411 protein-coding genes, 2 tRNA genes, 3 pseudogenes and 2 riboswitches (1 of these 418 running past the window's edge) are annotated in these 454556 nt (G+C 67.7%); of the genes and pseudogenes, 199 read left to right on the top strand and 217 right to left on the bottom strand.

Features of this window, described 5'->3' with window-relative positions; genetic code table 11:
- The 3 genes from ACO07Z_RS06135 to cydB all read left to right on the top strand — a co-directional run.
- A partial coding sequence (locus ACO07Z_RS06135) for a uracil-DNA glycosylase (RefSeq protein ID WP_421697894.1) occupies positions 1-688 on the top strand: 688 nt, incomplete at its 5' end.
- Positions 689-822: 134 nt separating this feature from the next.
- Positions 823-2232: a cytochrome ubiquinol oxidase subunit I gene (locus ACO07Z_RS06140; RefSeq protein WP_421697895.1), complete on the top strand. Its 1410-nt coding sequence runs from the start codon at positions 823-825 to the stop codon at positions 2230-2232.
- Positions 2229-3254, top strand: coding sequence for a cytochrome d ubiquinol oxidase subunit II (gene cydB / locus ACO07Z_RS06145; protein ID WP_421697896.1), 1026 nt, complete (start codon positions 2229-2231; stop codon positions 3252-3254). Before ACO07Z_RS06140 ends, cydB begins: the two co-directional genes overlap by 4 nt.
- Before the next feature lie 170 nt (positions 3255-3424).
- Here cydB and ACO07Z_RS06150 read toward each other — a convergent pair whose 3' ends face one another.
- On the bottom strand, positions 3425-4378 hold the full coding sequence (locus tag ACO07Z_RS06150; RefSeq protein WP_421697897.1) for an MBL fold metallo-hydrolase: 954 nt from the start codon (positions 4376-4378) through the stop codon (positions 3425-3427).
- Between the two features lie 150 nt (positions 4379-4528).
- On the bottom strand, positions 4529-5158 hold the full coding sequence (locus ACO07Z_RS06155; RefSeq protein WP_421697898.1) for a ribonuclease HII: 630 nt from the start codon (positions 5156-5158) through the stop codon (positions 4529-4531).
- A gap of 131 nt (positions 5159-5289) precedes the next feature.
- Here ACO07Z_RS06155 and ACO07Z_RS06160 point away from each other — a divergent pair, with 131 nt between their 5' ends.
- Positions 5290-5913, top strand: a complete 624-nt coding sequence (locus ACO07Z_RS06160; RefSeq protein WP_421697899.1) for a MarC family protein — start codon at positions 5290-5292, stop codon at positions 5911-5913.
- Between the two features lie 54 nt (positions 5914-5967).
- Here ACO07Z_RS06160 and ACO07Z_RS06165 read toward each other — a convergent pair whose 3' ends face one another.
- Positions 5968-7965, bottom strand: a complete 1998-nt coding sequence (locus tag ACO07Z_RS06165; RefSeq protein WP_421697900.1) for an acetoacetate--CoA ligase — start codon at positions 7963-7965, stop codon at positions 5968-5970.
- 225 nt (positions 7966-8190) lie between these two features.
- Here ACO07Z_RS06165 and ACO07Z_RS06170 point away from each other — a divergent pair, with 225 nt between their 5' ends.
- Positions 8191-10182, top strand: coding sequence for an AsmA family protein (locus ACO07Z_RS06170; protein WP_421697901.1), 1992 nt, complete (start codon positions 8191-8193; stop codon positions 10180-10182).
- Positions 10183-10355: 173 nt separating this feature from the next.
- On the opposite strand, the gene ACO07Z_RS06175 is transcribed toward ACO07Z_RS06170, so the two are convergent.
- Positions 10356-11201 (bottom strand): hypothetical protein, encoded by an 846-nt coding sequence (locus tag ACO07Z_RS06175; protein WP_421697902.1) that lies wholly within the window; start codon positions 11199-11201, stop codon positions 10356-10358.
- 202 nt (positions 11202-11403) lie between these two features.
- Positions 11404-14010, bottom strand: coding sequence for a histidine kinase dimerization/phospho-acceptor domain-containing protein (locus ACO07Z_RS06180; RefSeq protein WP_421697903.1), 2607 nt, complete (start codon positions 14008-14010; stop codon positions 11404-11406).
- A gap of 320 nt (positions 14011-14330) precedes the next feature.
- Here ACO07Z_RS06180 and ACO07Z_RS06185 point away from each other — a divergent pair, with 320 nt between their 5' ends.
- The 4 genes from ACO07Z_RS06185 to groL all read left to right on the top strand — a co-directional run bounded on the left by ACO07Z_RS06185 (position 14331) and on the right by groL (position 17704).
- Positions 14331-14705, top strand: coding sequence for a phasin family protein (locus ACO07Z_RS06185; protein WP_421697904.1), 375 nt, complete (start codon positions 14331-14333; stop codon positions 14703-14705).
- Between the two features lie 238 nt (positions 14706-14943).
- Positions 14944-15468 carry a phasin gene (locus ACO07Z_RS06190; protein ID WP_421697905.1) on the top strand — a complete coding sequence of 175 codons (525 nt, stop codon included), beginning with the start codon at positions 14944-14946 and terminating at the stop codon, positions 15466-15468.
- A 261-nt stretch (positions 15469-15729) separates the two neighbouring features.
- Positions 15730-16017: a co-chaperone GroES gene (locus tag ACO07Z_RS06195; protein ID WP_026221330.1), complete on the top strand. Its 288-nt coding sequence runs from the start codon at positions 15730-15732 to the stop codon at positions 16015-16017.
- A gap of 46 nt (positions 16018-16063) precedes the next feature.
- Positions 16064-17704, top strand: coding sequence for a chaperonin GroEL (groL, locus tag ACO07Z_RS06200; RefSeq protein WP_421697906.1), 1641 nt, complete (start codon positions 16064-16066; stop codon positions 17702-17704).
- Between the two features lie 275 nt (positions 17705-17979).
- Here groL and ACO07Z_RS06205 read toward each other — a convergent pair whose 3' ends face one another.
- From ACO07Z_RS06205 to coxB, 15 genes are all read right to left on the bottom strand, one after another.
- On the bottom strand, positions 17980-19644 hold the full coding sequence (locus tag ACO07Z_RS06205; RefSeq protein ID WP_421697907.1) for an ABC transporter permease: 1665 nt from the start codon (positions 19642-19644) through the stop codon (positions 17980-17982).
- 87 nt (positions 19645-19731) lie between these two features.
- Positions 19732-20772: a Fe(3+) ABC transporter substrate-binding protein gene (locus tag ACO07Z_RS06210; RefSeq protein WP_244378008.1), complete on the bottom strand. Its 1041-nt coding sequence runs from the start codon at positions 20770-20772 to the stop codon at positions 19732-19734.
- Positions 20773-21053: 281 nt separating this feature from the next.
- A complete protein-coding gene (gene bfr, locus ACO07Z_RS06215; RefSeq protein WP_244378011.1) occupies positions 21054-21530 on the bottom strand; it encodes a bacterioferritin in 477 nt (158 codons plus the stop codon).
- A gap of 103 nt (positions 21531-21633) precedes the next feature.
- On the bottom strand, positions 21634-22089 hold the full coding sequence (locus ACO07Z_RS06220; protein WP_421697908.1) for a (2Fe-2S)-binding protein: 456 nt from the start codon (positions 22087-22089) through the stop codon (positions 21634-21636).
- Positions 22090-22255: 166 nt separating this feature from the next.
- Positions 22256-22912: a GNAT family N-acetyltransferase gene (locus ACO07Z_RS06225; RefSeq protein WP_421697909.1), complete on the bottom strand. Its 657-nt coding sequence runs from the start codon at positions 22910-22912 to the stop codon at positions 22256-22258.
- Positions 22913-22930: 18 nt separating this feature from the next.
- Positions 22931-24217, bottom strand: a complete 1287-nt coding sequence (locus tag ACO07Z_RS06230) for a M16 family metallopeptidase (protein ID WP_421697910.1) — start codon at positions 24215-24217, stop codon at positions 22931-22933.
- Positions 24214-25623 carry a threonine synthase gene (gene thrC / locus ACO07Z_RS06235; RefSeq protein WP_421697911.1) on the bottom strand — a complete coding sequence of 470 codons (1410 nt, stop codon included), beginning with the start codon at positions 25621-25623 and terminating at the stop codon, positions 24214-24216. Before thrC ends, ACO07Z_RS06230 begins: the two co-directional genes overlap by 4 nt.
- A gap of 78 nt (positions 25624-25701) precedes the next feature.
- Positions 25702-26448, bottom strand: a complete 747-nt coding sequence (locus ACO07Z_RS06240; RefSeq protein WP_421697912.1) for an SURF1 family protein — start codon at positions 26446-26448, stop codon at positions 25702-25704.
- A complete protein-coding gene (locus ACO07Z_RS06245) occupies positions 26445-26831 on the bottom strand; it encodes a DUF983 domain-containing protein (RefSeq protein ID WP_421697913.1) in 387 nt (128 codons plus the stop codon). Before ACO07Z_RS06245 ends, ACO07Z_RS06240 begins: the two co-directional genes overlap by 4 nt.
- A gap of 105 nt (positions 26832-26936) precedes the next feature.
- Complete coding sequence (locus ACO07Z_RS06250; protein WP_244378023.1) at positions 26937-27773, bottom strand: cytochrome c oxidase subunit 3; 837 nt, start codon at positions 27771-27773, stop codon at positions 26937-26939.
- 183 nt (positions 27774-27956) lie between these two features.
- On the bottom strand, positions 27957-28580 hold the full coding sequence (locus tag ACO07Z_RS06255) for a cytochrome c oxidase assembly protein (RefSeq protein ID WP_421697914.1): 624 nt from the start codon (positions 28578-28580) through the stop codon (positions 27957-27959).
- A 7-nt stretch (positions 28581-28587) separates the two neighbouring features.
- Complete coding sequence (locus tag ACO07Z_RS06260) at positions 28588-28770, bottom strand: hypothetical protein (RefSeq protein WP_244378028.1); 183 nt, start codon at positions 28768-28770, stop codon at positions 28588-28590.
- A gap of 22 nt (positions 28771-28792) precedes the next feature.
- Positions 28793-29746, bottom strand: a complete 954-nt coding sequence (locus ACO07Z_RS06265; protein ID WP_421697915.1) for a heme o synthase — start codon at positions 29744-29746, stop codon at positions 28793-28795.
- A gap of 122 nt (positions 29747-29868) precedes the next feature.
- Positions 29869-31461, bottom strand: a complete 1593-nt coding sequence (ctaD, locus tag ACO07Z_RS06270) for a cytochrome c oxidase subunit I (protein ID WP_421697916.1) — start codon at positions 31459-31461, stop codon at positions 29869-29871.
- Positions 31462-31526: 65 nt separating this feature from the next.
- Positions 31527-32396 carry a cytochrome c oxidase subunit II gene (coxB, locus tag ACO07Z_RS06275; protein WP_421697917.1) on the bottom strand — a complete coding sequence of 290 codons (870 nt, stop codon included), beginning with the start codon at positions 32394-32396 and terminating at the stop codon, positions 31527-31529.
- A 329-nt stretch (positions 32397-32725) separates the two neighbouring features.
- On the opposite strand from coxB, the gene ACO07Z_RS06280 reads away from it, so the two are divergent.
- The 13 genes from ACO07Z_RS06280 to ACO07Z_RS06340 all read left to right on the top strand — a co-directional run bounded on the left by ACO07Z_RS06280 (position 32726) and on the right by ACO07Z_RS06340 (position 47584).
- Positions 32726-33247 (top strand): invasion associated locus B family protein, encoded by a 522-nt coding sequence (locus tag ACO07Z_RS06280; protein ID WP_244378035.1) that lies wholly within the window; start codon positions 32726-32728, stop codon positions 33245-33247.
- A gap of 11 nt (positions 33248-33258) precedes the next feature.
- Positions 33259-33900 carry an HAD family hydrolase gene (locus ACO07Z_RS06285; protein ID WP_421697918.1) on the top strand — a complete coding sequence of 214 codons (642 nt, stop codon included), beginning with the start codon at positions 33259-33261 and terminating at the stop codon, positions 33898-33900.
- The gene (locus ACO07Z_RS06290; RefSeq protein WP_421697919.1) at positions 33900-34862 is read left to right on the top strand and encodes a methyltransferase domain-containing protein; all 963 of its coding nucleotides are present in this window, start codon (positions 33900-33902) and stop codon (positions 34860-34862) included. The genes ACO07Z_RS06285 and ACO07Z_RS06290 overlap by 1 nt, the downstream gene beginning before the upstream one ends.
- Positions 34863-34868: 6 nt before the next feature.
- Entirely contained in the window at positions 34869-35783 is a 915-nt protein-coding gene (mutM, locus tag ACO07Z_RS06295; protein ID WP_421697920.1) for a bifunctional DNA-formamidopyrimidine glycosylase/DNA-(apurinic or apyrimidinic site) lyase, read from the top strand.
- Between the two features lie 73 nt (positions 35784-35856).
- Positions 35857-36630: an enoyl-CoA hydratase gene (locus tag ACO07Z_RS06300; RefSeq protein WP_421697921.1), complete on the top strand. Its 774-nt coding sequence runs from the start codon at positions 35857-35859 to the stop codon at positions 36628-36630.
- Between the two features lie 173 nt (positions 36631-36803).
- Positions 36804-37070 (top strand): 30S ribosomal protein S20, encoded by a 267-nt coding sequence (gene rpsT / locus ACO07Z_RS06305; protein WP_244378045.1) that lies wholly within the window; start codon positions 36804-36806, stop codon positions 37068-37070.
- Positions 37071-38260: 1190 nt separating this feature from the next.
- Positions 38261-39679 (top strand): chromosomal replication initiator protein DnaA, encoded by a 1419-nt coding sequence (gene dnaA, locus ACO07Z_RS06310; RefSeq protein ID WP_421700767.1) that lies wholly within the window; start codon positions 38261-38263, stop codon positions 39677-39679.
- Positions 39680-39902: 223 nt separating this feature from the next.
- A complete protein-coding gene (gene dnaN / locus ACO07Z_RS06315) occupies positions 39903-41018 on the top strand; it encodes a DNA polymerase III subunit beta (protein WP_421697922.1) in 1116 nt (371 codons plus the stop codon).
- On the top strand, positions 41015-42190 hold the full coding sequence (gene recF, locus ACO07Z_RS06320; RefSeq protein WP_421697923.1) for a DNA replication/repair protein RecF: 1176 nt from the start codon (positions 41015-41017) through the stop codon (positions 42188-42190). Before dnaN ends, recF begins: the two co-directional genes overlap by 4 nt.
- Positions 42191-42363: 173 nt before the next feature.
- Positions 42364-44811: a DNA topoisomerase (ATP-hydrolyzing) subunit B gene (gyrB, locus tag ACO07Z_RS06325; RefSeq protein WP_421697924.1), complete on the top strand. Its 2448-nt coding sequence runs from the start codon at positions 42364-42366 to the stop codon at positions 44809-44811.
- Positions 44812-44924: 113 nt separating this feature from the next.
- Complete coding sequence (locus ACO07Z_RS06330) at positions 44925-45320, top strand: DUF6152 family protein (protein WP_421697925.1); 396 nt, start codon at positions 44925-44927, stop codon at positions 45318-45320.
- 8 nt (positions 45321-45328) lie between these two features.
- Positions 45329-45811 carry a DUF2214 domain-containing protein gene (locus ACO07Z_RS06335; protein WP_421697926.1) on the top strand — a complete coding sequence of 161 codons (483 nt, stop codon included), beginning with the start codon at positions 45329-45331 and terminating at the stop codon, positions 45809-45811.
- Positions 45812-45892: 81 nt separating this feature from the next.
- Complete coding sequence (locus ACO07Z_RS06340) at positions 45893-47584, top strand: thiamine pyrophosphate-binding protein (protein ID WP_421697927.1); 1692 nt, start codon at positions 45893-45895, stop codon at positions 47582-47584.
- A gap of 107 nt (positions 47585-47691) precedes the next feature.
- On the opposite strand, the gene ACO07Z_RS06345 is transcribed toward ACO07Z_RS06340, so the two are convergent.
- The 3 genes from ACO07Z_RS06345 to ACO07Z_RS06355 all read right to left on the bottom strand — a co-directional run bounded on the left by ACO07Z_RS06345 (position 47692) and on the right by ACO07Z_RS06355 (position 50817).
- Positions 47692-48249, bottom strand: coding sequence for a hypothetical protein (locus ACO07Z_RS06345; protein ID WP_421697928.1), 558 nt, complete (start codon positions 48247-48249; stop codon positions 47692-47694).
- A 65-nt stretch (positions 48250-48314) separates the two neighbouring features.
- The gene (locus ACO07Z_RS06350) at positions 48315-49967 is read right to left on the bottom strand and encodes a lysine--tRNA ligase (RefSeq protein WP_421697929.1); all 1653 of its coding nucleotides are present in this window, start codon (positions 49965-49967) and stop codon (positions 48315-48317) included.
- A gap of 88 nt (positions 49968-50055) precedes the next feature.
- Positions 50056-50817, bottom strand: coding sequence for a transporter substrate-binding domain-containing protein (locus ACO07Z_RS06355; RefSeq protein ID WP_421700768.1), 762 nt, complete (start codon positions 50815-50817; stop codon positions 50056-50058).
- A gap of 272 nt (positions 50818-51089) precedes the next feature.
- Here ACO07Z_RS06355 and ACO07Z_RS06360 point away from each other — a divergent pair, with 272 nt between their 5' ends.
- The gene (locus ACO07Z_RS06360) at positions 51090-52988 is read left to right on the top strand and encodes a glycosyltransferase (protein ID WP_421697930.1); all 1899 of its coding nucleotides are present in this window, start codon (positions 51090-51092) and stop codon (positions 52986-52988) included.
- Here ACO07Z_RS06360 and ACO07Z_RS06365 read toward each other — a convergent pair.
- The 4 genes from ACO07Z_RS06365 to ACO07Z_RS06380 all read right to left on the bottom strand — a co-directional run bounded on the left by ACO07Z_RS06365 (position 52933) and on the right by ACO07Z_RS06380 (position 56419).
- A complete protein-coding gene (locus ACO07Z_RS06365) occupies positions 52933-53523 on the bottom strand; it encodes an SCO family protein (protein ID WP_421697931.1) in 591 nt (196 codons plus the stop codon). The genes ACO07Z_RS06360 and ACO07Z_RS06365 overlap by 56 nt on opposite strands.
- A gap of 291 nt (positions 53524-53814) precedes the next feature.
- Positions 53815-54750 (bottom strand): 2-hydroxyacid dehydrogenase, encoded by a 936-nt coding sequence (locus ACO07Z_RS06370; RefSeq protein ID WP_421697932.1) that lies wholly within the window; start codon positions 54748-54750, stop codon positions 53815-53817.
- Between the two features lie 356 nt (positions 54751-55106).
- Positions 55107-55180, bottom strand: a tRNA-Gly gene (locus ACO07Z_RS06375).
- Between the two features lie 99 nt (positions 55181-55279).
- Positions 55280-56419 carry a YheC/YheD family protein gene (locus ACO07Z_RS06380; RefSeq protein WP_421697933.1) on the bottom strand — a complete coding sequence of 380 codons (1140 nt, stop codon included), beginning with the start codon at positions 56417-56419 and terminating at the stop codon, positions 55280-55282.
- Positions 56420-56835: 416 nt separating this feature from the next.
- On the opposite strand from ACO07Z_RS06380, the gene ACO07Z_RS06385 reads away from it, so the two are divergent.
- The gene (locus ACO07Z_RS06385; RefSeq protein ID WP_421697934.1) at positions 56836-58911 is read left to right on the top strand and encodes a DEAD/DEAH box helicase; all 2076 of its coding nucleotides are present in this window, start codon (positions 56836-56838) and stop codon (positions 58909-58911) included.
- Between the two features lie 136 nt (positions 58912-59047).
- Here ACO07Z_RS06385 and ACO07Z_RS06390 read toward each other — a convergent pair whose 3' ends face one another.
- Genes ACO07Z_RS06390 through ACO07Z_RS06410 form a run of 5 tightly spaced genes read right to left on the bottom strand, consistent with a single transcriptional unit; the run spans position 59048 to position 63170 of the window.
- Entirely contained in the window at positions 59048-59752 is a 705-nt protein-coding gene (locus tag ACO07Z_RS06390) for a fumarylacetoacetate hydrolase family protein (RefSeq protein ID WP_421697935.1), read from the bottom strand.
- Positions 59752-60504 (bottom strand): ABC transporter permease, encoded by a 753-nt coding sequence (locus ACO07Z_RS06395; protein WP_421697936.1) that lies wholly within the window; start codon positions 60502-60504, stop codon positions 59752-59754. The genes ACO07Z_RS06390 and ACO07Z_RS06395 overlap by 1 nt, the downstream gene beginning before the upstream one ends.
- Positions 60505-60515: 11 nt before the next feature.
- Positions 60516-61322 (bottom strand): ABC transporter ATP-binding protein, encoded by an 807-nt coding sequence (locus ACO07Z_RS06400; protein WP_307019643.1) that lies wholly within the window; start codon positions 61320-61322, stop codon positions 60516-60518.
- Between the two features lie 2 nt (positions 61323-61324).
- A complete protein-coding gene (locus ACO07Z_RS06405) occupies positions 61325-62155 on the bottom strand; it encodes an ABC transporter permease (protein WP_421697937.1) in 831 nt (276 codons plus the stop codon).
- Between the two features lie 10 nt (positions 62156-62165).
- Positions 62166-63170 carry an ABC transporter substrate-binding protein gene (locus ACO07Z_RS06410; protein WP_421697938.1) on the bottom strand — a complete coding sequence of 335 codons (1005 nt, stop codon included), beginning with the start codon at positions 63168-63170 and terminating at the stop codon, positions 62166-62168.
- Between the two features lie 183 nt (positions 63171-63353).
- Between ACO07Z_RS06410 and ACO07Z_RS06415 the strand changes: the two genes are divergently transcribed.
- Together ACO07Z_RS06415 and ACO07Z_RS06420 are read left to right on the top strand one after the other, a co-directional pair.
- On the top strand, positions 63354-64043 hold the full coding sequence (locus ACO07Z_RS06415) for a FadR/GntR family transcriptional regulator (RefSeq protein ID WP_421697939.1): 690 nt from the start codon (positions 63354-63356) through the stop codon (positions 64041-64043).
- Between the two features lie 161 nt (positions 64044-64204).
- A complete protein-coding gene (locus ACO07Z_RS06420) occupies positions 64205-64699 on the top strand; it encodes a lasso peptide biosynthesis B2 protein (protein ID WP_421697940.1) in 495 nt (164 codons plus the stop codon).
- 15 nt (positions 64700-64714) lie between these two features.
- On the opposite strand, the gene ACO07Z_RS06425 is transcribed toward ACO07Z_RS06420, so the two are convergent.
- The 3 genes from ACO07Z_RS06425 to ACO07Z_RS06435 are packed head-to-tail and all read right to left on the bottom strand — an operon-like array spanning position 64715 to position 67817.
- On the bottom strand, positions 64715-65839 hold the full coding sequence (locus tag ACO07Z_RS06425; protein ID WP_421697941.1) for an ABC transporter permease: 1125 nt from the start codon (positions 65837-65839) through the stop codon (positions 64715-64717).
- Positions 65840-65865: 26 nt separating this feature from the next.
- The gene (locus ACO07Z_RS06430) at positions 65866-66843 is read right to left on the bottom strand and encodes an ABC transporter ATP-binding protein (protein WP_421697942.1); all 978 of its coding nucleotides are present in this window, start codon (positions 66841-66843) and stop codon (positions 65866-65868) included.
- Entirely contained in the window at positions 66840-67817 is a 978-nt protein-coding gene (locus tag ACO07Z_RS06435; protein WP_421697943.1) for an HlyD family secretion protein, read from the bottom strand. The genes ACO07Z_RS06430 and ACO07Z_RS06435 overlap by 4 nt, the downstream gene beginning before the upstream one ends.
- Before the next feature lie 319 nt (positions 67818-68136).
- On the opposite strand from ACO07Z_RS06435, the gene ACO07Z_RS06440 reads away from it, so the two are divergent.
- Positions 68137-68892 (top strand): alpha/beta fold hydrolase, encoded by a 756-nt coding sequence (locus ACO07Z_RS06440; protein WP_421697944.1) that lies wholly within the window; start codon positions 68137-68139, stop codon positions 68890-68892.
- A 23-nt stretch (positions 68893-68915) separates the two neighbouring features.
- Here the strand turns inward: ACO07Z_RS06440 and ACO07Z_RS06445 are convergent, their stop codons facing one another.
- Entirely contained in the window at positions 68916-69080 is a 165-nt protein-coding gene (locus ACO07Z_RS06445; protein ID WP_307019496.1) for a hypothetical protein, read from the bottom strand.
- A 462-nt stretch (positions 69081-69542) separates the two neighbouring features.
- Here ACO07Z_RS06445 and ACO07Z_RS06450 point away from each other — a divergent pair, with 462 nt between their 5' ends.
- From ACO07Z_RS06450 to ACO07Z_RS06475, 6 genes are all read left to right on the top strand, one after another.
- The gene (locus ACO07Z_RS06450) at positions 69543-70007 is read left to right on the top strand and encodes a hypothetical protein (RefSeq protein ID WP_421697945.1); all 465 of its coding nucleotides are present in this window, start codon (positions 69543-69545) and stop codon (positions 70005-70007) included.
- Positions 70008-70261: 254 nt separating this feature from the next.
- Positions 70262-70774 carry a c-type cytochrome, methanol metabolism-related gene (locus ACO07Z_RS06455; RefSeq protein ID WP_421697946.1) on the top strand — a complete coding sequence of 171 codons (513 nt, stop codon included), beginning with the start codon at positions 70262-70264 and terminating at the stop codon, positions 70772-70774.
- A 272-nt stretch (positions 70775-71046) separates the two neighbouring features.
- On the top strand, positions 71047-72402 hold the full coding sequence (locus tag ACO07Z_RS06460) for an aspartate aminotransferase family protein (RefSeq protein WP_421697947.1): 1356 nt from the start codon (positions 71047-71049) through the stop codon (positions 72400-72402).
- Positions 72402-73343: a 3-keto-5-aminohexanoate cleavage protein gene (locus ACO07Z_RS06465; protein ID WP_421697948.1), complete on the top strand. Its 942-nt coding sequence runs from the start codon at positions 72402-72404 to the stop codon at positions 73341-73343. The genes ACO07Z_RS06460 and ACO07Z_RS06465 overlap by 1 nt, the downstream gene beginning before the upstream one ends.
- A complete protein-coding gene (locus tag ACO07Z_RS06470; RefSeq protein ID WP_421697949.1) occupies positions 73340-74389 on the top strand; it encodes a histone deacetylase family protein in 1050 nt (349 codons plus the stop codon). The genes ACO07Z_RS06465 and ACO07Z_RS06470 overlap by 4 nt, the downstream gene beginning before the upstream one ends.
- The gene (locus ACO07Z_RS06475; RefSeq protein ID WP_421697950.1) at positions 74386-74889 is read left to right on the top strand and encodes a GNAT family N-acetyltransferase; all 504 of its coding nucleotides are present in this window, start codon (positions 74386-74388) and stop codon (positions 74887-74889) included. Before ACO07Z_RS06470 ends, ACO07Z_RS06475 begins: the two co-directional genes overlap by 4 nt.
- Before the next feature lie 9 nt (positions 74890-74898).
- On the opposite strand, the gene ACO07Z_RS06480 is transcribed toward ACO07Z_RS06475, so the two are convergent.
- From ACO07Z_RS06480 to ACO07Z_RS06495, 4 genes are all read right to left on the bottom strand, one after another.
- Positions 74899-76521: an ABC-F family ATP-binding cassette domain-containing protein gene (locus ACO07Z_RS06480; protein ID WP_371345136.1), complete on the bottom strand. Its 1623-nt coding sequence runs from the start codon at positions 76519-76521 to the stop codon at positions 74899-74901.
- A gap of 96 nt (positions 76522-76617) precedes the next feature.
- Entirely contained in the window at positions 76618-77940 is a 1323-nt protein-coding gene (locus ACO07Z_RS06485; protein ID WP_421697951.1) for a PQQ-dependent sugar dehydrogenase, read from the bottom strand.
- Between the two features lie 71 nt (positions 77941-78011).
- Positions 78012-79274: an ATP-binding protein gene (locus ACO07Z_RS06490; protein WP_421697952.1), complete on the bottom strand. Its 1263-nt coding sequence runs from the start codon at positions 79272-79274 to the stop codon at positions 78012-78014.
- 5 nt (positions 79275-79279) lie between these two features.
- On the bottom strand, positions 79280-80038 hold the full coding sequence (locus ACO07Z_RS06495) for a response regulator transcription factor (RefSeq protein ID WP_421697953.1): 759 nt from the start codon (positions 80036-80038) through the stop codon (positions 79280-79282).
- A gap of 119 nt (positions 80039-80157) precedes the next feature.
- Between ACO07Z_RS06495 and ACO07Z_RS06500 the strand changes: the two genes are divergently transcribed.
- Positions 80158-80544: an acyl carrier protein gene (locus ACO07Z_RS06500; protein ID WP_421697954.1), complete on the top strand. Its 387-nt coding sequence runs from the start codon at positions 80158-80160 to the stop codon at positions 80542-80544.
- Complete coding sequence (locus tag ACO07Z_RS06505) at positions 80522-81526, top strand: hypothetical protein (protein ID WP_421697955.1); 1005 nt, start codon at positions 80522-80524, stop codon at positions 81524-81526. Before ACO07Z_RS06500 ends, ACO07Z_RS06505 begins: the two co-directional genes overlap by 23 nt.
- Here ACO07Z_RS06505 and ACO07Z_RS06510 read toward each other — a convergent pair.
- Positions 81516-82562 (bottom strand): YheC/YheD family protein, encoded by a 1047-nt coding sequence (locus tag ACO07Z_RS06510; RefSeq protein WP_421697956.1) that lies wholly within the window; start codon positions 82560-82562, stop codon positions 81516-81518. The two genes, ACO07Z_RS06505 and ACO07Z_RS06510, sit on opposite strands and share 11 nt — an antisense overlap.
- A 201-nt stretch (positions 82563-82763) precedes the next feature.
- Between ACO07Z_RS06510 and ACO07Z_RS06515 the strand changes: the two genes are divergently transcribed.
- A complete protein-coding gene (locus tag ACO07Z_RS06515; protein WP_421697957.1) occupies positions 82764-84086 on the top strand; it encodes a DUF2254 domain-containing protein in 1323 nt (440 codons plus the stop codon).
- Positions 84087-84171: 85 nt separating this feature from the next.
- Positions 84172-85812: an NAD-dependent malic enzyme gene (locus tag ACO07Z_RS06520; RefSeq protein WP_421697958.1), complete on the top strand. Its 1641-nt coding sequence runs from the start codon at positions 84172-84174 to the stop codon at positions 85810-85812.
- A gap of 9 nt (positions 85813-85821) precedes the next feature.
- Here ACO07Z_RS06520 and ACO07Z_RS06525 read toward each other — a convergent pair whose 3' ends face one another.
- Genes ACO07Z_RS06525 through bcsA form a run of 5 tightly spaced genes read right to left on the bottom strand, consistent with a single transcriptional unit; the run spans position 85822 to position 93778 of the window.
- Positions 85822-87906, bottom strand: coding sequence for a hypothetical protein (locus tag ACO07Z_RS06525; protein ID WP_421697959.1), 2085 nt, complete (start codon positions 87904-87906; stop codon positions 85822-85824).
- The gene (locus ACO07Z_RS06530) at positions 87894-88934 is read right to left on the bottom strand and encodes a glycosyl hydrolase family 8 (RefSeq protein WP_421697960.1); all 1041 of its coding nucleotides are present in this window, start codon (positions 88932-88934) and stop codon (positions 87894-87896) included. Before ACO07Z_RS06530 ends, ACO07Z_RS06525 begins: the two co-directional genes overlap by 13 nt.
- Before the next feature lie 50 nt (positions 88935-88984).
- Positions 88985-90520 (bottom strand): cellulose biosynthesis cyclic di-GMP-binding regulatory protein BcsB, encoded by a 1536-nt coding sequence (locus tag ACO07Z_RS06535; protein WP_421697961.1) that lies wholly within the window; start codon positions 90518-90520, stop codon positions 88985-88987.
- A complete protein-coding gene (locus tag ACO07Z_RS06540; protein ID WP_421697962.1) occupies positions 90501-91586 on the bottom strand; it encodes a cellulose biosynthesis cyclic di-GMP-binding regulatory protein BcsB in 1086 nt (361 codons plus the stop codon). The genes ACO07Z_RS06535 and ACO07Z_RS06540 overlap by 20 nt, the downstream gene beginning before the upstream one ends.
- On the bottom strand, positions 91583-93778 hold the full coding sequence (gene bcsA, locus ACO07Z_RS06545) for a UDP-forming cellulose synthase catalytic subunit (RefSeq protein WP_421700769.1): 2196 nt from the start codon (positions 93776-93778) through the stop codon (positions 91583-91585). The genes ACO07Z_RS06540 and bcsA overlap by 4 nt, the downstream gene beginning before the upstream one ends.
- A 306-nt stretch (positions 93779-94084) precedes the next feature.
- Here bcsA and bcsN point away from each other — a divergent pair, with 306 nt between their 5' ends.
- Complete coding sequence (bcsN, locus tag ACO07Z_RS06550) at positions 94085-94906, top strand: cellulose biosynthesis protein BcsN (protein WP_421697963.1); 822 nt, start codon at positions 94085-94087, stop codon at positions 94904-94906.
- 32 nt (positions 94907-94938) lie between these two features.
- Here bcsN and ACO07Z_RS06555 read toward each other — a convergent pair whose 3' ends face one another.
- The 9 genes from ACO07Z_RS06555 to ACO07Z_RS06595 all read right to left on the bottom strand — a co-directional run bounded on the left by ACO07Z_RS06555 (position 94939) and on the right by ACO07Z_RS06595 (position 107560).
- Complete coding sequence (locus ACO07Z_RS06555; RefSeq protein WP_421697964.1) at positions 94939-95562, bottom strand: hypothetical protein; 624 nt, start codon at positions 95560-95562, stop codon at positions 94939-94941.
- A gap of 5 nt (positions 95563-95567) precedes the next feature.
- Positions 95568-96794, bottom strand: a complete 1227-nt coding sequence (locus ACO07Z_RS06560) for a YadA-like family protein (RefSeq protein ID WP_421697965.1) — start codon at positions 96792-96794, stop codon at positions 95568-95570.
- Positions 96795-97336: 542 nt separating this feature from the next.
- Positions 97337-100411, bottom strand: coding sequence for an efflux RND transporter permease subunit (locus tag ACO07Z_RS06565; protein WP_421697966.1), 3075 nt, complete (start codon positions 100409-100411; stop codon positions 97337-97339).
- Between the two features lie 8 nt (positions 100412-100419).
- The gene (locus ACO07Z_RS06570) at positions 100420-101520 is read right to left on the bottom strand and encodes an efflux RND transporter periplasmic adaptor subunit (protein WP_421697967.1); all 1101 of its coding nucleotides are present in this window, start codon (positions 101518-101520) and stop codon (positions 100420-100422) included.
- Between the two features lie 199 nt (positions 101521-101719).
- Complete coding sequence (locus tag ACO07Z_RS06575; RefSeq protein ID WP_421697968.1) at positions 101720-103171, bottom strand: gamma-aminobutyraldehyde dehydrogenase; 1452 nt, start codon at positions 103169-103171, stop codon at positions 101720-101722.
- A gap of 9 nt (positions 103172-103180) precedes the next feature.
- Entirely contained in the window at positions 103181-103981 is an 801-nt protein-coding gene (locus tag ACO07Z_RS06580) for an ABC transporter permease (RefSeq protein ID WP_244378149.1), read from the bottom strand.
- Positions 103982-104119: 138 nt separating this feature from the next.
- Positions 104120-105064, bottom strand: a complete 945-nt coding sequence (locus ACO07Z_RS06585; protein WP_421697969.1) for an ABC transporter permease — start codon at positions 105062-105064, stop codon at positions 104120-104122.
- Positions 105061-106101 (bottom strand): ABC transporter ATP-binding protein, encoded by a 1041-nt coding sequence (locus tag ACO07Z_RS06590; RefSeq protein ID WP_421697970.1) that lies wholly within the window; start codon positions 106099-106101, stop codon positions 105061-105063. Before ACO07Z_RS06590 ends, ACO07Z_RS06585 begins: the two co-directional genes overlap by 4 nt.
- 289 nt (positions 106102-106390) lie before the next feature.
- Positions 106391-107560, bottom strand: coding sequence for an ABC transporter substrate-binding protein (locus ACO07Z_RS06595; protein WP_421697971.1), 1170 nt, complete (start codon positions 107558-107560; stop codon positions 106391-106393).
- 1400 nt (positions 107561-108960) lie between these two features.
- On the opposite strand from ACO07Z_RS06595, the gene ACO07Z_RS06600 reads away from it, so the two are divergent.
- The 3 genes from ACO07Z_RS06600 to ACO07Z_RS06610 all read left to right on the top strand — a co-directional run bounded on the left by ACO07Z_RS06600 (position 108961) and on the right by ACO07Z_RS06610 (position 111967).
- The gene (locus ACO07Z_RS06600) at positions 108961-109683 is read left to right on the top strand and encodes a lysophospholipid acyltransferase family protein (protein ID WP_421697972.1); all 723 of its coding nucleotides are present in this window, start codon (positions 108961-108963) and stop codon (positions 109681-109683) included.
- On the top strand, positions 109680-110918 hold the full coding sequence (locus tag ACO07Z_RS06605) for an NAD(P)/FAD-dependent oxidoreductase (protein ID WP_421697973.1): 1239 nt from the start codon (positions 109680-109682) through the stop codon (positions 110916-110918). The genes ACO07Z_RS06600 and ACO07Z_RS06605 overlap by 4 nt, the downstream gene beginning before the upstream one ends.
- Before the next feature lie 128 nt (positions 110919-111046).
- Positions 111047-111967, top strand: a complete 921-nt coding sequence (locus ACO07Z_RS06610) for a LysR substrate-binding domain-containing protein (protein ID WP_421697974.1) — start codon at positions 111047-111049, stop codon at positions 111965-111967.
- A 20-nt stretch (positions 111968-111987) separates the two neighbouring features.
- On the opposite strand, the gene ade is transcribed toward ACO07Z_RS06610, so the two are convergent.
- The 9 genes from ade to ACO07Z_RS06655 form a co-directional block, all read right to left on the bottom strand.
- A complete protein-coding gene (ade, locus tag ACO07Z_RS06615; protein WP_421697975.1) occupies positions 111988-113724 on the bottom strand; it encodes an adenine deaminase in 1737 nt (578 codons plus the stop codon).
- Between the two features lie 4 nt (positions 113725-113728).
- Positions 113729-114688, bottom strand: coding sequence for an aldo/keto reductase (locus ACO07Z_RS06620; RefSeq protein ID WP_421697976.1), 960 nt, complete (start codon positions 114686-114688; stop codon positions 113729-113731).
- 213 nt (positions 114689-114901) lie between these two features.
- A complete protein-coding gene (locus tag ACO07Z_RS06625; RefSeq protein WP_244378167.1) occupies positions 114902-115687 on the bottom strand; it encodes a DeoR/GlpR family DNA-binding transcription regulator in 786 nt (261 codons plus the stop codon).
- Positions 115688-115783: 96 nt separating this feature from the next.
- Positions 115784-116908, bottom strand: a complete 1125-nt coding sequence (locus ACO07Z_RS06630; protein WP_421697977.1) for a beta-ketoacyl synthase N-terminal-like domain-containing protein — start codon at positions 116906-116908, stop codon at positions 115784-115786.
- Complete coding sequence (locus ACO07Z_RS06635) at positions 116905-118311, bottom strand: AMP-binding protein (RefSeq protein WP_421697978.1); 1407 nt, start codon at positions 118309-118311, stop codon at positions 116905-116907. The genes ACO07Z_RS06630 and ACO07Z_RS06635 overlap by 4 nt, the downstream gene beginning before the upstream one ends.
- A gap of 4 nt (positions 118312-118315) precedes the next feature.
- On the bottom strand, positions 118316-118873 hold the full coding sequence (locus tag ACO07Z_RS06640) for a biotin transporter BioY (RefSeq protein WP_421697979.1): 558 nt from the start codon (positions 118871-118873) through the stop codon (positions 118316-118318).
- The gene (locus ACO07Z_RS06645) at positions 118870-119481 is read right to left on the bottom strand and encodes an energy-coupling factor transporter transmembrane component T family protein (RefSeq protein ID WP_421697980.1); all 612 of its coding nucleotides are present in this window, start codon (positions 119479-119481) and stop codon (positions 118870-118872) included. The genes ACO07Z_RS06640 and ACO07Z_RS06645 overlap by 4 nt, the downstream gene beginning before the upstream one ends.
- Positions 119478-120176 carry an energy-coupling factor ABC transporter ATP-binding protein gene (locus tag ACO07Z_RS06650; RefSeq protein ID WP_421697981.1) on the bottom strand — a complete coding sequence of 233 codons (699 nt, stop codon included), beginning with the start codon at positions 120174-120176 and terminating at the stop codon, positions 119478-119480. The genes ACO07Z_RS06645 and ACO07Z_RS06650 overlap by 4 nt, the downstream gene beginning before the upstream one ends.
- Before the next feature lie 36 nt (positions 120177-120212).
- Positions 120213-120812 carry a TetR family transcriptional regulator C-terminal domain-containing protein gene (locus ACO07Z_RS06655; protein WP_421697982.1) on the bottom strand — a complete coding sequence of 200 codons (600 nt, stop codon included), beginning with the start codon at positions 120810-120812 and terminating at the stop codon, positions 120213-120215.
- Between the two features lie 62 nt (positions 120813-120874).
- On the opposite strand from ACO07Z_RS06655, the gene ACO07Z_RS06660 reads away from it, so the two are divergent.
- Entirely contained in the window at positions 120875-121831 is a 957-nt protein-coding gene (locus tag ACO07Z_RS06660; RefSeq protein WP_421697983.1) for a DMT family transporter, read from the top strand.
- A gap of 40 nt (positions 121832-121871) precedes the next feature.
- Here the strand turns inward: ACO07Z_RS06660 and ACO07Z_RS06665 are convergent, their stop codons facing one another.
- Complete coding sequence (locus ACO07Z_RS06665; RefSeq protein ID WP_421697984.1) at positions 121872-122339, bottom strand: carboxymuconolactone decarboxylase family protein; 468 nt, start codon at positions 122337-122339, stop codon at positions 121872-121874.
- Positions 122340-122402: 63 nt separating this feature from the next.
- Between ACO07Z_RS06665 and ACO07Z_RS06670 the strand changes: the two genes are divergently transcribed.
- On the top strand, positions 122403-122888 hold the full coding sequence (locus tag ACO07Z_RS06670; protein ID WP_421697985.1) for a MarR family winged helix-turn-helix transcriptional regulator: 486 nt from the start codon (positions 122403-122405) through the stop codon (positions 122886-122888).
- Between the two features lie 4 nt (positions 122889-122892).
- On the opposite strand, the gene ACO07Z_RS06675 is transcribed toward ACO07Z_RS06670, so the two are convergent.
- Positions 122893-123729, bottom strand: coding sequence for an aldo/keto reductase (locus tag ACO07Z_RS06675; RefSeq protein ID WP_421697986.1), 837 nt, complete (start codon positions 123727-123729; stop codon positions 122893-122895).
- 122 nt (positions 123730-123851) lie between these two features.
- Between ACO07Z_RS06675 and ACO07Z_RS06680 the strand changes: the two genes are divergently transcribed.
- The 4 genes from ACO07Z_RS06680 to ACO07Z_RS06695 all read left to right on the top strand — a co-directional run bounded on the left by ACO07Z_RS06680 (position 123852) and on the right by ACO07Z_RS06695 (position 126411).
- Positions 123852-124850, top strand: coding sequence for an NUDIX hydrolase (locus tag ACO07Z_RS06680; RefSeq protein WP_421697987.1), 999 nt, complete (start codon positions 123852-123854; stop codon positions 124848-124850).
- 33 nt (positions 124851-124883) lie between these two features.
- Positions 124884-125108 carry a hypothetical protein gene (locus tag ACO07Z_RS06685; protein ID WP_421697988.1) on the top strand — a complete coding sequence of 75 codons (225 nt, stop codon included), beginning with the start codon at positions 124884-124886 and terminating at the stop codon, positions 125106-125108.
- A gap of 41 nt (positions 125109-125149) precedes the next feature.
- Positions 125150-125674 carry a hypothetical protein gene (locus ACO07Z_RS06690; RefSeq protein ID WP_421697989.1) on the top strand — a complete coding sequence of 175 codons (525 nt, stop codon included), beginning with the start codon at positions 125150-125152 and terminating at the stop codon, positions 125672-125674.
- Positions 125675-125922: 248 nt separating this feature from the next.
- Positions 125923-126411, top strand: coding sequence for a hypothetical protein (locus tag ACO07Z_RS06695; RefSeq protein ID WP_421697990.1), 489 nt, complete (start codon positions 125923-125925; stop codon positions 126409-126411).
- Positions 126412-126435: 24 nt separating this feature from the next.
- On the opposite strand, the gene ACO07Z_RS06700 is transcribed toward ACO07Z_RS06695, so the two are convergent.
- Positions 126436-126864: a GNAT family acetyltransferase gene (locus ACO07Z_RS06700; protein ID WP_421697991.1), complete on the bottom strand. Its 429-nt coding sequence runs from the start codon at positions 126862-126864 to the stop codon at positions 126436-126438.
- A gap of 158 nt (positions 126865-127022) precedes the next feature.
- Here ACO07Z_RS06700 and nadA point away from each other — a divergent pair, with 158 nt between their 5' ends.
- The 4 genes from nadA to ACO07Z_RS06720 all read left to right on the top strand — a co-directional run bounded on the left by nadA (position 127023) and on the right by ACO07Z_RS06720 (position 132573).
- Entirely contained in the window at positions 127023-128081 is a 1059-nt protein-coding gene (nadA, locus tag ACO07Z_RS06705) for a quinolinate synthase NadA (protein WP_421697992.1), read from the top strand.
- Positions 128082-128122: 41 nt separating this feature from the next.
- Entirely contained in the window at positions 128123-129661 is a 1539-nt protein-coding gene (locus ACO07Z_RS06710) for an L-aspartate oxidase (RefSeq protein ID WP_421697993.1), read from the top strand.
- Positions 129662-129835: 174 nt separating this feature from the next.
- Positions 129836-130699, top strand: a complete 864-nt coding sequence (nadC, locus tag ACO07Z_RS06715; protein WP_421697994.1) for a carboxylating nicotinate-nucleotide diphosphorylase — start codon at positions 129836-129838, stop codon at positions 130697-130699.
- Between the two features lie 277 nt (positions 130700-130976).
- Positions 130977-131078, top strand: a riboswitch (glycine riboswitch).
- Positions 131079-131081: 3 nt separating this feature from the next.
- Positions 131082-131203, top strand: a riboswitch (glycine riboswitch).
- A gap of 74 nt (positions 131204-131277) precedes the next feature.
- Positions 131278-132573 carry a D-amino acid dehydrogenase gene (locus ACO07Z_RS06720; protein WP_421697995.1) on the top strand — a complete coding sequence of 432 codons (1296 nt, stop codon included), beginning with the start codon at positions 131278-131280 and terminating at the stop codon, positions 132571-132573.
- A gap of 347 nt (positions 132574-132920) precedes the next feature.
- Here the strand turns inward: ACO07Z_RS06720 and ACO07Z_RS06725 are convergent, their stop codons facing one another.
- Positions 132921-135386, bottom strand: coding sequence for a heavy metal translocating P-type ATPase (locus ACO07Z_RS06725; protein ID WP_421697996.1), 2466 nt, complete (start codon positions 135384-135386; stop codon positions 132921-132923).
- Between the two features lie 71 nt (positions 135387-135457).
- Here ACO07Z_RS06725 and ACO07Z_RS06730 point away from each other — a divergent pair, with 71 nt between their 5' ends.
- Positions 135458-135730: a metal-sensitive transcriptional regulator gene (locus tag ACO07Z_RS06730; protein WP_421697997.1), complete on the top strand. Its 273-nt coding sequence runs from the start codon at positions 135458-135460 to the stop codon at positions 135728-135730.
- Between the two features lie 114 nt (positions 135731-135844).
- Here ACO07Z_RS06730 and ACO07Z_RS06735 read toward each other — a convergent pair whose 3' ends face one another.
- Together ACO07Z_RS06735 and ACO07Z_RS06740 are read right to left on the bottom strand one after the other, a co-directional pair.
- On the bottom strand, positions 135845-137359 hold the full coding sequence (locus ACO07Z_RS06735) for a malonate--CoA ligase (protein ID WP_421697998.1): 1515 nt from the start codon (positions 137357-137359) through the stop codon (positions 135845-135847).
- A gap of 10 nt (positions 137360-137369) precedes the next feature.
- Positions 137370-138773: a glycoside hydrolase family 5 protein gene (locus tag ACO07Z_RS06740; protein WP_421697999.1), complete on the bottom strand. Its 1404-nt coding sequence runs from the start codon at positions 138771-138773 to the stop codon at positions 137370-137372.
- 115 nt (positions 138774-138888) lie between these two features.
- Between ACO07Z_RS06740 and ACO07Z_RS06745 the strand changes: the two genes are divergently transcribed.
- From ACO07Z_RS06745 to ACO07Z_RS06765, 5 genes are all read left to right on the top strand, one after another.
- The gene (locus ACO07Z_RS06745) at positions 138889-139974 is read left to right on the top strand and encodes an Acg family FMN-binding oxidoreductase (protein ID WP_421698000.1); all 1086 of its coding nucleotides are present in this window, start codon (positions 138889-138891) and stop codon (positions 139972-139974) included.
- A gap of 146 nt (positions 139975-140120) precedes the next feature.
- Positions 140121-141458 (top strand): GntP family permease, encoded by a 1338-nt coding sequence (locus ACO07Z_RS06750; RefSeq protein ID WP_421698001.1) that lies wholly within the window; start codon positions 140121-140123, stop codon positions 141456-141458.
- 44 nt (positions 141459-141502) lie between these two features.
- Entirely contained in the window at positions 141503-142951 is a 1449-nt protein-coding gene (locus ACO07Z_RS06755) for a GH1 family beta-glucosidase (RefSeq protein WP_421698002.1), read from the top strand.
- Between the two features lie 137 nt (positions 142952-143088).
- The gene (locus ACO07Z_RS06760; protein WP_244378203.1) at positions 143089-143358 is read left to right on the top strand and encodes an acyl carrier protein; all 270 of its coding nucleotides are present in this window, start codon (positions 143089-143091) and stop codon (positions 143356-143358) included.
- The gene (locus ACO07Z_RS06765; RefSeq protein ID WP_421698003.1) at positions 143358-144569 is read left to right on the top strand and encodes a beta-ketoacyl-[acyl-carrier-protein] synthase family protein; all 1212 of its coding nucleotides are present in this window, start codon (positions 143358-143360) and stop codon (positions 144567-144569) included. Before ACO07Z_RS06760 ends, ACO07Z_RS06765 begins: the two co-directional genes overlap by 1 nt.
- 121 nt (positions 144570-144690) lie before the next feature.
- On the opposite strand, the gene ACO07Z_RS06770 is transcribed toward ACO07Z_RS06765, so the two are convergent.
- The gene (locus ACO07Z_RS06770) at positions 144691-145662 is read right to left on the bottom strand and encodes a LysR family transcriptional regulator (RefSeq protein WP_421698004.1); all 972 of its coding nucleotides are present in this window, start codon (positions 145660-145662) and stop codon (positions 144691-144693) included.
- A gap of 244 nt (positions 145663-145906) precedes the next feature.
- On the opposite strand from ACO07Z_RS06770, the gene ACO07Z_RS06775 reads away from it, so the two are divergent.
- The 6 genes from ACO07Z_RS06775 (at position 145907) to folD (ending at position 153113) form a co-directional block, all read left to right on the top strand.
- The gene (locus ACO07Z_RS06775) at positions 145907-147157 is read left to right on the top strand and encodes a sarcosine oxidase subunit beta family protein (protein WP_421698005.1); all 1251 of its coding nucleotides are present in this window, start codon (positions 145907-145909) and stop codon (positions 147155-147157) included.
- A 145-nt stretch (positions 147158-147302) separates the two neighbouring features.
- Positions 147303-147575 (top strand): sarcosine oxidase subunit delta, encoded by a 273-nt coding sequence (locus tag ACO07Z_RS06780; RefSeq protein WP_421698006.1) that lies wholly within the window; start codon positions 147303-147305, stop codon positions 147573-147575.
- Complete coding sequence (locus tag ACO07Z_RS06785; protein WP_421698007.1) at positions 147572-150544, top strand: sarcosine oxidase subunit alpha family protein; 2973 nt, start codon at positions 147572-147574, stop codon at positions 150542-150544. The genes ACO07Z_RS06780 and ACO07Z_RS06785 overlap by 4 nt, the downstream gene beginning before the upstream one ends.
- Complete coding sequence (locus ACO07Z_RS06790; RefSeq protein ID WP_421698008.1) at positions 150537-151160, top strand: sarcosine oxidase subunit gamma; 624 nt, start codon at positions 150537-150539, stop codon at positions 151158-151160. Before ACO07Z_RS06785 ends, ACO07Z_RS06790 begins: the two co-directional genes overlap by 8 nt.
- Positions 151161-151363: 203 nt before the next feature.
- Positions 151364-152233, top strand: coding sequence for a formyltetrahydrofolate deformylase (gene purU, locus ACO07Z_RS06795; RefSeq protein ID WP_421698009.1), 870 nt, complete (start codon positions 151364-151366; stop codon positions 152231-152233).
- A 10-nt stretch (positions 152234-152243) separates the two neighbouring features.
- Positions 152244-153113: a bifunctional methylenetetrahydrofolate dehydrogenase/methenyltetrahydrofolate cyclohydrolase FolD gene (gene folD / locus ACO07Z_RS06800; protein WP_421698010.1), complete on the top strand. Its 870-nt coding sequence runs from the start codon at positions 152244-152246 to the stop codon at positions 153111-153113.
- A gap of 15 nt (positions 153114-153128) precedes the next feature.
- Here folD and ACO07Z_RS06805 read toward each other — a convergent pair whose 3' ends face one another.
- The gene (locus ACO07Z_RS06805) at positions 153129-154661 is read right to left on the bottom strand and encodes an FAD-binding oxidoreductase (protein WP_421698011.1); all 1533 of its coding nucleotides are present in this window, start codon (positions 154659-154661) and stop codon (positions 153129-153131) included.
- A 177-nt stretch (positions 154662-154838) separates the two neighbouring features.
- Entirely contained in the window at positions 154839-156233 is a 1395-nt protein-coding gene (sthA, locus tag ACO07Z_RS06810) for a Si-specific NAD(P)(+) transhydrogenase (RefSeq protein ID WP_421698012.1), read from the bottom strand.
- A 221-nt stretch (positions 156234-156454) separates the two neighbouring features.
- Here sthA and ACO07Z_RS06815 point away from each other — a divergent pair, with 221 nt between their 5' ends.
- From ACO07Z_RS06815 to glnT, 5 genes are all read left to right on the top strand, one after another.
- Positions 156455-157090: a helix-turn-helix domain-containing protein gene (locus ACO07Z_RS06815; protein WP_421700770.1), complete on the top strand. Its 636-nt coding sequence runs from the start codon at positions 156455-156457 to the stop codon at positions 157088-157090.
- 140 nt (positions 157091-157230) lie between these two features.
- The gene (locus ACO07Z_RS06820; RefSeq protein WP_421698013.1) at positions 157231-158112 is read left to right on the top strand and encodes a class II glutamine amidotransferase; all 882 of its coding nucleotides are present in this window, start codon (positions 157231-157233) and stop codon (positions 158110-158112) included.
- Positions 158109-158834 (top strand): protein glxC, encoded by a 726-nt coding sequence (locus ACO07Z_RS06825; protein ID WP_421698014.1) that lies wholly within the window; start codon positions 158109-158111, stop codon positions 158832-158834. Before ACO07Z_RS06820 ends, ACO07Z_RS06825 begins: the two co-directional genes overlap by 4 nt.
- Positions 158835-158841: 7 nt before the next feature.
- Entirely contained in the window at positions 158842-160179 is a 1338-nt protein-coding gene (locus ACO07Z_RS06830; protein ID WP_421698015.1) for an FMN-binding glutamate synthase family protein, read from the top strand.
- Between the two features lie 90 nt (positions 160180-160269).
- Positions 160270-161589 (top strand): type III glutamate--ammonia ligase, encoded by a 1320-nt coding sequence (gene glnT, locus ACO07Z_RS06835; RefSeq protein ID WP_421698016.1) that lies wholly within the window; start codon positions 160270-160272, stop codon positions 161587-161589.
- Between the two features lie 165 nt (positions 161590-161754).
- On the opposite strand, the gene ACO07Z_RS06840 is transcribed toward glnT, so the two are convergent.
- Complete coding sequence (locus tag ACO07Z_RS06840) at positions 161755-163200, bottom strand: helix-turn-helix domain-containing protein (protein WP_421698017.1); 1446 nt, start codon at positions 163198-163200, stop codon at positions 161755-161757.
- A 352-nt stretch (positions 163201-163552) separates the two neighbouring features.
- Here ACO07Z_RS06840 and ACO07Z_RS06845 point away from each other — a divergent pair, with 352 nt between their 5' ends.
- From ACO07Z_RS06845 to scpA, 6 genes are read left to right on the top strand one after another with little or no spacing between them, the layout of a single operon-like run.
- Positions 163553-165088: an acyl-CoA carboxylase subunit beta gene (locus tag ACO07Z_RS06845; RefSeq protein ID WP_421698018.1), complete on the top strand. Its 1536-nt coding sequence runs from the start codon at positions 163553-163555 to the stop codon at positions 165086-165088.
- Positions 165089-165095: 7 nt separating this feature from the next.
- Positions 165096-165545, top strand: coding sequence for a hypothetical protein (locus ACO07Z_RS06850; protein ID WP_421698019.1), 450 nt, complete (start codon positions 165096-165098; stop codon positions 165543-165545).
- Between the two features lie 10 nt (positions 165546-165555).
- Complete coding sequence (locus tag ACO07Z_RS06855) at positions 165556-167571, top strand: acetyl-CoA carboxylase biotin carboxylase subunit (protein WP_421698020.1); 2016 nt, start codon at positions 165556-165558, stop codon at positions 167569-167571.
- A 10-nt stretch (positions 167572-167581) separates the two neighbouring features.
- On the top strand, positions 167582-169447 hold the full coding sequence (locus ACO07Z_RS06860; protein ID WP_421698021.1) for a methylmalonyl-CoA mutase family protein: 1866 nt from the start codon (positions 167582-167584) through the stop codon (positions 169445-169447).
- Between the two features lie 60 nt (positions 169448-169507).
- On the top strand, positions 169508-169897 hold the full coding sequence (locus tag ACO07Z_RS06865) for a hypothetical protein (protein WP_421698022.1): 390 nt from the start codon (positions 169508-169510) through the stop codon (positions 169895-169897).
- 31 nt (positions 169898-169928) lie between these two features.
- Positions 169929-172085, top strand: coding sequence for a methylmalonyl-CoA mutase (gene scpA, locus ACO07Z_RS06870; protein ID WP_421698023.1), 2157 nt, complete (start codon positions 169929-169931; stop codon positions 172083-172085).
- A gap of 12 nt (positions 172086-172097) precedes the next feature.
- On the opposite strand, the gene ACO07Z_RS06875 is transcribed toward scpA, so the two are convergent.
- Positions 172098-173048 carry a LysR substrate-binding domain-containing protein gene (locus tag ACO07Z_RS06875; protein WP_421698024.1) on the bottom strand — a complete coding sequence of 317 codons (951 nt, stop codon included), beginning with the start codon at positions 173046-173048 and terminating at the stop codon, positions 172098-172100.
- Positions 173049-173200: 152 nt separating this feature from the next.
- Between ACO07Z_RS06875 and ACO07Z_RS06880 the strand changes: the two genes are divergently transcribed.
- The 4 genes from ACO07Z_RS06880 (at position 173201) to ACO07Z_RS06895 (ending at position 179062) form a co-directional block, all read left to right on the top strand.
- Complete coding sequence (locus tag ACO07Z_RS06880) at positions 173201-174025, top strand: alpha/beta hydrolase (protein ID WP_421698025.1); 825 nt, start codon at positions 173201-173203, stop codon at positions 174023-174025.
- 17 nt (positions 174026-174042) lie between these two features.
- Positions 174043-175362 carry an efflux RND transporter periplasmic adaptor subunit gene (locus ACO07Z_RS06885; protein WP_421698026.1) on the top strand — a complete coding sequence of 440 codons (1320 nt, stop codon included), beginning with the start codon at positions 174043-174045 and terminating at the stop codon, positions 175360-175362.
- A gap of 39 nt (positions 175363-175401) precedes the next feature.
- The gene (locus tag ACO07Z_RS06890) at positions 175402-178581 is read left to right on the top strand and encodes an efflux RND transporter permease subunit (RefSeq protein WP_421698027.1); all 3180 of its coding nucleotides are present in this window, start codon (positions 175402-175404) and stop codon (positions 178579-178581) included.
- A gap of 145 nt (positions 178582-178726) precedes the next feature.
- Complete coding sequence (locus ACO07Z_RS06895; RefSeq protein ID WP_421698028.1) at positions 178727-179062, top strand: (2Fe-2S) ferredoxin domain-containing protein; 336 nt, start codon at positions 178727-178729, stop codon at positions 179060-179062.
- On the opposite strand, the gene ACO07Z_RS06900 is transcribed toward ACO07Z_RS06895, so the two are convergent.
- Positions 179063-180109: an FUSC family protein gene (locus tag ACO07Z_RS06900; protein WP_421698029.1), complete on the bottom strand. Its 1047-nt coding sequence runs from the start codon at positions 180107-180109 to the stop codon at positions 179063-179065.
- Between the two features lie 3 nt (positions 180110-180112).
- Entirely contained in the window at positions 180113-181093 is a 981-nt protein-coding gene (locus ACO07Z_RS06905) for an HlyD family secretion protein (RefSeq protein WP_421698030.1), read from the bottom strand.
- A gap of 264 nt (positions 181094-181357) precedes the next feature.
- Here ACO07Z_RS06905 and ACO07Z_RS06910 point away from each other — a divergent pair, with 264 nt between their 5' ends.
- Positions 181358-182536: an aminotransferase class V-fold PLP-dependent enzyme gene (locus ACO07Z_RS06910; RefSeq protein ID WP_421700771.1), complete on the top strand. Its 1179-nt coding sequence runs from the start codon at positions 181358-181360 to the stop codon at positions 182534-182536.
- A 6-nt stretch (positions 182537-182542) separates the two neighbouring features.
- On the opposite strand, the gene ACO07Z_RS06915 is transcribed toward ACO07Z_RS06910, so the two are convergent.
- Positions 182543-184921 carry a mechanosensitive ion channel family protein gene (locus ACO07Z_RS06915; protein WP_421698031.1) on the bottom strand — a complete coding sequence of 793 codons (2379 nt, stop codon included), beginning with the start codon at positions 184919-184921 and terminating at the stop codon, positions 182543-182545.
- Between the two features lie 217 nt (positions 184922-185138).
- On the opposite strand from ACO07Z_RS06915, the gene ACO07Z_RS06920 reads away from it, so the two are divergent.
- On the top strand, positions 185139-185807 hold the full coding sequence (locus tag ACO07Z_RS06920; RefSeq protein ID WP_421698032.1) for a DedA family protein: 669 nt from the start codon (positions 185139-185141) through the stop codon (positions 185805-185807).
- A gap of 164 nt (positions 185808-185971) precedes the next feature.
- Positions 185972-186880, top strand: a complete 909-nt coding sequence (locus ACO07Z_RS06925; protein ID WP_421698033.1) for a hypothetical protein — start codon at positions 185972-185974, stop codon at positions 186878-186880.
- Between the two features lie 24 nt (positions 186881-186904).
- On the opposite strand, the gene rpe is transcribed toward ACO07Z_RS06925, so the two are convergent.
- The 8 genes from rpe to ACO07Z_RS06965 form a co-directional block, all read right to left on the bottom strand.
- Entirely contained in the window at positions 186905-187585 is a 681-nt protein-coding gene (gene rpe, locus ACO07Z_RS06930) for a ribulose-phosphate 3-epimerase (RefSeq protein ID WP_421698034.1), read from the bottom strand.
- A 102-nt stretch (positions 187586-187687) separates the two neighbouring features.
- Positions 187688-188632, bottom strand: a complete 945-nt coding sequence (gene cbbX, locus ACO07Z_RS06935) for a CbbX protein (protein ID WP_421698035.1) — start codon at positions 188630-188632, stop codon at positions 187688-187690.
- Positions 188633-188889: 257 nt separating this feature from the next.
- Positions 188890-189309: a ribulose bisphosphate carboxylase small subunit gene (locus ACO07Z_RS06940; RefSeq protein ID WP_244378262.1), complete on the bottom strand. Its 420-nt coding sequence runs from the start codon at positions 189307-189309 to the stop codon at positions 188890-188892.
- 126 nt (positions 189310-189435) lie between these two features.
- Entirely contained in the window at positions 189436-190905 is a 1470-nt protein-coding gene (locus ACO07Z_RS06945) for a form I ribulose bisphosphate carboxylase large subunit (RefSeq protein ID WP_421698036.1), read from the bottom strand.
- A gap of 88 nt (positions 190906-190993) precedes the next feature.
- Positions 190994-192079, bottom strand: a complete 1086-nt coding sequence (gene fba / locus ACO07Z_RS06950) for a class II fructose-bisphosphate aldolase (protein ID WP_421698037.1) — start codon at positions 192077-192079, stop codon at positions 190994-190996.
- Between the two features lie 16 nt (positions 192080-192095).
- Positions 192096-194117, bottom strand: a complete 2022-nt coding sequence (gene tkt, locus ACO07Z_RS06955) for a transketolase (protein ID WP_421698038.1) — start codon at positions 194115-194117, stop codon at positions 192096-192098.
- A 14-nt stretch (positions 194118-194131) separates the two neighbouring features.
- Entirely contained in the window at positions 194132-195007 is an 876-nt protein-coding gene (locus ACO07Z_RS06960) for a phosphoribulokinase (RefSeq protein ID WP_421698039.1), read from the bottom strand.
- Between the two features lie 13 nt (positions 195008-195020).
- Positions 195021-196046, bottom strand: coding sequence for a class 1 fructose-bisphosphatase (locus ACO07Z_RS06965; protein WP_421698040.1), 1026 nt, complete (start codon positions 196044-196046; stop codon positions 195021-195023).
- Positions 196047-196227: 181 nt separating this feature from the next.
- On the opposite strand from ACO07Z_RS06965, the gene ACO07Z_RS06970 reads away from it, so the two are divergent.
- Positions 196228-197232, top strand: coding sequence for a LysR family transcriptional regulator (locus ACO07Z_RS06970; protein ID WP_421698041.1), 1005 nt, complete (start codon positions 196228-196230; stop codon positions 197230-197232).
- Between the two features lie 23 nt (positions 197233-197255).
- Here ACO07Z_RS06970 and ACO07Z_RS06975 read toward each other — a convergent pair whose 3' ends face one another.
- The 5 genes from ACO07Z_RS06975 to ACO07Z_RS06995 all read right to left on the bottom strand — a co-directional run bounded on the left by ACO07Z_RS06975 (position 197256) and on the right by ACO07Z_RS06995 (position 202307).
- Positions 197256-198074 carry an ABC transporter permease gene (locus ACO07Z_RS06975; protein ID WP_421698042.1) on the bottom strand — a complete coding sequence of 273 codons (819 nt, stop codon included), beginning with the start codon at positions 198072-198074 and terminating at the stop codon, positions 197256-197258.
- A 2-nt stretch (positions 198075-198076) separates the two neighbouring features.
- Positions 198077-199255, bottom strand: coding sequence for an ABC transporter permease (locus tag ACO07Z_RS06980; RefSeq protein ID WP_421698043.1), 1179 nt, complete (start codon positions 199253-199255; stop codon positions 198077-198079).
- The gene (locus ACO07Z_RS06985) at positions 199252-200340 is read right to left on the bottom strand and encodes an ABC transporter ATP-binding protein (protein WP_421698044.1); all 1089 of its coding nucleotides are present in this window, start codon (positions 200338-200340) and stop codon (positions 199252-199254) included. The genes ACO07Z_RS06980 and ACO07Z_RS06985 overlap by 4 nt, the downstream gene beginning before the upstream one ends.
- A 228-nt stretch (positions 200341-200568) precedes the next feature.
- Positions 200569-201567, bottom strand: a complete 999-nt coding sequence (locus ACO07Z_RS06990) for an ABC transporter substrate-binding protein (protein ID WP_307019635.1) — start codon at positions 201565-201567, stop codon at positions 200569-200571.
- Between the two features lie 191 nt (positions 201568-201758).
- On the bottom strand, positions 201759-202307 hold the full coding sequence (locus ACO07Z_RS06995) for a cupin domain-containing protein (RefSeq protein WP_421698045.1): 549 nt from the start codon (positions 202305-202307) through the stop codon (positions 201759-201761).
- 121 nt (positions 202308-202428) lie between these two features.
- Between ACO07Z_RS06995 and hisD (ACO07Z_RS07000) the strand changes: the two genes are divergently transcribed.
- Positions 202429-203709, top strand: a complete 1281-nt coding sequence (gene hisD / locus ACO07Z_RS07000; RefSeq protein WP_421698046.1) for a histidinol dehydrogenase — start codon at positions 202429-202431, stop codon at positions 203707-203709.
- A 216-nt stretch (positions 203710-203925) separates the two neighbouring features.
- Here the strand turns inward: hisD (ACO07Z_RS07000) and ACO07Z_RS07005 are convergent, their stop codons facing one another.
- Complete coding sequence (locus ACO07Z_RS07005) at positions 203926-204927, bottom strand: tlde1 domain-containing protein (RefSeq protein WP_421698047.1); 1002 nt, start codon at positions 204925-204927, stop codon at positions 203926-203928.
- Between the two features lie 408 nt (positions 204928-205335).
- Between ACO07Z_RS07005 and ACO07Z_RS07010 the strand changes: the two genes are divergently transcribed.
- Complete coding sequence (locus ACO07Z_RS07010; protein WP_421700772.1) at positions 205336-207150, top strand: heavy metal translocating P-type ATPase; 1815 nt, start codon at positions 205336-205338, stop codon at positions 207148-207150.
- Positions 207151-207168: 18 nt separating this feature from the next.
- On the opposite strand, the gene ACO07Z_RS07015 is transcribed toward ACO07Z_RS07010, so the two are convergent.
- Positions 207169-208077, bottom strand: coding sequence for an AEC family transporter (locus ACO07Z_RS07015; protein ID WP_421698048.1), 909 nt, complete (start codon positions 208075-208077; stop codon positions 207169-207171).
- Between the two features lie 202 nt (positions 208078-208279).
- On the opposite strand from ACO07Z_RS07015, the gene ACO07Z_RS07020 reads away from it, so the two are divergent.
- The 3 genes from ACO07Z_RS07020 (at position 208280) to ACO07Z_RS07030 (ending at position 212708) form a co-directional block, all read left to right on the top strand.
- On the top strand, positions 208280-208699 hold the full coding sequence (locus ACO07Z_RS07020; RefSeq protein WP_244378286.1) for an Hsp20/alpha crystallin family protein: 420 nt from the start codon (positions 208280-208282) through the stop codon (positions 208697-208699).
- A 17-nt stretch (positions 208700-208716) separates the two neighbouring features.
- Positions 208717-211146, top strand: a complete 2430-nt coding sequence (gene lon / locus ACO07Z_RS07025) for an endopeptidase La (RefSeq protein WP_421698049.1) — start codon at positions 208717-208719, stop codon at positions 211144-211146.
- A gap of 125 nt (positions 211147-211271) precedes the next feature.
- The gene (locus tag ACO07Z_RS07030; protein ID WP_421698050.1) at positions 211272-212708 is read left to right on the top strand and encodes a phospholipase D-like domain-containing protein; all 1437 of its coding nucleotides are present in this window, start codon (positions 211272-211274) and stop codon (positions 212706-212708) included.
- A gap of 166 nt (positions 212709-212874) precedes the next feature.
- On the opposite strand, the gene ACO07Z_RS07035 is transcribed toward ACO07Z_RS07030, so the two are convergent.
- A complete protein-coding gene (locus tag ACO07Z_RS07035; RefSeq protein ID WP_421698051.1) occupies positions 212875-213909 on the bottom strand; it encodes a glutamine synthetase beta-grasp domain-containing protein in 1035 nt (344 codons plus the stop codon).
- A 442-nt stretch (positions 213910-214351) separates the two neighbouring features.
- Here ACO07Z_RS07035 and ACO07Z_RS07040 point away from each other — a divergent pair, with 442 nt between their 5' ends.
- Complete coding sequence (locus ACO07Z_RS07040; protein WP_307019383.1) at positions 214352-214537, top strand: DUF2735 domain-containing protein; 186 nt, start codon at positions 214352-214354, stop codon at positions 214535-214537.
- Positions 214538-214653: 116 nt separating this feature from the next.
- Here ACO07Z_RS07040 and ACO07Z_RS07045 read toward each other — a convergent pair whose 3' ends face one another.
- Entirely contained in the window at positions 214654-215580 is a 927-nt protein-coding gene (locus tag ACO07Z_RS07045; protein WP_421698052.1) for a glutaminase, read from the bottom strand.
- Positions 215581-215784: 204 nt separating this feature from the next.
- On the opposite strand from ACO07Z_RS07045, the gene ACO07Z_RS07050 reads away from it, so the two are divergent.
- Positions 215785-216591 (top strand): alpha/beta fold hydrolase, encoded by an 807-nt coding sequence (locus ACO07Z_RS07050; RefSeq protein ID WP_421698053.1) that lies wholly within the window; start codon positions 215785-215787, stop codon positions 216589-216591.
- Between the two features lie 12 nt (positions 216592-216603).
- On the opposite strand, the gene ACO07Z_RS07055 is transcribed toward ACO07Z_RS07050, so the two are convergent.
- The 6 genes from ACO07Z_RS07055 to ACO07Z_RS07080 all read right to left on the bottom strand — a co-directional run bounded on the left by ACO07Z_RS07055 (position 216604) and on the right by ACO07Z_RS07080 (position 222257).
- Positions 216604-217965 (bottom strand): APC family permease, encoded by a 1362-nt coding sequence (locus tag ACO07Z_RS07055; RefSeq protein WP_421698054.1) that lies wholly within the window; start codon positions 217963-217965, stop codon positions 216604-216606.
- 69 nt (positions 217966-218034) lie between these two features.
- Positions 218035-218241, bottom strand: coding sequence for a hypothetical protein (locus ACO07Z_RS07060; RefSeq protein ID WP_421698055.1), 207 nt, complete (start codon positions 218239-218241; stop codon positions 218035-218037).
- A gap of 165 nt (positions 218242-218406) precedes the next feature.
- A complete protein-coding gene (locus ACO07Z_RS07065) occupies positions 218407-218859 on the bottom strand; it encodes a DUF2934 domain-containing protein (RefSeq protein WP_421698056.1) in 453 nt (150 codons plus the stop codon).
- Positions 218856-219641 carry an endonuclease/exonuclease/phosphatase family protein gene (locus tag ACO07Z_RS07070; RefSeq protein WP_421698057.1) on the bottom strand — a complete coding sequence of 262 codons (786 nt, stop codon included), beginning with the start codon at positions 219639-219641 and terminating at the stop codon, positions 218856-218858. Before ACO07Z_RS07070 ends, ACO07Z_RS07065 begins: the two co-directional genes overlap by 4 nt.
- Positions 219638-221767, bottom strand: a complete 2130-nt coding sequence (locus ACO07Z_RS07075; protein WP_421698058.1) for a VTT domain-containing protein — start codon at positions 221765-221767, stop codon at positions 219638-219640. Before ACO07Z_RS07075 ends, ACO07Z_RS07070 begins: the two co-directional genes overlap by 4 nt.
- Before the next feature lie 172 nt (positions 221768-221939).
- Positions 221940-222257 (bottom strand): hypothetical protein, encoded by a 318-nt coding sequence (locus ACO07Z_RS07080; RefSeq protein ID WP_421698059.1) that lies wholly within the window; start codon positions 222255-222257, stop codon positions 221940-221942.
- A 146-nt stretch (positions 222258-222403) separates the two neighbouring features.
- On the opposite strand from ACO07Z_RS07080, the gene ACO07Z_RS07085 reads away from it, so the two are divergent.
- Positions 222404-223219 carry a Ku protein gene (locus ACO07Z_RS07085; RefSeq protein WP_421698060.1) on the top strand — a complete coding sequence of 272 codons (816 nt, stop codon included), beginning with the start codon at positions 222404-222406 and terminating at the stop codon, positions 223217-223219.
- Between the two features lie 5 nt (positions 223220-223224).
- Here ACO07Z_RS07085 and ACO07Z_RS07090 read toward each other — a convergent pair whose 3' ends face one another.
- The 5 genes from ACO07Z_RS07090 to ACO07Z_RS07110 all read right to left on the bottom strand — a co-directional run bounded on the left by ACO07Z_RS07090 (position 223225) and on the right by ACO07Z_RS07110 (position 228914).
- Positions 223225-223755, bottom strand: coding sequence for an MgtC/SapB family protein (locus ACO07Z_RS07090; protein WP_421698061.1), 531 nt, complete (start codon positions 223753-223755; stop codon positions 223225-223227).
- The gene (gene ligD / locus ACO07Z_RS07095) at positions 223755-226289 is read right to left on the bottom strand and encodes a DNA ligase D (RefSeq protein ID WP_421698062.1); all 2535 of its coding nucleotides are present in this window, start codon (positions 226287-226289) and stop codon (positions 223755-223757) included. The genes ACO07Z_RS07090 and ligD overlap by 1 nt, the downstream gene beginning before the upstream one ends.
- Positions 226290-226294: 5 nt before the next feature.
- On the bottom strand, positions 226295-227182 hold the full coding sequence (locus ACO07Z_RS07100) for a Ku protein (protein ID WP_421698063.1): 888 nt from the start codon (positions 227180-227182) through the stop codon (positions 226295-226297).
- A gap of 128 nt (positions 227183-227310) precedes the next feature.
- On the bottom strand, positions 227311-227871 hold the full coding sequence (locus ACO07Z_RS07105; RefSeq protein WP_421698064.1) for a type 1 glutamine amidotransferase domain-containing protein: 561 nt from the start codon (positions 227869-227871) through the stop codon (positions 227311-227313).
- Between the two features lie 98 nt (positions 227872-227969).
- Positions 227970-228914, bottom strand: a complete 945-nt coding sequence (locus tag ACO07Z_RS07110; RefSeq protein ID WP_421698065.1) for a DUF72 domain-containing protein — start codon at positions 228912-228914, stop codon at positions 227970-227972.
- 144 nt (positions 228915-229058) lie between these two features.
- Between ACO07Z_RS07110 and ACO07Z_RS07115 the strand changes: the two genes are divergently transcribed.
- The 3 genes from ACO07Z_RS07115 to ACO07Z_RS07125 are packed head-to-tail and all read left to right on the top strand — an operon-like array spanning position 229059 to position 230385.
- A complete protein-coding gene (locus ACO07Z_RS07115) occupies positions 229059-229916 on the top strand; it encodes a glucose 1-dehydrogenase (RefSeq protein WP_421698066.1) in 858 nt (285 codons plus the stop codon).
- Between the two features lie 24 nt (positions 229917-229940).
- On the top strand, positions 229941-230189 hold the full coding sequence (locus tag ACO07Z_RS07120; protein ID WP_421698067.1) for a hypothetical protein: 249 nt from the start codon (positions 229941-229943) through the stop codon (positions 230187-230189).
- 58 nt (positions 230190-230247) lie between these two features.
- Positions 230248-230385, top strand: a complete 138-nt coding sequence (locus ACO07Z_RS07125) for a hypothetical protein (protein ID WP_307019365.1) — start codon at positions 230248-230250, stop codon at positions 230383-230385.
- Here ACO07Z_RS07125 and mdoH read toward each other — a convergent pair.
- From mdoH to ACO07Z_RS07140, 3 genes are all read right to left on the bottom strand, one after another.
- Positions 230382-232556: a glucans biosynthesis glucosyltransferase MdoH gene (gene mdoH, locus ACO07Z_RS07130; RefSeq protein WP_421698068.1), complete on the bottom strand. Its 2175-nt coding sequence runs from the start codon at positions 232554-232556 to the stop codon at positions 230382-230384. The genes ACO07Z_RS07125 and mdoH overlap by 4 nt on opposite strands.
- Positions 232544-234073 carry a glucan biosynthesis protein gene (locus ACO07Z_RS07135; protein ID WP_421698069.1) on the bottom strand — a complete coding sequence of 510 codons (1530 nt, stop codon included), beginning with the start codon at positions 234071-234073 and terminating at the stop codon, positions 232544-232546. The genes mdoH and ACO07Z_RS07135 overlap by 13 nt, the downstream gene beginning before the upstream one ends.
- A gap of 171 nt (positions 234074-234244) precedes the next feature.
- The gene (locus ACO07Z_RS07140; protein ID WP_421698070.1) at positions 234245-234508 is read right to left on the bottom strand and encodes a DUF2188 domain-containing protein; all 264 of its coding nucleotides are present in this window, start codon (positions 234506-234508) and stop codon (positions 234245-234247) included.
- Positions 234509-234847: 339 nt separating this feature from the next.
- On the opposite strand from ACO07Z_RS07140, the gene ACO07Z_RS07145 reads away from it, so the two are divergent.
- The 4 genes from ACO07Z_RS07145 to ACO07Z_RS07160 are packed head-to-tail and all read left to right on the top strand — an operon-like array spanning position 234848 to position 238303.
- The gene (locus tag ACO07Z_RS07145; RefSeq protein WP_421700773.1) at positions 234848-235717 is read left to right on the top strand and encodes a metal ABC transporter substrate-binding protein; all 870 of its coding nucleotides are present in this window, start codon (positions 234848-234850) and stop codon (positions 235715-235717) included.
- Entirely contained in the window at positions 235714-236604 is an 891-nt protein-coding gene (locus tag ACO07Z_RS07150; RefSeq protein WP_421698071.1) for a manganese/iron ABC transporter ATP-binding protein, read from the top strand. Before ACO07Z_RS07145 ends, ACO07Z_RS07150 begins: the two co-directional genes overlap by 4 nt.
- Positions 236601-237467: a metal ABC transporter permease gene (locus ACO07Z_RS07155; protein WP_421698072.1), complete on the top strand. Its 867-nt coding sequence runs from the start codon at positions 236601-236603 to the stop codon at positions 237465-237467. The genes ACO07Z_RS07150 and ACO07Z_RS07155 overlap by 4 nt, the downstream gene beginning before the upstream one ends.
- Complete coding sequence (locus ACO07Z_RS07160) at positions 237464-238303, top strand: metal ABC transporter permease (protein WP_421698073.1); 840 nt, start codon at positions 237464-237466, stop codon at positions 238301-238303. The genes ACO07Z_RS07155 and ACO07Z_RS07160 overlap by 4 nt, the downstream gene beginning before the upstream one ends.
- A 7-nt stretch (positions 238304-238310) precedes the next feature.
- Here the strand turns inward: ACO07Z_RS07160 and ACO07Z_RS07165 are convergent, their stop codons facing one another.
- Positions 238311-239231 (bottom strand): hydrogen peroxide-inducible genes activator, encoded by a 921-nt coding sequence (locus tag ACO07Z_RS07165; RefSeq protein ID WP_421698074.1) that lies wholly within the window; start codon positions 239229-239231, stop codon positions 238311-238313.
- A 94-nt stretch (positions 239232-239325) separates the two neighbouring features.
- Here ACO07Z_RS07165 and ACO07Z_RS07170 point away from each other — a divergent pair, with 94 nt between their 5' ends.
- Together ACO07Z_RS07170 and ACO07Z_RS07175 are read left to right on the top strand one after the other, a co-directional pair.
- The gene (locus ACO07Z_RS07170) at positions 239326-239562 is read left to right on the top strand and encodes a hypothetical protein (protein ID WP_421698075.1); all 237 of its coding nucleotides are present in this window, start codon (positions 239326-239328) and stop codon (positions 239560-239562) included.
- Positions 239563-239733: 171 nt separating this feature from the next.
- Positions 239734-240720, top strand: a complete 987-nt coding sequence (locus ACO07Z_RS07175; RefSeq protein WP_421698076.1) for a TerC family protein — start codon at positions 239734-239736, stop codon at positions 240718-240720.
- A gap of 94 nt (positions 240721-240814) precedes the next feature.
- Here the strand turns inward: ACO07Z_RS07175 and ACO07Z_RS07180 are convergent, their stop codons facing one another.
- Positions 240815-241606, bottom strand: a complete 792-nt coding sequence (locus tag ACO07Z_RS07180) for a LamB/YcsF family protein (protein WP_421698077.1) — start codon at positions 241604-241606, stop codon at positions 240815-240817.
- Positions 241607-241689: 83 nt separating this feature from the next.
- Between ACO07Z_RS07180 and pxpB the strand changes: the two genes are divergently transcribed.
- Positions 241690-242451, top strand: coding sequence for a 5-oxoprolinase subunit PxpB (pxpB, locus tag ACO07Z_RS07185; RefSeq protein ID WP_421698078.1), 762 nt, complete (start codon positions 241690-241692; stop codon positions 242449-242451).
- Positions 242448-243479, top strand: coding sequence for a biotin-dependent carboxyltransferase family protein (locus ACO07Z_RS07190; protein ID WP_421698079.1), 1032 nt, complete (start codon positions 242448-242450; stop codon positions 243477-243479). Before pxpB ends, ACO07Z_RS07190 begins: the two co-directional genes overlap by 4 nt.
- Before the next feature lie 25 nt (positions 243480-243504).
- Here the strand turns inward: ACO07Z_RS07190 and ACO07Z_RS07195 are convergent, their stop codons facing one another.
- From ACO07Z_RS07195 to ACO07Z_RS07225, 7 genes are all read right to left on the bottom strand, one after another.
- Positions 243505-243966 (bottom strand): type II 3-dehydroquinate dehydratase, encoded by a 462-nt coding sequence (locus tag ACO07Z_RS07195; RefSeq protein ID WP_421698080.1) that lies wholly within the window; start codon positions 243964-243966, stop codon positions 243505-243507.
- 17 nt (positions 243967-243983) lie between these two features.
- Positions 243984-244610, bottom strand: coding sequence for a glutathione S-transferase family protein (locus ACO07Z_RS07200; protein ID WP_421698081.1), 627 nt, complete (start codon positions 244608-244610; stop codon positions 243984-243986).
- Positions 244607-245032 carry a GlcG/HbpS family heme-binding protein gene (locus ACO07Z_RS07205; protein ID WP_421698082.1) on the bottom strand — a complete coding sequence of 142 codons (426 nt, stop codon included), beginning with the start codon at positions 245030-245032 and terminating at the stop codon, positions 244607-244609. Before ACO07Z_RS07205 ends, ACO07Z_RS07200 begins: the two co-directional genes overlap by 4 nt.
- Before the next feature lie 193 nt (positions 245033-245225).
- Entirely contained in the window at positions 245226-245900 is a 675-nt protein-coding gene (locus ACO07Z_RS07210; RefSeq protein ID WP_421698083.1) for a DUF1028 domain-containing protein, read from the bottom strand.
- Positions 245901-245910: 10 nt separating this feature from the next.
- Complete coding sequence (locus ACO07Z_RS07215; protein ID WP_421698084.1) at positions 245911-246333, bottom strand: RidA family protein; 423 nt, start codon at positions 246331-246333, stop codon at positions 245911-245913.
- Between the two features lie 43 nt (positions 246334-246376).
- Positions 246377-246868, bottom strand: a complete 492-nt coding sequence (locus ACO07Z_RS07220; RefSeq protein WP_421698085.1) for a flavin reductase family protein — start codon at positions 246866-246868, stop codon at positions 246377-246379.
- A gap of 12 nt (positions 246869-246880) precedes the next feature.
- Positions 246881-248332, bottom strand: coding sequence for a 4-hydroxyphenylacetate 3-hydroxylase family protein (locus ACO07Z_RS07225; protein WP_421698086.1), 1452 nt, complete (start codon positions 248330-248332; stop codon positions 246881-246883).
- An 89-nt stretch (positions 248333-248421) separates the two neighbouring features.
- On the opposite strand from ACO07Z_RS07225, the gene ACO07Z_RS07230 reads away from it, so the two are divergent.
- The 7 genes from ACO07Z_RS07230 (at position 248422) to ACO07Z_RS07260 (ending at position 255390) form a co-directional block, all read left to right on the top strand.
- Positions 248422-249366 carry a LysR family transcriptional regulator gene (locus tag ACO07Z_RS07230; RefSeq protein WP_421698087.1) on the top strand — a complete coding sequence of 315 codons (945 nt, stop codon included), beginning with the start codon at positions 248422-248424 and terminating at the stop codon, positions 249364-249366.
- Positions 249367-249472: 106 nt separating this feature from the next.
- Positions 249473-250075, top strand: coding sequence for a HutD family protein (locus ACO07Z_RS07235; RefSeq protein WP_421698088.1), 603 nt, complete (start codon positions 249473-249475; stop codon positions 250073-250075).
- 181 nt (positions 250076-250256) lie between these two features.
- Positions 250257-251192, top strand: a complete 936-nt coding sequence (locus tag ACO07Z_RS07240) for a 2-hydroxyacid dehydrogenase (protein ID WP_421698089.1) — start codon at positions 250257-250259, stop codon at positions 251190-251192.
- 114 nt (positions 251193-251306) lie between these two features.
- Positions 251307-252338, top strand: a complete 1032-nt coding sequence (locus ACO07Z_RS07245) for an ABC transporter substrate-binding protein (RefSeq protein ID WP_421698090.1) — start codon at positions 251307-251309, stop codon at positions 252336-252338.
- 241 nt (positions 252339-252579) lie between these two features.
- Positions 252580-253437, top strand: coding sequence for an ABC transporter permease (locus ACO07Z_RS07250; protein ID WP_421698091.1), 858 nt, complete (start codon positions 252580-252582; stop codon positions 253435-253437).
- Positions 253438-253448: 11 nt separating this feature from the next.
- The gene (locus ACO07Z_RS07255; RefSeq protein ID WP_421698092.1) at positions 253449-254249 is read left to right on the top strand and encodes an ABC transporter permease; all 801 of its coding nucleotides are present in this window, start codon (positions 253449-253451) and stop codon (positions 254247-254249) included.
- A gap of 37 nt (positions 254250-254286) precedes the next feature.
- Entirely contained in the window at positions 254287-255390 is a 1104-nt protein-coding gene (locus ACO07Z_RS07260) for an ABC transporter ATP-binding protein (protein ID WP_421698093.1), read from the top strand.
- Between the two features lie 50 nt (positions 255391-255440).
- On the opposite strand, the gene ACO07Z_RS07265 is transcribed toward ACO07Z_RS07260, so the two are convergent.
- From ACO07Z_RS07265 to ACO07Z_RS07310, 10 genes are all read right to left on the bottom strand, one after another.
- Positions 255441-256895, bottom strand: a complete 1455-nt coding sequence (locus ACO07Z_RS07265; RefSeq protein ID WP_421698094.1) for an NAD-dependent succinate-semialdehyde dehydrogenase — start codon at positions 256893-256895, stop codon at positions 255441-255443.
- 38 nt (positions 256896-256933) lie between these two features.
- Positions 256934-257944: a proline racemase family protein gene (locus ACO07Z_RS07270; protein WP_421698095.1), complete on the bottom strand. Its 1011-nt coding sequence runs from the start codon at positions 257942-257944 to the stop codon at positions 256934-256936.
- Between the two features lie 14 nt (positions 257945-257958).
- A complete protein-coding gene (locus ACO07Z_RS07275; RefSeq protein ID WP_421698096.1) occupies positions 257959-259656 on the bottom strand; it encodes a GMC family oxidoreductase in 1698 nt (565 codons plus the stop codon).
- A gap of 4 nt (positions 259657-259660) precedes the next feature.
- Positions 259661-261136 carry an aldehyde dehydrogenase family protein gene (locus ACO07Z_RS07280; protein ID WP_421698097.1) on the bottom strand — a complete coding sequence of 492 codons (1476 nt, stop codon included), beginning with the start codon at positions 261134-261136 and terminating at the stop codon, positions 259661-259663.
- A 23-nt stretch (positions 261137-261159) separates the two neighbouring features.
- Positions 261160-262167: a proline racemase family protein gene (locus ACO07Z_RS07285; RefSeq protein WP_421698098.1), complete on the bottom strand. Its 1008-nt coding sequence runs from the start codon at positions 262165-262167 to the stop codon at positions 261160-261162.
- Between the two features lie 12 nt (positions 262168-262179).
- Positions 262180-263088 (bottom strand): 4-hydroxy-tetrahydrodipicolinate synthase, encoded by a 909-nt coding sequence (gene dapA / locus ACO07Z_RS07290; protein ID WP_244378377.1) that lies wholly within the window; start codon positions 263086-263088, stop codon positions 262180-262182.
- A 108-nt stretch (positions 263089-263196) separates the two neighbouring features.
- Positions 263197-264018: an amino acid ABC transporter ATP-binding protein gene (locus tag ACO07Z_RS07295; RefSeq protein ID WP_421698099.1), complete on the bottom strand. Its 822-nt coding sequence runs from the start codon at positions 264016-264018 to the stop codon at positions 263197-263199.
- A gap of 14 nt (positions 264019-264032) precedes the next feature.
- Positions 264033-264680 (bottom strand): amino acid ABC transporter permease, encoded by a 648-nt coding sequence (locus ACO07Z_RS07300; protein WP_244378381.1) that lies wholly within the window; start codon positions 264678-264680, stop codon positions 264033-264035.
- An 85-nt stretch (positions 264681-264765) separates the two neighbouring features.
- On the bottom strand, positions 264766-265641 hold the full coding sequence (locus tag ACO07Z_RS07305) for a transporter substrate-binding domain-containing protein (RefSeq protein WP_421698100.1): 876 nt from the start codon (positions 265639-265641) through the stop codon (positions 264766-264768).
- Positions 265642-265682: 41 nt separating this feature from the next.
- Entirely contained in the window at positions 265683-267572 is a 1890-nt protein-coding gene (locus tag ACO07Z_RS07310; protein ID WP_421698101.1) for a proline racemase family protein, read from the bottom strand.
- Between the two features lie 265 nt (positions 267573-267837).
- Between ACO07Z_RS07310 and ACO07Z_RS07315 the strand changes: the two genes are divergently transcribed.
- From ACO07Z_RS07315 to ACO07Z_RS07345, 7 genes are all read left to right on the top strand, one after another.
- The gene (locus ACO07Z_RS07315) at positions 267838-269097 is read left to right on the top strand and encodes a ribulose-bisphosphate carboxylase large subunit family protein (RefSeq protein WP_421698102.1); all 1260 of its coding nucleotides are present in this window, start codon (positions 267838-267840) and stop codon (positions 269095-269097) included.
- Positions 269094-270473 carry a four-carbon acid sugar kinase family protein gene (locus ACO07Z_RS07320; protein WP_421698103.1) on the top strand — a complete coding sequence of 460 codons (1380 nt, stop codon included), beginning with the start codon at positions 269094-269096 and terminating at the stop codon, positions 270471-270473. The genes ACO07Z_RS07315 and ACO07Z_RS07320 overlap by 4 nt, the downstream gene beginning before the upstream one ends.
- A gap of 20 nt (positions 270474-270493) precedes the next feature.
- Positions 270494-271345, top strand: coding sequence for a phosphogluconate dehydrogenase C-terminal domain-containing protein (locus ACO07Z_RS07325; RefSeq protein ID WP_307019326.1), 852 nt, complete (start codon positions 270494-270496; stop codon positions 271343-271345).
- Between the two features lie 87 nt (positions 271346-271432).
- Positions 271433-272410 (top strand): TRAP transporter substrate-binding protein, encoded by a 978-nt coding sequence (locus ACO07Z_RS07330; protein WP_421698104.1) that lies wholly within the window; start codon positions 271433-271435, stop codon positions 272408-272410.
- Between the two features lie 177 nt (positions 272411-272587).
- Positions 272588-273076, top strand: coding sequence for a TRAP transporter small permease (locus tag ACO07Z_RS07335; protein ID WP_421698105.1), 489 nt, complete (start codon positions 272588-272590; stop codon positions 273074-273076).
- A 4-nt stretch (positions 273077-273080) separates the two neighbouring features.
- Complete coding sequence (locus ACO07Z_RS07340) at positions 273081-274361, top strand: TRAP transporter large permease (protein WP_421698106.1); 1281 nt, start codon at positions 273081-273083, stop codon at positions 274359-274361.
- 106 nt (positions 274362-274467) lie between these two features.
- Positions 274468-275178 carry a transcriptional regulator NanR gene (locus ACO07Z_RS07345; protein ID WP_421698107.1) on the top strand — a complete coding sequence of 237 codons (711 nt, stop codon included), beginning with the start codon at positions 274468-274470 and terminating at the stop codon, positions 275176-275178.
- 4 nt (positions 275179-275182) lie between these two features.
- Here ACO07Z_RS07345 and apnL read toward each other — a convergent pair whose 3' ends face one another.
- From apnL to ACO07Z_RS07385, 8 genes are all read right to left on the bottom strand, one after another.
- Positions 275183-277090: a D-apionate lactonase gene (gene apnL / locus ACO07Z_RS07350; protein ID WP_421698108.1), complete on the bottom strand. Its 1908-nt coding sequence runs from the start codon at positions 277088-277090 to the stop codon at positions 275183-275185.
- Entirely contained in the window at positions 277087-278073 is a 987-nt protein-coding gene (locus tag ACO07Z_RS07355; protein WP_421698109.1) for an ABC transporter permease, read from the bottom strand. The genes apnL and ACO07Z_RS07355 overlap by 4 nt, the downstream gene beginning before the upstream one ends.
- Positions 278070-280610 carry an ATP-binding cassette domain-containing protein gene (locus ACO07Z_RS07360; RefSeq protein WP_421698110.1) on the bottom strand — a complete coding sequence of 847 codons (2541 nt, stop codon included), beginning with the start codon at positions 280608-280610 and terminating at the stop codon, positions 278070-278072. Before ACO07Z_RS07360 ends, ACO07Z_RS07355 begins: the two co-directional genes overlap by 4 nt.
- A 40-nt stretch (positions 280611-280650) precedes the next feature.
- On the bottom strand, positions 280651-281700 hold the full coding sequence (locus ACO07Z_RS07365) for an ABC transporter substrate-binding protein (protein WP_421698111.1): 1050 nt from the start codon (positions 281698-281700) through the stop codon (positions 280651-280653).
- Between the two features lie 241 nt (positions 281701-281941).
- A complete protein-coding gene (gene arsH / locus ACO07Z_RS07370; RefSeq protein ID WP_421698112.1) occupies positions 281942-282694 on the bottom strand; it encodes an arsenical resistance protein ArsH in 753 nt (250 codons plus the stop codon).
- Between the two features lie 45 nt (positions 282695-282739).
- Positions 282740-283822 (bottom strand): ACR3 family arsenite efflux transporter, encoded by a 1083-nt coding sequence (gene arsB / locus ACO07Z_RS07375; protein ID WP_421698113.1) that lies wholly within the window; start codon positions 283820-283822, stop codon positions 282740-282742.
- A gap of 17 nt (positions 283823-283839) precedes the next feature.
- Positions 283840-284274, bottom strand: a complete 435-nt coding sequence (arsC, locus tag ACO07Z_RS07380) for an arsenate reductase (glutaredoxin) (RefSeq protein WP_421698114.1) — start codon at positions 284272-284274, stop codon at positions 283840-283842.
- Positions 284264-284653, bottom strand: coding sequence for an ArsR/SmtB family transcription factor (locus ACO07Z_RS07385; protein ID WP_421698115.1), 390 nt, complete (start codon positions 284651-284653; stop codon positions 284264-284266). The genes arsC and ACO07Z_RS07385 overlap by 11 nt, the downstream gene beginning before the upstream one ends.
- A gap of 148 nt (positions 284654-284801) precedes the next feature.
- Between ACO07Z_RS07385 and ACO07Z_RS07390 the strand changes: the two genes are divergently transcribed.
- From ACO07Z_RS07390 to ACO07Z_RS07405, 4 genes are all read left to right on the top strand, one after another.
- Positions 284802-285383, top strand: a complete 582-nt coding sequence (locus ACO07Z_RS07390; protein ID WP_421698116.1) for a hypothetical protein — start codon at positions 284802-284804, stop codon at positions 285381-285383.
- Between the two features lie 15 nt (positions 285384-285398).
- A complete protein-coding gene (locus tag ACO07Z_RS07395; protein WP_421698117.1) occupies positions 285399-286349 on the top strand; it encodes an amidohydrolase family protein in 951 nt (316 codons plus the stop codon).
- 79 nt (positions 286350-286428) lie between these two features.
- A complete protein-coding gene (locus ACO07Z_RS07400) occupies positions 286429-289086 on the top strand; it encodes an ATP-binding protein (protein WP_421698118.1) in 2658 nt (885 codons plus the stop codon).
- Complete coding sequence (locus tag ACO07Z_RS07405; RefSeq protein WP_421698119.1) at positions 289076-290239, top strand: response regulator; 1164 nt, start codon at positions 289076-289078, stop codon at positions 290237-290239. Before ACO07Z_RS07400 ends, ACO07Z_RS07405 begins: the two co-directional genes overlap by 11 nt.
- Here ACO07Z_RS07405 and ACO07Z_RS07410 read toward each other — a convergent pair.
- Complete coding sequence (locus ACO07Z_RS07410) at positions 290214-290933, bottom strand: winged helix-turn-helix domain-containing protein (protein WP_421698120.1); 720 nt, start codon at positions 290931-290933, stop codon at positions 290214-290216. The two genes, ACO07Z_RS07405 and ACO07Z_RS07410, sit on opposite strands and share 26 nt — an antisense overlap.
- Before the next feature lie 269 nt (positions 290934-291202).
- Between ACO07Z_RS07410 and fmdA the strand changes: the two genes are divergently transcribed.
- From fmdA to ACO07Z_RS07425, 3 genes are all read left to right on the top strand, one after another.
- A complete protein-coding gene (gene fmdA / locus ACO07Z_RS07415) occupies positions 291203-292429 on the top strand; it encodes a formamidase (protein WP_244378434.1) in 1227 nt (408 codons plus the stop codon).
- A gap of 57 nt (positions 292430-292486) precedes the next feature.
- A complete protein-coding gene (locus tag ACO07Z_RS07420; RefSeq protein WP_244378436.1) occupies positions 292487-293005 on the top strand; it encodes an AmiS/UreI family transporter in 519 nt (172 codons plus the stop codon).
- 76 nt (positions 293006-293081) lie between these two features.
- On the top strand, positions 293082-293384 hold the full coding sequence (locus tag ACO07Z_RS07425) for an FmdB family zinc ribbon protein (protein WP_244378437.1): 303 nt from the start codon (positions 293082-293084) through the stop codon (positions 293382-293384).
- A 21-nt stretch (positions 293385-293405) separates the two neighbouring features.
- On the opposite strand, the gene ACO07Z_RS07430 is transcribed toward ACO07Z_RS07425, so the two are convergent.
- Entirely contained in the window at positions 293406-294128 is a 723-nt protein-coding gene (locus ACO07Z_RS07430; RefSeq protein ID WP_421698121.1) for a GntR family transcriptional regulator, read from the bottom strand.
- A gap of 196 nt (positions 294129-294324) precedes the next feature.
- On the opposite strand from ACO07Z_RS07430, the gene ACO07Z_RS07435 reads away from it, so the two are divergent.
- From ACO07Z_RS07435 to ACO07Z_RS07465, 7 genes are all read left to right on the top strand, one after another.
- On the top strand, positions 294325-295374 hold the full coding sequence (locus ACO07Z_RS07435) for a sugar ABC transporter substrate-binding protein (RefSeq protein WP_421700774.1): 1050 nt from the start codon (positions 294325-294327) through the stop codon (positions 295372-295374).
- A 119-nt stretch (positions 295375-295493) separates the two neighbouring features.
- The gene (locus ACO07Z_RS07440) at positions 295494-297044 is read left to right on the top strand and encodes a sugar ABC transporter ATP-binding protein (protein ID WP_421698122.1); all 1551 of its coding nucleotides are present in this window, start codon (positions 295494-295496) and stop codon (positions 297042-297044) included.
- Complete coding sequence (locus ACO07Z_RS07445; protein ID WP_421698123.1) at positions 297041-299149, top strand: ABC transporter permease; 2109 nt, start codon at positions 297041-297043, stop codon at positions 299147-299149. The genes ACO07Z_RS07440 and ACO07Z_RS07445 overlap by 4 nt, the downstream gene beginning before the upstream one ends.
- A 3-nt stretch (positions 299150-299152) precedes the next feature.
- Positions 299153-299941: an SDR family oxidoreductase gene (locus tag ACO07Z_RS07450; RefSeq protein ID WP_421698124.1), complete on the top strand. Its 789-nt coding sequence runs from the start codon at positions 299153-299155 to the stop codon at positions 299939-299941.
- Positions 299941-300897, top strand: coding sequence for a 3-hydroxyacyl-CoA dehydrogenase (locus ACO07Z_RS07455; RefSeq protein ID WP_421698125.1), 957 nt, complete (start codon positions 299941-299943; stop codon positions 300895-300897). Before ACO07Z_RS07450 ends, ACO07Z_RS07455 begins: the two co-directional genes overlap by 1 nt.
- A gap of 38 nt (positions 300898-300935) precedes the next feature.
- Positions 300936-301892 carry a 3-keto-5-aminohexanoate cleavage protein gene (locus tag ACO07Z_RS07460; protein WP_421698126.1) on the top strand — a complete coding sequence of 319 codons (957 nt, stop codon included), beginning with the start codon at positions 300936-300938 and terminating at the stop codon, positions 301890-301892.
- 29 nt (positions 301893-301921) lie between these two features.
- Entirely contained in the window at positions 301922-302800 is an 879-nt protein-coding gene (locus ACO07Z_RS07465; protein ID WP_421698127.1) for an SMP-30/gluconolactonase/LRE family protein, read from the top strand.
- A gap of 18 nt (positions 302801-302818) precedes the next feature.
- On the opposite strand, the gene ACO07Z_RS07470 is transcribed toward ACO07Z_RS07465, so the two are convergent.
- The gene (locus ACO07Z_RS07470; RefSeq protein ID WP_421698128.1) at positions 302819-303514 is read right to left on the bottom strand and encodes a dihydrofolate reductase family protein; all 696 of its coding nucleotides are present in this window, start codon (positions 303512-303514) and stop codon (positions 302819-302821) included.
- A gap of 213 nt (positions 303515-303727) precedes the next feature.
- Here ACO07Z_RS07470 and ACO07Z_RS07475 point away from each other — a divergent pair, with 213 nt between their 5' ends.
- The 11 genes from ACO07Z_RS07475 to ACO07Z_RS07525 all read left to right on the top strand — a co-directional run bounded on the left by ACO07Z_RS07475 (position 303728) and on the right by ACO07Z_RS07525 (position 314859).
- A complete protein-coding gene (locus ACO07Z_RS07475; protein WP_421698129.1) occupies positions 303728-305305 on the top strand; it encodes an FAD-dependent oxidoreductase in 1578 nt (525 codons plus the stop codon).
- On the top strand, positions 305302-305667 hold the full coding sequence (locus ACO07Z_RS07480; RefSeq protein WP_421698130.1) for a 4Fe-4S binding protein: 366 nt from the start codon (positions 305302-305304) through the stop codon (positions 305665-305667). The genes ACO07Z_RS07475 and ACO07Z_RS07480 overlap by 4 nt, the downstream gene beginning before the upstream one ends.
- The gene (locus tag ACO07Z_RS07485; RefSeq protein ID WP_421698131.1) at positions 305664-306545 is read left to right on the top strand and encodes an ABC transporter ATP-binding protein; all 882 of its coding nucleotides are present in this window, start codon (positions 305664-305666) and stop codon (positions 306543-306545) included. The genes ACO07Z_RS07480 and ACO07Z_RS07485 overlap by 4 nt, the downstream gene beginning before the upstream one ends.
- 10 nt (positions 306546-306555) lie before the next feature.
- Positions 306556-307416 carry an ABC transporter permease gene (locus ACO07Z_RS07490; RefSeq protein ID WP_421698132.1) on the top strand — a complete coding sequence of 287 codons (861 nt, stop codon included), beginning with the start codon at positions 306556-306558 and terminating at the stop codon, positions 307414-307416.
- A 44-nt stretch (positions 307417-307460) separates the two neighbouring features.
- Positions 307461-308489, top strand: coding sequence for an aliphatic sulfonate ABC transporter substrate-binding protein (locus tag ACO07Z_RS07495; RefSeq protein ID WP_421698133.1), 1029 nt, complete (start codon positions 307461-307463; stop codon positions 308487-308489).
- A 107-nt stretch (positions 308490-308596) separates the two neighbouring features.
- Positions 308597-309046 (top strand): RrF2 family transcriptional regulator, encoded by a 450-nt coding sequence (locus ACO07Z_RS07500; RefSeq protein WP_421698134.1) that lies wholly within the window; start codon positions 308597-308599, stop codon positions 309044-309046.
- 139 nt (positions 309047-309185) lie between these two features.
- Positions 309186-310373, top strand: coding sequence for an FMNH2-dependent alkanesulfonate monooxygenase (gene ssuD / locus ACO07Z_RS07505; protein ID WP_421698135.1), 1188 nt, complete (start codon positions 309186-309188; stop codon positions 310371-310373).
- A complete protein-coding gene (locus tag ACO07Z_RS07510) occupies positions 310370-311815 on the top strand; it encodes an FAD/NAD(P)-binding protein (RefSeq protein ID WP_421698136.1) in 1446 nt (481 codons plus the stop codon). Before ssuD (ACO07Z_RS07505) ends, ACO07Z_RS07510 begins: the two co-directional genes overlap by 4 nt.
- A gap of 241 nt (positions 311816-312056) precedes the next feature.
- Complete coding sequence (tauA, locus tag ACO07Z_RS07515; RefSeq protein ID WP_421698137.1) at positions 312057-313061, top strand: taurine ABC transporter substrate-binding protein; 1005 nt, start codon at positions 312057-312059, stop codon at positions 313059-313061.
- Between the two features lie 119 nt (positions 313062-313180).
- On the top strand, positions 313181-313960 hold the full coding sequence (locus tag ACO07Z_RS07520) for a taurine ABC transporter ATP-binding protein (protein WP_421698138.1): 780 nt from the start codon (positions 313181-313183) through the stop codon (positions 313958-313960).
- Positions 313957-314859 carry an ABC transporter permease subunit gene (locus tag ACO07Z_RS07525; protein ID WP_421698139.1) on the top strand — a complete coding sequence of 301 codons (903 nt, stop codon included), beginning with the start codon at positions 313957-313959 and terminating at the stop codon, positions 314857-314859. Before ACO07Z_RS07520 ends, ACO07Z_RS07525 begins: the two co-directional genes overlap by 4 nt.
- Before the next feature lie 24 nt (positions 314860-314883).
- Here ACO07Z_RS07525 and ACO07Z_RS07530 read toward each other — a convergent pair whose 3' ends face one another.
- The 16 genes from ACO07Z_RS07530 to ACO07Z_RS07605 form a co-directional block, all read right to left on the bottom strand.
- Positions 314884-316293, bottom strand: coding sequence for an amidase (locus tag ACO07Z_RS07530; protein WP_421698140.1), 1410 nt, complete (start codon positions 316291-316293; stop codon positions 314884-314886).
- A gap of 126 nt (positions 316294-316419) precedes the next feature.
- Positions 316420-317070, bottom strand: a complete 651-nt coding sequence (locus tag ACO07Z_RS07535; RefSeq protein ID WP_421698141.1) for an IspD/TarI family cytidylyltransferase — start codon at positions 317068-317070, stop codon at positions 316420-316422.
- The gene (locus ACO07Z_RS07540) at positions 317067-318506 is read right to left on the bottom strand and encodes a sulfatase-like hydrolase/transferase (RefSeq protein WP_421698142.1); all 1440 of its coding nucleotides are present in this window, start codon (positions 318504-318506) and stop codon (positions 317067-317069) included. The genes ACO07Z_RS07535 and ACO07Z_RS07540 overlap by 4 nt, the downstream gene beginning before the upstream one ends.
- Positions 318503-319399 (bottom strand): glycosyltransferase family 2 protein, encoded by an 897-nt coding sequence (locus ACO07Z_RS07545; protein ID WP_421698143.1) that lies wholly within the window; start codon positions 319397-319399, stop codon positions 318503-318505. The genes ACO07Z_RS07540 and ACO07Z_RS07545 overlap by 4 nt, the downstream gene beginning before the upstream one ends.
- Before the next feature lie 152 nt (positions 319400-319551).
- The gene (locus tag ACO07Z_RS07550; RefSeq protein WP_421698144.1) at positions 319552-319794 is read right to left on the bottom strand and encodes a hypothetical protein; all 243 of its coding nucleotides are present in this window, start codon (positions 319792-319794) and stop codon (positions 319552-319554) included.
- A gap of 60 nt (positions 319795-319854) precedes the next feature.
- Positions 319855-320499 carry a TetR/AcrR family transcriptional regulator gene (locus tag ACO07Z_RS07555; RefSeq protein ID WP_421698145.1) on the bottom strand — a complete coding sequence of 215 codons (645 nt, stop codon included), beginning with the start codon at positions 320497-320499 and terminating at the stop codon, positions 319855-319857.
- A 177-nt stretch (positions 320500-320676) separates the two neighbouring features.
- Positions 320677-321438: an SDR family NAD(P)-dependent oxidoreductase gene (locus tag ACO07Z_RS07560; RefSeq protein ID WP_421698146.1), complete on the bottom strand. Its 762-nt coding sequence runs from the start codon at positions 321436-321438 to the stop codon at positions 320677-320679.
- Positions 321435-322745: a histidinol dehydrogenase gene (gene hisD / locus ACO07Z_RS07565; RefSeq protein ID WP_421698147.1), complete on the bottom strand. Its 1311-nt coding sequence runs from the start codon at positions 322743-322745 to the stop codon at positions 321435-321437. Before hisD (ACO07Z_RS07565) ends, ACO07Z_RS07560 begins: the two co-directional genes overlap by 4 nt.
- 54 nt (positions 322746-322799) lie before the next feature.
- Positions 322800-323756 (bottom strand): 3-hydroxyacyl-CoA dehydrogenase, encoded by a 957-nt coding sequence (locus ACO07Z_RS07570; RefSeq protein WP_421698148.1) that lies wholly within the window; start codon positions 323754-323756, stop codon positions 322800-322802.
- A complete protein-coding gene (locus tag ACO07Z_RS07575) occupies positions 323753-324643 on the bottom strand; it encodes an N-acyl homoserine lactonase family protein (RefSeq protein WP_421698149.1) in 891 nt (296 codons plus the stop codon). The genes ACO07Z_RS07570 and ACO07Z_RS07575 overlap by 4 nt, the downstream gene beginning before the upstream one ends.
- Before the next feature lie 48 nt (positions 324644-324691).
- Positions 324692-325246: a hypothetical protein gene (locus ACO07Z_RS07580; RefSeq protein WP_421698150.1), complete on the bottom strand. Its 555-nt coding sequence runs from the start codon at positions 325244-325246 to the stop codon at positions 324692-324694.
- Positions 325243-326286 carry a LacI family DNA-binding transcriptional regulator gene (locus ACO07Z_RS07585; RefSeq protein ID WP_421698151.1) on the bottom strand — a complete coding sequence of 348 codons (1044 nt, stop codon included), beginning with the start codon at positions 326284-326286 and terminating at the stop codon, positions 325243-325245. Before ACO07Z_RS07585 ends, ACO07Z_RS07580 begins: the two co-directional genes overlap by 4 nt.
- Positions 326287-326439: 153 nt before the next feature.
- Complete coding sequence (locus ACO07Z_RS07590; RefSeq protein ID WP_421698152.1) at positions 326440-327663, bottom strand: sugar ABC transporter substrate-binding protein; 1224 nt, start codon at positions 327661-327663, stop codon at positions 326440-326442.
- A gap of 56 nt (positions 327664-327719) precedes the next feature.
- A complete protein-coding gene (locus ACO07Z_RS07595; protein WP_421698153.1) occupies positions 327720-328745 on the bottom strand; it encodes an ABC transporter permease in 1026 nt (341 codons plus the stop codon).
- Positions 328742-329758, bottom strand: coding sequence for an ABC transporter permease (locus ACO07Z_RS07600; protein ID WP_421698154.1), 1017 nt, complete (start codon positions 329756-329758; stop codon positions 328742-328744). Before ACO07Z_RS07600 ends, ACO07Z_RS07595 begins: the two co-directional genes overlap by 4 nt.
- A complete protein-coding gene (locus ACO07Z_RS07605) occupies positions 329755-331365 on the bottom strand; it encodes a sugar ABC transporter ATP-binding protein (protein ID WP_421698155.1) in 1611 nt (536 codons plus the stop codon). The genes ACO07Z_RS07600 and ACO07Z_RS07605 overlap by 4 nt, the downstream gene beginning before the upstream one ends.
- A gap of 409 nt (positions 331366-331774) precedes the next feature.
- Here ACO07Z_RS07605 and ACO07Z_RS07610 point away from each other — a divergent pair, with 409 nt between their 5' ends.
- The 3 genes from ACO07Z_RS07610 (at position 331775) to pdxA (ending at position 334801) form a co-directional block, all read left to right on the top strand.
- Complete coding sequence (locus ACO07Z_RS07610; protein ID WP_421698156.1) at positions 331775-332632, top strand: DeoR/GlpR family DNA-binding transcription regulator; 858 nt, start codon at positions 331775-331777, stop codon at positions 332630-332632.
- A complete protein-coding gene (locus tag ACO07Z_RS07615) occupies positions 332625-333713 on the top strand; it encodes a four-carbon acid sugar kinase family protein (RefSeq protein WP_421698157.1) in 1089 nt (362 codons plus the stop codon). The genes ACO07Z_RS07610 and ACO07Z_RS07615 overlap by 8 nt, the downstream gene beginning before the upstream one ends.
- A 65-nt stretch (positions 333714-333778) precedes the next feature.
- The gene (gene pdxA / locus ACO07Z_RS07620; RefSeq protein ID WP_421698158.1) at positions 333779-334801 is read left to right on the top strand and encodes a 4-hydroxythreonine-4-phosphate dehydrogenase PdxA; all 1023 of its coding nucleotides are present in this window, start codon (positions 333779-333781) and stop codon (positions 334799-334801) included.
- 61 nt (positions 334802-334862) lie between these two features.
- Here the strand turns inward: pdxA and ACO07Z_RS07625 are convergent, their stop codons facing one another.
- Genes ACO07Z_RS07625 through ACO07Z_RS07635 form a run of 3 tightly spaced genes read right to left on the bottom strand, consistent with a single transcriptional unit; the run spans position 334863 to position 338132 of the window.
- Positions 334863-335480 (bottom strand): helix-turn-helix domain-containing protein, encoded by a 618-nt coding sequence (locus ACO07Z_RS07625; protein ID WP_421698159.1) that lies wholly within the window; start codon positions 335478-335480, stop codon positions 334863-334865.
- 43 nt (positions 335481-335523) lie between these two features.
- Entirely contained in the window at positions 335524-336684 is a 1161-nt protein-coding gene (locus ACO07Z_RS07630) for an NAD(P)/FAD-dependent oxidoreductase (RefSeq protein WP_421698160.1), read from the bottom strand.
- The gene (locus ACO07Z_RS07635) at positions 336681-338132 is read right to left on the bottom strand and encodes a 2Fe-2S iron-sulfur cluster-binding protein (RefSeq protein WP_421698161.1); all 1452 of its coding nucleotides are present in this window, start codon (positions 338130-338132) and stop codon (positions 336681-336683) included. Before ACO07Z_RS07635 ends, ACO07Z_RS07630 begins: the two co-directional genes overlap by 4 nt.
- A 174-nt stretch (positions 338133-338306) precedes the next feature.
- Between ACO07Z_RS07635 and ACO07Z_RS07640 the strand changes: the two genes are divergently transcribed.
- From ACO07Z_RS07640 to ACO07Z_RS07665, 6 genes are all read left to right on the top strand, one after another.
- Positions 338307-339365 carry an extracellular solute-binding protein gene (locus ACO07Z_RS07640; protein ID WP_421698162.1) on the top strand — a complete coding sequence of 353 codons (1059 nt, stop codon included), beginning with the start codon at positions 338307-338309 and terminating at the stop codon, positions 339363-339365.
- A gap of 227 nt (positions 339366-339592) precedes the next feature.
- Positions 339593-340495 (top strand): ABC transporter permease, encoded by a 903-nt coding sequence (locus ACO07Z_RS07645; RefSeq protein ID WP_421698163.1) that lies wholly within the window; start codon positions 339593-339595, stop codon positions 340493-340495.
- Entirely contained in the window at positions 340492-341280 is a 789-nt protein-coding gene (locus ACO07Z_RS07650) for an ABC transporter permease (RefSeq protein ID WP_421698164.1), read from the top strand. The genes ACO07Z_RS07645 and ACO07Z_RS07650 overlap by 4 nt, the downstream gene beginning before the upstream one ends.
- Positions 341280-342350, top strand: a complete 1071-nt coding sequence (locus ACO07Z_RS07655) for an ABC transporter ATP-binding protein (RefSeq protein ID WP_421698165.1) — start codon at positions 341280-341282, stop codon at positions 342348-342350. Before ACO07Z_RS07650 ends, ACO07Z_RS07655 begins: the two co-directional genes overlap by 1 nt.
- A gap of 37 nt (positions 342351-342387) precedes the next feature.
- Positions 342388-343707, top strand: coding sequence for an NAD(P)/FAD-dependent oxidoreductase (locus ACO07Z_RS07660; RefSeq protein WP_421698166.1), 1320 nt, complete (start codon positions 342388-342390; stop codon positions 343705-343707).
- 27 nt (positions 343708-343734) lie between these two features.
- On the top strand, positions 343735-345162 hold the full coding sequence (locus ACO07Z_RS07665) for an aldehyde dehydrogenase family protein (RefSeq protein ID WP_421698167.1): 1428 nt from the start codon (positions 343735-343737) through the stop codon (positions 345160-345162).
- A gap of 168 nt (positions 345163-345330) precedes the next feature.
- On the opposite strand, the gene ACO07Z_RS07670 is transcribed toward ACO07Z_RS07665, so the two are convergent.
- From ACO07Z_RS07670 to ACO07Z_RS07690, 5 genes are read right to left on the bottom strand one after another with little or no spacing between them, the layout of a single operon-like run.
- Positions 345331-346554, bottom strand: a complete 1224-nt coding sequence (locus ACO07Z_RS07670) for an acyl-CoA dehydrogenase family protein (protein ID WP_421698168.1) — start codon at positions 346552-346554, stop codon at positions 345331-345333.
- Between the two features lie 7 nt (positions 346555-346561).
- Positions 346562-347560, bottom strand: coding sequence for an NrtA/SsuA/CpmA family ABC transporter substrate-binding protein (locus tag ACO07Z_RS07675; RefSeq protein ID WP_421698169.1), 999 nt, complete (start codon positions 347558-347560; stop codon positions 346562-346564).
- Positions 347561-347579: 19 nt separating this feature from the next.
- The gene (locus tag ACO07Z_RS07680) at positions 347580-348290 is read right to left on the bottom strand and encodes an ABC transporter ATP-binding protein (protein WP_421698170.1); all 711 of its coding nucleotides are present in this window, start codon (positions 348288-348290) and stop codon (positions 347580-347582) included.
- Positions 348287-349129, bottom strand: coding sequence for an ABC transporter permease subunit (locus tag ACO07Z_RS07685; protein WP_421698171.1), 843 nt, complete (start codon positions 349127-349129; stop codon positions 348287-348289). The genes ACO07Z_RS07680 and ACO07Z_RS07685 overlap by 4 nt, the downstream gene beginning before the upstream one ends.
- 29 nt (positions 349130-349158) lie before the next feature.
- A complete protein-coding gene (locus ACO07Z_RS07690; RefSeq protein WP_421698172.1) occupies positions 349159-350238 on the bottom strand; it encodes an LLM class flavin-dependent oxidoreductase in 1080 nt (359 codons plus the stop codon).
- A gap of 166 nt (positions 350239-350404) precedes the next feature.
- Between ACO07Z_RS07690 and ACO07Z_RS07695 the strand changes: the two genes are divergently transcribed.
- The 3 genes from ACO07Z_RS07695 to ACO07Z_RS07705 all read left to right on the top strand — a co-directional run bounded on the left by ACO07Z_RS07695 (position 350405) and on the right by ACO07Z_RS07705 (position 352411).
- Positions 350405-351727 carry an LLM class flavin-dependent oxidoreductase gene (locus ACO07Z_RS07695; RefSeq protein WP_421698173.1) on the top strand — a complete coding sequence of 441 codons (1323 nt, stop codon included), beginning with the start codon at positions 350405-350407 and terminating at the stop codon, positions 351725-351727.
- A gap of 184 nt (positions 351728-351911) precedes the next feature.
- Positions 351912-352265, top strand: a complete 354-nt coding sequence (locus tag ACO07Z_RS07700) for an ABC transporter permease (protein WP_421698174.1) — start codon at positions 351912-351914, stop codon at positions 352263-352265.
- Complete coding sequence (locus ACO07Z_RS07705; protein WP_421698175.1) at positions 352262-352411, top strand: hypothetical protein; 150 nt, start codon at positions 352262-352264, stop codon at positions 352409-352411. The genes ACO07Z_RS07700 and ACO07Z_RS07705 overlap by 4 nt, the downstream gene beginning before the upstream one ends.
- A 199-nt stretch (positions 352412-352610) precedes the next feature.
- Here ACO07Z_RS07705 and ACO07Z_RS07710 read toward each other — a convergent pair whose 3' ends face one another.
- The 4 genes from ACO07Z_RS07710 to ACO07Z_RS07725 are packed head-to-tail and all read right to left on the bottom strand — an operon-like array spanning position 352611 to position 355565.
- Positions 352611-353393 (bottom strand): MetQ/NlpA family ABC transporter substrate-binding protein, encoded by a 783-nt coding sequence (locus ACO07Z_RS07710; RefSeq protein WP_421698176.1) that lies wholly within the window; start codon positions 353391-353393, stop codon positions 352611-352613.
- A gap of 23 nt (positions 353394-353416) precedes the next feature.
- Positions 353417-354094, bottom strand: a complete 678-nt coding sequence (locus ACO07Z_RS07715; RefSeq protein ID WP_421698177.1) for a methionine ABC transporter permease — start codon at positions 354092-354094, stop codon at positions 353417-353419.
- A complete protein-coding gene (locus ACO07Z_RS07720; RefSeq protein ID WP_421700775.1) occupies positions 354087-355277 on the bottom strand; it encodes a methionine ABC transporter ATP-binding protein in 1191 nt (396 codons plus the stop codon). Before ACO07Z_RS07720 ends, ACO07Z_RS07715 begins: the two co-directional genes overlap by 8 nt.
- A gap of 57 nt (positions 355278-355334) precedes the next feature.
- Complete coding sequence (locus ACO07Z_RS07725; protein WP_421698178.1) at positions 355335-355565, bottom strand: hypothetical protein; 231 nt, start codon at positions 355563-355565, stop codon at positions 355335-355337.
- 448 nt (positions 355566-356013) lie between these two features.
- Here ACO07Z_RS07725 and ACO07Z_RS07730 point away from each other — a divergent pair, with 448 nt between their 5' ends.
- Together ACO07Z_RS07730 and ACO07Z_RS07735 are read left to right on the top strand one after the other, a co-directional pair.
- Positions 356014-356814, top strand: coding sequence for a MetQ/NlpA family ABC transporter substrate-binding protein (locus ACO07Z_RS07730; RefSeq protein ID WP_421698179.1), 801 nt, complete (start codon positions 356014-356016; stop codon positions 356812-356814).
- Between the two features lie 116 nt (positions 356815-356930).
- Positions 356931-357716 (top strand): HAD-IIB family hydrolase, encoded by a 786-nt coding sequence (locus ACO07Z_RS07735; RefSeq protein ID WP_421698180.1) that lies wholly within the window; start codon positions 356931-356933, stop codon positions 357714-357716.
- 11 nt (positions 357717-357727) lie between these two features.
- Here ACO07Z_RS07735 and ACO07Z_RS07740 read toward each other — a convergent pair whose 3' ends face one another.
- From ACO07Z_RS07740 to ACO07Z_RS07780, 9 genes are all read right to left on the bottom strand, one after another.
- A complete protein-coding gene (locus tag ACO07Z_RS07740) occupies positions 357728-358492 on the bottom strand; it encodes an ABC transporter ATP-binding protein (protein WP_421698181.1) in 765 nt (254 codons plus the stop codon).
- A 55-nt stretch (positions 358493-358547) separates the two neighbouring features.
- Positions 358548-359924, bottom strand: coding sequence for an ABC transporter substrate-binding protein (locus ACO07Z_RS07745; RefSeq protein WP_421698182.1), 1377 nt, complete (start codon positions 359922-359924; stop codon positions 358548-358550).
- Between the two features lie 114 nt (positions 359925-360038).
- Entirely contained in the window at positions 360039-361373 is a 1335-nt protein-coding gene (locus ACO07Z_RS07750) for an ABC transporter substrate-binding protein (RefSeq protein WP_421698183.1), read from the bottom strand.
- Positions 361374-361444: 71 nt separating this feature from the next.
- Positions 361445-362503 carry a branched-chain amino acid ABC transporter permease gene (locus tag ACO07Z_RS07755; protein WP_421698184.1) on the bottom strand — a complete coding sequence of 353 codons (1059 nt, stop codon included), beginning with the start codon at positions 362501-362503 and terminating at the stop codon, positions 361445-361447.
- Positions 362504-362506: 3 nt separating this feature from the next.
- Positions 362507-363388, bottom strand: a complete 882-nt coding sequence (locus tag ACO07Z_RS07760) for a branched-chain amino acid ABC transporter permease (RefSeq protein WP_421698185.1) — start codon at positions 363386-363388, stop codon at positions 362507-362509.
- Between the two features lie 7 nt (positions 363389-363395).
- Positions 363396-364190 carry an ABC transporter ATP-binding protein gene (locus ACO07Z_RS07765; RefSeq protein WP_421698186.1) on the bottom strand — a complete coding sequence of 265 codons (795 nt, stop codon included), beginning with the start codon at positions 364188-364190 and terminating at the stop codon, positions 363396-363398.
- A 10-nt stretch (positions 364191-364200) separates the two neighbouring features.
- Positions 364201-365169, bottom strand: a complete 969-nt coding sequence (locus ACO07Z_RS07770) for a hypothetical protein (protein ID WP_421698187.1) — start codon at positions 365167-365169, stop codon at positions 364201-364203.
- 32 nt (positions 365170-365201) lie between these two features.
- The gene (sfnG, locus tag ACO07Z_RS07775) at positions 365202-366320 is read right to left on the bottom strand and encodes a dimethylsulfone monooxygenase SfnG (protein ID WP_421698188.1); all 1119 of its coding nucleotides are present in this window, start codon (positions 366318-366320) and stop codon (positions 365202-365204) included.
- 132 nt (positions 366321-366452) lie between these two features.
- Positions 366453-367826, bottom strand: a complete 1374-nt coding sequence (locus ACO07Z_RS07780) for an LLM class flavin-dependent oxidoreductase (RefSeq protein WP_421698189.1) — start codon at positions 367824-367826, stop codon at positions 366453-366455.
- Between the two features lie 184 nt (positions 367827-368010).
- Between ACO07Z_RS07780 and ACO07Z_RS07785 the strand changes: the two genes are divergently transcribed.
- The 11 genes from ACO07Z_RS07785 (at position 368011) to ACO07Z_RS07835 (ending at position 380922) form a co-directional block, all read left to right on the top strand.
- Positions 368011-369087 carry a methionine ABC transporter ATP-binding protein gene (locus tag ACO07Z_RS07785; RefSeq protein ID WP_421698190.1) on the top strand — a complete coding sequence of 359 codons (1077 nt, stop codon included), beginning with the start codon at positions 368011-368013 and terminating at the stop codon, positions 369085-369087.
- Complete coding sequence (locus ACO07Z_RS07790) at positions 369077-369736, top strand: methionine ABC transporter permease (RefSeq protein ID WP_421698191.1); 660 nt, start codon at positions 369077-369079, stop codon at positions 369734-369736. The genes ACO07Z_RS07785 and ACO07Z_RS07790 overlap by 11 nt, the downstream gene beginning before the upstream one ends.
- A 20-nt stretch (positions 369737-369756) precedes the next feature.
- On the top strand, positions 369757-370569 hold the full coding sequence (locus ACO07Z_RS07795; RefSeq protein WP_421698192.1) for a MetQ/NlpA family ABC transporter substrate-binding protein: 813 nt from the start codon (positions 369757-369759) through the stop codon (positions 370567-370569).
- A 59-nt stretch (positions 370570-370628) separates the two neighbouring features.
- The gene (locus ACO07Z_RS07800; RefSeq protein ID WP_421698193.1) at positions 370629-371912 is read left to right on the top strand and encodes an SfnB family sulfur acquisition oxidoreductase; all 1284 of its coding nucleotides are present in this window, start codon (positions 370629-370631) and stop codon (positions 371910-371912) included.
- A gap of 42 nt (positions 371913-371954) precedes the next feature.
- The gene (locus ACO07Z_RS07805; protein WP_421698194.1) at positions 371955-373373 is read left to right on the top strand and encodes an LLM class flavin-dependent oxidoreductase; all 1419 of its coding nucleotides are present in this window, start codon (positions 371955-371957) and stop codon (positions 373371-373373) included.
- A 42-nt stretch (positions 373374-373415) separates the two neighbouring features.
- Positions 373416-374669, top strand: a complete 1254-nt coding sequence (locus ACO07Z_RS07810) for an acyl-CoA dehydrogenase family protein (protein ID WP_421698195.1) — start codon at positions 373416-373418, stop codon at positions 374667-374669.
- A 131-nt stretch (positions 374670-374800) separates the two neighbouring features.
- On the top strand, positions 374801-375745 hold the full coding sequence (locus ACO07Z_RS07815) for a homocysteine S-methyltransferase family protein (RefSeq protein ID WP_421698196.1): 945 nt from the start codon (positions 374801-374803) through the stop codon (positions 375743-375745).
- 39 nt (positions 375746-375784) lie between these two features.
- On the top strand, positions 375785-377347 hold the full coding sequence (locus ACO07Z_RS07820; RefSeq protein ID WP_421698197.1) for an ABC transporter substrate-binding protein: 1563 nt from the start codon (positions 375785-375787) through the stop codon (positions 377345-377347).
- 56 nt (positions 377348-377403) lie between these two features.
- Positions 377404-378414 (top strand): ABC transporter permease, encoded by a 1011-nt coding sequence (locus ACO07Z_RS07825; protein ID WP_421698198.1) that lies wholly within the window; start codon positions 377404-377406, stop codon positions 378412-378414.
- The gene (locus ACO07Z_RS07830) at positions 378411-379232 is read left to right on the top strand and encodes an ABC transporter permease (RefSeq protein ID WP_421698199.1); all 822 of its coding nucleotides are present in this window, start codon (positions 378411-378413) and stop codon (positions 379230-379232) included. Before ACO07Z_RS07825 ends, ACO07Z_RS07830 begins: the two co-directional genes overlap by 4 nt.
- Positions 379225-380922, top strand: a complete 1698-nt coding sequence (locus ACO07Z_RS07835) for an ABC transporter ATP-binding protein (protein WP_421698200.1) — start codon at positions 379225-379227, stop codon at positions 380920-380922. Before ACO07Z_RS07830 ends, ACO07Z_RS07835 begins: the two co-directional genes overlap by 8 nt.
- A 28-nt stretch (positions 380923-380950) precedes the next feature.
- Here the strand turns inward: ACO07Z_RS07835 and ACO07Z_RS07840 are convergent.
- From ACO07Z_RS07840 to epsC, 5 genes and pseudogenes are all read right to left on the bottom strand, one after another.
- Positions 380951-382219: pseudogene (locus ACO07Z_RS07840) on the bottom strand (SfnB family sulfur acquisition oxidoreductase).
- Between the two features lie 10 nt (positions 382220-382229).
- Entirely contained in the window at positions 382230-383462 is a 1233-nt protein-coding gene (locus ACO07Z_RS07845) for an SfnB family sulfur acquisition oxidoreductase (protein ID WP_421698201.1), read from the bottom strand.
- Positions 383463-383576: 114 nt separating this feature from the next.
- Positions 383577-385550, bottom strand: a complete 1974-nt coding sequence (locus tag ACO07Z_RS07850) for a family 2A encapsulin nanocompartment cargo protein cysteine desulfurase (protein ID WP_421698202.1) — start codon at positions 385548-385550, stop codon at positions 383577-383579.
- Entirely contained in the window at positions 385525-386472 is a 948-nt protein-coding gene (locus ACO07Z_RS07855; RefSeq protein ID WP_421698203.1) for a family 2A encapsulin nanocompartment shell protein, read from the bottom strand. Before ACO07Z_RS07855 ends, ACO07Z_RS07850 begins: the two co-directional genes overlap by 26 nt.
- An 11-nt stretch (positions 386473-386483) precedes the next feature.
- The gene (gene epsC / locus ACO07Z_RS07860; protein ID WP_421698204.1) at positions 386484-387506 is read right to left on the bottom strand and encodes a serine O-acetyltransferase EpsC; all 1023 of its coding nucleotides are present in this window, start codon (positions 387504-387506) and stop codon (positions 386484-386486) included.
- Positions 387507-387763: 257 nt separating this feature from the next.
- Here epsC and ACO07Z_RS07865 point away from each other — a divergent pair, with 257 nt between their 5' ends.
- From ACO07Z_RS07865 to ACO07Z_RS07905, 9 genes and pseudogenes are all read left to right on the top strand, one after another.
- Positions 387764-388543 (top strand): amino acid ABC transporter substrate-binding protein, encoded by a 780-nt coding sequence (locus ACO07Z_RS07865; protein WP_421698205.1) that lies wholly within the window; start codon positions 387764-387766, stop codon positions 388541-388543.
- Positions 388544-388630: 87 nt separating this feature from the next.
- Positions 388631-389311: an amino acid ABC transporter permease gene (locus ACO07Z_RS07870; RefSeq protein WP_421698206.1), complete on the top strand. Its 681-nt coding sequence runs from the start codon at positions 388631-388633 to the stop codon at positions 389309-389311.
- Positions 389308-390090 (top strand): amino acid ABC transporter ATP-binding protein, encoded by a 783-nt coding sequence (locus ACO07Z_RS07875; protein ID WP_421698207.1) that lies wholly within the window; start codon positions 389308-389310, stop codon positions 390088-390090. Before ACO07Z_RS07870 ends, ACO07Z_RS07875 begins: the two co-directional genes overlap by 4 nt.
- 142 nt (positions 390091-390232) lie before the next feature.
- Entirely contained in the window at positions 390233-390901 is a 669-nt protein-coding gene (locus ACO07Z_RS07880; RefSeq protein WP_421698208.1) for a GntR family transcriptional regulator, read from the top strand.
- An 86-nt stretch (positions 390902-390987) separates the two neighbouring features.
- A complete protein-coding gene (locus ACO07Z_RS07885) occupies positions 390988-391554 on the top strand; it encodes a biotin transporter BioY (protein WP_421698209.1) in 567 nt (188 codons plus the stop codon).
- Positions 391551-392624 carry a biotin synthase BioB gene (bioB, locus tag ACO07Z_RS07890; protein ID WP_421698210.1) on the top strand — a complete coding sequence of 358 codons (1074 nt, stop codon included), beginning with the start codon at positions 391551-391553 and terminating at the stop codon, positions 392622-392624. Before ACO07Z_RS07885 ends, bioB begins: the two co-directional genes overlap by 4 nt.
- A complete protein-coding gene (bioD, locus tag ACO07Z_RS07895; RefSeq protein ID WP_421698211.1) occupies positions 392621-393259 on the top strand; it encodes a dethiobiotin synthase in 639 nt (212 codons plus the stop codon). The genes bioB and bioD overlap by 4 nt, the downstream gene beginning before the upstream one ends.
- 86 nt (positions 393260-393345) lie before the next feature.
- Positions 393346-393486 (top strand): hypothetical protein, encoded by a 141-nt coding sequence (locus ACO07Z_RS07900; protein WP_421698212.1) that lies wholly within the window; start codon positions 393346-393348, stop codon positions 393484-393486.
- Between the two features lie 15 nt (positions 393487-393501).
- Positions 393502-394041, top strand: a pseudogene (locus tag ACO07Z_RS07905) (LLM class flavin-dependent oxidoreductase); the annotation flags it as partial.
- 44 nt (positions 394042-394085) lie between these two features.
- Here the strand turns inward: ACO07Z_RS07905 and ACO07Z_RS07910 are convergent.
- Positions 394086-394574, bottom strand: coding sequence for an L-2-amino-thiazoline-4-carboxylic acid hydrolase (locus ACO07Z_RS07910; protein ID WP_421698213.1), 489 nt, complete (start codon positions 394572-394574; stop codon positions 394086-394088).
- Between the two features lie 458 nt (positions 394575-395032).
- Between ACO07Z_RS07910 and ACO07Z_RS07915 the strand changes: the two genes are divergently transcribed.
- Positions 395033-396010, top strand: coding sequence for a sulfurtransferase (locus tag ACO07Z_RS07915; RefSeq protein ID WP_421698214.1), 978 nt, complete (start codon positions 395033-395035; stop codon positions 396008-396010).
- Between the two features lie 171 nt (positions 396011-396181).
- On the top strand, positions 396182-397363 hold the full coding sequence (locus ACO07Z_RS07920) for a YeeE/YedE family protein (protein WP_421698215.1): 1182 nt from the start codon (positions 396182-396184) through the stop codon (positions 397361-397363).
- 49 nt (positions 397364-397412) lie between these two features.
- Here ACO07Z_RS07920 and ACO07Z_RS07925 read toward each other — a convergent pair whose 3' ends face one another.
- From ACO07Z_RS07925 to ACO07Z_RS07955, 7 genes are read right to left on the bottom strand one after another with little or no spacing between them, the layout of a single operon-like run.
- A complete protein-coding gene (locus ACO07Z_RS07925; RefSeq protein ID WP_421698216.1) occupies positions 397413-398372 on the bottom strand; it encodes a sulfonate ABC transporter substrate-binding protein in 960 nt (319 codons plus the stop codon).
- A gap of 29 nt (positions 398373-398401) precedes the next feature.
- Complete coding sequence (locus ACO07Z_RS07930) at positions 398402-399259, bottom strand: ABC transporter permease (RefSeq protein WP_421698217.1); 858 nt, start codon at positions 399257-399259, stop codon at positions 398402-398404.
- Positions 399256-400068, bottom strand: coding sequence for an ABC transporter ATP-binding protein (locus tag ACO07Z_RS07935; protein ID WP_421698218.1), 813 nt, complete (start codon positions 400066-400068; stop codon positions 399256-399258). Before ACO07Z_RS07935 ends, ACO07Z_RS07930 begins: the two co-directional genes overlap by 4 nt.
- A 4-nt stretch (positions 400069-400072) precedes the next feature.
- Positions 400073-401077, bottom strand: coding sequence for an ABC transporter substrate-binding protein (locus ACO07Z_RS07940; protein WP_421698219.1), 1005 nt, complete (start codon positions 401075-401077; stop codon positions 400073-400075).
- A 31-nt stretch (positions 401078-401108) separates the two neighbouring features.
- The gene (locus tag ACO07Z_RS07945) at positions 401109-401882 is read right to left on the bottom strand and encodes an ATP-binding cassette domain-containing protein (RefSeq protein WP_421698220.1); all 774 of its coding nucleotides are present in this window, start codon (positions 401880-401882) and stop codon (positions 401109-401111) included.
- The gene (locus ACO07Z_RS07950) at positions 401879-402739 is read right to left on the bottom strand and encodes an ABC transporter permease subunit (protein ID WP_421698221.1); all 861 of its coding nucleotides are present in this window, start codon (positions 402737-402739) and stop codon (positions 401879-401881) included. The genes ACO07Z_RS07945 and ACO07Z_RS07950 overlap by 4 nt, the downstream gene beginning before the upstream one ends.
- A complete protein-coding gene (locus ACO07Z_RS07955; protein WP_421698222.1) occupies positions 402739-403323 on the bottom strand; it encodes an NAD(P)H-dependent oxidoreductase in 585 nt (194 codons plus the stop codon). Before ACO07Z_RS07955 ends, ACO07Z_RS07950 begins: the two co-directional genes overlap by 1 nt.
- A 98-nt stretch (positions 403324-403421) precedes the next feature.
- On the opposite strand from ACO07Z_RS07955, the gene ACO07Z_RS07960 reads away from it, so the two are divergent.
- Positions 403422-403871: an RrF2 family transcriptional regulator gene (locus ACO07Z_RS07960; RefSeq protein WP_421698134.1), complete on the top strand. Its 450-nt coding sequence runs from the start codon at positions 403422-403424 to the stop codon at positions 403869-403871.
- A gap of 143 nt (positions 403872-404014) precedes the next feature.
- Positions 404015-405202, top strand: a complete 1188-nt coding sequence (gene ssuD / locus ACO07Z_RS07965) for an FMNH2-dependent alkanesulfonate monooxygenase (RefSeq protein WP_421698223.1) — start codon at positions 404015-404017, stop codon at positions 405200-405202.
- Between the two features lie 60 nt (positions 405203-405262).
- Here the strand turns inward: ssuD (ACO07Z_RS07965) and ACO07Z_RS07970 are convergent, their stop codons facing one another.
- Genes ACO07Z_RS07970 through ACO07Z_RS07980 form a run of 3 tightly spaced genes read right to left on the bottom strand, consistent with a single transcriptional unit; the run spans position 405263 to position 407801 of the window.
- Positions 405263-405991: an ABC transporter ATP-binding protein gene (locus ACO07Z_RS07970; protein ID WP_421698224.1), complete on the bottom strand. Its 729-nt coding sequence runs from the start codon at positions 405989-405991 to the stop codon at positions 405263-405265.
- An 11-nt stretch (positions 405992-406002) separates the two neighbouring features.
- Complete coding sequence (locus ACO07Z_RS07975) at positions 406003-406833, bottom strand: ABC transporter permease (RefSeq protein ID WP_421698225.1); 831 nt, start codon at positions 406831-406833, stop codon at positions 406003-406005.
- Entirely contained in the window at positions 406830-407801 is a 972-nt protein-coding gene (locus tag ACO07Z_RS07980; protein WP_421698226.1) for an aliphatic sulfonate ABC transporter substrate-binding protein, read from the bottom strand. The genes ACO07Z_RS07975 and ACO07Z_RS07980 overlap by 4 nt, the downstream gene beginning before the upstream one ends.
- A gap of 853 nt (positions 407802-408654) precedes the next feature.
- Between ACO07Z_RS07980 and ACO07Z_RS07985 the strand changes: the two genes are divergently transcribed.
- Complete coding sequence (locus tag ACO07Z_RS07985; protein WP_421698227.1) at positions 408655-409326, top strand: SH3 domain-containing protein; 672 nt, start codon at positions 408655-408657, stop codon at positions 409324-409326.
- A 69-nt stretch (positions 409327-409395) separates the two neighbouring features.
- Here the strand turns inward: ACO07Z_RS07985 and ACO07Z_RS07990 are convergent, their stop codons facing one another.
- The 3 genes from ACO07Z_RS07990 to ACO07Z_RS08000 form a co-directional block, all read right to left on the bottom strand.
- Entirely contained in the window at positions 409396-409980 is a 585-nt protein-coding gene (locus tag ACO07Z_RS07990) for a hypothetical protein (RefSeq protein WP_421698228.1), read from the bottom strand.
- 84 nt (positions 409981-410064) lie between these two features.
- Positions 410065-411390 (bottom strand): ATP-binding protein, encoded by a 1326-nt coding sequence (locus ACO07Z_RS07995; protein ID WP_421698229.1) that lies wholly within the window; start codon positions 411388-411390, stop codon positions 410065-410067.
- An 11-nt stretch (positions 411391-411401) separates the two neighbouring features.
- A complete protein-coding gene (locus ACO07Z_RS08000) occupies positions 411402-412121 on the bottom strand; it encodes a response regulator (protein ID WP_421698230.1) in 720 nt (239 codons plus the stop codon).
- 259 nt (positions 412122-412380) lie between these two features.
- Between ACO07Z_RS08000 and ACO07Z_RS08005 the strand changes: the two genes are divergently transcribed.
- From ACO07Z_RS08005 to ACO07Z_RS08020, 4 genes are read left to right on the top strand one after another with little or no spacing between them, the layout of a single operon-like run.
- Positions 412381-412653 carry a hypothetical protein gene (locus tag ACO07Z_RS08005; RefSeq protein ID WP_421698231.1) on the top strand — a complete coding sequence of 91 codons (273 nt, stop codon included), beginning with the start codon at positions 412381-412383 and terminating at the stop codon, positions 412651-412653.
- 40 nt (positions 412654-412693) lie between these two features.
- A complete protein-coding gene (locus ACO07Z_RS08010) occupies positions 412694-413896 on the top strand; it encodes an efflux RND transporter periplasmic adaptor subunit (protein ID WP_421698232.1) in 1203 nt (400 codons plus the stop codon).
- Positions 413893-415056 (top strand): ABC transporter permease, encoded by a 1164-nt coding sequence (locus ACO07Z_RS08015; RefSeq protein ID WP_421698233.1) that lies wholly within the window; start codon positions 413893-413895, stop codon positions 415054-415056. Before ACO07Z_RS08010 ends, ACO07Z_RS08015 begins: the two co-directional genes overlap by 4 nt.
- On the top strand, positions 415053-415754 hold the full coding sequence (locus ACO07Z_RS08020; protein ID WP_421698234.1) for an ABC transporter ATP-binding protein: 702 nt from the start codon (positions 415053-415055) through the stop codon (positions 415752-415754). Before ACO07Z_RS08015 ends, ACO07Z_RS08020 begins: the two co-directional genes overlap by 4 nt.
- Positions 415755-415840: 86 nt before the next feature.
- On the opposite strand, the gene ACO07Z_RS08025 is transcribed toward ACO07Z_RS08020, so the two are convergent.
- On the bottom strand, positions 415841-416473 hold the full coding sequence (locus ACO07Z_RS08025) for a TetR family transcriptional regulator (protein ID WP_421698235.1): 633 nt from the start codon (positions 416471-416473) through the stop codon (positions 415841-415843).
- 84 nt (positions 416474-416557) lie between these two features.
- Here ACO07Z_RS08025 and ACO07Z_RS08030 point away from each other — a divergent pair, with 84 nt between their 5' ends.
- The gene (locus tag ACO07Z_RS08030) at positions 416558-417217 is read left to right on the top strand and encodes an O-methyltransferase (protein ID WP_421698236.1); all 660 of its coding nucleotides are present in this window, start codon (positions 416558-416560) and stop codon (positions 417215-417217) included.
- Positions 417218-417417: 200 nt separating this feature from the next.
- Here the strand turns inward: ACO07Z_RS08030 and ACO07Z_RS08035 are convergent, their stop codons facing one another.
- On the bottom strand, positions 417418-418044 hold the full coding sequence (locus ACO07Z_RS08035; RefSeq protein WP_421698237.1) for a TetR/AcrR family transcriptional regulator: 627 nt from the start codon (positions 418042-418044) through the stop codon (positions 417418-417420).
- A 48-nt stretch (positions 418045-418092) separates the two neighbouring features.
- Here ACO07Z_RS08035 and ACO07Z_RS08040 point away from each other — a divergent pair, with 48 nt between their 5' ends.
- Positions 418093-418935 carry an oxidoreductase gene (locus ACO07Z_RS08040; protein WP_421698238.1) on the top strand — a complete coding sequence of 281 codons (843 nt, stop codon included), beginning with the start codon at positions 418093-418095 and terminating at the stop codon, positions 418933-418935.
- Positions 418936-418967: 32 nt separating this feature from the next.
- On the opposite strand, the gene ACO07Z_RS08045 is transcribed toward ACO07Z_RS08040, so the two are convergent.
- The gene (locus ACO07Z_RS08045) at positions 418968-419093 is read right to left on the bottom strand and encodes a hypothetical protein (protein WP_421698239.1); all 126 of its coding nucleotides are present in this window, start codon (positions 419091-419093) and stop codon (positions 418968-418970) included.
- Positions 419094-419127: 34 nt separating this feature from the next.
- Positions 419128-419793: a hypothetical protein gene (locus tag ACO07Z_RS08050; protein ID WP_421698240.1), complete on the bottom strand. Its 666-nt coding sequence runs from the start codon at positions 419791-419793 to the stop codon at positions 419128-419130.
- A gap of 96 nt (positions 419794-419889) precedes the next feature.
- Here ACO07Z_RS08050 and ACO07Z_RS08055 point away from each other — a divergent pair, with 96 nt between their 5' ends.
- Complete coding sequence (locus ACO07Z_RS08055) at positions 419890-420183, top strand: helix-turn-helix domain-containing protein (protein WP_421698241.1); 294 nt, start codon at positions 419890-419892, stop codon at positions 420181-420183.
- A gap of 665 nt (positions 420184-420848) precedes the next feature.
- Positions 420849-423109 (top strand): annotated as a pseudogene (locus ACO07Z_RS08060) (hypothetical protein).
- A 441-nt stretch (positions 423110-423550) separates the two neighbouring features.
- Here ACO07Z_RS08060 and ACO07Z_RS08065 read toward each other — a convergent pair.
- Positions 423551-424375 carry a hypothetical protein gene (locus ACO07Z_RS08065; RefSeq protein ID WP_421698242.1) on the bottom strand — a complete coding sequence of 275 codons (825 nt, stop codon included), beginning with the start codon at positions 424373-424375 and terminating at the stop codon, positions 423551-423553.
- A 500-nt stretch (positions 424376-424875) separates the two neighbouring features.
- On the bottom strand, positions 424876-427803 hold the full coding sequence (locus ACO07Z_RS08070; RefSeq protein ID WP_421698243.1) for a hypothetical protein: 2928 nt from the start codon (positions 427801-427803) through the stop codon (positions 424876-424878).
- A gap of 556 nt (positions 427804-428359) precedes the next feature.
- Here ACO07Z_RS08070 and ACO07Z_RS08075 point away from each other — a divergent pair.
- On the top strand, positions 428360-428605 hold the full coding sequence (locus tag ACO07Z_RS08075) for a hypothetical protein (RefSeq protein ID WP_421698244.1): 246 nt from the start codon (positions 428360-428362) through the stop codon (positions 428603-428605).
- 38 nt (positions 428606-428643) lie between these two features.
- The gene (locus ACO07Z_RS08080; RefSeq protein ID WP_421698245.1) at positions 428644-430281 is read left to right on the top strand and encodes a recombinase family protein; all 1638 of its coding nucleotides are present in this window, start codon (positions 428644-428646) and stop codon (positions 430279-430281) included.
- Here ACO07Z_RS08080 and ACO07Z_RS08085 read toward each other — a convergent pair.
- From ACO07Z_RS08085 to ACO07Z_RS08095, 3 genes are all read right to left on the bottom strand, one after another.
- A tRNA-Arg gene (locus tag ACO07Z_RS08085) sits at positions 430252-430328 on the bottom strand. The genes ACO07Z_RS08080 and ACO07Z_RS08085 overlap by 30 nt on opposite strands.
- A gap of 184 nt (positions 430329-430512) precedes the next feature.
- Positions 430513-431817, bottom strand: coding sequence for a glycosyl hydrolase (locus ACO07Z_RS08090; protein ID WP_421698246.1), 1305 nt, complete (start codon positions 431815-431817; stop codon positions 430513-430515).
- 81 nt (positions 431818-431898) lie between these two features.
- Positions 431899-433491, bottom strand: a complete 1593-nt coding sequence (locus ACO07Z_RS08095; protein WP_421698247.1) for an ATP-binding protein — start codon at positions 433489-433491, stop codon at positions 431899-431901.
- Positions 433492-433912: 421 nt separating this feature from the next.
- On the opposite strand from ACO07Z_RS08095, the gene rpmH reads away from it, so the two are divergent.
- The 5 genes from rpmH (at position 433913) to ACO07Z_RS08120 (ending at position 438211) form a co-directional block, all read left to right on the top strand.
- A complete protein-coding gene (rpmH, locus tag ACO07Z_RS08100; protein ID WP_013165198.1) occupies positions 433913-434047 on the top strand; it encodes a 50S ribosomal protein L34 in 135 nt (44 codons plus the stop codon).
- 65 nt (positions 434048-434112) lie between these two features.
- Complete coding sequence (rnpA, locus tag ACO07Z_RS08105; protein ID WP_421698248.1) at positions 434113-434514, top strand: ribonuclease P protein component; 402 nt, start codon at positions 434113-434115, stop codon at positions 434512-434514.
- A complete protein-coding gene (yidC, locus tag ACO07Z_RS08110) occupies positions 434511-436322 on the top strand; it encodes a membrane protein insertase YidC (protein ID WP_421698249.1) in 1812 nt (603 codons plus the stop codon). The genes rnpA and yidC overlap by 4 nt, the downstream gene beginning before the upstream one ends.
- 16 nt (positions 436323-436338) lie before the next feature.
- Positions 436339-437013 (top strand): ribosome biogenesis GTP-binding protein YihA/YsxC, encoded by a 675-nt coding sequence (gene yihA / locus ACO07Z_RS08115; RefSeq protein ID WP_421698250.1) that lies wholly within the window; start codon positions 436339-436341, stop codon positions 437011-437013.
- A 124-nt stretch (positions 437014-437137) separates the two neighbouring features.
- Positions 437138-438211: an NAD(P)-dependent alcohol dehydrogenase gene (locus ACO07Z_RS08120; RefSeq protein ID WP_421698251.1), complete on the top strand. Its 1074-nt coding sequence runs from the start codon at positions 437138-437140 to the stop codon at positions 438209-438211.
- A gap of 110 nt (positions 438212-438321) precedes the next feature.
- On the opposite strand, the gene ACO07Z_RS08125 is transcribed toward ACO07Z_RS08120, so the two are convergent.
- From ACO07Z_RS08125 to ACO07Z_RS08170, 10 genes are all read right to left on the bottom strand, one after another.
- Complete coding sequence (locus ACO07Z_RS08125) at positions 438322-438645, bottom strand: helix-turn-helix domain-containing protein (RefSeq protein ID WP_421698252.1); 324 nt, start codon at positions 438643-438645, stop codon at positions 438322-438324.
- Positions 438646-438748: 103 nt separating this feature from the next.
- Positions 438749-439210, bottom strand: a complete 462-nt coding sequence (gene ptsN, locus ACO07Z_RS08130; protein ID WP_421698253.1) for a PTS IIA-like nitrogen regulatory protein PtsN — start codon at positions 439208-439210, stop codon at positions 438749-438751.
- A 91-nt stretch (positions 439211-439301) separates the two neighbouring features.
- The gene (hpf, locus tag ACO07Z_RS08135) at positions 439302-439907 is read right to left on the bottom strand and encodes a ribosome hibernation-promoting factor, HPF/YfiA family (RefSeq protein WP_421698254.1); all 606 of its coding nucleotides are present in this window, start codon (positions 439905-439907) and stop codon (positions 439302-439304) included.
- A 194-nt stretch (positions 439908-440101) separates the two neighbouring features.
- The gene (gene rpoN / locus ACO07Z_RS08140) at positions 440102-441685 is read right to left on the bottom strand and encodes an RNA polymerase factor sigma-54 (protein ID WP_421698255.1); all 1584 of its coding nucleotides are present in this window, start codon (positions 441683-441685) and stop codon (positions 440102-440104) included.
- 54 nt (positions 441686-441739) lie between these two features.
- On the bottom strand, positions 441740-442732 hold the full coding sequence (gene lptB / locus ACO07Z_RS08145) for an LPS export ABC transporter ATP-binding protein (protein WP_421698256.1): 993 nt from the start codon (positions 442730-442732) through the stop codon (positions 441740-441742).
- A gap of 214 nt (positions 442733-442946) precedes the next feature.
- Positions 442947-443627 carry an LptA/OstA family protein gene (locus ACO07Z_RS08150; RefSeq protein WP_421698257.1) on the bottom strand — a complete coding sequence of 227 codons (681 nt, stop codon included), beginning with the start codon at positions 443625-443627 and terminating at the stop codon, positions 442947-442949.
- 47 nt (positions 443628-443674) lie between these two features.
- Positions 443675-444481, bottom strand: a complete 807-nt coding sequence (locus tag ACO07Z_RS08155) for a hypothetical protein (RefSeq protein WP_421698258.1) — start codon at positions 444479-444481, stop codon at positions 443675-443677.
- A gap of 163 nt (positions 444482-444644) precedes the next feature.
- Entirely contained in the window at positions 444645-445277 is a 633-nt protein-coding gene (locus ACO07Z_RS08160; protein ID WP_244378532.1) for a ribonuclease D, read from the bottom strand.
- Between the two features lie 76 nt (positions 445278-445353).
- Complete coding sequence (gene ubiA / locus ACO07Z_RS08165; RefSeq protein WP_421698259.1) at positions 445354-446310, bottom strand: 4-hydroxybenzoate octaprenyltransferase; 957 nt, start codon at positions 446308-446310, stop codon at positions 445354-445356.
- A gap of 4 nt (positions 446311-446314) precedes the next feature.
- A complete protein-coding gene (locus ACO07Z_RS08170) occupies positions 446315-447076 on the bottom strand; it encodes a hypothetical protein (RefSeq protein ID WP_421698260.1) in 762 nt (253 codons plus the stop codon).
- Between the two features lie 81 nt (positions 447077-447157).
- Here ACO07Z_RS08170 and ACO07Z_RS08175 point away from each other — a divergent pair, with 81 nt between their 5' ends.
- From ACO07Z_RS08175 to ACO07Z_RS08185, 3 genes are all read left to right on the top strand, one after another.
- Positions 447158-447925 (top strand): 16S rRNA (uracil(1498)-N(3))-methyltransferase, encoded by a 768-nt coding sequence (locus ACO07Z_RS08175; protein ID WP_421698261.1) that lies wholly within the window; start codon positions 447158-447160, stop codon positions 447923-447925.
- Positions 447926-448132: 207 nt separating this feature from the next.
- A complete protein-coding gene (locus ACO07Z_RS08180) occupies positions 448133-449266 on the top strand; it encodes a carboxylate-amine ligase (protein WP_421698262.1) in 1134 nt (377 codons plus the stop codon).
- A 146-nt stretch (positions 449267-449412) separates the two neighbouring features.
- Positions 449413-450783: a glutamate--cysteine ligase gene (locus ACO07Z_RS08185; protein ID WP_421698263.1), complete on the top strand. Its 1371-nt coding sequence runs from the start codon at positions 449413-449415 to the stop codon at positions 450781-450783.
- Here ACO07Z_RS08185 and ACO07Z_RS08190 read toward each other — a convergent pair whose 3' ends face one another.
- Positions 450784-451200, bottom strand: a complete 417-nt coding sequence (locus ACO07Z_RS08190; RefSeq protein ID WP_421698264.1) for a VOC family protein — start codon at positions 451198-451200, stop codon at positions 450784-450786. It lies immediately after the preceding gene.
- A 59-nt stretch (positions 451201-451259) separates the two neighbouring features.
- A complete protein-coding gene (locus tag ACO07Z_RS08195; RefSeq protein WP_244378544.1) occupies positions 451260-452144 on the bottom strand; it encodes a LysR substrate-binding domain-containing protein in 885 nt (294 codons plus the stop codon).
- A 192-nt stretch (positions 452145-452336) separates the two neighbouring features.
- Between ACO07Z_RS08195 and ACO07Z_RS08200 the strand changes: the two genes are divergently transcribed.
- Both ACO07Z_RS08200 and ACO07Z_RS08205 read left to right on the top strand, forming a co-directional pair.
- On the top strand, positions 452337-452741 hold the full coding sequence (locus ACO07Z_RS08200) for a DUF1127 domain-containing protein (protein ID WP_421698265.1): 405 nt from the start codon (positions 452337-452339) through the stop codon (positions 452739-452741).
- A 249-nt stretch (positions 452742-452990) separates the two neighbouring features.
- Positions 452991-454052, top strand: a complete 1062-nt coding sequence (locus ACO07Z_RS08205) for an LLM class flavin-dependent oxidoreductase (RefSeq protein ID WP_421698266.1) — start codon at positions 452991-452993, stop codon at positions 454050-454052.
- A 134-nt stretch (positions 454053-454186) separates the two neighbouring features.
- On the opposite strand, the gene ACO07Z_RS08210 is transcribed toward ACO07Z_RS08205, so the two are convergent.
- Positions 454187-454556, bottom strand: the 3' end of a protein-coding gene (locus ACO07Z_RS08210) for a glutamine synthetase family protein (RefSeq protein ID WP_421698267.1). The gene runs 1031 nt beyond the window's last position; the window shows 370 of its 1401 coding nt (coding positions 1032-1401); its start codon lies beyond the right edge, outside the window — the gene reads right to left on this strand; the stop codon is at positions 454187-454189.

Below are 454556 nucleotides of genomic sequence, written 5' to 3' on the forward strand. Positions count from 1 at the left end.
GGCCGAACCGGCCGCGCGCCGCGCCGCCGCCCCGCCCGCTCCCGCCTTGCTCGCGCCCGCCCCGCCGCCGCCGGATGTGGCGGCACTGGAAGCGCGCGAAGCCGCCGCCTCCGCCCCGGACCTCGACGCGCTGCGGGCGCTGCTGGAGAGTTTCGACGGCTGCCCGCTCAAGCACACCGCCACCCGCCTCGTCTTCGCCGACGGCAATGCGGCGGCGCGGCTGATGCTGGTGGGCGAGGCGCCGGGGCGCGAGGAGGATATCGAGGGCAAGCCTTTTGTCGGCCGCTCCGGCAAGCTGCTCGACCGCATGCTGGCGGCGATCGGCATCGACCGCACGAGCGCCTACATTGCCAATGTCGTGCCCTGGCGCCCGCCGGGCAACCGCACGCCGACCCCGCAGGAAACCGCCATCTGCCTGCCCTTCATCCGCCGGCAGATCGAGCTGGCGAACCCGGACATCCTCGTCTGCCTCGGCGGCCCGTCGGCGCAGACCCTGCTCGGCATACGCGACGGAATCACCAAGGCGCGCGGGCGCTGGATGGAGTACGACACCGGCCACCGGGTCATTCCCGCGCTCGCCACCTTCCACCCCGCCTATCTCCTGCGCACGCCGCTGGGCAAACGCATGGCCTGGCGCGACCTGCTCGCCATCGAGGCGAAGCTGGCGGAAAAGCCTGACGGCGCCTAGCTTTCGCGCCCGCGCCGGCGTGCACCCCAGACAATTTGACCATAGCGTGGCTGATTTGAGTCATTCCATTGACGCGCCCGGAGGCTTACCCTGCCGGCGTCACCCTCGCTGGTGGTGACGGCGGAGGTTGAGCGATGGAACTAGATCCCACAATGTTGGCGCGCATTCAGTTCGCCTTCACTGTCTCCTTCCACATCATCTTTCCCAGCTTCACCATCGGCCTCGCCGCCTATATCGCGACGCTGGAGCTGCTGTGGATCGGCACCGGGCATGAGCGCTATCACCGCATCGCCCGCTTCTTCACCAAGATCTTCGCCGTCTCCTTCGCCATGGGCGTGGTGTCCGGCATCGTGCTGTCCTACCAGTTCGGCACCAATTGGAGCCATTTCTCCCGCGTGGTCGGCAATGTCATCGGCCCGCTCATCGGCTATGAGGTGCTGACCGCCTTCTTCCTGGAAGCGACCTTCCTCGGCATCATGCTGTTCGGCTGGAACCGGGTGCCGCGCGGCCTGCACGTGTTCTCCTGCGTCATGGTCGCGGTCGGCACCACGCTTTCCGCCTTCTGGATTCTCTCCGCCAATAGCTGGATGCAGACCCCCGCCGGGCACGAGATCATCGACGGCGTCGCCCATCCGGTGGACTGGCTGGCGGTGATCTTCAACCCGAGCTTCCCCTACCGCCTCGCCCACATGGTCACGGCCTGCTACCTCACCACCGCCTTCGTGGTGCTGGCGGTGGGCGCGCGCTATGTCTATTCCGGCCGCTACCCGGAAGACGGGCGCACCATGATGCGCATGGCGCTCGGCCTCATCGCCATTCTCGCGCCGCTGCAGGCCTTCATCGGCGACGCGCACGGGCTGAACACGCTCAAGCACCAGCCGGCCAAGATCGCCGCCATCGAGGCGCATTGGCAGAACGAGCCCGGCGCCAGCGGCGTGCCGCTGGTGCTGTTCGCCTGGCCCAATGAGAAGGAAGAGCGCAACGACTACCAGATCGCCATCCCGCATCTGGGCAGCCTCATCCTCACCCATAGCTGGGACGACACCTTCAAGGGGCTGAAGGAATACCCGCGCGACGAGCGGCCGCCGGTCGCCGTGCCGTTCTTTGCCTTCCGCGTCATGGTCGGGCTCGGCATCGTGATGATCCTCGTCGGCTGGCTCGGCGTGTTCCTGCTCTGGCGGCACCGTCTGTTCGAAACCGACTGGTATCTCGCCCCGCTGCAGCACATCTGGCCCATCGGCTTCGTCACCATCCTGTCCGGCTGGTTCGTCACCGAGGTCGGCCGCCAGCCCTGGGTCGCCTATGGCATCCTGCGCACGGCGGACGCGATCTCGCCTGTCGAGGGCTGGGCGGTGGCCACCACGCTGGCGCTGTTCGTCTTCGTCTACGGCATCGTGTTCTCCGGCGGCATCTACTACATCAACCGCCTGATCGCCCGCGGCCCGCAGGGTTCCGCCGTCGAGACGCCCGAGGGCGTGCCGAGCCGTCCGCTCACCTCGGCGCACAAGGCGACGCGCGCCGCCATCAACCATCCGGGGGAATGAACATGACCGGCGTTGGTATGGAATGGTATCTGCCCGTCATCTGGTCGCTGCTGCTGGCCGTCGCCATCGCCATGTATGTGGTGCTTGATGGCTTCGACCTCGGCATGGGCATTCTCTTCCCCTTCGCGGCCAGCGAGACCGAGAAGGACCAGATGATGAGTTCCGTCGCCCCGTTCTGGGACGGCAACGAAACCTGGCTCATCCTCGGCGGCGGCGGCCTCTTGGTCGCCTTCCCCCTCGCCTACTCCATCGTCATGCCGGCGCTGTATCTGCCGGTCATCTTCATGCTGCTGGCGCTGGTGTTTCGCGGCGTCGCCTTCGAGTTCCGCCATGTCGCGGACACCAGCCGCTTCCTGTGGAACATCGCCTTCGCCGGCGGTTCGACACTCGCCGCCTTCTTCCAGGGCGTGCTGCTGGGCGGGTTCGTGCAGGGCATCAAGGTGGAGAACAACGCCTTCGCCGGCGGGCCGCTGGACTGGGCGACCCCCTTCGCCCTGCTGTGTGGCCTTGGCGTGGTGGCCGGCTATGCGCTGATCGGCTGCGTGTGGCTGGTCATGAAGACCGACGGCGCCGCCGCCGCGCGTGCGCGGGCGCGGGCCAAGCTGCTGCTGCCAGCGGTGCTCGTCTTCATGGGCATTGTCAGCCTGTGGACGCCCATCGCCTTCCCGCGCATCGCCGAGCGCTGGTTCACCACGCCGAACCTGTTCTATCTCGCGCCGGTGCCGCTGCTCACGCTGGTGCTGGCCTATGCGGTGTGGCGCTGGCTGGAGAAGGGCCACGACAATCTGCCGTTCTTCGGCGTCATCGGCCTGTTCCTGCTCGGCTATGTCGGCATCGGCGTGTCGATCTTCCCCTATCTGGTGCCGCCCTCGCTCACCGTGTGGGATACCGCCGCCGCTCCGGCGAGCCAGGTGTTCATGCTCATCGGCACCATCTTCATGCTGCCGGTGATCCTCGGCTACATCGCCTTCGTCTACTGGCTGTTCCGCGGTAAGGTGCGCGAGGGCGAGGGCTACCACTAGAGCCTGATCCGATCAGGTTGAATCGACCTGATCGGTGAATCAGTCTCTAAAGTATTGATAGAGAACGTTTTACCGATCTGATTGCGATGCAGTCAGATCGGAACGTGCTCTAGCCGATGCAGGGAGGCGACCCGCTGCCGCCTTCCCCGCCACAGCTCAGCCGCGACGGCTCAGCCGCGCAGCACGTTCGGGCCGAAATAAAGGAACTGCCGGTCGTAGCCGGCGATGGACGCCGGATCGAGCGCGAGGTTCGGGCCGTCGAGCCGCTTCGAGGCCTTCTGGGCATCCACCCACGCATCTGCCGTCTGCAATGTGCTGAGCGTGGAGGAGGTGCCGGCCGCGAGATAATGCGTCGGGATCACCACTTTCGGCTTGAGCCGGTCCACAACGCCGTTCGCCTGCTCATAGCTGAGAATGTGCTGCGAGCCATCGACCGGCAGGGTGAGCACGTCGACCCGGCCCCATTTCTTCCACACGTCGTCCGGCGGATTGTGGCGGTTGTCGCCCCAGATGAGGATGCGCAGGCCGCCGGTCTCGACGAGATAGGTGACGTTGTCGAGATGCCCGGGATTGTTCGGGGGATAGGGATCGGCCCCGAACTCCCTCACCGCATCGATCCACTTGTACCAGCCCGGCGCATCGGTCGCGTGCTTGTCGGCCACGCCGGTGATGGTCACGTCGGCGAAGCTCCAGGTTCCCGGCACGCGGTCGAGCAGCGCGGTCGCCTCCAGCCGATCGAGCGCGTCGTGGTCGAAATGTGCGTGCGTGGAAAGCCCGACATCGACCTTGAGCTTGGGAAACTCCTTCGGGAACCACAGGCCCCAGGCGCCCGAGGGGTCGTTGCGCCAGGGGTCGAACACCAGCGTCAGCCCGGCCGGCGTGGTGATGCGAAAGGCCGTGTGCCCGAAATAGTCGATCTGCACCTTGCCGGCCGTCTCCGGCACGGCCTTCTGCAACTCCAGCACATGGTTGTTGTTGCCGGCCTGCTTCCAGGCCACGGACTGCGCCGCCGCTTTCTCGGGCCGCAGCAGTTCCGCGCCCACCGCCACCGCCGCCGCCGAGGCTGCGGCCGCTTTCAGGAAGCCGCGCCGCCCTTCACGCCCGCCACCTTCATTCTCACTCATGGAAACCTCCAATATGCTAATAATCTATAGACTATTAGATTAATTGGTCGAAGCTAGAGCGTCGTGATTGCAGGCCTTCTCACATTACAATTCTGAGGAGTAACCAGGCACCGAAAGGAACGGCACTCAGCCCGTGCGGTGGCGGGCGGTCTACTCCGCCGCGGCCAGGCGCGCGCGGACAGGCGCGAAGGAGGTGCGGTGGTGGCGGCACACGCCGAGCGCCGCCAGCGCCTGCTGATGTTCGGGCGTGCCATAGCCCATATGCCGCTCGAAGCCATAGCCGGGATGCGCGGCGCCGAGCGCGCCCATCAGCCGGTCGCGCGTCACCTTGGCGACGATGGAGGCGGCGGCGATGGACGCGACCAGCCCGTCGCCGCCGATGATGCTGCGGGCGGCGCAGGGCACGGGCGGCAGGTCGTTGCCGTCCACCAGCACGAGGCGCGGGGTGCAGGCGAGGCCGGCCACCGCGCGGGCCAGCGCCCACAGCGTCGCCTGGCGGATATTGTGGCCGTCAATGCGGACCGGCGGCGCGAAAGCCAGCGACACATCGGCCGTGGCGCAGATTTCCTCGAACAGCTTTTCGCGCTGGGGTGCCGACAGCCGCTTGGAATCGTCGAGGCCCACCGGCACCCGCGCGGGGTTTAGCACCACGGCGCAGGCGACCACCGGCCCGGCCCAGGGGCCGCGCCCAACCTCATCGACACCGGCCACCGGCACCTCGCCCGCGCGGTGGGCGTCCTGCTCCCGCGAAAAATCCGGTTTCTGTCGCGGCTCCGCCATGATGCAGGGTCTCTCATACGATTCGCCGGCGCCGGCGCGCCGGCCGGCACCATGCCCACGGCCCGTCCGCGATGCAACTTGGCGCCGTCGCAGATCCCGCTATAAGGCAGCGGCGAACGGGTGGGCGGATCATGAATTGGGCGGAACGCATTCAGGAGTTCGTCACCCTGTGGGTGGTGATCGATCCGCTGGGCACGCTGCCCGTCTTCCTTGCCGTTACCACCGGCTTCAGCGTGGCCGAGCGCAAGAAGGCGGCGGTGCTCTCGGTGATCATCTCCTTCGGCGTGCTGGTGTTCTTCGCCTTGGCCGGAAGCTGGCTGCTGCGGGCGATGGATGTGTCGATCGACTCCTTCCAGATCGCCGGCGGCATCGTACTGTTCCTGTTCGCCCTCACCATGATCCAGGGCAAGAGCCACGCCGACCCGCACGCACCGGCCGAGATGAACCCGATGGAGATCGCGGTCTATCCGCTGGCGATCCCCTCCATCGCCAGCCCCGGGGCGATGCTGGCCGCCGTGGTGCTCTCCGACAATGCACGGCACGATTTTCCCGACCGGATGATGACCATCGTCACTTTCAGCCTCGTGCTGCTGGTGACGCTCGCCATCATGCTGGCGGCGGGCCGGCTGGTGAACATCATCGGCCGCGGCGGCGCTTCCATCATCAGCCGGGTGATGGGCATGATCCTGGCCGCGATGGCGGTGGATCTCATCCTGAGCGCGGCGGCGAAGTGGCTGAACCTCCCGCCGATCTGACGGGTACTGCGCCCCCGGGGCCGCGCCCCGGGAGCCGAACGCGCGGGAACCGGCCTATTGTGCCAGTTCGGGCCGGTCGCGGAACAGCTCCAGCGATTCCGGGTTGGCCAGCGCCTCGGTGTTCTTCACCGGCCGGCCATGCACCACGTCGCGCACGGCGAGCTCGGTGATCTTGCCGGAACGGGTGCGCGGAATGTCGGCCACCGCGAGGATGCGGGCCGGCACATGGCGCGGGCTGGCCCCGGTGCGGATCTGGGTGCGGATGCGCTTGTCGAGTTCGGCGTCGAGCACCGCCCCCTCGCGCAGCCGCACGAACAGCACCACGCGCACGTCATTGTCCCATTCCTGGCCGATGGCGATGGCCTCGACGATTTCCGGAATCTGCTCGGCCTGGGCGTAGATTTCCGCCGTGCCGATGCGCACGCCCTGCGGGTTCAGCGTGGCGTCGGAGCGGCCATGGATGATCAGCCCGCCATGCGCCGTCCATTCCGCGAAGTCGCCATGGCACCACACATTGGGGAAGCGCTCGAAATAGGCGGCGTGGTACTTCGCGCCCTCCGGGTCGTTCCAGAACATCACGGGCATGCAGGGGAAGGGCTTCACGCAGACCAGTTCGCCGCGCTCGCCGGTGACCGGCCGCCCGTCGTCCGACCACACCTCGATCGCCATGCCGAGGCCCGCCGCCTGGATCTCGCCCTTGTAGACCGGCGCAGTGGGGTCGCCGAGCACGAAGCAGGAGACGATGTCGGTGCCGCCGGAGATCGAGGCGAGGTGCAGATCCGGCTTGATCGCCTCATAGACGAAGGCGAAGCTCTCCGGCGCCAGCGGCGAGCCGGTGGAGGTCACCGCCTTCAGCGCGGAGAGGTCGTGCGTGTCGCCCGGCCGCACGCCTTCCTTGCGCAGCTGGTCGATATATTTCGCCGAGGTGCCGAACAGCGCGAAGCGCTCCTTTTCGGCATAGTCCCACAGCACCGAAGCATTGGGCGCGAAGGGCGAGCCGTCATACAGGCACAGAGTGAGGTCGCTGGCGAGGCCGCTCACCAGCCAGTTCCACATCATCCAGCCGCAGGTGGTGAAGTAGAACAGCCGGTCGCCGGGGGCGAGGTCGCACTGCAGCCGGTGCTCCTTGATGTGCTGGAGCAGCGTGCCGCCGGCGCCATGGACGATGCATTTCGGCGCGCCTGTCGTCCCGGAGGAGAACAGGATGAACAGCGGGTGGTTGAAGGGCAGCCGCTCGAAGCTCAGCGGCGCCGGCGCGAAGGGGGCGATGAAGGCGTCCAGCGTCACCCCGTTCGGCAGCGCAGCCGCCACCTCCTCGGCCTGGCCGAGATAGGGCACGATCACCGTCGCCACCACGCTCGGCAGCTGCGGCACGGCGGCCCGCAGCTTCTCGGCGATGGAGACCGGCTTGCCATTGTACCAATAGCCGTCGCAGGCGACATAAACCTTGGGCTCGATCTGGCCGAAGCGGTCGAGAATGCCGCGCTCGCCGAAATCCGGCGAGCAGGAGGAAAACACCGCGCCGAGCGAGGACGCCGCCAGCATCACCGCGATGGTTTCCGGCAGGTTCGGCATGGTCGCCGCCACCCGGTCGCCGACGCCCACGCCCGCCGCGCGCAGCGCCTGCTGCAGGCGCGAGACGAGGTCGGACAAGTCGCCGAAGCGTATGTGGCGTTCCACCTTGTCCTCGCCGCGAAACACCAGCGCGACGCTGTCTCGCGCGCGCGGGCGCAGAAGGTTCTCGGCATAGTTCAGCCGCGCCTCGGGAAAGAAGCGCGCGCCCGGCATGCGGTCGCCATCGACCAGCGACGGCCCGCTGCGGCTGCCGATCACCCCGCCGAGGTCCCAGATTTCCTCCCAGAAGGCGGCGGGATGGGCGATCGACCAAGCGTGCAGCCCGCGATAATCGGTGAGCGCGGTGCCGTGGCGGGCATTCACCCGCGCCAGGAAGGCGGCGATCTGCGTGCGCGCCACCCTTTCCGGGCTCGGCGTCCACAAGGGCGCGCTCCCCGCGCTGTCCTGCACCATGCCTGCGTTGCCGTCTGCCCCCATGGCCTTCCTCCCGTTTCAGGCGCCGTTTCCTCGGCGTTTTGCACTGCAACACTCATAGCGCCGGCCACGCCGCCTGTCAGGCCATCAAACAGACACAGAGCGCCGACATGGTGCGGCAACTTTCGGTACGCCCATCTGCGCGCGCCCCGTACCTCTCCGAGCGCCGCCCTTGCTTGCGCGGCCTGGCTGCGATGGGGTAGCGAGGGCGTGGAGCCTGACGACGCAATGAAGAAATACATTCCATTCCTCCTCGTGCCGGTGGCACTGGCGATGGTGGCGGGCGTGTTCGCGCCCAAGCTCGCCTCCGAGGAAACGCTGCGTGCGCAGGCGGGAGCGATGATCGCCGCCGCCACCGGCGTGGTGCCGCGGATCGATGGCCCGGTGTCCTTCACCGTCCTGCCCCGTCCCGCCTTCACCCTTGAGGGGGTGAGCCTCGACGACCCCCGCGCCCGGCTCGAAGCCCCCTCGGTGCGGGTGGTGCTGGATGTGCTGCCGTTGCTCGCCGGCCATGTGCGGGCCGATTCCCTCGAACTCCCCGAGGCCCGGCTGATTCTCGCCGATCCCGGCGACGGGCTGGCGGCACTTGGCGGATTCATTGCCGCTCTCGGCAGCGCCGATTCGCGCGGCGATCTCGTCGTCACCAATGGCAGCGTCGCCCTCGCCCGTGGCGACGGCACGGACATGCTGGTTCCCGACGCGGACCTCGCCATTGGCTGGCGCGGCGGGGCGAATGTCACCGTGGCCGGCACCGCCATCTGGCGCGGCGAGCGGGTGGCGATCGACGGCAAGCTCAGCAATCTGCGCGCGCTGGCGGCAGGCGAGGTCGGCGGACTCTCCCTGTCCCTCGCCGCGCCGCTGGCCACCGCCAGCTTCACCGGCGGCGCCCGGCTGGCGGGCGGGCCGGTGGTGTCGGGCGATCTCAAGATCGGCGCCGGAGAACTGCGCGAGGCGCTGGCGTGGCTCGGCATGGACGCGCCGACCGAGCGCGGCTTCGGCCCGTTCGCGCTGCGCGGCATGGCGCTTCTCTCGGCGCAGGGCGCCCAGCTCAGCCAGGCCAAGCTCGATCTCGACGGCAATACCGGCATCGGCGCCTTCAATCTGCGCATCGATGGCGCCCGGCCGATGCTGCAGGGCTCACTGGCCTGCGAGACCATGGACCTCTCGCCCTATGGCGAACTCAGCCTGTCCAACCCGCATGAGGGCAGCTGGAGCCGCGAGGCGCTCGATCTCGGCCCCGCCCGGGGGCTGGATGTGGAATTGCGGCTCTCCGCCGGCCAGGTGCGGCTCGGCGGCGCCAGCTTCCAGCGCATGGCGGCCGCGGCCACCGCCAAGAGCGGGCGTCTGTCGCTCACCATCGGCGAGGCCGAGGCCTGGGGCGGCGTGTTCCGCGCCGCCGTGCAGCTCTCCCCCCGTCCCGCCGGGCCGGGAATGAATGTGCGGCTCGATCTTTCCGCCGACGATGTGGCGCTCGGCCCGGCGCTGAGCGACCTGTTCCGCGTCCAGCGCCTGGAGGGCACCGGCTCGTTCCGCCTCTCGGCCATTGGCGGCGGCGCCAGCATCATGGACATCGCCGAGGGGCTCGGCGGCGCCTTCACCCTCAGCGGCAGCGAGGGCGCGCTGGTGGGCCTCGATGTCGGCCGCATCCTGACGCGGCTGGAAAAACGGCCGCTGTCCGGCGGCGATCTTCGGGGCGGTCGCACGCCCTTCACCGATATCGTGGTCGATGCCCGCATCGCCGACGGCATCGTCAAGCTCGACCGGCTCGATCTGTCGAGCAGCACGCTGCATGTGGCGCTGACCGGCGAGAGCCCCGTGGCCTCGCGCGGCCTCGATCTTTCCGGCGTCGCCCAGCTGGTGCGCGCCACCCCGGCCGGCAAGCTGGCCAAGGCCGCAGCGCCGGCGCCAAATCCCGCGCCGGTGCCGAATGCCGCGCTGGCGTCGGGTTCGCTGGCCGCCGCGAGCGCGGCAAGTGCGGAAAGTGCCGCCCCGTCCGTGGCCGGCGTGGCGGCAAGCCTCGCCGCCGACAATTCGGCGCTCACGGCCAGCGCCGCCGCACCGGCGGTCACGGTGGCGTTCGAACTGCCCTTCATCGTGCGCGGCGACTGGCTGCGGCCGATCCTTCTGCCCGACCCGCAGGCGCTGATCCGCCGCTCCGGCGCAGGCCGCGCGCTCCTCGCGCCGTCAGAAAAGCTCGAAGTCTCCGCCCCGGCACCCTGAGACTACTCCGCCAGCACCCGTGTCGAGGGGAAGATGCTTCCGGAGGGGTACCTTAGGTTATTGATCAGGCAGGATATTTTCGACTGTCGATGCGGTGCACTGGACCAAAAACTTGGAGTGAGGTCAAGCGAAGCGCGATGATTTTCGGCCAGCGGTGTGAGCGCGTATCTGAACTAGGCAGATGCAGGACTTTCCCCCTCTGGGGTAGGCGCTCCGTTTACCCGGCCATCGAGGTCGAGCAGCCAGCGCAGATAACTGGCGCCTTGGCTCACCATGAGCGCTCCCAAGCTCTGCGGCATATCGTGCGGTTCCTCACTGCCCGGCGCGTGCCGCTCGAAATGCGCCGCGTTGATCCAGTTCTTGTACCCGCGGAGGGCTGAAGTGGCCTCCAGAATAAGATGCCTATTACCAACGTATGCCGCTTGGACGAGAGGGGTGTAGACCTGTTCCGCCTTATCCGCCGCGAGGCGCGGTTGAGCCGGGTCGATGAGTTTGAACAGGATTTCGTTGGCCCGAAAGGTATGATACGTCGAACGAGACCAGTCAGGGTTGACGGCGGTCAGTGCGGCTTGCCCTTCCTCAAATTCCTTTCGGATAGCTCGATACCTGTCTCGATCCATCCGGGCCAATGCCGCTTGAATCGTGGCGGCAAACTCATTGTCGACCTTGGGACGAACCTCGCCTCGGGAGGTGACTTCGTAAGCGACATTCTCTTCCGCGAACGCGGCTGCAACCTCCTTGATATACCTCTCGCTCTCTCTGCCAGTGAGCATAACGACGCCTAGCGTCACAAAATCGAGAAGGTCTCTCACCTCGCACTTCAGCAGCCAGTCGCTGAAGTGATGGCCGTAGGCGCTAGAGGGAACCTCCACCCCAAGTTTCCGCCTAATCAGGCGCGCCATATCGTCGTGCGTCAGCTCAAATTGGCTTGCAATTGCGGCCAAGCGGACGCGCAGTCGGCGGCTGTCGGGAAGCAGCGCTTCGGGCTGCATGTAGGCTCGGCTGTAAAGCGTCGGCATGAAGTTCCCCGTGTGGGGATGAAAATACCACAAGGACCGATCTGTCCAATAGGCCTTGCCCATCCGGACACGTCCGCTTCCGTTCCCAGGTAAAGCCGCCAGCACGCGTTCTAAGCTCTTGTGTGCGTCCAGTTCACGGGCTCGCACTGATTTCGTCCGGACGGCCCCTTTCTTATCTCGCCACGTGGCGTGACGCGCAGGGCTACTCCGCCAGCACCCGCGTCGAGGGGAAGATGATCTCGACGATGGTGCCGACATCCACTGCGCTGCGGATGTTGAAGGCGGCGCGGTTGGCTTCCGCCAGCGCCTTGGTCAGCGGCAGGCCGAGGCCGGTGCCGCCGGAACCGGCACGGGCCGAGGTGGTGATCTGGCGGAACGGCTCCATCGCCACCATCACGTCGGATTCCGACATGCCGACCCCGGTGTCGCGCACCCGCAGCACCACTTCGCCTTCCTCCGTCAGCGTCGTCGACAGGATCACCTGCCCGCCGGGCTGGGTGAACTTGATCGAGTTGGAGACGAGGTTGAGCACGATCTGGCGGATCGAGCGCGTGTCGGCCACCACGGGCGGCAGATCGGTGGCGAGCGAGGAGCGGATGATGATGCGCTCGCGGTTCGCCTGCGGCTGCATGATGCCCATGCACTGCTGCACGACCTCGTTCAGCGACACGCTGGTGAAGGCGAGGTCGAGCTTGCCGGCCTCGATCTTGGAGAGGTCGAGCAGGTCGTTGATCAGCGAGACGAGGTGCTCGCCGGAGGCGTGGATGTCGCGCAGATAGTCGCGGTAGCGCTGGTTCTCCACCTGGCCGAAACGCTCCTCCATCATGACTTCGGAGAAGCCGATAATGGCGTTGAGCGGGGTGCGGATCTCGTGGCTGATCTTGGCGAGGAAGTCGGACTTGGCGAGGTTGGCGCGCTCGGCGAGCCGCTTGGCCTCGATCAGTTCCTCCTCGGCGCGCTTCCACTGGGTGATGTCGCGCAGCACGGCGCAGAACTTCGTGGGATCGTCGCCGACCCGGCCGACCGTCATGAACAGCGGGATCAGCCCGCCCTCACGCACGCGGCCGATCACCTCGCGCCCGTCATTGAGCACGCTGGCGACGCCGTTGGCGGCGAGGCCGTCGAGATAGTCGACCGCCGCGCGGTGGCTCTCCGGCGCCAGCAGCAGGGTGAAGGATTCGCCCTTCACCTCGCCGGCCGGGAAGCCGAACAGCGCCTCCGCCGGGTGGTTCATCGACAGGATGGTGCCGGCGGCGTCGATCAGCACCACGCCATCGGTGGCGGTGTCGAGAATGGCGCGCAATTCGCGGCTGGAACGCTCCGCCTCGCGCAAAGCGAGTTCGGCTTGGCGTAGCCGTTCATCGGCCAGCGCCTCGGCCGCCGCCGCTTCAGCGGAGAGGTCGTCCGGCGTCGCCGCCGGCGCCGTCGACCGGTGCAGCACATAGAGCATCGCCGGCCCGCCCTCCCAGGGGGAGGACATCAGCCGCGCCTCGACGCGGATCGGCGCGCCCTCGGCGCCGACGATGGTCAGCGGCACGTCCCCGCCCCCCGCCGCCGGGGCGGTGTCGAACAGGCCGGAAAGGCCGCCGGCCGCTTCCAGCGCGGCGAGGTCTTCATGCCCGGTCCAGTCGAGCAGCGCGCGGTTGGCATAGAGCAGCCGGTCGCCGCGAAAGGCGAGCAGGCCGAGCGGCAGCCGATCCAGCACCGGGCGCTCGCCCTCGGCGAGAACGCGGCGCAGGCCGGTGCTGTCCGTGGCGGCGGTCTCGACGGGGCGCGGGGTCTCCGGCGGCGTCTCGCGGGGGAGCGCCGGCGCCGGCGGCTCGATGACCGGCTCGGCGGGCGTGTCGTCGAGGTCGTCCACGCCTTCCAGCCGCGCGCCAAGGGCGCGGGCGATGTCGCGGAAGGCGTTGCGCTCGCCGGTCGACAGCCCCTCCCAGGAGGAGCGGGCGGCGTCGCGGCCAGGTTCGCCGCCGGCGCGCAGCGGCACCACATTGGCCGGCGACGGTACGAGGCTCAGCGTCACCCGCACCGGCGCGGCGGGCTCGGGCGCCGGGGGCGTGGCCTCGGGGAGACGCGGCGCCGGCGGGCTCACCGGGGGGGAAAGCTCCGGGCGGGCGGGCGTCTCGGCCCGCGCGTCCAGCGGCCGGCGGCCCTTGATCACGCCGAAGCCGCGCATGCCGTCGCCACGGATGGGCGCGCCGCCGAGCTCGATGGCCAGCCCCTCGCCGCGCGCGGTGGGCAGAAGCAGCGACAAATGGGTGAAGCTGCGCCCTTCCAGCACCGCGCGGTGGGCGTCCGGCGCACCGAGCGCGCGCCAGTCGCGGCCGGCGAGCTCGTCCGGCGTGCGCTCCAGCGCGGCGGCGAGGCGGGGGTCGATGCGGTTCAGCCGCGCATCCGGGCCGGTGCTCCAGGTGAAGCGGGCGGGCGCCGCTGCGGGCGCCTCCGGCGACGAAGCGCTCTCCGCCGGCGCGGCGGGGGCACGGACGGGCTTGGCGTCGAGCCCGACGAGCAGCAGCGCGCGGGCGCCGCCGGCCGCAATCAGCGAGCAGGCGAAGGTGACGGGGGTGAGCGCGCCCGCCACGCGCAACCGCTCCAGCCGCGCCGGACGCGACGGGCGCAGCGTGGCGGCAAGGCGCGGCGCCAGCGTGGCGAGAGTCGCGGCGTCGAGCAGGGCGCGGCCGGCGTCGTTGGCGTCGAGCACGCGGCCATCGGCGAGGGCGAGCACCGCCGGCGCCGCCCCGGCGAGCGCGGTCGCCGCCTGAGCACGCAGGTTCTGCGTCGCCAATGTGCCGATGTCGTCGGTGGTCATGTGCGCCCGAATGATCCCGCCGGTGAGAACCGGATGCCGCAAACGGAGGCCCCGCAAGGACCCGCCGCCGCATTCCAACAATAATGCGGGCCGGCGCCGCTTGCCATGCGCCGCCTGCCCTGTCGCGCCAGCTTCACCTTTTCCGGTTAATTGGTTGCCACCGATCCCGGTTAACCAAGTGCAACCGGCCGGCCCGCAGCGGCGCGAATTCGGTTGCGTTTTGCTTGTACCCTACTACTTTTGATGTAGGCATCCGGCCGGATAGAAGTGCCTTCCGTTGCGTCTACACTCCCACATTGTCATCCGGAGGAGTTTTCGCCATGGCCGACAATCCGAAACTCGACGTTCCCCCCGAGCTGCGCGCCATCGCCGAGCAGGGCGTGGGGCAGGCGCGCGCGGCCATTGATGGCCTGCTCGGCGCCGCGCACAAGGCGCTCGACGACGCCAGCCGCCATGTCGACACGGCGCAGGGCAATGCCCGCGAGTTCGGCCGCACCACGCTGGATTTCGTCGAGGCCAACATCGCCGCCGGCTTCGACTTCGCCTCCCGCCTCGCCGGCGCCACCACGGTGGACGAATGGGCCCGCCTTCACGCCGAATATGTGAAGGAACAGGCCGCTCGCCTCGCCGAGCAGGCCAAGGCGCTGGGCCAGCACGCCAGCGCCGCTTCGCCCTTCGGCAAGGGCGATAAATAGGCCTCCGCGCCGCTCTGCCGGGCGGCACGACGCCCGCTGAGTTAAAAAAGTGAAAAAATTCGCTCGTCAGGGCAAATTGTGCATTGCAATATGATGTTGCATTGCACAATATTAGGGGACAAGACAAGGCAGAGGGTCGGGTTTCACTCGGACAGGCCTTTGCCGGTCAGGGCGCGACCGCAGGCGCGGAGCGGTTGTCGCCAGTTCCCAATCCACCGCGACTGCGAGGAGAACCCCCATGGTCGACCCTGCCCCCGTCACCCCCACCCCGAAGAAGACCGCCAAGGCGGCCACCGCCGCTTTCGAGTCGTCGCTGCCGAAGTTCGAAATCCCGACGTTCGAAGTTCCGAAGTTCGATGTCGCTTCCGCCGTCGAAGTGCCCGCCGTGGTGCGCGAGCTGGCCGAGAAGAGCGTGCAGAACGCGCGCGAGACCTATGAGAAGTTCAAGGCCAACGCCGAAGAGACCACCGACCTCCTGGAAGACACCTATTCCACCGCGTCGCGCGGCCTCGCTGAGTACAACACGGCGGCGCTGGAATCCCTGCGCACCAATGTGAACGCCGCCTTCGACTATATGGGCGCGCTGTTCGGTGCCAAGAGCGTGTCGGAAGCGGTGGAACTCTCCACCGGCCATCTGCGCAAGCAGTTCGACGTGCTCTCCAGCCAGGCCAAGGAACTCTCCACCCTGGCGCAGAAGGTCGCCGCCGACACCGCCGAGCCGATCAAGGCCTCGGTCGAGAAGACGATCAAGAAGGCGTCCTGATCGCTGCTTCGCCGTTGAGATCGAACCCGGTCCGCGCCCCGCGCGGGCCGGGTTTTTTCATGTCTGGCGCGCCATTGAGTCCCCGCCAGCCGCGCATGACGATTTATGACAGCGCCACCCCTTGCCGCGCGCTTGACTCAATCCGGTACCATTCCTATCTCGGCGGCGGTTTGGCACTCACTTATGAAGAGTGCTAATACGCTTCTCACCAGCGCCGCACCGGCGCGCGACAGGAAGACCGAGGATCTACCGATGGCCCAGCTGAAGTTCCGCCCCCTGCATGACCGCATCGTGGTGAAGCGCCTCGACGCCGAAGAGAAGACGGCGGGCGGCATCATCATCCCCGACAGCGCCAAGGAAAAGCCCTCGCAGGGCGAAGTTCTCTCCGTGGGCCCCGGCGCCCGCGACGAAGCCGGCAAGCTCGTCCCCCTCGACGTGAAGGCGGGCGACAAGGTGCTGTTCGGCAAGTGGTCGGGCACCGAGGTCAAGATCGACGGTCAGGACCTCCTGATCATGAAGGAATCCGACGTGATGGGCATCGTCGGCTGAGCCGACCTTCGCTCTCCGGACGTAACGATTTTCAGGAGTAGGCCAGATGGCTGCCAAAGACGTTAAATTTGCCGGCGATGCCCGCGAGCGGATGCTGCGCGGCGTCGACATCCTCGCCAATGCGGTGAAGGTCACGCTCGGCCCCAAGGGCCGCAATGTCGTCATCGAGAAGAGCTTCGGCGCTCCCCGCATCACCAAGGACGGCGTCACCGTCGCCAAGGAGATCGAGCTCGAGGACAAGTTCGAGAATCTCGGCGCCCAGCTGGTGCGTGAGGTCGCTTCCAAGACCAACGACCTCGCCGGCGACGGCACCACCACCGCCACCGTGCTCGCCCAGGCCATCGTCCGCGAAGGCGCCAAGTTCGTCGCCGCCGGCATGAACCCGATGGACCTCAAGCGCGGCGTCGATATCGCCGTGGCCGAGGCGATCAAGGACATCGAGAAGCGCGCCAAGAAGGTGAAGAACAGCGACGAAGTCGCTCAGGTCGGCACCATCTCCGCCAATGGCGATGCCTCCATCGGCGAGATGATCGCCGGCGCCATGCAGCGCGTGGGCAATGAGGGCGTCATCACCGTCGAGGAAGCCAAGACCGCCGAGACCGAGCTCGACGTGGTCGAAGGCATGCAGTTCGACCGTGGCTACCTCTCCCCCTATTTCATCACCAATGCCGAGAAGATGACGGTGGATCTCGAAGATCCCTACATGCTCATCTTCGACAAGAAGCTCTCCGGCCTGCAGGCGATCCTGCCCGTGCTCGAAGCCGTGGTGCAGTCGGGCAAGCCGCTGCTCATCATCGCCGAGGACGTGGAAGGCGAGGCGCTGGCCACGCTCGTGGTCAACAAGCTGCGCGGCGGCCTGAAGGTCGCGGCGGTGAAGGCTCCGGGCTTCGGCGATCGCCGCAAGGCCATGCTGGAAGACATCGCCGTCCTCACCGGCGGCCAGGTCATCTCCGAAGAGCTCGGCATCAAGCTTGAGAGCGTCAACCTCTCCATGCTCGGCCGCGCCAAGAAGGTGGTGATCGAGAAGGAAAAGACCACGATTGTCGACGGCGTCGGCAAGAAGAAGGACATTGAGGGCCGGGTCGCGCAGATCAAGGCGCAGATCGAGGAGACCACCTCGGACTACGACCGCGAGAAGCTGCAGGAGCGCCTCGCCAAGCTCGCGGGCGGCGTCGCGGTGATCCGCGTCGGCGGCGCGACCGAAGTGGAAGTGAAGGAAAAGAAGGACCGCATCGACGACGCGCTGAACGCCACCCGCGCCGCGGTGCAGGAAGGCATCGTTCCCGGCGGCGGCATCGCCCTGCTGCGCGCCAAGAAGGCGGTCGAGAAGCTCTCCTCCGACAACCCGGACATCCAGGCCGGCATCAAGATCGTGCTGCGCGCGCTTGAAGCCCCGATCCGCCAGATCGCCGAGAATGCCGGCGTGGAAGGCTCGATCGTGGTCGGCAAGGTGCTGGAGACGAAGGACCAGAACTTCGGCTTCAACGCCCAGACCGAGCAGTTCGTCGACATGATCGCCTCCGGCATCGTCGACCCCGCCAAGGTCGTGCGCACCGCGCTGCAGGACGCCGGTTCGGTCGCCGGCCTGCTCATCACCACCGAAGCCATGATCGCCGACGCGCCCAAGCGCGACGCCGGCGCCCCCGCCATGCCGGGCGGCGGCGGCATGGGCGGCATGGACTTCTGAGGAAGTCCGTCCGCCCCTGCGGTTGGTTGAGTGCCTGAACCGGGCAAGCCCGGTTCAGGTGGCGGCAGGGACTTCCTCGGGGGTCCATCCGCCCCTGCGGTTGGTTGAGTGCCTGAACCGGGCAAGCCCGGTTCAGGTGGCGGCAGAGAACATCAAGGGCGCGGCGCGAGCTGCGCCCTTTTTGCTGGGGCAACGCGGCGTCATCCCGAGGTGCCCGGCAACGCCGGGCCTCGAAGGACGCAGACCCGCCCCGCTGGATAAGTGAGAGTTTGCCCTCAGCCCTGCCGGGGCCGGGAGAGCCGCGCCAGCAGGATCACCGGCACCAGCCCGACCAGCACGATGAGCAGCGCCGCCAGCGCGCCGTCCTCATAGGTGCCGCGCGCCGCTTCGGAATAGACATGGCTCGCCAGCGTCTCGAAGTTCAGCGGCCGCAGCATCAGCGTCGCCGGCAGTTCCTTCATGCAGTCGACGAACACCAGCAGCGCGGCGGTGGCCAGCGCCGGCCGCAGCATCGGCAGATGGATCAGCCGCACCACGCCGCCGGGCTTCTCGCCGAGGCTGCGCGCCGCCATGTCGAGCGTCACCCCCACCTTGCCATAGCCCGCCTCCACCCCGCCGATGGGAATGGCGAGGAAGCGGATGACATAGGCGATGATCAGCGCCGCGCCGGAGCCCGACAGCAGCAGCCCGGTGGAAATGCCGGTCAGGCGCTCGGAGAGGTGCGAAACCAGATTGTCGAAGCCGGCCAGCGGCACCAGCAGCCCCACCGCCAGCACCGTGCCCGGCACGGCATAGCCCAGACTCGCGAGGCGCAGCGCCAGCCCGGAGCGGAGCGCCCCGGTGCGCAGCGCCACCACCACGGCGAAGCCGAGCAGCAGCGCGAGCGCGGTGCCGAGCGCGGCGAACAGCGCGGTATTGGCCGCCTCGTGCAGGATGGTCTCCGAAACGCCGTGGAAGGCCACGCGCTTCCACGCCGCCAGCGCCAGATGCCCGGCCGGCAGCACGAAGCCGAGCAGGATGGGGATGAGGCAGGCGAGGAAGGCGAGCACCGACGCCCCGGCGGAGAGCGTGCGCCGCGCCGGCGGACGGGCGCGCTCGCCCACCGTGCCGCTCTTCAGCTTGCGCCGCCCCCAGCGCTCCAGCAGCACCAGCGCGAACATCAGCGCCAGCATGCACAGCGCGATCTGCGCCGCGCCCGGCAGGCTGGAGCGGTTGAGCCAGGTTGAATAGATCGACAGGGTCAGCGTCTGCACGCCGAGGAATTCCGAGGCGCCGATGTCGTTCACCGTCTCCATCAGCGCCAGCGTCACCCCCACCGCGATCGCCGGGCGGGCGAGCGGAAGGGCGATGCGGAAGAACGCCTCCCCCGCCCCCGCCCCCAGCGTGCGCGCGGCGTCGAGCACGGAAGCGGTCTGCACCAGGAAGGCGGCGCGGGCGGAGAGATAGACATAGGGGTACAGCACCAGCCCGAGAAGGATGATGCAGCCCGGCAAGGTGCGCACCTCCGGCAGCCAGAGATCGCGCGGGCGCAGGCCGAAGCTGGTGCGGATCAGCGTCGGGATCGGCCCCAGCGGGTGGACCGCATCGACATAGACGAAGGCCTGGATGTAGGTCGGGATGGCGAGCGGGAGCAGCAGCGCCCATTCGAACACGCCGCGCCCGGGAAAGCGGCACACCGCCACCAGCCAGGCCGTGCCGGTGCCGATGATGGCGACGAACAGGCCGACGCCGACCACCAGCATCGTGGTCTCATACAGCGCGTGCGGAATCACATTGGCGATGAGGTGCGGCCACAGATCGGGTGCGCCCTGCAGCGCGGTCCAGGCCAGCGCCAGCAGCGGCAGCAGCACCAGAAGCACGACCGCCCCCGCCGCCGCCCGCACGAGGCGGGAACCGGTCAAGGGGGCGCGGCGCGGGCTGGGGGAAAGGACCAGGCTCATCTCGGCAAATGTCCCGGAGCGGCGAACCACCCCGGGACCCGTTCATGTCGGGGGAGAAGGCGGCGCGGGCGGCGCCGCCGGGTCGGTTCAGTTGTCGAAGCCGACCTTGTCGGCGAGATCGGTCGCCGCCTTGCGCGCCTTGGCGACCTGCACCAGATCGATATTGTCGACCTTCAGCGGGCCGAAGGCGGCGATGATCGGGTCCGCCGGAACGCCGGGCACCACGGGATATTCGAAATTCGCCTTGGCGTAGATTTCCTGCGCCTCCGGCGAGACGAGATATTCCAGCAGCTTGACCGCATTGCCCTTGTTCGGGGCGTTCTTGGCGACGCTGGCGCCGGAAATGTTCACATGCGTGCCGCCATTCTCGAAGGTGGGCAGCACGACATTGATCGCCTTGCCCCATTCCTCCTGCTCGGGGCCGCCCTTGCCGGAGCGCATCAGGCCCACATAGTAGGAATTGGCGAGGCCGATGTCGCAGATGTCGCCGAGAATGTCGCGCGCCACTTCACGGTCGCCGCCGGCGGCCTTGCGGGCGAGGTTCGCCTTCACGCCCTTGAGCCACTCCTCGGCCTTCGCCTCGCCGTGATGGACGATATAGGCGGCGATCAGCGCAGTGTTGTAGGGGTGCTTGCCCGAACGGATGCAGACCTCGCCCTTCCACTTCGGGTCGGCGAAGCTCTCATAGGTGATCGCCGTGTCCTTCACCCGGTCCTTGGCGGTGTAGGCGACGCGGGCGCGGGCGGAAAGGGCGAACCACTCGCCTTCCTTGCCGCGCAGATTGGCGGGAATGGCCTTTTCCAGCGTGTCGGAGCTGACCTTCTGCGTCACGCCCTGATCGACGAGGTCGAGCAGCGCGCCGACATCCACCGTCATCAGCACGTCGGCGGGGGAGGCGTCGCCCTCGGCCTTCACGCGCTCGGCAAGGCCTTCCTTGACGAACACGCTGTTGACCTTGATCCCGGTCTTCTCGCTGAACGCGTCGAACAGCGGCTTGGCGAGGCCCGGCTCGCGGGTGGTGTAGATGTTCACCACCTCTTCCGCCGAAGCGGCGAAGGGCGCGAGGGCGAGCGTCGCGGCAATGAAGCCGGAAAGCGCGTAGCGGGAAAGCGAGCTGCGGGCAGGCATGGGCGTCTCCTGTGTGCGCACCACCGTCAAGGGGCGGTTGCATGGTGGACGGTACGTCTGTCCGAGGCGGTAGCCGACGTGGCCCCGCCGGTCAACGAAAAGCGAAGTGAAGTCAATAGGTTAGAATAAGTCTAAGGAAAGGCGTCCGGCCTGTCTGGCGCCGGATCGCAGCGCCGCCGAGCCCCGGCGGAGACCGCCCGCCCGTTGCCGCCACCCGAAACGAAAAGGGCCGGTCTGACGACCGGCCCTCCGCTAAACCTCTGGCACAAGCGGCGAAACGCTCACTCCAGCTCGCCGATATGGTGCTGGGCGTAGAGCTGCAGGCCCAGGGTCTTGATCAGGTCGAGCTGGGTTTCGAGGAAGTCGATATGGCCTTCCTCGTCCGTCATCAGCGCCTTGAACAGATCGCGGCTGGGGTAGTCCTGCACGCTCTCGCAATAGGTCGCGGCTTCCTGGTAGAGCGCGCGCGCCTCGATCTCGGCGGCGAGATCGCACTCGATCACTTCCTTGATGTCCTGGCCGATGCGCAGCGGGTCCAGCACCTGCAGGTTCGGCAGACCTTCGAGGAACAGGATGCGGTCGATGAAGCGATCCGCGTGCTGCATCTCCTCGATCGACTCGGCGCGCCACTTGGCGGCGAGCTTCTTGAACCCCCAATTGTCCAGCATGCGGTAGTGCAGCCAGTATTGGTTGATCGCGGTAAGCTCCGAGCGGACGCCGCGGTTGAGATATTCGATGACCTTTGAATCGCCCTTCATGGCGCCGCCTCTCCTGTTGCGAGTAGCGGCATCTTTTTAGAAAACTTCTAAGGAGAAGGCAACCACTCTTCCACAGATCGCGCGCGAGAGACCGCGCGGCGCTTCACTCGGCCGCGATGGCCGGCACTGCCAGCGCGGGCTCGTGATGCGCGTGGCCGTGGGAATGGCCATGGGGATGGCTGTGATCATGGGCATGCGGCGCATGCCCATGCGGGAGATGGGAATGCGAGCCGTGGGAATGCGGCGCATGGGTGTGGGCGGCATGGGTGTGAGCCGCATGGCCTTGGGGCGCGTGGTAGTGCGGCGCCGCGGGGTGCGCGTGCGGGGCGGGCGCCCCCTCCCCCTGCAGGGCGGCCGGGCATTCACGCGGGCACACCGAACAGGCGCTGGCGTTCACATCGTCGAGCAGCTTGCGGATGGTGCGGGCGCAGCGGCCGCACTGCGCGCTGCAGCCGAGGCAGCGATACACCTGCCCCACCGTTCGCACGGGCGCCGTCGTCTCCGACACCGCGCTGCGGATCTGACGATCGGAAAGCACATTGCAGGAACACACGATCATCGCGACGCGAAACCGAAGTTTTCAGGCGTTTAGAATTATTCTAAATATCGCCTTTCTCTTCTCTTTTCGCGCTATTCCGCCCGAGCGTCAATCGGCAAATGCCAATCTGCCGATCATGTGAGGTGATCGACTAGTCTTCGTCGCGATAGATTTTAGAAGTTCCAGATTAAGCGCCGGAACTCATCTCATCTGCACTTTTGAATGGCACCAAACTGGCGCCCTCGAACCCCGGCACGCGCGCGATCGGGTCGCCGGCCAGCCGGGCATAGAGCACATGGTCCTGCCAGCGGCCGTCGATGCAGAGATATTCGCGCCCATACCCCTCGCGCCGGAAGCCGGCGCCCTCCAGCAGCCGCATGGAAGGGGCGTTGCTCGGCAGGCAGGCGGCTTCGATCCGGCGCAGGCCCAGCGTGCCATGGGCGAAGGGCAGCAGCGTGCGCACCGCTGCGCTCATATAGCCCTGCCCGGCGAAAGGGGCGCCCATCCAGTAGCCGAGGCTGGCGGTCTGGGTCACGCCCCGGCGCACATTGGACAGCGACAGCCCGCCCAGCAGCACACGGTCGGCGCGGCGGATCACCAGGAAGGGATAGGCCGCGTCCTCGCGCACATCGCGGGCATAGCGGCGCATGCGGCGCCGGAACGAGCCGCGCGTGAGGTCATAGGCCGGCCAGGTCGGCTCCCACGGGGAAAGGAACTCCCGGCTCTGCTCGCGCAGGGCCGCCCAGGCGGCGAAGTCCGACATGTTCGGCAGGCGCAGCAGCACGCTCGCCCCCTCGACGAGCATCGGGGGCTCAGACCAGGACACGGTGCGAAACAGGGCCATGTGCGCTGCCGGCGGGCGTTATGCTGCGCTTAGACGTTCCGCGATGCGCGCCGCCGATTCAAGCGATTTTCCCGGCCCGAGCGCGGTGAAGGTCGGCCGGCCGCGCCCGATCAGCGCCTTGCCGGCGGCGCGGGCGTCGTCCAGCGTCACCGCTTCCACCTTGGCGACGATCTCTTCCAGCGGAATCGGCCGGCCGAAGGCCAGCATCTGCCGCGCCAGCTGGTCCGCCCGCGCGCCGGAACTCTCCAGCGCCGCCAGCAGCCCCACCTTGGCCTGCGCCTTGGAGCGCGCCAGTTCCGCCTCGGTCATGGTCTCGATGGTGGCGAGGATCTGGTCGACGGCCACATCGACGAGTTCGCCGACATCGCCGCCATCCGTGCCGGCATAGACGCCGAACAGCCCGGTATCGGCATAGCCCCAGTGGAAGGAATACACCGCGTAGCACAGGCCGCGCGCCTCGCGCACTTCCTGGAACAGCCGCGAGGACATGCCCCCGCCCAGCACATTGGTGAACACCTGCAGCGCGTGGATGCCGGGGTCGCGATAGGAAAGGCCGGGCAGGCCGATCAGCAGGTGCGCCTGCTCCAGCTCGCGTCCGCCGCCAATCTCCACCCCGCCCTCATAGCGGGCGGGCACGACCGCCGGCTTGTCGGCGTCGGGGAAGGAGGCGACGCGCTTCTCCGCTTCCGCCACCAGCGCCTCGTGCGACACCGCGCCGGCGGCAGAAACGATCATCTTCGGCGCGCGGTAGGTGCGCCCGAGATAGGTGCGCAGCTTTTCCGGCCCGAAGGAGCGCACGCTGTCCGGCGTGCCGAGGATGGAGCGGCCGATGGGCTGGCCGGGAAAGGCCCGCTCCTGGAACAGGTCGAACACCAGATCGTCCGGCGTATCCAGCGCGGCGCCGATCTCCTGCTCGATCACATTGTGCTCGCGCGCCAGTTCCTCCGGGTCGAAGGCCGGCTCGGCGAGAATGTCCGACAGCACGTCGAGCGCCAGCGGCATGTCCTCGGCCAGCACCCGCGCATTGTAGGAGGTGTGCTCGACGCTGGTGGCGGCGTTGATGTCGCCGCCGACCGCCTCGATCTCCTCGGCGATGCCGCGGGCGGAGCGGCGGCGCGTGCCCTTGAACGCCATATGCTCCAGGAGATGCGAGATTCCGTGCTCGTCCGCCTCCTCGTCGCGCGCCCCGGCCCCGACCCAGATGCCGAGCGAGGTCGTGGCCAGATGCGGCATGGATTCGGAAACGACGGTGACACCGTTGGCGAGCGTGGTGATGCGGGGGCCCGGGGCGGTGGGGTTGCTCACGCGGCGGTCTCCGAGGCCCGCGCATGGCGGGTGATATAGGCTTCGATGGCGGCCACGTCGTTCGGCAGGGTCGGCGTGCGCTCGGGCCGCTCCAGCAGGTCGGCGAGGTGTGGCGGCAGCGCCGGGCGCTCGCCGCAGGCCCGCTCCACCGCGTCGGGGAATTTGGCGGGGTGCGCGGTGGCGAGCACCACCTGCGGCACATGCGGATCATGTTTCACGCGCTCGGCCACCGAGACCGCGACCGCCGTGTGCGGGTCGAGCAGATAGCCCGTCTCCGCCCGCACCCGGGCGATGGTGTCGAGGGTCTGCGCCTCGTCCGCCCGTCCGGCGTCGAAATCGGCGTGCAGCGCGGCCATGGCGGCGCTGGAGGGCGCGAACGCCCCGGACTGCGCCAGCGAGGCCATCAGCCCGCGCAGCGCGCCGGCATCGCGGTCCATCGCCTCGAACAGCACGCGCTCGAAATTCGACGACACCTCGATGTCCATCGACGGCGAGGAGGACGGATGCACGCCGGTCACCTCATAGTGCCCGGTCGCCAGCGTGCGGGCGAGGATGTCGTTCACATTGGTCGCCACCACCAGCCGGTCGATCGGCAGGCCCATGCGCTTGGCGACATAGCCGGCGAGCACATCGCCGAAATTGCCGGTCGGCACCACGAAGGAGGTCTTGCGCTGCGGCGCTCCCAGCGCGACGCCGGCGACGAAATAGTAGACCACCTGCGCGACGATCCGCGCCCAGTTGATCGAGTTCACCCCGGCAAGGCGCTGGCGGTCGCGGAAGGCGTGATGGTTGAACATCGCCTTCACATGCGCCTGGCAGTCGTCGAACGTGCCCTCGATGGCGATGGCGTGGACATTGGCGTCCGGCACCGTGGTCATCTGCCGGCGCTGCACCTCGGAGACGCGGCCGGCGGGGTAGAGGATGAACACATCGGTGCGCTTGGAGCCGCGAAACGCCTCGATCGCCGCGCTGCCCGTATCGCCCGACGTAGCGCCGACAATGGTGGCGTGCTGGTCGCGCGCCGTCAGCACATGGTCCATCATCCGGCCCAGAAGCTGCATCGCCACATCCTTGAAGGCGAGCGTCGGGCCGTGGAACAGCTCCAGCACGAAGCGGTTGGGGGCGATCTGCACCAGCGGCGTGGTGGCGGGGTGGCGGAAGCTGGCATAGGCCTCCTCCAGCATCGGCCGCAGCACGTCAGGAGCAAACGCGGAATCGACGAAGGGCGCGATCACCCGCCCGGCGACCTCGGCATAGGAATGGCCGGCGAGGCTGGAAATCGCAGTAGGGGCCAGCGCCGGGAAGACCTCGGGCACATAGAGCCCGCCGTCGCGCGCGAGGCCGGCAAGCAGGGCGTCGGAGAAGGCGAGCACGGGAGCCTCGCCACGGGTCGAGATGTAGCGCACGCGCGCCTCCGCTGGAGAAAGTGGCCGCAACCTAGTGGCGGGGAGCCGATGAGGCAAGCAAACGCTCACCTCCCGCGCTCACACCCGCCGCCGCCGGCTCCATACATAGGCGACGAACACGCCGGCGAGAGAGGCGGCGAGGCCGAACCAGGTCAGCGCATATTCGAGATGCCGGTTCGGGAACACGATGCGCGTCAGCCCGCCGCGCGGCAGGCCGCCGGGGTTCGCCGTCGCGTCCGCGTCGATGAGGAAGGGCGCCACCCGCACCAGCCCCTTGGCGCTGGCGATCGCCTCGGGGTCGCGCACATACCAGCTGTCCTTGGCCGCGTCGTTGGCGGGGGTGAACGGCCCTGCCTCTTCCGGCAGGCGCAGCAGGCCGGTGACGGTGACGGGACCTTCCACCTGGCCCTCGGCCCGCGTCGCCGGCGCCTTCCGCGCCAACGGCACGAAGCCGCGATTGACCAGAACGATGGCACCATCGGCCAGGCGGAGCGGCGTCACCACCCAATAGCCCGGCCCGCCGGAACCATCCGGCGCCTGATCCACCAGCGCATAGACCTGCACTTCAAGATCGTTGAGGAACCGCCCCTGCGCGGTGACGCGGCGATATTCGTCCGTGGCGAAGTCGATCTTGCCCCAGTCCGCTTCCGGCGGCAGCGGCGCCGGCGCCTCGTGAATGCGCGCCTCCACCTGGGCGATCAGCGTTTCCTTCCAGGCCAGCCGCTGCAGCTGCCACAGGCCGAGCCCCACCAGCACGGCGAAGGCGAGCAGCGCCGCGGCCGCGACGGGCAGCAGCCGGTGCCGCGCGGGGGCCAGCGCGCTCACCTCTCCCCCTTGTCGAGACGGCCTTCCTGCGCGCGCTTGGCATATTGCAGCGCGATCAGCGTCGCTTTGAGCGGTCGCAACAGGCCGAGCGTGGCGATCAGCACCAGCGGGGTCCAGAGCAGCGCATGCACCCAGAAGGGCGGCTGCCAAGTGAGCTCCACCCACAGCGCCAGCCCCACCACCAGCGCGCCGGCGGCGAGGATGATGAACACGACCGGCCCGTCGCCGGAATCGTCGAAGCTATAGTCCAGCCCGCAGGCGGTGCAGGACGGTGCCACGGTGAGGAAGCCGTTGAACAGCTTGCCGCGGCCGCAGCGCGGGCAGCGGCAGGTGAGGCCGGCCGTATAGGGCGAGACCCCGCTATCGTAAGGTTGCAGGTCCATGGCCGGTTTCTACTCCCATTCCGGGCCGAGGCGGCACGGGCATTTCGCCACATAAACGAAAAAGGGGCGGCCCGAAGCCGCCCCTTGCCGAAAGCTGTCGCCGGTTCAGTGCGGAGCGCCCGCGCTGCCCCAGACATAGATGAAGGTGAAGAGGAACAGCCACACCACGTCGACGAAGTGCCAGTACCAGGCCGCCGCCTCGAACCCGAAATGATGGGTCGGGGTGAAATGGCCGGCATAGATACGCCCGAGGCACACGGCGAGGAAGATGGTGCCGACGATGACGTGGAAGCCGTGGAAGCCGGTCGCCATGAAGAAGGTGGCGCCGTAGATGTTGCCGGAGAAGGCGAATTCGGCGTGGCTGTACTCGAAGCCCTGCAGCAGCGAGAAGATGAAGCCGAGGCCGACGGTGAGCCACAGGCCCCATTTGGCGCTCTGGCGGTCGCCATGCACCAGGGCGTGGTGCGCCCAGGTCAGCGTGGTGCCGGAGGTCAGCAGGATCAGCGTGTTGAGCAGCGGCAGGTGCCAGGGATCGAAGGTCTCGATGCCCGTCGGCGGCCAGACGCCGCCGGTCGCGGTGGCGCGGGCATAGTTGATTTCCTCGCCGACGAAGAGCGACGCGTCGAAGAAGGCCCAGAACCAGGCGACGAAGAACATCACCTCGGAGGCGATGAACAGGATCATGCCGTAGCGCAGGTGCAGCTGCACCACCGGCGTGTGGGCGTGCTCATGCTCGCCTTCGCGGATCACGTCCCGCCACCACACCACCATGGTGTAGATCACGCCGAGCAGGCCGGCGATGAACACCAGCGAGGTCAGCTGGCCGTGCATCCAGAACACCGCGCCTACGGCCATGATGAAGGCGAAGATCGAAATGACGAACGGCCACGGGCTCGGGTCAACGAGGTGGTAGTCGTGATGTTTGGCGTGGGCCTCGGCCATGGGTCGCGCTCTCCGTTCCGTCTGCTTCTCTAGAGCCCTTTCCGCGCCGGTGGAACCACCGAAGCGACGGGAAACGGCACCGTATTCACTGCGTCCGTTCCTCTCGACGCCAGGGTCGTTCGACCCTCGCGGAAAAGGCTCGGGCGGGCCGCGAGCGCGGCCGCAATTCTCACCACCGCCCGGTTAGAGCGGCGCCTTTCCGTCCTTCGCTGCCCCGGCGGCCAGCGGCGTCGCCTTGGGGAAGAAGGTGTAGGAAAGGGTGATGGTCTTCACCCCGCGCATCTCCGGATCCTCGGCAAAGGCGGGATCGACGAAGAAGACGACGGGCATGTCGAGGCTCTCGCCCGGCTGCAGCGTCTGGTCGGTGAAGCAGAAGCACTGCATCTTGGCGAAGTGGTAGCCGGACTGGGCCGGCGTCACATTATAGGTGGCGGCGGCGGTCACCGGCTTGTCGCTGCGGTTCTTCACCCGGTAATAGGCGAGCTTGGTCTCGCCCACCCGCACCTCAACCGAGCGCTGCTCGGGGGCGAATTCCCAGTCGAGGCCCGGCGCGGTGTTGGCGTCGAAACGCACTTCCACCACCCGCTCCAGCGCCGCGCCCGGCGCCGAGGCGGCGACACGGGTGGCGCCGCCGAAACCGGTGACCTGGCAGAACATCTGGTACAGCGGCACGGCGGCATAGGCGGCGCCGGTCATGGCGACGACGAAAGCGACGCAGCTTATCACCACGCCGCGATGGCTCACCGGCCGGCGCGGGGCGGCCGGGGCAGCTTCGGTGTGGGTCGGGTCTTCGCGGTCTGATGCCATGGCACCCTCACAGCGGACGGATCAGCACGGCCGGGCCGAGCTTGACGATGGTCACCACGTAGAACAGCACGCAGAGCGCCGCGAGCACCGCCGCGATGGCGATGGAACGGGCGCGCCGGCGCCGCTTCTGCTCCTCGGTCAGCACAACGCCTTCGGGCTCACCGCCGGGTCGCTTCGTGTCGTTGCTCATTCCAGCCCTCGCCGCCATGCGCTCACAGCCCGAAACCGGCCGGCGCGACCGCCTCGACGAGGAGGACCGCGAAGAGCAGGAAAAGATACAGGATCGAGAAGCCGAACAGCCGCCGCGCCGCGATCTCCGCCGGGGCGCCCTCGCGCCGGCGATAGACCTGCACCGCCAGCAGCAGCATCAGCGCCCCGGTGACGCCGGAAACGGCGCCATAGGCGAGGCCGGCCATGCCCAGGAAGAAGGGCGACATGGCGAGCGGCACCAGCAGCAGCGTGTAGAGCAGGATCTGGCGGCGCGTCTCGGACGGGCCGGCGACCACGGGCAGCATCGGCACGCCGGCGCGGGCATAGTCACCCGACTTGTACAGCGCCAGCGCCCAGAAATGCGGCGGGGTCCAGAAGAAGATGATGAGGAACAGCAGCAGGCTTTCCAACCCGATGCCGCCGGTGGCGGCGGCCCAGCCGACCATGGGCGGGAAGGCGCCAGCGGCGCCGCCGATGACGATGTTCTGCGGCGTCCAGCGCTTCAGCCACATCGTGTAGATGACGACATAGAAGAAGATGGTGAAGGCCAGCAGCGCCGCCGCGACCATATTCACCAGCAGGCCGAGCACGATCACCGAGCCTACGGAGAGCGTCATGCCGAAGGCAAGCGCCTCGCCCGGGGTGACGCGGCCGGCGGGAATCGGGCGGCGGCGGGTACGGCTCATCACCGCGTCGATGTCAGCGTCCCACCACATGTTGAGCGCACCGGAGGCGCCGGCGCCGATGGCGATGCACAGCAGCGCGGTAAAGGCGATCACCGGGTGGACCTCGCCCGGCGCGCGCACGAGGCCGACCAGCGCGGTGAAGATCACCAGCGACATGACACGGGGCTTCAGCAGCGCGACATAGTCGGCCACCGAGGCGGGCGACGGCATGTCGAGCGCGCGGGGCTCGCTCGGGGTCAGGTCGTATTCGCGCGAGGCGACGTCGCTCATCACTTCACTCCGGCGCGCCCGGGGGCGGCGCTTTTCTTCGGGACGGCCGCACGCGGCGCCGCCCCTCTTGTGGAACCGGCGCGGAGAACCGCGCCGGGTCGTCTCTCAAACGGCCGGGCCGCTCACTTGATCTTCGGCAGAACGTCGAAGTGGTGGTAGGGCGGGGGCGAGCTCAGCGTCCATTCCAGCGTGGTCGCGCCTTCGCCCCAGGGGTTGGCGCCGGCCGGCACCTTGGCGGCGAACATGCGCCAGATGCCGAACAGGAACACCAGCACCGCGAAGCCGGAGATGTAGGAACCGATCGAGGAGACGAAGTTCCAGCCGGCGAAGGCGTCCGGATAGTCCGCGTAGCGGCGCGGCATGCCGGCGAGGCCGAGGAAGTGCTGCGGGAAGAACACCAGGTTGACGCCGATGAAGGTCAGCCAGAAGTGCACCTTGGCGATGCCCTCGCTGTACATGTAGCCGAACATCTTCGGGGCCCAGTAGTACCAGCCGGCGAAGATGGCGAACACGGCGCCCAGCGACAGCACGTAGTGGAAGTGCGCCACCACGTAATAGGTGTCGTGCAGCGCGCGGTCGATGCCGGCGTTGGAGAGCACGACGCCAGTGACGCCGCCGACGGTGAACAGGAAGATGAACCCGATCGCCCACAGCATCGGCACGCGCATGGAGATCGAACCGCCCCACATGGTGGCGATCCAGGAGAAGATCTTCACGCCCGTCGGCACCGCGATGATCATGGTCGCGGCGACGAAATAGGCCTGGGTCGAGGAGGACAGGCCGACCGTGTACATGTGGTGCGCCCACACCACGAAGCCGACCACGCCGATCGCCACCATCGCATAGGCCATGCCGAGATAGCCGAACACGGGCTTGCGCGAGAAGGTGGAGACGATGTGCGAGATGATGCCGAAGCCCGGCAGGATCAGGATGTACACTTCCGGGTGGCCGAAGAACCAGAACAGGTGCTGGAACAGGATCGGGTCACCGCCGCCGGCCGGATCGAAGAAGGTGGTGCCGAAATTGCGGTCCGTCAGCAGCATGGTGATGGCGCCGGCGAGCACCGGCAGCGACAGCAGCAGCAGGAACGCGGTCACCAGCTGCGACCAGGCGAACAGCGGCATCTTGTGCAGCGTCATGCCCGGGGCGCGCATGTTGAGGATCGTCGTGATCAGGTTGATCGCGCCGAGGATCGACGAAGCGCCCGCAATGTGCAGCGAGAGGATCAGGAGGTCCATGGCCGGGCCGGGATGGCCGAGCTTGGAGGAGAGCGGGGGATAGATCGTCCAGCCGCCGCCGAAGCCGTTGCTGCCCGGCGCGCCTTCCACGAACAGCGACAGCAGCGCCAGCGCGAAGGCGGGCGGCAGCAGCCAGAAGGCGACGTTGTTGATGCGCGGGAAGGCCGTGTCCGGCGCGCCGATCATCAGCGGCACGAAATAGTTGCCATAGCCGCCGATCATCGCCGGCATCACCATGAAGAAGATCATGATGAGGCCGTGGCCGGTGGTGAACACGTTGAAGGTCTGCGGATCGGAGAAGATCTGCATCCCCGGCTCCTGCAGCTCCATGCGGATGCCGATGGAGAGGGCGCCGCCCACGATCCCCGCGACGATCGCGAAGATCAGGTACATCAGCCCGATGTCCTTGTTGTTGGTCGAATAGACCCAGCGCTTCCAACCCGTCGGATCGCCCGCGTGACCGGCTGCGTATGCCATGGAACCGTCCCTCATGCGCGCCCTTTAGGGGCACTTAGAAACTTCAATGCGCCGAACCGGCACTCTCAGCGGGCGGCGACGCCCGCCACCTCGCCCTGCGCGACACGCGCCGGCGCCGGGGCCGCCGCGAATTCCTGCTTGGCCTTCTCGACCCACGCCGCGAATTCCTGCTCGCTCACCACCCGGATGGCGATCGGCATGAAGGCGTGGTCCTTGCCGCACAGCTCGGAGCACTGGCCGTAATAGATGCCTTCCTTGGTCGCCTGGAACCAGCTCTCGTTCAGGCGGCCCGGCAGGGCGTCGATCTTCACGCCGAAGGACGGAAGAGCGAAGGAATGGATCACGTCGGCCGCCGTCACCTGGATGCGGACGATCTTGTTCACCGGCACGACCACGTCGTTGTCCACCGCCAGCAGGCGGGGCTGGCCGGGCTTCAGGTCGGCTTCCGGCACCATCAGGCTGTCGAAGCTGAACGCGCCATTGTCCGGGTATTCATAGGACCAGTACCACTGGTGCCCCGTCACCTTCACGGTGAGGTCGGCCTGCGGCAGGTCCAGTTGGTGGAACAGCAGACGGAAGGAGGGAATGGCGATCGCCACCAGGATGAGGACCGGAACCACGGTCCACACCACCTCGATCATCGTGTGGTGGGTGGTGCGCGAGGGGACCGGATTGGCCTTCTCGTTGAACTTCACCATCACCACGACCAGCAGCGCCAGCACCAGCAGCACCACGGCGACGATGATCACCAGCAGGAAGAAATGGAAGGAGTGCATGCTCTCCATGACCGGAGAAGCCGCCCCCTGAAGATTGATCTGCCAGGGCGAAGGCTGCCCGGTCCCCGCCAGCGCAGCCCCAGCCAGCGCCAGCATGCCGAACATCCCGCCGGCCAGGCCCGCGACCGTGCGCGCAGCATTGCGGATCCACGATTTCATCGCGAACGTCACTCCCATCAGCTTCCCCACGGCCCAGCCCAAGCGATAATGATCGCTCTCCGGGACAGCGGCATTTGATCTTCATCAAACACAAAAAGGACACGCGGGCAACGCGCCTGGGGCATCCGGCTCCTGCGACATGACGTCGGGTGCCTGGAACCGTTCTATCTCCATGCAGCGATGGATTGCCGCATTCTTGACATCACCCTCGGGCTTCTACCGCATCCTGCACTGGGAGCGGCCGAAATGGGGGCCCTGCACGATTCGCCTTGTCCCCTGCCGCCGATTCTTTAGAAGACATAGCGAACGACACTTTTCGGGAGACAGCCATGCCCGGCTTCGCGGCCCTCCGTTCAGCCATAGTCGCGGCGCTTGCCGGCGCGGCGCTGCTCGCCTCCCTCGGGGGGGCCTCGGCGCAGGGCGTCGTGCGCTCCGTCCATGGCGAATGGCAGATCCGGTGCGACACCCCGCCCGGCGCGCAATCCGAGCAATGCGTGCTGCTGCAGAGCGTGCAGGCCGACGACCGCCCCAATGTCGGCCTCACCGCCATCGTGCTGAAGATGCGCGACAACGGCAAGACCCTGCTGCGCGTGCTGGCCCCGCTCGGCGTGCTGCTGCCCTCCGGCCTCGGCCTCATCATCGACGACCAGCCGATTGGCAGCGTCGGCTTCGTGCGCTGCGTGCCCAATGGCTGCGTCGCCGAGGTGGAGATGGACGCGACGCTGATGGACAAGCTGCGCAACGGCAAGAAGGCCATCTTCGTCATCCGCGAAACGCCCGAGCCGGATGAGGGCATCGGCATCCCGCTCAATCTCAACGGGTTCGGCCAGGGCTACGACGCGCTTCCCTGAGGGCGCGGACCGTGAGCCTCCCCCCTTCCGACATGCCCCCTCCCCGCCTCGTCATCTTCGATATGGATGACGTGCTGCTGCGCTATGATGTCGAGGCCCGCCGGGCCGCCATGGGCGCCCCCGCCGGGCTCTCCGCCGCCGAGGTCGAGCACCGCGTCTGGCACAGCGGCATCGAGGACGCCTCCGATCTCGGCCATCTGACCCCGGACGCCTATCTGGCCGCCGTGGCCGAAGCGCTGGGCGTGCCCTTCGGCCGGCCCGAATGGCTGCGCACCCGCGCGCTCGCCATGACGCTGGACCCGGACATGCTGGCGCTGGTGCCGCGGGTCAGCGCCCGCGTGCCCATTGCCCTGCTCACCAATAATGGCCACATCATGCGCGAGCATTTCGACGCGCTGGTGCCGGAGCTGCGGGCCTTGTTTGGCCCGGCCATGCACGTCGCCTGCGAGTTCGGCGCCAAGAAGCCGACGCCCTCCGTATATAAAGGTGTGGCGGCCCTCTATGGCGTCGCCCCGCAGGAAGCGGTGATGATCGACGACAAGCCGGTCAATGTCGCCGGCGCCCGGGAGGCCGGCCTGCGGGCCCATTGCTTCACCCGGGCGGGCGATCTCGCGGCGTTTCTGGCGGAGGCCGGGCTGGGGGAGACCCTCTGATGCTGTGTCCCGTCTGCGAGGCCGCGTCCGCTCCCTTCCGGGAGGTCGACGGTTTCGCCTATTTCAAGTGTTCGAGCTGCGGCATCCTGCATTTGCCGCCGGACATTCTGCGCGACATCGACGCCGGCAAACCGCTCCGCACCTATGAGGTGGAGTATTGGGACACGGAAATGCAGGCCGCCGGGCAGAGGGCGGCCGGTCCCGGCATGGCGCGGCTGTGCGAGGCGATCTTTCTCGCCTCCACCCCGGTGCGCGCCGTGCTGGACATCGGCACCGGCCCCGGCGTGCTGCTCGATCACATGGCGCGGCTGATGCCCCATGCCGCCCCCGCCCTTCACGGTGTCGAGCTTTTCCCGCCGCCGGAGCGCTGGCGGACGACGTCGCCCAACTACCATATCGGCACGCTCGACTCCCTCGCCCCCATGACGTTCGAGGCCGGCCTGTGCATGGAAGTGATCGAGCACCTGACGCCGCGCATGGTCGCGAATCTGCTGCGGGCCCTCGCCTCGGTGGCGAGCGAGGGCAGTTGCTTCCTGTTCAACACCGGCCTCACGCCCTTCGTGGAACACGAGGACCCGGCCTATCTGGACCCGCTCGGGCGCGGCCACATCACCATCTGGACCGCCGAGGCGATGGCGCGGCTCGCTGCGCCCTTCGGTCTCACGGCCTCGCCCCTGCCCGGCCGCAGCTGGGCCTTCATCGTCGAGAAGGCGCCGCGTGCCATGGCGTTTGAACACCGCCTCTATCACCCGCTGCCGGAGAACCTCTCCTTTCTCTCTGGCGGCGACGCGGTCGATTCGGTGCCGAGCCTGCTGGCCCGGTCGGGGCTCGCCTGGTTTTTCTTCGCGGACATGGCGGCAAGCCGCACCGCCTGGGCCCAGTCCCTCGACCGGGAACTCGCCGCGCTGCGGGAAGCCCGTCAGCCCTGGTGGGCCGGCGGCGGCCGCCGTCCCTCGGAATGAGCGCCCATGCCGGAACTACCTGAAGTCGAAACCGTAAGGCGCGGCCTCGCCCCGGTCATGGAAGGCCGGCGCATTCTCGCCGCCGTCGCCCGCCGGCCGGATCTGCGCTGGCCGCTGCCCGAGCGCTTCGCCGAGCGGCTGACCGGGCGCACGCTGCGCCGGCTGGAGCGGCGGGCGAAATATCTCATGGCCGATGTCGGACCCGACGCCGACGGCGTGGACGAGGTGCTGGTCATGCATCTCGGCATGTCCGGTTCCTTCCGCATCGAGCCCGACGAAGGCCCACCGGAATTGCCCGGCGATTTCCACCTGCCGCGCTCGCGCCTCGCCGCGCACGATCATGTCGTGCTGCGGATGGCAGGCGACGGGACGACGGGCGCGGCGGAGGTGGTCTATAACGACCCGCGCCGCTTCGGCTTCATGCTGCTGCTGCCGCGCGCGGGGCTGGCGACGCACCCGCTCTTCAATGCCATCGGGCCGGAGCCGCTGGGAGAGGATTTCACCCCCGAAACGCTGGCCCGCGCGCTTGCCGGGCGGCGCACCCCGCTGAAGGCGGCGCTGCTCGACCAGAAGGTCGTCGCCGGGCTCGGCAACATCTATGTGTGCGAGGCGCTGCACCGTGCCGGCCTGTCGCCGGAACGCGGCGCCTTCACGCTCGTCGGTCTCACTGGCGGTCCCATCGAACTCACCGTCCGCCTGGTCGCGACCATCCGCGAGGTGCTGCAGGAGGCCATCGCGGCGGGCGGCTCGACCCTGCGCGACCACGCCCAGGTCGACGGCACGCTGGGTTATTTCCAGCACACCTTCCGCGCCTATGACCGCGAAGGCGAGCCCTGTCAGACACTTGGCTGCCGAGGTACCATCGCCCGGCTTGTGCAAAGCGGGCGCTCCACCTTCTACTGTGCCGCCTGCCAGACATAGGAGACGCGCTTGTCCTATGCAAAGCGGGCGCTCCACCTTCTATTGTGCCGCCTGCCAGACATAGGAGACGCGCTTGTCCTACGACACCATCCTCGTCGAAACCAATGGACGCGTCGGCGTCATCACCCTCAACCGCCCCAAAGCCCTGAACGCCCTCAACGCCGCGCTGATCGACGAGCTCAGCCAGGCGCTGGACGGGTTCGAGAGCGATCCCGGCATTGGCTGCATCGTCCTCACCGGCTCCGAGCGCGCCTTCGCGGCGGGGGCGGATATCAAGGAAATGCAGGCACTTACCTTCCCAGCCACCTATGTCGATGACTTCATCACCTCCTGGGAGCGGCTCTCGCGCTGCCGCAAGCCGGTGGTCGCGGCGGTGGCCGGCTACGCGCTCGGCGGCGGCTGCGAGATCGCCATGATGTGCGACATCATCCTTGCCGCCGACAATGCGCGCTTCGGCCAACCGGAGATCCAGCTCGGCATCATGCCGGGCGCCGGCGGCTCGCAGCGGCTCACCCGGGCGGTCGGCAAGGCGAAGGCGATGGAGATGTGCCTCACCGGCCGCACCCTGACAGCCGAGGAGGCGGACCGCTACGGGCTGGTGTCGCGGGTGGTGCCGCTGGCGTCGCTGAAGGATGAGGCGATGAAGGTCGCGGACACCATCGCCGGCCTGTCGCTGGCCTCCGTGATGATGACCAAGGAGAGCGTGAACCGCGCCTTCGAATCCTCACTGGCCGAAGGCATCCGATTCGAACGCCGCCTCTTCCAGGCGCTGTTCGCAACGGCCGACCAGAAGGAGGGCATGGCCGCCTTCGCGGCCAAGCGCGGCGCCTCATTCACCAACAATTAACCATTGTGCGGGCGGGCGCCCGTGCCATGGATGTTGACGCGGCGGCGCCCGCCGACTATAAGCCCGCCACTCGCGCGGAGCTCCTTCGGGTTTGTCTCCGCTTCAACATTTGCAACCGACATTTCGGCAAGGCGCGGTACGCGGCGTCCTTGCGACGATGAAGAGGATGGCCGATGGCCAATACGCCCTCCGCCAAAAAGGCGGCTCGCAAGATTGAGCGCCGGACCGAGGTCAACCGGAACCGCCGTTCCCGCATGCGCACTTTCGTGCGCAAGGTCGAAGAGGCGCTGGCCTCGGGCGACAAGGACGCGGCTGGCGCCGCCTTCAAGTCCGCCGAGCCGGAGATCATGCGCGCCGCCCAGAAGGGCGTCCTGCCCAAGAACACCGCCTCGCGCAAGGTTTCGCGTCTGGCGCAGCGTCTGGCCAAGCTCGGCGCCTGAACAGGCAGCCCTATCGGCCAGACGGCCACAGACAAGACGACGTAAAAGCCCGGCCTCGCGCCGGGTTTTTTGCGTTTGCGAGCCCGGCATCGCCAAGGCTACGCCGTGTCCCGCCTGTGTTCTGCGGGCACATCGGGACGGCGTTGCAAAAGTGTCACGGAACGGCGCGCCCACCGAAATCGGGCTTCGGGGAACCAGTTGTTTCTTGACTCTGCCGCCACTCCCAAGCAGCGGCAAAACCGGCCGAACCGACAGGGAAAACAGGCGCCGCCGCGCAGAATTTCTCGTTTATTTTTAAGCACTTATGACCCATGTCGACCACCACCCTCCGAATCGGCGCCTCATGCCCCCTCCACACCCCCCGCGGCACAAATTTAGCTGCGGAAAGACCCGCCAATGGCCCTCATTGAATCTTGCAAGTGACTCAGAGATTTGCCGACTGATGGCTCTTTTTTGGGCGCTCGAATCACTGCCCTGCGGCACCGGGATACAGACCCTGCGGCACTGACGGCGTTGCACCGCAGGGGGGGCCTGTGTATGTTGTCTTCATCCGGTTGGGCCGGGCACCTCAGCGAAATGTTGAGTTTTGGAGCGGTCCTTTGCGACGTGGGGAGGGTGGCGTGTGCTGTATTCATGACCCTGCCTCCACAACGATGTTGTCGCCGGGCGTTGATCGACAGGTCTTCCAAGAGGGAAGATCTTGTCCGCGTAATGCGTAGTGTTGGCGATTTTAGTTAAATCATAACAATTTAACTTTTGACGACGGCAATGATCTTGCCGTGAAGGGGCTGCTATGACTACGCGCAAGAACGCACAAGAGGGTGCGTGTTCCGTTCGCCCCGCTGCTCCTGCAGCGGAAGGCGTCTGCGACGACGATAGATCCACCCCTCGGATAAGGTGCGTTCTGCATGAGCCTCATGCCTTGGCCTTTTGGCCTGTTGAGGCGCTGATGCGGGTCGTCTAAAGACATCCCCCGCCCGACGGCCGAGAGGCAGCGTCGACCACTTCATTCGCACTGATGAGCCTGCCGCCTGCTGGAACGCGTCTGCGATCCGGCGGAGCGGCACGGCTCTCGTGTGTCCCAACAACCGCATAAGAAGCGCGGAGCCGATATGTTCAAAGATGGCATCGAATCCTCAGGCAAAACCCAGTTTCCCGGCGTGGCGGCAAGCGCCAGTGCGAGGGGTGGGCTGGACAGCGACGCGCGCGACGCCTGGGATCGGGTTCGCCGTCGGCTGCGGGCCGAGGTCGGTGAAGAAGTCTATTCGAGCTGGTTCCCGCGCATCGAACTCGATGGGATTAACGACGGCTTCGTGCGCCTGTCCGTGCCCACCCGCTTCCTCAAGACCTGGATCCAGCAGCATTATATCGAGCGCCTCGTCGCTCTGTGGCAGGAAGAAGCCTCGGCGGACCGCGTCGAACTGATCGTCCGCACCGCCGTGATGCGGACGCCGGGCGCCGCTCCGATGCCGGTGCGCGCGGCCATTACGCGTGTCGCGCCGCCCGTGGAAGCTGAGCCCACGCCGTCGACTCCGGCCTCGCTGGCCAATCCGGCCGAAGTCGCCAATGGCTCTCCGCTGGACCCGCGCCTTACGTTCTCAACCTATCATCTTGGCGATTCCAACCGCCTCGCCCACGCGGCGGCGCTGAAGGTGGCGCATGCGCCCGCCGGCAGCGGCCCGGTGTTCAACCCGCTCTATCTCCATGCGGCCGTCGGACTGGGCAAGACTCACCTGCTTCAGGCCATCGCCGCCGATGGCGCCGGCCACGGCCGCCGTGTTGTCTACCTCACCGCCGAGCGCTTCATGTACGGCTTCGTCGCCGCGCTGAAGAGCCAGTCCTCGCTCGCCTTCAAGGAGCAGCTTCGCGGCATCGACACGCTCGTCATTGACGACCTGCAGTTCCTGCAAGGCAAGAGCGTGCAGCAGGAATTCTGCCACACGCTCAATGCCCTGATGGATTCCGGCCGTCAGGTGGTGATCGCCGCCGACCGTCCGCCCGCCGAGCTCGACGCGCTTGAGGAACGGGTACGCTCGCGCCTCGCCGGCGGGCTCGTGGTCGAAATCGCGCCGCTCGACGATGAACTGAAGCTCGAAATCCTGAACGCCCGCATCGCGACCCTGGCGCAGCAGCATCCCGGCTTCGGCGTTCCGCACGACGTGCTCAACTTCATCGCCCGCCATTGCGGCCAGAACGGCCGCGACCTCGACGGCGCGCTGAACCGCTTGCTGGCCCATAACCAGCTCACCTCCCGCGCCATCACGCTCGAAATGGCCGAGACCGCCGTGCGCGACCTGGTGCGGTCGAGCGAGCCCAAGCGCGTGCGGGTGGACGATATTCTGCGCGTCGTCGCCAAGCACTACAATGTCAGCCGCGCCGACATCCTCTCCCAGCGCCGCACCGCCAATGTGGTGAAGCCGCGCCAGATCGCGATGTATCTCGCCAAGATGCTGACGCTGCGCTCGCTGCCGGAGATCGGGCGGCGCTTTGGCGGGCGCGATCACACCACGGTGCTGCATGCCGTGCGCAAGATCGACGGTCTCGTCGGCACCGATCGCGTGCTCGCCGATGAGGTCGAGACGCTGAAGCGGCTGGTCAACGACGAGTAGCTCCGGGCGCCGCGCACGGCGGTTTCCCCGATATACCCGCAGATTTCCCCATCATTTCGGCGCATCTCCTGGGTGCGCCGCTTGCCTTGATACGCGAGGGGCGGCAATGTCGGCGCCCCCGGCGGCGCGGTCGCGCCGCTGCCCGGGGCGCGTGGCCGGGGTCGTTCGGCCGCCCGTGCCTCGTGCACCTTTCCTTTTTCGTAAAGCCACGGGTGTCGCGGCCATGAAGGTCACTGTCGAGCGGGCCGAGTTGCTCAAGTCTCTGGCCCACGTCCATCGTGTCGTCGAGCGGCGCAACACCATTCCGATCCTCGCCAACGTGCTGATGCGCAGCGATCCGCGCGGGCTCGCGCTGCGGGCCACCGACCTCGACATCGAGATTGTCGAGACGATCGCGGCCGAGGTTCAGGAAGAGGGCGCGACAACCGTTCCCGCACATACGATCTACGACATTGTCCGCAAGCTGCCGGAAGGCGCGCAGGTGCAGATCGAGACATCGGGCGACCGCAGCACGCTCACCGTGCGCGCCGGCCGTTCGCGCTTCGCCCTGCAGACCCTGCCGGAGAATGAGTTCCCCGATCTGGCCGCCGGCGAGATGACCCATAGCTTCACCCTGCCGGCCGGCGAGTTGAAGCGCCTCGTCGATAAGACCCAGTTCGCGATCTCGACCGAAGAGACGCGGTATTATCTCAACGGCATCTATCTCCACGTGGCGGACGCTGGCGGACCCGTGCTGCGCGCTGTCGCAACCGATGGCCATCGCCTAGCGCAGGCGCAGACAACCGCGCCTACCGGCGCCAGCGGCATGCCCGGCGTCATCGTGCCGCGCAAGGCCGTCGCCGAGATCCAGCGGCTTGCCGAAAACGCGGATGCCGAAGTGACGGTGGAGCTTTCCGCCGCCAAGATCCGCGTGTCGCTCGATCGCGTGGTGCTGACCTCCAAGCTCATCGACGGCACTTTCCCGGATTATGGCCGCGTCATTCCGGTCGGCAACGACAAGACGCTGGTGGTCGACAAGGCCGATTTCGCTTCCGCCGTCGATCGCGTCTCCACCGTGGCCAGCGAACGGGGCCGGGCAGTGAAGCTCTCCATCGCCGATGGCAAGCTCACCCTCTCCGTCACCAACCCGGATTCGGGCAGCGCCACCGAGGAAATCGAGGTCGAATACGCGGCGGAGCCGATCGATATCGGCTTCAACAGCCGCTACCTCCTCGACATCACCTCGCAGATCGAAGGCAGCACGGCCGAGTTGAAGCTCGCCGATCCCGGTTCGCCCACTCTCGTGCAGGACCCGGACAAGCGCGGCGCGCTTTATGTGCTGATGCCGATGCGCGTGTGAGCGCGACCACGACGGTTACCGCCCGCCTCGCGCGCCTGCGGCTCACCGATTTCCGCAGCTACCCGTCTGCGGATATTCGCGTCGGCAAAGGGCCCATCGTGCTGCTGGGCCAGAACGGGGCCGGGAAGACCAATCTTCTGGAAGCGATCTCGCTGCTTGCGCCGGGTCGTGGCCTGCGGCGCGCCACGCTCGACCAGTTCGCGGCGCGTCGGCCTGGCGCCCAGGGGTGGGCGGTGTCCGCCGTGGTCGAAGGGGCGTATGGCGAGGTCGTGCTCGGCACCGGCGTCGAAGTGGACAGCGAGGCGCGAACCCGCCGCTGCCGCATCGACGGTGAGAGCGTGGGCTCGGCCGCCGCCTTTGCCGCCCATGTCCGCATCGTCTGGCTGACACCCGACATGGACGGGCTGTTTCTCGGCCCCCCTTCGGAACGTCGGCGTTTCCTCGACCGGCTGGTGCTGGCGGTCGACGCCGAGCACGGGGCGCGGGTCAACGCGCTGGAGCGGGCGCTGCGGTCGCGCAATCGCCTCCTTGAGGAGCCCACGACCGATCCGCGCTATCTCGACGCCGTGGAACAGGAACTGGCGGCGCTGGCGATCGCGGTGGCCGCAGCGCGGATGGAAACGGTGCAACGGCTTGCCGCCGGCATCGCGCAGGGGCGCGAGGCGGGTGACGACAGCGCGTCGCTTTTCCCCTGGGCAACGGTTGCGCTCGACGGCGAGGTGGAGCGTGCGCTGGCGACCGAACCGGCAACGGTCGTCGAGGATCAGTACCGGATGGCCTTGCGGGCCTCCCGCCCGCGTGACCGCGCGGCAGGGCGGACCCTGGAGGGGCCCCATCTGACCGACCTGCTCGTCGGCCACGGCCCGAAGGCCATTCCCGCCGGACAGGGCTCCACCGGCGAGCAGAAGGCGCTGCTGATCGGGCTCGGCCTCGCGCATGCCCGTCTGGTGACGGAGATGACGGGCGGGACGCCCGTCATGCTCCTCGACGATGTCGTCGCCTATCTCGACCCCGAACGGCGCATTGCCCTTTTTGCCGCGCTCGACGCGCTCGGCGCGCAGGTGTGGATGACCGGCGCCGACCCCTCGGCCTTCGCGGCGCTGGCTGGACGGGCGGAAACCTTCGCTGTAACGCCCGGCCATGTCGAGAGACTGCCTGAACCCTTGAAATAAAAGGGAAAACGCCCTAAATATTTGCCTATGCCGATGGGCTTGTCGGCGGGCTCCGCCGTCGTGGCCTTTCACCCGGGCCCCAGCCTGTCAAAGTGCTCGCGCCCCGCCACGAATTCACCGTGCGAGTGCGGTATAAATCCCAATCACGTCCTCGATTCGTAGAGCTTCATTCCATGGCCGACCCTGACAACGCTCCGTCCTCCGCCGCGAACACCGCGAACGGAGAAGACTATGGCGCGCAGTCGATTCAGGTGCTTCGTGGCCTCGACGCGGTGCGCAAGCGCCCGGGAATGTATATCGGCGATACGGATGACGGCTCCGGCCTGCACCATATGGTGTATGAGGTGGTGGACAACGCCATTGATGAAGCGCTGGCCGGCTATGCCGACGAAGTGACGGTGACGCTGAATGCCGACGGCTCGGTGACCGTGACCGATAATGGCCGCGGCATCCCGACCGACATCCATGATGAGGAAGGCGTCTCGGCGGCCGAGGTCATCATGACCCAGCTGCACGCGGGCGGTAAGTTCAACCAGAATTCCTACAAGGTCTCCGGCGGCCTGCACGGCGTCGGCGTCTCCGTGGTCAACGCCCTGTCGACGACGCTCGATCTCACCATCTGGCGGAATGGGCTCGAACATCACATGCGCTTCCGCCATGGCGATGCCGAAGCGCCGCTGGCGGTGAAGGGGCCCGCGCCCGAAGGCCGACGCGGCACGATGGTGACCTTCGTCCCAAGCCCGCAGACCTTCACGCATATCGAGTTCAGCTATGCGACGCTGGAACACCGGCTGCGCGAGCTCGCCTTCCTCAATTCGGGCGTGCGCATCGTCCTGACCGACGCCCGCCATGCGGAGGTGAAGCGCGAGGAGATGATGTATGAAGGCGGCGTCGAAGCCTTCGTGCAGTATCTCGACCGCTCCAAGCAGGCCTTGTTGCCCAAGCCGATCGTGATCCGCGCCGAGCGCGACGGCATCATGGTCGAATGCGCCCTCTCATGGAACGACAGCTACCATGAGAACGTGCTGTGCTTCACCAACAACATCCCTCAGCGCGACCGCGGCACCCATTTCACCGGTTTCGCGGCGGCCCTGACACGCCAGATCATCGGCTATTCCGAGCGCTCCGGCATTGCCAAGAAGGAGAAGGTCGACCCGACGGGCGAGGATTGCCGCGAGGGCCTCACCGCCGTGCTCTCGGTGAAGGTGCCGGACCCGAAATTCTCGTCGCAGACCAAGGACAAGCTGGTGTCGTCCGAGGTGCGTCCGGTGGTCGAAGCGCTGGTGAACGACGCGCTCGGCACCTGGCTGGAAGAGCACCCCGGCGAGAGCAAGGCGCTGGTGACCAAGGTGGTGGAAGCCGCTGCCGCGCGCGAAGCCGCGCGCCGGGCGCGCGAACTCACCCGCCGCAAGAACCCGCTCGATGTCGCCTCGCTGCCCGGCAAGCTCGCCGACTGTCAGGAGCGCGATCCGGCCAAATCCGAACTTTTCATCGTCGAGGGTGACTCGGCCGGCGGCTCCGCCAAGATGGGCCGCAACCGGGCCTTCCAGGCGATCCTGCCGCTGCGTGGCAAGATTCTGAATGTCGAGCGCGCCCGCTTCGACAAGATGCTCTCATCCGACCAGATCGGCACGCTGATCACGGCGCTCGGCACGGGCATCGGCCGCGACGACTTCAATGTCGACAAGCTGCGCTACCACAAGATCATCATCATGACAGACGCGGACGTGGACGGTTCCCACATCCGCACCCTGCTGCTGACCTTCTTCTTCCGCCAAATGCCGGAACTGCTTGAGCGCGGGCACATCTACATTGCCCAGCCGCCGCTCTATAAGGTGACGCGCGGCAAGTCCGAGCAGTATCTCAAGGACGAGCGTTCGCTGGAAGATTACCTCATCACCCAGGGCCTGGACGAGGCTTCCTTGCACCTTGCCACCGGCGAAGTGCGCGGCGGGGCCGATCTCCATCATGTGCTGGAAAGCGCCCGTTCCTTCCGCCATGTGATGAACGGGCTGCATCCGCGCTATAATCGCGCGGTGGTGGAACAGGCGGCGATCGCCGGCGCGCTGACGCCCGGCCTGCTGGTCGAGGAAGAGCGCGCCACGGAGATCGCCAATATCGTCGCCGGCCGGCTTGACCGGATTGCCGAGGACACGGAACGCGGCTGGGTCGGCGAGGCCGACGGCGCCGGCTTCCGATTCACACGAACCGTGCGCGGGGTGAAGGAAGTAGCCGTGCTCGACGCCACCTTTATCGGCTCCGCCGAGGCGCGCCGGCTCGACAGCCTGGCGGCCGACCTGCAGGAGGTGCATGCCGACCCTGCCACACTGCGCCGCAAGGGATCCGAAACCCTCGTCTTCGGCCCGATGGACCTGTTCGACGCCGTCACCGATGCCGGCCGCAAGGGCGTCGCGCTGCAGCGCTACAAGGGCCTTGGCGAGATGAACGCCGAGCAGCTGTGGGAGACGACGCTCGATGTCGACGCCCGTTCGCTGCTGCAGGTGAAGGTGAAGGAAGTCGCGGACGCCGACGACCTGTTCAACCGCTTGATGGGCGATGTGGTGGAACCGCGCCGCGAGTTCATCCAGGACAATGCGCTGCGCGCCAGCGTCGACGTCTGAGGCCAAACTCCGCGAAGCGCTGTTCTGGCGCAGATGTGAGGGGCGGACGGCTCGTCGCGGAGCCCGCCCGCCCCATAGTCTTGTGCGACTTCCCTTACGACAGGAGCCGCACCATGCCCACAGCCCTCCGCCCGCCCCGCACGATGCTCGGCGTCGGCCTTGCCGGCCTCCTTGCCCTCTCCGCCCCCGCTCTCGCCCATCACGGCTGGAGCTGGGCGGAGAGCGAGCAGTTGACGCTGGAAGGCACCATCAAGACCATCTCGATGGCGCCGCCGCACCCCTCGCTTGAGGTGACGGCCAGCGACGGAACGCTCTGGCAGGTCGATCTCGGCAATCCCCGCCAGACGGCCGCGTCCGGCTTCACCGGGGATACGGCCAAGCCCGGCGACGCCATCACCGTGCTGGGCAACCGCAATCGCGACAGCGCCAAGGCCCATATGAAAGCGGTGCGCATCACGCTGGCGGGTACGCATTACGACATGTACCCCGAGCGGATCGGCCGCAACTGAGGCCGCAGGTGGAGGATCCGGGAAGCCTTCTCGCCGCGCTTGGCGACTGGCCCGGCGCCCGCGCCTTGCGGGCGTCGTGGATCGCCTACCTCCTCGTCAATGCGGCCCACATTCTCGGCGTCGCGCTGCTGCTTGGCGCCATTCTCGTGCTCGACCTGCGGCTGCTTGGTGCCTTCGGCTCCGTGCCGCTTGCCGTGATGGGGCCGCTTCAGCTGCGGGTGGCGGCTTTTGGCCTTGGTCTCGCTGTGCTCACGGGGGCGTGGCTGTTCTCGATACGACCCACCGACTATGCCGCCAACCCCGCCTTCCAGATCAAGCTAGCCCTCCTGGCTGCGGCGCTCGTGAATATCGGGCTTCAGCACGCTAATACAGGCTTCCGGCGGGCGATGACGGACGCGCCTGTCACGCCCGCTGTGCGCGCCTGCGCCGCCGCGTCGCTTGTGCTCTGGATCGCCCTTCTCGTGGCGGGACGGTGGATCGGCTTCGCCTGAGGCGGGCTTGGCCGCAAGTTCACTCGCCTTCGCCGCCCGCTGGCACTAAGGTGCCCCGTCCTTTGCGTCGAGTTCTTGTCCATGACCTCCCTGCCCTCCCCTGCCCCCCGCACCGGCGCCCGCCTCCTCGTCGATGCCCTCCTCGCCAACGGCGTTACGCGCAGCTTCGGCGTGCCCGGCGAAAGCTATCTCGACGTGCTGGATGCGCTGTCCGACAGCGCCATCGACTTCGTGATCTGCCGGCAGGAAAGCGGCGCGGCAATGATGGCGGAAGCCTGCGGCAAGCTGACCGGGCGACCGGGAATCTGCTTTGTCACCCGCGGGCCCGGCGCCACCAATGCGAGTGCCGGCATCCATATCGCCCAGCAGGACTCGACGCCGATGATCCTGTTCGTCGGGCAGATCTCGCGCGCCATGCGTGGACGCGAGGCCTTCCAGGAGGTCGATTACCGCGCCGTCTTCGGTCCGCTCGCCAAATGGGCGGTAGAAATCGACGATGTGGCGCGCATTCCGGAAATCGTCTCCCGCGCCTTCCGCGTCGCGATGCAGGGCCGACCGGGACCGGTGGTCGTGGCCCTGCCGGAAGATGTGCTGAGCGCGCTCGCCGAGGTGCCGGACGCGCCCGCCGTGGAGCCGGCCGAAACGTGGCCGGGCCTTGCCGACATGATGCGGCTGCAGCGCCTGCTCTGGGCGGCGAAGCGGCCGCTGATGATCCTTGGCGGGGCGCGCTGGAATGAGCGCGCGGTCGCCTCCGTCGCCCGCTTCGCCGAGCGCTTCGACCTCCCCGTGGCGGTCAGCTTCCGGCGGCAGATGCTGTTTCCGGCGGATCACGCCTGTTTCGTCGGCGACATCGGCTTCTCCGTCAATCCGAAGCTCACGGCCCGGCTGAAGGACGCCGACCTCATCATTCTCGCCGGCGGGCGGTTCGGCGAGGTGCCCTCGCAGGGCTACAGCCTGCTCGGCATTCCTGATCCCGGCGTGCCGCTCGTGCATGTCCATGCCGATGCCGAAGAGCTGGGCCGGGTCTATCAACCCGCGCTCGCCATCAACGCCTCCTCCGGCGCCTTCGCCTCCGCGCTGGAAGGGGTGCAGCCGCCAAACACCATCACCTGGGGCGACTGGCGGGCGCAGGCGCGGGCCGATTATCTCGAATGGACCGAGACGCCTCCCGCCAATCCCGGCGCGGTGCAGATGGCGAGCCTCGTGCACTATCTGCGCGCCCTGCCCAAGGACACCATCGTCTGCAACGGCGCCGGAAATTTCGCCATCTGGGTGCACCGCTTCCATCGCTTCCGCGCCTATGGCACGCAGCTCGCGCCAACGTCGGGGTCCATGGGCTATGGGCTGCCGGCTGCGGTCGCAGCGAAAATCTCCCAGCCGGGGACGCCCGTGGTGGCTGTGTGCGGCGACGGGGATTTCCTGATGACCGGGCAGGAATTCGCCACCGCGGTGCAGTATGGCGCGCCCATCGTCGCCATCGTGGTGGACAATGGCATGTATGGCACCATCCGCATGCATCAGGAGCGCGAATACCCGACACGCGTCTTCGGCACCACGTTGAAGAATCCGGATTTCGCCGCCTATGCCCGCGCCTTTGGCGGCTTCGGCGTGACGGTGGAATCCAACGAGGCGTTCGTGCCCGCGCTCGACGCGGCCTTTGCGTCGGGCGTGCCGGCGATCGTGCACGTAAAGCTCGACCCGGAAGCGATCACACCGACCACGTCGCTCACGGCGCTGCGGGAAAAGGCGCTGGCGGGGCGGCCGAACGCCTAGAGCCTGATCCGATCAGGTTGAAACAACCTGATCGGTGAATCAGTCTCTAAAGTATTGATAGATAACGTTTTACTGATGATTGCGATGCAATCAGATCGGAACGTGCTCTAGCCGGACGGCGGCCGGGTCTGCGCGATCACGGTGACGGGCGCCTGCGCCAGACGGCGGCAGAGCCGCCGCTCCTGCACCAACGGCCACCAGTCGAACAGGAAGATCTCCATTGGCCGCCAGTTCGCCACCCAGCCGAGGATGACGAGGCCTTCCATGACCACGTTAGCGAGGCGTGAGTGAGGGAAGAGATTCACCAGCGATTGGCCGACCAACAGGCATAGACCGAGCACGATAAGGCCGATGGCCAAAGCCTTGCGGCCCTCGGCGAAAAGGTGGGTCAGCTCGCGGCTGCCCCGTTCCACCCGGTTCTGGAAATGCTGCCGGAAAACAGCCGGCAGGCCCTGGGCCAGCGGCCCTTCGACCTGCGCGGACGGAAGGTGGACGACAATGGCCAACGAGGTATCGGGCGCCACGTCGAGGGCGTGCTCGCGCACATAGTCGTCGACTTCCCGGTCGAGACCCCGCTCGCGGAAGGGAAAGGGGTCGAGCATGTCGAGCAACTGCTGCGGGTCATCCACCCGCAGGTCGATCTGCCCCTTGCGCCGTCTCGGCATGTCGTCCCCCCGTCGTGAGAGGCGCGGCTCCCGCGCGCCTCTCACCTCACCGACACTGGCTTGCGCTACGCCTTGGCGAGTTCACCGGAAAGCGCCCGCGCGATCAGGGCGCGGGTTTCGGGAATGCCGTAGGCGGCGACGAAGCCACCGAAACGCGGTCCTTCCTTCTCGCCGAGCAGAAGCTCGTAGAGCGCGCTGAACCACGCAAAGGTCACGCCCGGGCCGCCGGAAGGGCTTTTGCGCTTGTGGTCCTGATAGCGCGGCTCGGCCCGGCCAACATCGAGCACGGCGTTCTGGATCGCATCGCGATCCTCGCCATTCACCTCCGCCAGCGCCGCGTCGAGCCGCGCCAGAGCCTGCGCCTCGACCTCGTCGGGCAGGCGATAGCTCCGGTGCGGCTTCACCCGGTCGATGAAATAGCGCACGGCATAGCCGGCCAGCTGGTCGACGGTCGGGTGGGTTTCCGGCGAGGTGCCGGGCGCATAGCGCTCGATGAAGCGCCACAGCACGCCCTTGTCCTCGGCATTGGAAGCCGAGGCGAGCTTGAGCATCAGACCGAAGCTCAGCGGCAATTCCTCCACCGGCGGGTTGCCGGAATGGATGTGCCACACAGGATTGCCGAGCCGGTTCTTCCAGTCCTGCGTTGGATAGCGGGCGAGGAAGCTGAAATACTCATCCACCGCCTTGGGGATCACGTCGAAATGCAGCTTCTTGGCCGAACGCGGCGACTGGAACATATACAGCGCCAGGCTCTCCGGGCTGGCATAGGTCAGCCATTCGTCGATGGTCAGGCCGTTGCCCTTCGACTTCGATATCTTCTGGCCGTTCTCGTCGAGGAACAGCTCATAGACGAAATGCTCCGGCGCGATGCCGCCGAGGATTTCGCTGATCCGGTCATAGATCGGGGCGTTGGTCTGGTGGTCCTTGCCGAACATCTCGAAATCGACATCGAGCGCCGCCCAGCGGGCACCGAAATCCGGCTTCCATTGCAGCTTCACATGGCCGCCGGTGACGGGAAGGGTCTTGTCCACCCCGTCCTCGTCCGTGAAGGTGATGGTGCCGGCCTTCGCGTCGACGGCCTTGAGCGGCACGTAGAGTACGCGGCCGGAAACCGGCGAAATCGGCAGGAAGGGTGAATAGGTCGCCTGCCGCTCCTCGCCCAGCGTCGGCAGCATCACCTCCATGATGGCCTCGTACTTCTCCGCCGCCTTCAGCAGCACGGCATCGAGCTTGCCGGAGAAGTAGTAGTCCGTGGCGCTGGCGAATTCATACTCGAAGCCGAACGTGTCGAGGAACCGGCGGAGCATCGCGTTATTGTGGTGCCCGAAGCTCTCATAGCCGCCGCCAAACGGGTTCGGCACCTTGGTCAGCGGCATCTGCAGATAAGGCTTGAGCGCCGCCGGGTCCGGAACGTTTTCCGGAATCTTGCGCATGCCATCCATGTCATCGGAGAAGCAGAGCAGACGCGTCGGAATCTTGCCCTCGGTCAGGACGTGGAAGGCGTGACGCACCATGGTGGTACGCGCCACTTCGCCGAAGGTGCCGATATGCGGCAGGCCGGACGGGCCGTAGCCGGTCTCGAACAGAACCTCGTCTTTGGGTTTCCGCTTCAGACGCTCGACGATCTTGCGGGCTTCCTCGAACGGCCAGGCGCCGGCGGTCTCCGCCAGCGTGCGCAGTTCGACTGCAAAATCTTCGACCGGAGCGGTCGCCGTCATGATAGGCCCTCCTGGGATTGGCTTCACTGAAACGTCAAAGGCGGCCGCGCCGCCTCGGCCCATGCTCTAGGTAGTGCGGCGGTCCGCGTCAATAAACGCTGATCGGGAACCAGCGCAGGTAGAGGTCGGTGTACACCCCCTCCTCCCACAGCTGGGCCAGCGCATAGTTCAGCGACTGGCGCAGCGGGTCGTTGCCGCGCTTGACCGCAATCCCCATCCCCTCGCCGAAATAAAGGCTTTCGGTGAAGGGGCCGCCGACAAAGACACAGCAGCCGGCGGAGGCGGTGCCGTTGAGCCACAGGGCGAGCTGCACGCCATCGCCAAAAAGCAGGTCGATGTCGCCCTTCTGCAAGGCGGCCCGCGCCGCGTCCGCATCGGGAAAGCGGCGGATGGCGATCTCGTTGAAGAAGTCGCGCAGATACGCCTCATGCGCCGTATCGGCGACCACGCCGACCGATTTGGAGGCGAGCGCGTCCGGCGTGACCTTCTGCGCCGGATCGCCGCGACGGGCGACGAAGCGGGCGGGCGAGCGGAAATAGCGATCGGAGAAATCCGTGCGCTCGCGGCTGGCGGCGGAAATGGCGATGCCCGCGATGGCAGCATCCGCCTTGCCGCTGTCCAGCGCCTCGACAAGCTGGTCGAAGGGCAGGATTTCCAGCGTGCAGCGAATGGCCAGTTCGGTGCAGATCGCACGGGCGATGTCGACATTGAAGCCGGTCGGGCGCCCGTCCTCGCCGCGGAAGCTGAAGGGCGGATAGTCCTCGGTGGTGACAAAACGTATCTGGACCGGCAGGCGGGTGACGTCCGGCCGCTCCGGCCGCCGCTTCGGGTCCCAGAAGCCCGGAACCATCACCGCCGCCGGAGCGCTGGCGGCGGCTGTGGCCGGCCCCTGTTGCGCCCACGCCACACCCGCCTTCAATACCAGCGCAAGGACAGCCGCGCCGGTAAGCACCGTCATCAAACAGGACTTAACTGCCGGATAAAAATACCGCACACTTTCCTCGCGCTGGATCAGGCGGATGCCGCGCCTCCGCGATGTTCTACCGTCTTGGTGTGCACTAGGCGAGGGGCCGCGCGATGACGCAGTTGGCGCACTGGCGCTCATGGGGGCCGCTGGAGCCGGTGGAGGCACCCGGCATCCCCATCGAGATGCGTGGGATCGCTCAAGGGCTCGACCCGGCTGTACTGCATTACGCCCGGCGCCGGGCTGAGCGGCTGGGAACCGGGCTCGACGAGACGCTGCTTGCCACGGGTCATGCCTCGCCGGACACGCTGGCCCAGGCCGCGGCGCGGGATCTCGGGATCGATTTCGAGCCGCTCGACCCGGCGGGGTTCAAGGCCGTGCCAAAGCTCGCTACTGCCGATGTCTGCTCCATGCTGCGCAGCGGCGTCATGCGAACGACGGATGGACGGCTCGTCGCTGCGGCGCGCGGTGTGCAGCTGCGACGGCTTGCGGCGGCGCTGGCGGAGCGTCCGGGACTGCGTGGACGGGTGAGCCTAACGACACCGGAGCGGCTGTCCCGCTTCGTTCATGCACGCTTCGGGCGGCAACTCGGCAGCCTTGCCGCCTATCGGCTGCGGGATCAGCAGCCCCATCAGTCGGCAGGAACGCTCCGTGCGTCCCGCTATCTGTTCGGTCTGATCGCCGGCCTCCTCGCCGCTCTCTTCCTCACCACGACCGCCACCTCCTTTATCGGCGCCTGGATACTGCCTGGCCTCGTCGCTCTCATGCTCATCGGCAGCGCGACACTGAAGCTGGCGGCCTGCACGATACCGCCTCAGAGGCCTCCCCGCCCGGCACGCGACGACAAGTCCTTGCCCGGTTACAGCCTGATCGTTCCGCTCTACCGCGAGGCGAGGGTCGTGCCCCAGCTGGTCGACGCCTTGGACGGGATCGACTACCCCCGCGAAAAACTCCAGATCCTCATGGTCATCGAACCCGATGATGAGGCAACGGCAACCGCGCTCGCGCTCCACGCCCGCCGCCCCGGCTTCGAGATCATCGTCGCCTCCCCGGTCGGCCCCCGTACCAAGCCGAAGGCGCTCAACGCCGCCCTCCCCTTCGCGCGCGGGAGCGTGATCGGCATCTACGACGCCGAGGATGTGCCCGATCCGCTGCAGCTTCGGCACGTTTGCGGAAGGCTCAATGCACGCGGAAATCAACGTATCGGCTGCGTTCAGGCGCGCCTCGTCATCGATAATCTCGCCGATGGCTGGATTTCTCGGCAGTTCGCCGCCGAATATGCCGGCTATTTCGATGTCGTTCTGCCGATGCTCGGCCTCTGCCGGTTGCCGCTGCCGCTCGGGGGCACGTCCAATCACTTCCGCCGCGCCGCGCTTGACGACGTGAACGGTTGGGACCCCTTCAATGTCACGGAAGATGCCGATCTGGGCGTGCGCCTGGCGCGGGCGGGCTGGGGGACGGACGTCATCGCCTCCGCCACGGATGAGGAAGCGCCCCATCGGCTCGGTGCGTGGATGCGCCAGCGCACGCGCTGGTACAAGGGATGGATGCAGACGCTGCTGGTGCACATACGCCAGCCCCTGCGCATGGGGCGCGAGGCCGGATGGGCGGAAACGCTGACCCTGCTGTTCCTTCTCGGCAGCGGCACGGCGGCCGCGCTGCTTCACCCCGTGCTGTTCGCTTCCGTGCTCCTGGGGCTGTTTCTGGAGCCCGTCCACGAGCTGTCGTTCACGTCGACACTGCTCGACGGGGTTTGGTTCTGCGTGCTCGTGGCGGGACTTCTCGGCACCGTGCTGTCGACCTTGCTCGGCATGCAGCGGCGCCGGATTCCCGGCATGGCCGGCGTGGCGCTGACCATGCCGGTGTACTGGCTCATGATGTCGGCGGCGGCCTGGCGGGCCCTTATCGCGCTCGTCACCGCCCCGTCACATTGGGAAAAGACCGAACACGGGCTGGCGCGCACATCACGCCGACGGCAGGGATTGAGGCCGACGTTGCGGCTCAGAAATAGCGGCGCAGTTCCGCCGCGGCGTCGTCGGGCGGGCGCTTCAGGTTGAACGGGGCCACGAACCGGCCGTTCTTGTCCATGAGATAGACGATGGCCGTATGGTCCATCGTGTAATCACCCCCCTGGGTCGGCACCTTCTTGGCGTAGGCGCGGTAGGCGCGGGTGACAGCGGCAATCTGTTCCGGCGTGCCGCTCAATCCCTGAAGGCTCGGGTGGAAGCTGCCGAGATAGGACTTCATCACCTCAGGCGTATCCCGTTCGGGATCGACGGTGATGAACACCCCCGTGGCCTTGCGCGCATCCGGCCCCAGAGCTTCGAACAGTTGCGACATCTCGAACAGCGCGGTCGGGCAGATGTCCGGGCAGTGGGTGAAGCCAAAGAACACCAATGTCGGCCTGCCGAGATAGCTGTCCTGCGTCACCGCATTCCCGTTCTGGTCAACGAGTTGAAACGGACCGCCGATCGCCACCTCGTTTGATACGGTGCCCCGGCCAGACGGCAACAGAGCAAGGGCACTCGCGACGATGGCCACGGCACCGACGACGAAGGCGGCGAGGAGCAGGACAACACGACGGTTCGACATGGCACCACAGCAAGGCTCGGCGCCGCCCGACCGGCGCGCGCCAGGGATCAGTCTTCAAGGCTCAGAAACAATAGGCGAGACCTGCCGTCAGCATCTCGAAGAAAACGACGGCACCGTGGCGCGCCCACAGGCCGATCGCCGCACCGACGGCGAGGACCCCGGCAATCCCCGCACCCCAGGCCAAGACCCTGCTCCGCGAAGCCGCAATGTGTGCCATTGGTGTCGCCATCGTGCTCATACCTCCGGCACAGCCTAGCACGCGCGCGACCCGCGCGCCCGCGGTTCGGTCCCTCAATAGCCGCGGCGCGGGTCCACCTCGTGCAGCGGTGGCAATCCCTGGCGCACCCGGCGAACACTCTCGGCCACATCACGCGCCGCCAAGGCCGGCACGGTGATGCTGGCCACATGGGGCGTGATCAGCACATTGTCCAGGTTCCACAGGGGGTGGCCGTTCGGCAGCGGCTCGGTCTCGAACACGTCGAGCGTCGCCTCCGCGAGATGACCCGAGCGCAGCGCCTCGACAAGCGCCACCTCATCCACCAGCGGCCCGCGCGACACATTCACCAGCTTCGCGCCACGCGGCATGAGGGCGAGCTCGGCGGCGCCGAGCAGGTGATGCGTCTCCGGCGTCAGCGGCACCAGGCAGACCACGATCTCGCTTTCGCCGAGCACACGTTCCAGCCCTTCGCGGCCGGTGAAGGCGGTGACGCCGGGGATATGCTTCGGGCTGCGCGACCAGCCGGAAACCGTGTAGCCCATCCCCGCCAGCGCCTTGGCCGACGCCGCGCCGAGTTCGCCGAGCCCCAGCACACCGACCTTGATCTCGTAGAGGGGACGGGGATGCACATAGTCCCATTCGCCGCGCCGCTTGGCGCGTTCGAAAACCGGGATGTCGCGGGCATAGCGCGTCACCGCGAAGATGACGTAGCTCGCCATCATCGCCTCCATGCCGGGATCATTGAGCCGGGCGAATTTCACCGGCAGCAGATCGTCCCGCCGCATCAGCGAGTCGACCCCGGCTCCCAGATTGACCACGAGCTGCAGATTGGGAAAGCGCGCAAAGAAGCCGGCGGGAGGCGTCCACACCAGGGCGTAGCGAATGTCGGCGGGATCGCCGACATCCGGGTCGATCCGCACATCAAGCTCGGGAAATTCAGCGTTGAGCGCCGCCCGCCACGCTTCTCCATCATCCACCGCGCTGTAGAAGACCAGGGCATCCCCGCTCACGCGCATTCTCCGCTTTCAAAGCCGCCCGACTCGCCGGCCGCTGCATCCTACCGGCTCGGAGCCGCGCGGACATAGACGGCAGCAGCCGATGCCGCCCGAATGGAGCGCCCCGCCCACTGTCTTCACAGCGAGCCAACACGCGCGTGGATCACGCCACGCCCCGCGAGCCGTCGAGAGGCTTGCCGGGCGTGAAGGCGCCACGCGTGTCTCGCGTCTCGAAACAAATGCCGAGCCCCCGGCGCCGACCCCCTCGTTGCGGGCAGACAAGGGCTCTCACCGACACGCGGTGAGCACCTTCGAAATCGCTGAAAAGACTCAAGTCTCCCATCACCAGTTGCCGCAGCCGGATGGGAATTTGGAGCGGGCGAAGGGAATCGAACCCTCGTATGCAGCTTGGGAAGCTGCCGTTCTACCATTGAACTACGCCCGCTCAGGCCGGCGGCACATTAAGGGCGCGACGCAGCCTCTTCAAGCCCCTCGACACTCAAGCGCACAGAAGAGACGCCAACACGCACTGTCAGGCGGTGGATCATGGCTCCACCGTCACCGAAGCCGAGCCCGAACTGAGCGGAACAAGGGATTTGAGATAGGCGATGAGGCACGTGGCGCGCTCAAACTCCGCGCCGAAGTCAAGCGGGCGGGCATTCGCCTCGAGAAACCAGAGGTCGCCGTCTTGATCCAGAGCGAGGTCGAAGGCCCATTCAAAATGGTGTGCCGGGTCACTTTCCGTCAGCCGTTCGGTAAGTGCGAGCGAGAGGGCCTCGATCTGCCGTATCCGCCCGCCGATATCGGGCTCGCCGCGTCCGCGGAGATAACTTTCGACAGGCATCAACGCGCCCCCTTGCGAAATGGTTGATACCACTTTTCCCGGCGCCGAAATGCGGCCTGTGATGCGCACCACGGCCCACGCCCCGCCCGGCACACGCATCACTTCCGAGCGCAGCGTTCCGGGTCGGCTGCTGCCGTCGCGCGTGTCAATGTAACGTTGAACGATATAGTCGCGATAACCCATGCGCGCGCCTATCGCCGCGCTCAACCGCGCAATGGCCTCATCGGTGGTCACCACGTGGCGACGGTCGCCCTGTATCATCTCCCATCGACCATTCCCGGCGGGAATGAGGAAATGCACGCCTATGCCGCGCATGCCGTCATTCGGCTTGACCACGACCCCACCGCCCGCCAGCCATGCGCCCAATTGCAAGTGGGCGCGGCCGGGATCAAGCAATTCGGATGGGATGACATGCCTCTCCCACGGCGCGCCGACCAGAAGGTCAGCATTGCCAAGCTTATCTCGCCGCAGGGTACCGAGGGCCGTCGAGGAGGCGCGCAACCATTGCTCCACCTCTCCCTCTTCCCGCGTTGCGGGTTCATTGAGAATGACGACCACGGGAGGCAGGGGATGAGAAGATTGGCGCCACCCGTCGAGACTCCATCTCCAGGCGCGCACCCTTCCGGTGGCGGGCTCACAATCGGAGCTGTTCAGGAAGCAGAGATCCACTTTCTGCAGCGCCGCCTCGGCCAGCAAGGCCCGCAAGCGGACGGGACGCATCTTGGCGGGGTCATAGTTCCTGTGGCCAATCATGGCGACGGGTCCGACAGGGGCCGTCGAAACGGCAGAGCCGCCCAAGCCCCCGGCGACACCGGATAATCCGTCGGGCGCCCCCGTCATGTCCGCTCCCCCAGCATCTGACCAGCCAAACGGACGTACCAGGAGAGGCGTCGACCTCGGCACCCTCGCCGTTGCATGCGCCACCCCTTGTTGAAGCAGGCCAAAGCTACAATCGAACGCGAACGGCGGAAAGAGGTGCCATATTACAGCATTTTTTAGCGGCCCCTGGTGCGCGCAATCCGACGCCCCGGCGCTGCCGCAGGGATGGCCTGTCCGGAATGTGCGGCTCCCCCTTTGGGGATGCCAGCGGGTGACACCGCTGCGCGGTCGGGGCTCCGCGCCCGGCTGGACCCCGGAATGCGCTGGTGGCAGTAGCGCGGTGACGCCGGCACGATTAAGGAGAAGCCCAGAGATCTTCTCGGATGGCGCCTGTGCGCCCGACGACCTGCGATATAGGCGGACCTGCCGTGACATTCATGACGACCAACCCGGCGCTCGCCCGTGCGCTTGCCGAGCGGGAATACACCAGCGCAACGCCCGTTCAGCGCGCCGTGCTTGCGCCGGAGGCGGCGACCCGCGACCTGTTGGTGTCGGCGCAGACCGGATCGGGCAAGACCGTCGCCTATGGGCTCGCCATGGCCGAAACGCTGCTTGGCCCCGAGGAGCATTTTGCCCCCGCCGCAGCGCCGCTGGCACTGGTGGTGGCGCCGACGCGTGAACTGGCGCTTCAGGTGCAGCGGGAATTCGGCTGGCTCTATGCCGCGACCGGCGCCCGCATCGTCTCCTGTGTCGGTGGCATGGACCCTCGGCAGGAACAGCGCCTGCTGAACCAGGGCGCGCACATCGTCGTCGGCACGCCGGGGCGGCTGCGCGACCATCTGGAGCGCGGCCGGCTTGATCTCTCCGCGCTAAAGGTCGCGGTGCTCGACGAGGCCGACGAGATGCTCGATCTCGGCTTCCGCGAGGACCTCGAATTCATTCTCGACGCCACCCCGCCGGAACGGCGCAGCCTGCTGTTCTCAGCCACCATGCCGCGCGGCATCACCACGCTGGCCAAGCGCTACCAGAATGACGCGCTGCGCATCGAGGTGGCGAGCGCCGAAGGTGGGCACGCCGATATCGAATACCGCACCATCCGTGTGGCGCCGACCGAGATCGACCACGCCGTGGTCAATGTGCTGCGCTTCTACGACACGCCCTCCGCCATCGTGTTCTGCAACACGCGCGAGGCGGTGCGGCGGCTGCATGCCATGTTGCAGGAGCGGCAATTCTCCGCCGTCGCGCTCTCCGGGGAATTGAGCCAGAACGAGCGCAACCATGCGCTTCAGGCGCTGCGTGACGGGCGGGCGCGGGTCTGCGTCGCCACGGATGTGGCCGCGCGCGGCATCGACCTGCCCAATCTCGGTCTCGTCGTCCATGCCGAACTGCCCAATGATGCGGAAAGTCTGCAGCATCGCAGCGGGCGCACGGGTCGCGCGGGGCGCAAGGGCGTGAGCGTGCTGCTGGTGCCGCCCTTCCGGCGCCGGCGGACCGAGGAGCTGATGCGCGGGCTCGGTATCGCGCCGGTCTGGTCCGCGCCGCCGACGGCGGAAGAAATCCGTGCGCTCGACCATGAGCGCATGCTGGGCGATGCGCTGCTCACGGAAGAGCCGAACGAGGAAGACCTCGCCGCCGGGCGCACTTTGCTCGCCGCCCATACGCCCGAGCATCTGGCCGCCGCTCTGGTGCGGCTCTATCGCGCCGGCCTGCCGGCCCCGGAGGAAGTGGCCGATCCCGGCGAGCCGCGTGCCGTGCGCGACCGTGTGGCCGACCGCGAGTTCGGTGGCCCCTCGGGTGGCGGCAGCGCGTGGTTCCGGCTCAATGTCGGTCGCCGCAGCAATGCCGATCCGAAATGGCTGCTGCCGCTGATCTGCCGGCGCGGCAATGTGACCCGCAAGGACATCGGCGTCATCCGCATCCTCGACGAGGAAACCGCGTTCGAGGTGAGCCTTGCCGCTGCCGACCGTTTCGCCAAGGCGGCGCGCCGCATCGAGGGCGGCGACGTGGTGATCGAGCCTCTGCCCGGTGGCCCTCCGGAAGGTCGCTTCGTCCGCACGCCGCGCGAGCGGCCGATGCGCGAGCGGACGGACCGTCCCGAGCGTGAACGTCCCGAACGTGAACGTCCCGAGCGCGCGCGACCGGAGCGGGACAAGCCTGCTTATGAGGCGCCTGTCTATGAGAAGCCCGCACGCGCGCCGGCGGCGCGCCATGAGCGGTCGCACGAAGCAGCAGTCGATGGCCGGACGCGGCGTGAGGCGATCACGGGCGACAGGCCCGAGCGCGCCAAAACCGCTCATCGCAAGGGCGGGGCGGAAAAGCGCGAATGGAACCCGCTGGCGGACGCCGACAAGGAGCGTTCCACGCGGCCCGAGCGGCCGAAAACCTTCGAAGGCAAAAAGCCGGGCCGTTTTGACAGCAAGAAGCCCGAAGGCAAGCCGCGCTTCGACAAGGGCACCGAGGGCAGGAAACCCTATACCAAGCCCGGCAAGAGCAAGCCGCCGCGCCGGCCCTGACCGGCAACGGGCTTCGGGTTCGGTCCCGCACGCGAGAAGGGCAAACGAAAACGGGACGCAGCGATGGCGCTGCGTCCCGTTCATCCGCGCGTCGGCAGCACCCGATGCTCAGCATCGGGTGCTGGCCTGAAGCGGTTCAGACGACCTTGACGGTCAGCGTGCCGACGCCGTCGACGCCGCCTTCCATCACATCGCCGCGCACAATCGCGCCGACACCCGCCGGGGTACCGGACATGATGACATCGCCGGGCTGCAGTTCGAACAGGCCGGAGAGGTAGGAGATCATCTCCGGCACCTTCCAGATCATCTGGTTGAGGTCGCCGACCTGGCGCTGGGTGCCGTTGACGTTGAGCCACACCTTGCCGGCGGCGGGATGGCCGATGGCGGAGGCCGGCACCAGCGCCGAGCACGGGGCGGAGGCTTCAAAAGCCTTGCCCACTTCCCACGGACGGCCGAGCTTCTTGGCTTCGCCCTGAAGGTCGCGGCGGGTCATGTCGAGGCCGACGCCATAGCCCCAGACGTGATCGAGGGCGGATTCGACCGGGATGTTCACCCCGCCCTTGCCGATGGCGACCAGCATTTCCAGCTCGTAATGCACATCGCTGGACTTGTCGGGATAGGGGAAGGTGCCGTCGGTGATGACGTTGTCGGGGTTCTTCTGGAAGAAGAAGGGCGGCTCCTTGTTGGGATCATGCCCCATCTCGATCGCGTGCTCGGCGTAGTTACGGCCGACGCAGTAGATGCGGTGGATCGGGAACAGCTTGTCCGAGCCTTCGACGGGCAGCGTCGGAATGCCAGGAGGCGTAATCACATAGGTGGAGGTGTCGATAGGCGCGTTCATCAGCGTACTCCTGCGTAATAGTCGACGCGTTTTTCAATGCTTTCGATCAGGGCCGACAATCCCATCGCCGCCGCGAAGAGGATGATGGTGAGGGCCCAGAAATTCTCCATGTCGAAATTGCGCGAGTAGAGCTCGAACAATTCGCCATAGCCGATGATCGCCACCAGCAGCTGGCCGATGACCACGCCCTTGACGCCGCGCACCACGCCGAGGCGGATGCCGGCGAGGATTTCCGGCAGCGCCGCCAGCAGGATGATCTTGCTGTAGAGCGCGAAGCGGGAGGCGCCGTAGCTGCGGCCCATTTCCAGCAGCGAATTGGGCACGCTCTGAATGCCAGCGCGGGTGTCGAGCACGATGATCCACACCGCGAAGAGGAACACCGTCACCACCACAGTGGTCTCGCCCATGCCGAACAGGATCATCAGCACCGGCACCAGCGCGGAGAGCGGGGCGGAGACGAAGATATTGACCCAGATCCCCAGAAGGTTGTCGGCCGTGGCCGAACGCCCCATCAGCACGCCGATGGCAATGCCGACGACGATGGCGAAGAACATGCCGAGCAGGAAGCTGTTCAGCGTGGTGAGCGCCGCCGCCTGCCAGGTTCCGGTCTGCACCAGCGCCACGGCGGCCACCAGCACGTCGGAAAGCGGGGGAATGAGGAACATCGCGCCGGAACGCCCGACGATCTCCCAGATGACGCACCACACCAGCAGCGACGCCATCATCGGCACGCGAAATCCAAACACGGTCATCGCGCCCTCCCCTAGTCGACGTAGCGCTTCAGGCCCTGCCAGATTTCCTCGACCGTATCGAGGTAGCCCTGGTCACGGCGGATGGCGTCCGGCGTTGCGGAACGGTCGATCTCCGGCTCAATGATCTGCGCGATCCGGCCGGGGCGCCGCGAGAGAATGACGATGCGGTCCGAGCAATAGACCGCCTCTTCAATCGAGTGGGTGACGAAGATGAAGGTCTTCTTCTCCTTCTCCACCAGCTCCAGCAGATCCTCCTGGAACTTGCGGCGGTTCTGTTCGTCCACCGCCGAGAACGGTTCGTCGAGCAGCAGCACATCGGCATTCACCGCGAAGGCGCGGGCAAGGCCGACCCGCTGGCGCATGCCACCGGAGAGTTCGTGCGGGTATTTGTTCTCGAACCCCGCCAGCCCCACTTCGGCGATGTACTTGGCGGCAATCGCCTGGCGCTCATCCTTGCCCATGCCCTTGAGTTCAAGGCCGAAGGCGACGTTGCGCATCACCGTGGCCCACGGCATCAGCGCGAAGTCCTGGAACACGAAGGCACGTTCCGGGCCAGGGCCGGTGACGGTCTTGCCGTTCACGCGGATCTCGCCCGAGGTGGCGGGGATCAGGCCGGCGATGATCTTGAGCAGCGTGGTCTTGCCGCAGCCCGACGGCCCGAGCAGCGTCGTCAGCTTGCCCGAGGGAAAGTCGAGATCGATGCCGCGCAGGGCCTCCACCTCATTGTACATCTTGCAGACGCCGCGCACCTCGACCGCGACATCCGAACCGGCGGGACGGGAGGCAGCGCTCGCCGCCTGGGCGGTGATGTTGCGCATGGTCAGGACCTCTTCTTCTCGGGACGCAGCACGCGAAGCTCGAAAGCCTCAAGCGCGGCGAGCGTCAGGGTGGACACAAGGATGATGGAGACCACCGCCGCATACATCTCGGCATAATTGGCCACCGAGCGGTGATAGGTGATGAGGTCGCCGATCCCCGTCGGGGTGATGAGAAGCTCCGCCAGGATCACGCCGATAAAGCCGGCGGCAAGGCCGAGGCGTAGGCCGGCGAAGATCACCGGGCTGGCATCGGGGATGATGATCTTGGTGATGCGCTGCCACAGATTGCCCTGGAACGAGTAGCACATGGCGACCAGCGAGGGATTGGCGTTGCGCACCGCCTTGTAGCCATTGAGCACGATCACCGGCAAAGCGAGCATGATCACCGCCAGCGTCTTCGACACCAGGCCGATACCGTAGACGAAGGTGATCAGCGGGATCAGCGCCGCCATCGGCGCGGCCTGAAGCACGATGAACACCGGCGCCACCAGCCATTCCGCGAAGCGCGACAGGCCCATGACGATGCCGAGCCCGATGCCGATGACGGCGGAGACGGCAATGCCGATCACCAGGGGCTGCAACGTCTCGGCGTAGGCCGCAACGAAGGAGCCGTCGAGCGTCATCGTCACGAAGGCACTCAGCGTCTCAAGAAAGGTCGGGAAGGCGAAGCTGATCGGGATACGCCCGGCGATTTCCCAGATGAGGAAGAACAGCCCGACCGACGCCAGGCGCCAGAGAGCGGTGCGGTGCTCCGAGAGCTTCCTCCAGAAGAAGGAAGCTTCGGAGGGGGGAACGGCTCGCGAGGAGCCGTTCGCCTGGACCGGATAGGTCATCCCGCCGGCCTCAGTTCGTGCCGACCTTGGCGAGCGCGCGATTCAGCGGTTCGAGCGCCCAGAAATCCTCGACCTTCAGGGTCTTGGGGTCGCCCTGAAGCTGGCCGGAGAGCGTGTAGAAGGCGAAATCGTCCTTGGCCGCCGCCTCGCCGCCGCCATTGAGCGGGAACGCCTTACCCTCGGCAAGCTCGGTGAAATAGGGGGTGATCTCCGCCACCTGATCGGCCGGGAGATCCGGCAGCAGCTTGTACTTGGCACGCCACTCGGCGACGACCGCCGGGTTCTTGGTCACTTCGCGCCAGATGGTCAGCACCGACTCGACGATGATGTCCACGTCCTTGGGGTTCTTGTCGAGGAAGTCCTGGCGCGCGAACAGCGCCTCGTCGGTGGCGTTGATGCCGTCGAGCGGCAGGATGATGAACTTGCCCGGGGCCTTTTCCTGCAGCAGCCGACGGCCGGCCGAATCCACGATCGTCGCCTTCACGTTGCCCTGCAGAAGCGCGCCGGTGCGCACTTCGGAGCCGGGGATGTAGCTGATCTTGGAGAACTTGATGCCCTGCTTCTCCTCCATCAGCTTCATGATGGCCTCGGTGCCGGAACCGCGCGAATGCACGGCGACTTCCTGGCCGTTGAGATCCTTCCAGGTCTTGTAGAACTCGGCGTTGACAGCCGGATAGAAGCGCAGGGTGGAGAGCTGAAGGAAGATGCGCACCGGCACCTTCACCTTCTGCATCAGCGCATAGGGACCGCCGACGCCGATATCCGCCTGCCCGCTCACCACCGCCTGGGCGGCGATGTCCTCGGACTTCAGATAGGTCATCTCGATGTCGACGCCGCGCTCCTTGGCGAGCTCGAAGGCGGCGAGCAGGTGCAGGTTCTCGACCGAGGCAATGTCGCCATAGGCGACGCGAACCTTCGCCTCAGCCTGCGAGGGCGCGGACAGCGCAAGGCCGATACCGACCGCGACCGCCACGCCGGAAAGATCGCGCAGTTTTCTGGTGATTTCCTTGAGCATTTTCAGTCTCCCATGAGAGCCGAGCGGTTCAATCCGCCACTTGCCCGACCCGCGAGGTCGGATACCAATTTCATTTTGGTTTATATTGGCTGATGGGACGGGTCAAGGCCGGATCGGCTTGACCACACGACTTGATGGCGCCATAGAATGAACCAATTCGCAATTTGGTTGATCCGGACTCCCATGCTTAACCCTGCCGCTGACACCCACCTCGAAAAAGGTATCGTCACGCAACTGCGCGCCTATCTCGCCCAGATCGAGCTGCCGGACGATGGCCGCCTGCCGCCCGAGCGCGAGTTGTCGACCGCGCTGGGAGTCTCGCGGACCGAGCTGCGCAAGGCGCTGGACGTGCTGGAGGCGGAAGGGCAGCTCTGGCGCCATGTCGGCAAGGGCACCTTCATGGGAAGCCGGCCGCTGGACACCTTCGCCGACATCGCGGCCCTGGCGCGGCGCAGCAATCCGGCCGAAGTGATGCGGGCGCGCATTGTGATGGAACCGGAGATCTGCCGCGCCGCCGCCTTCACCGCGACCCCGGAAGACATCGCGGAAATGCGCATGTGCCTGACGCGCTCGCGTCAGGCGGAGACCTGGCGCCAATATGAGGCCTGGGACACGCGCCTGCACCGCACCATTGCCGAAGCGTCGCAGAACACCTTGCTTCTCGGCCTGTTCGACACGCTGAACGCCGTACGCCGCGCGGTGACGTGGGGCCGGCTGCGCACCGAGCCGGTAAAGCCCCTGCCCGACCATCACAGCTTCGCCGAGCATGAGGCGATCGTCGACGCCATCGAGCAGCGTGACATCGCCGCCGCCGCCGCCTGCATGCGCGCGCATCTGCAGACCGTGGAGCGCAAGCTTCTCGACCGGCAGTGAGGGCCGAACCGTTGCGGCGGGCTTGAGAAAGTTCCGACTTCGACGTTGGATGTGCTGTCGGCGCCGGGCCGACGGCCAAGGGCATCAAGGCACCCGATCGTGTGGAACCGCGAAAGTGCGAGACGGACTACCGCCTCCCTCTGCCGGCGGAACATCATCCCGTGAGCGGCGCACGCCGGCCAGCGACGCTTGCCGCCCGCTGGCGGCGTCTGCGTTGGCGTGACCGCGCGCTGCTGGCGGAAGCGCTGCTCGTGATCAGCCTCGCCCGGCTGGCGCTTGTCACCCTGCCCTTCCGCCATGTGGTTCGCCTTGCGGCCACACGACCGGCGACACTGACTGCCGGCGATCCACAGGCGCAGATCATCGGCCGCACCCGCTGGGCCGTCCGTGCCGTGGCGCGGCGTGTGCCGTTCCGGGCGATGTGCCTTGAGCAGGGCCTCACGGCGCGGGTGCTGCTGCGGCGGCGCGGCGTGGCGACGACACTGCATTATGGCGTCGCGAAAGACAGGGACGGCCGGCTGTCGGCGCATTTATGGGTGCGCGCGGGCGCCCTCGACGTGATCGGCACCGAGAATGCCGACCAGTTCACGCTGGTCGCCACCTTCCCTCCACCGGAGCGGGCGGGCGACACTCTCAGCGGCGGCCACGCGCACTAACCGCCACGCAACCGCTCAGTCCAGCGTCTGCCGGAAGCGCGTGACGGCAATCACCATCGCCACGATCATGATCACGCTCAGCCCGAGAATGCTGTGCGCCAGATCGAATGAGGTCGCCCCCTTCAGCAGAATGCCCCGCACGATGCGCAGATAGTGGGTCAGCGGCAGCGCCTCGGCGATCCACTGCGCCCATGTCGGCATGCCGGCGAAGGGAAACATGAAACCGGACAGCAGGATGTTGGGCAGGAAATACATGAAGGTCATCTGCACCGCTTGCAGCTGGTTCTGCGCCAGGGTGGAGAAGGTGTAACCAATCGCCAGGTTGGTGAGGATGAACAGGCCGGTCAGGACGGTGAGGAGGACGAGATTGCCCATGACCGGCACCTGGAACAGCACCACCGCCGCGCCAAGGATCATCGCCGCCTGCAGCGCCCCGACCATGACATAGGACGCGATCTTGCCCACCATGATCTCCACCGGCCGGATGGGCATCGCGAGCAGCGTCTCCATGGTGCCACGCTCCACCTCCCGCGTCACGGAAAGCGCGGTGAAAATGAGCATGGTCATGGTGAGGATGGTGCCGAGCAGGCCCGGAACGATGTTCAGCTGGGTGACGGCGGCGGGGTTGTAGCGGGGATGGGTGCGGAACTCGAAGGGTGGCGGAGCGGCTTCCAGCCCGCTGCCCTCGGGGGCGTCGTCAAGCTTGAAGCGCTCGCGGCGGACCGAGGTTTCCACCAGACGCCCCAGCGCCGCGAGTGCGCTTGTCGAGGCGACAGGATCGGTCGCGTCAGCCGAGACGAGCAGCGCCGGGCTCTCTCCACGCCGCACCGCGCGCTCGAAGCCGGCGGGAATTTCCACCACGAACAGCACCTGCCCCGAGCGCAGCAAATGCTCGGCCTCCGCCTCGTTCAAGGGATGGTGGGTGATGGCGAAATACTGCGTGTTCTCGATCGCGGCGAGGATGGCGCGGGTCAGCGCCGACTGGTCATAGGCGAGCACGGCGGTCGGCAAATGCCGCGGGGTGGTGTTGATGGCGTAGCCGAACAAAATCAGCTGCAGGAGAGGGATCGACACCATCGCGGCGAAGGAGACGCGATCGCGCAGCAGCTGGATGAATTCCTTGCGCATCATTGCGCCCATGCGGCGCAGGGAACCCGCCGCGCCTCTCACCGGACCTTGTCCTTCGAACGGTTGATCAGGTCGATGAACACGTCCTCAAGGCTGGGGCTGTCGGCACGCCAGACGAGATCATCCCGGCCACGGAGACCGGCGATGGCGCGCTCCAGCGCCTCCCGGTCGCGCCCGCCCACATGCACGCTCGTGCCGAAGGGGGCGACCAATTCGAAACCCGGCACCGCCATCAATTCGCGCGCCAGCGCCGCAGGATCGGGACCGGTGACACGCCACATATGGAGGGCCGAGCCGGCGACGACTTCCTCCACCGTGCCTTGGGCGAGCAACTCGCCATAGGCGATATAAGCGATCTCGTGGCAGCGCTCGGCCTCGTCCATGTAATGGGTGGAGACGAGCACCGTGACACCTTCCGCCGCCAGATCGTGAATCTGCGCCCAGAACTCGCGCCGGGCCTTGGGATCGACGCCGGCGGTCGGCTCGTCCAGCAAGAGTAATTGGGGCCGGGGCAGGATGCACGCCCCGAGGGCGAGACGCTGCTTCCAGCCGCCGGAGAGGTTCCCGGCCAGTTGCCGCTCGCGCCCTCTCAGTCCGAGCGAGGCGATGGCCTCTTCCGCCGCCGTCGCCGCATCGGGCACGCCATAGATTCGGGCGACGAATTCAAGGTTCTCCCGCACGGAGAGATCCGCATAGAGACTGAATCTCTGCGTCATGTAGCCGACATGGCGACGGATTCGGCGGCCTTCGGTGAGGATGTCCATGCCGAGGCAGGTGCCCCGCCCCTCATCCGGGGTCAGCAGCCCGCAGAGCATGCGGATCGTGGTGGTCTTGCCGGAACCGTTGGGGCCGAGAAAGCCATAGATCTGGCCGCGCCTGACGCGCATGGAGAGATCGCGGACGACGCGGTGGCCACCAAAGCTCTTGCTGAGGCCCTGCACGTCGATGGCGTAGTCGTCCTCGCCCTGCGCGGCCAGGGGCACGGCCGCCGGCGCCCTATCCGCGCGCGCGCTCATGGCGCGATCTCGACCGTGACCGGCTGCCCGGGGCGCAGCTTGGAAGGGTCCCGCGGCTTGGCTTCCAGCATGAACACCAGCTTGGAGCGCTCATCGAGACTGTAGATCACCGGCGGCGTGTATTCGGCGCTGCTGGCGATGTAGCTGACCGTGGCGTCGATCGGCTCCGCACAACCATCGCAACTCACCGTCACCGCGCGGCCCATGCGGAACTGCGGAAGGGCCGGTTCCGGCACGAAGAACCGAACCTTGATCAGATCGGGCGGCAGGATCGCCACCACGGGACGCCCGGCCGGCACCAGTTCGCCCGCACGAAAATACACCGTCTCCAACGTGCCGCTCACGGGCGCGGACATGCGTCGCCGGTCCAGCCGCACCTGCGCCACTGCCAGGGCGGCGCGGGCCGAATCCACCGCTTTCTCGGCGGCAGCGATTTCCTCGTCGCGGCCGGCGAGCTTCGCCGCCTCGATCCGGCGGCGCACTTCGTCCAGCGACGCCTCGTTCTGGTTGAAGGTCTGCTGCGCCGTGTCCAACGCCGCCTTGGACGAAACCTGCTTGGACTGCAGGTCCTTCTGGCGCTCCAGTTCAAGGCGAGACAGTTCGAGCGCCGCGGCGGCCCGCCTCTCCCCCGCCTCCAGCACGGCCACTTCCTCGGGCCGCTGGCTCGACGCCTTGATGTTGGCCAGCTGGGAAAGCGCCTGCCCAAGGCTCGCTTCCGCCGCCTTCACATTCGCCTGTTGAATGTCCGCATCGACGGCGAAAAGAGGCATTCCCGTGGCCACCACGTCGCCTTCATCCACGTTCAGCTCGACGATGCGGCCCGCCTCGTCCGGCCCGACAAAGATGAAATCGGCCTCCGCATAGCCCTGATACCCGCCGGGCCGGGAGACGACGAAGAGGGCCGCGAGTGAAAACAGGATGAGGGTGAGAATGAGGACGACGACATTGGTGGGCAGGCGGAAAGGCAACGTCATTCTACCCCCAGTGGCGAGGCCCGCGAGATCCCGTCTCGCGGTCAGTCCGGCGTTCCCCCACCCGACCGGCAGCCTCCGGAAAGTATCCGGGCGGCAAAATCTTGCGCGGACGCGCCGAGGTTAGAAGCTTCTTCATACGATCATTTTCCCTTTCGGATATCCAGAGGTACCGTCGCGCTTAGGCCTCCGCCATCCCGATCCGACCAAAAAAAATCACTGATCGACTCGCATTCTTGCGGTTTAATGAAGGACAGGTTTACGGGAATTGGCCCGGGAAATGCTTTGTAGTTGCTTCTTATGCATCGCCGGGGGGCGAAGGATGCCATCAGTTGCGGTTTTTCTGCCGGGTCTGTTTGCGGGTTCGTGGATCTGGTCCGCCCAAATCGAAATAATGAGAGAAAACGGGTACGAGCCTATCGTATTCGACGACCCTTTCGTCAAATTCGAAAAGAACAACAATACAGTCCCTAGCCTCATAAGCTTCGTCAAAGACGCCCTACATCAATACCGTTCGCAGGAAATAGTGGTATTCGGAAACTCGATGGGCGGTTACATCGGGCTAGCCTTGGCCAGCGACCCGGCGTTCAATGTAAGACAAGCCTTTGTCAGCGGCTGCCCCGGAGCGGGAGAGAACGTGACGCTCGGCCTCGGCGTCAGCCAGATCCTGTCGCTGGATTATGCTCATAAAATATCCCGTGAACTCTTCCACGACCCTTCACGCGTCGACCCGCAGATGGTCGAGACCACTTTTCGCGCGATCGCGAATCGGCAGTGCTTTATGATGGGCATCTCCATCCTGCGGTCGCTGCAGAAGATCGACGTACGCGAGTTCATCGGCGGGGTGGCGGTGGATACTCACCTGATCTGGGGTCTGCACGACCGGGTGACGCCCATCGACCCCTGGCGGAAATTGGCGCTGACCAATCCCTTCCTGCATCTGCACACCATCACAGACGCCGGGCACTGCCCGATGATCGAGACGCCTGCTGCCTTCAATGCCGTGCTGGAGCGCACGCTTTTCAAGGAGCGGCCGGCTCGGCCGTCGATGACGTCGGAAGCGCAGCCGGCTCCGTGACGGGTCGGCACGCTCCCTTGGGATCACCCCGTAAACGCGACTTCCTGCTTCTCGAAGCGCTGCGAGCCGAAATCCTGATAATGCGTACAGAAATACTGCCGGGCGATTTCGGCGACGAGGCGGGCGCGGGTGACATGCGAGCCGGGGATCGTCTTGTCGATCCAGCTGTCCGGCACGGTGAGCACCATTCCGGTCTCCAGCCGACACAGAATCGTCCGCAACTCCTCGCCCGCCATTTCGCGCCCCCATTCAAGCCAGTTCTCCTTGGCTATAGGCTGGGGCGCCAGCCAAAATCCAGCCCTTCATTTTGAGCGCATTCAGGGCTCGTCTTCTTTTCGCGGCGGGGAACGATCCGAGACCGCCGCCAGCCCCATGCACGCGAGAGGACGCCTGAAGAGAGCAGCGCGATTCGTCGCGAAAGCCGAACGCCAAGCCCGCGCGGGTCAAAATAGAAGCACTGTTGCCCTACAGGCACAGCGCGCGCGTCGACGTGTAAGGCATTGTAAGAAAAGACGAATTATATCGCGTTACGCGAACACGCGCGATCTGCAACCTACGAAAGAGGGAAAGACCCTCTTCTTATTCGTCCCCCTTTCCCAACGGTAGTTTCCTACAGAGCGATCTGTGTTATGAGGTGCTAGGGTTTGGCGGTGGCACTCTATGTCCTCGAAACTCAAGGGGCTCTGATGCGAATTGTGTTCTCGATGGCGGCTGTGGCTGCTCTTTCGTTCGGCGCGGTCGGTACCGCCGCCGCCCAGGATGGATGCCAGACCGCCGGCCGGTTGGCGTCGGCAGCCGGCTCGGTTCTGGTCGACAAGGGCAACGGCTTTACGCCGGGCGTGATCGGCACGTCGCTGAAGACGGGCGACAAGGTCTCCGTGCGCGGCCAGGGCAATGCCGTCGTCGATTTCGGCGACAATCGGACGATCACCATTCCCAGCTCCACCACCGAAACCCTGCGCGCTCCGGGCTGCGGCTTCGGCCTGACCAATTCGGGCGGGAACCCGGGCCTTGGTATTGGCGGCATGCTGGCGGCCACCGGCGGCATTGCCGCGGCGCTCTCCAGCATCGACAACGGCGGCAGCAGCGTCATCGTCATTCCCGTCAGCCCCTGAGCCTGAAACGCTGACCTCGGCGGCTTGGGTGCATCTCGGTGCACCCACCCATTCCTATGCCCCTTCAGTCCCGGTGCGCTCGTGTTGGGATGGCCGCCTCTATCCCCGAGGTGAAAAACGCCTCGGCCCGGACGGATCGCCAAGCGCCGCATCTTGCCCCAGCCGGCTCGGCTTGACCGGCCGCCTCGTCCGAAGGAGCATGATGTGCTCCGACCGCGCCACGACACAACAAGACGGCGGAGCGGGAGGATTGCATGCCTGCTCGCATGGGCGCGGCCATTGCTGCCGGCCTTGTTCTTCTGATCAGCGCGGCCTTGGCCGACCCCTCGGGTGATCCGTCCGCTGCCAGTTCCACGGATGGCCTGTACAGCGACGCGCAGGGCAACCCCACCTACCAGATCAGCAAGGACGGAACGGTCGACTGGTACACGTCGATCGGCTACCTCCGCTACACCGCCAACTGCCTGCAATGCCATGGCCCGGACGGGCTTGGCTCCAGCTTCGCCCCCTCGCTGACCGACGCGCTGCAGGCCCTGAACTACAGCCAGTTCATCGACACCGTCACCAACGGCAAGCAGAATGTGAGCGCGAGCCAGGATCTGGTGATGCCGGCCTTCGGCACCAATCCGAACGTGATGTGCTTCATCGACGCCATTTTCGTCTATCTCCGCGCCCGGTCGAACGGTGCCCTCGGGCGGGGTCAGCCCGCGAATAGCGCGCCGCGGCCGGCGGGCTACACCGCCCGCGAGGATGCGTGCCTCGGCTAGAGCGTTTTCGAGCGAAGTGGATACCGGCTCGCGTGAAGAAAACGCGACAAAACAAAGAATTAGATCATTTCACTGTTTCCGTGAAACAGTGAAATGATCTGGGCGCTCCTACGGTAGCCTGATGCCCAGGCCAGCCCGATGCTAGTCTTCGCCGCGTTCGCCGTGAGCGTCCGATTCGAACGGACCTGTGAGGCGAGGCTGCCTTTATCCGCGTCGCTACCGCCGGCGGGTCGCGTGGTCGCGTCCTTCACTCCATCGCCCGAGAGCCCCCGATGACCGCCGATCGCCCCGCTTCCCACCTCTTCTACCAAAGCCGCCTGCGCCGTCCGATGCTGGCCCATGGCGAGGGCGTCTATCTCTGGGACAGCGCGGGCAAGCGTTATCTCGACGGCTCAAGCGGCGCGATGGTCTCCAATATCGGTCATTCCAACCCCGCCGTGCTCGATGCCATGCGCCGGCAGATGGAGCTGTCCACCTTCGGCTATCGGCTGCATTTCGAGAATGAGCCCGCCGAGCGGCTCGCCACCCGCATCGCCGGGCGCATGCCGGAAGGGCTGGACCGGGTGTTCTTCGTCTCCGGCGGTTCGGAAGCGGTGGAGAGCGCGCTGAAGCTCGCCCGGCAATATGCGGTGGCGCGGGGGCAGGCCGAGCGCTGGAAGGTGATTTCGCGTTTTCCCTCCTATCATGGCTCGACTCTGGGGGCGCTGGCGGTCACCGGCATGTCGCTCATGAGCGCGCCCTTTGCGCCGATGCTGCGGGAAATGCCGAAAATCCCCGCCCCCACCTGCTATCTCGACCGCGACGGGCTGACATTGGAAGAGCGCGGCCTGCGTTACGCCCACATGCTGCGGGACGAGATCCTGCGGCAGGGACCGGAGACCTGCCTCGCCTTCATCATGGAGCCGGTCGGCGGCGCCTCCACCGGCGCGCTGGTGGCGCCGGACGGCTATTACGCCGCCATTCGTGCCATTTGCGACGAGTTCGGCCTGCTGCTGATCTGCGACGAGGTGATGAGCGGGGCGGGCCGCACCGGGCGCTATCTCGCCAGCGAACATTGGGGCCTGCGGCCGGACATCGTGGCGCTCTCGAAAGGCTTCGGCGCCGGCTACGCCCCCCTCGGGGCCATGGTGGCGGACAATATCATCGCCGAGACGGTGATCGACCATGGCGGCTTCGTCCATGGCCACACCTATGCCGGCAATCCGCTCGCCTGCGCCGCCGGCCTCGCCGTGGTCGACGAAATCGACCGGCTCGACCTGATCGCCGCCGCCGCGCGACAGGGCGCGGTACTGAAGGCGCGGCTGGAAGGGCTGATGACGCGCTTCCCCTTCATTGGCGACGTGCGCGGCAAGGGGCTGCTGCTGGCCTTCGAGCTGGTGGCCGACCGCGCGACGATGGCGCCACTGCCGGTGGAGCTGAACGCGCATCTGCGCCTCGTCGATATCGCTTACGAGGCCGGGCTGATCATCTATTCCCGTCGCACACGCGGCGGGCGCATTGGCGACCATTTCATGGTGTGCCCGCCGCTGATCGTCACCGATGAGCAGATCGACGAGATCATGGAGAAGCTGAGCGGCGCCTTGGAAGCCTTCGCCGCCGAGGTCCGGCTGCCGGTGGGAGGCGCGTGATGAGCTCACCCGTCATTCTCACCTGCGCCGTCACCGGCTCCATCCACACGCCGTCGATGAGCCCCTATCTCCCCATCACGCCCGACCAGATCGCCGAGCAGGCGATCGAGGCGGCGAAAGCGGGGGCGGCGATCCTGCATCTGCACGCCCGCGATCCCGCGACCGGCGCCCCCTCGGCCGATCCCGCGCTGTTCCAGGACATCGTGGAGCGCATCCGCGCCCGCTGCGATGCCGTGCTGAACCTTTCCACCGGCGGCTCCTCGCGCATGACGCTGGACGACCGGCTGGCAGCGGCACGCCTCATCGAGCCGGAAATGTGCTCGCTCAACATGGGCTCGATGAATTTCGGCCTGTTCCCTCTCGCCGATCGCTATGACTGGCAGCACGAATGGGAGCGCGGCTTTCTGGAAGCCACCCGCTCGGTCATCTTCCGCAACAGTTTCGAGGATATCGAGACCATTCTCACCGATCTCGGCGCGAGGCGCGGCGCGCGCTTCGAGCTGGAATGCTACGATGTCGGCCATCTCCAGACCGTCGCTTTCTACCTCAAGCAGGGGCTGCTCAAGCCGCCGGTGTTCCTGCAATTCGTGCTCGGCGTGCTGGGCGGCATCGACGCGGCGCCCGAACAGCTGATGCACATGAAGGCCAGCGCCGACCGGCTGCTCGGCAGCGACTATCAGTTCTCCGTGCTCGCCGCCGGCCGCCAGCAAATGCCGCTCGGCACCATGGGCGTCATTCTCGGCGGCAATGTACGGGTCGGGCTGGAGGACAACCTCGCCATCGCCCGTGGAGAACTCGCCACCTCGAACGCCGCGCAGGTGCGCAAGATGCGGCGGATTATCGAGGAACTCGGCCATCGCCTCGCCACCCCGGACGAGGTGCGCGCCCGGCTTGGGCTCAAGGGCACCCCCTCCACCGCAAGCGGGAGCGCCACCCCATGAAGGTGATCTTCGATGCCGCGCAGAAGAAGCACTATCCCGGCTTCTTTCTGACCAGCGGGGCGCGCGCCCCGAACCCGGAAGTACCCGCCCGCGCCGATATTCTGTTCGCCGCCGCCCGCGCCGCCGGCCTCACGCCGGAGGAGCCGCCCGATCTCGGCCTCGCTCCGGCCGCCGCCATCCACACGCCGGAATATCTCGCCTTCCTCAAAGGCATCTTCGCGCGCTGGCAGCGCATCGAAGGCGCGTCGGACGAGGTGATCCCCAATATCCATCCCAATGGGCGCGGGGGCTCCTACCCGCTCTCCGCCGTCGGCCAGGCCGGCTACCACATGGCCGACACCTCCTGCCCCATCGGGGCGGAAACCTATCAAGCCGCCCTGCGCAGCGCCCACGCCGCCGCCCACGCGGCGAAGCTTGTGCGGGAGGGTGCGGCAGCGGCCTATGCGCTCTGCCGCCCGCCCGGCCATCACGCCTTCGCAGATATGGCCGGCGGCTTCTGCTACCTCAACAATTCCGCCATCGCCGCGCAGAGGCTGCGCGCAAGCACCGCCCGCGTCGCCATACTCGACATCGACGTGCACCACGGCAATGGCACGCAGGGCGTGTTCTACGACCGGGCGGACGTGCTCACCGTCTCCCTCCACGCCGATCCGGCGCGGTTCTACCCCTTCTTCTGGGGCCATGCGGGGGAGCGCGGCCATGGCGCGGGCCTCGGCTACAATCTCAATCTGCCGCTGCCGCGCAAGACCGGCGACGAGGGCTTCCTCGCCGCGCTGGATCACGCCCTGGCGCGCATCGCCGCCTTCTGTCCGGGGGCGCTCGTCATCGCGCTCGGGCTCGACGCCTATGAGGGCGATCCCTTCGCCGGCCTCAGCGTCTCGACCCCCGGCTTCGGCCGCATCGGCGCGAAGATCGGCGAGCTGGGGCTGCCCACCGTGGTGGTGCAGGAAGGCGGCTATGTCTGCGACGCGCTGGGCGACAATCTTGTCGCCTTCCTCGACGGTTTCCGTGCCAGCCATCGCGTGGTGGCGGAGGCCGGCCGGTGACGGCGGCAGGCACGCGGCCGGCGCCGACGATCCGGCCGATGGAGCGGGACGACCTCGCCCCCGCCGCCGACATGATCGCGCGGCTGGCGCATCACGTCCGGCCCGGCTTCAAACCGGGCGCCGATGCGGCGAGCCTGAAACGCTACGGCCCGACCGGGCTGGGTCTGTTCGAGGCGGTCATCGCCCGGCGGGACGGCGCGGCGGTGGGGCTCTGCCTCTACACCTACGCCTTTTCCGGCTGGCGCGGCCGGCCCGGCGTCTTCATCGAGGACCTCTATGTCGCGGAAACGGAGCGCGGCAGCGGCCTCGGGCGCGCCTTGCTGGCCGCCGTCATCGCCCGCGAGGCACCGAAGGGCTGCAGCTTCATCAAGCTGCATGTCGACAAGGCCAATGCCGGCGCACAGGCCTTCTATGCACGGCTCGGCTTCGCGCCGGAAGCGCATGATGACACGCTCACCCTCGAAGAGGAGGGCTTGCACGCGATCAGCGCGACGTTGTGAAGGCGCCCGTTAGTTCCGCAGCCCCGGCGCTTCCTGCCCGGTGCGGGCGACATATTCGACATAGCCGCCGCCATATTGGTGGATGCCGTCCGGCGTCAGTTCCAGCACGCGGTTCGACAGCGCGGCGAGGAAGTGCCGGTCATGGCTGACGAACAGCATCGTGCCCTCATAGTCCGCCAGCGCGGCGATGAGCATTTCCTTGGTGGCGATGTCGAGATGGTTGGTCGGCTCGTCGAGCACCAGGAAATTCGGCGGATCGTAGAGCATGCGCGCCATGGCGAGGCGCGCCTTCTCGCCGCCTGAGAGCACCCGGCACTTCTTCTCCACATCGTCGCCGGAGAAGCCGAAGCAGCCGAGCAGCGAGCGCAGGGAGCCCTGCCCCGCCTGCGGGAAGGCGTCTTCCAGCGTCTCGAACACGGTACGCTCGCCTTCCAGCACCTCCATGGCGTGCTGGGCGAAATAGGCCATCTTCACGCTGCCGCCGACCGCGACGCTGCCGCCATCCGGCGCGGTCTCGCCGGTCACCAGCTTGAGCAAGGTCGACTTTCCGGCCCCGTTGACGCCCATCACGCACCAGCGCTCGCGCCGGCGCACATGGAAATCCAGCCCCTCATAGATGCGCCGGGCGCCGTAGCTCTTATGGACATTCTTCAGGCTGACCACGTCCTCGCCGGAGCGCGGCGGCGGCTGGAACTCGAACGCCACCGTCTGGCGCCGGCGCGGCGGCTCGACACGCTCGATCTTGTCGAGCTTCTTCACCCGGCTCTGCACCTGCGCGGCGTGGGAGGCGCGGGCCTTGAAGCGCTCGATGAAGGCGATTTCCTTGGCCAACATCGCCTGCTGACGCTCGAACTGCGCCTGCTGCTGCTTCTCCGCGAGCGCCCGCTGCTGGGCGTAGAACTCGTAATCGCCGGAATAGGAGGTGAGCGCGCCGGCGTCGATCTCGACGATCTTGTTGACGATGCGGTTCATGAAAGCGCGGTCATGCGAGGTCATCATCAGCGCGCCGTCGAAATTCTTCAGGAACGCCTCCAGCCAGATCAGGCTCTCAATGTCGAGATGGTTGGACGGCTCGTCGAGCAGCATCACATCGGGACGCATGAGCAGGATGCGGCCGAGCGCGACGCGCATCTTCCAGCCGCCGGAGAGACGGCCGACATCGCCCTCCATCATTTCCTGCGAGAAGCCGAGGCCGGCCAACACCTCGCTTGCCCGGCCCTCCAGCGAATAGCCGTCCAGTTCCTCGAAGCGCGCCTGCACCTCGCCATAGCGCTCGATGACGGCATCCATCTCGTCGGCACGGTCGGGGTCGACCATGGCCGCTTCGAGTTCACGCAGTTCGGCGGCGATGCTGCTCACCGGACCGGCGCCGTCCATCACCTCCGCCAGCACCGACTTGCCGGCCATGTCGCCGACATCCTGGCTGAAATAGCCGATGGTGATGCCGCGATCGACCGAGACCTGCCCCTCATCCGGGGCCTCTTCGCCGGTGATGAGGCGGAACAGCGTGGTCTTGCCGGCGCCGTTGGGGCCGACGAGCCCCACCTTCTCGCCCTTCAGCAGCGTCGCCGACGCCTCGATGAAGACGAGTTGCTTGCCGTTCTGCTTGCCGATGGAATCGAGCCGGATCATGCGCGCGGGAGGTCCTAGAGAGAAGCTCCCGCGCGTTTAAGCCATTCCCGGCTCCGGAGGAAGGGCCGGCGCCTCCGTCCTGCTGCGGTGCAGCGATCAGACCGGCGAGACGCGCCAGATGCAGTCGCCGACATCGTCGACGCACAGAAGCCCGCCGCGCTTGTCGACGATCACCCCCACCGGGCGCCCCAGCGCCTTGCCGTCGACGCGGAAGCCGCCGAGGATTTCCTCCGGCGGGCCGGCCGGCTTGCCGTCCTCGAAGGGCACGAAGATCACCCGGTAGCCGGAGGGCGGGTTGCGGTTCCAGGAACCGTGCTGGCCGATGAAGACGCCGTTGCGGAAGCGCGCGCCGAAACGGTCGTCATCGACGAAGGTTAGGCCGAGCGAGGCGGTGTGCGAACCCAGCGCATAATCCGGCTTGAGCGAGGCCGCGACCAGATCCGGCCGCTGCGGCTTCACCCGCTCGTCGACGATCTTGTCGTAGTAGCAATAGGGCCAGCCATAGAAGGCGCCGTCCTTCACCGAGGTCATGTAGTCCGGCACCAGATCGTCGCCGATCTCGTCGCGTTCGTTGACGCTGGTCCACAATTCGCCAGTCACCGGGTTCCAGTCCATGCCCACCGGATTGCGCAGGCCGCCGGCGAACACGCGGTATTTTCCCGTCGCGATATCCACTTCCAGAATGGCGGCGCGGTCCACCTCCTCCTCCATGCCGAACTCGGCGACGTTGGAGTTGGAGCCGACGCCGACATAGAGCTTGGTGCCCTCCTTGTTGGCGACGAGGCTCTTGGTCCAGTGGTGGTTGCGGCCGGACGGCAGGTCGCAAATCTTCACCGGGGGCGCGTCGATGCGGGTGGCGCCGGGCACATAGGGGAAGCGCACCAGCGAATCCGCGTTCGCCACATAGAGCTGGTCACCCACCAGAGCCATGCCGAAGGGCGAATAGAGGTTCTCGATGAAGGGCAGCTTGATCTCGGCCACCCCGTCGCCATCGGCATCGCGCAGCAGGGTGATGCGGTTGGCGCTCTTCACGCCGGCGCCCGCGCGCACCATCACGAAGCCCATCGCCCACCAGCGCAGGCTGAAGATGCCGGCCGGCCACGGGGGGCCGGCGGTCTCGGCGACGAGAATGTCGCCATTGGGCAGCTCATAGACCCAGCGCGGATGGTCCAGGCCCTCGGCGAAGAAGCTCACCTTGAAACCCGGAGCGGGCTTAGGCTTCTGGCCGGGCCCCCAGCCGACGGCCGGGGCGATCTTCATGATGGGGATGAGGGTCGGCTTGGGCTTGGGCAGCTTGGGCAGGTCGCCATAGCCGGCTTCCTCGGCAAGGGCGGGCGCCTTGCGCAGATCCGTGAGGAAATGGACGACGCCAGTGATGCAGGCGCCCAGAAAGCCGCTGATCTTCACGTAGTTGGCCATGACTGGCTCCGGCAGAGGGGGATGCGCCATCTCAGCCCGGAAAGTCGCGCCAGCGCAATAGCGTCTTCGGCTTATCCTGCCTCGGATAGGTCGGCGCTGCTGGCAATCGCGGGAAAGTCGACGCGCTGGCGCAACCCGACCGCCATGTTCTCCAGGATCAGGCTGCCGCCGCTGCGGGTGACAATCTGCTCGGCAATGGCAAGGCCCAGCCCCGCCCCCGGCGCACCGCGCGCCGGATCGACGCGGAAGAAGGGCTCGAAGACGTGGGGCAGCAATTCCTCGGGAATCCCCGGCCCGACATCCTCGATCACCACATGGCCGAGGCCCTCGACCGCCTCAACCCGCACATGGGCCTGCCGTCCATGGGTGGCGGCATTGATGAACAGGTTGCGCAGCGCGCGCCGCAGCGCCTCCGGCCGGGCCTGGATGGTCACCGGAGCGGCGCGCTCCAGAGACACGGCATAGCCGATCGCCCGCAATTCCGCGACCGTGTCGACCACCATGGCGTCGAGTGACAGTGTCTCGCCGCGGCCATCCTCCACCTCCTCGCGCACCAGCCGAATGGCGCTGTCGGCGATCCCGTCGAGTTCGTCGAGGTCGTCGATGAAGGCCGCGCGCTCCTCCTCCCCCAGGAACTCGGCCCGCAGGCGCATGCGTGTCATCGGGGTGCGCAGATCGTGACCGGCGGCGGCCACCAGCCGCATGCGACTTTCCATCACCTGATGCAGCCGCGCCGCAAGCTGGTTGATGGCGCGCGCCGCCGCCCGCACTTCGGCGGGGCCCTTCTCCGCGACGGGATGGAGACCGCTGCAGGGCGTGATGGCATCCGCCGTGCGCTGCAGCAGCGCCAGCGGTTCGGTGAAGCGGCGGACCGCGAACACCATGACCAGCGTCACGCCCACGGCCACCAGCAGGATCCAGCCCACCAGAGCCCAGCTCCTTTGAGGACCCGGCATCGGAATCCCCAGGGGCATGATGACCCAGCGCCCGTCAGCGAGCGGAGCCGAAATAACGGGCCAGCCGAAATCAACAGGTTCGGAGACAGCCACATGCAGCGCATGTCCACGGCGCGTCAGGACACCATTAATGGCATCGGTAAACGGCGCGATCGGGCGCCCGCCGGCAGGCGCGTCCGCAATGCGGCCATAGAGCCCCTCTTCCAGCGAGCCCTGGGTGCGTGCGGCCAGATCGGCAAGCATGCTGATCTGGGTCGCCGCCGCCTGGTCGATCCGAGCGAAATCAGGCTGCTTCAGGAGCAGCATCGAGAGGCCCGTCGCCAGCAGAAGCACGCCAAGAACGGACCCGACCAGAAGCGCCGTGAGCTTGGCGCGCATGGACTTCATCGTGAAGCCTCGCCCTCATCGGCCGCCGGCTCCACGCGCGCGGCAAGCTGATACCCACCATTGCGCAATGTCTTGATGATCTGGAAGCTGCCGGCATCCCCCATCTTTCGACGCAGCCGGCTGATGAGCACATCAACCGAGCGGTCGAAACCGGAGGGCACCCGCCCATGGGTGAGGTCCAGCAACTGCTCACGCGAGAGCATGCGTCCCGGGCGTTCAAGAAAGGCGAGGAGCAGGTCGAACTCGGCGCCGGTGAGCACGATTTCCCGTCCTTGCGAATCCCACAGCCGGCGGCTGGTGGAATCGGCGAGGAAGCCGCCGAAACGCAGGCGCAGGGCCGGCGCGGGCGCGGTGTCGCGCGGCGAGAGACGCCGGAGCACGGCGCGGATGCGCGCCACCAGCTCCCGCGGATTGAACGGTTTGCCGAGATAATCGTCGGCGCCGATTTCCAATCCGATGATGCGATCCACATCCTCCTTCAGCGCGGTGAGGAGGATGATGGGAACAGAGGAGCGCGTGCGGATGGTCCGGCACAGGTCGAGCCCGGACACGTCAGGCAGCATGAGATCGAGCACGATGAGATCGATCCGTCCCTCGGCGAGGCGGCGCTCGGCCTCCTTGCCATCGGCGGCCAGCGACACGCGGAAATTCTGCTCGGCGAGGTAGCGCCCGAGGAGCTTGCGAATCTGCTGGTCGTCGTCGACCACGAGTATGTGCGGGCCGCTGCCCGCTTCCGAACCGCGCATGTCGTTCATGCCGCCGCTATACGCGCCCGATGCGGCCTCCGCCGGAGAATTTTGCGAACCAGCGTTGCCGGGCCGCCATGGGCAACGTTGGGCAACAATTGTGGCGCATTTTACCGTCAGCGGGAAACATGCCCGAAACACGGGGGCACGTCGACACGCCGCCCTTTTACAGCTTCCGGGCGAGTCTGGATTCGCTTCAACGCACATGGTATCGCCTCGAAACCAAAGGTCATCGAGTGGCGTCCCTCATGCAGGCATCATTTGACAGCGAGCGCGTTCTCCGCTGGATCGTCGTTTATCTCGCTGTCATTTCCGGTGAGGACAGCGACACCATCGACCCGGACATGCCGCTTTCGCATTTCGACCTCGATTCCGTGGACGCCGTCGAAATGGCGCTGCAGTTCGAGACGACGTTCGATCGTCAGATCGGAGCGGAGTTCTTCCTCGCCGCGAACGCGACGGTGCGGGGGCTTGCCGACCTGATCATCGCCAATGCCGCCGCACACGCCGATTGATCCCGAGGCGCTGCGGCCGTCGCCGCGGATTCACGCGGCCTCGCGCCTCGACGCGTCCTATCTCGCCTATGCCAAGTCCATCGCGCACGGGAATTCCGACCCGGCGTTGCGCCTTGAGGTGTGCCGGCAGTTCGTCCGCTGCGGCATGATCGGCGAGACGGTCGCCATGCTCGCCACGCTCATGGATGTGCGCGATCTGCGGGGCAGCGTGACGGAGATCATGGGGGAGCTGCGCGCGCTGCGCCGGGCGCGCAGCGAGGATCACGTGTTCGCTCCCGTGGGGGGCAACGCCGCTGCGGGGTCGAAAGACCGCGGTTACTGGGTGGTGCCGGCCGATTCCGACACGACGCTGATCGCCTTCGCCGGCAAGGCACAGTTGCTGGGCCTGTCCATCTATTTCATGCACAGCCTGCTGGGTCGGCTGAATGCCAACCTGATCTATCTCTTCGACTGGTCGAACAACTTCTATTTCGGCGGCGTGTCGGGGCTGGGCGGCAGCGTCGACGCGTCGGTCGAACGGCTGCACGGCCTCTGCGCGGAACTGAAGTCGCGCCGGGTGCTCTGCCTCGGCCAGTCCGCCGGCGGCTTTGGCGCGCTCCATTACGGCGTGAAGCTCGGCGCCGATGGCGTCATGACCTTCAGCCCCATCCTCCTGCCGGTGACGCAGGGCAAGGTGCGCGAGCGCATCGGCAACCGGGTCGGGCGCCCGCTCACAGATGCCGATACGCAGCTGCGCGAGCAGATTGCCGCGGCCCCGAGGGCGCCGCATATCGAGATCGTCTACGGCACCGAAAACAAGGCGGACGTGGCCTCCGCGCGCTATCTCGCGGATCTGCCCATGGTCGTCGAGCATCCCCTGCCGGGGGTCAGCGACCATGGGACGATCCAGGTCACCGTCGCCAATAATACGTTCGGACCGCTGCTCGACAGCTTCGTCCGCGCCTCCGGCCCCGGCTCCTGGGGAACCGCGCTCAGTCGTTGAGCTGCGACAGCCAATAGGTCATCGCGGGCATCATCCGTTCGATCTCGGCGCCATTGGCGAGGGGGCGCTTGTTGGCTTCGAGAAACCAGAAATGCAAATCCTGGTCGACGGCAAGGTCGATGCCGAATTCATAACACGCGCCAAGGCCCGGCTGCTTGCACAGCGTGCTGGCAATTTCCCGACACAGCGCCTGGGCCTCGCAGACCTTGCCCTCGGGATCGGCCGCCCCCCGCGCGATGAAATAGGATTCCGCATCGATCAGCGCGCTGCCCTTGGCGCGGTTCGATATCAGCTTGGAACCAAGCGAGACGCGGCCCGTGAGGCGGAAGAAGTCCCAGCCATCGTCGGGCCGACGCACCATGTCCGCCCGCACTGTCGCCGGCTGGCCGGCCAGGTCGTGGGTGTCGATGAAGCGCTGCACCAGATAGGTGCGGTAGCCCATGCGCACGCGGATCGCGCCAATGACGCGGGCAATCGCCTCCGCGCGCGTGCCGCGCCAGGAGTGCTCATCCTTGTGGACGGCAATCTCGTCGCCCTGCGGAATGAGGAAGAAGATTCCGGTACCCAGCGAGCCGTCGGCGCGCTTGACCACGATGGGGCCGCCGGCCAGCCATTCCGCGAGCTGCGCCTCGACGCGGTCGGCGACCAGCACCTCTTCCGGAATGATGTGCGGCTTCAGATGCGGATAGGCGGCCAGCATCGCGGCCATCTGGTGCTTGTCATAGCCGTCAAAGGCGAGAACCTTGGTGCGCGCCCGCAGCCAGGCATCAACGACGCGATGCGCCGGCCGGGTCGGCGGCGCGGCCGCCACCACGAGGCGCGGCACCGGGACATCGACCGCCGTCCAGGCCCCATCGACGAACTCATGCGCCCTTATCCGCTCGGCATCCATGTCGCAGTCGGCGCTGCGGGCAAGAAGCACCCGGACGCCGCGATAGGCCGCCTCGCCCACGACGGCGCGCAGCCGGATCGGCGAATAGGATTGGTGAAGGGTGGTCTCATGTCCGAGAAGGAGGATCGTCGGCGTATCGGGCATCGCATGTTCCATTCGCAGCAACGCCGTTCTAGCGGGCGGCGACAGCGGCGGAAACTCCCGTACGGGGCTGGAGTCCCACATTTTCTCGGGCGCTCCTCCGCCCGAGGCGACACGAGCCCCACCCACGCCGGGAGCAGCCCACGGTCACGCCAGCCGATGGAACCAAGCCGCCGCCCCGCCGCTTAATCGCCGGAGGTGGGGATGGAGCACTGGTCATTGCCGACGTGGCTGCTTGGCGTGTGGGACCGCCTGCGGTCAAGTTTCTGGTTCTTGCCCTCGGCGATGGCCGCCGCGGCCACCGCACTTTCCTTTGCCCTCGTCTGGCTCGACACGTGGCTGGGCCAGCAGACGATCGAGCGGCTGGGCTGGCTTTACGGCTTCGGGCCGGAGGGGGCGCGCGCGGTATTGTCCGCCGTCGCCGGCTCAATGATCACCGTGGCGGGCCTCACCTTCTCCATGACCATGCTGACGCTGCAACTGGCTTCGCAGCAATTCGGCCCGCGACTGCTGCGCAGCTTCATGAGCGATCGCGGCAACCAGCTGGTGCTGGGAACCTTCACCAGCACGTTCCTCTATTGCCTTCTGGTGCTGCGCACCGTGCGCGGCACGGAGGAAGCGAACTTCGTTCCGCATCTGTCCGTCACCTTTGGCGTCGTGCTGGCCGCGCTAAGCCTCGCCGTCCTGATCTACTTCATCCATCACGTCGCCAATTCGATCCGCATCGAAACGGTGCTTGCCGATCTCTCTCACGAGGCACGAAGCACCATCGACCGTCTCTTTCCGGCCCAGATGGGCCAGGAGCCAAAGGGGCGCGACGGACACACCTCCTCCAGCCTGCGCCACACGCTGGAGGAGGATTCGCGTGCGGTCTTCGCTGAGGGCAGCGGCTATGTGCAGCGCCTCGACGAGGCGGCCTTGATGCGCATCGCCGCTGAACATGATCTGGTCATCGCCGTGGACTCGCCCCCGGGCCGGTTCGTCACCGAGCGGATTCCCCTGCTGCGCGCCGCACCCCGGGCGCGTGTATCGGAGGCGGTGATGGATCGCCTGCGCCAGGCTTTCATCCTGGGCGCGGATCGCACGCCCACGCAGGACCTGCAGTTCTCTCTTCACCGCTTTGTCGAGATCACCCAGCGCGCCCTCTCCCCCGGCATCAATGACCCAACCACGGCGCTGTACTGCCTCGACAGACTCGCCCAGGCCTTATGCCTGCTGGCCGAGCGCGACATGCCGTCTCCGGTGCGGGCGGACGAAGGGGGGCGGCCGAGAGTGCTCGTCCCGCTCAACACATTCGAGGAATTCGCCTGCCCCGCGCTTGCGGCCATCGCACGCTATGGGATGAACGATGCCGATGTGGTGCGCCAGCTTCTCGCCAGCACCCGCGTGCTGGAAGCCCGGGCGGCACCCGATGCGCGCGACGCCTTGCGGCGTCTTGCCGCCACCATCGAATCCGAAAGCGGAGCCTCGCTCAAATCGTTCGACATCGGCGTTTCATCTTACCGGCCTACCTATCCCTATAGATGATGTCTCGCCCCCATTCCGGGGGCTCGCCAAGGCCATTGCCGGTGGTAACATCGGGGCAAAGACGCATTCACCGGGAGTAAACGCTATGTCACCGTCCGCCACCCAGCCGAGCCCCTTCGGCCCTTCGCTGCTGCATGATCCTGTTTTCAACCGCGGCAGCGCCTTCTCGACCGAGGACCGGGCGCGGCTCGGGCTTGAGGGCTTCCTGCCGCCGGTGGCCGATACGCTGGAGACGCAGGTGGCGCGCATTCACCTGCAGCTCTCGGTGCTCGACAATGATCTGCAGAAATATCTCCTGCTGAGCGACCTGCAGGCCCGCAACGAGACGCTGTTCTACGCGGTGCTGATGTCCGATCCGGCGGTGTTCATGCCGCTGGTCTACACGCCGACCGTGGGCGAAGCCTGCCAGAAATACGACCATGTGCTGCGCGCCACGCGCGGCATGTATCTGCCGATCACGTTCAAGGGCCGGCTGAAGGAAGTGCTGTCGCACTGGCCGCAGAAGGATGTGCGCTTCATCGTCGTCACCGATGGCGAGCGGATTCTCGGGCTCGGCGATCTCGGCGTAAACGGCATGGGCATTCCGGTCGGCAAGCTCGCGCTCTATTCCGTCTGCGCCGGCGTGCCACCGGAAATGACGCTGCCGATCACCCTCGATGTCGGCACCAATAACGGCACGCTGCTCGACGATCCGCTCTATCTCGGCCTGCGCCAGAACCGCGTGCGCGGCGCGGAGTATGACGCCTTCATCGCCGAGTTCGTCGAGGCGGTGACCGAGCTGTTCCCGCTGTGCTGCCTGCAATGGGAAGACTTCGCCAACATCAACGCCGTGCCGATCCTCGAGCGCTACCGCGACGCGATCTGCACCTATAATGACGACATCCAGGGCACGGCGGCGGTCGCCGTGGCGGGCATTTACGGCGCGCTGAAGCTCTCGGGCCAGAAGCTCACCGACCAGACCTTCCTGTTCCTCGGCGGCGGTTCGGCGGCGACCGGCATCGCCGAGCTGATCAGCGAAGCCATGGTGCTCGAAGGCGCGACCATCGAGGAGGCCCGCGCCCGCAACTGGCTGTTCGACGTCAACGGGCTGATGGTGAATTCGCGCAGCGACATCGCCGGCTTCCAGAAGCCCTTCGCCCATGACCACGCGCCGATCTCGAATTTCGTCGAGGCCATCGAGGCGATCCGGCCGACGGGCATCATCGGCGTCAGCACCGTGCCGAAGCTGTTCAACCAGGCGGTGATCGAGGCGATGGCGCGGATCAATGCCCGGCCGATCATCTTCCCCTATTCCAACCCGACCTCACGCTCGGAATGCACGGCGGAGGAAGCCTATAAATGGTCGAACGGGCAGGCCATCTTCGCCAGCGGCAGCCCGTTTCCGCCGGTGGAACTGAACGGCCAGCGCTTCGTGCCCGGCCAGGGCAACAATGTCTATATCTTCCCGGCCATGGGCATGGCGGTGCTCGCCACCCAGGCGACGCGTGTCACCGAGGACATGTTCATCGTCGCCGCCAAGGCGGTGGCCGAGCAGGTACGGCCGGAAGATCTTGAGGTGGGCCTGATCTACCCGCCGCAGCGCGACATCCGCAAAGCCTCGCTGCATGTGGCGGCGCGCATTGCCGAACTCATCTTCGACAAGGGCCTCGCCCGCGTGCCGCGCCCCGCCGATATCGAGGCGCACATCAACGAACTGGCCTACATCCCCCGCTATCCCGCGCTGTGACGGCGCGGGTCAGCTGCGCACCTGGCGGGTCACCGCCAGGATGGCATCGATGCCGGCGCCGGCTTCCTTATAGCCGGCGTCGCGGAGCGCGGTGAAAATGCGCCGGGCGGAAACGTAGTCGCGGAGATGGTAGTAGGACCAGGCGCGGATCGACATCAGGTCCTGCTGCTCCGGGGCGAGGTGGCTGCGCTCGTCCAGCGCCAGGATGGCCTCGACATAGCGGGCATCGCGATAGGCGGCGATCGCCCGCTGGGCCAGCAGGTCCGCGCTCAGCGTCACCGCCCGTGCCGGCGGCTGGGGCGTCTCGAGGGCGGCCAGCTGGGCCTCGTTGGTCAGGCCGAGCCGCAGATAGGCGAGCGACTTGCCATAAGCCGCGTCTTCCGCCGTCCGGCCGGCGCCGTCGCGGATGGCGATGTCGAAGGCATTTATCGCCTCCCGGGGGCGGTTCAGTTCCAGCAGGCACCAGCCGCGCGCGAGGCCGTCTTCGGGTGACACGCGGCCGGCACGGAACACCGCATCGCCGGCGCTTGAACAGGGAGCGCCGCGCGGGGCGGAAGCGCCGGGCGCCGGGCCGTCGTCGTTTCCGGCCAGCCTCTCCGGCAAGGCGCCAGTGAGAGGCAGGGGCGCGGCGACCGCTGCCGTCGGCCGGCTAACGGGCATGGGCGCGGCCGGCCGCGCGGCCACCATCGGCTGTGCGGCCGCCGTCGGCGCACCGCTCGCCAGCCGGCGGCGGACGGCCGGCGACACCAGGGCCAGGATGCGCTCCGACTTCCCCGCCCAGGTGGTAGCGATCGCGTCAAGGGTCGCGGTGTCCTTCAGGCGCTGGCTGACAAGCGCCAGCCCATAGGCGGACACCTCATCCGCCGGCGCCCATTGCACGGCGGTGCGGAACCAGGAGGCGGCGGTACGGATCTGCCCGGTATTGTAGGCGTACCAGCCCAGCGCCTGCGCCCCGGTGGCGGATTTCGCCTCCTGCACGACCGGGGCGAACCGGGCGACGACCGACTGCTCAAGGCGCGGCGGCGGCGCCGTGGCCAGCAGGCCGGCCATAAGGTCGATATAGGCCTTGCGGTTGCTCGCCCCGGCATCGCGCCACTGATAGGCGATCGGTTCCGCCTGCTGGGCGCGGCCGGTCGCGGCCAGCGCCAGCACATAGCCCTCGGCAGCCGAGGCCCCGCCCTGCCGGTCCAGCGCCAGCTTGAACCAGTCGACCGCCCGCGCCGCATCGCCGCGGCGGAAGGCGTACCAGCCGAGCACCAGCGCATCGTCGGCGACCGATCCACTGCGGGCCAGCTGCTCCAGCGCCGCGATGTCGTCGGGCGACACTGACAACGAGGTATCCTGCGCGGCGCGGCCGACACGCATGCGCAGGAGGTCTTCGCGCAGGCCGGCGAATTCGGGCGTGTTGTCCGGATTTGCGCGGGCGAGCACCGCGTCGAGATCGGGACCGTCGAGCAGTTGCAGCGCCTTCTGCGCCGTAGCGACGCGCTCCTGCGGATTGGGGCAGGAGGTGAGGATATAGATGAACAGATCCTTGGCGCGCTGGGGCGCCCCCGTCCGCACGAAGGCTTCCGCCACACGCCAGAGCACGTCCATATTGGCGCAGACAAGCATGCCGGGCGTGTCGGTGGCGATGCGCAGCACGGAAGCCCATTGCTTGGCCTCCGAGGCATTGACCAGCCGGCGGGCGGCCTCGCCCTCGCCGAGCCGCGCCATCAGATCGGCCGGCGGCTGCCAGCCAGGCTCCGACGCCTGGCGCTGGGCGATGGCGGCCCGGATGTCGGAGAACTTCCCTTCGGCGAACAGAGCCCACAAACGCGAAATGTCGGGGTCCTGGTCCGCCGTCGGGGCGAACAGGTCTTTGGGTGGCTGCCAGTTCGGATACAGCGCGCGCAGCCGTGCGATTTCGGCATCGAGCCGCTGCTTGTCGCCTTGCGCCGCGAAAAAGCGCAGCGCCGATTCATCGACCTTGGGCGTCGCGGCGGCGCCGGCAGGGGCGGCGCCATTGTCTGAGGGCGAGGCGAGTTGCTGGCCGATGGCCGGGACGGCGGCCGCCCCGACCACGATCAGCAAAAGCACCCTCAGCGAAGACATGTCGGATATTTCTCACTCACCAGCGACAGGCTTAGGAGATAAAGGGTCGACGGGTAGTACTGGCTCGGTTGCAGGCGCCTGAGATCTGCCGGAATCGCCGTGCCGTCGATGGCACAGGCCAGCGTTGCCGCCAGCATCCGGTAGCCGGGCTCCGACAGCCGGGCCAGGGCCTTGCCGGTCGGGATATTCACGATCGCCGGCATTCCCCCATTCTGCACCATCCAATTGTTGAGAATGGCTTTTTGAACGTCAGAGTCGGGGATCCCGGCGCGCAGAAGGTAAAGAACTATCCTTAACGAATTGTAACCAAAGACCGGCTCGAAGCCCTCCGCCGGCGCCAGCGGGCGATCGGCCGGGGCGGAAATCCAGTCAGGCGGCAGCTTGGCCGGGCCGAGGCGGGCGAGGGACAGCAGTTCCCGGCCGGAGGCGGCAAGACCCGCCCAGTCGACTTCGGGCGCGAGCCGGGCAAAGACCGGAAAGGCCTCGAAGATCCAGTAGGACAGGTTCAGCACCGGCCCGTCCGGCCGCTCGCCGACCGAGAAGCCGGTGACGCCCGGCAGCAGCACGAGCCGCCCGGCCTCACGCCGCACCACCTGCTGGCCGAGCGCTCGCGCGATGCGGGTCGCGCTGCTCACATAGTCCGGGACGCTCCATGCCTCCCCCGCGAGGGCGAGTGCATAGGCGATGAGGATGTCCCCGTCGCTGGCGGCATTGATATCGGTGACGTGCGGATCCGCGTCCGGGTCCCAGCGCCAGGCCGCGAGGCCATCGTCGCGGATCAGCAGTTCGGTACGGGTAAAGGTCCATATCCGCTCGAACCCCGCCTTGTCGCCGGCGAGATAGGCGAGCAGCATGCCATAGCCCTGCCCTTCGGAATGGCTGATCCGGCCGTTCGCGTCGTCGATGACCCGGCCGCTGGGGTCGACGAAGCGTGCGGAATAGGCGGCCCAATCGTCGCGCGAAATCATGCCGGCAGGCTCCTTGGCGAAGGCGCCCGGCGCGACGAGAAACGCCGCCGCCATCAGCATGGCGACGACGACGCCGGCACCGCGCCGCAAACGCACCATCGGGCGCCCCATCACGCGCGCCGCCCCGAGCGGCGAAGCAGCAGGCTGGTGACGAAGGCGAAGGCGATACAGCATAGAACGAGAACCAGGGCGTAAGTGACAATGTTGAGCGACAGCCAATTGGCCGCGATGAGCCGGAGGTTTGACGGGCCCAGCGGCTGGGTCACGATGAACCGCACGCTGCTCGGCATGCGAATGTCCATCCGGCCGGTGGCGGCGTCGAACGCCACCGCCTGACCATAACTTTTCGCCCAGTATTCCGGCAGGGTGAACTCATCGATGGCGGCATCGAGGCTCTCCGCCGTATGCCCGGCAATGAGCGTCCAGACCGCGTCGCTGTTCGGGGCAAACCCCTGCGCCACCAGCACCGAGGTGTTGTGCGGGGGATTGAACGGGTCGACATCGCCGCCACTGGGCAGGCCTAAAGACACGCCGAACGTGCCGGTGACCCATTTCTGAAAGTGGAGCAACTCGGCGCTGACGTTGCCTCCTGCCGCCACCTGATCGCGCCAGCGGTCAAAGATGGCGTCGTTGCCCGAACCGGAGCGGACGCGGACGCCCTGCTCCAGCATCGACATCGGTTCCGGCGGGGGTGCAGGGTCGCTACTCCAGAAGACGGGCGCCGGGCCCCGCACGCCCTTGTCGGCGTCCCGATCGGTGCGCCAGCGGATCTTGCTGGCATCCACCACACCCACCTGCCGCAGCACCTCGGGTGCGATCTGATTGATCTCCCCGACGAACAGGACCGGCCGACTGGCGAGCGACGCCGGCGGCGGCGCCGTGTCGACAGGGGCGATGTGCTGCTGGGCAAAGGACAGCCGCGCCATCACCGTCGCGGCGGCGGCAACCGTCGGCGCGTCCTGGCGCATCACCACCGCGACAGGCTGCACGGCGTTGAAATAGGGGAAGCCGCCGCCGAAAAACGCCGCCAGATTGGGGCTCGTGCCGATCCTGGCGAAATCGTCCATCACGAACTCGCTGGAATCGAACACGACAAAGCGCTTGTCATGCGCGAGCGTGGCGCCGGGACCGCAAATCTGGTCGCTATCGACATCCAACATCACCTCGATCCAGACCCGGTTTATGCCGGCCCGGAAATGCGTCAGCGGGACCTTGATGACTTTCCGTTCCATCAAGCCGCCATGCCGATCGGTGAGCATGTAGGAAGACGCGAGAGAACCGTTGACGTAGACCGAGAGCACGCTTCCGGGCCGCACGCTCGGCGCGTAGGCCGCGTCCAGCAGAATGCGTGCCTGGCCATTGGCGGAACCGTAGAAATCGGCGGGAAGGCCGATCGGAAAGCGCAGCTGCAGCCGGCGACCGGAAAATTCCTGCGTCATCACCCCCAATTCGGAGAAACGGACGCTACCCGCACCCGTGAAATAGGGCGCATCCGGCGCGAAGCGGCTGGAAATCGACAATCTGTTTGATTCGGACTGGCCGTTGCTGGCCGCGAGGCGTTCAATCGCGGCGTCGATGGTCCGCGTGGTCTCTCCGGCCAGCACGAGAACGGTGCCGCCCGCACGGCTATCGTTGAAAAAGCGCACCAGCGGCTGCCCCCCCCAAAAGGGCCGGCGGATTGGCCATCGTGGCGCGCAGGTCTTCGGCCATGCCCACGATCACGTTCAAGGTCCCCGGACCCGTCGGGCCGACATCCGGTCCCACGATCGACACGAGCGGATGGGCGTAGCGCCCGCGTTGGGTCAACGCCTGGGCGGCCGCGAGGAAATGCGCGCTCTGGTGGGGCTCGATCGGCCCACTATGGATGAAGCGGATATGGGTTGATCCCCTCACATCGATCCCCACGGCGGGAAGATCATCGGCCATGACGGGCGGCGACACGGGGCCGCCTGCGAACGCCACGCCAGTCAGCGCATTGTCGAGTTCCACCCAGAGGTCGTAGGTGGAATCAATGGAGCAATCGGTGCGGTGCACCGCCAGCATGTCGATACGGATGAGATTGCCGCCCGCCCGCAGCACACCGGCGGGAATGGCGGCCGTCACCTGGGTCGCCCCCTGCGGCGAGGCGATCGGAATCTCCGCCACAAGCTGGCCGTTGATGGTGACCCTCATCCGTGAGCGTTCCGGCATCACATAGATGGCGTTGAGATAGCCGATGAGCAGCGTCGCCGGGCGCTCCACCTCCTGCTGTGTGAACCAGGTCACCCAGCCGCGCGAGAGCGATTCCCCTTCCAGCCGCAGACGGGGCACCGGGACGATGAAGCGATCGGGAGTCTTTGGACCCGGCGCTTCGATCTTCGCCGGGGCTGCGGCCACAGGCTGACCCGGCACCATCTGGAACGGGGCCACATAGCCCGGCGCGCCCGGACCCGGCGCAGCCTGGGGCGCCGCTTCCGGCGCGGGCGGCGTCATGCCGAAGGGCGCGCCGGTCGGCCCCATGAGGGTGGGAAGCACGAGCGGATCGCCTTCCGTGTCCTCACCGTCCTGCATGTCGAAGGCGCGCATGTCATAGGCGGGTGCCGACAGAGCGCGGCTGGGAGCAGCCGCGTTCGCCGGCGTGTCGGCCGGTGGCTTTGCCACCGCGCCGACAGCCGCGAGAAAGAGGGCGGTAAGGAGGACACCGCCGGTCACGCCGATCCGAAGCGCTTTCATCGTCCCGTCGCTCCCGCGAACAGGCCGGGCGCGAAGCGGCGCGTCATCCTTTCCAGCAGCGTGACATAGGCGAGCCCGCGCAAGGTCTGGTAGCCCGCGATCAGGACGAACATCACGGTTCCTCTCAGCACACCCGGGTTTCGCCGCCTGCCCTCCTGGAATTTCTTCCATTCGTCGGCATTGGCGAAGATCAGATCGGCGATGAGCTGATAGTGCGCGGCGCACTTGGCGTTGAACTGGGTCCCCAGAACGATCACACCATCATCATGGGCGATGTTGCGCACCAGCACGGGCAGCGTGTCGCTGATGCACTCGTCCGGCGGCGTCAGCCGCACCACGGCGTGCATGCCGAGCCGCGCCTGAGCCTCGGGGGGAAGCTCGGTGCGCACACGCAAGCCGCCCATGGACACGTCATCGATGACGGCCGGCACCTCGACACCGTCGATCAGCAGGTTGCATCGCCGGCTGATCGTCATGCGCTGGCTGTGCCGCTTGGCCGCCTTCTCCGACACCACACCGAGCGCGCAGCCGGAGATGATGAGATTCAGCAGGTTCCACATGCCGACGACGAGGGTGATGTCGGCGGAGTACGGCCCGGTGGCGATCCGCCAGAACGTCACGAACACGGCGATGATCTGGACGACGAAGATGACGAAGAACGGAGTCCCGATTTCCGAGATGCGGTTCTCGTCAATGGTCTCGCCCTTCGAGGTCACCCGGAAGGTCGGCTTCTTCGGATCGATCATGACGGAAAGAAGCGCCGGAAGAAGATAAACCGTCTGGATATATTCATAAAGCTCAGAGAACCACGGCCAGCGGTATTTGCCGAAGAGATAGCTCTGGATAAAGAGATTTGTCAAGAGATAAACGGCCGTGTAAGCTACGAATTCGGCGCCGGAACCATTGAATATTTCCAGCGAGAAGAACAGGTAGCAGAAAGGCGAGATCAGGAAGATCGCGCGCGAGATCGGGAAGAACCAGAACAGGATACTGGACATGTAGCAGATGCGCTGCGCGACCGTCAGACCCGAGCGGAACAGCGGGAAGTGGAAGCGAAGGATCTGGTACATGCCCTGCGCCCAGCGGGAACGCTGGCCGATGAAGCTGGCAAACGTCTCTGGCTGCAGCCCGGCAATGAGCGGCGTGTCGACATACACGCTGTGCCAGCCGCGCGCATGCAGCGCCAGCGCCGTCTCGCAATCCTCGGTGATCGAGGAATGGGCGAAACCGTCGGTCTCCAGAAGCGCTTCGCGCCGCAGCACCGCCGCCGACCCGCAGAAGAACGCGCCACCCCAGCGGTCGAGACCGCGCTGGATGACGCCATAGAACATCTCGTTTTCCGACGGCATGCGGCGCCATGTGCCGAGGCTGCGCTCCACCGGGTCGGGATTGATGAAGAAATGCGGCGTCTGGACCAGGAACAGGCGCGGATCCTGTTGGAAATAGCCCACCGTCTCGCGCAGGAACGAGCGCGCCGGCGCATGATCCGCATCGAAGACAACGACGAGTTCCCCATGCGAATGGGCGAGGCCGTGGTTAAGATTGCCAGCCTTGGCAAATTCGTTGCGCGGACGGGTGAGATAGTTCACGCCGAGCTCCTCGCAGAGCTGGGTCAGCGTCGCCCGCCGCTCCTGCGCCTCGCGTGCGGCCGCCAGATCGTGCTGTTCGCATTTTTGATCGGTCCCGCCATCGTCGAGCAGCCACACGGTGAAGCGGTCGCGGGGGTAGTCGATCGCCATCGCGGCGGCCAGCGTCGTCGCGAGCAGTCCCGCATCCTCATTGTAGCTGGGAACGAAAATATCGACGGTAGGCTCGCTACCGGGCGCGATCGCCGGCGCGACGCGCGACGGCTGGGGCGCCGACACGACAAAAAGACTGAGCGCCATGAGCGCGACGCTGTACATCTCAGCGATGTAAAGCAGCACGGCAGGAATGAAATTCGCCAGTTCCTCTACCGGAGGTAGAGTTGACGTCGTCCGCCAATACACGTACCTTGATACCATTGCGACGCCGAGCGCAATTGCTACCATGCGCGGCACACCTTCCGGCGCAAACATTCTCAAAAAGACAATTAGTAGAATCACAATGCAGCCGGTAACAAGCTGCGCCTGCAAGTTAACCGGTAAGGTCACGATAAATGCGACCAGGGCGATTAATATTACCCAGATACCCGAAATCCATCTTCTATTCATAATTTTCGGCTGGTCTCCGCAGTCGCCCTTGCGGCGGCTCTTACGTGGTACGTGCGCTGATCGCAAGCCGCCTGCGAACACAAGTCATCGGCGTACGTTCACATCTTCTAACATCTTGTTCGATCTTTGACCGTTTCTGCCGCGGCGCTGGAGCGCTAGATTGCTTCTATGCGTGATTCGTTTTGCGAGATTGACAGGCCCGCCATGTCCCGCCCGCCCCAGGAAACGACAGGCGACCGTGCACGCCGCGCGTCTGTCCACCCTGGACAGTCAAGCGCCAAAAGCTTGCGTCGGGGTGCCTTCGCCATGGGTTGCCTGCTGCTGGCGGGGGGCTGCACCACGGGCCGGCCACCGGTCGTTGCCACCCTTTCGGCCGAGGTTCCCGCCGTCGAGGCGTTGGTGCTGCCGGAGCCCGGCGGCCCGCGCATCATCGGCGTGATCGAAACGCGCTATGCCAACGCACTGCAGCAGGAAGTAATGCTGGCGACCGAGGCGGCGACGCCGGGCCAGAATGCCTTCAGCGTCGTGTTTTTCGGGCCGGTGGAGGGACGAACCGGCCCCGAGAACATCAAGAACGACAGCTTCCTCAACGAATACGCTCTGGCGGAGGAGATGGAGCAGGCCCTGCCCGGCATCGACCTGCGCCCCTCGACCTATTTCGTCCAGAACCGCTACGGACCCTTCGGCTACGCCGTGGGGCCGGGACAGGGCCGCGACCTCTGCCTCTACGCCTGGCAGCGCATTCAGGGCCAGCAGCGAATGAATGCCCTGGCGGTGGATCGTGGCGTGTTGTCGGTGCGTCTGCGCTTCTGCCAGAGCGGCGCCAGCGAAGCCGCGCTGCTGCGGATCATGTACCGCTACACCATCAATGGCTATTTCCTGCCGCGCAGCTGGCAGCCCTATGGCCGCCCTCTCCCGGTCGCGCCGGAGCTTGGCCGGGTCGGCGGACCGGTCGTCTATCCCTCGACCGTGTTCGGCACGGGCGCGGCCACCGCGCCGCCGCCGGCACCGGCGCGCAGCACAGCCCCCTCCGCGCCCCGTTCCGTGCCGGCGCCCGTCGACACCGGGCCAAGCGTGCCGAGCGCACCGCTCGAAGGGTATCCGACCGTCCCCGCGCCTCAGCCCTGATCGGTACCGCTGAAATCGGTTCGGAACGCGCTCTAGCCGCGCGGGCGGTCGCCCGGGGGAAGCGCGATGCCGAGGCTCGCGGCGGGCGGAAGCTCCGGCAGGCGGAACGTGGTCGCCCCAGCCTTGGCCGGCTCGGTTTCCGCCATCTTCGGACCCTCGACCGGCTTTTCCGCCGCGCGCGCCACGGCCCCTGTCACCTCTGCCGCCAGCGGCTCGGCGGCAAGGGCCCCGAGACGCCAATGCCCGTCCACGGGCAGGAAGGCCATATCGAAGCCGATCCTCAGCGGCGCGGTCGGGAAATAGCCGCGCAGGCGCAACGCCCCATCGGGGCCGATGGAAGGCGCGGCCGAGAGCTTGGCGTCGAGAAGGGCGACGGCGGCGAAATCCAGCCGACCCTCGCGCCACTGGCGGAAGCGGTCGGCAAGCGCGGCACTGGAATTGGCGTCCCGGAAGGAGGGCGCCGCCAGATCGCGCAGCACCGAATAATTGCCGGTCAGATTGGCTTGGTTGAGCGCGATCATCGTGCCGCGCAGCAGGGCCAGAAGCACCGCCGGCGGCGGCATCGTATCGGCCGGCTGTTTCTGCGCGTGGGCGAGAGCCGGCGCGAGCAGGGCCAGCACAAGCGCGAGAACGGCAAGGCGGGCGGGGCTGCGCATCGTCGTCACCACGCGAACAGCAGGCCGGCCTTGCCGCCGACCGTGCCTTCGTTGAGGCCCACGCCGATGCTGCCGGTGACGAAGAAGGAATCGTCGGCGATCCGCGCAATGCTGGAGAGCGCGAGCGCATTCTGGCCCCCGAAGGTGCCCCACTGGGCGCTCACGGCCAGATTCTTGCCGTTCGGCAGGGTTGGCGTATCCATCGCCATCGCCATGGCCACGCCTTCGCTGACACGGTCGATCTCGGCCCAGACGGGCCGCAGGTCGAAAAGCTCCGCCGTGCTGGCGCTGGCGAGATTGCCGGCGGCGTCGGTGGTGACGATCTGCACCGCCCCGCTCTGGGCGGCGCGGCTGGCGCCCGAGGTCAGCCCGGCCATCGTGTAGGTCGAGCCGGCGGTGCCCAGCGCCATCTGGTTGGCCCGGCTGGTGGTCGCGCCGGCGCCAAGGGCGGTCGAACCTTCAAAGGAAGCGATGGCCCCATGGCCGAAAGCGGCGGCGTTGGTGGCGGAGGCGTTGGCGTTCTGCCCCAGCGCAACGGCACCGGCCCCGGCGGCGACGGCGTTCTGTCCCAGCGCCGTCGCGCCGGCACCATTGGCGGTGGCGCCGAAACCGACGGCGGTGGCGTTGGCGGCATTGGCGACGGCGCCCTGCCCCAGCGCGGTGGAACCGGCGCCATTGGCGGTGGCCGCCGTGCCCAGCGCGGTCGCGTTGCTGGCATTGGCGACGGCGCCCTGCCCGACGGCGGTCGATGCGGCGGCATTGGCCCGCGCGCCCTGGCCGACAGCGGTCGCGTTGGCGCCGTTGGCGAGCGCGTCCTGGCCGAGCGCGGAGGAGGCGGTGCCGTTGGCGCTCGCCCCGCTGCCGAAAGCCGAGGAGAAATCGGCATTGGCGGCCGCTCCCTGCCCGGTCGCGGTCGACTGCGCCCCATTGGCCGTCGCGCTCCAGCCAATGGCGGTGGAGGACACCCCATTGGCCACGGCGAGCTGGCCGAAGGCGCTGGCCTTGTCGGAAAAGGCGCGCGACCCCTGCCCCACGGCCGTCGTGCCGGCCTGCGTCGCCTGCGCATCATCGCCGATCGCGGTCGAATCCGCCCCGCTCGCCACGCCGCCGCACTGCAGGGCAGTTACGGTGAGGTCGCAACTGATCTCCTCGGCGGCCGCCGCCAGCGGTGCCAAGCCCGCCAGCAGGGCCCAGCCGGCCGATCCACCAATCCTCACAAGGCGCCGTCGCATAAAAAGGTCTCGAAACTCGTGCGACGCACCCGCAGCGCCGTGCCGGTAACATCGCGGCAACATGGTTAACGCCGCGTTAACCAGTTCGCGGAGCCGCGGAAATCGCGCACCTTATGCAAGCCGGCGCGGCGCCTCGCGCCGATATGTCTGGAGACCCGCACGGCCGGCCCCCACGCGGAGAAGGCGACACGCATTCCCACCGCCCGCGGCCGGCCGCCCTGATAAAGCCACAGCTTTGACTGAGTTTAGACAGTAATTTTCGGACACATTATTGTATAGATCGGAAATATTACCACCATACTCTCACCGGATTGACGCGCGACTGTACAGTCAACAAGTCGTTATCGCGGTGAGCAGCCCTTATGCTGACATGGCTCGTAAATATTTGGCACTGGCTGACAGATGCCTATGACCGCGATTGCCCTTACTGCGAAAGCGAAGAACTTTGCGAGGAATGCTTGGCGCTCTGGGCGATAAAGTAACTTCGCCCCGCCTTGTTTCACAGCCCGCTGCGGGACGCGCCGCGCTGACGCGCTCCCGCTCTACTCGGCCGGCGTATGGACGATGCCGGGGGCGATCTCGGCATGGGGCGTGTGATGGACCCGCCCGATCAGCGAATAGACCACCGGCACGACGAACAGGGTGAGCAGCGTGCCCAGCGTCATGCCGCCGACAATGACCCAGCCGATCTGCGACCGGCTCTCCGCGCCCGCGCCACTCGCCAGTGCCAGCGGCACGGCGCCCAGCACCATGGCGCCCGTGGTCATCAGAATGGGCCGCAGACGCAGCACCGCCGCCTCGATGACCGACGCGCGGCGGTCGAGGCCCGCCTCCTGCTGCTGATTGGCGAATTCGACGATCAGAATGCCGTGCTTGGTGATGAGGCCGACCAGCGTCACCAGTCCGATCTGCGAATAGACATTGAGCGATCCGCCGGTGAAATACAGCGCGGCCAGCGCCCCGGTCATGGAAAGCGGCACGGTCAACATGATGATGACGGGATCGCGGAAGCTCTCGAACTGCGCCGCGAGCACGAGATAGATGAAGCCGAGCGCCAGCAGGAAGATCACCACCAGGCTCTGGCCGGCGGCGCGGAACTCGCGGCTCTGGCCGGCCACATCGGTCTGCACGGTCTGCGGCAGCACCTCGCGGGCGGTCTGGTCGAGAAAGGCCAGCGCCTCGCCCTGCGAGAAGCCGGGCGCCAGATTGGCGGAAATGGTGGCGGAGCGCAGCTGGTTGAAGCGCTTCAGCTCCTGCGGCGCCACGCTTTCGCGCACGGTGACGAGGTTGGACAATTGCACCATCTCCCCGCTCGCCGAGCGCAGATAGATGGTGTCGAGCGTCGCCGGGGTCGAGCGGTCGCGGGCATCGAGCTGGACATAGACATCGTACTGCTCGCCGCCCACCTCGAAGCGCGTGACCTGCCGCCCGCCGAGCAGGCTCTCCAATGTGCGGCCGAGGACGGCGATGTCGATGCCGAGATCGGCCGCCTTGGCCCGGTCCACCGCGACGGAGATCTCCGGCTTGTTCAGCTTGAGGTCGCTGTCGATGCTGACGAGGCCGGGATAATCGCGGATGCGCTCGAGAAAGCGGTCGGTGTACTCGTTAAGCTGTTCATAGGTGCCGGAGGTCTGCAGCACGAACTCGATCGGCCGCGAATTGTTGGAGGCGCCGAGCGAGGGCGGGTTGTTGGCATAGGCATTGATGCCGGCGATGCGCCGCAGTTCCGGCGTCAGCTTGGCCACCAGTTCCTGCTGGCGCACATCCCGCTCCCCCCAGTCCTTCAGCCGGCCGATGACGAGAAAGCGGTGAACCTCGGGAAAACCGTTGATGATGAGGACGCTGTCGACCTCCTTCTCCTTGGAGACGATGGTGTCGATCTGGTTGGTGTAGCGCGAGGTATAGGCGAGGGTGGAGCCCTCGGGCGCGCTGCCGGTGACGCGGACGACGCCGCGATCCTCGATGGGCGAGAGTTCCGAGGGCAGCACGGTGAGGAAGAAGGCACTGGCACCCGCCACGCCGAGCGCGAGCAGCAGGATCAGCGGGCGGAGCTTCAAGGTCGAACCGAGCAGCCGGCGATAGCCGTTCTCCATCGCCCGCAGCCGCCCCTCGATGAAGGCGGACACCCGGCCCGGCTTCTCCTCATGCTTGAGCAGGCGCGAGCACATCATCGGCGTCAGCGTCAGCGCGACAAAGCCGGAGATGATGACGGCGCCGGCGAGCGTCAGCGCGAATTCGAGGAAGAGCCGCCCCGTGCGGCCGGGGGCGAAGGCGACGGGCGCGTAGACGGCGGCGAGCGTCAGCGTCATGGCGATGACGGCGAAGCCGATTTCGCGCGCGCCCTTGATGGCGGCGGGGATCGGCTTCATCCCGTGCTCGATATGGCGAAAGATGTTCTCGAGAACGACGATGGCGTCGTCCACCACGAGGCCGATCGCGAGCACGAACGCCAGCAGCGTCAGCGTGTTCACGCTGAAGCCCAGCGCGTACATGATGGCGAAGGTGGTGATGAGCGAGATCGGGATGGTCACGATCGGAATGATCGACGCCCGGAAGGAGCGCAGGAACACCACGATGACCAGCACCACCAGGACGACCGCCTCGAAGATGGTGTGAAACACCGCCTCGATGGAGCGCTCGATGAACACCGCATTGTCGTTGCCGATGGTGGCGCTCATGCCTTCCGGCAGGCTTTCATTCACCGCCGGGAGGATGGCGCGGGCGCCGGCGGAAACGTCCAGCGGGTTGGCCACGGCCTGCTTGATCACGCCGATGAAGATCGCCGCCCCGCCATCGAAGCGGCTGGCCCGGCGCTCATCGGCGGCGCCGAGTTCCACCCGGGCGACATCGCGCATATGCACCTGCGCGCCGTTCGCGCGCTTGACGACGATCTGGTCGAACTGGTCGACCGAGGTCAGGCCCGTGCGCGAGAGCACGGTGAATTCGCGGTCGACGCTCTCGATGCGGCCGGAGGGGATCTCGACATTCTGCGCCCGCAGCGCGTCCTCGACATCCTGCACGGTCAGTTCATAGGCGGCGAGCCGCTCGCGGTCGACCCAGATGCGCATGGCATAGCGCCGCTCGCCATAGATCTGCACATCGGCGACACCGTTGATGTTCTTGAAGCGGTCGACGATGTAGCGGTCGATATAGTCGGACAGTTCCAGCGCCGACATGCGGTCGGAGCGGAAGACCACGAACAGCACCGGCTGGGCGTCGGCCTCGACCTTGGAAATCACCGGCTCGTCGATCTCGTCGGGCAGGCGCTGGCGCACGCGGCTCACCCGGTCGCGCACGTCGCTAGCGGCGACATCGGGGTCGACCTCCAGCCGGAAGCGCACGGTGATGCGGCTGGATTCCGAACGGCTGGTGGATTCCAGCACGTCGATGCCGGCGATGCCGGCAATGGAGCCTTCCAGAACCTGGGTGACCTGGCTCTCGACGATGCTGGCCGAGGCGCCGGGATAGGTGGTCACCACCGACACCACGGGCTCGTCGATGTTGGGATATTCGCGCACCGACAGGCGGCTGTAGGAGACGATGCCGATGAGGATCAGCAAAAGGCTCAGCACCGTCGCGAAGACGGGGCGGCGGACGCAGAACTCGGAAATGCCCATGGCGCGGCTCAGCCCTGCGGCGCCGGCGGCGGCGGCACCACCTCCACCACAGCGCCGGGCTGCAAACGCCCCTGCCCCGCCACGACGATGCTGGCGCCGGGCGCCACGCCCTTCACCTCGACCTCGCCCTTGGCGCGCTGGCCAAGCTCGACTTTCAGCTGCTGCGCCTTGCCGTCGACAATCTGCCAGACGAGGCGCTCCTGCCCGCGCGGGACGATGGCGCTTTCCGGCACGAACACCGCGTCGCGCGCCTCGCGGCCCTTCACCACGACCCGGGCGAACAGGCCCGGGCGCAGGGTCAGGTCCTTATTGTCGAGACGGGCGCGCACACTGAGCGAGCGGCCGTTGACATCGACCATCGGGTCGATGGCGTAGATGGTGCCGGTGAAGGACCGGCCCGGCAGCGCGTCGAGCGTGATGGTCACGGTCTGGTTTTCGGCGATGCTGGAGAGCTGCGTCTCCGGCACTTTGAAATCCAGCTTCAGCGTGTCGATCTTCTCAAGATTCACCAGTTCCGTGCCGACGGCGATATAGGCGCCGTTGGACACGGTGCGCAGGCCGACGACGCCGTCGAACGGCGCGGTGATGGTGTGCTTGGCGATCTGCACACGCTGGGAATTGAGCAGAGCGCGGGCGGTGTTGAGTTCCGCCTGGGCCTCGTCCAGCGCCCGGGCGGTGCCGGAGCCCGATTTCTGCAATTGCTGGGCACGGCCGAAATTCGCCTGGGCCAGGTCCAGCCGCGCCTCGGTCTCGTCCAGCGAGGCTTTCACAAGAGCGGCGTCGAGCCGCACCAGCACATCGCCGGCCTTCACGTGCTGCCCCTCGCGAAAGCCGATTTCCTGAATGCGGCCGGCCACTTCGGAGGCCACCTGCACGGATTCGTCGGATTGGAGCGAGCCGATGGAGGAGATGTCCGTCGTCACCGAGGCGGCGCGCGCCGGCGCCACTTCGACCGGCACTTTTCGCGCCGCCGCCGGCTGGGCGGCCGCCTTCGCCTGGCTGCGGGCGCCGAACAGGCTGGTCGCGTCGACCCATCCCCGGTCATGCGCAAGCCATCCGGCTCCCGCCAGAACGGCGATGGTCATCAGCAAGGCGGATCGGCGTCGCATCAGGCCCCCTGAAGCTGCGGCGGAGCATGGAAATCCATGTTGCGACACAACAGATATGAGGCGGAGTTCCAACTTAATTATGTGTCATATTCCAAACCGCGCGATCACATTCGCGCGGCTGCCGGAACATCATACTCCCTCGAACCGGCCGGCGAAACCGGCGCGCGCTTGACGCGCGCAATCGCGCGGGGCCGCGCCGTCAGCCGTTCTTCACCATGACGTGGCGGACCACCGTGTAGTCTTCCAGCGCATAGGCGCTGAGGTCCTTGCCATAGCCGGACTGCTTGAGGCCGCCATGCGGCATCTCGTTCACCAGCATGAAATGGCAATTCACCCAGGTGCAGCCATATTGCAGGCGCGAAGCGGTGGCCATGCCGCGGCCGACATCGCGCGTCCACACCGAGGAGGCGAGGCCGTAATCGCTGTCATTGGCCCAGCCCACCGCCTCGTCGACATCGGTGAAGCGCGTCACCGACACGACGGGACCGAACACCTCGCGGCGGACGATCTCGTCCGACTGCAGCGCGCCGGCGACGACAGTCGGCTGGTAGAAAAAGCCCTTGCCGGTGCCCTCCCCGCCGGCGAGCTTGCCGCCGGTGGCGATTTCGATGTGGTTGAGTTCGGACGCGCGCTCGACGAAGGAGGCGACGCGGGCCCGCTGGCGGGCGGAGATCAGCGGGCCGATATCATTGGCGCTGTCATCGGCCTGGCCGAATTTGAGGCCGGAGACGGCGGAGGCGAGGTCCGCCACCAGCTTCTCATACACCTTGGACCCCGCATAGATGCGGCAGGCGGCGGTGCAGTCCTGGCCGGCATTGTAATAGCCGAACGTCTTCACGCCCTCGACCACGGCGTCGATGTCGGCATCGTCGAACACGATCACCGGCGCCTTGCCGCCGAGTTCCAGATGGGTGCGCTTCACCGTCTTGGCGGCGGCGGTGAGCACCTTCTTGCCGGTGGCGATGTCGCCGGTGAGCGAGACCATTGCCACTTTGGGGTGGTGGATCAGCGCATTGCCGACGCTCTCGCCGCGCCCGACGACGACATTCACCACGCCTTCGGGGAACAGATCGGCGATGATCTTCGCCAGCTTCAGCAGCGTCAGCGGGGTCTGCTCGGAGGGCTTGATCACCACGGTGTTGCCGCCGGCCAGCGCCGGGGCCAGCTTCCACGCCGCCATCATCAGCGGGTAGTTCCACGGGGCGATGGAGGCGACGACGCCGATCGGGTCGCGGCGGATCATCGAGGTGTGGCCGGCGAGATATTCGCCCGCCACCATGCCGTGCTGGGTGCGCGCCGCCCCGGCGAAGAAGCGAAAGCAATCGACCACGCCGGGAAGCTCGTCATTGAGCACCGCATGGCGCGGCTTGCCGCAGTTCAGCGCCTCCAGCGTGGCGAAGGATTCCGCTTCCGCTTCAATGCGATCGGCCAGCTTGAGCAGCAGCGTGGCGCGTTCGGCCGGCGTGGTGCGCGACCAGATGCGGAAGGCTTTGTCCGCCGCGTTCACCGCCGCGTCGATCTGGTCGACCGAGGCTTCCGGGAGGTCGAGCAGCGTTTCCTCGGTCTTCGGGTTCAGCACCGTTTCCGGCGTTTCCGTGCCGGCGACAAAGGCGGAGCCGATGAGCATCTGGGTGTCGGAAAGGGCAGTCATGGGCGTCTCCTATTTTCCCGAGCCAGCCACCGCCTCGCCATGGCGGGTGAGGTAATAGGCGGCGAGAATGGGCAGGAAGGTCACGAGGATCACGAGCACGGCGACCACATTGGTGACGGGCCGCTGCCGTGGGCGGATGAGTTCGGACAGCATCCATATCGGCAAAGTCGATTGCTGGCCGGCGGTGAAGGTGGTGACGATGACCTCATCGAAGCTCAGCGCGAAGGCGAGCATGCCGCCCGCCAGCAGTGCCGTGCCGATATTGGGCAGGATGACGAGCCGGAAGGTCTGGAACGCATCGGCGCCGAGATCCATCGACGCCTCGATCAGCGAGGGCGAGAGCCGCCGCAGCCGCGCCACCGCATTGTTGTAGACCACGACGATGCAGAAGGTGGCGTGGCCGAGCACGATGGTCCAGACCGAGAAGGGAATCTCCATCAGCCCGAAAGCCTGGCGTAGCGCGATGCCGGTGACGATGCCCGGCAGGGCGATGGGCAGCACGAACAGCAGCGAAATCGGCTCGCGGCCGAAGAAGCGCGCCCGCGCCAGCGCCCCGGCCGCCAGCGTGCCGAGCACCAGCGCCAGCAGCGTGGCGATGCTCGCCACCTTCAGCGACAGCCCGACCGCCGCCCAGATATCGGCCCGCCCCCACACCACGCCGAACCATTTCAGCGTGAAGCCGGGCGGGGGAAAGGCGTAGCTCTTCTCCTCCGTGGTGAAGCAGTAGAGCAGGATGAACAGCAGCGGGATGTGCAGGAAGGCCAGCCCGCCAAGGGCGGCGATCTTGAGCGAGAGCGGGGCGCGGGTCATGGGTGTGCCCTCGCGCACTCGAACGCCCCCTCATCCCCGGGCTTGACCCGGGGACCCAGATTGGCAGGCGCAGCACCCGGCCCTCTGGGTGCCCGGGTCAAGCCCGGGCATGAGGATACTACCACCCGGACGTCCGCGTCACAGCGCATCGAACGCTCCCGTGCGCTTGGCGAGGGTGAGGAACACCGCCATGACCAGGATCGGCACCAGCGAGAAGGCCGCCGCCAGCGGGATGTTCCCGGCCGTCCCCTGCAGCGTGTACACCGCCTGCCCCAGCACCAGCGCCGAGGTGCCGATGATCTGCGGCACGATGTAGTCGCCCAGCGTCAGCGAGAAGGTGAAGATCGCCCCCGCCACCACGCCCGGCATGGCGAGCGGCAGGATGATGGTGCGGAAGACCAGTGCCGGCGCAGCGCCGAGATCGCCGGCCGCTTCAATGAGATGCGGGGGCACACGCTCCAGCGCCGCCTGGACGGGGAGGATCATGAAGGGCAGCCAGAGATAGGTGAAGGTCAGCACCATGCCGGTATAGCTGACCGAGAGCGAAGGCCCGCCGACCAGCGGCAGCGCCAGCCACGCCTCCAGCGCGCCGGTGAGGCCGAGCTTGGCCGCGAACCAGCCGATGGCGCCCTCCTTGGCCAGCAGCAGCTTCCAGCCATAGACCTTGACCAGATAGCTCGACCACAGCGGCATCATGACCGCGAGATAGAACGCCGCCTTCACCTTCGGCCCGGCATAGCGGGCGGCGTAATAGGCGATGGGAAAGGCGATGATGGCGCACAGCACGGTCACCGCCGCGGCAATGCCGATGGTGCGCAGCACGATGTCGTAATTGGCCGGGCGGAACAGTTCGAGCAGCGTCGCGGTGGTCGGCTCGCGGACGATGGTGCCGGAGAACTCGTCGATCGAGAAGATCGACTGCCCGAGGAAGACGAACAGGCTGCCCAGATAGACGAGGCCCAGCCACAGCAGCGGCGGCAGCAGAAGCAGCAGCGTCAGCAGCCGGCCGCGCCGCACCAGCACGTCCGACAGACGGCGCAGCACGCCCTCGCGCGGGGCGGGAAGATCGAGGCTGAGGCTCATTCCTCGCCCTCCATCGGCCGCACCGCCCCGGCGGGCACGGCGAAGCGGATATCGGCGCCCGCCATCACCCCCGCCGCGGTGGCGGGAATAGCGGCGGTGAGGGCGAGCCCCTGCGCCGTGCGGGCGCTGATGCGGCGCACCGGGCCTTGATAGGAAATGTCGGTGACGCGCGCGTCCACCACCGCCGCGCCTTCCGGCACCGGGACGCCGGGCGCGAGCAGCAAAATCTTCTCCGGCCGCAGGCTGCAGGGGCGCGCCGGCCCGCCCAGCGCCTGCGCTTCCGTGGGCTCCAGCACATTGGCCGAGCCGACGAAACGGGCGACGAAGCGCGTCGCCGGCTGTTCGTAGACCTCTTCCGGCGGGCCGACCTGCACGATCCGCCCCTCATTGAACACGGCGACGCGGTCCGCCATGGACAGTGCCTCGCTCTGGTCATGGGTGACGAAGACGAAGGTGAGGCCGAGAGCGCGCTGCAAGCCCTTCAGTTCGCTCTGCATTTCCTCGCGCAGCTTGAGATCGAGCGCGCCCAGCGGCTCGTCGAGCAGCAGCACTTTCGGCCGCACCACCAGCGCACGGGCAAGCGCCACGCGCTGGCGCTGGCCGCCGGAAAGCTGCGCGGGCCGGCGCGTTTCCATGCCGGCGAGCTTGACGAGGGAGAGCGCCTCGCGCGCCAGCCGCTCGCGCTCGGCCCGGCCGACCCCGCGCACCCGCAGCCCATAGGCGACATTCTCGCCCACCGAGAGATGCGGAAACAGCGCGTAGTCCTGAAACACCGTGTTCACCGCCCGCCGGTAGGGCGGCAGGCCCTCCACCGTCTCGCCGAAGATCTCGATATGGCCCTCGTCCGGCTGCTCGAAGCCGGCGATGAGGCGCAGGCAGGTGGTCTTGCCGGAACCGGACGGGCCGAGCATGGCGAAGAACTCGCCCGGCGCGATGGAAAGATCGACCCCGTCAACCGCCCGCACCGCGCCGAAATGCCTGACGACGCGGGCGAAGCGGACGGCCGGCAAAGCGAGCGGGGCGGCGTGGGCATGCATGAGGAAGATCCGGGACGGCAGGGAAAGGGTTGGAAACAGGGCACGGCGGGCGTTCCGCCGTGGTCATGTGCTCCCGCGCCCTCAGGACCGGGCTTGACCCGGCCCCCCAGACGTTGAGAGCCAAGCGGCGGCGGAGCTGGGTCCCCGGGTCAAGCCCGGGGATGAGGGCATCGACAACCGCGCAAAGCGGCTCGGTAGCGGGAGGCAAGGGTGAGGAGCGAAAAGCCCCTCACCCCACCCCTCTCCGCGCCGGGGAGAGGGAGCAGAAACCGCGCGACGGGCGGGCGACCTACCGCCCGCCGAGCACGGCGATGTAGTCCGACACCCAGCGGTAATAGGGCACGCAGCCTTCCGCCTGGGTGGCGCATTTGGCCACCGGCGTGCGCCAGAAATGGATGCGCTCGAACTCGTCCATGCCGTTGGTCTTGCAGCCTTCCGCGCCGAGCAACTCATTGCCCTTGCAGGCGGCGGGAACGGCGGGCACCGAGCCGAACCAGGAGGCGAGATCGCCCTGCACCTTGGGGCTCAGCGAATGCTCCATCCACATATAGGCGCAGTTCGGGTGGGCGGCGTCGGCATGCATCATGGTGGTGTCGGCCCAGCCGGTGGCGCCTTCGCTGGGAATGGTGGAGGCGATCGGCTTCTTCTGGCTCTGCAGCAGGTTCACCTGGAACGGCCAGGAGGAAGAGGCGACGACGCCTTCATTGGTGAAGTCATCGACCTGGATCATCGCGTCGTGCCAGTAGCGCTGCACGATCTTGCGCTGCTCGCGCAGCAGGTCGAGCGCGGCCTTGTACTGCGCCTCGGTCAGCTCATAGGGGTCCTTGATGCCGAGTTCGGGCTTGTGGGCCATCAGATAGAGCGCGGCGTCGGCGATGTAGATCGGCCCGTCAAAGGCCTGGACGCGGCCCTTGTTCGACTTGCCGTCGGGCAGCGTCTGTTCCTCGAACACCACCTTCCAGCTCTTGGGCGCCTCGCCCTTGAACGCTTCCGTGTTGTACATCAACACGTTGGAGCCCCACTGGTAGGGCGTGCCGTAATGCACGCCGTTCACGGTGTGCCAGGGCGCGTTCTGCAGCCGCTCGTCCACCGTGCCCCAGCTCGGGATCAGCTTGGTGTTGATGGGGGCGACCTTCTTGCCGGCGATGAGGCGCAGCGAGGCGTCGCCGGAAGCGGTGACGAGGTCGAAGCCGCCCTCATTCATCAGCGCCACCATTTCGTCCGAGGTGCCGGCGGTCTTCACATTGACCTTGCAGCCGGTCTTCTTCTCGAAATCGGTGACCCAGTCATAGGCCTTGTCGGTGTCGCCGCGCTCGATATAGCCGGCCCAGGCGACGATATCGACCTGACCTTCGCCCTTGCCGACGGCGGTCATTTCCGCAGCAAAAACAGGGTTCAAGGCGAGAGAGGCGCTGGCGGCGAGCGCCGGCAGACGCAGATAATGCGAGAGTGTCGGCATGTCTGTTTCCCTCTGTTGCGCGGGCGCTTGCGGCCCTTTGGCGTGAGTGTGACGCTGCGTCCCGCCCCGCGCCACACCAAAGATCAGAACGGTAACATCGGAAAAACCGATGAGTAAGAGGTGAGCACGGCTCTGCCGTGAGGCTGGGCAATTTGATGAGGCATCAGCGGGGGTTAGCGGGCTGGGCGGCGTGGCGGGCGCGCGACAGTCGCTGCCCGCCCGCTCATCAATCACACCCTCATGGCCGGGCTTGACCCGGCCACCCAGCCTTGGCGCCGGGCGCGGGCGGAGACGCTGGGTCCCCGGGTCAAGCCCGGGGATGAGGGACGTTCCAGCGGAGCACCCACCCGGGATGAGGACCCGCGGGGCGCTGAAGTCCTTGGCCATCTCTAAGGCGCCCTCTCAACACCCCTGCTCCCTCATGGCCGGGCTTGACCCGGCCACCCAGCCTTGAAACCGAGCGCGGGCGGTGACGCTGGGTCCCCGGGTCAAGCCCGGGGATGAGGGGCGGTCCAGCGGGGCACCCACCTCGGGGATGAGGGCGCGCGCAGCGCGAAAGTCTTCGGCCATCTCTAAAGCGCCCTCAACACCCCAACTCCCTCATGGCCGTGCTTGACCCGGCCACCCAGCCTTGAAACCGGGCGCGGGCAGTGGGCTGGGTCCCCGGGTCAAGCCCGGGGATGAGGGAGGGTCCAGCCGAGCACCCGCCCGGGGATGAGGGCACGCGCGGCGCAAGACTCCTCAGCCATGTCTAAAGCGCCCTCAACACCCCAACTCCCTCATGGCCGGGCTTGGCCCGGCCATCCAGCCTTGACGCCGAGCGCGGGCGGGGGCGCTGGGTCCCCGGGTCAAGCCCGGGGATGAGGGAGGGTCCAGCCGAGCACCCGCCCGGGGATGAGGGCGCGCGCAGCGCGAAATACTTCGGCCATCTCTAACGCGTCCTCAACACCCAAGCGCCCTCATGGCCGGGCTTGACCCGGCCACCCAGCCTTGACGCCGAGCGCGGGCGGTGGGGTTGGGTCCCCGGGTCAAGCCCGGGGATGAGGGACGTTTCAGCGGAGCACCCGGCCGGGATGAGGGCACGCGCGGCGCACGAGTCCTCGGCCATCTCTCACGAGTCCTCGGCCATCTCTAAAGCGTCCTCAACACCCAAGCGCCCTCATGGCCGGGCTTGACCCGGCCACCCAGCCTTGAAACCGAGCGCGGGCAGTGGGCTGGGTCCCCGGGTCAAGCCCGGGGATGAGGGAGGTTCCAGCGGAGCACCCGCTCGCCGACTTCAAGCAATCCCCTCCACCACCGCACCCCTCCCGCCCGGCCGTGCGATCTGCTAGACCTGCCCGCCCCTGATCGAGACCCCGCCGAGCCTCCTCACCGCGCCTTTCCTGCCGAGACCCCCGCCGATGGCCCGCCTGCGCTCGTCCGTCTTCATCGTGCTGCTCGTCCTGTGGACGGCGCTGCTCGCCCTGACGATTCCCTATTACGCGCTGCGCAACGAACCGCGCCTCACCCGGCGCTTCTCCCGATTCTGGGCCGGCGGGGTGATGGTGATCCTGCGCCTCGTCGGGCTCGCCTACCGCACCATCGGCGAAGAAAACCGCCCGCCCGAGCCGGCGCTCTATGTCGGCAATCATCAATCCGCCTTCGAGACCATCGCCGCCGCCGTGCTCATTCCCGATGTCGCCATCGTGCTGAAGGAGGAGTTGTACCGCATTCCGGTGTTCGGCTGGTTTCTCAAGCGTTCGCCGATGATCGCCATCGACCGCGCGGGCGGTGCCTCCTCGGTGAAGAAGATGTTCCGCGAAGGCCGCGAGGCCAGCGAGCACGGGCGCAATCTGCTGATCTTCCCCGAAGGCACCCGCCGCGCGGTGGACGAGCGGGCGGAGTTCCATCGCGGCGTGCTGCTGCTCTACAAGGCGCTGGACCTGCCGGTCGTGCCGGTCGTCAACAATGCCGGCCTGTTCTGGCCGGCGCGCAGCTTCAGCATCCGGCCGGGCACCATCACCGTCTCCTACCTGCCGTCCATCCCCCCCGGCCTGCCGGACAAGGAGTTCATGGCCCGGCTGACCGAGGCGATCTATGAGGAGCGCGACCGGCTGGTGGCGCAGGAGCGAGGGCATTCATGAGCGCGGCGGGCACAAGCGAGGCGGGCATCGTCATTGTCGGGGCGGGGCAAGGTGGCTTCCAGGCGGCGGCCTCGCTGCGGGAAGCCGGCTATGAGGGCCGGCTCGTTCTGGTCGGCGACGAGCCGGGCCTGCCCTATCAGCGCCCGCCGCTGTCCAAGGCCTATATGAAGGGCGAGGCCGGCATCGAGCAGATCGAGCTGCGCGCCGGCGCCTTCTATGCCGATCACCGCATCGAGCTGGTGAACGCCCGCGCCATCGCCATCGACCGCGAAGGCCGGCGCCTCGTGCTGGAAGGCGGCGAGGCGCTGCCCTACGCCCACCTCATCCTCGCCACCGGCGCCCGCAACCGGCCGCTGCCCGTGCTGGGGCACGATCTCGCCGGCGTGTTCTATCTGCGCACCCGGGCGGATGCCGACGCGCTGAAGGACCGGCTCGCCGCCGCCCGCCGCGTGGTGGTGATCGGTGCCGGCTTCATCGGGCTGGAATTCGCCGCCGTCGCCCGCGCGCTGGGCCATGAGGTGACGGTGCTGGAGGGCGCCAGCCGCGTGCTGGCCCGCGCCGTCTCGCCCGAGATGTCGGCGTTCTTCGCCAGCGCCCATGCCGCCATGGGCACCGATCTCGTGCTCGGCGCGGGGGTGATCGGGCTGGAGGGCGAGGCCGGCCACGTCACCGGCGTCGCCACCGGCGACGGCACGGTCTACCCCGCCGATTTCGTGCTGGTCGGCATCGGCGTGGTGCCGAACGTCGAACTCGCCGCCGAGGCCGGGCTGGAGGTGGCGAACGGCATCGTCGTCGACACGCATCTCGCCACTATGGACCCCGCGATTTCCGCGCTCGGCGACGCGGTCGCCTATCCCAGCCGCTTCGCTGGCGGCAATGTGCGGCTGGAGTCGGTGCAGAACGCCGCCGACCAGGCGCGCAGCCTCGCCCATCGCCTCACCGGCAAGGGGGCGCCGTTCGACGCGGTGCCGTGGTTCTGGAGCGACCAGGCCGATCTCAAGCTGCAGATCGTCGGCCTCGCCGCCGCCACCGACAGCGCGGTGCTGCGCGGCGACCCCGCCTCGCGCCGCTTCTCGGTGTTCCGCTTCCGCGACGGCGTGCTCACCGCCATTGAGAGCGTGAACCGCCCGGCCGATCACATGCTCGGCCGCCGCCTGCTCGCCGGCACGCCGGCAATCACCCCGGAACAGGCGGGCGACGAGGGCTTCGAGCTGAAGACCCTGCTGGCGAAATAGGCGCGGCCGGCCACTTCGGTCTCATCGTCCACCTCATCGGCCTCATCGGTCAGTGAAAAAAGCGGGACTTGGCGGGGCGAAATCGGGCGTCTACTCTCCCGCTGGTCGCCCCCTCCCCCGGAGTTCCGATGGCCTTTTCGCTGCGCCAGCTCCAATATTTCGTGGCGGTGGCAGAGAATGGTTCCGTCTCCTCCGCCGCGCATACGCTGTCGATCTCGCAGTCGACGGTGACAGAATCGCTGCGCGAACTGGAACTTGATCTCGGCTTCAAGCTGCTGGAACGCCACGCGCGCGGCGTTGATCTCACCCTCAAAGGCCATCATTTCTTGCGCCATGCGCGCAAAATACTTGGCGATGTTGCCGATGCGCGGCGGGCGTTGGCGGGGCCGGAAACCGCGGCGCTCACCGGCCGGCTGGCGGTGGGGGTGACGCCGCTGGTCGCCGGCTACATCTATTCCGACCTCATCGCCCGCTTCCGCCGCGCCTTCCCCGGCGTCGCCGTGGAAGCCGTTGAAGATGCTGGAGATTATCTCGAGCATCTACTGGTGGGCGGTGAGCTCGATGTCGCGGTCATGGTGCTGCCACCCGGCCGGCATTCAGCTGCGCTGCAGACGGAGACGGTGGAAGTCTCGCCCTATCGCGTGTGGATGCCGCTCGGCCACCCCGCGCTGGTGGAGGAGCGGGTGAGCCTGCGCGCCTTCAGCGAGGAGCCGCATGTGCTTCTTACCATTGACGAAATCGCCGAGGCCTCGGAAATTGTCTGGCGCCGGCTCGGCATCCGCCCGCCGGTGGCGTTCCGCACCCGCTCGGTGGAGGCGGTGCGCTCGCTGGTGGCGACCGGCGCCGGCGTGGCGGTGCTGCCGGACCTCACCTACCGCCCCTGGTCGCTGGAAGGCGACAAGATCGAGGCGCGCACGCTGATCGATACCGTGCCGGCGGTGGAAGTGGCGACCGCCTGGCGGCGCGGCTCGCCGCTCTCCCCCGCCGCCTCCGGCTTCGTCGCCATCGCCGCCACCCGCACCCGCTCCACCCCGCACGCCCGTATGTGACGCGTGGAGTGATGCCTGGCTCACCCGTTCCCGGCGGGAGCGGGGGCGGGTTCCAGCAGGGCGAAGGCGTTGACATCGAACAGGCCGACATCGGTGATCTTCAGATGCGGAATGACCGGCAGCGGCAGGAACGCGACCTGCAGGAACGGCTCGGCCAGCACCACGCCCAGCGCCTTCGCCGCCGCGCGCAGCGGGATCAGCGCGTCATGCACCTCCTCGAAAGAGGTGTCCGCCATCAGCCCGGCGACGGGCAAGGCGAGTTCGGCCGTCACCCGGCCGCCTTCCGCCACGGCGAAACCGCCGCGCAGCGCGATCAGCCGGTTCACCGCCAGCGCCATATCGGCCTCATCGACGCCGACCACGGTGATGTTGTGGCTGTCATGCCCGACCGAGGAGGCGATGGCGCCGCGCTTCATGCCGAAGCCATGGACGAAGCCGCGCCCGATATTGCCGTTGCGCCCGTGCCGCTCGACGACGCAGACCTTCACCGCGTCCTGCTCTAGATCCACCCGCTTCTCCCCATCGACGACGGGCAGATCGAGCCGTACATCCTCGGTGATGATGCGGCCGGGCACCACGCCGATGACCCGGGTGGCGCTCTCACGCGCCGGAATGCGAAAATCCTCCGCTGTCACCTCGCGCGCCTTCACCGAATCGAGCCCCACCGGGGCGACGGGGCGGCGCGTGGCGAAGAGTTCGGGCGTCACCAGCCGCCCGGCGGAAATGACCTGCCGTACCGAACAGGCGTCAAGATCGTCGACCAGCACGATGTCGGCCCGCCGTCCTGGGGCGATGAGGCCGCGATCGGTGAGGCCGAAGGCGTTAGCCGCCGACCAGCTGGCAACGCGATAAACATGGTGCCGGGGCGCGCCGTGGCGGATGGCCTCGCGGATCATGTAGTCGAGATGGCCCTCCTCGGCGATGTCGAGCGGGTTGCGGTCATCGGTGCAGAAGGCGAGGAACGCCGAGGTGTCGGCGGAAATAAGCGGGATCAGCGCGTGCAGGTCCTTGGAAACCGAGCCTTCGCGGATGAGCACGGACATGCCCTTCATCAGCTTCTCGCGCGCTTCCTCCAGCCCCGTCGCCTCATGCTCGGTGCGGATGCCGGCGGCGATATAGCCATTGAGGTCGCGCCCACGCAGCAGCGGCGCGTGCCCGTCGATGTGGCCGTCGGAGAACAGCGACAGCTTGGCGAGGCACCCTTCATCGGCGAACAGCACGCCGGGAAAGTTCATGAACTCGGCGAGGCCGATGCCGGAACCGTGGCCGCGCAGAAGCGCCAGATCGGGCGCGGCAAGCTCGGCGCCGGCGGTCTCGAAGGCGGTGGCGGGCACGCAGGAGGAGAGCTGGACCCGCAGGTCCATGATCATCTCCTCGGCGCAGCGCTGGAAATAGGCGATGCCCTCCGCGCCCAGCACATTGGCGATCTCGTGCGGGTCGCAGATCGCCGTGGTGACACCGTGCGGCAGCACGCAGCGGTCGAATTCCAGCGGGGTGACCAGCGAGGATTCGACATGCAGATGCGTGTCGATGAAGCCCGGCACGGCGAACAGGCCGGCACCGTCGATTTCCTGCGCGCCGCTGTACGCGCCATAGGTGCCGACGATGCGGTTCCCCACCATGGCGATGTCGGTGCGGGTGAGAGCACCGGTGATCACGTCCAGAAGCTCGACGCCCTTGATCACGAGGTCCGCCGGCGCGGTGCCGCGCCCGGCTTCGATGAAACGCGCGATCTCGGCCGGGCTGCGGGCGGTCATCGGCTCACTCCTTCCAGGCGCTGGCCGTGTCGAGCCGGGCCATGTCCGCGCCGGTGAGGGTAAGGTCGACGCTGGCGATGAGGTCGGCGAGCTGTTCCACCCGCGAGGCGCTGGCGATCGGGGCGGTGATGCTGGGCCGCGCCATCACCCAGGCAAGCGCCACCTGGGTCGGCGTGGCGCCATGGGCAGCGGCGACCTCGTCCAGCGCAGCGAGAATGCCTTGCCCGCGCGGGTTCAGATATTTCGCCACCAGCTCGCCCCCGCGCACGCTTTTGCCGGCATCGGCGGCGCTGCGGTACTTGCCGGTGAGGAAGCCGGCGGCGAGCGAGAAATAGGGGATGACGCCGAGCCCGTTGGCGGCGCACACCGCCTCGACATCGGCCTCGTAGCCGGCGCGCTCGCAAAGATTGTATTCGGGCTGCAGCGTCTCGTAGCGCGGCAGCTTCTCGCGCGTCGACACCGCCAGCGCCTCGAACAGGCGGGGAGCGGTGAGGTTGGAGGCGCCGATGAGCCGCACCTTGCCGGCGCGGATCAGTTCGTCATAGGCGCCGAGCACCTCCTCGAACGGGGTGTCCGGGTCGTCCCAATGCGACTGGTAGAGGTCGATATAGTCGGTCTGCAGGCGCGCCAGCGAGGCGTCGACGGCGGTGCGGATATAGTCCGGCCGCAGGCAGACCTTGCCCTGCCCCATGTCGCTGCCGACCTTGGTGGCGATGACGAGCCGGTCGCGATTGCCGCGCGTCTTCATCCATTTGCCGATGATGGTCTCGGATTCGCCGCCCTGATGGCCCTCGGCCCAGCGTGAATAGACATCGGCGGTGTCGATGAAGCACAGGCCCGCGTCGAACAGCGCGTCGAGCAGGCGGAAGGAGGTGGCCTCGTCGGCGGTCCAGCCAAAGACATTGCCGCCGATGCACAGCGGCGGCACCAGAATATCCGAGCGTCCGAGGCGGCGCAGTTCCATTCGTCTCTCCTCCGGCGGTTTGGATAGGATGGGGGCGCCGCAGGCGGCTCGGGCCGTCAGGCCCGGCGCGCGCCGCCCCGCTGTTGCAGTGCGGGATCGCTAGAGTGCGATCCGATCAGATTGAACCAATCTGATCGGTAGATCGCCCTCTAACTCTAAGATAGAGAACGCGTTATCCGATCAGCTTGCGATGCAAGGCGATCGGGGCGTGCTCTAGAACCCGTCCTCGTCAAGCGAACCGACCTCGATCAGTTCCACCTGCTCGCGCTGGCACACATTGCGCAGTTCGGGCGACGATACCGTGTCGGTGACGAAGGTGTCGACCTCCGACATCGAGCCGATGCGCACCGGCGCGGTGCGCTCCAGCTTGGAGCGGTCGGCCACCAGAATGATCTGGCGGGCATTGTCGATGATGGCGCGGGCGACCTGCACCTCGCGATAGTCGAAATCGAGCAGCGTGCCGTCCTCCTCGATGGCGGACGCGCCGATCACGGCGTAGTCGACGCGGAACTGGCGCACGAAATCCACCGCCGCCGAGCCGATCACCGCGCCATCGGCCTGGCGCACCGGACCGCCGGCCATGATCAGCTCGATGCGGGGATGGCGGTAGAGCAGCGTCGCGACATTGAGGTTGTTGGTGATGACCAGAAGGTCCTCATGGTCGGACAGCGCGCGGGCGACCTCTTCCGTCGTGGTGCCGATATTGATGAACAGCGAGGCGCGGTTCGGCACCATGCTGGCGGCGGCCTCGGCGATGGCGCGCTTGGCGCCCTGCGCCATGGCGCGGCGGGCCTCATAGGCGAGGTTCTCCACACCCGAGGCGACGACGGCGCCGCCGTGCACGCGCGACATCAGCCGGCGCACGCACAGATCGTTGAGATCCTTGCGGATGGTCTGGGGCGAGACATCGAAACGGCCGGCGAGGTCTTCCACGCTCACCCGCCCCTGGGCGCGCGCGAGGCCGAGAATGTCCTGCTGGCGTGAGGAGATCGCGTTCATGCGGCCAACGGCCTTTCTCCCGAAATGAACGATCGTCTTCTGCGGACGATTCGAACCGCATCCTGCACAAGGAGGCCCGGCGCCGCAAACGCCTGTTTAGAGGCGGTGCAACATGAGCAGGCTGGCGAGCCCGCCCGCCGCCGCGATGGCGGAAAGGCCGAGCGCGCCCGACGCCTCGCGGGTGAGTTCATGGAACTGGCGCACGGCGAGGATCGCGCCGGACGCGCCGATGGGATGCCCGCGCGCCAGCGCCCCGCCGCCACGATTGATCGCGGCGGAGTCGAGGCCCGCGCGCTGGGCATTCGTCATCGCCTGCCCGGCGGAGGCCTCCATCAACTCGACGACGGGAATCGCGCGCCCCGGCGGGAACGGCGCCAGGGCGAGCGCACGGTCGATCGCCGCCGGCGGGTCGTCCGGCGCGGCGGCGAAGGAGCGGGCATGGGCCACCTCACACACCGGGCGACCGGCCTTCAGACGCCGCTCCGCCCATGCGCGCGAGGCCACCAGCACCACGGCGGCCGCGTCCGCTTCCACCGCCACGCCGGCGGCGTCGAGTTCCGTTTCGCTGTCGCGGTGGAGCACCGGCGCGCGGGCGCACAAAGCCGGGGTCAGCGCGCGGGTGAAACTGTCAAAGGCAAGGCCGGCCACCGGCACAATCTCCGCCTCCAGCCGCGCCCGCGCCGCCAACGCCTTGGCGTGGCTCGCAATCGCGAATTCCGCCTGCCGCTCGCGGCTGTAACCCTTCGCCGCGTGGGCCAGCACCTCGATCATGTCTGGATCGCGCGCCGGCCAAGGGGTGAAGGGCGGGCGGTCGTAGAAGAGCGGTGGCTCGCCCTTAGCCCTCGGCCGCACGGCGCGCAAAGGCGACCGGCTGAAGCTCTCCACCCCGCCGGCGAGCACCAGATCCGCCGCGCCCGATTCCACCATTCGCGCCGCCAGCTGGATGGCGTCGAGCCCGGAACAGCATTGGGTGTCGAGGGTCAGCGCCGGCACGGACTCGGCAAGGCCGGCGGCAAGCGCGGCGAGCCGGGCGACATTGCCGCCGCCGGACAGCGCATTGCCGAGAATGACGTAATCGACCGGGTTCGCCGCGACGCCCGCATCATCGAGGCAGGCGCGCAGCACCGGGGCGGCAAGGTCGTGCGCCTCCACCGCGCGGAAGGCGCCGCCGCGCGGGGCCACCGCCGTGCGGCGGGCGGCGAGAATGAAAGCCGGGTTCACCGTGCGAGCCTTTCGCGCGCGATTGCTTCCAGCGCCCTGAGATCCGCCTTGCCGCCGGAGGTGCGCGGCCAGTCCCCAAGGCTGAGGAAGCGGCGGGGAATCTTCGCCGCCGGCAGAAGTTTCCGGCAGGCGGCGCGCAGGGCGGGCTCGTCAAACGTGCCGCGCAGCACCGCCACAAGCTCGACGCCGCGCAAAAGGTCCGGCAGGCCGAAGACGACGGCTTCCTCAATGCCGGGTAGGCCGACGAGCACGCTCTCCACTTCCTCGGGATAGACGTTCAGCCCCGAGGTGACGAGCATGCGCTTCTCCCGCCCAAGCAGATAGAGAAAGCCGGCCTCGTCCAGCCGGCCATGGTCGCCAATGGTGAGGAAACCGCCCTCGCGGCGGGTTTCCGGGGCGTCGCCGCAGGCATAGGCATCGAACAGCATCGTGCTCTCGATCCAGATCGCCCCCGCCTCCCCGGCCTTCAGGTCGCGCCCGGCGGCATCACGGATGCGCAGGGTGACGCCGGGCGCGGCGCGGCCGACCGAGCCGGCGGGCACCGCCTCCTCCGGTCCGGCGAGGGTGATGAAGCTCGTTTCCGAGGCGCCGTAGAATTCAGCGATGCCAGCCTTCGGGAATAGAGCCGCCGTCGCCGCCCGTGTTTCCGCCCGCCATTTGGCGCCGGAAATCATGATGAGGCGGACGGACGGGAAGCTCGCGCCGCCCCCTGCCTCGATCAGCATCTGCAGCTGCGTCGGCGTGGCGTAGAGCGCGGTGACGCCGTGGCGGGCGATGAGCCGCAGCGCGCGGCGGGGGTGGAACTGGCGCATCATCACCGCCGTCGCGCCGATATGCAGCGCATGGGCGACGCCATAGAGGTGCAGCGACGCCGCCAGCCCGCCCGGCGCCAGCACGATATCGGCGTCGCACAGGCCGAACGCCGCCTCGCTGACTTTGAAACTGTCGATCCAGGAGCGGTGGCTGCGCCGGTAGCCCTTGGGGCTTCCGGTGGAGCCGGAGGTGAAGCCGACATAGAACGGGGCCTCCGGCGCGGGCGGCGGGGGGAAGGACGCGGGAGACGCGGGCGCCGCCTCAGTCGCCAGCGTTTCCAGCGTCAGCGCCGGGGCGAGCGCGGAATCGATGGCGGCGCGGTAGGGGGCCGGCCATGCGGGATCGTAGACCAGCGCCTGCCGGCCGCTGAGAGCGCAGGCGAAGAAGGCGTCCACGAGTTCCGGTCCATTGCCCATGGCGAGGGCGATGGCGGCGCCGGGCGCGGTGCTCTCCGTCAGATGCGCTGCGAGCGCACTGACGCGGGCCGTGAGATCGGCCCGCGTCAGCACCGTCTCGTCGCAGATCAGCGCCGGCCGCGCGGGATCGGCCGCCGCGAGCGCGGGCAGGCCGGCGCCGATGGTGCGGATCATCGCCTCAGGCGTTGCGCGAGAGCAGCGCCTCCGGCAGGCCGCGCGCCACGGTCTGGGCGATCAGCGCCACCAGCACCGCCTTGATGGCGTCGCCGGGAATGAAGATGAGGCAGGCCTTGGCCGCGTCCAGCACCGACAGCCCGCCGACCAGCGCCATGCCGGCAATGCCGAAGGCGTACATGACAACGATGCCGCCGGTGACGGCGGCGATGAGCGCGGCGGGGAAGACTGGCGCCTTGCGCAGCGTCTGCATGATCCAGCCGGCAACGAAGGCCACCGCGATCCAGCCGAAGATGAAGCCGACGGAGGGGGTGAAAAACACGCCCAAGCCCCCGCGCCCGCCGGCCAGCAGCGGCGCGCCGAGCGCGACCACGAACAGCAGCAGCACCATGGCCAGCGCCCCGCGCCAGGCCCCGAGCATCACGCCCGCCAGCATCGCCCCCATGCTCTGGGCGGTGATCGGTACGCCGGCGGCAAACGGCAGGTCGAAGCGCGGCAGCAGGCCGAGCACCGCGAAGATGGCGGCGTAGAGCGCGATCTGGACGAGGCTGCGGTCTTTCATCGGCGGTCTCCGCGGGGTGCGCCACCGCGCGCGGCTAGCGCCTCGGCGGTGTGATGGGACAGTCTCAGCGTCTGGATACAGAAAGGCGCAAGCAGGCGCCAGCCGCCGCGCTTGCCGGTGCGTGCGCGCCAGGAGTCGTTCAGCGCCTCCCACAGCGCGAACAGCAGCGGCACAAAACGGATCATCAGCGCCACGGCCAGCGCCACCGCGCGCGGCGACGCACCGAACAGCCGCAGCGGGGCGAGGAGCGGCTCAACCGCGTCCATCATCGCGTCCATGCGGGTTGTCATGGTCACCGCATTGGCGAGCAGCACCATGGCAAGGATGCGTGCCAGCACGACGAGGCCGGCGAGGAGGTCGCCATTCCACCAATGAAAAGCCAGCAGGATGAGGAAGAGCGGCCAGAGCGGGCGCAGCAAAGCGATTTGCCTGAGCGCCGCCTTGCCGAGAGAGGCATAGAGCGCCAGCACGGCGAGAAGGAGCCCGGCCATGATCGGCAGGCTGTCCAGCGGTGCGGCGAGAAGGCTGATCAGCGCCAGCGCCAGCAGCTTCCACCCGGCGGGAATGCCATGCAGCCAGGTACGCTGCGAGAGATAGAGCGAGATCACGGCAGTGACTCGGCGAAGGCTCGGTAGGCAGCGATCACCTCATCCGGCGCACCGTCGCCGCGCAGGCGCCCCTCATGCAGCCAGATCACCCGGTCGTATCGGTGAAAGGCGTCGAGCTCATGGGCGACGAGGATCACCTGTTGGTCCAGCCCCGCGATGAGCGCTTCCAGCCGCCGGCGGGTGGGCAGATCGAGGCTGGAGAAGGGCTCGTCGAGAACGAGCACGGCGGGTTTCATCACCAGCACGGCGATAATGCACAGGAACTGCTTTTCCCCTTCCGACAGCGCATGCACCGGCCGCTCGGCCCAATGGGCGCGCCTGAAGCGGGCGAGCGCGGGCAGCGCCTCCTTCGCCGCCTCCCGGCGCGCCATGCCCGCCTGTTCGAGGCTGAAGGCGATTTCCTCGGCCACGGTGGGGAAGATGATCTGGTGGTCTGGATTCTGGAAGATGAAGCCGACCTTGCGCGGCAGCTCGCCCGCCTGCGTCGCCGCGTCGAGGCCGTGCACGCGGACGTGGCCCTGCTCAGTGGCCAGCAGGCCGTTGAACAGGCGCACCAGCGAGCTTTTGCCTGAGCCATTGGTGCCGATCAGCCCGACCCGGCGCTCGGCGATGGCAAGCGAGAGGTTGTCGAGCACCGTCCGCCCGCCGCGGGTGAGGGTGACGTTTTGCAGTTCGATCAGCGGGGCGTGCGGCACGGGGACATCCGGCGGTGAAGAAGGCGACATCGGCGCTTAATCGTGGGAGGCGCCGGCCCCGCGCGCCAACGTGGAGCGCGCGAATTTACGGAAGCGGGCGAAGGCCGCCGGCCCGTCGCCGGCGCGGGCGCGGATCACCGCCCCCTCATAGAGGTCGATGAGATGCGCCGCCGTCTCGGCCGGGTCGAGCCCGCCATCCACCTCGCCTTCCTGCTGGGCCTCAGTGATAAGGGCGGCGAGATCCTGTTCCCAAGCGGCGAACACCTCCGCCAATTGGCCGCGCAGTTCCTCGCCGAGGCCGGGGGCGGCATGGGCGAGCGCGCCGTAAAGGCAGCCGGGCACCGCCGCCTCTGCCGAATCGAGCTCCACCTGCACGAGATGGCGCTCGATCCGCGCCAGCGGGTTGAGGCTGGCATCGGCAAAGAGTTCCAGCCGCTGCTGGCGATACTGTTCGGCATAGGACGTGAGCACCGCCGCGGCAAAATCCTCCTTGCTCGCGAAGAAATGGTAGAAGGAGCCCTTGGGCACCGCCACCGACGCCAGAAGCGGGCCGATGCCTGTGCCTTCATAGCCCTGTTCCAACATGGCCCTTCGACCTGCGACGACGATCCTGTCGCGCGTGGATGGCTTTTCCATGTACTAGACGACCGGTCTACTGTTGCGTATCCTGCGGCGGATCGGAACACACAGAGGCGCCCATGTCCATCGTGCCGAAGCCTAGCGTGCCCGCACCCGTCGCAACAGCGTCCGCGCCGCATGAGCCGGTTTCGTCCGGCATCTTTGTTTCCTGGCGCGCCCTCGGCCTTGGCGTGGTGCTGTTCTCGACCCTGCTGTGGAGCCTCGTGGGCCTGTTCGTGCGTATGGCCGATCTCGACGCGTGGACCGTCATCTTCTGGCGCTCGGTGTTCGCCGCGCTGGCGCTGGCGCCGTTCTGGCTGCTGGCGACGCGCGACAAGAGGCAGGCGCTTCGGGACATCGCCGCCCCCGCCGGCCTCGTCGCCATCGGCCTGGCAGTATCCGGCAATGTCGGCTACATCGCCGCGCTGCAGCTGACCTCGGTGGCGACTGTCATGACCGTCTATGCCACCCTGCCCTTCGTCACTGGGCTGCTCGGCCTGTGGTTGCTGCGTGAAAAGCTGAGCCGGCGGTTCGGCGCGGCGGCTCTGGTGGCGGCGGCCGGCATCGCCATCACCGCCGGGGCCGCGCTGTCGGCGGTCGATGCCGCCGGCATGGTCGTGGCCGCGCTGATGACGCTGAGCTGGGGCGGGCTGCTGGTGCAGGCGAAGAAGCATCCCGAGCTCGACCTGATGTTGATCAGCCTCGTCTCCGCTCTCATCGCGGCGGTAATCGCCCTGCCGCTGGCCACGCCCGGCCTGCCGCCGGCCGCCTCGCTCTGGGCCTGCGCGCTGCTCGGCGTGCTCACCTCCGGCCTTGCCAATGTGCTGACTCTGATGGGCGGGCGGCACATACGCTCCGGCGAGACCGGCCTGCTGCTGCTGCTCGACGTGGCGCTGTCCCCGCTCTGGGTCTGGCTCGCCTTTGACGAGAGAGTGGGCGCGCCGGCGCTGCTGGGCGGCGGGCTGGTGGTGGCCGCCGTCGCCGTCTATCTCTTCGCCGACGCGCGACGGCGGATGGTGGCCTGCCCGACGCCGTGAACAGCACGGCCGCCGCCCTACACCTGCCACCGAGGCGGGATCAGGCCGGCGGCGGAAAGCGCAACCCGCCGGCAATACGGTTCCAGGCATTGATGGCGGCGATGGCGACGGTGAGATGCACCACCTCGTCCGGGGAGAAATGAGCACCGAGCCGCGCCGGCGCGTCCTCCGGCACTGGGCCGCCCGCCATGGCCGCCAGTTGCTCCGCCCAGGCCAGCGCCGCCGTCTCGCGCGGCGTGAACAGGCCGGCGTCGCGCCACACCGTCACAAGGTCGATCTTGCCCGCATCGACGCTGAGCCGGCGGGCGAGCGCGATGTGATAGGCGGTGCAGAAGGCGCAGCCATTGATCTGCGACACCCGGATCTTCACCAGTTCGATCAGCCCCTTGTCGAGGCCGGCATCAACCGACTGGCCGAGCGCCAGCAGCGCCCGCGTCGCCGCCGGGGCGAGGCTTTGGAAGCCGGCATAGGAGAACGGCGCCACCGGGGCGCTTTCAAGCGTCGTCATGATGGAAGGAACCTGCGCGATGGAATAATATCAGGGCACGATCATTATATCAGAGCCCTGATAATGAACAATTCCCCCGACACCGTGTTGCCTGCTGCAGGCGAAGTCCCCGCCCCCGGCGAGGGCAAGCGCGGCGCCGATGGCCATCTCGGCTATCTGCTGCGCCAGGCCGCGCATGTACACCGCCAGCGCGTGGAGGCGGTGCTGGGCGATCTCCACCTCACCTCGGCGCAGTTCGCGGCGCTGGTGATGCTGGAAGCCTACCCTTCCCAGTCGGGGGCCGAGCTTGCCCGCCTCGCTCTGCTGACACCGCAGACCATGAGCACCATCATCGCCAATCTGCTCAAGGGCGGACTGGTGGCCCGCCGCCCGCATGCCGTGCATGGGCGCATCCAGCAGATCGCCCTGACCAAACAGGGCGCGGCCCGGCTCACCGCGGCCAAGGCACGGGTCTATGGGCTCGAACCCGCCCTCCTCGCCGGCCTGTCGCCCGACGAGGAGAGGATCATTCGCCACTGGCTCGCCGGCGTCGCGGCCGGCGCGCAATGAGCGTTTAGAGCATTTCCAGCGCCCGCCGGCGCGAGGGCGGCGGGAAGGCGGCGTCGAGCGCGGCGAGGTCGTCCGCATCGAGCCGGATGTCGCGGGCGCCGGCGTTCTCGCGCATATGGGCGGCGCGCGAGGCCTTGGGTATGACGATGTTGCCGGGCATGCGCAGCGCCCAGGCCAGCGCGATCTGGTAGGGCCGGGCATTGTGCTTGGCGGCGAGATCGGCCAGCACGCCCGTGCTCTTCAGCCGCCCGCGCTCGATCGGGCTATAGGCCATGAGCGGGATTTCATGTTCCTGCAGCCAAGGCAGCAGGTCCCATTCCGGGCCGCGACGGGTGAGGTTGTAGAGCACCTGATTGGTGGCGCAGCCCTCGCCGCCGGGGGTCTCGTACAATTCGTTCATGTCGTCGGTGTCAAAATTCGACACGCCCCAGTCACGGATCTTGCCCTGGCTCTTGAGGTGCTCGAAGCCGATGATGGTCTCGGCCAGCGGCACGCTGCCACGCCAGTGCAGCAGATAAAGGTCGATATGGTCGGTCTTCAGCCGTCGCAGGCTGCGCTCGCAGGCGGAGACCACGCCGTTGCGGCTGGCATTGTGCGGATAGACCTTGGTGACGAGAAACACCTTGTCGCGCAGCCCGGCCAGCGCCTCGCCGAGAAAGCGCTCGCAGGCGCCCTCGCCATACATTTCCGCCGTGTCGACCAGCGTCAGACCAAGCTCGACACCAAGGCGCACCGATTCGGTCTCCTCCGCCCGCACTTCGGGGCGCTCGCCCATCATCCAGGTGCCGATGCCGAGCGCCGGAACCTTGTGACCGCCGGGTAGAACCACCTTGCCGCTCATCTGCGCCTCCGTTTCATCCTCTGCCGGAGTGCCACTCCCGCGCCCTCGGCGCAAGCCGCGCAGACGCCGTCGTGCTAATGTGCACGGCAAGCGCCCCGCCGACCCTCACCGCCCGGAACCCGATGCCGCCCTCGCCGACCCCCGACCCCCGCGCGCCCGCCCCCGCCCCGCCCGTGCCGGAGCCGGCGCTGGCCATCGGTCTGTCGGCGGTGATCGTGGCGGTGACCGGCGACGACCCGAAGGTGCTGACGCTGCGCCATGAGGACGGGCGCGATTCGCTGCCCTCCGGCCCGCTGGAGCGCGGGCACCGCACGCTGGAAATGGGCCTGCGCAGCTGGGTGGAGCGGCAGACGCTGCAGGAACTCGGTTATGTCGAGCAGCTCTACACCTTCGGCGACCGCGACCGTGGCGAGGACGGCACGCGCGCGCTTTCGCTGGCCTATCTCGCCCTGGTGCGCGAGGCGCGCCCGGCCGGCGACACCGATGCGGCGTGGCAGAGCTGGTACCGCTATTTCCCCTGGGAGGATTGGCGCGGCGGCCGCCCCGCCGTGCTCGACACGCTGGAGCACGGTCTGCGCTCCTGGGCGGCGGGCGCCGCGCAGGGACGGCTGAGCGAGCGGCGGGCCGAGCGCATCGCCTTGTGCTTCGGCGGGTCGAGCGGCAGCACGGAAGCCGGCTGGAATGAGGAGCGGGTGCTGGAGCGCTACGAGTTGCTCTATGAGGCCGGGCTGGTGGGCGAGGCGCTGCGCGAGCGCGGCTCCGACCGCGTCGCCGCCGCTCCCTCCGGTCGCGAAATGCGCGAGGACCATCGCCGCATGCTGGCGCTCGCCATTGCCCGGCTGCGCGGCAAGATCAAATACCGGCCGGTGGTGTTCGAGCTGATGCCGCCTGCCTTCTCGCTCGGCCAGCTGCAGCAGGCGGTGGAGGCGCTGTCCGGGGCGCGGCTGCACAAGCAGAATTTCCGCCGGCTGGTGGAGCAGCAGCGGCTGGTGGAAGAGACCGGCGAGAGCACGGCGGAGACGGGCGGTCGCCCCGCCCGGCTGGTGCGCTTCCGCCGCGAGGTGCTGCTGGAACGCCCGGCGCCGGGGGTGAGGTTGCCCGGTGGGTTCGGGCGGCGGTGAGGGCATCTGCGGGGGACCTCCATGGATGATAAAATGACGATCGAGGAGGCATATCGGGCGATGTTCCTGTTCCTGGAGAAGGAATGGGAGCTCACCGGCAAGCCAGACGAACTTGGCTCTCTGCTTGGCAGCCTGTCGACGCTGGAAGACGGATTGCCAGTCGACCCCGCCAATTGGGCGCAATGGCTTGAGGCGGTGAAGGCGGCGCGGGAGAGTACGGCCGAGGCGACCGCTCTGCGCATTTTAAGACCCGGCTGACACGGGTCGGCGGCTTTCTAGACGGCTCTGGGGTAGCTAGCATGAAGCGCAAGCCTACGTCCCGCGACATGGACCTTCCCCTTGTCGAGCGCGCCTATCTCGCCTTCGCCGGCGCGAGCCGGCCGATTGCCATGGAGCATTCGCCGTATCGAGACCCTTTGTGGATCAAGAGGATGGAGGCGACTCCCAAGAGGGATATCTCCGACGACGACATTCACTATTATGCCGGGACGGCCCTGACGACCGTCGGCGATGGCGAGGATTATCGATATTTCATGCCGCGACTTCTGGAAGCCGTTGTGAATGACAAAGTGGTGCACGCCGCCTATGTCATCGTGGATCGGCTTGAAATGGCCGGATGGACCGCATGGTCTGCCGAGGAGCGCGACATCGTCCTGGAGGTCGCCGAGTTCGCAGCCGCCCGAGAGGCCGCGAACTTCGCCCGCTATCTCGCGGACGACCCATGGGGCGGGGACGAGGCGGCAAATCCTGAGAACTGGATCATCCAGCTCCAGCGGCTCAAGGCGATGCCCGTTCCTCAGCCGGATAATGGCAAGCGGCGATAGCGTCAGGCGGCCCAGGGGTCGATGACCGGGGCCCCGCTGCCTCGAACGGGGCGGGCCCCGGGTAGCGACGCTAAAGCCCCGCCCAGCTGGTGCGCTTCCGCCGCGAGCTACTGCTGGAGCGCCCGGCGCCGGGGGTGAGGGAGCACTATTTCCGGCTGCCCTCTTGCCCGAAACTTTGAGCACTACACGCTGAGCGGGAAGTCCGATAAGGTTCCCGCACCGGCAGACAGGCCAGCGGGGGAGCGGGCATGGGCTATAATCTGATGATTTTCGAGCCTTCGGTCGCACCAAAGGAAGCTGCTCCGTTTCTGGCCTGGTACGCGCAGCAGACCGATTGGAACGACACCGACGACTACGATGACTATGAGGCGACCACGCCCCGGCTGCGCGCCTTCTTTCTCGACATGGTTGCCACTCACCCGCCGATTAATGGCCCCCTGGCGGCGGATGCGCTGGACGATTCCGACATCAGGCTCACCGACTACAGCATCGGGCGCGACATCATCTATCTCGGCGGCAGCTGGGAGACTGCCGACACCGCCCTGGCCCTTGCCCTCCAACTCGCGGAGAAGCATGGGCTCGGCGTGTTCGACACGACCTCCGACGTGGTTTGGCTGCCGGCGAAAGGAAAGATGGCGCCCGCCTTCGAAACGGCGCCCGCCCAGGGGGAACGCCCGCCTGCTCTTCTCGATCGGGCAATCGCCGCCGTGGCGAGATGGATCAAGCGCGGCCGTTGAGCAAGGAGCGGGGGAGAGGGGACATCACTTCCGCCCGTCGATCCACTTCGACATCACCACGCGCGGGGCGACCTCGAAGCCGAGCTTTTCGTAGAAGGCAACGACCGCCGTGTTGGTCTCGCGCACCAGAAGCTGAACCTTCGGCACGCCGCGCGCCTTCAGCCACGCCTCAGCTGCGGCCACGATGTCTGCGCCGATACCCTGGCGCTGGAGGTCGGGGTCGACGGCGAGATAGTAGATCCAGCCCCGGTGCCCGTCATGCCCGACCATGGCGGAGGCGCAGACGCGGCCGCCTTCGCGGCGCACCACCAACACGTCCGAATTCGCGCCACCGCGCGCGAAGCGGAAATCCGTCGCCGGGTCGTTATAGGGAACCGTGAGCCCGCAGACCTGCCAGAGGGCGATCACCGCCTCCTCGTCCGCGGCCCGCGCGGGCTCAATCTTCAGTGTCATTCATCACCCGGTCGATGCGGAAGCCATATCGCCCGATTTGTGACGAACTGTTGACAGCGACTTATACTCAGTCCTAGCATAAGAACGATCCGCCGGGCCTTGCTGCCCGGTCTTCTTTGGCCCTAGATATACTCATAACGAGCATAATGGAGAGGACGATGCTGGAATTCGATGTCGCGGCCCCTGCCGAGCGCACCGAATCCTTCGCGCCCGCGCAGGAGATTCCCACCCCTGCCACGCCGGCGCTGGGGCAGCTCTATGCCCGCGTCGCCAAGCACGTCACCCCGGCGGAATGGCCGCTGATCGCCCGCGAGGTCGAGGCGATCGAGCGCCTGAAGCGTGAGCGCAACGCCGTCGTGCTCGGCCACAATTACCAGGCGCCGGAAATCTTCAACACGGTGGCCGACATTGTCGGGGATTCGCTGGCCCTCGCCCGCGAGGCGGTGACGGTGGATGCCGATGTCATCGTCATGGCCGGCGTGCATTTCATGGCCGAGACCGCCAAGCTGCTGAACCCTTCCAAGACCGTGCTGATGCCCGACATGGGCGCGGGCTGCTCGCTCGCGGACAGCATCACCGCTGCCGATATCCGCCTGCTGAAAGAACGTTATCCCGGCGTTCCGGTCGTCACCTATGTCAACACGTCGGCCGAGGTGAAGGCCGAGAGCGATTATTGCTGCACCTCCGGCAATGCGGTGAAGGTGGTGCGCGCCGTGGCCAAGGAATGGGGCGTCAATCGCATCCTCATGCTGCCGGACGAGTTCCTCGCGCAGAATGTGCAAAAGGAAGTGCCGGAGCTGGAGTTGATCGCTTGGAAGGGCCATTGCGAGGTGCATGAGCGCTTCACCCCGCAGGACATTCGCGATCTGCGCGAGAACCATCCCGGCGTCGTGGTGCTGGCGCATCCCGAATGTCCGCCGGAAGTGGTGGCGGAGGCCGATTATGCCGGCTCCACCGCCGGCATGGCGGATTATGTCCGCGACGAAAAGCCGGCGCGGGTGGTGCTGATCACCGAATGCTCGATGGCCGACAATGTGGCGGTGAACCATCCGGACATCGAGTTCGTGCGCCCGTGCAATCTCTGCCCGCATATGCGCCGCATCACCCTGCCGAACATCCGCCGGGCGCTGGAGACGATGACCACGCAGGTGGAGATCGACCCCGCTATTGCCGACCGCGCCCGCCTGGCGGTCGAGCGCATGCTCGCCATTCGCTGATCGCAGCCCCCTCGCTCGTCGCAGCCTGGAAAGGCCACACCGTGAGCCATTCGCGTGAGAACATCGTCGTGGTCGGCGGCGGGGTGGCGGGTCTTGCCACCGCGCTGCGGCTGGCCCCGCTCCCCGTCACGCTGGTCGTCGCCTCGCCCTTGGGGGCGGAGGCCGCCACCGGCTGGGCGCAGGGCGGCATCGCCGCCGCGCTCGGTGCCGACGACCGGCCGGATCTGCACGCCATCGACACGCTCGCCGCCGGCGCCGGCCTGTCCGAGCCGGAGGTGGCGCGCCGCGTGGCGGCGGCGGCGCCGGAAGCGATCGACTGGCTGGTCGGGCTCGGCACGCCGTTCGACCGCGATGCCGAGGGCGGCCTCGCCCTCGGGCTGGAGGCCGCGCATTCCCGCCGGCGAATCGTCCATGCCGAGGGCGACGGCACCGGCCGGGTGGTGCTGGAAACGCTGACCCGTGCCGTGCGCACCTGCCCCTCCATCACTGTGATGGAAGGCTGGCGCGCGAGCGAGTTACTCCACGATGCGCAGGGCCATATCGCCGGCATTGCCGCCCGCGACCGCGACGGCCGCACTCTTACTCTTCCTTCTCGCGCCGTGGTGCTGGCCACCGGCGGGCTCGGCGGGCTCTATGGCGCGACCACCAACCCGCTCGGGGCGGTGGGCTCCGGCCTTGCCCTTGCGGCACGCGCGGGCGCGGTGCTGCGCGACATGGAGTTCGTGCAGTTTCACCCTACCGCCATGGCGGTGGGCGGAGACGCGGAACGGGCCGCCTCCGGCGGCCCTGCGCCCATGCCGCTCGCCACCGAGGCGCTGCGCGGCGAAGGTGCTCGGCTGTTCAACAGCCGCGGCGAGCGCTTCATGGCCGAGGTGCCGGGGCAGGAACTCGCCCCGCGCGATGTAGTGGCCCGCGCCATCTTCGCCCAGATCGCCGCCGGGGAAACCGTGGTGCTCGACGCGCGGTTGAAGGACATCGACCGCCGCTTTCCCGGTGTCGCCGCGCTGTGCCGCGCCCATGGGCTCGACCCGGCGGTGACGCCGATCCCGGTGCGGCCGGGGGCGCATTACCATATGGGCGGCATCCGGGTGGACGCGACCGGCCGCGCCAGTGTGCCCGGCCTGTGGGCCTGCGGCGAGGTCGCCTCCACCGGGCTGCACGGCGCCAACCGGCTCGCCAGCAATTCGCTGCTGGAAGCCTTGGCCTATGCGCGGTGGATCGCCGCCGACATCGTGGGAGAACAGGCCGCGCCCGGCACGCCGCGCGCGCCCTCAGCGCCGCGCCCGCGCTCCCCGGCGCGCGCGGAAATCCGCGCGCTGATGGACCGGCAGGTCGGCGTGGTGCGTGACGCCGAGGGGCTCGCCACTGCCGCCGCCCGGCTCGGCGCGCTTTCCGCCCGCGACGGCTGCGATCTCTCGCTGGTGGCGCTGGCGATCACTGAAGCCGCACAGCAGCGCTGCGAGAGCCGGGGCGGGCATTTCCGCGCCGACCATCCCGCGCCGGCGGCGGTGGCCCGGCATTCCGAGACGCGGCTGGCCGAGCCGGCATCGGACGCTGCCGAAGCGCGGCAGGTGGCGTGAGCACTGCCCGGACGACGACGCCATGCCCGGGCATGTCCCGGTCTTCCACTCCGGCGCCCGCGATGGGCTGCCATTGAACAACCTTCATCCCCGGTCCCGACCCGGGGATCCAGAAGACTGGGTGGCCGGGTCAAGCCCGGCCATGAGGGCCTTGAATGTGAAGCGAGCCGAGCGATGCCATCTGCCCTCCCCCCCCTTCCCCGCCTGATGGTCGAGCCGATCATGCGCGCCGCGCTGCTGGAAGATCTCGGCCGCGCCGGCGATGTGACGACGGACGCCTGCATTCCCGCCGGCGCGCGGTTCGAGGCGGTGATCGGCTCGCGCCAGCACGGGGTGATCGCCGGCGTCGACGCGGCGGTAATCGCCTTCGAGCTGATCGACCCTTCGCTCAAGGTCACGGTCGAGCGCGGCGACGGGGCCGAGGTGGCGCCGGGCGATGTGGTGCTGCGGCTGGAGGGCTCCGCCCGTTCCATCCTCACCGCCGAGCGCGCGGCGCTGAACATCGCCTGCCGCATGTCCGGCATCGCCACCGCCACGGCGGGGCTGGTCGCCATCGCCCGCCAGCACGGCAAGGCGCACATCGTCTGCACCCGCAAGACCACGCCGGGCCTGCGCGCGCTGGAAAAGCACGCGGTGCGGGCCGGGGGCGGCTCCAATCACCGCTTCGGCCTCGATGACGCGGTGCTGATCAAGGACAATCACATCGCCGTCGCCGGCGGCGTGGTGCCGGCCATCCGCGCCGCCAAGGCGCATGCCGGGCACATGGTGAAGATCGAGGTCGAGGTCGACACGCTGGCGCAGCTCGACGCGGCAATGGCGGAAGGCGTCGACGCGGTGCTGCTCGACAACATGACCCCCGCCATGCTGGCCGACGCGGTGGCGCTGGTGGCGGGCCGCGCGCTCACCGAAGCCTCCGGCCGCGTCTCGCGCGAGACGGTGGGCCCGATCGCCGCGACGGGGGTGGACCTGATCTCGGTCGGCTGGATCACCCATTCCGCGCCGATTCTCGACCTCGGGCTGGATGCGGCAGGGGTGTGAGGGCCTCAACACCTTGCGCCCTTATCCCCGGGCTTGATCCGGGGATCGAGCTTCTCCGCGCCGCACCGCGGAATTGGCGGGTGGCCGGGTCAAGCCCGGCCATGAGGGAGGAGAGGTGAGGTGCCGGCCCGGCTCGCCTTCCGCTGACGTTGCAGGCATCCGGGACACTGCCCCCGCCACCCGGCCCCTTCCATGGTCGCAGGCTCAACTCGGCGCGAGGTGCTACGACTGCACTTGAAGAAGGCATGCCGTTGTGCGATGCATATAGGCGTCTGCTAATGGTCATGCGGGAGAGATCGACCATCCTCCCGGATAAGCGTCGGCGCCGACGGAGCAACCCCCCAGGAAACTCTCAGGCACCAAGGACCGCATGATCAGGACGATCTGGAGAGAGGCGTCGCGCCGGGTTTTCCCGGGGTAGGACGCCCACCGAAGGGGAAGCCCGGGATGGTGTGACGGCGTCGCCGTCGGTCCCGGGGCGAGCTCTCAGGTACCGCGACAGATGGGGACAGCCGGCCGGACGCCAAGCGGGGCACCGCGCGTTCGGGCCATGTCGTCCTCAAGCGCGGGAGCCACCCATGCGCCACATCGTCGTCATCGGCGCCGGTATCACCGGCGTTACCACCGCTTATGCCCTCAGCCAGAAGGGCTATGACGTCACCGTCATCGACCGCCAGCGCTACAGCGCGATGGAGACCTCCTTCGCCAATGGCGGGCAGCTCTCCGCCTCCAATGCCGAGGTGTGGAACTCCTGGGCCACCGTGCTCAAGGGCATCAAGTGGATGTTCACGCCGGACGCCCCGCTGCTGATGAACCCCAAGCCCTCCTGGCACAAATATTCCTGGATGGCCGAGTTCCTCGCCAACATCCCGAACTACGAGGCCAACACGGTCGAGACCACCCGTCTCGCCATCCAGGCCCGTAACCACATGTTCGACATCGCCAAGCGCGAGGGCATCGACTTCAACCACGAGACCCGCGGCATCCTGCACATCTACCGGGACAAGGAGGCCCAGGATAATGCCCGCAAGGTGTCCGCGCTCTACGCCCGGGGCGGGCTGGAGCGCCGCGAGGTGACGCCGGAGGAAATCCGCGCGATCGAGCCGACGCTGCACGGCAAATACTATGGCGGCTTCTTCACCCCGTCCGATTCCACCGGCGACATCCACAAATTCACCTATGGGCTGGCGGAAGTGTCCCGGCGCTATGGCGTGCGCTTCATCAACGAGGCGAGTGTCGAGCGCGTCGCCCACACCGGCACGGGCCAGGATGGCACCGGGGTGGAGGTGACCTTCTCCATCGCCCCCGACGCTGAGGACGCGCTGCCGCGCCGCGAGACGCTCGCCTTCGATGGCGCGGTGATCTGCGCCGGTATCGGCTCGCGCGCCATCGCCGCCGGGCTTGGCGACCGGGTGAACATCTATCCCGTGAAGGGCTATTCCATCACCGTCATGCTCGACGATGAGGAAAGCCAGGCGTCGGCGCCTTGGGTGAGCCTCCTGGACGACAAGACCAAGATCGTCACCTCGCGCCTCGGCAAGGACCGCTTCCGCGTCGCCGGCACCGCCGAGTTCAACGGCGAGAACCGCGACATCCGCGCCGACCGCATCCGCCCGCTGGTCGACTGGACCCGCAAGCTGTTCCCCGGCGTCAACACGGCCCGCGTGGTGCCGTGGGCCGGGCTGCGGCCGATGATGCCGGACATGATGCCGCGCGTCGCCGCTGGCAAGAAGCCGGGCGTATTCTACAACACCGGCCACGGGCATCTCGGTTGGACGCTTTCCTGCGCCACCGCCGAGATCATCGCCGCCAAGGTAGCGGACGCACTGCCGGTGGAAGCCCCGGCCCCCATGCTGCGCATGGCGGCGGAGTGACGCTGCCGCTCCCGCCGCTCGCGCGGCGGGGTGCCAGCACCGCCCGTTTTCCGAACCCCCGCCCCGGTCCGCGTTTCCGCTCCGGGTCTTGTGAGAGCCGACCCTTCCGGCTCCCGCCCCGCCCCCGGACGAACGCCGGGGGCGGTTTTTTATGCGCGACGCGTTGAGGCGCTCGTGTGTCCCGGACGCCTGACGCGTCAGCGCAGGGCGCGCTGGAACCGGCATCTCGCATTCCCATTCCCATGGCCGGGCTCGACCCGACCACCCAGCGTTCCCGCCGGCGCCGCGCGGGGAGGGTGAAACCCGTGTCGAGCTCGGGGCTAAGGGCGCGCGATGCTGGCGACGCCCTACAACTTCACCGACCTGAGCCTGAGCGCGTTGCTGATGACGCTGACCGACGACAGCGCCATCGCCAGCGCCGCCACCATGGGCGAGAGCAGCAGGCCGAAGATGGGGTAGAGCACGCCCGCCGCGATGGGCACGCCGGCGCCATTATAGAAGAAGGCGAAGAACAGGTTCTGGCGGATGTTGCGCATCGTCGCCTGCGACAGGTGGCGCGCGGTGACGATACCGGTGAGGTCGCCATGCAGCAGCGTCACCCCCGCGCTCTCGATGGCGACATCGGTGCCAGAGCCCATGGCGATGCCGACATCGGCCGCCGCCAGCGCCGGCGCGTCGTTCACCCCGTCGCCGGCCATGGCGACCACCCGGCCCTGCGCCTTCAGCTTCTCGACGACCGCCGCCTTGTCCTCGGGGGCCACCTCCGCTTCGACATCGGTGATGCCGAGCCGGCGGGCCACCGCCTGCGCCGTCACCCGGTTGTCGCCGGTGAGCATGACGACGCGGATGCCCTCCTTCGCCAGCGCCGCCAGCGCCGCCGGCGTCGTCGCCTTCACCGGATCGGCGATGGCCAGCGCTGCCGCCAGCTTGCCATTGACCCCCAGCAGCACGACGCTGGCGCCCTCGCCGCGCAATGCGTCCGCACGCCCGGCGAGCGGGGCGGCGTCGATACCGAGTTCGCCGAGGAACGCCGCGCTGCCGATGGCGACGCGCTTGCCCTCGATGAGGCCATAGGCGCCCTTGCCGACGGGGGAATCGAAGCCGCGCACCTTTGGGATGTCGATGCCCCGCGCCTGCGCCGCGGTCACGATGGCATGGGCGAGCGGGTGCTCGGACGGGCGCTCGACGGCAGCGGCGAGGCGGAGAGCCTCCGCTTCCTCGAAGCCCTCCATCGGTACAATGGCGGTAACGGAAGGCTTGCCCTCGGTCAGGGTGCCTGTTTTATCGACCACCAGCGTGTCGACCTTCTCCATCCGCTCCAGCGCCTCGGCGTTCTTCACCAGCAGGCCCATCCGCGCCCCGCGCCCGACCCCGACCATGATCGACATCGGCGTGGCGAGGCCCAGCGCGCAGGGGCAGGCGATGATCAGCACCGCCACGGCGGCGATGAGCGCATGCGAAAAGCGCGGCTCCGGCCCGAACAGCGCCCAGGCGGCGAAGGCGAGCAGGGCGCAGGCCACCACCAGCGGCACGAACCAGCCGGCGACCTGATCGGCCAGCCGCTGGATCGGCGCGCGCGAGCGCTGCGCCTGCGCCACCATCTGCACGATGCGGGCGAGCAGCGTGTCGCGGCCGATCCTTTCCGCCGTGATGACGAGGCCGCCGGAACGGTTGAGCGTGCCGCCGATCACCGCGTCGCCCTCGCCCTTGCTCACCGGCAGGGATTCGCCGGTCACCAGCGATTCATCGAGCGCCGAGCGGCCTTCGACCACGGTGCCGTCGACCGGCACCTTCTCGCCGGGGCGCACCCGCAGCCGGTCGCCCACCACAATATCAGCGAGCGGCACTTCCTCCTCGCTGCCATCGTCATTGAGCCGGCGGGCAGTCTTCGGCGCGAGGTCGAGCAGCGCCTTGATGGCGCCGGAGGTCTGCTCGCGGGCGCGCAGCTCCAGCACTTGGCCGAGCAGCACCAGCACGGTGATGACAGCGGCGGATTCGAAATAGACCGGCACCGCGCCGTCCGGCCCGCGGAAGGCGGGCGGGAACAGGCCGGGCGCCAGCACCGCGACAAGGCTGTAGAGATAGGCGACGCCGGTGCCGAGCGCGATCAGCGTGAACATGTTGAAATGCCGCGTCGCCACGGACTGCGCGCCGCGCACGAAGAACGGCCAGCCCGCCCACAGCACCACGGGGGTGGCGAGCGCCAGCTGGACCCAGTTGGAGGTCGCGGGGGGCACGAGGTGATGGAGCGCGGGAATGAGATGCGCGCCCATTTCCAGCGCGAAGACCGGCGCGGTGAGGGCGAGGCCGATCCAGAACCGGCGGGTCATGTCGAGGAGTTCGTGGTTCGGCCCATCGTCGAGGCTCACCAACATCGGCTCCAGCGCCATGCCGCAGATCGGGCAGCTGCCGGGGCCGACCTGCACGATCTCCGGGTGCATGGGGCAGGTATATTCCGTACCCTCCGGCACCGGCTCGGCCGGCCCCTTGTCGCCGAGGTATTTTTCCGGGCTGGCGATGAACTTCGTGCGGCAGCCCGGCGCGCAGAAATAATAGGTGATGCCGTTGTGCTCCGCCTTCAGCGTCGCCGTGTGCGGATCGACATCCATGCCACAGACCGGGTCCTTGGCCATATGCGCGGCGGGGGCGTGTGCGTGATCGTGCGGATGGGCGGGGGCGCCGGCATGGTGATGATGAGTGTGATCGTGCGCGCCATGGCCGCCGCAACAGCCACCGGCCTTGGCCGGCGCATGCGTCGCTTGGTCGTGGGCCGCTTCACTTCGATCCGCCTGCCCGTGATGGCTCGCCGCCATGGCACCCTCCTTATACCCCCATGAGGTATCTGACCCTTGCGATATATACCCCATGAGGGTATATGGCAAGGATGCAGAACGACACCCGCAGCGCCTGCCTGAAACGCCTGAGCCGCATCGAGGGACAGGTGCGCGGCCTCTCCCGCATGCTGGAGGAGGACCGCTACTGCATCGACATCGTCACCCAGGTGGCGGCGGTGCGGGCGGCGCTGAAGAAGGTGGAGGAAGAGGTGCTGCGCGACCATGTCGCCCATTGCGTCGCCCACGCCATCCAGTCCGGTGACGCCGACGCCCAGCGGGCGAAGGTGGACGAGTTGATCGAGGTGCTCGGTAAGCTCAGGTGAGCGAGCGGCGCGCCGGCCCTGAACGCGGCACAGAGAGATTTTTGCCTGAGCGTTTTGCGCTGGCGCCCGGCTCGCCTTTCGCTGACGCTTCAGGCGTCCGGGACACGGATGCCCCTACCCCCCATAAAGCCCCTTATACTGCTCGCGCAGCAGGTTCTTTTGCACCTTGCCCATGGTGTTGCGGGGGAGGTCGTCGAGGAAGATGACGCGCTTCGGCAGCTTGTAGCGCGCAAGCCGCCCCTCCAGCGCCTCCACCACTGACTGCTCATCCAGCGCCGCGTCGGGACGGGCGATTACGACCGCCGTCACCCCCTCGCCGAAATCGGGATGCGGAACGCCGATCACCGCGCTCTCGATCACGCCGGGCAGCGCATCGATCTCGGTCTCGACTTCCTTGGGATAGACATTGTAGCCGCCTGAAATGACGAGGTCCTTGCCGCGCCCGACGATCTGCACATAGCCATCCGGCCCGACAAGGCCGAGATCGCCGGTGACGAACCAGCCATCATGGAACTCCGCCGCCGTCTTCTCCGGCATGCTCCAATAGCCCTTGAAGATGTTGGGGCCGCGCAGCTCGATCATGCCGATCTCGCCGGTGCCGAGCACCTCTCCGCTCTCGGGCGCCACCACGCGCAGTTCCACGCCGGGCAGCGGGAAACCCACCGTGCCGGCGATACGCTCGCCCTCATAGGGGTTGGAGGTGTTCATGCCGGTCTCGGTCATGCCATAGCGTTCGAGAATGGCGTGACCCGTGCGGGCGCGCCATTCCCGGTGCGTCTCCGCCAGCAGCGGCGCCGAGCCGGAGATGAACAGCCGCATGCCTGCTGCCGCTTCGGGCGTGAGTTCGGGCGATTTCAGCAGCCGGACATAGAAGGTCGGCACGCCCATCAGCACGCTCGCCCGGCCCATGAGCGCGAGGATGCGCGCCGGGTCGAACTTCGGCAGGAAGATCATCGACGATCCCGCCGCCAGCGTCACATTGATGGCAACGAACAGGCCGTGAGTGTGGAAGATCGGCAAGGCGTGGATCAGCACGTCGTCGGGCGTGAAGTGCCAGGCCTCGGCCAGCGCCTGCGCGTTGGAGGCGAGGTTCTCATGGGTCAGCATCGCCCCCTTGGAGCGGCCTGTCGTGCCTGAGGTGTAGAGCAGCGCGGCGAGGTCATCCGGCCCGCGCGGCACGTTCTCGAAAGTGGTGCGGCAGGCATCCGCGGCGCCGCGCAGCGTGTCCTGCCCGTTCGCATCCATTGTGACCACCTGCGCCACGCTGCGGGCGCGGGCGATGGGCGCCAGCACCGCCTCGCTGGCGGGATCGCAGATGAAGATCGCCGGTTCGGCATCGCCGAGGAAATAGTCGACCTCGGGCGGCGTGTAGGCGGTGTTGAGCGGCAGGAACACGCCGCCGGCCCGCACCGTGGCGAGATAGACGAACACCGCCTCCAGGCTCTTTTCCGCCTGCAGCGCCAACCGGTCGCCGGGTTTGAGGCCCATGGCCACCAGCGCATTCGCGTATTGCGCCGTGCGCCGGTCGAGCTCGGCATAGGTGAGGATGGCCCCTTCCGCCGTCTCGGCGAAGACACGGGAGGGGTCGGTGCCACCCGCGCGCAGGCGGTCGATCAGGTGATTGGTCATGAGCAGGGGATCACGGGCAGGAGGTCACGGCGGCGAGTTGAGCCTCTCCCGCCGTGGCGGCGGGTGGCGGCGCGGCCGTTTGAGGCGCGGCGGGCGCCGCAGCGGAGGCGAGACGCGGGCAGGTGGCGCTGAGGCCGAGCGAAGCCACATAGGACGCGCGGATCGTCGTGTTGGCGAAGCGCGCATTGGCGATGTACTCGCGCAGCGTCGCCGCCACCTGTTCGCGCGAGGGCTTTTCCATCGTCGGCCACTGGCTCTTCGGCACGCTGCCGAACAGGGCGATGGCGTCCCAGCCCTGCGGGCGGTTGATGGAAGAGACGGTAGAGGGCGTGTCGAGATTCTTGTAGGTCCAGAAGCTCCAGCCGAGGCCGAAGCGCTCATTCAGCGTGCGGAATTTCTGGTTCCAGTCGTCGTTCAGTTCGCCCGTCTCGCCGATGAAGATCGGCACCTGCCAGCGATTGGCGAAGTTGACATATTTCTGGATCGAGCTGCGCTGCGGGCCGGCCCAGAACATGTGGTAGGTGTAGCCGAGATTGTCGGCGAAGGGCTTGCCGAACACGTCGAAATTCGTGCTCCACTGCGCGCCCGCCAGCATGATCGGGTGGTTTGGATCGACCGCGCGGATCGTCTCCACCAATTCGCGATAGAACGGCTCCAGCCGCGAATTGAGGAAATCCGTGTCGTGATAGGGGGTGATCGGCTCGTTGAGCAGATCATAGCCCAGCACCGCCGTCTCGTCCTTGTAGCGCTCGGCGATCGCCCGCCACATCGTCAGGGTGCGGCGCTTGTATTCCGGCACATAGAAGGTGAGCGGGTAGCCGACGCCATCATCATGGTTCACGCCGGTCTGCCCGCCGGGGGCGGCGTGAATGTCGAGAATGAGCTTGATACCGTGCGCCTTGGCCCAGCCGACCAGACGGTCGATGCGGCCCCAGCCCTCGCCATCAGGGTCCACCTTGTCGGGGTTGGCGGGGTCGAGGAAGAACTTCCAGTGCAGCGGCACGCGGATGGTGGTGAAGCCGGAGGCGGCGAGGAAGGCGACATCCTCTTCCTGGATATAAGCCTCGCGGAAATCCTTCCAAAAGCGCGCGGCCTCCTCCGGGCCGGCGAGATATTCGATCACGTCCTCGATATCCTGCGGCGAGCGCTGGACCGTGAACTTGAACATATAGCCTTCCGGCAGCAGCCAGTTGCCGAAGCTCATACCCTTGATATTGAACGTCGATCCGTCCGGATTGACGAAGCCCGTGCCCTCCGCCCGGATGAAGCCGGGGGCGGCGGATGCTCCCGCCGGCGTCGCCGGGGCGACGGCTGTCGCGGCACCGGCCGGTGCGGCTGGCGTGTCGGTCAGCGCCAGAGCGGGGGCGGTGGCGAGAAAGAAGGCGGTGGCGAGGGGGAGAGCGCAGCGGATCATGGACGGCAACCTAGTAAAGCCCGCGCGCGGCGGCAATGGCCCGCGCAGGCGCTTGAGCCCGATCAAGCGCGCACGCCCCGCCGGCCGCTAGGCTGGCGGGCAGGAGGTGTGCGGCATGAACCGACGGCAGGTGCTGACAAGTGGGGTGGCCGTTGGCGCGGCGGCGGCCGGGTGGCTCGGCTGGCGCCAGGCGTTGGGCAGCACCGACGCTTACGAGGCCTATAGCCGGGAGCTGCGGGCGCCGCTCACCGACGATCCGCCGCTCACCGAGCTGATCCGCACCGCGACGCTGGCGATGAGCGGGCACAACACCCAGCCCTGGCGCTTCCGCCTTGGACCCGGTTCCGTCGAATTGCGGCCCGACCCGTCGCGGGCGACGCCGGTGGTCGATCCCGACGACCATCATCTGTTCGTCAGCCTCGGCTGCGCAGCCGAGACGCTCGCCATCGCCGGTGCCGCCGCCGGGCGGCCGGGCGCGATCGAGGCCGCGCCGGACGGCCAGTTGCACTACCGCTTCACGCCCGTCCCACCGCGCCCGGATCCGCTCGCCGCCGCCATTGCGCAGCGCCAGAGCACACGCGCGCTCTATGACGGTCGGCCGGTGCCCGCCGAGACGCTGGACGCGCTGGCCCGCGCGACATCGCAGCCGGGCGTGCGCTGCGTGCTGCTGACCGCGCGCCCCCGGCTCGACCAGCTGCGCGACCTCACCATCGCCGGGAACGAGGCGCAGATGCGCGACCCTACCTTTCGCGCGGAGCTGAAACACTGGCTGCGCTTCAACCCCGCCAGCGCCATCCGCCACGGCGACGGGCTCTATGCGCCGGCCAATGGCAGCCCGCCGCTGCCGGACGGACTCGGGCCCTACGCCTTCGACCTGTTCGTCACCGCCGCCAGCGAGAACGACAAATATGCGCGGCAGATCGATTCCTCGCCCGGCGTTGCGGTATTCTTCGCCGAACAGGCCGACCCGGCGGGCTGGACCGCCGTTGGCCGCGCCTGCCAGCGTTTCGCCCTCGCCGCCACCGCGCGGGGGCTGAAGCTCGCCTGCCTCAACCCGGCGGTGGAAGTGGCGGCGCTGCGCCCGGAGCTGGCGGCGCTCGCCGGCGAGGCCGGACTGCGGCCGGACATGGTGATGCGCTTCGGCTATGGGCCGGCCCTGCCCTTCGCGCCCCGCCGCCCGGTGGCTTCGGTGCTGGCCTAGATGCGGAGAGGTAGTGGGGCTGGCCGGCGGTAGTGGGGCGTGGCGGTCACCTTGCCGCCATCGCCCTTTCCGCCACGGTGACAGCGCGCGCGCGGCAGGCTAAGCGTGAGGCTCCCGCCTCCCCGCCCCGGCAGACCCTTACCTCCATGTCCTATCTCCTCTACGCCGCCATTCTGCTTGTCGTCGTGGCCCTGTTCGCGCTGGTGACGGCGCGCGGGCGCGTGCATCCCTTCCTCGCGCTGGTGCTGGCCGCCTTCGCCTTCAACCAGGGCGTCGGCTGGTCGCTGAGCTTCGTGGTGAAATCCTTCTCCGTCGGCTTCGGCCAGACGCTGGCGGCGCTGGGCATCATCGTGGTGACGGGGGCGCTGATGGCGGAGATCGCCGACGGGTCCGGCGCCACGGCACGGTTGCAGCAGATGGCGCGCGGCTGGCGCACCCGCTCCGGCCCGCTCACTCTGCTCGGGCTGATCGGCGGCATGGCGTCCACCCCGGCGGCGGCGTTCGCGGTGCTAAACCCGCTGCGGCGCGGCATTGGCGGCGACAGCCCGCGCTCGGCGCTCACCCTCGGCCTCGCCCTTTCCGCCGGCCATGGCCTGCTGATCCCCGCCCCCACCGTGCTGGCGAGCCTCACCATTCTGCGCGCCGATTGGGGGCTGGCGGTTGCCGTCGGCCTGCCTCTGGCGCTGATCGCCGCGGCCTTCGGTGCGCTGTGGGCGAAGGGCTGCGCCAGCGGCGCGCCCAACCCGAGCGACACCACCGCCGGCATCGCGGGCGCGACGATGCACGCGCCGCGGCGCGGGGCGCTGGCGCTATTCGTCGTCAGCCTGGCTCTGGTGGCGATGCTGATCGTCCAGGCGCTCGGTGACATCGCTTCCGAGCCCTTCGGCGGCGGCAATGATCGCCATTTCATCCTGGCGCTGGGCAGCCCGGCGCTGCTGCTGGTCACCGGCGTCGGCCTGCTGCTGCTGCTGAGCTGGAGCTGGGAAAAGGGCGGGCTCTCCGAAGCCGGCTGGGCCGGGCGGGCGGTGACGAAGGTCGCGCCGCTCCTCCTCATCCTCGGCGCCGCCGGCGGCCTCGCCAAGGTGGCGCAGGATGTCGGCATGGCGGAGATGACGGCGGAATATCTCATTCCCCTCGCCCCCACGTCCGGCGCGCTGGTGCTGGTGCTGCCCTTCGCGCTCGCCGCCACCATCAAGATCCTGCAAGGCTCGTCGCTGGTCGCTGCCATCACGGCTGCCGGCATGATGATGGAACTCGCCGCCCCGCTCGGCCTCGGCGACCCCATGGGGCGCGTTCTTGCCGCACTGGCGGTGAGCGCCGGCGCCATGACCGTGCCGCAGATCAATGACGGATTGTTCTGGCTGGTGACGCGGGCCGGGCGCTTCAGCCCGCCAGCGGCGCTGGCGCGGTTTTCGGGCGGGGCGCTGGTGCAGGGCGGGCTGATCCTGCTCTGCCTCATCGCCGTCCGGCTGGCCACCGCCTGAGGAACCGCCCGTTCAGGGACTGTCTGTTCGAGGAACCTGCGCCGATGCTGCGACGCCGTGACCTGCTGCTCTCCGCCCTTGCCGCCGCCAGCCTGCCCGCCCTCCCGCTGACTGCGCGCGCGCAAGCCGCCGCCGCGCCGCTGCCGCCCGCCGGCACGCCGCGCCTGCCGGCGCATTTCGTCTGGGGCGCCTCCACCTCCGCCTACCAGATCGAGGGCGCGGTGGCGGAAGGCGGGCGCAAGCCCTCCATCTGGGACGTGTTCTCGCACACGCCCGGCCGCATCGCCGATGGCACGACGGGCGATGTCGCCTGCGACCACTACCACCGCTATGCCGACGACGTGGCGCTGATGAGTGATCTCGGCTTCAAGGCCTATCGCTTCTCCCTCGCCTGGCCGCGGGTAATGCCCGACGGCACCGGCCCGGTGAACGCGGACGGGCTCGATTTCTACGACCGGCTGGTCGATAGCCTGCTGGCGCGCGGCATCGCCCCCATGGTCTGCCTCTACCACTGGGACCTGCCGCAGGCCTTGCAGGAACGCGGCGGCTGGCACAATCGCGACATGGCGGGCTGGTTCGCCGACTATGCCCGCACCGCCGTGCACCGGCTCGGCGACCGGGTAAAGCCGTGGGCGATGCTGAACGAGCCGTCGGTGCACGCCATTTTCGGCCATGGCTTCGGCAATCACGCGCCCGGCCTCACCGGCTGGGACAGCTATGTGAAGGCCCAGCACCACCAGAACCTCGCCCAGGGCGCCGGCATCGCCGCCGTGCGGGGGATGCACCCCGATCTCAAGCTTGGCACGGTTCTCTCGCTGCAGCCGATCTTTCCGGCCTCCCAGGACCCCGCCGACATCGCAGCGGCGGCGCGCTTCGACGCCTGCTGGAACACGATCAACCTAGATCCGCTGTTCCATGGCCGCTACCCCGAACTGTTTGCGGACGCCTTCGCACCGCTGGTCCAGCCCGGCGATATGGAGACGATCCGCGCCCCGCTCGATTTCCTCGGCGTGAACTATTACGGCCCGTCCTATATCCGCCACGACGCCAACGCCTTTCTCGGCCAGGCCAGCTGGGGGGCGCTGCCGCCCAACACGCCGCAGACGCTGCTGGGGTGGCCGATCAGCGCGCAGGGCATGGTCGAGGTGCTGGCCCGGCTGCGCGACACCTATGGCAACCCGCCGGTGTTCATCACCGAGAACGGCGCCTGCTATGAGGACCCCGCCCCGGTGGACGGGGTGGTGGCCGACCCGGAGCGGACGGAATATCTGCGCGCCCATCTCGTCGCCGCCGGCGAGGCCATCGCCCAGGGCTGCGCGCTCAAGGGCTATTATGTCTGGTCGCTGCTCGACAATTTCGAATGGGCGGAAGGCGAGCGCCGGCGCTTCGGCGTGGTGCGGGTGGATTTCGCCACCCAGCAGCGCACCCCGAAACAATCCGCGCGTTATCTGTCCAGCCTGATGAATGCGCAGGGCGGCGCTACGGCGCCCTGAGGTATCCTGTTAACAGACCGACATGCGCCCGACACATATGTCGGTCATTTGACGGCGGGTGCCCCACGGCCCTTTCTATGTGATACCTAACCTCATTGCCGGCTTGCGGGCCGACGCACGAGACAGAGCACAGACGCATGCAGACAGACGATCCCGCCGTCGCCGAAATCGTCGCCTTCATCTCCGGCGAGGTCGGTGTCGATGCGAGCCTGCTCACGCCGGACACGCCGGTGGCGGAGCTGGGCATCTCCTCGCTCGACCTGATCGAGACCATCTTCAAGCTGGAAAGCCGTTTCGGCATCGAGATTCCCAATGACGGCCCGCTGAGCGGCAGCGAGGTCACGGTCGGCACGCTGGTCGACCATGTCGCCGAATTGCTCGCGGCGCAGAAGGCGAAGACCGCCTGATGGCTGCACGCGTCGCCGTCACCGGCCTCGGCTCGCTCTCGGCGCTGGGCAATGATGTCACCGCCCATCTCGCCGGCCTGCGCGCCGGCACGGTGGGCATTGGCGAGACGCAGGGTCTCGATGTCTCCGCCATGAAGACGAAGATTTCCGCCGAAGTGCGCGGCTTCGTCCCGGAAGAGCATTTCGAGCCGCGCCAGCTCGGCCTTGTCGACCGCACCTCGCAATTCGCCGTGGTTGCCGCCCGGCAGGCGCTGGCGGATGCCGGCCCGGCCTTGGAAGGCGTGGCGCGCCACCGCGTCGGCGCCATCTTCGCCGCCTCGGTCGGATTCCATGCCGTCGATGACAGCTACCGCAAGCTCTATGCCGAGGGCGCGCCGCGCCCGCACCCCTTCACCGTGCCGCGCGCCATGCCGAGCGGGCAGGTGAGCCATGTGACCATGGATCTCGGCATCCACGGTCCGGCCTTTTCCATCGCCTCGGCCTGCTCCTCCGCCGCCCATTCCATCGGCACCGCCTTCCACATGGTGCGTTCCGGCATGCTGGATGTCGCGCTGGCGGGCGGGGGCGAATCGCAGATCACCTATGGCATGCTGAAGAGCTGGGAGGCGCTGCGCGTGCTCTCGCCGGAGGCCTGCCGCCCCTTCTCGAAGGACCGTTCCGGCCTCGTCATCGGCGAAGGTGCCGGCGCCGTGGTGCTGGAGAACATGGACCGGGCGCTGGCGCGCGGCGCCACCATCCATGCCGAGATCGTCGGCTTCGGCATGAGCGCGGACGGCATGGACATCACCGCCCCCGACATGGCGAGCGCGGCCGCCTCAATGCGCTTCGCGCTGGAAGATGCCGGGCTTGCGCCGGAGGCGATCGGCTATGTCAGCGCTCATGGCACCGCCACAGCGCTGAACGACAAGACCGAGGCCGCCGCACTGCGGCTGGTGTTCGGCGATCACCTCGCCAAGCTGCCGGTGTCGTCGTCCAAGTCGCAATACGGCCACACGATGAACGCCTCGGGCGCGCTGGATTTCGTCACCACCGTGCTCGCCTTGCGCGAGGGCTTCCTGCCGCCGACCATGGGTTTTCGCGAGGCCGACCCCGAGTGCGACCTCGACTGCGTGCCGAACGCGGCGCGCGAGGCGGCCATCGAAGCCGCGATCTCGTCGAGCTTCGCCTTTGGTGGGCTGAACGCGGTGCTGGCGGTGAAGCGGTACGGGTGAGCCGGCGGCAGCCTTTGAGGTCCGGCTGATGTCCGGCACCTCAGGATGACGTCGCAAGCCGACCTCCCATCGTCATACTGAGGTGCCCGGGCAACGCCCGGGCCTCGAGGCACGCACAGCCTCACCCCTCCACCCGGAACTCCTCCGCCAGCCCCTCCCCCACCAGCGCCGCCACGGCGCCGCGCTCCGCGGCGAGGCGGGCGCGGCAGAAGGCGGCAATCTCGCGCGGCAGGCGCCCCAGTTCCTGCCGGCGGGCGATGAGGGTGAGGTGGCGCGTCAGCCCCGGGCCGGGGAGCTTGTGGCAGGCGAAACCGTCGAGCTTCAGCCCGGCTTCCACCAGGCAGAGTGGCGTGGTGATCGCGAAGCCCGCCCCTTCGAGCACCGCGCTGGTGACGCCATAAGGCGTGTCGAATTCCAGCGGGCGCGGTAGATCCAGCCGCAGCCGGCGCAGATGGCGCTCCACCTCCATGCCCGTCTTGGAACGGGCGGAGAAGCGCACCAGCGGCAGGGCGCGGGCGAGGTCCTCCAGCGCGTCCACCGAAGCCGGGGCCCGCGCCGTCGTCGGCAGCAGCAATACATAGGGCTCGGTGAGCAGCGGCCAGCGCTCCAACCCCTCGATCTCGTCCAGCGCGTCGGCACCGACGAGCAGGTCGAGCTGGCGGGTCAGCAGCGCCCCGGCATGGGAGGCGGTGAGGCCCGACAGCAGCGACACCTGCTCCGCCTTATCCCCCAGCGCGCGGGCGAGCGGTGCCATCAGCACCCGCGCCAGCGAATCCACCAGCCCGGCGCGCAGGAGCGGCAGGCGGGCATGCTCGGCCTCGCGCAGCAGCGGCGCGATCTGCCGCGCTTCCGAGACGAGGGCGCTCGCCCGCTGGCGCAGCGCCCCGCCGGCGGCGGTGAGGCCGAGCGGGCGGGCGCTGCGGTCGAACAAGGCGACGCCGATGCGGCGCTCAAGGTCGGCCACCGCCTGCGAGATCGCCGGCTGGGTCAGCCCGAGCCGCCGCGCCGCCTGCGCCATGGTGCCGGCGTCGCAGACGGCGAGGAAGATTTCGAGCGCGCGAAGGTCGAAGGGCAGCGTGTCGGCGGGGGGCATGGCTCGTGTCTCCTTACATCCCACCGGCCGTCATCCTGAGGTCCACGGCGCTGGCGGGCCTCGAAGGATGTCAGAGTGCGCCCGGCTCCGTCCTTCGAGGCTCGCTTCGCTCGCACCTCAGGATGACAAGTCCCCTGGCTCGCCTATAACTAAAACTTATATTATCACCGGATCAGCGTTGATCTATAGCTTTTGGCGGTGTCCGGCAGCAACCTCCCCGGCCAGCCCCGAACGAGCCCCGTCCATGCGCTATTCCGTGTTTTCCCTGCTCGCCAATGCCCTGAACGGCCAGAAGGGCTGGGTGCCAGCCTGGCGCGACGCGGCGCCGAAGCCGGCTTACGACGTGATCATCGTCGGCGGTGGCGGGCATGGGCTGGCGACCGCCTACTACCTCGCCAAGGTGCATGGCATCCGCAATGTCGCGGTGCTGGAAAAGGGCGTTATCGGCTCCGGCAATGCCGGCCGCAACACCACCATCATCCGCTCCAACTACCTGCTGCCCGGCAATGAACCGTTCTACGAATGGTCGATGAAGCTGTGGGAAGGGCTGGAACAGGAGCTGAACTACAACGCGATGGTGAGCCAGCGCGGCATTCTCAACCTGTTCCATTCCGACGCCCAGCGCGACGCTTATGCCAGGCGCGGCAATGCCATGCGCCTCGCCGGCGTCGACTCGCAGCTTCTGGACAAGGCGCAGGTGCGGGCCATGTACCCGTTCCTCGATTTCGACAATGCGCGCTTTCCCATTCAGGGCGGGCTGCTACAGGCCCGCGCCGGCACCGCCCGCCACGACGCCGTGGTGTGGGGCTATGCCCGCGCCGCCGACCGGCTCGGCGTCGACATCGTGCAGAATTGCGAGGTGACCGGCTTCATCCGCGAGGGCGACGCCATCGTCGGGGTAGAGACCACGCGCGGGCCGGTGCGGGCGGGCAAGGTGGGGGTAGCGGTCGCCGGTTCGTCATCGCGCGTTGCCGCCATGGCCGGGCTGCGGCTGCCGATCGAGAGCCATGTGCTGCAGGCCTTCGTCTCCGAGGGATTGAAGCCGCTGGTCGACGGCGTCATCACCTTCGGCGCCGGGCATTTCTACATTTCACAGTCCGACAAGGGCGGGCTCGTCTTCGGCGGCGACATCGACGGCTACAATTCCTACGCCCAGCGCGGCAATCTCCCTGTGATCGAGGATGTGTGCGAGGGCGGCATGGCGCTGATGCCACGCATCGGCAGGCTGCGGCTGCTGCGCCATTGGGGCGGCATCATGGACATGTCGATGGACGGCTCGCCGATCATCGACCGCACGCCGGTGCCGGGGCTCTTCCTCAATGCCGGCTGGTGCTATGGCGGCTTCAAGGCGACGCCGGCCTCCGGCTGGTGCTTCGCCCATCTGCTGGCGAAGGGGGAGCCGCACGAAACCGCCGGCGCCTTCCGGCTGGACCGCTTTCGTACCGGCCATCTCATCGATGAGAAGGGAGTCGGCGCGCAGCCGAACCTGCATTGATGCTCCCTCCTCGCGTCCTTCCCCTCACCCCACCCCTCTCCCCGACGGGAAGAGGGGGCCGGCCGCCCTTCACCTCCCCCCGACGGGGAGAGGTCGGATCGCCACGCGGTCCGGGTGAGGGGCTTTATCCCGAAGGTGCCGCCTGATGCGTATCCCCTGCCCCTATTGCGGCGAACGCGACGCCCATGAATTCGCCTATCTCGGCGACGCGACGCTGACCCGCCCGGACCCCGCCGCGCCGGACGCGGAACAGGCGTTCCACGACTATGTCTATCTGCGCGACAACCCGGCCGGCGCGCATGAGGAATGGTGGTACCACGCCAATGGCTGCAGGCAGTGGCTGCGTGTCGCCCGCGACACCCGCACCCACGCCATTTCAGGCGCGGTCGCCGCGCGCGCGACGGGAGAGCCGGCATGAGCGCGCCGAACCGTAACCGCCTCGACGCCGGCGGTCTGATCGACCGCGCCCGCCCGCTCGGCTTCAGTTTCGACGGCACGGCCTATCGGGGCTATGAGGGCGATACCCTCGCCTCGGCGCTGCTGGCGAACGGCGTGCGGCTGGTGGGCCGATCGTTCAAATATCACCGCCCGCGCGGCATCGTCGCAGCCGGGGCGGAGGAGCCGAACGCGCTGGTGGAGCTGCGCAGCGGCGCGCGGCGCGAGCCCAACACCCGCGCCACCGTCACCGAACTCTATGACGGGCTAGAAGCCGCCAGCCAGAACCGCTGGCCCTCGCTCGCCTTCGACGCGCTGAGCCTCAACCGTTTCCTGTCGCCGTTTCTCGGCGCCGGCTTCTACTACAAGACGTTCATGTGGCCGGCCGCGCTGTGGGAGAAGCTCTACGAGCCGGTGATCCGCCGCGCCGCCGGGCTCGGCCGGGCGGCGGCGGAGGCGGATCCCGACCATTATGAGAAGGTCACCGCCTTCTGCGACCTCTTGGTCATCGGCGCCGGCCCGGCCGGGCTGATGGCGGCGCTCACGGCGGCGCGTTCCGGCGCGCGGGTGATCCTCGCCGATGAGGATTTCTTGCCCGGCGGCGGGCTCAATGCCGAGGCCGGCGACATCGACCGCCGGCCCGCCCCGGCCTTCGCCGCGCACGTCGTTGCGGAGCTGATGAGCCTACCCAATGTGCGGGTGATACGCCGCACCACCGTGTTCGGCGTCTATGACAGCGGCACCTATGGCGCGCTGGAGCGCGTGAGCGACCATCTGCCCGAACCCCGGCCCTTCCAGCCGCGCCAACGCCTGTGGAGGCTCATCGCCCGGCGCGCCGTGCTTGCGGCCGGCGCCACCGAGCGGCCGATCGTCTTTGGCGGCAATGACCGGCCGGGGGTGATGCTGGCGGGCGCGGTCGGCACCTATGTGCAGCGCCATGCCGCGCTGCCGGGGCAAAAGATCGCGCTGTTCGCCAATAATGACGGCGCCTGGCGGCAGATGCTGGCGGCGCATGCGGCCGGTGCGCCGGTCGAGACCCTCATCGACGTGCGGGCGGAGATCGACCCCGCTCTCGTGGCGGCGGCGCAGGCCGAGGGCCTCCGCGTGCTCACCAGCGCGCAGGTGATCGCGACCCATGGCAAGACGCTCAGCGGCCTCACCGTCGCCACGCCCTCGGGCACCGAGCGCGTCGCTGCCGACACGCTGGCGGTGTCGGGCGGCTGGTCGCCCGCCGTGCATCTCACCTGCCACCATGGCGGCAAGCCGGTGTGGGACGACGCCATCGCCGCCTTCGTGCCCGGCAGCTGCCCGCCGGGGCTCACCGTGGCGGGCGCGGCGCGGGGCGTGTTCGGCCTTGGCGCCTGCCTGAAGGACGGCGCGGCGAAGGGTGCCGAAGCGGCGGAAGCGCTTGGCTTCTCCGTGCCGGCGCCCGACGTGCCCGAAGTGGCGGATGCCCCCTTCGCCCTTACACCGTTCTGGCATGTCGAGGGCTCGAAGGGCGCGGCCTTTGTCGATCTGCAGAACGATGTCACCGCCAAGGATGTCGGCATCGCCCACAAGGAAGGCTTCCGCTCAGTCGAACTGCTCAAGCGCTACACCACGCTCGGCATGGCGACCGACCAGGGGCGGACCTCCAACGTCACCGGCCTCGCCATCATGGCGAGCCTCACCGGCGCCTCGATCCCCGAGACCGGCACGACGATCTTCCGGCCGCCCTATACGCCGGTGTCGCTCGGCGCGCTGGCGGGGCATCACCGGGGCAAGGACTTCCGCCCCGTCCGTCTCACCCCGACTCATGAATGGGCGCGCGAACAGGGCGCGGTGTTTATCGAGACCGGGGCGTGGCTGCGGGCGCAGTTTTTCCCCCGCAAGGGCGAGAAGGACTGGCTGGAGACGGTCTCGCGCGAGGTGACGGCGGTACGCGCCTCCGTCGGGCTGATCGACGTCTCGACCTTCGGCAAGATCGATTTGCAGGGGGCGGATGTCGGCGCCTTCCTCGACCGGGTCTACATCAACGGCTTCGCGGCGCTCGCGGTGGGCAAGGCGCGCTACGGCGTCATGCTGCGCGAAGACGGCTTGGTGATGGACGACGGCACGACGGCGCGCCTGGCGCCCGAGCATTATGTGATGACCACCACCACGGCCAATGCGGCCAAGGTGTTCCAGCATCTCGAATTCTGCCTGCAGGTGCTGTGGCCCAACCTCGACGTGGCGCTGTCCTCCGTCTCCGAGCAATGGGCGCAGATCGCCATCGCCGGCCCTCGCGCGCGCGACGTGCTGGCCCGTGTGGCCGATGGCGACGTATCGAACGACGCCCTGCCCTTCATGGGCGCCATTGAGGGCACGGTCATGGGTGGGGTGAGGGCGCGGCTGTTCCGCCTCTCCTTCTCCGGCGAGCTTGGCTATGAGATCGCCGTGCCCGCCCGGCAGGGCGCGGCGCTGGCGCGGGCGCTGATGGCGGCGGGCGAGGAATTCGGCATCACCCCCTATGGCATCGAGGCGCTGGGCGTGATGCGGATCGAGAAGGGCCACGTCTCCGGCAACGAGCTTTCCGGCCAGACCACGGCCGGCGATCTCGGCTTCGGCCGCATGGCTTCGACGAAGAAGGACTATATCGGCCGCGTGATGGCCGCCCGGCCGGGGCTCACTGACCCCGAGCGGCCGTGCTTCGTCGGCTTCAAGCCGGTGGACCGCGCGCGCCGGCTGCGAGCGGGGGCGCATTTCCTCACTCTCGGCGCCGCGCCCACAATGGCGAATGACCAGGGCTATATGACTTCGGTGGCCTATTCCCCCCATCTTGGACACTGGATCGGCCTCGGCCTGATCAAGCGCGGGCCGGAGCGCCTCGGCGAGCGGGTGCGCGCCTATGACCCGGTGCGCGGCGAGGAAATCGAAGTGGAAATCTGCGCGCCCGGCTTCATCGATCCGGAAGGAGTGCGTCTTCGTGGCTGACCTTTCGTCTCACGATCCCCTCGCGGGCCTTTCTTTCGACCGCGTGCCGCCCTCCGGCCGCTATGGCGCGACTGGGGAGCCCGGCGTCACCGTCTGCACCACGGAGACACCCTTCATCGCCCTTGTCGTCGCCCGCAACGGCTTTGCCGCCAGCGTCGCCGCCCGGCTGGGGCGTGCTTTCGGGGTCGAGGTGGCGGACCGGCCCGGCGCGGCGATCGGGGCCGCCTCCACCGTGATCGGCACGGGGCCGGGGCGCTTCCTCGTGCTGTCGACCCTAGAGCCGGACCTTGAAGGCACGCTGCGCGCGCTGCTCGGCGCCGAGGCGGCGGTGACGGAACAGAGCGACGCCACTGTCGCCTTCGACCTCACGGGCGCGAAGGTGCCCGACCTCCTCGCCAAGGGCGCGCTGATTGACCTCGACGCCCGGGTGTTCCGCCCCGGCGATGCCGCGACAACGGTGATCGCGCATATCGGCGTGACGCTGTGGCGAGTGAGTGAGACGGACTGGCGCTTTCTGGTGGCGCGCAGCTTCGAGGCCAGCTTCACCCGCTTTCTCGTCGCCAGCGGGGCGGAATTCGGCCTCGCTCTGGAGAACGGAACGGCGGGACGAGGTTGACGGCGGCGTGCCGCGCGCTTTCCCCTTCGCCCCTCTCCGCCAGAGCCGTTCCGGTGAATGCAACGCCGCCGGAACCCCTCTAACGCTCTGATCGCACGCAATTCCTATCGCGAAACCGCTAGGCACTTTTGCGGGAATTGCTCTAGAAGCCTGTCGGCGCGCGCATCACCGACGCCGCGACCGGCGTTTCGACGAGACCTGACATGACCGATACCCGCGACCCCTATGTGCTCACCCTCTCCTGCCCCGACCGGCCTGGCATCGTCGCCGGCGTCGCCGGCTTTCTGTTCGAGCAGGGCGGCAACATCCTCGAAGCCCAGCAGTTCGACGACACGGAAAGCGGCCGCTTCTTCATGCGGGTGATGTTCGACCGCCCCGCCGGCGCCGGCCCGCTGGAGGCGCTGAAGAGCGATTTCGAAGCGGTGGCGGGAAAGTTCGCGCTCGACTGGCGCATGCGGCCGCGTGGCCGGAAGCCGAAGGTGATGCTGCTGGTCTCCAAATTCGACCATTGCCTCGCCGACCTGCTCTATCGCTGGCGCATCGGCGAGATCCCCATGGACATCGTCGCCATCGCCGCCAATTACCCGCGCGAGACCTATGCCCATCTCGATTTCGCGGACATTCCCTTCCACTACCTGCCCATTACCAAATCGACCAAGATGGAGCAGGAAGCGCAGCTGTGGGAGCTGTTCCAGTCTTCCGGCGCGGAAGTGGCGGTGCTGGCGCGCTACATGCAGGTTCTGTCGGATGGGCTGTCGGCCAAGCTGTCGGGCCGCTGCATCAACATCCACCACTCCTTCCTGCCCGGCTTCAAGGGCGCCAAGCCCTACCACCAGGCGCATGCGCGCGGGGTGAAGCTGATCGGCGCCACGGCGCACTATGTCACCTCCGACCTCGACGAAGGCCCGATCATCGAGCAGGATGTCGAGCGCATCAGCCATCAGGACTCGGCCGAGGACCTCGTGCGCAAGGGCCGCGACATCGAGCGCCGCGTGCTCGCCCGCGCGCTGGCCTGGCATCTCGACGACCGTGTGCTGGTGAACGGGCACAAGACGGTGGTGTTCCGCGACTGAGGAGGCTTTCATGGTCGAGACCCGGCTGATCGACGGCAAGGCCTTTGCCGAGGCGATGCGTGCCCGGCTGAAGGGCGAGGTCGCCGCCTTCATCAAGGAGATCGGCGTGACGCCGGGCCTCGCCGTGGTGCTGGTGGGCGACGACCCCGCCAGCGCGGTCTATGTCCGCAACAAGGGCAAGCAAACGCTGGAGGCCGGCATGGCCTCTATCGAGCACAAGCTGGCGGCGGACACGGCGCAGGAGGACGTGCTGGCGCTGGTGCGGGCGTTGAACGCCGACGAGGCCGTGCACGGCATTCTCGTGCAATTGCCCTTGCCCCCGCATATCGACGCGCAGGCGGTGCTCGCCACGATCGACCCGGCCAAGGACGTCGACGGCTTCCATGTGGTGAATGCCGGCCGGCTGGCGGTGGGGCTCGACTCGCTTGTGCCCTGCACGCCGCTCGGCTGCGTGATGCTGTTGAAGGACACGCTCGGCAGCCTCGCCGGGCTGGAAGCGGTGGTGGTCGGGCGCTCCAACATCGTCGGCAAGCCGCTGGCGCAATTGCTACTGCGCGAGGACTGCACGGTCACCATCGCCCATTCGCGCACGAAGGACCTGCGGGAAGTGTGCCGGCGCGCCGACATCCTCATCGGCGCGGTGGGCCGGCCGGAGATGATCCGCGGCGACTGGATCAAGCCCGGCGCCACGGTGATCGATGTCGGCATCAACCGCATCACCGGCGCGGACGGCAAGGCCCGGCTGGTCGGCGATGTGGCGTTTGACGAGGCGCAGGGCATTGCCGGGGCCATCACCCCGGTGCCGGGCGGCGTCGGGCCGATGACCATCGCCTGCCTGCTGGCCAACACCCTCACCGCCGCGCGCCGCCAGCGGGCGTGACGCAGCGGCGCGGGTTCAGATCGCCTGCGGGAAGCTGAACAGATTGCCGGGGTCGACCGCCGCCTTGATGGCGGCGAGGCGCGGCAGGTTGGCGCCGTAATAGCGGGCGCGCCACTCGGCGAGCGAAGCGTCGGGGAAATTGACGAAAGCCCCGTGCCCGCCGGCCTGGTCGACCGCGCGGTAGAGCCCGTCCTGCCAGTCCTTGGCGGCGCGCACGATCTCCGGCCGCACCGTATCGTCCTCGCTCCAGCTCACCCCGACCACGGAAAGCCAGCGGCTGGCGCGATGGACGAAGGCGCTCGCCGCCGGCGCGGTCTCGTTGATGCGCCCGCCGGTCTGGAAGAAGAACAGGTCGCCATGCGCGCCGGTGCCGGGCCAGCGCACCAGATGCTCGAACGCCTTGTCGAGGAAGGCGTCGGTTGGGGCGGTGTCGAGAAAGGCCGAACGCTCGCGGTACCAGGCCGGCGCGCCGGGCTCCATGAGGAAGGCCTGCGCGTCCCAATAGGGCATTTCGCGAATATCGGTGAATTCGGGCGCCGCCACCGCCATAACCGGCTCCAGCAGCTTCTCCAGCCCCTGACGGTCGCCGGCGAACTGGCCGAGCAGGGTGATCGCCACCTGCCGCCCGCCGGCATGCAGGCTCGGCGTCACGCCGGCGAGGCTGATGCGGGTGCCGAGCGTCACCGGCGCATCGTCGAGGGCGGCAAACAGGGAGCCGGCGACCTTCCGCGTCTTCTGCCGCCAGACGATGCGGAAGGCGGTGAGCTGGGGATCGGCCGGCACGGTGTCGAAGGTGAAGGAGGTGCTCACCCCGAAATTGCCGCCGCCCCCACCCCGGATGGCCCAGAACAGGTCCGGCTCCTCGCTGGCGGAGAGGGTGCGCACCCTTCCATCGGCGGTGACGATCTCGGAGGCGACGAGGTTATCGGAGGCGAGGCCGAGCCGGCGCATGTTGAAGCCGATACCGCCGCCGAGCACGAAGCCGGCGACGCCGACGGTGGGGCAGCGACCATGCGTCATCATCCGCCCGGACTGGCGCAGCGCGTCATAGATCGGCTGGTTGATCGCACCGGCGCCGACCTTGGCCCGCCCGGTGGCCGCGTCATAGGCGATGGTGTTCATCGCCGCCATGTCGATAAGCAGGCCATGGGTGGTGGAGAAGCCGGCATAGGAATGGCCCCCGCCGCGCAGGGCGAAGGGTACCTCGTAGTCCTGGCACCAGCTCAGCACGTCGCCGATCATCTGCGGCGTGCGGCAGCGCACGATGCCTTCCGGGCGGACATGGCGGAAGCGCAGATTGTTCGGCAACGCCTCGGCGGTGAAGCCGGCATCGGAGGGGCGCAGCAGCGCCCCATCGGTGATCCGGGCCAGCGCCTGCCAGCGATCGACCGGCGGGCCGGGAGGCGGGACAGGCGCGGGGGTCGGCACCGGAGTCGATGCCGTGGTCGGCGCTTCTTGCGCCCGCAGCGGCGCGAAGCCGGCCAGCGCGGCGCTGGCCGCCGTGCCGAGGAGAAGACTGCGGCGGTTCAGCCGTGGCGCTGCGTTCATCTGGTCGCTCCCCCGAGGCGTAGCTACAGGGCCGTTCGCAAAGCGGCCCGCGCACCTTTTGCCCATGCGTCCCATATTGAGGACGACTTGTGAAGGGGACAGAGATAAATCTCAGGGTTGCGATAATCTACTCCTGATTGCAGCTATCGCCGCAAGCCAGCCGCCCGGCGGCGCCCCTCACACCCGGGTCATGCGGTTCCAGGCATCCAGGCCAGCAATCTTGTAGGCCTCGGCGAGGGTCGGGTAGTTGAACGTGTTCTCAATGAAATAGTCGATCGTGCCCTTGAGGTTGAGCACGGCCTGCCCGATGTGGATCAGCTCGGTGGCGCCCTCGCCGACGATGTGCACGCCCAGCAGGCGACGGGTCTTCACCGAGAAGATCATCTTCATCATCCCGCTGTTCAGCCCCATGATGTGACCGCGCGAGGTCTCGCGGAAGCGGGCAATGCCGCATTCATAGGGTATCTCGCGCTTGCGCACCTCCTCCTCGCTCATGCCGACGGTGGAGATTTCGGGGACCGCGTAGATGCCATAGGGGAAGAATTCCGGTGGCGGCGGCGGCTCCAGCCCGAAGGCGTGGCAGGCCGCGACGCGGCCCTGTTCCATCGATGTGGAGGCGAGGCTGGGGAAGCCGATGACATCGCCCGCCGCGTAGATGTGTGGCACGGCGGTCTGCAGCGTCTTCGGCTCGACCGTGATGCGGCCGCGATGATCGACGCTGAGGCCGGCGGCTTCCAGATTCAGCCGATCGGTGGCTCCGACGCGGCCGGCCGCGAACAGCAGCATGTCGGCCTGCACGGTGCGGCCGTCCGCCAGCTTGCACACCGGCCGCTCGCGCGCATCCAGCGTGATGGAACTGACAGCGGCGCCAAGGCGCAGCCCGACATTGCGGTCGCGCAGTTCGTGGGTGAATTCCTCGATCAGTTCCTTGTCGATGAAGTCGAGAAAGGTCGAGCGCGGCTCGATCAGCGTTACCGACACGTCGAGGGCGCTAAAGATCGAGGCATATTCCACGCCGATGACGCCGGCGCCGATGACGGCGAGGCTGCGCGGCAGGCGCGGCAGGTCGACGATCTCGTCGCTGTCGAACACGCTCATGCCGTTGAACGGCACATAATCCGGCCGGAACGGGCGGGTGCCGACCGCGATCAGCACATGCGCGCCGGTAACGGTGTCGACCTCGCCACCCTCGGCAGTGATCTCGATGGTGTGCGGGTCGAGAAAACGCGCCTCGCCGCGCGCGGTCTTCACCGCGTTGCGGGCGAACTGGTGTTCGAGAACCTCGACCTCGTGGTCGAGTGTCTTGTGCAGCCGCGCCATCAGATCGCCGGCGCCGATATCCTGCTTCACCCGGTAGGAGCGCCCATAGAAGCCGCGCTCGCGCCAGCCGGAGAGGTTGAGCACGGTCTCGCGCAGCGTCTTCGACGGGATGGTGCCGGTGTGAACGGAGACGCCGCCGACGCGGCGCCCCTTTTCCACCACCAGCACCGATTTGCCGATCTTGGCCGACTGGACGGCGGCGCGGCGGCCGGAAGGGCCGCTGCCAATGACAATCATGTCGAAATCATACATGGCGCGACGAACCGTCCTGTGGCAACGAGGTAGGGACACCGCCCTTCGATGCACGATGAATGCCAAGGCTCCATGACAGTGCCGGGCGGGCACATGACGGCGCGATCCTGCCCGGCGCGGCTTTCGGGGGGCTTGCTTTTGCCGGCAAACCGCGTCCCATCGGCAGGGTGAACAAGAGGGAAGCTGGCGTGACGGATGGACGGCGCAAGGCGCGCGCAACGATGGCCGAGGTGCCGACGGAGGATCTGACCACCGGTTCGGGCGCCCCGGTAGCGCGCGAGCGCACACTGGAACAGGCGCTCGGCCATCAGGTACGGGCGATCCGTCGGGATCTCGACCTCACCGTCTCCGATGTCGCCAGCGCCGCCGGCATCTCGGTTGGCATGCTCTCGAAGATCGAGAACGGGCTGATCTCGCCCTCACTGGCAACGCTCCAGTCGATTTCCACCGTGCTCAACGTGCCAATCTCCACCCTGTTCACCAGCTTCGAGGAGAAGCGCGACTGCTCCTTCGTGCCCGCCGGGGGCGGGGTGCGCATCGAGCGGCGCGGCACCAAGGTGGGGCATGAATATGAGTTGCTCGGCCATGCGCTCGGCGGCGAGGTGGGGGTCGAGCCCTATCTGATCACGCTGAGCGAGGAAGCGGTGCCCTATACCGGCTTCCGCCACGCCGGGGTGGAGTTCATCCACATGCTCTCCGGCGAGGTGATCTACCGGCATGGCGATCGCACCTATCACCTCAAGCCCGGCGATTCGTTGCTGTTCGACAGCGCGGCCACCCATGGCCCGGAGGAGCTGCTGGTGCGGCCCATGCGCTACCTCTCCATCATCATGTACCCGCGCGAGAATGAACGTTGAGGCCGGAACAGGACACCGCAATATTTTCTTGAGAAGAAAATTATATTCATCCTGATTGACGCCCGCCCGCGCCGCTCCTACAAGAGGAGGCACGGCCTCATGGCCCTTGCCCTTCCCTTGCCTGCAGGAGTTCTCAAGCCATGTGCGGCATTGTCGGCCTGTTCCTGAAGCAGCCGAAGCTGGAGCCGGAACTCGGCGCCCTGCTTTCGCAGATGCTCGACATCATGTGCGACCGGGGGCCGGATTCCGCCGGCTTCGCGGTCTATGGCGGCGGCACGCCCGGCTTCGTGAAACTGACGCTGCGCGGCCCCGCCGGCACCGATTTCGCCGCGCTCGGCGAGGCGATCGGCCACCCCATCCTTCCCCGCGACACCCATGGCGTGCTGAGCGTGCCGGTGGCGGAGGAAGCGGCGGTTCGCGCCGCGCTGGCCCGCCTCGCGCCGGAGCTGCGCGTGGTCGGGGCCGGCACCCGCATGGAGCTGTACAAGGAAGTCGGCCTGCCTGCCGATGTCGCCAAGCGCTTCAAGCTGGAAGAGATGAGCGGCACCCACGCCATCGGCCATACCCGCATGGCGACGGAAAGCGCAGTGACAACCGACGGCGCCCACCCCTTCTCCACCGGGCCGGACCAGTGCCTGGTGCATAATGGCTCGCTGTCCAACCATGCCGGCGTGCGCCGCCTGCTGGCCCGCGAGGGACTGCCGGTGACGACGGAGAACGACAGCGAAGTCGCCGCGGCCTACCTCACCTACCGCATGCGCGGGGGCGATACGCTGGGTGAGGCGCTGGAGCATTCGCTGGGCGATCTCGACGGCTTCTACACCTTCGTCGTCGGCACCGAGAGCGGCTTCGGCGTGCTGCGCGACCCCATCGCCTGCAAGCCGGCCGTCATGGCGGAAGCCGACGATTATGTCGCCTTCGCCTCCGAATACCGGGCGCTGGCCGGCCTGCCGGGCATCGAGACCGCGCGGGTGTTCGAGCCGGAGCCGGCCAAGGTTTATTTCTGGGATCGCGCCGCATGAACCTCTCGCTGAAGCCTGCCGCCGCCGAGGGAGAAACCCTCGTCGACCTCGCCACCACCCCGCTGCGTGAGCTGAACGGCGCCCTGCACAAGCTGGCGCCCGACACCAACCAGACACTGTGGAAGATCGCCCATCCCGCCGGCCGCCATGCCATCGCCGCCGGGCTTGACGTGCCGGTCACCGTCGAGATCGACGGGCCGGTCGGCTATTACTGCGCCGGCATGAACAAGCAGGCGCGCGTCATCGTGCACGGCAATGCCGGCGTCGGCGTCGCCGAGAACATGATGAGCGGCTTTGTCCATGTGAAGGGCGACGCCAGCCAGGCCGCCGGCGCCACCGCCCATGGCGGTCTGCTGATCATCGACGGCAACGCTTCGGCCCGCTGCGGCATCTCGATGAAGGGGATCGACATCGTGGTGAAGGGCTCGGTCGGCCATATGAGCGCCTTCATGGCGCAGGCCGGCACCCTCACCGTGCTGGGCGATGCCGGCGAGGCGCTCGGCGATAGCCTCTATGAAGCCAAGCTGTTCGTGCGCGGCTCCGTCGCCTCGCTCGGTGCCGACTGCATCGAGAAGGAAATGCGCGACGAGCACAAGGCGCTGCTGGCCGAGAAGCTGAAAGCGACCGGCCTTCTGGGCGAGGTCGATATGTCCGAGTTCCGCCGCTACGGCTCGGCCCGCACGCTCTACCATTTCCACGTCGACAACGTGTCGAGCTATTGAGGGCGCGATGACCGACCACAGCAATACTCCGCGCACCACGCCGCGCTCCTCCGCCACCTTCGACGACTACACGCTCTCGGAAATCCGCCGCGCGGCGGCCACCGGCATTTATGACATTCGCGGCGGCGGCGCCAAGCGGCGGGTGCCCCATTTCGACGACCTGCTGTTCCTCGGCGCCTCCATGTCGCGCTACCCGCTGGAAGGCTACCGCGAGAAGTGCTCGACCGAGGTCGTGCTCGGCACCCGCTTCGCCAAGAAGCCGATCGAGCTGAAGATCCCGATCACCATCGCCGGCATGAGCTTCGGCTCGCTTTCCGCCAATGCCAAGGAGGCGCTGGGGCGCGGGGCGTCCGCCATGGGCACCTCGACCACGACAGGCGATGGCGGCATGACCAATGAGGAGCGCGGGCACTCCACCCAGCTCGTCTACCAGTACCTGCCCTCGCGCTACGGCATGAACCCGGACGACCTCAAGCGCGCCGACGCCATCGAGGTAGTGGTGGGCCAGGGCGCCAAGCCCGGCGGCGGCGGCATGTTGCTCGGGCAGAAGATCACCGAGCGCGTCGCCGCCATGCGCACCCTGCCCGTCGGCATCGATCAGCGCTCCGCCTGCCGTCACCCGGACTGGACCGGGCCGGACGATCTTGAGATCAAGATCGAGGAACTGCGCGAGATCACCGACTGGGAAAAGCCGATCTATGTGAAGGTCGGCGCCGCCCGCCCCTATTACGACACGGCCCTCGCCGTGAAGTCGGGCGCCGATGTGGTGGTGGTCGACGGCATGCAGGGCGGCACCGCCGCGACGCAGGAAATCTTCATCGAGCATGTCGGCATCCCGACGCTCGCCGCCGTGCGCCAGGCGGTGAAGGCGCTGCAGGACCTCGGCATGCACCGCAAGGTGCAGCTCGTCGTCTCCGGCGGCATCCGCAACGGCGCGGACGTGGCCAAGGCGCTGGCGCTCGGTGCCGACGCGGTGGCCATCGGCACCGCCGCGCTGGTGGCGCTGGGCGACAACGACCCGCATTACGCCGCCGAATATGCGGCGCTCGGCACCCGTCCCGGCGCCTATGACGACTGGCATGAAGGTCGCGACCCTGCCGGCATCACCACGCAGGACCCCGAGCTGATGAAGCGGCTCGACCCGGTGGCCGCCGGGCGGCGCCTCGCCAATTATCTCGCCGTGCTGACGCTGGAGTGCCAGACCATCGCCCGCGCCTGCGGCAAGAGCCATGTGCACAATCTGGAGCCAGAAGACCTCGTCGCGCTGACCATCGAGGCCGCCGCCATGGCCAATGTGCCGCTGGCCGGCACCGACTGGATACCGGGCCGCAACGGCGGATTCTGATCATCAACCCCGCGCCTCGGCGCGGGGTTTGCACGTCATGACGACCAACGAGCCCGAACGGGCCGGGGAACAGCGAAACCGGATAGCACCATGGCCACTGATCTTGCCCAAGCCGATCTGAAGCATGCCGCCAAAGAGCTCGGCATCAAGTACTTCCTGATCTCCTATGTCGACCTGTTCGGCGCGCTCCGGGCGAAACTCGTGCCCGCCAGCGCCATCAGCGGCATGCAGAAGTCCGGGGCGGGCTTCGCCGGCTTCGCCACCTGGCTCGACATGAGCCCGGCCGATGCCGACCTGTTCGCGGTGCCCGACGCCTCCAGCCTGGTCCAGCTGCCATGGAAGCCGGAAGTCGGCTGGCTCGCCTCCGACCTGGTCATGAACGACGAACTCGTGGCGCAGGCGCCGCGCAACGTGCTCAAATCCACCATGCTCGGCGCCGAAAGCCTCGGCTATGTCATGAAGACCGGGGTGGAATGCGAGTTCTTCCTCACCAATGCCGATGGCAGCAAGATTTCCGACGCCGCCGACAACGCCACCAAGCCCTGCTACGATCAGTCCGCCCTGATGCGCCGCTACGAGGTGATCAAGGAAATCTGCGACAGCATGCTCACCCTCGGCTGGCGCCCCTACCAGAACGACCATGAGGATGCCAACGGCCAGTTCGAGATGAACTGGGACTTCGCCGACGCGCTGACCACCGCCGACCGGCATGTGTTCTTCAAGTTCATGGCCCGCTCCATCGCCGAAAAGCACGGGCTGCGCGCCACCTTCATGCCCAAGCCTTTCATCGACCTCACCGGCTCGGGCTGCCACATGCACACCTCGCTGTGGAGCCCGGAGGGGGCCAATCTGTTCGAGGACGAGACGGGCGAGCTCGGCCTCTCCGCCCTCGGCTACGGCTTCATCGGCGGCCTGATCCACTCGGCCGACGCGCTGTGCGCCTTCACCAACCCGACGGTGAATTCCTACAAGCGCATCAACGCCCCGCGCACCGTTTCCGGCGCCACCTGGGCCCCCAACACCGTCACCTATACCGGCAACAACCGCACCCACATGATCCGCATCCCCGATGCGGGCCGTCTCGAACTGCGCCTGCCAGACGGCGCCGCCAACCCCTATCTCGCCCCCGCCGCCATGCTCGCCGCCGGACTCGACGGCATCCAAAACCGGCGCGACCCGGGCAAGCGGCTCGACATCAACATGTACACCGACGGCCACAAGGTGAAGGGCGCCAAGAAGCTGCCGCTGAACCTGCTCGACGCCATCCGCGCGCTGGAGAAGTCGAACGTGCTGCGCAGCGCGCTCGGCGCCCCGCTGGTGGACGGCTATGCCAAGCTCAAGCATGAGGAATGGAACGCCTATTCGCGCCACCTCACCCAATGGGAGCGCGACAACACGCTGGATATTTGAGGGCCTGCGTGCTTCGAGGCCGCCCGCCGGGCGGCACCTCAGCATGACGGGTGTTGCGCCGGCGGAACTCTGTGACCTGCCCCGTCATCCTGAGGCGCCCGACAAAGCCGGGCCTCGAAGGACGCACGCGGACGGGACCGGGCAGATCCCTCCTGCTGCCCCCCCTCACTCCCTGACCGAGAACGGCACCACGTCGCGACGGTCGGGATCGAGCACGATGGCGCGGTCGAGCGGGGGGAAGGCGCGCTCGGGGCAGGCGGTGCGCGGGCAGATGCGGCAATTGACGCCGAGCGGCGCGGGAGCGGCCGCCTTCAGGTCCAGCCCGTCGGCATGGACGAGTTCGCCGGCATAGGAAATCTCGCAGCCAATGCCGAGCGCGAAGCGGCGCTCGCGCGCGCCATGGCGCAGCGCCGGCTTGGAGGTGCCGCGCGCCAGGCACAGATAGCGCGCCCCGTCCGGCATCTCGCCCAACTGCACCAGCGTGCGAGAAGGCTGCTCGAACGCCTCGTGCACGTTCCACACCGGGCAGGCACCGCCATAGCGGGCGAACTGGAAGCGCGTGGCGCTGTGGCGCTTGATGACGTTGCCGGCGCGGTCGACTTTCAGGAAATAGAACGGCACCCCCTTCTCGCCCGGCCGCTGCAGCGTCGAGAGACGGTGGCACACCTGCTCCAGGCTCGCCCCTGTAAGGGCGGCCAGCCGGTCGAGATCGTGCCGTGTCTCCCGCGCCAGCCGGGCGAAGCGGCGATAGGGCAGCAGGAGCGCGCCGGCGAAATAGTTCTGCAGCGACAGCCGGCACACGTCGCGCGCCGTTGGGCTGCGGAAGCCAGCCTCCTGCACATGCTGATCAATGATCTCGCTCTGCTCAAAACGGGCGAGAAAGGCGGCGAGGCGGAAGGCGCGGCTCGCCGGATCGAGCGTGCGCGCCAATGTGGCCACCCGGCGGTGGCGGTCATAGGCCAGCAGCGGCGCGTCAAGCCGCGCGGCGGGCGCCATTTCCACCGTGATGTCGTGGCGCTGGCGCAAATGCGCTGCCAGCACGCGCACCGCATCGTCGCGGCCGAACAGGTCGAGCGCCGCGTTGCGCTCCTCGCCGGCGCGGTCGAGCCCGTCGACATAATTGTCGATGTAGTGGAAATGGTCGCGCACTTCCTCATAGGGCGCGAGATGGCGCGCCTCGTCCGGCGCCGCCCCGTCGACCTCGCGCGCCACCGAAACCCGCGCATCCTCCTGCGCGGCGCGGCGCTCCTCCAGCCGGCGCAGCGCCCCGTGCAGGCGCAGGAAGGCATGGGCGAAGGCGGGGGCGTGGGTGGTAGCGTTCTTCAGGTCCTGCAGGCTCGGCTCGATGCCGCGAAACACCGGATCGGCCAGCGCCTCGCGTAGATCGGCGACCACGCGGTCGAGGTCGTCGGCGCCGAAGCGGGTGATGTCGAGATCGAACACCCGGCTGATGGCGAGGAGCACAGCGGCGGTAACCGGGCGCTGGTTGCTCTCGATCTGGTTGATATAGCTCGGGGAAAGCGACAGGCGCCGGGCGAAATCCATCTGGGTCAGCCCCAGCCGCTCGCGCGCATGGCGCACCGCATGGCCGGCGAAGACTTTTCGGGACATGATGCCTCTTCCTTATCGTCCGCTCGCGAGAACCATCCTTCGAGGCCCGGCGTGCCGCCGGGCACCGCAGGATGCCGGCGAGAAAGCGGTTTCCGCGCCAGCGCTGCCCCCGTCCGCAACGTCATCCTGAGGTGCGAGCGCAGCGAGCCTCGAAGGATCGCCGCGAGCGCGCACCCGGACCAACGTCGTTCGAGGCCGGCCTCTGAGGATGAGACGGCCGCAACGAAGCATCCCAAACATCGATTTTTGTGAAATTTTTACAACTTCGCGATCCGCATTTTCACAGCTTATGTTTTCGGCCGCAAGCGCCTAGAACCGTTGCAACGGTCCGCATGCCGGCTGGGGGAACGCCATGAAGCCCATTCTCGACGAACTGGAACAGCGCCGCGCCCGCGCGCGAGCCGGCGGCGGCGAGAAGCGCGTCGCCGCCCAGCACACGCGCGGGAAGCTTACCGCTCGCGAGCGGCTGGAGCTGCTGCTCGACACCGGCTCCTTCGAGGAATTCGACACCTTCGTTCAGCACCGCTGCACCGATTTCGGCATGGACAAGGCCGAGAAAATCCCCGGCGACGGCGTCGTTACCGGCTGGGGCACGGTGAACGGGCGCAAGGTGTTCGTCTTCGCCAAGGACTTCACCGTGTTCGGCGGCTCGCTCTCGGAAGCGCACGCGGCCAAGATCACCAAGATCCAGGACATGGCGCTGAAGGTGCGGGCACCGATCATCGGCCTGTTCGATGCCGGCGGCGCGCGCATCCAGGAAGGCGTGGCGGCGCTCGGCGGCTATGGCGAAGTGTTCAAGCGCAACGTCACGGCGTCCGGCGTCATTCCGCAGATCTCGGTCATCATGGGCCCGTGCGCCGGCGGCGATGTCTATTCCCCCGCCATGACCGACTTCATCTTCATGGTGCGCGACACCTCCTACATGTTCGTCACCGGGCCGGAGGTGGTGAAGACCGTCACCAATGAGAGCGTGACGGCGGAAGAACTCGGCGGTGCCAAGGTGCACACGACAAAGTCCTCGGTGGCCGATGGCGCTTTCGAGAACGATGTCGAATGCCTGCTGCAGATGCGCCGGCTGATCGACTTCCTGCCGGCGTGCAATCGCTCCGGCGTGCCGGTCTGGCCGAGCTTCGACGATGGCGAGCGGCTCGACCCCTCGCTCGACACGCTGGTGCCGGACAATCCGAACAAGCCCTACGACATGAAGGAACTGATCGGAAAAGTCGCCGACGAGGGCGATTTCTTCGAGATTCAGGAAGGCTTCGCCAAGAACATCCTCACCGGCTTCGGCCGGATCGAGGGGCGCACGGTAGGCTTCGTCGCCAACCAGCCCATGGTGCTGGCCGGCGTGCTCGATGCGGATGCCTCGCGCAAGGCGGCGCGTTTCGTGCGCTTCTGCGATGCGTTCGAAATCCCGATCGTCACCTTTGTCGATGTACCCGGCTTCCTGCCCGGCACGGCGCAGGAATATGGCGGGTTGATCAAGCACGGCGCCAAGCTGCTCTTCGCTTACTCGCAGGCCACCGTGCCGCTGGTCACGGTGATCACCCGCAAGGCCTTTGGCGGTGCCTATGACGTGATGGCCTCCAAACACATCGGCGGCGATGTGAACTACGCCTGGCCCACCGCGCAGATCGCTGTCATGGGCGCCAAGGGGGCGGTGGAGATCATCTTCCGCGCCGACATCGACGACCCCGAGAAGATCGCGGCGCGGACCAAGGAATATGAGCAGCGCTTCCTCTCGCCGTTTGTGGCGGCCGAGCGCGGCTATATTGACGAGGTGATCACCCCGCGCGCCACCCGCAAGCGCATCGCGCGGGCACTGGCCATGCTCGCCTCGAAGAAGATCGAAGCGCCGCTGAAGAAGCACGACAATCTGCCGTTGTGAGGCTCGAATGAGCGATACTACCTTTCAGCGCATTGGATCTGTGAGCAACGCGCATGCAGGCGCAGATTTCGAATCCGTCGCCCAGCGGTTCTTTCGAACTCAAGGAATAATGTTAGAACGTAGTTTTGCAGCCCCAGTTGGATTAAATTCTAACAAAAAACTCCATAAATTCGACCTGGGAAGCAGAGAACCGCCCATTCTTGTAGAGTGCAAATCTCACAAATGGACTTCCGGCGGAAACACGCCGAGCGCAAAGCTTACGGTTTGGAATGAGGCGATGCTATATTTTTTATGTTCGCCACCTCATTTCAGAAAAATAATGTTCGCACTCAAGCATGATCGCAGAGATCAATCTCTCGCATCTTACTATATTCGTAGCTATCCGCATTTAATTCCTGACGATGTGGAGTTCTGGGAATATTGCGAGATTGAAGCTAGCGGCAAGCGGATAAAATAGGTGCATAGCTATGTTCTCCAAGATCCTCATCGCCAATCGGGGCGAGATCGCCTGCCGGGTCATCAAGACCGCCCGGCGCATGGGCATAAAGACCGTCGCGGTCTATTCCGACGCCGACCGCGACGCGCTGCATGTGGCGATGGCGGATGAGGCGGTGCACATCGGCCCCGCTCCGGCGGCGCAGTCCTATCTCGATGCGGAGAAGATCATCGCCGCCGCGAAGCAGACGGGCGCGCAGGCGATCCATCCCGGCTACGGCTTTCTCTCCGAGCGCGCGAGCTTCGCCGCCGCGCTGAAGGACGCCGGCCTTGTCTTCATCGGCCCCAATCCGGGGGCGATCGAGGCGATGGGCGACAAGATCGAATCGAAGAAGGCGGCGGCGGCGGCCGGGGTTTCCACCGTGCCGGGCTATCTCGGCGTGATCGAGGACGCGGCGCACGCGGCCCGCATCGCCGACGAGATCGGCTATCCCGTCATGATCAAGGCCTCGGCCGGCGGCGGCGGCAAGGGCATGCGCATCGCCCATTCCCGCGACGAGGTGCAAGAGGGGTTCGACCGCGCCCGCTCGGAAGCGCGCTCCTCCTTCGGCGACGACCGGGTGTTCGTCGAGAAGTTCATCGTCCAGCCGCGCCATATCGAAATCCAGGTGCTGGGCGATAAGCATGGCGATGTCGTCTATCTCGGCGAGCGCGAATGCTCGATCCAGCGCCGCAACCAGAAGGTGGTGGAGGAAGCCCCCTCGCCGCTACTGGACGAGGCCACGCGCCGGAAGATGGGCGAGCAGGCGGTGGCCCTCGCGAGGGCCGTGAACTATGACAGCGCCGGCACGGTGGAATTCGTCGCCGGGCAGGACAAGTCGTTCTATTTCCTTGAAATGAACACCCGCCTGCAGGTGGAACATCCGGTGACGGAACTCGTCACCGGCATCGATCTCGTCGAGCAGATGATCCGCGTCGCGGCGGGCGAACCGCTCGCCCTCCGGCAAGAGGACGTGAAGCTGAAGGGCTGGGCGGTGGAGAGCCGCGTCTATGCCGAGGACCCCTATCGCGGCTTCCTGCCTTCCATCGGCCGGCTCACCCGCTATCGCCCCCCGGCGGAAGGGGTGAATGACGGCGTCACCGTGCGCAACGACACCGGCGTTTATGAAGGCGGGGAAATCTCGCTCTATTACGACCCAATGATCGCCAAGCTGATCACTCATGCGCCGACGCGGGCGCAAGCGATCGAAGCGCAGGCGGACGCGCTCGACGCCTTCGCCATTGACGGAATCCAGCACAACATCCCCTTCCTCTCGGCGCTGATGACGCATGAGCGCTGGCGGGCGGGGCGGCTTTCCACCGGCTTCATCGCGGAGGAATATCCCGACGGCTTCCACGCCACCGCGCCGAGCGCGGCGCTCGCCCGCACGCTGGCGGCCGTGGCGGCGGTGATCGACAATGTCGGCAATGCGCGGAAGCGCAAGATTTCCGGCCAGCTCGCCGGGCGGCCGGTGGTGTTCGAGCATCAGCGCGTGGTGCGCCTAGGCGACCTCACGCTCGCCTGCGAGGTCGACCGGGCGGCGGGTGGCTTCATCGTCAGCTTCCTTGATGAGGCCGGCCGGCCGGTCTCTACCCATGAGCTGCGCTCGGGCTGGCAGCCCGGGGAACCGGTATGGAACGGCGTGTTCGACGAGGAGGCGGTGGCGGTGCAGGTGCGCCCGCGCCTCAACGGCGTGGCGCTGGCGCATCGCGGCGTCGCGGTGGAGGCGCTGGTCTATACAAGGCGCGAGGCGGAACTCGCCGCGCTGATGCCGGTGAAGCAGCAGGCCGGCAGTGGCAAGCACCTGCTCTGCCCCATGCCGGGCCTCGTCGTGTCCATCGCCGTCAGCGAGGGGCAGGAGGTGAAGGCCGGCGAGACGCTGGCGGTGGTGGAGGCGATGAAGATGGAAAATGTGCTGCGCGCCGAGCGCGACGCCACCGTCGCCAAGGTCCACGCCAAGGCCGGCGACAGCCTGGCGGTCGACGCCGTCATCCTCGATTTCGCCTGAGGAGAGGTCGATGGACCCGCGCCCGCTCGATCTCGACCTCGACAGCTTCCCGCCCGCCACGCGCGCGGACTGGCTCGCGCTGGTCGACGGCGTGCTGAAGGGCGGCGCCTATGACAAGCGCATGGTGACGCGCACCGCCGACGGCATCCGCCTCGACGCCCTGCCCGAACGGCGGCGCGCGGCCGCCCCCATTGCCGGCCGCCCGGCGGGGGCGCCGTGGAAGCTGATCGCCCGCATCGACCATGACGACGCCGCCAGCGCCAATGCGCAGATGCTGGCCGATCTCGACGGCGGCGCGGATGGCGTCGCGCTGGTCTTCGCCTCCGCCCCCTCCGCCGCCGGTTTCGGTCTGCAGCTGCGGCATGAGGAAATGGTGGCGGCGCTGGACGGGCTGCTGCCCGACATGGCGACGCTGCGGGTGGAAGCCGGCGCCTATCAGGGCCGCGACATCGCCCTCGCTCTGGCCCGGCTCTATGAGAAGGCCGACCCGGCCGCGCTGGACCTGCGCTTCGGGCTCGACCCCATTGGCGACTTCGCCGCGCTCGGCGCCGCGCCCATCGAGTGGGAGGCGCTGGCCGCCCGGCTCGGCCAGACCGTCACCGCGCTGTACGGGCGCGGCCTCACCGCGCCGATGGTGCGGGCGGATGGGCGCATTTACCACGCGGCCGGCGCCACCGACGCGCAGGAACTCGCGGCCGTGCTGGCCACCGCCACCGCCTATCTGCGCGCGCTGGAAGCCGCCGGCCTGCCGCTCGACGCGGCGGCGCGGCTGATCGAGGTGACGCTGGTTGCCGATGTCGACCAGCTCGGCACGCAGGCAAAGCCGCGCGCGTTCCGCCTGCTATGGCAAACCGTGCTGGAGGCGTGCGGGCTCGCCCCCGCGCCGGTCGCCATCCACATGGAAACCGCGTGGCGAAGCCTGACCCGGCACGATGCGCATGTGAACCTGTTGCGCGGCACCATCGCTGGCTTCGCCGCCGGGGTGGGCGGGGCGGACAGCATCAGCGTCCTGCCCTTTACCCAGGCGCTGGGCCTGCCGGACGCGGATGCGCGGCGGCTGGCGCGCAACACCCAGATCATCCTGCTGGAGGAATCCAACCTTCACCGCGTCGCCGATCCCGGCGCCGGCGCGGGCGCCATCGAGGAACGCACGGAAAAGCTGGCGGCGGCGGCATGGGAGCTTTTTCGCGCCATTGAGCGCGAGGGCGGCATGGTGGAATCGCTCGCCTCCGGCGCGTGGCAGCAGCGCGTGGCAACGGCCCGCCGGGCACGAGCGCAGGAGGTGGCGACGCGCCGGCTGCCGATCACCGGCACCTCGGAATTTCCCCTGCTCAGCGAAAGCGTACCAAGCGTGCTGGCCCCCGCCCGCCCACGTCCAACCGCCGCGCCGGCCGAGGGCGCGCTTTTGTGCGAGCCGCTGGTAGGCGAGCGGCTCGCCGAACCGTTCGAGCGGCTGCGCGCGACCGCCGCCGCCGCCCGACCCTCGGTGTTTCTCGCCGCGCTCGGCACGCCGGCCGATATCGCCGCCCGCGCCGGCTTCGCCCGCACCGCCTTCGAGGCTGGGGGCATAGCCGCGGCGGGCAATGACGGCTTCACCGACATGGCGGCGCTGGTCGAGGCGTTCCGCACCTCCGGCGCCCGTCTCGCCTGCCTGTGCGGTTCCGACGCGACCTATGCCGAGCGCGCCAATGAGGCTGCCCGCGCGCTGAAGGACGCCGGGGCCGTCACCGTCTATCTCGCCGGCAAGCCGGGCGAGGACGAGGTGGCCCAGCGCACCGCCGGCATCGACACCTATCTTGCTGCGGGCACGGATCTCGTCGCCTTTCTCGACGACGCCCAGGCCCGGCTCGGCCTTGGCCGCAGGAGGGAACCATGAGCCCGGCCATCCGTTGCCCCAGGGGTAGCTCTGAAGCTGCCATCAACCTAGGGACAGACCATGAAAACGCTGACTCACGGGTGGACGCTTGCCACCTGCGGCGCGGCGCTAGGGGGCGCGCTGCTGATGACGCCGGCAACGGCGCAGGAACTGGCCGCGCTGAGCCTGCACGACGGCATCTGGCAGGTCTCGGCAGAGCCGGTGTCCGGACCGTGCGACAAGCGGCTGGACTTCCGGCTGGCGGTGGAGGATGGCCAGATCAGCTATGGCGGGATGTGGCCGGTGGACGCCACCGGCACAGTGACCGCGCTGGGGCGGATCGAGATTCGAGTGGTGCGTGGCAGCGACACACTTTCCGCGCGCGGCGTGGTGCGCGGCGATGTGGCCACCGGCAAATGGCAATCGGCGGAGAAGAACTGCAGCGGCTCCTTCGTGGCGCGCCGGGCCTAGCCGTCGGCTCCTCTCACCGGGAGGACGCGCGATGAGCCGCATCCCGGATTTCGCCGCCCGCGACTGGCAGGCGCCGCGCGCCCCGACGCCGGCCATCGCCGCCAATGACTGGACAACGCCTGAGGGGCTGGCGGTGAAGCCGATCTATGGCCCCGCCGACATCACCGGGCTCGGCGCCGTCGACAGCTATCCCGGCATCGCGCCGTTCCTGCGCGGGCCCTACCCCACCATGTACGCCACTCAGCCCTGGACCATCCGGCAATATGCCGGCTTCTCCACGGCGGAGGATTCCAACGCCTTCTACCGCCGCAACCTCGCGGCCGGGCAGAAGGGGCTCTCGGTCGCTTTCGACCTCGCCACCCATCGCGGCTACGATTCGGACCATCCGCGCGTCGCCGGCGATGTCGGCATGGCGGGGGTGGCCATCGATTCCATCTATGACATGCGCACGCTGTTCTCCGGCATCCCGCTGGACCAGATGAGCGTGTCCATGACCATGAACGGGGCGGTGCTGCCGATCCTCGCGCTCTATGTCGTGGCGGCGGAGGAGCAGGGGGTAACGCCTGCCCAGCTCTCCGGGACCATCCAGAACGACATCCTCAAGGAGTTCATGGTCCGCAACACCTATATCTACCCGCCCGCCCCCTCGATGCGGATCATCTCCGACATTTTCGCTTTCACCTCCAAGGAGATGCCGCGTTTCAACTCGATATCGATCTCCGGCTATCACATGCAGGAAGCGGGGGCGACGCAGGATCTGGAGCTCGCCTATACGCTGGCCGACGGCGTCGATTATGTGCGCGCCGGGGTGGCGGCGGGCATGCCCATCGACAGCTTCGCGCCGCGCCTGTCCTTCTTCTGGGCGATCGGCATGAATTTCTTCATGGAGGTCGCCAAGCTGCGCGCCGCCCGGCTGATCTGGGCCAAGCTGATGAAGGATCTCGGCGCTCAGAACCCCAAGTCGCTGCCGCTGCGTACCCATTCGCAGACCTCGGGCTGGAGTCTCACGGCGCAGGACGTGTTCAACAATGTCATGCGCACCATGGTGGAGGCGATGGCGGCGACGCAGGGGCACACCCAGTCGCTGCACACCAATGCGCTGGACGAGGCGCTGGCGCTGCCCACCGACTTCTCCGCCCGCATCGCCCGCAACACGCAGTTGGTGCTGCAGCAGGAGAGCGGCACGACGCGCGCCATCGACCCCTGGGGCGGCTCGTTCTTCGTGGAAAGGCTCACCGCCGATCTGGCGCAGAAGGCGCTCGGCCATATCGCCGAGGTGGAGGCGCTGGGCGGGATGGCCAAGGCGATCGAGGCCGGCATCCCCAAGCTGCGCATCGAGGAAGCCGCCGCCACCACGCAGGCTCGGATCGATTCCGGCGCCCAGACCGTGGTCGGCGTCAACAAGTACCGGCCGGCGCGGGAAATGCCGATCGACGTGCTCAAGGTCGACAACTCCGCCGTCCGCGCGGCGCAGCTCGACAAGCTGGCGCGGCTGAAGGCCGAGCGCGATCCGCAGGCGGTGGCGCAGGCGCTGACCGCGCTGGAGAACGGTGCGCGCGGCAACGCCAATCTGCTCGCCCTCGCCATCGATGCCGCCCGGGCCAAGGCGACGGTGGGCGAAATCTCCGATGCGCTGGAGCGCGTCTTCGGCCGGCACCGGGCGGAGATTCGCGCGGTCTCCGGCATTTACCGGCGGGAGGCGGGTGCGATGGGCGACAGGGTCGCGCAGGTGCGGGCGCGCGTCGAGGCATTCGAGCGCGAGGAAGGCAGGCGTCCGCGCCTCCTCGTCGCCAAGGTCGGGCAGGACGGGCATGATCGCGGGCAGAAGGTGATCGCCTCCGCTTTTGCCGATCTCGGCTTCGATGTCGATATCGGTCCGCTCTTCGCCACCCCCGAGGAAGCCGCACGGCAGGCGGTGGAGAACGACGTGCATGTCATCGGCATTTCCTCACTCGCCGCCGGGCATCTCACCCTGGTGCCGCAGGTGAAGGCGGCGCTCGCCGCGCAGGGGCGGCCGGACATAATGGTGGTGGTGGGCGGCGTGGTGCCGCCGCAGGACTATGACGCCGTGCGCGCCGCCGGAGCGGAGGCGATCTATCCGCCCGGCACGGTGATCGCAGAGGCCGCCGGCGAACTGGTCGACACACTCGCCGCCCGCCTCGGCCATGCCAAGGACGCGGCGGAGTAGAGGGCGCCACCCTCAGCCCGGCGCCCGCACCGGCAGATGCAGCGCCAGCCCGGCGGGGCGGTAGGCGCCGCCAGAGCCGAACAGCTCCGCCACCCAGTCGACGAAGACGCGCAGCCGGCTGCTGAGATGCCGGTTCGGCGCGTAGACGACATGCAGCACGATGGGCCCGGCCTGCCACTCGGGCAGCACCCGCACGAGCGCGCCGGAGTCGAGATAAGGCCCCACCATCGCATCAATCGTCTGCGTGATGCCGAGGCCGGCGAGGCCGGCGGCGAGATAGGCGGTGGAATCGTTGGTCGCCAGCACATGCGGCAGGCGCAGTTCAAAGCTCTCCTCGCCGCGCACCATGTCGAATGCCATGGGCCGCCCGGTGCGGGCGCTGAAATAGCCAATGACGCGATGACCCTGCGCAAGGTCGCGCGGATGCTCCGGCAGGCCGTGCCGAGCGATATAGGCGGGCGAGGCGTAGTGCATCAGCGGCAGTGTGCCGATGCGGCGGGCGATCAGCGTCGGATCCAGACGTTCGCCGCCACGGATCGCGCAGTCGACATTCTCCGCCAGCAGATCCACCGGCCGGTCGGTGACGCCGAGATCGAGCTGGATGTCGGGGTAGCGGGCGAAGAAGTCCGGTAGCGCCGGAATGAGGGCGTAGAGCGCGAGTGAGGACGGCACGTCCACCCGCAGCCGCCCGGCCGGGCTCGCCTGCGAGCGGGTCATCGAGCCGTCGAGCTCGTCGAGATCGGAGAGCAGCGCCACCGCCCGCTCATAATAGGCGGCGCCATCGGGGGTCACCGCCACGCGGCGGGTCGAGCGGTTGAGCAGCTTGGTGCGCAGATGCGCCTCAAGCTGCTGGATATGTTTGGTGACGGTCGGTTTCGGCATGTCGAGCAGATCGGCGGCACGGCTGAACGTGCCGGCTTCCACCACCCGGACAAAGGCGCGCATCGCGGCGATCTGGTCCATGGCTACCGTGCGATTATTTCCATATGTGAATAATGTTATCGCCAATCGGCTATTTTTTCGAGCCCAGTGCAGGTCTAGTTTTCGCCGCACTGCAACAGCAACAACCGTTGGAATCGGGTGGGAGCGAAGGCTTCCTCCCGGTAGTGGGCGTCATGACCGCAGCGTGGACCGAGGCAAAGCTGGATATGGACGGCGAGGCGTTGGCCGCGCGCGTCTACCGCCCCGCCGTGCCGCTGCGTCCCGCGCCGCTGGTGCTGCATCTGCATGGCGGCTGCTTTGTCGATGGCGACCTCGATTGCAGCGCGCATCTCTGCCGCATCATGGCGGAGGCCGGTGCGGTGGTGGTGTCGATTGATTATCCGCTCGCGCCGGAACACCCTTTTCCGGCGGCGCTGAACCTCTCCTTCAAGGCGCTGGGCCGGCTATCGGCCGAACGGGCGAAATGGGCGGGGCGCGGGTCACGGCTGTTCGTCGCCGGCGAGGAAGCCGGGGCGAATCTGGCCACCGCCCTCAGCCTCATGGCGCGCGACCAGCAGGCACCACCGCTGGCCGGGCAGATTCTGATTTCGCCCATGGTCGATCCCAGCCTCTGCACCGGCTCGATCCACGCCGCCTCGGCCGGTGCGTCGGGCTGCAAATGGGCGGATGGCTGGCACCTTTATCTCGGCAGCGCCGACCGTGCCGCCCATCCCTATGCCGCGCCGCTCGGCTCACGCCGGCTCGGCGGTCTCGCCCCGGCGCTGATCGTCACCTCCGCCGATTGCCCGATCCGCGACGAGAGCCTCGCCTATGCCGAGCGCCTACGCGCCGGCGGGGTGTCGGTGGAAAGCCATCTGCTCGAAGGCACGAACTGTTCGAACCAGAGCATCGACGCCGCCATCGAAGCCGCCCCGGCCTGGGAAACGGTCCTGCGCGGCCTGTTCAGCACCTTTCTGGCGGAGAATTCCGCCGCACCGCTTCGCACCATTCGGGCCTGAGGCCCGGGAGACACGTCATGAGTGACAACCGCTTCGGCAACGATGCCGCCCCGACACCGATCGCACACGCCGTCATCGCCCACGACGCAACCGCCCCTCGTCCGCGTCGCGCCAAGGGCTGGCGCGAGGCCGGGCTGGCGCTGACCCTCGCCCTCATCGCCACCGGCGGCGCCGTCTTCGTCGCCTGGCCGAGCTCGACCGCGCTCGCCACCGACCCCGCCCCGGCGGAAGCCGCCGCGCCGCCGGCGATGCCGGTGGAAGTCGCCGTTCTGAAGACGCGCGACACCATGAAGTGGGACGAGTTCTCCGGCCGCCTGCGCGCCGTCGAGGTGGTGGAGGTGCGCCCGCGCGTCGCCGGCGCGGTGGAGAAAATCCATTTCCGCGAGGGCGCGCTGGTCAAGCAGGGCGACCTGCTGGTGACCATCGATCCCGCGCCGTTCCAGGCCGCGCTGACCCGCTCGGAATCGCTCCGCGAGGCCGCCGCCGCGCGTGTGGAGCTCACCCGCAGCGAGCTGGAACGCGGCAAGCAGCTGGTTGACAACCGCACCGTCTCGGTGCGCGACCTCGACCAGCGCACCAATGCCTATCGCGAGGCGGAAGCCAATCTGCGCGCGGCCGATGCCGCCGTGCAGAGCGCCAAGCTCGATCTCGGCTATACCGAGGTGCGCGCGCCGGTCGACGGCCGCGTCGGGCGGATCGAGGTGACGGTTGGCAACCTTGTCGCCGCCGGCGCCTCCTCGCCGGTGCTCACCAGTCTCGTCTCGGTCGATCCGATCTATGTCAGCTTCGACGCCGACGAGAACACCGTCGCCGAGGCGCTGGCCTCGGTCGGCGAGCATGACATCGCGCTGACCGAAATCGACCAGATCCCGGTCGAGATCACCACCGCCACCACGGCCACCCGGCCGGTGCGCGGCCATCTGCAGCTGGTCGACAATCAGGTCGATGCCGCCACCGGCACGTTCCGCCTGCGCGCGGTGTTCGAGAACAAGGACGGCCGCCTCGTTCCCGGCCAGTTCGCCCGGGTCAAGATGGGCCGCGCCAAGACCCAGCCGGCGCTGGCCGTGAACGAACGCGCCATCGGCACCGACCAGGACAAGAAGTTCGTCTTCGTGGTCGGCGACGACAACAAGGCCGTCTGGCGCAAGGTGACGCTCGGCCCACCCTCGGACGGGCTGCGCGTCATCACCGACGGGCTGAAGGAAGGCGAGCGCATTGTCGTCAACGGCCTGCAGCGCGTGCGCCCCGGCGCGGTTGTCGCGCCCGAGATCGTGCCCATGGAATCCGCTTCCGCCGCCTCTGCGACGGACCCGAACACCGCCGTCGCCGCGCGCTGATCGCAGCCCCGACGCTCTGCCTCCTTGGGGGAGGACGCTATGAATCTGTCCAAATTCTTCATCGACCGGCCGATTTTCGCCGGCGTCCTCTCCGTTCTGATCTTCCTCGCGGGGCTGCTGGCCCTGCGGGTGATGCCGATTTCGGAATATCCGGAAGTCGTGCCGCCGCAGGTCATCGTGCGCGCCACCTATCCCGGCGCCAGCCCGAAGGTCATCGCCGCCACCGTGGCGACGCCGATCGAGGAAGCGATCAACGGCGTCGAGGACATGCTCTACATGTCCTCGCAGGCGACGACGGACGGCGTGATGACGCTGACCGTCACCTTCAAGCTCGGCACCGACCCCGACAAGGCGACGCAGCTGGTGCAGAACCGCGTCGGCCAGGCCGAGCCGCGCCTGCCGGAAGAGGTGCGCGCGCTCGGCATCACCACCGCCAAGAGCTCTCCGACCTTCCTCATGGTCGTGCATCTCATCTCGCCCAATGACCGCTACGACATCACCTATCTGCGCAATTACGCGGTTCTGAACGTGAAGGACCGGCTGGCCCGCATCGGCGGCGTCGGCCAGATCGACATCTTCGGTGGCGGCGACTACTCGATGCGCGTCTGGCTCGACCCGCAGAAGATCGCCGAGCACGGCCTCTCCGCCGGCGATGTGGTCAACGAGATCCGCGCCCAGAACGTGCAGGCCGCCGCCGGCATCGTCGGCGCCTCGCCGGCGCTGGAAGGCGTCGACCTGCAGCTCACCATCAACGCCCAGGGCCGGTTGGAAACCGAGGAAGAGTTCGGCGACATCGTCGTGAAGACCGGCGCCAACGGGCAGGTGGTGCGCCTGCGCGACGTTGCCCGGCTCGAACTCGGCGCCGCCGACTATGCGCTGCGCTCTCTGCTCGACAACAAGCAGGCGGTCGGCCTCGGCGTGTTCCAGGCGCCGGGCTCCAACGCGCTGGAAATCGCTGAAAATGTCCGCGCCACCATGGCGGAAGTGAAGAAGACGATGCCGGAAGGCGTCGACTTCGACATCGTCTACGACACCACCCGCTTCGTCGACGCCTCCATCGACGCCGTGGTGCACACGCTGTTCGAAGCGGTGGCGCTGGTCGTCATCGTCGTCGTGGTTTTCCTGCAAACCTGGCGCGCCTCGATCATCCCGCTGCTCGCGGTGCCGGTCTCCATCGTCGGCACCTTCGCGGTGATGTATCTGTTCGGCTTCTCCATCAACGCGCTGAGCCTGTTCGGGCTGGTGCTCGCCATCGGCATCGTCGTCGACGACGCCATCGTGGTGGTGGAGAATGTCGAGCGCAACATCGAGAACGGCCTCACGCCACGCGCCGCCGCCTATCAGGCCATGAGCGAGGTGTCCGGCCCTATCATCGCCATCGCGCTGGTGCTGGTGGCGGTGTTCGTGCCGCTCGCCTTCATCACCGGCCTGTCGGGCCAGTTCTACCGCCAGTTCGCCCTCACCATCGCCATTTCGACGGTGATTTCGGCGATCAACTCGCTCACCCTCTCGCCGGCGCTGGCGGCGCTGCTGCTGCGCGGCCACGACACCCCGCCGGATGCGCTCCAGCGCGTCATCAATTTCCTGTTCGGCTGGTTCTTCCGCGGCTTCAACTGGGTGTTCGCGCGCGGTTCGCGCGGCTATGGCGGCGGCGTGCGCGGCACGCTCAAGGTGAAAAGCCTCGTCATGGTGTTCTACGCCGTGATGCTGGGCGCCACCTGGTGGCTGTTCCAGGCGGTGCCTCCCGGCTTCGTGCCGGCGCAGGACAAGCAGTACCTCGTCGGCTTCGCCCAGCTGCCAGACGGCGCCACGCTCGACCGCACGGAAGAGGTGATCCGGCAAATGACCGAGATCACGCTCGCCCAGCCCGGCGTGTCCAGCGCCGTGGCCTTCCCCGGCCTGTCCATCGCCGGCTTCTCCAACTCGTCCAATGCCGGCATCGTGTTCTCGGTGCTCGACCCGTTCGAGGAGCGCACGAGCCCGGAACTCTCCGCCGGTGCCATCGCCGGGGCGCTGAACCAGAAATACGGGGTGATCAAGGGTGCCTTCATCGCCATGTTCCCGCCGCCGCCGGTGCAGGGCCTCGGCGTGGTCGGCGGCTTCAAGATGCAGCTCGAAGACCGCGCCGGCCGCGGCTACGAGGCGCTGAACGAGGTCACCAACGCCTTCATGGCCAAGGCGATGGCGGCGCCGGAACTCACCGGGCAGTTCACCACCTACCAGATCAACGTGCCGCAGATTTTCACGAATGTGGACCGTACCAAGGCCCGCCAGCTCGGCGTGCCGATCCAGTCGGTGTTCGAGACGCTGCAGGTCTATCTCGGCTCGCTCTATGTCAATGACTTCAACAAGTTCGGCCGCACCTACTCGGTGCGGGCGCAGGCCGACGCGCCGTTCCGCGCCCGGCCGGAGGACATCGGCAAGCTGAAGGTGCGCTCGCTCTCGGGCGAGATGATCCCACTCTCCGCGCTGCTGACGGTGGAGACCACCGCCGGGCCGGAGCGCGCCCAGCGCTATAACGGCTTCCTCACCGCCGACTTCAACGCCTCCCCCGCGCCCGGCTATTCCTCCGGCCAGGCGCAGGAAGCGGCGATGCGGATCGCCGCCGAGGTGCTGCCGCCGGGCTTCGACTATGAATGGACCGACCTCACCTATCAGGAGATCCTGGCCGGCGACTCCTCGCTCATCGTCTTCCCGCTCGCGCTGCTGCTCGTCTTCCTGGTGCTGGCGGCACAGTATGAAAGCCTGACGCTGCCCATCGCGATCATCCTGATCGTGCCCATGGGCCTGCTGGCGGCGCTCTACGGCGTGTGGCTGGGCGGGGGCGACAACAACATCTTCACGCAGATCGGCCTCGTCGTGCTGGTCGGCCTGTCGGCGAAGAACGCGATCCTGATTGTCGAGTTCGCCCGCGAGCTGGAGTTCATGGGCCGCAACCCGGTGGAGGCGGCCATCGAGGCCAGCCGCCTGCGCCTGCGGCCGATCCTGATGACCTCCTTCGCCTTCATCATGGGCGTGCTGCCGCTGGTGCTCTCCACCGGTGCCGGCGCCGAAATGCGCCATGCCATGGGCATCGCCGTGTTCGCCGGCATGATCGGCGTCACCTTCTTCGGGCTGTTCCTCACGCCCGTCTTCTACGTGCTGCTGCGGCGTCTGGCGGGCAACCGCCCGCTCCGGCAGCACGGCGAGGCCCATATCGCGCCGCTTGCGGCCGAGTGAGCCTTGCTACCCGGCCGGGAGGCCGCTTCCCAAGCGTCGGTTGCCCCCTCGACGCAAGGGAGCGCGGTTCTCCCGGCCGGTCTCGTTCGACAGGAGCTGCGGGCGATGGCACATAGAGCCTCCAGCCGCCAGGATGCTAGCGCGCATGAAGCCGATCAAAGCCGACTGGACCGATGTGGTCCTCGTCTGCCGCAAATGCGCGAAGAAGCTCGACGGTGGCTTCGGCCCCGCTGCTGACCAGCCCCTGCCCAAAGCGCTGCGTGCCGCCATCGCCCGGCGCGAGGGCGGCAAGCCGATGAAGAAGCCGCGCCGCAAGGGCGCGGGAGTGGCGGTGGTCGAGGTGCCCTGCCTCGACATCTGCCCGAAGAATGCCGTCATCGTCATTCCCGCCGGCCGCCCCGGGCGCTGGCTCAGCGTGCCGCGCGGGACCGATCCCGACACGCTGCTCGACGCCATCGCCCCCGCGCGGGAGGAGGACTGATCAGGCGGGCTTCTTCGCCGGTGTGTCCGTGGGAGTTTCCGCCGAGGAATCCGCCTTGGCCGGCGGGTTGAACGCCCACACCAGCACGGTCATCAGGCTCACCCCGATGACGATGCCGATCAGCCGCTCGATCGGCGGAGCGAGGCTGTCGGGCGGCGAGGCGCTGACCAGCGTCACCAGATAGGCGATGGCGCATTGGGTTCCGATATAGGCCTGGCTGGACTTGCCCAGGTGGATGCGGGCGAATGAGAATACGCCGAGAAAAAGCATCGACGCCCACCACCACACATGCACCGCGTCGATCAGGATGACGACCAACGCCGCCGCCCCGCCGAGAATGCAGCCTAGAATGCGCTGAAAGCCGCGATGGCGCGTCGCCAGCGGATCGCTGTCGACGACGATGAGGCTGGAGATCAGCACCTGCGGCAGTTGCGGCAGATTGAACAGCGACCAGACGATGATGATGGTGAACGCCCCCAGCCCGGCGATCAGCGCCTGCCGCTCGGCGTTGAGCACGGTGGTCGCCGCCGCTTGGAGCTTCAGTCGGGCATGAAGCTCGCCGGCCCGGGGGCCTAGCGCCCAGCTCGACAGCGTGCCGCACACCACGCCGATGACGATCTCGAAACAGCGGTAATGCGCGAAGCCGTAAAGCTGTGCCGGCTGGGTCATGGTGTAGAGCATCACCAGACCGAAGGTGAGCCCGCCGTAGAACCAGGCATAGCCATAGGCGCTACGCTGCCGGCCATAGGTGCCCACCGCTGCGGCGATAGTGACCAGCGCCAGCTGCATGAGGTTGTACCCCTCCGCCCACTGGCCGATGTAATAGCCGCCGATCACCCCGATGAAGGTGCCGAGCACGCGCAGAACACCCTTGGTGAACAGTGCGTCGCGGTCGACATTGGCGATGATCATGACGCTGAGCGCCGCCCAATAGGGCTCGTCCAGCCCCATCAGCAGGGCGATATAGACAGCCGCGAGCACGCCGGTGGCGGTGGCGAAGGCCTGCCGGTCGATATCGCTGAAGCCGGTGCCGCCCTCCCTCGCCATGGCTCAGAACCAGATCAGCACGCGCGCATCCGCGCCGTTGAACAGGACGAGCCCCTCGGGCCAGGCGTCCAGCGTGACCTCGATGGGGAAACGCCGTGGCAGCCGCACCCAGTCCGTGGTCGGCTCGACATAGGGAATGACCTGCGGGTTGTTCGGCGAGCGGGCGACGCCGCCGGCAATGCCGCTCACCCGGCCCCAATGCAGCGCCCACGGGTCGGAACCGAGCGTCAGCAGCGCCGTCTGGCCGACCTTGATGCGGGCGAGATGGCGCTCGCTCACATTCGCCACCACCCGACGACGTTTGTCGGTGACGATGGCCATCACCTCGCTGCCGGGACGCAGATAATCGCCCACGCGGGTGACGAAGGGCGCGACGCGGCCGGCATCGGGGGCGTTCACCACCGTTTTCGAAAGGTCGTACCGCGCCTTCGCCACCGCCGCGGCGGCGGATTCGATCGCCGCCTGCGCCACCGTCACCCGGCGCACGGAAACCGCCAGCTGCGCCTCGGCGGCGCTGACATTGGCGCCGGCGGTGGCGACATCCCGGGTGGAGACATCAAGCGTCGCCTCGGGCGAATAGCCCTCCTTCTCCAGCGTCTTGACGCGCACCAGCTGGTCCTGCGCATTGGTCAGCACCGCCTGCGCCGAGGTGACGGCGGCCTTCGCGGCACCGACCTCGTCCTGCGCAAGGTCGAGATTGGCGCGTGCGGTGGACAGCGCCGCTTCCGTCTCCTGCACCTTCAGCGCATAGGGCGTACGCTCGATCTCGAACAAGAGCTGATCGGCCGCCACGCTCTGGTTGTTCTGCACCGCGAGCTTGGACACCGGCCCCTCGATCTCCGAGGCGAGCACCACGATGTCGCTGTTGACATAGGCGTCGCCGGTATAGGCGAAGAAGCGCACCGAAGTCTCGTACAGCAGGAACAGCCCGAAGATCACGCCGATGATCAACAACACCGGGTGGAGGAGAAGGCGGCTGAGCATGAATGCGCGGCTCCATGTCTTCCGGCATGGAGCCGGCACGATGCATCATCGCGGCTTTGACGCGCGCGCTCAATCCTCTCCCGTTACCGCCGGGCGGCGTTTGCGCAAAAGGAGGATCAAGGGTCCTTACTTAATCCCGCTCCGGGCTGTGTACAGCTTCGTCCCATAGTCGACCCGCCGGCGACACCGGACCCCCCTCACTATGGTAGGCATCGACACCGTGAGCGCCGGCGGCCGGTTTGGCAGAGAGGTGAGATGAAAGACATGGCCTTCGATGTCGCAAAGTTCCGAGCGGAGACGCCGGGAGTGGCTCATCGCGTCCACCTCAACAATGCCGGTGCCGGGCTCATGCCGCAGCCCGTGCTGGATTCCGTCGTCAGCCACCTCCGCCGCGAGGCCGAAATCGGAGGCTACGAGGCGGCCGGCGAGGCGGCTGACCGGGTCTCCGGTGTCTATGACAGCGTGGCGCGATTGCTCGGGGCGGGACGGGACGAGATCGCGCTGACCGAAAACGCGACGGTAGCGTGGCAACTTGCCTTCTACGCAATCGCCTTCCAACCCGGGGACCGGATCCTGACGGCGCGGGCGGAATATGCCGCGAACTACGTCGCATTCCTTCAGGTCGCCAAGCGAACCGGGGCGGTGATCGAGGTCATTCCCGACGACGGGGACGGCATGCTCGACCCCGATGCCCTCGAACGTATGATCGACGGTCGCGTCAGGCTGATCGCGATCACCTGGGTGCCGACGAATGGCGGCCTCCGCAATCCTGCTGCCGCAATGGGTGAGATCGCGCGCCGGCACGGCGTGACCTATCTGCTCGATGCGTGCCAGGCGGTCGGCCAAATCCCGACGCGCGTCGATCAACTCGGATGCGACGTGCTGACCGCGACGGGCCGCAAGTTCCTGCGCGGACCGCGCGGCACCGGCTTTCTTTACATCCGGCGAGACCTGATGCGTCGCCTGGAGCCGCTGATGCTGGACCATTTCGCGGCGCCATGGGTCGCTCCCGACCGCTACGAACTGCGCCCCGACGCGCGACGCTTCGAGACCTGGGAGAACAATTACGCGGCCCGGCTCGGGCTCGGCCGTGCCGTGGACTACGCGCTGGAGATCGGTCTCGATCTTATCGAGGCGCGCTGCCGCGCCCTGTCCGCGCGACTGCGCGACGGACTGCGGGGCTTATCCGATGTCACGGTGCACGACCTCGGACGGGATCCGGCGGCCATCGTGACGTTCTCGGTCAAGAACCGCCACGCGGCAGGGGTGCAGCAGGCGCTGACCCTTGCCGGCATCAATGTAAGCGTCTCCTCGCCCTCCAGCACGCTTCTGGACGCGACAGCCCGCGGGCTTCCTCCGCTCGTGCGGGCGTCTCCGCACTATTACAACACCGAAGACGAGGTCGACCGTCTCGTGTCGGTCGTGAGCGCGCAGGTGTCCTAAGCCACACTAATGCCGCCGCTCCTCGATGGCGGGCAGCACCGGCTCCTCATCCTCCTCGCTGCGTTCGCGCGCGCCGGGATGCTCCTCGATCATCGGGCCGGGCGTCGCCGCCGCGGCGCGCGCGGCGGCGCGGCGGGGACGCACGGGCGGGGCAAGCTCCTCCGCGCTCTGGTTTACCACCCGCAGCGGCGGGGCCATGCCCTTCTTGTCGGTGCCAAGATAGACCGTCTGGTGCGGGTACGGCATCTCGATGCCACGTACGTCAAAGGCGGCCTTGATGCGGCGGTAGAATTCGCGCCGCACATTCCACTGGCCCAGCGGCCGGGTCTTGAAGCGGCCGCGCAGCTGGATATGCGAGGGGTCCAGCGCCTCGACGCCCACCACCTCGAACGGCTCGATGATGGTTTCCGCCAGCGGCCCGTGCGCCGCCATGTCAGCGGCGACTTCCGCCATCAGCGCCAGCGCCTCGTCGATGCTCTCGCGATAGGCGATGCGGACATCGACGACCGCATAGGCGAAGTCCTTCGACATGTTCTTGACCGTCTGCACCTCGCCGAAGGGGATGGAGTGCACATTGCCGTCGAAGTCGCGCATGTGGACAGTGCGGATAGTGATTTTCTCCACCAGCCCGGCATGGGCGCCGACCTCGACTACGTCGCCCACCGAGATGGTGTCCTCCATCAGGATGAACACGCCGGTGATCACGTCCTTCACCAGCGTCTGCGCGCCGAAGCCGATGGCAAGGCCGAGCACGCCGGCGCCCGCCAGCAGCGGGGCGATGTTGATGCCGATCTCCGAGAGCAGGATCAGGCTGCCAAGGGTGAGCAGCACCACGCGGAAGGCGTTCTGCAGGAAGGGCAGCAACGTCTTCAATCGGGTGGAAGTGGGATTGGCCGCCCGGAGCCGCTCGGCGAAGGCGGTGGAGATTTCCCACAGCACGAGCCCGACCAGCACCACCACGCCAATGGAGATGAGCCGCCCCACTGCCAGCCGCCCGGCCTCCGAGGCCAGCCGCTCGAACGGGCGGGCGCCCCAGATTTCCAGCAGCACCAGCGCGGCGACCAGCATCACCAGCCCCTGCATCGCGCTGCGTAGCGCCGGCAGATAGCGGTTGGCGCGCGCCTCCAGCAGGGGGTAGCGCGTGCGCATCTCGGCATTGAGCTTGAACACCCGTTCGAAGGCCCGCAGCATCAGCGCGATGAGGAGCGACGCCAGGGCGAGGGTGAGCAGCGAGAGCAGCGTGGCGCGGGCGAGGAAGGCGAAGCCGCCATCGACATCGAGCGTCCACACCAGGAAGCCGGCGATGACATAGGCGATGGCGAGGACGTGCCAGAAATCGGCGACGGCGTTGCGCAGCCGCGCCACGCGGCCTTCGCGTGCGCCGAGGCGCCGCAGCCGGCGCGCCACCCCACCCCTGATCTGCAGCACGAACACCACGGCCATGCCGGCGACGAACAGGCCAAGCAGATTGCCGAAGAACCGGTAGGTGGGCAAAGCGAGGCCCAGCACCCAGGCGGCACGCAGCAGGAAATGGCCGTAGACCAGCGTATAGGTGAAGCGGCGGACCCAGAGATACCCATAGGCCGCGCTCTCATGATCGAGCGGAAACAGCCGCATCTGCGGCGCGTCCGGCGTCAGCGCCGCCCGCGCGCCAACCAGGATGAGCCGCGCCAGGACATTGGCATTGATCACGGTGACGACGGCGAGGCGGACGATGAAGTTCAGTTCCACCAGCGCCAGCACGCCGAAGGCTGCCGCCGCGAAGGCGGTGATCGGCACGATGTCGATCAGCGTGCGCAGTGCCAGCAGCAGCGCGCGCATGAACAGCCCGCGCGTGCGTCGGGCCTCGATCGCCCGCCGCAGCCCGGCCAGCAGGCGCGTCGCGATGTATTCCGCCAGCAGGGCAGCGGCGAGCACGGCGATGATCATCGTCACCGCCCAGCCGACGCGCTCCAGCACCAGCGGATCGGCGAGGTCGCTGAACAGCTTCTCCGCCTGCGCCGGCAATTGCTCGATCTCACCGACCAGCGAGAGCACGGAGCCGGAGAAGGCACCGAGCGACTGGGTGGCACCGGAGAGCCAGTCGTCGCGGCCCGGCGCGGCCTCCTCAGTGGTGCCCGCGGGCGTCGCCGCCTGCGTTCCGGCCTCGCTGTCCACCAGCGCCCGCAATTGCGCGAGGAAGCGGGTGCGCGCCGCCTCGTCGCTCAGCGTGTCGAGCAATGCCCTGAGATCGCTGGTGCGGCTATCCGGCACGGGGGAAGCGGCAGGTGCGGCCTCGACGGCGGTGGGGACACCGGCGGTCTGGGCCGCGAGCGGGCCGGCGAGGAGCGGAGTGAGGAGAAGGGAAAGGGCGAAGAACAGGCGGCTGAGAGCACGCAGCGGCATGAGGCCTTCCGTCGTTCGCGGCTCTTCGGCGGTGAGGCCCAGAGCTCGCCGAGGTGAGGGAGCCGGAATGGCGGGTGCGGCTCGTTTAACGCCCGGTGCGGCGAAAGGTTCCGCCGCCGCCATCAGGGCCGCAACGCAGCGGCGCAATGTCGCCCCGCCTTGCTCCCGTCACCTTCATCCGCACATTGGGGCCGTTACCTTGCGTCAGTGAGAGGCTATGGAAGCTTTATCCGCCGAGGTGGTCGCCTTTCTGAGCGGCCACGACTACCTGATCCCGCTGGTCATCGGCCTCATCGCCTTCGGCGAATCGCTGGTCCTCATTGGCATCCTCATCCCCGCCACCGCCCTCATGCTCGCCATTGGCGGGCTTGTGGGCACGGGGATCGTCTCGCCGCTTCCGGTCATCGCCGCCGCCATTGCCGGCGCCATTCTCGGCGATGTCGTCTCCTACTGGCTTGGGCGCTGGCTCGGGCCGCGCGTGGTGCACCGTCGGCCGCTGCTGCGCTACCGCGAGCAGGTGGCGCAGGCGCGGCTGTTCTTCCGCCGCTTCGGCTTCGCCTCGGTGTTTGTCGGCCGCTTCTTCGGGCCGGTGCGGGCCACCATGCCGCTGGTCGCCGGCATGATGCGGATGGACCAGCGCCGCTTCCAGCTCGCCAACGTCTCCTCGGCCATCGTCTGGGCGCCGGTCATGCTGGCACCGGGCTGGCTGGCCGGGAAGAGCGCCAGCGAAATGGGCGCCCATAGCCAGGGCGAATGGCTTGTCATGATGGTGGGCATCACCCTCGTCATGCTGATCGCCACCGTGGTGGTGCTGCGGGTGATCAAGGGCCGCATCGCCAAGCGGCCGCGCACAAGGCGCCGGCCCAGCGGGGTACCGGCGGGCTAAGCCGAGCCTTCGGCGCGGGCGCCGTCTTAACCATTTCGTAAGGATTCGTCCGCCCGCTTCCTGCCTTGCGCTACTATGGCCGGGAGCAAGCCTCCGGAGCGCCGCGCCGTTCGCGCGGCGGTGCCGGGGCGAAAAACCTGGCCACGGGCGGACGGGAACGCGGAATGATCGACAAGCTTGAGCCCTCCATCGGCCCCGTGCGGGCCCGTGCCGGCGAAGAGACCGGCGGCGCCCCGCGTGTTCCGGCGGCCCCGGCCACTGCTGCCTCGCCCAACCGTGCCAAAGGCCCGCCGCAGGACCCGGTGGCGTTCCAGCGCTGGCTCGGCATCGAGCAGCTGAAGCTGCAGATGCGCCGGCTGGAACTGGAGACGAAGCGCGCCGAGGCCCCCGCCCCACGCGCCCTGCCCCCGGTATTGCCGATTCTGTTCGGGCTGGTACTGGTGCTGCTGCTGGCCGGTGTCGCTTTCCTCACCGCCCAGGTGCTGAGCCTGCGCGATGAGGTTGCCACACTGCGCGGCGTCGAAGCCACGCTCACCGAACGTCTCGAAGCGCTGGAAGTGCCCCCGGCCCCGCAGGCCGTCGCGCCGGCCACGCCGCCCGCGGCGAGCACGACGCCTCCCGCGCCGGCGACGCCCTCACCCGCGACGCCCGGGCCCGCGACTTCCGCGCCGGCCGATCCTCTCGTGCCTCTGGCCGGCACAACGCCGACTCCGGCCCAGAATGCGCCCGCTGCGAACCCGCCCGCCCCGGCGACGGCGGCACTGCCGGGCGCGGGCTATACGGTGCGCATCTTCGCTCCGGTCAACACCGTGCCCAAGGCGCGGGTCGACGCCTTCACCGCCCCGCTGAAGGCGGCCGGCTTCGACGTGGTGGTGTCCGATACCGGGGTGGTGCAGACCACCAGCAACACGCTTTCCTTCCATGCCGGCAGCGCCGACATGGCCAATGACGTGGCGGAGATCATCCAGAAGCGCCGCCCCGCGCTCGGGGTGGAGTTGCGCGCCTCCCCGTCCATTCCGGACAGCGCGCGGCAGGTGCTGATCCTCAACCTGACGGAAGACGCCTTCAATTAACGGCGGGCGGCGACCGCGTCCCACTCAGGCGGCGGCGCGCCCGCGCCGGGCTGTGCGGCCGGCCTCGCGGATGGCGGCGATGTTGCCGGCATAGGCGTCGCGCCCACCCTTGAACACGGCCGAGCCGGCCACCAGCACGTTCGCCCCCGCCGCAGCGCAGAGCGCGGCGGTTTCCGGCGTCACCCCGCCATCGACTTCGAGATGGATCGGCCGCTCGCCGATCATCGCCCGCAGCCGGTAGATCTTCGGCAGCACATCGGCGATGAAGGCCTGGCCGCCGAAGCCGGGATTGACCGTCATCGGCAGGATGAGGTCCACCTTGTCCAGCACATAGGCGACCACGCTCTCATGCGTCGCCGGGTTCAGCGCCACCCCGGCCTTCTTGCCGAAGGAGCGGATGAGCTGGAGGCAGCGGTCGAGATGATGCGTCGCCTCCGCCTGCACGGTGATGATGTCCGCCCCCGCCTTGGCGAAGGCCTCGATATAGGGCTCCACCGGCTCGATCATCAGATGCACGTCGAACAGCTTGTCCGTGTGCGGGCGCATGGCCTTGATGACATCCGGCCCGAAGGTGATGTTCGGCACGAAATGCCCGTCCATCACGTCGAGATGAATCCAGTCGGCGCCGGCGCTGGCGACATCGCGCACCTCTTCGCCGAAGCGCGCGAAGTCGGAGGCAAGCATGGAGGGGGCGATGAGAACCATATCTGTGTCTCCCGTCATCCCGGCCGAGCGTAGCGAGAGCCGGGATCGTCATGAAGTATGGGGTGCGATCCCGGATCGGCCTGGGGCCGTCCGGGATGACGGTCACTTGAGCGGCGGGTAGCTGTCGATGCCGCCGGAGAAAACCCGGCTGGCGAGAATGTCCTCGGCGGCGAGGGTGACGAGGTCGTCCGCCGTCACCGGCCGGTCGGAATTGAACAGCCGGTTGGCCTGGCGCAGGCGGGCACGGTCCAGCGCGTTGCGGATCGAGCGGCCATTGGCGAAATGCGGCTGCTGCATGCGCAGCTCGATATACCGGCGGAACGCCTCCTCCGCTTCGCGGCTCATGCGGTAGTTCATGGTGTCGAGAATGCGCCCGCCAATGGCGTCGAGCTCGGCGGCGGAATAGTCGGGGAAATCGACGTGATGGGCGACGCGCGAGCGGAAGCCCGGATTGGCGGTGAAGAAGCGCTCCATCCGGTCGGCATAGCCGGCGAGGATGACGACGAGGTCGTCGCGCTGGTTCTCCATCACCTGCAGCAGGATTTCGATCGCTTCCTGCCCGTAATCGCGCTCGTTCTCGGGGCGGTAGAGGTAATAGGCCTCATCGATGAACAGCACGCCGCCCATCGCCTTTTTGAGGATTTCCTTTGTCTTCGGCGCGGTGTGCCCGATGTACTGACCGACGAGATCGTCGCGCGTCACGGTGACGAGGTGACCCTTGCGGACATAGCCGAGCTTGTGGAGGATTTCCGCCATCCGCAACGCCACCGTGGTCTTGCCGGTGCCGGGATTGCCGGTGAAGCTCATATGCAGGGTCGGGCTCACCGCCTCCAGTCCGAAGCGGCGACGGGCGGTGTCGACCAGCAACAGCGCGCCGATCTCGCGCAGCCGGCGCTTCACCGGCACCAGCCCCACCAGTTCGCGGTCAAGCTGGTCGAACACATCGGCGAGCCCGCTGGAGGCGAATTCGGCACGCAGGTCTATGGAGTCGGGGGCCTTCGGCGCGGCCTCGGCGGCGAGGGTCGGGTCGTCGATCACGGCATCCATGGGCGTTGCTCCTGCCGGCGTCTTCTGGCGCCATCCTTCGAGGCTCGCTGACGCTCGCACCCTGGGGATGACGTGGCTCTGGGAGAAGTCGAAACGACGTCATCCTGAGGTGCCCGGCGCAGCCGGGCCTCGAATGATGCTCGGAAAGAAAAAGGGGACCGATGCCGGGCGCGGCATTCCGACATCGGTCCCTCGCGGCCGGGGAGGAAACCGGACGACCGCGGTTCTCCGTCGGGGGAGTAGTGGGAGCCGACGGATCAGTAGCGCGCGCCCTCCGGGCGGTTGGCCGCATAGGCGCGCGTCGTGTAGCGGATCGACCGACCGTCAATTTCCTGGCGCTCCAGCGCGAAGCCGGGCTCTTCAGCAGGACGGTCGGTGATGAAGGAAAGGCGCAGCGACTCCCAGGTGTGGGTCGCGTCGAAAGCGCTGAGGCGGATGTACTGACGGCCGCCATAGACCTTGCGGCATTCGTTCAGCTCGAACATCACGCCAGCGGCGTCCGGCACGTCGAACATCGGCTGGCCCCACAATTCCCAATAGGTGTTGCGCGGGTGCGGGTCGTCGGTGAACTCGATGTTCACCGCCCAGCCCTTGTCGATGCAGTACTGGACCTGGCGGGTGATCTGCTCGTCGGTGAGATCGGGCAGGAAGGAGAAGGCTCCCTGAGTCAGGCGCATGGTGGTGTCTCGCTCTCGTCATCCCTGTCGGCCGGAGGCTGAGCCGGGATCGATTTCCGGAAAAGGGTTTCCACGCTGGTCTCGCGATCCCGGATCGCGCCTGCGGCGCGTCCGGGATGACGGAACTCACTCCGCCGCGGTGGCCTGCGGCACGAAGTCGGGCGTGTCGGTGGAGGAGTAGTTGAAGGTCACGTCCTTCCACGTCTCCAGCGCCTGCTTCAGCGGCAGGCAATGGCGCGCGGCGTCCTTCAGAATCTCCGGCCCCTCATTGAGCAGGTCGCGGCCCTCGTTGCGGGCGAGGATCATCGCTTCCAGCGCCACACGGTTGGCGGTCGCGCCGGCCTGGATGCCCATGGGGTGACCAATGGTGCCGCCGCCGAACTGCAGCACCACATCCTCGCCGAGCAGGTCGATGAGCTGGTGCATCTGGCCGGCATGAATGCCGCCCGAGGCGACCGGCATCAGCTTGCGGGTCGAGGCCCAGTCCTGATCGAAGAAGATGCCATGGGCGAGGTTCTGCGGCACGAAATCCTCGCGGCAGAGGTCGTAATAGCCCTTGGTCGTGTGGGGGTCGCCTTCCAGCTTGCCCACCACCGTGCCGGCATGGATGTGATCGACGCCGGCGAGGCGCATCCACTTGGTGATGACGCGGAAGGAGACGCCGTGGCTCTTCTGCCGCGTATAGGTGGAGTGGCCGGCGCGGTGCAGGTGCAGGATCATGTCGTTGCGCCGCGCCCACTTCGCCATGGACTGGATCGCGGTGTAGCCGATGATCAGGTCGATCATGACGATGGAGGAGCCGAGCTGCTTGGCGAACTCGGCGCGCTCATACATGTCTTCCATGGTGGCGGCGGTGATGTTGAGATAGGTGCCCTTCACCTCACCCGTGCCGGCCTGCGCCTTGTTCACCGCCTCCATGCAGTAGAGGAAGCGGTCGCGCCAGTGCATGAAGGGCTGCGAATTGATGTTCTCGTCGTCCTTGGTGAAATCGAGCCCGCCCTTCAGCGCCTCGTAGACCACGCGGCCGTAGTTACGGCCGGACAGGCCGAGCTTGGGCTTCACCGTCGCGCCGAGCAGTGGGCGGCCGAACTTGTCGAGACGCTCGCGCTCCACCACGATGCCGGTGGCCGGGCCGTCAAAGGTCTTCACATAGGCGACCGGCAGGCGCATGTCCTCAAGGCGCAGCGCCTTGAGCGGCTTGAAGCCGAACACATTGCCGATGATCGAGGCCGACAGGTTGGCGATCGAGCCGGGCTCGAACAGGTCGAGGTCATAGGCGATATAGGCGAACCAGGAGCCCGGCGCGTTCGGCACCGGGTCGACCCGGTAGCACTTGGCGCGATACTTGTCGCACGCGGTCAGGCGGTCGGTCCACACCACGGTCCAGGTGGCGGTGGAGCTTTCGCCGGCCACGGCCGCCGAAGCTTCGATCTCGTCGACGCCGTCCTGCGGGGTGATGCGGAACACCGCGATCACGTCCGTGTCCTTCGGCTCGTAATCGGGCTGCCAGTAGCCCATCTTGCGGTATTCCATCACGCCGGCGCTGTAGCGGCTGCGCTTCTCCTCGGTGGGCTTGGTCTTGTCGATCGCGTTCATCGATCTTCTCCCTGTGCGTTCCCATGGGCGCCGCGCGGTGGGCGCGCGCCTGCAATCTCGTTGAACAGCTCCCCGTCGCGGGAAGCGATTACTCCGCCGCCACCCGGGCGCCGCCGATCACCGGATCGAGGCTGCCGGCGGCGTAGCGCTTGGCCATGGCGGCCAGCGGCAGCACCTTGATCTGCGAGGCGTGGCCGGCCGTGCCGAATTCCTCGAAGCGCGCGCGGCAGAGGTCGCGCATCGCGTCCATGGCGGGCTTGAGGAATTTGCGCGGGTCGAACTCGGCCTTGTTGCCCTGCGCCACCTTGCGGAACTGGGCGGTCATGGCGAGGCGGCAATCAGTGTCGATATTGACCTTGCGCACCCCATGCCGGATGCCGCGCACGATCTCCTCCACCGGCACGCCCCAGGTCTGGGGCATCTCGCCGCCCGACGCGTTGAACAGATCCTGCAGCGGCTGCGGCACCGAAGAGGAGCCGTGCATGACGAGGTGCACATTGGGCAGGCGGCGGTGGATTTCCTCGATAATGTTCATCGCGAGGATGTCGCCATCGGGCTGGCGCGAGAACTTGTAGGCGCCGTGCGAGGTGCCCATGGCGATGGCGAGGGCGTCGACCTTGGTGCGGGCGACGAAATCCACCGCCTGGTCGGGGTCGGTCAGCAGCTGGTCATGGCTGAGCTGCCCTTCCGCGCCGTGGCCGTCTTCCTGCTCGCCGGCACCGTGCTCCAGCGAGCCGAGCACGCCGAGTTCACCTTCCACCGAAGCGCCGACCCAATGGGCGGCGTCGACCACGCGGCGGGTGATGGCGACGTTGTAGTCGTAATCCGCCGGGGTCTTGGCGTCCTCTTTCAGCGAGCCGTCCATCATCACGGAGGTGAAGCCGTGCTGGATGGCGGAGAGGCAGGTCGCCTCATTGTTCCCGTGGTCCTGATGCATGCAGATCGGGATCGCGGGATACATCTCGGTCAGCGCGTCGATCATGCGCGAGAGCATGATGTCGCCGGCATAGGAGCGGGCCCCGCGGCTGGCCTGCATGATGACCGGGGCGTCGACGGCCTGCGCCGCCTCCATGATCGCGATGCCCTGCTCCATATTGTTGATGTTGAAGGCCGGCACGCCGTAACTGTGCTCGGCGGCGTGGTCGAGAAGCTGACGAAGGGTGATGCGGGCCATTGGCTCTTCCTCTGGCTCAGGCGCAGGTCAGGAGGTCGCAGGTCGCGTCGACCACCGCCTCCGGGGTGATGTTGAAATGGCGGTAGAGATCCGCCGCCGGGCCGGAGGCGCCGAAGCCCTCCATGCCGATGAAGCGTCCGCGCTCGCCGATCCAGCGATCCCAACCGAGCCGGGCCGCCGCCTCGATGGCGACGCGCGGAGCGGTGCCGAGCACGGCGCGGCGGTATTCGTGGCTTTGCCGTTCGAACAGCTCCCAGCAGGGCATGGAGACGACGGCGGCGTCGACCCCGCGTTCGGCCAGCAGGTCCGCGCCCTTGAAGGCGATCTCGACTTCCGAACCGGTGGCGAGCAGCGTCACGTCGCGCCGGCGCTTCGGCTTGCGGGCGACATAGGCGCCGTAGCCGACGAGGTTCTCCTCGGAATGCTCGGTGCGGAAGGTCGGCAGGTTTTGCCGGGAGAGCGCCAGCACCGAGGGCGTGCCCTCCGCATGCAGCGCGAGCTGCCAGGCTTCCAGCGTCTCCACCGCGTCGGCAGGGCGGAACACATAGAGGTTCGGCGTCGCCCGCAGCATGGCGAGATGCTCGATCGGCTGGTGCGTCGGCCCATCCTCGCCGAGGCCGATGGAATCGTGCGTCAGCACATAGACGACGCGCTGGCCCATCAGCGCCGAGAGCCGCATGCCGCCTCGGGCGTAGTCGGAGAACACCATGAAGGTGCCGCCATAGGGAATGCTGCCGCGATGCAGGGCGAGGCCGTTCATGACCGCCGCCATGGCGTGTTCGCGGATGCCGTAATGGATATAGCGGCCGGCATAGTTGCCCGGCGTCACCGATTCCATGCCCTTGGTGACGGTGAGGTTGGAATGGGTGAGATCGGCCGAGCCACCAATGGTGAGATCGGTGGCGCGGTTGATGACGCCGAGCGCCATCTCGGAGGCCTTGCGCGTCGCCACTTTCGGCGCGGTCTGGGAGAGTTCGCGCTTATAGGCGGCGAGCTTCTCGTCGAAATCGGCCGGCAGGTCGCCTTCCATCGCCGCCTCGAAATCGGCGCGGCGGCCGGAAGCGGAAAGCCGCTTCTCCCAGGCCTCGCGCGCCTCGCGGCCGCGCCGGGCGATGGCGGCGAAGGCCGCGCGCACGCTTTCCGGCACCTCGAAGGGCGGGTAGTTCCAGCCGAGCGCCTCGCGCGCGCCGTCGATCTCGGCGGCACCGAGCGGGGCGCCGTGCACGGCTTCGGTGCCGGCCTTGGTCGGGGCGCCGTAGCCGATGGTGGTGCGGCAGGCGATCAGCACCGGCCGGTCGCTCGTCCGTGCCTCGGCGATGGCGTCGATCAGCGCGTGATGGGCGTGGCCGTCGACCCGCAGCACCTTCCAGCCGGAGGCCGCGAAGCGGGCGAGTTGATCGGTGGAGGTGGAAAGCGCGGTGCTGCCGTCGATCGAGATGCCGTTATCGTCCCAGAGCACGGTGAGCTTGGCGAGCTTGAGGTGGCCCGCAAGGTCGATGGCCTCATGGCTGATGCCTTCCATCAGGCAGCCATCGCCGGCGATGACCCAGGTGCGGTGATCGACCAGATCGTCGCCGAAGCGGGCATTGAGCATGCGCTCGGCCAGCGCCATGCCGACCGCAGTGGTGAGCCCCTGCCCCAACGGGCCGGTGGTGGTCTCGACGCCGAGCGTGTGGCCGTGCTCGGGATGGCCGGCGGTGACGGCGCCGAGCTGGCGGAAGCTCTTCAGCTGTTCCGTGCCCATATCGGCATAGCCGAGCAGATGGTTGAGCGCGTAGAGCAGCATCGAGCCGTGGCCGGCCGAGAGGATGAAGCGGTCGCGGTCCGGCCAGTCGGGGCGGCTGGGGTCCAGCGTCACAAAGCGGGAGAACAGGGCGGTGGTCACGTCCGCCATGCCCATGGGCATGCCGGGATGGCCCGATTTGGCCTTCTCCACCGCGTCCATGGCGAGCGCGCGCAGCGCATTGGCCATGTCGTCATGGGGGATCTCGGCCGGGTCCTGCAGCGGACGCAGGGCTTCAGAATGGCTGGTCAACATGCTGTCCTCCCGGTTCACGCGGCGCGCCGCTTCTTTTCGACGATGTTGAGGATCATCGGCGTGAGGATGAGCTGCATCGCGATGTCGAGCTTGCCGCCGGGGATCACGATGGAATTGGCGCGGCTCATCCAGGAGCCCTGGATCATCGAGAGCAGATAGGGAAAATCGATCCCGCGTGGGCTCTTGAAGCGGATGACAACGATGGATTCGTCGGCGGTGGGGATCCAGCGGGCGATGAATGGGTTCGAGGTATCGACCGTCGGCACGCGCTGGAAGTTGATGTCAGTGTGGGTGAACTGCGGGCAGATGTAGTTCACGTAGTCCGGCATGCGCCGCAGGATGGTGTCGGTCACCGCCTCGGTCGAATAGCCGCGATGCGACCGGTCGCGATGGATCTTCTGAATCCATTCGAGATTGATGACCGGCACGACGCCGATCTTAAGGTCGGCATAGCGGGCGACATCGATGTTGCCGCTCGCCACCGCCCCGTGCAGCCCCTCGTAGAACAGCAGGTCGGTCGGGGTCGGGATCGGTTCCCAAGGCGTGAAGGTGCCGGGCGCGCCGCCATATTCCGCCGCTTCCTTGTCGTCATGCACATAATGCCGGTACTTGCCGGTGCCGGTGTGGGCATAGGAGCGGAAGGTCTCCTCCAACTCCTCGAACAGGTTCGAATCCGGCCCGAAATGGCTGTAGTGATGGTTGCCGCGCGAGGCCTCCTCGGCCATGACGCGCTTCATCTCGGCGCGGTCGTAGCGGTGATAGGCGTCGCCCTCGATATAGGCGGCGGTCACGTCCTCGCGGCGGAAGATCTGCTCGAAGATGCGCCGCACCGAAGTGGTGCCCGCGCCGGAGGAGCCGGTGACGGAGATGATGGGGTGATGGATCGACATGGGTCTCTCTCCGTCAGGCGCGCAGCAGGCCGCGACGGCCGAACAAAGGCGAACGCTCCGGCATCGCGGCGGCGTCGCGGTGATAGCGGGCGATGCGCTCGACCTCGGCGCGCGAGCCAAACACCAGCGGCACGCGCTGGTGCAGATGCTCGGGCACGATGTCGAGGATCGGCAGCACCCCATCGGTGGCGGAGCCCTGCGCCTGTTCCATCAGGAAGGCGACGGGATTAGCCTCATAGACCAGCCGCAGGCGGCCGTGGCCATAGCCCCGCCGGGCGTCGCCGGGGTAGAGATAGACCCCGCCGCGCACCAGGATGCGGTAGACATCGGCCACCATGGAGGCGACCCAGCGCGTGTTGAAATCCTTGCCGCGCGGGCCATCGGCGCCGGCCTGGCAATCCTCGACATAGGAGCGGATGGCAATGTCCCAATGGCGCAGATTGGAGCCGTTGACCGCGTATTCCGTCGTTTCCGGCAGCACCAGCGCCCGCTCTTCGCTGAGCAGAAAGGCGCCGCTGGCGCGGTCGAGGGTGAAGATCTGCGTCCCGTCGCCGACGGTCAGCACCAGCGCGGTCTGCGGCCCGTAGAGCAGAAAGCCGGCGGCGAGCTGCGCCCGGCCCGTCTGCAGCAGCGAATCGCTGCCGATATAGGGCAGGATGGAAAAGATGGTCCCGACCGTGGCGTTGGTGTCGATATTGGACGAGCCGTCCAGCGGATCGACCGCCACCGCGAGCGTGCCGGCGGGATTGAGCGGCACCGCCGTGTCGGCTTCCTCGGAGCCGAACAGGGCGACCGGCGCCTCCGAAAGCGCCTCGCGCACGAGATCGTCGGTAATGACGTCCAGTTCCTTCTGGCTGTCGCCATCGGCGTGATAGCCGCGCACGGTGGCGAGCGCCCCCGCCAGCGGACCGGCGGCGAGAAGCTCGGAAATCTGACGGCCGGCCTCGGCCAGCGCGAGAATGGCGCTGGCAATGTCGCGACGCATGGCGTCGGCCTGCGACCACCCCTCGAGGTGGCCCTGCAATGTCGGGCGTGTCATGGCGTTCCCCAGTTATGTTCTTGTGGGCTTGAGCCCTTTGGCGTGTCGTTTCCGTAGGCCTTCGGGCGGGGACCCGAAGCGGCGGACGCCTTTTGTTGAGATCACACTGCCTGATTTGCTGGCGTAAGGAAATTCGAATAAATTGACCTTCAGGTTCAATTTAGCTGAAGTGTAATGGTTTATGCGTAATGCCACGTTGAAGCAGCTGCGCGCCGTCGCCGCCATCGTCGAAACCGGCAGCGTTACCGGGGCGGCGAAGAAGCTGAACGTCACCCCGCCGGCGGTGACGATGCAGGTGCAACTGCTCGAACAGCATCTCGGCCTGCCGCTGCTCGACCGCGCGGGCGATCGTTTCCAGCCCAGCGCCGCCGGCCGGGAAATCTTGCTCGCCACCGCCCGTATCGAACAGGCGCTGGCCGATTGCGGCGCCGCGCTCGATTCGATGAAGGGGCTGCGCTCGGGGCGGGTGTCGGTGGCGCTGGTCTCGACGGCCAAATATTTCGTGCCGGCGGCGCTCGGCGCCTTCACCCGCGCCCATCCCGGTATCGACGTGGTGATCTCGGTCGGCAACCGCGAAGCGATCATCGCCGGCCTGCGGGCGGATGCGATCGATGTCGCCATTATGGGGCGACCGCCGCTCGACATCGAGGTCGACAAGACGCTGATCGGTGACCATCCGCATGTGCTGATCGCCCCGGCCGATCACCCGCTGCTCGGCCGCCGCATCGCCCCCTCCGCCATCGCCAACGCGACCTTTATGTCGCGCGAACCCGGTTCCGGCACGCGCGGGCTGATGGAGCGGTTCTTCCAGCAATGGGGGCTCGATCCGCGCATCGGCATGGAGATCGATTCCAACGAGACCATCAAGCAGGCGGTGATGGCGGGGCTCGGCCTCGCCTTCATCTCCGCCCACACCATCGCCGCCGAGGTGGCGGATGGGCGGCTCGCCGTGCTCGATGTCGAGGGGCTGCCGGAGGTGCGGCAATGGTTCGTGGTCAAGCGCTCCGCCAAGCGCCTGACCCCGCCGGCGGCGGCGCTCACTGAATTCCTGGCTCGGCGTGGCCCAGAATTTCTGCCCGACACGCTGCACCTTCCCGGCGTCGCCGAAGCCCGCGCCGCGCTGGAGGTGGAGCGGAAGAAGGCGGAGGAGGAAGCGCACGACGATGAGGCGCAGGACGGGGGCTAAGCCCCCTCCCGCCCCCTCAGCGCTCAGGCGCCGTCGGGCGCGGCCTTGGCCAGCCGGCTCTGGCGCCAGCGCAGCAGGCCGGCGAGGCCCGCGAGGCACAGCGTGCCGATGATGAGCAGGAACGCCGCCGCCGCAATCGTCGGGCTCACATTCTCGCGGATGCTGGCGAACATCTGCCGCGCCAGCGTGCGCTGGTTGGGTCCAGCGACGAACAGCGTGATCACCACCTCGTCCAGCGAGGTGGCGAAGGCGAACACCGCCCCCGACACCACGCCCGGCAGGGCGAGCGGCAGGGTGATGCGCCGGAACACCGTCGCCGGATTGGCGCCGAGGCTGCTCGCCGCCCGCTCGATCGAGCCGTCGATGCCGCCGAGCGAGGCGGAGACGCTGACGATGACGAAGGGCACGCACAGCACCGCATGGGCGACGATGACGCCGAGATAGGTGCTGGCGAGGCCGAGGCGCGTGTAGAGGATCTGCATGCCCACGCCCAACACCACCGCCGGCACGACCATGGGCAGCAGGAACATCACCCGCAGCAGATTGGCGAAGGGCAGGCGCGCATTACGCAGGCCGAGCGCGGCCAACGTGCCGATCACCGTCGACAGCGCCGTGGCGCCGCAGCCGATGATGAGGCTGTTAACGATGGCGCGCCGCCAGGTCTCGCTGGTCTGCAATTCCACGAACCAGCGCGAGGAGACGCTTTCCATCGGGTAGTTGAGGAACACGCTCGAATTGAACGCCAGCGGCAGGATGGCGATGATCGGCGCCACCAGGAAGAACACCACGGCAGCGCCGAAGACGATCTGCCCGGCGCGCAGGGCGGGAGGCTGTGCGGCCATGGTCAGGCCCCCACCATGTTGGGCGAGCGCGACAGCCGGCCATAGACGAGATAGAGCGCCGTCGTCGTCACCAGAAGGATCAGGCCGAGCGCGCCGGCCATGCCCCAATTGGCGGTGCCGGTGGCGAAGAAGGCAATGACCGAGGAGATCATCTGGTCTTCAGCCCCGCCGACCAGCGCCGGGGTGATGTAGTAGCCGAGCGCCACCATGAAGACGAGCAGCGCCCCGGAGGCAACGCCAGGCAGCGCCATGGGCAGCAGCACGTGCCAGAACGCCCGCAGCCGGTTCGCCCCCAGCGAGGACGCCGCCGGCATGAGATTGCGCGGAATGCCGAGCAGCACGGAGTAGATCGGCAGCACCATGAAGGGCAGCAGGACGTGCGTCATGGCGATGACCACGCCGGTGCGGTTGAAGATGAGCTGCAAGGGCTGGTCGACAATGCCGATGGCGATGAGTGCCTTGTTGATCAGCCCTTCATTCTGCAGAAGGATCACCCACGAGGCGGTGCGCACGAGCAGCGAGGTCCAGAGCGGCAGCAGCACGGCCAGCAGCATCACATTGCGCACCCACCCCGTGGCGGCGGCGGCGATCATCGCATAGGGCAGGCCGATGAGGGCACACAGCACCGTCACCAGCGCGGCGATGGTGAAGGTGCGCAGCATGATGACGCGGTTGGCCGACGCCTCCGCCGCGATGTTGCCCTCAGTGTCGCGCTTGAGATCGACGGCGGCGAGCAAATTGCGGTCGGTATAGTTCGGCATCGCCCGCTGCAGCGCCTGCCAGTAGCGCCCCTCGCCCCAGCGTGGATCGACCGCCGCGAGGTCCACGGGCTGGCCGGGCGGCGCATCGCGCACGGCGCTGGCGGTGCGGCTCAGCAGCGTGCGGAAGCCCGACACCTCGCTGTTGAGTCGGCGCACCGCGTCGCCGAAGGCCATCTGTTCGCTCGGCGCGCGCAGATCGGCGATAAGCGCCTGCTGCACCTCCGGTGGCGGCAGGCCAGTGCCGTCCCAATCGCCGATCACCTCGGCGGTGGCCGGCATCACCTGCCGCACCGTGCCGTCGGTGACGGAGACGGAGATCATCATCACCAGCGGCCAGACGAAGAACGCCGCCAGGAACAGGAACAGCGGCGCCACGAGAAGCAGCGCGGAGAGGCGGCCGCGTGTGAAGGACCCGCTCATGCGGCGCGCCCCGCCGCCACGTCCGGCGCGATCAGCGTGCATTCGGACGGCTCGAAACAGGCGAACGCCGTGCTGCCCACCGGCCCCACCGGCACGCGCCGCTGCACCTTGCCGACGAGTTCGATTCCCGGACCGGCGAGATGGGTGCGCAGATGGTCGCCCTGATACACATTGTCGGTGACGGTAACCGGGATCACATTGCTCGTCCCCGGCTGGTCCTGCAGATGCAGCCGCTCCGGCCGCACCGAGGCGAGGATCGGCGCGCCGACCTCGACCGGTCCGAGCTGGGTCGCCCGCACCGTCACGCCCTCGGCGATCGTCACCTCGGCAATGCCGTCGGCGACCGACTTCACCACGCCCTCGAACAGGTTGGTCTCGCCGATGAATTCGGCGACGAAGCGGGTGCGCGGGCGGTCGTAAATGCCTTCCGGCGTGTCGAGCTGCTCAATGCGGCCATGGTTGAACACGGCGATGCGGTCCGACATCGTCAGCGCTTCGGACTGGTCATGGGTGACGAAAATCACGGTGAGGCCGAGCGTGCGGTGCAGGTCGCGCAGTTCGAGCTGCATGTGCTCGCGCAATTGCTTGTCGAGCGCGCCGAGCGGCTCGTCCATCAGCACCACGGTCGGCTCGAATACCAGCGCACGGGTCAGCGCGACGCGCTGCTGCTGGCCGCCGGAAAGCTGGGCCGGGCGGCGGTCCTTGAGATGGCCGAGGCGCACCATGTCGAGCGCCCGTGTCACCCGCGCCGCCGCTTCCGCCCTGCCCACGCCGCGCATGGCGAGCGGAAAGGCGACATTCTCCGCCACCGTCATATGCGGGAACAGCGCGTAATTCTGGAACACCACGCCCATATTGCGCTTGTGCGAGGGCAGGCTCTCGATACGGGTGCCGTCGAGCCAGATGGCGCCATGGGTGGGCTGCTCGAAACCGGCCAGCATCATCAAGAGAGTGGTCTTGCCGGAGCCGGACGGCCCGAGCAGGCTGACGAACTCACCCTTCGCGACTTCGAGGTCGAGCTTGTCGACCACCTTCAGCGGGCCGAAGGACTTGGTGACCTGATCGAAATGAATGAAGGGCGCCAACCGCAATCTCCGAGTGATGGCCTTGGCCCTGACGTTACCCGGACGCGCCGCCCGCTCCAAGCGCGGGCCCGTCCCGTCCCCGCCTTTCGGCCCGGGCGGGCATCGTCCCGCCATTGTCGGTCAAGAGCTAGGCGAGAAGTGACCGGGCCGCGCCGGATGAGGGGCGCGGCCCGGAGGTCGCCGTGAGCGGGCCGCGCCGCGGCGCAGCCCGATGACGCGCTGTGCCGATTACTTGGCCAGCCAGGCGTTGAAGCGCTTGGTCAGCTCTTCGACATTGTCGACCCAGAAGGCGCCGTCCAGCGCGATGGCGCCGGTGAGGTTGGCCTGCGTAGTCGGCAGGTCCTTCTGCAGCGCGGCCGGCACCATCGCGGCGGCTTCCTTGTTGGGGAGGCCGTAGGCGATGTAGTCCGGCAGCTTCGACTGGTTGGCCGGCTCGCTGGCGAAGGCGATGAAGTCCATCGCTTCCTTGGCGTTCGGGCTGTCCTTGAGGATGACCCAGCTGTCGATGGCGTAGATGCTGCCCGGCCAGACGCCCTGGAAGTTCTTGCCTTCGGTCTTGTTGATGCCGGCGAGGCGACCATTATAGGCGGTGGACATCACCACCTCGCCCGAGGCGAGCAGGGAGAGCGGCTGGGCGCCGGCTTCCCACCACACGATGTGCGGCTTGAGCTCGTCGAGCTTCTTGAACGCGCGGTCGACGCCTTCCGGCGTACCGAGCACCTTGTAGACCTCTTCCGGCTTCACGCCGTCAGCCATCAGAGCGAATTCGAGCGAGTATTTCGGGCCACGGCGGAAGCCGCGCTTGCCGGGAAACTTCTTCACGTCCCAGAAATCCGCCCACGAGGTCGGCGGGGTCTTCAGCCGGTTGGCGTCATAGCTGAGCATGGTCGACCACACGATGGCGCCGACGCCGCAATCGCTCACCGCGGCGGGGAGGAACTTGTCCTTGCCGCCGAGCTTCGACCAGTCGATCTTCTCGTAGAAGCCATCGGCGCAGCCGAGTTCGAGTTCTTCGGTCTCGACCTGCACCACGTCCCAGTTCGGCACGCCGGCCTTCACCTTGGCGGCGATGACGCCGATGCCGCCGTCCCAGCTCTCGTCGAGCACGGGCTTGCCGATCTTCTTGGAGAAGGGCTCGAAATAGATCTTCTTCTGGGCGTCCTGGTAGTTGCCGCCCCAGGACACGACGGTGAGATCGCGCGCGGAGGCCGTGCCGCCGGCCATCATCAGGCCGAGAGCGAGGCCGGCACCGCCGATCCGCAGAAGAGTGGAAGTGGCCTTCATGGAAGTTCCCCCTGTTGTCGCTGGTGCCGCAGCAAAGCACGCTGCCGGCATGGGTAATAGAATGGCCGGGCCCCTTGGGGGTAATCTGGTTAATATAATAACCAGCCCTGCCTCTTTTGGTGGCGGCGCGGCGCTTAGTATGTGGGCGGATTGATCGCGCTGACAATCTCGCTCGGCTCGTCCGCCACATTGCGGAAGCGGTGCGGCAGCTTGCTGTCGAAGTAATAGGCGTCGCCGACGCGCAGCACCTTGGAATTGCTTTCCACCGTTACCTCTACCGCGCCGCGGATGACCATGCCCGCCTCCTGCGCCGTGTGGGAGAAGGCCTCGCCGGTATCGGCACCGACGGCATAGGTCTCGTGCAGAACCAGAATCTGCCGGTTGGGGTGGTTGATGCCGATCACCCGATAGGAAATCGCCTCACCGCTGCCCACTTCCGGCAGTTCCGAGGCTTCATAGAACGGCGAGTAGGACGACATCTGCTGCAGTTCGGAAAAAAAGCCCACCAGGGTCGTCCCCAGCGCCTCCAATATGGCGGCGAGCGTGTCGATGGAGGGGCTGATGCGGTCGCGCTCGATCAGCGAGATCGAGGAATGCGAGACGCCGGAGCGTAAGGCGAGGCGGCGGATACCGAGATTGCGGCGGCGGCGCAGTTCGCGAATACCAGGTCCGATATGCGGCATGGGGCCCCTCCGGCGCGCAATCCTTCAGCAAGTGGAGAATATAATAGACAGCCCTGCGGTCGCCAATTGCCGGCGGCACCGACGGGCCTCACCATCGCGCCCGTCCTCACAGGAAATCGCCATGTCCGCGCTCAGCTCCACTCTCCGCGACCAGATTCACCCCCTCAAGGCGCCGCGCCCGGATGATGGGCGCGACACCAACGAGATCGCCGCCACCGTCAAGGAGGTGTTGGATGCGGTGCGCACCCGTGGCGACGAGGCGGTGCGGCATTATTCCAAGCTGTTCGACAAGAGCGACGTGACCGCCATCGAGGTGAGCGCGGAAGAGCGCGCAGCCGCGCTGGCCGCACTCGACCCCCAGACTCGCGCCGACACCGAATTCGCCATTGAGCGGGTACGGGCCTTCGCCCAGGCGCAGCTCGCCACCATCCTGCCGCTGGAAGTCGAGGCGCTGCCGGGCCTGCATCTCGGCCACCGCGTCATCCCGATCGAGCGCGTCGGCGCCTATGTGCCCGGCGGGCGCTACCCGCTGCTCTCCGCGCCGATCATGACGCTGGTGCCGGCGAAGGTCGCGGGCTGCGACGAGGTGATCGCCTGCCTGCCGCCGACCGCCCACCCCGCCATGATCGCCGGCTGCCACCTCTCTGGCGCCGACCGCATCTTCCGCGTCGGCGGCGCGCAGGCCATCGCCGCCATGGCCTTCGGTACTGAGACCATTCCCGCCGTCGACAAGGTGGTCGGTCCCGGCAACGCCTATGTGAACGAGGCCAAGCGGCAGGTGTTCGGCCCGGTCGGCATCGACCAACTCGCCGGCCCCAGCGAGATCTTCATCGTCGCCGACGAGACCGGTGACGCCGAGATGATCGCCACCGACCTCCTGGCGCAGGCCGAGCATGACGTGCGCACCCGCGTCGGCCTCATCACCACCAGCCGCGCGCTTGCCGAGGCGACGCTGGTCGAGGTGGAGAAGCAGCTGAAGACGCTCTCCACCGCGCCGGTCGCCGGCAAGGCCTGGGAGGATTTCGGCGAGATCGTCGTCTGCGACAGCGAAGAGGCGATGATCGCCTATTCCGACCACATCGCCGCCGAGCATCTGCAGGTCCACACCGCCGACCCGCATGCCACCGCCGCCAAGCTGCGCAATTACGGCTCGCTGTTCATCGGCACGCTGGCGAGCGTGGTCTATTCCGACAAGTGCTGCGGCACCAACCACACCCTGCCGACTATGGGCGCCGGGCGCTACACGGGCGGGCTGTGGGTCGGCTCCTTCGTCAAGATCTGCACCCATCAGTGGCTGGACGCACGCGGCGTCGCCGCCGTCGCCCCGCCGGCTGTGCGCCAAAGCGCCAGCGAAGGGCTCGAAGGTCACCGCCGCGCCGCCGCCTTCCGCCTTCAGGGCTGAGCGGCGGCAGGTCGAGCGCGCCCCCGTCCCCCGAGCCCCGGTTCGGACAGGGGCGCGTCTCGAACCCTCACCTCCGATGACCAAAAGCCCCATGACCGGAAACGGCCATGGGGCTTTGTCGTGCGACAGTCACGCTGAAACGGGAGCGCCCCAAAAGACCTTCTGGGAAGAGCGGTTATAGCCTGCTGAGATAGAGAAACGCGGCCACTGCCGCGCTCAGTCCCGTTTGCCGCCAGTCAGCCAGGACAGCAGAGGATTGGCGGGTTCGGCCGATTTCGGCATTGCCTCGACAACCACGACCTCCTCGATCTCGCCCTTCTTGAAGGAGACGAGGAAGGCATCGTAATCGGCCAGCGAGATGCAGCCATTGGAGTCGCCGCGCGGCCCGAGAAGATAGGGGTGGAGCAGGAAGCCGTTGCGGCCATACATCTTGCCGTCGCCCACCGGCGTCATCCGCACCGCCTCCGTGCCATGGAACAACGCCTCGCGCATGCGGAGCTTGTAGCGGTTGGGCGGGGTGGGGCCGACCATCTTCACATGCACGTAGCGCGGGTCGTCGAACTTGTCGCCATAGCCGGAATGCGCCTCAAGCTTCTTGCCATTGGGCAGATAGAGCTTCTTGGCGCGGATATCGTAAATGGCGAACTTGTCCTCGCGCGTGGGATAGCGCAGTTCGTCCTTCGGCGCCTCGGTGGCGGCAGGCGCCTCCGGCTCGGGGACCAGGTCTTCCTCCATCGGCGGGGGAAGGGCCGCGACCTCCGTGCCCATGGCAGGCTTGCGCGGCGGGCGCGGGGCCAGGGTCAGCGTGTCCTCGGGCTCGTCGCCGGACATGACGCGACCGGCGAACAGCGGATTGGCCATGGGCAGCGGCACGGTGCTCACTGTCTCCGTCGGCGGCACCACCTCGTCCGGGGCGGCGGCGACGGCGGCCGGGCGCGCGACCATCGGCGCGGGATCGAACAGCCAGTGCGTCGGCGGCTCGAACACGCCGGCGGCGCGGAAATTGCGGATATCGTTGACCGTGTAGGTCGGAGCCGGCGACGGCTCGTCCACCACCACGCTCTCCACTTCCGGGGCAACATGGCTGGTCATCGGCGGAGGATCGACCCGCGCGGCATCGGCCGGGGTCGGAATCGCGGTGTTGGAAATCCACGCGACGGCGACCGCCACGCCAACAAACCCCGCCGAGCCGATAAGGAACGAGCCAACTAGCCGCATAGACATCTCTATACAGATGACGAACGTGCGCGCACGATCCGCAGATCGTCCACGCCCGGCGTCAGCCTTCGGTTGCACACGGCACCGGCGCCCAAGCCCTGGCTCGCCGGTGGCCCCCAAGCCAAATCGTTCCTAGCCAAGTTTAGGTAATATTTCATTAATGACGTGACGACAACCCGGCCAGGGCACCGACGCGGCCGGCGCGACGGTGGCAGGAAGACGCGGGCGGAAGGTGGCGTCCCGCCCGCAAAACAGCGATTTTGCCGATGGTGTCCCTCCCTTTTTAGAATTACTAAAGACAGAATTGGCGGTGGATCATCCCGGCGCCGAACCCGTGGTGTCTTTGTGCACGCCCCCGCTGTCGCCGGCCTTGCATCCCGCCTCGCCCCGCTGCGCAGCCTGCTGCTGCTGCCGGGGCTGCTGTTGGCGCTCGCGGCCGGGGGACTGGCCTTCGCCGGCGGGCAGACCATTTTGGCACAGCGGCTGTGGGCCGGGGCGACGGCGCTGGTGCTGGCGCTGCTGGTCTTCCACATCCTCTCCAGCCTGAAGCGGGGCGAGTTCGGGCTCGATCTCATCGCGGCGCTTGCCATGGGCACCGCCCTGCTGTTCGGCGAGAATCTCGCCGGCGGCATCGTCGCGCTCATGTTCACCGGCGGCGAGGCGCTGGAAGCCTATGCCCAGCGCCGGGCGGCGCGGGAAATGAGCGCGCTGCTCTCCCGCCTGCCGCGCAGTGCCGCGCGCTATGAGAACGGACGGCTCACCGAGGTGCCGCTGGAGGCGCTGCGGCCCGGCGACCGGCTGCTTGTGCGGCGGGGCGAGGTCGTGCCGGTCGACGGCACGGTGGAAAGCCCCCAGGCGAGTCTCGACCAGTCCGCGCTCACCGGCGAGCCGCTGCCGGTGCGCCATGCGCGCGGGGCGCCGGTCATGAGCGGTTCGACCAATGCCGGGGACGCCTTCGACCTCCTCGCCCGCCAGGCGGCGGCGGACAGCACCTATGCCGGCATCGTCCGGCTGGTGGAAACGGCACAGCGCTCCCGGGCGCCGATGGTACGGCTCGCCGACCGCTATGCGCTGGGCTTCCTGGCGCTGACACTGGCCATCGCCGGCGCCGCCTGGGTCTTCAGCGGCGATCCCGTGCGCCTGCTGGCGGTGCTGGTCATCGCCACCCCCTGCCCGCTCATCCTCGCCGTGCCGGTGGCGATCATTTCGGGCATCTCGCGTTGCGCCGGGCGCGGCGTTCTGGTGAAGGAAGGCGGGGCGCTGGAGCGGCTGGCGGCGCTGCGCACCGTGCTGATCGACAAGACCGGCACGCTCACCGGCGGGCGCCCCCGCCTCGTGGCCGTCGCCGCACGAGACGGGCTGGCGCCGGACGAGGTGCTGCGGCTTGCCGCCGCGCTCGACCAGGCTTCCGCCCATGTGGTGGCGAGCGCGCTGGTGGAGGCGGCGGGCGAGCGCGGCCTCGCCCTTCCCTCGCCGCAGCAGGTCACCGAAGAACCGGGCGCGGGTGTCACAGGAATCGTCGACGGTCACGTGGTCGCGGTGGGTGGCTGGGATTTCGTCACCGCGCAATTGACCGCCGCCATCGTCCCTGACATCGCCGCCGCGCGGGCGGAATGGACGGCGCGGCCGGGCACGGTCGTGGTCGCGGTGGCGGTGGATGGCGCGCTCGCCGGCGCGCTGCTGCTGGCCGATGCGGTGCGGGAAGAGGCGCAGGCCGTGCTCGGCGGGCTGCGCGAACTGGGCGTCACCCGCCTCATCCTCGCCACCGGCGACGAGCCGGCGCGCGCCGAGGCCATCGCTGCCGGGCTCGGCTTCGATGCGGTGCTGAGCAATATGACGCCACAGGACAAGGCCGCCGCCGTCGCCGCCGAACATGCCAATGGCCCGGTGATGATGATCGGCGACGGGGTCAACGACGCCCCGGCGCTCGCCGCCGCGGATATCGGCGTGGCCATGGGCGTTGGTGCCTCGGCGGGTGGCGCCTCCTCGGAAGCCGCCGGCATCGTTATCCTGGTGGACCGGCTGGACCGGCTGATCGACGCCATGCGCATCGCCCGCCGCTCCCGCGCCATCGCGCTGCAGAGCGTCGTCGCCGGCATCGGCCTCTCGACGCTCGGCATGGTCGCCGCCGCCTTCGGCCTGCTGGCGCCCGTCGAAGGCGCGCTGCTGCAAGAGGCGATCGACGTGGCGGTGATCCTCAACGCGCTGCGGGCGCTGCGCTGAGCCGCCTGACAAACCGATTCAAGTCAGCGGCGCGATGAGCGTCCACCAGCCCCAGGCGGTGAGCAGCGAAAGCGGCACGCCGAGGCCGATCAGCAGCGCCACGAGGTCCGGCTCCAGGTCATGGTCCATGGCGATGATGCTGGCGCCGAGCATGGGCGGCATCGCCATTTCCAGCATCGCCACCTTGGCGACGGGATCGCCCGCCTGGCCGAGCGCGAGATAGAAGCCGACGAGCAGCGCCGGCGCCACGAGAAGCCGATGGCACAGGCCGAGCGCCACCGGCCCGGTGCGGCCGGCCAGCCGGTCGAGCCGCAGCGCGAAACCCACCGCCGCCAGCGCGATGGGGGTAAGCGTATTGGCGAGGATCTCGATGAGCTGCGCCAGCCATTCCGGCCGGGCGAGATGGTTGGTCGCAAAGGCGATGAGCACGGCATAGAAGGGCGGAAAGGTGGCGATGCGGCGCGCCACAACCGCGAGGTCGAGCCGACCGGAGATCGCCACCGTAGCGACCGCGAGACCCAGCGTCGACACGGCGAGATAGGTGCCGAACAGATCGATGACGATGCCGAGCCCCAGCCATTGGCTGCCGGCAAAGGCGGCGATCATGGGCAGGCCGACAAAGGAGGTGTTACCCCAGCCGGCCACGAGCAGGATGGCGCCTGTGCGCTGGCGTGACCAGCCGAGCCAGCGGCAGATCGGCACCAGCAGGGCGATGGAGGCAAGCACGCCAAGCCAGGGCGTTGCCGCTGCCAGCCACCAGTCCGGGTGCAGCGTCACGCCCTGCACGCTGTTCAGCGCCGCCGCCGGCAGGGCGACATTAATCACCCAGCCGCCCAGCACCTTGGTTGCGCTCTCCGGCAGCCGGCCGGACAGGCGCAGCAGCACGCCGATGGCGAGGCATAGAACGATCAGCAGTATTTCCGACATTCCTGGCACCTTCCCCGGCCCGCCGCTCCCGGCGGTAGCGTAGTCAGGAGTGCCGGAAATCGGGCGGGCCGTCACGCGGCCGCTTTGCGAGATCGCCGCCTCCGCCCCGCGTCGCTCACTGGTGTTGCCGAACGGCATCACTATATGAGCCCTGGCCGGGCCCTACCTGAAAGGGAAAAAGGGACCGCCCCAGGAGAACCCCATGAAGAAAACTGACCCCCGCCTGTGGATGTGGTCAGACGCGGTCGAGATGCTCAACCGCGCCGACCGCCTGCACCGGCAGATGTTCCAGCCGGTCGCCCGCGCCGAGGCGCCGGCGCGCCATCGCGCGCCGTGCTGGGAGCCGCCGGTCGACATGCTGGAAACCGACCACGAGCTCTTGGTGCTTGCCGCCCTTCCCGGCGTCGACCCCGACCGCATGACGGTCTCGATCCAGAACGGCGTGCTCACCATTGCCGGTGCGCGCATCCTGCCGCCGGAGCTGCACAATGCCACCATTCACCGCATGGAACTGCCTCAGGGCCGGTTCGAGCGCCAGCTCGCTCTGCCGCCCGGCCGCTACGAGGTGAACCATCCGCGCGTCGTCAATGGCTGCCTCGCCATTGTGCTGCGCAAGGTTTGAGGAGGGGGAGACACAGCATGACACACCCCGATTTTGACAGGCTTTCCCCGCTCCGCATGGCCGACGCCGGCAACGGCAGCGGCAACACCCCCAACGCCAATGTGCCGGAGGATCAGCTGATCCTGCTGCCGGTGCGCAATCTCGTGCTGTTCCCCGGCGTGGTGATGCCGGTGGCAGTGGCGCGCCCGGCCTCCATCGCCGCCGCCCAGCAGGCGGTGCGCGAGGGGCGGCCGGTCGGCATCCTCATGCAGCGCGACGCCAGCGTCGACGAGCCCGGCCCGACCGATCTGCACCGCATGGGCGTCATCGCCAATATCCTGCGCTATGTCACCGCGCCGGACGGCACGCATCACCTCGTCTGCCAGGGCGAGCAGCGCTTCCGGGTCGATACGTTCGTGCGCGAAAAGCCCTTCCTCACCGCCCGCGTGACGCGGATCGAGGAAAGCGAGGAACGCTCCTCCGAGATCGAAGCGCGCTTCGTGCATCTGCAGGGCCAGGCCAATGAGGTGATGGAGCTGCTGCCGCAGGCCCCGGCCGAGCTGGTGGCCGCCGTGCGCGGCGCCAATTCGCCGACCGGCCTCGCCGATCTCATCGCCGCCTATGCCGACATCTCGCCGGACGAGAAGCAGGAGCTTCTTGAGACGGTCGACATCGCCGCGCGCATGACCAAGATCTCGCGCCTGCTCGCTCACCGCATCGAGGTGCTGCGGCTGTCGCAGGAAATCGGCAAGCAGACCAAGGCCTCGCTGGACGAACGCCAGCGCGAGGTGCTGCTGCGCGAGCAGATGGCGGCGATCCAGAAACAGTTGGGCGAGGATGGCGGCAACAGCCAGGAAATCGCCGATCTGGAAAAGGCGATCGCGGATGCCGGCATGCCGGAGGATGTGGAGCAGATGGCCCGCAAGGAGCTGGGCCGGCTGCGCCGCATGCAGGACGCCAGCGCCGAATATGGCATGATCCGCACCTATCTCGACTGGCTGATCGCCCTGCCCTGGACGCTGCCGGAGGCGGCGCCGATCGATATAGCCGAGGCGCGCAAGGTGCTGGACGAGGACCATTTCGGCCTCGACAAGATCAAGCGCCGCATCGTCGAATATCTCGCCGTGCGCAAGCTGGCGCCGAACGGCAAGGCGCCGATCCTGTGCTTTGCCGGCCCTCCCGGTGTCGGCAAGACCTCGCTCGGCCAGTCCATCGCCCGCGCCATGGGCCGCAAATTCGTCCGCGTGTCGCTCGGCGGCGTGCATGACGAGGCGGAAATCCGCGGCCACCGGCGGACCTATGTCGGCGCGCTGCCGGGCAACATCATCCAGGGCATCCGCAAGGCGGGCACCCGCGACTGCGTGATGATGCTGGACGAGATCGACAAGATGGGTTCCGGCATCCAAGGCGACCCGTCGGCGGCGATGCTGGAAGTGCTCGACCCCGAGCAAAACGGCACCTTCCGCGACAATTATCTCGGCGTGCCGTTCGACCTGTCGCGCGTGGTGTTCATCGCCACTGCGAACATGCTCGACACCATCCCCGGCCCGCTGCGCGACCGCATGGAGATCATCCAGCTCACCGGCTACACCGACCAGGAGAAGCTGCAGATCGCCCGCCGCTATCTCGTGCGCCGGCAGCTGGAGGCCAACGGCGTCACACCGGAGCAGGTGGAGGTGGAGGACGAGGCTCTCAAGGCCATGATCCGCGCCTACACCCGCGAGGCCGGCGTGCGCAATCTGGAGCGCGAGATCGGGCGCGCCATCCGCCATGTCGCCGTCGACATTGCGGAAGGCACCGCGGCTAAGGCGAAGATCACCGTCGGCACGCTGCCCGATCTGCTCGGCCCGCCGGTCTTCGAGGATGAGGTGGCGCTGCGCGTCTCGGTGCCAGGCGTGGCCACGGGTCTCGCCTGGACCCCGGTGGGCGGCGACATCCTGTTCATCGAGGCGACGCGCATTCCCGGGCGCGGCGGGCTGATCCTCACCGGCCAGCTCGGTGACGTGATGAAGGAAAGCGCGCAGGCGGCGTGGAGCCTGGTCAAGAGCCGTGCCGTCGAACTCGGCATCGACCCTGGTGTGTTTGCCACCAGCGACGTGCATGTGCACGTGCCGGCCGGTGCCACGCCGAAGGATGGGCCGAGCGCGGGCGTCGCCATGTTCACCGCCCTCGTCTCGCTGCTCACCGGCCGCACGGTGCGCAAGGACACGGCGATGACTGGCGAAATCTCCCTGCGCGGGCTGGTGCTGCCGGTCGGCGGCATCAAGGAAAAGGTGGTGGCGGCGGCGCGGGCGGGCCTCACCCGCGTGATGCTGCCGGCCCGCAACCGGCGCGACTATGAGGATATTCCTCAGGACGCGCGCGACCGGCTTGAGTTCGTCTGGCTGGAGCGGGTGGACGAGGCCATCGCCGCCGCGCTGGAGCCTGCACCGGTGGGCGACGCGCCCGCCCTCAAGGCCGCGAGCTGAGGCGGTAGCGATACGATGTGGGCCGCCCCGGTACGCCGGGGCGGCCCCCGGCCTCTGCGGGACGGAGATGACGCTGCGGAGGAAACCGGCTAGAGACGCCCTGCCTTAACCGATCAATGGGTGCCATGGAGAGTTTCTGGTCGACCTACTGGCCGCATGTCGTGCTGGTCACGAGCGGCACGGTGGGCGTGGTCGCGGCCATCCATGCGGCCATGACCAAGGACGATGTGCGCGCCGCCATCGGCTGGGTCGGCGTCATCCTGCTCTCGCCACTGATCGGCGCCTTCCTCTATCTCGTCGCCGGCATCAACCGCATCCGCCAGAGCGCGGCCGGGCGCCGGCGGGCGAGCCAGGAACGGCAGCACCGCCGGCATGAGCGCCCACCCGCCGCCATCGCCCTCTCTCCCAGCCTCTCGGCGATGAAGCGGCTCGGCGACCGCGTCTCCAGCTTCGCGCTGACGACGGGCAATGCGGTAACGCTGCTGGACAGTGGCGACGACGCCTATCCCGCCATGCTCGCCGCCATACGTGGCGCGCAGCGCCATGTCGCGCTCTCGACCTACATTTTCGACAATGATCCCGTTGGCGTCGAATTCGCCGACGCGCTGATCGCGGCGCATCGGCGCGGTGTGGCGGTGCGGGTGCTGATCGACGCCATCGGCGCGCGCTATTCCCGCCCCTCCATCGTCGGGCGACTGAAGGCGGGCGGGGTGGTCACCGACCTGTTCATGGGCAATCTGATCGGCCTGCGCCTGCCCTACGCCAATCTGCGCAGCCACCGGAAGATGCTGATCGTCGACGGCACGCTGGGCTTCACCGGCGGCATGAACATCCGCGCCCAGTTCACCACCGCCCATGCGGGCGACGACCCCGCCCGAGACACACATTTCCGCATTGAGGGGCCGGCGGTGGAGCAGCTGCTCACCGTTTTCACGCAGGACTGGGCCTTTTCCGCCGAGGAACATCTCGACGGGCCGGCTTGGGCGGAGGGTGATCATTCCGAGCCGCGCGGCCCGGTGGCGGTGCGGGTGGTGCCCTCCGGCCCCGACCGCAACCTCGCCTGCGCCCACAGCATGATCATGGGCGCCCTCACCATGGCGCAGAGCCGGGTGAGCCTGTGCTCCCCCTATTTCCTGCCGGACCAGCAGCTCATCGGCGCCTTTGCGGTGGCCGGGCGGCGCGGGGTCGAGGTAGACGTCGTCATCCCCTCGGCGAACAATCTCAAGCTGGTGGACTATGCGATGACGGCGCAGCTCGACCAGGTGCTCACCGGCGAATGCCGGGTGTGGCGGGCGGGCGGCATGTTCGACCATTCCAAGCTGATGGCTGTGGACGGGTGCTGGGCCTATGTCGGCTCGTCCAATCTCGACCCCCGCAGCCTGCGGCTGAATTTCGAGCTGGACCTCGAACTCTATGATCCCACCATCGCCGGGGAGATCGAGGCGCGGATCGGCGCCATGGCGACCGCCGGCAGCCGCGAGACGCTGGACACCCTCGCCGCCCGGCCGTTCCTGAAGAAGCTGCGCAACCGCGCCATCTGGCTCGCCTCGCCCTATCTGTGAGCGGCCCGGTTCTGCGCGTTCCACGCGCTGCGCGGGCGCGGAACGCTGCGCGCCAAAACAAAAGCCAGCCCCGGCGACGGGACTGGCTTGAAGGAGGCGGACAGCCCGCCCCGGGATGTGCGTTTCAGCCGAGGCTGGCGGCGGGAGTAACCCGCCGCCGTGATCCTCACGCAGCGGCAACGGCGGCGGTGTCGACTTCCGAGATCGTCTTCAGGACCTGGGAAGCGATCTGGTAGGGGTCGCCCTGCGAGTTCGGGCGGCGGTCTTCCAGATAGCCCTTATAGTCGTTGCGGACGAAGGAGTGCGGCACGCGGATGGAAGCGCCGCGATCGGCCACGCCATAGGAGAACTTGTTCCACGGCGCGGTCTCATGCTTGCCGGTGAGGCGCATGTGGTTGTCCGGCCCATAGACGTTGATGTGGTCGTGCAAGTTCTTCTCGAACGCCGCCATCAGCGCCTCGAAATAGGCCTTGCCGCCCACTTCGCGCATGAACTTGGTGGAGAAGTTGCAGTGCATGCCCGAGCCGTTCCAGTCGGTATCGCCGAGCGGCTTGCAGTGGAACTCGATGTCCACGCCGTACTTCTCGGTCAGACGGAGAAGCAGGTAGCGGGCCATCCACACTTCGTCGGCGGCCTTCTTGGAGCCCTTGCCGAAGATCTGGAATTCCCACTGGCCCTTCGCGACTTCCGCGTTGATGCCTTCATGGTTGATGCCGGCCTCGAGGCAGAGCTCAAGATGCTCTTCCACGATCTCGCGGGCGATGTCGCCGACATTCTTGAAGCCGACGCCGGTGTAGTACGGGCCCTGCGGCGCGGGATAGCCATGCTCGGGGAAGCCGAGCGGACGGCCGTCCTTGTAGAAGAAGTATTCCTGCTCGAAGCCGAACCAGGCGCCCTCGTCGTCCAGAATGGTGGCGCGGGCGTTGGACGGGTGCGGGGTCACGCCATCGGGCATCATCACTTCGCACATGACCAGAACGCCGTTCTTGCGGGCCGGGTCGGGATAGAGGGCGACCGGCTTCAGCACGCAGTCGGAGCTGCGGCCTTCGGCCTGCTCCGTGGACGAACCGTCGAAGCCCCACAGGGGCAGTTCCTCGAGCGCGGGGAAGTGGTCGAATTCCTTGATCTGCGTCTTGCCACGCAGGTTCGGTGTCGGCTTGTAACCGTCGAGCCAGATATACTCGAGCTTGTACTTCGTCATCGCGTGTCTCTCATCACTTTAGACCGGGCGGCGAACTGCCCTGGTCGTTGTGCCGGCCGTGCGACCGCCAACGGCTAGCCTCACACAAGCATATGCTGTGCCAACTGGCCCGCAGCGGGCGCTCGGGCCCGTCCAGTGCAGGAGGCGATGCGGGCGGAACGAAGCCGGCTGAAGACGTGAAACAGCGTGATTCGCGTTGATCCTGCGGCACTTGCGGCCGCGGATCGGCCGGCGCCGGGATGCCGCAGTGCAACCGCGGCTGCAACCTTCCGGGGGTCGGCGCCGTTACAGCGGCAGGGCTTGCGGGCGCGTGCGGCGGTGCACATATTCTAAGCTCATTGTGATTGTAAAATGTGCATCTTGCGCAAACGCCGAGCAAAAGCTGTTATATGTAAATGAAAGGCTGGCGCATGAACGCGCAGCCGGAAAGGAGAAACGTGCCATGAATGCCCATACTCAGCGCGAGAGCGCGCAGATCGTGCCCTTCCCCGTCGGCGGGCGTGCCGGCCTCGCTGGCCGTCGTCCGGACACCCTGTCTTCCGAAGCCCTGAAAGTATCGCCCCGCGTCGTCATCGGGAGCTGGTATCATGAAGAGGCGATCAAGGAAGACGGCGGGCGCAGCAACTGAGCCTCGTCCGTGTTTTGGCTTCGGACGTTGACCATGCCCCGTGCGTTTGATCACCCAGGTGCCTACCAAGAGGGCCGCGACTGACCGTCCGGCCCTCTTGCATGTCGAACCCCCGCCTAGCCGAAGATCGACCAGCCCATGCGCTGTGTCAGCCGCTCCAGCGCGAGGCGGCCGAGATGCGAATTGCCGCTGGCGTCCAGCCCCGGCGACCACACGGCGATCGAGGCCTTGCCCGGCGCCACCGCCAGAATGCCGCCCCCCACCCCGCTCTTGCCCGGCAGGCCGACGCGATAGGCGAACTCGCCCGATCCGTCATAATGGCCGCAGGTCAGCATGATGGCATTGATACGCCGCGCCCGCTCCGGCGACACCACGCTGAAGCCGGTGGCCGGGTTGCGCCCATTATGCGCGAGGAAGCGGCCCGCCATGGCGAGTTGGTGGCAGCTCATGGTGATGGCGCAGTGGTGGAAATAGACGCCGAGCGTGAAGTCGACCGGGTTCTCCAGCACGCCGAAGGATTTCATGTAGTTGGCCAGCGCGCGGTTGCGGAAGCCGGTACGCTGCTCTGAGGCCGCCACCGCCTCGTCGATGCCGATCGCCGGGTCTTCGGCGAGGAACTGGAGAAAGCGCAGGATTTCGCCCAGCGCCTCGCGCGGCTGGTGGCCGGAGAGAATGACATCGGTGACGGCGATGGCGCCGGCATTGATGAACGGGTTGCGCGGAATGCCGTGCTCGGCTTCCAGCTGGACGATGGAATTGAACGCGCTGCCCGAGGGCTCACGCCCAACCCGCCGCCACAGCCGGTCGCCCACCTTGCCCAGGGCCAGCGTGAGGGTGAAGACCTTGGACACGCTCTGGATGGAGAACGGCACCTCGGCGTCGCCCCCCGTCACCACCCGTCCCTCGCGGTCCACCACCGCGATGCCGAAGGCCTGCGCATCGGCACGCGCCAATTCGGGAATGTAGCTCGCGACCTCGCCCCGGTCGGGACGGGCGCGCATTTCTTCGGCGATGTCGCGGACGACGCTGTCGAGATCGGGCACGGGCTTCGGTCACCTTGGCTGGTCGCATCGGCCCCCGCCTTTAGCGCGGCAAGGCGGGGAAAGGCCAGCCCGTGCAAGCGGGGTGCCGACCTGCCGCGCGCGAGGCGGCGTTCTGGAAAGCTCGGAGCGGCGATCCGGGTGAGGATGGAAGCATGAACCGTCCTCGGCGCCCGCGGCGCCGCAGCCACCAACGGAGTGAAGCCCGTGCCCCGCACTTCCCAACGCGCCGCGCTGGCGCTCAGCAGCGCTCTCAGCCTTGCCTTCGCCTTCGCCCTCGGCCCCGCTACGGCCGACACGGCGAAACCGGCCGTCCGCAACATTGTGCTCGTGCATGGCGCCTGGGTCGACGGGTCGGGCTGGAAGGCGGTGTACGACCATCTCGTCGCCGACGGCTTCCACGTCAGCATGGTACAAGAGCCGGAAACCTCCTTCGCCGACGATGTCGCCGCCACCCGGCGCGTGCTCGATATGCAGGACGGGCCGACGCTGCTGGTCGGCCATTCCTATGGCGGCTCGATCATCACCGAGGCGGGCGTGCACCCGAAGGTCGCGGGCCTCGTCTATGTCGCGGCTCATGCGCCCGATGTCGGCGAGGATGAGGCCGCCCTCGGCAAGTCCATGCCCAGCGTGCTGGCGATGACCGCCGGCGCCATCGCCAAGACGCCGGACGGCTTCACCTATCTCGATCCCGCGTTGTTCCCCAAGCTGTTCGCGCCCGACCTGCCGCTGGCGCGGGCGGAATTCGAGGCGCGCGGCCAAGTGCTGGCCGCCGCCAGCATGTTCAGCACCCCGCTCACCGCCGCCGCCTGGCAGTCCAAGCCGAGTTGGGGCATTGTCGCGGGCGCCGATCAGATCATCAGCCCGGCGCTGGAGCGGTTCTATTACGAACGGGCGGGGGCGCCGATCACCACTATCCCCGGCGCCAGCCATTCCGTCTATGAGTCCCACCCGCGTGAGATCGCGGCCGTGATCGAACATGCAGCGGCGGAACTGGGCAAGGCAACGAACTGACGGCCCAGGGCGTCAGTTCGGATTCTGCCGCCCGATTGCCGGCTTGAGCAGGATCAGCGCGCCGCCGAGCGCGATCCACAGCGCGACGATGTAGGGCCAGAGATTGTCCGGGAAGGACGGCACCGGATAAACCGAATTATACAGCGGCCACAGCATGGCCAGCGTGCCGAGCGCGCCGAGCACAAGCCAGAGACGGCTGCCGGCGCGCACGGCATGTACCGCCGCCGCCGCCGTCACGCCGAGATAGGCGACGATCAGCGCCAGCACGCCGATGGTGCCGACGCTGTCATAATAGCTCGCCGGGCCGATGAACGGCGCCCAGGCGATCAACCCCACCAGCATGGCGAAGGCGACGATACTGACCGCGACCGAGGGCGTGCCATAGACGGGATGCACCCTGGCAAGCGTTGGCGACAACCCGCCCCGGCCGAGCACGAACAGCATGCGGGCGCCAGCCGAGAGTGTGCCGAGCACGCAGGACACCGCGGAGACGCAGGCCGCGAGGTCGAGCGCGGTGGCGATATGGACATTGCCATATTTCAGCGCGAGCGTGTTCAGCGGCGCCTCGCTGGCGGCCAGCGCCTTCATGTTGTCGAGCCCGAAGCCGATGACCTGGATATAGGAGGCGAAGACGAAGAACAGGCCCGCCGCCACCACCGAGCCGACCAGAGCGATGGGAATGGTACGGCGTGGTTGCCCCGCCTCCTCGGCCAGCGTCGCCGCCGCCTCGAAGCCGGCGAAGGACAGCACGGCGAACACGACGGCATAGCCGATCCCCCACCAGCCGACCGTCGGGTCGGGATGGAACGGGGCGAGGCTCAGCCCGCCTTCCGCCTGCACCGCCGAGAGAATGCGCAGGCCGAGATAGATGATGACGGCGATGGAGGAGAGTTCGAGGGTCAGCATCACCCGCGTGGCGAGGCGCACGTCACGCCAAGCGAGCAAGGTGCCCCCGACCAACGAAGCCACCGCCACCGGCAGCCACCAACTGCCGAGATGCACGCCGTGATCGTCCAGTGCGGCGCTGAGGAAATTGCCCACCAGCGCGGCGCTGCCCGAGCCGCCAGCGATGTAGAGCAGCACCATGCACCACCCGGCGATGAAGCCGGCGCGCGGCCCGAAGGTCTGGCCGATATAGGCATAGCCCGAGCCGGCGCTGGTCACCCGGCTGGCGAAGAACACGAAGGACAGTCCGACAAGGCCAACCACGAGCGTGCCAACGGCGAAACCGAGCGGTGCGGCGACGCCGGCCGCACCGACGGCCAGAGTGACGTTGAGCGCCATGCCCATGGTCGGGGCTATGACGGAGAGCGACAGACCCACCGCCTCCACGGGACCGAGTTCACGCCGCAGCCCGCCGCCCGTCTTCGCCATTGGTGCATCCCTTTACCCGCGCCGGTTTATCCGGCACGGGCAAAAGGCTGGCAACGGCTAAATTTGGTCTTATCGGGCGCCTTCTTCCGACGCTGCCGGCGGCGCGTAATGGGCGTCGCGCCCCTCGGGCTTGCGCTCGCGCTCGCCCGCCTTGTCGTCCTGTTGCGGATTGGCGCTGCGGGCGTGACCGGCCTCGTCAGGGGCGCGGTCCTTCTTCTCGACGCGGCGGTCGCCCGGCTTCGCCGGGCCCTTATTGTGTTGATCGGCAATGATCATGGAATTCTCCTGTCCAAGGGTCCAGTAGGTTTTGCGGGTGTTCCCGCAGGCTGCTGCGGGGCGGTCTTGTGCGGCTCCGCAGCGGCGGTGCCCTCCACTTCGTCACGCGGGCGCACCAGCCCGACATCGACGAGCAATTGAACGAGCCAGTTCCTCATGGCGCCCTCAGCGCCGCTTGCGGCTGCCGGCAAGGCCGCTCATTGCCCCCGCACGGTCATCGGCCGGGGCAGCGGACCCGCGCCGGCTCGGCGGCACTTCCAGCGTACGGCAAATGGTGTCGATCTCGCTGACCGGCGCGTTGCCACCCTGGCCGGGGTCGATGGCGGCATTGGGATCGGCTGCCGGAGACAGAGGCACGGGCGGGCGCTCCGCGCTCTCGATGCCGCCCTCGGCGGAGGGCGCCGGTCGGCCATCCGCCGTGCCCACCGGCTCGGGCGGGGCCTCCGCCGCGTCTACCGGGCGGAAGGCGCCGGCCGAGCCCCCGCCCATGGCCCGGCCCTCGGACACCAGCATGTCGCGGGCGAGAAACCAGTAATGGTCGGATTGCCCGTCTGGGCGTCCGTCGGCTTCCCACAGCCGGTGGGCGCGAGCCCTGATATCGTCGTCGTTGAGGCTCATGGACGTTCTCCCTGTTCCACGAGGTCAACGCCCCGCCGCGACGCCTGTTCCGGGCGACCGAACACCGGTGGCGGGGTGAGACGCGGGCTCAACTCGATGTCGGCGATAACGGGCAAATGGTCGGAGGCGTGCCGCGCCTCCGGGTCGGAGAAGCTGCGCACCAGCATGCCCGGCCGACTGCAATAGAGCCGGTCGAGCCGCAGCAACGGCCAGCAGGCGGGAAAGCTGCGCAGATTGGTGCTCTCAGGCAGCACCCGCGCGAGCGTGCGACGCACCGGCCGGAAGGCGAACCAGTCGTTGAAGTCGCCCATCATCACGGTGGGGGCGCCGCAGCCGTCGCGGGCCAGCCGGGCGAGCCGCGCCGCCTGGCGCCAGCGCTCGCCAAGGGCGAGGCCGAGATGCACCGCCACCACGCGGAGCATCCCCTGCGGCGTGTCCACACGGGTCTCGATCGCCATGCGCGGCTCGCGGCGGCGGACGGAGAGATCGTGCAACACCGTGTCGTGCGTCGGCCAGCGTGAATACAGCACATGGCCATAATGGCCGTCCGGCACGGCGATGGTGCGCGCTTCCGCAAGATGGCCGATGCCGAGCCCTTCCAACGGCGCGAGGCAGGCGATGCCGCGCCCGCGCGTATCGACTTCCTGCAGGGCAAGAATATCCGGTTGGTGGCGGGAGATCAGCGTGGCGATGCGGTCGAGATCGAAGCGCCGGTCGGGCCCGATGCCACCATGGATGTTCCACGTCATCAGCCGCAGGCGCGCAGGCGGCGCCGCGTTCACGCCGCCCTCCGCAGCCGGGCGACGAGGAATTGCAGCCCGAGCGAACAGGCGATCCACAGCCCGACAAAGCCGATCAGCAGCGCCACCCGTCCCAGCGTCGGGTTGGAGATCACCTCGACGATCTGGTGGCCCAGCGCACTCAGCACCACCAGACCGGGCAGCAGGCCCAGCGCCGTGCCGAGCATGAAATCCACCAGCCGCAACCCGGCCGCGCCGGCGACAAGATTGATGAAGGTGAACGGCGCCGCCGGTACCATGCGCATCGTTGCCACGGTCAGGATGCCCTGCTTGGCGAGACCTCGGCGGATGCGGTTGATGCGCGGCCCGATGAAGCGGCGGACCACGCCGGCGCCGAGTTGGCGGCCGATGAGGAAGGTCACCAACGCACTCGCCAGCGCCCCGAGCCCGGCCAGCAGCGCGCCGGTCCACCCGCCATAGACGGCGACGGTAGCGACGATCAGCACCGAGACCGGGAAGACCACCAGCCCACCCAGCACATAGATGCCGACCACGATGGCCGCGCCCCAGGGCCGGTCGGCCATGTTGTCGAGGGCAGAGATGATGCGGTCCGGCTCCGAGAAGGGGGAATTGGCCCAGGCGATCACCAGCGCCGCCAGCACGGCGAGGCCGGCCAAAGCGGCGGCGATCGGCCATTTCCGCCGCGCACCGCCTTCGGACGCGCGCTCGTCATAGAGCGGCTCCGGCGGGTCGGCGAGCGCGCTGATCTGCGGCAGAGCGAGATCAGCGGCGACGGGCGGCAGGTCGACGAGACGGCGGCCAGCGGCGCTCCGGCGCGAGGCGGCGATGAGCCCCTCCTGCGCCACGGCTTCTGCCACCTGTTCCGGCGCCTGGCCGCTATGCTCGCCGAGCAGCCGGTCGCGGATCGCCGCCACTCCTTGCCGCTCACGGGCGTCACCGGCTTCAATCACCAGGTCGCATTCACTATCAAAGCCCATGGAGCGGTTGCAGACATTTGCCGAGCCGATGCGCAGCAGGCGGTCGTCGACGATGAGCACCTTGGCGTGGACGAAGACCTCGACGGTGGCGTCGCCGACGGTCACCTGCGGGAACACCAGCCGCGCGCGTTCCGCCAGCCCTTCCTGCTCCAGCCGCGTCCGCAGTCGCTCACGCGGCACGCCCATCACCTGCTGCTCGATCCAGGAGCGGTAGATGTTCGGCGTCACCATCAGCGCTTCCAGCTCAGGGCGCGCCTTCATCCGCGCCACCAGCCGCTCGGTGAACCGCTCGCAAGTGATGAACTGGTTCTCGACGTAGATCGTGCGCTCGGCGCTATCGATCATGTCGAACAGCAGGGTCTCCACCTCCCGCGCACCCGCCGCGCCGTCATAAGACGGGAGGGTGCGGGCGATGCCGATGGCGACATCGGTGAAATCGACCGCCATCGCCTGCGGCCAGCGATCGCCACGTGCCCGCGCCGGGTTCAGCCGCTCCGAAGCGGCGCGCTGCCAGCGATCGCGGAACAGTGCGCCAAGCGCGGCAGCGGCCGCGCCGTCCACCGCCATCTGCACGTCGTGAAACGGCTCGTAGAGCGCGCCCTGCGGGTCGCGCCGCAGTGCGTCGCCGGGCGTGTGGTCGGGCGTGTCCCAGCGATGGCCGGTGATATCCAGCCCCCCGGAGAAGGCGAGCGAATCGTCGATCACCACAATCTTCTGATGGTGCGAGGCGCCAATCGGCAATTCGTCGTCGAGGCACAGCTCGATCTGCTTCGGCGTCGCCCAGAGAAAGGACAGGATCGGTGCCAGCTCCCGCTCCAGCGCGAACATGACAGAATAATCCCACAGCAGCAGGCGGATGCGCAGGCGCGGGTTACGTGCGACGAGGGCAGAAAGGAACGCCGACAACGTCTCGGGCAGCCCATCGTCGGCAGTGCCGCTCTCGCCCACCAGCTTCATCCGGCTGTCGAGGTCCCAGCCGGCAATGTGGATGGTTTCGCGCGCTTCCAGCATCGCCGCCCGCAGCGCGCCGAAATAGGCGGCGCCATCGACCAGCACCCGGGCGCGCCCAGCCTGCTCCACGCGCCAGACATTGCGCCCGACCTCCAGCACCGGGCCGGCCTCCTGCCGGCTCGGCGGGTTCGGCCCCTCCGGCACCGGCTGCGAGGCCATGGCGCTTTCGATCGCTTCGGGACTCTGGTCCCGGCGCACGTCTTGTCGCAGGTTCTGGCTGACGGACATCGGCTCGCATTCTCGGGGGCTAACGACCTGCGCTAACCGGGGAAGAGCCCCTGCGGTTCCCGACCGGAGGTAGGCCGGGGCGGGATTGGCGGGCGGAAACGTCTCAGCCCATCATCACGGCGGCGAAGACACCGGCGCCGAGCGCCACCACGAGCAGCAGACCGACGACTGCGGTGACGAAGGACACCCCGGGAACGGTCGTGCCTTTGTCGTCGATGGGACGGCCGCGTTCATCCGTGCCACCGCCGGCACTGGATGGGCCTACCGGCTGCGCGGCCATGGTCCGGCGCTCAGGCCCGGCCGGTGCCCCGGCAGCCTCGTCGTCCGTCCCGAGCGGTGCCGCTGCGGGATCGGGAAACGGCACCTTGTCGTGGGTTCGGCCCGCGTCGATGTCGCCGCGCAGGCGCTCGGTCTCGGCCATGGTGTGATCTCCTTGGCGCCGGGCAAAGGCAGGGCGTCCGACGATCAACGCGCCGTGGCGGGATCGGTTCAGCTTGGCACGCGGGCGGGAACCTCGGGGCGGCCCGGCGATTGTTGGCGGAGACACCACCTATCGGGGGACGTTCAGTGGCGCCGCGCGGCCTGTGGAAAGGCTATCTCAAGCTCTCGCTGGTCACCTGCCCCGTGGTGCTGGCCCCCGCCACCAGCGCCGCCGAGCGCATCCGCTTCCACACGCTCAACCGGGCGACCGGCAACCGGGTGGAAGGTCTCTATGTCGATGCCGAGACCGGCAAGACGGTGGCGACCGACGATCAGGCGCGCGGCTATGAGCGCGAGCCCGGCCGCTATGTCATTCTCGACGATGACGATCTCGATTCGGTGGCGCTGGAGAGCAACCGCACCATCGACATCGCGACCTTCGTGCCCGCCGATACGGTGGAGTGGATCTGGTACGACACGCCGCATTTCCTGATGCCGGACGACCCTGTCGGCGAAGAGGCCTTCGCCGTGATCCGCGAGGCGATGGTCGCCACCGGCAAGGTGGGGCTGTCGCGCGTGGTGCTGCACCGGCGCGAACGCCCCGTGATGCTGGAGCCCCGGGGGCGCGGCATCGTGCTGTGGACGCTGCATTATTCCGACGAGCTGCGCCGGCCGGAGGGATATTTCGACGACATTGACGAAAAGGCCGACGACGATCTCGTCACGCTGGTGGGCAAGCTGATCGACAAGCGCACGCAAGGCTGGGACGCCGCGCTGGTGCATGACCCGCTGCAGGACAATCTCAAGCAGTTGATCGCATCGAAGAAGAAAAGGCGCCCCTCCCGCCGCCGCGCCGCACCCTCGGAAGAGGAAGACACCCCGACCAACGTCGTCAACATCATGGATGCACTGAAGAAGAGCCTTGCAGCCGAACGGGGTTCCGGTAGCAAGCGCGGGCGCTGAGCCTGTCAGCGCGGCGGCTCGTCGTCTTCCTCAAGCCGGCGTGCGCTTCGCGGGGGCGACGGGCTGCGCGATTCCACCAGCCGCTCCAGCGGCAGCATGGTGACGAGAAGGCCGATCGTGGTCGCCAGCGCCAGAAACACCAAGTGCCAGGAGGCGATGGCGCAGGCGACGCCGAGCGCCGCCGTCACCCACACGGCGGCGGCGGTGGTGAGGCCGTGGACTTCGAGCCGCGTGCGGTCGCGCAGCACGACGCCGGCGCCGAGAAAGCCGATGCCGGTCATTACGCCCTGAACGATGCCCTGAATGACGCGGCTGGTGGCGTCGGGATGGCCTTCGATGCCTTCCACCTGTAGGGCGGACAGCGAGATGAGCGCCGCTCCCAGCCCCACCAGCCCCAGTGTGCGCATCCCGGTCGGCTTGCCGCGGAGGTCCCGGTTGATACCGACGATCATGCCGCAGGCGGCGGCTGCCATCAGCCGCAGCAGGTTCTCGATCTCCTCCGGCGTCAGCCAGAGCGCTTGCGGCAGCCTTTCCATCACGCTTTCCTCCCCCGCCCCTTGCCGGTGCGGGCTGTGGGAAGAGGCGCGGCGGCGGCACGAAAATCAGCCCAGGGGTCGACGTCGAGATTGGCGAGCCGGGCCGGCGCCTCGGTGAGGGTGAACTGCGCGCCGCCGCTGAGCGCGTCGAGTTCGTCCCACGCCACTGGCATGGAAACGCCGGCGCCGGGCCGCGCGCGCGGGCAATAGGCGGCCACCGCCGTCGCGCCGCGCCCATTGCGCAGATAGTCGATGAAGATGCGCCCCTTGCGGCGGGCCTTGGTGGCAACGGCGATGTAGCGGTCGGGGTCGTCGGCGGCCAGGGCATCGGCCAGGGCCTTGGCGAAGGGCTTGGCGATTTCCCAGCTAGCCTTCGGTTCCAGCGGCACCACCACATGCAGGCCCTTGCCGCCGGAAGTCTTGACGAAGGCCGGCAGACCCTGCGCCTCCAGCCGGGTGCGGATCTCCCGCGCGCCGGCGACCACGCCGTCCCAGCCCACGGCCTCGCCGGGGTCCAGATCGAAAATGAGCTGGTCCGGCCGTTCGATGTCGATCAGCGGTGCGCCCCAGGGGTGGATTTCCAGCGCGCCGGACTGGACGAGGGCGATCAGCCCGTCGAGGTCGTCAATATGCAGAAGCTCCTCGCCGTCCTTGTCTTTGGTGACCTTGATCGCCTTGTTCATGCCGCGCCAGGAGTGCTTCTGAAAGAAGGTCTGTCCCTCGATGCCATCGGGACAGCGCAGCAGTGCCAGCGGGCGGGCGACGACGAAGGGGGCAATGAAGCGCCAGATCTCGGCGTAATAGTCGGCGAGGCCCTGCTTGGTGATGCCCTCAGTCGGCCAGTAGATGCGGTCGGGATGGGTCAGCTTCACCCGCGAACGCGGCGCGTCGCTCTTCGCTGTCATGGCCTCGCCCTCCACGGGGGTCTCGCGGACGATCTCGCGCGCCGGCTTGTCCTCGCGCAAGCCGCGAAAAGCGGCGTGGCGCAGATGCTGGTCGCCGGTCCAGCCGCGAAACTCCACTTCGGCGACGAGTTCGGGTGCCACGAAGGTGACGCCGCGCCGTTCATCCGCCGTCAGCGTCTGGCCAAAGGGGCTCCGGTCGCGGGTGATCTTCGCCAGCCGGGCATGGAGATCGCGCGCCAGTTCGCGCGAGAAGCCGGTGCCGACCCGGCCGACGGACGTAAGTTTGCCCGCCTCATAGACGCCGAGAACCAACGAGCCGATGGCGTTCTTCTGCGCGGTCGACGGTGTGAAGCCGCCAATGACGAATTCCTGCCGGAAGGCGCATTTCGACTTCACCCACTCCTTGCCGCGGCCGGGCCGATAGGGTGCGTCCGCCCGTTTCGATACCAGCCCCTCCAGGCTGAGCCGACAGGCATGGCGCAGCATCGCATCGCCGTCCTCCGCCAGATGCTCGCTGTAGCGCAGGCCATCCCCGGCCCCGGCCAGCAATTGTTCCAGCATCTCCTTGCGACGCCGGAGCGGCTCGACTGTGAGGTCGCGTCCGTCGAGATGCAACAGGTCGAAGGCGTAATAGATGAAGCGGTCCGAAGCCCCTTCCGCGAGGTCCTTCTGCAGCAGGCTGAAATTCGACACGCCGGCGCTGTTCTCCACCACCAGCTCGCCGTCGATCAAAGCGTTCTGCGCCGGCAGCGCCTCCAGCGCCGCCACCAGAGCGGGGCCGAAACGCGGGGTCCAGTCGAGACCGGAGCGCGTGAGCAGCTTCACCCGGCCCTTGCCTTTGGCGCACTTGTCGATCCGCGCCTGCAACCGGTAGCCGTCGAACTTGATCTCGTGAATCCAGCTCTTGCCCACCGGCGCCTTGGTCACCAGCGTGGCCAGCTGCGGCTCGATGAAGGCGGGCAGAGGTTCCGACGCGGGCGTCTTTCTCGCGGCAGGGGCACGGGTCCGCACCGCCTTGGCCTTGGTCGGCGCGGGCGTTGCGGGCGGGTCGGCGGCGACAGTCTCACCCTTGGCGATGGCGTCCATGCTGCGGCCGGTCTTCACCGACTCTGGCCGTTCGTCTAGGATATCGGGCGCATCATCTGGCCGGGCGGCGGCGTCTTCCGCCTTGATAAGCAGCCAATTGTCCGCCTTCTCGCCCCGGCGCTTGCCCATCCGCACCAGATGCCAACGGCCGGTGAGCTTCTCGCCGTGCAGTGCGAATTCGAGGTGGCCCTTCTTATAGCCGCGCGCGGGATCGCCGATCGGCTCCCAGCTGCCGGTATCCCACAGCATGACGGTGCCGCCGCCATATTCGCCCTTGGGGATCGTCCCCTCGAAGCTGCCATAGTCGAGCGGATGGTCCTCGACATGCACAGCGAGGCGCTTCTCACCCGGCACCAGGCTGGGGCCCTTGGTGACGGCCCAGCTCTTGAGCACGCCGTCCATTTCCAGCCGGAGGTCGTAATGCAGGCGACGGGCGGCGTGTTTCTGGATGAGATAGGCATGACCGGCGACGGCGCTTTCGCTGCCCTCCGGCTCCTGCGTGCGGGTGAAGTCGCGCTTGCGGCGGTAGACCTCCAGCGCCATGGCGCTCACCCGGCCTTGCGGGTGGGCGCGCGGGCGGTCTTGCGGGCGGCCGGCTTCTTCGGCGCCGCCTTTGCGGTGGCCTTTCCGGGGCGGCCCTTCTTGCCAGTCGGCGGCTTGCCCCCGGAAACGCCGGCGCTCTCGCGCAGCGCGTCGAGCAGGCTCACCACCTTGGCCGCCGGCTTCTTCGGCGGGGCGATCTTGCGGCCTTCCATTTTGGCTTTGACCAGTTCGGCCAGCGCGTCGTCATAGCGGTCGTCGAAGGTTTCGGGCTGGAACCGGCCGGACTTGGTGTCGATGATGTGGCGGGCGAGATCGAGCATTTCCGGCTCCATCTTGATCTCGGCGATGTCCTCGAACGCCTCTTCGGCCGACCGTACCTCGTAATCATAATGCAGCGTGGTGGCGATGATGCCCTCGTCATAGGCGCGGATCAGCAGGCTGCGCGGGCGGCGGAACAGCACGGCGCTCGCCACCGCCGCCACCTTCTTCTTTCGCAGCCCCTCGCGAATGACCGCGAAGCTGGCTTCGGAGGCATCGTCGACCGGGCGCAGATAATAGGGCCGATCGAAATAGAGGTCGTCGACCTCGTGGCAGGGCAGGAAGCTCTCAATGGTCAGCGCCTTGTCACCCTTCGGCGTCACCTCGGCGATCTCGTCCGGTTCCAGCACGACGAAATCGCCGGAATCGACCTCGTAGCCCTTCACCTGTTCGTCGCGCTCGACGACGTCGCCGGTGTCGGCATCGACGAAGCGGCGGGAGAGGCGGTTGCCGGTCTTGCGGTTCACCATGTGCAGGCTCACCCGGTCGCTGGCGCTGACCGCCGTGTAGAGTCCGACGCCGCACACCAGCTCGCCGAGCCGGAGATAACCTTTCCATGTCGCGCGCGCGGCCATGCCTGCCTCTCTGCCCATAGGGTGCGGGTGCCTGGCGACTAACGCCGCGTGCGCCTGCGCGTTCCCCGGCCCGCACACAGCAAAGCGGGCGCCGCAGCGCCCGCTTGTCGATACTAATTCGGTCAAGGTCACGCCACCTTGCGTTCGTGGCGGCCCTCGCCGATCTCCTCGATGATCTTGGCGACGAAGGCCTTGAGATCGGCCGGCGAACGGCTGGTGATGATGCCCTTGTCCACCGCCACCTCGCGGTCGACCCAGTTGCCGCCGGCATTCTTCACATCGGTGCGGATCGAGGCGTAGGAGGTCACAGTGCGCCCGCGCACCGCGTCAGCCTCCACCAGCAGCCACGGCCCGTGGCAGATCGCGGCCACCACCTTGCCGCTGTCGAGGAAGGCACGAACGATCGACATTGCCTCCTTGTTGACGCGCAGCAGGTCCGGGTTGATCTGGCCGCCGGGAATGACCAGCGCGTCATAGTCCTGCGGCTTCACCGCACCGAGCGCGGTGTCGGCCTCGACGCTCTCGCCCCAATCCTCGCCCTTCCAGCCGCGAATGGCCTTGCCGTCCGGGCTCGCCACCTCGACGCGGGCGCCGGCGGCGCGCAGTTCGTCGCGCGGCACCATAAGTTCGGACTGTTCGAAGCCGTTGGCGGAAATGATGAGGATGCGCGCTTCGGCGATCTTCGCCATGGGAATGTCTCCTTGAAATGTCGTCGCCCCCAAGGCCCTTCAGGGAGCGAACGTCCGCCACCCGCCGAGGTTCCCAACAAGGCGGCGGCGGAGGCCGCTCAGCCCGCGGCCTCCGCCCCCGCCTCCCAGCGCATGCCCAGCATTTCCATCAGACGGCGGGCATCCTCGGGGGCGTGCCGCTTGTCGGTGTTGTCGAAGAACACGAAAACGTCGCGGCGGCGGTGATCCCTGGCCGGTGCGCCGGCGAAATCACCGTCCGGCGCCGCCCTCCCCTCGGCCCAGGCGGCGATGCGGCGCGCCCACAGGGAGAGATCGTCGTCGGAATAGCGCGAGCGATAGAGCTCGGTCGATCCGTGCAGGCGGCAATAGGCGACGTCGGCGGTGAGGTCCATCAGCCGCGGCCACTTCACCGTGTCAGCGCAGACGAGAGCGACGCCATGTTCGCGCAGCAGATCGACAAAGGCCGGCGTACGGAAGCTGTCATGGCGGATTTCCATCGCATGGCGCAGCGGCCGGTTGGTGTCGATATCGACGGCGGCGCGTCCGTCGACCCGCGCGTCATGCTGGCGGGCAAGCCCGGCGGCGGCGGCGGTGTCCTTCGGCAGCAAAGCGAGGAAATCGGCGATCAGCGCGGGATCGAAGCGTAGCGTCGGTGGCAATTGCCACAGCAGCGGCCCCAGCTTCGCGCCGAGATTGAGCAGGCCGGAGGCGAGGAAGTTCGCCAACGGCAGGCGCACGTCACGCAGGCGCTTGGTGTGGGTGATGAAACGCGAGCCCTTCACTGCGAAGACGAAATCGTCCGGCGTCGCCTGTGCCCAGCGCTCGAACACCTCCGGGCGCTGGAGGCCATAGAAGGTGCCGTTGATCTCCAGTGCCGGGAACTGGCGGGCGGCATAGGAAAGCTCGCGCGCCTGAGTCAGGCCCTTGGGGTAGAAATGGCCGCGCCAGGGGGCATAGGTCCAGCCGGAGACGCCGATGCGGATCGCCGCACGACGGCCGGCGGGGCCGGTGTTGGGCTCTTCTGGCGCGCCAGTCTCGGACATGGGCCTCCGCTCACAAGGGTTTGTTGCGTCCCTGCCAAGCCCCTGGTGCCGCCCCCGGTTCCGCCGTTCGGCCCGGAACCAACCCGCGCCGCCTTCGTTGGCCCTCACACCACTCATCACCGATGACAGCGAGAGGAGCCTTCCATGCTCGATCACCCGCGCCCGCCGTTCAAGGAACAGCAGCAGCCCATGCCCGGGCGGACCGAGGCGATGTCGCCGCGTCCCGACCATGGCGAGGAGAGCTATAAAAGCTCCGGCCGGTTGGCAGGAATGAAGGCGCTCATCACCGGCGCCGACAGCGGCATCGGCCGCGCCGTCGCCCTCGCCTATGCCCGCGAAGGCGCTGACGTGCTGATCTCCTATCTCGACGAGCATGAGGACGCCGAAGCCACCGCCGCGCTGGTGCGCGAGGCGGGCCGGCAGGCGGTGCTGGTGCCCGGCGACATCCAGCATGCCCAGCATTGCCGCGCGCTGGTGGACAAGGCGGTCGAGGCCTTCGGTGGCGTCGACATCCTTGTCAACAACGCCGCGCATCAGGCGACCTTCGACGACATCGCCGACATTCCCGACGAGGAATGGGATCTGACCTTCAAGGTCAACATCCACGCCATGTTCTATCTCACCAAGGCGGCGGTGCCGCACATGAAGCCCGGCAGCGCCATCATCAACACCGCCTCGATCAATTCCGACAAGCCGAACCCCAGCCTGCTCGCCTATGCCACCACCAAGGGGGCGATCCAGAACTTCACAGCCGGGCTCGCCCAGATGCTGGCGGAGAAGGGCATCCGCGCCAATGCGGTGGCACCGGGGCCGATCTGGACCCCGCTCATCCCCGCCACCATGCCGGCGGAGAAGGTGGCGGCGTTCGGCGAGCAGGTGCCGATGAAGCGCCCGGGCCAGCCGGCGGAGCTCGCCACCGCCTATGTGATGCTGGCCGATCCGCTGTCCAGCTACGTCTCCGGGGCCACCATCGCGGTGACCGGCGGCGCGCCGATGATCTGACCCAACCCGAAGGAGGACAGCGCGATGCAGACGCAAGGTTCCACCGGCTCCGCCACCTATGTTCTGCGCGGCAGCGAGGGGGCGTGGCGAGTCGAGACCGACGGCGAGGCGGGAATGGCCTATGCCAGCAAGGAAGCCGCCTTCGAGGCGGCGGTTGCCGCCGCCACCAACGCCATTCGCGACGGTTATGACGTGTCGATCACGGTTCCGGGCGCGGGGGGCAGCATGCTCGGCGTCGAGGACACGGGCCGGCCATCCCCGGCCGAAGGCTGACAGACCGGCGCGCGCCGGTGTCGCCGGCGCCGTCCCACCTCAACGGAAAGGTTTTGCAATGGAGATCATGTTCGGAATCGGCGTGCTGCTGCTGCTCGGCGCGCTCGCCTACGCGATGAACCAGTCGAAGCGGCGCCGGCAGGCGAAGGATATCGAGCTTCCCGAGGAGAAGGTCGATCGCAAGAGCCCGCTCTAGGGGGCGGCCATCTCGCGCCCGGCGCGGCCGCGCGCCAGTGCGAGCAAGGCGTCGAGCGCGTGGAAATCGCCGAGCGCCGCCGCTTTCTCGCGCGGCGTGAGTACCGCCAGCGCGGCGTCGAGGCTTTCCGCATCCGCGATCTTCGCCGTCGCGATGAGCCGTTCCGGCGCATAGTCGCCACGCGGCCTCTCGCCGTCGGTCAGCTGGGCGCAGTGGAAGGCCAGAAGCTCCGGCGCGGCCGCGAGACGGGCAACGGCTTCGCTCGGAGCCGCCAGCGTGCCGGCCCGCCGCAACTCTTGCGCCCGCCGCAGCACCGGCGGCGGCTCGCGCTCCTCCGGCGTGCGGAACAGGGCGGCCAGAGAGGCACGCGTACCGCCGGTCCACAGCACCAACGGAATGGCGAGGGCGAGGCCGATCACGACGGGTGTCATCCAGAGAAATAGCGGCAACGAGATGCTGAGCGCGGCGGCGCCCAGCAGCCATCCCGCCAAGGTGTGAGGCAGGAAGAACCGCACCACCGAGCCGGTGTCGATGCGGTCATCGTCGCGGCGCTGCGGCTGCCAGCCGCCATCGCGCCCCGCCAATATGCCGACCACCGCCATGGATTGGGTGAACATCGTCACCGGCGCCAACAGGCCGGAGATCAGCGTCTCCATCAGCAGTCCGGCCAAAGCGAGCGCCCCGCCGCCGAAGCCGCGGCGATCCGAACGCGTGGCGAGCAGCGCCGCATAGGCGAAGAGCTTCGGCAGCAGCAACACCGCCATCGTGCCGATGAATACCTGTACCGCGCGCACCGGGTCCTGCGCCGGCCACGCCGGAAACAGCGAGAAGCCGGAGGGGAAATAGTCCGGCGGCACGAAGCGCGCCTGCAGCGCCGTCGCCAGCCCGGCCAGCAGCATCACCAGCCAGAGCGGCGCGGTGAGATAGGAGCCGATGCCGGTGAGAAGATGCAGCCGGCTCACCGGATGGAGCCCGCGCGCCGGCAGCACGGCGATATGCTGGAGATTGCCCTGACACCAGCGCCGGTCGCGCACGGCGAGATCGGTCAGCGTCGGTGGGCCCTCCTCATAGGAGCCTTCCAGCCAGGGCACCATGTGCATGCCCCAGCCGCGCCGGCGCATCAGCGCTGCCTCGATGAAATCATGGCTGAGAATATGGCCTCCGAAAGGCTTGGGACCCCTCAGTTCCGGCAAGCCCGCACCCTCGGCGAAGGCGCGGGTGCGGATCATGGCGTTATGGCCCCAGTAATTGCTCTCCGGCCCGCTCCAGCTGGCGAGACCATGGGCGATGAGGGGGCCGTACAGCCTTCCAGCGAATTGCTGCAGCCGGGCGAACAGGGTGCGTCCGCCGACGATGACCGGCAGCGTCTGAATCAGCCCCGCGCGCGGATTGGCCTCTATCGCGGCGGCGAGGCGCACAATGCACCCGCCGGTCATCACGCTGTCGGCGTCGAGAATGAGGAAGCTCTCATACGCGCCGCCGAAGCGGGTCACCCATTCCGCGATATTGCCGGCCTTGCGCCCAGTGTTGCGCGGGCGGCGGCGGTAGAACAGGCCGCTAGCGCGGCCCCACTGCGCACGCAGCGCCAGAAAGCCCGCCTCCTCGGCAACCCAGACATCGGGATCGGTGGTGTCGCTGAGGATGAACACATCGAACTGCGCGCCGGCGCCGGTGGCGTCGAGCGATTCAATGGTTGCTTCCAGCCCGGCCAGCACACGGCCGGGGTCCTCATTATAGATCGGCAGCAGCAGCGCATGGTGGGCGTTGAGGGCGGGTAGCGGCCCCTCCGTCGCAATGCCCAGATATCCGTCCGCGCGACGCAGCAGGCTGGCGAGACCAAGCACCGCATTGGTGAAGGCGAAGCCGATCCAGGCGAACAGCAGCACGAACAGGCAGAGCACGAGATATTCGAGCAAGGTGACGCCGCCGACATCCAGCACGAGATACATCTCGTGCGCCGCCAGCACGGTCAGTGCCGCTGTGCCGCCGATGACGAAGGCGCGGCGGAGGAACAGCCCCAACGTGCGCGGCCCGGGAGACGGGGTGCGCGGCACCCGGCCGAGCGGCTGGACGGGCATGGCCAGCGGCGTTTCGGGCGGCAAGGCCCGCGCGGTATCTGCGCCGGCGCCACACCTCGTCGCGCGCGGGGCGGCCCGGCTCACGCCGTCCACCGATAGACCCAGGTTTCGGCCAGGCGTTCCTCGCCGCGCAGCAGATCAGCGCGCAGTTCGGCCAAAGTGGCGCCGCGCGGCTCCAGCACGAAGGAGATGCGCCAGCCGCCGGTCTCGGGATTGGGCTGCAACACCACATCGCGGATCTCGCCGCTGCCGGAGGTGACACGCGCAGCGAGATGCTCCTTCGGCAGGTCCTTCACCTTGTCGCCGACCACGTCGAGAACGAACAGCCGCCGGTCACCATTGCCGCCAACCCGGGTGGCGACGAACCGGCCGACATCCGAACGGTCCGGGCCGGACCAGCCCCAGTGCAGGCGATAGGTGGTGCTGTATTCGCGCCCCTTGCGCAGCGGCTCGCGCGGGCGCCAGAACGCGACGATGTTGTCGTGCACCTCTTCGGGAGTGGGAATCTCGATCAGCATCACCGAACCGTCGCCCCAGTCGCCGATCGGTTCGACCCAGACGCTCGGCCGGCGCTCATAGCGCGCCTCAAGATCCTGATAGTCGAAGAAGGAGCGCTGGCGCTGCATAAGGCCGAAGCCCCGGAGATCGGATACGGCGAAGGAGGAAATCTGCAGCCGCTGCGGATTGGAGAGCGGCCGCCAGAGCCGTTCGCCGCTGCCGGTGACAATGGAGAGGCCGTTGGCGTCGCACACCATCGGACGGAAATCATCGACGCCGTTGCGGTCATTGGGGCCGAACATGAACATGCTGGTGAGCGCGCCGATGCCCACCTGATCAATGTCAACGCGCGGATACACCGTCATTTCCACCGACATCAGCGTCTCGTCGCCGGGGCGGATCGTGAAGCGGTGCGCGGCGGTCGCGCTTGGGCTGTCGAGCAGCGCGTGGACCACCAGCGAGTCGACGCCGGGGCGCGGCCTTTCGAGCCAGAAGGCGCGGAAGGCGGGAAACTCCTCACCTCCGGCATCGCCGGTCTTCACCGCCAGCCCGCGCGCCGAGGAGCCGTAACCCTGCCCCTTGCCGACGGCACGGAAATAGCTCGCACCCTGAAAGGCGGCGATCTCGTCGAAATAGTCCGGGCGGTTGATCGGACCATGCAGGCGAAAGCCGGAAAAGCCGAGATCGGTGCGGTCCGGCGGCTGCGCCACGCCATGCTCGAAGCGGAACATGCCGGGGTCATAGGGAATGCGATGCGCCTTCCCATCGGCCACTTGGTACACATCCACGCGGTCGCGGAACAGGAAGCCCCGGTGAAAGAGCTGGGCCTGAAAGCCCGTGCCCTCCGTGCGCCACAGCGTCCGCTCGGCATTGAAGCGGATGTTCCGGTAGTCATCATAGCCGAGATTGTCGAGCGCACGCGGCATGCGCCCGTCGGCGCGCTGGTAAGGCTTGGCTGCCATCTCGCGCGCCAGCTGGCGGACGGTCTGCGCGTCGAACGGCGCGACCTGATCCTCCTCATCCGACAACGCTTCGCTGATGCCGAGGCGGGTGAACGGCACCGGCGCCATCGCCAGGAGCCCCAGTCCCAGCAACAGATGTCGTCGATGCATGCCTGACCTCGCGCGTTCCAGGGCGGCACGCCCTTCACGCGAGACAAGTGCCGACGGCGCCAAGGGTTCCCGGATTTGTGCGGTGCGGCAGATTCACGCGGACGGGTGGAGGGCGAAGGTGCATGCCGTCCCGCCGGAAGCCGAACGGCGGAGCCGCCCTCCAATCACGGCTCAGACGCGCGGGGAATCCTTGGCGGTATCGTCGACCTCCACTTCCGGGCGGTCGCCACCCTGCGCCACTTCCTCATGCCAGCGCCCGCTGCGGTCCTGATAGGCGATGGGCCGGGTTTCGCCGGAAATCGACTGGCGCGCCGCCGCCTCGCGGGCGGCGGCGAGGGCCGAGTCATGGGTGGGATGGGTTTCCGAGAAGACATCGCCGAGCTTGTAGGCCCAGCCCCCGTCATGCTCGACGATCTCGTAGCGAATGTGGCTCATGGATGATCCTCCCGCGAACTAACCGAGCAGCCGGGCACGCGGTTCCGGCAGTCCAGACCTTCATGCCTCGAAAGGGGCCCGCCAATCGTGCCACTTCAAACGATGATGTGGCTCGCTGCGATCATGAAAGCGGAACCTGTTGCCGGAAATCACACTGCCGCGATCCTGGTGCCCTTCTCCGTCGGGCCCGCCTTTCTGCAACTCGTTCGCAGTTGCAAATCCTGATGCGCGCCCTAATATGATTTTGCAACTCATTCGCAAGAGGAGACGGGCATGTGGCACGGGTCGAGACGGGCGGTTCTGCGGAGCCTGGCGGCGGCCGGTATCGTTGCCTCCGGCATGACCGGCCTCGCGGCGCAGGAAAGCGCGCCGGCGGCGCCGAAATTCAAGGCTGTGACCACCTTCACCGTCATCGCCGACATGGCGCGTAACGTGGCCGGCGACGCGGCGGTGGTGGAATCGATCACCAAGCCGGGCGCCGAGATTCATAACTACGCCCCCACCCCCGGCGACATACAGCGGGCGCAGGGCGCCCAGCTGATCCTCTGGAACGGGCTGAACCTCGAACTCTGGTTCGAGAAGTTCTTCCGCAATCTCAAGGATGTGCCGAGCGTCGTCGTCTCCGCCGGCGTCGATCCGATCAGCATCTCGCAGGGGCCCTATAGCGGCAAGCCGAACCCCCATGCCTGGATGTCGCCCGCCAATGCGCTGATCTATGTCGACAATATCCGCGACGCCTTCATGAAATACGACCCCGCAAACGCTGCGATCTATGCGGCCAATGCGAGCGCCTACAAAGCGAAGATCGAGGCCGCCGTCGCGCCGATCCGCGCCGAGCTCGACGCCATTCCCGCCGACAAGCGCTGGCTGGTGTCGAGCGAGGGGGCCTTTTCCTATCTCGCGCGCGATTTCGGGCTGAAGGAGCTTTATCTCTGGCCGATCAACGCCGACCAGCAGGGCACGCCGCAGCAGGTGCGCAAGGTGATCGACGCGGTGCGGGCCAACAAGATTCCGGCCGTGTTCAGCGAAAGCACCGTTTCCGACAAGCCGGCGCAGCAGGTGGCGCGAGAGACCGGCGCGCTCTATGGCGGCGTGCTCTACGTCGACTCGCTAAGCGAGGCGGACGGGCCGGTGCCGACTTATATCGACCTGCTCACCGTCACCACGGGCACGCTGGAAAAGGGCCTCGCCAAGGGGCTTTCGCAATGAACGCCCCGCTCAACCCTCCCCCCACCGCCGAGGGCCTCGCCGTCCGCCACGTCTCGGTGACCTATCGCAACGGCCACACCGCCCTGCGCGACGCCAGCTTCACCATCCCCACCGGCACCATTACCGCGCTGGTGGGAGTGAACGGCTCGGGCAAGTCGACCCTGTTCAAGGCAATCATGGGCTTCGTGCGCCTCGCCTCGGGCGAGATCCGCATTCTCGGCGCCAGCGTGGCCGAAGCGCTGAAGCGCAATCTCGTCGCCTATGTGCCGCAGAGCGAGGAGGTGGACTGGAATTTCCCCGTGCTGGTGGAAGACGTGGTGATGATGGGCCGCTACGGCCATATGGGCTTCCTGCGCATTCCTCGCGCCGCCGACCGGGCGGCGGTCACCGACGCGCTGGCTCGCGTCAACATGAGCGAATTCCGCAAGCGGCAGATCGGCGAACTCTCCGGCGGCCAGAAGAAGCGCGTCTTCCTCGCCCGCGCGCTGGCGCAGGACGCGAAGGTGATCCTGCTCGACGAACCCTTCACCGGCGTCGACGTGAAGACCGAGGAGGCGATCATCGCTCTCTTGCGCGCGCTGCGCGACGAGGGGCGGGTGATGCTGGTCTCGACCCATAATCTCGGCAGTGTGCCGGAGTTCTGTGACCGCACCGTGCTGGTGAAGGGCACCGTGCTCGCCTATGGCCCGACGGCCGAGACCTTCACCGAGGCCAATCTGGAGACGACCTTCGGCGGCGTGCTGCGCCATTTCGTGCTGAGCGGGGCGGGGCTGCACGCAGATGACGACAGCCGCCAACTCGCCGTGCTGACCGACGATGAGCGCCCGCTGGTGTTCTACGGCGAAAAGGGCGAATGCGCCCCCCGCACGCGGGAGAACGCCCCGTGATCGCCCTGCTGGCGGAACCCTTCGGCTACGAATATATGCGCAACGCCATGTGGGTCTCGGCCCTTGTCGGGGCGGTGTGCGCTTTCCTCTCCTGCTATCTCATGCTCAAGGGATGGTCGCTGATCGGCGACGCGCTGTCCCATGCCATCGTGCCCGGCGTCGCCGGCGCCTATATGCTCGGCCTGCCCTTCGCCATCGGCGCCTTCTTCTCCGGCGGACTGGCGGCGGCGGCGATGCTGTTCCTCAACCAGCGTACAAAGCTGCGGGAGGACGCCATCATCGGCCTGATCTTCTCCTCCTTCTTCGCGCTCGGCCTGTTCATGGTCTCGCTGTCGCCGACCTCGGTGAACATCCAGACCATCGTGCTCGGCAACATTCTCACCATCACGCCGGAGGACACGCTGCAACTGGCGATCATCGGCACGCTGTCGCTGGCGATCCTTCTGGTGAAGTGGCGCGACCTGATGGCGGTGTTCTTCGACGAGGCGCATGCACGCTCCATCGGGCTGAGGCCCACGGCGCTGAAAATCCTGTTCTTCACCCTGCTGGCCGCGTCCACCGTCGCCGCGCTGCAGACGGTGGGCGCCTTCCTCGTCATCTGCCTGGTCGTCACACCCGGCGCCACCGCCTATCTGCTGGCCGACCGTTTCCCCCGACTGCTGGCGATCGCTGTCGCCATCGGCGCCGGCACCAGCTTTCTCGGTGCCTATGCCAGCTATTTCCTCGACGGCGCCACCGGCGGCATCATCGTGGTTCTGCAGACGGCGGTTTTCCTCTCCGCTTTCGTCTTCGCCCCCAAGCACGGCATGCTGGCGGCGCGGCGGCGGGCGGCGGAAGCCATGAACTCGGAGGCGTCGGCATGATCGAGACGCTGCTCACGCCGTTCCAGTTTGACTTCATGGTCAACGCGCTCGTCATCTCCGGGCTGGTGGCGGTGCCGATGGCGCTGCTGTCCTGCTTCCTGGTGCTGAAGGGCTGGTCGCTGATGGGCGACGCCATTTCCCACGCGGTTTTTCCCGGCGTGGTGCTGGCCTACATCGTCGGCCTCCCGCTGGCGCTCGGCGCCTTCGCCGCCGGCATGTTCTGCGCGGTGGCGACCGGCTATCTCAAGGACAATAGCCGCATCAAGCAGGACACGGTGATGGGCATCGTGTTCTCCGGCATGTTCGGCGTCGGGCTGGTGCTCTATGTGAAGATCCAGTCCGAGGTGCATCTCGACCATATCCTGTTCGGCGACATGCTCGGCGTTTCCTGGCGCGATATCGGCGAAACGGCGCTGGTGGCCGGCGTGGTGGCGGCGGTGATCGCGGTGAAGTGGCGGGACTTCCTGCTGCACGCCTTCGATCCCGTGCAGGCGCGCGCCGTCGGGCTGCCGGTCGGGTGGCTGCATTACGGCCTGCTGTGCCTCATCTCGCTCACCATTGTCGGCGCGCTCACGGCCGTGGGGCTGATCCTCGCCATCGCGATGCTGATCGCACCGGGGGCCATCGCCTTCCTGCTCACCCGCACCTTCGGCGCCATGCTGGCGGCGGCGCTGGCGGTGGCGGTGATCGCCTCGCTGCTGGGCGTCTACCTCTCCTTTTTCCTCGACAGCGCCCCGGCCCCGACCATCGTGCTGCTGATGAGCATCGTGTTCATCGCCGCGCTGTTGCGCGCCTCGCTGAGGACGCGGCGGATCGAGGCGGGAGAGGCCGGCTGAGCGGGGCTCACCGGGAACCGAGGCCGAGCGTGGCGCAGGTCGCCTCGCTCTCGCGCGCCAGTTCCTCGAACTGTGCCGCCCGCCCGTTACCGGCGCGCCAAAAATAGCCCATCTCCCGGCTGGCCGGCCAGCCATCAAGGGTCAGCAGCGCGATGTCGTCCTCCATGCGAAATTCCGAGCGGGCGTAAAGCTCGGGAAACAGCGACATGCCCATGCCCATCAGCACCATCTGGCGCAGCGCGTCGAGGCTGGTGCCCTCATAATCCTCCCGCATCTCGGCGCCGCAGGCCGCCGCGAGCTGGCGCGTGCGCTCGAACAGATGATGCCCACGCCCCAGGGTGAGCAGCCGCTCACCGCGCAGCGCCTGCGGATCGACATGGCCGAGCGCGGCGAGCGGATGGTCCTTCGGCACGCCGAGAAAAATGCTCTCGCGGCATAGAAGGCGGAAGGTGACGGCGTGGCCGGAATCCGGCGCCGGCCCGAGGCCGCAATCGAGCGCCCCCGACACCACTTCGCGCAGGATCGCCACCGGGCGCTCCTCCTTGATGTAGATCTGCAGCGAGGGGAAACGGGCGTGCAGGGGGGACAGCAGATGCGGCAGGAAATAGGGACCGAAGGTCGGTGCCACGCCGAGCCGGATCAGCCCGCCGAGATTGCGCGCCCCGCTCGCCGCCACCGCCACGATGTCGTCCAGCGTCAGCAGCACGGAGCGCGCTGCCTCGATCACCCGCGTCCCGATGGCGGTGGGCTGCACCCGGCCGGGCGTGCGATCGAACAGCGGGGTGCCGAGCTGCGCTTCCAGCTGGGCGATTTGCACCGAAAGCGTGGGTTGCGAGACATGGCAGCGCCGCGCCGCCGCGCCGAAATGACCGGTCTCCGCGAGGGCCACGGCATATTCCAGCTGGCGATGGGTGGGACGGAAGGCCAAGCCTCATAGCTCCTGACTATCGATACTATTGAAATTATGCATTGGAACTATGATCGCGTCCACGCCATCTTCTCCCCGTTGAAAGGAGGTTGACGTGGACCAGTTCCTCAAGTCGTTGACGACCCGGAGCCAGTTGCTCGATGTCGAACTCGCGGCCGAACGCCGCCGCGAGCAGCCGGATGGCGAACGGCTGATGGCGCTGAAGCGCATCAAGCGCCAGATTCTCGCCCAGATCGACTATCTGCGCCGCGAAGGGCGCGAGAGGGTCGAAGTGCGGGCCACGCGCCGCCCCGGGCGGTTCACCGATCTGGCCCTGCCGCGCCTGCGCTGACCTTCCCCTTTCGCCCAACTGAGGTCCGGGTCCCTCTGACGGCACCGCCGCCATGTCGGCCCTCATTCCACCCATGCTCCCCGCATGTCCGCACGAACGGGCTGCGTCGCCCTCCGGGGCGCCGCAGCCCGGCGTGCCGTCGCGCGCCGTGGAGCCTGAACCGAGGACCCCATGGACACATTGGTTGCGCTAATCACCGCCGACATTGTCGGCACGCCCGCCTGGCTCTGGCTGAGCTTTCTCGCCGTCGTCTTCGTCCTGCTCGCCTTCGATCTCGGCGTGCTGAACAAGGGCGAGAAGGAACTGGGCATTGCCGAAAGCCTCAGGCTCTCGCTGTTCTATATCGCCGTCGCTGTCCTGTTCGGCGGCTGGGTGTGGTACTCGCGCGGCGCCGACGCCAGCATGCATTATTTCACCGGCTATGCGATCGAGAAGGCGCTGTCGATCGACAATGTCTTCGTCATCTCGCTGATCTTCAGCTACTTCGCAATCCCCCGCATCTACCAGTACCGCGCCCTCGTCTGGGGTATCATTGCGGTACTTGTGCTGCGTGGACTGATGATCGGCGTCGGCGCGGCGCTGGTGCAGGAATATGACTGGGTGCTGCTGCTGTTCGGCGCGTTCCTCATCGGCACCGGCATCAAGATGCTGATCGTCAAGGAGGGCGAACAGGACATCTCCAAGAACCCGCTGGTGCGCCTGCTCTCCCGCGTGCTGCGCGTGACCCCGCAGCTGCACGGCCAGCGCTTCATCGTGCGCCAGCCGCACCCGCTGACGGGCAAGATGGTGCTGTGGGTGACGCCGCTGTTCCTGGCGCTGGTGGTGATCAACATCGCCGACCTGATCTTCGCGGTCGACTCGGTGCCGGCGATCTTCGCCATCACCACCGACACCTACATCGTCTTCACCGCCAACATCATGGCGATCCTCGGCCTGCGCGCTCTCTACTTCGCCCTGGCCGCCATGGTTCACCGCTTCGAGTATCTGAAATACGCCCTGGCGCTCGTGCTGGTGTTCATCGGCGGCAAGATCTTCTGGAACTACTATTACGGCAAGCTCGACCCGGCGATCTCGCTCGGCGTCACGGTGGCGATGATTGCCGGCGGCATCGTCTTCTCGCTGTGGAAGACCCGCAAGAACGCGCTTGGCGCGCACTGACCGGGGAGGCCGGCGCTCACGCGCCGGCCTTTCCTGACGCCTCGAGGGGCTGGGCCGGAAGCCGCACAACGGCGCCGCGCCCGGCCCATGCGTTTCATTCCTGCGCTCCCCCGGCCTGCATCATCTCCGGCAGCGTGACCAGTTCCACGCCGGCGGCGCGCAAGGCGTCGCAGCAGGCCGCCGCCACTGCGAGAGCGGACGGCTCGTCGCCATGCAGGCACAGTGAATCGAACCGGGTCGGCATGCGCCGGCCGTTCACCGAGACGATCTCGCCTTCCAGCACCATGCGCATGGCACGCGCCGCCGCGACGGCGGGATCGCGGATCATTGCGTCCGCATGGGCGCGCGCGCGCAGATTGCCATCATCCTCATAGAGCCGGTCGATGAAGGCCTCCCGCGCCAGCGGTACGCCGAGATCGACCGCCGCCCGCTCCATCTCCGTGCCGGACAAAGCGAGATAATAAAGCGAGGGATCAACCACCTTGATGGCGCGGGCGACCGCGCGCGCATAGTCGCGCTCCACCGCGCACATATTGTTGAGCGCGCCATGCGGCTTCACATGCGTGACCTTCACCCCCGCATAGGCGGCCATGCCGGCCAAGGCGCCGAGCTGATAGGCGACGAGATATTCGAGATCGTCTGCACTCATACGAATCTGCCGGCGTCCGAAGCCCCAGAGATCGTTGAAGCCGGGATGCGCGCCCACGGAGACGCCATTCGCCTTCGCCTTCAGGCACACTTCGCGCATGATGCTTGCATCGCCGCCATGAAAGCCGCAGGCGACATTCACGCTCTTGACGATATCAAGGATCGCGTCGTCATTGCCGATCGCGTAATGCCCATAGCCCTCGCCGAGGTCGGCATTGATGTTGATGCGTTTTGCCACGGAAGCTCCCACAGGGCTGATGTCGGCACGTTGAACTCCTTATACGACAGAGCCTTTCAGGGCGGAACGCGGCGGAGGCGGGGATGGGGGACGACACGGCGACGACGGCGCGGCGCCTGGGCGCGCGGGCGCGTTTCCTGCCGGCCGGCGACACCGCCTTCGCGGTCGAGTTCGGGGAGCGTATCGACCCCGCGATCAACGCCCTCGTCCACCGCACCGCCGCGCTTTTGGCCGCCACTCCGCCGGTAGGGCTGGTGGAGACCGTGCCCAGCTTCCGCTCGCTGCTCGTCCATTACGACCCGCTCACGACAAATGCGCAGACTTTGCAAGAGCTTATTGGCCAGCTTGAGCTAGACGAGGCGCTAACCGCCGGCCCCGGCCGCATCTGGCAGGTGCCCGTCCTCTATGGCGGCGTGGGCGGGGCGGACCTCGCCGAGGTCGCGGCGACGACAGGGGTGAGCGAGGCGGAAGTGATCGCCCTCCATGCCGGCGCGCTCTACCGGGTCTACGCGCAGGGCTTCCTGCCCGGCTTCGCCTATCTCGGTGACCTGCCCGCTTCGCTCGACATGCCGCGGCGAACGAATCCGCGCGTGCGGGTGCCGGCGGGCTCGGTCGCCATCGCCCAGCGCATGACGGGCATCTACCCCGTGGAATCGCCGGGCGGCTGGCATCTCATCGGCCACACCCCCCTGCGCTTCTTCGACCCCGGCAAGGCGCCGCCAACCCTGTTCGCGCCGGGCGATGGGGTGCGGTTCGTACCGGTGGACGCCGACGCCCATGCCGCCATCGCCGAAGCGGTGGCGCGGGGGAGCTATATCCCTGACACCGAAGGGCTTTCCACGTGACCCGCCACCTGCGCATCCTCCAGCCCGGCCTGCAGAGCACGGTGCAGGACCTCGGCCGCGTCGGCTTCCAGGCCTATGGCGTGCCGGTCTGCGGCACGCTGGACGGCATGGCGTTGCGGCTCGCCAATGCGCTGGTGGGCAATGCGGCCGGGGCGGCGGCGCTGGAAATTCGCCTGCTCGGCCCGGCGTTTGAGGTCTCCGGTGCGCCACTGCGGATGGCGCTCGCGGGGGCGCGGGCGAATATCGAGGTGAGTATCGGCGGCGAAACGCAGCGCTACGGCGCGTGGCGGGCAGTCGATGTGCCGGAGGGCGCGCGGGTGCGGATCGGCGCGCTTGCCGGATCGGGCTGCGCGGTGCTCGCCTTTGCCGGCGGGATCGACGTTCCGCCTGTCCTTGGGTCGCGGTCAACCGATCTGAAGGGCGGATTTGGTGGCCATCAAGGGCGTGCGCTGGCGGCGGGCGACCGGCTGAACCTAAGCAATGTCAACGACTTGGGTCCCTGCCTTGTCCTGCCCTCCCCACCCCTCAACGACGGCGACGTGACGCTGCGCGCCGTGCCGGGCCCGCAGGCGGACGCCTTCACCGAGGCGGCGCTGGAAGCCTTCTTCCATACTCCCTACCGTGTCTCGCGCGAGGCGGACCGCATGGGAATGCGGCTCGACGGGACGCCGCTGACGTTCCGTGGCGGTGCCGATATCGTCTCGGACGGCATCGTCACCGGCGCCGTTCAGGTGCCGGGCTCGGGCCTGCCGATCCTGCTGCTGGCCGACCACCAAACCATTGGTGGATATGCGAAAATTGCCACCGTCATCTCTGCCGACCTGCCGCGCGCCGGCCGATTGCTGCCGGGGGCGACCCTGCGCTTCACGGCGGTGAGCGTCGCTGAAGCCGAACCGGCGCGGCGGGCGGCGGAGGTGGAGCTGCAACAGCTGATTGCCTCTATGACGCCGGTACGCGAGGGAGCCGGCCTCGATCTTGCGGCGCTCCATGGCGCCAATCTGATCTCCGGCGTCGTCAGCGGACTTTAGGGAAAACCCCAGTTCTGAAAAGGGTTTATGTCTGTCGGATATGCGCGATCAGCGCTTCCACGGCGACGCCATAGCCGCGCGGGCCGAGGCCGATAATGCACCCCGTTACCGCCGCCGCCAGCGGGGCATGATGGCGGAAGGGTTCGCGCGTGAACACATTGCTCACATGTACTTGAAAAGTCGGCCTTTTCACGGCTGACAGGGCGTCGAGCAGGGCGATGGAGGTGTAGGAGAGGCTGCCGGCATTGATGACGATGCCATCCGCTGCCATGCGCGCCTCCTGGATCCAGTCGACCAGCACGCCCTCATGGTTGGACTGGCGGAAATCCACTGTTGCGCCAAGGACTTGCGCCCGCGCGCGGCAATCGTCGGCGATGTCGTCCAGCGTCAGCGCGCCATAGGGGCCGGTAGGGTCGAGGCCGTAGAGATTGGTGTTGGCGCCGTTGAGGACGAACAGGCGGACGGGCGGCAAGCTCATGATAGTCAACGCCTTTTCAGGAAAAATCAGGCCGTGCGCTCGCGCGGGCGGGTGGCCGCCATGGCGGGGCGCGCATCGAAGCCGGCGAACCATGCCGCCGCCGCCGGACGCCCCTCCCTCCATTGCAAATTCGCATAGCGGAAGTCGAGATAACCAAGCGCGCAGCCGAGGCTGATGAGGCCGATGTGGTGGACAGTGTGTCCGACGAGGCCGGTGTGGACAGACTGCTCGATCGCATCGAGCGCGCCCGATATCTTCGCCATCTGCGCCTGCGACCATTCCGGCCAGCGCAGCGCCTCCGGCCGCATTACCGTCTCATAGCGATTGCCGACGGCGGCATCGAGCAGGCCGTCGCCGAGCGCCTGCAGGGTGAGTGCCGGCCAGCGCGCCGGACCGGTGGGGAAGATCGCGCTGTCGCCGGCGAGGTCGGCGAGATATTCGCAGATGACGGCGCTGTCATAGAGCACCGTGCCGTCGTCCAGCACCAGCGCCGGGATTTTGCCCAGCGGGTTGAGGCTCGTCAGCGCCGGGTCGCGCTGGAGGGGGCTGGCGGCGTTGAAGACGATCTCGATGCGGTCGGCGAGGCCGGTCTCCAGCGCGACCACCATGACCTTGCGCACGAAGGGGGATGTGGGGGCGTGGAGCAGCTTCACGGGATCTGGTCCTCCGCGCCGATGGCTTTGAGCGCGGCGCGCGCCACTTCGACATCCTCCGCCCCCTTGCCCGAGCCCACCCCGATGCCGCCGACGCAGACGCCGTCGATGACGATGGGCAGCCCGCCTTCCAGATTGGTCAGGCGCTGGCCGGCGGCGAGCGAGAGCTTGATCTCGTCGGCCGGGTTCAGCCGGGAGCTCGGCTGGCGGTGCGAGGCGGCGGTGATCGCCTTGGACAGCGAGGTCTCGCGCGAGAGCAGCTTGGCGCCGTCCATGCGCACAAAGGCGAGGAGGTTGCCGCCCTCGTCGACGATGTTGACGTTCTGCGGCACGCCCATCGCGCTCGCCTTGGCGACGGCGGCGGCGAGCATTTTCAGCGCCCCCTCATGGGTGAGCTTCAGGGCCGGTCGGGTGACGGACATGGGGCCTCGCTTGGGTGGCGTGAGGGGGCGGACGGAGAGGAACCGCGGTGGTCGGCTGCGTGCTTCGAGACGCGGGGCGACGCCCCGCTCCTCAGCATGACGAGGCCGCGCTTTGGTAAGATGCTGAACAACAATCGTCATGCTGAGGTGCGCGCGCACGCGCGCCTCGAAGCACGCAGGCGGCTCCCTGCCCTCACTCATCCCCCGGCACGCCATAGGACGGCGCGGTGGAGGGGTCGAGCGCGCGGGTGACATAGGCCTCCATCTGCGGCTTCCACAGTTCCCACAGTTCGGCCAGCGCGCCGATGGGGTCGCTCGCGTGCCAGTCGACGCGGAGGTCCGCCACCGGCCACGCCACCGTGTCGACGATCAGCATGCCCACCGAATGCACCGGCCCCTCCTCGCCGCCGGCCGCCAGCGCCGCCTTCATGGCAGCGACCAGCCGGTCGCCGAGGGGTCCCGAGGCGGCGGTGAAGGCATCGACCATCGCCTGCGGCACATGCGGCGAGGAGAGGAGGTTGCCAGCGGCGACCACGCCTTCGCCCTCGGCGATGTGGTGGGTGCCGAGCGTCCTCGCGCCGGAAAAGCCGGCGGTGCGGCCCTTGGCGTCCACAAGGGCGATCTGCCGGTAGTCGATATGCGCCCCCTCCGCCTTCAGCCGCGCCAGCGCTTCCGGCGCCGAAAGGCCGGAGGCCATCAGGTCCAGCCCCTTCGGCCCCAGCGTCGGGTCGGTGATGTTCTGCGTCGCCACGGCGCCGACGCCGGCGCGCGCATGGGCGCAGCGCGCCGCCACCGCCGGGGAGGAAGAAGACACCGCGATGCCGAACTGCCCGGTGCGCGGGCAGCGGGCGGAAATGGAGAAGGTCATAAGCGCGCCCTCACGCCGCGTCGGGAATGACGGCGGTAACCTCGATTTCGACAAGCCATTCCGGCCGCGCCAGCGCCGGCACGACGAGGCCGGTGGAACAGGGGAACACCCCCTCCATCCACTTGCCCATCTCCTGATACACCGCCTCGCGGTAGCGGATATCGGTGAGATAGACGACGATGCGGCAGATATGGCTCATCTCGCTGCCCGCCTCTTCCAGCAGCATCTTGATGTTGGCCATGGCCTTGGCGGTCTGCGCGCCGGCATCGCCGACATGCAGGCTCTCGCGCGTGTCGAGGTCCTGCGCCACCTGCCCGCGCAGGAACACCATGGTCCCCCGCGCCACCACCCCCTGCGAGAGGTCGTTGTTCAGCTTCTGCTCGGGATAGGTCTGCTTGGTGTTGAAAGGGCGGATGCGCTTATGCGTCGGCATGAAGGGGCTCTTTGCTGGGGAGGGACGGGACGGAAAGCGGCGCTCACGCGACCTCAAGCCGGCGGTAGCTTCGGTTGGAATAGACCAGCGGGTGTTCGGCATGGGTTTCCATCGCCACCACGTTACCGGCGACGATGCGGTGAGTGCCATGCTCGAACACATTGGCCAGCCGGCAGTCGAAGCGGCAGAGCGCGCCGCGCAGCAGCGGCGCGCCGGTGGCGAGGCCGTCCCATTCGCCAGCGCCGAACCGGTCCTCGCGCAGTTCCGGCACCAGCCCGGCGAATGAGTCCGCCACGCGCTGCTGGCCCTGGGCGAGGATGTTGGCGGCGAACACGCCATTGGCGAGCAGCACCGGCAGGCAGCGGCTGTCCCGGTGCAGGCAGAACAGCACCGAGGGCGGCTCCAGCGACAGAGAGGACAGGCTGGAGACGGTGACGCCGACGCGGCCATGCGCCCCGTCGCTCGTCACCACGGTCACGCCCGCAGCGGTGCGGCCCATGGCGTGGCGGAAGGCGGCGGAGTCGATGGCGTGCATCGGTGTCGCTCCTCAGTTTTTGCCGGTCACCTTGTCCGACAGCCCGGCGGCCTTGCGGACGAAATCCAGCGGGCCGGAGAAGTCGAAGGCGTTGTAGACGGCGTTCAGATGATTGAAGTGCGGGGCCTGCGCGAACTGCACGAAGGTCAGTCGGTGGCCGGCATAGTCGGAGTTGAGCAGGTCGCGGGCGAAGGCCAGCAGCTTGCGGCGGTCTTCCGCCTCCCACTGCTTGTTCAGCGTGTAGAACTTCTTCAGCCAGTCGCCCGAGCCGGCATTGTGGAAGGCGGCGGCGTTGGGGGTGACGCAGATCTGCCCGCCGCACAATTCGCGGGCGATGTGCATCATCGCCGGCAGGTTGGAACAGCCATGCACGCGGCCGGCATAGAGCAGCGACTGGTTGGGCATGAGCAGCCCGCCGGGGCTCTTCTCAGCCAGCGCGATGGAGGCGGTGAGATGGGCGTTGATGCCCTCGCGGTAGCAAACGAGGTCGGCCAGCTTCTCACGCACCGATTGCAGCTTGTCGAGGCCGGTCTGCTTGGCGTTCCACATCGCCGCGCCGATCATCATGTCGGCGACATAGAGCAGGCGATGGACGTAAGGAAACGCCGAGTAGCGATGCAGCGTGGCGCGGATGTACTGCGCCGCCTTGGTGTGGCGGTAGAAGAACACGTTCTCCCACGGGATCAGCACATTGTCGAAGATGACGAGGGATTCGACCTCGTCGAACTTGTTGGCCAGCGGGTAATCCTGCGGGTTGGTGCGGCCGGCGAAGGAGGAGCGGCAGATCTGCTTCACCCCCGGCGCGCTCATCGAGATGATGCCGCCCACGGCGTAGTCCGACAGCGTCTCGTTGGTCCAGGCGCCGACGGTGGGCTTGAGGAAGGCCTGGTCGGCATAGGCGGCGGCGGTCTCGTACTTCGCGCCGCGAATGACGATGCCGGCATCGGTCTCCTTGACCACATGCACCATCATGTCCGGGTCCTGCTCCTGCGGCGGCAGGGAGCGGTCGCCCTTGGGATCGGTGTTGGCGGAGATGTGGAAGATGTCGTTGTCGAAGATGTTCTGCACATGCTTGTCGACATTGTCGGCAAAGCGCGGGTCGTATTCGGCCAGCACGTCGCGGCCGTCGATGAGCGACCAGACTTCGCCGATGGTCTCGTCGCCGACGCGGGTGACGACGCCGCCAATGTCCTTCATCACGAGATCGACCGCCTCGACCTTGTCGGTCCAGTCCTTGGTCTCGCGCGGCGGCTTGTAGAAGATGGTGTTGCGCTTGTTCTCCTCGACATAGGTGAGGCGGTCCTGATAGGCCGCCTCATGCGCCATGTCGTACATGCGGGCGCGCACATCGACGATCGGCTTGAAGGCGGGATGGGTGGTGACATCCTTCACCCGCTCGCCGTCCATCCAGATTTCGCGGCCGTCCTGGAGACCCTGCCGATAGTCCTGCCCTGTGCGGATCATTGAAGCATCCTTTTCCTGTGAGGAAATATTGCGTTGGGCCCGTAGATCGGTAAAATATTTTGATTCATTCCTCGGCATAGAAAAATCTGATGAACATCTCGCTGCGCGCGCTGCGCTACGTCGTGGCCACGGCCGATTTCGGCAATCTCACCGAGGCGGCGCGGCATCTGAACGTCTCGCAGCCCTCGATCTCGGCGGCCATCGCCCAGTTCGAGGCGGAGTACGGCGTGCAGGTGTTCGTGCGCCACCATGCAAAAGGCGTGACGACCACCATCGCCGGCACCCGCATCATCAACGAGGCGCGCCTCCTGCTGAACCATGCGCGCGATTTCGGCCAGAACGCCCGCGCCATGGCCGACGAGGTGCGCGGCGAGATCGCGGTGGGCTGCTTCTGGACCATCGCCACCCATTTCATGCCCGGCCTGCTCTCGACCTTCGCCGGCTCCCATCCCGGCATCACGGTGAGCCTCGACGAGGGCGACCAGCAACTGATCCTCGACGCGGTGATTTCCGGCCGCACCGAAATGGCGCTGTCCTATGAATTCGCCCGACCGGAGGAGGTGATGGCCGAGCCCTTGGCCGAATTGCCGCCCTATGCGGTGCTGCACCCGGACCATCCGCTGGCGCAGCGCGAGCGGATCAGCCTTGCCGATCTGCGCGACGAGCCGTTCATCCTGCTCGACCTGCCGCATTCGCGCGACTATTTCATGGGCCTGTTCCACGCCGTGGGCGTGGAGCCGCAGATCGCCTTCCGCTCGCGGGCCTATGAACTGACGCGCGGCCTGGTCGGCCATGGGCGCGGCTACACCATCCAGAACGTGCTGCCGCGCACGCAGATCACCCATGATGGCGGACGCGTCGCCTCGGTGCCGCTGACCGACCGCCTTCCCCCCGTGCGGCTGGTGAGCCTGCGCCTGCGCCGGCAGACGCCGCGCCCGGCGGTCGAAGTGTTCGCCCGGCATCTGAAGAGCGCGTTCGCGCCCGGCGGCATCTTCGCCCCCGGCACGCTCTCGCCGCGCGCCACGGTGCGCTAGCCATAGGCCGGGCCTATCCAATGCATCCGCAAACTGTTTCCCGCGCCGATTGCTTCCGGGGCCGACGGCTCTCTAGAGCTTGAGGCGACGAGTGGAGGGGCGAGGCATGGGCGCGTTGCGGGTGATCGGACCGTCGGAGTACCGGCGCGTGCCGTGGAAGAATGGCGGCGGCATCACCGAAGACGTGCTGCTGCTGCCCGAGGGCGCGGCGCATGCGGATTTCGATGTGCGCATCAGCCGGGCGCCGATCGTCGAGGAAGGGCCGTTCTCCGCCTTTCCCGGCATTGACCGCCACATCACCCGGCTGAGCACCAACCCGCTCGCCCTCGCCTTCGCGCAGGAGACGCGGACGCTGGCGCGGCTGGAGCCGTTCTATTTCGACAGCGCGCTGCAGCCGCGCTCGCTGCTGGCCGAGGGGCCGGCCGAGGTGCTGAATGTGATGACGCGGCGTGGGCGCTGGCATGCGCAGGTGATGCCGGCCACCGCCGGCAACGGTCCGCTGCTCGCCCCGCCCGAGGGCGGGATGGTGATGCTCTATGCGGTCACAGGGACCTGGCAGGTAGGCGACGCCGCCGGCGCGGTGCTGGTGCGGCCGGGCGAGACCCTGCTGGCGCGGGAGGCGCAGACCTTGCGCGTCAGCGGCGAGCCGAGCGGCGAGGCGGTGGTCGCCTTCCTCACCCCGACCGGGGCGCGGGGCGAAGCTGCATAGTTTTTGCCTATGTTATGTAACAGGTAAAAGTATTTTTCGATCCAAGCGCCGCAGCGCAACATTTCCTGACAGGAAAAACAACAAGACCTTCGGAGACGGGATCGATGAAGCAGGAACATGCCCGACGGCATGGGCCGGCCATGCGTGGCCATGGCGTCGCGACGTTGCGTCAGGCACTGCGATGAGCCGGGATGCACTGGTGTTCTACAGCCCGGTGGACGATGCCGGGGCCTGGCGCGCGGCACTTGCCGCCGAACTGCCGGATCTCGACTTCCGCGTCGACCCCGAGGTCGGCGACGCGGCCGAGATCCGCTATGCGCTGGCCTGGCTACCGCCCAAGGGCTTTTTCGCCCGCTTTCCCAATCTCCAGCTTGTGACCAATCTTGGCGCCGGGGTCGATGCGCTTGTGCGCCGCGACGATCTGGTGCCGGTGAAATTCTCCCGCCTCTCCGATCCCGGCATGGTGGCGATGATGACGAGCTATGTCGTCTTCGCCGTCACCCGCTATGCCCGCGACATCCCGGTGTTCGAGCGCGCCAAGAAGCGCGGCGAATGGGAGTATGTGCACCCGCGCGCCCTGTCCGAGATCAAGGTGGCGGTGCTCGGCCTCGGCGAACTCGGCGGGCCGGCGGCGCGCATGCTGGCGACGATGGGCTTCACGGTCAGCGGCTGGTCACGCTCGCCAAAGGACATTCCCGGCGTCGCCTCCCACACCGGCCGCGCCGGGCTGGAGCGGGTACTGGCGGAGAACGAGATCGTCGTCAGCCTGCTGCCGCTGACCCCGGACTCGCGCGGCCTGCTCGGCGCGGCGGAATTCGCCCTGATGCAAAAGGGCGCGAAGTTCGTCAACGCCTCGCGCGGCGCTGTCGTGGACGAGGCCGCGCTGATCGCGGCGCTGCGCTCGGGCCAAGTGGGCGAAGCCACGCTCGACGTGTTCGAGACCGAGCCGCTGCCCAAGGGCCATCCGCTGTGGAGCCTCGATAACGTTCTGATCACCCCGCACATGGCCAGCATCACCGTGCCTGTCCTGGCGGCGCGCGATGTCGCCGAGAGCATACGCCGCGTGCGGGCCGGCCTGCCGCCGCTGCACGAGGTCGATCCCGGCCGCGGCTATTGAACACGCCCTTCGCGCCCATAGGCGCGATGGCACGACCTGCGCAAAGCGCGCCCGCCTGAAGGCGCGCGGCCAGAACATCCGGGCGGCCCGCTGCCCCAATCACAGAGGTGGAACATGAAGAAGCTGTGCATTGCACTGGGCGCCCTGGCCGTCATGGCCGCCGGGGCCACCCTCCCCGCATCGGCCCAGGAGAAGCTGGTGGTCAGCACCTGGGGCGGCAACTGGAAGGCCGGCGTCGAGATCATCGGCAAGGAATTCACCAAGCGTACCGGCGTCGAGGTGGAGTACATCACCGGCGGCACGCTGGACCGGCTCGCCAAGGCGAAGGTGGCCCGGGACAACCCGGAATCCGACCTCATCAACACCACCGCCCATGTCGGCTATCTCTACTATTCCGACGGGCTGATGGAAAAGCTCGACTGGTCGAAGATCCCGAACGCCGCCAAGCTCTACCCGATGGCCAAGCGCTCGGACTACACGGTGGCGGACTATGTCTATGTCTATACCCCGGCCTTCCGCACCGACCTGATGCCGAAGGGCTTCAAGATCACCAGTTGGGAGGATCTGTGGGGCCCCGAGATGGTGGGCAAGCTCGGCCTGCCGGATTTTGACCCCAGCCATATCATCATCGCCGCCACCCGCCTCGCCGGGGTGAAGCCGGAAGAATGGGACAAGGTGAAGCCCAAGCTCCTGGAGCTGAAGAAGAACATCAAGGCGTTCTACCAGTCGGACGCCACCAGCCAGAACCTGATGCGCACGGGCGAGACCCCGGTGCAGGTGCTGCTCAACATCAATGGCTATCACCTGGAAAAGCTCGGCATGCCGGTCGAGATCGACGTGCCGAAGGAGGGCGCGGTGGCGGGCACCGATGTGTGGGGCATCAATGCCGGCTCGAAGAAGAAGGAGCTGGCGCTGCAGTTCCTCAACATCGCGCTGGAGCCGGCCATGCTGGCGCAGCTGTGCAACTTCCACAAATGCTCGCCTCTGACCGCCGAGGCCAAGCTCGACCCGGAAATCGCCAAGCTGCCCGGCATCTTCACCAGCCAGGAAGCGATCGAGAAGGGCACCATCGTGCTTGAGGACAAGACCTATGCCACTCTGCTGCCGCAATGGAAGGCGTGGTTCACCGAGAACATGATGCACTGAGGCCGGGCGCCGCACGGTCCGATAAGGCGCCATCCCGGCCGGAAGCGTAAGCCGAAGAGCCGGGATGGCGCTCAAAGCCGGGCGCGCCCGGACGCCGCTGCGATCCCGGATCGGCCTGCGGCCGTTCGGGATGACGCCATCTGGCAGGGCGGGCCGGGCCTGCGTCCTTCGAGGTCCCCGTTCTCATTTCCCACGATCCCGGATCGACGCGTCGCGTCGTCCGGGATGACGGCAGAAAGTCATGATCCAGCGCCGCCCCTTCTTCCTGACCTTTCTCGCCCCCGCCGTGCTGACGGCGGTGATCCTGGCGGCGGCGCAGTTCGAGGTGCTGCAATACAGCGTGCGGGAATTCGTGCCCGGCTCGCTGAATGTCGGCGGGCTGACGCTGGAAAACTTCACCCGCATCAACCGGCCGATCTATTGGTGGGTTCTGCTCGACACCTTCTACATCAGCCTGCTCACCGCGATCTTCTCGCTGCTGCTGAGCTACCCCGTCGCCTATGCGCTGGTGCGGGCAAAGCGCGACTGGGTGCGCTCGCTGCTGGTCTCGCTCTCCATCACCCCGCTGTTCACCGGCGAGATCGTGCGCACCTTCTCCTGGATGCTGATGCTGGGCTCGGACGGCTTCATCAACTCCGTGCTGCGCAAGCTCTCGCTGATCGATCTGCCGCTGCAGATCATGTACACGCGGCTCGGCGTGGTGGTGGCGCTGGTGCAGTTCTCGATGCCCGTCATGATCATCCTGCTCGCCACCGCCATCAGCCATGTCGACCGCGACTGCGAGAAGGCCGCCGCCAATCTCGGCGCCAGCCCCGGCGCGGTGTTCTGGCGCATCACCCTGCCGCTCACTTTGCCGGGCATCCTCTCCGGCCTCGTCGTCGTGTTCGCCTGGACGATGAGCGCCTTCTCCACCCCGCAGCTGATCGGCGGCGGCAAGGTGCTGATGATCTCCAACCTCGTCTATCTCCAGGGCTTCTCAGTGCTCAACCTGCCCTTCGCCGCGACGCTGAGCGTGATCGCGCTGATCGCCGCGCTTGGCAGCCTCGTGCTCATGAAAGCCCTCACCGGCCGGCTGGAAAAGCGGCTGGCGGTGCGCTGAGGAGAACGCCCATGACACGCCTGCGCTCGTTCGGCTTCTGGAGCCTCGTCGTCGCCATCCTCACCTATATGACGCTGCCGACGCTGGTGGTGCTGATGACCTCGGTCAACCCGACCGAGATCCTCGCCTTCCCACCCGAAGGCGTGTCTTTCGCCTGGTATGAGAAGGCGCTGACCTATCCCGACTTCCAGCGCGCCTTCAAGAACGGGCTGATCGTCACCTCGCTCGCCTCGACTCTGGCGCTGATCGTCGGCTCGGCCTTCGCCTGGCTGGTCTATCGCTACAGCTTTCGCGGCCGCGGGGTGCTGGAGGCGGTGCTGTGGTCGCCGCTGATCATCCCGCATTTCACCCTGGGCTTCGGCTTCCTGCTGCTCGGCGGGGCGTTCGGGCTGCAGCAGGGCTACACCATGATCGTGCTGGCGCATATGGTGCTGGTGATGCCGTTCGTGACGCGGGCGGTCTATGTCAGCCTCGCCGCCATCGACCCCGATCTCGCCCGCGCCGCCGCCAATCTCGGTGCCTCGCCCTTCCATGTGCTCACCCGGATCGAACTGCCGCTGGTGCTCCCCGGCATGGCGGGCGGCTGGCTGATCGCCGCCGTGCTTTCGCTGACCGAGTTCACCGCCTCGCTCTATGTCACGGGCAGCCGGACCCAGACGCTGCCGGTCGCGATGTACAATTACATCCGCGAATATGCCGACCCGACCGTTTCGGCGATCTCGGCGATGCTGATCATCACCACCACGCTCATCATGTTCATCGCCGATCGGGCCTTCGGCCTGCGCCGGGTGCTGGCGATCGACACGCACTGACTACACGCACTGACTGCCTGCCGGAGAGCCGACGCTTATGAACGCCACCAGCCCCGCCCCCGCCGCCGTCGAGCTTGTCCGGGTCCGCAAGGAATTCGGCAGCGCGGTCGGCGTCGCCGATGTGTCGCTGAAGATCGGCCAGGGCGAGTTCCTGACGCTGCTCGGCCCCTCCGGCTGCGGCAAGTCGACCCTGCTCGGCATGATCGCCGGTTTCCTCACCCCCACCGCCGGCAAGATCGTCGTCGATGGTGTCGACATCACCGATGTGGAGCCCTACCGGCGCGATATCGGCATGGTGTTCCAGTCCTATGCGTTGTTCCCGCATATGAATGTGTTCGACAACATCGCCTTCGGCCTGCGCATGCGGAAACTGCCGAAGGCGGAAATCGCCGTCGAGGTGCACCGCGCCATCGCCATGATGAAGCTGGAGGGCTTCGAGCAGCGGCGGGTGAGCCAGCTCTCGGGCGGCCAGCGCCAGCGCGTCGCGCTCGCCCGGGCCATCGTCATCCGCCCCAAGGTGCTGCTGCTCGACGAGCCGCTGTCCGCGCTCGACAAAAATCTGCGGGCGCAGATGCAGGTCGAATTGTCGGAGCTGCACCGCAAGACCGGGCTCACCACCATCTTCGTCACCCATGACCAGGGTGAGGCGCTGAGCCTTTCCGACCGCATCGTGGTGATGAATCGCGGCGAGGTGCAGCAGGTGGCGGCGCCGGTGGAACTCTACCGCACGCCGGCCAACGGCTTCGTCGCCTCGTTCATCGGCGAGATCAACGCGCTCCCGCTGGCGCGCTATGAGCGCGAAGGCGCGCAGGCGGCGCTGCTGCTGCCGGGCGCGGGGCGGCTGAGCGCGGCGGCGCCGGCGCATTGGGACTTTGCCCATGGCACCGAGGTGCGGGCCTTTCTGCGCCCCGAACATGTGCGCCCGGCGCGTCCGGGGGAGGAAGGGCCCAACATCCTGCGCGGCATAGTGGCGGCGCATATCTATCAGGGCTCGCACACCATCACGCGCGTGGACATGGACGGGCTCGGCCTGATCGAGACCCGGGTGACCGGCGCGGACATTGTCGGCACGCACCCGGTCGGCGCGCCGATCGCGCTGGTGTTAGATCTCGGCGAGGCGGTGTTGCTGGCGGCGCAGTAAGCGGGGGCGTTCAGGGGCGGACCGCGAACGATCCGCCCTCGACAGAGACTTCAGAGCGCCGCGAGTTCAGTGACGAACTTGGTGCGCAGGAAGGCGTCGAGCCCCTCGATGCCGCTTTCCGAGCCATAGCCGGACTCGTTGACACCGCCGAAGGGCGTTTCCGGCGTCGACACCGCCATGTGGTTGACGCCGACGAGGCCGGCGTCGAGCGCCTCCTCGGTGCGGGCCGCCAGCGCGCCGGAGCGGGTGAAGACGAAGGAGGCGAGGCCATAGGGCAGCGCATTGGCGCGCTCGATCACCTCGTCGAAGCTGGAGAAGGAGGTTAGGGGGGCGATGGGGCCGAAGGGCTCGTTCGACATGATCGCCGCATCCGCCGGCACATCGGCCAGCACGGTCGGGGCGAAGAAGTGGCCCTGATTGCCGACGCGCTTCCCGCCCAGCTTCAGGCTCGCGCCCTTGGCGACGGCATCGTTCACCAGTTCCTCCATCGCCGCGAGGCGGCGGCGACCGATCATCGGCCCCATATTGGTGCCGGCGTCGAGGCCGTTGCCGACCTTCAGCGCAGAGGCCAGCTCGACGAAGCGGGCGACGAAGGGCTGGTAGACCTGCTCCTGGATGAAGAAGCGCGTCGGCGAGGTGCAGACCTGGCCGGCATTGCGGAACTTGAACGCCACCAGCGTGCGCGCGGCCAGCTCCAGATCGGCATCGCCATGGACGATGACCGGCGCATGGCCGCCCAGCTCCATGGTGCAGCGCTTGAGCGTATCGGCGGAGAGCCGCGCGAGTTCCTTGCCCACGGCGGTGGAGCCGGTGAGCGTCACCGCCTTCGGGATGGGCGAGGCCAGCAGCACGCGGCTGACATGCGCCGGCGCGCCGAACACCACATTCAGCACGCCCGCCGGCAGCCCGGCCTCCTGGAAGCAGCGGGCGATGGCGACCGCCGTGCCGGGGGTCTCTTCCGCCGGCTTGATGATGATGGAGCAGCCCGCGCCGAGCGCGCCGGCGATCTTGCGGATGACGTTGGAGGACGGGAAGTTCCAGGCGGCGAAAGCCACCACCGGGCCGACCGGCTCCTTCAGCACCATCTGGCGGACATTGGCCATGCGGGCGGGGACGATGCGGCCATAGGCGCGCTTGCCCTCCTCGGCGTACCAGCGCGTGGCGTCGGCGGCGAACTGCACCTCCGGCACGGCTTCACCGAGCGGCTTGCCGTTCTCCAGCGTCAGGATGCGCCCGATGCGCTCCTTGCGCGCCTCGATGAGATCGGCCGCCTTCATCATCAGCGTGTAGCGCGCCTGTGCGGTCATCGCCTTCCACACCTTGAACCCACGCTGCGCGGCGTCGAGCGCGCGGGCGAGATCGGCGTCGGAGGCGTGCGGCACGGTCGCCAGCGTCTCCCCGGTCGCCGGGTTTTCCAGCGCCTCGCTCTTGCCCTCGGAGCCCTGGCACCAGGTGCCGTCGATCAGCAGCTCAATGGTTTCGTCATAGGTGGAAAGGTCGGTCATCATCGTCTCCAGGGGCCGGAATGAGGGGCGGATCGGCGTCAGCGGCAGAGGAAGCCGTCCGCCAGCGGGTCGCCTTGCGCGAGCACGAAGCGGTGCTCGCCGGTGATGTGGGCGAGGCCGACAATATGCGGCAAGATCGCGCCGGCCTTTTGGGCGCCCGGCTGGCCGTCGACCGGGCGCGCGGTGGCGGTGAAATCGACGCCGAGAATGTTGCGGGTGCGGATGGGCTGGTCGAGGCGCAATTCGCCGCGCGCCACCATCTGCGCCAGCCGGGCGGAGGAGCCGGTGCCGCAGGGCGAGCGGTCGAACTTGTTGGATTCCAGCACCACCAGCTGGCGGCTCACCAGCCCCTCCTCATCCGCCTCGGTCTCGTAGAACAGGATGGAATCGACCGGGCGGGAGGCACCGGGCACACGGCCTCCATTGATGCCGGCGTTCAGCGCCGCCTTCAGCGCGGCGCCGACGGCCATGGCATGGGACACGCCGGACGGCGCCAGTTCCACCCCGGCGGCGCGGGCGGCGATGAGGCCGTACCAATTGCCGCCCCACACCACATCGGCGCTGACATTCACGCCGGCGGCGGTGACAAGCACATTGCAGGCGGCGACATGGGCCGGGACATTCTCGAAGGTGACGGCCGCGACCCTGCCCTGTTCGCGCTGCACATGCACGGTGATGATGCCGGCCGGCACTTCCAGGGTGAAGGAGGAGTGCGGCGCGTCAGCCGGGCCGATCAGCCCCATATGGTCGAGCGTGACCGCGAGCCCGATCGTCGCGTGGCCGCACATCTCTAGATATTTGTAGCTGCCGAGGAAGAAGGCGCCGAAATCCGCGCGCGTGCTCTCGGTCATGATAACGCCGACCATCGCCGCATGGCCGCGCGGCTCGTGCAGCAGGAAGGTGCGCAGCGGATCGAAGCGGGCGCGGAAATCCTCCGCCCGCGCCTCGACCGTGTCGCCCTTGAGCGGCGGCACGCCGCCGGTGACGACGCGGGTGGGGTGGCCCGCCGTGTGGCTGTCGATGGTGGAAATCCAACGCCTCATCGTCATGGCGGGCCCCTCTCCTAGCGGCCGGACTTGATGGTGTCGGCGATCTTCTCGCCGGCCATGATCGTCGTCAGCATGGTGTTGGCGCTGATGACCGCCGGCATGATCGAGGCGTCAACCACGCGCAACCCCTCGACGCCGATCACACGCGCGGCGCTGTCGACCACGGCACGCGGATCGTCCGGGCGGCCGATGCGGCAGGTGCCGGAAGCGTGCCAGCTGCCGCAGGCATTCTCGCGGATCCAGGCGCGCAGCCCCTCGCGGTCGGCCATCATCTCCTTCGCCTTGAGGCCGGGGGTGATGACATTCTCGATCATCAGCTTCCGCGCCAGCGGGCCGGTGCCCATGATGCCGGCGGCCATCAGCGTCATGAACCAGTTGGTGCGGCTGACCGCGCCGAGCTTGCGCACCCGCTCGGAGAAGGTGGCGGGGAAAATGCTCTCGATCACGCCACTCATCGCTGGATCGGTGACGATGCCCCAGAGCCGGTGCATGCCGTCCTCCAGCCGCGCGAGGTCGCGCTCGTCGGAGAGCTGGCGGAAATTGACGAAAGGCGCGGTCGCGGCGTCGCTTCCCTGCAACCGTACCTCGCCGGTCGAATAGGGCCGGTTGACGCAAACGAGGATCGAGGCCAGCCGCCGGCCGAGCGGGTGCCAGGCGGCGCGGTTGGAGGGCAGCACGAACATGTCGCCCGGCGTGGTCTCCGGCAGGCCGGACGAGTAGCGATAGCCGAGCTGGATGTGGCGGCGCTGGCTGGCCGGCAGGCGCGCGGCTTTCGGCAGATAGGCGGCGAAGGCCACCATCGGGTGGTCCTGCAGGTTCTGCCCGACGCCGGGCCGGTCCGCCCGCACCTTGATGCCGAACTCCTTCAGATGCGCCGCCGGGCCGATGCCGGCGCGCAGGAGATGGGCCGGCGTCTGCAGCGCGCCGGTAGAGAGGATCACCTCGCGCGCTTTGAGGGTGAGCGGGCCCTGCGGCCCCTGCGCCTTCAGCCCGGTGACGCGGCTTCCCTCGAACAGCAGCTCCGTCATCTCGGTTTCGGCGAGGATGGTGAGGTTCGGCCGGGCGCGCACCTCGCGCGTGAGATAGGCGCGGGCGGTGGAGACGCGCTGGCCATCCACATTGTTGATGGTCATCGGGAAATAGCCGTCGTCGAAGACGCCGTTATGGTCCCGGATATTGGCCACGCCCTTCTTGTCGAGCACCTTCGCCACGGTCTTCGCGAAGGGCGACCAGTCCTTTTCCGGGATGCGGCGCAGCGGCAGCGGGCCGTGGCTGCCATGCAGCTGGCTGTCGCCATAATCGAGGTCGGTTTCCAGCTTGCGGAAATAGGGCAGCACATCGTCCCAGCCCCAGCCCTCGGCGCCGTCCTCGCGCCAGTGCTCATAGTCCCAGGGCACGCCGCGAAAGGCGAACTGGCCGTTGATCGAGGTGCCCCCGCCCATCACCCGCGCCTGCTCATAACGCCGCCCCGCCGCGCCGGGCTTGGGGTCGTTGAGGTGGATGGACAGGTTCTGCCAGTGATAGAGCCGGTTGAAATAGGCGACGATCGGATAGGCATCGAGCGTGTCGGCCGGCTCCGCGCCGGGCGGCGTGTCGCGCCCGGCCTCGATCAGCGCGACCTTGAGGTTCGAGGCTTCCGACAGCCGGCTCGCCAGCACGGCACCCGCCGCGCCGCCGCCGACGACGATGTAGTCATATGCGTGTTCGGACATTTTTTCAGCCGTGGTTGAGCCAGACGGTCTTGAAGCGCAGGAAGCCTTCGAGCCCCGCGCGCCCCATTTCCTTGCCGAAGCCGGATCCGGCGAAGCCGCCCTGCGGGGTGGCGAAATCGGGCTGGCGGCCATGGCCGTTGACCCAGACCGTGCCGGCATTGAGGCGGGCGGGCAGCGCCAGGACCTTGGCGGCGCTGGTGGTGTAGAGGCTGGCGGCGAGCGCGTAGCTGGGATGGTTGGCCATCGCCAGCGCCTCGTCCTCGTCGTCATAGGCATAGACGGACAGCACCGGGCCGAAGAACTCCTCTCGGAAGCCGACCGAGGTATCGGGCACGCCGGTGAGCACGGTCGGCTCGACATAGGCGCCCGCGTTCATGTTGGCGCAGCGCCGGCCGCCGGTGAGCACGGTGGCGCCATCGGCCACCGTTTCCGCCAGCATGCGGTCGATGCGCGCCGCCTGCTTTTCGCTGATGATCGGCGGCAGGGTCGCCCGCGTGTCCCAGGTGGGACCGGCGACGCGCGCCTGCGCGAGGCCGATGATCTTGTCGGTGAGTTCATCGAGCAGCCGGCGCGGCGCGATCAGCCGCGTGCCGGCGGTGCAGACTTGGCCGGCATTTGCGAGGAACCCGCCAGCGATGGTGGCGGCGAGCGCGTCGAGATCGTGCGCGTCGTCCATCACCAGTTGCGGCGTCTTGCCGCCGAGTTCCAGCGTGAGCGGCTTGGTGCCGGTCATCGCCGCATCCGCCATCACCCGCGCGCCGGTGGCGGAGGAGCCGGTGAAGGTGATCTTGCCGGTGAGCGGATGGCGGACCAGCGCCGAGCCGGTGGCGCCGGCGCCCTGCACCACATTGAACAGGCCGGCGGGGAGCCCCGCCTCGATCGCGAGTTCGGCGATCATGACCGCCGAGGAGGGCGTGAGTTCGGAAGGCTTCAGCACCACCGCATTGCCCGTCACCAGCGCCGGGGCGGACTTCCAGATGGCGTTGATGGCGGGGAAGTTGAACGGCGCGATGGAGGCGATGACGCCATAGGGTTCGGGCTTGAGGAAGGTGGTGCCGCTGTTCGCGCCGGCGATCAGCGAGCCCTCGATCTTGTCGGCCCATTCGGCGAAGTAGCGCACGGCGCCGGCCGCGCGGACGAGGTCGCGGGTGAGGACATCGGCCACCGGCCGGGTCGTCGTCGCCGCTTCCAGCCGCCCGAGCTCGGTGCGCCGCGCGTCGATGAGGTCGGCCCATGCCTTCAGCACCCGCGCCCGCTCCAGCGGCGTGGCGCTCGCCCAGCCGGAAGTGGTGCGGGCGTTCGCGGCGCTGCGCATCGCCGCGTCCACCAGCGCCTCGTCCGCCGCGCGGATGGTGCCGATCGCCGCGCCGTCGGACGGGCGGATGAGCGCGATTTCCGCGCCGTCGCCGGCGAGGCGCCGCCCGTCGATCAGGTGATCGGTGATCGCGGCGACGCCGTTCGGGTCGAAATCGTGGGACATGAGCCTCTCCTGAACCCGTTGCCTCAGACGCCGGTGAGGCGGAAGCCCTGCTGGAACGGGTCGTTGGGATCGAGGAAGAAGTTGAAGCTGCCGGTGAGATAGGCCGAGCCGGTGACGGTGCAGCGGATCGCCGGCAGGTCGCCGACGGTGGCCTCGCCATGGATCTCGCCGGTGAACACCGTGTCGAGAATGCCGGCGTGGCGGAAGGTGTCGCCCACCTTCAGCTCGCCCTTGCCGTGCAGCATGGCCATGCGCGAGGCGGTGCCGGTGCCGCAGGGCGAGCGGTCGATCACGGTCGGCGGGCAGACCACGACGTTCTTGCCGTCGAAGCGCACGCCGTCGCCGTCGCCGACGATCTCGATCTGGTAGATCTCGTTGACATGGGCGAGGGTCGGGTGCTGGACCGGAATGTCCTTCAGCCCGGCGCGCAGTTCCGCCGCCGCGCTCACCAGCGCCCAGGCATTGTCGGTGGTCAGCTCAAGGCCGAGGTCCGAGCCCTTGACGATGAGGTAGAAATCGCCGCCGAAGGCGATGTCGGCGCGCACCTTGCCGAAGCTCTTGGTCTCGACGAACACGTCGCGCTGGTAGAGGAAGCTCAGCGGCATCTCCAGCGTGACGGAGACGGCGCGGCCGTTCTCCACCTTCACCCGCGCCGGCACGACGCCGGCCGGCGTGTCGAGCCGCACCAGCGTCTCGCCCTCCTGCGCGGTGATGTAGCCGGCCTCGACCGCGATGGTCGCGACCGCCATGGCGCAGTGGCCGCACATGGGCGGGTAGGTGTCCGGCTCAAGAATGAGCATGCCGATATCGGCGTCGGGCGAGCAGGCCTCGGTGAGCACGGCGGCCGGCATGTTGAACGAGCCGCGCGGCTCGAACAGCACGAGCTGACGCAGCCAGTCGCGGCTCATCAGGTCGGCGCGCTTCTCCACCATGGTGGCGCCGCGGATCGGCCCGAAGCCGGAGGTGATGAGGCGCAGCGGGCAGCCGGCGGTGTGGGAATCGATGCCCTGGATGATGCGGGTCGAGCGCATGATGATGTCCGTTCAGGCGAGCGTGTTGATGAGGGCGGCGACATCGGCCTCGGCGAGGATCTTCGCCACGGAAGCCTGCTGCGCGTCGGTGAAGGGCAGCAGCGGCTCGCGCGGAATGCCGACCGGCTGGCCGAGCGCGTTCATCGCCGCCTTGATGCCGGCATAGAAGCTGCCGCTCTTGAAGCAGCGATAGATGGCGAACAGCGCCGGCTCCAGACGGTCCGCCGTGGCGGCATCGCCCGCGGCGCAGGCGTCGAAATAGGCGCGCACGAGGCGGCCGGAGAGCTGGTGCGCCATGGCGACCACGCCGACCACGCCGAGCGGCAGGGAGGAGCGGATCATCGTCTCATAGCCGACGAACACCGCCAGCTCGCCCTTCACCTTCTGGCACAGCTCGGCGACCTGCTGGATGTCGCCGGAGGAATCCTTGATGGCGACGACGTTCGGAATCTCGGCGAGGCGCGCCACCAGATCGGGGGTGATGTTGACGCCGATGCGCACCGGGCTGTTGTAGAGCATGACCGGCAGGCCGGAGGCGGCGCAGATGCGGCGGTAGAAATGCTCGGCCTCGCGCAGGTCGGGCTTGGCGTAGATCGGCGGCAGGGCAAGGATGCCGTCGCAACCCGTGGTCTCGGCGGCCTTGGTGAGTTCCAGCACCACATCGGTGTGGAGATCGGAGACGCCCGCCAGCACCGGCACGCGGCCGGCGGCGACCTTCACCGTCGCCTCGAACAGCTTCACCCGCTCGGCGACGCTCATGGCGTAGAACTCGCCGGTGGAGCCGCAGACGATGAGCCCGTCGGCGCCATTGGCGATATTGGCCTCGGCCAGCGCCTCGAAGCGCGGGAAGTCAATCGGCCCCTCGGGCAGGAAGGGGGTGACGAGGACACTGTGGATGCCCTGCCAGTTGGTCTTGCTCATGTGCGGTCTCGTTTCAGGAAGGCGGTGTCGGGACAGAGCGGGGGCGTGGCGCGGCACGCGGCCCCGCGCGAAAGGACGTTTGAGGTGCGGAAGGCGCCGGGCGGCGCGTCAGGTCTGAAGCAGCGGGCGCATCAGCTCGGCGGTGGCGTGGAAACGGTTGACGAAGGCGCGCACGCGCTCATTCGTGGGATGCAGCAGCACCTCCTGCGGCGTGCCCTCAGCGCAGATGGCGCCCTGATCGAGGAACACGACGCGGGTGGCGACCTCCAGCGCGAAGCCCAGCTCATGGGTGACGACCAGCATCGTCATCCCCTCGCGGGCCAGCGTGATCATGGTGTTGAGCACTTCGCCGACCAGTTCCGGGTCGAGCGCGGAGGTCGGCTCGTCGAACAACATCAGCGAGGGGCGCATGTTGAGCGCGCGGGCGATGGAGACGCGCTGCTTCTGCCCGCCCGACAGCCGGCCGGGCATGCGGTCGGCGAACTCCGCCATGCCGACCTTGGCGAGCAGGTCCATGGCGCGGGCGCGGTTGGTGGCGTCCGCCTCGCCCAGCACGGTGCGCGGGCCTTCCATCACATTCGCCAGCACGTTCATGTGCGGGAACAGGTTGAACTGCTGGAACACCATGCCGACGCGGCTGCGCATGGCGGCGACCTCGCGGCCGCTGATGCGGGCATTGTCGCGCCCGTCTGGCGCCCGGTCGAAAATGGTCGAGCCGTCGACGACGATGCGGCCGGAGGTCGGCTGTTCCAGCAGGTTGACGCAGCGCAGCAGCGTGGTCTTGCCGGAGCCGGACGAGCCCAGCAGCGCCACCACCTCGCCGGGATAGACGGTGAGATCGATGCCGCGCAGCACTTCATGCGAGCCGTAGCTCTTGCGCACCTGGCGCACTTCGACCAGCGCGGGGGCGTCGGCGGGAAGACGGGTCATGGCGGGGGCCCCTCTCAGTGACGGCGCATCTCGAGCCGGCGCGCGAGATAGTTGGAGGGAATGAGAACGGCGAGGAAGATGAGGCCGACCACGGTGTAGACCTCCATCGGCCGGTAGGTGAAGGAAGAGACGTAGCTCGCCTGATAGAGCAGGTCCGGCACGGTGAGCACCGAGAGCAGCGTCGTGTTCTTCATCTGGATGATGGTCTGCCCGGCGAGCGGGGGCACCATCTGCCGCAGCGCCTGGGGCAGGATGATGCGGCGCATCGCCTGCCAGGAGCGCATGCCCAGCGCCTTGGCCGCGTCCGCCTGCCCGTGGTCGAGCGACTGGATGCCGGCGCGCAGGATTTCGGCGTAATAGGCGCCGCCATAGAGGCTGAGGGCGAGAATGCCGGCGGCCTGCTTGGAAATGTTGATGCCGGCGAAGATGGGCAGCGCGTAATAGCTCCACAGCAGCCACACCAGCAGCGGCACGTTGCGGAAGAACTCCACGAACAGCATGCCGATGATGCGCAGCGTCTTGAGCGGCGAGAGCTGCACCAGCGCGATCAGCAGCCCGACAATGAGGCCGAGGACGCAGGTGATCACCGTGTATTCGAGGGTGACGACCAGTCCCCAGGCGAACAGATGGGCGTTTTGGGTGATGACGGACCAGTCGAACACGGCGCAGTGACCTTGCGGGGGAGGGAAAGGCCGGTGCCGGCGGCAGGCGCCGGCACCGTAGGTAACGTCGACGAGGGGGACGACGTTAGAAGTTGAACTCGGGCGGCAGCACGGAGAGATCGATACCGCGCGCCTCGAAGGCCTTGCGCAGCTTGCCCTGGGCGAGGCCGAGGGCGCGCTGCTGGTTCACCCAGTTGGTGAGCCAGTTCTCGTAGCCCTCATTGCCTTCCTCGCGGCGCATGCCGATGGTCGCCGGGTTGAGCAGCATCGGGCTCGGCAGCACGATCTGGCCGTTGATCGCCTTGGACACGTCGATGGCGTCGAACACGGCGAGGATCATGGCGTCGGCGCGGTTGGCCTGCAGCTCCATGATGCCGAGCGGGCGGTCTTCCACCACGATGATGTTGGCCTTGGGGGTCAGCGCCTCGGCGACGACCTGCATCGTGCCGCCCTTCTGCACGACGATGCGCACCGACGGGTCGTTCAGCTCGGCCCAGGTCTTCTTGGCAAAGCCCGGCTTGGTGACGATGGCCCAGGCATCGGTGAACAGCGGCACGCTGAGATAGTCCACCACCAGGCCGCGCTTGGGGTTGGGGTTCAGGCCGAAGGCGATGTCGATCTTGTTGGCCTGGAAGTCGGCGGCGAGGTTGCCCCAGGTGGTCTCAACCGGCACGACCTTGACGTTGAGCAGCGTGGCGATGTCGTTCGCCCAGTCCATGTAGAAGCCGCTCCACGCGCCGGTGTTGCGGTCGCGGATATAGCCGGGCTCCTCGCCGATCATCACCGGCACGCGCAGTTCCCCGCTCTTGCGGATGCGGTCGAGCACGAGGTTGGGATCGGCGGCGAAGGCGGACTGGAAGGTCGAGAGCGCCAGCACGACGGCGCCCACGAACAGGAGGACGAAAGAGCGGAAAAGCGAGCCGGCGGCCGGAGACGGCCGGAGGGACGAGGCGGTGGTCATCGTCGGTTCCCTAGTTCTCTGGTTTGGTGTTGAGGCGAGGCCTATCGCAGGAAGCCGCTGCCGAGAGGATCGCCCATCTCCTGGATGAGCGTCGCCACGGCTTTCAGGTGCGCGCGTCCCGTGATCCGGGTCGTGGCGGCCACGGCACCGCCGGCGCCGTGGGTCAGGGTGATGAGTTCGCCGGACAGACGCCCGCCGAACAGGCTGACCGCGTCGAGCCTCGCTCCCGGCTGCGCGGCGCCGGTGGCGGCGCGCAGGGCGAGGAGGCAGGCAAGGCCGGCGACGCCGGGGGAGCGGTCGAATTTCTGGCGATCAATGGCGAGGAACTGGCGCACCGCGCCGGCCTCGTCCGTGCCGTGGAACAGCACGGAATCGACGCTGGGCTGCGCCCCGCGCCGGCGCGGCAGCGCCTCGTTGAGATGGCGGCGCAGGCTGTCGCCCAAAGCGAGCAGGCGGTCGATATGGCCCGCCTCCAGCGTCAGCCCGGCGGCCTGCGCATCGACGAGCGCGGTGCAGTCGCCGCACATGGCGATGGCGACATCGAGCTCCAGCCCGTCGATCGCCACGCGCCGGCCCGCCTCCGCGATGAGGGCGGGCGGCATGTCGAGGGCGATGGCGTCGGCGTCGCCGTCCACACCCACTTCGACGCTGAGAATGCCATTCGGCACCTCGATGGTGAAGCGCGTGTGGCGGGTGAGGCGACCGAGCGCACGCAGCGCGGCCGTGTAGCCCATGATGGCGTGACCGCACAGGCCGGGATAGCCATAGGAGGAGATGAAGAAGGCGCCGAAATCCGCCGCGCTGGAGGCCACCGGCACCAGACCGAAGGCGCCGGAATGGCCGCGCGGCTCGTGCAGCAGCATCGGGCGCAGGCTGTCATAGCGCTCCGCGAACTGGCGGGCCTTGCCGGCGACGCTGTCGGCGTCGAGCCCTTCCAGCGGCTCGATCAGAATATGGGTCGGGTGGCCCTCGGTGTGGGTTTCGATGACGCGGAAGGTGCGCGCGCCCGAGGGCAGTTCCAGGCTCAGCGCCCCCTCGCCGATGCCCTCGCCAATGCCGGCACCGAGGCCGAGCCGGCGGTCGGTGCGCTCGAAGCTCATGGAGGAGAGGCGGTCGCTGTCGGTGTTGATCCACAGCACCTTGGCCGGCACCGGGCCGGTGTTGCGCCAGCGATGGGCGATGCGGCTGTTGAAATAGGCGCCGTCGCCGGGGTTCAGCACCTCGGCGTCGCGGTCGGCCAGCGCGAGTTCGAGCGAGCCTTCCAGCACATAGATCAGCTCCTCGCCCTCATGGGCGTAGAAGCCGTCGCTCTCGCGCTCGGGGTCGATGGTCCACACTTCGGCATCCATCAGCCGCTGCGAGACGGTGAGCTGCTCGATGGTGACGCCGGGGCCGAAGGAGCCGACGATGCGCCCCTGCCCCCGACGCACCACGGGGAAATCGCGCCCCTTGGTGCCGCCGAGCAGTTCCGCCAGCGTGCGGCCGAACACCTCGGCGATGGCGTTGAGCCGCGCCGGGGAAAGGAAGGCGACGCCGCGCTCGAACATGCTGAGATGCGAGGTGGCGATGTCGGTGCGCTCGGACAACTCGCGCAGCGACATGCCCGCTTCCTGCCGCAGGCCGCGCACGCGAGCGCCGAGATGGTTGAACGCGACGGGGGCCGCCTCGCCTTCCGGCGCGGGCGCGGCCTCCTCCTCGCTGTCGAGCAGCCGGCGGATGGCGGAAAGGCTCTGGCCGTCCACCCGGCGCATACGGTCGATGCGGCGCACCCGCTCGATCTCCGCCTCGCCATAGGAACGATGACCGCCGGCCGACTTGCTGGGGGTCAGCAGGCCCTGGTTCTCCCAGGAGCGCAGGGTCGACACCGCAATGCCGGTCACCTTGGCGACATGGCCGATGGAGAAGGGGAAGCGGGCGGCCGGCTGGGTCATGCGGTCTACATACCGTTTGTAGAAACACCGAACATGCGCAGACGGTATGCGGATTTATTGAACGAGTCAATCGACGCGGTAACTGCATTTACCGCCGAGCGACGCCGCAGAGGCGGCGCACCGCTTGTGTCACTCTCTCAACTGGTATAATGACTATATCAAGATATGAGTGAGCACAGACTCACCTTAGAGGAAGCGCACGAAAGGCAGGGCGGCGCGCATGTGCGCGGCGGAGCGGTCTTGCGTGCCGAGCCAGGACAGCCGCATGCCCGCGCCCCACCGGATCGAAGCCGACTATCTCATTGAGACCGCCTATGATCCCCGCCGCGCCGTCGAGGCGATGGCGGGCGAACAGTCGAGCGGCACTTTTGTCGCCATTCCCGGCGAGACGCCGGAGCTGAAGGAGCGTTCCGCCGCCCGGATCGAGGCGCTGGAACTTGTCGGCACCGCCGACGCCCCCTCCCTGCCCGGCGCCGGCCGTCCCGAGGGCGGGGTGATCCAGCGGGCGCGAGCTACCCTTTCCTGGCCGATGGACAATCTCGGCCCCTCGCTGCCGAACCTGTTGGCGACCGTGGCCGGCAATCTGTTCGAGCTGAAGCAGTTCTCCGGCCTGCGCCTTCTCGACATCCGCCTGCCGCAGGACTTCGCGCAGGCCTATGGCGGGCCGAAATTCGGCATCGAGGGCACGCGCCGGCTCGCCGGGGTCGAGGGGCGACCGATCATCGGCACCATCGTCAAGCCGAGCGTCGGCTTCGGGCCGACCGAGACGGCGGACCTCGTGAAGCTGCTGGCGGAAGCGGGCATCGACTTCATCAAGGACGACGAATTGCAGTCCGACGGCCCGCATTGCCGCTTCGAGGACCGCGTGCGCGCGGTGATGCGTGTCATCAACGACCATGCCGACCGCACTGGCAAGAAGGTGATGTTCGCCTTCAACCTGACCGGCGAGATCGACCAGATGCGCCGCCGGCACGACCTCGTGCAGGAGCTGGGCGGCACCTGCGTCATGGCCAGCCTCAACTCGGTCGGCCTCGTCGGTATGATCGAGCTTGGCCGCTTCACGCAGCTGCCGCTGCACGCCCACCGCAATGGCTGGGGTTATCTCTCGCGCGCGCCGATGCTCGGCTGGTCCTATGTCGCCTGGCAGAAGATCTGGCGGCTGGCGGGCGCCGACCACATGCATGTCAACGGCCTCGCCAACAAGTTCTCTGAAGCGGACGACAGCGTCATCGCCTCCGCCCGCGCGTGCCTCACCCCCCTGTTCGACGACAAGCCCTGCATCGTTATGCCGGTGTTCTCCTCCGGCCAGTCCGCCAAGCAGGCGCCCGGCACCTATGCCGCACTGGGGTCGGCGGACCTGATCTTCGCCGCCGGCGGCGGCATCATGGCCCATCCCGACGGCCCCGCCGCCGGTGTCGCGTCGCTGCGCGAGGCCTGGGAAGCGGCGATGAGCGACGTGCCGCTGGCCGATTATGCCCGCGACCATGCCGCACTCGCCCGCGCGCTGGAGACCTATGCGGCATGAGCCCCGCTCCGGCTTCCGCCCTTCCGCCCGGCCCGCTCGTCGCCTTCTATGGCGACGACTATACCGGCTCGTCGGCGGTGATGGAGGTGCTGAGCTTCGCCGGCCTGCCGACCGTGCTGTTTCTCGGCCCGCCGACGCCGGCGCAGCTGGCCCGCTTCCAGGACAGGCGCGGCATCGGCATTGCCGGCGTCGCCCGCTCGCAGCCGCCGGAATGGATGGACGCGGCGCTGCCGCCGATCTTTGAGCAACTGGCCGCGCTGAAGGCGCCGATCAGCCATTACAAGGTTTGTTCGACCTTCGATTCCGCGCCGCATGTCGGCTCCATCGGCCGCGCGGCGGAAATCGGCGAGCGCATTCTCGGCGGCGAATGGCACCCGCTCATCGTCGGCGCGCCGGCCATCGCCCGCTATCAGGCCTTCGGCAATCTGTTCGCCGCCATCGACGGCACCGGCTATCGGCTCGACCGCCACCCGGTCATGGCGCGCCATCCGGTGACGCCAATGAACGAGGCGGATGTGCGCCGACACCTCGCACGGCAGACCGACCTGCCGGTCGGCCTTGTCGATTTCGTGGCCATAAAAACCGGAAAGGCCGAGGCGCAACTCGCCGCCGAGCGCGCGGCCGGCGCCCGCATTCTGGCGCTCGACGTGCTCGACGACGAGACGCTGGTCGAGGCCGGGCGGCTGGTGTGGGAACAGCGCGGCGAGCGCCTGTTCGCCCTCGGCTCGCAGGGGCTGGAATATGCCCTCGTCGCCTATTGGCGCCGTGCCGGGCTGCTGGAGGCGGAAGCGCCGACGGCACCGCCGGCGCGGGCCGCGCACATCGCCGTCGTTTCCGGCTCCTGCTCGCCGATCACGGCGGTGCAGATCGGCCACGCGCTGGCGAACGGCTTCGAGGGCATAAGGCTCGACGCGACACACGCGGTGGATGCGGGCGCCTGGGAAGCCGAAATCGCGCGCGGCACGGCGGCGGCGCTCAAAGCGCTGGAGGCCGGCCGCGACCCGCTCATCTTCACCGCCAGCGGCCCGGACGATCCGGCGGTGCCGGCGCTGGGCCACGCGATCGAGGCGGCCGGCGCTGTCCCGGCGCAGGTGAATGCCCGCATCGGCGACGGGCTCGGGCGCGTGCTGGATGCGGTGGTCGACCGGGCCGGGCTGACGCGCGCCGTCATTTCCGGCGGCGACACATCGGGTCATGCCGGCATGGCGCTCGGCATCTATGCGGTGACCGCGCTGGCGCCGCTCGCGCCCGGCTCGCCGCTCTGCCGCGCTTATGCGGAAGGCGCCCATGACGGGCTCGAAATCACGTTCAAGGGCGGCCAGATGGGCCGGCCGGACTTCTTCAGCGCCGCACGGGGCGGCGTCGCCAACCATTGACCTAAGGGAGAGGACCTCAGATGAAAAAGATCGCCTTGCTCGGCGCCGGCGGAAAGATGGGCGTCCGGCTCGCCACCAATCTCCAGGGCTCGCCCTATGAGGTGATGCATGTCGAGCCGACCGAGGCCGGCCGTGCCCGGCTGAAGGAAAAGACCGGGCTCGACTGCATCGACGGCGACAACGCGCTCGCCGATGCCGACGCCGTGCTCATGGCGGTGCCGGACCGGCTCATCGGCAAGATCGCCCACACCTTCATCGAGAAGGTGAAGCCCGGCACCGCCATCATCATGCTCGACGCCGCCGCCCCGCATGCGGGCGAACTGCCCCAGCGCGACGACGTCACCTATTTCGTCACCCATCCCTGCCATCCGCCGATCTTCAACGACGAGGTGACGGAAGAGGCGAAGAACGACTTCTTCGGCGGCGTGCACGCCAAGCAGCACATCGTCTGCGCGCTGATGCAGGGGCCGGAAGAGCACTATGCCCAGTGCGAGCAGATCGCCCGCACCATCTACAAGCCGGTCATGCGGGCGCATCGCTGCACGGTGGAGCAGATCGCCATCATGGAGCCGGCGCTGGCCGAAACCATCGGCGCCACGCTCTGCCTCGCCCTGCGCGAGGCGACGGATGAGGCCGTGCGCCGCGGCGTGCCGCGCCAGGCGGCGACCGACTTCCTGCTCGGCCACCTCACCATCGAGCTGGCGATCGCCTTCGAGATCTTCCCCGAGGGCAAGTTCTCCGACGGCGCGCTCTATGCCATCGACCAGGCCCGGCCGCAGATTTTCCGCGAAGGCTGGCTGGAGCGGATCTTCGACCCCAAGGCCGTGCAGCGTTCGGTCGAGGAAATCTGCAACCCGCCCAAGGCCGCCTGAACCGCCCGCACCGGCGCTTGCCGCCGCCTCCCGTCCGGGACCCTCGACGGCCCCGGACGCACAACATCGAACAGGGACAGGAACGCCATGAACCGGATCATCACCCTCGCGGCCGCCGCCGCGCTCAGCCTCGCCGCCGTGCCCTTCGCCAGCTCCGCCTTCGCCACCACCGTGATCAAGGCCGGGCACGGGACGCAGACCGCGCATCCCACCCATATCGCGCTGGAAAAGCTCGCCGAACTCGTCGCCGCCAAGAGCAAGGGCGACCTGAAGATCGAAATCTATCCCGACCGCCAGCTCGGTGAGGAGCGCGAGATGGTGGAAGGCCTGCAGCTGGGCACGGTCGACATGGCCGTGGTTTCCACCGGTCCCCTCGTCGCCTTCGTGCCCTCGCTCGGCACGGTGGACCTGCCCTTCCTGTTCAAGAGCTCCGACCATGCCTACAAGGTGCTGGACGGCGAGGTCGGGCAGGACCTGCTGGGCAAGTTCAAGGACCGGGGCATTGTCGGCCTCGCCTGGTGGGAGAATGGCTGGCGCAGCCTGACCAGCAAGAAGGAAGTGAAGTCCCCGGCCGACCTCAAGGGCATGAAGCTGCGCACCATGCAGAACCCGGTGCACATCGCCGCCTTCAAGGAGTTGGGCGCGTCGCCCATTCCGATGGTGTGGGGCGAGGTGTTCACCAGCCTCAGCCAGGGCGTGATCGATGCGCAGGAGAACCCGGTCACCATCGTCTACAGCAATTCGCTGTGGGAGGTGCAGAAGTACATGACCCTCACGCGCCACGTTTACGGCCCGCATCTGGTGCTGTTCAGCCAGCAGGCCTGGGACCGCCTGACCCCGGCGCAGCGGACGATCCTGGAGGAATCCCTCGTCGAGGCGACCGCCTATCAGCGCCAGACCTCCGCCCGGCTGGAAGCCGAACAGCTGAAGCTGCTGGCCGACAAGGGCATGATCGTCGAGCAGGTGGACATCACCCCGTTCCAGGAAGCGACCGCCAACACCGCCTCGGCCTTCAAGAACATCGATCCGGCTGTCGTGGCCAAGATCAAGGCCGCCGCGAACTGAGCCGCGCGCGCCGGCCGCAGCCTGACGACTGCGGCCGGTTCGTAAGCCACCTTTGCCGCAGCCCTGACGGCGCCGGCTAGTTCGCAAGCGCCTTTGCCGCTCCCGTCCGGGGGCGGCGTTTCGCCCGCCAACGCAGACGCAGCCCGGAGGCGCCCGCCTCCACGGGAGAGGTGTGACATGCTCTTGAAGTTCTGGACCGGCGTGGAATGGCTGGCGCGCGGCCTGCTCTGCGCCCTGCTCAGCGCGATGGTGATCGTCTGCCTCGGCCAGGTGATCTGGCGCTATGCCTTCAACGATCCGCTCATCTGGTCGGAGGAACTGGCGCGCTACCTCTTCGTCTGGGTCGGTTATCTCGCGGCCTGGTTCGCCTGGACCAAGCGGGCGCATATCGCGCTCGACGCGGTGACCTATCTGCGCCTTCCCGGGCTGGAGCGCGCCTGCGGCAGGCTCGTGGAGTTGATCGTCCTCCTCTATTGCGGCGTGACGCTCTACGCCTGCATCGGCTTCCTCCGGCTCACCAGCAACCAGCCCTCCGCCGTGCTCGAAGTGCCGATGAGCGCGGTCTATGCCGGCTACGCCGCCATGTGCGTCCTCATCATCGGCGACATCCTGATCGGCTGGATCTATGGCGCCCGCCCGCCCTCGCCGGCGGTTCCGCAGGAGTAAAACCATGGCCACGGTGCTGTTCGTCGCCTTCGCCGTTCTGCTCATCCTCAACATGCCGGTGTCCTTCGCCCTCGCCGTGGCGTCGGTAATGGCGCTGCTCTATGGCGGTCTGCCGCTGGCGCTGGTGGTGCAGAAAATGACCGCCGCCATGGACAGCTTCGTGCTGCTGGCCGTGCCGTTCTTCCTGCTCGCCGGGCACCTGATGGCGCGCAGCGGCATCGCCCGCGACATCATCGACTTCGCCGACGCGCTGGTCGGCTGGATGCGCGGCGGGCTGGCGCATGCCAATATCGGCGCCGGCATGCTGATGGGCGGCATGACCGGCTCGGCGGTGGCGGAAGCCTCCTCCACCGGCGGCGCGCTCATTCCGCCGATGCTGAAGAAGGGCTATGGCGCGCCCTTCACCGCCGCCGTGACGGCGGCAGCCTCCACCATCTCCGTGGTCATTCCGCCCTCCATCCCGATGATCGTGTTCGCCGTGGTCACCGGTGTCTCGGTGGGCGACCTGTTCATCGCCGGCATCGTCCCGGGCATTCTGATGACGGTGGCGCTGATGGTCACGGCGTGGCTGATCGCGGTGCGACAGGGCTATCAGCGCGGGCCGCGCCCGACCCTCGCCACCATCGCCCGCGCCACCCGCGCCAGCGTGTGGGGCCTGCTGATGCCGGTCGTCATCATCGGCTCCATCCGCTACGGCATCGCCACCCCGACCGAGGCGTCGGTGGTCGCCGTGGTCTATGGCATGGTGGTGGGGCGCTACGTCTACCGCACCATCGCCTGGCGCGACCTGCCCGGCATCATTCTCGACAGCGCCGTCACGACCGGCATCGTCATGCTGATGATCGCCGCCGCCTCGGTGTACGGGCTGATCGTCACCCGCGAGCAGATTCCGCAGGCAGCCGCGCATTTCATCCTGGAACTGACCAACAACCCGCAGCTGGTGCTGCTGCTGATCCTGTGCGTCTATCTCATCGCCGGCATGCTGCTGGACCTCGCGGCCAACATCATCATCCTTGTGCCCGTGCTGTGGCCGCTGGTGAAGCGGCTGGACATCGATCCGGTGCAGTTCGGCGTCGTCACCGTCATCGGGCTCGCCATCGGGCTGATCACGCCGCCGGTGGGCGCGTGCCTGTTCGTCACCTGCGGCATCGCCAAAACCGACCTGCTGCGCGGCAGCCGGGCGGCGGCCCCCTTCATCCTGGCGCTCATCGTGGTCGTGCTGCTGATCATCGCCGTGCCCGGCATCGCCACCTGGCTGCCCTACAGCGCCAAGGCGATGCACTGAGCCGGCGGGAATGAACCGGTGCCGCGCTGGCCGGTTGCCGGCGCCACTGGTATGCTCAACATGCCGACCCGGGGCGAGACGGGTCCGATCCTGCAGGAGCGCGTGAATGGCCGACATCTCCGACACCATAGTGCGACGAAAACTGTCTCATGAGGTGTTCGACCGCCTGAAGGCGCTGATCGCCTCGGGGGAACTCGGGCCCGGCGACGCCCTGCCTTCCGAGCGCGACCTGATGGAGCGCTTCGGCGTCGGCCGCCCCGCCATACGCGAGGCGATGCAGGCGCTGGCCAATATCGGCCTCATCGCCATCACCCATGGCGAGCGGGCCCGTGTGCAGCAGCTTTCCGCGCGCTCGCTGTTCCAGCAGGTGGACCTCACGGCGCAGATCCTGCTGTCTGCCTCGCCGGACAGCCTGGAGCATCTCAAGCAGGCGCGCCGCTTCTTCGAGCGCGGCATGGCCCGCGAAGCCGCCCAGCGCGCCGAGGCGGCCGACATCGCCGCCCTGCGCGGCATTCTCGACCAGCAGGCCAAGGCGGTGAGCGAGCCCAAGCAGTTCATCGCCTATGACATGCGCTTCCACACCCAGATCGCGGCGATTTCCGGCAACCCGATCTTCGAGGCGGTGAGCGAGGCCATGCTCTCCTGGCTGCGCCAGTACTACACGGAGATGCTCACCTGGTCCGGCCGCGAGAATGTGACGCTGGTCGAGCATGAGGCGATCATCGACCACATCGCCCGGCACGACGCCGACGGGGCGGAGGCGCTGATGGTCAAGCATCTCGACCGTTCCAGCGCGCTGTACACTCGGCCGGGCTGACCCTTCACCCTTCCAGGCGCAGCACCGCATAGGCCGGGAGAAGGAACGACCCTGCCCCGGCATCCACCGGACGCGGGCCGGCGCCGCCGAGCACCGCCGCCGCGTCGAGCAGCTGCGCGCGGCCGAGGAAGGGAAGCGTCACGGCCTGTTCCTGTGGCGTCAGATTTGCGGCCAGCAGCACGCGGTCGCCGGCCTGCGTGGCGCCCGCCAATGCCAGCACACGCGCCGGATCGGCCGAGGCCACGGAAATTGCCGGCGCACCGCCGATTCCCGCCAGCCACCGCGCGGCGTGGAAGACCGGGCGGCGGCCCGGCGCGTCCTCGGCCAGCAGGCCGAACGGGCCGGTGAGGGCCGCGCCGGTGAAACTCTCCACCCCCGCTTCCGCGAGGCGTGCGGCCATGCCGACCAGATAGGCGGCGGCGAACAGCCCGTCTTGCCGGGGATCGCGCTCCGCCATCGGCATCCGCCGGCGTTCGGGATTGGGCATCACCCGCGCGCCATAGGGATTGTGCCGCATACCGATGGTGGAAGGCCCGATGCGGTAAGGCATGTCCGCGCCGATGAACGCCCGCGCCGAGCGCAGGATGAAGGGCAGCGCCTCCAGCGACTGCATCACCGCGCGGTCATCGGCATCATGCACGATGGGACAGGTGCAGTGGGTGACATAGTCCAGCCGCGCCACCGGCGGGCGCTTGCGGTTCAGCTCGGTGAAATAGCTGAACATGCCGCCGCCAAGCCGCAGGGTCGGGAAAGCGCGGCGGGCGGCTTCATAGACCTCTTCCAGCGGCGGACAGGGCGGCCAGACGCTGCCGGGCGGAGTGGAACGCCGGTCGACCGCGGGGCTGACCGCAAGCGCGTCCAGCCGCAGCCCCGCCGCCGCCACCTGCCGGACGAGGTCGGAAAACTCCTCATCGAGCGGGCGCGCGCAGGGGACGACATATTCCAGCACGCATTCCCCGCCCTGCCCCGCCAGCCGGGCGAAAGCGGCGAGTTCCGCGGGGCCGTGGCCCGAGGTCGGGTCGAAATGGAACAGCAGCGTCTGCGGGGCGAGCGCGGCCAGCTCGTCGGCAGCGTCCCGCGTCGCGGCGGCCTGATCGGGGGGGATCGCCAGCCCGAAGAGTGGCAGCCGCCCCCGCGTCGCGCCTGGCGTGAGCGTCACCGGCGCGTCGTCCCGCGGCGAGGACGGTGCCGCGCCTTCCGCCGCGATGTCCAGCGTCACGCGCTGGCGCACCGGCGCGCCGGCCGGCAGCACATAGGGCCAGGGCAGCGCCAGCGGGCGGACATAGGTCTTGTAGGAGGCGTCCGACCAGTTGCGCTGGTCCTCCATCTCGAAGGCGTCGCCCTCCATATGGCAGGTCGCCCGCACGCCCGGCGCCACAGTGTGGCGGATCGCCCGCATGTCCTTGAAGGGCTGCGCCGGGTCGATCAGGTCCGGCAGGCGGGCCACCACCCGGCGGCCGTCGACCTGCTCGACCTCGACCTCGGTGCCGGCGAGCCCGACGATGGGGTGAAGAACGGTGAAGCCGCAGCGATTGGTGAGGAAATCGCCTTCCGGCACCGCCTCGCCCTCGAAGACGAGGCGGGTCGGCGTTGCCGCGATGCGGCCCTCATACACCAGCCGCTCCCCGCTGGGACCGACGCAGTCGGCGCGGTAGCGGACCGCAAAGCGGCCCTCCCCCTCCTCGATGGCGAGATCGTGCAGCACCGGCGCATAGGTGCCCCAGTCCTTGTCGCGCACCACGAAGGAAATCGCCCGTAGCACCTCGACGCCGTGGAAGCGGATATTGCGTAGATTTCCGTCGATCAGCTCCGCGCTAAGCGGGCCGGCTTCGAGCCGGCGCACCTCCGGCTCCGGCTCGGGCGTGCCGAACAGCGCCAGCCGAAGGGCCTCGGGAGAAATGCCGGCGGTCATGGCGTGACACCCTCCGGCTTGGGGGCGGCGCGGCGCCGGCGCACCGCGCGCCCGCCCGCCAGCGCCAGCACGGCAATGACGACGAGGCCCTGCACGATGTCCTGCGTGCCCGCCGGCAGGCCGGCGATCTGCATCGTGGTGACGATGAGGATCAGCAGGAAGCTGCCGCACAGCGTGCCGAGCGCCGTCGACGAACCGCCGAAGATCAGCGATCCGCCCAGCACCACCGCCCCGAGCGACTGCAGCAGATAGGGCTGGCCCATCTCCAGAAAGGCGCCGCCGACATAGGCGCCGAGCAGCATGCCAGTCAGTGCCGCCAGCAGGGCGGAGGCGAGGAAGGCGCCGGTGACGACGCGGCCGGTGCGGATACCGGCCAGCGCCGCCGCCCGCTCGTTCTGCCCGACGGCGGAGAGCCGGCGCCCATAGACGGTGCGGCCCAGCAGCAGGCCGGCGAGCGCCACGGCGACGAGCGCGATGACGAGCATCAGCGGCACGCCCTCGACCCGCCCGGCGGCCAGTGTCTTGAGGAAGGGGCTCATGGAGAAGCCCGCCGCCCAGCGATTGGCGATCAGCGTCGCGGTGGCGAGGATATAGCCGGTCGCCAGAGTGGCGATGATGGCGGGGATGCGCAGCACGACGACCAGCAGCGCATTGGCGAGCCCGGTCACCAGCCCGATGCCGAGCACCGCCGCCAGCGCCAGCGGCAGGCGCGCATCCGAGCCGGCCGCCACCACGATGCTGGCATAGGCGCTCAGCGTCAGCACGCTGGCGATCGACAGGTCGATATTGCCGCGCCCGGTGGTGACGACCAGCATCTGCCCCAGAGCGACGAGGGTGAGGAAGCTGGCGGACACCGCCACGCCGGAGAGCGAGTGCAGGCTGAAACGTCCGGTGGTGATCGACAGCACCGCCCAGAGCAGCAGCACGCCGAGGGCGGACCAGATCCAGCGGTGGCGCTCCAGCCGTTCCATCAGGGCGGTCATCGGCGGGCCTCCCGGCGATCGGCGAGCGCGCGCAGCGCCAGCATGGACAGGAGCAGGCACCCCTGCACGGCGGCATTGTAGTCGGTGGAGACGCCGAGCGCGCCAAGCAGCGCGCCGACAAGGGCGAGAGTGAGCGCCCCCGCGACCACGCCGAGCGGCGAGACCAGCCCGCCGATCAGCGCGCAGCCGCCCATGACCACGGCGGCGACGCTGATAAGCGTGAACGGGCCGCCGGCATTGATGTCGCTGGCGGTGTTGATGGCGGTGAGCGAGAGCCCTGCCGCCAGCGCGAACAGGCTCGCCAGCATGTAGCGCAGGATGGCGTAGCGCAGCGGCGACCAACCGCCCAGCGTCATGGCCGGCGCATTATTGCCGAAGCCGCGCAGCACCACGCCGAGCGGCGAGCGGTCGATGGCGAGAGCGACGAGCGCCGCCACGCCGATGAGCACGAGGCTGGCGGGCACGTCGAACAGCGTCCAGGCGAAGGCGGCCGACAGCCATTCCGGCGACGCGCCGCCCGGCGTCGGCTGCAGCGTGTAGCCGACGCCGATCCAGATGAAGGAGGCGCCGAGCGTGACCACGATGGCGGGAATGCGCCGCAGCTGGATCGTCGCCCCGATCAGCCCATAAGCGAGCACGCCGGCGACGAGCGCGAGCGCACCGAGCCAGGGCGTGTCGAGCAGCAGCGTCGCGCTCAGCACATTGACCAGCCCGGCGAAGGCACCGACGCCGAGGTCGATCTCGCTGCCGCCGACGACGAACATCTGCGCCAGCGCCACCAGCACCAGCGCCAGCGCCGGGCCGAGCAGCAATTCGAGGCCGAACAGCGAGACGGTGAGCGGATTCACCCAGGCCATGAGCGCGAAGACGGCGGCAAGGCTGGCGAAGGGGGCGAGATCGACCAGCCGGTCGGCGAGCCCGCGCGCGCCGGCGGTCGCGTCGCGCTCGCTCGGTCCGCTGCCGGCAAAGGAGGCGTCGACGATCGCCTGCTCGGTGATCTCCGCCCCCACCAGCTCGCGCACGATGCGGCCGCCGGCGAACACCAGAACGCGGTCGCATTCTAGGAACTCGATGTCTTCCGTCGAATGCCAGATGACGAGCCGTCCCGCCCGCGCCACCGTGCCGATGAGCGCGTAGAAATCCTCCTTCGCCCCGACATCGACGCCGCGCGTGGGATCGTCGAACAGGATCGTGCCGGCGTCGCCCACCAGCGCCCGGGCGACCAGCGCCTTCTGCTGGTTGCCGCCGGAGAGGTCGAGAATGGGGGAATCGAAGCGGGCGGGATCGAGCTTCAGCTTCTCGGCCGCGGCACGGGCGGCCGCGCGCTCCTGCGCCTCCTGCACCAGACCGAGCGGCGCCCGCCCTTCCAGCCGGCCGAGCGCGATGTTGGAGAGCACGCTCCACAGCGGAAACACGCCCTCCTTCTGCCGGTCGCCGGAGACGAAGCTGGCATTGCCCCGGCGGAGGATGCCGGCGCCCGGCCTTCGGTGGAGACGGTGCAGCAGATCGCGCTGGCCGGAGCCTTCCAGCCCGGCGAGACCGACGACCTCGCCGGCGCGCAGCACCACGTCGCGCCCCAGGGCCGCGACGAGCGGGCCGGACAGGCGCACCTGTTCGGGCGCTTCCGCCCCGATGACGGGCCGGCCGGCGCGGCGGGAGCGCATCTCGCTCTCGCTCGCCCCGCCCATCGCCCGCACCAGCGCCTCGACGCTCGCCTCCACCGCCGGCCCGCACCAGACGGAGCGGCCATTGCGCAGCACCAGAACGCGGTGGGCGATGTCGACCACCTCCTGCAGCTTGTGGCTGATGAAGATGAAGGCGAGCCCCTGCGCGGTGCGGGCCTTGATATAGGCGCGCAGCTGCCGGCTGCGCTCCAGCCCGAGCGAGGAGGTCGGTTCGTCGAGGATGACAAGGCGCACCTGCGGGGTGGCGACGGCGCGGGCGATCTCCACCATCTGGCGCTGGCCGATCTGCAGATGGGCGACGCGGGCGTCGACCGAAATGCCGTGATCGGGAAACACCTCGTCCAGCGCCGCACGGGCGCGGGCCCGAAAGATGCGTCGCCAGCCGGGCAGCGCCCGCGCCGCCTCCGGCGCTTCGAGGAAGAAGTTCTCCGCCACCGAGAGATTGTCGCACAGCGACAATTCCTGATGCACGATGCGGATGCCGCCGGCCTGCGCCAGCGTGGTGTCGTAGAGATCGGGGGCGATGTCGACGCCGCGCAGCGTGATGCGGCCGGCATCGGCGCGGGTGACGCCGCACAAGATGCGCATCAGCGTCGACTTGCCGGCGCCATTGCCGCCGACAAGGCCAAGCACCTCGCCGGCGCCGACGACGAGATCCACCGCGTCATTGGCCCGGGTCGGCCCGAATGCCTTGCAGATGCCCGACAGGCGCACGACCGGCGCCGGCGCGGCGCCTCCGGGCTCGCCGAACGCGTGCGGCCCGGCCGCGGGGGAGGTGTGACAAGGCGGCGCCGACGCACCGGCCGCGCGTGCCGGTGCGTCCTGCGCGGCAGAGAAAGCTGCCGTCATCATGCGTGTCCGTGGTCGGCTTCAGGGACGGGCGGTCGGCGGGTCAGTTGCCCGCCTTGGCCTTGATCAGATTGTCCTGGACCCATTGCTGGGAATAGGACGGGCTGACGATGACGCCTGCGGGCAGCCCCGCATAGTCCTTGAGGTTCTCATCGGTCACGGTGGCGACCGGCATGATCATCAGCTTGGGCGGGTTGGCGCCCTTGACCAGTTCATAGGCGAGCCAGAACGCGGCGCCGCCAATGCCGGGCGTGGTGTTCATCGAGATGGTGGAATAGCCGTTGGCCTCTTTCTGCTTCGCCCACCACTGGATGAAGTTGGACGAGCCGCCGCCCTCGATGACCGGCATCTTGTTCGCATAGGCGCCGCCATACTGGTCGAAGGCTTGGGCGATGCCGGTGTCGTCCGAGCCGCCCTGCGCCAGCACCGCGTCGACCTGCGGCAGGCTGGGCAGCGCGTTGGCCACGGCCGACTGGGCGACCGAGGCGGTGGCCTGGCCATAGACGGTGGCGACCACATTCACATCCGGATAGTTCTTCAGCACCGCTTCCTGCGCGCCATACATATCGGCATCCGGCGCCGAGCCCTTGACGCCGCGCACGACGATGACATTGCCCTTGCCGCCGATCTTCTTCAGCACCCATTCGGCCTGGTCGCGCTTATAGCCCTTGAAGTCGAAATTGAGCTGCCAGTTGCACGGGGCGGAGGCGACGGAATCGAACGACACCACCTTGATGCCGGCCTTGCACGCCTTCTCGATGATGCCGTTCACCGCCGTCTCGGAGGCGGCGTCGACGGCGATGGCGTCGACCTTCTTGAGGATGAGTTCGGCGATCTGGCTGTTCTGCTGGGCGACGGTGCCGTCGCCATTCAGGATGATGTAATCGGCGATCCTGCCCTCGGCCTTGGCCTTCTCGGCCGCTTCCTTGAAGGCGTCGACCATCTGGTGCCGCCAGCTATTGCCGAAATAGGCGTTGGCCAGCGCGATCACCGGCTTGTCCGGCGTGGCGGAGGCCGGCAGGGCGCCGGCGGCGGCGAAGGCGAGGGCCGCGCAGGCGGTGGCGCAGGCGCGCGAAAGGGTTTTCAGGCGCATCATTTCCTCCCATTGGCCCCATTGGTGAGGCTCTTGATGGATTCCCAGGCATCGGCGATCATCGGCCGCTCGATGGTAGCAACATTATCTCATTATACCAGTTGCGCAAGCCCATCGGCACGGCGGACGGCCCAGAAGCACCGCGCGGCAAGCGGATGATAGGGGCGCGGCCCTGCCCGTGCGTCGCCGCCGGTGGCGGAGCGCGGGAAGAATGGTGCGAAAGAGGCGCGGGAGCGGCCGTTCAGCGCGACGGGGTGGTTCCCGACACGGCGATGCTGGCGAGATCCGCCTCGGCGGCCATGGCCGCCTTCACCGCCGCCTCGCGCCGCTCGCTGTAGCGGCTGGTGAAATAGTCCCGGCGCTCGCGGGTGAGCAGGGTGAACTTCATCAGTTCTTCCATCACGTCGACCACGCGGTCGTAATAGGCCGAAGGCTTCATCCGCCCGGCCTCGTCGAATTCCTCGAACGCCTTGGCGACCGAGGACTGGTTGGGGATGGTGACCATCCGCATCCACCGGCCGAGCACGCGCAGCGTGTTCACCGCGTTGAAGGATTGCGAGCCGCCGGAGACCTGCATCACCGCCAGCGTGCGCCCCTGGGTCGGGCGAATGCCGCGATATTCCAGCGGCAGCCAGTCGATCTGGCACTTGAACACGCCGGTGATCGTGCCGTGCCGCTCCGGGCTGCACCAGACTTGGCCCTCCGACCATTCCGACAAGCGACGTAATTCCACGACCTTGGGATGGTCGGCCGGCACCGCGTCGGGCAGCGGCAGGCCGCTGGGATCGAAGATGCGGGTTTCCGCGCCCATGGCGGTGAGCAGGCGCGCGGCCTCCTCGACCAGGAGCCGGCTATAGGACCGCGCGCGCAGCGAACCATAGAGCAGCAGGATGCGCGGGGGATGCGTCATCGGCGCGGCCGGCGCCAGCTTGTCGGCATTCGGCCGGTCGAAATGGGCGAGGTCCAGCGCCTCGGTGAAGTCGTCGGTCATCATCGGAAACCCTTTGAGGAAGCGGCGCGCGGAAGGGTCCCTCGCACCTCACCCGCCGCGCGGCGCCGTCGCCGGAAACCACGACCGGCCGAGCCGCAGCGCGACATGCACGAGCAGGATCAGCACCGGCACCTCGACCAGCGGGCCGATGACGGCGGCAAAGGCGACGGGCGAGGCCAGGCCGAAGGCGGCGATGGCGACCGCGATGGCGAGCTCGAAATTATTCCCCGCAGCGGTGAAGGCGATGGCCGTGGTGCGCGGATAATCCGCCTCGATCAGCCGGCCCATGGCGAAGCTGATGAGGAACTGGACGACGAAATAGATCGTCAGCGGGATGGCAATAATCACCGCGTCCATCGGCAGGCGCACGAGATCGCCGCCCTTGAGGCTAAACATGGCGACGATGGTGAACAGGAGCGCGCCCAGCGTGATCGGGCCGATCTTCGGCAGGAACACATTGGCGTACCAGTCCGCCCCCTTGCGGGCGATCAGCAGGCGGCGGGTGAGGAAGCCGGCGAGGAACGGAATGCCGAGATAGATCAGCACCGCCTCGGTGATGGTCCAGAAACTGACATCGACCACGCTGCCCTCCAGCCCGAACAAGGGCGGCAGCACGGTGAGGAACAGCCAGGCATAGGTGGAGAAGAACAGGATCTGGAAGATCGAATTGAACGCCACCAGCACGGCGACATACTGGTTGTCGCCGCAGGCGAGCTGGTTCCACACCAGCACCATGGCGATGCAGCGGGCGAGGCCGATGAGGATCAGGCCGGTCATGTATTCCGGGTAGTCGCGCAGGAAAAGCACCGCCAGCGCGAACATCAGCGCCGGGCCGATCAGCCCGTTCTGCACCAGCGACAGCGCGAGCACCCGCTTGTCGGCAAAGACAAGATGCAGTTCCTCATAGCGCACCTTGGCCAGCGGCGGGTACATCATCAGGATCAGCCCGATGGCGATCGGGATGTTGGTGGAGCCGACCGAGAGCGCGTTCAGCGCCTCCGGCAGGCCGGTGAACAAAGTGCCGAGGACGACGCCGAGCGCCATCGCCGCGAAGATCCACACGGTGAGGTAGCGGTCGAGAAAGGACAGCCGCGCGGCCGGCCGGGGCGTGAGCGCCAGAGTCTCAGACATGGGGTTCCGGTCCGGGTTCAGGCGGCGCGGTGGCCGTCGGCGTCGATGACGCGTTCGCCGTCTTCCTTGCGGAATTCGCCGCGCTGCCGGGCGTCGAGCAGATCGAGCACCGCCTCGGAAGGCCGGCACAGCTTGACGCCGCGCGGGGTGACGACGATGGGGCGATTGATGAGGATCGGGTGCGCCATCATCGCGTCGAGCAGCGCCTCGTCGCTGAGCGCGGGATCGCCGAGCCCAAGCTCGGCATAGGGCGTGCCCTTCTCGCGCAGCAGATCGCGCACGGTGATCCCCATGCGGGCGATCAGCGAGGCGAGTTCCTCGCGGCTCGGTGGGGTCTTGAGATACTCGATCACGACCGGCTCAAGGCCGGCATTGCGAATGAGGCCGAGCACGTTGCGCGAGGTGCCGCAGGCGGGGTTGTGGTAGATGGTGACGGCGCTCTCAGGCGACATGGCGCGCCTCCTTGGCGGCAGGTATGTCTGTGCTCTGGCCCGCAGCGGGACAGCAGGGCTGGAGATCGGCGATCAGCGGGGCACAGATGTCGGGCTTGCCGCCGCAGCAATCCTTGAGGATGAAGGAAGCGAGCTCGCGCACCGCGTCGAGCCGGGCGCGGTAGAGGATGAGCCGGCTCTGCCGCTCGGCCTCGATCAGCCCCGCCCGGGCGAGAATGCCGAGATGGGTGGAGAGCGTGTTGTGCGGCACATCGAGCCGACGCGCCACCTCGCCCGCCGGCATGCCGTCCGGCTCATGGGCGACGAGCAGGCGGAACACGTCGAGCCGGGTGGGTTGGGCGAGCGCGGCGAAGGCGGCAAGAGCGTTATCGGTGTCCATATGTCGACGATAGCCGACATAAGGAAGGAAACCAAGACCCGCCTCGCGTGAACCAAGGCCCGGCACCGCATCCTCAGCGGGACGCAAACCGTCGCGACGCGGAGATCAAAGGCGGGTAGGCTCGCCTGCGAAACGAGGGATGGGAGGCATGTCCATGCGATCGGCGATGCTTGGCCTTGCGCTCAACGTGCTGGCCGTCTGTGCGGTGCTCGGTGTTGCGACGCCGGCGGGCGCCGCGAACTATCTTTGCAACCAGGCTTTCGCCCTCTGTACCTCGGCGCCCTGCATTCCCCAGCCGGGCAACCCGGACGTGTCGATCTGCGTCTGTCAGATGCAGGAGGGACCGAACCTCGCCACCGTTCCCTGCGACACGGTGCGGCCGAGCACGGACGCGAACGGGGTGCGCACCGTCTATTCGCAATTCGCCCTCACCCAGTTCCAGCAGGGCAAGAAGGGGCTGCGCTGCCCGAGCGGCACGCCCTGGTCGCAATGCCTCAACAAGATCTGTACCGTCGACCCCGCCAATCCGGACAAGGCGATCTGCGCCTGCGACGTGGTGCGCACGGGTGAGTGGCAGACCGCCGGTGGCGACTGCCAGGCGGCGACCTGCGGGACGGCCTATTGGTCGGGCGCGCGGCTGGCCGATTCCAGGAACAATGCCGAGTTCATGATGCAACAGCTCAAGATCGCCACCTCGCCGGCCGAGGCGTGCCCCGTTCCCACGCCGTGATCGCAGGAGCCACCCATGCGCAAGATCGCGCTTGAAGAGCATTTCACCACGCCCGAACTCGCCGCCCATGTGGCGCGGCCGACGCACAGCGACGCGCTGTTTGCTGATGTCGAGCGGCGTCTCGCCGATTTCGACGCGTTGCGGCTCGAGATGATGGACCGCACCGGCATCGCGCGCATGGTGCTTTCCGTCACCACGCCGGGGGTGCAGGGGCTGCGCGACACCATGGAGGCGATACGGCTTGCCCGCAACGCCAATGATTTCCTCGCCCGCGAGGTGAGCAGGCGGCCCGACCGCTATGCCGGCTTCGCCCATCTCGCCTTGCAGGACGCGGCGGCGGCGGCACAAGAACTGGAGCGGGCGGTGCGCGACCTCGGCTTTTGCGGTGCGCTCATCAATGGCCAGACCAACGGGCATTATCTCGACGAGGAGCGCTACCTCCCCTTCTGGGAACGTGTCGAGGAACTCGGCGTGCCGGTCTATCTGCATCCTGGCGCCATGGCCGACCAGCCCGCCATGTTCGCGCACCGGCCGGAAATCGGCGGCCCGGTCTGGGCCTGGACGGCGGAAACCGCGGCCCATGCGCTGCGGCTGGTCCTCGGCGGCACGCTCACCCGCTTTCCCGGCGTGCGGATCATTCTCGGCCATATGGGCGAGACGCTGCCCTTCCTGCTCTGGCGTCTCGACAGCCGGCGGCAGTTCGACCTCGGCGAGACGCTGCCGCCGGAGGCCCTGCCCTCGGCGATCATCCGCCGCAGCATCAAGGTGACCACCTCGGGCGTGTGCGATCCGATAGCGCTTGCCGCCACGCTCCAGGCGCTGGGCGAGGACAATGTGATGTTCTCGGTCGATTATCCCTATGAGGATCCCGACATCGCCGCCGCTTTCATCGACACCGCGCCGCTCAGCGAGGAGGTCCGCGCCAAGATCTGCCACGGCAATGCCGAACGGCTGCTCGGCCTCTAGAAGCCGGGCCGGCTTCGACGAAAGTCTGGCTCCTCCCCCGCCGATCCACTAGCCTGCGCCAAAACAAGGTGCCAAGCCCGTGGAAACGCCTGAACTGCCCGCCCTGCGTTCCTACCATTCCTGGATCGCCAACGAGACGCTTGAAGACTATTCGCTGCGCTACACCGCGCGCTCCTTCCGGCGCTGGTCGCCCTTCGTCATCGCCAACACGGCGCTCGGCGGCATTTCGTTCCTGGCGCTGGAGACCATCGGCGCCTCGATCACGCTGAGCTATGGCTTCCTGAATGCCGGGCTGGCGATTCTCGCGGTGTCGCTGTTCATCTTCGTCACCAGCCTGCCGATCGGCTATTATTCCAGCAAATACGGCATCGACCTCGATCTTCTGACCCGTGGCGCCGGCTTCGGCTATATCGGCTCGACCATCACCTCGCTGATCTATGCCAGCTTTACCTTCATCTTCTTCGCGCTGGAAGGCGCGATCATGGCGCAGGCGCTGAAGATCTATGCCGATGTGCCGCTGGTGCTCGGCTATATCGTCTCCTCGCTGGTCATCATCCCGCTCACCCTCATGGGCATCACCATGATCTCGCGGCTGCAGATGGTGACGCAGCCGCTGTGGCTGGCGATGATGATCCTGCCCTTCGTGATGATCGCGCTTAAGGCGCCGGACGAGATCGCCGAATGGGTGAATTTCGCCGGTCTGGAAACCGGCTCGCGCGGCTTCGACGTGCTCGCCTTCGGCGCGGCGGTCAGCCTGATGTGCTCGCTCGTCGTGCAGATCGGCGAGCAGGCGGATTATCTGCGCTTCCTCCCCGAGAAGACGAGCGCGAACCGGCTGCGCTGGTGGAGCGCGGTCATCGCCGCCGGGCCGGGCTGGATCGTCATTGGCGGGCTGAAAATCCTCGCCGGCGGCCTGCTCGCGGTGCTGGTGCTCGGCAGCGGCCTGCCGCGCCCGGCGGCGCTGGAGCCGATCCACATGTATATCGTGGCCTATGGCCACGTGTTCGAGAACCCGGCGCTCGTGTTGTTCTGCGCCACCTTCTTCGTGCTGATCTCGCAGATCAAGATCAACGTCACCAATGCCTATGCCGGCTCGCTCGCCTGGTCGAATTTCTTCTCGCGGGTGACGCATTATCACCCCGGCCGGGTGGTGTGGCTGGTGTTCAACATCCTCATCTCGCTGCTCTTGATGCTGCTCGGCATCTTCGACACGCTGGAAGTGGTGCTCGCCGTCTATTCCAACATCGCCATGGCCTGGGTCGGGGCGATCGTCGCCGATCTCCTGGTGCTGAAGCCGCTCAAGGTCAGCCCGAGCTTCATCGAGTTCAAGCGCGCGCATCTGCACGATTTCAATCCCGTCGGCTGCGGCGGCATGGCGCTGGGCTCGCTGGTCTCGCTCACCGCCTTCACCGGCGTGCTCGGGCCGCTGATGCAGGCCTATGCCGCGCCGTTCTCCTTCCTCATCGCCTTCGCCAGCGCGACGCTGATCGGTTTCGCCACGCGCGGGCGCTATTATCTCGCCCGTCCGCCGGTGCATCCGGGTCTCGGCCCCGAGGGCGCGACGGTGCTGCGCTGCGAGATCTGCGACCATGGCTATGAGCGGGACGACATGGCCTATTGCAGCTTCTATGAGCGGCCGATCTGCTCGCTGTGCTGCAGTCTCGACGCGCATTGTCACGACGCCTGCAAGAAATCGCATCAGGATCTGGAAAGCTCGCGCTCGCGCTATCTCGGTGACGGCTTCACCCGCCGCATCGCCCCGCACATGCCGCAGCGGCTGTTAAAGGTGGCGGGCGTGCTGGTGGCGCTGTCGGTGGTGACGGGGGCGCTGTTCCTGCTCACCTACCGGCTGATCGACCCCGGCGAAGACGTGCCGCATCTCGACAATGGCGCGCTGCTGCTGCGCATCTTCCTGGCGCTGCTGCCGTTGCTGGCGATCAGCGCCTGGTGGATCGTGCTCGCCAATGAGAGCCGGGAACTTGCCGAGCGCAACCTCGTCGGCTCGCTGGAGAAGCTCTACGAGACGCGCGAGGAGCTGACCCGCAGCGAGCGGCTCGCCGCGCTCGGCCAGCTCACCGCCACGGTGAGCCATGAGCTGCGCAACCCGCTCGGCACGCTCGCCACCTCGGTCGCGGTGCTACAGCGGGCGGGAAGCTTGACCGGCGAGCGCGAGCGCGGCGAGCTCGACCGCATCCAGCGTAATGTGCGCCGCTGCGTGCGCATCATCGACGACCTCCTGGAATTCTCCCGCCGGCCGAATGTCGCCATGGTGCCGCTGGCGCTCGACCCGTGGATCGCCGAGCAGGCGGGCGACCTGCGCGCCCTCGGTCCGGTGCCGCTGCAACTGGACCTCGGCTGCGGCGGGATGATCGAGGCCGATGGCGAGCGGCTGCGGCAGGTGCTGGTCAATCTGGTTCAGAACGCCATGCAGGCGGTGCAGGAGCGCCCCGCCAACGCGCCGCCGGGCCGGGTGCGCCTCACCACCGCGCGCGAGGGCGATCAGGTGGTGATCACGGTCGCGGATAATGGCGCCGGCATGAGCGCGGAGGTGCGGGCGCGGCTGTTCGAGCCCCTGTTCAGCACAAAGCCATTCGGACTCGGGCTCGGCCTCGCGCTGGTGCAGCGCATCACCGAACGCCATGGCGGCCAGGTGCGGGTGGACTCGGTGCCGGGCACCGGCACCCGCGTCGAGCTGCGCCTGCCCGCCGCCTCCGGGGAGAGCCGCCATGTCGCTTGAGGCCCTCCCCCACGCGCCGTCGCGCGTGCTGATCGTCGACGACGATCCCGACTTCGCCGCCAGCCTCGCGCTGCTGCTGGAGATGGAAGGCTATGCCATCACCGTCGCCCATGACGGCGCCGGCGCCCATGCCGCGCTGGCCGGGCCGCTGGCGGACGGGCCGGCGGTGGCGCTGGTCGACATCCGCCTCGGCCATGAGGACGGGGTGGCGCTCGCCACCGCGCTGATCGGCGCGCGGCCGGAGCTGCTGGCGGTGATGGTCACCGCCTATGCCTCGGTGCCCACCGCCATCCGGGCGTTGCAGGCGGGCATTTACGACTATGTCTGCAAGCCGTTCGAGCCGGCGGAGCTGCTGGCGATCCTCGCGCGCTGCTTCGACCGCCACCGCCTCGCCCGCGAGCGGGAACAGGCGGAGGAATTGCTGCGCCGCGCCCGCCGGCTGGAGGCGATCGGCCGGCTCTCGGCCGGCATCGCCCATGATTTCAACAATCTGCTCGCCGTGGTCGGCGGCAATCTCAAGCTGCTGCGGGACGAGCTGACGCGCGGCGGTGAGGCCGACGGCGCCCTGATGCGCGAACTGGTGGCCGACGCGCTCGCCGCCGTCGAGGAGGGCACCGCCGCCAACCGGCAGCTGCTCGCGGTCGGCCGCGCCCAGACGCTTCTGCCACGCACCATCGACCTTGCGCAGGCGGTCGAGCACACCGCCGCCACCGCCCGCGCGGCGCTCGGTCCCGGCATCGCGCTGGAACTCAGCCGGCCGGCCGCCCCCTGCCCCGCCAAGGTGGACCCGCGCCCGTTCGAGGCGAGCCTGCTCAACCTGCTCATCAATGCCCGCGACGCGCTGGGCGGCGCCGGCCTCATCCGGCTTGGCGTGGCGCTCGCCGATCTCGGCGCCAGCGCGCCCACGCGGCTGGAGGACATGCCGGCCGGCGCCTATGCCGTGGTGACGGTGGAGGATGAGGGCTGCGGCATGACGCCGGAGGTGCTGGAGAAGGCGCTCAACCCGTTCTTTTCCACCAAGCCGGCGGAAAGCGGCAGCGGGCTCGGCCTCGCCACCGTCTATGGCTTCGCCCGCCAGTCCGGCGGCAATCTTCTCATCGAGAGCGCGGCGGGCTGCGGCACCCGCGTCACGCTGGTGCTGCCGGCGGTGTGAACACATAGCCCTCGCCGCGCACGGTCTGGATGAGCTGCCGGCCGCTGCCATCGTCCAGCTTGCGCCGCAGCTTGCCGATCATCACGTCGATGCTGCGGTCGAACGGCGCCCATTGCCGGCTCGCCACCAGATCGAGCATCTGGTCGCGGCTCATCACCCGGCCGGGACGTTCCGCCAGCGCCGCCAGCAGGCGGAACTCATGCGCGGTGAGATCGACCCGCGTCCCGTCCGGGCCGGTGAGTTCGCGCCGGTCGAGATCGAGCCGAAAGGCACCGAAGCCGATGCGGTTCGCCCGTTCCGGCGACGTAGCGGCCGGCAAACGGGCGAGACCACGGGCGCGGCGCAGCAGGGCGCGGATGCGGGCGAGCAATTCGCGCGGCTCGAACGGCTTGGTGAGGTAGTCGTCGGCGCCGATTTCCAGGCAGACGATCTTGTCCACCGTCTCGCATTTCGCCGAGAGCATGAGCAGCGGCATGTCCCAGCCTGCCCGCAGGCCGCGCGCCAGCGTCAGCCCGTCCTCCCCGCGCGGAAAGGTGAGGTCGAGAATGACGAGATCATAGGGCGTGACGGCGAGCGCGTCCCGCATGGTGGCGCCGTCGAGCGCGAACTCCGCCGCGAAGCCTTCGCGCGTCAGAAACTTGGTCACGAAACCGCACATCCGCCGGTCGTCATCGACCATCAGGATGCGCGGCATGCGCACCGCCTCATTCATCATCCCGCCCCGTGCATTCGCGCATCGAGACGACAGATCGTCGCCTTGGGTTCGATCCTAGCCGCTCGTCCCCGCGCTGGGCAGCCATGCCGCAGGACGATTACAAAAATTTACATTCGCCCCCGCCAGCGCGGGAAGAGCGCTTACATCGGCTTCCTAGCCTGCTGCGGCAGGGTGCGGGCGCGCGGCTTTCCAGCCGCCCGCCTTCAGGAACGGCGCCAACGCCGCGGCACCCTCACAGGAGGAAGCTCATGGCCAAGACCGTCTTCAAGATCGATCTCAACAAGGCGCCGGAAGACCAGGCGATCAAGACCCATAACCGCTGGCATCCCGACCTGCCGATGGTCGAGACCTTCAAGCCGGGCGATGAATTCCGCGTCGAGTGCTACGACTGGACCGGCGGCCAGATCGGCAACAATGACAGCGCCAACGATGTGCGCGACGTGAACCTGACCAAGGTGCACTATCTCAGCGGTCCCTTCGGCGTCGAAGGCGCCGAGCCGGGCGACCTCATGGTGGTCGACATTCTCGACATCGGGCCGATCGAGGGCTCGGAATGGGGCTTCAACGGCCTGTTCGACAAGAACAATGGCGGCGGCTTCCTGACCGAGCACTATCCCGACGCGGTGAAGTCCTGCTGGGACTTCCACGGCATTTACACCACCTCACGCCATATCCCGAAGGTGCGCTATCCCGGCCTCGTCCATCCCGGCCTGATCGGCTGCCTGCCCGACCACAAGCTGCTGGCGGAGGCCAACCGTCGCGAGGCGGCGCTGGTCGCCACCGATCCCAACCGGGTGCCGCCGCTGGCCTGCCTGCCCTTCTCCGACACCGCGCTGATGGGCCAGATGACCGGCGCGGCGCGCGACAAGGCGGCGGCCGAAGGCTGGCGCACCGTGCCGCCGCGCGAGCATGGCGGCAATTGCGACATCAAGAACCTGTCGCGCGGCTCGCGCTGCTACTTCCCGGTCTATGTGAAGGGCGGCGGCCTCTCCATGGGCGACATCCACTTCTCGCAGGGCGACGGCGAGATCACCTTCTGCGGCGCCATCGAGATGGCCGGCTGGATCGACATCGGCGTCGGGCTGATCAAGGGCGGCATGGCGAAATACGGCGTGGTCAACCCGATCTTCAAGCCGAGCCCGATCGACCCGCATTTCGACGACTACCTCATCTTCGAGGGCATCTCGGTGGATGAGCACACGGGCGAGCAATATTATCTCGACGCGCATGTCGCCTATCGCCGCGCCTGCCTCAACGCCATCGAATATCTGAAGAAGTTCGGCTATTCCGGCGAGCAGGCCTATTCGATCCTCGGCACCGCGCCGGTGGAAGGACGCATCGCCGGCATCGTCGACATTCCCAATGTCTGCGCCACGGTGGCGATCCCGACCAAGATCTTCGAATTCGACATCAACCCCAACTCCACCGGGCCCACAAAGCAGGTGTCGGGCGTCGATGTCGCCCGCGCCAGCTGACCCCTCCGGCACAGAGCGCCCCGGTCGGCCTGCCGGCCGGGGCCGAGGAGATCCATCATGCTGCTCGGACTTGGCCTGCTCTATGTCGGCGCCGTCCTCGTGCTCAACGGCCTGTGGCTGCTGGGAAAGATCGAGGACCGCGAAATCATCGTGGTGAACGTCGTCTCCGGTGTGGTGACGCTCGCCATCTCGCTGTTCTGGGCGTTCAACCCGGAGGCGGATGCCGGCTCCATCAAGGGCGCGGCGCTCACCCTGCTGTTCACCGCCACCTATTTCTGGGTCGCCTATAACCGCGTCACCAAGGTCGACGGGCGCGGGCTCGGCTGGTTCAGCCTGTTCGTCGCCATCACCGTGGTGCCGGTGGCGATCCAGTCGCTGCGCGGGGCGGACAGTTCCATCAGCCTCTGGATGGGCTGGAACTGGGTCGGCTGGGCGCTGCTGTGGTTCTGCTACTTCCTGCTGCTCACCATGAAGCAGCCGATCCTGCGCTTCACCGGCGCCTTCACCGTGCTCATCGGCATCGTCACCGGCTGGGTGCCGGGCGTGTCGCTGCTGCAGGGCTGGCTGAACCCCTGATCCCGCACGGGCCACGGCCCTTTACTCTCCCGGATGGCCCACGGGCCATCCGTTCCCATTCATGGAGGATCCAAGGATGCCCCTCTATTCCTATGCCTGCGACGATTGCGGGCCCTTCGAGGGCTGGAGCGCGATGAGCGAGGCGGACCAGCCGGCCTGCTGCCCGGAATGCAGCGGCACGGCGCCGCGCGCCATGGCGATGCCCCGGCTCAGCACGATGAACGGCACGCTGCGCAAGGCGCTCGCCCGTTCCGAAGGCACCGCTTCCGAGCCGAAGGTGGTGAAGCGCGAACATCTCGCCGGCTGCGGCTGCTCGCTCTGCGGTACGCGCAAGAACAAGCCCGCCCCGATCGAGCGGCGCTGGTCTCTCGGCCACTAAAGCCCGGCCGCCCTTGCACGCTCACGTGGCGGAGGAAAGCACGCGGGCGCGGGCCTTGCTCTTGCCCTCTCCCGCGCCTGAGCCGATGAGCGCGGCGAGCACCTCATAGGCGCCGCCAATATCGGCGGCGAGCGCCCGCGCCGCCCTTTCGGGATCGCGGGCGCTCACGGCGTCGAAGATCGCCCGGTGCTGATGGTTCGAGATGCGGAAATTGCCCGAACCGCGCAGCAGATGAAAATACGGGCTGATCTGCAGCCAGAGATTTTCGATGATGGTCAGCAGGATCGGCGATCCCGCGTGACGATAGATGTGGAAATGGAAGTCGTAATTGGCGCCGATATAGTGCTTGGCGTCCGCGTTCTTCTCCGCTTCCTCCAGCCGCTGGAACGCCCGCGTCAACGCCGCGATCAGCGTGCCGTCCTGCCGCTCGGTGGCCCAGCGCACCGCGGTGGTCTCCACTTCCAGCCGCACCCGCCGCAGATCTTCCAGCCGCGCTGATGTCAGCTTCGGAATGCCGATGGTGCGCCCCGACACCACAGTGAGCACGCCCGCGCCCGTGAGCTTGGTCAGCGCCTCGCGCACCGGCATCGGGCTGACGCCGAACGCCTCGGCCAGATGCGCCACGGTGATCGACTGGCCCGGCGCTATTCCCCCTTCGAGGATGAGTTCGCACAGCCGGCGGAACACGCCTTCCTGCAACGTTTGCTTGTGAAGCGGAACGACCTGTTCGCGTAGATCGGACATCAGCGACTCCCGGCTGCGGATGACCTCAGCATAGCCCAGAGCGCGAGGGACTTGAAGACGGTTTTGATTTTTGATCTAATATCAAAATCGACGGCACGCGACAGACGCGCCGCGTTTGGGAGGACGACGAATGAGGATGACAGCCCGTATCGGGCTGGCGGCGCTGTGCGCGCTCGCCGGTGCCGTGACCCCCGCCATGGCTCAGGAAAAGCAGAAGGTTTTCCTGTCCATGAGCTATATCGGCAATGACTGGCAGGCCGAGGCCGCCAACATGGTCAAGGCCATGGCCGCCTCGAAGACGCTGCGCGACAAGATCGATCTCGAAGTCCAGGTCGCCGGCCCCAATGCCCAGCGCCAGATCCAGCAGATCAACGCCATGGTGCAGGCCGGCGCCAAGGCGATCGTGGTCTACCCGATCTCCCCCACCGCGCTGAACCAGGTGGTGAAGAGCGCCTGCGCCAAGGGCGTGAAGATCATCGCCTATGACTCGGTGATCACCGAGCCCTGCGCCTACAACGTCACCATCGACCAGGCGGAAGCCGGCCGGCGCACGGCGGAATGGCTGGTGGAAAAGCTCGGCGGCAAGGGCAACATCGTCCTCGTCACCGGCGTGCCCGGCACCTCGGTGGATAGCGGGCGCACCAATGCGGCGAAGGAAGTCTTCGCCAAGCATCCCGGCATCAAGATCGTCGGCGAGGCGGTCGGCCTGTGGAGCCAGGCGGTGGCGCGCACCGAGCTTTCCAAGCTGCTGGCCACCCGCAACTGGAACGACATTGACGGGCTGTGGATGCAGGTCGGCTGCTACACCGCCAATGCGATGCAGCTGGAAGCCGGCCGCACGGCCGAGCAGCTCAAGCCCTGCGCGGGCGAAGGCTCCAATGGCGGGCGCATCCAGATGCTGAAGGCCGGCACCGAGGTGGAGGGTGCCGACGGCGCCTACAAGCCGCTCGGCGCGCCGCGTATCTCCTACGCCTCCCCGCCCTATTCCGGCGCCTATGCGCTGAAGCTGGCGGCGGAACTGCTCGACGGCAAGGAGGTGCCGCACAACGTCACCCTGCCGCTGCCGATCGTCACCAATGAGACGATCAAGCTGTGCGAGACCGGCAGCTGGGACGAGATGAAGGCCGGCTGCAACGTGTTCAAGCCGTCCATCATCGCCAATCCCGGCTGGTTCGCCTCGATCTTCTCCGAGAAGACCCCGGAAGTCGGCCTGAACGCCGCCCTCGTCGGCCAGCCCGAGAACTGAGCGGCCGCTGCCGCGAACAAGGGAGCGCGCCGCCCGCGCGCGCTCCCCGCAGCCCCACGGTTCTGCCGACGCCGGCCGCGTGCCGGCGCCCCCTCTCGCGCGCCAAGGGAGAGATGGCCATGTCCCATCCCCACACCCCGCCCGCCGTCGCGCTCGCCGGCGTGTCGAAGGCTTTCGGCGCGACCCGGGCGGTCAGCGATGTCAGCTTCACTGTTCGCGACGGCACGGTGCACGCCCTGCTGGGCGAGAATGGCGCGGGCAAATCCACCACGATGAAGCTGCTCTCCGGGCTCATCGAACCCGACGGGGGCACCATTGCCATTGACGGGCAGGAGGTGCGGCTGCGGTCCCCGCGCGACGCCCACCGCGCCGGCATCCGCACCGCCTTCCAGGAACTCACTCTGGTGCGCGACCTCAGCGTGCTCGACAACATGCTGATCCCCGCCGCGCCGATGAGTTTTCTCGGCACGCTGCGACGCAAGCAGGTCGCCGAGAACGTCGCCGCGCATTTCGCCCGGCTCGGCCTCGCGGTCGATCTCCACGCCGACATCGGCCGGCTCGACCTCGCCCTGCGCCAGAAGATCGAGATCGCCCGCGCCCTCTACCGCCAGCCGCGCCTGCTGCTGCTCGACGAGCCGACCTCGGCGCTGGCCGGCAGCGATGTGGAATGGCTCGGCACGCTGATCGCCGACGCCAAGGCGCGCGGCATCACCGTTCTGTTCATCTCCCACCGCATGCCGGAAGTACGCGCCTTCTGCGACGACATGACCGTGCTGCGCAACGGAAAGCGGGTGGCGAGCGGCGCGGTGGCGGATTTCACCGACGCGCAAGTGGTGGAAATGATCATCGGCCGCTCGCTCGACCAGACCTTTCCCCCGCGCCGCGCCGTGCCGGCGGCCAACCGCCCGGCCCCGGTACTGGAGACGCGGGGCCTCACCGCGGGCGCCAAGCTCAGCGATGTCGACCTTGTACTGCGGCCGGGCGAGATTCTCGGCGTCGCCGGGCTGCAGGGAATGGGACAGAAGGAGCTGTTCTCCGCCTGTTTCGGCGCGCTGCCGCTCCGGCGCGGCGAACTCATGGTCGATGGGCGTCCGGTGCATCTCTCCAGCCCGGCGGACGCGCTGCACCCCTCCCTGCGCATCGGCTTCGTGCCAGAGGACCGCAAGACGGAAGGGCTGTTCCTCAATCTCGACGGCACCACCAATGCCAGCCTGCCGGTGATCGACAGCTTCTGCCGCCACGGTCTCATCGACCGCGCGGCGGAGCGCGCCGCCACCGACCGGGTGTTCGCGGCGGTGGATGTCGCGACGGTTGCCGCTTTCAAGGCCGCCGGCGCCTTTTCCGGCGGCAACCAGCAGAAGATCGCCTTTGCCAAATGGCTGGTGGCGCAGAGCCGCATCCTGCTGCTGTTCGACCCCACGCGCGGCATCGATGTCGGCACCAAGCACCAGCTCTACGAACTGATCCGCGCCTTTGCCGATGCCGGCGGCGCGGTGCTGTTCCATTCCACCGAAATCCCCGAACTCGTCCATCTCAGCGATCGCGCCATCGTCCTCTATGAGGGCCGCGTCACGGCGCGTCTGGAACTCGACGCGCTGGACGAGCGGACGGTCATGCGCGCCGTGCTCGGCCATGGCGCCACCCGTCTCCCCGACGGAGCCGCCGCATGAGCCTCGACCTCGCCACCCCCGTCACCTCCGCCGCCCCGCGTGCCCGGTCGCGTGCATCGGCCCGCACACCGTCCGCCCCGCGCCGCTGGCTCGGGCGCAACCGCGCGCCGCTGGTGGCGCTGGCGGTGTTTCTCGGCCTGTTCCTGCTCGTCGATGCGCTCAGCCCCGGGCCGCTCGCCTATTTCGACGTGTCGTTCCAGATTTCCGGCGCGACGCCGCTGGCGCTGGCGGCGATGGGGCAGACGCTGGTGGTGCTCTCCGGCGGCTTCGACCTCTCCGCCGGCGCGGTGATCTCGCTGGTCAATGCGATGCTGGCGCGCTCCATGGACCCGGCCGCCACCGAAGCCTCCGTGCTGGTGTGGACGCTGGCCGGCATCGGCATCGGCATGATGGTCGGCGCCTTCAACGGCTTTTTCGTCGCCGTGGTCCGCCTTCAGCCCATCGTGGTGACGCTCGCGACCATGTTCATCGTCCAGGGCGCAACGCTGCTGGTGATGGACCAGCCGGGCGGCTTCATTTCGCCCGCGCTCGGCAGCTTCTATATGGGCGACGCGGTGGAGGGGCTGGTGCCGATGGCGCTGGTGCTGCTCGGCCTCGCCGCCTTGTTCTGGACCTGGCTGCGCAAGACCGGCTTCGGCGTCGCGCTTTACGCCGTCGGCAACGATCCCGCCTCGGCCATGGCCACCGGCATCCGCGTCACCCTGGTGCGCTTTGCCACCTATGTGCTGGCGGGCGGGTTCTACGGCTTGTCCGGCGTGTTCGTCAGCGCCCAGACCGGCTCGGGCGACCCGCTGGTCGGCAATTCGCTGCTGCTGTCCATGTTCGCGGCGGTGGTGATCGGCGGCACAAGGCTCGGCGGCGGCAAGGGCGGGCTGGTCGGCACCATTTTCGGCGCGCTGGTGCTGATGGTGGTGGTCAACATCCTGCTGGTGCTGAACGTTTCCGCCTATTTCGCCACCATCGCCGAAGGCGGCGTGCTGCTCGCCGCCGTGCTGATCGGCTCGCTGAGCCGCGATTCCGTGCTGAGCGACCAGTTGCGCCGGCTGGGCGGGGCGATCGCGGCGCGGCGCGCCGGCACGCATGTGAGCCAGCGCCCCGCCGGCGACCGGCGCCTCGCCTTCGTCACCAGCGCGACGGCGCCGGCACGCAGCGTGGCGCCGAGCTTTCTGCAGCGCCATGGCCGCGAGCTGCGCTTCGCCCTGCCGGCCTATGTCTGCCTCGTGCTGGTGCTGATCGCGACGCAGTTCGTGCTCGGCAACACGCTGGCCAATTGGGGGTTCTGGAACGCGCTTCTGGTGCTTTCCACCTTCCTCGTCATCCTCGCGCTGGGCCAGGGCGCGGTGATCCTCACCGGCGGGCTCGACCTCTCGGTGCCGTGGACCATCGGCCTTTCCGGCATCCTGCTCGCCGGGCTGGTGCAGGGGTCCGACGCCGCCCTGCTCTACGCCCTGCCGGCGGTGTTCGCCGTCGCGGCGCTGATCGGCCTGCTGAACGGCCTTGGCGTGGTGGCGCTCGGCCTCTCCCCCATCGTGGTGACACTTGCGGCGAACGGCATCTTGCAAGGCCTCGCCCTGCTCTATTCCGGTGGCACGCCGGCCGGCTTCGCCTCACCCGCCTTGCGCTGGCTGATGACCGGCAAGATCGCCGGCATCACCCCCGTGCTCGGCCTGCTGGCGCTGTTCGTCGTCGGCGGCACGCTGCTGCTCGGCCGCACCGCCTTCGGCCGGCGGGTCTATGCCATCGGCAATTCGATGGAGGCGGCGCGGCTGGCCGGCGTGCGCACCGGGCGGGTGGTGATCGGCGTCTATGTGCTCTCGGCGCTGTGCGCGGCGCTGGTCGGCATCCTGCTCACCGGCTTTTCCGGCCAGGCGAGTCTGGGCATGGGCGACGACTATCTGCTGCCCTCCATCGCCATCGTGGTGGTTGGCGGCGCCCTCATCACCGGCGGGCGCGGGCATTTCCTCGGCATGGTCGGCGGCGCGCTGCTGCTGACCGCGCTGCAGACGCTGCTCGCCGGCACCACGCTTCCCTATGCCTTCCGCGCCATCCTGTTCGGCGGCGTCGTGCTCGCCGCCGTGATCGCCCTTCGCGAAAAGAGGAACTGATCCATGTCCCCCACATCTTTTGCCGGCGGCCTCGAAGGGCAGCGCGTCGTCGTCACCGCCGGCGCCGGCGGCATCGGCCTCGCCATTGCCCGCCTGCTGCACGCGCAGGGCTGCCGCCTCGCTCTGTGCGATGTCGCCGACGACGCGCTCGCCGCCGCCGCGGCCGAACTGCCCGGCACCACGGTGATGAAGGCCGACGTGTCGGACGAAGGGCAGGTGGAGGCGTTCTTCGCCACCGCCCTGGGCGCGTTGGGCGGGCTCGACGCGCTGATCAACAATGCCGGCATCGCCGGCCCGACCGGCGCGGTGGAGGGCATCGCCCCGGCGGAGTGGCGGCGCTGCCTCGATATCGGCCTCACCGGCCAGTTTCTCTGCGCCCGGCAGGCCGTGCCGCACATCAAGCGCGCCGGCGGCGGCGCGGTGGTCAACATGTCCTCGGCGGCGGGGCGCCACGGCTATGCCTACCGCACGCCCTACGCGGCGGCGAAATGGGGGGTGATCGGCCTCACCCAGTCGCTCGCCAAGGAGCTGGGGCCGCACAATATCCGCGTCAACGCCATCCTCCCCGGCATCGTCGCCGGCCCGCGCATGGAAGGGGTGATCCGCGACCGCGCCGCGCAGGTGGGCGTGAGCTATGACGACATGGAGGCGCGCTATCTCGACAAGATCTCGCTGCGCCGCATGGTGACGATGGAGGATGTGGCGTCCTCCGTCGCCTTCCTGCTCTCGGATGCCGGCCGCAACCTCTCGGCCATGTCGTTCAATGTCGACGGCAATGTGGAGACGTTGTGATGGGTGCCCCCTCGCGCGTCGCCATTGTCGGGGCCGGTCTGATCGGCCGCGCCTGGGCCATCACCTACGCCCGCGCCGGGCATGAGGTGCGGCTGTGGGATCCGGCGCCGGACGCCGCCGCCGCCGCGCTCGCCTATGTGCGCTCGGTGGGAGAGGACCTCGCGCGCAACGACCTGCTGAACGGGCGGAGCGTGGACGAGATCGTCGGCGCGCTCACCCCCTGCGCCAGCCTCGCCGAGGCGCTCGACGGCGTTCGCTGGGTGCAGGAATGCGGGCCGGAGACGATCGAGATCAAGCGCGCGACCTTCGCCGAGGTCGACCGGCTGGCGCCGGCGGATGCGGTGCTGGCGTCGTCGAGTTCCGCACTGCTGCCCTCGGCCATTTTCGAGGCCGTGCCCGGCCGGGCGCGCGGGGTCGTCGCTCATCCGATCAACCCGCCCTATCTGGTGCCGGCGGTGGAAGTGGTGCCCTCGCGCTGGACCGATCCGGCGGTGCTGGAGCGCGCCGTCGCCTTTCTCGCCGCCGCTGGCCAGGTGCCGCTGCGGATGGAGAAGGAGATCGACGGTTTCATCATGAACCGCATGCAGGGCGCGCTGATGGAAGAGGCGTTCCGCCTCGTCGCCGGCGGCTATGCCAGTGCCGCCGATGTTGATCGCGGCATCGCCGACGGGCTCGCCCTGCGCTGGAGCTTCATCGGCCCGTTCGAGACCATCGATCTCAACGCGCCCGGCGGCATCGCCGACTACATCGCCCGCTACCAGCCCATGTATGCCGGCCTGTTCCAGGGCATGCGCGAGCGGGTGGACTGGGCCGACGTGGCGGCCGGCGGAGTCGAGGCGGAGCGCCGCGCCGCCGTCCCAGCCGCGCAACTTCCCGCCCGCCAGCGCTGGCGCGACCGCCGGCTGATGGCGCTCATCGCGCAGAAGCGGCGGGCCGACCGCGACATCGGCCGCTGACACCTCATCTCAGGAACTGATCCCAAGGAACTGATCCTATGTCCACCGCTTCCACCGCCCGCCCCGTTCCCACCGGCAAGGTCATCATCACCTGCGCCTGCACCGGGGCGATCCACACGCCGACCATGTCGCCCTATCTGCCGATCACGCCGGAACAGATCACCGCCGACGCCATCGGCGCGGCGGAGGCCGGCGCCGCCATCCTGCACCTGCACGCGCGCAACCCGGAGAATGGCCGGCCGGACCAGACGCCGGAAGCCTTCGCCCGCTTCCTGCCGCAGGTGAAGCAGGGCACGAATGCGGTGATCAACATCACCTCCGGCGGCAGTCCCTACATGAAGGTGGAAGAGCGGGTTCTGCCCGCCGCGACCTTCAAGCCGGAGGTCGCCTCGCTGAATATGGGCTCGATCAATTTCGGCCTCTACCACCTCGTGCAGAAGTACGACAGCTTCAAGTTCGACTGGGAAAAGCCGCATCTCGAAGCCACCAAGGACCTCGTTTTCCGCAATTCCTTCAAGGACATCGAGTACATACTCGACACTTGCTACGGCAATGGCACGCGCTTCGAGTTCGAGTGCTACGACATCGCCCATCTCTACAACCTCGCCCATTTCGCCGATCGCGGCCTCGTCAAGGCGCCGTTCTTCGTCCAGTCGGTGTTCGGTCTTCTCGGCGGCATCGGCACGCATCCGGAAGACGTGATGCACATGAAGCGCACCGCCGACCGGCTGTTCGGCGCGGATTACCGCTGGTCGGTGCTGGGCGCCGGGGCGAGCCAGCTGCGCATTGCCACCCAGTCGGCGGCGATGGGCGGCAATATCCGCGTCGGGCTGGAGGATTCGCTGTGGGCCGGCAAGGGCAAGCTCGCCACGTCAAGCGCCGATCAGGTGCGGATGGCGCGGAAGGTGATCGAGGGCCTGGGGCTTGAGGTTGCGACCCCGGACGAAGCCCGCGCCCTGCTGCAGCTCAAGGGCGGCGACCAGGTGAATTTCTGACCCCACGCGAACGACAATGGGAGGAAGCGATGCGGATCGAGGTTCTCATCGACGTGAAGACCACGCTGGGCGAAGGTCCGCTGTGGGACGCCGAGCAGGAACGCCTCTATTTCATCGACAGCTTCGACGGCCGGGTGTTCCGCACCACGGCCGACGGGCGCGAAGTGCGGGCCTGGGACGTGCCGGCCAAGATCGGCTCCATGGCGCTGCGCAAGGATGGTCAGGGCGCCATCGTCTCGCTGCAGACCGGCTTCCACGCGCTCGACTTCCGCTCCGGCGACTGCGATCTGATCGTCGATCCCGAGAGCGACAAGCCGACCACCCGGATCAATGACGGCAAGGTGGACCGGCGCGGGCGCTTCTTCGCCGGCTCCATGGACACGATGGAGGAAGGCCCGCACGGCGCGCTCTACCGGCTGGACCCGGACTTCACCCTGACCACGGTCGATCGCGGCATCATCTGCTCCAACGGCCCCTGCTTCAGCCCGGACGACAAGACCTTCTATTTCGCCGACACCTGGACCGGCGAAATCTGGGCCTATGACTACGACATCGACACCGGCACCGCCGCCAACCGGCGCACTTTCGCCAAGGTCGACACCTCCAAGGGCGGCGCCGCCGATGGCTCCACCGTCGACGCCGAGGGCTTCCTGTGGAACGCGCTGGTCTATGACGGGCGGCTGGTGCGCTACGCCCCGGACGGCAGCGTCGACCGCATCATCGACATGCCGGTGAAGAAGATCACTAGCGTGATGTTCGGCGGGCCGAAGCTCGACGTGCTCTATGTCACCTCCATGGCCAAGCCGCCGCTGCCGCGCTTTCCCGGCGATGGGGCGCTGCGCGGCAGCCTGTTCGCGATCTACGATCTCGGCATAACCGGGGTGCCCGAGCCGCGCTTCGGCGCCTAGCAGGGGTAGGGGCGCGCGCTAAACAGGCGTCACGGCGTAGCGCAGATGCACCACGCCGTGATCGAGCGTCTCGGCGGCGAGGAGCGACAGGCTCACCTTGCCGGCGAGACCTTCCGACCCGGCATCGACAATCGCCTCGCTGCCGGGACGGGCGTCGAGCGCGGGGGCGATCAGCACGCTGAACTCGTCCACAAGCCCGGCGGCGAAGAAGGCGCCATTGGCACGCGCCCCGCCTTCCAGCGCGAGGCGTTTGATCCCGAACTCCCGCGCCAGAATGTCCAGCGTCGCGGCCAGATCGATCTCGTCGCCCTCCGCGACGATGTAGGAGGCGCCATCGGCCGCGAGTTCGGCGAGATGGCTGTCCGGCACATCGCGTCCCAGCAGGGCGATGGCATGATCGCCGCCGACATCGGCTCCCCTGAAATGCACCTTGCCGGCGGGATCGAGCGCGATGGCGTAGCTCGTCGCCCGCGTGGCGACATGTAGCGGGCGCTCCACCGCCCTCGCCTCGGCCGGCGGATGCGGCACGCCCTTGGCCATCTCCGCCATCGTCACCCGCCCGACCAGCCAGGCATCCGCCTTCAGCGTCGCGTGGATCTGCTCATAGAGCCGCCCCCAATCGGCGCGCCCGCCCTGCGGGCTGGCGGTGAAGCGGCTCGGATGCAGGCGCCCGTCGAGCGAGGTTTCCATTAGGCAGACGACATAAGGCTTCACGGACAGGCTCCCTGCTGCGACCGGCGCGACGCGGCACCGGAGGCTGACCTATGGCGGCAGGGCTGTCTTGGGTAGGCCCCGTCCGCGATTTCCGCCGCGCGGGGGAACCGCTTGACCTCAATGTGCATATTATCTATCGTTTTTATCTTCTATTGACGAGCGCGCGGGTTGGAATGGCGCCCGGCTTTTCACCTCGCGCCTTCGGAGACCGCCATGGCCGATACGATCCAGCTCTCTTCCGACGTGCTCGTCATCGGTGGCGGGCCGGCGGCGTGCTGGGCGGCGCTGGCCGCGCGCGAGGCCGGGTGCAGCGTCGTGCTGGTCGACAAGGGCTATGTCGGCACCAGCGGCGCTACCGCGCCGTCCAACACCGGCACCTGGTTCGCCACCACGCCGGAGCGCCGCGCCAAGTTGATCGCCGAGCGGGTGAAATCCTCAGAAGGGTTAGCGGATATCCGGCAGATGGGGCGGGTGATCGACACCGCGACCCAGCACCTCCACGTTCTGGCCGAACGCGGCTACCGCTTTCCGCGCGACGACGAGGGCGCGCTCTACATCGCCAATCTGCGTGGTCCCGACTATATGCGCTTCCTGCGCCAGCTTCTGGTGCGGGCCGGGGTCACGGTGCGCGACCATCATCCCGCGCTCGAACTACTGACGGCGGGGGACGTGGTGGCCGGTGCGGCCGGCTGCGCCCGCCAGCTGAACCAGAACTGGGAAGCACGGGCCGGCGCCGTCGTGCTCGCCACCGGCGGCTGCGCTTTCGGCTCGCGCATTCTCGGTGCCACCGGACTGACCGGCGACGGCCAGCTGATGGCTGCTGAACTCGGTGCCAGCCTTTCCGGCATGGAGTTTTCCAGCCAGTACGGCATCGTCCCGCTGCACTCCTCGGTGAATAAGGGCCTGCCCTATTTCTGGGCGAGCTTCTACCGCGCCGATGGCTCGGCCATCGATATTCCCCCCGGCGAGCGCTTTTCGGTGCTGGCGCGGGAGTCGCTGCAAGGTCCCATTTCGGCCCGGCTCGACCGCGCGACCGGCGCGCTGCCGGACGCTTTGCGCTGGGGCCAGCCGAACTGCTTCCTGCCTTTCGAGCGTGCCGGCATCGACCCCTTCACCGAGCTCTTTCCGATCGGCCTGCGCTCGGAAGGCACGGTGCGCGGCACGGGCGGGCTGAAGCGTGCCGATGACGATTGCGGCGTCGGCATTCCCGGCCTGTTCGCCGCCGGCGACACGTTGGAGCGGCAGGACATTGCCGGCGCGGCGACGGGCGGCGGCGGGCCGAACGCCTCCTGGGCCATCGCCACCGGCGTGTGGTCTGGCAAGGGCGCGGCCGCCTTCGCACAACGTCTCGGGCCCCGCGCGGCGGAACGGCCCGTGCGCGCGGCGGGACAGGCCGGGCTGCGCCCCGCCGTTGCCGCCCGCGCGCTCGATCCGGCGGAGGCGGTGGCGCTGGTGCGGGACGAGATGCTGCCGGTGCAGCGCAATTTCTTCCGCAGCGCGCCGACGCTCAACGCCTCGCTCACCCGCCTCGACGCGGCCTGGGCGACGCTGCGCGACCATGGGCAGGGCGACGGCGCGAGCGCCTTCCGCCTGCGCGAGGCCGCCGCGCTGCTCGCCTCCAGCCGCTGGGCCTACCGCGCCGCGGCCGCGCGCCATGAGACGCGCGGCATGCACCGAAGGCTCGACGCGCCGACGAGCGCCCCCGGGCTCGCCGGCCGCCTCACCCTCGCCGGTGTCGACCAGCCGGTGCTGAGCTTCGACCGCCTGCCACTGGAGGCCGCCGCATCATGATCGAAATCCTCTCCGAGGCCCGCTGCACCGCCTGCAATGTCTGCGTGAAGGCCTGCCCGGCCAATGTGTTCGAGGCCGTGCCTGGCGCCGTGCCGATCATCGCCCGGCAGGCGGACTGCCAGACCTGCTTCCTGTGCGAGATCTACTGCCCGGTCGACGCGCTCTTTGTCGCCGCCGATCCCGAGCACGTCACGGGCATCACCGAGGACGCCGTCGTCGCGGCCGGCCTGTTCGGCGGCTATGCCCGCGCGCTCGGCTGGAAGAAGGGCCGCGAAGGCGGTGCCGATGCCGACCCCACCCATCGCCTGCGCCAGGCCTCGCTCACCGCGATGCCGACCGGCCCCCGGAGCCCCGCGCCATGAGCCTGTCCGCTGCCGACCTCGCGCCTGCGGGCGCCCCCGCCGCCCAGCGCATCGCCCTGCGCGACGTGCGCAAGACCTTCCAGCTGAAGCCCGGCCAGAGCGTGACCCTCGACGGCCGGTCGAGCGACCGGATTCCCGTGCTTTCGGGCGTCGATCTCGACATCCCCCAGGGCGCCTTCGTCACTGTCGTCGGCCCCTCCGGCAGCGGCAAGTCGGTGCTGCTCGACATCATCGCCGGGCTGACCGAGCCGAGCGGCGGCACCGCCGCCATTGACGGGCGCAAGGTGACGCGCCCGCACCCGGAGACCGCCTATGTGTTCCAGCAATATGCGCTGTTTCCCTGGCGCACGGCGCTGCAGAACATCGAATACCCCTTGGAAGTGCGCGGCGTGGGGCGCGCCGCCCGGCGGGAGCGGGCGCGGCATTTCCTGCATCTGTTCGGGCTGAAGGGCTTCGAGGACCGCTATCCCTCGCAGCTCTCCGGCGGCATGCAGCAGCGGGTGGCCATCGCCCGCGCGCTCGCCACCGATCCGCAGGTACTGCTGATGGACGAGCCCTTCGCCGCGCTGGACGCGCAGACCCGCGACATCCTGCAAAGCGAATTGCTGCGCATCTGGGAGCAGATCCGCACCACGGTGGTGTTCGTCACCCATTCCATCGACGAGGCGATCTTCCTCGCCGACCGGATCGTGGTGATGACCGCCCGCCCGGCGCAGGTGAAGGAGACCATCGCGGTCGACCTGCCGCGCCCGCGCGACATCGACATCCGCAACAGCGACGCCTTCAACGCCTATCGCGCCCGGGTGTGGGACGCGCTGCGCGAGGAGGTGAGCAAGGCGCAGCGCGACTGGGCCCTCGCCTCCGCCTACAACGCCTGAGGAGCCCGCGATGACGCTCGCCACCGACAATTCGACCGACATTCCCCCGCGCGTCTGGTGGAGCCGGCCGGCCTTCCTGCCCGCCCCCTCCTCGCTGCGCCATGCCATCAGTGCCATCGGCCTCGGCCTGCCGGCGCTGCTGGTGCTGGCCCTGGCGTGGGAGCTGGCGCCACGCCTCGGCTGGATCAACGCGATCTTCTTCCCGCCGCTCAGTCAGGTGCTGGCGGCGCTGGGCGAGATGATCGGCAGCGGCCTGCTAGCGCAGCATATCGGCATCAGCCTGCAGCGCGCCGCCATCGGCTTCGGCCTCGCCGTGGTCGTCGCCATCCCTCTCGGCCTGCTGATGGGACGCTACGCGCTGTTCGAGAAGGTGAGCGATTTTCTGGTGCAGACGCTGCGCAACACCTCGCAATTCGCGCTGTTGCCCGTGTTCATCCTGGTGCTGGGCATCGGCGAAGCCTCGAAGATCGCCATCACCTTCTATGCCGCGGTGTTCTTCCTGCTGATCAATACCATCGTCGGGGTGAAGTCGGTGGATCCGCTGCACCTGAAAGCGGCGCGCTCCATGGGCACCTCGGACTGGGACCTGTTCGCCAAGGTGATCCTGCCCTCCGCCATTCCCTCCATCGTCGCCGGCGCGCGGCTCGGGGTGAAGAGTTCGCTGTTCTCGGTGATCGCGGCGGAGATGCTCGCCGCCCAGTCGGGCATTGGCTACCTCATCCAGAATTCCTCGCTGATGCTGGAAACCGACCGCATGTATGCGGGGATACTGACGCTCACCGTCATCGGCTTCCTGCTCAACTACGCCCTCGTGGCCCTCGAGGCGCGGGCGACGCGCTGGCGCGCCAGTGAGGACAAGGGCTTCGCCTGAGCGGAGCCGTTCCCCTTTTTCGCTGTCTCCCGAAAGGCTTCGCTATGGCTTCCCGTCGTCTTCCCCTCTCCCGCCGCCGAGTCGTCCAGGCGCTCGGCCTCGCCGCGCTCGCACCGCTGGCGGGCGCCCTCCCCGTCCGCGCCGCCGATAAGCCGGAGGTGATCCGCATCGGCTCGACCGCGCCGGGGCATCTCAAATTCATCCTCTACCGCAACCGCAAGCTGCTGGAGCAGGAATTCGCCAAGGACGGCATCCGCGTGGAGCTGGCGACCTTCGATGGCGGCGGCCCGGCCTCCGTGGCGCTCGGCTCCGGCGCCATCGACTTCACCTATATCGGCAACAACCCCTCGCTGCGCCTCGGCGCCGCCGGGGCGGATGTGAAGGCGATCGGCCTGTCGAGCTGGGTGCCGTCCAACGAGACGCTGGTGGTGGTGCGCCCGGATTCACCGATCAAGGACATTGCCGAGCTCAAGGGCAAGAAGGTCGCGGTGCTCACCGGCACGGTGCGCCATTCCACCTTCGCCAAGGCGCTGAAGGAAGCGGGCGTCTCGATCAAGGACGTGCAGTTGCTCAATATCGGCATTGAGAGTTCCGGGCCGGCGCTGGCGCGCGGGGATATCGACGCCATTGTCGAAAGCACCGGGCCGGCGCAGAAGCTGGTCGATCTCGGCGGCGCCAAGGTGCTTTTCGACGCCGGCGTCTCCGGCAAGCGCGAATGGGCGGTGCCGCATGTGCTGAGCGTCAACGCCACCTTCGCCCGCAAATACCCCGACCTCGTCGCGCGGCTGCTCGCCGTCGACATCGCCGCCGCGCGCTGGGCCGACGCCCACCCCGAAGAGACCATCGCCATTTTCGTCCGCGAGACCGGCAGCAGCGAGAAGGCGGTGCGCGCGACCTATAGCGACGGGAAGTTCTGGCAGAACCCGGCCATCACCGAGGAGGCGGTGCGGGCGCTGCAGGCGGAAGAGGCGTTCATGGCCGAATCCGGCCTGTTGAAGGGGAAGGTGGATTACGACAGCTGGATCGACCGCTCCTATTACGACGCCGCGCAGAAAAAGCTCGCGGGCAACTGAGCCTCGGCGGATCCGGCGACGGCGCCGGGTCCCGCCTCCCCTCCGAGGTACCCATCCCGGCAGCGTCCTGCTATCACCCCTGTCGACGCGCGCGCCGGGGTGGATGAATGCTGACGAACAAGGGGAAGTACGGTCTGAAGGCGATGGTGCATCTGGCGTCGCTGGAGGCGGGGACGACGACGATGGGTGCGGCAATCGCCCAGGCGGAGAACATCCCGAAGAAATTCCTCGACGCCATCCTGCTCGATCTGAGGAATGCCGGGCTGGTGCGCAGCAAGAAGGGGCCGGGCGGCGGCTACTCGCTGGCGCGGGCGCCGAAGGAAATCCGCGTCGGCCACATCATCCGCACGCTGGACGGGCCGCTGGCGCCGATCGGCTGCGCCAGCCAGAGCGCCTATGTGGCCTGCCAGGACTGCACCAATCGCGAGGCCTGCGAGGTGCGCATCGTCATGACCCGGGTGCGCGACGCGCTGTCCGACATTCTCGACCGGATGACGCTGGAAGAAATGGTGAGCTATGGCCGGACGCGGCATCCGGACCTGATGTATCACATCTGATCCCTGTCCTTTCTTCCCTATTCCGCCCATCCGTGTGAAAACGGATTGCCGGGAGGTGGCGCGTTAGTCTATAAATTTGACCGACAAACAGACGCGCCGCCCCAGGGCCGGCCGCCCGCGCGAACCGACAGGACCCCCCATGCCGCACACCAGCCCCGCACAGACCCAAGGCGACGGCCTCAACGTGCTCTGGTTCCTGCCCACCCATGGCGACGGGCGCTATCTCGGCACCTCGCTCGGTGCCCGCGAGACCGATATCGACTATCTCCGCCAGGTCGCCCAGGCCGCCGACCGGCTCGGCTATTACGGCGTGCTCATTCCCACGGGAAAGAGCTGCGAGGACAGCTGGCTGGTCGCCTCCGCGCTGGCCCCCGCGACCAAGCGCCTGCGCTATCTCGTGGCGGTGCGCCCGGGCCTTGCCTCCCCCACCCTCTATGCCCGCATGACGGCGACGCTCGACCGCATCTCCGACGGGCGGCTGCTCATCAACATCGTCACCGGCGGCGACCCGGTGGAGAATGCCGGCGACGGCATCTTCCTCAATCATGACGAGCGCTACGAGGTGACGGACGAGTTCCTCACCGTCTATCGCCGCCTGCTGGCCGGCGAGCACGTCACCTATTTCGGCAAGCACATCAAGGTCGACGACGCGCATCTGCTGTTTCCCCCGCTTCAGGAGAACGGGCCGGCGCTGTATTTCGGCGGCTCGTCGGAAGCGGCGAACAAGGTCGCGGCCGAGCATGTCGACAAATACCTCACCTGGGGCGAGCCCCCGGCCGCCGTCGAGGCCAAGATCAAACAGGTGCGCGCGCTGGCCGAGGCCGAGGGCCGCACGGTCTCCTTCGGCATCCGCCTGCACGTCATCGCCCGCGAGACCGACGCCAAGGCGTGGGAGGCGGCGGACGAGCTGATCGGCCATCTCGACGACGCCACCATCGCGGCAGCGCAGAAAGTGTTCTCGCGGCTCGATTCCGTCGGCCAGTCGCGCATGCAGGCGCTGCATGGCGGGCGGCGTGACAAGCTCGAAGTCAGCCCGAATCTGTGGGCCGGCGTCGGGCTGGTGCGCGGCGGGGCCGGCACGGCACTGGTCGGCTCGGGGCAAACGGTGGCGGCGCGCCTGCAGGAATATGCCGATCTCGGCATCGACAGCTTCATCCTCTCCGGCTACCCGCACCTCGAAGAGGCCTACCGGGTCGCCGAACTCGTCCTGCCGCGCCTCAAGCTCAACCACGCCCTCGCCACACCCAGCGGCACGGTAAACACCGGACCCTTCGGCGAGACCATCGCCAATGACTACCGGCCCGCCCCGCGCGCGGCCCAGTCGTGACCACCCGGCAGCCGCGCCCCGATCGCGTGCCGGTGGCGATCATCGGCGGCGGCTTTTCCGGCGCCGCGGTCGCTTGGCATCTGCTGCGTCTGCGCCCCGGGCTTGAGCGGGTCGTCATCATCGAGCCGCGCGCGGAACTCGGGCGCGGCCTCGCCTATTCCGCCGCCGATCCCAGCCACCGCATCAATGTGCCGGCGACACGCATGTCGCTGATCCCCGATCAGCCGACGCATTTCAACGATTGGCTGGAAGCCTCCGGCGCGCTCGAAGCCGACCCGGCGGCGCGGCGCAGCGAGGGGCGCAACTTCCCCGCCCGCGCCGTGTTCGGCACCTATGTCGCGGAACAGCTGACGGCGCTCGGCCCGCGCGTCCGGCATATCGTCGCCGCCGCCGAGGCGGTGGAAGCGCGCGGGGACGTTTACCGTATCCGCACCTCGGACGGCGCCGCTGTTGAGGCCGGGATCGTGGTGCTGGCGGTGGCGCATGCCCCGCCGAGCCCGCCAACCGGGCTCGCCCGTGCGCTCGCCGGTCATCCGCGCTTTCTCCCCGACCCGTGGAAAGCCGGAGCGCTCGAGGCGCTGCGGCCGGACGACCGGGTGCTGATCGTCGGCACCGGGCTGACCATGGCCGATCTGGTGGCAACGCTCGACCGGCGTGGCCATCGCGGCGCGATCGTCGCCCTCTCCCGGCGCGGCCTGCGCTCGCGCGGTCACCCGGCGGCGCAGCACGAGCCCTATGGCGATTTCGCCACCGATCCGGCCCGCACCGCCGACGCGCTGGTGAAGCGCATCCGTGCGGCGGTCGCTAAGGCCGTGGCGGAGGGCAAGAGCTGGCACTGCGTGCTCGACCAGGTGCGGCTGCAGGGCAGCACCATCTGGAATGCGCTGCCGCTCTCTGAGCGGGCGCGCCTGCTGCGCCATCTGCGCCCGTTCTGGGACGTACACCGCTTCCGCATCGCCCCGCAGGTGGAGGAGGTGCTGGACCGAAGCATCGCGGCGGGGACGCTGCGCCTGCGCGCGGCGTCGCTGCAAAGTGTGGAACGCTCCGGCGAGGCCATCGCGGTGAGCTTCCGCGACCGGCGCACAGGAACCGTGACGCGCGAGACCTTCGATGCCGTGCTCACCGCCACCGGCCCGGCGCATGGGCGCGTCTTCGCCGACAATCCGGTGCTGGCGGCACTGGAGCGCGCCGGCCTTGCCCGGCCGGACCCGCTGCGCCTCGGCATCGAGGTGACCGCCGACGGCCGGGCCATCGGCCGCGACGGCGTGCCGACACAGGACCTCTATGTCGCCGGCCCCTTGGCCCGCGGCACGGTGGGCGAACTGATGGGGCTGCCGGATGTGACGAACTACGCCATCCGTATCGCAGGGGCCGTTGCCACGCGCCTCGCAGCCGATGCGGATTCGGACGGCGCGGCAACGCTTTACGCCTCAGCGCGGTAGGCGCGCAAATAATCTACTTCACGAGTAGATTTCTATTGACCGCTGCCGGCGCTTCTGGTCATATGATCCTACCGACGTTGCCGCTGCGCCTTCCGCCTGCGACGCCACGTCCCGCTACGGGGGCACATTCATGACCTGGACCTGTCCACGCCGCTGATCGCGGCCTTCCAGCTTCACCCGACATTTCACCAGCTGTCACGCGGGCGCCGCGCGCCCCGGCGGCCTGCCTATGGAACATCCCATGACCCGCTTTTCCCGCCGCGGCGTTCTCGCCGCCACGGCCGCGCTCGGCCTGCTGATCGCCGGGCCCGCTTTTGCCGCCGATGTCACCATCGGCTACCAGACCGGCGCCGACCCCGCCAAGGTGGCGCAGGCCGAGGGCCTTTATGAGAAGGCGACCAAGGCCAGCATCGACTGGCGCAAATTCGACAGCGGCGCCGATGTGATCGCCGCCATCGCCTCCGGCGCGATCCAGATCGGCTATGTCGGCTCCTCGCCGCTCGCCGCCGCCGCCAGCCGCGAAGTGCCGATCGAGACCATCTATATTGCCGCCCTGCTGGGCGATGCCGAGGCGCTGGTGGTGCGCAATGGCGCCGGCATTGCCAAGCCGGAAGACTTCAAGGGCAAGAAGGTCGCCGTGCCCTTCGTCTCCACCACCCATTACTCGCTGCTGGCCGCGCTGAAGCACTGGGGCGTCGACCCGAAGACGGTCGAAATTCTCAATCTGCGTCCGCCGGAAATCGCCGCCGCCTTCACCCGTGGCGACATCGACGCCGCCTATGTCTGGGACCCGGCGCTCGGCAAGATCAAGGAGACCGGCACGGTCTTCGCCTCCTCCGCCGATGTCGCCAAATGGGGCGCCCCGACCTTTGATGCCTGGATCGTCCGCAAGGACTTCGCCAAGGCGCACCCCGAGATCGTTGCCGAATTCGTCAAGGTGACGGCGGATGCTTACGCCGACTACGCGAAGAACGGCGCCAGCTGGACCGTCGCCTCGCCGCAGGTCGCCGCCATCGCCAAGCTCACCGGCGCCAAGCCGGAGGAAATCCCCGAGCTGCTCAAGGGCAACAAATTCCCGCTGCTGGCCGACCAGCTCTCCGAAGCCCTGCTCGGCGGCGGCTCGGTCGAGGCCATCGTCGCCACGGCAAAATTCCTCAAGGAGCAGGGCCGCATCGAGGCCGTGCTCACCGATTACGGCCCCTATGTCAGCCGCGTGCCGGCCGAACAGGCGGCCAAGCTGAACTGACTCCTCGCCGTTTCGATCCCCGGTTCCCGAGCGCTGCGGGCGACGTGAGAGACCGCAGTGTAACTTGGCCCGGCCTCCGAAGGGATGCCGGGCCTTTTCTCTTTTCTGAGGAGTAGGCGATGAAACTGACCCTGTTCCGCCTCGGCGTGCGTTTCCCGGCCCCCGGCGGGGGCGAGACCACCATCCTCGACGACATCAACCTCAAGGTGGCGGCCGGCGAGTTCGTCGTGCTGTTGGGCGCCTCGGGCTGCGGCAAGTCCACCCTGCTGAACGCGGTGGCCGGCTTCCTGCCGCCCTCGTCAGGCGAGATCTGGGTCGATGGGCAGCCGGTCACCGGGGCGGGTGTCGAGCGCGGCGTTGTCTTGCAGACCGACGCGCTGTTTCCCTGGCTCAGCGCCCGCGACAATGTGGCCTTCGGGCTGAAGCTGCGCGGCCGCTCGCGGGCCGAGCGCACCGCCCGCGCGGAGGAGGCGCTGGAGCTGGTCGGGCTCGCCGGCAAGGGCGACCACGCCACCTGGCAGCTCTCCGGCGGCCAGCGCCAGCGCGTCAGCCTCGCCCGTGCGCTGATCGCCGACCCCGACATTCTGCTGATGGACGAGCCGCTCGGCGCGCTCGATGCGCTGACCCGCGAGCAGATGCAGGACCTCGTGCTCGACGTGTGGAAGCGCACCGGCAAGACCATCCTCTTCGTCACCCACGGACTCGACGAGGCGCTGTATCTCGGCACGCGGCTGGTCGTGCTCGCCGGGAAGCCGGGCCGCATCCTGCGTGACGAGCCGCTTTCCTTCGGCCGCCAGGCGCTCGATGAGGGGCTCGGCAGCAAGGTGAAATCCCTCCCCGCCTTCGCCGCCGCCCGCGAGCGGCTGCGCGAGGTATTCTTTGCCGGAGCCCCGACATGAGCCTGCTCACGCCGCTGCCCGTTGCCGACAGCGCCCTGCCGCTGATCGTGCCCGCCGAGGGCTTTCCTTTTGATGATCGGAGGCCCGCGCGCGCGGACGCGGCCCCCGCCGGTGAGGTGGGCCGGCCTTTTTCCCTGCCGGCGCGCCTGTGGATCCCGCTTGCCACGCTTGGTGGCCTGCTGGCGCTGTGGTGGGCGGCCACCGTCTCCGGCGCGGTGCCGGCGCTCTTCCTGCCCTCCCCGCAGGCGGTAGCGTCGCGCCTCGGGCGGCTCGTCACCGAAGGCTTCGTCGAAGCGACGCTGGCGCAGCATCTCCTCGCCAGCCTGCTGCGCGTCTTCGCCGCGCTGGCGGCCGCGCTCCTCATCGGCGTGCCGGCCGGCTTCGCCATCGGCTTGTCGACGGTGGGGCGCGGCATTCTCGACCCCATCGTCGAGTTCCTGCGGCCGATCCCGCCGCTGGCCTACCTGCCGCTCGTCATCATCTGGGCCGGCATCGGCGAGAGCGCCAAGGTGCTGGTGATCGCCCTCGCCATGCTGCCGCCGGTCATCATCGCCACCTCCGCCGGGGTGCGTGGCGTCGACCGCAACCGGGTGAATGTGGCGCGGGCGCTGGGGGCCACGCGGGTGCAGCTGCTGCGGCTGGTGGTGCTGCCCTCGGCCCTGCCCTCCATCCTCACCGGCACCCGCATCGCGCTCGGCGCGGGGTGGTCGACGCTGGTGGCGGCGGAACTGGTGGCGGCGACGCGCGGCGTCGGCTTCATGATCCAGTCCGCCGCCAATTTCCTCGCCACGGATGTGGTGGTGGCCGGCATCTTCGTCATCGCCGCCGTCGCCTTTGCGCTGGAACTGGCGATCCGGCTCATCGAGCGCGCGCTGGTCGGCTGGGCCGCCCATGCCTGAGCGCCCCGACCGGCGGGCGCGCGTTCAGGAAGGCGCGACGGCCGGCCAGTTGGTGGCGCGGTGATACTGCTCTCCGGCGGCGAGGACGGCGGCGTCGGCGCCGTCGCGGCCGATCAGCTGCATCCCCATGGGCAGCCCGCCGGTACCGAATCCGCAGGGCAGCGCCAGCGCCGGCAGGCCGATGAGGCTGACCGGCACGACGATCTCCATCCAGCGGTGATAGGTGTCCATGGGATGTCCGTCGATGGACTCCGGCCAGCGCCATTCCACCGGGAACGGCCAGACCTGCGCCGAGGGCATGACGAGGAAATCGTACGTCTCGAACAGCCGCGCCGCTTGCGCATACCAGCGGGAACGGGTCACGCTGGCCGCGTAGAGCTGGGCCGCCGTCACCGTCTGGCCGAATTCGATCTCCCAGCGGCTTTCCGGCTTGAGCAAGTCCCGGCTGTGCGGATCGGCGAGCAGCGCGCCCTTTGAGCCCGCATTGAGGAAGCCGCGCAGGCGGATCCAGGCGTCCCACAATTCCTCGGCGGGAAAAGGCGGCGCCAGCGCCTCCACCTCTGCGCCCAATTCCTCGAGCACCCTCAGACCCTTGGCGCAGATGTCGAGAATGCCCGGCTCGCAGCGATAGGCCCCGCCCCAATCGGCGAGCCAACCGATGCGCCGGCCGCGCAGATCGGTCTCCAGCCGGTCCGCCAGCGAAGGACAGTCGCGGCCGAAGGGCACGGCCGTATTGGGGCCGGCCAGCGTTTCCAGAAGGCGCGCGAGGTCCTCGATGGTGCGCGCCATCGGCCCGTCCGTCGCCAGCGTCGAGAGGAAGGTGTCGCCCGCTGCGTCAGCGGGTACGAGCCCCCAGCTCGGCCGGAAGCCATAGACATTGCAGAAGGCCGCCGGGTTGCGCAGGCTCCCCATCATGTCCGAGCCGTCCGCGACCGGGACCAGCCGGGCGGCCAGCGCCGCCGCGGCGCCGCCGGACGAGCCTCCCACCGAGCGGCTGAGATCATAGGGATTGCGCGTCGCGCCGAAGACCGGGTTGAAGCTGTGGCTGCCCTGCCCCCATTCCGGCGTATTGGTCTTGCCGGTGAAGACGGCGCCAGCCGCGCGCAGCCGCGCCGCCACCAGATCATCCTCTTCCGGGACATGATCGCGGTAGAGCGGCGAGCCATAGGTCGTCCGCACGCCGCGCACCGCGACAAGGTCCTTCACCGCCAGCGGCAGACCGTGCAGCCAGCCGCGCGGCGGCGCATCGTCAAGCGCGCGCGCCTGCGCCCGCAACGCGTCGGGATCGACCGCCGAGACGATGGCGTTGACGGGGGAATTGGCGGCGGAAAGGCGCGCGAGATACGCCTCCATCAGCTCGGACGGCGCCAAGGCGCGTGTGGCGATGAGGCGGGACAGCTCGCTCGCGCTGAGCTCCATAGGGGAAGGCGACATTCGTTCTGCACGGCTCCGGAGAGAATCGGGTGCGCCGAAGGTCGAGCGACTGTCCGCGCGCCGATATTCTCCGCGAGGAGACAGCAGCCCGCAACCGCCGGCGCGGGCGGACGGGTTCGCGAACGCTCAGCCGGCTACGGCCAGCAGCGCCTCCGCCAGCCTCAGGTCGTCGGGCGTGGTAATCTTCAGATTGACGGCGCTGCCGGGCACGAAGGCGGTCTTGACCCCACCAAGCGCGAGAATGTCGAGAAAGCTGGGATCGCTGTCGAGCCCATCCTCCGGCAGCTGTTCATAGCCGGCACAGGCGGCGTCGCGCCGGAACGCCACCGGCTTCTGGCCGATGAGCACGGCGCCAGGCGGGTGCAGCAGTTCGCCGTTGCGGGTGTACAAGAACTCGGCATTGACGAGGCCCGGCGCTGCGGCGCCGCTGAGATGCGCCTGCTGCACCAGCGCGCGCAGCAGTTCCGGCGCGGCGAAGGGGTGGACCACGTCGTGCAGGATGAGCCAGGGCGCCCTCGCCTGCGCCATCAGGCGGCGCGTGGTGCCGCTGCGCGTGGCCGCCCCTTCCACGAACGCCACCCGCTCATCGCGGATGAGGGCGCGGGCGCGTTGCATATCCGCTGCGGCCACCGCGACGATGATGGAATCGACTTCCGGTAGAAGGCGCTCCACCGCGTGCTCAAGCAGCGTTCGCCCGGCCAGCGCGACGAACGCCTTCGGTCCGCGCCCGAGCCGCGTGCCGCTGCCCGCCGCCTGAAGGAGACCCTGGATTTTCATGAGCGGACCCCCAAGCGCTTAGGGCGGGGTTGAAACATGCGTGGCAGCCACTTCTTCCAGCGGGGGCGCTTCCTCGCACCTGCCGGCCCAGCCGCGGACGAAGGCCGCGCAGGCGGAAACCGGCCGTCTGGAGAACTCGGGGGCGCGCAGCCCAGGAAGGCTTCGCGTCCCGTGCGATCCAGCCTGTCGAAGGCGGCGAGGTCGAGAAGCATGGAGGCGTCGGCCTGCCGTTCCCGCGCATGAGCATTCTTGGCGGCGACATGGGCGTGCAGCGCGTCGCGCAGACGGGCGACATCCTCCTGCAGCGCCCCGGATCGCCACAGATGCCGCTGCGTTCTGAAATGCGGATGGTGGGGCCTCGGCAGATCGACCGGCACCAGCCTTCCAGCAGTATCGACATCGAAATGATGCAGGAGGTTGTGGTGACCGCCGGGATCGAGCCGGTGATTGAACAATTGCAGCCCGCGCGCGGTCACCAGCAGAGCATGGGAATGATCCAGTGCCGCGAAGCCCTTCTTCACGTCCCAGCTGTCCATGTCGGCCTGGCTGGCGGTGAGGTTCTGGGCGAAGGCAACGGTGCGAGCCCCTTCGGCCAGCAGGCTGCGGCCCGAATGCGGGAAGGGCCAGTCGCCCTCTATGCCCAGAAGGTCGAGGCAGGTGGCAGCGAGGTCGACCGTGCTGACAAGACGGCCATCGCTGCCGACGGGCAGCCGCTCATCGCGAATGACGAGAGGCGTGTGGATCAAAGCGGGATAGGGCTCGACCGCGTGCAGAAGCCCGGTCTTGAAGCCGTGCGTGCCGTGGTCGTCGCCATGGTCGCCATAGACGAGGGTCGTGGTGTGCTCCAGCGCGCCGGCACGGCGCAGGATTTCAAGCATGGCGCCGAGCAGCGTGTCGGTGGCGGCGCAACTGCCCTCGAACAGCTCGTCAAGATGGCGCGCATGCGAGGCCAGGGCGAGGTCCGCTTCGATATGGGGCAGCTGGCACCACACATAGATCGCGAATGGCCCCTGCGCGGTCCGCTGCTCGAACGCCTGGAGCAGCGTGGCGAAGTCGTTGGTCTTCCACGCCTCCGGCAGCGCCGTGTTGAAGAGATGCAGGATCGGCAGCCGGGGATAGGCGGAAGCGCAGAGGAACGAGGTTTCATAGCCACGCGCCGCGAGCTGGGTGAACAGGCTCGGATTGTTGCCCGCCGGCCGCGCCAGCCCCGCCGCGCCGTCCATCTCGAAGTCATTGCCGTGCAGAAACGCCGCCATCACCATCTGGGTCGAGGTGGCGGAGGCATAATGGCGCCGATAGGTCCGCGCCTCGGCCATCAGCGCGCGCAGATGCGGAAACGCCTCGGGGAAGGCGTTGAAGGTCTGCCACGATGTGCTTTCGAGGTGAAAGACGAAAAGGTTCTTCGGCCGGGCCGGCACGGGACGCGAATGGTTCATCGTGCGGCGGCCCGCCTTTCGGCGAAGAGCGTCTCGAAATCGAGGCCGTAGAAATGCGGCCACGTCTCCCCGTCCGTCGGCGCGCGGCGGGCGGTGTCGATCCGGAACCGTTCGACGAAAGCGGGATCGGCCAGGCATCCCGCCAGCGCGGGGCGCTCGGGCGGGGGCGTCCAGGCCTCGCGGGGCAGGTCGACATAGCTCGTGAACGGCAGGACGCGGCGCAAGGTCAGCCCACTCTCGTCGATGAGATGCTCATAGCCGACGGCCTGATGTTCCCCGTCGGGATCGACGGCCGTGAACTTGGCGTGGCGCGCTTCGCGGTCGCGCCGCTCGATCATCTTGAGATGATAGAGGAAGGCGGGAACGAATCCGCGCGGGGCGCCGTCCAGCTCGGGCGGGAACCAGGGCTGGTGCATGCGATCGGGACGCCGGGTGACGGTGCGCGGAATCCTGAACAGGCGAGGCGTCCAGCGTGGCCCGCACGTCCCGTCGATCCGATAATCGCTGCGGCTGTTCCAGAGATTGACGATCCTGACGGCGAGAATCCGCTGTCCCCGCGCCTCGCGCCGTTCGAGAACCGGCCGCAAGCGCCTTAGGAAACGGTCTTCGTAACGCTCATCGGCATCGCCGCAGATCACCCAGTCCGCCCCCAGCCGCGCCGCTTCGAGAATCAGGCGGTGCCGGTTCTGCGACTCATGCGCATGGGCGGGCGCGGGGCGACGCTCGTGCAGCACCGAAACCACCTTCGGCTCGGCGCGAAGAAGATCGGGCGTGGCGTCGGTCGAGCCCTCGTCAAGCGCGACAATGCCGTCCACATGCGGCGCGATGTGATGCAGAAAGCCGGGGAGGAAGCGCTCCTCGTTCCGAAGCTGCGTGATGCAGATGATCTTCATCGCCGGTGGTTTCCGAGGGGCCGTTCGCTTCCTTAGGCGCGATGAAGACATGCCGCCATCAACATCCCCACGCAAACACATAGCTTTCCACAATGCCATACCGCGGCACAAGCGAGGACGCGCCGGCCCGGCGGCGCGCGGCGGCGATCAGCTCAGTCTCGGCGCGAAATGCGAATGCGCTTTGCGACCTTCTTCTCTTCGACATCCATCCACTGTGGGCCAGAGGAGGAAGCGGCGTCATTCAGCAGCGCTTCGACATCCAAGCCATGGCGGCGCAAATCGCGACGGGCGCGGTCCGGCAACAGCCCCGCCAGAAACCGCATTGGCGCGGCGGGAAGCTGGATCTTCTCCACCCAGATGCCGTCGACATATTTCTCAATGATCACGGTACTCATCACACTAGCTTCCCGGTTCCGTCGTGGAGAACGAAAGAAAGTTACCTTCGGTTGAGGCGGTCAATTGCAGCCTTCCCTGCCTATTCCAAGAGCGGAAAAACGCTCCACCAGAACCCCCGCCGGAGCGCCAAGGGACCGCTCGATGATGATGAAGGTCGCGCGCAGTCGCGCGGCGTGCTCCGCAGGGGACCAGTGGAAGCCCCCACCGCCAAGGAGCGCGGCCTGACCCGCAAGCAGGAATTCGAGAGTCGCCTGCGCATCCTCGACGTTGAATATACCGTCCCGCTGGCCTTGCTCGACGATGGCGGCAAGAACCGGGGCCATCCGGCGCACCAGAGCCCTGTTGGTCAATTCGTGCAGGCCGCTGTTTTCGGGATGATTGAGCGCATCGGCCAGATAGTGCTCGCTGCGATCCACACTCTGCATGGCAAGGACCGCTGCGCAGAAGCGATCGATCGCCCCCCTGTCGGCTCGGCCGGCGGATTCCGCGGCCTGCACCATCTGCTCGACCATGGTTTCCGCCAGTTTCGCCAGCAGATCATCCTTGGTCTTGAAATAAAGGTAGAAAGTGCCCTTGGCGATGCCGGCTCCTTGAGCGATCTCGTCAATGGAAACCGACCTGACCCCTCTTTCCCGAAAGAGCCGGGCGGCGGCGGCGAGGATGTCCCCCGCCCGATCCGGGCTCGTGGCGCGAAGTGATGCCATGCGTGAACCTCATTATGACTGACGGTCAGTCATAATGAGGTAGCGACGAGCGATCAAGTCGCTGCTGTGCGTTTCACACAGCCGTTCCTTCCTCGAGCGGCGCCACGACCATCGCGCACGCGTGCCGTCCTTCAGTCGAAGAGACCCACAATCAGCACCCGTAACGCGCGATCACCCTCACAGCGCCGTCCAGCCGCCATCCAACATCAGCGCGCTGCCGGTCATCAAAGACGCAGCATCCGAAGCGAGGAACACCGCCGCTGCGGCCACTTCCTCGACGCGCCCTGCCCGCCCAAGCGGAATCTTCCGCAACACCTCGGCTCGAAAGGCCGGGTCGCGAAAGAACGGCTCCGTCATCGGCGTCTCGACAAAGGTCGGGCAGATGGTGTTGACGCGGATGCGATGCGGCGCAAGTTCCACCGCCAGCGCCTTGGTGAAGCCCTCCAGCCCCCATTTCGAAGCGCAGTAGATCGTGCGGTTGGCCGCTCCGACATGCCCCATCTGCGAGGACATGTTGATCACCGATCCGCCCCGCCCCGCCGCGATCATGGCAGTGGTCACAGCCTTGGCGGCGAACACCGCGCTGCGCAGGTTCAGCCCCAGCACGGCGTCGTAATCCTCCACCGTGATGTCGGCGAGCGGCTTGGGCCGGTTCATGCCGGCATTGTTGACGAACACGTCAAACGCCGGCCGCGCCGCGATGAGCGCGGCAAACGCTTCCACATCGGTGACATCGGCCGGCAAGGCCTCAGCCTTCAATCCCTGCGCCTGCAGTTCATCAGCCGCCGCGCCGATCTCGCCCGCCGAGCGGGCGCAGAGCGTCACCGCCGCGCCGGAGGCGGCGCAGGCCTGCGCGATGGCGAGGCCGATGCCTCGCCCCGCGCCCGTCACCAGCACCCGGCGCCCGTCGAGCCGGAACGACGGCAGCGCAGCGCTCATTCCGCCGCCTCGCCATAGGGCACGTTCTTGCGCCCGTAGCGGCGCACACGCACATTGCACTGCTCGGCGTGACCGACGAAGCCTTCCAGCAGGCACAGCCGCGAACCGTACGCGCCGATCATCGCCGCCGCCTCGTCGGTGGTGATCTTCTGGTAGCTGTGCGTCTTCAGGAACTTGCCGACCCAGAGACCGCCCGTATAGCGCCCGGCCTTGTGGGTCGGCAGCGTATGGTTGGTGCCGATCACCTTGTCGCCATTGGCGACATTGGTACGCGGGCCGAGGAACAGTGCGCCATAGGAGTGCATATTGGCGAGATACCAGTCGTCGCGGTCGGTCATGACTTGGACGTGCTCGGAGGCGATGTCGTTGGCGACCTCCAGCATCTCCTCATGGGTGTCGCACAGGATCACCTCGCCATAATCGGCCCAGGACTTGGTCGCGGTTTCCGTGGTCGGCAGCAGCCCGAGCAGGCGGTCGATCTCGGCGAGCGTGTCCTCGGCCAGCCGGCGGCTGTTGGTAACCAGAACGGCCGGCGAATTGTAGCCGTGCTCGGCCTGCCCGAGCAGGTCGGTGGCGCAGATCTCGCCATCCACCGTGTCGTCGGCGATCACCATGGTCTCGGTCGGGCCGGCGAACAGGTCGATGCCGACGCGGCCATAGAGCTGGCGCTTGGCTTCGGCCACATAGGCATTGCCGGGGCCGACCAGCATGTCGACGGGGGCGATGGTCTCGGTACCGATTGCCAGCGCGCCGACGGCCTGGATGCCGCCCATCACATAGATCTCATGCGCGCCGCCCAGATGCATGGCGGCGATCACCGCCGGGTTCGGCTCGCCCTTGAAGGGCGGTGTGGCGGCGGCGATGCGCGGCACGCCGGCGACGGAGGCGGTGAGCACCGACATATGGGCCGAAGCGACCATCGGAAACTTGCCGCCCGGCACATAGCAGCCGACCGACTGCACCGGTATGTTCTTGTGGCCGAGAATGACCCCGGGCAGCGTCTCGATCTCGATATCCGTCATCGAGTTGCGCTGGGCCTGGGCGAAATTGCGCACCTGCTCCTGCGCAAAACGGATGTCCTCCATATCCCGCGCCGACACCCGCGCCATCAGCGCCTCGATCTCGCTCAGCGTCAGACGGAAGGCCGGCGGCGAATAGCGATCGAACTTCTCTGACAGTTCGCGCACCGCCGCATCGCCGCGCGCCTCGATGTCGGCGAGGATCGTCTCGACCGTCTCACGAACCTTGCGGTCGTCCTGCGAGCGCTCATCGGCGGGCTTGCCGCGCTTCAAATAGGTTACGGCCATGGTACTGGTCCTTACGTTTACATGTGTCGCGAAGGCGGGAAGAGGCGGCCGGGGCTAGGGGGCGAGCCCGCTGGCCTTCTTGAAGGCGGCGAGGCCGGTAAGCGCCTTGTCGCGCCAGGCGCGACGGGCGGCGAGATCGGCTTCCGGTAACGCCGCGCGGCGCTCCGCGCCGGCGCGGCGGATGGTGTCCTCCGGCCAGGCGCGCGGCATGCGGCTCTGCGCCATGGCGTGGTACATGCCGCCGAGCCGGGCGGCGTAGTCGACGATGCCGCCCGGCGCGTTCAGGTCGATCGTCTCGAACGGGCCCATAAACGCCCAGCGCAGTCCGAGCCCGTGCGAAATGGTGGCGTCGATATCGGCGAGGCTGGCATAGCCCTCGTCATAGAGCGCCCAGGCCTCGTTCAGCAGCGCGCCCTGAAGGCGGTTGAGAACGAACCCGTCGATCTCGCGGGTGAGCGTCACCGGCACCTGCCCGACCGTGTGCATCAGTTCGCGCGCGCCTTCCAGCGCATCGGCATCGGTCCAGGGCGCCGGCACCAGCTCGACCACCGGGGCGAGATGCGGCGGGTTGACTGGATGGGCGATCAGGAAGCGGCCGCGATGGGCGCAGCCTTCGGTGAAGCGCGAGGCGGGAATGCCTGATGAGGACGAGCCGACGATCGTGTCCGGCGCCATGAGGGCGTCGATGGCGCGGCAGATGTCTGTCTTCACCTCCACGCGCTCGAAGACCGATTCCTGCACATAGGTGGCGCCGTCGAGCGCGGCCTCGAGCGTATCGACCACTTGCAGCCGGCCGATCACCGCCCCGACATCCGCGATCAGGCCGGCTTCGGCCAGCGCGGCCGCACTCTCCCGCGCCCAGGGCAGGATGCGGGCGCGAACCTCGGCGACGGGATCGAAGATCTGCACCCGCAGGCCGGCGCGGGCGAACACCAGCGCCCAGCCGGAGCCGACCAGACCGGCGCCGACAATGGCGATCACCGGGGTCGGGGACGTTGCAGGGCCGGTCATGCCGACACCTTCGACGTCTCGCCATCGGCGAGGCAGATCTCGGTGATCCGCAGACCTTCCTTGGTGATGCGCGAGGGGAAGGTGTCGCGCAGCCGCTCTTCATGCACCGGGATGACGCGGTGCGAGTCGTAGCCCACCTGCTTCATCATCGCTTCGGTGGCGAGCACCAGATTGGCCTGGCTGCCGACCGCGAGGCCCACCGGCGTGTAGACTTCCTTTTCGTCAACGGCCGCGCCGGGGCCGTGGATGTTCTCGAAGACATAGACGAGGTCGCCGGCGAGTACCCATGTGTCCTGCGACTGCGCCTGCCCGTCATTGCGCACCGTGACCCACATCGAACCCCAGGTGTGGCTGTCGTCCGCCGCGTGCAGATCGATGCCGGGCAGCACATCGCTCAAAGCGCCGTTGACCGTGACGAGGCGCTTCTGCCGGGCGAGATCGGCACCGCGCACGATATCGCCGGGATCGACCGCCACCATCATCCAGCGCAGTCGGTCGGGCAGCGACATCGCCCACACCCATTTCGCGATCTCGCGCTCCTGAATGTAGAACTTCGCGTTCGGGAAGTCCTCGACATTGCCGAAATGGTCGAAATGCGCGTGGGTGATGAAGCAGGTGTCCACCTCTTCCGGCTTCACGCCAACTTCGGCCAGAACCGTCGTAGGGTTGCGCCAGTTCTCCACGCCGAAGCGATCACCCAGAACCTTACCATATTCCTTGTCGTTATAGCCGACATCGACCATGGCCACGTGATCACGGCCCTTGATGACGACGTAGCAATAGGGAAGCTTCACGAAACCCTGGTTGTGCGCGCCATAGAGCACGCCGCTCTTATGGTAGTTCTTCACATAGGAATATTCGCACACCCAGATCGAATAGTCGGACATGGCTCGTTTCCTTCCTTTGGTTCTTTTGTCTTTCTTCCGACGGGCCGTTCAGCGCCCGCAGGAGCAACAGGCATGGGACAGGTCCACCATGGCGAGCCCGGCCTTTTCGGCGGTGGCGGCGCTGAGATGCGCATAGGCGCGGCGCACATGGCGGGAGATTTTGTCGAAGGCGGCCTCATTGTCGCCGCGCGGGCGAAGCTCGGAGAACGTTCCCAGCGCAAGGCCGGAAAAAGCATGCGCGGCAACGAGCTGCTCCCGGTGCGGCTCAAGGGCGCCGGGGGCGGCAAGAAGCCGGATGCGCTCGCCCGCTTCGGCGAAGCGCTGCCGGCAGCTGGCGAGTTCACCAAGACCGGCCACCTCCGACGAGTCGGTGAGCTGCGCCAGGATCATCAACCCCGCCAGCTGGCCGACAACCCGGCGCAGATCCTCGAACACCGGGTGGCACGCATCGGCATAGCGAGCCGCCTGATCCGAGCCGAGCAAGGGGGCCAGATCGTCCGGCCCGGCGACGGGCATCGGCAGCGGCCCATCGGCAAAGAGGGCGCAGTCCGGGCGGTGCACGCTGGTCAGGCGGTCGAAAAGAGCGCGTCGCTGCACCGTCATTGGCTCCCTCCCTCGCGCTTGCGCGTGGTGTTTCTCTCGATCAGTTCGCCGGGCGGCAGGCGCAGGATGTGCGGATCCTGCCCGCGGTCGACGGCGAGTTCGCGGGCAAGGCTGACGGTCGCCGCCATCATCCCGTCCAGCGGCTGCGCCACCGTCGTCAGCAGATGCGAGGGCCAGCCGGCCATGGTGATGTTGTCGAAGCCGACGACCGAGATGTCGTCCGGCACATGAAACCGCCCGCTTTCCTGCACCCCGGCGATGAAGCCGATGGCAACGATGTCATTGGCGCAGAACACGCCGTCGAGCGGCCGTTCCGCCTTCGCCGCCGCGAGCCCGGCGGCGTAGCCGGCCTCGTAGCTGAAGCGGCCGGCCTCGATCACGACCGGCGGCGCGAAGCCGCGCTCCACCGCCCGTGTGCAGAATCCCTTGCCGCGCTCCACATTGGTGGAAGCGCCGGGAAAGGCCGAGACATAGGCGAGATGCCGGTGGCCGCTGTCGATCAGGTGATCGGCCACCCGCCGCCCACCCGCTTCATTGTCGCAGGTCACGCCGAAGCCGAGGCCATCGGCGGAGAGCCGGTTGAAGAAGATGCACGGCGCCCCGGCGCCCTCGCATTTCTCGCGGGCATGCGAGGCCATGTTGGCGGCCAGGACGATGACGAGGTCCGGCTGATAGGTCAGCAGCAGGTCGACCGCATCGTCGATCTTCTCCGGCTGGTTGGCGGCGGAGAGCATGACGTTCATGCCCGCCTCCTGCAGCATCGCCGTCATCTCGGTCATGACTTCGGGATAGAACGGGTTGGTCAGGTCGGAGACCACCATGCCGACGATCTGGGTCTTCTTGGTGATCAGGCTCTGGGCGAAGGGATTGGGGCGATAGCCGAGCGCGGCGGCCCGCTCCAGCACCAGCCGGCGCGTCTCCGAGGCGACGACGGCGTCCGGGTAGAAGGCCCGCGAGACGGTCGAGACCGACATGCCGAGATCGCGTGCGAGGTCCTTCACCGTCACCCGTCGTCCCTTGTCTCGTTGTACGTCGCTCAAGGCCTGTCTCCCGTCTCGCCATCGCTGGCGCTCCTGCCATTCCGCTGCGGCAGGAAGCAGTTTTGTTCGTAACCGGCATGCCGCGCCACCCTGTTCGGGCATCCGGGGCTGCCCGGCCCCTGTCGGCGCCGGGCAGAAATCGTTGCTGTCGTCTCAGTTCACCGTCGGCGCGACCTTGGTGAGCTTGTACTGGTCCTTGGCCGCCTCGCAGCGCTGGCAGTTGATGCCCGGCTCGTTCGCAGCCTTCACGATCTCGGCCGGCAGCGGCTGGATGGTCGCGCCCTTCACCGGGGTGCCGTTCAGCGCCGAGTCGATGTTCAGCTCGGGCAGCAGCACCGGATTCAGGACTTCCGTGACAAAGGAGGACGGCACGCGATCTTTCGGGAAGACGTTGCAGCCGTCCTCGAATTTCTCACCCGCGCACAGCTTGACCTTATCGGCGGGAACCCAGGGCAGCGGGTATTCGATGTTCGTCGGCTTGAGTTCGCGCTTGCCGGTGAGGATTTCCATCATCAGCTTGAAGGCATAGCCCGACTGCGCCGGCGGCGAGCCGGCCGAGACGCCGGTCAGCCCCTTGGCCTGCATGGCCGGGTCGGCCAGCGCGAGGCGGAAGCCGTTGGAGTTCTCGCCGGTGACCGGCACGAGATTGCCGCCCTTGTCGAGCAGCGCCTGGATGGCGCCGTACTCGCCGGCCTGCGCCCAGATGCCCTGAACGTCCGGGTGCGCGGCAAGGGCCTTGGCGGTCTCCTGCTGGGTCGTGCGGTCGTCCCAGAACGAGTAATATTCGGACACCACTTCGATGCCGGGATATTTGGCGAAGATGTGCTTGGCGCCATCGGTGTGGCGCTGGTCGACCGAGTTACCGGGCACGCCGCGCGACAGGAAGATCTTGCCCTTGCCGCCGAGCGCATTGACCAGCGCCTGCGCCGAGTTCTCGCCGAAGCCGGACGAGAGATAGCTGACATTGTAGGCGCAGCTCTCCGTCACGGTGGCGTCGTACATGAAGAACAGCACGCCCTGCTCGCAGCCGCGCTTGATGGTGCGGTTGAGCGCGGTGGCGGAGATCGGGAAGCTGACAATGCCGTCCGCGCCCGCGTCGATCATGCTCTCATAGGCGGAGATCTGCGCCTGCGGGTCGGCGCCGGAGATGACCTCCTTCAGCTCTACGATGTCATTATAGGGCGGCGTCGCCGCCAGAGCCTTGACGATGTTGGCGGCCTCGGACTGCCAGGCATTACCGGAATAGCTGAGGCTCAGATAGATCTTGTACTTCTTTCCGTCCTTGGGGCCAGCGGCCTGGGCCGGCTGGATGGCCCCCAAGCAGGCCGCCCCAAGCAACAGGGCGGCGGTCGCGGTTTTGAGCAGCGTCGATATCATCGTCGTTTCCTCCTGGTATCTTGCGTGTTCTTGTCGTTCGTCTCGCTCGCCTTAGCTCAACGCCAGAGAGAGCCGAGTTTCTGGAAAAGCTCCTCGCGCAGGAGCAGCAGCGCCACCAGCACGATGGCGCCCTCAATGATGGTGCGCAGGCCGAATTCGAGGCCGATGGCGGAGATGATGGTGCCGAGCGTGGTCAGCAGGATCGCCCCGCCCACCGTACCGAGAAACGTGCCGCGCCCGCCGAGAATGGAGGAGCCGCCGATCACCACTGCGGCGATGGACGGCAACAGGTAGCTGTCGCCCATGCGCAGCGTGGCGCCGCTGGAATAGCCCACCAGCATCAGGCCGGCGAAGCCGGCGCTCACCGCGCTGACCACATAGGGCAGGATGCGCATCGCCGTGACCGGGGCGCCGGCAATGCGCGCCGCCTCCACATTGGTGCCGATGGCATAGAGATAGCGCCCATAGATCGAGCGGCTCTGGAACAGCCAGCCCAGCAGCACGAAGGCGACAAGGAACAGGACGGGCGCCGGCAGGCCGAGAACATGACCCTTCATCAGCGCCACCGCCGCGTCGGGGGCGGCGCCGCGCGGTGTGCCCTTGGTGTAGCCCAGCAGCAGCGAAGACACGATAATCGACATCGCCAGCGTCATGATGAAGGGCGGCACCTTCAGCCAGACGATGCCGGCGGCGGAGAGGAAGCCGACACAGCCACAGGCCAGCAGCACCAGCGGCAGCAGATACCAGGCGCCGGGATCGCTGGCGCCGACCCAATTGGTGGCGAGGATGCCGCCCAGCGTGGCCACCGCCGGCAGCGACAAATCGAGACCGCCGGTGAGAATGACCAGTCCTTGCCCGAAGGACAGCACCACCAGGAACGAGCCGAGCACCAGCACCGTCTCCACCTGCGACCAGGAGCCGAGCGAGGGGCTGATGAAGCGCGCGCCGACGAGCAGCACGACGCACAGAATCGCCACCGCAAGCGTGCTCACCGTCTCGGCGCTGATGCGCGCGCTGCGCCGTGTGTCGGCCTTCTGCTGGAAGCGGGCCGGCGCGATCGGATCGTCGTTCATGACCGTCATTTCCGCTCTCCGATCCGGGTCAGCAGGCCGCTGAAGACCACGGCCACGATCAGCACCACGCCCTGGAACAGGCCGGTGTAGAAGGACGAGACGCCGCTGGAGAACAGCACCTTCTGCAACAGGGTGAGCGTCGCTGCCCCCATCACCGAGGCGAACAGCCCGCCGCGTCCGCCGCTCAGCGAGGTGCCGCCCAGCGCCACCGCCGCGAAGGACAGCAGCAGCAGCGGCGTGCCGGAATTGGGATTACCGGTCGCCGTCTGCGCGCTCAGCATCAACCCGGCGAGGCCGTACAGCATGCCGGCGGCGACGAAGGTGAGGAAGCGCGTGCGCCGCACATTCACGCCGGAGAGCGCGGCGGCGGGCTCGTCGGCGCCGATGGCATAGAGCGCGACGCCATAGTTGGTGCGACGTACCAGCAGCCAGAGCCCGATCACCACGGCAACCACCAGCCCCGACACCGGCACAGCACTCCACAGCCGCCCGGTCAATTCGTCGGCGATCCAGTCGGAGACCGCGCCGCCCGGCGCGTTGAGGATGACGAGCGCGATGCCCTGGCAGATGATCATGGTCGCCAGCGTGGCGGCGATGGACTGGAGCCGGAGATAGGCCACCAGCCAGCCATTCACCGCTCCCACAGCACCGCCGATGGCGAGGCAGAGCAGCAGAGAGAGCAGCGCACCGCCCGGTCCTTCCAGGGGATAGACGGCGAGCACGACATTGGTCAGCGAGATCACGCCCGCGATGGAGAGATCGAAGCCGCGGCTCAGCACCACCAGCGTCTGCCCGGCCGCCGCGAGCGCCAGCGGGGCCGTGTTGTTCATCAGCGCGGCGATGGCGTAGCTGTCGAGAGCGCGCGGCTGCTGGTAGGCGTAGAGCGCATAAAGCAGCACATAGAGACCGAAGATCAGGCCGGCGCCCTGCGTCAGCCGCCAGAGACGGTGACGCGGGGCCAAGCCCGAACGAACAGCGGTTGGAGCGGACCCGGAGGCGCCCGCAGTGGCGATGTCGCTCATCGGGCATTCTCCGCGACGACGTGGGCGGGGGTGGCGAAGGGGGCGGGGGCGCGATCGGCCGGCGAGCCCTGGCCATGACCGATCATCGCCGCCACCAGCGTCTGCTCGGCGATGTCGTCACCCTGCAGCTCGCGGAACACCTGCCCGCCATAGAGAACGAGGCAGCGATCGGCCAGTTGGACGATCTCCGGCAGTTCCGAGGAATAGAAGAGAACCGAACCGCCACGCTCGGCGAAGGCGCGAATGGCGGCATAGATGGATTCCTTCGTGCCGACATCGACGCCGCGCGTGGGATCGAACAGCAGCAGCGTGCGCGCGCCGGTGGCCAGCGTGCGCGCCATCAGCGCCTTCTGCTGATTGCCGCCGGAGAGGTCGCCGATGGCGAATCCGAGATAGCGCGGGCTCAGTGCCACCTGGTCCGCCGCAGGCTGCGCCGCCTTTTCCTCGTCGCGCCGGCCGATGAACCCCGCCCGGCCCACGCGCGGCAGGAGCGGCAGAACCACATTGGTGGCCGCCGACAGGCCAGCGAGGATGCCCTCCGTCTTGCGTTCCTCCGGGAGATAGCTGATGCCCGAGCCGCAGCGCAGCGCGGCGCGCGGGCTGCGAAAGGTGGCCACCGTGCCGTCGACGCGGATCACGCCATCGGCCGGCGTCTCCAGCCCGGCCAGCAGGCGGAACAGACCGCGCTGGCCCTGGCCTTCCAGCGCGGCGACGCCGAGGATTTCGCCCGCTCCGAGGTGCAGGCTCACCCCGCGCAGCCCGCGACCGGCCAGATTCTCGACGGCGAGACGCGGCGTGCGGGCCGGGTCCGCCACCCGCGCGGGACGGCGTGCATGCTCGACCCGGTGGCCGACCATCATCTCGAAAATGTCGCCGTCGCTGGCGCTGGCGAGACCCACCGTACCGATGGAGCGGCCATTGCGCAGCACGGTCGCCGACGAGCAGATTTCCCGGACTTCGGCAAGCCGATGCGAGATGTAGAGAATGGCGACGCCCCGCGCACGCGCCTTGCCGATCTGTTCGAACAGCCAGTCGGTCTCGGCCAGCGAGGCGGTCGGCTCGTCGAGGATCAGCACGCGGCCGGCATTCTCGATCGCGCGGGCGATCTCGATGCGCTGGCGTTCGGCGAGCGGCAGATCGCCGACGCGCGCGGCCGGATCGATACGCACGAGCCCGTGACGTTGCAGGATTTCCGCGCCGCGGGCGATGACCTGGCGATGCGAGATCAGCGGCGAGCCACGCCCCGCGAGAGCCGGCAGCAGGAAATTCTGCGCCACGCTCAGATTGGGGACGAGGCTCAGTTCCTGAAACGCCGTGGCGACCTCGCGCTTGCGCGCCTCGATGATGGAACGCGGCGCATAGGTCTCGCCGTGCAACCGCATCTCGCCACGATCCGGGATGACCGCGCCGGTGAAGATGCGCACGAGCGTGGACTTGCCCGCCCCGTTTTCGCCGAGCAGCGCATGAACCTCGCCGGCCTTCAGCGCGATATCGGCGTGTTCGAGCGCGACGGTCGCGCCATAGGACTTGCTGACGCCAGATGCGCGCATTTCGCGAGACGAAGGGTGCCGCTCCCCGGTGTCGGGGCGACCTGTGGCGTCGATCATGTCAGTCCTCCCGTGCCCGGAGCCGCTCCACTAACGGGAACGTTCTCTGAGAACGTTCTCATTGTTGACGACGTTTCCGATCCCGGTCAAGCGCCCTCGGTCGATTTTGTCGCGCCCCCGGAAGGCACACGGCCGAACCTTCGGATTAACCCATTGAAAGAGCGAGAATTAAATTCCGCCCCCCTGGGCGACGGACAGAAGCCTTGGAGCCACCGCGCTCCGCAAATATCTCACGCAGGAGAAATGCCGTGTGGCCGAGAGCAGGCGGGCTGCCGAGCACCGGTTCCCACACCGACCAGGTGTTGGAAATGTGCCGACGCCAGTGGAAATCGTCGCGAAAACCGTCAAAATCTTCCAGAATCGATCATCCGGCATCGCGGACACGCCCGCGCAGCGGTACGGAGGCGCCATGAACAGTCGCGAAAACCAGGGTGACGGCGGCGAGGAGGCGCCGCGTGGGCGCGTGGAGATGATTCCGGCGAAACGGCGGGCGCTCATTCTGGAACGCCTCCGGCGCGAGGGCGCGGCGGGCATTCAGGAATTGGCCGATGCCATCAACGCCTCGCCATCGACCATCCGCCGCGATCTCGAACATCTGGTGAAGCAGGGCGCGCTGGAACGCACCCATGGCGGCGCTCTGCTGCAGAGCACCGCGCGCGCCACCTTCGAGCCCGACACCGCCCTCGCCGCGCAGCTGCGGCGCGAGGAAAAGAACGCCATCGCCGCCGCCGTCGCCGAAGAGTTGCGGCCGGGACAGAGCGTCATCTTCGACGCCAGCACGACGGTGCTTGCCGTGGCGCGCGCCGTCGCTACACGGCGGCTCCCGCTAACCGCCGTCACCAACAGCCTCGCCATCGCCCAGGTACTGGCCGACGCCCCGGAGGTGCATCTCATCGTGCCGGGTGGCACGGTGCGGCCGGGGTCGACGACGCTGGTCGGCCGGCCCGGCGAGGACTTCCTGCGCAGCCTGCATGCCGATATTGCTCTGCTCGGCACCCATGCCATCACCGGCAGGACACTGACCGAGACCTCGCTCGACGTGGCGGCGATGAAGCAGGCGATGATTGCCGCGGCCCGGCACGTCATGGTGCTGGCGGATAGCTCGAAATTCACCGCGCCGAGCTTCTGCACCATTTGCGATGTCGCCGACATCCAGGAGATCGTCACCGATGACGGTATCGATCCCCTGGTGCTGGAGGAATTGCGGCGGCTGAACGTCGTCCTGCGCGTCGTTCCCGTGCTGCGACAGGATCACCGCCGTGTTTGAACGCACGGGACTGCGCATTCTCGCCGACGACCTGACCGGCGCGCTGGACAGTGCCGCCGCTTTTGCCACGCCCCGCTGCCCGATCCCGGTGCTCTGGCATCCCGTGCGCGCCCTGCCGACTGCGGCGGCCATCGACGCGGGCACGCGAGAGATGGATGGCGATGAGGCGGTCCGCCGCCAGGCTCCCCTCACCGACTGGCTTCTCGATGGTGCGCCCGCCTTCAGGAAGATCGACAGCCTCCTGCGCGGCAATTGGGCGGCGGAGCTTGCCGCGCTCTCGACGCGGATGGCCGGTTGGCGCCTCGTCGTCGCTCCGGCCTTTCCCTTCCAGGGACGCGTCACGCGGGCGGGTTTCCAGTGGCAGATAGGGCCCGCGCAGCCTCTCGGGGGTGACATCGCCGCCACGTTGCGCGCTGCGGGGTTGCTCCATGCCGACATCCACGTACATGACGCCGAAACCGATGCCGATCTCGACGCCATCGTCGCGCGCGAGATGCGCGGCGATGGCCGCGTGCTGTGGGTTGGCACCGGCGGTCTCGCTGCCGCGCTCGCCCGGGCCCGGCCCGCCTCGCCTTCCGCCTCCGAGCCGCCGACGGAGGTACGGGTGCGCAGCCCCTTGCTGGCGCTCATCGGCTCGCATCATCCGGTCATGCGGGAACAGATCGACCATGCCGCCGCGGCGGACCCGCGCCGGCATGTCCGGCTTTCGGCGAACCCGTCGGACATCGACGCGGTTCTTGAACGTCTGGCGCAGGGCCTGTCGTGCCTCGTCACCGTGGCCTTCGAGGGGACGCGTGCCGCGGCAGCTTCCGTCATTGCCGAGCGATTTTCGCACCTGCTCGCCCATTGCCCGCCGCCGGGCACGCTGTTCGTGGCGGGCGGCGAGACGCTGCGGGACGTGGCCCAGGCCATCGGCGCTGACAGCCTCGCCGTGGAGGGCGCACGCGAGCCGGGGCTGGCCGTATCGCATCTGCGCGGCGGACGGTTCGACGGCGTCCGCGTGGTCTCGAAATCCGGCGGCTTTGGTCGTCCGGACCTGCTGCGGACGCTGTTCGACGAGGCGTCGGAGAGCCGCCAATAACGCCGTTGCGCGCATATGATAACTTTTGATATCAAATGACGTATTCTGGAAAGAGGGTCGCTTTCATGGCTGTGCCGCGCCTTGCCATCACCATGGGAGACCCCGCCGGCATCGGCCCGGAGATCATCGCCAAGGCCGGCGCCCGCCTTGCGCCCCGCCTGCAGGCCGGCGAACTGTCGCTGCTCGTCATCGGTAGCGTGACTGCCCTGCGCGCGGCGGAAGCCCTGCTCGCAACACCTCCGATACCCGAGATTGAGGATGCCGCGCAGCCCGCGCCGCTCGCCATCCTGGCGGCCGGCGCCGAGCGCGAACCGATCCGCCTCGGCCAGATGAGCGCGGAAGGTGGCCGGCTAGCCTATCTCGCCATCGAAAAGGCGGTCCGCCTCGCCCAGTCCAGCGCCATCGCGGGCCTCGTCACCGCCCCGCTCAACAAGGAGGCGCTCAATCTCGCCGGCTACGCTTATTCCGGGCACACCGACATGCTCGCCGACCTCACCGGGGCGCGCGATTCCGTCATGATGCTGGCCCATGGCGCGTTTCGCGTCAGCCATCTCACGACGCATGTCGCGTTGGCCGATGTGCCCTCAAAGCTCACACCGGCGCGGCTTCGCCGCGTCATCGACCTGACGGCGGCCATGCTGCGTTCGCTCGGCATCGCGCATCCGCGCATCGGCATCGCCGCCCTCAACCCGCATGCCGGCGAAGGCGGCATCTTCGGCCGTGAAGATATCGACGTGACGGCCCCGCTGGTGGCGACCTATGAGGGCTCGGACATCACGGTGATCGGCCCGGTGCCCGGCGACACAATCTTCGTCAAGCTGCGCGGGCGCAGCTACGATGCCGTGGTGGCGATGTATCATGATCAGGGCCATGTGCCGGTGAAGCTTCTGGGCTTCGACGTGGACCCCGCGACCGGGGAATGGAAGGCGCTGTCCGGCGTCAACATCTCCCTCGGGCTGCCGATCATCCGAACCTCCGTCGACCACGGCACGGCCTTCGACATCGCCGGCAAGGGCATCGCCAATGAGGAAAGCCTGATCGAAGCGATCGATTTCGCGCTGGAACTGGCGCGCAATCGCGCCGCTTGAGCTGAGCCCGCGCAGGCGCGGGCCTTGCTCACTGTCGGTGGCGTTACCAGCCGCGACGCCGCTAGGAAGACGTGGGCGCGTTCACCCACAGAATGGAGGCCGCCTTGCTGCCGCTGTTCCAGAACCGATGGGCGATATCGCTGTCGAAGGCAAAGCAGTCGCCCGCGTTCAGCACGTAGCTCTTGTCGCCGATCTCCAGCTCCATCGAGCCGGAAACGACATAGCCGACCTCCTGCCCATTATGGGAATAGGGCTCGTCTCCCGAACTCGCGCCGGGGTCGAGGTTGACGAGAAAGGCCTTCAGCCGCGAAGCGGCGGGAGGGGTGATGATGACCTTCTCAAGGCCACGATTGCTGATCAGCAACTGGCCACGGCCGGAGCGGGTCACAAACGGATCCTCGCCGCCGCCCGAGACGGCGGGATCGAGAATCCAGGCCGGTGACACGCCGAGCGCCGTGCCGAGCCCGAACAGGGTTCGCACGGTCGGCGATGTCAGTCCGCGCTCGATCTGCGACAGTGTACCAATCGACAGTCCCGTCTTTTCCGAAAGCTGGGTCAGGGTCAGGCTGTTGGACAGCCGCAACGCCTTGATCCTGCGTCCGACCTCGCGCTGCGCCGTATCGATCTCGCGCTCGTTCTGCGCGGACGGCGTGGTCGGTTCGGCGGTTTCCGGCGTCATAAGCATCCTCGGCAGAAGGGAAAGAGCGGCGAAGCGCCAACGATCAAAGCACGATTGCAGGGTCTTTCAACGGCTTGCCTCGCGCGAACCGGTCGATGGCGAAAGGCGCGATCCGGCTGTCGACCTCGCCCCTCGCAATCGCGCGCGCAAGAAGTATGCCGGTTCCCGGGCCACCTGCCCAGCCATAGGACCAGCCGGCGCTGAACCATAGATCCTTGAGATCGGGGTGCTCGCCGATCAACGGAGCATAGTCAGGCGTGGCGTGGATCAATCCGGCCCAGTGCCGCAGCACGCGCAGTGTGCGCAGCCGGGGGAACAGCCGCGCGTAGACGGCGGCCGTTTGCGCCAGCACGGGAAGATCGGTGCTTAGGCTCATCCGTGGGCGCTCGGGCACCTCCGTGCCGCCGACCACCTCGCCACGGCCGGTCTGGTGCAGGTAGCAGAGGCTGTCGATCAGCGCGATGGCGGGACGGATGAGCGGGCGCACCGGCTCGAGTGCCATCGCCTCAATGCGCATGCCGAAGCCGGGAAGCGTCACGCCCGCCAGAGCGGCCACTTCCGGATTGTGGCCGCCGGCGGCCACCATCACGCTGTCCGCCGCGATGCGGTGATCGCCCACCGTGACGGCGCCGACCCGCCCGCCGGTGCGCTCAATGCCGGTGACCGGCGTGCGGTAGCGCACCAGGACTCCACGGTCCTCGCAGGCGTGAAGCAGGGCCTTCATCGCGGCATGATGCGGGGCGACGCCTCCATCCGGCAGCATCAGCGCGCATTTCACCTGCCGCCCGTCAATGGCCGGCAGGACCTCGGCCATCCGCGCGCCGCGGATCATTTCATGGCGCACACCATGCTGCGCATGAATGCCGGTGATGGAATGCAGCATGTCCGCAGTACGGTCGGTCTCCGCCACCATCATGTAGCCCCGCCGGGTGAACATGGCGTTGTGGCCGAGGCTGCGCGAAAGGGTCTGCCACGCCTGGTTGGAGTACTGGAACAGGCCAGTCCATTCGGGCGTGCCGAAACCGCCACGGATCAGCGTACCGTTGCGCCCGGAGGCGCCGCCCTGCCAGTAGCCGGCATCGAGCACCACCACCCCGGTGACCCCGAGTTCCGCGAGATTGAAGGCACAGGCGAGGCCCTGGATGCCACCGCCGACGATGACGACGGATGCCTTGGAAGGAAGGCCATGGGAGGAGGTGCTCACCGGTCGGGCTCCACCAGTCCATGCAGGCCCGCGGCCTGCGCCACGGTGAGGGCGCGACGCGGCGCGCGGTGGCTGGGGCGCGGCACCGCCTGGGCCGCCTGCGGTGCTGCTTTCGCGACGACGGCGGCGAGCATCTCCCAGCAGGGAAAGCCCTGGCACGGACCCATGCCGCAGGAGGTGAGGCGCTTCAGCACCTCAAGATCGGTCTCACCCTCACGGATGCGGTGCAGGACCTCTCCAATTGTCACATCCATGCAGGGGCAGACATAGGCATCCGCATCGAGGCGCTCCGGCAGCAGGATGCTGTCCGGCTCCGCTGCAGCCGCTCCGATGACGGATACCGAGGAACCGGCATCGGTGGAGGTTCCCAATTGGCCGAGCCCCTCGGCCATCGCCTGAAAACCGAGACCCGGATCGACGCGCCAAGGCCCGGCATGCACCAGGCAGTCACAGGCGAAGCGGCGGTCGAGAACCGCGCCCGTCACCGCGTTGCGGCCGAGAATGCCCTGCAGCTTCCCGACGGACGCGACGGCAACGACATTGGCTCCGGCATTCTTCAGCCGCGTGGCAATCGCCGTCTCGGCGCCTGTGCCCACGACCACCACCCGCCGCCCGAGCGCGACACCGGCGTCGACCGCCAGCGACAGGGCGAAGTGCGCATCCACGACGCCCGGCAGATGATTGCCGCGCACCAGAGGAGGAATGGAGCGACGACCAACGGCGAGCACGGTGCGCCCCGGCGTGAAGATAAGCGCACCCTGCCGCGGATCGAACGGCGCCGCCGCGACGAGCCCTCCCTTGCGATAGATGCCGAATACCTCGGTCCGGCTGAAGATCTCGACACGCGGGTCGAGCGGCGGCAGTTCCACACCAAGCGAGCGGGCGAAGCTGCCGGGCTCCCGCGAGAGGGAAACCAGGGCAACGGACCGTCCTTCGGCCACGGCCGCGTTCGCGGCGGCGCGCCCGGCAACGCCGCCGCCGACGATGAGAACGTCCACGGCGATACGACGTCCCTGCGGCAAGGGCCCCTCTTCGACATGCGCCGCGTCACCCACACCGGCGAGGAAGGCGAGCATCCGCTCCCACACGGCGAACAGGCGGGGATGGCCCGGCGCGAAAGCGCCATGCTCGAAGCCGCCATAGACGAGGCGCGCCGGCAACAGGCGCGCGGCGCGCAGGAGATCGAAGCGGGGGCTGGGCCAGGTGTTCTGCTCCGTCGCCCTCACCGGCTCGGCCAGAAACACGCGATCGAGGCGGGTGTTCGGGCGCCCGTCCACGCCGGCGAGACAACCGGCGATGAAGCTGCCCGACGGCCCCAGCGGTCGGTGCCGCTTGCGCGTGCTCGCTGTCGTGCGGATGCCCGCCCGCCACAGCGCGGCCGCGAGGCTCTCCCCCGCCTGTCCGGCTACGGCGCGGCCGTTCCAAAAGAAGCTCACCGGCTCGTTCACAGCGCAGCCCCTCCAATCTTCAGAATGTTGCGAGCGTTCAGCAATCTAGCATCCATAAAAATGAAAATGGCAACAGATTTTCATTTTTACGAAAAATGCTGTTGCCGTCCCGCGAGGCATGGTGTCAATCTAGCGCCAGGGCCGAGCGATGCGGCCGTTTCCAGGGGAATGTTCATGGACAAGGACAAGAGCAGCAGCTCGCGCCGTGCGGTACTCAAGGGCATGGGCATCGGCGCGGCAGGCCTCTTCACATCGGCGATGCCGGCCTGGGTGGGCACGGTCCGGGCCGCTGACGGCACGGTCCTGACGGTCGCCAGCTATGGCGGCGCCTATCAGGAGGCGCAGGCCAAGGCGATGTTCGACCGTCTGCCCACAGGCCTTTCCGTTCGACAGGACAGCCCGTCCAGCGATGCGAAGATCATTGCCATGGCCGATGCCGGCAATGTCACCTGGGACATCGTCGTCGTCGCCGATAATTTCGGCCAGGCGGCCCAGGCCAAATGGCTGGAAGCCATAGACTACGGCGTCATCGACCGGGGCACCTTCCTGCCGGGCTATGCGGGCGACTACCGCCTCGGCGCCGATGTCGAAGGCACGGTCATCGCCTATCGTACCGACAAGTTCGACGGCAAGAGGCCGGCAGGTTTCGCCGACTTCTTCGACGTGAAAGCGTTTCCCGGCAAGCGCGCGGTCTGGAAATATGCCTCGGGCGGCGTTTTCGAGGCTGCGCTGCTGGCGGATGGCGTGGCGCCGAAGGATCTCTATCCGCTCGACATCGACCGGGCGCTCAAGAAGCTCGACACCATCCGCGACCACCTGATCTGGTGGGAGACCGGCTCGCAGTCCGAACAGTTCCTGACCAGCGGCGAGGCCAGCATGGGTCTGGTGTGGGTGGGGCGCGGCCTTCAGGCGGCGAAATCCGCCCCGGTCGCCATTGCCTGGGGCCAATGGACCACGCAGAACGCCTATTGGGTCGTTCCCAAGGGCACGAAATACCGCAAGCAGGCGATGGAAGCGCTGAAGGTGTTCACCTCGCCGGAGGCGCAGGCCGCTTTTGCCGCCCTCATGCCCTATGGCCCGACCAACAAGGCCGCCGTCCCGCTCATCGACAGCCCCTTCAAGGGCAATCTGCCCACGGATCATCTCGCGACGAAGGTGGAGGTCGATTACCAGTGGTGGTCGGCAAACGAAACCGCCGTGAACGAGCGCTTCCAGGAATGGCTGCTGCTGTGACCGGCCCCGCCTCGAGCGTTTTCGTGCGAAGTGGATACCGGTTCGCGTGAAGAAAACGCGACGAAGCAAAGAATTAGATCATTTCACTGTTTCCGTGAAACGGTGAAACGATCTAGCCCCCGCGCGATCATGCCCGGACGCCGGCTGTGACCGGTCGGCATCCGGGATGCCGGACCAAGCTCGCGACGCGCGTGACGTGTGGCGCGGGCGGGCACGAAGAGAACACGATGTCAGCAGCCCATGCCCCTTCCGGAACGGACTTCGCCCATGGCGGCGCACCGGCGCCGCAGCCGGCCCGGCGGCGCCGCAGCGCGGTCGCCCTGCTCGGCGTACCCGCGCTCCTGTTCCTCGCGGCGTTCTTCGTCTATCCGCTGGCGCTTGTGCTGGCCTCAAGCGTGCCGGAGGGCTCGTTGGCGAATTACGCCCGCCTGTGGAGCACACCGCTGTACGGCCGGGTAATCCTGCAGACGTTCCAGACCTCTGCCATCGTGACCGTCATCTGCCTGCTGCTTGCCTACCCCTATGCCTATGCGATGGTGCGGGCGGGCCGCGTGCTATTCGCCCTGCTGGCGATGTGTCTGCTGCTGCCCTTCTGGGTCAGCCTTCTGCTGCGTAGCTTTTCCTGGATGATTCTGCTGCAGGACAGCGGGCTGGTGAACCGGCTCCTGATGGACATCGGCCTCACCGACGCGCCGATCCAGCTCATCCGCAACAAGCTTTCCGTCGTCATTGGCATGACGCACATCTTGCTGCCCTATGCGGTGCTGCCGATCTTCGCCGCCATGCGCAAGGTGGACATCAGGCTGCTGGAGGCCTCGCGCATCTGTGGCGCCGGGCCGTTGCGCTGCTTCTTCAAGGTCTTCCTGCCGCTGACCCTGCCCGGCGTCTATGCCGCCGCGCTGCTCAGCTTCACCCTCGCGCTCGGCTTCTACATCACGCCCGCGCTGCTCGGCAGCCCGCGCGACACCATGATCGCCCAGCTGGTCGCGGCGCAGGTGACGGAATTGCTCAATCTCGGCTTCGGCAGCGCCTTGGCGGCCGTCCTGCTGCTGGCGACCGCCGCCATCTTCGCGGTGGCCGGCCTCACGATCCAGCTGGGGCGCCCCGACACCAGGGTTTCACGGCCATGAAGCTCCGCTCGCTCCTTGCCGCGATCGCGTTCTGGACGCTCATCCTCGTCATCGCCCTGTTTCTTCTGCTGCCGACTCTGGTGATCGTGCCGATCTCCTTCACCGCCGACACGGTGATCCGTTTCCCGCCGGAAGGCTTTTCGCTGCGCTGGTATGAGAACGTGCTCGCGAATCCGGCATGGCGGGCGGCGACCGTCACCAGTCTCCAGACGGCCATCGGCACCGCTTGTCTTTCCATGGCGCTCGGCACGGCGGCGGCCATTTTCCTCTACCGCACCGAATTCCGCGGCAAGGCCATCGTGCAGGGCCTCCTGCTCAGCCCGCTGGTGACGCCGGTGATCGTTCTCGCCGTCGGCGTCTATCTCGTCTTCGCGCGCTGGGGCCTGTCGGGCACGCTCGCCTCACTCATCATTGCCCACACCGTGCTCGCCCTGCCCTTCGTCGTGGTTTCGGTGACGGCAAGCCTGCATGCCGTCAACGGCAACCTCGAACTCGCGGCGCTCGGGCTGGGTGGGAGCCGCCTTTATGTGTTCCGCCGGGTTCTGCTGCCGCTGATCGCGCCGGGCGTCGTGTCGGGCGGCATATTTGCCTTCATCACCTCCTGGGACGAGGTGGTGATGGCGATTTTCCTCACCGACCCCGGACTGCGCACCGTCCCGGTGCTGATCTGGAGTCAGCTGCGCGCCGAGCTCGACCCGACCATGGCTGCCGTGGGCACCATACTGATCGCCATCTCCGCGCTCGGTCTCGGCGCCATAACCCTGCTCAAGACACGGAACGCGTGATGCCCTCCCCCGCTGAAACCGCGCCTCACGCACTCGAGCTCGCCGGCGTCTGTAAGAACTTCGGCCACGTTGCCGCCCTGTCCGACATTTCGTTCACAATGAACAAGGGCGAGTTCCTGACCATGCTCGGCCCCTCCGGCTCGGGCAAGACCACGACGCTGCGCATCATTGCCGGCTTCATGGCGCCGGACAGCGGCGATGTTCGCATGCATGGCGAGAGCGTCGCCCACGCGCCGCCCAACAAGCGCAATATCGGCATGGTGTTTCAGGATTATGCGCTGTTTCCGCATATGAGCGTCGCCGAGAACGTCGCCTTCCCGTTGCTGGCGCGCGGCTGCGATCGCCGGACCGCAGCGAAGAAGGTGGAGGCGATGCTTGAGGTCGTCGGCCTTGCCGGCTTCGGCCCGCGCTCCATCCGGCAGATGTCCGGCGGACAGAGTCAGCGCGTGGCTCTGGCACGGGCCCTCGTCTTCGGGCCGGAACTGGTGCTGCTCGACGAGCCGATGGCGGCCCTCGACAAGAAGCTGCGCGGCAGCATGCAGACGGAAATCCTCCGCATCGTCAAGCAATTGGGCGCGACCGTCATTTCGGTCACGCACGATCAGGAAGAAGCGCTTGTCATGAGCGACCGCATCGCTTTGTTCGAGAGCGGCCGTCTGGTGCAGATCGGCACCCCGCAGGAATTGTATGAGAGGCCGTCGACCTCCTTCGTCGCCGATTTCATTGGCGAAGCCAATATTCTCAGCGGCACCGTCGGCGCGGGCGGCACCCTCATCGGGGCGGGCTGGCGCTGCACGGCGCCGGCGCAGCGGCTCGGGCCGCCGGGCCAGGCTGTGCGCGTCGCGATCCGCCCGGAGAAGATCCACCTCGACGCCTCCGGCACCGTCGAGGCGGTTGTCCGCCAGAGTGTCTATCTCGGCGTGGAATACCGCCTGCTTCTGACATTGCCGGACGGCGCCGCCTTGCAGGTGCGCAGCCGGGACATGCGACAGATCCAGGACCTGCGCCCGGGCGCCTCGGTGCGCCTTGCCTGGGCGCCGGAGGACGTCATCGTCCTCCAGGGGGCCTGAAGGCGATGCCATGGGATCATGCGCAGGGAGCGTGTCGGTGAGCCATTCCGATCCCGGGCACACCCGCAGGGCGGAGCGCGATTCGCGCGACGCCGACACAGTCTACGCGGTGTCCGCGGGCCCCGAACCGCTCGCGCCGCCTCTGTCCGGCCAGCTGCGCGCCGACATCGTGGTGATCGGCGGCGGTATCACCGGGCTGTCTGCGACCTATCATCTCGCCCGCGCCGGCGCGGATGTCGCACTGATCGAGGCCCACTGCTTCGGCTGGGGGGCGTCGGGCCGCAATGGCGGGCAGATCAATGCCGGGCTCAAGCACGAACCTGCCGAGATCGAGAAGACGTTCGGCCCGGACCTTGGCTCCCGGATGGTCGCGTTCTCCGGCTCCGCGCCGGACAAGGTCTTCCGCCTCGTCGAGGAGGCGGGGATCGCGTGCGAGGCCAAACGCACCGGCACCCTGCGCGCCGCCTTCAGCAGCGGCTCCGTCGATTTCCTGCAGCGGGCGACGGCCGAACTGCAGCGGCGGGGAGCCCCTGTGCAATGGCTTGATCGTGCCGCCGTGCAGGAGGCGACAGGCACCGATCGCTACGTCGCCGCCGCTCTCGACCGGCGCGGCGGGTCGCTCAACCCCCTCGCCTATAGCCGAGGCCTTGCCCATGCCGCCATGGCCGCTGGTGCGCGGCTTTTTGCCCACACGCCAGCGTCGGCGCTGACACGGCGCGCCGGCGGATGGACGGTCCAGACCTCCGGCGGCCAGATCGACGCCGACCGGGTGATCCTCGGGACCAATGGCTACACGGACGATCTCTTTCCCGGCCTCCAACGCTCGGTCGTGCCGGTCTATGGCGGCATCGTCGCGTCCGAGCCCCTTCCTCCGTCGGCGGCAGCCCGCATCGTGCCCGGCCGCCACGTCCTCTATGAGCACGAGTCGATCACCGTCTACTATCGGCTCGATTCAGCCAATCGCCTGCTGATGGGTGGGCGCAGCCGGCTCCGGCCACTGCACGGCCCAGCGGGGTTTCCCGATCTCATGCGCTACGCGAAGCGGCTGTGGCCGTTTCTCGGCAACATCCGCTGGACGCATGGCTGGAACGGCCAACTCGCGATCACAGCCGACTATTATCCCAACCTTACCGCGCCGGCACCCGGCCTCATGGCGTGCATCGGCTACAATGGCCGCGGCGTCGCGATGGCGACGGCCATGGGCGGCGAACTCGCCCGCTGGGCAACCGGCACTGAGCCGGATACCCTCGACATGCCGGTGCGTCCCGCGAGGGCCTTCCCGTTCCACAGCTTGTGGCCGATCGGTGCTTCGATACGCATAGCCTATGGCCGGGCGCGCAATGCGCTCGGCATCTGAGCCGCCTTCACAGAGACGAGGCATTCCATGACGTCCAGCTATCTCACATTCTACATTGACGGCGCTTTCGTCGACCCGGTGGTCAACCGGACGCTCGACGTGATCGATCCCGCCACCGAGCAACCGTTCGCCACCATCTCGCTCGGCGGGCAGGCCGACGTGGATCGTGCCGTCGCCGCCGCCAAGGCCGCCTTCGCCCATTTCCAGTTTACGTCCAAGCAAGAGCGTCTCGCGCTTCTTGAGGCGCTGCTCGCGGTCTATGAGCGCCGTTACGAAGATGTCGCCCAGGCGATCAGTCGCGAAATGGGCTCGCCGATCGCGCGTGCCCGCGACTCCCAGGCCTATGCCGGGCTCGGGCACCTCAAAGCGACCATCGAGGCCTTCCGGCGCTTCGAGTTCGACGAGACGCGCGGCACCACGCGGGTGACGCATGAGCCGGTGGGCGTCGTCGGCTTGATCACCCCCTGGAACTGGCCGCTCAACCAGATCATGTGCAAAGTGGCGCCAGCCATCGCCGCCGGCTGCACCATGGTGCTGAAGCCGAGCGAGATCGCGCCGATCTCCGGCATGGTCTTCGCGGAGATCGTGCATGAGGCGGGCATCCCGCGGGGGGTGTTCAACCTCGTGAATGGTACGGGACCGGAAGTCGGCGCCGCGCTTTCCTCCCACCCGGACATCGACATGGTGTCGTTCACCGGCTCGACCCGCGCCGGCATCGACGTCGCCCGCAACGCCGCCGCGACTGTCAAGCGCGTGGCCCAGGAGCTTGGCGGCAAATCGGCCAATATCGTGCTGCCGGACGCCGATCTCGAAACCGCCGTGTCCGAGGGCGTGCGCGCCTGCTTCTCCAACACGGGACAGTCCTGCGATGCCCCGACCCGCATGCTCGTGCCGGCCGCACGGCAAGCGGAAGCGCTGGAGATCGCCCGCCGGACCGCGGAGACCGTGCGCGTCGGCTCCCCGACCGATGTCGAGACCCAGATCGGGCCACTGGTCAGCGATGTCCAGTTTGCCAAGGTGCAGGCGCTCATTCAGGCCGGCATCGACGAGGGCGCGACGCTCGTCATCGGCGGCACGGGCAAGCCGGCCGCGCTTGAGACGGGGTACTATGTGAAGCCCACCGTGTTCGGCGATGTGAAGCCGGGCATGCGCATCGAGCGCGAGGAGATCTTCGGGCCGGTATTGTCGATCATCCCCTATGAGACGGTCGATGAAGCGATCAGCATTGCCAACGATACGCTCTACGGCCTCGCCGCCTATGTGCAGGGCACGGATCTCGACGAAGCCCGCCGCGTCGCCGGCCGGCTGCGCGCCGGTTCCATCTATCTGAACTATCCGGACTGGGACCTTTTCGCTCCGTTCGGCGGCTACAAGCAGTCGGGCAATGGTCGCGAATACGCGGATTTCGGCCTGCGTGACTTCCTCGAAATCAAGGGCATCGTCGGTTACGGCTGAAACGCCCCCCCGACACGTCGGTCGCCGTCTGGGGCTTTGCCTTTGGCGGCGTTCCGGTCTCATGGTCAACGTGGCTCACCCGCGCCGTGCTCAACGCCGCCCGGCGGCACTCGCGCGGCCACGCTGCACTGGGAAACGGCCGGTGAACTCCGGTTCACCGGCTGTTTCCTAGAAGAAACCCTTCGCCGGCAGCTTGGTCCCGTTCGTCTCGAAGGCACCGATAGCGGCGGCCTTGGTGACGCCGGGATTATGGGTGGCGAGCGTGCGGGCGTTGCGCCAGTGGCGGTCGAGATTGCGGGCGCGGCTGGCGGCGCTGGCACCGGCGAGATCAAACAGGCGCCCGCCGGCACGGATGGCGAGTTCGTCGACGATCAGCTTGGCCTTGGCGGCAGCGAGCGCGGCCTCATGGGCGAGGCTTTCGTCGTCGCGTCCACTGTCCCGGGCGGCGCCGACGGCATCGAGGGCCTCGGCGGCCGCCAGCACCGCCGCCTCCGCCGCGAAGGCATCGGTGGCGAGGTCGCCGAGCACCTGAAGCAGCAGCGGGTCTTCCGCCGGCCGCTCCGCCGTGGCGTAATAGAACGTGCGGCTGCGCCCCAGCAGCAGGCGCCGCGCGTCGTTGAGCACGGCTCGGGCGATGCCGGCAACGATGGCGGTCACATAGAGCTGCGCCAGCGTGTTCGAATAGGCGAGGCCATAGCCGATGCCGTCAGCGTCGAACACGACCTCCGATGCCTCGGCGCGGACATTGCGGAAATGGCCCGTACCGGAGGCGGTGAGACGTTGGCCAATACCGTCCCAGTCGTCGACGATCTCGATCCCCTCGCGCCCCATCGGAATAATGACCGAGGCCAGCCGCTCATCCGGCGTCGCCGCGCGCACGAGCATGTAGTCGGCATAGAGGGTGCCGGTGGTGTAGTATTTCGTGCCGTTCAGCCGGAAGCCGTCGCCGTCAGGCGTGAGCGTGGTCGATGGCAGCACGCCGCCAGCGCTCCTGGAACCAAGCTCGATATTGCCCAGGCCGAAAATCGCCCCGCCCGCCACCACCTCCTGCCAGAGAAGGCCCTGCCCTTCGCGTGCGCGCCGCACATAGAGCTCGTTCACCGAGAAATGATTGCGGAAGATGTGCGCGACATTGGAATCCGCCGCGGCGAGGCGGATGACGATTTTCAGCAACTGCCGGAAGGTGAGCCCGGCATGGTCCGGGCGCGGCAGGCGCAGCGCGCCATAGCCGGCCTCCCGCAGCAGGGCGACCTCGGCGAAGGGCAGGATGCGCTCGCGTTCGCGCTCGGCGACCCCCTCCTCGATCCGGTCGAACAGCGGCTGAAGGCGGGCGAGCGCCGCCTCGCCATCGGCGGGCGGACGCAGGGCGAGCGCGTCGAGCGGCTTGTTCATGGCGCCCTCACACCACCGCTACGTAATCGGTGACCTTCACCTGCTCCGGCAGCACCTTGCGCGCGCTCAGCCAGTCCGCCGCGTTCTGGAACTTGGCGAGGAAGCCTTCGTCGGTGACGGAATAGGGCGTGTATTTCCGGTTGAGCGAGATGAAGTGATCGCGGACCGCTTCCGGGTATTTCAGGCCCTTGAAGGCGATGGTCTCGGCCTCGACATTGTTGGCGTTCGCCCACTCGGCTTCCGCGACAATCGCCGCGTTGAAGGCGCGCACGAGGTCGGGATTCTCCTGCGCGAATTTGCGGCGCGTCAGATAGGTGTTGAAGTCGATCTGGAACGGCAGGTCGCGCTCTTCGAGGAAGACGTCCTGCGCGTCATACTCGACGCGGGCGATGTCGACGCCGGGGCTCCACATCGACCAGGCATCGACCTTGCCAGCGGCGAGCGCGGGGGCGGCGTCCGGCGGGTTGAGATAGACAAAATTGACCTTGGAGCGGTCGATATTGTGCTTTTCCAGCGCCGCGACGACGAGGAATTCGCCGAGGCCGGAGCGGTTCACCGCCACCGACTTGCCGATGAGGTCCTCCACCTTGGAAATGCCGGAGCTCTTCTTGGCGATGATCGCGGTCGTGCGCGGCTCATAGATGAAGAACTGGGTGAAGACGAGCGGCGAACCGGCGAGGATGGCCGCCAGCGCCGGCGTGGTGCTGCCGCCGAAGGCGTAGTCGGCGGTGCCGCCGGTCACGGCCTGCATGGTCGGCGCGTGATTGGGGAACGGGCCGACCCATTCCACCTTGATGCCCTGATCCGCAAGCTGCTTCTCCAGCGCGCCATGTTCCTTGGCGAGGTAGCTCAGGCCGAAATAACCCCAGGTGAGGCGCAGCGTGTCGGTGGTGCGCCCGCTCGCCGCCAGCGACGGCCCTGTTCCGCTGAGGCCGGCGGCGGCGGCGCCCGCCAGCGATGCCGCAAGGAAAGTGCGCCGGGAGGGAGTGAGAATCGAGGTCGACATAAAGGAAATTCCTTGACGATCAATGAGATGAGGACACGCCGAGTTCGCGCAGCAGGTCAGCGCGCACGCTGGCAGCGTCGTGGCCGGGGATGAGCCTGTGTGCGGCGGCGATGACACCGTCGCGCATGACAAGGATGCGGTCGCCAAGGCGGAGCGCCTCATCGACATCGTGCGTGACGAGCAGCACGCCCGGCTGGTGGCGGGCGACGAGATCGCGGACGAGGCCGTGCATACGCAGGCGGGTGAGCGCGTCGAGCGCGGCGAAGGGCTCGTCCAGCAGCAGCAGCTTCGGCTCCTGCACCAGCGCGCGGGCCAGCGCCACGCGCTGCGCCTGCCCGCCCGAGAGATTGCGCGGCCAATCGTCGAGCCGGTCGCCGAGCCCGACCTCGCCGAGCGCCTCGGCGGCGCGGGCGCGGGCGTCAGGCACATGCAGGCCGAGCGTCACATTGCGCCACAGCGTCTCCCACGGAAGCAGCCGGTGCTCCTGGAACACCACGGCAGGCCGGCCCGGCACCTCGATTGTGCCGCCCTGCACCGGGTCGAGCCCCGCCAGAGCGCGCAGCAGCGTGGTCTTGCCGCAACCGCTCTCGCCGAGCAGCACGACGAATTCGCCCTGCCCGATCACCAGATCGAGGCTGTCGATGACGGTGCGGGCGCCATAAGCGCGGCGCAGATGCGAGACCACCACGGCATTATGGTTGAACGCCGAAGCGCGCGGCTGCACGGTCATCGGCCGGCTCCGTAGTTCGGATGCCACTGCAGCAGGCGGCGTTCGAGGAGACGGGCGAGGCTGTCGGCGACAACGCCGATCAGCGCGTAGATGATGACCGTCAGCACGATGACATCGGTGCGCAGGAACTCGCGCGCATCGAGTGCCAGGAAGCCGAGACCCGCCTGCGCGCCGATGGTCTCCGCCACCACGAGAGCGAGCCAAGCGGTCGCCAGCGAGAAGCGCACGCCGGTGAGGATGGAGGGCAGTGCGCCCGGCAGGATGATGCGGGTGATCAGTTCCCAGGTGCTCAAGCCCTGCACGCGCCCAAGTTCGATCAGCTTGGGATCGACCTGCCTTATGCCGAGCGTGGTGTTGACGTAGATCGGAAAGGCGACGCCGAGCGCGACAAGAAAGATCTTCTGTCCCTCGCCCACGCCAAGCCAGACGATGACCAGCGGCAGCACGGCGAGGAAGGGGATCGCCCGCACCATCTGCACGCTGCGGTCGATGAAAGCCTCGGCGATCCGCGAGAAGCCGACCAGCGTGCCGAGCGCGAAGCCGATGCCTCCGCCGATGGCGAAGCCAATCGCCGCCCGTAGGAGGCTCACCGAAAGATCATGCAGCAGCGTGCCGGAAACGGTGAGCTTGTAGGCGGTGAGCGCCACCTTGCTCGGCGCCGGCAGCAGGTGCGGCTCGATCCAGCCATAGCGCGCCAGCGCCTCCCAGGCGATGAGCAGCACGACGGGCACCAGCCACGATAGGGCGACGAGGCCGCTCGAACCCAACCGAAGGCGCGGCAGGGGCGCGGAGGAATAGGTTCGTCCCTCGGTGGCGGCGAATGGGGTGGTAACACTCATGCCGTGCTCTTTCGTCGGTTCGCCGGGGTTCACGCGTCGGAAAGGGCGGGAGCCGGCGCGACCGCGCCGGCGGCCTGCACGCGCGGGATCACCTCCGCCGCGAAGCGCCGAAGCTCGGCGCGCAGCGGCTGGAACTGCAGCATGAACAGCTCGATGCCCGAGCGGTGGAAGGCGAGGATGCGCTCGCTCACCTGGCCGTAGGACCCGACCAGCCCGGCGGCGGTGCCGCCATTAGTGCCGACGCGCACCGACTTCGCCATGGTCTGGAACATCACCGTCTTCGGATCGGCATGCTTGCGCTGAAGGGCGTGGACATCCGCGTCTTGCTTCGCGAGGTCGACAAGGCGCTCATAGGCGTCGCGTGCTTCCGCTTCCGTCTCGCGGGCGATGACGAAAGCGGAAAGGCCGAAGCGCAGCGGCGCGCCCCGGCGCGGGCGGCGACGCAGATCGGCAATAAGCGCGGCGACATCGGCGGGCGGCTGGCCGTTGATGAACCAGACATCGCTGTGGTCGGCGGCAAGCGCCCGCGCCGGCTCGGATTCGCCGCCGATGTAAATGGTGGGGCGCGCCCGGTGCAGGTCGCGCGGCGTGAGCTTATAGTCGGTGATGGAGAAGTGGGTGCCCTTATGGGTGACGGCCTCGCCCGCCATCAGCCGGGAGACGACCGAGATCCACTCGCGCCCATATTCATAGCGCGCATCGTGCTCGCCGAAGGCGATGCCCGCCTTCTCGAATTCCACGCTGTTCCAGGCGTTGATGAGGTTGATGCCGAACCGGCCGCCGCTGATGTTCTCGATCTGCAGCGCCATCTTGGCGAGGAAGACCGGGTGAAAGATGAACGGCTTGATCGCCGCGATGATCTCGATCCGGCTTGTCAGCGCCGCCAGCGCCGCCGCCGCCGTCCAGGTTTCCAGCTGGTCATGGTCCGGCAGATGCGGGTTGACGGTGTGCTGGGCAATCAATGTCGAGTGAAAGCCAAGCTGTTCGGCTTCCAGGATCACGGCCTTGTTGTGCTCCCAGGACGCATCGAACGGCTCTTCCGGGTCGTTCAGCGCCGCGCGCGGCCCGTGGACCGGCGCCCAGACACCAAATCTGATACCAAATGACATCGTTTCCGATCCGTACCCTGGAAGCTAATAGTCTACATACTATATAAATTTCTCGGGTGGGAGTGTCAAATGCGGCAGGGGCAGGCCGGTGACGCACCCTCCCAACCCTCGGGGCGTGATGCGCCACCGGGGTGATGCACCCTTTCCCAACACAGGGACCGTGCCCATGGCCTCACGACAGCTTCATCTCGGCGCCTTCATGCGCCCGACCAGCCTGCACACTGGCGCTTGGCGCTACCCGGGCGCCTTCCCCGATTCCAATTTCAATCTCGCCCATCTTGCCGGCTTCGCGCGGCGGCTGGAGGCGGCGAAGTTCGATGCCTTCTTCATGGCGGACCATCTCGCCGTGCTGAACATGCCGGTGGAAGCCCTGAAGCGCAGCCACACCGTCACCTCGTTCGAGCCCTTCACCCTGCTGTCGACCCTTGCCGCGGTGACGGAGCGGATCGGGTTGATCGCCACCGCCTCGACCACCTTCGAGGCGCCCTATCACGTCGCCCGGCGCTTCGCGTCGCTCGATCATCTCAGCGGCGGGCGCGCGGGCTGGAACATCGTCACCACCTCCAATCCCGACGCGGCGCTGAATTTCGGCTTTGACGAACACATGGAGCATGACGAGCGCTATGTGCGCGCCCGCGAGTTCTACGATGTCGTCACCGGCCTGTGGGACAGCTTTGCCGACGACGCTTTCTCGCGCGATGTCGCCTCGGGCCTCTATTTCGACCCTGAGCGCCTGCATGTGCTCAATCACAAGGGGAAGTACTTCTCGGTGCGCGGACCGCTCAACATCGCCCGCCCGGTGCAGGGCTGGCCGGTGGTGGTGCAGGCCGGGGCCTCGGAAGCCGGACGCCAGCTCGCGGCGGAGACCGCCGAAGTCATTTTCGCCGCCCCACCGGACCTTGCCGCCGGCCGGGCCTTCTACGCCGATGTGAAAGGCCGGCTCGATCGGCTCGGTCGCCCGCGTGACCATCTCAAGATTCTTCCGGGCGCCTTCGTGGTGGTGGGCGACAGCATGGAAGAGGCAAAGGACAAGCGCGCAAGGCTGGACGCGCTCGTGCATGAGGAGAGCGCCATCGCCGCTCTTTCCATCGCCCTCGGCCACGACGCCACGCGTTTCGACCCGGACGGTCCGCTGCCGGACATCCCGGAGACGAATGACAGCCGCAGCGCTCGCGAACGCGCGATCGAGCTTGCCCGACGCGAGGGTCTCACGGTCCGCCAGCTCGCCCAGCGCCTCGGCGGTTATGCCGGTCTCGCCTTCGTCGGCACGCCCAGCTCCATTGCCGATGAAATGCAGGAATGGCTGGAGAGCGAGGGCAGCGACGGGTTCAACATCATGTTTCCGTTCCTGCCGGCGGGGCTGGACGACGTGGTCGACCGACTCGTCCCCAAGCTGAAGCGGCGCGGCATCTTCCGGCGTGACTATGCCGGCACCACGCTGCGGGACCATCTCGGCCTGCCGCGCCCGGCAAACCGGTTCTTCGCCTGACGGCCAACGGCCTCCCGCTCGCCGCCGATGCAATTAATGGCGGGACCCGATGCCAGGCGACAATTACCAAGAAAAGAGCGTCATCTCTGTACATTCACATCGTGAGGTCGTGCTTTGTTGGATGTTCCCGCCCCACGGGCCACGCAGCTTCATAAGCTGACCGCCCGCGAACTGGCCACGCTCTATGCTGAACACCCAGGCGGGCGTGGCGAGTTGTCCGGAAGACAAGATCCGCGCCGCCCGCTCGCTCGGCGCCTCGCCCTGGCAGGTTTTCTGGCGCGTGGTGTTCCCCGCCTCGCTCCCGCATGTGGTCGTGGGGCTGCGCGTCGCGCTGGCCGCGGCGCTCTCCATTCTGGTCGCGTCCGAGCTGCTGGGTGGCGATCGCGGGCTCGGCTTCGTCATCTCGGACGCCTCGACCTTCTTCAAGACCGCCGATGTTTTCGTCGGCATCGTCCTCATCGGCCTGATCGGCCTCGTCGCCGACCGCACACTCACCTTCACCGCACGCCGCATCGTCCATTGGGAGGGCAAGACATGAGTGAGAGCCGCATCATCTATCCCGTGCCGGCGCTGGGACCGGCCTTCGAGGGATGGGTTTCACCCGGCGTGCGGGTCGGCAACCTGGTCTTTGTCGCCGGGCTTATCGGCACCGACCCCGCGACCGGAAAGGTGGCCTATTCTTGATCGCGTGCGGCGCGAGCTCTTCCCAACCCACCCGCCGGCGACCACCGGCGTCGGCATTACCGTTCTGGAACAGGGAGCGGAGGTCGAGTTGGAGGCGACGGCGGTGGTGCCCTGAGCGGCATCAACGCTTGCCGAAGCGCACGACATTCGGATCAGTTGCGGCGAGAACCGCCGCACCGAGTTGGAACAGCGCACTGTTTCACCAGGACGGTAGGACCGCGCCCTTGAATTTGTCGAGGATGAAGGCCTTCACCTCCGGCGAGCGATAGGATTCGACCAGCGTCGCCACCCACGGCTTGCTGGTGTCCCCCGCCCGCACCGCGATCAGGTTCACATAGGGGCCCTTGGCATCCTCCTTGAGGATCGGATCCTTCACCGGGTCGAGCCCGGCGGAGACCGCGTAATTGGTGTTGATGGCGGCGACATCGACATCGTCGAGGGCGCGCGGCGTCTGTGCGGCTTCCAGCTCGATGAACTTCAGCTTCTTCGGGTTGGCGACGATGTCGAGCGGGGTGGGCTTGAAGCCGACGCCATCCTTCAGCTTGATCACGCCCTTGTCCTGCAGCAGCAGAAGCGAGCGCCCGCCATTGGTCGGGTCGTTCTGGATCGCGACGGTCGCGCCGTCCGGCACCTGATCCCACGCCTTCCACTTCTTGGAATAGACCCCGAGGGGGAAGTTCACGGTGAGGGCGACCGGCTCGATCCTGTAGCCGCGGTCCTTCTTCTGATTGTCGAGATAAGGCTGGTTCTGGAACGAGTTGGCCTCGATCTCGCCAGCGTCGAGCGCCTGGTTCGGCACGACATAGTCGGAGAATTCGATGATCTTGATGTCGAGCCCTTTCGCGGCCGCGATTGGTTTGACCGCTTCGAGAATCTGCGCGTGCGGGCCGGGCGTTACCGCGATGCGGATGGTTTCGGCCGATGCACTTTCCGCAGCGAGGAGGGTGAGGACGATGGCAACGAGCGAAGAGCGCAACACCATGGAAAATCTCCGGAAAATGACCGTCAGACGCGCCGGACGCGCCGATTGACACGCCGAGCGAGGGTTTCGCCGAGGGATTGGACGGCTTGGACGAGGATGATGAGGACGATGACGACGAGCAGCATCACCTCCGGCATGAAGCGCTGGTAGCCGTAGCGGATGCCGAGATCGCCCAGCCCGCCGCCGCCGACCGCGCCGACCATGGCCGAGTTCGACAGCAGGCTGACAATGGCCAGGGTGACACCGAGAACGAGACCCGGAAGTGCTTCAGGAATAAGCACTTTCCGCACCACCTGCAGCGGCGTCGCGCCCATCGCCAGCGAGGCCTCCACCAGCCCCTGATCGACCTCGCGGATCGCCGCCTCGACGATGCGCGCAATGAAGGGCGTGGCCGCCAGCGAGAGCGGCACGATGGCCGCCGTGGTGCCGATCGAGGTGCCGGCGATGAGTCTGGTGAGGGGGATGATGGCGACGACGAGGATGATAAAGGGCGTCGAGCGCGTCGCGTTCACCACCAGCCCGAGCACACGGTTCACCGCCACCGCCTCGAACAGTTCGCCCTTGCCGCTGGTGGCGAGGAAGATGCCGAGCGGCAGGCCCGCGAGCGTGCCGATCAGCGCCGCCACCGCGACCATGTAGAGCGTCTCCAGCGTCGAGCCGACGATGAGATCGAGGATGGCGGGCGAGATCCAGTCAGACATGGCCGATCACCTCCGTCGTGGCGCCGGCCTGTTCCAGCCGGGCGCGCAGCGGTCGCTCGACCCAGGCGTCGATGGGAACTCCGAGATAGAGAAGGGCGAAAGGCAGGGTCCCGATGCTGTCGATCTGCCCGCCCAGCAGGGCGATGTCGATGCCAAGTTCGCGCGCGAGCTGCGTCACCAGCGGCTGGCTGGCGGCGTCGCCGGTCAGCGTCAGGCGCAGCACGGTCTGGCTCGCCCCTGCCGGATCGGTCCGCAGCCGCACCGCCAGCGCGGGCGGAATCTCCCGTCCCGGCAGGCTGCCGATGAAGGAGCGCGCCGTGGCCGTGCGCGGATGGGCGAACACGTCGGAAACCCGGCCTTCCTCAATGATGCGCCCGGCCTCGATCACGCCGACGCGGTGGCAGATTTCCTTGATGACCGTCATCTCATGCGTGATCAGCACGATGGTGACGCCGAGCCGGGCGTTGACCTCCGCCAGCAGGCGCAGGATCGAGCGGGTGGTCTCGGGATCGAGCGCGCTGGTCGCTTCGTCCGACAGCAGCACGCGCGGGTCGGTGGCCAGCGCCCGGGCGATGCCGACGCGCTGTTTCTGCCCGCCGGAGAGCTCGATGGGATAACGGTCCTTCTTGTCGGTGAGCCCGACGAGATCGAGCAGCCCCAGCACCTTTTCGCGGATGGCGGCGCGGGACAGGCCGGCCAGTTCCAGCGGCAGCGCGACATTGTCGAAGGCGCTGCGCGAGGACAGCAGGTTGAAATGCTGGAAGATCATGCCGATGCGCCGGCGCTGGTCGCGCAGGGCCGCCTCGGAAAGCCGGTTGATGGTGACGCCGTCGACGACGACCTCGCCGCTTGTCGGCCGCTCCAGCCCGTTGATGGCCCGGATGAGCGTCGACTTGCCGGCGCCCGACCGCCCGATCACCCCGTAGATCTCGCCCGGCGGGATGGCGATGGAGACGTTCTTCAGCGCCTCCACCGGGGCATCGCTGCCCCGTGCGGGAAAGACCTTGGACACGTCGTCGAGAACGATGGCAGCACCGCCTGCCGTGCGTCCCTCACCGGCAGAGTCGTCCGCGACCTCCTCCCTCCTCGCCCCCACCGGCGGCGCGGCAAAGGCCCCCGATGCGGCGCGGTCGCGGAACAGCGAGGTGTCGAAGGCGGCTATGGCAGTTTCGTGCAGCATGATATTCGAAGGTCGATTGGCTCGCGGGCGGAGGATGCGTTTGCTGGCGGCGCCCTGCCTTCAGGCGGCCCGGCGCAGCGCGGACGCTCCACCCTGCTCCGCGAGGCGCCGGCGCTCGCGGTCGAGGCGGGCGCGCACGGCACTCGCCGTGAGGCCGTCGCGGCGCAGGATCAGCGCGACGAGGGGATCGGCCAGAATATCGTCGAGGGTGGGCTCGGCCGCGAAGGCTGCGGCGACAGGGGGCGTGTGCGACAGACGCGCCTCGGCGCCCGCGTTGAAAACGGAACTCATCTCATTCATCCCGGAATCGGGCACAGGCGAGCTGCCAGGTGCCGGATGGAACATCACATGCGAAGGGGATTAGCGGCTCAGGGCCGTACGAGATGTCGACAACACATGGTCATGGCTCAGCTCCTCAAGCTCATTGCCCGACCACGAAGTCGCTCCGTGGCGCTTTAGCGTTGGTGACGCGGTGCAAGCTGCCGGGTGTCAAATCCCGCGACGGGCGACCTGTGGGCCGTTCCGCACGAGTGTTCTAGCCCCGCTACCGGAGATTGTCAACCAACTTTATAGACTACTCGGCAGCCTCTCCGATTTTCGCGTCCGCGTTGCACATTTCGTGCGCAAAACGCCTGCGAAATGCGCATAACGAGTATTCCATTAAAGCAGTAGACTACCTCCGAAACACGGCCTCTCCTGAGACCCCGGCGCCGCGCGCCCCGCTTTCGAGGAGTGAATCATGACCCTTTCCCACCGCTGGCTGGGCGCCGCTCTCGGCGCCGCGCTTGCCGCCGCCAGCTTCTTCCCCGCCCACGCCGCCGAGAAGATCAAGCTCGGCGTGATCGGCGGCGACGAGGAAGAAATCGCCGAAGTCGTCAAGAAGGTCGCGGCCAAGAATGGCCTCGATATCCAGATCGTCGCCTTCTCCGACTACACGCTGCCGAACGAGGCACTCTCGCGCGGCGATCTCGACGCCAATGCGTTCCAGCACAAGCCCTATCTCGATTCCCAGATCGCCGCGCGCGGCTACAAGATCGTTCCGGCCGGTTTCACCATCGTCGAGCCGATCGGCTTCTATTCGCTGAAGGTGAAGGCGTTCAAGGACCTGCCCGACGGCGCGCAGATCGGCATTCCCAACGATCCCTCCAATGGTGGGCGCGCCCTCAATCTGCTGGCCGCCAATGGGCTGATCACCCTGGCGCCGGGCAAGGGCCTGCTGCCGACCGTGCTGGACGTGAAGGAGAACCCCAAGAAGGTTGTCTTCCGCGAGCTTGACGCCGCCCTGCTGCCCAAGCAGCTGCCGGATCTCGACGGCGCGGTGATCAACACCAATTACGCACTCGGCGCCAAGCTCGACCCGCGCAAGGACGCGCTGGTGCAGGAAAGCCGTACCGAGAACCCCTATGGCAATTTCGTCGCGGTTCGCGCCGGCGACGAAAACAAGCCCACCATCGTCGCACTGGTGAAAGCCTATCAGTCGCCGGAAGTGAAGGACTTCCTCGACACCCGCTTCAAGGGCGCGGTACTGCCCGCCTGGTGAGGCGGGCCGGCGCCTCCCGGGGAGGCGCCATACCCATCGACGCGAGCAAGGCCGAGCGGGCATATCCCGCCCGGCCTTTCGGCCATGCTGAACCCACAGCAACAGGCGAGACCGGAATGCAGCCACTGGGCCGTGCCGCCACCGATGCGTTCCGCCAGGTGCGCTTCGTCCTCACCGACATGGACGAGACCCTGACCTTCAACGGACGCCTCGGCGCCGCCACCTATGACGCGCTGGAACGGCTGCAACGCGCGGGCGTGACCGTCATCCCCGTGACGGCGGCGCCGGCCGGCTGGTGCGACCAGATGGCCCGGATGTGGCCGGTGGATGGGGTGATCGGCGAGAATGGCGGCTTCCATTTCCGCCGGGAGCGGGAAGGCCATGGCCTCGTACGCGACTTCTGGCACGAGGAGGCGACACGTCCCGCCGTGACGGCGGAACTCGCGCGCATTGCAGATACGGTGCAAGCGGCCCTGCCCTTCGCCCGCTTTGCCGAGGATCAGCCCTTCCGGCTCACCAGCCTGGCCTTCGCGCAACCCGGCGGGGAGGCGGATCGCACCGCGCTCCTCGCCGCCCTGCACGCGGCGGGCGCCGCCACCACGGTCAATAATCTCTGGGTGCTCGGCTGGATCGGCGCCTATGACAAGCTCGCCATGGCCCGGCGTGTTCTTGGCAGCACCTATGGCCTCGACATCGATGCCGACCGTGAAGCGGTGCTCTATGTCGGCGATTCCACCAATGACGCGCCGATGTTCGGCTTCTTCCGCCACAGCGTCGGGGTGAGCACGGTGACCCGGTATCTCGACCAGATACCGACGCCGCCGGCCTGGATCACGCAGGGTCCCGGCGGCAGCGGCTTCGTTGAAGCGGCGGAAGCGGTGATACGCGCGCGCGACAGCTGAGCGCCGGCGGCTCAGGCGCTGGCAAGGCCGAGATAGATTTCGTGCAAATCCTCGCGCTGCCGCAGTTCGGCGGCGGAGGCCGACAGCACCACCTTGCCGCTGTCCAGCACATAGCCGCGATGGGCGTGGCGCAGCGACACCCCTATGTTCTGCTCGGCGACGAGGAAGGTCGTGCCCTTCTCGCGGTTGAGGCCGGCAATGATCTCGAAGATCTCGTCGACGATGATCGGCGCGAGCCCCATGGACGGTTCGTCCAGCAGCACGAGGTGCGGGCGGGTGAGCAGCGCGCGGCCGATAGCCAGCATCTGCTGCTCGCCGCCCGAGGTCAGGCCGGCCGCGGTGCGGCGCTTGGTCTTGAGGCGGGGAAACCAGGCATAGATTTCCTCGAGGTCCCGCTCGGTGTCCCGGCGGCTGAGGCGGCGCAGGAAGGTGCCGGTGCGCAGGTTCTCCTCGACGGTGAGATGGCCGAACACATGCCGCCCCTCCAGCACGTGCACGATGCCGCGCTGCGCCAGCAGATTGGGCGCGATGCCGACGATGTCCTCGCCCTCGAAATGGATCGAGCCGCGTGCCACCAGCGCGCGGTCGGCGACGACGAGGCCGGAAATCGCCTTCAGCGTCGTGCTCTTGCCCGCGCCATTGGCGCCGAGCAGAGCGACGATTTCGCCCCGCCCGAGCCGCAGCGACACGTCGGCGACACCGAGGATGGCGCCGTCATAGACGACCTCGATGCCCTTGACCTCAAGGAGGGAACTGGGCGGGGACTGGCCGGTCATGGTCGCTCCTGGCGGGTGGCGAGGTGCCGGGCGGTCACGCGGCCGCCCGGCGGGATCACTGGCCGCTGACATCGCGCGGGGTGATGCCCTTTTCCGTGGCATAGGCGGCGGATTTGGCGTCGATGAGCGGGCGCAGCAGCGCGCGGTCGGCCTGGACCCAGTCGCTGACCAGCTTCCACTGCTTGCCGTCCCATTGCTGCACGCGCACCGCGCCGCCGCCTTCATGGTCGGCCGGCGTCAGTTCAAGGTTCTGCGTCAGCCCATAGAAGCCGGCCTCCTTCAGCCGGGCATCGTCGAGCTTGAAATGCTCCAGCGCCCACTGCGCCTCCTCGCCGGTGATCGGGCGATTGCCGAACTTCGTCTGCGCGATGCGCACCGCCTCGACGACGATCAGCGCGTTGGTCAGGCCGGAATTGTAGTAGACGCTGCCGAAGCTCGACGTGTCGCGCAGATCGCTCTTGCCGGTGTCGATGATCGCCTTCTTCAGCCGCTGGTGGATGTCGAAGCTGGCCCCCGCCGGATAGGGCGTGAGCGCGAGATAGCCCTTCGCCGCCTCGCCCGCCGGCAGCACGTCTTCCTCCGAGCTGGCCCAGACATCGCCGATGATGCGGTCGACCGGAAAGCCGAAGCGCGCGGCGGTCTTGATGACGACGGGCGTCGACACGCCCCAGGTGCGCAGGAACACCCAGTCCGGCTTGGCCTCGCGCACCTGCCGCCACTGCGAGGACTGCTCGTTGCCGGGGTCGGCGACCGGGATCTGGATATTCTCGAAGCCGTATTTCGCCGCCAGCAGCTTCAGCGGCTCGATCGTCTCGCGGCCATAAGCACTGTCGTGATAGACGGTGGCGATCTTCTTGCCCTTCAGCTTGTCGAGCCCGCCCTCGCGCTCGGCGATGTAGTTCACCAGCGCGGAGGCCTCGCTGTAGAAGGTGAGGATGACCGGGAAAATGTAGGGGAAGACGCGCCCGTCGGTCGCCTCGGTGCGGCCATAGGCGAGGGTGATGAGCGGGATCTTGTCCTGCGCCGCGCGGTCGGTGAGCGCATAGGCGGCGGGCGCCCCGTTCGGCAGGTAGATGGCGACGGGCGCGCCGTTGAGCCCGTGCTTCTGCCGCTCGTAGCACTCGATGCCCTTGTCGGCGGTCCATTCCGTCTCGCATTCCTGCCAGACGATCTTGACGCCGTTAATGCCGCCCTCGACCTCGTTGAGGTAGCGCAGATAGTCGATCATGGCGGCCCAGATCTGCACGCCCGCCGAGGCATAGGGCCCCACGCGGTAGCTGGCGATCGGGAAGAACTGCTTGTCGGCGTCGGGACCCGGCTTGGTGTCCACCGCGAAGGCGGCACTGCCAAGACCGGCGACGAGGCCGGCGAGGAGTGTGGCGGAGAGCGCCAGCCGGGCGATGGCGCGTCGGGCGGTCGGGACGATGTTCATGGCGATCGGCCTCCGATTGGTGCGGGTGCTGGGATGCATCGGCGCGCGGCGGCGTGCGGCGCGGTGAACGGGACGGAGGGCGGGTCGCGCCGCCCTCCGCACACTTGTGCCGGATCAGTTCTCGGCCGTCGGGCTGCGCGGGGTGATGTTGTGCTCCTTGGCGTAGGCGGCGGACTTCGCCTCAACGAGCGGGCGCAGCGTGTCGCGGTCGGCCTGGATCCAGTCGGTGACCAGCACCCACTGCTCGCCGTCCCACTGCTGGATGCGCGCGGCACCGCCGCCCTCATGGTCGGCCGGGGTCAGCTTGATCGGCTGCAACAGGCCGTAAAAGCCGATTTCCTTCAGCCGGGCATCGTCGATGGTCAGATGCTCGAAGCCCCAGCGGCCTTCCTCGCCATTGAGCGGCTTGTTGCCGAACTTGGCCTGGCCAGCGCGCAGGGCCTCCACCGCCAGCACGGCGTTGATGAGGCCGATATTGTAGTAAACCGCACCGAAGAACTTCTTGTCCTTCAGGTCGCTCTTGCCGGTGTCGAGGATGGTCTTGCGCAAGCGGTCATGGATCTCGAAATTCGGCCCGCCGGGATAGGGCGCCAGCGCCTGATAGCCCTTGGCGGCCGCGCCGGCCGGGATCACGTCGGCTTCCGAGCCCGCCCAGACATCGCCGATGATGTGGTCGGCGGGAATGCCGAAGCGCTGCGCGGTCTTGATGGCGACGGGCGTGGAAACGCCCCAGGTGCGCAGGAACACCCAGTCCGGCTTGATCTCGCGCACCTGGCGCCACTGCGGCGACTGCTCGTTACCGGGGTCCGCGACCGGGATCTGGAAATTCTCGAAGCCGTATTTCTTGGCGAGAAGTTCCACCGCCGCCTGCGTCTCGCGACCATAGGCGCTATCATGATAGACGGTGACGATCTTCTTGCCCTTGAGCTTGTCGAACCCGCCTTCCTTCTGGGCGATGTAGTTGATGCCGACCGAAGCCTGGCTGAAATAGTTGAACAGCAGCGGGAAGGCATAGGGGAAGACAGTGCCGTCGGTGGATTCCGTGCGCCCGCCGGCGGGGTCGATCAGCGGAATCTTGTCGGCCGCGCCTTTCTCGATCAGCGCGTAGGACGCCGGCGTCCCATGGGTGAAGAAGAAGGCGACGGGTGCGCCGTCCTTGCCGTTCTTCACCCGCTCATAGACCTCCACCGTGCGGTCCGGGCTCCACTCGGTCTCGAACTCCTCGACCTTGAGCTTCACCCCGTTCACGCCGCCCTCAACCTCGTTGATGTAGCGGAAATAGTCGAGCGTGCCGGCCCACCACAGCGTGCCGGAAGAGGCATAGGGACCGACGCGGTAGGTCGGCAGCGGCACATATTGTTCCTTGGCGTCGGCGAAGGCCGGCGGTGGAACCAGCGCCGTGGTCGCGACACTCGCGGCCAACAGCGCGGACAGGACGAGGCGTTTCATCATGATCTCCGATGAGGGTTTGCGTGGAGCGGAGCGTGTTCTCGTCCCGATACGGTCACGTCCTGTTGCGATCAGAAGCGCAGCGGCCAGTTTGAAAGCCGCTCGCCGAGGGTGCGGAAAAGGCGCGCCAGTCCGTCCGGCTCCTTGATCAGGAAACCGATGATGAGCAGGCCGAAGAGCGCCTTCTGGATGTTCTGCAGCAGGCCGGCATCGACATGGCCGGCGAAAAGACTTTGCGCGATGTGGTCGATCGCCAATGGCAGGAGGCTGATGAAGGCCGCCCCGATGAAATTGCCGGCGATGGAACCCATGCCGCCGATGATGATGATGAAAAGGATCTGGAACGAGCGGGAGATGCCGAAGCTCTGCACGCTCGCGGAGCCGAGATAGAGAAAGGCCCAGAGCGCCCCGGCGACGCCGAGATAGAAGGAGGAGACCGCGAACGCCACCACCTTTGAGCGATAGACCTGGATGCCGATGACCGCGGCGGCGGTGTCCATGTCGCGGACCGCCATCCAACTCCGCCCGACCTGGCTGCGCACCAGATTGACGGCGATCCAGGTCAGCAGCGCCACGACGCTCAGCGTGACGTAATAGCGCCCGAGCGCGGAGCCGATGTCGTGGCCGAACGCTTCCAAGCGCGGCAGGGTGATCGTGCCGGACGAACCGTAATTGTAGAACCACGGGAATTTCTGGAACAGCCATTCGAAGAAGAACTGCGCCGCCAGGCTGCTGACCATGAGGTAGAAGCCCTTGATCCGGTCGCTCGGCAGCCCGAAGAGCAGCCCGGCACCGGCACTGACGAGGCCCGCGAACAGCACCGCCAGCGGCAGCGGCAGGCCGCCATGAACGACGAAGCCGAAAGTGGCGAAGGCGCCCACCGCCATGAAGCCGCCCGAACCCAGCGAGGTCTGCCCGGCATAGCCGGTGAGCAGGTTCAGCCCGAGCCCGGCGAGCGACAGGATGAGGAACGGCACCAGCACCGCGCCCAGCCAGTAATCCCCCGCGACGACAGGCACGACGACGAAGGCCAGCAGCAGCAGGAGCGGTAGGCCAAGCCCGAAGCGACGCTCCGGCAGCGGGAGCGGGGCAAGGCGGGCGGCGGGGGCAAGGGTCTGGGTCTGGCTCATGGCTCACACCCGCTCCAGCGCCCGCTCGCCGAACAGGCCGGCGGGGCGGATATACAGAAAGGCGATGGCGAGGAAATAGGGGAACCAGGGGGTGATGCCGCCGCCGATATAGGGGCCGATATAGGTCTCGGCGAGGTTCTCCGCCGCTCCGACGATGAGCCCGCCGGCAATGGCGCCGCCGATGGAGGTGAAGCCGCCGATGATGAGCACCGGCAGGGCCTTCAGCACCACGAGGGAAAGCGAGAACTGGATGCCCTGCCGCGCCCCCCACAGCATGCCGGCGACGAGGCCGACAATTCCCGCGACCGCCCAGACGATCTGCCAGATGCGGTTGAGATTGATGCCGATGGACAGCGCCGCGCGCGTGTCGTCGGCGACCGCCCGCAGCGAGACGCCGATGCGCGTATTGTTGAACAGTAGCGCCAGCACCAGAGCGAGCGTCACGGCCGTGGCCGCGGCCACGAGATCGAACTGGCTGATGAGCACGTCACCGATGAAGATCGGCACGTCCTCAATGCCGAGATCGAGCGCGTGGACCTGTGCGCCCATGATCCCCTGCGCGGCGCCTTCGACCACATAGGACAGGCCGAGCGTCGCCATGAACAACGTCATCGGGCTGCGATTGGCCAGCGGGCGCAGCACGGTGCGCTCGATGAGGATCGCCCCGAGGATGAGGATGGCGATGGTCACGGCGAGCGCGGCCGCGAAGGGCAGGCCCTTCTCCAGCAGGGTGACGAAGGTCAGCGCGGCGAAGAGCAGGATCGAGCCCTGCGCGAAGTTGAACACGCCGCTCGCCTTGTAGATCAGCACGAAGCCGATCGCGACGAGGGAGTACATCGTGCCTGCGAGCAGGCCGCCGATCAGGGTTTCGAGGAAGAGGTTCATGGGGGGCTCAATGGACTGCGCCGAGATAGGCGGTAATGACATCGGCATTGGTGCGGATCTCGTCCGGCGTGCCGTCGCCGATCTTGCGGCCGTAATCGAGGACCACGACGTGATCGGACAGGCCGAGCACGATGCCGACATCGTGCTCGATCAGCACCACGGTGATGCCGAGGTCGCGATTAATGTCGCGCACGAACTCGCTCATCTCCTCCTTCTCCTGCGCGTTCATGCCGGCAAGCGGCTCGTCGAGCAGCAGAAGCGTCGGCGAGGAGACCAGCGCGCGGGCGAGTTCGATCCGCTTCTGGACGCCATAGGCGAGGCTGCCGACGGTGACGTCGCGATAGGGTTGGAGATCGAGGAAATCGAGGATCGCCTCGGCCTGTTCGCGCAGCCGCGCTTCTTCGCGCCGCGCGCCGGGGAGGCGAAAAGCCTGCGCCAGCAGGCCGGAGCGTGTGTGGCGGGCAAGGCCGGTCAGCACGTTGTCGAGCGTGCTCATCTTCTTGAACAGCGCGTTGTTCTGAAAGGTGCGGGCGATGCCGCGCCGGGCGGCGGCGATGGGCTTGATCTCGCGGAAATGCTCGCCGCGGAACACGACCTCGCCGGCATCGGCGACATAGACCCCGTTCAGCACGTTGAGCAGCGAGCTCTTGCCGGCGCCGTTGGGGCCGATCAGCGCGCAGATCTCGCCGCGCGCAACGGAGAACGACAGGTCGGAGATCGCCTTCACGCCCTTGAACGCGAGCGAGACGCCCCGCACGTCGAGCAGCGGCGCGGCGGTTTCCGGGAGCGGTGCGGTGCCCATCGGGAGGACCTCAGACGGCCGCGTCGACCGGCCGCGCGGCCAGGGCGACCGACGGGGCCGGGACGGCGAGAGGCGGGTGGTCGAGCCCCGCAAGGCCGAGCACGGCGAGGCGGCGGCGGTTGATCGGATGCGCCAGGAAGGCGGGCGAGCGCTCGGCCCAGTCGGTCAGCCGGCGCAACAGGCCGCCCTGCGCACCGCGGCGGGCGCGATCCTCCTCGATCAGCCGGCTGCGGCGGGCGGCCGACGCCAGCAGGCTGGCCGGCTGAAGCTCGCGCCGGTCGCGCAAGGCCGAGGCGCCGGTCTCCGGGAAGGCGACGGTGCGGCCGTCATCCAGCACCGCGTCGAGCAGGCTGGCGAGCCCGCCCGTCCACTGCGTGGTCTCGTCCACCCACACGACGCCGGCAGCGGGCCCTCTCCCCCCGCGCACCGCGCCCGGCGCGACGGTTTCGGCCGGGTCGCGCAGCGGCACGATCGTCCAGCGCTCATTGCCCTGGATGAACGGGCGGGTGACGAAAAGCGGCACCGGCGCGCGGGCGTGCGTCGGGCTGTCGAGCCAGGCGCCGATGGCGCGGCGCCCCTGCACCAGCGCCTGGGTCGGGGCGATGACGGCGAGCGCGCGGGCGAGATCCGCGCCGGCCAGTGCCGGATCGAGCGCATAGACCTTTCCGCCCGCCGCGAGCGCCGCCAGGGCCAGAATGACCAGATCGGGATCATAGGCGCCGCTGACCACCAGCCGGAGGTCGCGCGCGCCCTGTGCGGCGAGTTGGGCGCTCAGCACCGCGTCCAGACGGGCGACCTCCTGCCCGACATAGGCCCAGCTGAGGCTGAACCAGCGACCATGGCGCTTGTGCAGGAAGGCCGGACGGTCGGGCGTGCGCCGGGCGTGCTCCCGCACGGCGTCGCCGACCTCCGTGCCGCGCAGCGAGGCCGCAGGATCAGCGGTGGGAACGAAGGCGCGATGTTCGAAAGGGCTGTTCATCGGTGTCTCCGGAAACGGATCGCTGCGGACGCTCACGCCAGCACCGGGGTGCGGCGCGCCGCCTCGGCTTCCAGTTCGCGCACCAGCGGCAGGACACGGGCGCCGAAATACTCGACCTCTTCCTGGAAATGCAGGAAGCCGGCGAGCACCAGATCGATGCCGTTGCGCTTCAGCTCAATGATGCGGCGCGCGACCTGTTCGGGCGTGCCGATGAGATTGGTCTTGAAGCCGTCATTGGGCTGGACGAGATCGGCGGCGGTGGATTTCGCCCAGTTGCCGACGCCGTCCTTCGTCGCCTGACCGGCCTGCTTCACCGCCTCGGCGAAGCCGGCGACGGCAGCGGGATCGGCCTTGGCGAGAATCTCGGCATGGACCTCGCGCGCTTGCGCCTCGCTGTCGCGGGCGATGATGAAGGCGTTGGCGCCGACGCGCAGCTGCCGGCCGAAACCGGCGGCGCCGGTCTTCACCTGCAATGCCTGGGCGCGCAGCTCTTCCACCGAGCCGCCATTGGTGAAGTACCAGTCCGAATGCTCCGCCGCCATGCGGCGCGCGGCGGTCGAGGAGCCACCCTGGAAGATCAGCGGATGCGGCTTGAAGCTCGGCTTCGGGTTCAGATGCCAACGGTCGATATTGTAATAGTCGCCGCGGAAGGTCAGCTCGTCCTCGGTCCAGATGCCCTTGAGCACCTGAATGAATTCGCTCGAGCGGCGGTAGCGCTCGTCATGATCGAGCCACGGCACGCCGAGCACGTCGAACTCGTGCTTGAACCAGCCGCTGACGATGTTGAGATGCCAGCGCCCCTTGGAAATGTGGTCGGCGGTCGCCCCGATCTTGGCGACCACCGCCGGGTGCCAGAAGCCGGTCATGATGGCGACGATGACGTTGAGCCGCTCGGTCGCGTTGAGCAGCGACATGGCGAACGTGCTCGCCTCGTGCTGCCCGTCTGCCCGGTAGCCGCCGACGAAGCGCGTGGCCGAAAGCGCGAAATCGAACCCGGCCTTCTCCGCCGCGCGGGCGAGCTTGACGTTGTAGTCGAAGTCCCAGCTCGTGCGCTGCTCGATCTGGCTGACCACCTGCCCGCCGGAGAGATTGGAGACCCAGTACGCGAAGCGGACGGGCTCATTCAGATAGGGCGCAAGAGCGTCGGTCATCGGGGGGATCCAAACAGTCTAATTACTCTATAGATTGACTAGAATAATGCGCTTGGCAAGCGGTATCCACCGGCGCCGCTGGCATTTCCCGCCGCCGCCACGCCTGACGCAGCGGCCGCAAGGCGTTGCGGATTAACCCTGCGACGGACGGAAGGACGCTGCCGGGTGCGGCGCGGCAAGCCGGGCCTTACCTGCGCCGAACAGCTTCTCGCGCAGCGTGCCCTCCGCGTAGCGCGGCTTGTAGCGTCCACGGCGGGTGAGTTCCGGTATCAGCAGATCGACCACGCTCTCGAAGCTCTCCGGCATGACGACGTAGCAGAGGTTCAGCCCATCGACGCCGGTCGTGTCGACCCAGTCTTCCAGCGCATCCGCCACACGTTGCGGGCCGCCGCTGATCACCGGGCCGATGCCGCCGATGCCGACATGCGCGGCGACTTCGCGCACCGTCCAGACCCGGTTCGGATCGGCGCGGGTGATGTTGTCCATGGCGGTGCGGCCCGCCTCGCTCTCGACATGGCGCACCTGCGCGTCGAGCGGGAGCTGGGAGAAATCCACGCCCGTCCAACCGGACATGAGCGCCAGTGCGCCCTCATGGCTGACATGAGCACGGTACTCCTCAAGCCGCGCGGCCGCCGCCGCATCGGTCTCGCCGAGCACCAGCGTCATCATGCTGAAGACCTTGATGGCGTCGGGCGCGCGCCCCTGCGCGCGCGCCGCCTCGCGGATCGCCGCCACGCGCGGCGCGATGACCGCGGCCGAGGGGCCGGAGACGAACACGCATTCGGCATGACGGCCGGCAAAGCTTCGCCCGCGCGGCGAGGAGCCGGCCTGGTAGAGCACCGGCGTGCGCTGCGGCGAGGGTTCGGAGAGATGGATGGCGTCGAGCCGGTAATGCGTGCCGGCATGGCGGATCGCCCGCACCCTGGAGGGATCGGTGAACACGCCGGCGGCGCGATCCCGGCGCACGGCGTTGTCGTCCCAGCTCTCCTCCCACAGCCGGTAGACCAGTTCCATATATTCGTCGGCAATGTCGTAGCGGTCGTCATGGGCGACCTGCCGCTCCCGGCCGGCGGCGCGGGCCGCGCTGTCGAGATAGCCGGTGACGATGTTCCACCCCACCCGCCCCTTCGTCAGATGGTCAAGCGTCGACAGGCGCCGGGCGAACGGAAAAGGCGGCTCATAGGTCAGGGTTGAGGTGATGCCGAAGCCCAGATGCTGCGTCACCGACGCCATGGCCGGCACCAGCAGCATGGGATCGTTGGCCGGCACCTGCGCGGCCGTGCGCAGCGCCGCATCAGGCGAGCCCCCGAAAACGTCGTACACGCCGAGAACATCGGCGAGGAAAATGCCGTCGAAGCGACCCCGCTCCAGAATGCGCGCGAGATCAAGCCAGTAGGACAGGTCGGTGTAGTGCGACGAGCGGTCGCGCGGGTGCCGCCAGAGGCCCGGCGACTGGTGGCCGACACAGTTCATGGCAAAGGCGTTCAAACGGATTTCGCGACTCACGGCGTACTCCCTCACCGGCCCGGGGCACCGGCGCTCGACCAAACGAGACATTGACAATGGTATTTTTATATAATTTCTATAGACCATTATAACAATCCCCTGGCACCTCCCTTTGGGCTGGCGCCGAGGGGCTTCGCCGCCCTGCCCTCGCATGGTGGAGGCGGCCGGACAGATGCGTGCACCTATGGCTCCGCCCATCATTTCGCTTCGCCACGTCACCAAGTCCTACGCCAGCGGCGTATCGGGACGTGGACGCGCCAATGTGGCGCTGGACGCGATCGAGCTCGATATTCCCCAGGGCGACATTTTCGGCATCATCGGCGCTTCCGGCGCCGGCAAGTCGACCCTGGTGCGGCTGATCAACCTGCTGGAGCGGCCCGATAGCGGCGCGATCCGGGTCAATGGCCGGGACAGTGGCACCGTCGCGGGCGGCGAACTGCTGAAGCTGCGCCGCGAGATCGGCATGGTGTTTCAGCATTTCAACCTGCTCAGCGCCAAGACGGTGGCAGAGAATGTCGCCTTCCCGCTCAAGCTCGCCGGTGTCCGCGACAAGGCGCAGATCGCCGCCCGGGTGAGCGAACTGCTCGGCCGTGTCGGGCTCGCCGATCATGCCGCAAAATACCCGCGCCAGCTTTCCGGCGGCCAGAAGCAGCGCGTTGGCATCGCCCGGGCACTGGCGTGCCGGCCGCCCATCCTGCTCTGCGACGAGGCGACCAGCGCGCTCGATCCAGAGACGACGCGCTCGGTGCTCGCCTTGCTGCGCGAACTCAACCGCGAGCTGGGCCTGACCATCGTCCTCATCACCCATGAGATGGACGTGGTGCGCCAGATCTGCCACCGCGTGGCGGTGCTCGATCACGGACGCATCGCCGAGACCGGCGCCGTCGAAGACGTGTTCCTCCACCCCCGCCACCCCGCCACCCGGGCTCTGGTGCGCAAAGCCTTCGGCGAGACGGACGCGCATGACCGCCTCGGCGGCGGTGGCCATGTCGTCCGCCTGACCTTCCTCGGCGCCGCCACCCACAGCCCCCTTCTCAGCCATCTCGCCCGCGAGCAGGGCGTGGAGTTCGCGATTCTCGGCGGCAAGCTCGGCACGATCCGCGACGAGCCCTTCGCGCAGCTGAACGTCGCCTTCACCGGCGGCGACCAGCGTGCCGCGCTCGCCCGGCTGACCGCCGCCGGCATCGTGGTGGACACGCTGGCCGAGCCCGCCAATGCCGCGCCGCCCCTGGCGCGACGGGAGTTCGCCGATGTCGTTTAACCGCATAGATTGGGTGCAGATCGGCTATGCCGCGCTCGACACGCTCGCCATGCTCGGCGGCGCGCTGTTCTTCACCGTGCTGTTCGGCCTGCCGCTCGGCGTGCTGCTGTTTCTCACCGGCCGGGGGCAGCTTCTGCAACAGGGGGCGGTCTATGCCGCCCTGTCCTTCGTGCTGAACATTTTGCGTTCGGTGCCCTTCATCATCCTGCTGATCGTGCTGATGCCGGTGACGACGCTCCTCACCGGCACGTCGCTCGGGGTGCGCGGCGTCATTCCCCCGCTCGTCGTCGGCACCACCGCCTTCTTCGCACGTCTCGTCGAGACTGCCCTGCGCGAGGTCGACCGCGGCGTCATCGAGGCCTCGCAGGCGATGGGCGGCACCATCCGGCAGATCGTGTTTCACGCCCTGCTGCCGGAAGCGCTGCCCGGCATCCTCGCCGGCATCACGGTCACCGCCATTGTCCTCGTCGACTACACCGCGATGTCCGGTGCCATCGGCGGCGGCGGCATCGGCGATCTCGCCATCCGCTACGGTTACCAGCGCTTCCAGACCGAGGTGATGATCGTGACGGTCCTCCTCCTCATCGTCCTCGTCCAAATGCTTCAGGCCGGCGGCAACCGCCTGGTCCAGCACTTCTCCCGAAAATGAACCCACAGCGGAAACCTACCATGAGCCTGTTCCGAAACCTCGCCTCGGCCGCCGTCGCGGCCCTGCTCATCAGCTCTCCGGCGCTGGCCGGCGAGACTCTCGTCGTCGGCGCCACGGCCGTGCCGCACGCCGAAATCCTGGAATTCGTGAAGCCCATCGTCGCCAAGGACGGCGTTGATCTCGATATCAAGGTGTTCTCGGACTACATCCAGCCCAACGCCCAGCTCGTCTCCAAGCAATTGGACGCGAACTACTATCAGTACCGGCCGTTCCTGATCGACTATAACCGCGAGCGCGGCACTAATCTGGTGCCGATCGTGCCGGTGCATGTCGAACCCTTCGTCGCCTATTCGCAGAAGATCACCTCGGTCGACCAGCTCAAGGACGGCGCCACCGTCGCCATCCCCAACGACCCGGTGAATGGCGGGCGCGGCCTGCTGCTGCTGCAGAAGCTCGGCCTCATCAAGCTCAAGGGCAAGGCCGAACTCGACCAGCCGGATGACCCGCTGCCGAGCCAGAAGGACATTCTGGAGAACCCGAAGAACCTGAAGATCGTCGAGCTTGAATCCGCCATCCTGCCGCGCGCGCTCAGCCAGGTCGATCTCGCGGCGTTGAACGGCAATTACGTGCTGGAGGCCGAGCTCGACGTGGGCAAGTCGCTCTACATCGAGCGTGGGCAGGATGGAAAGAACATCTGGGGCGAATACCTCGTCACGCGGCCCGAGAACAAGGACGACAAGGCGATCCTCATCCTCGCCAAGGCGCTGAATTCCGACGCCACCCGCCAGTTCATCAAGGATCGCTACAAGGGCCAGATCTACCCGGCCTTCTGAAGCGACGGGCGGGTGCCCGGCCGGTGCCCGCCCTCTTCTCTCCTCCCGGAACCGCCACGATGAGCACCGACGCCGCGACCCTCACCGCTCCGCGCCTCGACACGCCCTCCCCCGCCGCGCCCGCGCGCGGCGCGCCGGGTTGGGCGCCGCCCCGCCCGCGCCGCCCGGCCCATGTCATCGCCGACGACGCCGAGGCGATCGCGGTGGCACAGAGCCTCGCGCCGCTGTTCGCGCGCGACGCGCTGGAGCGCGACCGCGACCGGCGACTGCCCTTCGATGAGGTCGATGCCTTCTCGCAGAGCGGCCTGTGGGGCATCACCGTCCCGAAGCACTATGGCGGCGCCGGCGTCTCCCAGCGCACCCTCGCCCGCGTCTTCGCCGTACTGGCGGCGGGCGATGCCTCGCTGACCCAGATCGCGCAGAACAGCTTCGAGATCATCGACGTCATCCGGCTCTCCGCCAGCGAGGCGCAGAAGAGCGAGCTGTTCGGGCTCGTGCTGGCCGGCCACCGGCTCGGCAACGCCTTCTCCGAGTTCAAGGGCAAGAATGTCGATGACTTCGCGACCAGGCTGGTGAAGCGCGGCGACGATTACGTCGTCTCAGGCGAGAAATTCTATTCCACCGGCGCGCTCTTCGCCCATCTCGTACCCATCGTGGCGCTCGGCGAGGACGGGCACGTCTATGTCGCCGTGGCCGACCGCGACACGCCGGGCCTCACCGTCATCGACGACTGGTCCGCCTTCGGTCAACGCACTACGGCGAGCGGCACGGTGATCCTCGATGATGTGGTGATCCCCGCGGCCCGCGTGCTGCCGGCGCATATCGTCTATGAGAATCCGAGCGCCGTCGGCCCGCAAAGCCAGCTTCTGCATGCGGCCATCGATGCCGGCATCGCGCGCGGTGCCTTCAATGCGACGCTCGATTTCATCCGCAGTCAGGCGCGCCCGTGGATCGACAGCGGCAAGGACAGCGCGAGCGAGGACCCCTACACGATCAGCGCCATTGGCGACCTCGCCATCCGGCTCAACGCCGCAGAGGCGCTGGTCGACCGGGCGGGTGCCCAACTCGACGCCACCATCGCCGACACCACGCTGGAGAGCATCGCCCTCGCCAAGGTGGCCGCCGCCGAGGCGAAGGTGCTGACCACCGACGCGGCGCTGCTCGCCACCTCCAAGCTGTTCGAACTCGGCGGCACCCGCTCGACGCTGGGCCGGCACGGCCTCGACCGGCTGTGGCGTGACGCGCGCACCCACACGCTGCACGACCCGGTGCGCTGGAAGTACCACGCGGTCGGCCAGTTCTACCTCAACGGCGTCCACCCCCCGCTGCATTCCTGGATCTGAGCCCGCCGCCCTCGCGCCCGCCGTGCCGCCGGAGAACCCCCGATGTCCCGCCACATCCGCTTTAATGCTTTCGACATGAACTGCGTCGCGCACCAGTCGCCCGGCCTGTGGGCACATCCGCGCGACAAGTCCTTCAAGTACAAGGACCTCGACTACTGGCAGGACCTCGCGCGCACCCTTGAACGCGGCATCTTCGACGGCATCTTCATCGCCGATGTCGTCGGCTACTACGATGTCTACAAGGGCTCGAACTGGCACGCGATCCGCGAGGCGGCGCAGATTCCGGTGAACGATCCGCTCCAGCTCGCCGCGCCGATCGCGCTGGCCACCGAGCATCTCGGCATCGGCATCACCGCCTCGACCTCGTTCGAGCACCCCTACACCTTCGCCCGCCGCATCGCGACCGCCGATCACCACACCAAGGGGCGGGTCGGCTGGAACATCGTCACCTCCTATCTGGAAAGCGGCGCCAAGAACATCGGCCAGGGCGGCCTGCGCCGGCATGACAATCGCTACGAAGTGGCGAACGAATATGTCGAGGTGCTCTACAAGCTGCTGGAAGGCTCCTGGGAAGAGGGCGCCGTGCTGCGCGACCGCGCCAACCGCGTTTTCACCGATCCGTCCAAGGTGCATGAGATCGGCCATAAGGGCCGGTTTTTCGATGTGCCCGGCTATGGCCTGACCGAACCCTCGCCGCAGCGCACGCCGGTGCTCTATCAGGCCGGCGCGTCAGGGGCGGGCAAGGCCTTCGCCGCCCAGCACGCCGAATGCGTCTTCGTCGGCGCGCCGACCAAGCCGCTGCTTAAGGCCTATGTCGCCGACATCCGCCGGCAGGCAGCGGAAGCCGGGCGCGACCCGCGCAAGCTCTTCATCTACAACCTCGTCACCCTCATCGTGGATGAGACCGACGCCAAGGCGCAGCAGCGCTTCGAGGAATATGCGCGCTATGTCTCCTATGACGGTTCGCTGGTGTTCATGTCGGGCTGGAGCGGGCTCGATTTCGGGCAATACGCGCCCACAGACCTGCTGAAGAAAGTCGAGACCAACGCCATCGTTTCCATGGTCGAGAATTTCGGCGGCAAAGACCAGCAATGGACCGTCGAGGAACTGGCCAGATGGGGCGGCATCGGCGGGGTCGGCCCGGTCTTCGTCGGCTCGCCCGCGACCATCGCGGATATTCTGCAGGAATGGGTCGAGGAGACCGATGTCGACGGTTTCAACCTCGCCTATGCGGTGACGCCGGAGACCTTCGAATCCATCGTCGATCTCGTCGTGCCGGAGCTGCAGAAGCGCGGCGCGTACCCCACGGCCTACCGGCCGGGAACGCTGCGCGAGAAGCTGTTCGGCGAGGGCCCCTATCTCCCGGCGAGCCATCCCGCCAACGCCTATCGCGACATCGAGGCGGTGAAGCGCCGCGAGGCCGAGCAACGCGCGCATGCGGGCGTCGCCGCGGCCGAGTGAACAACGGCCCGCTGCGGCGGGCGTCCAATTGAGGTGACCATCATGAGCCAGATCGACCTCGCCTGGGGCGCCGGCCCCAGTGCCCGCTATGAAGCGCTGGCGGAGCGCTTCCGCCCGATCTTCGCCCGTATCGCCGAGCGGGCCGTGGAGCGGGAACTGACGCGCGAACTCGCCTTCGAGCCGATCAAATGGCTGCGCGAGGCCGGCTTCGGCGCCGTGCGGCTGCCGGTGGAAGCGGGCGGGCTCGGTGCGAGCCTGCCGGAACTCGCCAATCTGCTGATCGAACTCTCCGAGGCCGATTCCAACGTCACCCAGTCCCTGCGCGTGCATTTCGGGCTCACCGAGGACGTGTTGAACTCCCGCGACGACGCCCGGCGGGCGCGCTGGTTCAAACGCATCGCCGCCGGCGAATATGCCGGCAGCGCCTGGACCGAGGCCGGCGATGCCGCGCTGGCGGCCTTCGGCACCCGCCTCACCGAGACGGACGGTGCGCTGCGGCTGAACGGCGCCAAATATTACACCACCGGCTCGCTCTATGCGTCCTGGATCGATGTCGGCGCCACCGGCACGCAGGGCGAGGAAGTCTCGGTCTTCGTGCGCACCGACGCGCCGGGCGTGTCCATCGTCGATGACTGGGACGGGTTCGGCCAGATTCTCTCGGTGAGCGGCACCACCACCTTCACCGAGGTGGCGGTGGCGCCGGAGGAGGTCGTGCTCGATACGGAACGCTTCCGCTACGGGGCCGCCTTCTACCAGCTCTATCACCTGGCGACGATCGCCGGCATCGGCCGGGCCATCACCCGCGATGTCGCCCGTGCCGTGGCGGCGCGCAACCGCACCCATACGCACGCCAACGGCCCGCGCTCGGCGCAGGACCCGCAGGTGCTGGCCGTGGTCGGACGCGCGCGCGGCGCCGCCTATTCCGCCGCGGCCATCGCGCTGCAGGCGGCCGGTTCGCTCCAGCGCGCTTTCGAGGCGCATTTCGCCGGCGACGAGGCGGCGGAAGAGCGCGCCAATGCCATTGCCGAACTGGAAACCGCGCAGGCGCAGACCGTGGTGACGAACCTCATCCTCGACGCCTCCACCACCCTGTTCGACGCGCTCGGCGCCTCCGCGACGCGCAAGCCGCTGGGGCTCGACCGGCACTGGCGCAATGTGCGCACCCTCTCCTCGCACAATCCGCGCATCTACAAGGACCGGATCGTCGGCGACTTCGCGGTGAACGGGACGCTGCCGCCCTATCAGTGGCGCATCGGAACGCCGGCGATTGAGCCTGCGCGGCAGGCGGCGGAATAGGCGGCAAGCCCGGGGTCCGCCACAGCACGCCGGCGGCGTATCCACAGGCGCAAGGCAATAATCTACTAAATTAATTGACAATTACTGTGCGCCTGCCCCAGGTAGCGGGATCGGGTTCAAGGAGTGCCTTCATGTCGGTTGAGACCATCACCATCCTCGACGGCGGGATGGGCCGGGAGCTTTTGCGCATCGGCGCGCCGTTCCGGCAGCCGGAGTGGTCGGCTCTCGCCTTGCTCGAAAGTCCGGGTCATGTGCGCGAGGTGCACGATGCCTTTCTCGCCGCCGGCGCGGATGTCATCACCACCAACAGCTATGCCGTCGTGCCCTTCCACATCGGCGAGGAGCGCTTCGCCGCGCGCGGTACCGAACTCGCCGATCTCGCCGGCCGGCTGGGGCGCGAAGCGGTGACGGCGGCGGGCCGCCCGGGGGCGAAGCTGGCCGGGTCGCTGCCGCCGGTCTTCGGCTCCTACCGGCCGGACCTTTTCCGCCCGGAGGAGGCCGCGCGCCTGTTCGGGCCGCTGGTGGCCGGGCTCGCGCCGCATGTCGATCTCTGGCTCGCCGAGACGCAGGGCTCGATCACCGAGGCCCGCGCCGCGCGCCGCGCCATCGGGCCGGACGACCCCCGCCCGTTCTGGGTTTCCTTCACGCTGGACGATTCCCACCCGGAAGATGTCGAGGCCGGCACGCGCCCCGCGCAAGTGCGCTCGGGCGAGACGATCACGGCGGCGGCCAACGCCGCTCTGGAACTCGGCGCTTCGGCCCTTCTGTTCAACTGCAGCCATGCCGGGGTGATGGAGGCGGCGATCCGCGAGGCGAATGCGGTGTTCGCCGCCCTTCCGGCCGAGACACGGCCCGCCATCGGCGTCTACGCCAATGCCTTCGCCCCGCATTCGCACGATCATGAGCCGCAGGCCAATGCCGCTCTGAGCGACCTCCGGCACGACCTCGATCCGCCGGCCTATCTCGCCTTCGCACGCCGCTGGCACGATGCGGGCGCCTCTATCATCGGCGGCTGTTGTGGCATCGGCCCCGCCTATATCGCCGCGCTGTCCTCCGCCTTGCGCGCCCCCTCCTGAGCCGGGCGCCCCCCATTTCCGATTTTCGGAGTCACCCTTATGTCCAACTCCTTCCTGTCGCTTGACCGCCGCAGCCTGCTGAAGAGCGCCGGCGGCGCCCTGCTGGCGGGCGCCGTGCCGTTCGGCGGCGCCTTCGCCCAGTCGTCCGCGCCCTCGACGACGCCCAAGAAGGGCGGCCATCTCGTCCTCGGCGTTGACAACGCCTCCACCACGGATGTGCTCGATCCGGCCGCCTATTTCGAAATCTACGCCTATGTCGTCGGCGCCCAGCTGTTCAACACGCTGATCGAGATCGACGATACCGGCGGCCTGCGTCCCGCGCTCGCCGAGAGCTGGGAGTCGCGCAAGGGCGCGAGCGAGTGGGTGCTGCGCCTGCGCAGGGGCGTGACGTTCCACAATGGCAAGACGCTGACCGTCGCCGACGTGATCTACTCGCTCAACCACCATCGCGGCGAGAAGTCGAAGTCGGCGGCCAAGGTCTATCTCGACACGGTGACGGAGCTGAAGGAAACCGCGCCCGGCGAGCTCACCATCGCGCTGAGCAGCGGCAATGCCGATCTTCCCTATCTGCTCGCCGACGTGCATTTCGGCATCGGGCCGGATGGCGAGGACTTCAACAAGGGCATCGGCACCGGCGCCTTCATTCTGGAGAATTTCCAGCCGGGCGTGCGCACGCTGACCAAGCGCAACCCCCATTACTGGGATTCCACCCGCGGCCATGTCGATACGGTCGAGACCATCGCCATCAATGACAGCACCGCGCGCATCGCGGCGCTGCTCAGCGGCAAGGCGCACATCGTCAACCGTGTGGCGCCGCGCCTGCTCTCCCGAGTCTCCGCGGCGCCGGATGTGAAGGTTCACCGGTCGCCGGACGCGGCGATCTATACCTTCCCTGGCCTCGCCAACCAGGCGCCCTTCACCAGCGTCGATGCGCGGCTGGCGCTGAAATACGCGATCGACCGCCAGCAGATCCTCAACTCGGTGCTGGCCGGTATCGGCTCGGTGGCGAACGACCAGCCCATCGTGCCCTCCAACCGCTACTATGCCGCCGACATTCCCGCCCGGCCCTACGACCCCGACAAGGCGGCGTTCCATTGGAAGAAGGCGGGCTTCGAGGGCAATATCGTGCTCTCCGCCTCCGATTCCGGCTTCCCCGGCGCGGTGGACGCGGCCCAGCTCTACCAGGCCTCCGCGCAGAAGGCCGGCCTGCCCTTCGAGGTCGACCGTGTCCCCGCCGATGGCTACTGGGACAATGTCTGGCTGAAGAAGCCGCTCGTCGCCTCGAACTGGAGCACGCGCCCGACCGCCGACGCCATCCTGTCGCTGGTCTTCCTCTCCAAGGCCGAGTGGAACGAATCCGCCTGGAAGAACGAGACGTTCGACCAGCTGGTCTTTGCGGCCCGCGCCGAGACCGACGAGGCCAAGCGCAAGCAGCTTTATCACGACGCGCAGGTGCTGATCGCCGACGAGGGCAGCGAAGTCATCCCCGTGCGCGCCGACGGGCTCGACGGCGCCCGCTCCAATGTCGGCGGCTTCACCAGCGTGCCCGGCCTCGCCCTCAGCGGCTTCAGGGTCGCCGAGAAGGTCTGGCTGGAAAGCTGAAGCCGGCGGGCGGGCGGCGCCCTGTGCCACCCGCCCCCGCATGCGCGGAGCCTTGAATGTCGTCGTCCCTCGCTCCGCCCTCGGGTGGCCGCCCCGTCACCTCGTCCCGGCTTCCGGGGCTGGTGGGGCTCTGCCTGCGCAGCCTCGCCACCGCGGTCGGGCTGCTGCTGGCCGCGTCGGTGCTCATCTTCGCGGGCACACAGGTGCTGCCCGGCGATGTCGCCACCGCGATGCTCGGCCAGTCCGCCACCCCATCCGCCGTGGCGGCGATCCGGGCCGAGCTCGGGCTCGATCAGCCAGCGATCCTGCGTTATCTCTCCTGGCTGGCGGGCGTGCTGCACGGGGATTTCGGCACGAGCTACACGACACGCCAGAACATCGCCGGCGTTGTCGGCCAGCGCCTCGGCAACACGCTGTTCCTGGCCGGGGTCACCGCCGCCATCGCCGTGCCGCTGTCCATCGCGCTGGGTGTGGTGGCGGTACAGTGGCGGGGCGGCCTTGTCGACCGGCTGATCACCGCCTCGACCCGGGCGGCGATCGCCCTGCCGGAGTTCTTCGTCGGCTATTTGCTCATCGCCGTCTTCGCGCTGAATCTCGGCTGGTTCGACAGCAGCGCCACGGTCTATCCGGCCATGTCGATCGGCGCCCGCCTCTGGGCCATCGCGCTGCCGGTGGCGACGCTGGTGCTGGCGGTGGCCGGGCACATGACCAGCATGACCCGCGCGGCGCTGCTAAACGTTCTGTCCGCCCCCTATGTCGAGATGGCGCAGATCAAGGGCGTGTCGACGCGCGCGCTGGTCTGGCGGCACGCTTTGCCCAATGTGCTCGGCCCGATCATTCACGTGGTCGCGGTCAATCTCGCCTATCTAGTCGTTGGCGTGGTCGTGATCGAAGTGATCTTCGTCTATCCCGGCATGGGCCAGTATCTCGTCGATAGCGTCGCCAAGCGCGACGTGCCGGTGGTGCAGGCGAGCGCGGTGATCTTCGCGGCGATTTATGTGGGCATCAACGGCCTCGCCGACCTCGCCGCGCATCTCGCCAATCCCCGGCTGAGGCATCCGCGATGACCCGCCCCTCGCCCGCGACCGTCCTCGCGCTCGGCTTTCTCGGCGGACTGCTGCTGGTGGCCTGCGCCGCCCCGCTGATCGCTCCCTATGGCGTCAACGAGGTGGTCGGCGGCAATTGGAGCCCGCCCTCGCCCACCAATTGGCTGGGAACGGACAATGTCGGGCGTGATCTGCTCTCGCGTCTCGTCTGGAGCACGCGGACCACGCTGATCATTGCCACCCTTTCCACCGTGCTCGCCTTCCTCATCGGTGGCGCCATCGGCTTCATCGCCGGCACGCTGCGCGGCTGGCTGGATGTGGGGCTCAACCGGCTCAACGATCTTGTCATGGCCATACCGACGCTGATTGCGGCATTGGTGGTGCTCTCTGTGCTGCCGAGCCGTGTCGAGGTGCTGGTCGCGCTCATGGCGCTGCTCGACGCCACTCGCGTGTTCCGCCTCGCCCGCGCGCTCGCGCTCGATGTCGGCGCGACCGACTATGTGGAGGCGGCGCGGGTGCGGGGTGAAGGGCTGGGCTGGATCATCCTGCGCGAGCTTCTTCCCAACGCGCTGCCGCCGCTGCTCGCCGAATTCGGCGTTCGGCTGGTCTTCGCCGTGCTGTTTCTCTCCACCCTGTCCTTTCTCGGTCTCGGCATTCAGCCTCCGGCAACGGACTGGGGCAGCCTGCTGAAAGAGAACAAGGACGGACTGCTGTTCGGCGTCTGGGCGGCGCTCATTCCCGGTGCCGCCATCGCTCTGCTGGCCATCGCGGTGAGCCACGTCACCGATTGGTGTCAGGAATGGACGACGGGAATCGGGGGGAGAGCCGACCATGGCTGAACTTCTGACGATTCGCGGGCTATCGATCGGCCTCGCCGGCCCCCAGCGGGAAGCCGCTACGGCGAAAGTGCTGGTGGATGACATCTCCTTCAGCCTCGCGACCGGCCGCACGCTCGGGCTCATCGGCGAGTCCGGCGCCGGCAAATCGACCATTGGCCTCGCCGCGCTCGGCTTTTTTCGCGCTGGCCTCAAGCCGCTCGCCGGGCAGGTGCTGTTCGAGGGGCGCGACCTGCTGTCGCTTCCGCGCGCGGAACTGGAAGCGCTGCGGCGGACACGCCTCGCCTATGTCGCCCAGTCGGCAGGGGCGGCGTTCAACCCCGCCCACACGCTCGGGCAGCAGATCACCGAGAACCTCCTGCGTAACGGCAAAGCGGGACGCGCCACGGCCCGGCGCCGGGCCGAGGAACTCGTGGCGCTGCTCGGCCTGCCGGAGCCCCGCCGGTTTCTCGACCGCTTCCCGCATCAGGTGTCCGGCGGCCAGCTTCAGCGGGCGATGACGGCGATGGCGCTCTGCCAGGAGCCGCGCCTCATCGTGTTCGACGAGCCGACCACCGCGCTCGACGTGACCACGCAGGCCGGGGTGCTGCTGGCGATCCGCGACGCGATTGCGGCAACCGGCGTCTCCGCGCTCTATATCAGCCACGATCTGCCCGTCGTCGCGCAGATCGCCGACGAGATACTCGTGCTGCGGCATGGGCGCGCGGTGGAGCATGGCGCGACGGGCGACATCCTCAGCCGGCCGCGCGCGGACTATACGCGCCGTCTGGTGACGGCGGGGCGCGCACGTCCCCCGCGCGGGGCCGCCACCGCCCGCCCGCCCGTGCTCACGGCCGAGCGCATCGGGATGGCCTATCGGCAAGGGACACAGGTGCTGGACGACGTCAGCCTCTCTCTGGCCGCCGGCGAGACGCTGGCGCTGGTCGGGCAGTCCGGCTCCGGCAAGACGACGCTCGGCCGCGTCATCACCGGGCTGCACCCGGATGCCGAGGGCGCGCTGACGCTGCTCGGCGCGCCGCTGCCGCTGGCTCTGGGCCGGCGCAGCGGCGAACAGCTGCGCCGGCTGCAGATCGTGCAGCAGATCCCCGACGCGGCGCTCAACCCGCGCCAGACGGTCGGCGCCGTTCTCTCCCGGCCGCTCACCCTCTATGATCGGGTACGTGGCCGGCAGGCGCAGCGGCGGCGCGTCGAGGAACTGCTGCAGGCGGTCGAGCTCGATCCGGCCCTGCTCGAACGCATGCCCGCAGCGCTCTCCGGCGGGCAGAAGCAACGCGTGTGCATCGCGCGCGCGCTCGCGGCCGAACCGGATGTGATCGTCTGCGACGAGCCGACTTCCGCGCTCGACCCGCTGGTCGCCGAGGGCGTGCTGGACCTGCTGGCGCGCCTTCAGGCCCAGACCGGAATCGCGCTGCTGTTCATCACGCACGACATCGCCATCGTCCGCGCGCTCGCTCATTCCGTCGCGATCATGGCGCACGGCCGGATCGTGCGGCAGGGGCCGACACGCGAGGCTCTGGCCCCGCCCTTCGACGCGGAGACGGAGCGGCTGCTCGACGCGGTGCCGGAAATGGAAACGGGCTGGCTCACCGGCTGGCGGGCGCGGCAGGTGAGCGGCACCGCTTCCCACGGGCGAGCGCCGGCGACACCGGACGCCTCACCCCCAGTCCGCGAAGGTCTGGTGTTTCCCGGCTAGAGGGACTGCCCCTTCTCGGGCGGCCGCATCACAGCGCCCCGTGGCGTGGCGGGATGCGGCCATTGAGGTGGTACGCCCCGATCCAGTGGTATTTCCAGCGCACGGGATCGTGCAGCGTATGGGTGCGCACATTGCGCCAGTAGCGGTCGAGATCGTCCGCGCGATTGGTCGCGGAGGTGCCGCCGAGTTCCAGCAGCTTGTTGGCGGCCAGGAGCCCGGCGCGATGGCTTGCCGCGCGCGCTTCGGCCACCGCTACGGAGGCCGCCGCGACGCTCGCCTCGTCCGGCGCCGCCTGGGCGCTATCGACATAGCGGCCGGCGCGCTCGATCAGCGCGTCGGCGGCGGCGAGGCGCACGCGGACCTCGCCGAGCGTATGCAGGGTCAGCGGGTCCTCGCTGGCCCGGGCGACGCCCGCGTCGATCCAGGCGCGGGCCCGCTCGCGCAGGAAAGGCAGCGTCGCCTCAAAGGCGCCGCGACCAATGCCGAGATCGATGCCGGCATGGATGATCTGGGCGAAGGGGCCGATGGCAGTCGGCCGGTCCAGCGAGGCCTGGAACGGCACCACCCATTCCGGTTCGACGCGCACCCGGTCGAACAGGATGGAGCCGGAGCCGGTGACGCGCTGGCCGAAGCCATCCCAGTCGTCCACCAGCGTCACGCCGGGGGCCTCGCGCGGGATGAAGACGAGATAGGCCACCTCGCGCCCGTCCTCCTCGGCAGCGACCATGGTGGGGATGCGATGCGCGAACAGCGAGCCGGTGCAGTAGAACTTACGTCCCTCGACATACCAGCCGGCAGGATCGCGCACGAGGCGCGTGCGCCGGTTGTAATCCCGCGCGCCGATCTCCGCGAGCGCATTGCCGAAGCGCTCGCCCGCGAGCACCCGCTCATAGAAAAACCGCTTCTGCGCCTCGGTCCCGCCGTTCCGCAACACCTCCAGCGCGTAATAATGGTTCTGCGGGATCTGGCCGAGCGAGCCGTCGGCGGCCGAAATCAGCGCCGTCACCTGAGCGACGGTCGCAGCCCGCACGCCCGCGCCGCCATAGTCGCGCGGAACGGTGATGGCTCAGAGCCCAGACTGGGTAAACTGCTCGATCTCGTCCCAGGGAAGCCGCCGGTCGAGATCACGTTGGGCGGCCCCCGCGGCAAACCGACCGGCAAGCTCGCGGGCGACGGCGAGCGCTTCCTCATCCCCGGCAAGGCGCGGCACGGAGCGGGGCGGCGGGGCGATGCGCGTGAACGGCGCGGCGGCGGGGGCGCCGGCCGCAGCGGCCGGCAGGGGGGCGACCAGGCTCATCTCGGCCTCCTCAGTTCCACTGATGGCGCGGGGGCAGCGCGCCATTCAGCGTGTAATTGCCGAGCAGGTGATATTTCCACCGCACCGGGTCATGCAGCGTGTGCACCCGCGCATCGCGCCAGTAGCGCCCGAGATTGTAGGCCTCGCGGGTCGAGGAGGAGCCGGCGAGTTCGGTCAGCCGCTCGGCGGCTTCCAGCGCGATCTCGGTAGTGAGGATCTTCGCCTCGGCCACCGCGACCGACGCCTCGGCCGAGCTTTCCGCCGTGACCGGCGCGATCCTGTCCAGAACCCGGCCCGCCCGCGCCAGAACTTCCTGCGCGGCGTGCAGGTCGATCTCCAGCCGGCCGATCTCGCCGATAATGTAAGGGTCCTCCGTCGCGCTTGCGACGGTAAAGGGCCAGGCGCGGGTCTTGGTCCGAACGAAATCCAGCGCTGCGTCCACCGCGCCGGCCGCGATGCCGGCATCGATGGCGGCCTGTATGTGCTGCGAGCGCGGCCCGGCAAGGCCGGGGCGGCCGGCCAGCGGGGAAAGGTCGATCAGCACGTCCGGGTCGACCGGGGCGGCATCGAACCGCACCGTGCCGCTGGCGGTGGTGGTCTGGCCGAAGCCCTGCCAGTCGTCGACAACCTCGACCCCCGGGCCGTCGCGCCGCACAAAGGCGAGAACGGGCCGGCCACTCGCGTCCACCGCGCGGGTGGGAATCCAGTGAGCGAAGATGGCCCCGGTCGAGTAATAGCGTTGCCCGCTCAGCACCAGGCCGTGGGGTCCGTGCGCGAGCTGGGTGGTGACATGGGTGATGGCGCGGCCATGGCGCTCGGGACCGGCATTGCCGATGCGGTGCCCGGCAAGGATGTCCGCATAGAGGCGTGCCTGCTGGGCCGGGCTCGCCGCCTCCCGCACCAGCGCCAGCACGCCGAACTGATTCTGCGGAATCTGGGCGACCGAGGCATCGGCGGCGGCGAGGATGGCGAATACCTGCGCGACGGTGTCGTGCGATACATCGGCCCCGCCAAAGGCCCGCGGCACGGTGATGCCGCCGAGGCCGCTGGCGGTGAACCACTCGATTTCCTCCCAGGGCAGCAGCCGCTCGCGATCGCGCCGCGAGGCGCCGTCGACCAGCCGGGCCGCGAGGGCCTGCGCGCTCGCCACGGCCTCGGCATCGGACGTTATCAGATGCGGGCGCGTGGGCGGGCGCGGGCGCCGTTCGGTCGATTGAGAGGTCTGGACGGAAGGATGCGGCATGGAGGAACAACAGGCTGTGGGAGGGGCGTATCGTCGGGCGCCGATCGGGGCGCGGCTCGCGCGGCCAGGACGGGAAGGAAGGGCCGCCCGGCACGGGCCCGGGCGGGCGTTTGATTACCGAAGGCCGCGGCTGCCCTGGATGCGCTTCAGCGCGATCTCCAGCGCGTCGACGTCCTCGGTCGTGTTGTAGAAGGCGAGCGAGGGCCGCACCGTGGTCTCCAGCCCGAAGCGGCGCAGGATCGGCTGGGCGCAGTGATGGCCGGCACGCACCGCGATGCCCTCGCGATCCAGCGCCACGCCAACATCCTGCGTGCGGCAGCCGTCCAGCACGAAGGACAGCACGCTCGCCTTGTCCGCCGCCGTGCCGATGAGCTTGAGCCCCGGCACGCTGCGCAGCTTCTCGGTGGCATAGACCAGGAGTTCGTGCTCGTAGCGCGCGATCACCTCCATGCCGATGGCCTCGACATAGTCGATCGCCGCGCCCAGCCCCACCGCATCGGCAATGTTGCCGGTGCCGGCCTCGAAGCGCTCGGGCGGACCGTTATAGATGGTCTTCTCGAAGGTCACGTCGGCGATCATGTTGCCGCCGCCCTGCCAGGGCGGCAGGTCCTTCAGCACCTCCGGCTTGCCATAGACGACCCCGATGCCGGTTGGGCCGAACACCTTGTGGCCGGAGAAGACGAAGAAGTCGGCGTCCAGTGCCTGCACGTCGACCGCCATGTGCGAGACGGACTGGGCGCCGTCCACCAGCACCCGCACGCCATGGCGATGGGCGATGGCCACCAGCTCCTTCACCGGCACCACCGTGCCGAGCGCGTTCGAGACCTGCGTCACCGAGACCAGCCGGGTGCGGGGGTTGATCAGCTTCTCGAACGCCTCGACGATCACCTGCCCCGTGTCGTCCACCGGCGCCACCCGCAGGCGCGCGCCTTTCTCGGCGGCGAGCTGCTGCCACGGCACGATATTGGCGTGGTGTTCGAGATGGGTGACGACGATCTCGTCGCCCTCCTTCACATGGCGCCGCCCATAGGTCTGGGCGACAAGGTTGATCGCCTCCGTCGCCCCGCGCACGAAGATGATGTCGCGCGTCGAGCCGGCATTGAGGAAACGCCGAACCTTCTCGCGCGCCGCCTCATAGGCATCCGTCGCCCGCGCCGCCAGGGCATGGGCGGCGCGGTGGATGTTGGAGTTCTCGTGCTCGTAGAAATGCGCGAGACGGTCGATCACCGCCTGCGGCTTCTGCGTGGTGGCGGCATTGTCCAGCCAGATCAGCGGCTTGCCGTGAACGCTCTGCTGCAGGATGGGGAAGTCCCGCTTCACCGCATGCGGGTCGAAGGGGCGTAGCGCGGGACCGAGATCCGGCACCAGTTCAGGCTTGAGAGCGCCCGCGAGCCCGCCAAGGTCGAGCCCGCGCGCCGCCGGATGCGCCGGTTCGGCCGGGAGGCTCGACAGCGCGCGGGGCGTTGCCGGCGCGCGGCTTTCACCCTCGCGCAGGAAGTAGAACCCGTCCTCGCTGGGCTGGGCGAGACCGCCGGGAACTCCCGGCAGCTGGCCCGGCGCGGCGTGCTCGTAAGAGGGACGCCGCGTGTCGAGCGCCACGACATTGCCCAGCCCTTCCGGGAGGCGGACAAAGTCGAAGGGCGCGGGAAAGCTCAGCACGCCCAAGCCAGGGGCGCCGCCCGGCTGCGACAGCCCGGGTGCGGCGGGAACCGCCGCCGCCGGCGCCCCGGGCGCCGGAATGTTCGGCGTCGGGACGATCGAGGGGATGGTGACCGGCGGCAGGTCCGGCAGACCCACGGGCGGCGGCACCGGCGCATGCGACGCCGCCGTCGTCACCACCGAGGCACCGGGCACGAGGCCCGGGCTCGGCGGCGAGGACGGAAGGGTCGCGCTGGCGGGTGCGCCCCCGTAGTTCGGTACCGCCTGAAAGAAGCTATTGGCCAGTTGCTGCAACAGGGCGGGATCGGGCCAGCCGGGCGCGCCGCCGGGCGGCGGCGTGTCCGGGAGTTCCAGCGCGAGCGGTTCGGCAGCAAAAGGTTCCGGCGTGGGGGTTGGCACCGCCTCAGGCGTAGGTGTCAGGATAGGCATGATACTTGTCCACCTCGACATCCTCGAGCACCGCCAGCGCGTCATGCGTCAGCACCGCCGCCGAGCAGTAGAGCGAGATGAGATAGGAGGCGATCGCCTTGCGGTTGATCCCCATGAACCGCACCGAAAGGCTCGGCGCCACCTCGCTCGGCACGCCGGGCTGGAACAGGCCGACCACGCCCTGCTTCTTCTCGCCGGTGCGCAGCAGCAGAATCTTGGTCTTGCCGTTCTCGTCGATGAACAGCTTGTCCGACGGCACCAGCGGCAGACCACGCCAAGTGACGAAGGGCGTGCCGAACAGCGTCACTGTCGGCGGCGGCACGCCACGGCGGGTGCATTCGCGGCCGAAGGCGGCGATAGCGCGCGGATGGGCGAGGAAGAAGGACGGCTCCTTCCACACCTTGGTGATGAGCTCGTCGAGATCATCCGGCTGCGGCGCGCCGGTCCGGGTCTTGATCCGCTGCGACGGCGCGGTGTTGGCGAGCAGGCCGTACTCGGCATTGTTTATGAGCTCGCTCTCCTGCTTCTCCTTCACCTTCTCGATCAGCAGCCGAAGCTGTTCCTGGATCTGATCATAGGGGTGGGAGTAGAGATCGGAGACGCGGGTCTGCACGTCGAGCACGGTGGTGACCGCGTTCAGCGAATATTCGCGGGGCGCGTCCTCGTAATCGACGAAGGTCTCCGGCAGGTCCGCGTCCTGGTCGCGACGGGGCGAGCATTGCACGTCGGCATCGGCGGCGTCGCCCGCCTCCTTCACGCGGTTGAGACGGTAGATGCCGGCCTCGACCGGCGTCCAGGGCAGGAAGGACACTAGCCAGCGCGGCGTGATGCCCGACCACTGGGCACGCGTCTTGGTGGCGTTGGCGAGTTGCCGCGCGGCGGGCTCGCTGAGTGTGCGACGAATAGCAGGCTCTTCGGTCATTCCGTTCCCCGTCAGGATGAAGCACCGGGCCGTTGCGGCACGGGTTGGATCGTGCCCTCGCCGCCCGATGAGCGGGTCTGGGCCTGGGTGATGTGACTGCCGGGCGGCACCGAGTGGGTGAGCCAGACATTGCCGCCGATGCTGGAACCGCGGCCGATGGTGACGCGCCCGAGCACGGTGGCCCCGGCATAAATGACAACGTCGTCCTCAATGACGGGATGGCGCGGCTGACCCTCGATGAGCGCGCCATGCTCATCGGTGGGGAAGCTCCGCGCGCCCAGCGTCACCGCCTGGTAGAGCCGAACGCGCTGGCCGATCACCGCCGTTTCGCCGATGACGACGCCGGTGCCGTGGTCGATGAAGAAGCTGCCGCCGATCTGCGCGCCCGGATGAATGTCGATGCCGGTGCGCGAATGGGCGATGTCGGAGATGAAGCGCGCCAGAAAGCCAGCGCCGAGCCGCTGCAGCGCATGGGCGAAGCGGTGATGCAGGATGGCGGTGAGGCCGGGATAGACCAGCAATATTTCCGAATAGCCCGTCGCGGCTGGATCGCCGTCATAGGCGGCGTGGAGATCGCTCACCAGCAGGCCGCGAATGGCCGGCAGTTCGGCGGCGAAGGCGCTGGTGATCTCAAACGCCTGCCGGCGGAATTCGGCCTCGCTGCGGTCTTCCTGCAGCGAAAAGGGAAGGCTCCGCGCCACCTGCTCGGACAGCCGGGTCAGGGCCTCGTTGAGCGTGGCGCCGACATAATAATCGATGGTCTCGCCGGTGAGGCCAGACACGCCATAATGCGCGGGGAACAGGGCCGCGGCGAAGCCCTGTATGGCGCGGGCAATGGCCTCGCGCGCCGGCGGGGGACGCAACCGCCCCCTGTGGCGGATGTTGTGGCTGACATCGCGGGAGAGCTTCAGCCCGGCGACAACGGCATCGAGATTCCAGTGGGGCTGCACCGCTTCCGGTCGGTCCGCGCCAGTGTCGGCGGACGCCGTCCTGCGCTCCTCGCCGATCTGCGCGCTGCCATTGTGAAACACCATGCCTACCCCCGGCGGCTTCCCGGTCGACGTCGCCGCGTCGACCCGCCTTTTCGAAGGGGTCGCACGAGAATTACCATTTGTCTAGCTATTTTGTAGACTTTACGAATGCGGTTGGGAGTGCGAATTTGACGGTTCCGGGGTTGCAGCGTGGCCGCCTGCCCCCAGTCTTCATAGGAACGAGCACATGGGGGCCGAGGCACGGATCGACCGTCGCCGGTGCACCCGCAGTACGGCAACCTTTGCCGGGGAGAAGCCATATGAAATTCGCCACGACCCTCTTCGCCGCCGGCCTCGCCGCGGCGCTCCAGCTGGTGTCACCGCACCAGGCCCGCGCCGATGATCTTGCGACGATCAAGCAGGCGGGCGTCATCAAGATCGGCACGGAAGGCACCTACCCCCCCTTCACCTTCCACGACGCGGCCAACAAGCTGGTCGGCTTCGATGTCGAAATCGGCCAGGCAATCGCGAGCAAGCTAGGCGTCAAGGCCGAGTTTCTCGAAGGCAAATGGGACGGGCTGATCGCCGGGCTCGATGCCCGCCGCTACGATGCCGTCATCAACCAGGTGGGCATCACCGAGGCGCGGAAGGCGAAATACGACTTCTCGCAGCCCTACATCGCCTCGAAGGCGGTGCTGATCGTCAAGGAGGGCAATGACAGCATCAAGTCCTTCGACGACCTCAAGGGCAAGAAGGCGGCGCAGTCGCTCACCAGCAATTTCGGCAAGCTGGCCGAGCAATCCGGCGCCAGCCTCGTCGGCACGGATGGTTTCGACCAGTCGATCCAGCTCGTTCTCAATGGCCGGGCCGACGCGACCATCAATGACAGCCTGTCCTTCCTCGACTTCAAAAAGCACAAGCCGGACGCGCCGGTGAAGATCGCCGCCGAGCAGAAGGATGCGGAATATTCCGGCGTCATCGTGCGCAAGGGCAATCCCGAACTTGTCGCCGCCATCAACAAGGCGCTCGACGAGATCAAGGCGGACGGCACCTATGCCAAGATCGCCAACACCTATTTCGGCGCCGACGTCTCGAAGTAGAAAGGCGATCCGTCCTCATGCGGACCGGCCCGCTGGGCCGGTCCTTTTGCGCGGATCGACGCGCGCCGGCGCCCTTCGGAGGATCGCGTGCCCCACTGGCTCGACCTGATGCTGCAATCGCTCGGCCCGCTTTTGTGGGCCGCGCTCATCTTCACCGTGCCGCTCACGCTGCTGTCCTTCGTTCTCGGGCTGACGCTGGGCTTCTTCACCGCGCTGGCGCGGCTCTACGGGCCGGCACCGCTCGTCGCCCTCGCCCGCTTCTATGTCTGGATCATCCGGGGGACGCCGCTGCTGGTGCAGCTCTTCGTGATCTTCTACGGCCTGCCGAGCGCCGGCATCCTGCTGGATGCCTTTCCGGCCGCGCTGATCGGCTTCACCATCAATGTCGGCGCCTACAGTTCCGAGATCATCCGCGCGGTCATCGCCTCCATCCCGAAGGGGCAGTGGGAAGCGAGCTATTCCATCGGCATGAGCTGGTCGCAGGCGCTGCGCCGCACCGTACTGCCGCAGGCGACACGGATCGCGGTGCCGCCCCTTTCCAACACCTTCATTTCGCTGGTGAAGGACACCTCGCTCGCCGCCGCGATCACCGTGCCGGAGCTGTTCCAGCAGGCGCAGCGCATCGTCGCCGTGACCTATGAGCCGCTCATCATCTATATTGAGGCGGCGCTGATCTATCTCGCGCTGAGTTCCGTCCTGTCCGTGCTGCAGGACCGGCTGGAGCGGCGCTTCGCCCGCGCGGCAGGCGCGCTGGAGGCCGCCCCATGATCCATCTCACCGGAATCGAGAAAAGCTTCGGCGAGCTTCGCGTCCTGAAGGGCGTCAGCCTCAGCGTCCGCGAAGGCAGCGTCACCGCGCTCATCGGCCCCTCCGGCTCGGGCAAGAGCACCCTGCTGCGCTGCGTGAACCTGCTGGAAGTGCCTGAGGCTGGCACGCTGGTGCTCGCCGACGAGACGCTCCATTTCACCGGCCGGACGCCGGCGCCCGCCGCCATCGGTCGAATCCGGCGGCAGACCGGCATGGTGTTCCAGAATTTTCAGCTGTTCCCCCACCGCACCGCGCTCGGCAATGTCATGGAGAGCCTGCTCGTCGTGCTGAAATGGCCGGAGGCGAAGGCGCGGCAGCGTGCGCTCGAACTGCTGGAAAAGGTCGGGCTTGCCGAGAAGGCGCAGGCATGGCCGGCGCAGCTGTCGGGCGGCCAGCAGCAGCGCGTTGCCATCGCCCGCGCGCTCGCCTCCTCGCCGCGCGTGCTGCTGTGCGACGAGCCGACCTCGGCGCTCGACCCGGAACTTGCGCTGGAGGTGGTGGAGGTGCTCGCGCAGCTGGCGCGCGAGGGCACGACGATGGTGATCGCCACGCATGATCTGCGCCTCGCGGCGAGCGTCGCGCATGAGGCACTCATGCTGGAGGCCGGCGAGGTGGTGGAGGCGGGCTCCTCCGCTGAGCTGTTCACCAACCCGCGCAAGGCGCGCACGCAACGTTTCATCTCGACGCTCACCGCCGAGGCCGCGCCCCATGTGAGGGCACCGCTGGAACAAGCGGTGTAAGCGCAGATACTGAGCCTGGGCGACAGGGTCGAGGCCGGCGCCGCACCCCGTGCGGCGTCCAAGCCCGCTGTTGAGCCGGGCCATCTCGCCCGCGCCAGAAGGCACGGTCGACAGGCGGCACGCGCCAAATTATCTATAAACGATGAGCGCGAAATCCGAAGAAACCCTGGCCGCCCGCATCAGCCGTGTCCTGGCCGACCGTATCATTGCCGGCGACATCGAGCCGGGCTCCCGGCTGCGGCAGGACCATGTCGCCGCCGAGTTTGGGGCGAGCCACGTGCCGGTGCGCGAGGCCTTCCGCCGGCTGGAGGCGCAGGGTCTCGCGGTGAGCGAGCCGCGACGGGGCGTACGCGTCGCGGCCTTCGATCTCGAGGAGGTCAAGGAGGTCGCGGAGATGCGGGCGGCCCTCGAAGTGCTCGCCTTGCGCCAGGCCGTGCCGAATCTCACGGCGGCCATTCTCAACGCGGCCGAGGAAGCGACACGCGCCGGCGACGATTCCCGCGACGTGCGCAGCTGGGAAGAAGCCAACCGGCGCTTCCATCGGCTGATCGTCGCTCCCTGCGGCATGCCGCGCCTGCTCGCGGCCATTGACGATCTGCACGCGGCCAGCGCCCGTTTCCTGTTCTCGGCCTGGCGCTCGGACTGGGAGACGAGGACGGACCACGACCACCGCGCCATTCTCGCGGCGCTGCGCCGCGGGAATGTCGATCTTGCCTGCACGACGCTGGCGCAGCATGTGCGGTGGATCGGTCATCGCCCCATCGCCGCGTCCAACGGCCGCCAGCGCGACGCATTCGCGATTGTCGGCTAAAATTATCTACGAATGCATTGCGAATCTCCGATGCCTATGGATTCATAATAGATAGTTATACAAATTATCTATTATTTGGAGTCGAGATGATCGCCGCTTTCGCACTTGGCCGCCCGAACCTTCGCACCACGGCCCGCCATGCCGCCTTTGTTCTCGCCGGCATCGCGCTCATCACCCTCTGCGCGAAACTGCGCGTTCCGTCCTGGCCGGTGCCGATGACCCTGCACACGCTCGCGGTGATGGCCATCGCCGTTGCGACCGGCCCGCGCCTCGCCACCGCGACATTCTTCGCCTATCTCGCCCTTGGCGCCGCCGGCCTGCCGGTGTTCTCCGGCACGCCCGAACGCGGCATCGGCCTCGCCTACATGGTCGGGCCGACAGGCGGCTATCTCCTCGGCTATCTCGTGGCGAGCGGGCTTACAGCTGCGCTGGCGGCCGGACGCGGGCTCATCGGTCGCAGCCTCGCCATGCTGGCCGGCCTTGCCGTCACCTACGCGATCGGCCTGCCCTGGCTCGGCCTCTATGTTCCCGCCAACCAGATCATCGCGCTGGGCTTCAGCCCCTTCATTCTGGGTGATCTCATCAACATCGCCATGGTGGCGGTGGGAAGCGCGCTCGTGCCGGCCCGCCTGCTCGGAACCCTCGGGCGATGAGCGGCGCGGTGGCGTCGAACGCCTCCGTGGACCTGCGCATCGACTGGACGCAGGAGCAGGCCCGGGCACTCTACGACCTGCCCTTTCCCGAGCTCCTGTTCCGCGCCCAGGAGACCCATCGCCGGCATTTCGACCCCGCCCGGATCGACAGCGCCACATTGCTGTCGATTAAGACCGGCGGGTGCCCGGAAGATTGTGGCTACTGCGCCCAGAGCGCCCACTGGAACACGGGCGTGCCCGCGAGCCGGCTGATGGCGGTCGAGCAGGTGCTGGCCGCGGCACGTCAGGCCAAGGCCGGCGGCGCCACGCGGTTCTGCATGGGGGCCGCCTGGCGGGCCCCAAAGGACCGCGACATGGACGCGGTCTGCGCCATGATCGAAGGTGTCCGGCAACTCGGGCTTGAGACCTGCGTGACGCTCGGCATGTTGACGGGGCCGCAGGTCGGCCGCCTCGCCGCCGCCGGCCTCGACTATTACAACCACAACGTCGACACTTCCCGCGCCTTCTACCCCGAGATCATCACCACAAGGACGGTGGACGACCGTTTGGAGACGCTGGCGCGGGTCCGTGCCGGCGGCATCAAGGTCTGTTGCGGCGGCATCGTCGGCATGGGCGAGAGCGTCGATGACCGCATCGCGATGCTGGTGATGCTGGCGACGCTCGACCCGCATCCTGAGAGCGTTCCGCTCAATATGTGGCATCCCATCGCGGGCGTACCGATCATGGAGAGGGCGCGTCCGGCCGACGCCATCGACTTCGTCCGCTTGGTCGCCCTGGCCCGCCTCCTCTTGCCGCGCAGTGTCGTCCGCCTCGCGGCCGGTCGTGAAGCGATGAGCGACGAGGCGCAGGCGCTGTGTTTCCTCGCCGGCGCCAATTCCATCTTCACCGGCGACGTCCTGCTCACCGCCGGCAATCCCGGCCGCGACCGTGACACCGAACTGCTGGCGCGGCTCGGCATGGCATTTACGGGTCAAGACATCGGCACCGGCGCGGCACCCGACGATCCATCCCGACCTTGGACCGCGGCCCCGTGCGATTGCGGGTCCCGGTCCTTCGAGTTCGTGCCGTGATGCCGACTGTGGTGGTCACGGGCACCGATACCGGCGTCGGCAAGACCGTGGTATCGGCCGGGCTCGCCGGCTGTCTCGGCGCCCGCTATTGGAAACCCGTTCAGGCGGGGCTCGATGGCGAGACCGACAGCGAGACGGTGCGGCGCCTGGGCGCGCTCGACGCGTCGCGCGTGGAGGCGGAAGCCTATCGGCTCCGCCGGCCGGCCTCGCCTCACCAGGCGGCCGCACGGGACGGCGTCACCATTGATCCGGATCGTCTCCGCCTGCCTTCCGGCACCTCGCCGCTGGTGGTGGAAGGCGCCGGCGGGGTCATGGTGCCGCTGACACCCGCCCTGACATTTCTCGACCTGTTCGCGCGGTGGCGCGCGCCTGTCGTGCTTTGCGCGCGGACGCGGCTCGGCACCATCAACCACTCGCTGCTGTCGTTGGAGGCCCTGCGGCGGAGAGAGGTGCCCCTTCTCGGCGTGGTGTTTATCGGCGAGGCCGCTCCCGAAAGCGAGGCGATCATCGCCGCGCTGGGCCGTGTGCCGGTGCTCGGCCGTTTGCCATGGCTGGAACCGCTGACGCCCGCCAATCTGGCGAGGGAGGCCGGACCGATCGCGGATCGTATCGCGCAGATGATTCAACTGCGGTAACAGCCGGCTCACCTGCCAAACACCACCCCGCCTCCCGTCAAAGACCTCCGAATAAACCGCAGGTCTCATGGGCAGCCACATGTCCCATGCCTCAGCACGGCACGCGTGGAACGTGCTCCGGCCTGCCGCTGCCGCCGACCCAGGCCCATGTCCCGCTGTGGTTCGGCGGCTCCTCGGCGGCGGCGCATGAGGTCGCCGCGAAGCACATCGACACCTATCTCTTCTGAGGCGAGACCCCGGAACAGGCGCAGGCCAAGATCGGCGAGGTTCGCGCGCTGGCCGCCCGGCACGGGCGCGCGGATAAGATTCGCTTCGGCATCCGGCTCTATGTGGTCGTGCGCGAAACGGAAGACGCTGCCTGGGCGGCCGTGCAGGATCTCTACGATCACATGGACGATGCCGCCGTTGCCGGCGCGCAGGCCTATGTCGCCGGCATCGATTCGGTCAGCCAGCAGCGCATGTCGGCGCTCCATGGCGGGCGCAAGCCCCAAGACCTGCGCGAGCTCGAAATCGCACCGAACCTGTGGTCCGGTATCGGTCTGGTTCGGCATGGGCCGGGCACCGCCTTGGTCGGCAGCGCGAAGCAAGTGGTGGCCCGGATCAACGACTATCGCGACACCGGCATCGATGTTCTGATTGCCTCAGGTATGCCTCTGCTGGAAGAAGCCTACCGCTTCGCCGAACTCGTCCTGCCGCATTTGCCGGCGGAGCGACGCGCCGGCCAGGGTGTGATCTCCGCCTTCACCAAGGAGCGCGATGCGGCTTGGCGCGCCAGTGCGTGACGGGCACCCCTCCCGGCGTGGCGGCTCCGGGAGGGACGCGGCTCCTAGTCCGATGGCCCGATCTCGTTCAGCCGATAGCTGAAATCGCAATGATCCGCGCCCTCCATGATCGTCTGGGTACGTTCCATCTCGATGCGCGGGTCGATCCCCTTGCAGAACACCGCATCGCGCTGGCACGAAAGCAGGTGGCCAATCTCGGCCAGGCCCAGTTCCCGGTACATCTCAGCGTAGCGGCAGCGATGCACGGTGTAATCGAGCGCGGTAGATGACTGCTGCGTCACCTCGATTTCCAGCGCCCCGTTCATCGTCCACAGGTGCAGCGTCGAGTAGAAGCCGTCGATGCCCGATCCTTCGCCCAATTCGGCTCGGAACGCGCCGGCCTGCTGGATCGAGTTCTCCCGGACGGCCTTCGCGATCACCGCCTTGGCCTCGTCCTTGCCGAAGCGTGCCACGAGTTCATCGAAGATCGGCTTGATGATCTCCGCTTCGATACGCCGCTTCTCCAGAATGGAGATTGTGGTGCTCATCGTCATCCCTCACGCCGCGTTGCCTGTCCGTGTGCGCTCCGCCGCCTCGATCTTGAGGCGCGCGCGGTCGACCTTGTTGGTCTGCGCCAGCGGGATCTCCGGTACCACAAAGATGTGGCGCGGGTGCAGATAGGGGTCGGCCTGCTCGATGAACCACGCCTTCGTTGCCGCTTCGTCGATCGCGCCACCGCCCGGGGCGCGCCCCTCACGTGGGAAGCGCGTCGCTATTCACGCCAAGGCAAGGAGCGACTTCCCCTCGGCGACGATCGGCGCTTTGCCGGGCGGTGCCGCCGCGATCCCACGCACCAAGCGTGTGAACGGAGGCCCGTGTCGCGTGACAAAGGTGGCGCGCTTATAATTCTATAAAATTGCTAGATTATATTGACAAATAGCCTTCCGTTAGGTCAGCCTGCGCTCGTGTTCACATACCGGCGCATTCCGGGCTTTCACGGAGGACCCCACCCATGTCACTCACCCGTCTCGGCGGCATCGCGACGGCCGGTCGCCGCGCGCTTACGGTCTCCACTCTCTGCGCAACCTTGGCGCTCGCGGTGCCGGCGCTCGCGGCCACAGACGCCGCTGTGCCCGACGGCCCCCTGGTCGATGCGGCATGGCTTGCCAAGAATCTCGACAACCCCAAGGTTCGGGTCTTCGAGGTCAGCGTCGACCCCGGCGTCTATGAGCGCGGCCACATTCCCGGCGCGGTCAATATCAGCTGGCACAGCGATCTCGTTGATCCCGTGAAGCGCGATATCGTGTCGGCGGAAGCGTTCGAGACGCTGCTGGAGAAGGCCGGCGTCGACAAGGACACCACCATCATTCTTTATGGCGACAACAACAACTGGTTCGCCGCCTGGGGTGGCTGGGTGTTCAATCAGTACGGACTCGGCGAGCGGGTGAAACTGCTCGATGGCGGCCGCAAATACTGGGAGAAGCAGGCGCTGCCGCTCGACACCAAGGCGCCGAGCTATGCCAAGACCGACATAACCCTGCCGCCCGCTAAGCCTGAACTGCGCGCCCGGCTCGTCAATGTGCTGGAGGTGGTCGACGGCAAGAAGGGCGCGGTGATCGTCGACATTCGCTCGGCGGACGAGTTCTCCGGCAAACTGTTCGCGCCGGAAGGCTCGAAGGAGCTGTCGATCCGGGCCGGCCATGTTCCCGGCGCCAAGAATGTCACCTGGTCCAAGGCGGTTGATGCCGAGACCGGCAAGTTCAAGTCGAAGGAGGAACTGAAGAAACTCTATGCCGAGGCTGGAGTCGACGGTTCCAAGCCGATCATCGTCTATTGCCGCATCGGCGAGCGCTCCAGCCACACCTGGTACGCGCTCTCGCGCATCCTCGGCTATGACGTGAAGAATTATGACGGCTCATGGACCGAGTACGGCAACTCCGTCGGCGTTCCGGTGGTGAACCTGGCCGGCACTGTGTGGCAGGGCAAGTAAGGCCGTTCATCTGGGACGCCTGTTGTGGCTCTGACGATACGCCCGGCGTCGCCTGCGGCCCGCCTCCTATCTCCTCTCTGAACCTTCCCCTCTTCTTCGGCGCGGGATTCACCTCCCGCGCCCTTTTTCATCGCCAGCCTCCGGCCGCTGGTGACTGTCGAGGAACTGCCGATGCGCGCCCTTGCCCTCTCGCTCGCCTGTCTCGTCGGCGCTGTGCTGCTGGCGGGCGTGCTTTCCCTCTCCGACGGCGACACCGCCTCGCGCGGGCTCGCTTTGTCGCTGGCCTTCGGCACCGCCTTCGGCGTCATCCTGCAGCGCGCGCGGTTCTGCTTCTTTTGCAATGCCCGCGACCTGATCGAGCGACGCGACGCGCGCGGCGTGCTCGCCATCCTGCTGGCCCTCGCGGTCGGCATTGCCGGCTATGCGCTGGTGATCGGGGCATGGCTGCCCGTGCCCCAGCCTGGTCGCCTGCCGCCGGATGCGCATATCGGCCCCGTGAGCTGGGTACTGGCGCTGGCCGCCCTGGCGTTCGGGATCGGCATGGCGGTCTCCGGCTCCTGCATTTCGGCCCATCTCTACCGGCTGGGCGAGGGCTCGCCGACGGCCCCCTTCGCGCTCGTCGGCACGGCTGCGGGCTTCGTCCTGGGCTTTCTCACCTGGAATCCGCTGTATCTTGCCGTCATCTCCGAAGCGCCGGTGATCTGGCTGCCGCATCATCTCGGCTATGCCGGCACGCTGGGCGCCAGTCTCGCCCTGCTGGCGCTGCTGGCGGTGGCGGCGCTGGCCTTCGCCCGCCCGCAACCGGCCGAAGAGGCCTCGGTCGCCGGCAGAAACAGCCTGTTGCGCGCCGGCCATGCGCTTTTTGTGGCGCGCTGGCCAGCCCTGATCGGCGGCCTCGCCATCGGCGCGCTCTCGGCGGCGAGCTATCTGCGGGTCGGCCCACTCGGCGTCACGGCGGAAATTGGCAGCCTCGCCCGTAGCGCGGCGGCGAACTGGAACCTGCTGCCGGAGACACTGCACGGTCTCGATGGTTTTCGCGGCTGCGCCACCGTGGTCAAGGCGGCAGTGCTTTCGGAGAATGGGCTCTTTGTGCTCGGCCTGGTCGGCGGCAGCTTCGCCAGCGCCGTGGTTGCGGGCCAGTTCGCGCCCCGCCGTCCCTCCTGGCGGGATGTTTCGGCCGGGCTCGCCGGCGGCGTTCTGATGGGATGGGGTGCGATGACCGCGCTCGGTTGCACCGTCGGCGTGCTGCTCTCGGGCATTCACGCCGGCGCGCTGTCGGGTTGGGTCTTCCTGCTGGCGGCCTTTGCCGGGGTTCTGATCGGCCTACCGCTCCGCCGCCGGATTGCGGCATGAGGCAAGGCAAGGCTGGGCGCAGCAACCACCCGGCCTTGCCCGCGGGGGCTCAAAGCCCGGTGCGCAGCACCGCGTCCGCCACCACGATCTTCTTCGGCACAAGGCCGAGCTCGAAGAAGGTGTCGGCGATCAGTTGCTGGTCGGCGATCACCTTGTCGGTCAGCGGCTTCACCCCGAAGCTCTGGCGGCCGATGGCGATGGACAGGATCGACGCGGGAATGCCGGTGCTCGGCGCCAGCTCGGCCACGGCGGCGGCGGGGTCCTTCTGGATCCACGCATTGGTCTCGTCGATGGCACCGATCAGCGCCGCGATGACCTTCGGGTTGGCGGCGGCGAAGGAGCGCGAGCCGAGATAGAACTGGTAATTCGGCACAATACCCTCGGCCGTGGTCAGGACGCGCGCCTTGCTCGCCACCTCGGCCGAGGCCTGGAACGGGTCCCAGATGACCCAGGCGTCGATCGCGCCCTTCTCGAAGGCGGCGCGCCCATCAGCGGGCGGGAGGAACTTCACGGTGATGTCGGAATAGGAAAGGCCGTTCTTCTCCAGCGCCTTCACCAGCAGGAAATGAACGTTCGATCCCTTGTTGAGACCCACCGTCTTGCCCTTGAGGTCCTTCACCGACTGGATCGGGCTGTTCTGCGGCACCAGGATCGCCTCGCCCTTCGGCGCCGGCGGCTCATTGGCGAAGTAGACGAGATTGTCGCTCGCCGCCTGCGCGAAGATTGGCGGGGTCTCGCCGGTCTGGCCGATATCGATGGCGCCGGCGTTCAGCGCCTCCAGCATTTGCGGGCCGGCGGCGAATTCCGCCCATTTCACCGCCACGCCCAGCGGCTCCAGCTTCTTCTCCAGAATGCCGCGCCCTTTGAGCAGCACCAGCGTGCCGTATTTCTGGAAGCCGACGCGCACCTCCGTGGCGGCGGCGAAGACCGGGCGCAGGCCGGGGGCCGCCAGCGCGGCGGTGAGGCCGGCGGCGCCAGTGAGGAGGGTACGGCGGGTCAGGCGTGTCATGATGAAAGCCCCTGATGGAGGAAAAGGTGTCAGCGCAGCGCGCCCCAACGGCGCACCGTGGCGCTTTCCAGCCCACGAAAAGCGACCGCTTCGACCAGCAGGCCGATGAGGATCACGGTGGCGAGGCCGGCGAAGACGCGATCGGTGAAGAGTTCGTTGCGGGCGCGGAAGATGAACCAGCCAAGCCCGCCCGAGGACGAGCTGACGCCGAACACCAGTTCGGCGGCGATGAGCGTGCGCCAGGCGAAGGCCCAGCCGACGCGCAGGCCGGAAATCAGCGAGGGCAAGGCGGCGGGCACGAGGATGTGGCGGACATAGGCCGGGCCGGAGAGGCCATAATTGCGGCCGACGAGGCGGAGCGTCTCCGGCACCGCCTCGAAGCCCTGCAAGGCCGCGAGGGCGAACGGCCAGACGACGGCATTGATGAGCACGAACAGCAGGCTCTTCTCGCCAAGGCCGAACCAGAGCAGGGCCAGCGGCAGCAGGGCGATGGCCGGCAACGGGTTGAACATCGCCGCCACGGTCTGCACCGCGTCGCGAATGAAGCTGTTCGACACGGCGAGCGACACCAGCGCGAAGCCCATCAGCACGGCGATGACGTAGCCCTTGAGCAGCACCGCCAGCGAACCGGCGGCGGCGGAGAGCAGCCCATCATGGAGGGTTGCATCCACAAACGCCTGAAACGTCTCGCCGAAGCTCGGCAACATCAGCGGATTGCCCTGCCAGCGGGCGGCAATCTCCCAGCCGAGCGCCAGCAGGGCCAGCACGACGAGGCGCCGGAACGCCAGGGAGCGGAACAGCCGCGCCAGAGGGTGGCGGCGCGCCGGTGGGGCCGCCGGGGCGTCGACCAGGGGCGCGTCCGACAGGCGGTGCAGCACCTCGCTCATCGCCCGCTCCCCGTGGCGCCGAAAAGCGTGGCGTGGACCTCCTGCACCGCCTTCTCGAAGCGCAGCGTGCCGATGTCGGCGGCGTCGAACCCCGCCGTCTCGAACCGCGCCAGCGTGCGGCCGGGATGGGCGCTGAGCAGGTGCAGCCTTGTGCCGAGCAGCACCGCCTCGTCGATAGCGTGGGTGACGAACAGCAGGGTGAGCGCCCGCTCCTGCGCGATATCAAGCAGGTCGCGCTGCATTTGCAGGCGGGTGAGCGCGTCGAGCGCGGCGAAGGGCTCGTCCATCAGCAGCACGGCCGGCTCCATCGCCAGCGCCCGGGCGATGGCCGCGCGCTGCTTCATGCCGCCGGACAGCGTGTGGGGAAACTGGTCGAGGGCGCGCGTCAGCCCCACCCGCGCCAGCGCCTGCGCCGCCTTCTCGCGCGCCGCCGCCGCGGAGAGCTTGCCCGCCACGCGCAGCGGAAAGGCGACATTGTCGAGCACGCTTTTCCAGGGCAGAAGCTGGTCGAACTCCTGAAACACCACGATCCGGTCGGGCCCGGCGCCCTGCACCGGCCGTCCGTTCAGCAGCACGGTGCCGGATGAGGGTTTCAGGAAGCCCGCCGCCGCCTTCAGGATCGAGGACTTGCCGCAGCCCGACGGCCCCAGCAGCACCAGCCTTTCGCCCTCGCCAAGCGTGAAGTCCACGCTCTCGACGGCGCGCACAGGACCGCGCTCGCCCTCATAGTCGAGGGTGAGCCGCCGGGCCTCGAGCACCGGGACAAGTTCCGCCCCGACTTCCGCAGACTGAGGCGCCGGCGCCAGCATCGGCTCAGCTTCCGGACTGGCTGTGAAGCTCGGGGAAGGTGTAGTCCTTCCAGCTTCCGGGTTTCGTTTTGATCGCGCCGGTCCGATAGAGGAAATCGCCGAACACTTCGGTCTTGCTGGGCACCAGCGTGAATTCGACCTCGGGGTTCGAGATCACTTCCTCGACGAAGGCGGGATCGAGCTTCGACTGCTCGATTTTGATGTAGGTCGCGGCGCCGAGCTTGCGGTCCCGCGCGGCAAGCGCGGTCGCTTCTTCGAAGGCGCGGAAGAAGGCGAGATAGGTCTTGGGGTTCTCGTCGCGCCATTTCACCGTGGTGTAGGCGACCGTCGGGGTAAATGGCCCGCCGAGAATGTCATAGGACGACCAGACCTTATGGATCTTCGGGTTCTTCAGCGCCTGTTCCTGGAAGGGCGAGTTGGAGACATGGCCGGTGATCTCGGTGGAGCCGGACAGCAGCGCCGCCGTGGCGTCGGGATGCGGCAGCGAGACCTGGATGGAATCGAGCTTGCCGTGGTTGCCGGGACCGAACTCCTTCTCCGCCGCGATCTGCAACTCGCGCGCCTGCACCGAGACGAGAGCTGCCGGCGAGGCGATGCGGTCGTTCGGCCCGAAATCCTTCAGCGACTTGATCTCGGGCTTGTTGGTCAGCAGATAGTTCGGCGTGGCACCGAAGGCCCCGATGATCTTCACCGCGCCCTTGGTGCGGTCCCACAGTGTGAAGAACGGGCCGATCCCGGCGGAGGCGATGTCGACCGAGCCGGACAGCAGGGCATCGTTGATGGCGTTACCGCCCGAGAGCTTGGCCCACTCGACGGTGATGTCGAGCCCCAGTTCCTTGCCGTGCTTCTCGATCAGATTCTGATCCCGCAGGATATGGAACGGGATGTAGAGCGTGCCGAACTGCTGCGAAATGCGGATCAGCCCCTCGGCCGAGGCCGGGACGCTGGCGGCGGCACCGAGAACCGCGACCAGAGCAAGGCGGGCAAGCGAACGGAACGCGGATGTCATAAGTGCCTCCGGCACGGGTGGGAGTGGGCGATCAGCCGCCCAGCAGACGGCTAAGAATTTGTCCTTCAAGGGCGGCGAGTTCGGCCGAGCCGCGCCGGCGGGGACGCGGCAGCGGCACGTCGAGATCGAGCGCGATCCGGCCATGGTCGATCAGGATCACGCGGTCGGCGAGGGCCAGCGCCTCGGCCACGTCATGGGTCACGAGCACGGCGGTGAAGCCCTGTTCGCGCCAGATCCGCTCGACCAGCGCCTGCATCTCGATGCGGGTGAGCGCGTCGAGCGCACCGAGCGGCTCGTCGAGTGCCAGCATGCGCGGCCCGCTGGCGAGCGCCCGTGCCAGCGCCACGCGCTGGCGCTGGCCGCCGGAGAGCACCGCCGGCCATTCGCCGGCCCGCTCCGCCAGCCCCACCTCCGCGAGAAGCGCGCGGGCGCGGGCATGGCGCTCCTCGCCCGTGAGCCGCGCGGGAACGCCGACCTCGACATTGGCCAGCACGCGCTGCCAGGGCAGCAGCCGGGGCTCCTGGAACATGATCCGGACGGCAGCGTCGTCACGTGCGCCGTCGAAGGCGATCGTCCCGCTTGTCGGCGTGTCGAGGCCGGCAAGAAGCCGCAGCAACGTGCTCTTGCCGCAGCCGCTCTTGCCGATCACGGCGACGAACTGGCCGGCGGGAATGTCGAGATCGACACCGTCCAGCACGCGCTTGGCGCCGAAGTGCCGCGAAAGGCGCCGGATCGACAGGCCGAGGCCGCCCGAGGTCGCGGCGGATACCTCAGCGAAACGGGCAGGCGGAGCCGGTGCGTTCATGGCGCGTCCCCAAGCTTCTGGAAGGCGGGGTGCCATTGCAGGCAGGCGCGTTCCAGCTGGCGGGTCAGCACGTCGGCGAGCTTGCCGAGCAGGGCGTAGATGAGAATGGCCAGCACGACGATGTCGACGAGCAGAAACTCGCGCGCCTGCATCGCCATATAGCCGAGGCCGGAGGAGGCGGCGATGGTCTCGGCGACGATCAGCGTCAGCCACATGATGCCGAGGGCAAAGCGCAGCCCGACGAAGATCGACGGCAGCGCGCCCGGCAGGATGATGCGGCGGAACAGGGTCAGCGGGCTCATACCGTAGACGCGGCCCATCTCGATGAGCTGCGGATCGACGCTGCGCACGCCGTGCAGCGTGTTGATGTAGACGGGGAAAAACACACCGAGCGAAACGAGGAAGAGCTTGGCCTCCTCATCGATGCCGAACCACAGGATGACCAGCGGGATCAGCGCGAGATGCGGCACGTTGCGGATCATCTGCAGCGTGGTGTCGGTGTAGCGGAAGGTGAGATCCCACAGGCCGTTGGCGATGCCCAGCGCAAAGCCGATGAGCCCGCCGACGAGAAGGCCGGCCAGAGCGCGCAGCGTGCTGACGCCCATATTGTGCAGCAGCTCGCCGGATTTCAGCGCCTGCCAGCCGGCGAGAGCCACCGCCGAGGGGGCCGGCAGCACGGTGGGCGCGATGATGCCGGCGCGGGACAGCGCTTCCCACAGCACCACCAGGAGGAGCGGCAGCACCCAGCCCGCGAGCCGGCCCTCCAATCGCGCCAGGCGGCGGCGAAGCGGGACAGCCGCGCCCGCGGCGGGGTGTCGGTCGGCGGCTGGCGGCGAGCGGGTCTCGGCGAGCGACATCAGGCAGCCGCCCCGGCCGCGCGGTGACGGGCGCGCACCCGCCCTTCAGCGGCATGCACGGCCTCTTCCACCAGCCGCTCCAGCCGTTGCTGGGCCGGCTCGGCGACGATGCGGCCATCGACCAGCTCGCGTTCGGTGAGGAACAGCCCGGTGCCGAGCGGCTGCGCCTGGAAAAAGGCGAAGAGCGGGCGCAGCTGATGTTCGATCGCCAGCGCATGGCGCTCGCTGCCGCCGGTCGCCAGCAGGGCCACCGGCGTGCCGATGAGGCTGCTGTAGTCGACCAGATCGATGAAATGCTTGAACAGGCCGGAATAGGAGCCCTTATAGACCGGCGAGCCGACGATCAGCAGGTCGGCCTGCTCCACCGCCCGCAACGCCTCCTCTTCCGGCGTGTCGGCGTCGGAGCGCGCCCGCAATTGCCCGATCGCCGGCAACGCGGCGACATCGATGATGCGGGACTGCGGCACAAGCCCCGCTTTGGCGGTCGCTCGCGTCACCGCATCAACGGCAAGCGTGACAAGCGACAGCGTGCGCGAGGGGGAGGACAGGCCTCCGCTCAATCCGACGATGGTAAACTGGCTCATGGACCCTTCCCTCTTTGGCCGGGAAGGCAATGCGTGGCATAATCGAACCAGATTGTCTACATTGAATATAGATTATTAGTTCGTGACGGGACGGGCGGATGCTGACGAACAAGGGGAAGTACGGTCTGAAGGCGATGGTGCATCTGGCGTCGCTGGAGGCGGGGACGACGACGATGGGTGCGGCAATCGCCCAGGCGGAGAACATCCCGAAGAAATTCCTCGACGCCATCCTGCTCGATCTGAGGAATGCCGGGCTGGTGCGCAGCAAGAAGGGGCCGGGCGGCGGCTACTCGCTGGCGCGGGCGCCGAAGGAAATCCGCGTCGGCCACATCATCCGCACGCTGGACGGGCCGCTGGCGCCGATCGGCTGCGCCAGCCAGAGCGCCTATGTGGCCTGCCAGGACTGCACCAATCGCGAGGCCTGCGAGGTGCGCATCGTCATGACCCGGGTGCGCGACGCGCTGTCCGACATTCTCGACCGGATGACGCTGGAAGAAATGGTGAGCTATGGCCGGACGCGGCATCCGGACCTGATGTATCACATCTGATCCCTGTCCTTTCCTCCCTATTCCGCCCATCCGTGTGAAAACGGATTGCCGGGAGGCGGCGCGTTAGTCTATAAATTTGACCGACAAACAGACGCGCCGCCCCAGGGCCGGCCGCCCCGCCCGCGCCAACCCACAGGACCCCCATGCCGCACACCAGCCCCGCACAGACCCAAGGCGACGGCCTCAACGTGCTCTGGTTCCTGCCCACCCATGGCGACGGGCGCTATCTCGGCACCTCGCTCGGTGCCCGCGAGACCGATATCGACTATCTCCGCCAGGTCGCCCAGGCCGCCGACCGGCTCGGCTATTACGGCGTGCTCATTCCCACGGGAAAGAGCTGCGAGGACAGCTGGCTGGTCGCCTCCGCGCTGGCCCCCGCGACCAAGCGCCTGCGCTATCTCGTGGCGGTGCGCCCGGGCCTTGCCTCCCCCACCCTCTATGCCCGCATGACGGCGACGCTCGACCGCATCTCCGACGGGCGGCTGCTCATCAACATCGTCACCGGCGGCGACCCGGTGGAGAATGCCGGCGACGGCATCTTCCTCAATCATGACGAGCGCTACGAGGTGACGGACGAGTTCCTCACCGTCTATCGCCGCCTGCTGGCCGGCGAGCACGTCACCTATTTCGGCAAGCACATCAAGGTCGACGACGCGCATCTGCTGTTTCCCCCGCTTCAGGAGAACGGGCCGGCGCTGTATTTCGGCGGCTCGTCGGAAGCGGCGAACAAGGTCGCGGCCGAGCATGTCGACAAATACCTCACCTGGGGCGAGCCGCCGGCCGCCGTCGAGGCGAAGATCAGCCAAGTGCGCGCGCTGGCCGAAGCGGAGGGCCGCAAGGTCTCCTTCGGCATCCGCCTGCACGTCATCGCCCGCGAGACCGACGCCAAGGCGTGGGAGGCGGCGGACGAGCTGATCGGCCATCTCGACGACGCCACCATCGCGGCAGCGCAGAAAGTGTTCTCGCGGCTCGATTCCGTCGGCCAGTCGCGCATGCAGGCGCTGCATGGCGGGCGGCGTGACAAGCTCGAGGTCAGCCCGAATCTGTGGGCCGGCGTCGGGCTGGTGCGCGGCGGGGCCGGCACGGCTCTGGTCGGCTCGGGTCAAACGGTGGCGGCGCGCATGCAGGAATATGCCGATCTCGGCATCGACAGCTTCATCCTCTCCGGCTACCCGCATCTCGAAGAGGCCTACCGGGTCGCCGAACTCGTCCTGCCCCGCCTCAAGCTCAACCACACCCTCGCCAAGCCCAGCGGCACCGTGAACACCGGACCCTTCGGCGAGACCATCGCCAATGACTACCGGCCCGCCCCGCGCGCCTCCGCCTCATGAAAGCGGCAATGCCGGACCGCAGAACCCTCGCGCTGGCCGCCGTCGGCGGGCGGCCCCGCGTCAGATGGCGTGGGCGGCATAGAGCTCCGTGAGCACGCCTGACTTCATACGGGCAAGCTCCGGGTCGCGGCGGTCGCGCGGACGGGAAAGCCCGACCTTGAGCGTATCGCGCACCACGCCGGGATGGGCGCCCATGGTGACGACCCGATCGGCAAGAAACAGCGCCTCGTCGACATCATGCGTCACCAGGATGAGGGTGATGGCATGCTGACGCGCGACGGACACCAGCAGGTCCTGCAGCTTCATCCGGGTGAAGGCGTCCACCGCGCTGAACGGCTCGTCGAGCAGGAGCAGGCGCGGCTGGGTGTTGAGGCTGCGGGCGATGGAAGCGCGCTGCGCCTGCCCGCCGGACAGTTCCTTGGGCAGCGCCCGCTCGCGTCCCGCGAGCCCCACTTCCGCCAGCAGCGCCGAGACTCGCGAGGGGTCGGCAGTGCTGGCGCCGAAACCGACATTGGCGGCGACATCGAGCCAGGGAAACAGCCGGGGCTCCTGGAAGACGAAGCCGATCTCGCGGTTCAGCCCGCTCTGGCGCAGGCCGGCGAAGACCACCTCGCCATCATAATCCCGATCGAGCCCGGCAATGATGCGCAGCAGCGTGCTCTTGCCGCAGCCGCTGGGGCCGACCAGCGCGACGATCTCGCCCTCATGGATCGACAGATCGATATAGCGCAACACGGCCGTGGTGCCGAAGCGCTTGGCGGCCACGCGCACCCGCAACAATTCGCTCATCACAGGCCTCCTCAGCCGAGCCGGGTCTCGAAGGAATCGCGCCAGTGCAAGGCACGCCGCTCCAGCCGCTTCAGCAGCGTGTCGGACAGCTTGCCGAGCAGGGCGAGCATCAGGATGGCGGCGATGACGATGTCGGGACGGCTCACTTCCCGCCCGTCGGTCAGCAGGTAACCTATGCCCTGGGTGGCGGCGATCAGTTCGGCCGCGACGAGACACATCCAGGCCAGGCTGAGGCCCTGCCGCAGGCCGGTGAACAGGCTTGGCAGCGCCGCCGGCAGGAAAATGCGGCGCACCAGCGCCACCGGACCAAGCCCGTACATCTCGCCGACCTCGACCAGCTTGCGGTCGACATTGCGGATGCCGGCGATGAGGCCGAGATAGACCGGGAAGAACGAGCCGATGGCGATGAGCGTCACTTTCGGCCCTTCATCGATACCCAGCCACAGCAGCAGCAGCGGCACCCAGGCAAGGCCGGGTATGGCGCGCAGGGCCTGAAAGGTGGGGTCGAGCAGCGATTCCGCCCGCCGGTTCAGCCCGACAATCGCGCCGATCGGCACGGCGAGCGCGACACCGAGCGCATAGCCCGCCAGCACCCGCGCCGTTGAGACCGCGAGATGGGTGACAAGCCCCTGGTCGTAGAGTTCGCGGAAGGTCTCAAGGATGGCACTCGGCGGCGGCATCAGCCGCGCCGGCACAAAGCCGAAGGCGACGGCCGCCTCCAGCGCGGCCAGCGCCAGCGCCGGCACCAGCAGCCCCCACAGATTGAGGCCCGGCAGACGCAGGCGGGCGGTAAGCGGCGTGGCCCTCGCCTCGCGCGCCTGGCCTTCAGACAGATCCGTCACTGCCCCTTCGCCTTCGCCTGGGTTTCCACCGCGACCCGGGCGAAGCGGTCGTCGACGAGTTCGCCGATGTACGTGTCGAGATCGGTGCCCTTGCGGACGATCTCCTCCTGCAGCAGCAGCGGCGCAGTAGCCTTGAGCGTGCCGAGATGCTGCTCGTCTGGGATCGCCTTGGTGAAATTGGCGCGGGTGAACTGCTGCCGGATCACCGGCTCGGACTGCTTCGAGGCTTCGGCGACAATGGCGATGGCCTCGTCCGGATGGGCGAGAATCCACAGCCGCGCCCGCTCATAAACGTTCAGCACGCGCTGGAGATGCTGCGGGTATTTCGCGATGAAAGTGTCTGTCGTGTTGAGGTAGCCGTAGCTGGAGAAGGCCGGGTTGCGGTAGATGGTCTTGCTGCCGGCCTCCAGCTCGGTGGCGGCGATAAACGGGTCGAGCCCGGCCCAGGCATCGACATCGCCGCGCTCCAGCGCGGTGCGCCCTTCCGGGTGCTGCAGATGGACAATCTGCACGTCGTTCTTGTTCAGGCCGTGCGCGTTGAGCGCGCGCAGCAGGAAGAAGAACGGGTCGGTGCCCTTGGTGGCGGCGACCTTCTTGCCCTTCAGCTCCGGCACGGAGGTGATGGTCGAATCCTTGGCCACCAGCAGCGTCGAGGCCTCCTGGGTGTTGAAGATGTAGACCGTCTTCACCGGCTGGCCGTTCGCCCGGCTCACCAGAGCGGAAATGCCGGACGTGGAGGCGAAGTCCGAACTGCCGCTGTTGAGATATTCCAGCGCCCGGTTGCTGCCCTGGCTGAGCACCCATTTGACGGTGATGCCGTCCGGCTTGAACTCCTCTTCCAGCCAGCCGAATTTTTTGATCACCAGGCTTTCCGGCGAGTAATAGGCATAGTCGAGCTTGATCTCGCGTGGCGCCTCTTCCGCCCGCGCCGGCGCGGGGAGGCCAAGGGCGAAGACCGCCGCGGCCATCAACCCCGCCCCAAGGAGCGCGCGACGGATCGGGTGGGGGACAAGAAAGTCGCTCGGCGTCATGGCGGGGCCTCGGATGGCAGGGACAGGAGCGACACACATAAACTCGATAGAATTAATAGACAATAGATAGTTGCCCACTGGGTCTGACGAACCGCGGGAACGAGCCCGCAGGGGCACATCTGAGCCGGACGCCCGTTTGCGATGCTTCGCCGACCGTGGGAAGCCACCGGCAAAGCGGCCGGCATGGAGGATTTACACTTCCACGATCTGCGCGAGACGACCGTTACAATGCCCCCTCAGGCCGGCCCCAACCTCGCCGAGATCGTCGCCGTGACCGGCCCCCGTGCGCCGCGCGCGGGAGATTCTCGACACGCATCTCGCCGCACGCGCACGATGGCGGACAGCGCAATTGCGAAGCTGGAGAACGGTCTGGAAACGGAGTTTGCAAGACAGACCGCCAAACGGGAGGCTCGGTCCATTGCTAAGTAGTGGCGCGCCGACCAAGGCGAAACTGCGAACACTTATGTCGTTGAAATTGCCCTTACTTAGAGAATGCCCAACAAAGTGCTTAGACGGAGCTTTGAGACCAGGGGCGTCGCCCGCAGGTCGATAAACATATCCATTATAAACGCGCACTTCAGTCTCGTTCGGATCCCTCGCGCTTCGGCGGTCCTGACAGTCGCCGCATAACGTGTGACCGTTTGTCGATCATTCGGATGGCTACCGCGCTCGCCTCGCGCTGACTGTCACAATTTGAAACCCGGTCGAGACACCCCGGCGATATCCAAGACCCAGAAAGGCCAGTGGAGAAACAGAGGCCGCTTCCGGCCGCCTGCATCGGGGTTCCGCCATGCTCGGGAAGATCCTATTCGCTGCCGCTCTGACGCTCGTCGCGGCGCCAGCCAGTGCCGCCACCACTGCCGTGGCCATTACCAACGTCAATCTGCGCGCCGGCCCGTCGACCGTCTATCCCGCTGTCACGGTCGTGCCGACAGGCGCTGCCATCACCACCTTTGGCTGCGTCTCCGGCTATAGCTGGTGCGACATCGGCTTCGGCCCGTATCGCGGCTGGGTGGCGGCGAACTACATCCAGGTGATCTATCGTGGGGCGCCGGTCGTGCTCACCGCGCCGGTGGCGCCGGTGGTCGGCATCACCGTCGTGTCCTTCAACCGAGTCTATTGGGATCGCCACTATGTCGCCTATCCTTGGTACGGGCGCTGGGGTGCCTATCCGCCCTATGGGCCGCCGCGCGTGACGTCGGCCAACCGCTCGCTCACCTGCGCGGGCGGCACCTGTGTCGGTGTTCGCGGCGCCACCGGCGTCTATGGCGGCGCAACGGCGCAGACCCGCACCTGCACCAGCGGGGCCTGCACCTCCACCCGGAGCACGGAAGGCCCCCGGGGAGGCACCGCGACGCGCACGCGCAGCTGCGCCGCCGGACAGGGCTGCACGGCCAATCGGACGGTCACCGGTCCCGGCGGCGCTGTGCACACCGGTTCGCGCAGCTTTCAGCGCTGGTGATCGGGCGTCGCCCGATAAAGAAGGCCGGGAGCCTGCGCTCCCGGCCCTTTTCTTGTCGGCGCGCGACCGTCAGAGCGGCATGCCGGGCGCCTCGCTGCGGCGCCATTCCAGGAAACGGACGATACGCTCGACCAGGGTCTCCTGCATCTGCTTGGCCATGCTCATCTGCTCAGGCGTCAGCGCCGCCTTCAGCTTGGAAACAGCCTCTTGCAACACACGGGCCTTCTCCGCCCTCTCGATGGCGGCACTGGCAAGGTCCTGCGCGAGGTCAAAGGCCTGTGCCTCGGCGCGCCGCTTTTCCTCCGTCCATCGCCCGAGCCGCTCGCCCGAGGGCAGAAGCGCGATCAGCGCCGTGGTGTAGCCACGCCAAGCGTCCATCTGGTCGGTGCGGATCCCGAGTGCCGTCTCCTGCGCCGAGAGCAGCATCCCGGCGATGAGCCGCATCGCGGTGGGATCGAGGGCTGGCCGCGGCTCGGCCGCGAAGGGCGTCGCCTCGCATGCCCAGGGCCCCGCCGCCTCTGCGGGAACTGCGGGCGATCCGGTGATGTTCTGCGCGTGTCCCGGTGTCACCAACGCGCCGGTTGCGAGGAGGGCCAGGACGGCGGCACCGCCGGCGATCCGTATGGATGGGGCGGAGCGGAGTATCTTTCTCATGGCGTCGTGTCCTTTGCCGTTGATGAGGCGGCAAGGGTGAGTCGCCAAGGTATCGCCGCTCGAACCGTGGCATGTCGATTTGTATCAGCCTGCCGGCTCCGCCCGCGGCAGCAGCACCCGCACGGCAAGCCCGCCGTGGCGGCTGGAGCCGAGCTCGATGCGGCCTCCATGTCGCTCAACCAGTCGGCGGACGATGGTGAGGCCAAGGCCGGTGCCGCCGCTGTCGCGGTTGCGAGATCCTTCCAGCCGATGGAACGGCTCGAAGACGCGCTCGCGCTCCTCGGCGGGGATGCCGGGGCCTTCATCCTCGATGACCAGCACCACAGGCGAGCCGCCCGCATCGATGCGGGCGAAGGCGCGCTCGCCATAGCGCAGCGCGTTCCCGAGCAGGTTGGCGACGACGCGCCCGAGCGCCTTCCCGCCTATGGCGACGTGCACCGAACCGTCCGGCAGATCGAGGACAAGTCGGGGGTCGTCCTGCTCGGCGGCGTAACGGCGCAGCGCGGCCGCCACGTCGGCAGAGGCCGGCTCTGCTGGCACGAAGGATTCCTGCGCGAAGTCGAGCGTGTCCTCGACCAGCGCCTGCATGGCTTCGACATCGGCAATAGCCCCCGCCTTCTGACGGCTCTCCGGCAACATCTCCACGCGCAGGCGCAGGCGGGTGAGATAGGTGCGCAGGTCGTGCGAGATCGCGCCGAGCGTCAGCGTGCGGGTGCGCACCAAGGCGGCGATACGCTCCTGCATCGCGTTCACCGCGCGGATCAGCTTGCGCAGCTCCGGCGCGCCGCGCTCGGCTATCGTGACCGGGGCGATGCTCTCGCCGACCCTGTCGACCTCGCGGGCGAGGCGCGTGATCGGCCTCATCTCGCGCGCGACCGCGACCAGCGCGGCCAGAGCGACAAGGACGCCGAACAGGCCGGCGAAGAAGCCGATCGGCACTCCGAGCAGCCGGACCGTGACGCGGTCCTGGATGTCGAGCCAGAGATAGCCGCCCTCGGCCAGTCCAACGTAGACGCTGAGCATGTCGCCGCGCCCGTCTTCACTGGGCCCGTCGAGACGCACGACCACTTGCCGCCCCTGTGCACCCCGTAGCGCCAGTGCCGTACGGATGGAACGCTCGATACGTCCGATGCCTTTCGTGGGGTCGAGATCGTCGGGTAGGGCGGGAATGATCGTTGCGGTGCGGCCATTCTCGCTGAAGGCCTCCAGCAAAGCAGGCCGGAGATCGGCCGGCACCTTGTCGACCAGTAGGACCAGAGACGCGATCTGCCGCGGCAGCGAAGGCGGCGCCTCGCCGAGAGCCGGGCGCCCCTCGCCCGCGCCGAAATAGAAGGCCAGCGCCACCAGCTGGATGGCGAACAGCGCCACCGCGACGATCAGGATGATGCGGGCGAGCAGGCCGAGACGCATGGCAATTCGCCTCAGACCTCGTGCACGTCAGCCGAGAACAGGTAGCCGACATTGCGCACGGTGGTGATCGGTTGCTCGGCCTCGCCGAGGCCGCGGGCGAGCTTGCTGCGCAGCCGCGACACGGTGACATCGATGGTTCGGTCAAACGGATCGCCGCCGGCGCGCCCGCGTGTCCAGTCCAGCAACTGGTCGCGCGAGAGCACGCGGCCGGGCCGTTCGAGGAAACAGGTTAGCAGGTCGAACTCGGCCGTGGTGAGCAGCACGCGCTGCCCGCTCTCGTCCGCCACCGTGCGAGCGTCGAGATCGGCGATCAGCCCCGCGAAACGCCGCCGCCGCCTCTCCGGCACACCCGCGGACAAGGGACCCGACGCACGGCGCAGCAAGGCGCGGATGCGCGCCAGCAATTCGCGCGGGTTGAACGGCTTGCCGAGATAATCGTCGGCGCCAATCTCCAGCCCGACGATGCGGTCGATGTCGTCATGCTTGGCCGTGAGCATGAGGATCGGTACCCGGCTTCTGGTCCTGAGCCGCCGGCAGATCGACAACCCATCCTCGCCGGGCAGCATGATGTCGAGGATGACGAGGTCGGGCATGCCCCGCGTCAGCGCCCGGTCCATCAGGGCGCCGCTGCCGACCGCCTCGACGTCATAGCCCTCGCCGCCGAGGAAATCGACGAGCAGGCTGCGAATGTCGCGGTCGTCCTCGACCAGAAGCACTCTTGCGGCTGTCATGGCGCTGGCATGACAGCGACGACGGAGCCGCGCAAGCCATCCCCACGGCGTCGATACAAACTGCAACAAAAAGCCCCGGCGCGGAGACACGGCCGCAAAACCTCGGGTCGATATTCGCTTCCGTCGCCGTGCGCAGCACACCCGTTCCCGGCGGCATGGCAGGCGCGAACCTGCCCGCCATGGAACCTGTCGCGGTCCCCGCCCCCTGCCGGGCGGGCTTCATGGTCCTGCGTCCCAACCCGCTAAAGGAGCCGACCTCATGGATCGTGCGTTCTTCCTTCGCGCCGGCCTCGTGCTGGCTTTCGCCACCCTGCTCGGCGCCGCCTTTTCCGGAGCCGCCACGGCACAGAATATCTCGCGTGCCCAGGCACAGGCTGTCCGTGCCGCCTGCGAGGCGGACATCCGCGCCACCTGCCCCGGCGTGCAGCCGGGCGGTGGGCGCATCCTTCAGTGCATCAAGGCCAATCCCGAAAAGATTTCCCAGCCCTGCAAGGACGCTCTCGTCGCCGCCAAGGCCGCGTCCGCGCAGTGACCGGCCCTTCCCGGTCGCAGTTCCCCCGGATCTCGCTGTCATGAACATCCAGCCCGGCCTCGACCAGATCCTGTCGCTCGAGCCGCCACTCCCACGTCCGCGTCGTCGCCGCGGGCTTCGGCTGACCGTCCTCGCGGCGGTGGCGCTGGGGATCGGATTCGTCGGCCTGCGCTATTTCTATCCGCATGCGGTGGAGGGTGAGATTCTGCGACCGGGCATGCTGAATGTGGAGCTTCAGGGGCCCGGCACGCTGTCGGCCTTGACTGAGGCGAGTGTCAGCAGTCGCCTCCAGGCCCGCATCGAGGAGCTGGCCGTCGACCGGAACGACGTGGTGGCCAAGGGCGAGACACTCGCCCGCCTCGCCTTCGATGACCTCAGGGGCGAGGTTGACGCCGCCGAGGCGAGCGCCCATGCCGCCGAGCGCGGGGTGGGGGGCGCGCAAGCCGAGCGTGACCGGGCCGTCGCAACGCTGGAAAAAGCGCGTGCGACGCATGAACGGCAGGTCGCGCTGCTTGCTAAGGGTGTCGCCAGCGAGGCCGGGCTGGAAGACGCGCTCGCCGCCCGCCGCCAGGCCGAAGCCGACCTGGCGCGCGCCGGCCGCGCCGTCGAGCAGGCGGAGGCGGAGCGGGATGCCGCGAATGCCCGCATCGCCGTCGCTCGGGCCCAACTCGACGACAGCGTGCTGCGTGCGCCGATTTCCGGCGTGGTGGTGTCACGCACGCACCATGTCGGCGAGGTGGTGACGCCTGGCAGCGAAGTGCTGCACCTTGTCGATCCGGCAAGTCTTGTGCTGACCGCGCGACTGGATGAGAGCGCGATATCCGCTGTCCAGCCGGGACAGGCGGCGGAGATCACCTTCGCTCGGGCCGAGCACATCATCGCCGGCCACGTCCTCAGGCTCGGGCGGGAGGTCGACCGGGAGACGAGGGAGTTCGAGATCGACATCGCGCTCGATGCGCTTCCTGCTAACTGGGCGCTTGGCCAGCGCGGGCTGGCGCGCATCATTACCGAGCGGCGCGGCCCGGTGCTGACCACACCAACGTCTTTTCTTGTCTGGCACAATGGGCGCCCCGGCGTGTGGGTCGCGTCCCGCGGCCGCGCGCGATGGCGCGAGGTGACGCTCGGCGAGACCGGGACAGAGCGAGTCGAGATACGCCGCGGCCTCGACGCGGGCCAGGAGATTCTCCAACCCGGCGACCTCTACCCGTTCATGCGCGTGCGCCTGGCCGGTTCCGCGACATGAATCTGGCGCTGAAAGATACGCTCCACGCCCCAACCCGCTTCGCGCTCACCGCGCTTGGCGTCGCCTTCCTCGTCATGGCGGTGATCGGCATGACCGGCCTCTATCGCGGCATTGTCGAAGACGCGCTCCTCATCATCGACCGGATCGATGCCGATCTCTGGATCGTGCAGGGCGAGCGTGCCGGGCCGTTCGCCGAAGGATCAGCGGTGGCGGACGACATGGACAGGCGCGTGGAGGGCATACCGGGCGTCGCGGATGTGCGGCGCTTCACCCAGTTCAGCCAGCAGTTCAGCTTCGCCGGTGTCCCGCGCCGCGCCACTGTGACCGGTGTCGACGTGCCGCGTGACGACGGCCGCTGGTTGCCGATGGCCGAAGGCCGTTGGTTGGGGGGCAACCGCTATGAGGCCGTGGCAGATGCCAGCACCGGCCTGAGGGTCGGCGACCGGATACAGTTGGCGCGCGATGTCTATACGGTCGTCGGCCTCACGCGGCAGATGGTGGATTCGGCCGGCGACGGGCTGCTGTTCGTCGGCATCAACGACGCCGCCGTCATCGCGCGCCGTCGCACTTCGGAAGAAATCCATCTGGCGCGCGCCGCTCGGTCCGGCACCGCCGCCGTCGGCGCCGATGCGAGCTCGGTGGCGCAGGAGAGCAAGATCTCCGCTGTGCTCGTCCGGCTCGATCCCGCGGCCGACGCCGCACGCGTGATCGCCGCCATGCAGCGCTGGGGCGACGTGCGGGTCATGACCACGGGCGAGCAGCGTGACCTGATGCTCAACGCGCGACTTTGGAAGCTGCGCCTTCAGATCCTGACGTTTACCGGGATGATCCTCGTCATCACCGCCATTGTGGTGTCACTCATCGTCTACACCCTGACCCTCGAAAAGTTGCACGAGATCGCGCTGCTCAAGCTGATGGGCGCGCGCGAGAGCGTCGTGGTCGGCCTTATCGGCCAACAGGCCGCGCTCATCGGCGTCGCTAGTTATGTGCTTGCCATCGGTCTGTCCGCCGCGATCTTCCCGCTTTTCCCGCGCCGAGTGGTGATGCTGCCGCCCGATCTCGGGCAGATCGCGCTCGCCCTTGCCCTGGTTTGCGCCGCGGCGGCCTGGGTAGGCATCGCCCGCGCCTCGCGGGTCAGCGCGCGGGAAGTGCTGTCATGAGCGACGTGCCCGTGCTTTCGGTGCGCGCGTTGACGCGCCATTACACCGCTGGCGGGGGGCTGGTGCGGGCGCTTGACGGAGTGTCGCTCGACGTCGCCGCCGGCGAGCTGGTTGGCATCTTCGGGCCCAGCGGCTCGGGAAAGAGCACCTTCCTCATGCTGGCCGGGCTTCTGGAGAATCCGACCTCCGGCGAGGTCTGGCTAGCGGGCGAGCGGGTCTCCCACGCCGGCGCTGACCTCGACGCATTGCGCGAGACGCGGCGCAAGCGCATCGGCTTCGTTTTCCAGAAGGCGAACCTGATCCCCTTCCTGTCGGCGGTGGAGAATGTCGCGCTCAGCCTGGAGCTCGCGGATGTCGCCCCTGCCGATGCCCATGCCCATGGCAGACGGCTACTCGCCGCGCTCGATCTCGCGCACCGCGCCGATCACCTGCCGGCGAAGCTGTCCGGTGGCGAGCAGCAACGCGTGGCGGTGGCGCGAGCGCTTGCCAATGCTCCGCCGCTCATCCTCGCCGACGAGCCCACGGCGGCGCTGGACAGCGTACGCGGCCGCCAGGTGATGGAGATCTTCCGCCGCATCGCTGGCTCACGGGGAACAGCCGTGCTGGTGATCACGCATGATCCCCGATCGGCGGAACTCTTTGACCGTATCATTCACTTCGAAGACGGGCGGATGTGTGCCACCGCCGCGAACCGATGATCTCGTGCGGGAAATCTGAAGACGATGCAGGCATCGATGTTCCGACCGCGCGGAAGGCAATCGTCCTGAAACCGAACTCTCGCGGCTCAGTCCTGTTGCAGATCGCGCAGATAGGCGCAGAACATGCGGGTCAATCCGGCGGCGTAGGCGTCGATCTCGGCCATGTTTCGTGGCTTTGACGAGAACTGCTTGCCGGCCGCGCTCATCGCGGTCGTGATCAGATCGATGGCCAATCGTCGGGTTTCCGCGGAAGCCTCGGGAAGCGCATCCTGCATGAAAGCCTCAAACACCTGGGCTCCAGCCGCACGTGCTTCGCGAGTCTCTTTCGCGTCGCGGTAGAACGGCGCCGCGTCAGCGAGTGCCACGCGCAATGCTGCCTCCTCGCATTCCGACAGGATGAACGCGCACACCAGTCTCCCCAGCCGGTCGAGCGGTGGCGTGGTGGCGTCGCCGAGGATTTCGGCCATTACGCCAGTCGTCTGCCGCCATTCGTCGCTCTGGAGGCGGAACAGAAGCGCGGCCTTGTTGGGGAAGTACTGATAGAGCGACCCGACGCTGACGCCGGCTTTCTCCGCCACGCGTGCCGTGGTGAAACGCTGCGCGCCTTCTTGCGCCAAAACCTGAGCAGCCGCTTGCAGGATCGCTGAAACCAGCTCGTTCGAACGGGCCTGCTTCGGCTCCTTTCGCGAGGAAATCCGGACGCTTGGCAGATCGCTCACCGGGCTGCTCCGCAACGCGAATAGGAAACGCGACGAATTATTCGTATTTTCTGTTTCGACGCAAGAAACAAGCGGAGGCTTCCCATGACCACCCTGACCGGCGCGCCCCTGGGGCCGCTGCTCGACCGCCTCTTCTCGGAAGCTGAAGCGGCAAAGAACCCCGCGCTCCCAGAGTTCTCGCGCGAAGAGCGCGAGCGGCTGATGCGGAGCAGGACCGGCTATCGCGAACTCTATGGGCGCCTGAAGGATGCCTGGCTTCCGGTCTCCCGAGAAACTGGACTGCTGCTCTACATGCTGGCGCGCAGCAACTCGGCACAAGTGGTTGTCGAGTTTGGGACCTCGTTCGGCATCTCAACCCTGCACTTGGCCGCCGCACTTCGCGACAATGGCGGCGGACGGCTGATCACCAGCGAGTTCGAGCCATCAAAGGTCAAGCGCGCGCGGGAGCATCTGAGGGAAGGTGGTCTCAGCGACCTCGTCGAAATCCGCGAGGGTGATGCACTAGAGACGCTTGCTGCAGACCTTCCCGAAACGATCGATTTGCTGCTGCTCGACGGGGCCAAGGCGCTCTATCCGGACATTCTAAGCCTGGTCGAATGCCGCCTGCGGCCCGGCGCGCTTATCATCGCTGACAATGCCGACCACAGCCCCGACTATCTCAAGCGCGTACGTGAACCGGGCGGCGGCTACTTCTCGACCCCCTTCGCCGAAGACGTTGAGCTCTCGATGCGCATCGACGGGTAAGATCCGTGCGATCCAGATACTGCTCCGTCATTCCAGGATCGAGAATGCGATCCGGCGCCTTGGTGTCGACGTGGCGGATGCATTTCTCCCAGCGGAGCGAGGGAAAATCTGAATTCGAGCGGTCGTCCGTCGATCGCGGATGACCGCTCGACGTGCAGGGCATGTTGCTTGCCGGTGGGCCTTGGCGGCCCGGCGGCAACTTAAGGGGCGGAATCGCTGATATGCGGGCGTTCAACGAATCCGAGAAGCAACGTCTTCGCAATTTCTCTTGCCTGCAAGGCAAGTTCCTCATCCCGCAGTTCGCCGGCGGTCCAGAACGAGAGAACCCCGCGAAAGGCGAAGGCGAGCTGTTCCGGCAGACAGCGCAGCGCGCGCTCCCTGTCCGCTCCGGTCAAGCCTTCCCCGGCGCCCAGCGCCAGCGACCATAAGGCCGTGGAGTGCGCCAGGACCTTTCCAGGGGAAGGACCGGCCGTGCCGATCCAGCCCATCACAACGCGGTTTATCTCCGGTTCCTCCAGCATCACCTGGACCGCCGTGTCAATTGCCAGCAGGACCCTGCCGGCAGCATCGACCGGCGGCGACATATCGGCAAAGCGCTTGGCCATCGTATCGATCCGCCGGCCCGACAGGGCATGCATGAGCGCCGCCTTACTGCCGAACTGATTGAACGGCGTCGCGAAACTCACCCCGGCCTCGGTGGCAAGGTCGCGCATCGAGAAATCGGCCTTGCCCCGGCGGAGCAGCCGCTCCGCCGCGTCCAGCACGCGCTGGCGAACCGGCTCGCCGCGCGCGGCGGTCGGCGCTGCCTGGGTCTTGTTTCCTGCCATGGCTTATCTATATCATGATATAGATCTAATCATCGCCGGAGTTGTACCATGGCTTGCGCCCCCAAGACATTTCTCATCACAGGCGTCAGTTCCGGACTCGGGCGCGCCTTTGCCCTCGGCGCGCTCGAAGCGGGTCACCATGTGATCGGCACCGTCAGGCGGCAGGGCGACGCCGAGGCGTTCGCCGCGTTGGCGCCCGATCGCGCTCGCCCGCTCACCCTGGATGTGACGGATTTCGACGCGATTCCGGCAGCTATCGCCGCAGTCAAACGGCAAGTCAGCCCGATCGACGTGCTGGTGAACAATGCGGGTTACGGCCATGAGGGCGTGCTCGAGGAATCGTCCATGGACGATCTTCAGCGCCAGTTCGCTGCCAACGTCTTCGGGCCCGTCGCGATGATCAAAGCGGTGCTGCCAGGCATGCGCGCGCGGCGGCGCGGCCATATCATCAACGTCACTTCCATGGGCGGTTTCATCACCATGCCCGGGATCAGCTTCTATTGCGGCAGCAAGTTCGCGCTCGAAGGGCTCTCCGAGGCGCTCGGCAAGGAAGTGGCGAGCTTCGGAATTCGGGTGACGGCGCTCGCGCCCGGCCAATTCCGCACCGATTGGGCCGGCCGCTCAATGGAACGCACGCCGCGCAGCATCGCCGACTACGATGCGGTCATGGACCCCATCCGCGCCGCACGGCAGGCCAAGAGCGGCAATCAGCCCGGCGATCCGGCCAAGGCCGCGCAGGCATTACTCGCCCTAGTCGATGTCGAGAACCCGCCCGTGCGGCTGTTCCTCGGCGAGGACGCTCTGGGGCTGGTCGAACAGAAGCTCGACCGCATGCGCGACGAAATCAGCGCATGGGAGGCGCTTTCGCGATCCACCAACTTCGCAAAGTGAGCGATTGTACCCTCCGAGGTTGGGAACGAAACCTAAACCGCGACGATCTCAGACTGCACCTGCGCGGCAGGGTGGGCGAGGTTGGAGGTGGCGTGCGTGCCTTCATCAACCGGAGCGGGCGCGCAATTGCCCCGGAACGGGCGTTCGAGCGTCCGCATCCGCACTTCCTGCGTTGGCATCGGGCGCACTGCTTCAAGCACTGAGGCCAACTGCATCGTGACGCTGCAGTTGCATCAAGCGCGCAACATCCCTGCGGATGCGTCGCAGTTCGGGCCATGGGAAATACCGCCCCTCGGCGCCATCAGCACCGATGGCGATCAGTACGTCGAGCTTTGCGGAGAGGCCGCGCAGAGACGTCGCGTCTGCCGCAAGGAGACGCGCGATCAAGCGTTCTTCATCGGCGGCCGCGGCCGCCTCCTCCTGTCGAGTGACGGAGTAGCCGATGGCGCGGTCCGCGTCGTCCCAGCGCTGCTGATGAGCGCGCAACGCCTCCGCGATTTCAGCGCGCCACGGGCAAAGCGACGGCAGATCGGTCGCAAGCTCATCGAACTGCCGCGGGGAAGCGATCCGCATTGGTGACGGCAATTCGTCTGCAGCGAGAACCGCCTGCGGAAACCCAACCGTCTGCGCGAGTTCGGATTCCAATCTCTGCTGTTTCCGGCGCAGAGCAAGCGTGCGCCGATGCGCGGCGCGCCACGCTTTCCACGCAATGACTGCGGCGTCCGTCGTGCCGCCATCCTGCGGCGCAGCTGCAGCCAGATTGTTGAAGGAAGAGCCGCCGACCGTCGCCAGGGCGGCAGAGAGAAGGTCCCTCCGGGATGGTCGGGACAGACTCATGCTAATCTCAGAATCAGCCATGATCCGAGCTCCAAACAGCTTGATTGTGGTCAGGTGGGGAGAGGTGGCGCAAACACCTTTTCCGACCGCTTAGCCGCCGTTGGCGGCTATCTCAGAATGCAGTTGTTTTTCAAAAAGTCAAACTTTGACGGTGCCTTGAACGTGACGGAAATTTCGCCCGCCCAATGCCGTGGAGCGCGAGGGATGCTCGGTTGGAGTCAGGCTGAGCTTGCGGCAGCGGCACAGGTGTCTCGTCCGACCATTGTCGACTTTGAGCGCGGCGTTCGCGTTCCGCACGCGGGTAATCTCGCTTCAATCGTCGCAGCGCTTGAGCAAGCCGGCATAGAGTTTACCCCCGAGAACGGTGGCGGTGCTGGTGTGCGTCTTCGCAAGCCATCGACGTCCGGATAGTCCCACATCCGCTGCGGCAGGTGCCCAAGAAACAACCACCTCTGCGCAGCCTCACTGCGATTCGGCCGCAGTTCCTTTGCAGCTTCTCTGCACCGCGACCGCCGATCTGTAGCGGTTCGGCTGCGCATCACCGACAGCAGTTTCACTTTAGGCATGGCGGTGAATGGCTACGTCGCTGCACACGCGGCGGCTTGCGGAACACTCAGGTGGCGTATTTTCGGAGAACTTGAGGTAAATTCGGTTGAGCTCGGCGCCTCTGGCGCGTTCTCTGCCGTTTTATCATAGTATCGCAGCGATGAAGTGCCGGCTCTTTTGAAGCCGGCGAAGCAGGACAGCTTGAGGGCAGGATAAAAGCGCGCACATTGCGCAGCGGTTGGGTCGTTGCGTTTGCTGATTATTTATCTGATTTCGACACATTGCGCCGCTCGACCGCAATGTGCGGGCTTCTCGGGAAGCTTGTTGATTGAACGCTTCGCCGCACATTTCCTTGGTCCAAGACTCCCTGGAGGGCGTCGCCCCTTGGTTTCAGATCGCAAGTCCTGCCACTTCTGGGGCGTAGCCGAAAAAACGGCTTCTCGGCAGAAACGCTGCCCCTGATCGAGGCGAGTCGCCTCTCCATCACGTGCCTGCACTGACCGCCGATGCCCCGTACGAGCTTCGCGCGCATGTTGGTGAAGTTCTGCCAGCAGCGTGCACCGACCGTCCTGTCGCCTCGCGACGCCGACCTGTTCCAGAACTGGCTCCTCGATCTACTCGCCGCGCGCATGCTTCCGCCCCTGACGGAGCGCGACTATGACTGGCACGCAATCGCTCACGCCTGTGATGTGGATCATACCGATCTGCAGCGTGCCGGCTCCGTGCTTGCGCCTGGCCTTGATGCCTTACGTCGTGAGTTGGCGCGCCGCGGCCACGTCACGGTGAAGCGTGCCGCGGCGCGCCGGGCACCGTCCGGCTTGGAGCGGGGCGCGCTCCATCGTGATGCTGACCGCCTGGACGCTGCGCCGCGTCGACGCGGTCCTCGGGCGAGGCCCATTATCGAGTTCCCCGAAAGCGACGGCCGGCCTTGGACCGACCCGCCCTCATTCGCCGATGCGCTCGATCTTCACATGCGCCGCCATGGCGACACTGCGATGCATCTCGCCCGTGTCCTTGAGGCGAGCGCGACCCAGGTCGATGCTACGGCACTCAATCTGTGGCGCCGCGGCGTGAAGGTGCCGCGCGCCTCCCGAAGTCTCGCGGCGCTGGAGCTCATCGAGCGGCGCTACCGTCTGCCGCCGGACTACTTCCGCACGAAACTGCCGAACGGAGACCGCTGCACCTCGGCGGGGACCATAGCCGGCATCAGTCGAGCCGAGCGGCGACGCCTCGCCTGGCACCTGCCGCATGATTTTGATCGGCGCCCGTTGAGGGAGAGGGAGGAGATCCTTGAGTGGGTACAGCGCGTGGTGATCACGGGGACGACCGACTATCGGCGCTTCCAGGCTGCCGCCATGAAGCAGCGCTATTCGATCCGGTTTCCCGGCCTGCTCGATGTGTCCTCCCGACCGCGTGGGCTCTACCGGTTTTGCCGGGAGGAGGATGGATCGCTGCCGGATCCGGACCTCGCGAGTGCGGCGCTCGATGCGCCGCCCCAGCTGGCCGAGGAGATGGCCGATCTCGTCCGGTTCAAGACGGCGACGCTGACCGCCTTCGGCTATCAGCGCAACGGTGTCTGGGGCGAGGAGACGGCATCCCAGAAGGTCGAGCATCTCGGTCTGATGTTCGGTGCGCTGGCGGCCTCACCCAGCGGCGCGGTCCACGGCTTCGGCGTGCCGCTGGAGAATCTGAGCTTTGGCCTCCTCGTCTTCCCGATCGTGTGGGACTGGTACATCCAATGGCGGGAGCGTCGGCGCGGCTTCTACACCGCGTGGGAAGTCGACATGCTGCGGATCGCTGCCGCGCTCACCCGCGCCGAGACAGGTTGGCTGCGGCAGAGCCCGCAGTTGGCGGAACGCATCCGTCCTATTCCCAATCTGATAACCGAGCGCGACGTTGCCACGGCCCGTGCTGACTGGGACGCGGCCTGCGAGCAGATGCACCGCCATGGGCTCGCCCGCGCGCGCGAGGTTCAGCGCGTAGCCCGTATCCATCGTGACCCCTTCGAGCCGATCATCGCGGTGCTGGAGGCCGACAGCCCTGTCGCCGAGTATCGCAAGATCACCGAGGAGATCCTGCGGCTGATGCCGGACGAGAAGCGCTACCCGCGCGGCGCGGCCGAGGCGGTGCGGGCTTTCCTGATGCTGCGGCTCGGCCTGCATCTCGGGCTGCGGCAGAAGAACCTGCGTCAACTCCTCGTCTGTCCGCGCGGCCGGCTGCCGACCTCGGAGCGGCGCCTAGCGGAGATGAAGCGTGGCGAGTTGCGCTGGAGCGAGCGCGACCGGGGATGGGAGGTGCTCATCCCCTCCGTCGCCTTCAAGAACGCGAACTCGTCCTTCTTCGGCAGTAAGCCGTTCCGGCTGATCCTGCCCGACCTCGGCGGCCTCTATCATTATCTGGAGGCCTATATCGACCGGCACCGCCGGGTGCTGCTGAAGCATGCTGCCGACCCGGGCACGCTGTTCGTCAAGACGGTGAAGCTGACCAGCAAGGATGCCGCCTACTGCCAGAACACCTTCTATGAGGCCTGGCGTCTGGCGATCCAGCGTTATGGCATCCACAACCCATACACCGGCCGTGGCGCCATCGAGGGCCTACTGCCGCACGGCCCGCACAATGTCCGCGACGTGCTCGCGACCCACATCCTGAAAAAGACCGGCTCCTATGAGCAGGCGAGCTATGCCATCCAGGACACCCCCGAGATGGTCGCCAAGCACTACGGCCGATTCTGCCGCAGGACAAGGCCGCTCTGGCAGCGCAGATCCTCAATAAGGTGTGGGAAGCAGCGTGAGGGTAGAACGCCTGATGCGCGAATCTCTCGCCGCCCGCGCTACGCGATGGCGTATTCCCATGTTGGCAATCCGCTTCAGCAGCGGGGCCGACAGCGGACTGGCCGGTTTTGGATGCCGCTGTGCAGATAGCAGCCGTTCTGCATCCGACCCCATTTCTGCCGTTCGCAGTCACACGACAAATTCCCGAAAGCTGTCGTCTTCAGCCGCAGATTGACGACATCGATACCTTACCAGACGCTAAACGAAAATGCTCATGCGCAGAACATGCTGTCTTTCTCAATCTATGGCTCGTCTGAGACAGCAAAGACGGGTATTGCGACGCTGGTGGGGCAAGCAGCGGCAGACGAGTTGATAGTCATTCCCCACGTCTTCGAACATGAAAAGTGACTGCGGAGTCTCAACATGGTCGCGGAATTCATCTGACCACAGCCGTCCAGATCTCAACCTAGTTGCGCAAACACCAAATCCAGACCGAGGCTGATCCGGGAAACCTCGCGAGCAATCAGAATATCGGCAGTGGTTTTCACAACAAGTGGATCAAGGGTTGCGGTCACGGTTGTCGCCGCCGCCCTCGCAAGAACGCCCTGTTCCAGTCTCGCGGCCGCGTCTCGCATAACAGGGGTGGCGAATTCCATCACGGCACTCCTAACTTCCGCAGCGGTTCTACTGATCGGGGCGGTCGCTGCTGCCAAACGGCCCGTAATTGTCTTCTCAATGTCGGAGAATGATTTTGCCGGAATTTCGCGTGGTTTCGAGCAGAAATATGCGACATTCAGGCTCGCGTTGTAAGCGATGGTATGAACCTTGTCGTCGGGTAGTGGACCGATGTCCTGAGGGGATATGTAGACGGAGTCTTTGGCGACCTCGGCTTTGTTGTAGGAATTGTTGAACTGGTGGGTGTCGGCTAGGTGAGGCGCAACGTAGAACACCGCGTTCGGATAGGTCGTTTCCAGATCGAGCAGGTTCTCATGTTGATCGGAAAGATCTCGACGCATCAACGCGATCCGAAAAAACGGGGACGACAGCTTTGGGCAGACGTAATTGGTCAGCTCGAAAGCGTTACTGCGCTTCATATGCTCCGGAAGTTTGAACTGGAAGAACTGCGGTTGACCCGGTAGGTTGATTTTGACGTCGTAACCTAAGGTCGCTTCTTGAACGAGATTGGGAAAGACAGGTGCGCCAGCAGGAGCGGTTGCCGAAGACCGAATGAGGTTTTCGGTGAATGCGTAGCCGTAAGAGAACTCTGTATAGCCGACCTTAACCACTGCTCTAATCCAATATTTTAGGTCGCGCCTGTCCGCCGATGCACCTTGTCCAGGTTCACTGGTGGCCCGAGATTACTGAAAAAGCAAGCGTTGCGGGCGGCGATCTATCTCCCCACCGGCGGATCTGATGACGCCGCTGAAGCCCTCAGGCTGGTTCTTGCCCTAGATCAGTATGTAGTCTCGAACGTCAGCAACGAACCCAGTCGCGCTCAAAACCCGCCAGTCCGCAACCCACCCCATTGCGGTCATCGCTGCGGGAGACCCCCATCACCGGCGCGACAGTGCAATCGGCGCCGAAGCCAATCCGACGGTTATAGGAGCCGGCTGGCGAAGAGCGGACATTTCGAGTTAGCGTTTCTCATTTCAGTGATGTGGCGGTCTGGCCAGTGGCTTTGGCCTAGACAGCGCTTCACTAGGCCGGGATCAAAACGCAGGCCGCTGGGTATATGGGCTTAGGGCTGAAGCTAGTGCAGTCCCGCATCAATCGGTTCGCCTGCATATTAAATGCTCGGCTCTTCCTCAGTGCTAGACCGATCCGCCTCAACGGGATCCGCCCATCCGAACCAGTTTTCGTGGGGGATATCATCATCGAGATGATGAAATCGGTTCTCCAGCAGTACCCTGAAGGCATCGAAATTCGGTGTCTGACGATTGCTGACCAAGCCCCACGAACTGGTCACAGCCATGATGAAGGTACGTACGTGCATCGGCCAATCGTCGGACCTGAGCCATGCTGGGTCGAACGGTGGGCCACCACCAGACATAAGTACTTCACTCGCTGCCGCCAGTTCGCGGCGGTATGCGTCCATTCCGCCCGCCGAGATCCTCGATGGATCGGCCTTCGCTGACTGGTTCAGGGCGATGTTGAGGATGATCGTTATCAACTCCCAATCCTTGATCCCTCTATCGTGCTGAGCCTGCAGCATTACCTTGATCCGCGGAACCTGCATGAGCCCCGGCACGACTTGAGCGGCGTACGGCCCGAGCCTCCTGTACCGGTTGGCGATCATCTCCATGGCCTTGGCCTTCGAATAGAGTACGGCGTCGCCCTTCGGCCCGATCATGAGTGGGTGCTCAAGCGGTTCGATCGACGGGCGCGGCCCGGCAACCGTCAAGGGCCCGGCGTCGCGCTCATGATCTGCCATTGCACGTGCTTCCTCCATGAGGTGGCCAGGAGGCCGCACGAACTCGACTTTCTTCCAGAGCCCTCGCTCCATCCGCGCTTCGAAGGCCTTCATCAGCATTTCCTGGGGAAGTGCGGAGACCTGGCGGAGGGTCTGCATCACGAAGGCAAGGCTTGATCGTGCTTCGCGCTCCAGCACTTCGGGATCGTTGGATTTGTCGTCGTCAATGGGCAGTGAGAGCACCCACGACAACTTTTCGTTGTCTGGCTCGTGTCGGGTATCCCACTTGGCGCTGCCGACCTCCAGGCGCAATTCGACCGCCGAGGGGATCACCACAAGATCGGTACTGGCCAGATCGGTCAGAGCAATCTGGAGTGTGGCAGCGAGTGCCTCTGCACGCCGGCGCAACCGCCGCGGCGCCAGTATCGTCCACTTTAGACCCAGCGCCTTCCATGAGATGCGCACCTCGCCCAGAGCGTCGTTGATGAAGTCCTGACCGATCTCCGCCTTCAGCTTGGAAACGACCTCATCATGCGACATGCCGAACCACGGCGGCGACTTGGTCGCCTTTTCTATGGCCTCCTTGTAAGCATCATCTACGTTCCAGCCATCGACGATGGCTCTGGTGCGCTGGACGATCTCGGGCGCAACGACTGGCGCGGTTGCGAGGATCACCGCACCATGCGCGATCGCACGCGCGAAGTCGTCATGTAGCTCGGCGTCATCGGGGTCAATCCGGTAGCTGGAGTGGATCGGCAGGACGAGACCAACGCAAGCGAGGTAACTCAGCATCTCGCCGGCGAGGAAGAACGTGTCCGCCAGCAAGAACCCGCTGCGGACAGACATCTCACCAAGTCCATCGTCGTCGGCCCTGACGATCGTATAGAGCGCCATGGAGGCGTGGTACCTAGCGGCATGGGGCAGGCGCAGTTCCGAGTACCACTGGGACAGCAGAAGCATGGCGAGCACCGATCCCCTAAGCGTCTCGGCGTTGAACCAGTTTTCCTTGGCTCGCTGCAACTGATCGATGGCGAGGAGCAACTGCCCCGATTCGGCAAATGCCACTGCTCGGTCACGCGCCAGGTCGCCTGCTGCGGCCTTGCCCTCGCGCTCCGACACCAACGTGTCGATCTTGTCGGTGAGATCCTGGAAGTCGGTGCGCGACCCCAGTGCTGGAGCAATGATCAGGATGAGGTCTGCCAGGGTCGACGCATCGCTCAATGGGTCTTCCGCCGCAATGTCGGCAGCACGCTTCCATGTCGATATGGCCTTGCCCGCGGCCTCGGTCGCGCCGTGGTGCCAGAAGTCCATCATCTCGACTTGGCCGCGCAGGCTGAGGAGCCGGAACTGGCTGGACCGCGCGGCATGGAGCTGCAGGCCTCGATCGACCGCCTCTGCCGCCTCTCCGACCCAGCCGTCGACCTCATCGGTCGCACCACGAAGGTTACCAAGCGCCCGTGCTGTCGAGGTGTAAGAGGCGAGATAGACGATGTCCTCGATGTCCTCGAGCGGCGCATCGATCGGCAGGGTCGAGAAGTACTCGCCGAGCGCCCCGTCCTCAGCATCGAGGAAGCCCTTCCCGCGCAGGGTGGCGACGGCGATCTCGTAGATAACCTTGCGTCGCAGCCCCGGGATATCTTTCAGAGGCTCCATTCGCCTGATCCACCGATCGAGATCGGGCCTGGCGTTCTGCTCGAAAGTGGCTCGGCGCATCCCGCGTTTGATCTCGAGGAACTCGGCTATGTTGGAGGGCCCACCGTCCAGTGGCTCGGCCAACCATTTCTCCTTCAGGGCTTGGTATTCCTCGTCCACCACGACCGGCGGGAAGAGCTCGGCCGGAACCGACAGGAATTCCTCGGCGATCCAGAATGTGTCGGGATCGGTCAGCATGTCCGAGATCGTCTGCCCATCGAGTAGCGTCAGCTTTGCATCGTATTGGGCCTGGCAGTGATCCTGCAATTTGTGACGCATCGCAACCGGAACGTCAGGCGCGCAGAGATAGGTCACCGCGTCCGGCCGATCATAGCCGCCGAAGATCGTCGCAAGATCCGATTTCACCTTGGCCTCAATGGCCTTGTTCAGCGTGCAAGCGAACACGATCGTCTCGTCCGAAGCCCTGGCGACGAAGGAGCTGCCGCCGATCGGAGATCTGCTCAGATAGGTGCGGTAGGTCTCGAAGTCCCGCCCTTGATCGCCCCCTGCCTGCACCGGGCCGGTGGCGCGTACTACGTTCGAGGCGATCCGCAGTCTCGACAATTCGAAGGCGAGATCCTCAAAGCGGTGATGCTCGTTGGATGCGCTCATCTGCTCGAGCTGGAAACGAATGTACTTGCGAAGGGAGATTCGGTTTCCGACCATTCGCTGAGCTTAACCTCTTCCGTCAAACGAAAAAACAGGCACACCAACATTCGCCACTATGGATGCCCTTCTTTGAAATCCTGCATGTCCCCCATGAACCCCACGTTTTATCGGGGCTCACGGGACCGAACCTAAAATACCCATACCGCAAACTGCGTAGATACTGGGACGGTGGCCCCACTGTGAAGGCGATGACGCTCTGGCTGCAACGCGGAGGGCAGCTTTTGGGAAATCGCCATAACGACCTGAACGGTTGGAATCGGGGCGCAAAGCAGACTTCGCTGCAAGGGCAGGCGAACGCCAAGTATGGGTCGTTGCCGCTAGGCCGGTCCGCCAAGCGTATCTTAGGAAAGACTCCCCCGCCGCATCTGACAAGTATTTTTGCGCTGCTGCACGCAGTTGTTCTGCGGCGTAGAATTGGCGCCTTGGCCAAGTGGGGGATGCCCGTGATCCTCCGCGCATGCGCCACTCGCGTCCGTTTCGTCAGAAGAGAATATACAGTGTGGGCAGCGATGCTCCATCGCCAGCTGCGAGCTTGGCTGGCGCACCGCTCTCAAAGATCCCGCACTGGGATGTGCGCGTCATTCGAGATGCTAAGCAAAACCTTGCGCCCGCTGACTCCGTCGAGCATGATTCCAAGGTCGCGCATGTCACCGACGACTGGCCGTCGAACGTTCCGATCACACCTGACGAGGTCGATGTTGTCGAAGCCTTCCTCAGGCAGGAGATTGATGCGCTGCTGAGGTGACGGTGCTGCCGAAGGGACCTGAGGGAAGCGATTGTGCCATGAACGTAACCTTGCCGATCACCAGCCGGGCCGCCCTCTATCTCCGCGTTTCTACCACGCGGCAGGCCGACGTTGACCTGTCCATCCCAGACCAGCGCCTCCAGACCGCTGCCTATTGCGAGCGGCAGGGCTGGTCCGTTGTGGCGGAGTATGTGGAGCCCGGTGCGTCGGCGATGGACGACAGCCGGCACGAATTCCAGCGGATGATCGAGCGGGCCAGCGATGACGATCGGCCCTTCGACGTTATCGTCGTCCATAGCTTCAGCCGGTTCTTCCGCGATGCCTTTGGGCTGGAGATGTACATCCGCCGCCTCGCGAAGCACGGCGTGCGGCTCGTCTCCATCACCCAGGAGCTCGGGGATGATCCGGCCCAGGTCATGATGCGGCAGGTCATCGCCCTATTCGATGAGTACCAGTCCCGCGAGAACGCCAAGCACGTGCTGCGGGCTATGAAAGAGAACGCCCGGCAGGGTTTCTATAACGGCTCCCGCCTGCCGCTTGGTTTCACCCTTGAAGAGGTCGAGAAGCGCGGCCATCGCATCAAAAAACGGATCGTCGTCGATCCCGTGGAGGCCGAGCTGGTGCGGCTGATGTTCGATCTCTACCTGCAGGGAGATGGCACATCCGGCCCCATGGGCATCAAGGAGATAACCAAGCATCTCAATGCGAAGGGCCACCGCACCCGCCTCGGTGCCCGATACGGCGTTGGCACCATCCACGGCATTCTGACCAATCCCGTTTATGTCGGGGAGTGGAGCTTTAACAAGCGCAGTTCCAAGACGGGGCAGGTGAAGCCTCAGCACGAGGTTATCCCGATCTCGGTGCCGGCCATCCTCGATCGCCGCACCTTCGACAAGGTACAGAAGGCACTTAGGGCTAAAAGCCCGCACAACAGCCCGCCACGGGTGATCTCGGGTCCGATCCTTCTGACCGGGCTGGCCTACTGCGCCTGTTGCGGCAGCGCCATGACGCTGCGCACCGGCACCTCGAAGAGCGGCAGGGTCTATCGCTATTACAGCTGCTCGACCTCCGGCCGGGTCGGCAAGTCCGCCTGCAAAGGGCGAACGGTGCCGATGGAAAAGCTCGACCATCTGGTCACACGCCATGTCGCTGAACGCGTCCTGATGCCCGAGCGGTTGGAGGCGCTGCTAAAGTCCGTCGTTGACCGGCGGGTGAAAGCCGATGCTGAGGTCCAGGCGCGGATCGATGAACTCTCTCGCGAAAGAACGACGGCGGAAGACAAGCTGCGGCGGCTCTACCAGCTTGTCTCCGACGGCATCACTGAGCCCGACGATATGCTCAAGGAGCAGATTGCCAAGCTCAAGGCAGATCGGGACCGTGCACATTCGGCGCTGGAGCGGATTGAGAATCAGGGTGCAGCCGCAAGCCGGCTTGATCCGGCCAAGCTTGCCCGGTTCGGGCAGCTCATGCGGTCAAACATCACAGAGGGCGATGTGCCGTTCCGCAAAGCCTATCTGCGGTCGCTTATCGACGCGGTCGAAGTCGACCAGCACGTCGTGCGGATCCAGGGGTCAAGGTCGGTGCTGGAAAGGGCCGTACTCGCCGACCGCGCCACCCAGCCGGGTGTTCGCGGTTTTGTACGGAAGTGGCGCGCCCGAAAGGATTCGAACCTCTGACCCCCAGATTCGTAGTCTGGTGCTCTATCCAGCTGAGCTACGGGCGCCCGGCTTTCCGCCGGAGCGGGAAGCCTGTTCGCGGCCGGTGGACACCGAAGTGGATGACCAACCGCGAGGGCCCGTCTGCTACCCCGTTTGCGCGGGCATTGCAAGCGGCAGCGACGCCGAACGAAACTATCCACAGGCCGAACGTGTCGCCGGCGGCGGCCCAGGCCCCCGGGAGCACCCGCCTCACCGCACCTCGAACGGCATGTTGGCGGTGGCGCCGGCGCCCTTGCCGTCGCGCAATTCCACGAAAATCCGGTAAGCACCCGGTGTGAGGCCGGAGACGCGGGCGCCGCTGGGTCCGCTCTGGCGCACCGCCTCGGGGAAGACGGGAGGCACCTGTTCGGCATCGCCGCCAATGCCGCGATCGGCGCTTTCGGCCATGACGAACCAGCGCACCTCCATCAGGTCGCCATCGGGCTCGACGGCGTCGAGGGTGAAGGCGCCTTCCTCGTCCGCGCTCCAACGGGCGAAAGGGGCGCTCGGGTCGCCCGCCACCCGCAACGAGGCGATGCGCGGCGCCTGGTTTCCGCCCGGCGGCTCCCCGCCCCAAGCCTGCGCCATGGCTTCCGCCGCTTCCAGCCACACGCCATCGGGCAGCAGCAGGCTGTGCCAGCTCGGCGTCACCTCCTGCTTCTGGCCCCAGAGGAAGAGGATGGCGCCGGCCCCCTGCTCGTCCAGGGCCGCGAGATAGCGGCGCAGCTGGATCGCCTTCTGGGTCGAGCTCGGCTCGAAGGGCGCGCCCCAGGGCGCGTGCGCCGCCTGCCATTGGCCGAGCGCGCCCAGCTCGGTGATGATGATCGGCCCGTCCCAGCCCTGCTTGCGCGCCCGCTCCGTCACGGAATAGAGGGCGTCGCCATAGGAATTAAGGCCAAGCACCTTGATGCTGGGGGCAGCGCGGCGCAGCTTTTCCACCTTGTCGCTGCCGGTTTCCGCCAGCACCGCGAGCGGAGGATGGGCGGGATCGACGCGGGCGACCATGGCCGCCACCTCCTCGATGACAGGCCACACCGCCGAATCATCGGCAAGGTCGACCTCCACCTCATTGCCGATGCCCCACATCAGCAAAGCGGGATGGTCGCGATACTTGGTCACCACGGCCTCCAGCTCGGCGAGCTGGCGGGCGCGGAAGGCGGCGTCGGTGTAATCGGCGCCCTGCCGCGGCTGGCCGACCCACAGGCCGGCAATCACCTTCATCCCCAGCGTGCCGGCCGCGTCGAGCAGCGGGCCGGGGTCCTCGCCATAGCTGCGCACGGTGGTGGCGCCGAGGCCCGGCAGCAGCGCCAGCGGCCCATCCCCGGCGACGCCACGCACGGCGAAGGGCTGGCCGTCGACGAGGAGGTTCCGCCCCTCCACCGTCACCTGCACCGGTTTCGCGCCCGGTGTGCCGGGAATCACCGGCGCGGAGAGATTGGGCTGCGCCGTGGCGCCGGAGCCCGCCACCAATGGCAGCGAGACGACGAGGCCCGCAAGCAGCGTCCGGCGGTTCAATCCGTGGCGCCAGGAGTGAAGCGAGGAATGGCGTCGGTTCACATCGCGTCCTTTCGCAGAGTGGGAGCGCGCGCCCCCGCCTCAGCCGAAGGCGCGCAGCGCGCGATGGGCATCGAGATCGACCGGCCGGTCGGGCACCCGCAACTGGAAGGTAGCGCCGATGGTGCCGGGGACCAGCTGCAGATCGCCGCCATGGGCCTGCATCAGCTCGGCGGCGATGGCGAGGCCGAGCCCGGTGCCGCCCCGGCTGACCGAACCCTGGAACGCCTCGAACAGATGCGCCCGCGCCCGTTCCGGCACGCCGGGGCCGGTATCGGCGACCTCGATGATGACGATGGCGCCCTCGCGCCGGCCGGTGATGCGGATCTGGTCGCGGGCGACATCGTTGGGCGCCCGCCCGCGCAGCGCCTCGGCCGCGTTGCGGCAGAGATTGAGCAGCACCCGGAACAGCTGGTCGGGATCGGCATCGACCATGAGATCGCGGTCGATCGATTCGACGAAGCCAATGCCGGTGCCGTCTTCACCCGTGCCGAGGCCGAGCGTATCGCGCACCTCGGCCACCAGCGGGCCCAGCGCCACCATGCGACGCTCCGGCGGCGGTTCCTGCGCCTTGCCATAGGCCAGCGTGTGCTCGCAATAGGCGATGGCGCGGTCCAGCGCCGCTTCCAGCTTGGGCGCGAATCGCTGCACCGCCGGGTCGCGTATGTCGGCCAGGCGATCGGAAATCAGCTGCACCGAGGCCAGCAGGTTGCGCAGGTCGTGATTGATCTTCGACACGGCGAGGCCAAGCGCGGCGAGATGGTTCTTCTGCTGCAACGTCTCGGCGATCTGGCGCTGCATGGTGGTGAGTTCGCGCTCGGCCTGGCCGATCTCGTCCATCCGCCGGTCGTCGTCGCGCTCCAGCACGGGCAGCGCCGGGTTGAGGCGGAAGGCGACCATGCGCTGGGTGAGGCGGCGCATCGGCCGCACGAACATCCAGGCGAGGCCGAGATAGACCAGCGCGCCGGTGAGCGCGGCGATGACCAGCGACACCAGCAGTACATTGCCGGTGAAGCGCAGCATCGCCTTGCGCAGCGGAGTTTCGCTGATGACGATCTCGACGAAGCCGTCGCCGCGCGGCGGGGTGCCGACGGCGCGGATGATGCGCCCATCCGGCGCCAGCAGCGTGTCGAAGGCTTCGCGCACCGCCTGCACCGGCCCGACATCGCGCACATCCGCGTGGTGGTCGACTTCCGGCGGCATGTCGGACGAGGCGAGCAGCCGGCGCGTGTCGTCGCGCTTGAGCGCCACGGTGATGGCGCCGACGCTGCGCAGCAGTTCCTGCGTCAGCTGTGGCGAGATCATGCCGTCCGGGGCGGCGTCCAGCACCAGCGCGGCGGTGCGGGCGGAGGCCAGCCGGTCGGAGAGCCAGTTGAGCCGGAACGCCGCGACCGCCGGCACCAGAATCAGCACCTCCGCCAACAGCACAAAGGCAAGGGTGAAGGCCAGCAGCTTGCCGGAAAGGCCGAGATGAAAGCCACGGCGCGCTTCCGGCCCCGGCGCGGCGCGGTCGCCGGACGCGCGAATCTCCCCCGCCCCGCCCGCGAGGCGCCGGCCTTCCGGCCGCGCGGCCTCGCCCGCCGGCAGGGCGGGCACGGCGACGCCATCGGTCCCGGCTTGCGAGTGCTTCGTCATACCCAACAGTGCTCTTTCCGCCTTCACATCACGGTGTTTGGTCCGCGAATGCGCCGCATCGGACGAAAGGATTACGGCGCGGAAACGACGGCGGATCAGGAAAGCGCGCTCCCTCCCCCCTCGCCGGCTCGCCTGCCACGACCGATCACATTCATGTAAGGTCGCGGGACGCGGTTGCCAGAGGCGGCGGAGCCCGCCGGCTGAGGAGCGGCTGTCGCGGGGGCCCGTGGATTGGCGGGCTCGCGTGGCATTGGCGCATTGACTCGGGCGGGAGCGCCCCCTATAAGCCGGCCAACCCACGGCTACCCGCCGTTGGAAGTCTCCTGCATCTGCGCTTCTTGGCCCCGGCTGGCTCCGTGGCGCGCCGGAAAGGGAAACGTCCGGCGGAAGGGTGGCAGATCGAACAAGCGGAGAGAGAACCGTGAAGCGCACTTATCAACCGAGCAAGCTCGTGCGCGCCCGCCGGCACGGCTTCCGTGCGCGCATGGCGACCCGCAACGGCCGCAAGATCATCAATGCGCGCCGGGCCCATGGCCGCAAGCGCCTGTCGGCCTGACCGAGCTTTTCGACCCCACATGGCTGGGGCGCGCCCCTCTGTTGCCTGAGGATCGGCGCCCTACCATGGACCGGCTCGTCAAGCGCAAGGACTTCCTGGCCGCAGCGTCCGCGCTGCGCGCCAATTCCGGCCCGCTCCTGCTTCAGGGCCGCGATCGCGCCGACCAGGCGCCGGCCCGTATCGGGCTCACCGTCACCAAAAAGCACGGCAATGCCGTCGAACGAAACCGCATCCGCCGCCGCCTGCGCGCGGCAGTCCGCGACGCCTTGCCACGCGCCGCCCAGGACGGTTTCGACTATGTGATCGTCGCCCGGCGCGCTGCGCTCGGCACGCCGTTCAGTGCCCTTATCCACGACATAGAGCGGGGTATCGCCCGCCTTCACTCAGGAAGCCGGCGCCCGCCCAAGCCTGCGCGCGCCGACGCCGCGCAACGCCCGCCGCGCGCCGACGGAGAGCCCCTGCCATGACGTCCGAAAACCGCAACATGATCCTCGCCATCGTCATGTCGATGGCGGTGCTCATTGCCTGGCAGTTCTTCTCCGGCGTGCCGCAGATGGAACAGCAGCGCCAGCAGGCCCAGCAGCAGGCGGCCCAGCAGGCCCCCGGCGCGGCCGGCTCGCAGGCCCCGGCCCCCGGCACCGCCGCCCCGGCCCCGGCGGCGACGCCGCCGCGTGCGCTGAGCCGGGCGGAAGCGCTGGCGCGCTCGCCGCGCGTCGCCATCGAGACGCCGAGCGTCATCGGTTCGGTGGCGCTGAAGGGCGGCCGGATCGACGACCTGTCGCTCAAGGGCTATCACGAGACCGTCGACAACAGCAGCCCGATCATCGTGCTGCTCTCGCCCTCGGGCGGGCCGAACCCGTTCTATGCCGAATTCGGCTGGGTGCCGGGCGCCGGCTCCAACGTTGCGGTGCCTGGCGCCGACACGGTGTGGACCGCGCCGGAAGGTGCGCGCCTGACGCCGGAGACGCCGCTGGTCCTCACCTGGGACAATGGCGCCGGCCTCACCTTCCGCCGCACGCTGACCATCGACGCCAACTACATGTTCCATGTGCTGGACGAGGTGGACAACGCCACCGCCAATCCGGTGGCGCTGCATCCCTATGCGCTGGTCTCGCGCCACGGCACTCCGCACACGCTCGGCTACTACATCCTGCATGAGGGCCTGATCGGGGTGACCTCGGAAGGCGGCCTGCACGAGATCAAGTACAAGGACATCGCCGAGAAGAAGGCCGAGACCTTCCCCTCGGTCGGCGGCTGGCTCGGCATCACCGACAAGTACTGGGCCGCCACCGTCATTCCCGGCTCCCAGGAAAAGGTGCAGGCGCGCTTCTCCGCCGCGCAGTCCGGCAACGACCTGACCTACCAGACCGATTTCCTCGGCGACGCCGTCACCGTGGCGCCCGGCGCCAAGGCCTCCACCGACGGCCGCCTGTTCGCCGGCGCCAAGGTGGTGCAGCTCGTCGACGGCTATCAGCGGCAGTACAATATCGACCGCTTCGACCTGCTGATCGACTGGGGCTGGTTCTATTTCATCACCAAGCCGCTGTTCCTGGTCATCGACTGGATCTACCGCTTCGTCGGCAATTTCGGTGTCGCCATCCTCGTCGTCACCGTGCTGCTCAAGGGCATCTTCTTCCCGCTCGCCAATAAGAGCTACGCCTCGATGGCGAAGATGAAGGCGGTGCAGCCGGAGATCCAGGCGCTGCGCGAGCGCTATGGCGACGACCGCGTCAAGCTCCAGCAGGAGATGATGGAGATCTACAAGAAGGAGAAGATCAACCCGGTCGCGGGCTGCCTTCCGATCCTGATCCAGATCCCCGTCTTCTTCGCCCTCTATAAGGTGCTGTTCGTCACCATCGAAATGCGGCACGCGCCGTTCTTCGGCTGGATCCGCGACCTGTCGGCGCCCGACCCGACGACCATCTTCAACCTGTTCGGCCTCATTCCCTGGGATCCGGGTTCGGTTCCCGTCATCGGGCACTTCCTCATGCTCGGCATCTGGCCGATCATTATGGGCTGCACGATGTGGGCGCAGATGAAGCTCAACCCGGCCCCGCCGGACCCGACTCAGAAGATGATCTTCGACTGGATGCCGCTGGTCTTCACCTTCATGCTGGCCTCCTTCGCCTCCGGTCTCGTCATCTACTGGGCGTGGAACAACACCCTGTCGGTGATCCAGCAGTCGATCATCATGCGCAAGAACGGCGTGAAGATCGAATTGTGGGACAATGTGAAAAGCACCTTCGTCCGCAAGAAGAAGCCCAAGGCCGGCTGAGGAAGGCGCGCACACCATGGAACAGGCCGACGACACGTCCGCCGCGTCGGCCTTCACGCCCGACGAGATCGAGGCCGGGCGACGCCTCTTCGCCGGCGAGTGGACCTTCCTCTCGGCGGCGCCGACCATCGCCACGCTGCCGCCCATGCGCACGATCGAAATCGCGCTGGCCGGCCGCTCCAATGTCGGCAAGTCGAGCCTCGTCAACGCGCTGACCGGGCGCAAGGCGCTGGCCCGCACCTCGGTGACGCCCGGCCGCACGCAGGAACTGATCTTCTTCGGCCTCGGCCCGGACCTCACCCTGGTCGACATGCCCGGCTATGGCTTCGCCAAGGCACCGAAGGACAAGGTCGACGCCTGGACCGCCACCGTGCATGCCTATCTGCGCGGACGCGCCAATCTCGCCCGCGTCTTCGTGCTGATCGATTCCCGCCATGGGCTGAAGCCGATCGACCGCGAGGTGCTGGACGGGCTCGACAAGGCGGCCGTCTCCTATGCCGTCGTGCTGACCAAGGCCGACCAGTTGAAGCCCGCAGAGCTGGCGCAGCGCGTGGAAGAGACGCAGGCCGGCCTCGCCCGGCGTCCGGCGGCCTTCCCACTCGTCTTTCCCACCTCCAGCCGCGACGGCAGCGGCATTGGCGAGCTGCGCGCGGCGGTGATCCGGCTGATGGCCGAGCGCGGCGTGCGCTGAGGCATCTTCCTGCGGATTGGCGCGTTAACGCCCCGCAGGGTTTGATCGCCGGCTTTTGACCCCTGTCATGGCCGCACCCTGTCGGGCGCGCGAAGGTCGCGCGCGTCAACCGCAGGAGCTTGCGATGCCCAAGATGAAAGCCGCCATCTTCGTCGAACCCGGCCGAATCGTCCTCGACGAAAAGCCGATTCCCGATGTCGGGCCGCTCGACGCGCTGGTGCGTGTCACCACCACCACCATCTGCGGCACCGATGTGCACATCCTCAAAGGCGAGTATCCCGTCGCCAGGGGTCTCACTATCGGCCATGAGCCGGTGGGCGTGATCGAGAAGCTCGGCTCAGCCGTGACCGGCTACAGCGAGGGCCAGCGCGTCATCGCCGGCGCCATCACCCCCTCAGGTCATTCCTATGCCTGCCTGTGCGGCTGCGGCTCGCAGGACGGGCCGGGCATGAAGCACGGCTTCAAGCCGATGGGTGGTTGGAAGTTCGGCAACACCATCGACGGTACCCAGGCGGAATATGTGCTGGTGCCTGATGCCCTCGCCAATCTCGCCCCGGTACCGGACGCGCTGACCGATGAAGAAGTGCTGATGTGCCCGGACATCATGTCCACCGGCTTCTCCGGCGCGGAGAGCGGCGCGGTGCAGATCGGCGACATCGTCGCGGTGTTCGCTCTCGGCCCCATCGGCCTGTGTGCGGTCGCCGGCGCCAAGCTCAAGGGCGCCACCCGCATCATCGGCGTCGACACCGTGCCGGAACGCCTCGCCATCGCCCGGCAGCTCGGCTGCAGCGACGTGGTGGACTTCAAGCAGGGCGATGTGGTGGAGCAGATTCTGGCGCTGACCGACGGGCGCGGCGTCGATGTCGCCATCGAGGCGCTGGGCACCCAGCACACCTTCGAAAGCGCGCTGAAAGTGTTGCGCCCCGGCGGGACCCTATCCTCGCTCGGCGTTTATTCCACCGATCTCAAGATCCCGCTCGGCGCCTTTTCCGCCGGCCTCGGCGACAACAAGATCGTCACCACGCTCTGCCCCGGCGGCAAGGAGCGCATGCGCCGGCTGATCGACGTGATCGCCTCCGGCCGGGTGGACCTGAAGCCGCTGGTGACGCATCGCTTCAAGCTGGACGACATCGAGGCCGCCTACGACCTGTTCTCGCATCAGCGCGACGGGGTGCTGAAGGTGGCGATCACGCCGTAGTACCGCATGGTGGAACCGTCCCGGCCACAGCGCAGCGAAGAGCCGGGATCGCGTGATCGCCTTCTGCGAACGATCCCGGATCGGTCCGTCGGACCGTCCGGGATGACGCGTCAGCCATCATTGGCGGAGCTGAGCCGATCGGTGGGGATATAGCCGCCCTGCTGGCGGATGCGCAGGCCCGCTCCGCCGCCGCTACTGGCTTGGCCGGGGGCGAGAAGTTCCACGCCGCCCTCTTCCAGCGCGCGCAGCACGCGCTCGGCCTCCGAGGGGTCGAAATCGTCGACCGCCTCGCCGCCGCGCTCGAACCGCTCCAGCCACTCCGCCGTGACCCGCGCCTTCTGCGCCAGTTCCGCCGCGCTCCAGCCCAGAAGGGCACGCGCGGCCCGGCACTGGCCGGCGGAAAGGGCGAGGCTGGCGGGAAGGGTCTCGGGCATGGCGGGCCTCCTGAACGACGGGGTCTGACCCGGATGAGGTAGGGCGGCGGGCGTTGATGTCACCCGCCCATAGCGGCACCGGGCGGGCGCCGCCGCAATGGCGTCACACCGCGTCGGCCGGCGCGCCGGTGAGCAGGGCGTGGATCGCCTGCGCGTCGCGGCACTGGCGCAGCTTGCGCGCGACCTCGGGGTCGCGCAGCAGCCGCGCCACCCGCGCCAGCGCCTTAAGATGATCGGCGCCCGCCGATTCCGGCGCCAGCAGCAGGAAGATGAGGTCGACCGGCTCGCCATCGAGCGATTCGAAGTCGATCGGCCGCTCCAGCCGGGCGAACATGCCGAACAGCCGGTCCATCTTCGCCAGCTTGCCGTGCGGGATGGCGATGCCATTGCCCACCCCGGTGGAGCCGAGGCGCTCGCGCTGGTTCAGCGTTTCGAAAATCTCGCGCTCGTCCCGCTTGAGCAGCGCCGCCGCATGGGCGGAAAGCTCCTGCAGGGCCTGTTTCTTGCTGCCGACCTTGAGAGTCGGAAACACCGCGGACGGTGACAGAATGTCGATCAGAGCCATGAAACGATCCGCGGCGTGGCGATCCGGGTCGGGGCGAGACGAAGCGCGCGAACCGCCGCAGCGGCCGCGCGCTTCCCATGAGGTCGGGGGATCAATGGACGTCTTCCGCCTGGGCGCTGGCCGGCGGGTCCACCCAGCCGACATGCCCGTCCCCGCGCCGGTAAACGACGTTGATGCGGCCATGACCGGCATGGCGGAACACCAGAGCGGTGGCGCCGGTGAAGTCGAGCTCAAGCACCGCGTTGCTCACCGAGAGGCGCGGCAGCGTCGCCGTCGCCTCGGCCACCACGGTCGGGCACCAGCCTTCCGTCGGCTCGGCGTCCTCATGGTCGGGGGCGGAGAACACGGTGAGCGGCACGGTCTCGCCGCCAGCGGCGGGCTCGGCGGCATTCTCGCCATTGGCGAGGCGGCGCTTGACCCGGCTCTTGTAGCGGCGGAGCCGCGTCTCAATCCGCTCCACGGCGGCATCGGCGCTGGCATAGGGGTCCTGCGCATCGGCATGGGCCTGCAGCACTGTCCCGCTGTCGAGATGCAGCGCGCAATCCGCGCGATAGCCGGACCCCTCGCGGGCGACCGTGACGTGGCCGGACCAGCCACCGTCGAAGTACTTGTCCATCGCCCCGGCGACGCGATCGGAAACGCGCTGCCTGAGAGCCTCGCCCACGTCGAGATTTTTTCCTGAAACCCGCAGCGGCATCGTGACTCGTCCTTCTGCTGGGGCGGGTCGGGAAGCGTTCGCGAATTCGCCCCTCGCCCTGCCCGAACTCCCTAACATGCCCGGCCGGTGCCACTAAGAGGTATGAGCCGGAAAGGAAAGTGTCAACGAGAAGCGGTGGACAGCGTACGTGAAGCTTGTGTGAAGCCGCCTCGCACGCCGAGGCACCGCGCTTCTCAGCCCCCGGCCACCGCCGCCTGCTTCTCGCGCCGGCGCTGGACCGAGGAGGGAATACGCATGGCCTCACGGTATTTTGCCACCGTACGACGGGCGATGTCGATGCCCGCCTCGCGCAGTCGCTGCACCAACGTGTCGTCGGACAGCACGTCGTCCGGGCTCTCCGCCTCGATCATCTGCTTGATGCGGAAGCGCACCGATTCCGCCGAATGCGCCTCGCCACCGTCAGAAGATGAAATAGACGACGAGAAGAAATACTTCATCTCGAAGATTCCACGCGGCGTCGCCATGTATTTGTTGGAGGTAACGCGTGAGACCGTAGATTCATGCATGCCGATGGCGTCGGCCACCATGCGCAGGTTCAGCGGGCGCAGATGCTGCACGCCCAGCGTCAGGAACGCATCCTGCTGGCGCACGATCTCGGTCGCCACCTTGAGAATGGTGCGGGCGCGCTGGTCGAGCGAGCGGGTGAGCCAGGTCGCCGTCTGCATGCAGTCGGAGAGAAAGGCCTTTTCGCGCTCGTTGCGGGTAATCTTCTGCACCCGGGAATAATAGGCCTGGTTGACGAGCACCCGCGGCAGGGTCTCGGAATTGAGCTCCACCAGCCAATTGTCGGCGCTGCCGCGCACGAACACGTCGGGCACCACCGGCTGAAGAATGCCGGAGCCGAAGGCAAGGCCCGGCTTGGGGTTCAGCCGGCGGATCTCGCCGACCATTTCGGCTAGGTCCTCGTCATCGACGCCGCAGACCCGCTTCAGCGTGTTGAATTCGCGCCGGGCCAGCAGTTCGAGATGGGCGAGCAGAGCCGCCATGCAGGGATCGTAGCGGTTGCGCTCGCGCAGCTGTATGGCGAGGCATTCGGCCAGCGAGCGCGCGCCGATGCCCGGCGGGTCGAAGGCCTGGATCACCGCCAGCACCTTCTCCACCGTCGCGAGCGGCGCGCCGAGCCGCTCGGCCACGCTGGCGAGGTCGGCGGAGAGATAGCCGGCCTCGTCGATGAGATCGATGAGGTTGTGGCCGATGAGGCGCTCGACGGGGCTGCTGACCGCCAGAACCAGCTGGGCTTCGAGATGGTCGGCAAGCGAGGTCTCGGCCGAGACGAAGGCTTCGAGATTATAGCCCTCGCCATCCGCCCCGCCGCCGCCCGCGCCGGTCCATTCCGAATAGGCCGGGCCTTCGCCGCTCGGCATCGGCGCCGCCGGCTCGCGGCCGTTATCGTCGGGGAAGACGTTCTCCATGCCGGTATCGAGCCGGTCCTCGATGGCGCTGCGACTCGTCTCCAACCGCTCCTCCAGCCAGTCGGAGACGCGCTCCTCGCGCTCATGCACCTGATCGGCCCGGGGATCGAGATCGGCGTCGCTGGTGCGCTCGCGCACCGTCCCGGCGTCCGCCTCGCCCTCGCCGGCGCGCTCGCCCTCCGGTTCGACCTGGCGTTCCAGCAGCGGGTTGCGCTCCAGCTCCGCCTCGACATAGGCCACGAGATCGAGATTGGAGAGCTGCAGCAGCTTGATCGCCTGCATGAGCTGCGGCGTCATCACCAGCGACTGGGTCTGACGGAACTCAAGACGCGGACCTAGCGACATGGCGCGCACTCTCCACGGGCGGCGGCAAGAGCGATGGGAGGGACCCGGTCCATGCTACAGACGGAACTCCTCGCCGAGATAGAGGCGACGGACGTCCTCGCTCGCCACGATTTCCTCGGGCGAGCCTTCCATCAGCACCGTGCCGGAATGGATGATGTAGGCACGGTCGATGAGCCCCAGCGTCTCGCGCACATTGTGGTCGGTGATCAGCACGCCGATGCCGCGCTCGGTCAGCTGGCGCACCAGCGCCTGAATGTCGCCCACCGCGATCGGGTCGATGCCGGCGAACGGCTCGTCGAGCAGCATGAAGGTCGGGCGCGAGGCCAGCGCACGGGCGATTTCCACGCGCCGCCGCTCGCCGCCGGAAAGGGCGATGGAGGGGGACTTGCGCACATGGGTGACGCGGAACTCTTCCAGCAGTTCGTCGAGCTGGCGCTCGCGCTCACGCCGGTTCGGCTCCACCACTTCCAGCACGGCGCGGATATTGTTCTCCACCGACAGGCCGCGAAAGATGGAGGCTTCCTGCGGGAGATAGCCGACGCCGAGGCGCGCGCGCCGGTACATGGGCAGATGGGTCACATCGTAGCTGTCGAGCTCGATGCGGCCGGCATCGGCCTTCACCAGTCCGGTGATCATGTAGAAGATGGTGGTCTTGCCGGCGCCGTTCGGCCCCAGCAGGCCCACCGCCTCGCCGCGCCGCACATGCAGGCTCGCCCCGCGCACCACCTGCCGGCCGCCATAGCTCTTGGCAAGGCCGACAGCGTTGAGCATGCGCTGCTCGCCGGCGATCGCCTCCGGCGCACGCGACGCAGGGACGGCCGGCGCGCGCCGGGGATCGCTGGCGCGGGCGGAGGCGGGCGCATCGCGCGACGGGCGCAAATCTGCCGCCAGCGCCGCCTCGAAATCGGCCTGGAACCGGGCCTCAATGTCATCGGCGCCCGGCGCCGCTTCGTTGTGGCCGTCGCCACCGCGCACCGGCGCGGACGCTGAACCGGAATGTTGCGACGCTGACTTGCCGCGTCCGACGATGGTCGAGAAAAGACCCACGCGCACCCTCCGTGGTGAAATCACCACCGGGAAGGTGATAAACGTTCAGGACGCCGCTGGCAAATCGCGATGCAAGAAGCGGGCCGGAGTGAGGCAAAAGCCAGAAACGGTGTCTATGCACCCTAGGATGAGCCGATCGCCGGCCGTCACGCGCCCGCCCGCCGTAGGGCTGCGGAACGGCAAAGCGCCACCCGATCAGGCGGCACCGGCGGGCTCAGGGCGCCGGTTTAGGCTTTGCCGCCGGCGCGGCCGGCTTGGCACCCGGGAGCGCGCCGTCCGCACCCTTCATGCTGTTGGGCACGATCAGGCTTTCGATGCGTCCACCGTCGAAGCGCGACAGGCCGGTGGTGAGATCCACGGTCAGCTTCTTGCCGCGAATGACATTCGGGCCGGAGGTGAGCACCACGGGGTTGCCGGTGAGCGTGATGGTGTTCGCCTTGGTCTCGAACACGCCCTGGTCGCCAGTGGCGGTCTGCTCCTTGGTGGTCACCACCACCGAACCGTTGATCTCCAGCCGACGGATCGCCGAGGAGTTGATCGGGCTTCCCGCCGCCAGCGCGTCGCCGGAAGCCGCCGCCGGCTTTCCGCCCGGGGCGTCCTTGCCGCCGGCCGCGTCCTTGCCGTCATAAAACACCACCAGTTCCTTGCAGCGCATGGTGGTGTCGCCCTGCTGCACCACGACATTGCCGCTGAACACCGCCTGCTTCTGCTGGTCGCGTACTTCCAGGCTGTTGGCGTTGATGCGGATCGGCTCGTCGCGATTCGACGCAAAGCCCTGCAGGGCGTTCGGCACATTATTGGCCTGCGCCAGCGCGGCGGAAGACGCCCCCGCGAGGCCGGCGGCGAGGACGAGGGCGGCGAGGCCGGAACGGGCGAAAGCGAGGGGCATGTTCATGCCGACATGTCTACCTGCCCCGCGCCGGGGGTTCAATGAGGGCGAGATCACGGATTGATGCCGACGGCTGGCGCGGGCGCAGCGGCGCCGGACGGAGCGACCGCCGACGGGGCCGGCGCTGCCGGTTTCTCGGCCTCCGCTTTCTCCGGCGCCGGCATCTTGAAGTCGAGCTGCACATTGCCGACGAGCAGCGCGCGCGAATCCTTCTGCGACACTTCCAGCGTGTCGGCGGTCAGCTTGCCGTCGAGATAGGTCAGCTCCACCGGGCTCTTCGACACCAATGTGCCGCCCTTCACGTCGATCTCGGCTTCCTTCAGCCGCCCGCCATAGCCGGAGGAGGTGTCGAAGATCACACCGCCGTCGAGCGTCAAATTCTCGGTCTTGGTGTCGTAGCTGCCGCCGATGGCGGTCAGATTGGCCCAGCCCTTGTCCGCCAGCTCAAGCTTGGCCTCGATCTTGTCGAGGGTGATGCGGTTGGGCTGCGTCAGATCCTGCGAGGCGGAAAAGGCGGACACGTCATAGCCGCGATTGTCGGCGGTGAAGCCGTGCAGGCGGGGAAATTCCATCTTCACCTGCGTGCCCGACAGCGACACCCGCCCGAGATCGAAGGGCAGATCGACGCCGAGGGTGAAGGGATCGAGATAGTTGATCGCCACGGTGACGCCGAGGGCCGTGATGACGCCGAGCGGGAGGGCGACGCGCAGGAACCGCACCCGCCGGCTGTGCCGCCGAGCGTTCTTGAACAATTTCGCGCGCCGGGCGTCGTGCGCGGCGACATGCGCCGACCCACGGCGGGCCACCGGCTCGCTCGTCTTCGCGCCCCGCACCGCGGGGGGTTCGACATGTTTGTTCATGCGCGACGGTTCATCCCCGACTGACGGCCGCCCTTCCGCATCCCGGCCTGGGCTCAAGATGGCGGCTTCCGGCCGACGGCGCAAGCCAGCATGGCCGCCCCTCTCCCCCTCGCCCGAAAAGCCGGCGATTGTCGGGCCGCGCGCTCACATAAGCGCGAAGCCCTCATGTGTGCGCGAAGATGTCCTGGTCCGGCCATCCCGCGAGGTCGAGCTGCGCGCGGGTGGGCAGGAACTCGAAGCAGGCCTGCGCCAGTTCCCCGCGCCCCTCGCGCGCCAGCATGGCGGCAAGCCGCGCCTGCAGCGCGTGAAGATGCAGCACGTCGGAGGCGGCGTAGTGCAGCTGGGCGTCGCTCAGCTCGTCGGCGGCCCAGTCCGAACTCTGCTGCTGCTTGGAAAGGTCGACGCCGAGCAGTTCCCGCACCAGCTCCTTCAGCCCGTGCCGGTCGGTATAGGTGCGGGTCAGCCGCGAGGCGATCTTGGTGCACCACACTGGCGACACGGTGAGGCCGAAGGTCTTTCCGAGCACAGCGACATCGAAGCGGGCGAAGTGGAACAGCTTTACGCTGCGCGGGTCGGTGAGGAGCTTTTCGAGATTCGGCGCGCTGCCCGGCCCCGCCCCGGCGGGAATCTGCACGACATCGGCGGTGCCGTCGCCGGGAGAGAGCTGCACCACGCACAGCCGGTCGCGGTGCGGGTTGAGGCCGAGCGTCTCGGTGTCAATGGCGACGAAGGGCGCTTTGTCGGGCGTGTAGCGGGCGAGGTCGACAAGGTCGCCGCGGTGCAGGCGGATGCTCATGGGAACCATAGGTTAAAGAGTTTTCGCTGCTTACCACCACCGGCCCCGCCGCGGCAACCGGCAGCGGCCGCCCGGCTCAGGCGAGCAGCGCGTCCACGACGAGGCCGACAAGCAGGATCAGCCCGGAATCGCGGTTGGAGCGGAACAGCCGCAGGCACAGCTCCCGATCGTCAATATCGAGCCGGCGCAACTGATTGGCGAGCTGCACGGTGAAGATTCCGAGCCCGCCCCAGGCCCAGGGGCCGGCCCCGGCGCTCGCCAGCGCAAGGCCGATCAGCACCACGGTGCTCGCATAGATCGCGGCGAGCCATCGCCCGGTGCGCGCGCCGAAAAGCAGGGCGGAAGACTTCACCCCGACGACGGCGTCGTCCTCGCGGTCCTGATGGGCATAGATCGTGTCATAGCCCACCACCCACAGCACCGCGCCGGCATAGAGCAGGAAGGCCGGCGCCGGCAGCGCTTGCAGCAGCACCGCAAAGCCCATCAGCGCGCCCCAGGAAAAGGCGAGGCCGAGCACCAGCTGCGGAATCCACATCACCCGCTTCATCAGCGGGTAGACCACGACAAGACCGAGCGACGAGAGCGCCACACCAATGGCGAAAAGCGGCAGGCAGAGAAGGACGCCGAGTCCCACGAGCAGTTGAATCGCGAGGAAAGCCAGCGCGCCCGTCAGCGTCACCTGGCCGGCCGGCAGAGGGCGCGAGCGCGTGCGCTCCACCCGTCCGTCAATGTCCCGGTCGAGAATGTCGTTCCAGGTGCAGCCGGCGCCACGCATCGCCACCGCGCCGATGGCAAACAGCACCGCCCAGCCCACCGCCGCGCCATAGGCAGGCGCGCCGCCTTCAGCCTGCACCCGCAGTGCGAGCGCCAGCGACCACCAGCAGGGAATGAGCAGCAGCCAGCTGCCGATCGGCCGGTCGGCCCGGGCGAGGCGGAGATAGGGGCGGAACGGGGCCGGGGCGTAGCGATCCACCCAATTGCCGGCCGAATCGGCCGGCACCGGCCCGACAGGAGACGGCGCCGCCGGGATCATGGGGTCAGCGCAGCGCGTCGCCGCCGAGCGTGTCGAACACGCCGCCCGGAGGTGCGCCCGTCGTCGGCAGGCCGCTCGACAGGCCGAGACCGGCGGAGATCGCCCCCTGGGGCGGCGGGCCGCTGGGGCCGCCACCGCCGCCGCTTTCCTGGATCTTCGCCACCTCGCACACCTTGTTGCGTGTGGTGTTCACCGAGCTGACATTCTGCTTGAACTTCGTCAGTACCTCGTCGGGCACGCCGCACTTGGTCTTGTTGGTATTAAGGTACGAATAGAAATTCTGCTGCGCGTTCGCGAAGCTGCGGAACATCGGGCACAGCTCGGACGGTGACGCCTTCTTCTTCGCGGCGGCCTCAAGGGCCCCGCCACGGCTTTCCACCTCGCCGCGCAGCTTGACGACCTGGTCCTGGCATTCCGACATATTCGGATTGGCCTGCTGCTGCGGCGGCGGAGCGGTGACGCCGGGAGCCAGACCGCCGCCACCGGAGGAGAAGCCTGGGCTGAAGCCGGGAGGCGGCTGCGCCGCCTCATCCGCCTGCGGCGCGACAGGCACCGGCTGGACCACCACCGCGCCGGAGGACGCCTCGCCGCCCGAACCGCCGGGCGCGCCGATCCACTGCGCCCCGGCCGGGACCGTGCCGAGCATCCCGGCTAGCAGAATGCCTGCCAGCGTCGGGGTCATGCTACGTGCCCGCAGGCGCTTCGGGTGCGTGTTCAAAAGCCAATCTCTCATCAGGTGGTCGATCGGTGCCGTGTCGTTGACCAAGCGTGATACAGAGGCATGAAAGATTGGGCAACATCGCGGCGCTCGCGATATTTCCTGCAAATTCCGGACGAAAATCGACCCATGACCCGCGCCCACGACGATTCGACCGCTGAGCCCTATGATTTTCGTGCCCAACGACTGTTTGTCGAGGAGCCCCTGGCCGAGGCCGCGCTGGTACGCCTCGACCGCGACCGGGCGCATTATGTCTCCGATGTGATCCGGCTGGAGGTGGGCGGGCACCTGCATCTGTTCAATGGTCGCGATGGCGAGTGGCGCGCGGTGCGCGAGGCCGGCGGACGGCGCGACGTGCTGCTGCGCTGCGAGGCACAACTGCGACGCCAGTCGCCGCCGCCCGATCTCGATTATGTCTTCGCCCCGCTCAAGCATGCCCGGCTGGACTACATGGTGCAGAAGGCGGTGGAGATGGGCGCCGGCCGGCTGGTGCCGGTCATGACCCGGCGCACGCAGGCGACGCGGGTGAACACCGAGCGCATGCGCGCCAATGTCATCGAGGCAGCCGAGCAATGTGGCATCCTCACCCCGCCACAGGTCGCCGAGCCGGTGGCGCTGCCGCGCTGGCTCGCCGCGCTGGAGCCAGACCGCCGGCTGGTGTTCTGCGACGAGGCCGCGCCGCAGGCCGACCCGCTGGCGCCGCTCCTCGCGGCCGTGGCCGGCCCGCTGGCGGTGCTGATCGGCCCGGAAGGCGGCTTCACTGAGGAGGAGCGGCGGCTGCTCGCCGCCCATCCCGGCGCCATCGTGCTGTCGCTGGGCCCGCGTATCTTGCGTGCCGACACCGCCGCCGTCGCCGCCCTCGCGCTGGTGGAAGCCGCCCGCCAGGCCGCACGCTGACCGGAAGGCCCGCTTGCGACGCTCCAAATATCCGCAAATCTCATCAATCGACTAATTAAAATGTAATTCCAATATCTGAAGTAAACGCAAAGGTCACACTGCGGTCTTACTTCTCCATCATCCTTCCCCGCGACGCACTGCCCCGTTGATTCGCTGCCGGCTAAGCGACAACGACCCGGTGCGTGGCGTGAATGCGGGAAGGTGTTGATGTTTCAGGTCGGAATCGAAGAATACCGCATCGGCATCGAGGAAGAGTATTTCCTCGTCGAAGCCGAGACCAAGAGCCCGCTGCGGCGCGTGCCGTCCGCCTTCATGACCCAGATACGAACCGCGCTCGGCCCCGCCGTGTCGGGCGAGGTGCAGCAATCGCAGATCGAGGTCATGACCCGCCCGCACCGCAGCGCCGCCGAGGCGCGACGGGAGTTGCACGGGTTGCGCCGGTGCCTGGCCGAGGTGAACGCCGGATTCGACCTCGCCTTCATCGCCGCGGGCACCCACCCCACCGCCAGCTGGCAGGGCGGCAAGCGCGCGCCGACGCAGCGCTATGACGGGCTGATGCACGACCTGCAGATGCTGGGCGAGCGCAACCTGCTGTGCGGCATGCATGTGCATGTGGAACTGCCCGATGCCGACCAGCGCATCGACGTGATGCGCCGCATCCTGCCCTATCTCCCGGTCTTCGTCGCGCTCTCCACCTCCTCGCCCTTCTGGGAATCCAAGCGCACCGGCCTGATGGGCTACCGCCTCGCCGCCTATGACGAACTGCCGCGCACCGGCCTGCCGGAACTGTTCGAGAGCGCGAAGGACTACCAGGACTATATCGACGCGCTGGTGGCGGCGCGGGCGATCCGCGATTCCAGCTATGTGTGGTGGACCATCCGCCCCTCGGAAAAGCACCCGACGCTGGAACTGCGCGCGCCCGACAGCTGCACGCGGGTGGAGGATTCCGTGGCGATCGCCGCGCTTTACCGGGCGCTGGTGCGCCATCTCGTGCGCAACCCGAGCCTCAATGCCGGCATCGACCCGGTCGAGCGCGCCATCGCGGCGGAGAACAAGTGGCGCGCCCAGCGCTATGGTGTCCATGGCAGCTTCGTCGACCGCCGCGCCCGCGAGGCGGTGCCGGTGGCGCAGGCGGTGGAAGCGCTGATCGACCAGCTGGCCGAGGATGCGGACGCGCTCGGCGGGCGGGCGGAACTGGAGCATCTGCGCACCATCATCCGCGGCGGCACCAGCGCCGACATCCAGATCGCCGTCTATCAGGAAGCCGCCCACCGCACCGGCAATCGCGCCGAGGGGCTCAAGGCGGTGAACACCTGGCTCGCCCACGCCTCCGCGCAATAACCCGCCGCATCGGGTGGGCACAGCGAGAGGTTGAACGGGCCGGTTGCGGCCCGGCAATTTCCATTTTGGATCGGTAGTTACAGTGATTTGCGCCAGGGCTTGGCGTGTGTATGGTCGCGCGCCCCGCATGCCGCCCGGAGTTCCCCATGGCGCGAGACCAGATCGACACGCAGCCCATCGAAAGCCGGGACGAACTCGTCGCGTGGTTCGAGGCGGGTAGCAAAGCGCCGTCGAAATTCCGCATCGGCACCGAGCACGAGAAATTTCCGTTCACGCTGAAGGGCCATGAGCCAGTGCCCTATGAAGGCCCCAACGGCATCCGCGCGCTGCTGGAAGGCATGCAGGCGCTGAACTGCTGGGAGCCGATCATGGAAGGCGAGACCATTATCGGTCTTGCCGACACGGTGGGGGGCGGGGCGATCTCGCTGGAGCCGGGCGGGCAGTTCGAACTGTCCGGCGCGCCGCTCATCACCATCCACGAGACCTGTGCCGAGGTAAACGGCCATCTCGACCAGGTGCGCGAGGTGGCGACGCCGCTGGGCTTCGGCTTCCTCGGCCTCGGCATGAGCCCGAAATGGACGCTGGCGGAAACGCCGGTCATGCCCAAGGGCCGCTACAAGATCATGTCGAACTACATGCCGAAGGTCGGCACGCGCGGCCTCGACATGATGTACCGCACCTGTACCGTGCAGGTGAATCTCGACTTTTCCTCCGAAGCCGACATGGTGAAGAAGCTGCGTGTCGGGCTCGCCTTGCAGCCCGTGGCCACCGCCCTCTTCGCCAACTCGCCCTTCACCGAAGGCAAGCCGAACGGCTTCCTCTCCTACCGCTCGGAAATCTGGCGCGACACCGACAATAACCGCGCCGGCATGCTGCCCTTCGCCTTCGAGGATGGCATGGGCTTCGAGCGTTATGTCGACTACGCGCTCGATGTGCCGATGTACTTCATCAAGCGCGGCGACACCTATATCGATGTCGCCGGCTCGTCCTTCCGCGATCTGCTCGCCGGCCGCCACCCCGCCGTGCCGGGCGAGAGCGCCACGGTCTCCGACTGGGCCAACCACCTCTCCACCATTTTCCCGGAGGTGCGGCTGAAGCGTTACCTCGAAATGCGCGGGGCCGATGGCGGGCCGTGGCGCAACCTGTGCGCGCTGCCGGCGCTGTGGACCGGGCTGTATTACGACACGACGAGCCTCGACGCCGCCTGGGACCTCGCCAAGGGCTGGGGTGCCCAAGAGCGCCAGACGCTGCGCGACGAGGTGCCCCGGCTCGGCTTCAAGGCCGAGATCGCCGGCCGCTCGCTGCTGGACGTGGCGCGCGACGTGGTCGAGATCGCCCGCGCCGGCCTTCAGCGCCGCGACTATCGCGACAGCCAGGGCCGCGACGAGAGCCGCTTCCTCGCCCCGCTGGAGGCCAGCCTCAAAGCCGGGAAGACCCCGGCCGAGCTGCTGCTGGCGCGCTATGAGGGCGCGTGGAACCGCTCGGTGGAGCCGGTCTTCGTCGAGGACGCTTACTGATCAACCCGGGTAGCTGCCGGCACGGTAAGTGCCGATGCTCCACAGATGCCCCTCGGCATCGCGCACGGTGAATTCGCGCGAGCCATAGGGCGTGTCATAGAGCGCCATCACCACCTCCGCGCCGGCGGCCTGCACGCGCGCCCAGGCGGCATCGGCATCGGGCACCACGAGATAAATTCCCTGCGTGACGCCGCCCGCCTGCGCCGGGCTGCGCATGCCGAGCACATCGTCCTTGGCGCCGCCAATCATGATCGCGCTGGTGCCCAGCGCGAGTTCCGCATGGGCCACGCCGCCCTGCCCGTCGTCGACGACGAAGAGGCTTTCGAAGCCCAGCGCCGTCTCCAGCCAGTGGATGGCGGCGCGCGGATCGCTGTAGCGCAGGAAAGGCACGATATCGCCGGGAACAGGACGGCTCATCATCGATCTCCAGGGCGGTGGCCGAGATGCCACGTGGGCCGTGCAGGTTCAGGCGCCGCTCACTCCGCCGCGATCGCCGTGTCGGAGATGTTGTCGAGCCCCTGCACGATGTGATGGGCCAGCGCGTCGGCGAGTGGGGACGCCTCGTGCCGGTTGCGCAGCAGGCCGATGCGGCAGGGCGCCAGCGCCGGGAACCCGTCGGACGGCCCCAGCACCCGCATGCCCGGGCGCAGCCCGGATTCCGGCAGCACGGAAATGGCGAGGCCGGCCAGCACGGCCGCCGAAACGGCGGTGGAGTTAGATGACGTGTAGAGAATGCGGAACGGCCGATCGACCGCCTGGAGCATGGAGATCGCCTCCTGCCGCCAGTTGCAGGTCTGCCGCCCCAGCGCCAGCGGCACCGGGCCTTCCAGATGCACGGAGTGGCGGGTGGAGCCCACCCAGAGCAATTGCTCGCGGCGGATGATCTCGGTCTCGCGATTCATCGTCTCGCAATCGGTGATGATGGCGAGGTCGAGATCGCCCGTGTCGATGCGGTCGACGAGATCGGTCGAGGGATCGCACACCACGGTCAGCTCGACATTGGGATGGGTGGCGGAAAACCGCGCCATGATCTCCGGCAAATAGCGGTCGGCATAATCGTCCGGCACGCCGAGCCGCACCCGGCCCGACAGTTCCGCCGAGGCCAGGCTGGCCATGGCCTCGATGTTCAGCTTGACGATGCGGCGGGCATAATCGAGCAGCCGGTCGCCCTCGTCGGTCAGGCGCGAGGCGCGTCCGTCGCGGGCGAAGATCGGCCGGCCCACCCGCTCCTCCAGCCGCTTCATCTGCATAGACACCGCGGACTGGGTTTTGTGAACCACCTCGGCAGCCTTTGTGAAACTGCCGGTTTCGGCAATCGCGATGAATGTTCTTAATTGATCAATATCGAGCAACACGCTCATCGGAGCCCTCACGATGGCCTATCATCAATCCTGATGATATCAGCGATCATAAACATTCGCTAGTGTGATTGATCCCGCTCCTTCATAACGATCCCGCCGCGAACGGACGATGTCGAGATCGGGTGGCCCCCACGCCTGCCCGAGATCACAAACCCCGCATCGTCGCTGCGCGGCCGGCACATGGAGGATACGATGTCGTTTGTTGGCGAAGTCCGGAGAAAGCCCTTCTCCTCGTTCGGTACCGCGGCGAGCGGGCTGCTGATCGCCGCTCTCATGGGGTCCGTCCAGTTCATCAAGGCGGTCGCCCGCCGGCGCCATATCGCCCAGCTCGGCGGCTTCGACGACCGCATGCTGCGCGACATCGGCCTCACCCGCGGCGACCTGCTCGACGCTTCGTCCGGCCCGCTGTGGCAGGACCCGACGGCCGTGCTCGTGGTCCGCTCGGTGGAACGCCGCGCCGCCCGCCGCTCGACCATGCGCGAGGCGCTTCGTGAAGCGGCCCGTCAGGACGCCGCCGGCAAGGCCGCGCGCGACCGCGGCGCCCACGGTCTTTCGCCTGTCACCCCGCGCCAGGACACTCCCGTCTCCTGCAGCTGACCATGCCCGCCCTTTCGTGGCGGCACCGGCCGCCCAGACGAATTTACGGCGACATCGACCCCCTCGTGTCGCCGACTTGAAGCCCGCTGGCTGGTCCAGCGGGCTTTTTTTGTGCCTTCGCTCCACTGCGGCAGCCCTTTGCTTGCAGAAGCGAAATGCCGTCCTTGCACCGCCGGGGATGCGCGCCCGCCGCGTCCGGTCCATATGGGGAGCGCCGGCACGGTGCCGGACACGAAGGGGACCTCTCCCATGGCACAGCTTCTCGAACTCGGCCTCGACACATTCGGCGACGTGACCTCCGGCGTCGATGGACGCCCGCTCTCGCACGCCCAGGTGATTCGCGATCTGGTGGACGAAGCGGTGCTGGCGGATGAGGTCGGCATCGACTTTATCGGCGTCGGCGAGCATCATCGCGACGATTTCGCCGTGTCGGCGCCGGAAGTGGTCCTGGCCGGCATGGCCGCCCGGACAAAGCGCATCCGCCTCGGCTCGGCGGTCACCGTGCTGTCCTCCGACGATCCGATCCGCGTGTTCCAGCGCTTTGCCACGGTGGATGCGCTGTCCAATGGGCGGGCGGAGGTCATCCTCGGGCGCGGCTCCTTTACCGAATCCTTCCCGCTCTTCGGCTTCGACCTGAAGGACTATGAGGCGCTGTTCAGCGAGAAGCTCGATCTGTTCGCGGCGCTGCTGCGCGACAACTCGACCACGCAGGGCGTCACCTGGCAGGGTAAGCTGCGCCCGCCGCTGAAGGATCAGCACGTCTATCCCTTGGTGGAATCCGGCACGCTGAAGACCTGGATCGGCGTTGGCGGCTCGCCGGAATCGGTGGTGCGGGCGGCGCGCTATGGCCTGCCGCTGATGCTGGCCATCATCGGCGGCAATCCCGCCCGCTTCGCGCCCTATGTCGACCTCTACCACAAGGCCATCGGCCAGCTCGGCGGCACGGTGCAGCCGATTGGCGTGCATTCGCACGGCTATATCGCCGAGACGGATGCGCAGGCGCGCGAGGAATTCTATGCCGACTACAAGCGGATGCATGACCGCATCGGCGCCGAGCGCGGCTGGCCGCCCTATGGCCGCGACGCCTTCGAGCATGAGATCGCCCATGGCTCGCTCTATCTCGGTTCGCCGGAAACGGTGGCGCGCAAGATCGCCAAGACGGCGAAGGCGCTCGGCCTCGCGCGCTTCGACCTGAAATACAGCGCCGGCCCGCTGCCGCATGCGCGGATGATGCGCGCCATCGAGCTCTACGGCACCAAGGTTATCCCGCGCGTGCGGGAGATTCTGGCGGACGAGACGGTGGCGGCGTAGTCCCTCAAAGAGTCATCCCCGGGCTGGGCCCGGGGATGCGCAATTCATAAGCGTCAAACATGGATGCCGGGGTCTGCCCCGGCTCGACGCCGTTCTGTAGGCGGGTGTGACGGCCCGCCCCCGTGCGGACCACCTCACACGTTCAGCAGCAGATATTCCCGCTCCCAGGGCGAGATCACCCGCATGAAGGTGTCGAACTCGGTCTGCTTCACCGCCGTATAGGTTTTGACGAAAGACGGCCCGAGCACGGTGGCGATCTCCTCCGAGTACTGCAGCGCCGCCACCGCTTCGAGCAGGCCGCGCGGCAGCTCGAAATCGAGCCCCTTGGCGTCGGACTCCAGCGGCTCGGTCGGGCGCAGCCCTTCCACCATGCCGAGATAGCCGCAAGCAAGCGAAGCGGCGATGACGAGATAGGGGTTGGCATCCGACGACGGCACCCGGTTCTCCACCCGCCGCGCCGCCGGCGAGGAGGGCGGCACGCGCAGCCCGGCCGTGCGGTTGTCA

It is taken from the genome of Ancylobacter sp. (genome assembly GCF_965229075.1).
Classification (GTDB): domain Bacteria; phylum Pseudomonadota; class Alphaproteobacteria; order Rhizobiales; family Xanthobacteraceae; genus Ancylobacter.

Bases quoted from the DNA above. Each gene is read 5' to 3' on its own strand.
- ACO07Z_RS08055 (WP_421698241.1), top strand. From the start codon at position 419,890: ATGCAGTTGTTTTTCAAAAAGTCAAACTTTGACGGTGCCTTGAACGTG.
- ACO07Z_RS06785 (WP_421698007.1), top strand. From the start codon at position 147,572: ATGAGCGCGCCGAACCGTAACCGCCTCGACGCCGGCGGTCTGATCGAC.
- ACO07Z_RS07080 (WP_421698059.1), bottom strand. From the start codon at position 222,257: ATGGCCGAGACCGAGCGCCTGCGCGGCGACATCGACGCGGGCCGAACC.
- ACO07Z_RS06185 (WP_421697904.1), top strand. From the start codon at position 14,331: ATGGCCGACAATCCGAAACTCGACGTTCCCCCCGAGCTGCGCGCCATC.
- ACO07Z_RS06485 (WP_421697951.1), bottom strand. From the start codon at position 77,940: ATGGCCAACTACGTGAAGATCAGCGGCTTTCTGGGCGCCTGCATCACT.
- ACO07Z_RS07490 (WP_421698132.1), top strand. From the start codon at position 306,556: ATGACGCTCGCCACCGACAATTCGACCGACATTCCCCCGCGCGTCTGG.
- arsH (WP_421698112.1), bottom strand. From the start codon at position 282,694: ATGATGACCGACGACTTCACCGAGGCGCTGGACCTCGCCCATTTCGAC.
- ACO07Z_RS07715 (WP_421698177.1), bottom strand. From the start codon at position 354,094: ATGTCTGACTGGATCTCGCCCGCCATCCTCGATCTCATCGTCGGCTCG.
- ACO07Z_RS07150 (WP_421698071.1), top strand. From the start codon at position 235,714: ATGAACGCCCCGCTCAACCCTCCCCCCACCGCCGAGGGCCTCGCCGTC.
- ACO07Z_RS06165 (WP_421697900.1), bottom strand. From the start codon at position 7,965: ATGGGGGCAGACGGCAACGCAGGCATGGTGCAGGACAGCGCGGGGAGC.
- ACO07Z_RS06700 (WP_421697991.1), bottom strand. From the start codon at position 126,864: ATGACACTGAAGATTGAGCCCGCGCGGGCCGCGGACGAGGAGGCGGTG.
- ACO07Z_RS06695 (WP_421697990.1), top strand. From the start codon at position 125,923: ATGGGCTATAATCTGATGATTTTCGAGCCTTCGGTCGCACCAAAGGAA.
- ACO07Z_RS07265 (WP_421698094.1), bottom strand. From the start codon at position 256,895: ATGACCGACCTTTCCACCTATGACGAAACCATTGAGCTGCTGATCGAC.
- ACO07Z_RS06205 (WP_421697907.1), bottom strand. From the start codon at position 19,644: ATGAGCCTGGTCCTTTCCCCCAGCCCGCGCCGCGCCCCCTTGACCGGT.
- cbbX (WP_421698035.1), bottom strand. From the start codon at position 188,632: ATGGATGCCGTGATCGACGACCCGACCCTCGCCGCCGAGGCCGCGCCG.
- ACO07Z_RS07995 (WP_421698229.1), bottom strand. From the start codon at position 411,390: ATGCGTCTCGGCCTGCTCGCCCGCATCATCCTGATCGTCGCGGTGGCG.
- ACO07Z_RS06555 (WP_421697964.1), bottom strand. From the start codon at position 95,562: ATGCGCAGCCCCGCCCGCCTTGCCGTTCTCGCGCTTGTGCTGGCCCTG.
- purU (WP_421698009.1), top strand. From the start codon at position 151,364: ATGACCGATACCCGCGACCCCTATGTGCTCACCCTCTCCTGCCCCGAC.
- ACO07Z_RS07500 (WP_421698134.1), top strand. From the start codon at position 308,597: ATGCTGACGAACAAGGGGAAGTACGGTCTGAAGGCGATGGTGCATCTG.
- ACO07Z_RS06775 (WP_421698005.1), top strand. From the start codon at position 145,907: ATGCGCTATTCCGTGTTTTCCCTGCTCGCCAATGCCCTGAACGGCCAG.
- ACO07Z_RS07455 (WP_421698125.1), top strand. From the start codon at position 299,941: ATGGGTGCCCCCTCGCGCGTCGCCATTGTCGGGGCCGGTCTGATCGGC.
- ACO07Z_RS07920 (WP_421698215.1), top strand. From the start codon at position 396,182: ATGCGCGCCCTTGCCCTCTCGCTCGCCTGTCTCGTCGGCGCTGTGCTG.
- ACO07Z_RS07875 (WP_421698207.1), top strand. From the start codon at position 389,308: ATGATCCATCTCACCGGAATCGAGAAAAGCTTCGGCGAGCTTCGCGTC.
- ACO07Z_RS06245 (WP_421697913.1), bottom strand. From the start codon at position 26,831: ATGGACCTGCAACCTTACGATAGCGGGGTCTCGCCCTATACGGCCGGC.
- ACO07Z_RS06920 (WP_421698032.1), top strand. From the start codon at position 185,139: ATGGAAGCTTTATCCGCCGAGGTGGTCGCCTTTCTGAGCGGCCACGAC.
- ACO07Z_RS07520 (WP_421698138.1), top strand. From the start codon at position 313,181: ATGAAACTGACCCTGTTCCGCCTCGGCGTGCGTTTCCCGGCCCCCGGC.
- ACO07Z_RS06140 (WP_421697895.1), top strand. From the start codon at position 823: ATGGAACTAGATCCCACAATGTTGGCGCGCATTCAGTTCGCCTTCACT.
- sfnG (WP_421698188.1), bottom strand. From the start codon at position 366,320: ATGACCGACGCTCTTGCGCCCTATCTGAATGAGCCCGTCCGCTTCGCG.
- folD (WP_421698010.1), top strand. From the start codon at position 152,244: ATGGTCGAGACCCGGCTGATCGACGGCAAGGCCTTTGCCGAGGCGATG.
- ACO07Z_RS06425 (WP_421697941.1), bottom strand. From the start codon at position 65,839: ATGGGCGCAATGATGCGCAAGGAATTCATCCAGCTGCTGCGCGATCGC.
- ACO07Z_RS06780 (WP_421698006.1), top strand. From the start codon at position 147,303: ATGCGTATCCCCTGCCCCTATTGCGGCGAACGCGACGCCCATGAATTC.
- rnpA (WP_421698248.1), top strand. From the start codon at position 434,113: ATGGACCGGCTCGTCAAGCGCAAGGACTTCCTGGCCGCAGCGTCCGCG.
- ACO07Z_RS06910 (WP_421700771.1), top strand. From the start codon at position 181,358: ATGGCCTTCGATGTCGCAAAGTTCCGAGCGGAGACGCCGGGAGTGGCT.
- ACO07Z_RS07240 (WP_421698089.1), top strand. From the start codon at position 250,257: ATGAGCCGGGATGCACTGGTGTTCTACAGCCCGGTGGACGATGCCGGG.
- ACO07Z_RS08080 (WP_421698245.1), top strand. From the start codon at position 428,644: ATGAACGTAACCTTGCCGATCACCAGCCGGGCCGCCCTCTATCTCCGC.
- ACO07Z_RS07205 (WP_421698082.1), bottom strand. From the start codon at position 245,032: ATGTCCGTCACCCGACCGGCCCTGAAGCTCACCCATGAGGGGGCGCTG.
- ACO07Z_RS07390 (WP_421698116.1), top strand. From the start codon at position 284,802: ATGTCCATGCGATCGGCGATGCTTGGCCTTGCGCTCAACGTGCTGGCC.
- ACO07Z_RS06660 (WP_421697983.1), top strand. From the start codon at position 120,875: ATGTCCATCGTGCCGAAGCCTAGCGTGCCCGCACCCGTCGCAACAGCG.
- ACO07Z_RS07110 (WP_421698065.1), bottom strand. From the start codon at position 228,914: ATGTCCGAGACTGGCGCGCCAGAAGAGCCCAACACCGGCCCCGCCGGC.
- ACO07Z_RS06590 (WP_421697970.1), bottom strand. From the start codon at position 106,101: ATGCATGCCCACGCCGCCCCGCTCGCTTTGCCGGCCGTCCGCTTCGCC.
- ptsN (WP_421698253.1), bottom strand. From the start codon at position 439,210: ATGGCTCTGATCGACATTCTGTCACCGTCCGCGGTGTTTCCGACTCTC.
- ACO07Z_RS07770 (WP_421698187.1), bottom strand. From the start codon at position 365,169: ATGAACAGCCCTTTCGAACATCGCGCCTTCGTTCCCACCGCTGATCCT.
- ACO07Z_RS06560 (WP_421697965.1), bottom strand. From the start codon at position 96,794: ATGCGACGGCGCCTTGTGAGGATTGGTGGATCGGCCGGCTGGGCCCTG.
- ACO07Z_RS06595 (WP_421697971.1), bottom strand. From the start codon at position 107,560: ATGCCGACACTCTCGCATTATCTGCGTCTGCCGGCGCTCGCCGCCAGC.
- ACO07Z_RS06620 (WP_421697976.1), bottom strand. From the start codon at position 114,688: ATGGAACTGCGCCGCCTCGGACGCTCGGATATTCTGGTGCCGCCGCTG.
- ACO07Z_RS06150 (WP_421697897.1), bottom strand. From the start codon at position 4,378: ATGAGTGAGAATGAAGGTGGCGGGCGTGAAGGGCGGCGCGGCTTCCTG.
- ACO07Z_RS06465 (WP_421697948.1), top strand. From the start codon at position 72,402: ATGAGCTCACCCGTCATTCTCACCTGCGCCGTCACCGGCTCCATCCAC.
- ACO07Z_RS07530 (WP_421698140.1), bottom strand. From the start codon at position 316,293: ATGTCGCCTTCCCCTATGGAGCTCAGCGCGAGCGAGCTGTCCCGCCTC.
- ACO07Z_RS06490 (WP_421697952.1), bottom strand. From the start codon at position 79,274: ATGCGCGCCAAGCTCACGGCGCTTCTGGTCGGGTCCGTTCTTGGCGTG.
- ACO07Z_RS06735 (WP_421697998.1), bottom strand. From the start codon at position 137,359: ATGACCAATCACCTGATCGACCGCCTGCGCGCGGGTGGCACCGACCCC.
- ACO07Z_RS08045 (WP_421698239.1), bottom strand. From the start codon at position 419,093: ATGCGGACGCTCGAACGCCCGTTCCGGGGCAATTGCGCGCCCGCTCCG.
- ACO07Z_RS06280 (WP_244378035.1), top strand. From the start codon at position 32,726: ATGCCCGGCTTCGCGGCCCTCCGTTCAGCCATAGTCGCGGCGCTTGCC.
- ACO07Z_RS07665 (WP_421698167.1), top strand. From the start codon at position 343,735: ATGACGTCCAGCTATCTCACATTCTACATTGACGGCGCTTTCGTCGAC.
- ACO07Z_RS07790 (WP_421698191.1), top strand. From the start codon at position 369,077: ATGTCGTTTAACCGCATAGATTGGGTGCAGATCGGCTATGCCGCGCTC.
- ACO07Z_RS07700 (WP_421698174.1), top strand. From the start codon at position 351,912: ATGCTGAACACCCAGGCGGGCGTGGCGAGTTGTCCGGAAGACAAGATC.
- coxB (WP_421697917.1), bottom strand. From the start codon at position 32,396: ATGAAATCGTGGATCCGCAATGCTGCGCGCACGGTCGCGGGCCTGGCC.
- apnL (WP_421698108.1), bottom strand. From the start codon at position 277,090: ATGACCGCCGGCATTTCTCCCGAGGCCCTTCGGCTGGCGCTGTTCGGC.
- dapA (WP_244378377.1), bottom strand. From the start codon at position 263,088: ATGAGCAAGACCAACTGGCAGGGCATCCACAGTGTCCTCGTCACCCCC.
- ACO07Z_RS07135 (WP_421698069.1), bottom strand. From the start codon at position 234,073: ATGCATCGACGACATCTGTTGCTGGGACTGGGGCTCCTGGCGATGGCG.
- ACO07Z_RS07145 (WP_421700773.1), top strand. From the start codon at position 234,848: ATGACCGGCCTCGCGGCGCAGGAAAGCGCGCCGGCGGCGCCGAAATTC.
- ACO07Z_RS07120 (WP_421698067.1), top strand. From the start codon at position 229,941: ATGCAGACGCAAGGTTCCACCGGCTCCGCCACCTATGTTCTGCGCGGC.
- tkt (WP_421698038.1), bottom strand. From the start codon at position 194,117: ATGTTGACCAGCCATTCTGAAGCCCTGCGTCCGCTGCAGGACCCGGCC.
- ACO07Z_RS06635 (WP_421697978.1), bottom strand. From the start codon at position 118,311: ATGATCCGCACCATCGGCGCCGGCCTGCCCGCGCTCGCGGCGGCCGAT.
- ACO07Z_RS08070 (WP_421698243.1), bottom strand. From the start codon at position 427,803: ATGAGCGCATCCAACGAGCATCACCGCTTTGAGGATCTCGCCTTCGAA.
- ACO07Z_RS07945 (WP_421698220.1), bottom strand. From the start codon at position 401,882: ATGAACGCACCGGCTCCGCCTGCCCGTTTCGCTGAGGTATCCGCCGCG.
- ACO07Z_RS06330 (WP_421697925.1), top strand. From the start codon at position 44,925: ATGCCCACAGCCCTCCGCCCGCCCCGCACGATGCTCGGCGTCGGCCTT.
- ACO07Z_RS06445 (WP_307019496.1), bottom strand. From the start codon at position 69,080: ATGGTGCTCACCGTGCCGGACAGCTGGATCGACAAGACGATCCCCGGC.
- ACO07Z_RS07330 (WP_421698104.1), top strand. From the start codon at position 271,433: ATGAACCGGATCATCACCCTCGCGGCCGCCGCCGCGCTCAGCCTCGCC.
- ACO07Z_RS07850 (WP_421698202.1), bottom strand. From the start codon at position 385,550: ATGCCTATCCTGACACCTACGCCTGAGGCGGTGCCAACCCCCACGCCG.
- ACO07Z_RS07755 (WP_421698184.1), bottom strand. From the start codon at position 362,503: ATGAGCCAGACCCAGACCCTTGCCCCCGCCGCCCGCCTTGCCCCGCTC.
- ctaD (WP_421697916.1), bottom strand. From the start codon at position 31,461: ATGGCATACGCAGCCGGTCACGCGGGCGATCCGACGGGTTGGAAGCGC.
- ACO07Z_RS07365 (WP_421698111.1), bottom strand. From the start codon at position 281,700: ATGCGCCTGAAAACCCTTTCGCGCGCCTGCGCCACCGCCTGCGCGGCC.
- ACO07Z_RS06170 (WP_421697901.1), top strand. From the start codon at position 8,191: ATGAAGAAATACATTCCATTCCTCCTCGTGCCGGTGGCACTGGCGATG.
- ACO07Z_RS08150 (WP_421698257.1), bottom strand. From the start codon at position 443,627: ATGAACATGCCCCTCGCTTTCGCCCGTTCCGGCCTCGCCGCCCTCGTC.
- ACO07Z_RS06290 (WP_421697919.1), top strand. From the start codon at position 33,900: ATGCTGTGTCCCGTCTGCGAGGCCGCGTCCGCTCCCTTCCGGGAGGTC.
- ACO07Z_RS06685 (WP_421697988.1), top strand. From the start codon at position 124,884: ATGACGATCGAGGAGGCATATCGGGCGATGTTCCTGTTCCTGGAGAAG.
- bcsA (WP_421700769.1), bottom strand. From the start codon at position 93,778: ATGAATAGAAGATGGATTTCGGGTATCTGGGTAATATTAATCGCCCTG.
- ACO07Z_RS07340 (WP_421698106.1), top strand. From the start codon at position 273,081: ATGGCCACGGTGCTGTTCGTCGCCTTCGCCGTTCTGCTCATCCTCAAC.
- ACO07Z_RS06825 (WP_421698014.1), top strand. From the start codon at position 158,109: ATGAACCTCTCGCTGAAGCCTGCCGCCGCCGAGGGAGAAACCCTCGTC.
- ACO07Z_RS07280 (WP_421698097.1), bottom strand. From the start codon at position 261,136: ATGTCCCACGATTTCGACCCGAACGGCGTCGCCGCGATCACCGATCAC.
- rpsT (WP_244378045.1), top strand. From the start codon at position 36,804: ATGGCCAATACGCCCTCCGCCAAAAAGGCGGCTCGCAAGATTGAGCGC.
- ACO07Z_RS06440 (WP_421697944.1), top strand. From the start codon at position 68,137: ATGCCATCAGTTGCGGTTTTTCTGCCGGGTCTGTTTGCGGGTTCGTGG.
- arsC (WP_421698114.1), bottom strand. From the start codon at position 284,274: ATGTCGCCTGAGAGCGCCGTCACCATCTACCACAACCCCGCCTGCGGC.
- ACO07Z_RS06415 (WP_421697939.1), top strand. From the start codon at position 63,354: ATGCTTAACCCTGCCGCTGACACCCACCTCGAAAAAGGTATCGTCACG.
- ACO07Z_RS07745 (WP_421698182.1), bottom strand. From the start codon at position 359,924: ATGAACATCGTCCCGACCGCCCGACGCGCCATCGCCCGGCTGGCGCTC.
- ACO07Z_RS07570 (WP_421698148.1), bottom strand. From the start codon at position 323,756: ATGACCGGCCCTGCAACGTCCCCGACCCCGGTGATCGCCATTGTCGGC.
- ACO07Z_RS07690 (WP_421698172.1), bottom strand. From the start codon at position 350,238: ATGTCATTTGGTATCAGATTTGGTGTCTGGGCGCCGGTCCACGGGCCG.
- ACO07Z_RS08050 (WP_421698240.1), bottom strand. From the start codon at position 419,793: ATGGCTGATTCTGAGATTAGCATGAGTCTGTCCCGACCATCCCGGAGG.
- ACO07Z_RS07320 (WP_421698103.1), top strand. From the start codon at position 269,094: ATGAGCCCCGCTCCGGCTTCCGCCCTTCCGCCCGGCCCGCTCGTCGCC.
- ACO07Z_RS08175 (WP_421698261.1), top strand. From the start codon at position 447,158: ATGACCCGCGCCCACGACGATTCGACCGCTGAGCCCTATGATTTTCGT.
- ligD (WP_421698062.1), bottom strand. From the start codon at position 226,289: ATGGCGCTGGAGGTCTACCGCCGCAAGCGCGACTTCACCCGCACGCAG.
- ACO07Z_RS07545 (WP_421698143.1), bottom strand. From the start codon at position 319,399: ATGAAGATCATCTGCATCACGCAGCTTCGGAACGAGGAGCGCTTCCTC.
- ACO07Z_RS07970 (WP_421698224.1), bottom strand. From the start codon at position 405,991: ATGAGCGAATTGTTGCGGGTGCGCGTGGCCGCCAAGCGCTTCGGCACC.
- ACO07Z_RS07925 (WP_421698216.1), bottom strand. From the start codon at position 398,372: ATGACACGCCTGACCCGCCGTACCCTCCTCACTGGCGCCGCCGGCCTC.
- ACO07Z_RS06430 (WP_421697942.1), bottom strand. From the start codon at position 66,843: ATGAGCGCGCGCGCGGATAGGGCGCCGGCGGCCGTGCCCCTGGCCGCG.
- ACO07Z_RS06265 (WP_421697915.1), bottom strand. From the start codon at position 29,746: ATGAGCGACGTCGCCTCGCGCGAATACGACCTGACCCCGAGCGAGCCC.
- ACO07Z_RS06515 (WP_421697957.1), top strand. From the start codon at position 82,764: ATGGAGCACTGGTCATTGCCGACGTGGCTGCTTGGCGTGTGGGACCGC.
- ACO07Z_RS06570 (WP_421697967.1), bottom strand. From the start codon at position 101,520: ATGCGACGCCGATCCGCCTTGCTGATGACCATCGCCGTTCTGGCGGGA.
- ACO07Z_RS07260 (WP_421698093.1), top strand. From the start codon at position 254,287: ATGAACGCCACCAGCCCCGCCCCCGCCGCCGTCGAGCTTGTCCGGGTC.
- ACO07Z_RS07005 (WP_421698047.1), bottom strand. From the start codon at position 204,927: ATGCGGCTAGTTGGCTCGTTCCTTATCGGCTCGGCGGGGTTTGTTGGC.
- ACO07Z_RS06845 (WP_421698018.1), top strand. From the start codon at position 163,553: ATGAAGCCCATTCTCGACGAACTGGAACAGCGCCGCGCCCGCGCGCGA.
- glnT (WP_421698016.1), top strand. From the start codon at position 160,270: ATGGCCACTGATCTTGCCCAAGCCGATCTGAAGCATGCCGCCAAAGAG.
- ACO07Z_RS07960 (WP_421698134.1), top strand. From the start codon at position 403,422: ATGCTGACGAACAAGGGGAAGTACGGTCTGAAGGCGATGGTGCATCTG.
- rpoN (WP_421698255.1), bottom strand. From the start codon at position 441,685: ATGTCGCTAGGTCCGCGTCTTGAGTTCCGTCAGACCCAGTCGCTGGTG.
- ACO07Z_RS07215 (WP_421698084.1), bottom strand. From the start codon at position 246,333: ATGCCGACGCATAAGCGCATCCGCCCTTTCAACACCAAGCAGACCTAT.
- ACO07Z_RS07765 (WP_421698186.1), bottom strand. From the start codon at position 364,190: ATGGGCACCGCACCGCTCCCGGAAACCGCCGCGCCGCTGCTCGACGTG.
- ACO07Z_RS07600 (WP_421698154.1), bottom strand. From the start codon at position 329,758: ATGAGCGACATCGCCACTGCGGGCGCCTCCGGGTCCGCTCCAACCGCT.
- ACO07Z_RS06640 (WP_421697979.1), bottom strand. From the start codon at position 118,873: ATGAAAGACCGCAGCCTCGTCCAGATCGCGCTCTACGCCGCCATCTTC.
- ACO07Z_RS06480 (WP_371345136.1), bottom strand. From the start codon at position 76,521: ATGATCCGGCTCGATTCCATCGGCAAGCAGAACGGCAAGCAACTCGTC.
- ACO07Z_RS07140 (WP_421698070.1), bottom strand. From the start codon at position 234,508: ATGAGCCACATTCGCTACGAGATCGTCGAGCATGACGGGGGCTGGGCC.
- hpf (WP_421698254.1), bottom strand. From the start codon at position 439,907: ATGCCGCTGCGGGTTTCAGGAAAAAATCTCGACGTGGGCGAGGCTCTC.
- ACO07Z_RS06495 (WP_421697953.1), bottom strand. From the start codon at position 80,038: ATGAACGACATGCGCGGTTCGGAAGCGGGCAGCGGCCCGCACATACTC.
- ACO07Z_RS07985 (WP_421698227.1), top strand. From the start codon at position 408,655: ATGCTCGGGAAGATCCTATTCGCTGCCGCTCTGACGCTCGTCGCGGCG.
- ACO07Z_RS07235 (WP_421698088.1), top strand. From the start codon at position 249,473: ATGGGCGCGTTGCGGGTGATCGGACCGTCGGAGTACCGGCGCGTGCCG.
- ACO07Z_RS07555 (WP_421698145.1), bottom strand. From the start codon at position 320,499: ATGGCATCACTTCGCGCCACGAGCCCGGATCGGGCGGGGGACATCCTC.
- dnaN (WP_421697922.1), top strand. From the start codon at position 39,903: ATGAAGGTCACTGTCGAGCGGGCCGAGTTGCTCAAGTCTCTGGCCCAC.
- ACO07Z_RS06345 (WP_421697928.1), bottom strand. From the start codon at position 48,249: ATGCCGAGACGGCGCAAGGGGCAGATCGACCTGCGGGTGGATGACCCG.
- ACO07Z_RS07980 (WP_421698226.1), bottom strand. From the start codon at position 407,801: ATGGCCGCGGCGGTCTTCGCCCTTGGCCTCCCCGCGCCGGCGCGGGCG.
- ACO07Z_RS06525 (WP_421697959.1), bottom strand. From the start codon at position 87,906: ATGTCTTCGCTGAGGGTGCTTTTGCTGATCGTGGTCGGGGCGGCCGCC.
- ACO07Z_RS06405 (WP_421697937.1), bottom strand. From the start codon at position 62,155: ATGACCTATCCGGTCCAGGCGAACGGCTCCTCGCGAGCCGTTCCCCCC.
- ACO07Z_RS06380 (WP_421697933.1), bottom strand. From the start codon at position 56,419: ATGACGGGGGCGCCCGACGGATTATCCGGTGTCGCCGGGGGCTTGGGC.
- yidC (WP_421698249.1), top strand. From the start codon at position 434,511: ATGACGTCCGAAAACCGCAACATGATCCTCGCCATCGTCATGTCGATG.
- ACO07Z_RS07655 (WP_421698165.1), top strand. From the start codon at position 341,280: ATGCCCTCCCCCGCTGAAACCGCGCCTCACGCACTCGAGCTCGCCGGC.
- ACO07Z_RS08185 (WP_421698263.1), top strand. From the start codon at position 449,413: ATGGCGCGAGACCAGATCGACACGCAGCCCATCGAAAGCCGGGACGAA.
- ACO07Z_RS06385 (WP_421697934.1), top strand. From the start codon at position 56,836: ATGACGACCAACCCGGCGCTCGCCCGTGCGCTTGCCGAGCGGGAATAC.
- ACO07Z_RS08200 (WP_421698265.1), top strand. From the start codon at position 452,337: ATGTCGTTTGTTGGCGAAGTCCGGAGAAAGCCCTTCTCCTCGTTCGGT.
- ACO07Z_RS08180 (WP_421698262.1), top strand. From the start codon at position 448,133: ATGTTTCAGGTCGGAATCGAAGAATACCGCATCGGCATCGAGGAAGAG.
- ACO07Z_RS07705 (WP_421698175.1), top strand. From the start codon at position 352,262: ATGAGTGAGAGCCGCATCATCTATCCCGTGCCGGCGCTGGGACCGGCC.
- ACO07Z_RS06460 (WP_421697947.1), top strand. From the start codon at position 71,047: ATGACCGCCGATCGCCCCGCTTCCCACCTCTTCTACCAAAGCCGCCTG.
- ACO07Z_RS07540 (WP_421698142.1), bottom strand. From the start codon at position 318,506: ATGAACCATTCGCGTCCCGTGCCGGCCCGGCCGAAGAACCTTTTCGTC.
- ACO07Z_RS06805 (WP_421698011.1), bottom strand. From the start codon at position 154,661: ATGAACGCAGCGCCACGGCTGAACCGCCGCAGTCTTCTCCTCGGCACG.
- ACO07Z_RS06340 (WP_421697927.1), top strand. From the start codon at position 45,893: ATGACCTCCCTGCCCTCCCCTGCCCCCCGCACCGGCGCCCGCCTCCTC.
- ACO07Z_RS06680 (WP_421697987.1), top strand. From the start codon at position 123,852: ATGCCGCCCTCGCCGACCCCCGACCCCCGCGCGCCCGCCCCCGCCCCG.
- ACO07Z_RS07825 (WP_421698198.1), top strand. From the start codon at position 377,404: ATGTCGTCGTCCCTCGCTCCGCCCTCGGGTGGCCGCCCCGTCACCTCG.
- ACO07Z_RS06675 (WP_421697986.1), bottom strand. From the start codon at position 123,729: ATGAGCGGCAAGGTGGTTCTACCCGGCGGTCACAAGGTTCCGGCGCTC.
- ACO07Z_RS06725 (WP_421697996.1), bottom strand. From the start codon at position 135,386: ATGGCGGCGAGCCATCACGGGCAGGCGGATCGAAGTGAAGCGGCCCAC.
- ACO07Z_RS08205 (WP_421698266.1), top strand. From the start codon at position 452,991: ATGGCACAGCTTCTCGAACTCGGCCTCGACACATTCGGCGACGTGACC.
- cydB (WP_421697896.1), top strand. From the start codon at position 2,229: ATGAACATGACCGGCGTTGGTATGGAATGGTATCTGCCCGTCATCTGG.
- ACO07Z_RS06410 (WP_421697938.1), bottom strand. From the start codon at position 63,170: ATGCTCAAGGAAATCACCAGAAAACTGCGCGATCTTTCCGGCGTGGCG.
- ACO07Z_RS07750 (WP_421698183.1), bottom strand. From the start codon at position 361,373: ATGAAACGCCTCGTCCTGTCCGCGCTGTTGGCCGCGAGTGTCGCGACC.
- ACO07Z_RS07175 (WP_421698076.1), top strand. From the start codon at position 239,734: ATGGACACATTGGTTGCGCTAATCACCGCCGACATTGTCGGCACGCCC.
- ACO07Z_RS06860 (WP_421698021.1), top strand. From the start codon at position 167,582: ATGGACCCGCGCCCGCTCGATCTCGACCTCGACAGCTTCCCGCCCGCC.
- ACO07Z_RS08095 (WP_421698247.1), bottom strand. From the start codon at position 433,491: ATGACGAAGCACTCGCAAGCCGGGACCGATGGCGTCGCCGTGCCCGCC.
- ACO07Z_RS07685 (WP_421698171.1), bottom strand. From the start codon at position 349,129: ATGAGTGTTACCACCCCATTCGCCGCCACCGAGGGACGAACCTATTCC.
- ACO07Z_RS07670 (WP_421698168.1), bottom strand. From the start codon at position 346,554: ATGAACAAGCCGCTCGACGCGCTCGCCCTGCGTCCGCCCGCCGATGGC.
- ubiA (WP_421698259.1), bottom strand. From the start codon at position 446,310: ATGATCCCGGCGGCGCCGTCTCCTGTCGGGCCGGTGCCGGCCGATTCG.
- ACO07Z_RS07930 (WP_421698217.1), bottom strand. From the start codon at position 399,259: ATGAGCGAGGTGCTGCACCGCCTGTCGGACGCGCCCCTGGTCGACGCC.
- ACO07Z_RS06765 (WP_421698003.1), top strand. From the start codon at position 143,358: ATGGCTGCACGCGTCGCCGTCACCGGCCTCGGCTCGCTCTCGGCGCTG.
- ACO07Z_RS07460 (WP_421698126.1), top strand. From the start codon at position 300,936: ATGTCCACCGCTTCCACCGCCCGCCCCGTTCCCACCGGCAAGGTCATC.
- ACO07Z_RS08155 (WP_421698258.1), bottom strand. From the start codon at position 444,481: ATGAACAAACATGTCGAACCCCCCGCGGTGCGGGGCGCGAAGACGAGC.
- fba (WP_421698037.1), bottom strand. From the start codon at position 192,079: ATGGCCCGCATCACCCTTCGTCAGCTTCTCGACCACGCCGCCGAGCAC.
- ACO07Z_RS07835 (WP_421698200.1), top strand. From the start codon at position 379,225: ATGGCTGAACTTCTGACGATTCGCGGGCTATCGATCGGCCTCGCCGGC.
- ACO07Z_RS06730 (WP_421697997.1), top strand. From the start codon at position 135,458: ATGCAGAACGACACCCGCAGCGCCTGCCTGAAACGCCTGAGCCGCATC.
- ACO07Z_RS06395 (WP_421697936.1), bottom strand. From the start codon at position 60,504: ATGACCGTGTTTGGATTTCGCGTGCCGATGATGGCGTCGCTGCTGGTG.
- ACO07Z_RS07830 (WP_421698199.1), top strand. From the start codon at position 378,411: ATGACCCGCCCCTCGCCCGCGACCGTCCTCGCGCTCGGCTTTCTCGGC.
- ACO07Z_RS07695 (WP_421698173.1), top strand. From the start codon at position 350,405: ATGGCCTCACGACAGCTTCATCTCGGCGCCTTCATGCGCCCGACCAGC.
- ACO07Z_RS07360 (WP_421698110.1), bottom strand. From the start codon at position 280,610: ATGATGACGGCAGCTTTCTCTGCCGCGCAGGACGCACCGGCACGCGCG.
- ACO07Z_RS06965 (WP_421698040.1), bottom strand. From the start codon at position 196,046: ATGACACGCCCGACATTGCAGGGCCACCTCGAGGGGTGGTCGCAGGCC.
- ACO07Z_RS07115 (WP_421698066.1), top strand. From the start codon at position 229,059: ATGCTCGATCACCCGCGCCCGCCGTTCAAGGAACAGCAGCAGCCCATG.
- pxpB (WP_421698078.1), top strand. From the start codon at position 241,690: ATGGGGGACGACACGGCGACGACGGCGCGGCGCCTGGGCGCGCGGGCG.
- ACO07Z_RS07485 (WP_421698131.1), top strand. From the start codon at position 305,664: ATGAGCCTGTCCGCTGCCGACCTCGCGCCTGCGGGCGCCCCCGCCGCC.
- ACO07Z_RS06225 (WP_421697909.1), bottom strand. From the start codon at position 22,912: ATGGCCCTGTTTCGCACCGTGTCCTGGTCTGAGCCCCCGATGCTCGTC.
- ACO07Z_RS07445 (WP_421698123.1), top strand. From the start codon at position 297,041: ATGAGCCTCGACCTCGCCACCCCCGTCACCTCCGCCGCCCCGCGTGCC.
- ACO07Z_RS07640 (WP_421698162.1), top strand. From the start codon at position 338,307: ATGGACAAGGACAAGAGCAGCAGCTCGCGCCGTGCGGTACTCAAGGGC.
- ACO07Z_RS06690 (WP_421697989.1), top strand. From the start codon at position 125,150: ATGAAGCGCAAGCCTACGTCCCGCGACATGGACCTTCCCCTTGTCGAG.
- ACO07Z_RS07355 (WP_421698109.1), bottom strand. From the start codon at position 278,073: ATGACCGCCCTGATGGAACGGCTGGAGCGCCACCGCTGGATCTGGTCC.
- ACO07Z_RS06220 (WP_421697908.1), bottom strand. From the start codon at position 22,089: ATGATCGTGTGTTCCTGCAATGTGCTTTCCGATCGTCAGATCCGCAGC.
- ACO07Z_RS06180 (WP_421697903.1), bottom strand. From the start codon at position 14,010: ATGACCACCGACGACATCGGCACATTGGCGACGCAGAACCTGCGTGCT.
- ACO07Z_RS08020 (WP_421698234.1), top strand. From the start codon at position 415,053: ATGAGCGACGTGCCCGTGCTTTCGGTGCGCGCGTTGACGCGCCATTAC.
- ACO07Z_RS08035 (WP_421698237.1), bottom strand. From the start codon at position 418,044: ATGGCAGGAAACAAGACCCAGGCAGCGCCGACCGCCGCGCGCGGCGAG.
- ACO07Z_RS06610 (WP_421697974.1), top strand. From the start codon at position 111,047: ATGGCCTTTTCGCTGCGCCAGCTCCAATATTTCGTGGCGGTGGCAGAG.
- ACO07Z_RS07650 (WP_421698164.1), top strand. From the start codon at position 340,492: ATGAAGCTCCGCTCGCTCCTTGCCGCGATCGCGTTCTGGACGCTCATC.
- ACO07Z_RS07440 (WP_421698122.1), top strand. From the start codon at position 295,494: ATGTCCCATCCCCACACCCCGCCCGCCGTCGCGCTCGCCGGCGTGTCG.
- ACO07Z_RS07560 (WP_421698146.1), bottom strand. From the start codon at position 321,438: ATGAGCGCTGCGCTGCCGTCGTTCCGGCTCGACGGGCGCCGGGTGCTG.
- ACO07Z_RS07885 (WP_421698209.1), top strand. From the start codon at position 390,988: ATGATCGCCGCTTTCGCACTTGGCCGCCCGAACCTTCGCACCACGGCC.
- ACO07Z_RS06865 (WP_421698022.1), top strand. From the start codon at position 169,508: ATGAAAACGCTGACTCACGGGTGGACGCTTGCCACCTGCGGCGCGGCG.
- ACO07Z_RS06605 (WP_421697973.1), top strand. From the start codon at position 109,680: ATGAGCGCGGCGGGCACAAGCGAGGCGGGCATCGTCATTGTCGGGGCG.
- ACO07Z_RS07580 (WP_421698150.1), bottom strand. From the start codon at position 325,246: ATGACGGTGCAGCGACGCGCTCTTTTCGACCGCCTGACCAGCGTGCAC.
- ACO07Z_RS06625 (WP_244378167.1), bottom strand. From the start codon at position 115,687: ATGAACGCGATCTCCTCACGCCAGCAGGACATTCTCGGCCTCGCGCGC.
- ACO07Z_RS07075 (WP_421698058.1), bottom strand. From the start codon at position 221,767: ATGGCCTCGCAGCCGGTGCCGGAGGGGCCGAACCCGCCGAGCCGGCAG.
- ACO07Z_RS07335 (WP_421698105.1), top strand. From the start codon at position 272,588: ATGCTCTTGAAGTTCTGGACCGGCGTGGAATGGCTGGCGCGCGGCCTG.
- hisD (WP_421698046.1), top strand. From the start codon at position 202,429: ATGTCCGCGCTCAGCTCCACTCTCCGCGACCAGATTCACCCCCTCAAG.
- ACO07Z_RS08030 (WP_421698236.1), top strand. From the start codon at position 416,558: ATGACCACCCTGACCGGCGCGCCCCTGGGGCCGCTGCTCGACCGCCTC.
- ACO07Z_RS06500 (WP_421697954.1), top strand. From the start codon at position 80,158: ATGCCCGAAACACGGGGGCACGTCGACACGCCGCCCTTTTACAGCTTC.
- ACO07Z_RS07035 (WP_421698051.1), bottom strand. From the start codon at position 213,909: ATGACGAAGTACAAGCTCGAGTATATCTGGCTCGACGGTTACAAGCCG.
- ssuD (WP_421698223.1), top strand. From the start codon at position 404,015: ATGCCGCACACCAGCCCCGCACAGACCCAAGGCGACGGCCTCAACGTG.
- ssuD (WP_421698135.1), top strand. From the start codon at position 309,186: ATGCCGCACACCAGCCCCGCACAGACCCAAGGCGACGGCCTCAACGTG.
- ACO07Z_RS07935 (WP_421698218.1), bottom strand. From the start codon at position 400,068: ATGCTGGCGCCGGCGCCTCAGTCTGCGGAAGTCGGGGCGGAACTTGTC.
- ACO07Z_RS07435 (WP_421700774.1), top strand. From the start codon at position 294,325: ATGGCTCAGGAAAAGCAGAAGGTTTTCCTGTCCATGAGCTATATCGGC.
- ACO07Z_RS06400 (WP_307019643.1), bottom strand. From the start codon at position 61,322: ATGCGCAACATCACCGCCCAGGCGGCGAGCGCTGCCTCCCGTCCCGCC.
- bfr (WP_244378011.1), bottom strand. From the start codon at position 21,530: ATGAAGGGCGATTCAAAGGTCATCGAATATCTCAACCGCGGCGTCCGC.
- ACO07Z_RS07950 (WP_421698221.1), bottom strand. From the start codon at position 402,739: ATGTCGCTCGCCGAGACCCGCTCGCCGCCAGCCGCCGACCGACACCCC.
- ACO07Z_RS07865 (WP_421698205.1), top strand. From the start codon at position 387,764: ATGAAATTCGCCACGACCCTCTTCGCCGCCGGCCTCGCCGCGGCGCTC.
- nadC (WP_421697994.1), top strand. From the start codon at position 129,836: ATGCCATCTGCCCTCCCCCCCCTTCCCCGCCTGATGGTCGAGCCGATC.
- ACO07Z_RS07760 (WP_421698185.1), bottom strand. From the start codon at position 363,388: ATGAACCTCTTCCTCGAAACCCTGATCGGCGGCCTGCTCGCAGGCACG.
- bcsN (WP_421697963.1), top strand. From the start codon at position 94,085: ATGGGTTGCCTGCTGCTGGCGGGGGGCTGCACCACGGGCCGGCCACCG.
- ACO07Z_RS06830 (WP_421698015.1), top strand. From the start codon at position 158,842: ATGACCGACCACAGCAATACTCCGCGCACCACGCCGCGCTCCTCCGCC.
- ACO07Z_RS06670 (WP_421697985.1), top strand. From the start codon at position 122,403: ATGAACAATTCCCCCGACACCGTGTTGCCTGCTGCAGGCGAAGTCCCC.
- ACO07Z_RS07910 (WP_421698213.1), bottom strand. From the start codon at position 394,574: ATGACGATGAGCACCACAATCTCCATTCTGGAGAAGCGGCGTATCGAA.
- ACO07Z_RS07020 (WP_244378286.1), top strand. From the start codon at position 208,280: ATGAAGAAAACTGACCCCCGCCTGTGGATGTGGTCAGACGCGGTCGAG.
- ACO07Z_RS08160 (WP_244378532.1), bottom strand. From the start codon at position 445,277: ATGAGCATCCGCCTGCACCGCGGCGACCTTGTCGACCTCGCCCGCTAC.
- ACO07Z_RS07525 (WP_421698139.1), top strand. From the start codon at position 313,957: ATGAGCCTGCTCACGCCGCTGCCCGTTGCCGACAGCGCCCTGCCGCTG.
- ACO07Z_RS06520 (WP_421697958.1), top strand. From the start codon at position 84,172: ATGTCACCGTCCGCCACCCAGCCGAGCCCCTTCGGCCCTTCGCTGCTG.
- ACO07Z_RS06975 (WP_421698042.1), bottom strand. From the start codon at position 198,074: ATGGCCGCACAGCCTCCCGCCCTGCGCGCCGGGCAGATCGTCTTCGGC.
- ACO07Z_RS06390 (WP_421697935.1), bottom strand. From the start codon at position 59,752: ATGAACGCGCCTATCGACACCTCCACCTATGTGATTACGCCTCCTGGC.
- ACO07Z_RS08195 (WP_244378544.1), bottom strand. From the start codon at position 452,144: ATGAGCGTGTTGCTCGATATTGATCAATTAAGAACATTCATCGCGATT.
- ACO07Z_RS07420 (WP_244378436.1), top strand. From the start codon at position 292,487: ATGCTGCTCGGACTTGGCCTGCTCTATGTCGGCGCCGTCCTCGTGCTC.
- ACO07Z_RS07990 (WP_421698228.1), bottom strand. From the start codon at position 409,980: ATGAGAAAGATACTCCGCTCCGCCCCATCCATACGGATCGCCGGCGGT.
- ACO07Z_RS08190 (WP_421698264.1), bottom strand. From the start codon at position 451,200: ATGAGCCGTCCTGTTCCCGGCGATATCGTGCCTTTCCTGCGCTACAGC.
- ACO07Z_RS07465 (WP_421698127.1), top strand. From the start codon at position 301,922: ATGCGGATCGAGGTTCTCATCGACGTGAAGACCACGCTGGGCGAAGGT.
- ACO07Z_RS06350 (WP_421697929.1), bottom strand. From the start codon at position 49,967: ATGACGGCGACCGCTCCGGTCGAAGATTTTGCAGTCGAACTGCGCACG.
- bioB (WP_421698210.1), top strand. From the start codon at position 391,551: ATGAGCGGCGCGGTGGCGTCGAACGCCTCCGTGGACCTGCGCATCGAC.
- groL (WP_421697906.1), top strand. From the start codon at position 16,064: ATGGCTGCCAAAGACGTTAAATTTGCCGGCGATGCCCGCGAGCGGATG.
- ACO07Z_RS07250 (WP_421698091.1), top strand. From the start codon at position 252,580: ATGATCCAGCGCCGCCCCTTCTTCCTGACCTTTCTCGCCCCCGCCGTG.
- ACO07Z_RS07255 (WP_421698092.1), top strand. From the start codon at position 253,449: ATGACACGCCTGCGCTCGTTCGGCTTCTGGAGCCTCGTCGTCGCCATC.
- ACO07Z_RS07305 (WP_421698100.1), bottom strand. From the start codon at position 265,641: ATGACCACCGCCTCGTCCCTCCGGCCGTCTCCGGCCGCCGGCTCGCTT.
- ACO07Z_RS06510 (WP_421697956.1), bottom strand. From the start codon at position 82,562: ATGCCCGATACGCCGACGATCCTCCTTCTCGGACATGAGACCACCCTT.
- ACO07Z_RS06530 (WP_421697960.1), bottom strand. From the start codon at position 88,934: ATGCTGATGGCGGCGGCGTTTCTCGTCGCGCCGGGCGCCTTCGCCAAG.
- ACO07Z_RS07785 (WP_421698190.1), top strand. From the start codon at position 368,011: ATGGCTCCGCCCATCATTTCGCTTCGCCACGTCACCAAGTCCTACGCC.
- ACO07Z_RS06885 (WP_421698026.1), top strand. From the start codon at position 174,043: ATGAGTGACAACCGCTTCGGCAACGATGCCGCCCCGACACCGATCGCA.
- gyrB (WP_421697924.1), top strand. From the start codon at position 42,364: ATGGCCGACCCTGACAACGCTCCGTCCTCCGCCGCGAACACCGCGAAC.
- ACO07Z_RS07680 (WP_421698170.1), bottom strand. From the start codon at position 348,290: ATGACCGTGCAGCCGCGCGCTTCGGCGTTCAACCATAATGCCGTGGTG.
- ACO07Z_RS07900 (WP_421698212.1), top strand. From the start codon at position 393,346: ATGCCTCAGCACGGCACGCGTGGAACGTGCTCCGGCCTGCCGCTGCCG.
- ACO07Z_RS07940 (WP_421698219.1), bottom strand. From the start codon at position 401,077: ATGACATCCGCGTTCCGTTCGCTTGCCCGCCTTGCTCTGGTCGCGGTT.
- ACO07Z_RS07220 (WP_421698085.1), bottom strand. From the start codon at position 246,868: ATGCACGCCATCGACTCCGCCGCCTTCCGCCACGCCATGGGCCGCACC.
- sthA (WP_421698012.1), bottom strand. From the start codon at position 156,233: ATGTATGATTTCGACATGATTGTCATTGGCAGCGGCCCTTCCGGCCGC.
- ACO07Z_RS06580 (WP_244378149.1), bottom strand. From the start codon at position 103,981: ATGACCCGCGCCCCGCTCTCGCTCAAGATCGCCGCCCTTGGCGGGCTG.
- fmdA (WP_244378434.1), top strand. From the start codon at position 291,203: ATGGCCAAGACCGTCTTCAAGATCGATCTCAACAAGGCGCCGGAAGAC.
- ACO07Z_RS06980 (WP_421698043.1), bottom strand. From the start codon at position 199,255: ATGAGCGGGTCCTTCACACGCGGCCGCCTCTCCGCGCTGCTTCTCGTG.
- ACO07Z_RS06740 (WP_421697999.1), bottom strand. From the start codon at position 138,773: ATGATCCGCTGCGCTCTCCCCCTCGCCACCGCCTTCTTTCTCGCCACC.
- tauA (WP_421698137.1), top strand. From the start codon at position 312,057: ATGACCCGCTTTTCCCGCCGCGGCGTTCTCGCCGCCACGGCCGCGCTC.
- ACO07Z_RS06160 (WP_421697899.1), top strand. From the start codon at position 5,290: ATGAATTGGGCGGAACGCATTCAGGAGTTCGTCACCCTGTGGGTGGTG.
- ACO07Z_RS06250 (WP_244378023.1), bottom strand. From the start codon at position 27,773: ATGGCCGAGGCCCACGCCAAACATCACGACTACCACCTCGTTGACCCG.
- ACO07Z_RS07385 (WP_421698115.1), bottom strand. From the start codon at position 284,653: ATGGACACCGATAACGCTCTTGCCGCCTTCGCCGCGCTCGCCCAACCC.
- ACO07Z_RS06755 (WP_421698002.1), top strand. From the start codon at position 141,503: ATGCTGCGACGCCGTGACCTGCTGCTCTCCGCCCTTGCCGCCGCCAGC.
- ACO07Z_RS07590 (WP_421698152.1), bottom strand. From the start codon at position 327,663: ATGATATCGACGCTGCTCAAAACCGCGACCGCCGCCCTGTTGCTTGGG.
- ACO07Z_RS07295 (WP_421698099.1), bottom strand. From the start codon at position 264,018: ATGACCCGTCTTCCCGCCGACGCCCCCGCGCTGGTCGAAGTGCGCCAG.
- ACO07Z_RS06175 (WP_421697902.1), bottom strand. From the start codon at position 11,201: ATGCCGACGCTTTACAGCCGAGCCTACATGCAGCCCGAAGCGCTGCTT.
- ACO07Z_RS07065 (WP_421698056.1), bottom strand. From the start codon at position 218,859: ATGAGCCTCAACGACGACGATATCAGGGCTCGCGCCCACCGGCTGTGG.
- ACO07Z_RS07735 (WP_421698180.1), top strand. From the start codon at position 356,931: ATGCAGCCACTGGGCCGTGCCGCCACCGATGCGTTCCGCCAGGTGCGC.
- ACO07Z_RS06960 (WP_421698039.1), bottom strand. From the start codon at position 195,007: ATGTCGATCCATCACCCCATCATCTCCGTCACCGGCTCCTCCGGCGCG.
- ACO07Z_RS08040 (WP_421698238.1), top strand. From the start codon at position 418,093: ATGGCTTGCGCCCCCAAGACATTTCTCATCACAGGCGTCAGTTCCGGA.
- ACO07Z_RS07055 (WP_421698054.1), bottom strand. From the start codon at position 217,965: ATGGCGAAGACGGGCGGCGGGCTGCGGCGTGAACTCGGTCCCGTGGAG.
- ACO07Z_RS06820 (WP_421698013.1), top strand. From the start codon at position 157,231: ATGTGCGGCATTGTCGGCCTGTTCCTGAAGCAGCCGAAGCTGGAGCCG.
- ACO07Z_RS06365 (WP_421697931.1), bottom strand. From the start codon at position 53,523: ATGTCGAACCGTCGTGTTGTCCTGCTCCTCGCCGCCTTCGTCGTCGGT.
- ACO07Z_RS07315 (WP_421698102.1), top strand. From the start codon at position 267,838: ATGCCCGCGCCCCACCGGATCGAAGCCGACTATCTCATTGAGACCGCC.
- ACO07Z_RS07535 (WP_421698141.1), bottom strand. From the start codon at position 317,070: ATGAAAATCCAGGGTCTCCTTCAGGCGGCGGGCAGCGGCACGCGGCTC.
- ACO07Z_RS07805 (WP_421698194.1), top strand. From the start codon at position 371,955: ATGTCCCGCCACATCCGCTTTAATGCTTTCGACATGAACTGCGTCGCG.
- ACO07Z_RS06355 (WP_421700768.1), bottom strand. From the start codon at position 50,817: ATGGTTCCGGGCTTCTGGGACCCGAAGCGGCGGCCGGAGCGGCCGGAC.
- ACO07Z_RS06760 (WP_244378203.1), top strand. From the start codon at position 143,089: ATGCAGACAGACGATCCCGCCGTCGCCGAAATCGTCGCCTTCATCTCC.
- ACO07Z_RS06840 (WP_421698017.1), bottom strand. From the start codon at position 163,200: ATGTCCCGAAAAGTCTTCGCCGGCCATGCGGTGCGCCATGCGCGCGAG.
- ACO07Z_RS06575 (WP_421697968.1), bottom strand. From the start codon at position 103,171: ATGACTGCCCTTTCCGACACCCAGATGCTCATCGGCTCCGCCTTTGTC.
- ACO07Z_RS07405 (WP_421698119.1), top strand. From the start codon at position 289,076: ATGTCGCTTGAGGCCCTCCCCCACGCGCCGTCGCGCGTGCTGATCGTC.
- ACO07Z_RS06875 (WP_421698024.1), bottom strand. From the start codon at position 173,048: ATGGACCAGATCGCCGCGATGCGCGCCTTTGTCCGGGTGGTGGAAGCC.
- ACO07Z_RS06470 (WP_421697949.1), top strand. From the start codon at position 73,340: ATGAAGGTGATCTTCGATGCCGCGCAGAAGAAGCACTATCCCGGCTTC.
- ACO07Z_RS07795 (WP_421698192.1), top strand. From the start codon at position 369,757: ATGAGCCTGTTCCGAAACCTCGCCTCGGCCGCCGTCGCGGCCCTGCTC.
- ACO07Z_RS07285 (WP_421698098.1), bottom strand. From the start codon at position 262,167: ATGCGCTCGACCCGCATCATCCAGGGCATCGATTCCCACACCGCCGGC.
- ACO07Z_RS08000 (WP_421698230.1), bottom strand. From the start codon at position 412,121: ATGACAGCCGCAAGAGTGCTTCTGGTCGAGGACGACCGCGACATTCGC.
- ACO07Z_RS06750 (WP_421698001.1), top strand. From the start codon at position 140,121: ATGTCCTATCTCCTCTACGCCGCCATTCTGCTTGTCGTCGTGGCCCTG.
- pdxA (WP_421698158.1), top strand. From the start codon at position 333,779: ATGGCTGTGCCGCGCCTTGCCATCACCATGGGAGACCCCGCCGGCATC.
- ACO07Z_RS06665 (WP_421697984.1), bottom strand. From the start codon at position 122,339: ATGACGACGCTTGAAAGCGCCCCGGTGGCGCCGTTCTCCTATGCCGGC.
- ACO07Z_RS07820 (WP_421698197.1), top strand. From the start codon at position 375,785: ATGTCCAACTCCTTCCTGTCGCTTGACCGCCGCAGCCTGCTGAAGAGC.
- yihA (WP_421698250.1), top strand. From the start codon at position 436,339: ATGGAACAGGCCGACGACACGTCCGCCGCGTCGGCCTTCACGCCCGAC.
- arsB (WP_421698113.1), bottom strand. From the start codon at position 283,822: ATGTCTGAGACTCTGGCGCTCACGCCCCGGCCGGCCGCGCGGCTGTCC.
- scpA (WP_421698023.1), top strand. From the start codon at position 169,929: ATGAGCCGCATCCCGGATTTCGCCGCCCGCGACTGGCAGGCGCCGCGC.
- ACO07Z_RS07225 (WP_421698086.1), bottom strand. From the start codon at position 248,332: ATGATCCGCACAGGGCAGGACTATCGGCAGGGTCTCCAGGACGGCCGC.
- ACO07Z_RS07710 (WP_421698176.1), bottom strand. From the start codon at position 353,393: ATGGTGTTGCGCTCTTCGCTCGTTGCCATCGTCCTCACCCTCCTCGCT.
- ACO07Z_RS06925 (WP_421698033.1), top strand. From the start codon at position 185,972: ATGATCGACAAGCTTGAGCCCTCCATCGGCCCCGTGCGGGCCCGTGCC.
- ACO07Z_RS07915 (WP_421698214.1), top strand. From the start codon at position 395,033: ATGTCACTCACCCGTCTCGGCGGCATCGCGACGGCCGGTCGCCGCGCG.
- ACO07Z_RS06435 (WP_421697943.1), bottom strand. From the start codon at position 67,817: ATGACGTTGCCTTTCCGCCTGCCCACCAATGTCGTCGTCCTCATTCTC.
- ACO07Z_RS07955 (WP_421698222.1), bottom strand. From the start codon at position 403,323: ATGAGCCAGTTTACCATCGTCGGATTGAGCGGAGGCCTGTCCTCCCCC.
- ACO07Z_RS07245 (WP_421698090.1), top strand. From the start codon at position 251,307: ATGAAGAAGCTGTGCATTGCACTGGGCGCCCTGGCCGTCATGGCCGCC.
- ACO07Z_RS07345 (WP_421698107.1), top strand. From the start codon at position 274,468: ATGGCCGACATCTCCGACACCATAGTGCGACGAAAACTGTCTCATGAG.
- ACO07Z_RS07310 (WP_421698101.1), bottom strand. From the start codon at position 267,572: ATGACCCAGCCGGCCGCCCGCTTCCCCTTCTCCATCGGCCATGTCGCC.
- ACO07Z_RS07800 (WP_421698193.1), top strand. From the start codon at position 370,629: ATGAGCACCGACGCCGCGACCCTCACCGCTCCGCGCCTCGACACGCCC.
- ACO07Z_RS07605 (WP_421698155.1), bottom strand. From the start codon at position 331,365: ATGATCGACGCCACAGGTCGCCCCGACACCGGGGAGCGGCACCCTTCG.
- ACO07Z_RS08015 (WP_421698233.1), top strand. From the start codon at position 413,893: ATGAATCTGGCGCTGAAAGATACGCTCCACGCCCCAACCCGCTTCGCG.
- ACO07Z_RS06190 (WP_421697905.1), top strand. From the start codon at position 14,944: ATGGTCGACCCTGCCCCCGTCACCCCCACCCCGAAGAAGACCGCCAAG.
- ACO07Z_RS07625 (WP_421698159.1), bottom strand. From the start codon at position 335,480: ATGACGCCGGAAACCGCCGAACCGACCACGCCGTCCGCGCAGAACGAG.
- ACO07Z_RS07675 (WP_421698169.1), bottom strand. From the start codon at position 347,560: ATGTCGACCTCGATTCTCACTCCCTCCCGGCGCACTTTCCTTGCGGCA.
- ACO07Z_RS07325 (WP_307019326.1), top strand. From the start codon at position 270,494: ATGAAAAAGATCGCCTTGCTCGGCGCCGGCGGAAAGATGGGCGTCCGG.
- ACO07Z_RS07550 (WP_421698144.1), bottom strand. From the start codon at position 319,794: ATGAGTACCGTGATCATTGAGAAATATGTCGACGGCATCTGGGTGGAG.
- ACO07Z_RS07575 (WP_421698149.1), bottom strand. From the start codon at position 324,643: ATGTCCGACTATTCGATCTGGGTGTGCGAATATTCCTATGTGAAGAAC.
- ACO07Z_RS06655 (WP_421697982.1), bottom strand. From the start codon at position 120,812: ATGGAAAAGCCATCCACGCGCGACAGGATCGTCGTCGCAGGTCGAAGG.
- ACO07Z_RS07410 (WP_421698120.1), bottom strand. From the start codon at position 290,933: ATGCCGCGCATCCTGATGGTCGATGACGACCGGCGGATGTGCGGTTTC.
- ACO07Z_RS07040 (WP_307019383.1), top strand. From the start codon at position 214,352: ATGAATGCCCATACTCAGCGCGAGAGCGCGCAGATCGTGCCCTTCCCC.
- ACO07Z_RS07060 (WP_421698055.1), bottom strand. From the start codon at position 218,241: ATGATCATTGCCGATCAACACAATAAGGGCCCGGCGAAGCCGGGCGAC.
- epsC (WP_421698204.1), bottom strand. From the start codon at position 387,506: ATGGTGTTTCACAATGGCAGCGCGCAGATCGGCGAGGAGCGCAGGACG.
- ACO07Z_RS06895 (WP_421698028.1), top strand. From the start codon at position 178,727: ATGAAGCCGATCAAAGCCGACTGGACCGATGTGGTCCTCGTCTGCCGC.
- ACO07Z_RS06505 (WP_421697955.1), top strand. From the start codon at position 80,522: ATGCCGCCGCACACGCCGATTGATCCCGAGGCGCTGCGGCCGTCGCCG.
- ACO07Z_RS06540 (WP_421697962.1), bottom strand. From the start codon at position 91,586: ATGAAAGCGCTTCGGATCGGCGTGACCGGCGGTGTCCTCCTTACCGCC.
- ACO07Z_RS06970 (WP_421698041.1), top strand. From the start codon at position 196,228: ATGCGTAATGCCACGTTGAAGCAGCTGCGCGCCGTCGCCGCCATCGTC.
- ACO07Z_RS06745 (WP_421698000.1), top strand. From the start codon at position 138,889: ATGAACCGACGGCAGGTGCTGACAAGTGGGGTGGCCGTTGGCGCGGCG.
- hisD (WP_421698147.1), bottom strand. From the start codon at position 322,745: ATGGCCGTAACCTATTTGAAGCGCGGCAAGCCCGCCGATGAGCGCTCG.
- ACO07Z_RS07645 (WP_421698163.1), top strand. From the start codon at position 339,593: ATGTCAGCAGCCCATGCCCCTTCCGGAACGGACTTCGCCCATGGCGGC.
- ACO07Z_RS06585 (WP_421697969.1), bottom strand. From the start codon at position 105,064: ATGAGCCTCAGCCTCGATCTTCCCGCCCCGCGCGAGGGCGTGCTGCGC.
- ACO07Z_RS07450 (WP_421698124.1), top strand. From the start codon at position 299,153: ATGTCCCCCACATCTTTTGCCGGCGGCCTCGAAGGGCAGCGCGTCGTC.
- ACO07Z_RS06850 (WP_421698019.1), top strand. From the start codon at position 165,096: ATGAGCGATACTACCTTTCAGCGCATTGGATCTGTGAGCAACGCGCAT.
- lon (WP_421698049.1), top strand. From the start codon at position 208,717: ATGACACACCCCGATTTTGACAGGCTTTCCCCGCTCCGCATGGCCGAC.
- ACO07Z_RS07160 (WP_421698073.1), top strand. From the start codon at position 237,464: ATGATCGAGACGCTGCTCACGCCGTTCCAGTTTGACTTCATGGTCAAC.
- ACO07Z_RS07030 (WP_421698050.1), top strand. From the start codon at position 211,272: ATGGAGAGTTTCTGGTCGACCTACTGGCCGCATGTCGTGCTGGTCACG.
- ACO07Z_RS06565 (WP_421697966.1), bottom strand. From the start codon at position 100,411: ATGGGCATTTCCGAGTTCTGCGTCCGCCGCCCCGTCTTCGCGACGGTG.
- ACO07Z_RS06155 (WP_421697898.1), bottom strand. From the start codon at position 5,158: ATGGCGGAGCCGCGACAGAAACCGGATTTTTCGCGGGAGCAGGACGCC.
- ACO07Z_RS07430 (WP_421698121.1), bottom strand. From the start codon at position 294,128: ATGTCCGATCTACGCGAACAGGTCGTTCCGCTTCACAAGCAAACGTTG.
- ACO07Z_RS07230 (WP_421698087.1), top strand. From the start codon at position 248,422: ATGAACATCTCGCTGCGCGCGCTGCGCTACGTCGTGGCCACGGCCGAT.
- ACO07Z_RS07015 (WP_421698048.1), bottom strand. From the start codon at position 208,077: ATGTCGGAAATACTGCTGATCGTTCTATGCCTCGCCATCGGCGTGCTG.
- ACO07Z_RS07495 (WP_421698133.1), top strand. From the start codon at position 307,461: ATGGCTTCCCGTCGTCTTCCCCTCTCCCGCCGCCGAGTCGTCCAGGCG.
- ACO07Z_RS06720 (WP_421697995.1), top strand. From the start codon at position 131,278: ATGCGCCACATCGTCGTCATCGGCGCCGGTATCACCGGCGTTACCACC.
- ACO07Z_RS07480 (WP_421698130.1), top strand. From the start codon at position 305,302: ATGATCGAAATCCTCTCCGAGGCCCGCTGCACCGCCTGCAATGTCTGC.
- ACO07Z_RS06600 (WP_421697972.1), top strand. From the start codon at position 108,961: ATGGCCCGCCTGCGCTCGTCCGTCTTCATCGTGCTGCTCGTCCTGTGG.
- nadA (WP_421697992.1), top strand. From the start codon at position 127,023: ATGCTGGAATTCGATGTCGCGGCCCCTGCCGAGCGCACCGAATCCTTC.
- ACO07Z_RS06900 (WP_421698029.1), bottom strand. From the start codon at position 180,109: ATGGCGAGGGAGGGCGGCACCGGCTTCAGCGATATCGACCGGCAGGCC.
- ACO07Z_RS07810 (WP_421698195.1), top strand. From the start codon at position 373,416: ATGAGCCAGATCGACCTCGCCTGGGGCGCCGGCCCCAGTGCCCGCTAT.
- ACO07Z_RS06255 (WP_421697914.1), bottom strand. From the start codon at position 28,580: ATGGCATCAGACCGCGAAGACCCGACCCACACCGAAGCTGCCCCGGCC.
- ACO07Z_RS07725 (WP_421698178.1), bottom strand. From the start codon at position 355,565: ATGAGTTCCGTTTTCAACGCGGGCGCCGAGGCGCGTCTGTCGCACACG.
- ACO07Z_RS07855 (WP_421698203.1), bottom strand. From the start codon at position 386,472: ATGACCGAAGAGCCTGCTATTCGTCGCACACTCAGCGAGCCCGCCGCG.
- ACO07Z_RS07090 (WP_421698061.1), bottom strand. From the start codon at position 223,755: ATGGAAAGGCTGCCGCAAGCGCTCTGGCTGACGCCGGAGGAGATCGAG.
- ACO07Z_RS08010 (WP_421698232.1), top strand. From the start codon at position 412,694: ATGAACATCCAGCCCGGCCTCGACCAGATCCTGTCGCTCGAGCCGCCA.
- ACO07Z_RS07730 (WP_421698179.1), top strand. From the start codon at position 356,014: ATGACCCTTTCCCACCGCTGGCTGGGCGCCGCTCTCGGCGCCGCGCTT.
- ACO07Z_RS08125 (WP_421698252.1), bottom strand. From the start codon at position 438,645: ATGCCCGAGACCCTTCCCGCCAGCCTCGCCCTTTCCGCCGGCCAGTGC.
- ACO07Z_RS07610 (WP_421698156.1), top strand. From the start codon at position 331,775: ATGAACAGTCGCGAAAACCAGGGTGACGGCGGCGAGGAGGCGCCGCGT.
- ACO07Z_RS07270 (WP_421698095.1), bottom strand. From the start codon at position 257,944: ATGACGATGAGGCGTTGGATTTCCACCATCGACAGCCACACGGCGGGC.
- ACO07Z_RS06770 (WP_421698004.1), bottom strand. From the start codon at position 145,662: ATGCCCCCCGCCGACACGCTGCCCTTCGACCTTCGCGCGCTCGAAATC.
- ACO07Z_RS07815 (WP_421698196.1), top strand. From the start codon at position 374,801: ATGTCGGTTGAGACCATCACCATCCTCGACGGCGGGATGGGCCGGGAG.
- rpe (WP_421698034.1), bottom strand. From the start codon at position 187,585: ATGGTTCTCATCGCCCCCTCCATGCTTGCCTCCGACTTCGCGCGCTTC.
- ACO07Z_RS07475 (WP_421698129.1), top strand. From the start codon at position 303,728: ATGGCCGATACGATCCAGCTCTCTTCCGACGTGCTCGTCATCGGTGGC.
- ACO07Z_RS06260 (WP_244378028.1), bottom strand. From the start codon at position 28,770: ATGAGCAACGACACGAAGCGACCCGGCGGTGAGCCCGAAGGCGTTGTG.
- ACO07Z_RS06995 (WP_421698045.1), bottom strand. From the start codon at position 202,307: ATGCCGCATATCGGACCTGGTATTCGCGAACTGCGCCGCCGCCGCAAT.
- ACO07Z_RS06815 (WP_421700770.1), top strand. From the start codon at position 156,455: ATGGCCGAGGTGCCGACGGAGGATCTGACCACCGGTTCGGGCGCCCCG.
- ACO07Z_RS06880 (WP_421698025.1), top strand. From the start codon at position 173,201: ATGACCGCAGCGTGGACCGAGGCAAAGCTGGATATGGACGGCGAGGCG.
- ACO07Z_RS06855 (WP_421698020.1), top strand. From the start codon at position 165,556: ATGTTCTCCAAGATCCTCATCGCCAATCGGGGCGAGATCGCCTGCCGG.
- ACO07Z_RS07880 (WP_421698208.1), top strand. From the start codon at position 390,233: ATGAGCGCGAAATCCGAAGAAACCCTGGCCGCCCGCATCAGCCGTGTC.
- ACO07Z_RS06990 (WP_307019635.1), bottom strand. From the start codon at position 201,567: ATGATGGCCGGCGGCACGGCCTCCGCGCGCGATCTCACCGTCGTGTCC.
- ACO07Z_RS06890 (WP_421698027.1), top strand. From the start codon at position 175,402: ATGAATCTGTCCAAATTCTTCATCGACCGGCCGATTTTCGCCGGCGTC.
- ACO07Z_RS08120 (WP_421698251.1), top strand. From the start codon at position 437,138: ATGCCCAAGATGAAAGCCGCCATCTTCGTCGAACCCGGCCGAATCGTC.
- ACO07Z_RS06455 (WP_421697946.1), top strand. From the start codon at position 70,262: ATGCCTGCTCGCATGGGCGCGGCCATTGCTGCCGGCCTTGTTCTTCTG.
- ACO07Z_RS07210 (WP_421698083.1), bottom strand. From the start codon at position 245,900: ATGACCTTCTCCATTTCCGCCCGCTGCCCGCGCACCGGGCAGTTCGGC.
- ACO07Z_RS06210 (WP_244378008.1), bottom strand. From the start codon at position 20,772: ATGCCTGCCCGCAGCTCGCTTTCCCGCTACGCGCTTTCCGGCTTCATT.
- ACO07Z_RS07395 (WP_421698117.1), top strand. From the start codon at position 285,399: ATGCGCAAGATCGCGCTTGAAGAGCATTTCACCACGCCCGAACTCGCC.
- ACO07Z_RS07845 (WP_421698201.1), bottom strand. From the start codon at position 383,462: ATGCCGCATCCTTCCGTCCAGACCTCTCAATCGACCGAACGGCGCCCG.
- ACO07Z_RS08005 (WP_421698231.1), top strand. From the start codon at position 412,381: ATGGATCGTGCGTTCTTCCTTCGCGCCGGCCTCGTGCTGGCTTTCGCC.
- ACO07Z_RS06905 (WP_421698030.1), bottom strand. From the start codon at position 181,093: ATGCTCAGCCGCCTTCTCCTCCACCCGGTGTTGTTGATCATCGGCGTG.
- ACO07Z_RS07125 (WP_307019365.1), top strand. From the start codon at position 230,248: ATGGAGATCATGTTCGGAATCGGCGTGCTGCTGCTGCTCGGCGCGCTC.
- ACO07Z_RS07275 (WP_421698096.1), bottom strand. From the start codon at position 259,656: ATGTCCGAACACGCATATGACTACATCGTCGTCGGCGGCGGCGCGGCG.
- ACO07Z_RS06915 (WP_421698031.1), bottom strand. From the start codon at position 184,921: ATGCCGCTGCGTGCTCTCAGCCGCCTGTTCTTCGCCCTTTCCCTTCTC.
- ACO07Z_RS07100 (WP_421698063.1), bottom strand. From the start codon at position 227,182: ATGGCCGCGCGCGCGACATGGAAAGGTTATCTCCGGCTCGGCGAGCTG.
- ade (WP_421697975.1), bottom strand. From the start codon at position 113,724: ATGACCGCCCGCAGCCCGGCCGAGATCGCGCGTTTCATCGAAGCCGGG.
- mutM (WP_421697920.1), top strand. From the start codon at position 34,869: ATGCCGGAACTACCTGAAGTCGAAACCGTAAGGCGCGGCCTCGCCCCG.
- ACO07Z_RS07425 (WP_244378437.1), top strand. From the start codon at position 293,082: ATGCCCCTCTATTCCTATGCCTGCGACGATTGCGGGCCCTTCGAGGGC.
- ACO07Z_RS07105 (WP_421698064.1), bottom strand. From the start codon at position 227,871: ATGGCGAAGATCGCCGAAGCGCGCATCCTCATCATTTCCGCCAACGGC.
- ACO07Z_RS06945 (WP_421698036.1), bottom strand. From the start codon at position 190,905: ATGAACGCGATCGACAAGACCAAGCCCACCGAGGAGAAGCGCAGCCGC.
- ACO07Z_RS07740 (WP_421698181.1), bottom strand. From the start codon at position 358,492: ATGACCGGCCAGTCCCCGCCCAGTTCCCTCCTTGAGGTCAAGGGCATC.
- ACO07Z_RS06940 (WP_244378262.1), bottom strand. From the start codon at position 189,309: ATGCGCCTGACTCAGGGAGCCTTCTCCTTCCTGCCCGATCTCACCGAC.
- ACO07Z_RS07595 (WP_421698153.1), bottom strand. From the start codon at position 328,745: ATGACGGTCATGAACGACGATCCGATCGCGCCGGCCCGCTTCCAGCAG.